Source organism: Pseudoalteromonas sp. NZS11 (assembly GCF_015864765.1).
In the GTDB taxonomy this organism is placed as follows: Bacteria; Pseudomonadota; Gammaproteobacteria; order Enterobacterales; family Alteromonadaceae; genus Pseudoalteromonas; species Pseudoalteromonas arctica.
This window is the reverse complement of record NZ_JADYWP010000001.1, coordinates 461,374-859,731: the sequence shown is the minus strand read 5'-3', so window position 1 is coordinate 859,731 and position 398,358 is coordinate 461,374. Positions and strand designations below refer to the sequence as shown.

General features: G+C 39.5%; 340 protein-coding genes, 8 tRNA genes, 1 other RNA gene, 3 pseudogenes and 1 riboswitch (1 of these 353 only partly in view). Of the genes and pseudogenes, 109 read left to right on the top strand and 243 right to left on the bottom strand.

The genetic code is table 11. The annotated features are described in order from the left end of the window. Nucleotides 1-123: 123 nt before the first annotated feature. Nucleotides 124-1,098 (top strand): DUF547 domain-containing protein, encoded by a 975-nt coding sequence (locus I6E82_RS03815; protein WP_197116792.1) that lies wholly within the window; start codon nucleotides 124-126, stop codon nucleotides 1,096-1,098. A 20-nt stretch (nucleotides 1,099-1,118) separates the two neighbouring features. Here I6E82_RS03815 and I6E82_RS03810 read toward each other — a convergent pair whose 3' ends face one another. The 3 genes from I6E82_RS03810 to I6E82_RS03800 all read right to left on the bottom strand — a co-directional run bounded on the left by I6E82_RS03810 (nucleotide 1,119) and on the right by I6E82_RS03800 (nucleotide 8,311). After that, complete coding sequence (locus tag I6E82_RS03810) at nucleotides 1,119-2,771, bottom strand: tetratricopeptide repeat-containing sulfotransferase family protein (protein WP_197116766.1); 1,653 nt, start codon at nucleotides 2,769-2,771, stop codon at nucleotides 1,119-1,121. A gap of 58 nt (nucleotides 2,772-2,829) precedes the next feature. Further along, a complete protein-coding gene (locus tag I6E82_RS03805) occupies nucleotides 2,830-5,694 on the bottom strand; it encodes a TonB-dependent receptor domain-containing protein (RefSeq protein ID WP_197113498.1) in 2,865 nt (954 codons plus the stop codon). A gap of 277 nt (nucleotides 5,695-5,971) precedes the next feature. After that, a complete protein-coding gene (locus I6E82_RS03800; protein WP_197116764.1) occupies nucleotides 5,972-8,311 on the bottom strand; it encodes a DNA polymerase II in 2,340 nt (779 codons plus the stop codon). 108 nt (nucleotides 8,312-8,419) lie between these two features. Here I6E82_RS03800 and I6E82_RS03795 point away from each other — a divergent pair, with 108 nt between their 5' ends. The 7 genes from I6E82_RS03795 (at nucleotide 8,420) to I6E82_RS03765 (ending at nucleotide 15,075) form a co-directional block, all read left to right on the top strand. Beyond that, nucleotides 8,420-10,153, top strand: coding sequence for a tetratricopeptide repeat-containing sulfotransferase family protein (locus I6E82_RS03795; protein ID WP_197116762.1), 1,734 nt, complete (start codon nucleotides 8,420-8,422; stop codon nucleotides 10,151-10,153). Nucleotides 10,154-10,237: 84 nt separating this feature from the next. Further along, entirely contained in the window at nucleotides 10,238-12,313 is a 2,076-nt protein-coding gene (dinG, locus tag I6E82_RS03790; RefSeq protein WP_197116760.1) for an ATP-dependent DNA helicase DinG, read from the top strand. Further along, entirely contained in the window at nucleotides 12,313-13,089 is a 777-nt protein-coding gene (locus I6E82_RS03785; RefSeq protein ID WP_024593658.1) for a sulfite exporter TauE/SafE family protein, read from the top strand. Before dinG ends, I6E82_RS03785 begins: the two co-directional genes overlap by 1 nt. Nucleotide 13,090: 1 nt before the next feature. Beyond that, nucleotides 13,091-13,699, top strand: a complete 609-nt coding sequence (locus tag I6E82_RS03780) for a primosomal replication protein (protein WP_197116758.1) — start codon at nucleotides 13,091-13,093, stop codon at nucleotides 13,697-13,699. Nucleotides 13,700-13,712: 13 nt separating this feature from the next. Then, nucleotides 13,713-14,606 carry a histone deacetylase family protein gene (locus I6E82_RS03775; RefSeq protein ID WP_197116756.1) on the top strand — a complete coding sequence of 298 codons (894 nt, stop codon included), beginning with the start codon at nucleotides 13,713-13,715 and terminating at the stop codon, nucleotides 14,604-14,606. Between the two features lie 51 nt (nucleotides 14,607-14,657). Next, complete coding sequence (locus tag I6E82_RS03770; RefSeq protein WP_165725429.1) at nucleotides 14,658-14,939, top strand: late competence development ComFB family protein; 282 nt, start codon at nucleotides 14,658-14,660, stop codon at nucleotides 14,937-14,939. After that, nucleotides 14,923-15,075, top strand: coding sequence for a DUF2496 domain-containing protein (locus tag I6E82_RS03765; RefSeq protein ID WP_197116754.1), 153 nt, complete (start codon nucleotides 14,923-14,925; stop codon nucleotides 15,073-15,075). Before I6E82_RS03770 ends, I6E82_RS03765 begins: the two co-directional genes overlap by 17 nt. Nucleotides 15,076-15,077: 2 nt before the next feature. Here the strand turns inward: I6E82_RS03765 and I6E82_RS03760 are convergent, their stop codons facing one another. Next, nucleotides 15,078-15,605, bottom strand: a complete 528-nt coding sequence (locus I6E82_RS03760) for a sel1 repeat family protein (protein ID WP_197116752.1) — start codon at nucleotides 15,603-15,605, stop codon at nucleotides 15,078-15,080. A 105-nt stretch (nucleotides 15,606-15,710) separates the two neighbouring features. On the opposite strand from I6E82_RS03760, the gene I6E82_RS03755 reads away from it, so the two are divergent. Beyond that, nucleotides 15,711-16,595, top strand: a complete 885-nt coding sequence (locus tag I6E82_RS03755) for a DMT family transporter (protein ID WP_197116750.1) — start codon at nucleotides 15,711-15,713, stop codon at nucleotides 16,593-16,595. Between the two features lie 30 nt (nucleotides 16,596-16,625). Here the strand turns inward: I6E82_RS03755 and I6E82_RS03750 are convergent, their stop codons facing one another. The 3 genes from I6E82_RS03750 to I6E82_RS03740 are packed head-to-tail and all read right to left on the bottom strand — an operon-like array spanning nucleotide 16,626 to nucleotide 18,392. Further along, entirely contained in the window at nucleotides 16,626-17,138 is a 513-nt protein-coding gene (locus tag I6E82_RS03750) for a CC0125/CC1285 family lipoprotein (RefSeq protein WP_197116748.1), read from the bottom strand. Between the two features lie 25 nt (nucleotides 17,139-17,163). Next, the gene (locus I6E82_RS03745; protein ID WP_197116746.1) at nucleotides 17,164-17,904 is read right to left on the bottom strand and encodes a hypothetical protein; all 741 of its coding nucleotides are present in this window, start codon (nucleotides 17,902-17,904) and stop codon (nucleotides 17,164-17,166) included. Continuing rightward, nucleotides 17,901-18,392 (bottom strand): RNA polymerase sigma factor, encoded by a 492-nt coding sequence (locus I6E82_RS03740; protein ID WP_197116744.1) that lies wholly within the window; start codon nucleotides 18,390-18,392, stop codon nucleotides 17,901-17,903. Before I6E82_RS03740 ends, I6E82_RS03745 begins: the two co-directional genes overlap by 4 nt. 140 nt (nucleotides 18,393-18,532) lie before the next feature. Here I6E82_RS03740 and I6E82_RS03735 point away from each other — a divergent pair, with 140 nt between their 5' ends. Next, a complete protein-coding gene (locus I6E82_RS03735) occupies nucleotides 18,533-19,879 on the top strand; it encodes a S8 family serine peptidase (RefSeq protein WP_197116742.1) in 1,347 nt (448 codons plus the stop codon). Here the strand turns inward: I6E82_RS03735 and I6E82_RS03730 are convergent. From I6E82_RS03730 to I6E82_RS03720, 3 genes are all read right to left on the bottom strand, one after another. Further along, nucleotides 19,863-20,816, bottom strand: a complete 954-nt coding sequence (locus tag I6E82_RS03730) for a surface lipoprotein assembly modifier (RefSeq protein ID WP_197116740.1) — start codon at nucleotides 20,814-20,816, stop codon at nucleotides 19,863-19,865. The genes I6E82_RS03735 and I6E82_RS03730 overlap by 17 nt on opposite strands. A gap of 66 nt (nucleotides 20,817-20,882) precedes the next feature. Beyond that, a complete protein-coding gene (locus I6E82_RS03725) occupies nucleotides 20,883-21,767 on the bottom strand; it encodes a hypothetical protein (protein WP_197116739.1) in 885 nt (294 codons plus the stop codon). Nucleotides 21,768-21,902: 135 nt separating this feature from the next. Further along, nucleotides 21,903-24,065: an exonuclease domain-containing protein gene (locus I6E82_RS03720; RefSeq protein WP_231616853.1), complete on the bottom strand. Its 2,163-nt coding sequence runs from the start codon at nucleotides 24,063-24,065 to the stop codon at nucleotides 21,903-21,905. 129 nt (nucleotides 24,066-24,194) lie between these two features. Between I6E82_RS03720 and I6E82_RS03715 the strand changes: the two are divergent. Next, a pseudogene (locus I6E82_RS03715) lies at nucleotides 24,195-24,404 on the top strand (protein-tyrosine phosphatase family protein); the annotation flags it as partial. A 102-nt stretch (nucleotides 24,405-24,506) separates the two neighbouring features. Here I6E82_RS03715 and I6E82_RS03710 read toward each other — a convergent pair. After that, nucleotides 24,507-25,250, bottom strand: a complete 744-nt coding sequence (locus tag I6E82_RS03710; RefSeq protein WP_165721627.1) for a competence protein CoiA — start codon at nucleotides 25,248-25,250, stop codon at nucleotides 24,507-24,509. 62 nt (nucleotides 25,251-25,312) lie between these two features. Next, nucleotides 25,313-25,768 carry a hypothetical protein gene (locus I6E82_RS03705; RefSeq protein WP_096793441.1) on the bottom strand — a complete coding sequence of 152 codons (456 nt, stop codon included), beginning with the start codon at nucleotides 25,766-25,768 and terminating at the stop codon, nucleotides 25,313-25,315. A 426-nt stretch (nucleotides 25,769-26,194) separates the two neighbouring features. On the opposite strand from I6E82_RS03705, the gene I6E82_RS03700 reads away from it, so the two are divergent. From I6E82_RS03700 to I6E82_RS03680, 5 genes are all read left to right on the top strand, one after another. Continuing rightward, nucleotides 26,195-27,619 (top strand): sugar porter family MFS transporter, encoded by a 1,425-nt coding sequence (locus I6E82_RS03700; RefSeq protein ID WP_197116737.1) that lies wholly within the window; start codon nucleotides 26,195-26,197, stop codon nucleotides 27,617-27,619. 379 nt (nucleotides 27,620-27,998) lie between these two features. Continuing rightward, entirely contained in the window at nucleotides 27,999-29,258 is a 1,260-nt protein-coding gene (locus I6E82_RS03695) for an OmpP1/FadL family transporter (RefSeq protein ID WP_197116736.1), read from the top strand. Nucleotides 29,259-29,260: 2 nt separating this feature from the next. After that, nucleotides 29,261-29,674: a YeeE/YedE family protein gene (locus tag I6E82_RS03690; protein WP_197116735.1), complete on the top strand. Its 414-nt coding sequence runs from the start codon at nucleotides 29,261-29,263 to the stop codon at nucleotides 29,672-29,674. Nucleotides 29,675-29,677: 3 nt separating this feature from the next. Further along, nucleotides 29,678-30,079, top strand: coding sequence for a DUF6691 family protein (locus I6E82_RS03685; protein WP_002958285.1), 402 nt, complete (start codon nucleotides 29,678-29,680; stop codon nucleotides 30,077-30,079). A gap of 96 nt (nucleotides 30,080-30,175) precedes the next feature. After that, a complete protein-coding gene (locus I6E82_RS03680; protein ID WP_197116734.1) occupies nucleotides 30,176-31,270 on the top strand; it encodes a mechanosensitive ion channel family protein in 1,095 nt (364 codons plus the stop codon). A 35-nt stretch (nucleotides 31,271-31,305) separates the two neighbouring features. Here I6E82_RS03680 and I6E82_RS03675 read toward each other — a convergent pair whose 3' ends face one another. The 6 genes from I6E82_RS03675 to I6E82_RS03650 all read right to left on the bottom strand — a co-directional run bounded on the left by I6E82_RS03675 (nucleotide 31,306) and on the right by I6E82_RS03650 (nucleotide 37,715). Next, entirely contained in the window at nucleotides 31,306-33,441 is a 2,136-nt protein-coding gene (locus tag I6E82_RS03675; RefSeq protein ID WP_197116733.1) for a TonB-dependent siderophore receptor, read from the bottom strand. Between the two features lie 219 nt (nucleotides 33,442-33,660). Further along, nucleotides 33,661-33,972 (bottom strand): EthD family reductase, encoded by a 312-nt coding sequence (locus I6E82_RS03670; RefSeq protein WP_002958288.1) that lies wholly within the window; start codon nucleotides 33,970-33,972, stop codon nucleotides 33,661-33,663. Between the two features lie 211 nt (nucleotides 33,973-34,183). Continuing rightward, complete coding sequence (locus tag I6E82_RS03665; RefSeq protein WP_197116732.1) at nucleotides 34,184-34,540, bottom strand: TfoX/Sxy family protein; 357 nt, start codon at nucleotides 34,538-34,540, stop codon at nucleotides 34,184-34,186. Nucleotides 34,541-34,779: 239 nt separating this feature from the next. Continuing rightward, the gene (locus I6E82_RS03660; RefSeq protein ID WP_197116731.1) at nucleotides 34,780-36,306 is read right to left on the bottom strand and encodes an acetyl-CoA hydrolase/transferase family protein; all 1,527 of its coding nucleotides are present in this window, start codon (nucleotides 36,304-36,306) and stop codon (nucleotides 34,780-34,782) included. A 297-nt stretch (nucleotides 36,307-36,603) separates the two neighbouring features. Beyond that, nucleotides 36,604-36,700, bottom strand: an RNA gene (gene ffs / locus I6E82_RS03655) — signal recognition particle sRNA small type. Nucleotides 36,701-36,839: 139 nt separating this feature from the next. Next, nucleotides 36,840-37,715, bottom strand: coding sequence for a DUF3014 domain-containing protein (locus I6E82_RS03650; protein ID WP_101164364.1), 876 nt, complete (start codon nucleotides 37,713-37,715; stop codon nucleotides 36,840-36,842). Between the two features lie 239 nt (nucleotides 37,716-37,954). Here I6E82_RS03650 and I6E82_RS03645 point away from each other — a divergent pair, with 239 nt between their 5' ends. Next, a complete protein-coding gene (locus I6E82_RS03645) occupies nucleotides 37,955-39,100 on the top strand; it encodes a patatin-like phospholipase family protein (RefSeq protein WP_007584072.1) in 1,146 nt (381 codons plus the stop codon). Between the two features lie 9 nt (nucleotides 39,101-39,109). On the opposite strand, the gene I6E82_RS03640 is transcribed toward I6E82_RS03645, so the two are convergent. After that, nucleotides 39,110-41,083, bottom strand: coding sequence for a monovalent cation:proton antiporter-2 (CPA2) family protein (locus tag I6E82_RS03640; RefSeq protein ID WP_197116729.1), 1,974 nt, complete (start codon nucleotides 41,081-41,083; stop codon nucleotides 39,110-39,112). 133 nt (nucleotides 41,084-41,216) lie between these two features. Here I6E82_RS03640 and I6E82_RS03635 point away from each other — a divergent pair, with 133 nt between their 5' ends. Next, on the top strand, nucleotides 41,217-42,113 hold the full coding sequence (locus I6E82_RS03635) for a GGDEF domain-containing protein (RefSeq protein WP_197116727.1): 897 nt from the start codon (nucleotides 41,217-41,219) through the stop codon (nucleotides 42,111-42,113). A gap of 29 nt (nucleotides 42,114-42,142) precedes the next feature. On the opposite strand, the gene I6E82_RS03630 is transcribed toward I6E82_RS03635, so the two are convergent. The 6 genes from I6E82_RS03630 to lpxB all read right to left on the bottom strand — a co-directional run bounded on the left by I6E82_RS03630 (nucleotide 42,143) and on the right by lpxB (nucleotide 50,101). Then, nucleotides 42,143-42,496: a hypothetical protein gene (locus I6E82_RS03630; protein WP_010553734.1), complete on the bottom strand. Its 354-nt coding sequence runs from the start codon at nucleotides 42,494-42,496 to the stop codon at nucleotides 42,143-42,145. Beyond that, on the bottom strand, nucleotides 42,497-43,801 hold the full coding sequence (tilS, locus tag I6E82_RS03625; protein WP_197116725.1) for a tRNA lysidine(34) synthetase TilS: 1,305 nt from the start codon (nucleotides 43,799-43,801) through the stop codon (nucleotides 42,497-42,499). An 83-nt stretch (nucleotides 43,802-43,884) separates the two neighbouring features. Beyond that, entirely contained in the window at nucleotides 43,885-44,841 is a 957-nt protein-coding gene (gene accA / locus I6E82_RS03620; protein WP_007581016.1) for an acetyl-CoA carboxylase carboxyl transferase subunit alpha, read from the bottom strand. A 16-nt stretch (nucleotides 44,842-44,857) separates the two neighbouring features. Beyond that, a complete protein-coding gene (dnaE, locus tag I6E82_RS03615) occupies nucleotides 44,858-48,349 on the bottom strand; it encodes a DNA polymerase III subunit alpha (protein WP_197116723.1) in 3,492 nt (1,163 codons plus the stop codon). Nucleotides 48,350-48,351: 2 nt separating this feature from the next. After that, the gene (gene rnhB / locus I6E82_RS03610; RefSeq protein WP_010553737.1) at nucleotides 48,352-48,954 is read right to left on the bottom strand and encodes a ribonuclease HII; all 603 of its coding nucleotides are present in this window, start codon (nucleotides 48,952-48,954) and stop codon (nucleotides 48,352-48,354) included. Further along, nucleotides 48,944-50,101, bottom strand: coding sequence for a lipid-A-disaccharide synthase (gene lpxB / locus I6E82_RS03605; protein WP_197116721.1), 1,158 nt, complete (start codon nucleotides 50,099-50,101; stop codon nucleotides 48,944-48,946). The genes rnhB and lpxB overlap by 11 nt, the downstream gene beginning before the upstream one ends. 301 nt (nucleotides 50,102-50,402) lie before the next feature. Here lpxB and I6E82_RS03600 point away from each other — a divergent pair, with 301 nt between their 5' ends. From I6E82_RS03600 to cydC, 5 genes are read left to right on the top strand one after another with little or no spacing between them, the layout of a single operon-like run. Beyond that, on the top strand, nucleotides 50,403-51,986 hold the full coding sequence (locus tag I6E82_RS03600; protein WP_007581009.1) for a cytochrome ubiquinol oxidase subunit I: 1,584 nt from the start codon (nucleotides 50,403-50,405) through the stop codon (nucleotides 51,984-51,986). Then, entirely contained in the window at nucleotides 51,983-53,122 is a 1,140-nt protein-coding gene (gene cydB / locus I6E82_RS03595; RefSeq protein ID WP_024590729.1) for a cytochrome d ubiquinol oxidase subunit II, read from the top strand. Before I6E82_RS03600 ends, cydB begins: the two co-directional genes overlap by 4 nt. Before the next feature lie 12 nt (nucleotides 53,123-53,134). Further along, entirely contained in the window at nucleotides 53,135-53,299 is a 165-nt protein-coding gene (gene cydX, locus I6E82_RS03590; RefSeq protein WP_002958303.1) for a cytochrome bd-I oxidase subunit CydX, read from the top strand. Next, on the top strand, nucleotides 53,289-55,082 hold the full coding sequence (gene cydD, locus I6E82_RS03585; protein ID WP_197116719.1) for a thiol reductant ABC exporter subunit CydD: 1,794 nt from the start codon (nucleotides 53,289-53,291) through the stop codon (nucleotides 55,080-55,082). The genes cydX and cydD overlap by 11 nt, the downstream gene beginning before the upstream one ends. After that, complete coding sequence (cydC, locus tag I6E82_RS03580) at nucleotides 55,075-56,820, top strand: thiol reductant ABC exporter subunit CydC (RefSeq protein WP_197116717.1); 1,746 nt, start codon at nucleotides 55,075-55,077, stop codon at nucleotides 56,818-56,820. The genes cydD and cydC overlap by 8 nt, the downstream gene beginning before the upstream one ends. On the opposite strand, the gene I6E82_RS03575 is transcribed toward cydC, so the two are convergent. The 14 genes from I6E82_RS03575 to rpsB all read right to left on the bottom strand — a co-directional run bounded on the left by I6E82_RS03575 (nucleotide 56,803) and on the right by rpsB (nucleotide 70,478). Beyond that, a complete protein-coding gene (locus tag I6E82_RS03575; protein WP_010553743.1) occupies nucleotides 56,803-57,195 on the bottom strand; it encodes a septal ring lytic transglycosylase RlpA family protein in 393 nt (130 codons plus the stop codon). The genes cydC and I6E82_RS03575 overlap by 18 nt on opposite strands. A 148-nt stretch (nucleotides 57,196-57,343) precedes the next feature. Beyond that, a complete protein-coding gene (lpxA, locus tag I6E82_RS03570; protein ID WP_039484358.1) occupies nucleotides 57,344-58,114 on the bottom strand; it encodes an acyl-ACP--UDP-N-acetylglucosamine O-acyltransferase in 771 nt (256 codons plus the stop codon). Between the two features lie 2 nt (nucleotides 58,115-58,116). Then, the gene (fabZ, locus tag I6E82_RS03565) at nucleotides 58,117-58,569 is read right to left on the bottom strand and encodes a 3-hydroxyacyl-ACP dehydratase FabZ (protein ID WP_007580997.1); all 453 of its coding nucleotides are present in this window, start codon (nucleotides 58,567-58,569) and stop codon (nucleotides 58,117-58,119) included. A 26-nt stretch (nucleotides 58,570-58,595) separates the two neighbouring features. Then, nucleotides 58,596-59,618 (bottom strand): UDP-3-O-(3-hydroxymyristoyl)glucosamine N-acyltransferase, encoded by a 1,023-nt coding sequence (gene lpxD / locus I6E82_RS03560; protein WP_197116715.1) that lies wholly within the window; start codon nucleotides 59,616-59,618, stop codon nucleotides 58,596-58,598. A gap of 7 nt (nucleotides 59,619-59,625) precedes the next feature. Further along, entirely contained in the window at nucleotides 59,626-60,144 is a 519-nt protein-coding gene (locus tag I6E82_RS03555) for an OmpH family outer membrane protein (RefSeq protein WP_007580993.1), read from the bottom strand. 11 nt (nucleotides 60,145-60,155) lie between these two features. Beyond that, the gene (bamA, locus tag I6E82_RS03550) at nucleotides 60,156-62,627 is read right to left on the bottom strand and encodes an outer membrane protein assembly factor BamA (RefSeq protein WP_007580991.1); all 2,472 of its coding nucleotides are present in this window, start codon (nucleotides 62,625-62,627) and stop codon (nucleotides 60,156-60,158) included. A gap of 96 nt (nucleotides 62,628-62,723) precedes the next feature. Continuing rightward, a complete protein-coding gene (gene rseP, locus I6E82_RS03545) occupies nucleotides 62,724-64,076 on the bottom strand; it encodes a sigma E protease regulator RseP (protein WP_010553745.1) in 1,353 nt (450 codons plus the stop codon). A 1-nt stretch (nucleotide 64,077) separates the two neighbouring features. Further along, nucleotides 64,078-65,283 (bottom strand): 1-deoxy-D-xylulose-5-phosphate reductoisomerase, encoded by a 1,206-nt coding sequence (gene ispC, locus I6E82_RS03540; RefSeq protein ID WP_197116713.1) that lies wholly within the window; start codon nucleotides 65,281-65,283, stop codon nucleotides 64,078-64,080. Beyond that, on the bottom strand, nucleotides 65,280-66,146 hold the full coding sequence (locus I6E82_RS03535; RefSeq protein ID WP_101217235.1) for a phosphatidate cytidylyltransferase: 867 nt from the start codon (nucleotides 66,144-66,146) through the stop codon (nucleotides 65,280-65,282). The genes ispC and I6E82_RS03535 overlap by 4 nt, the downstream gene beginning before the upstream one ends. Nucleotides 66,147-66,165: 19 nt before the next feature. Further along, nucleotides 66,166-66,945 carry an isoprenyl transferase gene (locus tag I6E82_RS03530; RefSeq protein WP_007580985.1) on the bottom strand — a complete coding sequence of 260 codons (780 nt, stop codon included), beginning with the start codon at nucleotides 66,943-66,945 and terminating at the stop codon, nucleotides 66,166-66,168. Between the two features lie 371 nt (nucleotides 66,946-67,316). After that, nucleotides 67,317-67,838: a ribosome recycling factor gene (frr, locus tag I6E82_RS03525; protein ID WP_206006177.1), complete on the bottom strand. Its 522-nt coding sequence runs from the start codon at nucleotides 67,836-67,838 to the stop codon at nucleotides 67,317-67,319. A gap of 49 nt (nucleotides 67,839-67,887) precedes the next feature. After that, nucleotides 67,888-68,637, bottom strand: coding sequence for a UMP kinase (gene pyrH, locus I6E82_RS03520; protein ID WP_007580982.1), 750 nt, complete (start codon nucleotides 68,635-68,637; stop codon nucleotides 67,888-67,890). Between the two features lie 157 nt (nucleotides 68,638-68,794). Further along, nucleotides 68,795-69,646, bottom strand: a complete 852-nt coding sequence (gene tsf, locus I6E82_RS03515) for a translation elongation factor Ts (RefSeq protein WP_007580981.1) — start codon at nucleotides 69,644-69,646, stop codon at nucleotides 68,795-68,797. A 103-nt stretch (nucleotides 69,647-69,749) separates the two neighbouring features. Then, a complete protein-coding gene (gene rpsB, locus I6E82_RS03510; RefSeq protein ID WP_007580978.1) occupies nucleotides 69,750-70,478 on the bottom strand; it encodes a 30S ribosomal protein S2 in 729 nt (242 codons plus the stop codon). A gap of 271 nt (nucleotides 70,479-70,749) precedes the next feature. On the opposite strand from rpsB, the gene map reads away from it, so the two are divergent. From map to I6E82_RS03490, 4 genes are all read left to right on the top strand, one after another. Continuing rightward, nucleotides 70,750-71,535, top strand: coding sequence for a type I methionyl aminopeptidase (map, locus tag I6E82_RS03505; protein ID WP_007580976.1), 786 nt, complete (start codon nucleotides 70,750-70,752; stop codon nucleotides 71,533-71,535). Between the two features lie 66 nt (nucleotides 71,536-71,601). Next, entirely contained in the window at nucleotides 71,602-74,220 is a 2,619-nt protein-coding gene (glnD, locus tag I6E82_RS03500; RefSeq protein WP_007580974.1) for a [protein-PII] uridylyltransferase, read from the top strand. A gap of 9 nt (nucleotides 74,221-74,229) precedes the next feature. After that, complete coding sequence (gene dapD, locus I6E82_RS03495) at nucleotides 74,230-75,057, top strand: 2,3,4,5-tetrahydropyridine-2,6-dicarboxylate N-succinyltransferase (RefSeq protein ID WP_002958324.1); 828 nt, start codon at nucleotides 74,230-74,232, stop codon at nucleotides 75,055-75,057. A 157-nt stretch (nucleotides 75,058-75,214) separates the two neighbouring features. Next, nucleotides 75,215-76,066, top strand: a complete 852-nt coding sequence (locus I6E82_RS03490; protein WP_024607854.1) for a DUF2971 domain-containing protein — start codon at nucleotides 75,215-75,217, stop codon at nucleotides 76,064-76,066. 142 nt (nucleotides 76,067-76,208) lie between these two features. Here I6E82_RS03490 and I6E82_RS03485 read toward each other — a convergent pair whose 3' ends face one another. From I6E82_RS03485 to pspA, 8 genes are all read right to left on the bottom strand, one after another. Next, nucleotides 76,209-76,553: a 4a-hydroxytetrahydrobiopterin dehydratase gene (locus tag I6E82_RS03485; protein ID WP_002958326.1), complete on the bottom strand. Its 345-nt coding sequence runs from the start codon at nucleotides 76,551-76,553 to the stop codon at nucleotides 76,209-76,211. Between the two features lie 38 nt (nucleotides 76,554-76,591). Then, nucleotides 76,592-77,389 (bottom strand): phenylalanine 4-monooxygenase, encoded by a 798-nt coding sequence (gene phhA / locus I6E82_RS03480; RefSeq protein WP_002958327.1) that lies wholly within the window; start codon nucleotides 77,387-77,389, stop codon nucleotides 76,592-76,594. Between the two features lie 237 nt (nucleotides 77,390-77,626). Next, nucleotides 77,627-78,808, bottom strand: a complete 1,182-nt coding sequence (megL, locus tag I6E82_RS03475; protein ID WP_197116712.1) for a methionine gamma-lyase — start codon at nucleotides 78,806-78,808, stop codon at nucleotides 77,627-77,629. Between the two features lie 414 nt (nucleotides 78,809-79,222). Next, entirely contained in the window at nucleotides 79,223-80,248 is a 1,026-nt protein-coding gene (locus tag I6E82_RS03470; RefSeq protein ID WP_197111011.1) for a TIGR01620 family protein, read from the bottom strand. Then, complete coding sequence (locus I6E82_RS03465) at nucleotides 80,245-81,663, bottom strand: YcjX family protein (RefSeq protein ID WP_197116711.1); 1,419 nt, start codon at nucleotides 81,661-81,663, stop codon at nucleotides 80,245-80,247. Before I6E82_RS03465 ends, I6E82_RS03470 begins: the two co-directional genes overlap by 4 nt. Before the next feature lie 63 nt (nucleotides 81,664-81,726). Next, nucleotides 81,727-82,128, bottom strand: a complete 402-nt coding sequence (pspC, locus tag I6E82_RS03460; RefSeq protein ID WP_024590986.1) for an envelope stress response membrane protein PspC — start codon at nucleotides 82,126-82,128, stop codon at nucleotides 81,727-81,729. Then, complete coding sequence (pspB, locus tag I6E82_RS03455; protein ID WP_024590985.1) at nucleotides 82,125-82,358, bottom strand: envelope stress response membrane protein PspB; 234 nt, start codon at nucleotides 82,356-82,358, stop codon at nucleotides 82,125-82,127. The genes pspC and pspB overlap by 4 nt, the downstream gene beginning before the upstream one ends. Before the next feature lie 72 nt (nucleotides 82,359-82,430). After that, nucleotides 82,431-83,090, bottom strand: a complete 660-nt coding sequence (pspA, locus tag I6E82_RS03450; RefSeq protein WP_002958333.1) for a phage shock protein PspA — start codon at nucleotides 83,088-83,090, stop codon at nucleotides 82,431-82,433. A gap of 186 nt (nucleotides 83,091-83,276) precedes the next feature. Between pspA and pspF the strand changes: the two genes are divergently transcribed. From pspF to I6E82_RS03415, 7 genes are all read left to right on the top strand, one after another. After that, nucleotides 83,277-84,341: a phage shock protein operon transcriptional activator gene (gene pspF, locus I6E82_RS03445; RefSeq protein ID WP_002958334.1), complete on the top strand. Its 1,065-nt coding sequence runs from the start codon at nucleotides 83,277-83,279 to the stop codon at nucleotides 84,339-84,341. A 15-nt stretch (nucleotides 84,342-84,356) separates the two neighbouring features. Then, the gene (locus I6E82_RS03440) at nucleotides 84,357-85,964 is read left to right on the top strand and encodes an ABC transporter substrate-binding protein (protein ID WP_010553755.1); all 1,608 of its coding nucleotides are present in this window, start codon (nucleotides 84,357-84,359) and stop codon (nucleotides 85,962-85,964) included. After that, nucleotides 85,964-86,998 carry an ABC transporter permease gene (locus I6E82_RS03435; RefSeq protein ID WP_007580956.1) on the top strand — a complete coding sequence of 345 codons (1,035 nt, stop codon included), beginning with the start codon at nucleotides 85,964-85,966 and terminating at the stop codon, nucleotides 86,996-86,998. Before I6E82_RS03440 ends, I6E82_RS03435 begins: the two co-directional genes overlap by 1 nt. Further along, entirely contained in the window at nucleotides 86,985-87,878 is an 894-nt protein-coding gene (locus I6E82_RS03430; protein WP_024592757.1) for an ABC transporter permease subunit, read from the top strand. The genes I6E82_RS03435 and I6E82_RS03430 overlap by 14 nt, the downstream gene beginning before the upstream one ends. Beyond that, nucleotides 87,879-88,871, top strand: coding sequence for a peptide ABC transporter ATP-binding protein (locus tag I6E82_RS03425; RefSeq protein ID WP_002958338.1), 993 nt, complete (start codon nucleotides 87,879-87,881; stop codon nucleotides 88,869-88,871). Further along, nucleotides 88,871-89,632, top strand: a complete 762-nt coding sequence (locus tag I6E82_RS03420; RefSeq protein ID WP_024590982.1) for an ATP-binding cassette domain-containing protein — start codon at nucleotides 88,871-88,873, stop codon at nucleotides 89,630-89,632. Before I6E82_RS03425 ends, I6E82_RS03420 begins: the two co-directional genes overlap by 1 nt. 89 nt (nucleotides 89,633-89,721) lie before the next feature. Then, nucleotides 89,722-90,207, top strand: a complete 486-nt coding sequence (locus tag I6E82_RS03415; RefSeq protein ID WP_165721610.1) for a VOC family protein — start codon at nucleotides 89,722-89,724, stop codon at nucleotides 90,205-90,207. A 108-nt stretch (nucleotides 90,208-90,315) separates the two neighbouring features. Here I6E82_RS03415 and I6E82_RS03410 read toward each other — a convergent pair whose 3' ends face one another. From I6E82_RS03410 to I6E82_RS03360, 11 genes are all read right to left on the bottom strand, one after another. Next, nucleotides 90,316-92,217 carry a SurA N-terminal domain-containing protein gene (locus tag I6E82_RS03410; protein ID WP_197116710.1) on the bottom strand — a complete coding sequence of 634 codons (1,902 nt, stop codon included), beginning with the start codon at nucleotides 92,215-92,217 and terminating at the stop codon, nucleotides 90,316-90,318. Nucleotides 92,218-92,388: 171 nt separating this feature from the next. Then, nucleotides 92,389-92,679: an HU family DNA-binding protein gene (locus tag I6E82_RS03405; protein ID WP_157823336.1), complete on the bottom strand. Its 291-nt coding sequence runs from the start codon at nucleotides 92,677-92,679 to the stop codon at nucleotides 92,389-92,391. Between the two features lie 183 nt (nucleotides 92,680-92,862). Beyond that, the gene (gene lon / locus I6E82_RS03400; protein WP_197116709.1) at nucleotides 92,863-95,232 is read right to left on the bottom strand and encodes an endopeptidase La; all 2,370 of its coding nucleotides are present in this window, start codon (nucleotides 95,230-95,232) and stop codon (nucleotides 92,863-92,865) included. A gap of 151 nt (nucleotides 95,233-95,383) precedes the next feature. Then, complete coding sequence (gene clpX / locus I6E82_RS03395; RefSeq protein WP_002958344.1) at nucleotides 95,384-96,667, bottom strand: ATP-dependent protease ATP-binding subunit ClpX; 1,284 nt, start codon at nucleotides 96,665-96,667, stop codon at nucleotides 95,384-95,386. A 135-nt stretch (nucleotides 96,668-96,802) separates the two neighbouring features. Then, nucleotides 96,803-97,420: an ATP-dependent Clp endopeptidase proteolytic subunit ClpP gene (gene clpP / locus I6E82_RS03390; RefSeq protein ID WP_007580937.1), complete on the bottom strand. Its 618-nt coding sequence runs from the start codon at nucleotides 97,418-97,420 to the stop codon at nucleotides 96,803-96,805. Nucleotides 97,421-97,584: 164 nt separating this feature from the next. After that, entirely contained in the window at nucleotides 97,585-98,889 is a 1,305-nt protein-coding gene (gene tig, locus I6E82_RS03385; RefSeq protein WP_007580935.1) for a trigger factor, read from the bottom strand. Nucleotides 98,890-99,267: 378 nt separating this feature from the next. Continuing rightward, nucleotides 99,268-99,344: transfer RNA gene (locus I6E82_RS03380), tRNA-Pro, on the bottom strand. 70 nt (nucleotides 99,345-99,414) lie between these two features. Then, nucleotides 99,415-99,491: transfer RNA gene (locus I6E82_RS03375), tRNA-Pro, on the bottom strand. Between the two features lie 14 nt (nucleotides 99,492-99,505). Continuing rightward, nucleotides 99,506-99,581, bottom strand: a tRNA-His gene (locus I6E82_RS03370). Nucleotides 99,582-99,604: 23 nt separating this feature from the next. Next, nucleotides 99,605-99,681, bottom strand: a tRNA-Arg gene (locus tag I6E82_RS03365). A gap of 55 nt (nucleotides 99,682-99,736) precedes the next feature. Beyond that, nucleotides 99,737-99,813, bottom strand: a tRNA-Pro gene (locus I6E82_RS03360). A 352-nt stretch (nucleotides 99,814-100,165) separates the two neighbouring features. Between I6E82_RS03360 and folD the strand changes: the two genes are divergently transcribed. Beyond that, nucleotides 100,166-101,020: a bifunctional methylenetetrahydrofolate dehydrogenase/methenyltetrahydrofolate cyclohydrolase FolD gene (gene folD / locus I6E82_RS03355; RefSeq protein ID WP_002958348.1), complete on the top strand. Its 855-nt coding sequence runs from the start codon at nucleotides 100,166-100,168 to the stop codon at nucleotides 101,018-101,020. Between the two features lie 71 nt (nucleotides 101,021-101,091). Here the strand turns inward: folD and cysS are convergent, their stop codons facing one another. After that, nucleotides 101,092-102,471 carry a cysteine--tRNA ligase gene (cysS, locus tag I6E82_RS03350; protein ID WP_024592761.1) on the bottom strand — a complete coding sequence of 460 codons (1,380 nt, stop codon included), beginning with the start codon at nucleotides 102,469-102,471 and terminating at the stop codon, nucleotides 101,092-101,094. A 155-nt stretch (nucleotides 102,472-102,626) separates the two neighbouring features. Here cysS and I6E82_RS03345 point away from each other — a divergent pair, with 155 nt between their 5' ends. The 3 genes from I6E82_RS03345 to I6E82_RS03335 all read left to right on the top strand — a co-directional run bounded on the left by I6E82_RS03345 (nucleotide 102,627) and on the right by I6E82_RS03335 (nucleotide 104,783). Then, a complete protein-coding gene (locus tag I6E82_RS03345) occupies nucleotides 102,627-103,118 on the top strand; it encodes a peptidylprolyl isomerase (protein WP_007580931.1) in 492 nt (163 codons plus the stop codon). Between the two features lie 87 nt (nucleotides 103,119-103,205). After that, entirely contained in the window at nucleotides 103,206-103,943 is a 738-nt protein-coding gene (locus I6E82_RS03340; protein ID WP_007580929.1) for a UDP-2,3-diacylglucosamine diphosphatase, read from the top strand. Between the two features lie 54 nt (nucleotides 103,944-103,997). Next, on the top strand, nucleotides 103,998-104,783 hold the full coding sequence (locus I6E82_RS03335) for a substrate-binding periplasmic protein (RefSeq protein WP_197116708.1): 786 nt from the start codon (nucleotides 103,998-104,000) through the stop codon (nucleotides 104,781-104,783). Here the strand turns inward: I6E82_RS03335 and miaE are convergent. Further along, nucleotides 104,780-105,547 carry a tRNA isopentenyl-2-thiomethyl-A-37 hydroxylase MiaE gene (gene miaE / locus I6E82_RS03330; RefSeq protein WP_197116707.1) on the bottom strand — a complete coding sequence of 256 codons (768 nt, stop codon included), beginning with the start codon at nucleotides 105,545-105,547 and terminating at the stop codon, nucleotides 104,780-104,782. The genes I6E82_RS03335 and miaE overlap by 4 nt on opposite strands. A 206-nt stretch (nucleotides 105,548-105,753) precedes the next feature. Here miaE and I6E82_RS03325 point away from each other — a divergent pair, with 206 nt between their 5' ends. Then, nucleotides 105,754-106,353, top strand: coding sequence for a Yip1 family protein (locus I6E82_RS03325; RefSeq protein WP_007580923.1), 600 nt, complete (start codon nucleotides 105,754-105,756; stop codon nucleotides 106,351-106,353). A 116-nt stretch (nucleotides 106,354-106,469) separates the two neighbouring features. Here I6E82_RS03325 and purF read toward each other — a convergent pair whose 3' ends face one another. The 10 genes from purF to I6E82_RS03275 all read right to left on the bottom strand — a co-directional run bounded on the left by purF (nucleotide 106,470) and on the right by I6E82_RS03275 (nucleotide 121,605). Next, nucleotides 106,470-107,996 (bottom strand): amidophosphoribosyltransferase, encoded by a 1,527-nt coding sequence (gene purF / locus I6E82_RS03320; protein WP_007580920.1) that lies wholly within the window; start codon nucleotides 107,994-107,996, stop codon nucleotides 106,470-106,472. Between the two features lie 18 nt (nucleotides 107,997-108,014). After that, a complete protein-coding gene (locus I6E82_RS03315) occupies nucleotides 108,015-108,509 on the bottom strand; it encodes a CvpA family protein (protein ID WP_007376853.1) in 495 nt (164 codons plus the stop codon). 195 nt (nucleotides 108,510-108,704) lie between these two features. Then, nucleotides 108,705-109,346 (bottom strand): SPOR domain-containing protein, encoded by a 642-nt coding sequence (locus I6E82_RS03310; protein ID WP_197116706.1) that lies wholly within the window; start codon nucleotides 109,344-109,346, stop codon nucleotides 108,705-108,707. Nucleotides 109,347-109,357: 11 nt separating this feature from the next. After that, on the bottom strand, nucleotides 109,358-110,623 hold the full coding sequence (folC, locus tag I6E82_RS03305) for a bifunctional tetrahydrofolate synthase/dihydrofolate synthase (protein ID WP_197102735.1): 1,266 nt from the start codon (nucleotides 110,621-110,623) through the stop codon (nucleotides 109,358-109,360). Nucleotides 110,624-110,648: 25 nt separating this feature from the next. Beyond that, on the bottom strand, nucleotides 110,649-111,524 hold the full coding sequence (gene accD / locus I6E82_RS03300; protein WP_007376856.1) for an acetyl-CoA carboxylase, carboxyltransferase subunit beta: 876 nt from the start codon (nucleotides 111,522-111,524) through the stop codon (nucleotides 110,649-110,651). Between the two features lie 140 nt (nucleotides 111,525-111,664). Next, nucleotides 111,665-112,462, bottom strand: a complete 798-nt coding sequence (truA, locus tag I6E82_RS03295; protein WP_007584098.1) for a tRNA pseudouridine(38-40) synthase TruA — start codon at nucleotides 112,460-112,462, stop codon at nucleotides 111,665-111,667. A 148-nt stretch (nucleotides 112,463-112,610) separates the two neighbouring features. Then, on the bottom strand, nucleotides 112,611-116,576 hold the full coding sequence (locus I6E82_RS03290; RefSeq protein WP_197116705.1) for a FimV/HubP family polar landmark protein: 3,966 nt from the start codon (nucleotides 116,574-116,576) through the stop codon (nucleotides 112,611-112,613). Nucleotides 116,577-116,930: 354 nt separating this feature from the next. After that, complete coding sequence (locus tag I6E82_RS03285) at nucleotides 116,931-117,947, bottom strand: aspartate-semialdehyde dehydrogenase (protein ID WP_007586655.1); 1,017 nt, start codon at nucleotides 117,945-117,947, stop codon at nucleotides 116,931-116,933. A 48-nt stretch (nucleotides 117,948-117,995) separates the two neighbouring features. Beyond that, nucleotides 117,996-119,117, bottom strand: coding sequence for a 4-phosphoerythronate dehydrogenase (locus I6E82_RS03280; protein ID WP_197116704.1), 1,122 nt, complete (start codon nucleotides 119,115-119,117; stop codon nucleotides 117,996-117,998). Between the two features lie 265 nt (nucleotides 119,118-119,382). After that, nucleotides 119,383-121,605: a TonB-dependent receptor gene (locus I6E82_RS03275; protein WP_197116703.1), complete on the bottom strand. Its 2,223-nt coding sequence runs from the start codon at nucleotides 121,603-121,605 to the stop codon at nucleotides 119,383-119,385. A 408-nt stretch (nucleotides 121,606-122,013) separates the two neighbouring features. Here I6E82_RS03275 and I6E82_RS03270 point away from each other — a divergent pair, with 408 nt between their 5' ends. The 3 genes from I6E82_RS03270 to I6E82_RS03260 all read left to right on the top strand — a co-directional run bounded on the left by I6E82_RS03270 (nucleotide 122,014) and on the right by I6E82_RS03260 (nucleotide 125,175). Then, nucleotides 122,014-122,604: a LuxR C-terminal-related transcriptional regulator gene (locus I6E82_RS03270; protein WP_165721603.1), complete on the top strand. Its 591-nt coding sequence runs from the start codon at nucleotides 122,014-122,016 to the stop codon at nucleotides 122,602-122,604. Between the two features lie 1,020 nt (nucleotides 122,605-123,624). After that, nucleotides 123,625-124,755 (top strand): porin, encoded by a 1,131-nt coding sequence (locus tag I6E82_RS03265; protein ID WP_197110997.1) that lies wholly within the window; start codon nucleotides 123,625-123,627, stop codon nucleotides 124,753-124,755. Between the two features lie 12 nt (nucleotides 124,756-124,767). Beyond that, nucleotides 124,768-125,175 (top strand): phosphate ABC transporter substrate-binding protein, encoded by a 408-nt coding sequence (locus I6E82_RS03260; RefSeq protein ID WP_024590963.1) that lies wholly within the window; start codon nucleotides 124,768-124,770, stop codon nucleotides 125,173-125,175. A 443-nt stretch (nucleotides 125,176-125,618) separates the two neighbouring features. Here the strand turns inward: I6E82_RS03260 and I6E82_RS03255 are convergent, their stop codons facing one another. From I6E82_RS03255 to rlmE, 8 genes are all read right to left on the bottom strand, one after another. Beyond that, a complete protein-coding gene (locus I6E82_RS03255; RefSeq protein WP_197116702.1) occupies nucleotides 125,619-127,244 on the bottom strand; it encodes a methyl-accepting chemotaxis protein in 1,626 nt (541 codons plus the stop codon). Nucleotides 127,245-127,442: 198 nt separating this feature from the next. Then, a tRNA-Leu gene (locus tag I6E82_RS03250) sits at nucleotides 127,443-127,527 on the bottom strand. 81 nt (nucleotides 127,528-127,608) lie between these two features. Next, entirely contained in the window at nucleotides 127,609-127,962 is a 354-nt protein-coding gene (gene secG, locus I6E82_RS03245; protein ID WP_002962769.1) for a preprotein translocase subunit SecG, read from the bottom strand. Nucleotide 127,963: 1 nt separating this feature from the next. Then, the gene (gene tpiA / locus I6E82_RS03240) at nucleotides 127,964-128,713 is read right to left on the bottom strand and encodes a triose-phosphate isomerase (protein ID WP_007586641.1); all 750 of its coding nucleotides are present in this window, start codon (nucleotides 128,711-128,713) and stop codon (nucleotides 127,964-127,966) included. Between the two features lie 71 nt (nucleotides 128,714-128,784). Then, nucleotides 128,785-130,134 carry a phosphoglucosamine mutase gene (gene glmM, locus I6E82_RS03235; protein ID WP_007586638.1) on the bottom strand — a complete coding sequence of 450 codons (1,350 nt, stop codon included), beginning with the start codon at nucleotides 130,132-130,134 and terminating at the stop codon, nucleotides 128,785-128,787. Then, nucleotides 130,131-130,979 carry a dihydropteroate synthase gene (gene folP, locus I6E82_RS03230; RefSeq protein WP_010553862.1) on the bottom strand — a complete coding sequence of 283 codons (849 nt, stop codon included), beginning with the start codon at nucleotides 130,977-130,979 and terminating at the stop codon, nucleotides 130,131-130,133. Before folP ends, glmM begins: the two co-directional genes overlap by 4 nt. Nucleotides 130,980-131,057: 78 nt before the next feature. Then, nucleotides 131,058-133,001: an ATP-dependent zinc metalloprotease FtsH gene (gene ftsH, locus I6E82_RS03225; RefSeq protein WP_231609128.1), complete on the bottom strand. Its 1,944-nt coding sequence runs from the start codon at nucleotides 132,999-133,001 to the stop codon at nucleotides 131,058-131,060. Nucleotides 133,002-133,067: 66 nt separating this feature from the next. Then, nucleotides 133,068-133,697: a 23S rRNA (uridine(2552)-2'-O)-methyltransferase RlmE gene (rlmE, locus tag I6E82_RS03220; RefSeq protein WP_007586629.1), complete on the bottom strand. Its 630-nt coding sequence runs from the start codon at nucleotides 133,695-133,697 to the stop codon at nucleotides 133,068-133,070. Between the two features lie 88 nt (nucleotides 133,698-133,785). Here rlmE and yhbY point away from each other — a divergent pair, with 88 nt between their 5' ends. Beyond that, a complete protein-coding gene (gene yhbY / locus I6E82_RS03215; protein ID WP_002963153.1) occupies nucleotides 133,786-134,082 on the top strand; it encodes a ribosome assembly RNA-binding protein YhbY in 297 nt (98 codons plus the stop codon). A 79-nt stretch (nucleotides 134,083-134,161) separates the two neighbouring features. Here yhbY and I6E82_RS03210 read toward each other — a convergent pair whose 3' ends face one another. Next, nucleotides 134,162-134,665, bottom strand: coding sequence for a SixA phosphatase family protein (locus I6E82_RS03210; protein ID WP_197116700.1), 504 nt, complete (start codon nucleotides 134,663-134,665; stop codon nucleotides 134,162-134,164). Beyond that, the gene (locus tag I6E82_RS03205; RefSeq protein ID WP_197116698.1) at nucleotides 134,662-135,816 is read right to left on the bottom strand and encodes a serine hydrolase domain-containing protein; all 1,155 of its coding nucleotides are present in this window, start codon (nucleotides 135,814-135,816) and stop codon (nucleotides 134,662-134,664) included. The genes I6E82_RS03210 and I6E82_RS03205 overlap by 4 nt, the downstream gene beginning before the upstream one ends. Nucleotides 135,817-135,929: 113 nt before the next feature. On the opposite strand from I6E82_RS03205, the gene I6E82_RS03200 reads away from it, so the two are divergent. The 6 genes from I6E82_RS03200 (at nucleotide 135,930) to I6E82_RS03175 (ending at nucleotide 141,920) form a co-directional block, all read left to right on the top strand. Beyond that, nucleotides 135,930-136,733, top strand: coding sequence for a hypothetical protein (locus I6E82_RS03200; protein WP_007586622.1), 804 nt, complete (start codon nucleotides 135,930-135,932; stop codon nucleotides 136,731-136,733). A gap of 429 nt (nucleotides 136,734-137,162) precedes the next feature. After that, the gene (locus tag I6E82_RS03195) at nucleotides 137,163-137,945 is read left to right on the top strand and encodes a MipA/OmpV family protein (RefSeq protein ID WP_007586620.1); all 783 of its coding nucleotides are present in this window, start codon (nucleotides 137,163-137,165) and stop codon (nucleotides 137,943-137,945) included. After that, nucleotides 137,935-138,318: a DUF3019 domain-containing protein gene (locus tag I6E82_RS03190; RefSeq protein ID WP_007586617.1), complete on the top strand. Its 384-nt coding sequence runs from the start codon at nucleotides 137,935-137,937 to the stop codon at nucleotides 138,316-138,318. Before I6E82_RS03195 ends, I6E82_RS03190 begins: the two co-directional genes overlap by 11 nt. A gap of 25 nt (nucleotides 138,319-138,343) precedes the next feature. After that, on the top strand, nucleotides 138,344-139,048 hold the full coding sequence (locus I6E82_RS03185) for a response regulator transcription factor (RefSeq protein WP_101216200.1): 705 nt from the start codon (nucleotides 138,344-138,346) through the stop codon (nucleotides 139,046-139,048). A gap of 19 nt (nucleotides 139,049-139,067) precedes the next feature. Next, nucleotides 139,068-140,360 (top strand): sensor histidine kinase, encoded by a 1,293-nt coding sequence (locus tag I6E82_RS03180; RefSeq protein ID WP_007586613.1) that lies wholly within the window; start codon nucleotides 139,068-139,070, stop codon nucleotides 140,358-140,360. A gap of 204 nt (nucleotides 140,361-140,564) precedes the next feature. Beyond that, on the top strand, nucleotides 140,565-141,920 hold the full coding sequence (locus I6E82_RS03175) for a sodium-dependent transporter (RefSeq protein WP_197100934.1): 1,356 nt from the start codon (nucleotides 140,565-140,567) through the stop codon (nucleotides 141,918-141,920). Between the two features lie 79 nt (nucleotides 141,921-141,999). On the opposite strand, the gene I6E82_RS03170 is transcribed toward I6E82_RS03175, so the two are convergent. Then, nucleotides 142,000-142,449: a GNAT family N-acetyltransferase gene (locus I6E82_RS03170; RefSeq protein WP_197116696.1), complete on the bottom strand. Its 450-nt coding sequence runs from the start codon at nucleotides 142,447-142,449 to the stop codon at nucleotides 142,000-142,002. Between the two features lie 74 nt (nucleotides 142,450-142,523). Then, complete coding sequence (locus I6E82_RS03165) at nucleotides 142,524-143,267, bottom strand: sporulation protein (protein ID WP_007586609.1); 744 nt, start codon at nucleotides 143,265-143,267, stop codon at nucleotides 142,524-142,526. A gap of 265 nt (nucleotides 143,268-143,532) precedes the next feature. On the opposite strand from I6E82_RS03165, the gene I6E82_RS03160 reads away from it, so the two are divergent. Next, the gene (locus I6E82_RS03160) at nucleotides 143,533-145,107 is read left to right on the top strand and encodes a cation:proton antiporter family protein (RefSeq protein ID WP_007586608.1); all 1,575 of its coding nucleotides are present in this window, start codon (nucleotides 143,533-143,535) and stop codon (nucleotides 145,105-145,107) included. A 350-nt stretch (nucleotides 145,108-145,457) separates the two neighbouring features. After that, entirely contained in the window at nucleotides 145,458-145,682 is a 225-nt protein-coding gene (locus I6E82_RS03155; RefSeq protein WP_101216204.1) for a DUF3820 family protein, read from the top strand. An 88-nt stretch (nucleotides 145,683-145,770) separates the two neighbouring features. On the opposite strand, the gene I6E82_RS03150 is transcribed toward I6E82_RS03155, so the two are convergent. The 6 genes from I6E82_RS03150 to ilvY all read right to left on the bottom strand — a co-directional run bounded on the left by I6E82_RS03150 (nucleotide 145,771) and on the right by ilvY (nucleotide 151,461). Beyond that, the gene (locus I6E82_RS03150; protein WP_165721597.1) at nucleotides 145,771-147,018 is read right to left on the bottom strand and encodes an ATP-binding protein; all 1,248 of its coding nucleotides are present in this window, start codon (nucleotides 147,016-147,018) and stop codon (nucleotides 145,771-145,773) included. A gap of 25 nt (nucleotides 147,019-147,043) precedes the next feature. Continuing rightward, entirely contained in the window at nucleotides 147,044-147,736 is a 693-nt protein-coding gene (locus tag I6E82_RS03145) for a response regulator (RefSeq protein ID WP_007584133.1), read from the bottom strand. Between the two features lie 14 nt (nucleotides 147,737-147,750). Then, nucleotides 147,751-148,131, bottom strand: coding sequence for a DUF3019 domain-containing protein (locus I6E82_RS03140; protein ID WP_197116694.1), 381 nt, complete (start codon nucleotides 148,129-148,131; stop codon nucleotides 147,751-147,753). Nucleotide 148,132: 1 nt separating this feature from the next. Next, nucleotides 148,133-148,945: a MipA/OmpV family protein gene (locus I6E82_RS03135; RefSeq protein ID WP_197116692.1), complete on the bottom strand. Its 813-nt coding sequence runs from the start codon at nucleotides 148,943-148,945 to the stop codon at nucleotides 148,133-148,135. Nucleotides 148,946-149,392: 447 nt separating this feature from the next. Then, on the bottom strand, nucleotides 149,393-150,439 hold the full coding sequence (locus I6E82_RS03130) for a GGDEF domain-containing protein (protein ID WP_024589919.1): 1,047 nt from the start codon (nucleotides 150,437-150,439) through the stop codon (nucleotides 149,393-149,395). 116 nt (nucleotides 150,440-150,555) lie between these two features. Then, nucleotides 150,556-151,461, bottom strand: coding sequence for an HTH-type transcriptional activator IlvY (gene ilvY, locus I6E82_RS03125; protein ID WP_007584128.1), 906 nt, complete (start codon nucleotides 151,459-151,461; stop codon nucleotides 150,556-150,558). A 138-nt stretch (nucleotides 151,462-151,599) separates the two neighbouring features. On the opposite strand from ilvY, the gene ilvC reads away from it, so the two are divergent. Continuing rightward, nucleotides 151,600-153,072, top strand: coding sequence for a ketol-acid reductoisomerase (gene ilvC, locus I6E82_RS03120; RefSeq protein WP_121955330.1), 1,473 nt, complete (start codon nucleotides 151,600-151,602; stop codon nucleotides 153,070-153,072). Nucleotides 153,073-153,264: 192 nt separating this feature from the next. Further along, nucleotides 153,265-155,184: a methyl-accepting chemotaxis protein gene (locus I6E82_RS03115; protein ID WP_197116690.1), complete on the top strand. Its 1,920-nt coding sequence runs from the start codon at nucleotides 153,265-153,267 to the stop codon at nucleotides 155,182-155,184. Between the two features lie 88 nt (nucleotides 155,185-155,272). Here I6E82_RS03115 and I6E82_RS03110 read toward each other — a convergent pair whose 3' ends face one another. Continuing rightward, nucleotides 155,273-155,602, bottom strand: a complete 330-nt coding sequence (locus I6E82_RS03110) for a GIY-YIG nuclease family protein (protein WP_007584123.1) — start codon at nucleotides 155,600-155,602, stop codon at nucleotides 155,273-155,275. A 107-nt stretch (nucleotides 155,603-155,709) separates the two neighbouring features. On the opposite strand from I6E82_RS03110, the gene I6E82_RS03105 reads away from it, so the two are divergent. Next, nucleotides 155,710-156,069: an outer membrane protein assembly factor BamE gene (locus I6E82_RS03105; protein ID WP_004335706.1), complete on the top strand. Its 360-nt coding sequence runs from the start codon at nucleotides 155,710-155,712 to the stop codon at nucleotides 156,067-156,069. A gap of 133 nt (nucleotides 156,070-156,202) precedes the next feature. Here I6E82_RS03105 and I6E82_RS03100 read toward each other — a convergent pair whose 3' ends face one another. Both I6E82_RS03100 and I6E82_RS03095 read right to left on the bottom strand, forming a co-directional pair. Beyond that, nucleotides 156,203-156,526: an RnfH family protein gene (locus tag I6E82_RS03100; protein ID WP_007584122.1), complete on the bottom strand. Its 324-nt coding sequence runs from the start codon at nucleotides 156,524-156,526 to the stop codon at nucleotides 156,203-156,205. Beyond that, a complete protein-coding gene (locus I6E82_RS03095) occupies nucleotides 156,523-156,963 on the bottom strand; it encodes a type II toxin-antitoxin system RatA family toxin (RefSeq protein WP_007584120.1) in 441 nt (146 codons plus the stop codon). The genes I6E82_RS03100 and I6E82_RS03095 overlap by 4 nt, the downstream gene beginning before the upstream one ends. Before the next feature lie 147 nt (nucleotides 156,964-157,110). Between I6E82_RS03095 and smpB the strand changes: the two genes are divergently transcribed. Continuing rightward, a complete protein-coding gene (gene smpB, locus I6E82_RS03090) occupies nucleotides 157,111-157,590 on the top strand; it encodes an SsrA-binding protein SmpB (protein WP_197116688.1) in 480 nt (159 codons plus the stop codon). Nucleotides 157,591-158,335: 745 nt separating this feature from the next. Then, nucleotides 158,336-160,927, top strand: a complete 2,592-nt coding sequence (locus tag I6E82_RS03085) for a TonB-dependent receptor (RefSeq protein ID WP_197116686.1) — start codon at nucleotides 158,336-158,338, stop codon at nucleotides 160,925-160,927. A 59-nt stretch (nucleotides 160,928-160,986) separates the two neighbouring features. Here I6E82_RS03085 and I6E82_RS03080 read toward each other — a convergent pair whose 3' ends face one another. Further along, nucleotides 160,987-161,592: a peroxiredoxin gene (locus I6E82_RS03080; RefSeq protein WP_007378637.1), complete on the bottom strand. Its 606-nt coding sequence runs from the start codon at nucleotides 161,590-161,592 to the stop codon at nucleotides 160,987-160,989. A gap of 364 nt (nucleotides 161,593-161,956) precedes the next feature. Then, nucleotides 161,957-162,670, bottom strand: coding sequence for a fatty acid metabolism transcriptional regulator FadR (gene fadR / locus I6E82_RS03075; protein ID WP_004335692.1), 714 nt, complete (start codon nucleotides 162,668-162,670; stop codon nucleotides 161,957-161,959). Nucleotides 162,671-163,214: 544 nt separating this feature from the next. On the opposite strand from fadR, the gene dsbB reads away from it, so the two are divergent. Both dsbB and I6E82_RS03065 read left to right on the top strand, forming a co-directional pair. Beyond that, nucleotides 163,215-163,733, top strand: a complete 519-nt coding sequence (gene dsbB, locus I6E82_RS03070; protein ID WP_007584117.1) for a disulfide bond formation protein DsbB — start codon at nucleotides 163,215-163,217, stop codon at nucleotides 163,731-163,733. 1 nt (nucleotide 163,734) lies between these two features. Next, nucleotides 163,735-164,037 (top strand): DUF6170 family protein, encoded by a 303-nt coding sequence (locus tag I6E82_RS03065; protein ID WP_010553884.1) that lies wholly within the window; start codon nucleotides 163,735-163,737, stop codon nucleotides 164,035-164,037. Nucleotides 164,038-164,061: 24 nt separating this feature from the next. Here the strand turns inward: I6E82_RS03065 and I6E82_RS03060 are convergent, their stop codons facing one another. Continuing rightward, nucleotides 164,062-164,358: a ComEA family DNA-binding protein gene (locus I6E82_RS03060; RefSeq protein WP_024589927.1), complete on the bottom strand. Its 297-nt coding sequence runs from the start codon at nucleotides 164,356-164,358 to the stop codon at nucleotides 164,062-164,064. Nucleotides 164,359-164,671: 313 nt separating this feature from the next. On the opposite strand from I6E82_RS03060, the gene I6E82_RS03055 reads away from it, so the two are divergent. Next, nucleotides 164,672-164,989 (top strand): YebG family protein, encoded by a 318-nt coding sequence (locus I6E82_RS03055; RefSeq protein ID WP_007584105.1) that lies wholly within the window; start codon nucleotides 164,672-164,674, stop codon nucleotides 164,987-164,989. A gap of 275 nt (nucleotides 164,990-165,264) precedes the next feature. Here the strand turns inward: I6E82_RS03055 and putP are convergent, their stop codons facing one another. Continuing rightward, nucleotides 165,265-166,743 (bottom strand): sodium/proline symporter PutP, encoded by a 1,479-nt coding sequence (gene putP, locus I6E82_RS03050; protein WP_101217622.1) that lies wholly within the window; start codon nucleotides 166,741-166,743, stop codon nucleotides 165,265-165,267. Nucleotides 166,744-167,075: 332 nt separating this feature from the next. Between putP and I6E82_RS03045 the strand changes: the two genes are divergently transcribed. Beyond that, the gene (locus I6E82_RS03045; RefSeq protein WP_007584100.1) at nucleotides 167,076-168,302 is read left to right on the top strand and encodes an EAL and HDOD domain-containing protein; all 1,227 of its coding nucleotides are present in this window, start codon (nucleotides 167,076-167,078) and stop codon (nucleotides 168,300-168,302) included. Nucleotides 168,303-168,364: 62 nt separating this feature from the next. On the opposite strand, the gene I6E82_RS03040 is transcribed toward I6E82_RS03045, so the two are convergent. Genes I6E82_RS03040 through ccmA form a run of 10 tightly spaced genes read right to left on the bottom strand, consistent with a single transcriptional unit; the run spans nucleotide 168,365 to nucleotide 176,082 of the window. Further along, nucleotides 168,365-169,096, bottom strand: a complete 732-nt coding sequence (locus I6E82_RS03040; RefSeq protein WP_007585858.1) for an MlaA family lipoprotein — start codon at nucleotides 169,094-169,096, stop codon at nucleotides 168,365-168,367. Between the two features lie 9 nt (nucleotides 169,097-169,105). Next, nucleotides 169,106-170,356 (bottom strand): c-type cytochrome biogenesis protein CcmI, encoded by a 1,251-nt coding sequence (ccmI, locus tag I6E82_RS03035; protein WP_024589929.1) that lies wholly within the window; start codon nucleotides 170,354-170,356, stop codon nucleotides 169,106-169,108. Continuing rightward, nucleotides 170,357-170,818, bottom strand: a complete 462-nt coding sequence (locus I6E82_RS03030) for a cytochrome c-type biogenesis protein (RefSeq protein WP_197116684.1) — start codon at nucleotides 170,816-170,818, stop codon at nucleotides 170,357-170,359. Then, nucleotides 170,818-171,387, bottom strand: a complete 570-nt coding sequence (locus tag I6E82_RS03025) for a redoxin family protein (protein WP_007585852.1) — start codon at nucleotides 171,385-171,387, stop codon at nucleotides 170,818-170,820. The genes I6E82_RS03030 and I6E82_RS03025 overlap by 1 nt, the downstream gene beginning before the upstream one ends. Next, nucleotides 171,384-173,354, bottom strand: coding sequence for a heme lyase CcmF/NrfE family subunit (locus I6E82_RS03020; RefSeq protein WP_024592754.1), 1,971 nt, complete (start codon nucleotides 173,352-173,354; stop codon nucleotides 171,384-171,386). The genes I6E82_RS03025 and I6E82_RS03020 overlap by 4 nt, the downstream gene beginning before the upstream one ends. Nucleotides 173,355-173,356: 2 nt before the next feature. Then, nucleotides 173,357-173,836, bottom strand: a complete 480-nt coding sequence (ccmE, locus tag I6E82_RS03015; protein WP_007585848.1) for a cytochrome c maturation protein CcmE — start codon at nucleotides 173,834-173,836, stop codon at nucleotides 173,357-173,359. Beyond that, complete coding sequence (ccmD, locus tag I6E82_RS03010; RefSeq protein ID WP_007585846.1) at nucleotides 173,833-174,036, bottom strand: heme exporter protein CcmD; 204 nt, start codon at nucleotides 174,034-174,036, stop codon at nucleotides 173,833-173,835. Before ccmD ends, ccmE begins: the two co-directional genes overlap by 4 nt. Nucleotides 174,037-174,038: 2 nt before the next feature. After that, on the bottom strand, nucleotides 174,039-174,776 hold the full coding sequence (locus I6E82_RS03005) for a heme ABC transporter permease (protein WP_007585844.1): 738 nt from the start codon (nucleotides 174,774-174,776) through the stop codon (nucleotides 174,039-174,041). After that, the gene (gene ccmB, locus I6E82_RS03000) at nucleotides 174,776-175,462 is read right to left on the bottom strand and encodes a heme exporter protein CcmB (protein WP_002959286.1); all 687 of its coding nucleotides are present in this window, start codon (nucleotides 175,460-175,462) and stop codon (nucleotides 174,776-174,778) included. The genes I6E82_RS03005 and ccmB overlap by 1 nt, the downstream gene beginning before the upstream one ends. Continuing rightward, a complete protein-coding gene (gene ccmA / locus I6E82_RS02995; protein WP_096058052.1) occupies nucleotides 175,462-176,082 on the bottom strand; it encodes a cytochrome c biogenesis heme-transporting ATPase CcmA in 621 nt (206 codons plus the stop codon). Before ccmA ends, ccmB begins: the two co-directional genes overlap by 1 nt. A 113-nt stretch (nucleotides 176,083-176,195) precedes the next feature. Here ccmA and fliK point away from each other — a divergent pair, with 113 nt between their 5' ends. Both fliK and I6E82_RS02985 read left to right on the top strand, forming a co-directional pair. Then, nucleotides 176,196-178,661, top strand: coding sequence for a flagellar hook-length control protein FliK (gene fliK, locus I6E82_RS02990; RefSeq protein WP_197116682.1), 2,466 nt, complete (start codon nucleotides 176,196-176,198; stop codon nucleotides 178,659-178,661). 2 nt (nucleotides 178,662-178,663) lie between these two features. Then, the gene (locus I6E82_RS02985; RefSeq protein WP_197116680.1) at nucleotides 178,664-178,972 is read left to right on the top strand and encodes an EscU/YscU/HrcU family type III secretion system export apparatus switch protein; all 309 of its coding nucleotides are present in this window, start codon (nucleotides 178,664-178,666) and stop codon (nucleotides 178,970-178,972) included. A 31-nt stretch (nucleotides 178,973-179,003) separates the two neighbouring features. Here I6E82_RS02985 and I6E82_RS02980 read toward each other — a convergent pair whose 3' ends face one another. From I6E82_RS02980 to I6E82_RS02830, 31 genes are all read right to left on the bottom strand, one after another. Beyond that, a complete protein-coding gene (locus I6E82_RS02980; protein WP_024589935.1) occupies nucleotides 179,004-179,405 on the bottom strand; it encodes a DUF2802 domain-containing protein in 402 nt (133 codons plus the stop codon). 17 nt (nucleotides 179,406-179,422) lie between these two features. After that, the gene (locus I6E82_RS02975) at nucleotides 179,423-179,920 is read right to left on the bottom strand and encodes a chemotaxis protein CheW (protein ID WP_002959294.1); all 498 of its coding nucleotides are present in this window, start codon (nucleotides 179,918-179,920) and stop codon (nucleotides 179,423-179,425) included. A 24-nt stretch (nucleotides 179,921-179,944) separates the two neighbouring features. Continuing rightward, nucleotides 179,945-180,739 (bottom strand): chemotaxis protein CheW, encoded by a 795-nt coding sequence (locus I6E82_RS02970; protein WP_007585828.1) that lies wholly within the window; start codon nucleotides 180,737-180,739, stop codon nucleotides 179,945-179,947. A gap of 3 nt (nucleotides 180,740-180,742) precedes the next feature. Then, a complete protein-coding gene (locus tag I6E82_RS02965) occupies nucleotides 180,743-181,513 on the bottom strand; it encodes a ParA family protein (RefSeq protein WP_007585827.1) in 771 nt (256 codons plus the stop codon). Between the two features lie 12 nt (nucleotides 181,514-181,525). Continuing rightward, nucleotides 181,526-182,485, bottom strand: coding sequence for a flagellar motor protein MotB (locus tag I6E82_RS02960; RefSeq protein ID WP_197116678.1), 960 nt, complete (start codon nucleotides 182,483-182,485; stop codon nucleotides 181,526-181,528). A 1-nt stretch (nucleotide 182,486) separates the two neighbouring features. Further along, nucleotides 182,487-183,251, bottom strand: coding sequence for a flagellar motor protein (locus I6E82_RS02955; RefSeq protein WP_007585825.1), 765 nt, complete (start codon nucleotides 183,249-183,251; stop codon nucleotides 182,487-182,489). Further along, on the bottom strand, nucleotides 183,244-184,410 hold the full coding sequence (locus I6E82_RS02950) for a protein-glutamate methylesterase/protein-glutamine glutaminase (protein ID WP_165721592.1): 1,167 nt from the start codon (nucleotides 184,408-184,410) through the stop codon (nucleotides 183,244-183,246). Before I6E82_RS02950 ends, I6E82_RS02955 begins: the two co-directional genes overlap by 8 nt. 54 nt (nucleotides 184,411-184,464) lie before the next feature. Next, nucleotides 184,465-186,672 carry a chemotaxis protein CheA gene (locus I6E82_RS02945; protein WP_165721591.1) on the bottom strand — a complete coding sequence of 736 codons (2,208 nt, stop codon included), beginning with the start codon at nucleotides 186,670-186,672 and terminating at the stop codon, nucleotides 184,465-184,467. 15 nt (nucleotides 186,673-186,687) lie between these two features. Beyond that, nucleotides 186,688-187,461 (bottom strand): protein phosphatase CheZ, encoded by a 774-nt coding sequence (locus tag I6E82_RS02940; RefSeq protein WP_007585814.1) that lies wholly within the window; start codon nucleotides 187,459-187,461, stop codon nucleotides 186,688-186,690. Nucleotides 187,462-187,478: 17 nt separating this feature from the next. Further along, nucleotides 187,479-187,862 (bottom strand): chemotaxis response regulator CheY, encoded by a 384-nt coding sequence (gene cheY / locus I6E82_RS02935; RefSeq protein WP_008132609.1) that lies wholly within the window; start codon nucleotides 187,860-187,862, stop codon nucleotides 187,479-187,481. A 40-nt stretch (nucleotides 187,863-187,902) separates the two neighbouring features. After that, the gene (locus tag I6E82_RS02930; RefSeq protein ID WP_007585810.1) at nucleotides 187,903-188,613 is read right to left on the bottom strand and encodes an RNA polymerase sigma factor FliA; all 711 of its coding nucleotides are present in this window, start codon (nucleotides 188,611-188,613) and stop codon (nucleotides 187,903-187,905) included. Nucleotides 188,614-188,639: 26 nt separating this feature from the next. Then, nucleotides 188,640-189,500 carry a MinD/ParA family ATP-binding protein gene (locus I6E82_RS02925; RefSeq protein WP_007585809.1) on the bottom strand — a complete coding sequence of 287 codons (861 nt, stop codon included), beginning with the start codon at nucleotides 189,498-189,500 and terminating at the stop codon, nucleotides 188,640-188,642. Next, complete coding sequence (gene flhF, locus I6E82_RS02920) at nucleotides 189,493-190,974, bottom strand: flagellar biosynthesis protein FlhF (RefSeq protein WP_007585808.1); 1,482 nt, start codon at nucleotides 190,972-190,974, stop codon at nucleotides 189,493-189,495. The genes I6E82_RS02925 and flhF overlap by 8 nt, the downstream gene beginning before the upstream one ends. Nucleotides 190,975-190,995: 21 nt before the next feature. Then, the gene (gene flhA / locus I6E82_RS02915) at nucleotides 190,996-193,107 is read right to left on the bottom strand and encodes a flagellar biosynthesis protein FlhA (protein WP_007585807.1); all 2,112 of its coding nucleotides are present in this window, start codon (nucleotides 193,105-193,107) and stop codon (nucleotides 190,996-190,998) included. A 72-nt stretch (nucleotides 193,108-193,179) separates the two neighbouring features. Beyond that, nucleotides 193,180-194,310 (bottom strand): flagellar biosynthesis protein FlhB, encoded by a 1,131-nt coding sequence (flhB, locus tag I6E82_RS02910; protein ID WP_007585806.1) that lies wholly within the window; start codon nucleotides 194,308-194,310, stop codon nucleotides 193,180-193,182. A gap of 9 nt (nucleotides 194,311-194,319) precedes the next feature. Continuing rightward, nucleotides 194,320-195,099, bottom strand: coding sequence for a flagellar biosynthetic protein FliR (fliR, locus tag I6E82_RS02905; RefSeq protein ID WP_007585805.1), 780 nt, complete (start codon nucleotides 195,097-195,099; stop codon nucleotides 194,320-194,322). Nucleotides 195,100-195,101: 2 nt separating this feature from the next. Next, nucleotides 195,102-195,371, bottom strand: a complete 270-nt coding sequence (gene fliQ, locus I6E82_RS02900) for a flagellar biosynthesis protein FliQ (protein ID WP_002959325.1) — start codon at nucleotides 195,369-195,371, stop codon at nucleotides 195,102-195,104. Between the two features lie 40 nt (nucleotides 195,372-195,411). Next, nucleotides 195,412-196,152 (bottom strand): flagellar type III secretion system pore protein FliP, encoded by a 741-nt coding sequence (gene fliP / locus I6E82_RS02895; RefSeq protein WP_007585804.1) that lies wholly within the window; start codon nucleotides 196,150-196,152, stop codon nucleotides 195,412-195,414. A 4-nt stretch (nucleotides 196,153-196,156) separates the two neighbouring features. Further along, entirely contained in the window at nucleotides 196,157-196,540 is a 384-nt protein-coding gene (gene fliO / locus I6E82_RS02890; protein ID WP_010553903.1) for a flagellar biosynthetic protein FliO, read from the bottom strand. After that, nucleotides 196,537-196,935, bottom strand: coding sequence for a flagellar motor switch protein FliN (fliN, locus tag I6E82_RS02885; RefSeq protein WP_007585803.1), 399 nt, complete (start codon nucleotides 196,933-196,935; stop codon nucleotides 196,537-196,539). Before fliN ends, fliO begins: the two co-directional genes overlap by 4 nt. Before the next feature lie 20 nt (nucleotides 196,936-196,955). Next, a complete protein-coding gene (gene fliM / locus I6E82_RS02880; RefSeq protein WP_007585802.1) occupies nucleotides 196,956-198,047 on the bottom strand; it encodes a flagellar motor switch protein FliM in 1,092 nt (363 codons plus the stop codon). Between the two features lie 9 nt (nucleotides 198,048-198,056). Then, complete coding sequence (gene fliL / locus I6E82_RS02875; RefSeq protein WP_007585800.1) at nucleotides 198,057-198,587, bottom strand: flagellar basal body-associated protein FliL; 531 nt, start codon at nucleotides 198,585-198,587, stop codon at nucleotides 198,057-198,059. Between the two features lie 57 nt (nucleotides 198,588-198,644). Continuing rightward, entirely contained in the window at nucleotides 198,645-200,726 is a 2,082-nt protein-coding gene (locus I6E82_RS02870; RefSeq protein WP_197116676.1) for a flagellar hook-length control protein FliK, read from the bottom strand. An 89-nt stretch (nucleotides 200,727-200,815) separates the two neighbouring features. Then, entirely contained in the window at nucleotides 200,816-201,262 is a 447-nt protein-coding gene (gene fliJ, locus I6E82_RS02865; protein WP_024589948.1) for a flagellar export protein FliJ, read from the bottom strand. Then, a complete protein-coding gene (gene fliI, locus I6E82_RS02860; RefSeq protein ID WP_024589949.1) occupies nucleotides 201,262-202,596 on the bottom strand; it encodes a flagellar protein export ATPase FliI in 1,335 nt (444 codons plus the stop codon). The genes fliJ and fliI overlap by 1 nt, the downstream gene beginning before the upstream one ends. An 18-nt stretch (nucleotides 202,597-202,614) precedes the next feature. Continuing rightward, on the bottom strand, nucleotides 202,615-203,421 hold the full coding sequence (fliH, locus tag I6E82_RS02855) for a flagellar assembly protein FliH (protein WP_024589950.1): 807 nt from the start codon (nucleotides 203,419-203,421) through the stop codon (nucleotides 202,615-202,617). A 3-nt stretch (nucleotides 203,422-203,424) separates the two neighbouring features. Then, the gene (fliG, locus tag I6E82_RS02850) at nucleotides 203,425-204,465 is read right to left on the bottom strand and encodes a flagellar motor switch protein FliG (protein WP_007581881.1); all 1,041 of its coding nucleotides are present in this window, start codon (nucleotides 204,463-204,465) and stop codon (nucleotides 203,425-203,427) included. After that, nucleotides 204,458-206,173 (bottom strand): flagellar basal-body MS-ring/collar protein FliF, encoded by a 1,716-nt coding sequence (fliF, locus tag I6E82_RS02845; protein ID WP_007581880.1) that lies wholly within the window; start codon nucleotides 206,171-206,173, stop codon nucleotides 204,458-204,460. The genes fliG and fliF overlap by 8 nt, the downstream gene beginning before the upstream one ends. Before the next feature lie 20 nt (nucleotides 206,174-206,193). After that, on the bottom strand, nucleotides 206,194-206,526 hold the full coding sequence (gene fliE / locus I6E82_RS02840) for a flagellar hook-basal body complex protein FliE (protein ID WP_008168784.1): 333 nt from the start codon (nucleotides 206,524-206,526) through the stop codon (nucleotides 206,194-206,196). A 156-nt stretch (nucleotides 206,527-206,682) separates the two neighbouring features. Continuing rightward, nucleotides 206,683-208,149 carry a sigma-54-dependent transcriptional regulator gene (locus I6E82_RS02835; RefSeq protein WP_197116674.1) on the bottom strand — a complete coding sequence of 489 codons (1,467 nt, stop codon included), beginning with the start codon at nucleotides 208,147-208,149 and terminating at the stop codon, nucleotides 206,683-206,685. Further along, nucleotides 208,146-209,258, bottom strand: coding sequence for a sensor histidine kinase (locus I6E82_RS02830; RefSeq protein WP_007581877.1), 1,113 nt, complete (start codon nucleotides 209,256-209,258; stop codon nucleotides 208,146-208,148). Before I6E82_RS02830 ends, I6E82_RS02835 begins: the two co-directional genes overlap by 4 nt. Nucleotides 209,259-209,390: 132 nt before the next feature. Between I6E82_RS02830 and I6E82_RS02825 the strand changes: the two genes are divergently transcribed. Beyond that, nucleotides 209,391-209,984 (top strand): DNA-3-methyladenine glycosylase I, encoded by a 594-nt coding sequence (locus I6E82_RS02825; RefSeq protein ID WP_197116671.1) that lies wholly within the window; start codon nucleotides 209,391-209,393, stop codon nucleotides 209,982-209,984. 337 nt (nucleotides 209,985-210,321) lie between these two features. Here the strand turns inward: I6E82_RS02825 and I6E82_RS02820 are convergent, their stop codons facing one another. Beyond that, nucleotides 210,322-211,758 (bottom strand): sigma-54 dependent transcriptional regulator, encoded by a 1,437-nt coding sequence (locus I6E82_RS02820; RefSeq protein WP_197116670.1) that lies wholly within the window; start codon nucleotides 211,756-211,758, stop codon nucleotides 210,322-210,324. A 444-nt stretch (nucleotides 211,759-212,202) separates the two neighbouring features. On the opposite strand from I6E82_RS02820, the gene fliS reads away from it, so the two are divergent. Then, nucleotides 212,203-212,604 carry a flagellar export chaperone FliS gene (gene fliS / locus I6E82_RS02815; RefSeq protein WP_024599221.1) on the top strand — a complete coding sequence of 134 codons (402 nt, stop codon included), beginning with the start codon at nucleotides 212,203-212,205 and terminating at the stop codon, nucleotides 212,602-212,604. 8 nt (nucleotides 212,605-212,612) lie between these two features. Further along, on the top strand, nucleotides 212,613-212,924 hold the full coding sequence (locus I6E82_RS02810; protein WP_197116669.1) for a hypothetical protein: 312 nt from the start codon (nucleotides 212,613-212,615) through the stop codon (nucleotides 212,922-212,924). 144 nt (nucleotides 212,925-213,068) lie between these two features. Here the strand turns inward: I6E82_RS02810 and fliD are convergent, their stop codons facing one another. The 18 genes and pseudogenes from fliD to I6E82_RS02725 form a co-directional block, all read right to left on the bottom strand. Next, nucleotides 213,069-214,502: a flagellar filament capping protein FliD gene (gene fliD / locus I6E82_RS02805; protein ID WP_197116668.1), complete on the bottom strand. Its 1,434-nt coding sequence runs from the start codon at nucleotides 214,500-214,502 to the stop codon at nucleotides 213,069-213,071. Nucleotides 214,503-214,562: 60 nt separating this feature from the next. Continuing rightward, a complete protein-coding gene (locus I6E82_RS02800; protein ID WP_197116667.1) occupies nucleotides 214,563-214,988 on the bottom strand; it encodes a flagellar protein FlaG in 426 nt (141 codons plus the stop codon). Nucleotides 214,989-215,143: 155 nt separating this feature from the next. Then, the gene (locus tag I6E82_RS19960; protein WP_442960251.1) at nucleotides 215,144-215,641 is read right to left on the bottom strand and encodes a flagellin; all 498 of its coding nucleotides are present in this window, start codon (nucleotides 215,639-215,641) and stop codon (nucleotides 215,144-215,146) included. Between the two features lie 636 nt (nucleotides 215,642-216,277). Beyond that, a pseudogene (locus I6E82_RS19955) lies at nucleotides 216,278-216,637 on the bottom strand (flagellin N-terminal helical domain-containing protein); the annotation flags it as partial. Nucleotides 216,638-216,955: 318 nt separating this feature from the next. Continuing rightward, nucleotides 216,956-218,443: a flagellin gene (locus I6E82_RS02790; protein WP_197116666.1), complete on the bottom strand. Its 1,488-nt coding sequence runs from the start codon at nucleotides 218,441-218,443 to the stop codon at nucleotides 216,956-216,958. Between the two features lie 276 nt (nucleotides 218,444-218,719). Next, nucleotides 218,720-219,973, bottom strand: a complete 1,254-nt coding sequence (flgL, locus tag I6E82_RS02785) for a flagellar hook-associated protein FlgL (protein WP_197116665.1) — start codon at nucleotides 219,971-219,973, stop codon at nucleotides 218,720-218,722. A 2-nt stretch (nucleotides 219,974-219,975) separates the two neighbouring features. Beyond that, on the bottom strand, nucleotides 219,976-221,979 hold the full coding sequence (gene flgK, locus I6E82_RS02780; RefSeq protein ID WP_197116663.1) for a flagellar hook-associated protein FlgK: 2,004 nt from the start codon (nucleotides 221,977-221,979) through the stop codon (nucleotides 219,976-219,978). Between the two features lies 1 nt (nucleotide 221,980). Beyond that, a complete protein-coding gene (gene flgJ, locus I6E82_RS02775; RefSeq protein WP_197116661.1) occupies nucleotides 221,981-222,997 on the bottom strand; it encodes a flagellar assembly peptidoglycan hydrolase FlgJ in 1,017 nt (338 codons plus the stop codon). A 166-nt stretch (nucleotides 222,998-223,163) separates the two neighbouring features. Then, a complete protein-coding gene (locus tag I6E82_RS02770) occupies nucleotides 223,164-224,258 on the bottom strand; it encodes a flagellar basal body P-ring protein FlgI (RefSeq protein ID WP_024592771.1) in 1,095 nt (364 codons plus the stop codon). A gap of 11 nt (nucleotides 224,259-224,269) precedes the next feature. Continuing rightward, nucleotides 224,270-224,953: a flagellar basal body L-ring protein FlgH gene (gene flgH / locus I6E82_RS02765; protein ID WP_010553251.1), complete on the bottom strand. Its 684-nt coding sequence runs from the start codon at nucleotides 224,951-224,953 to the stop codon at nucleotides 224,270-224,272. Nucleotides 224,954-224,969: 16 nt separating this feature from the next. Continuing rightward, nucleotides 224,970-225,758, bottom strand: coding sequence for a flagellar basal-body rod protein FlgG (gene flgG, locus I6E82_RS02760; protein WP_002959420.1), 789 nt, complete (start codon nucleotides 225,756-225,758; stop codon nucleotides 224,970-224,972). Between the two features lie 21 nt (nucleotides 225,759-225,779). Beyond that, complete coding sequence (locus tag I6E82_RS02755) at nucleotides 225,780-226,523, bottom strand: flagellar basal body rod protein FlgF (protein ID WP_007581863.1); 744 nt, start codon at nucleotides 226,521-226,523, stop codon at nucleotides 225,780-225,782. Between the two features lie 157 nt (nucleotides 226,524-226,680). Beyond that, nucleotides 226,681-228,051: a flagellar hook protein FlgE gene (gene flgE, locus I6E82_RS02750; protein WP_007581862.1), complete on the bottom strand. Its 1,371-nt coding sequence runs from the start codon at nucleotides 228,049-228,051 to the stop codon at nucleotides 226,681-226,683. Nucleotides 228,052-228,110: 59 nt separating this feature from the next. Beyond that, nucleotides 228,111-228,791 (bottom strand): flagellar hook assembly protein FlgD, encoded by a 681-nt coding sequence (locus I6E82_RS02745; RefSeq protein ID WP_024595787.1) that lies wholly within the window; start codon nucleotides 228,789-228,791, stop codon nucleotides 228,111-228,113. Between the two features lie 13 nt (nucleotides 228,792-228,804). Continuing rightward, nucleotides 228,805-229,236, bottom strand: a complete 432-nt coding sequence (gene flgC / locus I6E82_RS02740; protein ID WP_010553247.1) for a flagellar basal body rod protein FlgC — start codon at nucleotides 229,234-229,236, stop codon at nucleotides 228,805-228,807. Nucleotides 229,237-229,241: 5 nt separating this feature from the next. Further along, nucleotides 229,242-229,649 (bottom strand): flagellar basal body rod protein FlgB, encoded by a 408-nt coding sequence (flgB, locus tag I6E82_RS02735; protein ID WP_010553246.1) that lies wholly within the window; start codon nucleotides 229,647-229,649, stop codon nucleotides 229,242-229,244. A gap of 145 nt (nucleotides 229,650-229,794) precedes the next feature. Then, nucleotides 229,795-230,625, bottom strand: coding sequence for a CheR family methyltransferase (locus I6E82_RS02730; RefSeq protein ID WP_024599234.1), 831 nt, complete (start codon nucleotides 230,623-230,625; stop codon nucleotides 229,795-229,797). A 20-nt stretch (nucleotides 230,626-230,645) separates the two neighbouring features. Then, the gene (locus tag I6E82_RS02725) at nucleotides 230,646-231,578 is read right to left on the bottom strand and encodes a chemotaxis protein CheV (protein WP_007581858.1); all 933 of its coding nucleotides are present in this window, start codon (nucleotides 231,576-231,578) and stop codon (nucleotides 230,646-230,648) included. 140 nt (nucleotides 231,579-231,718) lie between these two features. Between I6E82_RS02725 and flgA the strand changes: the two genes are divergently transcribed. From flgA to I6E82_RS02710, 3 genes are all read left to right on the top strand, one after another. Next, on the top strand, nucleotides 231,719-232,426 hold the full coding sequence (flgA, locus tag I6E82_RS02720) for a flagellar basal body P-ring formation chaperone FlgA (RefSeq protein ID WP_197116659.1): 708 nt from the start codon (nucleotides 231,719-231,721) through the stop codon (nucleotides 232,424-232,426). A 76-nt stretch (nucleotides 232,427-232,502) separates the two neighbouring features. Next, nucleotides 232,503-232,820 carry a flagellar biosynthesis anti-sigma factor FlgM gene (gene flgM, locus I6E82_RS02715; protein WP_197116657.1) on the top strand — a complete coding sequence of 106 codons (318 nt, stop codon included), beginning with the start codon at nucleotides 232,503-232,505 and terminating at the stop codon, nucleotides 232,818-232,820. After that, a complete protein-coding gene (locus I6E82_RS02710) occupies nucleotides 232,813-233,244 on the top strand; it encodes a flagella synthesis protein FlgN (RefSeq protein WP_024592769.1) in 432 nt (143 codons plus the stop codon). Before flgM ends, I6E82_RS02710 begins: the two co-directional genes overlap by 8 nt. 147 nt (nucleotides 233,245-233,391) lie before the next feature. On the opposite strand, the gene I6E82_RS02705 is transcribed toward I6E82_RS02710, so the two are convergent. Continuing rightward, nucleotides 233,392-252,189, bottom strand: a complete 18,798-nt coding sequence (locus tag I6E82_RS02705; RefSeq protein ID WP_197116655.1) for an Ig-like domain-containing protein — start codon at nucleotides 252,187-252,189, stop codon at nucleotides 233,392-233,394. Nucleotides 252,190-252,427: 238 nt separating this feature from the next. On the opposite strand from I6E82_RS02705, the gene I6E82_RS02700 reads away from it, so the two are divergent. From I6E82_RS02700 to I6E82_RS02685, 4 genes are all read left to right on the top strand, one after another. Continuing rightward, nucleotides 252,428-254,404 carry a TolC family outer membrane protein gene (locus I6E82_RS02700; protein WP_165727530.1) on the top strand — a complete coding sequence of 659 codons (1,977 nt, stop codon included), beginning with the start codon at nucleotides 252,428-252,430 and terminating at the stop codon, nucleotides 254,402-254,404. A 120-nt stretch (nucleotides 254,405-254,524) separates the two neighbouring features. Then, nucleotides 254,525-256,663, top strand: coding sequence for a type I secretion system permease/ATPase (locus I6E82_RS02695; RefSeq protein WP_197116653.1), 2,139 nt, complete (start codon nucleotides 254,525-254,527; stop codon nucleotides 256,661-256,663). Beyond that, nucleotides 256,660-258,081, top strand: a complete 1,422-nt coding sequence (locus tag I6E82_RS02690; RefSeq protein WP_197116651.1) for an HlyD family type I secretion periplasmic adaptor subunit — start codon at nucleotides 256,660-256,662, stop codon at nucleotides 258,079-258,081. Before I6E82_RS02695 ends, I6E82_RS02690 begins: the two co-directional genes overlap by 4 nt. 23 nt (nucleotides 258,082-258,104) lie before the next feature. Further along, a complete protein-coding gene (locus I6E82_RS02685; protein WP_024593175.1) occupies nucleotides 258,105-258,692 on the top strand; it encodes a response regulator transcription factor in 588 nt (195 codons plus the stop codon). Between the two features lie 22 nt (nucleotides 258,693-258,714). Here the strand turns inward: I6E82_RS02685 and I6E82_RS02680 are convergent, their stop codons facing one another. The 3 genes from I6E82_RS02680 to I6E82_RS02670 form a co-directional block, all read right to left on the bottom strand. Next, on the bottom strand, nucleotides 258,715-260,670 hold the full coding sequence (locus tag I6E82_RS02680; protein WP_197116649.1) for a bifunctional diguanylate cyclase/phosphodiesterase: 1,956 nt from the start codon (nucleotides 260,668-260,670) through the stop codon (nucleotides 258,715-258,717). Then, on the bottom strand, nucleotides 260,670-261,377 hold the full coding sequence (locus I6E82_RS02675; protein WP_024589974.1) for a transglutaminase-like cysteine peptidase: 708 nt from the start codon (nucleotides 261,375-261,377) through the stop codon (nucleotides 260,670-260,672). The genes I6E82_RS02680 and I6E82_RS02675 overlap by 1 nt, the downstream gene beginning before the upstream one ends. 147 nt (nucleotides 261,378-261,524) lie before the next feature. Beyond that, nucleotides 261,525-261,983: an LPP20 family lipoprotein gene (locus I6E82_RS02670; protein ID WP_008168853.1), complete on the bottom strand. Its 459-nt coding sequence runs from the start codon at nucleotides 261,981-261,983 to the stop codon at nucleotides 261,525-261,527. A gap of 140 nt (nucleotides 261,984-262,123) precedes the next feature. Here I6E82_RS02670 and I6E82_RS02665 point away from each other — a divergent pair, with 140 nt between their 5' ends. After that, complete coding sequence (locus I6E82_RS02665; protein WP_197116647.1) at nucleotides 262,124-263,317, top strand: flagellar assembly protein FlgT; 1,194 nt, start codon at nucleotides 262,124-262,126, stop codon at nucleotides 263,315-263,317. 4 nt (nucleotides 263,318-263,321) lie between these two features. Here I6E82_RS02665 and I6E82_RS02660 read toward each other — a convergent pair whose 3' ends face one another. Beyond that, the gene (locus tag I6E82_RS02660; RefSeq protein WP_024589976.1) at nucleotides 263,322-264,224 is read right to left on the bottom strand and encodes a LysR substrate-binding domain-containing protein; all 903 of its coding nucleotides are present in this window, start codon (nucleotides 264,222-264,224) and stop codon (nucleotides 263,322-263,324) included. Nucleotides 264,225-264,336: 112 nt separating this feature from the next. Here I6E82_RS02660 and I6E82_RS02655 point away from each other — a divergent pair, with 112 nt between their 5' ends. From I6E82_RS02655 to I6E82_RS02640, 4 genes are all read left to right on the top strand, one after another. Continuing rightward, entirely contained in the window at nucleotides 264,337-265,065 is a 729-nt protein-coding gene (locus tag I6E82_RS02655) for a glutathione peroxidase (RefSeq protein ID WP_010553231.1), read from the top strand. 82 nt (nucleotides 265,066-265,147) lie between these two features. Then, the gene (locus I6E82_RS02650) at nucleotides 265,148-266,596 is read left to right on the top strand and encodes a dihydrolipoyl dehydrogenase (protein WP_197116645.1); all 1,449 of its coding nucleotides are present in this window, start codon (nucleotides 265,148-265,150) and stop codon (nucleotides 266,594-266,596) included. Nucleotides 266,597-266,741: 145 nt separating this feature from the next. Then, nucleotides 266,742-267,674 (top strand): exopolyphosphatase, encoded by a 933-nt coding sequence (locus tag I6E82_RS02645; RefSeq protein WP_197116643.1) that lies wholly within the window; start codon nucleotides 266,742-266,744, stop codon nucleotides 267,672-267,674. Nucleotides 267,675-267,794: 120 nt separating this feature from the next. Beyond that, the gene (locus I6E82_RS02640) at nucleotides 267,795-268,388 is read left to right on the top strand and encodes a DUF4303 domain-containing protein (RefSeq protein ID WP_197116641.1); all 594 of its coding nucleotides are present in this window, start codon (nucleotides 267,795-267,797) and stop codon (nucleotides 268,386-268,388) included. Nucleotides 268,389-268,465: 77 nt separating this feature from the next. Here I6E82_RS02640 and I6E82_RS02635 read toward each other — a convergent pair. From I6E82_RS02635 to rppH, 17 genes are all read right to left on the bottom strand, one after another. Beyond that, nucleotides 268,466-268,540, bottom strand: a tRNA-Arg gene (locus tag I6E82_RS02635). Between the two features lie 72 nt (nucleotides 268,541-268,612). Next, nucleotides 268,613-269,281: a FlgO family outer membrane protein gene (locus tag I6E82_RS02630; RefSeq protein WP_197116639.1), complete on the bottom strand. Its 669-nt coding sequence runs from the start codon at nucleotides 269,279-269,281 to the stop codon at nucleotides 268,613-268,615. Nucleotides 269,282-269,288: 7 nt separating this feature from the next. After that, nucleotides 269,289-269,981: a FlgO family outer membrane protein gene (locus I6E82_RS02625; protein WP_007583141.1), complete on the bottom strand. Its 693-nt coding sequence runs from the start codon at nucleotides 269,979-269,981 to the stop codon at nucleotides 269,289-269,291. Nucleotides 269,982-269,994: 13 nt separating this feature from the next. Next, a complete protein-coding gene (locus tag I6E82_RS02620) occupies nucleotides 269,995-270,588 on the bottom strand; it encodes a FlgO family outer membrane protein (protein ID WP_169044258.1) in 594 nt (197 codons plus the stop codon). A 56-nt stretch (nucleotides 270,589-270,644) separates the two neighbouring features. Then, nucleotides 270,645-271,274, bottom strand: a complete 630-nt coding sequence (locus I6E82_RS02615) for an SPOR domain-containing protein (protein ID WP_197116637.1) — start codon at nucleotides 271,272-271,274, stop codon at nucleotides 270,645-270,647. Between the two features lie 10 nt (nucleotides 271,275-271,284). Continuing rightward, nucleotides 271,285-274,230 (bottom strand): MSCRAMM family adhesin SdrC, encoded by a 2,946-nt coding sequence (locus I6E82_RS02610; protein ID WP_231616849.1) that lies wholly within the window; start codon nucleotides 274,228-274,230, stop codon nucleotides 271,285-271,287. Continuing rightward, entirely contained in the window at nucleotides 274,217-275,047 is an 831-nt protein-coding gene (locus I6E82_RS02605) for a fimbrial biogenesis chaperone (protein WP_024592959.1), read from the bottom strand. The genes I6E82_RS02610 and I6E82_RS02605 overlap by 14 nt, the downstream gene beginning before the upstream one ends. Nucleotides 275,048-275,056: 9 nt before the next feature. Then, nucleotides 275,057-275,539 carry a DUF4402 domain-containing protein gene (locus tag I6E82_RS02600; RefSeq protein WP_197116635.1) on the bottom strand — a complete coding sequence of 161 codons (483 nt, stop codon included), beginning with the start codon at nucleotides 275,537-275,539 and terminating at the stop codon, nucleotides 275,057-275,059. A gap of 3 nt (nucleotides 275,540-275,542) precedes the next feature. Next, nucleotides 275,543-276,145, bottom strand: a complete 603-nt coding sequence (locus I6E82_RS02595) for a DUF4402 domain-containing protein (RefSeq protein ID WP_197116633.1) — start codon at nucleotides 276,143-276,145, stop codon at nucleotides 275,543-275,545. A 115-nt stretch (nucleotides 276,146-276,260) separates the two neighbouring features. Then, on the bottom strand, nucleotides 276,261-276,815 hold the full coding sequence (locus tag I6E82_RS02590; RefSeq protein ID WP_007583130.1) for an SPOR domain-containing protein: 555 nt from the start codon (nucleotides 276,813-276,815) through the stop codon (nucleotides 276,261-276,263). Nucleotides 276,816-277,186: 371 nt separating this feature from the next. Next, entirely contained in the window at nucleotides 277,187-277,870 is a 684-nt protein-coding gene (locus I6E82_RS02585) for an SPOR domain-containing protein (protein WP_024592961.1), read from the bottom strand. 343 nt (nucleotides 277,871-278,213) lie between these two features. Then, nucleotides 278,214-279,092 (bottom strand): UTP--glucose-1-phosphate uridylyltransferase GalU, encoded by an 879-nt coding sequence (galU, locus tag I6E82_RS02580; RefSeq protein ID WP_007583126.1) that lies wholly within the window; start codon nucleotides 279,090-279,092, stop codon nucleotides 278,214-278,216. 23 nt (nucleotides 279,093-279,115) lie between these two features. After that, on the bottom strand, nucleotides 279,116-279,967 hold the full coding sequence (locus I6E82_RS02575) for a thymidylate synthase (RefSeq protein ID WP_010553222.1): 852 nt from the start codon (nucleotides 279,965-279,967) through the stop codon (nucleotides 279,116-279,118). Nucleotides 279,968-279,977: 10 nt separating this feature from the next. After that, on the bottom strand, nucleotides 279,978-280,781 hold the full coding sequence (gene lgt / locus I6E82_RS02570; RefSeq protein ID WP_007583122.1) for a prolipoprotein diacylglyceryl transferase: 804 nt from the start codon (nucleotides 280,779-280,781) through the stop codon (nucleotides 279,978-279,980). Between the two features lie 13 nt (nucleotides 280,782-280,794). After that, on the bottom strand, nucleotides 280,795-281,604 hold the full coding sequence (locus I6E82_RS02565; protein WP_007583120.1) for a sulfite exporter TauE/SafE family protein: 810 nt from the start codon (nucleotides 281,602-281,604) through the stop codon (nucleotides 280,795-280,797). Between the two features lie 90 nt (nucleotides 281,605-281,694). Then, on the bottom strand, nucleotides 281,695-283,959 hold the full coding sequence (gene ptsP / locus I6E82_RS02560) for a phosphoenolpyruvate--protein phosphotransferase (RefSeq protein ID WP_076923556.1): 2,265 nt from the start codon (nucleotides 283,957-283,959) through the stop codon (nucleotides 281,695-281,697). A 229-nt stretch (nucleotides 283,960-284,188) separates the two neighbouring features. Next, the gene (rppH, locus tag I6E82_RS02555; protein WP_002958704.1) at nucleotides 284,189-284,707 is read right to left on the bottom strand and encodes an RNA pyrophosphohydrolase; all 519 of its coding nucleotides are present in this window, start codon (nucleotides 284,705-284,707) and stop codon (nucleotides 284,189-284,191) included. A 684-nt stretch (nucleotides 284,708-285,391) separates the two neighbouring features. Here rppH and mutH point away from each other — a divergent pair. Further along, nucleotides 285,392-286,063 (top strand): DNA mismatch repair endonuclease MutH, encoded by a 672-nt coding sequence (gene mutH / locus I6E82_RS02550; RefSeq protein ID WP_197116631.1) that lies wholly within the window; start codon nucleotides 285,392-285,394, stop codon nucleotides 286,061-286,063. Between the two features lie 197 nt (nucleotides 286,064-286,260). On the opposite strand, the gene eno is transcribed toward mutH, so the two are convergent. From eno to rlmD, 5 genes are all read right to left on the bottom strand, one after another. Continuing rightward, entirely contained in the window at nucleotides 286,261-287,559 is a 1,299-nt protein-coding gene (eno, locus tag I6E82_RS02545; RefSeq protein WP_024589994.1) for a phosphopyruvate hydratase, read from the bottom strand. Between the two features lie 112 nt (nucleotides 287,560-287,671). Beyond that, nucleotides 287,672-289,306, bottom strand: a complete 1,635-nt coding sequence (locus I6E82_RS02540) for a CTP synthase (protein ID WP_197116629.1) — start codon at nucleotides 289,304-289,306, stop codon at nucleotides 287,672-287,674. A gap of 162 nt (nucleotides 289,307-289,468) precedes the next feature. Further along, nucleotides 289,469-290,266 (bottom strand): nucleoside triphosphate pyrophosphohydrolase, encoded by a 798-nt coding sequence (gene mazG / locus I6E82_RS02535; RefSeq protein WP_197116627.1) that lies wholly within the window; start codon nucleotides 290,264-290,266, stop codon nucleotides 289,469-289,471. Nucleotides 290,267-290,268: 2 nt separating this feature from the next. Further along, nucleotides 290,269-292,425, bottom strand: a complete 2,157-nt coding sequence (gene relA / locus I6E82_RS02530; RefSeq protein WP_007583109.1) for a GTP diphosphokinase — start codon at nucleotides 292,423-292,425, stop codon at nucleotides 290,269-290,271. Nucleotides 292,426-292,433: 8 nt separating this feature from the next. After that, the gene (gene rlmD / locus I6E82_RS02525; RefSeq protein ID WP_197116625.1) at nucleotides 292,434-293,759 is read right to left on the bottom strand and encodes a 23S rRNA (uracil(1939)-C(5))-methyltransferase RlmD; all 1,326 of its coding nucleotides are present in this window, start codon (nucleotides 293,757-293,759) and stop codon (nucleotides 292,434-292,436) included. 109 nt (nucleotides 293,760-293,868) lie between these two features. Here rlmD and barA point away from each other — a divergent pair, with 109 nt between their 5' ends. Further along, a complete protein-coding gene (gene barA / locus I6E82_RS02520) occupies nucleotides 293,869-296,643 on the top strand; it encodes a two-component sensor histidine kinase BarA (protein WP_197116623.1) in 2,775 nt (924 codons plus the stop codon). Between the two features lie 82 nt (nucleotides 296,644-296,725). Here the strand turns inward: barA and pdxJ are convergent, their stop codons facing one another. The 10 genes from pdxJ to rpoE all read right to left on the bottom strand — a co-directional run bounded on the left by pdxJ (nucleotide 296,726) and on the right by rpoE (nucleotide 305,434). Beyond that, nucleotides 296,726-297,457, bottom strand: a complete 732-nt coding sequence (pdxJ, locus tag I6E82_RS02515) for a pyridoxine 5'-phosphate synthase (protein WP_024592969.1) — start codon at nucleotides 297,455-297,457, stop codon at nucleotides 296,726-296,728. Between the two features lie 22 nt (nucleotides 297,458-297,479). Further along, nucleotides 297,480-298,172: a DNA repair protein RecO gene (recO, locus tag I6E82_RS02510; protein WP_007581733.1), complete on the bottom strand. Its 693-nt coding sequence runs from the start codon at nucleotides 298,170-298,172 to the stop codon at nucleotides 297,480-297,482. A gap of 20 nt (nucleotides 298,173-298,192) precedes the next feature. Then, entirely contained in the window at nucleotides 298,193-299,125 is a 933-nt protein-coding gene (era, locus tag I6E82_RS02505) for a GTPase Era (protein ID WP_007581730.1), read from the bottom strand. Then, nucleotides 299,115-299,792: a ribonuclease III gene (gene rnc, locus I6E82_RS02500; protein ID WP_007581728.1), complete on the bottom strand. Its 678-nt coding sequence runs from the start codon at nucleotides 299,790-299,792 to the stop codon at nucleotides 299,115-299,117. Before rnc ends, era begins: the two co-directional genes overlap by 11 nt. 2 nt (nucleotides 299,793-299,794) lie before the next feature. Continuing rightward, entirely contained in the window at nucleotides 299,795-300,730 is a 936-nt protein-coding gene (gene lepB / locus I6E82_RS02495; RefSeq protein WP_007581726.1) for a signal peptidase I, read from the bottom strand. A 16-nt stretch (nucleotides 300,731-300,746) separates the two neighbouring features. Next, nucleotides 300,747-302,534: a translation elongation factor 4 gene (gene lepA / locus I6E82_RS02490; protein ID WP_007581724.1), complete on the bottom strand. Its 1,788-nt coding sequence runs from the start codon at nucleotides 302,532-302,534 to the stop codon at nucleotides 300,747-300,749. 275 nt (nucleotides 302,535-302,809) lie between these two features. Continuing rightward, nucleotides 302,810-303,259, bottom strand: a complete 450-nt coding sequence (locus I6E82_RS02485; RefSeq protein WP_154903490.1) for a SoxR reducing system RseC family protein — start codon at nucleotides 303,257-303,259, stop codon at nucleotides 302,810-302,812. A gap of 19 nt (nucleotides 303,260-303,278) precedes the next feature. Then, the gene (locus I6E82_RS02480; protein WP_007581719.1) at nucleotides 303,279-304,229 is read right to left on the bottom strand and encodes a MucB/RseB C-terminal domain-containing protein; all 951 of its coding nucleotides are present in this window, start codon (nucleotides 304,227-304,229) and stop codon (nucleotides 303,279-303,281) included. Between the two features lie 4 nt (nucleotides 304,230-304,233). After that, nucleotides 304,234-304,851, bottom strand: a complete 618-nt coding sequence (locus I6E82_RS02475; protein WP_007581717.1) for a sigma-E factor negative regulatory protein — start codon at nucleotides 304,849-304,851, stop codon at nucleotides 304,234-304,236. Nucleotide 304,852: 1 nt separating this feature from the next. Then, the gene (rpoE, locus tag I6E82_RS02470) at nucleotides 304,853-305,434 is read right to left on the bottom strand and encodes an RNA polymerase sigma factor RpoE (RefSeq protein WP_002958721.1); all 582 of its coding nucleotides are present in this window, start codon (nucleotides 305,432-305,434) and stop codon (nucleotides 304,853-304,855) included. A gap of 246 nt (nucleotides 305,435-305,680) precedes the next feature. Between rpoE and nadB the strand changes: the two genes are divergently transcribed. After that, nucleotides 305,681-307,291 (top strand): L-aspartate oxidase, encoded by a 1,611-nt coding sequence (gene nadB / locus I6E82_RS02465; RefSeq protein WP_007581714.1) that lies wholly within the window; start codon nucleotides 305,681-305,683, stop codon nucleotides 307,289-307,291. On the opposite strand, the gene I6E82_RS19805 is transcribed toward nadB, so the two are convergent. Continuing rightward, on the bottom strand, nucleotides 307,266-307,622 hold the full coding sequence (locus I6E82_RS19805) for a hypothetical protein (protein ID WP_007581712.1): 357 nt from the start codon (nucleotides 307,620-307,622) through the stop codon (nucleotides 307,266-307,268). The two genes, nadB and I6E82_RS19805, sit on opposite strands and share 26 nt — an antisense overlap. A gap of 55 nt (nucleotides 307,623-307,677) precedes the next feature. Next, nucleotides 307,678-307,929: an FAD assembly factor SdhE gene (locus tag I6E82_RS02460; protein ID WP_197116622.1), complete on the bottom strand. Its 252-nt coding sequence runs from the start codon at nucleotides 307,927-307,929 to the stop codon at nucleotides 307,678-307,680. A 164-nt stretch (nucleotides 307,930-308,093) separates the two neighbouring features. On the opposite strand from I6E82_RS02460, the gene ygfZ reads away from it, so the two are divergent. Together ygfZ and I6E82_RS02450 are read left to right on the top strand one after the other, a co-directional pair. Next, entirely contained in the window at nucleotides 308,094-309,005 is a 912-nt protein-coding gene (gene ygfZ / locus I6E82_RS02455) for a CAF17-like 4Fe-4S cluster assembly/insertion protein YgfZ (protein WP_165741703.1), read from the top strand. 12 nt (nucleotides 309,006-309,017) lie between these two features. Beyond that, a complete protein-coding gene (locus tag I6E82_RS02450) occupies nucleotides 309,018-309,503 on the top strand; it encodes an FKBP-type peptidyl-prolyl cis-trans isomerase (protein ID WP_007581704.1) in 486 nt (161 codons plus the stop codon). Between the two features lie 42 nt (nucleotides 309,504-309,545). Here I6E82_RS02450 and I6E82_RS02445 read toward each other — a convergent pair whose 3' ends face one another. The 3 genes from I6E82_RS02445 to I6E82_RS02435 are packed head-to-tail and all read right to left on the bottom strand — an operon-like array spanning nucleotide 309,546 to nucleotide 311,229. Beyond that, the gene (locus tag I6E82_RS02445) at nucleotides 309,546-310,028 is read right to left on the bottom strand and encodes a hypothetical protein (protein ID WP_197116621.1); all 483 of its coding nucleotides are present in this window, start codon (nucleotides 310,026-310,028) and stop codon (nucleotides 309,546-309,548) included. A gap of 25 nt (nucleotides 310,029-310,053) precedes the next feature. Continuing rightward, nucleotides 310,054-310,866: a DUF481 domain-containing protein gene (locus I6E82_RS02440; protein WP_007581700.1), complete on the bottom strand. Its 813-nt coding sequence runs from the start codon at nucleotides 310,864-310,866 to the stop codon at nucleotides 310,054-310,056. A gap of 42 nt (nucleotides 310,867-310,908) precedes the next feature. Continuing rightward, complete coding sequence (locus I6E82_RS02435; protein WP_007581697.1) at nucleotides 310,909-311,229, bottom strand: HI1450 family dsDNA-mimic protein; 321 nt, start codon at nucleotides 311,227-311,229, stop codon at nucleotides 310,909-310,911. Between the two features lie 367 nt (nucleotides 311,230-311,596). Between I6E82_RS02435 and I6E82_RS02430 the strand changes: the two are divergent. From I6E82_RS02430 to I6E82_RS02400, 7 genes and pseudogenes are all read left to right on the top strand, one after another. Further along, nucleotides 311,597-312,393 (top strand): annotated as a pseudogene (locus tag I6E82_RS02430) (crotonase/enoyl-CoA hydratase family protein). A 71-nt stretch (nucleotides 312,394-312,464) separates the two neighbouring features. Continuing rightward, nucleotides 312,465-312,818: a CidA/LrgA family protein gene (locus I6E82_RS02425; protein WP_197116619.1), complete on the top strand. Its 354-nt coding sequence runs from the start codon at nucleotides 312,465-312,467 to the stop codon at nucleotides 312,816-312,818. Continuing rightward, nucleotides 312,811-313,545, top strand: a complete 735-nt coding sequence (locus tag I6E82_RS02420; protein WP_007581691.1) for an LrgB family protein — start codon at nucleotides 312,811-312,813, stop codon at nucleotides 313,543-313,545. Before I6E82_RS02425 ends, I6E82_RS02420 begins: the two co-directional genes overlap by 8 nt. Before the next feature lie 38 nt (nucleotides 313,546-313,583). Next, nucleotides 313,584-314,414, top strand: a complete 831-nt coding sequence (locus I6E82_RS02415) for a mechanosensitive ion channel family protein (protein ID WP_008167991.1) — start codon at nucleotides 313,584-313,586, stop codon at nucleotides 314,412-314,414. Nucleotides 314,415-314,582: 168 nt separating this feature from the next. Next, a complete protein-coding gene (locus I6E82_RS02410) occupies nucleotides 314,583-317,837 on the top strand; it encodes an nSTAND1 domain-containing NTPase (protein WP_197116617.1) in 3,255 nt (1,084 codons plus the stop codon). Nucleotides 317,838-317,857: 20 nt separating this feature from the next. Then, nucleotides 317,858-318,238, top strand: coding sequence for a DP-EP family protein (locus tag I6E82_RS02405; RefSeq protein ID WP_121954205.1), 381 nt, complete (start codon nucleotides 317,858-317,860; stop codon nucleotides 318,236-318,238). A gap of 183 nt (nucleotides 318,239-318,421) precedes the next feature. Then, nucleotides 318,422-319,411: a sensor domain-containing diguanylate cyclase gene (locus I6E82_RS02400; protein ID WP_121954206.1), complete on the top strand. Its 990-nt coding sequence runs from the start codon at nucleotides 318,422-318,424 to the stop codon at nucleotides 319,409-319,411. 78 nt (nucleotides 319,412-319,489) lie between these two features. Here I6E82_RS02400 and I6E82_RS02395 read toward each other — a convergent pair whose 3' ends face one another. Next, on the bottom strand, nucleotides 319,490-319,972 hold the full coding sequence (locus I6E82_RS02395; RefSeq protein ID WP_024598591.1) for a winged helix-turn-helix transcriptional regulator: 483 nt from the start codon (nucleotides 319,970-319,972) through the stop codon (nucleotides 319,490-319,492). 169 nt (nucleotides 319,973-320,141) lie between these two features. Here I6E82_RS02395 and putA point away from each other — a divergent pair, with 169 nt between their 5' ends. Then, nucleotides 320,142-323,945 (top strand): bifunctional proline dehydrogenase/L-glutamate gamma-semialdehyde dehydrogenase PutA, encoded by a 3,804-nt coding sequence (gene putA / locus I6E82_RS02390; RefSeq protein ID WP_010553201.1) that lies wholly within the window; start codon nucleotides 320,142-320,144, stop codon nucleotides 323,943-323,945. A 117-nt stretch (nucleotides 323,946-324,062) separates the two neighbouring features. Continuing rightward, nucleotides 324,063-325,256: an HD-GYP domain-containing protein gene (locus tag I6E82_RS02385; RefSeq protein ID WP_121954207.1), complete on the top strand. Its 1,194-nt coding sequence runs from the start codon at nucleotides 324,063-324,065 to the stop codon at nucleotides 325,254-325,256. A gap of 53 nt (nucleotides 325,257-325,309) precedes the next feature. Here the strand turns inward: I6E82_RS02385 and I6E82_RS02380 are convergent, their stop codons facing one another. From I6E82_RS02380 to I6E82_RS02355, 6 genes are all read right to left on the bottom strand, one after another. Further along, the gene (locus tag I6E82_RS02380) at nucleotides 325,310-326,347 is read right to left on the bottom strand and encodes a general secretion pathway protein GspB (RefSeq protein WP_121954208.1); all 1,038 of its coding nucleotides are present in this window, start codon (nucleotides 326,345-326,347) and stop codon (nucleotides 325,310-325,312) included. 11 nt (nucleotides 326,348-326,358) lie between these two features. Next, nucleotides 326,359-327,276: an ExeA family protein gene (locus tag I6E82_RS02375; RefSeq protein ID WP_024590013.1), complete on the bottom strand. Its 918-nt coding sequence runs from the start codon at nucleotides 327,274-327,276 to the stop codon at nucleotides 326,359-326,361. 165 nt (nucleotides 327,277-327,441) lie between these two features. After that, nucleotides 327,442-327,960, bottom strand: coding sequence for an Lcl C-terminal domain-containing protein (locus I6E82_RS02370; RefSeq protein WP_024590014.1), 519 nt, complete (start codon nucleotides 327,958-327,960; stop codon nucleotides 327,442-327,444). A 9-nt stretch (nucleotides 327,961-327,969) separates the two neighbouring features. Further along, nucleotides 327,970-329,619: an Lcl C-terminal domain-containing protein gene (locus I6E82_RS02365; protein WP_007581674.1), complete on the bottom strand. Its 1,650-nt coding sequence runs from the start codon at nucleotides 329,617-329,619 to the stop codon at nucleotides 327,970-327,972. Nucleotides 329,620-329,688: 69 nt separating this feature from the next. Next, complete coding sequence (locus I6E82_RS02360; protein ID WP_007581673.1) at nucleotides 329,689-330,021, bottom strand: hypothetical protein; 333 nt, start codon at nucleotides 330,019-330,021, stop codon at nucleotides 329,689-329,691. A gap of 22 nt (nucleotides 330,022-330,043) precedes the next feature. Continuing rightward, the gene (locus I6E82_RS02355; protein WP_197116615.1) at nucleotides 330,044-330,748 is read right to left on the bottom strand and encodes a DUF2982 domain-containing protein; all 705 of its coding nucleotides are present in this window, start codon (nucleotides 330,746-330,748) and stop codon (nucleotides 330,044-330,046) included. 246 nt (nucleotides 330,749-330,994) lie between these two features. On the opposite strand from I6E82_RS02355, the gene I6E82_RS02350 reads away from it, so the two are divergent. From I6E82_RS02350 to msrA, 3 genes are all read left to right on the top strand, one after another. Beyond that, on the top strand, nucleotides 330,995-332,047 hold the full coding sequence (locus I6E82_RS02350; RefSeq protein WP_024590017.1) for an efflux RND transporter periplasmic adaptor subunit: 1,053 nt from the start codon (nucleotides 330,995-330,997) through the stop codon (nucleotides 332,045-332,047). 3 nt (nucleotides 332,048-332,050) lie between these two features. After that, a complete protein-coding gene (locus I6E82_RS02345; RefSeq protein ID WP_010553194.1) occupies nucleotides 332,051-335,149 on the top strand; it encodes an efflux RND transporter permease subunit in 3,099 nt (1,032 codons plus the stop codon). Between the two features lie 85 nt (nucleotides 335,150-335,234). Beyond that, nucleotides 335,235-335,771 (top strand): peptide-methionine (S)-S-oxide reductase MsrA, encoded by a 537-nt coding sequence (msrA, locus tag I6E82_RS02340; RefSeq protein WP_197110885.1) that lies wholly within the window; start codon nucleotides 335,235-335,237, stop codon nucleotides 335,769-335,771. 90 nt (nucleotides 335,772-335,861) lie between these two features. Here the strand turns inward: msrA and I6E82_RS02335 are convergent, their stop codons facing one another. The 3 genes from I6E82_RS02335 to I6E82_RS02325 form a co-directional block, all read right to left on the bottom strand. Further along, nucleotides 335,862-337,688, bottom strand: coding sequence for a TonB-dependent receptor domain-containing protein (locus I6E82_RS02335; RefSeq protein ID WP_197116613.1), 1,827 nt, complete (start codon nucleotides 337,686-337,688; stop codon nucleotides 335,862-335,864). A 37-nt stretch (nucleotides 337,689-337,725) separates the two neighbouring features. Continuing rightward, nucleotides 337,726-337,909: riboswitch (cobalamin riboswitch) on the bottom strand. A gap of 63 nt (nucleotides 337,910-337,972) precedes the next feature. Beyond that, on the bottom strand, nucleotides 337,973-338,758 hold the full coding sequence (locus tag I6E82_RS02330; protein ID WP_197110883.1) for an ABC transporter substrate-binding protein: 786 nt from the start codon (nucleotides 338,756-338,758) through the stop codon (nucleotides 337,973-337,975). Between the two features lie 201 nt (nucleotides 338,759-338,959). Continuing rightward, nucleotides 338,960-339,442, bottom strand: coding sequence for a YajQ family cyclic di-GMP-binding protein (locus I6E82_RS02325; protein WP_007377833.1), 483 nt, complete (start codon nucleotides 339,440-339,442; stop codon nucleotides 338,960-338,962). A 152-nt stretch (nucleotides 339,443-339,594) separates the two neighbouring features. Between I6E82_RS02325 and I6E82_RS02320 the strand changes: the two genes are divergently transcribed. Together I6E82_RS02320 and I6E82_RS02315 are read left to right on the top strand one after the other, a co-directional pair. Continuing rightward, entirely contained in the window at nucleotides 339,595-339,948 is a 354-nt protein-coding gene (locus I6E82_RS02320; RefSeq protein WP_007581666.1) for a VanZ family protein, read from the top strand. Further along, entirely contained in the window at nucleotides 339,941-340,843 is a 903-nt protein-coding gene (locus tag I6E82_RS02315; protein WP_197110881.1) for a ketopantoate reductase family protein, read from the top strand. The genes I6E82_RS02320 and I6E82_RS02315 overlap by 8 nt, the downstream gene beginning before the upstream one ends. A 40-nt stretch (nucleotides 340,844-340,883) precedes the next feature. Here the strand turns inward: I6E82_RS02315 and thiI are convergent, their stop codons facing one another. Next, entirely contained in the window at nucleotides 340,884-342,341 is a 1,458-nt protein-coding gene (gene thiI, locus I6E82_RS02310; protein WP_197116611.1) for a tRNA uracil 4-sulfurtransferase ThiI, read from the bottom strand. A gap of 324 nt (nucleotides 342,342-342,665) precedes the next feature. After that, nucleotides 342,666-343,358, bottom strand: coding sequence for a TetR/AcrR family transcriptional regulator (locus tag I6E82_RS02305; RefSeq protein WP_024592300.1), 693 nt, complete (start codon nucleotides 343,356-343,358; stop codon nucleotides 342,666-342,668). A gap of 198 nt (nucleotides 343,359-343,556) precedes the next feature. Here I6E82_RS02305 and coaD point away from each other — a divergent pair, with 198 nt between their 5' ends. After that, complete coding sequence (coaD, locus tag I6E82_RS02300) at nucleotides 343,557-344,048, top strand: pantetheine-phosphate adenylyltransferase (RefSeq protein WP_007581661.1); 492 nt, start codon at nucleotides 343,557-343,559, stop codon at nucleotides 344,046-344,048. Between the two features lie 35 nt (nucleotides 344,049-344,083). On the opposite strand, the gene I6E82_RS02295 is transcribed toward coaD, so the two are convergent. The 9 genes from I6E82_RS02295 to argC all read right to left on the bottom strand — a co-directional run bounded on the left by I6E82_RS02295 (nucleotide 344,084) and on the right by argC (nucleotide 353,063). Then, nucleotides 344,084-344,590, bottom strand: coding sequence for a hypothetical protein (locus tag I6E82_RS02295; protein WP_197116609.1), 507 nt, complete (start codon nucleotides 344,588-344,590; stop codon nucleotides 344,084-344,086). A gap of 104 nt (nucleotides 344,591-344,694) precedes the next feature. Further along, nucleotides 344,695-345,207, bottom strand: coding sequence for a hypothetical protein (locus I6E82_RS02290; RefSeq protein WP_197116607.1), 513 nt, complete (start codon nucleotides 345,205-345,207; stop codon nucleotides 344,695-344,697). A gap of 1,007 nt (nucleotides 345,208-346,214) precedes the next feature. Further along, a complete protein-coding gene (locus tag I6E82_RS19800) occupies nucleotides 346,215-346,748 on the bottom strand; it encodes a hypothetical protein (RefSeq protein ID WP_231616848.1) in 534 nt (177 codons plus the stop codon). Nucleotides 346,749-346,764: 16 nt separating this feature from the next. After that, nucleotides 346,765-346,965: a hypothetical protein gene (locus tag I6E82_RS02285; protein ID WP_197116605.1), complete on the bottom strand. Its 201-nt coding sequence runs from the start codon at nucleotides 346,963-346,965 to the stop codon at nucleotides 346,765-346,767. A gap of 265 nt (nucleotides 346,966-347,230) precedes the next feature. Further along, complete coding sequence (gene argH / locus I6E82_RS02280) at nucleotides 347,231-349,096, bottom strand: argininosuccinate lyase (RefSeq protein WP_007581654.1); 1,866 nt, start codon at nucleotides 349,094-349,096, stop codon at nucleotides 347,231-347,233. Nucleotides 349,097-349,145: 49 nt separating this feature from the next. Beyond that, entirely contained in the window at nucleotides 349,146-350,348 is a 1,203-nt protein-coding gene (locus I6E82_RS02275) for an argininosuccinate synthase (protein ID WP_007581653.1), read from the bottom strand. Continuing rightward, nucleotides 350,345-351,277 (bottom strand): ornithine carbamoyltransferase, encoded by a 933-nt coding sequence (locus tag I6E82_RS02270; RefSeq protein WP_024592295.1) that lies wholly within the window; start codon nucleotides 351,275-351,277, stop codon nucleotides 350,345-350,347. Before I6E82_RS02270 ends, I6E82_RS02275 begins: the two co-directional genes overlap by 4 nt. Before the next feature lie 7 nt (nucleotides 351,278-351,284). Next, the gene (argB, locus tag I6E82_RS02265) at nucleotides 351,285-352,052 is read right to left on the bottom strand and encodes an acetylglutamate kinase (protein ID WP_197116604.1); all 768 of its coding nucleotides are present in this window, start codon (nucleotides 352,050-352,052) and stop codon (nucleotides 351,285-351,287) included. Beyond that, nucleotides 352,053-353,063 (bottom strand): N-acetyl-gamma-glutamyl-phosphate reductase, encoded by a 1,011-nt coding sequence (gene argC / locus I6E82_RS02260; protein WP_197116603.1) that lies wholly within the window; start codon nucleotides 353,061-353,063, stop codon nucleotides 352,053-352,055. A 224-nt stretch (nucleotides 353,064-353,287) separates the two neighbouring features. Between argC and argE the strand changes: the two genes are divergently transcribed. Further along, nucleotides 353,288-354,448, top strand: coding sequence for an acetylornithine deacetylase (argE, locus tag I6E82_RS02255; protein ID WP_165734551.1), 1,161 nt, complete (start codon nucleotides 353,288-353,290; stop codon nucleotides 354,446-354,448). A 65-nt stretch (nucleotides 354,449-354,513) separates the two neighbouring features. On the opposite strand, the gene I6E82_RS02250 is transcribed toward argE, so the two are convergent. Beyond that, entirely contained in the window at nucleotides 354,514-355,446 is a 933-nt protein-coding gene (locus I6E82_RS02250; protein ID WP_197116602.1) for a hypothetical protein, read from the bottom strand. Between the two features lie 75 nt (nucleotides 355,447-355,521). Then, a complete protein-coding gene (gene radA, locus I6E82_RS02245) occupies nucleotides 355,522-356,907 on the bottom strand; it encodes a DNA repair protein RadA (RefSeq protein WP_024590039.1) in 1,386 nt (461 codons plus the stop codon). Nucleotides 356,908-357,269: 362 nt separating this feature from the next. Between radA and I6E82_RS02240 the strand changes: the two genes are divergently transcribed. After that, the gene (locus I6E82_RS02240) at nucleotides 357,270-359,747 is read left to right on the top strand and encodes a PilZ domain-containing protein (RefSeq protein ID WP_197116601.1); all 2,478 of its coding nucleotides are present in this window, start codon (nucleotides 357,270-357,272) and stop codon (nucleotides 359,745-359,747) included. Nucleotides 359,748-359,767: 20 nt separating this feature from the next. Here the strand turns inward: I6E82_RS02240 and serB are convergent, their stop codons facing one another. Further along, nucleotides 359,768-360,796 (bottom strand): phosphoserine phosphatase SerB, encoded by a 1,029-nt coding sequence (serB, locus tag I6E82_RS02235; protein ID WP_197116600.1) that lies wholly within the window; start codon nucleotides 360,794-360,796, stop codon nucleotides 359,768-359,770. A gap of 152 nt (nucleotides 360,797-360,948) precedes the next feature. On the opposite strand from serB, the gene I6E82_RS02230 reads away from it, so the two are divergent. After that, nucleotides 360,949-361,569, top strand: coding sequence for an AhpA/YtjB family protein (locus I6E82_RS02230; protein ID WP_007581635.1), 621 nt, complete (start codon nucleotides 360,949-360,951; stop codon nucleotides 361,567-361,569). Here I6E82_RS02230 and I6E82_RS02225 read toward each other — a convergent pair. The 4 genes from I6E82_RS02225 to prfC form a co-directional block, all read right to left on the bottom strand. Further along, complete coding sequence (locus tag I6E82_RS02225; protein ID WP_197110874.1) at nucleotides 361,536-362,303, bottom strand: TatD family hydrolase; 768 nt, start codon at nucleotides 362,301-362,303, stop codon at nucleotides 361,536-361,538. The genes I6E82_RS02230 and I6E82_RS02225 overlap by 34 nt on opposite strands. Before the next feature lie 21 nt (nucleotides 362,304-362,324). Continuing rightward, entirely contained in the window at nucleotides 362,325-362,963 is a 639-nt protein-coding gene (pdxH, locus tag I6E82_RS02220) for a pyridoxamine 5'-phosphate oxidase (protein WP_197116599.1), read from the bottom strand. Nucleotides 362,964-363,432: 469 nt separating this feature from the next. Further along, nucleotides 363,433-365,175 carry an arginine--tRNA ligase gene (argS, locus tag I6E82_RS02215; RefSeq protein ID WP_007581630.1) on the bottom strand — a complete coding sequence of 581 codons (1,743 nt, stop codon included), beginning with the start codon at nucleotides 365,173-365,175 and terminating at the stop codon, nucleotides 363,433-363,435. Nucleotides 365,176-365,232: 57 nt separating this feature from the next. Beyond that, on the bottom strand, nucleotides 365,233-366,822 hold the full coding sequence (prfC, locus tag I6E82_RS02210; protein WP_165721062.1) for a peptide chain release factor 3: 1,590 nt from the start codon (nucleotides 366,820-366,822) through the stop codon (nucleotides 365,233-365,235). A gap of 853 nt (nucleotides 366,823-367,675) precedes the next feature. On the opposite strand from prfC, the gene I6E82_RS02205 reads away from it, so the two are divergent. Continuing rightward, nucleotides 367,676-370,342: an ATP-binding protein gene (locus tag I6E82_RS02205; protein ID WP_165721063.1), complete on the top strand. Its 2,667-nt coding sequence runs from the start codon at nucleotides 367,676-367,678 to the stop codon at nucleotides 370,340-370,342. 75 nt (nucleotides 370,343-370,417) lie between these two features. Here I6E82_RS02205 and rimI read toward each other — a convergent pair whose 3' ends face one another. From rimI to guaB, 5 genes are all read right to left on the bottom strand, one after another. After that, nucleotides 370,418-370,885 carry a ribosomal protein S18-alanine N-acetyltransferase gene (gene rimI, locus I6E82_RS02200; protein WP_007581622.1) on the bottom strand — a complete coding sequence of 156 codons (468 nt, stop codon included), beginning with the start codon at nucleotides 370,883-370,885 and terminating at the stop codon, nucleotides 370,418-370,420. After that, on the bottom strand, nucleotides 370,872-371,177 hold the full coding sequence (locus tag I6E82_RS02195) for a hypothetical protein (protein ID WP_024608990.1): 306 nt from the start codon (nucleotides 371,175-371,177) through the stop codon (nucleotides 370,872-370,874). The genes rimI and I6E82_RS02195 overlap by 14 nt, the downstream gene beginning before the upstream one ends. A 64-nt stretch (nucleotides 371,178-371,241) precedes the next feature. Beyond that, nucleotides 371,242-371,318, bottom strand: a tRNA-Trp gene (locus tag I6E82_RS02190). Nucleotides 371,319-371,473: 155 nt separating this feature from the next. Then, nucleotides 371,474-373,051: a glutamine-hydrolyzing GMP synthase gene (guaA, locus tag I6E82_RS02185; RefSeq protein WP_024608989.1), complete on the bottom strand. Its 1,578-nt coding sequence runs from the start codon at nucleotides 373,049-373,051 to the stop codon at nucleotides 371,474-371,476. Nucleotides 373,052-373,316: 265 nt separating this feature from the next. Next, complete coding sequence (gene guaB, locus I6E82_RS02180) at nucleotides 373,317-374,786, bottom strand: IMP dehydrogenase (protein ID WP_002958783.1); 1,470 nt, start codon at nucleotides 374,784-374,786, stop codon at nucleotides 373,317-373,319. Between the two features lie 135 nt (nucleotides 374,787-374,921). Between guaB and xseA the strand changes: the two genes are divergently transcribed. Then, entirely contained in the window at nucleotides 374,922-376,262 is a 1,341-nt protein-coding gene (gene xseA / locus I6E82_RS02175) for an exodeoxyribonuclease VII large subunit (protein ID WP_007581616.1), read from the top strand. Between the two features lie 12 nt (nucleotides 376,263-376,274). On the opposite strand, the gene I6E82_RS02170 is transcribed toward xseA, so the two are convergent. Then, the gene (locus tag I6E82_RS02170; protein ID WP_197116598.1) at nucleotides 376,275-376,955 is read right to left on the bottom strand and encodes a hypothetical protein; all 681 of its coding nucleotides are present in this window, start codon (nucleotides 376,953-376,955) and stop codon (nucleotides 376,275-376,277) included. 35 nt (nucleotides 376,956-376,990) lie between these two features. Next, entirely contained in the window at nucleotides 376,991-377,809 is an 819-nt protein-coding gene (gene cysE / locus I6E82_RS02165; RefSeq protein ID WP_007581613.1) for a serine O-acetyltransferase, read from the bottom strand. A 522-nt stretch (nucleotides 377,810-378,331) separates the two neighbouring features. Here cysE and I6E82_RS19910 point away from each other — a divergent pair. Continuing rightward, nucleotides 378,332-378,457, top strand: a complete 126-nt coding sequence (locus I6E82_RS19910) for a hypothetical protein (RefSeq protein ID WP_007581611.1) — start codon at nucleotides 378,332-378,334, stop codon at nucleotides 378,455-378,457. 80 nt (nucleotides 378,458-378,537) lie between these two features. On the opposite strand, the gene I6E82_RS02160 is transcribed toward I6E82_RS19910, so the two are convergent. After that, complete coding sequence (locus tag I6E82_RS02160; RefSeq protein WP_197116596.1) at nucleotides 378,538-381,420, bottom strand: M16 family metallopeptidase; 2,883 nt, start codon at nucleotides 381,418-381,420, stop codon at nucleotides 378,538-378,540. Between the two features lie 250 nt (nucleotides 381,421-381,670). Between I6E82_RS02160 and I6E82_RS02155 the strand changes: the two genes are divergently transcribed. Continuing rightward, nucleotides 381,671-382,627, top strand: a complete 957-nt coding sequence (locus tag I6E82_RS02155; RefSeq protein ID WP_024593278.1) for a methylenetetrahydrofolate reductase — start codon at nucleotides 381,671-381,673, stop codon at nucleotides 382,625-382,627. A 329-nt stretch (nucleotides 382,628-382,956) separates the two neighbouring features. Here I6E82_RS02155 and I6E82_RS02150 read toward each other — a convergent pair whose 3' ends face one another. The 3 genes from I6E82_RS02150 to I6E82_RS02140 all read right to left on the bottom strand — a co-directional run bounded on the left by I6E82_RS02150 (nucleotide 382,957) and on the right by I6E82_RS02140 (nucleotide 386,122). Then, on the bottom strand, nucleotides 382,957-383,937 hold the full coding sequence (locus I6E82_RS02150; protein ID WP_165725581.1) for a sensor domain-containing diguanylate cyclase: 981 nt from the start codon (nucleotides 383,935-383,937) through the stop codon (nucleotides 382,957-382,959). 58 nt (nucleotides 383,938-383,995) lie between these two features. After that, on the bottom strand, nucleotides 383,996-385,243 hold the full coding sequence (locus I6E82_RS02145) for a DEAD/DEAH box helicase (RefSeq protein ID WP_024593280.1): 1,248 nt from the start codon (nucleotides 385,241-385,243) through the stop codon (nucleotides 383,996-383,998). 177 nt (nucleotides 385,244-385,420) lie between these two features. After that, nucleotides 385,421-386,122, bottom strand: a complete 702-nt coding sequence (locus I6E82_RS02140; protein ID WP_007581602.1) for a DUF3581 domain-containing protein — start codon at nucleotides 386,120-386,122, stop codon at nucleotides 385,421-385,423. Nucleotides 386,123-386,234: 112 nt separating this feature from the next. Here I6E82_RS02140 and I6E82_RS02135 point away from each other — a divergent pair, with 112 nt between their 5' ends. Both I6E82_RS02135 and I6E82_RS02130 read left to right on the top strand, forming a co-directional pair. Then, nucleotides 386,235-387,116 carry a CPBP family intramembrane glutamic endopeptidase gene (locus I6E82_RS02135; RefSeq protein WP_197116594.1) on the top strand — a complete coding sequence of 294 codons (882 nt, stop codon included), beginning with the start codon at nucleotides 386,235-386,237 and terminating at the stop codon, nucleotides 387,114-387,116. Nucleotides 387,117-387,220: 104 nt separating this feature from the next. Next, nucleotides 387,221-387,613: a hypothetical protein gene (locus tag I6E82_RS02130; protein WP_197116592.1), complete on the top strand. Its 393-nt coding sequence runs from the start codon at nucleotides 387,221-387,223 to the stop codon at nucleotides 387,611-387,613. 16 nt (nucleotides 387,614-387,629) lie between these two features. Here I6E82_RS02130 and I6E82_RS02125 read toward each other — a convergent pair whose 3' ends face one another. The 4 genes from I6E82_RS02125 to proB form a co-directional block, all read right to left on the bottom strand. Beyond that, entirely contained in the window at nucleotides 387,630-387,929 is a 300-nt protein-coding gene (locus tag I6E82_RS02125) for a hypothetical protein (RefSeq protein ID WP_021032137.1), read from the bottom strand. Nucleotides 387,930-388,366: 437 nt separating this feature from the next. After that, nucleotides 388,367-389,851 (bottom strand): glutamate--tRNA ligase, encoded by a 1,485-nt coding sequence (gltX, locus tag I6E82_RS02120; protein WP_007581594.1) that lies wholly within the window; start codon nucleotides 389,849-389,851, stop codon nucleotides 388,367-388,369. Nucleotides 389,852-389,890: 39 nt separating this feature from the next. Continuing rightward, nucleotides 389,891-390,250: a glutaredoxin family protein gene (locus I6E82_RS02115; RefSeq protein ID WP_007581591.1), complete on the bottom strand. Its 360-nt coding sequence runs from the start codon at nucleotides 390,248-390,250 to the stop codon at nucleotides 389,891-389,893. A gap of 116 nt (nucleotides 390,251-390,366) precedes the next feature. Further along, entirely contained in the window at nucleotides 390,367-391,470 is a 1,104-nt protein-coding gene (gene proB, locus I6E82_RS02110; RefSeq protein WP_165721072.1) for a glutamate 5-kinase, read from the bottom strand. Nucleotides 391,471-391,589: 119 nt separating this feature from the next. Between proB and I6E82_RS02105 the strand changes: the two genes are divergently transcribed. Continuing rightward, nucleotides 391,590-392,549 (top strand): DMT family transporter, encoded by a 960-nt coding sequence (locus I6E82_RS02105; protein ID WP_033013031.1) that lies wholly within the window; start codon nucleotides 391,590-391,592, stop codon nucleotides 392,547-392,549. Here the strand turns inward: I6E82_RS02105 and I6E82_RS02100 are convergent. Genes I6E82_RS02100 through pdsO form a run of 3 tightly spaced genes read right to left on the bottom strand, consistent with a single transcriptional unit; the run spans nucleotide 392,444 to nucleotide 395,854 of the window. Continuing rightward, nucleotides 392,444-393,049 carry a class GN sortase gene (locus I6E82_RS02100; RefSeq protein WP_197116590.1) on the bottom strand — a complete coding sequence of 202 codons (606 nt, stop codon included), beginning with the start codon at nucleotides 393,047-393,049 and terminating at the stop codon, nucleotides 392,444-392,446. The two genes, I6E82_RS02105 and I6E82_RS02100, sit on opposite strands and share 106 nt — an antisense overlap. After that, nucleotides 393,046-395,076, bottom strand: coding sequence for a marine proteobacterial sortase target protein (locus I6E82_RS02095; protein WP_197116588.1), 2,031 nt, complete (start codon nucleotides 395,074-395,076; stop codon nucleotides 393,046-393,048). Before I6E82_RS02095 ends, I6E82_RS02100 begins: the two co-directional genes overlap by 4 nt. 46 nt (nucleotides 395,077-395,122) lie before the next feature. Then, nucleotides 395,123-395,854 (bottom strand): sortase-associated OmpA-like protein PdsO, encoded by a 732-nt coding sequence (gene pdsO, locus I6E82_RS02090; RefSeq protein ID WP_197116586.1) that lies wholly within the window; start codon nucleotides 395,852-395,854, stop codon nucleotides 395,123-395,125. A gap of 204 nt (nucleotides 395,855-396,058) precedes the next feature. Between pdsO and pdsR the strand changes: the two genes are divergently transcribed. Beyond that, nucleotides 396,059-396,748 (top strand): proteobacterial dedicated sortase system response regulator, encoded by a 690-nt coding sequence (gene pdsR, locus I6E82_RS02085; RefSeq protein ID WP_024593289.1) that lies wholly within the window; start codon nucleotides 396,059-396,061, stop codon nucleotides 396,746-396,748. Beyond that, nucleotides 396,748-398,358 carry the 5' portion of a proteobacterial dedicated sortase system histidine kinase gene (gene pdsS, locus I6E82_RS02080; RefSeq protein WP_197116585.1) on the top strand. It continues 528 nt past the right edge of the window, so 1,611 of the gene's 2,139 nt are visible here — the first part of the coding sequence; it begins with the start codon at nucleotides 396,748-396,750; its stop codon lies beyond the right edge, outside the window. Before pdsR ends, pdsS begins: the two co-directional genes overlap by 1 nt.

Here is a 398,358-nt window from a genome sequence, read left to right as displayed (position 1 = left end):
AATTTGATTGCCGCAGAATACGTTGCGCGTTTTAATTTCGTCATTTTTTCACCCAAATTTGTATGCTTATTAGCATAACATTTCTTTCTTAATGGGTGGCCAAATTAACTATGCCACTACACTATCCTAAAACCAATAGTAGGTAATGGCACAAGGTTACGATCTAATAGAGACAGAGATACGGCTTTAGAGGCTAACCGCTTTTACTTCGAAGAAGTTGTAAAATCGGATATTAAGCTAGGTTTTAAAATAATTCGCCAAAGCCTAGAAAAAGTACCTGAAGAAGTCCCTTTAAATGCATTAACCTTAGATGAGCAATTAGCTTATTGGCTAAACTTATATAATACAGCCATTATTGAAAAGTTAATTGAACATTACCCAGTTCGGAATGCAAAAAAATTACTCGAAGGTGAAAACTCAATACTAAACGATAAATTTATAAATGTTTCAGGCCATACCTTGTCACTTAATAATATTCAACATAATATCGTTTTTAAGAAATTTGGGAATAAGAAAATAGTAATGTATGGCTTCTATCAAGGGATAATTGGAAGTCCGAATTTACGTAACGAAGCTTACACAGCTGATAAGGTATATCAACAACTTTCAGGTAATGCTGAAGAGTTTGTAAACTCCAACCGAGGCGTTCAAGTTAAAAGAAATCGTCTAAATGTTTCTATTTTTTATGATCAAGCAAAAATTTTATTTCCTGACTTTGAGAACGATCTACTAAAGCATATTTTAAACTATTCTGATTCTTCTATTAACTCACAAGTAGAAGATTCGGAAGAATTAATTCTAGCTATTGAGGACTGGAATGTAACCGACATATACGGCACTGAGCGCTCATTTGGTGAGGGTAATGCCACCAACAAAGCGGCCTTACTCAATGCCGTAGCAGCCAATAGTAGCGTGCCTGGTGCAGGCGCTATGAACCTTAGCTTCCTAGACGATATGTTATCCTCTAAAGTTAGCTCTCAATCTCGCTTTTCACCTGCAGTATTAGACAAAATTAATAAGCTTCGTCTCAAGAAAAAAATCAATAGTAGTAGTGTTAAAATAAAAGACTTACCCACTATGTATTCAGCGCTCTATTGAGTGCTGAATACTCTCAGTGATTAATCTAATACATTATTAAACTCTTCAAAATCAGAAATAGATAAGCTTTCTTTAATATACCTACTGAAATTTTTATATCTTCCCGATGAAGATGTATAAAGAGGCTTTCTCACCTGCCAAACACTAGCAGTACTTACAATATTTTTTTGTTGATGAAATAAACCGCTTTCACCTTGATATTTTACGCCTAAAAATTCGAACAGAGGCAATAATACCCCCTCGGGCTGTGAAACAAGTTCATCATAATTGACTGTAAAAATATCATTAGGATACTTTTTTAGCCAATGTGTTTTAACATGCTGCTGCGCTTTATGGTAGTGCACTGTATCATTCAGTGCTGTCGCATAATTCAAACTTGGGCCTAAATGTTGAAAGTAAGCTGATAAACTGTTATCTCTAATATCGCGCTGTGTCCAAATAACTTTTGCTTCAGGGTACATCGTTTTGATTATATCAATGTATAAGTAGTTCTCAGGCCGTTTATCAGTAACAAGACTACTCTTTCCCGCTCTTAACTTTAATTCTTTCTCATAACCTTGCTGAAATAATTGTGAGTTAACCGTGCTTAACAGCACTTTAGGCTTATCAATTAGATTGAATAGTTGCTTATGCAAGTAATCAATCTCTCCTCCATTGCTAATCATCTCAGAAGTACAAATTATTTGTTCTATTAAGGTTGAACCAGACCTAAACATGCCACAAATAATAATTGGAACAATATCGCCAGTCTTACTTTTTACGTTACTAAGCTCTCTTGCTAGTGTGCTACTTACTTGATGTTCAATATCAACTCTGCTGTATTGCGGGATATATTTTCGATTAAAACTATTGGCTTTAGTATAATAAGACCATGATTTTTCATAATCTTTGCTATCGTCAAAAGCTTTCCCAAGCGCATAATACATATCAGCTTTTAACACATCGTCTTCTGTAGCTTCTAAAATAGATAGGCTTTTTAGTTCGTATTCTAATGCTTCTTTTTTATTAAATGTTTGTATATCAGCAATTCTCGCATGCGCCAGGCCATATAAAGGATTTATCTTTAATACCTGATTAAAGCTCTTTAAACAGTTTTGCTTATCACCAAGCTGCTCATATATATTAGCAAGATTAAAATAGGCATTAATTTTATTTGGTTCAATTGTAATTGCCTGCTGTAAATAATTAGTCGCAGTCCCATAATCAATTAAAAGCTCAGAGTAGACGGATGCTAACTCCACATAAGCGGTATATATGTCGTGGTAACCAAGCTCGATAGCTGCTAAGAAAGATGTACTTGCAAGAATACCATCGCCATCTTTTTTTGCCATTTCACCCAATTGAAAATACGACATTGTGCTATCCGGTACTATTTCAGTGTATTTTTTAAGTAAGTCTATTGCTAAAGAGAATTCATTACTGGCGGCATATAATTGACAAAGAGTATTTACATAATCGAATTTTTTGGGGGCTATTGAAATGAGTCTTTTACAAACTTCCTTACTTTTTACTAAATCTCCTTCATTCATAGCTACTTTAAACAATACAGCTAAAGCTTCCTCATTAACCTCAGGGTTGTCGCATAAATCTTCTAGGGTGGCTTTTCCTGCCACAATATTTCCACTATTCAATTGCTGTATTGCAAACAGTAAACTTTCTTTTACCGATTTCATTTTTTCCCCATAAAAAAAGCGAGCCTAAGCTCGCTTAATATACATTAATTAATTCAAATTAGAATTTTAATGAAAGGCTCGCATGGAAGTAACGACCTAACGAATCGTAGTAACCAGCAATAGCATTTGCGTTTGTTGATAATGAACCACCAACTAGAGGTGCCTCTTTATCCATAACGTTGTTAACACCTACTAATAAAGACGTGTAATCATTAATAGTAAATGTACCTTTAAGGTCAATATAGCTTTGTGAGCTAATACCGTCGTCTTGTACTAATGTATCAGCACCAGTGTAATCGTTTACACCGCTGAAGAAACGCCATTTAGCAGTAGCTCTCCACCAGCTGCCCGTGTCGTAGCTAGCAGATACAACATGACGCCATTCTGGTTGAGGGAAACAACCGTTATCTAATGAGTCAACACAGTCATATACTTCACTTACACCAGGAATATTATCAAATTCCTTAGTTAACATGTAGGTACCAATGATACTAGTTTTTAATGTACCTTCAGCAATTTCCATATCGTAGTTTGCGCTTAAATCGATACCTTCGTAATGGATATTACCTAAGTTAGTATTTGTAGCAACAACTTGGCCAGAACCTATCCAAAGGCTACCACTACCAGGTGTACGGTCTACGTTATCACAAAATACAGCCGCGCCGCTTTTACCACATTGTGTAACAAGAATTTCTGGGTCAATATTACCAATCGCGTCTTCAAGTTCAATATCCCAGTAATCGATTGAGAAGTTGAAGTTTTCAAATGGGTTACCAACAACACCTAAAGTAATAGTATCAGCGATTTCTGGAGATAAATCTGGGTTACCACCAAACAGAGCATTATATTGATCCGCAGGGCTCTTACCTACATTGCCGTACTGGCTTGCAGAAACACCTGTATTTGCACACTCAGCTGCTGATAAAGTCGGTGTACCAGCACATGGATCTGTACCTGCCCATAAACCAGTGCTTTGTTGAGCAAATAACTCACCATTGTTTGCTGCACGAACTGCACGGTTGTAGCTTGAACGAATTTTCCAATCGCTAGTAACATCCCAGTTCATTGCCACTTTATAAGTCGGCTCAGCACCTGAAGTGCTATAGTCTGACCAACGGTAGCCTAATTCAACAAGTAAACTTTCAACTAACGGTAAATCTTCAACGATTGGTAGGCTAAGCTCGCCAAACACTTCACGTACTTGATAACCACCATTTAAACTCTTAGTAGTACCACCTTGGCCAAGTAATAGACCTTGTGCGTATACTTCGTCAGCTGTTCTACTGAATGTTTCTTCACGATACTCTGCACCAAATACTGCAGCAACAGGGTACTCTGAAGATGGAAGTGAAAAATCGAATTCGCCAGTAACAAAACCACTTACAATCAATTGCTCAGTAACACCGTTAAGAATTGCTGTACCTGTTAATGACTTTGCAGCTTCTTCAGTTACACCATCAAACTGAAAAACATCATATGGGATACAACCAGAAGTCGCGCTACAATCTTCACCATTTGCTGATAAAGCAGTGATTATACGCGGACCAAAGAAGTCATTTTCATATGCTGAAGAAGATGAAGTTGAACCGTATTGAGCAAATGCTTCGTAAGACCAAAGGTCGTTAATTTCGCCTTTACTACCTAGTACTAAACGGAAAGAGTTATGTTCAAGGCTGTCTGCACGAGCACCACCTTCAACGTTACGCTTACCAATATAAGTTGCAAACTGATCACCAGAAGTCAACCCAAAGCGCTCAGTTAGTTGTGCACGTTGTGTATCATTTAATAATGGGCTATCAAAATCAATTGAGTAATTATCATTAAAGAACGTACCAGACTCAGCAATCTGCGCTGTAGTGCGGTTACGCATAAACATTGCTTCCATGAACGGACGGAAGCTATCATTGATTTCGTAGTTAGCAAACATGCCTAATGTATGACGTTCATCAGGACGCATAAAGTGGTTAATTGGCGCGTAGTTATATGTATTACCAACTGAAGGAATAAAGCTGCTATCTTGACCTAGAGTCCAGTATTCATACTGGCCTTCACCAAAATCTACAACACCGTCAGCGTTAGGAGCTGAGATATAGAAGTTAGGGTTAACAGCATTACCTGAACCGCCACAAGCAGTACCAGCTGCATTTAGAGCACAAGATGAGTAATCACGTGCACCTTGGCGTAATTCGTTTTGTCTGTTGTAAGTAAAGTAAGCTACTGCATGGCCCTTACCACTATCAAATGCACCACCTAGAGTCGCTGCAAAATCAAACGACGCGCCATCAAGACCCGTATTACCTTCTTCATACTCAAAGCCAGCATCATCCATTAGGCCTTGCATGTATTCATTATCGTTATTATGTTGGTAAGCAGTTGTACCTACATTAACTTCAAAACCTTCAAACTGATCGTTCATTACAAAGTTTACAACACCAGCAACAGCGTCTGCACCGTAAGTAGATGAACCACCACCAGTCATTACATCTACGCGTTTAATTAGCGCAGCAGGAATTTGGTTAATATCAGCTGATTGTGTGTAGATACCACCAGCTTGCATACGACGACCGTTTACAAGAACAAGAGTACGCTGAGCGCCCATACCACGCAAATCAAGCGTTGCAGTGCCCGAAGCGCCATTTGATTGGAAAGAAGTGTTAGACGCTTCTAGTTGCGGCAAACTATTCATCATGTCTTCAACACGAGTAAAACCTGCAACAGCAATTTCTTCTGCAGTTGTTACTTGTACCGGGCTAGCTGTTTCCATATCTGTTCGTTTGATACGTGAACCAGTAACTTCAATTCGTTCAACTTTATCAACTTTTTCTTCATCAGCAGCAAAAGAACTTGCTGAAAACGCAGCTGTTGAAGCTGTACCGAAAGCTATCGCTAAGCGAACCGCCTTTGAAACTTTATTATTTAACATTTGATTCTCCCAGAATACTTTATATTTTTTATATTTTTTTGCTTGATTACCATTTGTTAATAAATAGTAATCATACGCTATGATAATACCAGCAACACAACGTGGTCAACATAAAATTAACCTAATGTTAATTAGCAATACTTTTACAGCCAAAGAATTACAATTTAGAGTCAAAAAATTTACATTGCCATTATTAAATAGCGCCATTACTGCATTAGGGGAAATTATAAAAAGGAGGGATTAAATTCACAAAGGTTAACTTTTAGCTTACAGTAACTTAAAAGAGAGAGGTTTGAATGCTCTTTGATAGCGTCACTTCCATAGCACTAAAAATCATTTCGGCTATTGGGTCTAATTGTTTTTTTATATACAAAGGATAATTCAGTCTTTTATTTGTATCACTGAGCTCTGGTCCATCAAAGGTGTAAACATATTCTATAACTTGCCCTCGTTTCACCTCAAAGTTTGGGTTCAGAGCTTTATATTTTTTAACTGCTTGGACATGTGGTGGAATATTCTTTTTATATTCAGTTAAATTTTGTCCTAATTTTTTCCTATAAATTAATTTATCGTCAAATTCTCCATTTTGTAAACGCCTAGAGTAAGAATTAACTAACTCCTCTAAAAGGCTTATTTTATAGTCACTACTGAACAAAGCTTCAAACAACTCTACTTGAAACTCTTGAGCGAACTCAGTCCAATCACTTCGAACTGCTTCAACACCTTTAAATACTAGCTCATTGTGATTTTTATTAATTTTTTGACCTACATATCGTTTTTTAGAGCCCATCGTTTTCCCCCTAATTGTAGGCATAAAAAAAGGACTGTATAAGGTTTCAAATTCAATCTCCAAAAAGCTCTCTAAGTCGTGCTTCTGACTAATTTCTTGTACCCACTGTTGATTGATATTAATAGCTAATTGTTTACCAATTTCATCGCATTGAAGCGTATTCAAACCGTCATCCAAAGTAATGAATATTGAATCTGTATCGCCATAAATTACATTGTACCCACACTCCTCTATCCATTTTTTTGTGGTTTGCATTATATCGTGCCCACGTAGTGTGATTGAACTTGAAAGACGTGGATCGTAAAAACGACATCCCCGAGAACCAAGCACTCCATATAAGCTATTCATAATAATTTTTATAGCCTGCGATAACATAGGTTTTTGGCTATCTTTTGCTTCTTGCCTTGTTATTGATAAAGTTTTTATAAGGGCTGGTAAATGATTTTTATGTCTTGAAAAAAGTGCATTATTATATCCTGGGATTGCATCTTTTGGATTGAGCAACCCCTCAATTAAACCAAGAGGGTCTATACAAAAAGTACGCATAATTGATGGATATAAGCTTTTAAAGTCGAGTACAAGTACATTTTTATAAAACCCCGGTTTTGAAGACATTACATACCCTCCAGGACTATCAAAACTTAAGCCATGATCTCCTAAATTAGGTGCAACATAACCACTTCGGTGAAGTAAGGGCAGATAAAGGTTAACAAATGAAGCGACTGAACCTCCCATTCTATGAAGTTCAAGCCCCGTTAATTGACTCCTAACAACAGCAAAATCAAGTAAATTTAATTTGTTAAAAATACGTAGAACCAGTACGCAATCTTGTCTATTGTATTTCGCAAGGGATAACTTATCATCATTAAATTGGCGTTCAATTTCTGCTAGCTGGTCACTTGAACTGATGTACTTTTTCTCACCAAGCTCCTTAGCAGCTACATTTGACAGGCTAAAGCTATCATAGTGGTATGTCGCATTTTTTAACGTGTCTATACCGTCTATAACAACTCTTCCTGGTATAGTTAATCGAGTATAATGGCCTACTCGTAATTTTATTTTTTCGTTATTACGTCCAAGACGCAATTCTATACCAAGAGTTTCAGCTCTGGAGTGAAGAACAGAAAAATCAAACTCAATGACGTTCCAACCAATAATAAGATCTGGATCTGTTTTTGCTATAAAGTGCTGTAATTTATGTAAAAGATCGATTTCATCAACACACCATATTACTTCAATTGCATCACTATATTTAATCGGACTGCCAATCATTAATACACAATCAATGCCATGACCGACCAAACCAATGGAGAATAATACCCCTTCTCCATTGCACTCGATGTCTAAAGAAACTGTTTTAAACTTAGGATTTACATCTGGGTTATTTTTAAATTGGCAATTGGTTAACAGCCTATATCCGTCTTTATGTGTAATATCTCCTCTCACCCATGTGGAGCCTTTAATAAATCGCTCCATTAAAAAGCGATCTATAGGCCGTATGTCATCTTCGTATGTCACAATGCCCTCTGCGCTTAGAGCTTTTAACGCATTGTAGTAATGTTTAAGTGATTTAAAGTAGCAACCAGCCACAGTCCCCTGCTGAAAATCTTTTAATTCTACAGGGACAATTTCAAAAGAAACATCTGAGAGCCGCAGTACTTTTTCTACCGTCGCTTTATCCTTTAACTTGATAAAAAAAACAACTGACTCTGGTAAGCTAATTGCTTTTAATGGCCCTTTATCAGTTAAAAGCCAAATAACAAAACTTACGCCCAAAGGTGAATCAACTGTTTCTGTAGAGAGAATAAACCCCGAGTCTAAGTGCATTAATGAAATAAGCCTTGTAATAAAAAACGACAAAAATAAAATTTGTAAAGCAGGTTATATTTTATTTCTTTCTAAGTTAGTCTTAAGAAAAAATAATATGAGCATTCAATGAGCCCTTCTGAAATTATCCAACACGCTAATAATCTACTTCAACAAAACAAGCTTCAACAAGCCAAAAAAATAATATTATCTTTAATTCAAACTGCACCAGAGCACCATCAAGCTTGGCAAGTATTAGCCCAAGTACATCGACAGTTAAAAGAGCAAGAGCAATACCAACAAGCCAATAAACAATATGAGATGATTGCTTGGTTTAACCAACGTTTAGATAAAGCGAATCAGCATCTATTAAACAAAGAATTAAAACCAGCAGAAAACATTGCCCATGAGTTGCTCAAGCTTGTAGCGAATGAATACCGTGTTTTAGTGTTATTAAGTAAAATAGCTTTTCAGGCAAACGACTTAAAAACGTATTTGGCTATTACTTCTCATAATATAAATATAAACAGCACAAAATCAGCCGCTTATGATGCGCACATTGAAGCATTATTTAATACAAAGCAATATTTAGAACTAATCTCTTTTTATAATAGGTCGACCAAATTAGTTACTTTACTACCACAATCCCAAAGTCTACTCGCTGCTGCCTATGTAAAAATGATGGACTTCAAAAATGCATCTCTAAATTACCAATCTTTGTTAAATAAAAATTATTACCCCGCATATTGCAATTTAAGACTTGGAAACATAGAAAAGATAATTGGCAATAACCAAAGTGCTATTGCGTACTATTGCAAAACAATAAAACTAGCTCCCCATATAGGCGAAGCCTATTGGAACTTAGCAAACTTAAAAACATATACTTTCACTCAGCTCAATATAGCTAATTTAGAACAGCAGATAACAATAGACTCAAATAAATTAAATAAAGCACAACTTCACTTTGCTTTAGCTAAAGCATATGAACAACATAGCAGGTACGAAGATGCCTTTTTGCAGCTAAGAATAAGTAACGATTTACAAAAGTCACTTACCCCTTACATTACTAATGACTTTAATGAACGCTGTAAAAAATACCTAACCAAAAAAGTAGCCAATACAGTACATACCTCAACCGAAAATGAAGTCCAGCTAATATTTATTGTAAGCTTGCCTAGAAGTGGCTCTACACTTATTGAGCAAATACTGGCATCGCATAGCCATGTTGACGCTAGCTATGAATTATCAGAAATCAATTCTATTGCAGTAGAGTTAGAAAACCTTCAGATAAAAAGCAACGTACCTTATAAGCTAAATAGTTTGACTCAAGATCACTTGGCAACATTAGCCAAACGCTACTTAAAATTCATTGAACCTTTTCGCAATAACAAGCCTTACTTTATTGATAAACAACCAGTCAACTTTCAACATATTGCTCTTATCAAAACTTTATTCCCTAATGCAAAAATAATCGATGTACAACGAGATAAAAAAGCAACTGCATGGAGCCTTTATAAGCACTCATTTTCACAAGGCCATAGTTATAGCTATGATCAGGAAGATTTAGCTCACTACATGAATGAATATTATAAGCTGATGACACATTGGCATAGCGTATATCCTGACGAAATATATACAATTAATTATGAAAGCTTAATAAACAACTTCACTGAAACGGTTGATGATTTATTTGAACATTGCAATTTAGTAGTAGAGCAAGCGTGTTATGAGTTTTATAATAACCAACGCCCTGTTTTAACTCCCAGTTCAGAACAAGTACGTAAGCCAATTTACAAAGAAGCGCTGACTGACTGGAAAAAATATGCAAATCATCTAACGCCACTGCTTAATAGGCTAAATTAGTAAACAAGCTGCTTGTAGTTACACTCTTATAACTCTAAAATCCATAGCACTGTAATTATATACATACTTTAGGTAAATCATCCCATGCTTTCTGACTCACTAAAAAAAACAATTAGGCAAGTACACCAGCATGTGGCTAGCAACCTAAACGATTATCGCCCTCGTAGCAGTCAAAACTACCTTGTAGCCGAAATAGCAAAAACGCTTGCTGGCGAATACCATAAAAAGCAGCACATTTGCGTAATTGAAGCAGGCACCGGTACCGGTAAGTCTCTTGCCTATTGTTTAGGCGCGTTGCCTCTTGCCTTAGCACAAAAAAAGAAGCTCGTTATTTCTACCGCAACCGTTGCATTGCAAGAACAATTAATAGCAAAAGAACTGCCATTTTTTAAAAAGCATTCAGGTCTCGACTTTAAATTTGATTTGGTAAAAGGTCGCCATCGTTATATTTGTGCCCACAAACTACATAATGCTGTAAACGGCGATAGCCAAACACAAATGGACTTTATGCCAACGCTTACTTCACCACTGAGCACAATGGAAACCAAGTGTTTGAATGAGCTATATAACGCCTATGTAAATAAAAAATGGCAAGGCGATAGAGACAGCTGGGCCGATACTGTACCCGATAGAGTGTGGAACTTAATAGCCTGCGATAAACATTCATGCCAACGCCAAATGAAGGCCCATCAAACGTGTCCGTTTCAGCTTGCTCGTAATCAATTAATGCAAATGGATGTGCTGGTAATTAACCACTCTTTATTACTTGCCGATTTAGACCTAGGCGGTGGTAAAATTTTACCAGAGCCCGACAACACCATTTATGTAATTGATGAAGCGCACCATTTAGCACATATAACACGCGATTTTTCATCAGCTGCTGCCACAATTAAAGGCACGATAGAATGGCTTGATAAGCTCACCAAGTTTAGCGGGAAAATGGCGAAGGTTTTAGTGGGGCAAAGAGCTATTGGGCAAAACTTTAAACTTTGCGACAGCATTAATGACGCGAATAAAGATTTAAAAGTAGTGCGCGACATTCTTGATAATGCTGACTTTGAATACTCAAAAGACGATACTTACCGCTTTGAACACGGTGAAATTCCACAATCGCTGCACAGTAAAGCAAAAGACATAAGCGAAGCCACGCAAGATGCGCTGCGCTGCTTAAACAAAATGCACGACACACTCACCCAAGATGTAAGTGACGGCGACATAAAACCTTACGTTGCCGACCCAATACTAGGCGAAAGCGGGCAATACATAAACCGATTAGAGCAGCTAAACAAACTTTGGTTTAGTTACGCTAAAAAAGGTGAAGGTGCTCCGCATGCACGGTGGATAAAACGCCTTGAATACAAAAGCCATCACGATCACTTATTAAGCGACTGCCCTATTGAGGTCGGTTACTACCTAAAAGATAAATTATGGCGCGAATGCGCAGGTGCTGTTTTGTGTTCTGCTACATTAAGTGCACTGGGCTCGTTCGATCACTTTGCTTACGAAACAGGGCTTGCCAAAGAAGAAGGCGTTAAATTTATTAAAGTACCTTCTCCTTTTGATTACCCAAAACAAGCCACTTTACGTATTCCGGTATCTAAAGTAGAACCTACCGATAAAGACTTTAGTGATCACCTAGCTAAAACTTTACCAGAGTACCTAAATGATAAAAAAGCGAACCTTGTACTATTCGCTTCTTACTGGCAAATGGACCACGTAACAAAGTTTCTTAGAACAAAAGGTTTTAACTTATTAGTACAAGGTGAGATGTCGCGAGAAGCGTTGCTTAAATTACACACCAAAAATGTAGATGAAGGCAAAGGCAGTATTTTATTTGGAACACAAAGTCTTTCAGAAGGCCTTGATTTACCTGGAAAATATTTAGAGAACTTAATAATCACTAAAATTCCGTTTGCTGTACCTACTTCGCCGATAGAAGAAGCGCAAGCAGAATTTGTACAAAGCAAAGGTGGTAACCCGTTTTTAACGATTACCGTGCCAGACGCCGCAAAGAAATTGGTACAAAGCTGTGGTAGACTGCTGCGAAAAGAGAGTGATGAAGGCTGTATTACTATTCTCGATAGGCGCTTAGTTACTAAGCGATACGGTAAAGCCATGCTCGACACCCTACCACCTTTTAAAAGACAAATAGATTATTAATGTTTGAACTCGCACTCGATCCAACAACTTGGGCTGTTTTATGTGCTGTTGCACTTGCCGCAGGTTTTATAGACGCTATCGCCGGTGGCGGTGGTATGTTAACTGTGCCCGCTTTATTAACTGCAGGCTTACCTCCACATTTAACATTAGGCACCAATAAACTAGCAGCAAGTTTTGGCTCCTTAACAGCAAGCTATACTTATTATAAAAAGAACTTATTTAGTCCAAAGTTTTGGGCTGCCTCTATTATTGCTACCGCAATAGGTGCATTGATAGGTACTGTTATTGTTGATCATTTAAGTATCGATTTTTTAAACAAACTACTACCCATTATTATTATTTTAGTTGCCGCTTATAGCTTATTTGGTAATTTAAGTACCACAGAAGGCGATGAGCTCCCTAAACTAAACAAAGCGATGAAAATAAAACAATGGCTACAGGGTTTAGCATTAGGCTTTTTTGATGGTTTAGCAGGCCCAGGTACGGGGACATTTTGGACCGCTTCTAATGGCATGCTTTATAAAATGAACTTGCTACTCAATTGTGGTTTAGCGCGTTCAATGAACTTTGTTTCTAATTTTATATCGCTCATCACCTTTGTAGCACTCGGCCATGTAAACTTTTTACTTGGCATAACAATGGGCTTTTTTATTATGCTAGGCGCATGGTTTGGAGCACATTCGGCAATACGTTTTGGTAGCAAATTTATTCGCCCAGTATTTAATACTATGGTTATACTTTTAGCTTTAAAACTAATTTACGAGGCTTACTTTTAATATGCATTCAATGGCTTTAGATAAACTACGTCAACAAGTTGCAACGCTAAAACAACAAGCTGAGCAATTTGATAAAGCTAAACTTTTTTCTAAAAATCGTTACATGCAAGCACAACCTAGCTTGTTTGACCGCGCAGTTTTTAGTACCAAAAGCATGAACCTAGTCGATTACGTAATAGAAATAGAAGATGAAGTGTCAAGATTACCGCCAAGCGAGCACCGCCATGCTTATACCTACGCGCTTGAACGTATAGGAGCTCAGGTACAAGCTGTATTCAATGTTATTAAATCAACGCCTATTTGGATTAAAGAAAACAAAAGCCATTATAAACCTCGCCCTAAGCAAACTGTTTATAAGCACGCTGTACAAAAAATAATGCAATCATCGCATGAGCTTTACGACGAATTAAAACAAAACCATGAGTTTGAACGCCGTTTAGTACTCATGATTGAAGAACGTAAGATGCAAATGGATAAAGCCTCGCCAGCTAAAGCACAAAAACTTAACCTTGAAATATTAAGCACACACGCTCGATTAGGTCGCTGCAGAAAAGCAATTTCTGCCACCGAGGACAAAATACAACAAGTAGAAAAACAGCAGCTGCGTTAAGGCGCACTTTACTATGCAGCTTTATTATCATCCATTGTATTCAGACCTTATACTCCCAGAACGTCATCGATTCCCTATTCAAAAGTATAAGTTACTTAAAACCGAAATAGAAAATCTAGGTGTTTCGGCTATTCACTTTCAAGAGCCTAAAAAAGTAACCGCATCTCAACTTGCACTTTGTCATAGCCAGCGTTATATAGATGATTTTTTAAATGGCGGGTTAAGCGATAAAGCGATTAAAAAAATGGGATTCCCCTATTCGCAGCAACTTGTAGAGCGTACTCTTTTATCAATTGGCGGGAGTATTCAAGCTGCTGAAGCGGCTTTTAGTCACGATCTAACCTTCAATTTAAGCGGTGGTTATCATCATGCCTATAGCGATTTTGGCAGTGGCTTTTGCATTTTTAATGATTTAGCTATTGCAGCAGCGCATTTAATAGATACAGAGCAAGCCGACACTGTTTTAATTTTTGATTGCGACGTACACCAAGGCGATGGCACAGCGAAAATCACTCAAAACTATGACCAAATTATTACCTGCTCAATTCATTGTGAGCAAAATTTCCCGCGTAATAAACAAGAGTCTACTTACGATTTTGCATTGCCCGCTAAAACAGCCGACGATGAGTACCTTGTTACATTAAGGCAAGCACTCGATGTTTGCGTGCGCATTCATAACCCTGATATTATTTTGTATAACGCTGGGGCTGATATTTATACTAAAGACGAGTTAGGCTTATTTGATGTGTCACTGGATGGCGTATATAAGCGCGATTTTTTTGTACTTAACTTCTGTAAGCAACATCAAACCCCACTAATGTGCGCTTTAGGTGGCGGTTATCAGCGTAATTTGAGTTCACTAATTAATGTTCATAAACAACTATTTAAAGCCGCTATCGATTTATAGTAAGCCTTAGTATAGACTCAGTTAAACGGATTATTTTAAAGCGGTGGGAATATGCGATTACACGAAGATATACACAACTATTACGAAAAGATTGTAGTTGAAGAAATCATCAAACTTAAACTTGATGAAAAATATGGTGAAGATGTAATGGCTGACTTTTGTTGTACGGTACTAAATCAGCTCCCGCCACGATATATTCGCTACGATGTAGATATGGCGTTTTATTTACCGCAATCAGAACGCATACATATGGAACAGCGTGTGCAAACAGCAATAAATGTCGCCATTAGTCAAATATCAAAAAAGAAAGAGTTAAATGACAAGCCCACTTGATCAAGCCCCTACACATATTAAACTTGCAGTAGATTTAATTATGGTACTAGAGCAACACGATGTTGCTCCAGAAGAAGTACTCAAAGCACTTGAAATAGTTAAAAGCGACTTTGAAAAAAAGCTAGAAAAGCTATAACTCTATTCTATTATTTGTATGTCGTGCTCGGTAACGATACCTTCGTGCTTAGTGCAATCAATTTTAACTTCACCAAATGTACGCCTAGGCGAAGTTGAACTACGACAGGTCATATTTTGTGCCTTAACGCCAAATTGCGTTATGTACAGCGCAACTGTTTCATCTATTAGTTGTTTTTGTTGCGTAGTCGCTGCACTGTAAAATGCATCGTATTGCGCAGACCAATTTTCAACCCCCGCTTCCTTTGCAACACCTAGCCAGCCCATCCCTAGTTTAGTAGATTGCTCCAAGTATTGGCCTTTCAAAAACATAAACGCCAATGTGTATTGTGCGCTTTTATAGCCTAGCCCAGCAGGCTCTTTTAAATAATTAAAAGCGGCCTCAAACTCCCCTTTTCGATACGCTTTAATACCATTATATTCATTCTTTTTCATGGTGGTATCACTGTAAAGGTTGATTGGGCTTGAATTACATCCACCCAACAAAGTGATAAATACCATAGAAGCTGCAGCTACTGAGAACTTTTTCATTCTTATCCTTAATTTATTATTTTTATATGCCGGCTCCGAATATGGCTTACAGTGTTTATAAACCCTGCTATTCTAAAAGCCAATCAGCATAATTAAAATACTATCATGACCTTAGCAAGCTTACTGCGATTATTTTTTCTGGCCGCTATTTGGGGCGCATCATTTTTATTTATGCGAATGGCAGCTAACAGTTTAGGGCCTGCAGTATTAATTGAGTTTAGAGTTGGCTTTGCCGCAGTTACTTTATTTGTTGTTGCTTTGTACTTAAAACGCCGTTTAGCCTTTACTGAACACAAAAAACACTTTTTTATTATAGGCGCGTTTAATTCTACTTTGCCATTTTTATTTTTTGCTTACGCAGCTCAAACTATAAGCGCTTCTACTTTATCAATTTTAAATTCGACAACCCCTATTTGGGGCGCAGTAGTTGGTATTTTATGGACAAAAACAACGCCTACCAAAAGTATGGTGCTTGGTTTATTGCTTGGCTTAATAGGTGTTGCAATACTCGTTGGGCAAAATCATTTTGTATTAAATAGCCAATCAATAATGGCTATAATAGCAGCATTGAGTGCTTCACTTTGCTATGCCATTGCATCGCATTACACTAAAAACGCGCCTAAACTGGTCCCATTCGATAACGCCCATGGCTCAATGTGGGCTTCGAGCTTTATGGTATTACCGCTTATCTTATTTATGCCAATACGAGAAATACCAAGCACCAACATTATGCTAGGTGTATTAGTACTGGGCGTAGTATGTACCGCCCTTGCTTATATTTTATTTTTTAAATTAATCGACGATATTGGCCCAACCTCAGCACTCACGGTTACATTTTTAATTCCATTATTTGGCATATTTTGGGGGCATTTATTTTTAGATGAGCAAATAGGGCCAAATACATTACTAGGCGCACTATTTGTAATTGTAGGCACTATGCTGGTTACTGGTTTCTTACCACGAAAGAAGCACTTAGCTAAAACAAGCTAAGTGCTTATATCAAGCGCTTTTACCAAACGCTTACTTTTGCGCCTTTTTGCTTAAATTTTCAATTAAGTCTTGGGCGCTAAAACTATTTTCGCTTGGTTTAATGCCTTTGCCCATTTTAATATCAATCAGGGTGTGCACTTCTTTGCGTTTATCATTGTTGCTTAACTGTACGCCTACGCTGCTTGTTGGGCGTGCGCGTGTTTCGCAGGTTAATAAACCACAGTTTCGCTCATATTGCTGGCTGTGTGACGCACTAATAGATGACGCGGGAGCTTGCGATTTAGACTCAACAAAGGTTTCTTTATTAGTTACAACAAACCAGTCGTAGCCTTGTGCTTGTGTAAGCTCAGCCGCGCGTAATAATGCATAGTCACCGGCATCGGCTACGTTGTTTGACACACTTTTAAACTCTACTCGGTATTGATCGTCGCTAATTTTTTGCTCGCTATAACCTTGCGATCCATTATTCGCGGCGCGGTAATCCGGTTTAGATGCACAGCCCGCCATAAGTAAAATACTGATAATTAAAATAGATGTTTTCATAGTTCACCTCGTTTTATACACATTATTATTTGTTTAACTGCCACTTTGCGCTAATTGCTTGCTGCTCTTGCGCTCTATCTAGTGGTGCGCCGCTGATCATGCTATCTATAACAGCATCTAACTCACTATTATTAGACGCCGTTTGATATTGCGCGCCATTATCACTTTGCTGCGCGTCTGTTTGCGCTTTAATTTGCCAACCGCTTTGCGTTTTACAAGCAATGCTTGTTTGCGTTGTATTGTTTGAGCTTAGTGCATACTGCCTACAAAGCTCACCTTGCTGATTTTTAAAACTAAGCTGCGCGCTAAATACTGAGCCATCACTTTGCTCAAACACACCACTACTTAGCTGCGTATTAAGGGCGGAGGCTGTATTACTGGCTACTAAGTTTTGCGCCTCACTGGGTTGTAAATAGCTCGTCATTGCAATACCAAATACCACAGCAACGCTTGCTGCTATTGCTAAACTTTTATTAGCCGATTGCTTAACCTTTTGCCAAGGCGTTAACGTCACTACATTGCTGTTTAACGTGTTTTTTGTAGTAGCTGCATCAAGCTTTGCAACCGTTTTAGCTAATGAGTCACTAAGTGGTGCGTCGTCAATACTTATTGCGTGCTCCTTTACTAGCATGTCTACTTCGCTAAATTCTGCAAGTCGCATTACTAGCGCATCATCGGTTTCAAGGGCTTTACGCACTTGCTCCATTTCGTCCTCGCTTAGCTCTGAGTCTAAAAAGGCGCTAAGAGTTTCGTCGTTAATGTTCATACTTGCTCCTTTTTAAAGTCGGGTTTTATTAAGTTATAAAGTGTACTGCGTGCGCGCGATAATTTACTCATTACACTGCCTATAGGTATATCTAGCGTATGTGCTACTTCTTTATAGGCCATGCCCTGCAGTGCCACCAGCGATACTATGGCGCGTTGCTCTTCGGGTAATTGCCCAAGAGCTGTATTTACATTTTTAAGCATTTGTTTGTTTTCGAGTGTTTGGTGCTCATTACTTGTAATTGGCTCTGGTAAAATATCGGCCTGAGCCTTATTTTGCCTTACCTTGCGTGAGCGGTATTCGTCTATCCACACATTACGGCAAATTTTAAATGCCCACTTAGCAGCCTCAACGTCATCCGGAATGCCTTTTACTAATAGTTTTTCAATTGTTATTTGCACTACATCGTCTGCATCTGCTTTACTACCCGTTAGCGAATAGGCAAAACGCCTAAGCATGGGCAATAAGGTTTTTAGAGTTTCGTTCATTGATTTTTACCCCTTTTATAAAGAAGACGATTCAAAAAAACATTTATTCCCAAATAATCAAAATAATTTAAATAATGAAATATTTCTATGTGTTAAACGTTAACTAACCAGCATGATAAATTTAATAGAAGTAACCCACTATGAATATTAAAAACACACGCGTTAAACACATAATAGCCGCCTCGCTTTGCATATTTAGCGCAACGAGTTCTGCCAATATAGTGAGAGTCGATCAGGTGCTTGGGCAGCTAAACCCAATAGAGCAGCGTATTGAGCAAACTATAGAGCGAGCGCAGCGCCTGCCGCTTCCGGTGCCTGTTCCGCAAATATCGATTGATGAACTAAAAGCGCAAATAAGTGAGCCAATTAGCAGCTTACCTAATGTGCTTAACATTAATATAAATAGCCAAAACACCGCATTTGTAGAAGTAGAGCTTGAAAACGGCTTTAGAGCTATAGAGCACCAATGGTTATTAATGGCAAATAGCCAACAACTTAATACCCTAAAGCAGCAAAATGTAACTATTGTATCGGTAAAAAATTACAACGCACTTAACATGAGCTTAGTGCGCTTTAACGTACCCCAAGGTGTTAATTCTAAAAGTGAGTTATTAAAAGCGCTTAACTTAGATGAGTCTGCAATACTTGACCGAAACCACATTTACCAAGCGCAAACAGGCGAGCCTAGCGTGAAAGTAACACAAAATAAGCCTGTTGCTCCTTACTGCACACAAAGCGTAAAAATTGGTATGATCGACAGCGCCATTAATACCAAACACAGTGCTTTTAAAGGCGCCAATATCACCACGCAAAGCTTTTTACCTAAAGGGTTAAGCTCGCCAAATTTACACGGCACCGCCATTGCAGGGCTAATTACAGGTAAAGGCGCAAAACTTAACCCGCTTTTAGGCAGTGCCAAGCTTTACAGTGCCGAGGTGTTTTATAGGCAATCTGAATATGCACAAGGGGCTACTTTATTTGCCATAGTAGAAGCACTTAACTGGCTAGTTAGTAATAAAATACCCGTAATAAATATGAGCCTAACGGGGCCAAATAACGCAATTTTAGAAGCAAGTATTACTGCAGCAATGAAACAAAACGTATTAATTGTAGCTGCTGCGGGTAATCAAGGTCCGGCGTCGCAGCCGTTATACCCAGGCGCGTATAAAAGCGTGATAGCGGTAAGTGCTATTGATGCAACAAACCACATTTATAGATGGTCAAATAAAGGCGATTACATAGACTTTACAGCCCTTGGTGTAAATGTTGTTACAAGCCAAGGCAATGGAAAATTTGGGAGGGAGTCGGGTACGTCAATGGCGGCGCCGCATGTAAGCGCGGCATTAAGTTGTTTATTGTTAAAACATGGTAATAATAAAACCAAAGCACTTAACGAGCTTACTTCGCTAGCTGTCGATTTAGGCGAGCAAGGCAAAGACGCCACCTTTGGTTATGGCGCCATTTACCCACCTAAAAGTGCACTTTAACTGACGCCGATAAAACCGACTGAGTATAGGTATTGCTACTAAGCTTTGATTGGTAATCGCCATATTCAGCCTCGGCTATTAGTGTTACGTGCTCAAACACAGCTAGGTTATAAAACGCATTGACTACATTTCGGTGCTCATCTCGCGACGGTATTTGCTCAAAAAAATCATCCGTTGTTTGCTCATCGTAATCTTTATTTTGATAACGCCAGCCAGCCCCTACTTTGTTAGCCACATTAAAGGCCGTAAATTTGTGCGTAACTTTAGTAGTAAAGCCGTAACCGTTAAAGTCGTATTGGTTGTCGTCGGCGTTTTCTTTATCGGCACTTAGCGCTGCCATTAGCATGGTTTGCCCATTATTTATAAAATGATAAAGCGCTACATCGGCACCTACACCGTCGGCATTACGTGCTTTTGCAGTAGTAAAACGTTTAGCTTTGGTTTTTATGCTCATACGTAAATACGTATGCGGGTTTAAAAAATGGCCATAATAAGCACTGGCTTGGTTAAAGTGTAAAAATGTTTCGCCATCTACATTTGCTTTTGCGCCATCGTAACGAACCCCTAGCTCATGGCTATTAAAGCTGTAGCTGCCATCTAAACCGTATTGATGCAGGTCTAAATCGTATTGATCAAACTCATCGTAGTCTTGTTGTTCAAACTTATAGCTTGAGGTTAATTTAGCGCTTTTGGTTACTTGCCATTTTGCATTAACGCCAGCTGCGGTTTTTATGCCACTGTCGCTTTGCGACGAAATATCGTCAAGCTCTTGAACAGAGAGCGCCGAGTTACTTAATACCCCAACTTCAGCATCTGCATTTACCTCAAGGCTGCTTTTAAAGGGTTTATTTTGCTCAGCTGTTTTAATGTGGTTAGTTTGTGCAAGCACCGCTTGGGCACTAAAAACACACAATGTGGCGGTTATAACTGCTTTCATATTTATTCTCCAACAGGCCGAATAGGTTTCCCCATTCGGCATTTGTGCAAACACGCTTAGGGCGTATTAAAGACCTAGGTCTAAATCGTTAGTAATGTTGGTAACTACTTCACTTGCGGTGCTAAGTGCTACATCGTTACTAATTTGATCAGTGACCGCCGCACTTACCTGCCCGCTAACACTTTGCTGTACCGTGCTTTGTAAACTACTAACCGTACTGTCTTGCACATTGGCAATTAAAGATTGCTGAACACTGCTTACTACTTCATTACTGGTATTAACTGCATCACCTATTTGCAGTGCAGAACTTACTGAGTTTGCAGCCGTATTAGTAATTGCTAATTGGTTTGTAAGCTCACCAGCATTAAGCGCATTATTTGCATCAGCTTGTGTTACTGAATCGGTAGCGCTGCCCACATTTGAAAGTAAAGAGGCATCTGTTGGTGTATCGGTAGTATCAGGCTGAGCGCCTTGCTCAGAGGTAACAGAAAGTAATGACGATTGGCTCACTGCAGTCGTTAAATTACCCGCCGATGAGGTTAACTGCGCGGTTGCATCAAGTGCTGTATTGACTGTAGTGGTATTGCCTGTGGCATTTAAAGACGATGCCGATGCATTCAATGAGTTATTTAAAGATGAGCTGGCAGATGCAACTAATGAATTTGCAGGCTCTGCGGCCTCGCTACTTTCTTGCGCTGAAGTTTGTGTATTATTTGCCGTTGAATCTGTAGCTTGCGAGTCATCAGCCGTTACTTGTGTATCGCTAGATACGTTTGACTCGTTGCTACCACTGGCTGTTAAACCCTTTTGTGAAAGCGCAATAGATGTAGATATTTGTTGCTGCGCCGACGTTGACTGAGATATTTCAATATCAGCGGCGTGCACTGCACCTGAAAAAGTACACACACCGCTTAACATCATTACGCTTACAATTTTATTTAATTTAGTCATTGTTTTGTCCTCTAGTTTGTCGGATTGACATAAAGAAGACGATTTACAAAAACACTTTATTCCAAAATAAATTAAAAAATTACAATAAAACCACTTATTAACTAAATTTCAAATACTTAAAGGTAAGCTAATACCCTACGGCGTTAGCGTTTCACTGTTTTGGATCAGCAATAACAGCTCAGCAGTGGCGGTTGCGTCGGCCAATGCGCGGTGATGGCTGGTTAAATTTAAATTAAAATGCGTACTAAGGTTACCAAGCGAATACGACTTTAAGCCTTTAAACGCTTTGCGCGATTCAACCACGGTGCACATTTTTGGCATTTTAAAAAAGTGCCCTGCCATCTCGCATTCTTTTTTAATAAAGCCGTAGTCAAAATTAACGTTATGGGCTACAAAAATACTGCCTGCGAGTTTATCAATTAGTGGCTTTACAACCTCTGCAAATACGGGCGCGTTATAAACCATGCTGTCGCTAATACCAGTTAGTGACGTTATAAATCCAGGTATATGGCGCTCGGGGTTAACTAAGCTAGTCCAAGTATCAATTACTTTACCGTGCTGCACTTTTACAAGGCCTATTTCGGTAATACGGTTACCGCCTTTTAAGCCGCCTGTGGTTTCTATATCGACCACACTGTAAATACGGTTAGGATCTACAAACCATTTAACCGCAGCAATGTGTACTGTAAAGCCCACATTTTTTAAATTATCAATAGTGGTTAATTGGTTGCGCCTAAGTTTGTCGCCCGGGGCTTTTACCTCTTCAAAATGTACTTGGCCATTATTAATGACCATTAAGTCGGGGTAGCCGTCTTTTAGCTGTAAATAATGTTTGCTCATAGCCGTTAAATGAGTAATTAATGCCTCAAGTGGGCTGTTTAAAATAAGTGCTTCTAACGGCTCTAATAAATTGCTGCGCCATCTAAACAAGCCGTTAGGTTGATCAAAGTATTGCGCTGCATTTTTGCATACTAAATTAAGTAATGCTTGCGACGTTTGGCACTGTGCTAAGCGCTCATTTATCTGTGTTTGCTGCGCTTCATAAAAATTACCAAGTCTTAATACTTGCGGATAAATATCAAACTCATTGCATGGTGGATAAGGCGACTCCACAAATAGCTCATGCCAAAATACTAAACCAAACAAACTTTGCCAAAGCGTGTTTTCGGTATTAAATACAGCCATACCTTGGCGAGTATAATAATCGTTTACGCCCTGCTCTACTTCACCTCGGTACAGTTCATCTATTTCCAGCACGCATTGGGTGTCGGCAAGCATTGCACTTAAACGAGAACGTGTTTTTTTATTAAACTTACGCATTAAAAAATCGTCAGCAAAATAAAGTAAATCATCAGTGAGCGGGTTTTCGATAATGGCTTCTAATCGTGCTTTTACCCACTCTTTATTGCCAAGCCTATATTGCTCTCTTATTTGAATTTCTTGTGCTTCACTATCATCCACGCACCCTTCAAGTAAACTAAAAGCAAGTTCGCTATCAACTGTTTTTAGCTGCCTATAAAGCCTAACTAATAATTTATTTTTTAATGCAACGGCTATTGCACCATGTGCAGCTTGCACTAAAACCTGCGACGCTAAAGCAACGTAATCGCTCTCATCTGTTATATTTTTAAATGCTAACCGGTAACGGTTTAATAAATAGTTTGATTGCGCTTCGTCTAGTGTTTCAAAGCGTGACAAGCTCTCACTGTGCCCTTCGCGCGTAGCGGTTAAGCCTAAGTCTCGCATTACAAAACGGTTTTGATGATTCACATCACCACGGCTTAGTTTACCTGCAAATAAAAACTCAAAATACTCGTAGTAATCACTGCGGTTGTTAATTACATACTGGCTATTAAGTGGCGCAAGCTCTTGTGGGCAGTCTTTAAAAAACTCCCGCGCAATATCCACCAGCGCGCCTTTAGCTGCGCTCTTTTTAAAGCTTATTTGCTCACTGTAATTACTTAGCAACTCAACCAAAGAAGGTTTGGTTAAGTGCGCTAAAAGCTGCGAATAATGCTGCTCGTTTGGCTCAAATAAAATATCGGCTTTTTTAAGCGTATAAATAGCCTGATGCGGCGATGTTATTTCTTCATAATTGAGCGATTGCGCCTGAACCAAATAAGGCTTTCGCGAGTATACCCGCGCTAACATGCACTGGCTTTGCTCATCTAGCTTGTTAATTTTACTAATAAATTCGCTGTGTTTGGGCTCAAGTAAATGCATGCATTTACTTGTTACAAACTCAATAAGCTCTCTAAAATGCGCTAAATAGTATTTTGCTGGTAATTCTTTTTTCATAATATCGCCATAACTGTATATAAAAACAGTATCTAGTATTTGCGCTTATTATTCAATCTTAAACTTGTAATCAGTAATGGTTATAGTTGCCATATATAAATAATGTAGAGTCGATAAGCACTAAATGTAAAAAGCGACATATTACAAGCCATACAATACAAACAAACCATTGCCATACATTGCAAAGGCGGCGCTGGCCGCACAGAGTTGGTAGCTGCACTTATTTTAAATTCGACAGGTTACACAAAAGAAGAGGTATACAACCTAGTACAAGGCATTCGCCCTAAAGCACTCACTATAGAATTACAAAAAGAGTACTTTGATAACTTTGAGGTGTAAGACAGAGGTTGGGGAAGATTTAGCACTATAAATAGTGCTAATAATTCTATTTATAGCCTGTAATGAATTAGCACTGATAAGATTGATCACTTGTTATGCAACTCATTTAAACTTTGCCAAGAAATCATTTTTAATACATGCCTTAATACAGAAACTACTATAATTGTTAAAACGCATTAATTGCCAGATGACACCTTGTCCAAAGTCCAAATAAACTGGTTTTGTTGCTTTAAACCAAACATATCTAGGCCTTTTCCACTCAAAGAGGAAGTGTCCTACATGCGTGGATTTAATTATTCCATCTATTTTATCTGAGCTATGTATTTCTACTAACTCATTCGGACCTCGATACTCAGAAATAAAAGAATAAACGAAATGAGTTTTATGATTACTTGAATGAATAGATATATCTTCCATTGATTCATGCAGAGGATCAGGAAGCATCGCACGTAATTTTATGTTTTTCGCTAGATTACGACCATTAATTACCCAAATCATATCCCCGTAGAAATCCTCTCTTGATTTCAACTCAGCTTCAGACATTGGGGAGTTTTGAAATTCAATTACAATATTCTGCTCATTAACAACATCTGCAATATGCTTTTCACCACTTTTATCAAAGTATACTATTTCTTGATTACGATCTTCCCAATGATTTTTCCAATCTCGATGCCATTGGGATTCATTATCCCACCAAGGATCACAACTACATTTTACCTTGTGCGCCCAATGCCATCTAATTTTTGAACCACACTTTGCTACGGTTGGACTACCACAATATATACAAACTCCTTTCATCTTGGGCAGAGGAGCTTGCTTAAATCCGTCAACTAATGAAAATTTCATAAGTACATAACACTCGGTTGTATAATGCCTCAATCAGCCGCTGCTGGATTGGCTTGTTATATTTATTTACCCAATTCAGGAGCGGGTAAAGTTTTTGTAATACTTTTATTTAGCGAATGATTGTCAAATGCTATAGAAACCATTGAAAGCTTCGCCACCAATTTTTTCCCCTTAAATAGAGCTAAATCCGTTCCTAATTCTGCACCGTCAAGATCGGAGAGTGGAAAAGTTTTGTCAATTTTTTTCCAGCCAGATAATCCTTTAAGTAGGATTACTTCACTGTCTATTTTGATTTCGTATTGCCGAAAGCTGAGTACCATCCACCAAGCAAAAATAGATGTTGTAACCAAAGCGAGAATTAACGCCAAAAGTTGTTCATTTGGCGATAACGAAGTATTACTCTCGCTAAGGAATAAAAGAGCGCCAGCATATATTGCAAAGAATCCGATACAGTTAAATAATAGTAAAAAAATTGATTTAAAAATGATTTGAAAAACTGAGCTACGAATTACAGACATGGTATCTCTATAAATATGACAATTTAATCTACGACATTTGACGCTTTATAAACCGACAAATGTCCCTATTTTATAATCTATTAACCTTAACCACCAAATAACCACATGTAAACAATTACTAAACCTCATATCAGTTTATGTAATTGCAAAAACATACCAAAATGGTAGAGAACAGTGATATTGCTCCAACAGGCACTTTCCATAAAGTGCATATTATTCTTTGAAATTTAGTTTTTGTTATTAAAAGGCGCTACTTAATTTCAAAGTATTGAATCTAACGCCTTTAGCTAATACCTTTAAATTGAAACCTTTAAAAACAACTTAATTTATACTTGCCAATCCCTTTATACCCGCACAAGCATATTCAACCATAACGCTTTACGATATTATGCTCCTTTATATTTAATTTAACTTTCAGGGCATATAATGACAACGCACACACCGCCTTCCCACTCAGCCAACACAGCTGAAAACACCTCTCTTTTTTACGTGATTTTTATATCGGCCGTGGCTGCTATTGGTGGCTTTTTATTTGGTTTTGACTCGGGCGTGATTAACGGCACGGTGTCGGCACTTGGTAATGCCTTTAATTCTAGCAGTGTGGCTACGGGCTTTAACGTAGCGTCTGTGTTACTTGGCTGTGCCTTAGGTGCACTTGCTGCGGGGCCGCTGGCTGATAAATTTGGCCGCCGTGCAATTATGATCATCACCGCGATTATTTTTGCCATTAGTGCGTTTGGCTCAGGCATTAGCGAAAGCTCTGCGGAGTTTATTTTTTACCGTTTATTTGGTGGCTTAGGTATTGGTGCTGCATCGGTATTAGCGCCAGCTTACATTGCTGAGGTTGCACCACCAGCACTTCGTGGTCGTTTAGCTACACTACAACAACTCGCTATTGTACTGGGTTTATTTGCTGCTTTTTTAAGTAACTACTTAATTGCTGATGCAGCAGGCAGCGCGCAAAATATTTTAATGCTTGATATAGCCGCTTGGCGCTGGATGTTTTGGGCAGAGCTTGTGCCTGCTGTATTGTTTTTAGTCGGTGTTTTGTTTATTCCAGAGTCGCCTCGTTATTTAGTGGCGCAAGGTAAAGTGGATGATGCAAAAGCGGTATTTAGTAAAATTTCAGACGACAATGCAGATAAACAAATAAGCGATGTAAAACGCTCATTGCATAGCGATACAAAGCCAAGTATTCGTGATTTATTTATTGATGGCAGTAAAAAAGTACACCCAATTGTTTGGGTGGGTGTGGCGCTGAGTGTGTTTCAGCAATTTGTGGGTATTAACGTGGTGTTTTATTACGGCTCTGAGCTTTGGCAAGCCGCTGGGTTTGATGAATCGCAATCGTTATTTATAAATGTGCTCGCAGGTACTACTAATATTGTATCGACCTTTATTGCCATTGCCCTAGTTGACAAAGTTGGCCGTAAACCACTGTTGCTTGTAGGCAGTATTGGTATGTTTATCAGCTTAAGCGCGCTTACTTATATATTTGGCAGTGCAGGCCTTGATGAAGCAGGCAAACTTGCCCTTAGCGATAACATGGGTACTTTTGCGCTTATTATGGCTAACTTATTTGTGGTATTTTTTGGCTTAAGTTGGGGCCCAATTGTATGGGTATTATTGGGCGAAATGTTTAATAACCGTATTCGTGGTGCTGCTCTGGCTGTTGCGGCTAGCGCACAATGGATTGCTAACTTTGCAATCACCATGACCTTCCCTATTATGCTGGCTAACATTGGACTTGCAGGCGCTTATGGCTTTTATGCGTTATCGGCACTTATAAGCATATTTTTTGTTGTTAAATACATAAAAGAAACACGCGGTAAAACGCTCGAATCTATGTGATTTTTAAAAGCGGTGATATTAATCGCCGCTTTGCTTTTACATACAATAGCGCCATTTAATAATGGCGATTTAAATAACCTAAACGTTAAATAATAAATCTACTTTATGCAGCTATTAATGCGTAAACGCTCCTTTTACCAGCAAGCTTTTACTACCAAAGTTTATAGCTACCGATTACATACTTAAATATCACTATAGTTCAATACGTTAGCGAAACTTTTAACTTAAGTTAAGGCTGAATAGCAATCTACGCTCATTTATTTTAACTTTATAACCATTGCCGTATTACCTTTTATTATAACTAATCTATTTAAATTCCTTTTTAGAATATCAAAAATTAGCTATTGTCCGCCCATTCCAACTTTATGTATTTACTAAAATGAAAAAACAGTTAATTTCAGGCTTAGCTTTAACGTGTGCGTTAGGTTCGTTCAGTGCATTTGCTACTAATGGTTATTTTACTCACGGCTATGGCATGACCCACAAAGGCATGGCTGGCGCAGGTGTAGCGCTGTCAGAAGAGTTAATGTCTGGCGCTAATAATCCAGCAACCTTTTTACCTAACGGAACAGAGCTATCACTGGGCTTAGAGCTTTTTTCACCTGAACGAAAATATACTGCATCAAAAGTAGATACTTTTTACCCTGGCGCATTTTATCTTGAAGCAAAAACACAAAAAAGCGACAACACCGTATTTGCAATTCCAGAGTTTGCTATTGGCCATCAATTAAATGAAAAAGTAAATATTGGTTTATTAGTGTATGGCAACGGCGGTATGAATACCGAGTACGGCGCAGAATCCTCTCCTGAGGGGACTTTTTACGCTGGTACAACAGGCGTTGATTTAAAACAACTCTTTATTAGCCCAACAGTAAGCTATAAGTTGAATGAACAAACACGCCTTGGTGTATCCCCTATTTACGTGGTGCAACAGTTTGAAGCACAAGGGCTTGGAAGCTTTGCTCCTTTTTCGCAATCGCCAGAAGCGCTTACAAATAATGGCACCGATACAAGTACAGGCCTAGGTATTCAACTGGGTATTAGCCAAGATATAAATTCGTCATTAAGCTGGGGTGCAAGTTACCGCTCTTCAGTGTCTATGCAAGAGTTTGATAGCTATAAAGGTTTGTTTGCAGAGCAAGGCGGATTTGATCTGCCAAGTTCGTTTCAACTTGGTGCTGCCTATAAGCTTACCCCAAGTAATCAGGTTGTGTTTGATTGGCAAAAAATAAATTACAGCGAAGTAAAAAGTATTGCAAATCCAGTTAATAACTTGATGTCAGCGCCTTTAGGGGCTGATGCAGGAGCTGGGTTCGGCTGGAACGATATGACTATTTATAAGCTTGGCTATCAATGGCAGCGTACATCGCAACAAAAAATTCGTTTTGGGGTGTCTTACACCGAGCAACCGATTCCTTCATCAAACGTTTTGCTTAATATTTTAGCCCCGGGTGTTCAAGAGTGGCATTTTACTACTGGCTTTAGCCATTCTTTTACCAACAAGGTACAATTAAACGCTATGGCTTTTTATTCGCCAGCAAAAAAAGTAACGGGTGCTAACTACTTAGCGCCTAATCAACAATTATCAATCGAAATGAAACAAACCGGTTTAGGCGTTTCTATTGTTTGGGAAATTTAAAAATGATAACAGAATTCACCCCAGTATCGGCTGCAATAGGCGGTGCATTAATAGGTATAGCGTGTACGTTATTACTGGTTTTATACGGAAAAATTGCGGGCATATCAGGCATTGTTAAGTCAGTATTCGCTAAAGCAAATTCAGACTCTCGTTGGCAGTTATACTTTATTTTAGGGTTATTGTTGGCAGGAGTGGCTGTAAGGGTATTTGCGCCTTCTTTATTAGAAGGCGAATTGCAATTACCGCCTTGGCTTATTGTTATTGCTGGACTTTTAGTTGGCGCTGGTACAACTTTAGCTAATGGGTGCACAAGTGGCCATGGTGTGTGCGGCATGTCGCGCTTTTCTGCTCGCTCTTGGGTTGCAACATGTACATTTATGCTTGTTGCCTTCATTACAGCAAACCTTGTAGGATAAATAATGAAAGCAATTATGATGGTTGTTATAGGCTTTATATTTGGCTTAGGGCTTATTATTAGCGGGATGACAAACCCTGCTAAAGTGATTAACTTTCTTACCTATGGAAACCAATGGGACGCAAGCTTAATTATAGTGATGGCTGTTGCCATGCTAATAATGATGCTTACATGGTTATGGGTTGCAAAAAAAGAGAAGCCACTTCTTTCAGGAACGTTTAATTTAAGTGATTTAAAAAAAATTGATGCGCGCTTAATTATCGGCTCAGTACTTTTTGGTTTAGGCTGGGGTTTAAGTGGCATTTGCCCAGGCCCGGGTTTGGTTCAATTGGTGTCTCTTAAAATGGAGTTTTTGTTATTTTTTGCAGCCGTGCTAGGCGGTATGTGGTTAGCCAAAAAAGTATAATATTTGCTGCCGACTAAACTCGGCAGCTACTTTACCCAAACAAAGGTACATAACTTGCTGCAATATATATAAAACTATATTGAACAGGTTTAAGTTATGCTAAATAAAGCGCTGGAATTTTCTAACAGCACACCTTGGTTAAGCGCAGCGTCCTCTCTTTTACTTATAGCTATACTACTGTTTTTAATTCGTTTTTTTGTAATGTACTGGCTAAAAAAATGGACTTCAAAGACCACGTTTATATTCGATACTTTACTAATAGAGTCAATATCTAAGCCGCTAACACTGTGCACAATTATTGTGCTGCTCACCATTTTAGAGCACGACACCTTCATTGTTAGTACTTCTATTTCTCAGCAGATCCCTTTTAATAGCATTAATATTGTATTAGCGCTGCTTGCACTTATTATGTTTTTAGACCGCTTTATTATTGGCACTATTAATTACTATGGCAAACAATCTGCCGTTGTTTTTAATTCAAAAAGCATAATTAAAGGCGTGATACGCGTTACATTATCATCCGTAGGAATACTAGTATTAATGGGCACGTTAGGTATTTCTATTACACCCATTATTGCCTCGTTAGGTATTACATCACTGGCTGTTGCCCTTGCTTTACAACCTACCCTCGAAAACTTTTTTTCTGGCGTGCAGCTAGTGATAGATAAACCCATAAGAGTGGGCGATTTTATTGAGCTTGAATCTAAGGAGCAAGGCTTTGTAGATCACATAGGCTGGCGCTCTACATGGGTTAAAATGCTACCTAATAATATGATTATTATACCTAATAGCCAATTATCTAAATCGCGTATTATTAATTACTTTTATCCTGAAAGAGAGCTAAGCGTGCCTGTTGATATAAGCGTGCATTACGATTCAGATTTAGAATTTGTTGAGCAAGTAACACTTGAAGTAGCTCGTGAAATACTTATTTCACACGAATGGGGCGTTGATGATTACAATACCTTTGTGGTTTTTCATACCTTTGATAGATCAAGCATTAACTTTACGGTAATGCTTAGAGCTAAAGAATACTTTAATCGCTTTTGGGTTAAGTCCGCTTTTATAAAAGCCCTGCATAAACGCTATAAAAAAGAAGGTATTGTAATCCCCTTCCCTATTACGGCTATTAACACTACTCAAGAATCAGCTAAATTTAATAGTGATAAAAAGGTGCAAGGCGATACTTAAAACAAAGCGCGAGTAACTCTCGCGCTAAATAAGTATTAAAACTTGTAGGTTATTTGCCCAATAATTTCGCGAGGGCTGCCGGGAAAGTGGCCGTTTCGTTCACTAAATCCACTAACCGCGTATTCTTTATCAAACAGGTTATTAATATTTACACTCAGTAATACGTCGTCAAAGCGACTCGTCCAGCTCATATCAAATACGGTAAATGGTTTTACTTTTTGACCACTTGTACTAAGTTGCTCACTTACGTAATTTGCACCAAAGGCAATTGATGAGTCAATCGAATCCAGTGCGTAGCGAGTCCATAAACCTGCCTGGTGGCGTGGTGCATTAGCAAAGCGCGAACCGTCTCCAAATGTATTTGAAAGCGTATCACCCGTTACGCCGTCTACCACTTGCGTATCGTTGTAAGCGTAGTTAGCCGTTACGGTCCAGTGCGCTGATAAATCGCCTACGAGCGTTGTTTCAAATCCTCGACTTTCTACTTCACCTATATTTAAAAGTGCAGCAATGCCATCTCCCGCTCCCGTATCGTCAGGGTTGCTCATTACCACGTTTTCTTTATTAATTTGGTAAATTGCAAAGGTGCTCATTATTTTGCCGTCGAGCCATTGGTTTTTCATACCCAGCTCGGTTTGCTTACCGGTTTCTGGTTCTAAATTACCCTCGTCTACCACATCTTCCTGATCGCCCGACGATGTAGGATTAAAGCTTTCAGAGTAGTTTATGTAAACAGAGGTGTTTTCTATTGGCTGGTACGTTACTGCAACGCGAGGTGTTACACCGTTATCGGAATAGCTAAAGCCTGTTTCCTTATTTAATTCTTTAAAGTAATCGTAGCGTAAGCCTGCAATTACGGTCCATTGTTCGCCAATACTTATAACATCTTGAGCGTATACACCAAAGCGATCGGTATCTACACCATCACGATCTAAATCGGTTAAGTTATAGGTGCTAGGGTCTGTTTCACCGTAATTAAGTGTATAAATATTTAAGTTTGCTACACCATCAGCCTCATATCGGGCACGCAAGTAATCGTACTGCGTTTCTACCACATGGTAATCGCCACCAAATAAAAATTGATGCTCTAAATTACCTTGCTCAACGTTATATACAAAATCAGTTGTTAAGCTTATTTCTTCGTTTGCTCGAAACTGTTTGCGGTATTCTCGTCTTATGGTTTCATCATCTATATTAGCAACGCCATCACCATTTACGTCAACCCAATTTTGCGACTCGTGATACGCTTGGTCGCGCTCATTATCAAGGTATCGCACAGTAGTGCTAACAGAGAAATCATCAGAAAAACTATGATTTAACTCAGCTTGAAGCACCAAAGCTTCCATATCTTGATAGTCAAATGATTCGTTCGCGTTATACGAAGGATCTACCAGAAAGTTGCCGTTATCATCTACCGGTACGCCCCGTAAGCGGTTACCGCCTAGGTCTTGTTTAATGTAGTCAACACTTGTGGTTAGGGTTGTTGAATCACTTAAATCAAATAACAATCCGCCTGTTAGCTCGGTATTAGCTGAGTCTGCATTGTTACGAAAGCTGTCTTGCTCTTCATAATAACCACCCAATCTATAAGCCATTGTATCGTTTAAACCACCCGTCATATCGAGTGATGCACCACGGGTGTTGTAATTACCCAAAGTAAGCTTTAATTCGCGTTTTTGTGTGTAGCTTGGCTTTTTAGTTACGTAATTAATCATCCCACCAGGTTCGCCACCGCCATACAAAGCAGAGGCTGGCCCTTTTAATACTTCAACACGTTCTACATTAAATAACTGCGGTACACCAAAGCCCGAATATGGGTCGCCACGCACACCATCGTAAAATACATTTGCGTCATCTCTAAAACCACGAAAAGTTACGCCTGAGTAGCTATATTCGCTCACTCCCGCAATAGATCGGTACAAATCGGTAATGTCACGCGCTGCTTGGTCAATTATAAGTTGCTCTGTTAACACCTGAGCCGATTGCGGAAGCTTAATAAGATCTAAATTAGTTTTAGTACCAATTTTACTTTCGGTTTCTAGGTAAAATTGCTGGGCACGGCCAGTTACTTCTATTTTTTCAATATCGTTATTTTGCTCTGCAAATGCCATATTAGAAAAAGCAGATAAAGACGCAGCAATACTTAATGCCAAATAATTAGGGTTAAACATGATAATTCCTGGGAGAAGTGTAGATAGCCAACAAGCTAAATGATAACTCTTATCATTTTCATAATCAACACAGGAGCGGGTTTAATACATCTAAATATTAGAACTAATTTTACTTAAAACAGAGCGCTAGCCCTTTTATTGCAGTTAAAATAAAACCCCTACTGTATTAAATACAGTAGGGGTTATTAAGTAATTCTTAAATTAGTTTTAGCGTGTAATTTACCCAGCAATATTGCTAATTTGAATTACTGGAGACACGTTAGTAAAATTAACTAAATCAGCCGCTATTACTTCTTGATGAGGTGCAAAGGCTTGCTGAAAAGATTCTACCGATTCAAACACTAAATGCCCCATAGCAATATAAGTTGGCGCTTCGCCCGGTGCGCCACCAGCTAAACCTGCATCTGCACTACTTGATATAAGCGCTTTACCAACTAACTCTGCAACTAGTGGTAAATGTGTTTTACAGTAGTAGTCCATATCGAAAGTAGCACTTTCATTATTTGGGTATAATACGCTTACTTTAATCATTACATTCTCTCTTTTATTTACTAAAAAATTTAAAGCTGTGCTAATAAACAGCTTTACAAACTAGTGTTCAAAGCGTCTTTTGAAATAGTATGAATCATACTTAAGTAAAAAGCGCATAAGTGAGCAGTCGCTCAATTATGTAGTATTCATGCTCATAGCGCCAGTAATTTGATTGCAATGCGTATTTTAATTAAGGTGATACTTCGCTAATTTACTTAAGTGCGGGTCGTTTTTTAAAAGGCTTGGGCGGCAAAGACTCTACAAAGTTAACGCACGTATTTACCCAATATGCTAAATCAAAATCAGACTCAAAACCTTCAGGCAAAATATAAACCAAGCCCTTAACTGGCTTTCCGGTAAAGTCCATTTCAGTTACATGGGGTTTAGCTAAACAATCGCTGTAGTTTTCAGGCCCTACTCGCACCATCAGCTTGTTGCCTATTATTACGCAGCACATATACTCAGAAATTATAAAACATAAACCACCAAACATTTTCTTTACTACTAAATCGTGGCGCGCATTAAACAACTCATAAAGTCGCTCTTCTAACCCTCTGTCAAACGCCATTTAAGCATCTCTATTTTTTAATAAACACATTACACACTTAATAACGGTAATAGCACTTAAACCTAAGTAAATAAAATAATAAAAGGTGGCTGGGAAAGGTATGCAAAGAGTAGGTATAAAATTATTTTGGGCTTAAAGTTTTTATTAAACCGCACTAATCAAAGCTGATTGAGCTGACACTAGTGCGGTTTAAAAGTAAGTATAAAACTAACTTATTCAATTTTAATAAACCAAAATGCTTATGCTGACAGTTGCACTTGAGCATCTGCTGCAGATACTTTTTTCATGCTGCCTTGTTGTTCAAGACGAATATGCCAACTAAACGCTTCTTCAAGTAAATGAGGGGTATGCCCGCCACGCTCACAAGCACGATTGTAGTAATCTAACATATCGTCACGATAATCTGGGTGCACGCAGTGCTTAATAACTTGTATCGCTCGCTCACGCGGCGCTAAACCGCGTAAATCAGCTAATCCTTGCTCGGTTACTAAAATATCAACATCGTGCTCGTTATGATCAACATGACTCGCCATAGGCACTACGCTTGAAATAGCGCCATTTTTAGCAATCGATTTAGTCACAAATATTGCTAAATGAGCATTACGAGCAAAATCACCAGAGCCACCAATACCATTCATCATTCGCGTGCCACAAACATGTGTTGAATTTACGTTGCCATACATATCAAACTCAAGTGCAGTGTTTATGGCAATAATTCCTAAACGGCGCACTATTTCAGGGTGGTTCGAAATTTCTTGAGGGCGTAGCACTAGCTTGTCTTTGTATTGCTCTAAGTTATTAAATACTTGCGCGTTACAACGCTCAGACAACACAATTGAGCTGCCCGATGCAAAACTAAGCTTACCTGCGTCAATTAGGTCAAACGTCGAATCTTGTAGTACTTCAGAGTACATTGTTAGGTCTTTAAAGTCAGAATCGAGTAGTCCCATCATCACAGCATTTGCAATGTTACCAATGCCTGCTTGTAGCGGTCCTAAATTAGCTGGCAATTTATTTTGAGCCACTTCTTCTTTAAAAAAGTTAACTAAATGGCGCGCAATAGATGCGGTATCTTCATCAGGGTCGGTAACGGTAGAAAACGAGTCGCTTTGGTTAGTAAAAACAATACCAACAATTTTTGCAGGGTCGATAGGAATAGCAGTGCTACCAATACGGTCGTCTACTTTAACTAACGGCATTGGTTGGCGAGTAGGACGATACGAAGGAATGTATATATCGTGCAAACCTTCAAGATTCGGGTTATGCAGCATATTAATTTCAACGATGACTTCTTTGGCAAAAATAGCAAAACTCGCTGAGTTACCTACCGATGTAGTTGGCACAATATGCCCTTCTTCGGTAATAGCGACTGCTTCAATAACAGCTACATCAGGCATGGTTAATTGATGATTTCGTAGATGCTCAACCGTTTCAGATAAATGCTGATCAATAAACATTACTTCACCGTTATTAATCGCTTTACGTAAAGTACTGTCTACTTGAAAAGGCATACGACGCGCTAAAATGCCCGCTTCGGTAAGTAGTTTATCTAAATCATTACCTAAAGATGCGCCAGTCATTAAATTTATTTTTATTGGATTTTTTTTGACTTGCTCAATTAACGCTCTGGGTACTGCTTTAGCTTCTCCGGCACGAGTGAAGCCACTCATCCCTACAGTCATTCCATCTTTAATAAATTGGCTTGCTTGTTCTGCAGGCATCACCTTGTCATGCAGGTTACTATTGCGAATACGTTCCAAGTGCATACTGAGCTCCTCTCTAAATTTGACATTATTCTAATCCTAACTTCGTACTACACAATCTAGACTTAAGTCGTATTTACGAATCGAGGATGAGCAACATGTTTAAAAGGGAGGTTAATTTACTTTTAATTAATACTACCATGTAGTTATTAGTAATATTTTTAACAAAAATGACATAACAATCTATAAAGTAATTTATAAAGTAATCTATAAATAAATAGTATTATTTAATAAGAGGAATTATTTTTGAGGAATTAAGTTTATTAGTTCAAACACCCAAATGAGGAATTTGGGTGGCAGTCTTACCAGCCACATCTCGGCACACACGTCACAAACTGTGGCTGCTCCCTTCCGGGCCTGACCAGGTTCGCCTGCTAGTGTTGCGAGAGGACCAATAAGACTACCATTGAGGGCCTTGGTTGGCGCGGGAGGGATTATCTCTACTTTTGCTCTGTTATTCAAGGGATAATCTAAAAAGAAAGTGCGATTGCATACTTCATATACAATCGCGGCGTATTTAGCTATTTTAGTGCGTATTAATTGTTCTCTAACTGCGCTTTTATATTACGTAATGCTGCTTTTACTTTTTTCATGTTTTCTGGACCCATACGTAAAAGCTGTTTTTGTGCATCTGGTAATTGCTCCCACTCCGAAAACGCATACTGGTACGTTACTGAATCACGAAGTAACGGCAAGTCACCTTCAGGCTCTGGCGTATCAAGTAATAAATCGATTGCATCGGTTAGCGTTTGATTAAACTCGTCATCGCCGTAACCAATTTCACTGTATGCATTATTAATAAGTGGCTTGTACTCTTCGTACATGCGAACGGCTTGCGCTGCACTCATACTGGTAAATATTTTCACATACGGTGTATAACGCTCGTAGCTGTTAGGGTTAATAGTTAAGATATCACCTTCATTCACGCTAAATTTTTCTTCTGGCTGTACAACAGGCATGTGCTTTTTAGCTATTTTTCCTTTTGCTAAGTTATCTACATATACCACACCACGACGAATAACATCGTCGGTCACCATTAAGCTCATTACTGAGTCGCTTAGGTACTCGTCCATTTTAGCAACAACAACTGCATCACTTTCGTTAAGCGTTGGTAGTGGCTCTACTTCTGGCACAGGCTCACTTGGACTTTGTGCTGGTACTTCAAGCTCTGCTGGCTTTTCTGGATTTACAGACGGCGCATCTACCACGGGGTCGTTCTCGGGTTTAAGCTCCATCATAGGTTGTTCTTTAACTGTGGGCTCTACCTCAGTGCGTGTTGCTTGCTCGTCACTGGGTGTTAGCAATACGAAGGCGGCCGCACATGCTACGACTATTAAAATAATAACGGCGAAAAGAATATTGTTATTAGGTGGACGTTTTTGAACATCTGATGCTTCTGGTTTATCTGACATACGAACTCCATAAAAATTAAAATGCGATATCACTTAGAGTACGCTAAGTGGATTAAATTCATTCTTACACAAATACTATGACATTTTATAATACGGCAATTATAGCAAAGTAAGTTACGTACTAAATTGGGTGATTAAACAATGTAATAAGTATTAGGGCAGTTATCCTTTGATTCTTCTAGCTTAAAGACTTACAGTTAATAAATAAAGTAAAGACGTAGAACAGTTTAACCACCAATATGAAAATCAAGCAAGTTGATCCACAAAAACCTAAAATTGCCTTATTACTCACAGGTGGTGGCGCACGTGCTGCTTATCAAGTGGGTGTTCTTAAAGCGCTAGCTCATAGTATGCCTCGTACCGCTCCATTGCCATTTAGAGTAATAAATGGCACCTCTGCTGGGGCTATTAACTCAGCTGCGTTAGCATGTTACGCCTCCTGTGCGCATTTGGCTGTACGAAAGCTTGAATCAGTTTGGAAAAACTTTTCAACCTCTATGGTCTATAAAAGTGATTTTTTAAGCGTATTTGGTCATATTGCGCGTAATATTTTAACGAGCTTTCAGTCAGAACATATTAACCATCCACCAGCGAGCTTGCTAAACAACCGCCCTCTGCGTGGTTTATTAAACGAAATTTTAGATTTACACCGTATTGAGCGCAATTTACATCGTAATTATTTAGATGCGCTGTCTATTACGGCCTCAAGTTATACAACGGGCGACTCTGTTGCATTTTTTCAATCTAATACGCAAACATCTTGGCAGCGTGCTAAACGCGAAGGCCGTGCAACTCGTATCAATGTTGAGCACTTAATGGCATCGAGTGCCATCCCTATGGTGTTTCCAAGTGTAAATATTTATAACCATTACTTTGGGGATGGCTCTATACATCAACTTTCTCCGCTGAGTCCATCGATTCATTTAGGCGCTGAAAAAATATTTATTATTGGGGTCGACCAACCCAAAGAATTACACCCACCGGGTTACTCGCCACATTATCCGGGTCTATCTGCTGTTGCAGGGCATTTACTCGACAGTGTATTTACCGACACTATGCAATCGGATTTGGAGCGTTTGGCTCGTGTTAACCGAACATTAGGGCTATTACCCGCTCGCGACAAACATCAAGAACTTAAACAAATAGATACCTTTGTCATTAACCCTTCGCAAAACTTTAACGCCATTGCAGCGCAGTATTACGACGATATGCCATGGGCTATTAAAGTTTTGCTACGTACCATAGGTGTTAAAAAGCATTCGCAATCGAGTTTAACCAGCTACCTATTGTTTGAAAAACGCTACACCCAGCATTTAATGCAAATTGGCTATGAAGACGGTATGGCGCAGTTGCCTAAGATGCGTGAATTTTTAGAGTTAGATTAATCTAAGTCACTATTCGATTCCGTCGAGCAGATAGTGCTCTACCCGCTCAACACGCCTTGGTTTACCTTGTAATACTAAAACGTCATTAGCCAATAATGTTGTTTGCGCTGATGGCGTATCTATTTCGGCTCCTTCTCTGCGCAGTGCTTTTACGAGCACTCGCCGCTTTTCTAAATTAAGATATTCAATTGTTTTATCCACGGCATAAGCTTGCTGAGGTAGCGCTACAACATGTAAATATTCTAATCGTTCACTTGAGGCATCTTCGCTATCTTTAAAATACCCTGCGTAAAAGCTTTGCATTAATGGATAACGATTACGACGTTCTTTACTTACTCTACGCACAATACGCGTCATCGGTACGCCCGACATAGACAACACATGCGACACGAGCATTAAGCTCGCCTCTAATGACTCTGGCACTACTTCGGTTACGCCTAGCCCTTTTAAATAATCTAACTGGCTATCGTCACGAGTACGAATAAGTATTTTAACGTTGGGCGCTATTTGTTTTATGGCATCAATAACAACCTGTGCGTGATCAAGCTCTGTAAAAGTAATAATAACCAAGCGAGCTCGCTCTACTCCTGCGCACTTTAAAATATCTTTTTGTTTAACATAGCCAAATATAACAGGCTCACCTGCCGCTTTGCCTTCTTGTACTAAAATTGGGTTACTTTCAATGGCAACGTAGTCTATTGCTTCGGGCTTTAAAAAACGCGCTATAGTTTGCCCAACACGCGAAAAACCACAAATAACAACATGGTCACTATAAAGTGTACTACTTTGTGGCTCACTCTCCAGCGCTAAACTAGGGCGATCGAGTATACCTAAACGCTTTAAAATAAATGGCGTTTTATCAATCAAAAATGGTGTAAATGCCATTGATAACACACCAAGGGCAATTAAAAATGAAGCTTGCTCTGAGTTTAATAACTGATGCTGGCCAGCAAGTGCGATAAGTACAAAACCAAACTCCCCCATTTGCCACAGCATAATGCCACAGGCGAGCGAGTCTTGGTTTCGCTCATGCATTAGCCGCGCACTAAGTGCTACTACTGTAATTTTTAATACGAGTAACCCAAGCAATGCGCCAATAATTATTACTATATGCGCCAGTACAAATAAAATATCCAACTGCATACCCACAGTTACAAAAAACAGCCCCATTAAAATATCGCGAAATGGACGTATATCGGCCTCTAACTGATGCCTGTAATGGCTCTCACCTAACATCATTCCCGCTAAAAAAGCGCCCAATGCCATAGACAAGCCAAACATATACGTTAAAAAGCCCGCAAATAAGGCTACTAATATAGTGGTAAGCACAAACAACTCATCGGTTCGTACTTGCGCTATTTCTTTAAACACAATGGGCAATACCCATTTACCAATTGCCCAAAGAAGCACGCATACAAATGCGCCCTTACTTAGGGCAAACGCTAAAGCCCAGCCAATACTTTGAGGGTCGCTTGAGGCAAATAAAGGAAGTATTATTAATAGAGGAACAACAGCAATATCTTGAAAAAGCAGTACACCAACGGCCAATTGCCCACGGCGCTGATTAAGCTCACCCGTTTCTTTTAATAGCTTAACCACTACAGCCGTAGAAGAAAGCGCCATAATTGTACCAATGGTAAAACTGGTGAGTAGGGAAAAGTCTAAACAATATAAAATAATAATGAAGAGTAAGCTGGTTATACCTACTTGTAACGAGCCCAGCCCAAATACTAGGCTTCGCATTGCCATTAGCCGCGAAATAGAAAATTCTAACCCCAAACTAAATAACAAAAACACAATTCCAAGCTCTGCTACAAACTCTATTTCATGAGATTGCGCTAACCAACCAATACCATGACTACCGGCTAAAACCCCCGTTGCTAGGTACGCCAAAATAGGCGGCAAGCCAATGCGTTTAAAAAACCACACAAAAAGAACTGCTGCCACTAGCAAGCCAAAAATTTGAACGTTAATACTCTGCAAATTCGGCCTCACGCGTCAATTAAACCAAGGGACTTACTTTAAATATAGCAACCTTCTGTTTTTCAGCCAGTTTTAAAATATGGCACAAAAATCGCTTAGTAATTGCAAAGTAACACCCTCGGGGGAGAATTTAATGGAAAACGTCCATATTTTGACGCAGCGTGTGTCTGGTCGCGGTGATTTTTTGCCGTTTTCGGCTGAACATTCGCCAACAAATGAAATAACAGAAACACATAAACTCGTCACAGAGCTACAAACTAGCTTAGTGATTGAGGATGTTTTAGCTATATACGTAAAATTTACAAAACAATTGTTAAATTTCTCTGGTTTACAGTTTCAGTCAACACTGGGAACTACACAAACATCACAGAGTGATACAAATAGTACACCCTATATTTTTGATTTGGCGATTGGTAAAGAACACTTAGGGCAACTAATTTATTTTAGTAAATTCCCACTTGGTCAAGCCATTGAGAAAAAGCTACATACTTTGCATACTGCGCTGGTTTATCCACTTCGTAATGCGATGATGTATAGCCGAGTACTAAAGCTTGCCACAAAAGATGCGTTAACAGGCTTAAATAACCGTAGTCAGTTTAATGACTTTTTACTGCAAAAACTTGAAAACTGCCGTCGTTACCAGCGTCCATTTAGTTTAATGCTGCTTGATTTAGATAATTTTAAACAAGTTAACGACAACTTTGGCCATAAAATTGGTGACGATACACTTAAAGAGTTTTCAAAAGTACTGTGTAGCAGCATACGCGGCACTGATTCGGTATTTAGATTTGGTGGTGATGAGTTTGCTTTACTTATTGAAGACCCTGAGTTTACAACGAATAAAGTGATTGCTGAGCGGATAATGTGCTTAGTAAGAAAATCGCCTCTAATGTCTAAGTATAAAGTAACAACCAGTATTGGTTTTACTTTAGCTAACAGCCAAGACAGCGAAACTGAAATATTTGCTCGCGCCGATAAAGGCTTATACAAAGCAAAAGCATCTGGCAGAAACTGCGCAAAAGCATATTAGTTTTTACTTAACTGCATTAAATAAAAAGCCTAGCTTCCCCCGCTAGGCTTTGCACTTACCAATTTATAAATAAACAACGCGGCACAGAAACCAAAAAAGAATCCGCTAATTAAATTAAGTAATGCGGTAATAGTAGCAAGCGGTGTAAATAATACTAAAAGCAGTGGCAGGCTCACGCCTAAAATAAAAAACAATCCACCTTTACCTAACCAATAAGCTAATAAAAGCACTGCAGATACAATTCCACCCGCAACTGCATAACCTAGCGTAACTATATTTAGCTCAAGTAAAATATTAGCAATAATAGCTATAACGGCCGTTATTAGCATACCCACTGGCGCTTTAGTAACTAACGACAAACCAACATGCGGCTGTTTACTCATTTATTTACACTCCCAAAAAATACCATTTTCATCAATATGCTTAGCACTTATAAAATAACCAACCACTTGAACTAATTCATCATTATAAAAAATAAGCGGCACACTGGCGCGAAGCCAGGGCGCTATTTTTGCATCTTTAAACCAATGCTTAACTGTATTACTACCAGGCTTTTTAAGTGGTTTAATGCGTGCGCTATTGCAATCAAAACGCACTATTACTTGCTCATTAGCGTGTGGAGGTCTTACTCCACAACCGGTGCTTTTAATTAATAAGCGCCCGTCTGCCAGTTTTAGCTGTGAATGATTCAGCTCAATATCTGTTAACACTTCACTTGGTGTTACAAAATACAAATAACCTTGATGACGACGTATTTGCCCATCGAGCAAATCAATACGCATTTGTGCATCGTTTTTTGCGCACATTGCTTGATTAATAATTTGCTCGAGCTGCTTTTGCGATGGCATCACTTGTGTAAATAGTGCAAGCCACGCACGTACTATATTTGCAATGCGCGCTGCGCTGTATTCGCTTATCTGGCCAATGCAAAGTGCTTGATGCTCGTTAATACACTTATTTAAATCAAGCTGAGTATATTCATCAAGTAATGTTTGTTGCTGCTGTAGTAGCTCAATACTTCGTGCAGTGCATTGTTCAAACCCATTAAAGCGCTCAGCTAACACAGGTACTATTTTTGAGCGTAAAAAGTTACGATCAAAACTTTCATCTGTATTAGAGTCATCGGTTATGTGGCTAACACTAAACTGCGTTGCAAACGCTTCTATATCGCTGCGAGCTACATTTAACAATGGTCTAAAACATATACGCCCACTTTGCAGCAAGCGCTCTTTATACATAGAACCTAGCCCTTTTAAACCTGAGCCACGCTTTAAGCGCAATAAAAACGTTTCTACTTGGTCGTTTAAGTGTTGGCCCAGTAAAATAATGCTGCCTTGTGGGCTTAGTTCATCAAGTGCTTTATAACGGACGTCGCGTGCTTGGGCTTCAAGACTTGTGCGCGACTGCGGCTCAATAACAACTTTCGCAGCTTCAAAAGGCACATTAAGCTCAATGCATACGTTTTTGCAAAAGTGTTGCCAGTCATCAGCATACTGGCTCAAGCCATGGTGGACATAAATAGCCGATACATTAATTGCAGGGTTATCTACTTTTAAAGTGCGCATTAAATGCAACAACACCACAGAATCAACGCCACCAGAAAGCGCCACTGTAAAAGCGGTGTTACCTTGCTCAATATAGCTATTTAATGATTTTTTTAATTGCTGATAAATTGCTGATGTATGCATATGGGCGCACTTTTATATAAAAACTCTGAACATTTTAAAGCAAAAAAGCCGCATAAGCGGCTTTTTTTTAACATTTAATGTGTTTAGCAATAACCAAACGACATTAAACGTTTATAACGTTGATCAAGCATTTCTTCAAGCGTTAGCGCTTGTAGGTCTGCTAAGTCACGTTTAAGGCGAACTTTTAAGTTACGTGCCATAGCATCGTAATTGCGGTGCGCGCCACCTAGAGGTTCATCAATTAAGTTACTGATTAAATCTAGTTCTTTAACTCGCTCTGCGGTTACACCCATTGCTTCTGCTGCAAGTGGGGCTTTGTCGGCGCTTTTCCAAAGAATAGACGCACAACCTTCAGGCGAAATTACAGAGTAAGTGCTGTATTGCAACATGTTAACTCTGTCGCCCACACCAATCGCTAATGCACCACCTGAACCGCCTTCGCCAATAACCGTACATATTGTCGGCACTTTAAGTGTCGCCATTACTTTTAAGTTACGCGCGATTGCTTCAGATTGACCACGTTCTTCAGCGCCAACACCTGGGTATGCACCCGGCGTGTCGATAAAGGTCATGATTGGCATTTTAAAACGCTCAGCCATTTCCATTAAGCGTAATGCTTTACGGTAACCTTCTGGCTTTGGCATACCAAAGTTGCGTTTAATTTTTTCAGCAGTGTCACGGCCTTTTTGTTGGCCAATAACCATTACTGGTTCGCCATCTAAACGCGCAACGCCTCCTAAAATAGCCGGATCGTTAGCAAAAGTACGATCGCCAGCAAACTCGTCAAATTCCGTGAAAATGCGCTCGATATAATCTCGAGTGTAAGGACGCAACGGATGACGTGCTAACTGTGATACTTGCCAAGCGCCTAAATTAGAAAAAATCTCCTGTTTTTGTTTGGCACTTTTTTCTTTTAATTTGCTGACTTCCTCTTCTAACTCAAGGTCTAATTCGCCAGCGCGGCTTATATTTTGTAATTCTTCAATTTTTGCTTCTAATTCTGCAATTGGAAGCTCAAAATCAAGATAATTGAGGCTCATGCTCTAAACTACCTAATCAGTTAAATTCTAGTTCTACATCTTGCGCAGCCATTAGTGATAACTTATGAATTAAGTCGTCACTTGGCGTAACACACCATTCGATCCCAAGAGTTAATTGCGCCAACGCATCTGGACGTTGGTAATAAACCTTGATCGGACACGTTCCCATTTTATAGGGTTCGAGTACTTTTTGTAATTTATCGAAGAAACCTGCCTCGACTTGCACCATGTTCAGCGTCATTTTAATCGCTTTAATACGCTTTTCACGCGCTTGAGCAATGGTGTTTATTTCTCTGGCGGTCATTGTAATACCACCGGAGAAGTTATCAAAGCTGACCTGTCCAGATATTACCAAGATATTGTTAACTTGGAGCATATCTTGGTACTTTTCAAACTCGTCTGAATACAAGCGTACATCAATCCGTGCACTCTTGTCATCTAAAGTTACTAAGGCCCAACGATTTCCTTTTTTGTTAATTAATACCCTAGAAGCAATCACCAAACCTGCGGCTGTTGCAAATACATCGCGGTTCGTTGGCTGTAAATCAACTATTTTCCCGCTGGTATAATGCCTAAGCTCACGGCGGTACTGATTTATCGGATGCCCAGTTAAATAAAGGCCTAGGGTTTCTTTTTCACCATCTAACCATTCGTTATCAGTTAGGCCTGTGGCTTTAATAAAGGCTTGTTCAACCTCATCAGGCTCAGTGGCTAATAAACCAAACAAATCACTTTGCCCTAATAGCTCAGCTTTGTTGTGTTGGTCGGCTGCCCGCATTGCACTTTTTAAACTAGCGAGTAATGTAGCACGGCCAGCTTGGGTTTTTTCTGGCCCTAAATTATCGAGTGCACCTGAATAAATTAATTTTTCGGTCACGCGTTTATTTAAGCGTTTTAAATCAACGCGGGCACAAAAATCAAATAAATCTTTAAATGGGCCCCCTTTTGCACGCGCTTCTAATATTGCATCAACCGGTGCTTCACCTACGCCTTTTATCGCGCCAATGCCGTAAACAATCTCGCCTTGCAAGTTTACTGTAAACTTAAACTCACCTGCATTCACATCTGGCGGCAATAAGGTGAGCTTCATGTTTTCACATTCATCCACCAAAATAACGATTTTGTCGGTGTTATCCATATCAGCCGACATTACCGCAGCCATAAACTCTGCAGGATGATGCGTTTTCATCCACAGCGTTTGATACGAAACAAGTGCATACGCCGCCGAGTGAGATTTATTAAAACCGTAACCTGCGAACTTTTCTACCAAGTCGAAGATTTTTATTGCGAGTTCGCCGTCAATGCCGTTATTTCTTGCGCCATCTTCAAACGTTGAACGCTGCTTAGCCATTTCTTCGGGTTTTTTCTTACCCATTGCACGACGCAGCATGTCGGCGCCACCTAGCGTGTAACCTGCTAGTACTTGCGCAATTTGCATTACTTGTTCTTGATACAAGATAATGCCGTACGTTGGATCAAGTATTGGTTTTAAGCTTTCGTGCTGATACTGCGCATCTGGGTATGAGATTTCTTCGCGGCCCAGTTTTCGGTCGATAAAGTTATCTACCATGCCTGATTGCAGCGGACCTGGTCGGAACAAGGCCACGAGTGCAATCATATCTTCAAAGCAGTCGGGCTTAAGTCGGCGTACTAAGTCTTTCATACCGCGCGACTCTAGCTGGAATACAGCAGTCGTTTCAGCCCGAAGTAGCAATTCAATACTTTTTTTATCATCCAGTGGGATGGTATTTATATCAACGAGGTCTTTACCTTGGCGCTCCATGCGCACATTGGTCATTTCGACCGCCCACTGCAATATAGTCAGTGTACGTAAACCCAAGAAATCGAACTTAACTAAGCCTGCAGTTTCTACGTCGTTTTTATCAAATTGCGTTACCGGAAACTTACCTTCGTCATCGCAATAAAGCGCGGCAAAGTCGGTAATAGTGGTTGGCGATATTACTACGCCACCCGCATGTTTACCGGCGTTACGTGTACACCCTTCTAGGATGCGACACATGTCGATTAAATCTTTTACTTCGTTATCGCCATCGTAGGCTTCTTGCAAGCGCGGTTCTATATCAAACGCTTTAGCAAGTGTCATCCCAGGATCGCCGGGGATCATTTTAGAAATACGATCAACAAACCCGTAAGGGTGCCCAAGCACTCGCCCTACATCGCGTATTACCGCTTTTGCAGCCATAGTGCCAAAGGTAATAATTTGCGATACCGCATTACGCCCATACAAAGCCGACACGTGATCAATTACTTCGTCTCGTCTATCCATACAAAAATCGACGTCGAAATCGGGCATTGATACACGTTCTGGATTCAAAAATCGCTCAAAAAGTAAATCGAACTCAAGCGGATCCAAATCGGTAATTTTAAGTGCGTACGCAACTAACGAACCTGCACCTGAACCACGACCAGGCCCAACCGGAATATTGTTATCTTTACTCCACTGAATAAACTCCATTACGATTAAGAAGTAACCTGGGAATCCCATTTGGTTAATTACGCCAAGCTCTATATCAAGTCGCTCATCGTATTCAACACGTTTTACTTTTCGCTCTTCTTCGTCGGGGAATAAAAACTGCAGTCGCTCTTCAAGACCATCTTCTGACACTTTAACTAAAAACTCATCAATCTTAAGTGAGCCAGTTGGGTAATCAGGTAAAAAGTAAGTCCCTAGCTGAACCGTTACATTACAACGTTTAGCTATTTCTACTGTGTTTTGTAGGGCTTCTGGAATGTCGCTAAACAACTCAGCCATTTGCTCTGATGTTTTTAGGTATTGTTCTTCAGAGAATCGTTTAGGCCTGCGTTTATCGTCAAGCGTGTAGCCGTCAAAAATAGCAACGCGAATTTCGTGCGCTTCAAAGTTTTCAGGTTTTAAAAACACCACTTCGTTGGTCGCTACAACAGGTAACTGCTCTTTTGTAGCAAGCTCTGCCGCCATATGTAAGTAGTCTTCTTCAAGCGGTCGATTGGTGCGAACAAGCTCAAGGTAGTAGTTGTCGCTAAAATGCTGCTTGTAAAAGCTAACAACCGATTCAATAACACTTGGGTTATTTTTTAGTAATGCCTTTCCTAAGTCACCGTCTTTAGCACCCGAGAGAATAATTAAGCCCGTTTTATGCTCCACCAGCCATTCTCGGTCAATCACTGGGCGATGAAACACATGCCCACGTTGATACGCTTTAGATATTAATAAGGTAATATTTTTATAGCCGTCGTTGTCTTTGGCTAATATGGTTAAGCGGCTTGGCTCGTCAGGAAATTCTGGGCTACGAACCCAAAAGTCAGCACCCACAATAGGCTTAATACCGGCGTTATGTGTTGCGCCATAAAAGCGCACTAAGCCACAAAAGTTCATTTGATCGGTAATCGCAATAGCGGGCATTTGCAGCTCTTGCGCTTTAGCAACTATTGGCTTTGTTTTAGCAAGGCCGTCAACCATCGAAAAATCTGAATGAACTCTTAAATGAACAAAATCAGGAGCAGCCATGCTTAACCCTCACCATTGGCTTGCGCCAATACACGCTGCACAGGTTTAAAGCTTTTACGATGCTCATCAATCGCGCCGTACTGCTCAAGCGCTGCAAAATGTGCTTTTGTTGGATACCCTTTGTGCCCTGCAAAGCCATATTCAGGGTGGCGTTTATCAAGCTCAATCATTTCGTCATCGCGTGCTACTTTAGCTAAAATAGACGCCGCTGAAATTTCTGCCACTAAGCTATCGCCTTTAACAATAGCTTGCGCTGGCATAGTGAGTTTTGGCAAACGATTACCATCTATAAATACAAATTCAGGTTGCGTACTTAATGCCTCTACTGCACGGGTCATGGCAAGCATAGTCGCGTGCAGAATATTTAACTCATCAATTTCTGTTGGATTGCAGCGCCCATAGGCATAACACAATGCTTTTTCTTTTATTTCAATCGCAAGCGCTTGGCGTTTTTTATCTGTTAATTTTTTAGAATCCGCTAAGCCAGCTATTGGTTTAGTCGGATCTAAAATGACGGCGGCAGTAACTACATCACCAACAAGCGGGCCGCGCCCTACTTCATCTACACCGGCAATTAAGGATACATTAGGTCTATCAATTTGCATTTATTAACTCCGCCACAGCATTCGCTGCTTGTTCGCTGGCATTTAATCTAATTTTTTCGTGAATAGCTAAAAAGCGTGCTTTTAGCTCTTTGTTATCAGTGTTGAGCATAGGAGTAAGCGCATTTGTTAAATTAGCCACATTACACTCACTTTGTAAAAACTCAGGCACTAGCTCTTCGTCTGCTAATAAGTTAGGCAACGAAAAATACTTAATATTAAACGTAAATAAAGTTTTAAATATCCAATAGCTCAAAGGCTTTATTTTATAGCCCACTACCATTGGCTTTTTATAAAGCATACCTTCAAGTGTTGCAGTGCCCGACGCTAATAAAATAGCATCAGCAGCTTGCATCGCTAATTTTGATTGTCCATCAAGCAGGTTAACATTAAGGTTTGGCGCGGTAGCGTTTAATATATCAGTAAACTGCGCTTTGCGTTTTTCGTTAACCAACGGCACCACAATTTTAAGATTGGGGTTTTTAGCTTGCAGCTCTGCGGCTGTTTTAATGTAAGTTTCGCTTAGCAAACCAACTTCAGAGCCTCGACTACCAGGTAGCAGCGCCAGTACTTTGTCATCAAGGCTTAAGCCGAGTTCTTCACGTGCTTTAGTATCGTCGTGCTCAAGTGCTATGTCGTCAGCCAAGGTATGACCTACAAATGTACATGGCACTTGGTGCTTATCGTAAAACTCTTTTTCAAATGGTAATAATGCTAACACTAGGTTAGTGGCTGCACTTATTGTATGAATGCGCTTTTCGCGCCACGCCCAAACAGACGGACTTACATACTGCACGGTTTTAATACCCGCATCTTTAAGTGGTTTTTCAACGCGTAAGTTAAAATCGGGTGCATCAATACCAATAAATACATCAGGTGGGTTATCTACAAAATGCTGCACGAGTTGTTTACGTATTTTAAGCAAACGCGGTAGACGCCCTAGCACCTCAACAAGCCCCATTACCGAAAGCTCATCCATGTCGTAAAGTGTTTTACAGCCCTGCGCTTGCATTTTAGGTCCTGCTATTCCTTCAAAAATAGCGTCCGGAAAATGTTTTTTAAGGGCTTTAATTAAACCTTCACCTAAAATATCGCCCGACAGTTCACCTGCCACAATACCAATTCGTAGTTGTTTTTTATCTTTATTCATTTGATTTTATTTCACAAGTAAACCAGGCGTTCATGCTTGTTAGTTTACCGTGTTTTACTGTTTGGTTAAACGCTTTAAATAACTGGTTTTTTATCACGTAAGTTAAGGCTTTATGTTGTTTGTTTTTAATACTGATGTAGCATAGGAAATATATATTAAGTTTTACTAATATGTATGTTGACAAAAATTGCACAAAAGTAAATACTATTACAAACTTTCAGTAATTACTGAAAGTTCATTAAACCTTAACTTTGCCAATTAAATGTTGCCCTGTTAATCCGTCACTCTCAAGGAGCCAATAATGATAGATGAAACCTTTGTGGATCTATCGCGATTACAGTTTGCTGTTACCGCTCTCTTTCATTTCTTATTCGTACCGCTAACGATAGGTATGACCTGGATTTTAGTTATTATGGAATCGGTTTATGTAATGACCGGTCGCGAAATTTATCGTGATATGACTAAGTTTTGGGGAAAATTGTTTGGTATTAACTTTGCAATTGGTGTGGCAACAGGCCTTACCATGGAATTTGAGTTTGGTACTAACTGGTCTTATTACTCCCATTACGTAGGTGATGTTTTTGGGGCTCCCCTGGCTATTGAAGGTTTAATGGCATTCTTTTTAGAATCGACCTTTGTAGGTATGTTCTTTTTAGGCTGGGACAGACTCTCTAAACGCCAACATTTAGGTGCAACCTTTTTAATGGCCATTGGTACTAACATGTCGGCGCTGTGGATTTTGATTGCCAACGGTTGGATGCAAAACCCAGTAGGTGCTGAATTTAACTATCAAACCATGCGCATGGAAATGACCAGCTTTGCTGAGCTTGTGTTTAATCCTGTAGCACAAGTTAAGTTTATTCATACCGTATCGGCAGGTTATGTAGCTGCATCTATGTTTGTACTGGGCATAAGTAGTTGGTACATATTAAAAGGCCGTGATTTAGCGTTTGCTAAGCGTTCTTTTTCGGTCGCATCGGGCTTTGGTTTGGCGTCAATTTTATGTGTAATTTTACTCGGTGACGAATCAGGCTACGAAGTAGGTGAAGTTCAAAAAGTAAAACTTGCCACGATTGAAGCTGAATGGCACACAGAAGAGGCTCCGGCTGCGTTTACCGCATTTGGTTTTCCTGATTCAGAAGAGCAAGTAACACATGCTGCGGTTAAAATACCTTACGCACTTGGGTTAATTGCTACACGTTCACTTGATGAGCAAGTAACGGGTATTAACGACCTAGAAAAACAACACGAAGTACGTATTCGCAACGGTATGATTGCTTATGAATACCTTACAAAACTCAGAAACGGTGAAGATACGCCAGATAATATTGCCAAATTTAATACCCTAAAAGATGATTTAGGTTATGGCTTGCTACTTAAGCGCTACACACCTGATGTTGTAGATGCTACCGAAGAGCACATTCAAAAAGCGGTTAAAGACTCTTTCCCTAAAGTAGGCCCTATGTTTTGGTCATTTAGGATTATGGTTGCCTGTGGTGTAGCCATGCTGGGTGTATTTATATTGGCATTTTACTACAACGCACATCGCGTTATTGAGCAAAAACGCTGGTTGTTATGGGCTGCCGTATTGAGCATTCCACTACCTTGGATAGCTATTGAATTTGGCTGGATAGTTGCTGAGTATGGCCGTCAACCTTGGGCTATATCTGAAATACTGCCGACCTTTTTAGCCACGTCGTCACTAACAGTAAACGATATTTTAATTAGCTTAACTGGATTTATTGTTTTCTATACTGGTTTAGCCATTGTTGAAGGTTGGTTGATGATCCGCTTTGTTAAGCAAGGACCAAGCTCGCTACATACTGGTAAATATCATTTTGAATTGCCAAATAAAACTGATCAAACTGAAGGAGAGCAATCATGATTTTTGATTATGAAACATTAAAAATGCTTTGGTGGTTGATCATTGGCGTGCTGCTTATTGGCTTTGCTATTACCGATGGCATGGATATGGGCGTTGCTATGTTGCTTCGCCTAGTTGGTAAAACAGATTCAGAGCGCCGTACGGTAATTAATACCATCGGTCCACACTGGGATGGTAACCAAGTATGGTTTATTACCGCAGGTGGCGCGTTATTTGCAGCGTGGCCTATGGTTTATGCAGCTGCATTTTCGGGCTTTTACTTTGCCATGATGCTAGTACTATTTGCTCTATTTTTTAGACCACTAGGGTTTGATTACCGCAGTAAAGTAGACTCAAAACGCTGGCGTAATAACTGGGACTGGGGTCTGCTTGCAGGCAGCGCAATTCCAGCATTAGTTTTTGGTGTTGCTTTTGGTAACTTATTTTTAGGCGTACCATTTAATATTGATAACTTAATGCGTGTTAGCTACCAAGGTTCATTTTTTGGTTTACTTAACCCGTTTGGTTTGCTTGCTGGTTTAGTGAGTATCACTATGCTAATTGCTCATGCTGGTATGTGGTTACAGCTTCGTACAGCTGATGCAGTAGCAGAACGCTCAGGGCAATATGGTCGTTATTCACTGATTGTGTTTATTATACTGTTTGCAGGCGCTGGTTTTTGGGTTGCTAATTTAACGGGTTACCAAATTGTATCTATGCCTGATACACAAAGCCATGCAGATCCATTAGCTAAAGTAGTAACAACAGCCCAAGGCGCGTGGCTTAGCAATTACAGTGAACGCCCATGGACTATGACCTTTCCTATTTTAGCGTTTGTAATGGCACTAAGTGCGCTATTGTTTTCTAAATTGAACAAACCAGCACTTGGACTTATTTCAACAAGCTTAATGTTAATTGGCGTGATTATGACGGCCGGTGTTTCACTGTTCCCATTTATTATGCCATCAAGCAACAATCCAAATATTAGCTTAACAATTTGGGATGCGGTATCGAGTCATAAAACGCTCAATGTAATGTTTGTTGCAGTGTGTATTTTTGTCCCACTTATTTTAACTTACACCACCTGGTGTTATGTAAAAATGTGGCGCAGAGTAACGGTTGAAGAAATTGAAAACAACACTCACGGTAGCTACTAAGGAGACTAAACTATGTGGTATTTCGCTTGGATTTTAGGTGTACTTTTGGCCTGTACCTTAGGTGTAATAAATGTAATGTGGTACGAATTTCATCAAAATAAAAACAGCATTGCTGATGATGAACAAGCCATGCACGATTTATTAAACGATGCTAACAACACAAAAGATGACGACTAACCCCCGACCAGATCGCGCGCAGCAGCAATCACTGCGCGCTTTTTTAAAACGTCAAAGTAAACCCGCTGCAGTGTGGTTAAAGTTAAGCATTGCACTGGGTACTTTTAACGCATTACTGATGATTGCAGGTGCTTATTTACTTGCGCAAACTATTCACAACGTTATGTTTGAAGGTAATAATTTAGCCCAAGTTACTCATTTATTATGGCCCTTAGCAGGCATTATTTTATTGCGCGCGGTGTTTTTAGCATTAAGCGAACGCTTGAGTGCATATGCTGCACTTAAAATAAAATCGGCTATGCGCCAAACACTTCTAAATAAGCTCAGCTTACTTGGGCCAAGCTACATAGAACAACACGGCCAAGGCGCTACATTAAATACCCTACATAATGGCGTAGAAGCACTCCACGACTATTATGCTAAATACCTACCTGGTGCTGCTTACAGCGCGCTTATTCCGCTGGCAATATTGGTTGTTATTTTTCCGACAGATTATAAAGCTGGGCTGATATTTTTATTAACCGCCCCGCTCATTCCTTTTTTCATGATTTTGGTAGGCTCAAAAGCCGAAGCTTTAAACCAAAAACGCTGGAAGCAACTTGCTGTACTGGGCAATTACTTTTTTGACCGCGTACAAGGTTTAACTCAACTCAAGCTATTTAATGCAACACGTACCGAGCTTAAACAAATAGCTAAAATTTCAGATGATTTTAGACACGCTACACTCGATGTTTTAAAAATCGCGTTTTTATCATCATTTGCACTTGAATTTTTAGCCACCATTAGCGTGGCATTAGTCGCAGTAATTATTGGTTTTAGACTGTTTTTTGGCACTCTTGATTTTGCTACTGGTTTTGTGGTGCTACTTTTAGCGCCTGAATTTTATTTACCACTGCGCCAGCTAGGTAGCCATTACCATGCACGCTTACAAGGCATTAGTGCCGCTGCCGATATGGTTGCGATTTTAAATGCACCACTGCCAAATGACGAAAATTCGTCAGTGACTACCAGCACGCCTGAAAACAATTTAACTTTAAATACAATTAACTCCATAAGTATTACCGACCTTAATTTTATATACCCAGATAGTAACGAAGGGATTAAAAATATAAATTTAACACTGCCAAATAAAGGCTTAATTGCCGTTGTGGGCAGTAGTGGCTCAGGTAAAAGTACGTTGTTTGATTGCTTATTAGGGTTTCACCCTGAGGTGATAAACCACCTATCTATTAATGATCAGAGTTTAAGCACAACCGATATTACTTACCTGCAAAATAACATTGCATGGATACCACAAAAAGCGACGCTGTTTTACGACACCATTGCTGCCAACATTAAATTGGCCAAACCAACTGCCACACAGCAAGAGCTTGAACATGCAGCAAAGCAAGCTGGTGTGCTTGAATTTATAAATACCCTACCCGATGGTTTTAACACACTGATAGGTGAGCAAGGGGAAGGGCTTTCTGGCGGACAAAAGCAACGCATCGCACTGGCTCGCGCATTCATAAAACAAGCACCAGTTTTAGTGCTTGATGAGCCTACAGCGCACCTTGATAGCCAAACAGAGCTGCTTATTCAAGATGCTATTAATGAATACGCTAAAAACAACTTAGTATTAGTCATTGCTCATCGACTAAATACCGTTAAACATGCCAGCAATATCATTGTTATGCACGATGGGAAAATAGCTGAGCAAGGTCACTTTGAAACACTTGCAGCGCAAAATGGTGCATTTGCTGATTTATTAAAAACGGCCAAACAAGGGGTTGCGCATGCATAATTTTATTCGCTTATTAAAGCTTTGTGCTCCTCATTATAAAGCGATGCTATTGGGTACATTTTTAGCAACGATTACGGTATTAGCTAATGTGGGCTTGTTGGCTATTTCTGGCTGGTTTTTAGCATCAATGGCAGCTGCAGGTATTGCGGGCGTGCAAATGAACTACTTTACTCCAGCAGGAACGATTCGGTTTTTAGCAATTGTACGAACTGCATCGCGCTATGGCGAACGCCTAGTTACTCATAACGCCACGTTTTTATTACTAAGTGAAATACGTACCAATGTCTTTGCAACGTTAAGTAAGCTTAACAATGTTGATTTAGCAATGAGCCGCAGCGCTGATCTAGTTAACCGATTACAAAACGATGTAGACGCACTCGACAAGTTTTATTTAAACGTTTTGCTTCCTATGCTGGTCGCTCTTTTAAGTGTGCCAATCATCATGCTGTTTATGTCGGCCTATAATGGCAACGTCGCCCTTATTTGCTTTATTGGCATTATACTTATTGGTGTGGTTATACCTGCCCTACTCAGCGCAAAGCTCACTAAAAACAGCCACAAAGAAACACAACTTAGTGCACAACTTCGCTCTGAGCTTTCAGATACACTTACAGGCCTTAGAGAGCTTAGTATTTATCAAGCCCGTTCGCAGCAGCTTAATAAGTGCGACGAATTAAGCGAGCAGTACAATCAGCAATTATTTATTCGCCACAAAGCACTAGCAAACTCAGATGGGTTAAGCTTATTGGTTGTTCAATTAGCGATGCTTGCTAGCATAGTAACCATTGTCCCGCTGGTTTACGCAAGCAGTATGGTAAATGTAGAACTTGCTATGTTAAGCCTGTTTGTACTGGCAAGCTTTGAAAGCGTATTGCTACTACCTAACGCGTTTATAGAGCTTCCAAGTGTTTTAAAAGCAGCAGAGCGATTGTTTACACTTGAAGATAAAGCCGCTAGCTCACAAGTTAAAGATACACATGTAGACGTTGATAAAAGCTTTAGCTCGCAAAACCACACGTTAGCACTTAACAATATCAGCTACCAATATGGTGAGCAAACAGCGCTTACTAATATCAGTTTTGAGTTAATGCCCCAGCAAAAAGTAGCGATTGTAGGTAGAAGCGGAAGCGGTAAAACAACGCTTGTAAATCTACTTACTGGTTTATGGCCTTTACAACAAGGCAGCATAACGCTAAATAATCAAAATAGCGTTGTTGACTTACATTCATTAAATAATGATATACGCGCAAGTGTGATAAATATATTAGCCCAGCAACACCATATTTTTGATGGCACACTGAGTGAAAATTTACGTTATGCCGCGCCAAATGCAACTAAAGAGCAAATGATTGAAGCGCTCTCATTAGCGCAATTAAGCCCGTGGTTTAATGAGCTAAAAGAAGGTTTAAAAACACGATTAGGCACTGGCGGGCGTAATGTGTCACAAGGTCAGTCTAGACGTATAGCTATTGCACAAGCATTACTTAAAAGTCCTGCTATTTTAGTTCTTGATGAACCAACAGAAGGTCTTGATAATCAGTCTAAGCAAGGGGTAATGCAAGCAATAATGCATGTTATGAATAACGCGAGCGTGCTCACAATTACGCACGATCCCGCTCTACTTGCTCAAATGGATAATGTTGTATGGTTGGAAGGCGGTAAAGTAGTCGCACAAGGCTCTCATAAAGAGCTCAGTGGGGCTTATCCTGGTTATGTTGCGCTAACTACCCGGTTTTAAAACCTTTACTGATACATCAATAACGCCGACCTTAGGGTCGGCTATCTTTTTAAACATACTTTTTGATAAATCAATAATACGACCTCGCACATACGGGCCTCTATCGTTAATTCTTACCGTGACTGATTTGTTATTAGCTAGATTGGTAACAACCACCGTAGTACCAAAATCGAATTCTAAATGGGCTGCCGTGGCGGCTTGTTGGCTAAAGCGCTCTCCGTTGGCGGTTGTTCTTCCGTGGTATTTATCAGCATAAAAAGATGCTTTCCCAACTTGAGTGATTTCTCCAGCAGATGATTTAACAATAGGCTGGCTACTACAAGCGGCTAAAACTGAAGTAATAAAAAGAGTGACAACTAACTTAGGTAAACGCATAGGATGACTTTTATTATACAAATTAGATGCATACTAACTTGAGCTCGCTGAGTATTAACTGAATTAGGTCTAAACCGTGGGCAATAAAAAACCACCTTCGATTTATCATCTAGGGTGGTTTTTTTATGCTTAGAGCAAAACGCACGAATTATCTTACAATGCCGCGCTCTGAGCTTTTAACAAAGTCGACCATCAATTTCACAGCAGGATACTTTGCGGCATCCTCACTAAGCGACTCAATCGCTTCGTCTGCACCTAAGCTTTTACGATAAAACGCTTTGTATGCACGGCGTACAGCCATAATTTCATCACTTTCAAAACCACGACGCTTCATGCCTTCTTTATTGATAGCTGCAGGGCCTGCTGGCATACCAATGGTAGTAACAAATGGTGGTACATCTTTGTTAACACCTGAATACATACCAATAAAGGCATGTGCACCAATTTTACAAAACTGATGAACACCCGAATTACCACCAAGGATAACCCAGTCACCAACATGTACATGGCCGGCCACACTTGCGTTGTTAGCAAAAATTACGTTATCGCCAATTACCGCGTCATGTGCAACGTGTGTATAAGCCATAAACAAATTATTACTACCAATTTTAGTAACACCTTGGTCTTGAATCGTACCACGGTGAATAGTGGCACATTCACGGATAACGTTGTTATCACCCATGATTAAAGTGGTTGGCTCGTTGTTGTATTTTTTGTCTTGGCAGGCTTCGCCCACAGACGCAAACTGAAAAATATGATTGCCAGAGCCAATAGTTGACGGCCCTTTAACAACAACGTGAGACTCAATAATACAGTTATCACCGATAACAACATCATTGCCAATATAACTATACGGACCAACTGAGACATTGTTGCCTAGTTTAGCGCCAGGTTCGATTATTGCTGTAGAATGGATCACTATTAAAACTCTCTTCTCGCACACATAATTTCGGCACTACACACTATTTTGCCGTCGACTCTAGCTTCTGCAGCAAACTTCCAAATGTTGCGACGTTCTTTTAAAAACTCAACATGAAGATGCATTGTATCACCAGGAATTACAGGTTGTTTAAAACGTGCGTTATCAACAGCAGCAAACAAATATAATTCGTTTTCGCTACGGTTTTCTACTGTTTTAAAACCTAATAAACCCGTTGCTTGCGCCATTGATTCTAATATTAGCACACCAGGAAAAATTGGCTGATTTGGAAAGTGCCCAGTAAAAATTGGTTCATTTATAGAAACATTTTTAATAGCATGTAAAGACTTGCCAGGTGTAAAATCAATAACACGATCAATTAATAGCATCGGGTAACGGTGCGGTAATAAACTTAAAATTTCTTGAATATCAAGGCTATTTAATTCGTTTGCCAAAATAGCATCCTTATTAGTGTTCAACGTTATGACTTAGCCAATGCTTCAAGCGCTTTAAGACGAGATTTCATGTCTGAAAGGTTACGCAAGTGAGCTATTGATTTACGCCATTCTTTGTTTGTTGTATGGGGCATACCAGATGAGTAAATACCTGGTTCGGTGATTGATTTTGTCACCATACTCATGCCGGTAATTATAACACCATCACATACAGACATGTGACCATTAATTGCAGCCATGCCACCAATTTGACAGTTCTTGCCAATGGTAACGCTTCCTGCAAGTACAGTGCAGCCCGCTATTGCGGTGCCTGAATTAACTTCAACGTTGTGCGCTATTTGACACTGATTATCGATAATAACATTGCTATGAATGATGGTATTGTCCAGTGCACCACGATCAATTGTCGTACTTGCACCAATTTCAACTTTGTTGCCTATGATAACTGAACCAAGCTGAGGTATTTTAACCCACTGCCCTCGCTCATTTGCATAGCCAAACCCATCACTACCTACAACACTATTTGCTTGAAACAAACAATCTGAACCAATTTCAACATCGTGATAAATAGTCACACTAGGCCAAAGCTTAGTGCCAGAACCTATTTTAACACGTTCCCCGATAAAACTGTTCGGACCAATTTGCGCGTTGTCACCTATCACTGCATGAGCTTCAATGACTGCGTTAGCACCAATAGCGGCGCTATCACTAACAATCGCTGTTGAATGAACAGTTGCACTTGGATGAATACCAGTCGAGGCTGAGCGTGGTGTTGTATCCATAAATTGCGCTAATTTTGCGTAACTTACATACGGATTAGCAACAATAATTTTGCTGCCACTAAAGTACTCTGCATCGGCTTGGCTTACTATTACAGCACTAGCTTGAGTAGTTTCAAGTTGCGATCGATATTTTGAGTTCGCTAAAAATGCAATATGCCCAGAATGGGCATTTGCAAGTGTCGCTATTTTTTTTATTTCTAAAGCGCCATCACCCTGAAGTTCGGCGCCTAGAAGTTCCGCAATTTGCGAAAGCGTATAATTTTGCATAGAGTGATTATTTCTTACTAACAGCGGCTACAACTTTAGATGAAAGATCAGTCACTTCTTTAGGGTTAAAGTAAATAGTAGTGTCTTTTACTTTAACTTCGTCGAAGTCGCCGTCTTTAGCAATCTCTTCAATTGTTTTGATGATTACACCTTGAACTTTAGCAAGCTCTTGGTTTTGACGCGCTTTAATCTCTTGCTCTAAAGGGCGACCTTGTTCAGCAAGATTTTTTTGCATGCCTTGAATTTTTTCACGCAGAGTATCTTTTTGAGCTTGGCTCATAGTTGTACTTTCACGTTTAAATTTTTCAGCTTCAAAACGAATATCGCCTTGTAACTTTTCAAGCTCTTGACGACGTTCAGCAAACTCAGTTTGTAAAGACTGTTCAATTTTAGCCATTTGAGGAATTTGCTTGTAGATTTCCTGCATATCAACAATACCTACTTTGTGTGCAAATGCATTCACAGAAGTACCCATCATTAACGTTGCTAAAACTGCTACAGCTGTTGATTTAAATAATTTTTTCACAAAAAACTCCTTTAGAAAGTGTTACTAATGTTAAAGCTGATGGTTTTCGTATCGTCATCTTCTTCTTTTTGCAATGGATACGCAAAACTGATCAGCATTGGACCCATTGGAGAGATCCATTGTAATGAAAGACCGGTTGAAACCCTAAAACGCATTGGGTCTGAATAGTCATCTAATTTAGCACGTTCATCAACGCCTAAGTTTTGATAGCGGTCTACGTTAAACTCAGTATCCCATACGTTTGCAGCATCAACAAAGAAGCTAGTACGTACAGAGCTGGTATTTTCTTCATCTAAGAATGGTGTAGGAACAATTAGCTCCATACCTGCCACTGCTTTAGCATTACCACCAATACGACCTTGAGGCACTAGAATATCAAATTCTGATGCACCACCAATGCTACCGGTTGTAGTACCGTCTGCACCTGGCGTACCCGGAATAGACTGCGGTATACGCGACACTGCACGTGGTAATATTGTATTACGGTCAAAGCCACGTAGTTCCATTTCCGTTATACGGAAGTACTCTTGGAATGGAAGTGTTTGCTCATACCCGTTTGTAGAACCATAACCATTACCATAACCAAGTGCTGCACGCGTTGAGAATACCCAACGGTGGTCATTTGATATAGGCCAGTAAAAACGCGAATCGTAATTCAGTTTAAAGTACTGAAGATCTGAGTTAGGCGTTGTTGCTGTTAAGTTTAGAGTTTGACGCGAACCCGCTGTTGGGAATAAACCACGGTTAACGGTGATACGCGACCAGCCAACACTCAGCTCATACTTAGTAAAGTCAAAGCCTGCATCTGGGTTATCTGGATCTAAGAATGTTTCACGAAGTACACGCGTTTGCTCGTACTCTGCAATATCCGAAAGCTCTTCTTTAATCCAACGGGCGCCAAAGTTAACACGATTTACAGCATCAATTGGAAAACCAATATTTGTGCCTAAACCATAACTTTTCGATTTATATTCAACAAGACTGAATTTACTTGCATCGTAGTTTCTGTAAAAGATGCTACTGCCTTGCGATACACCATCTGGCGTAAAGTATGGGTCTGTGTACGATAAGCTTAAGCTTTCAGAACCTGTAGACGTATTAAGGTTTAAACCAATTTGGTTACCTGTGCCTAAAAAGTTAGATTCTGTTACACCAATATTAAACTGCAGACCTAAGTAAGAACCATAAGCAAGACCAGCATTAAAGCTACCTGCAGATTGCTCTTTTACAGTAAAGTCTACATCTACTTGGTCATCCACACCGGGTACAGGCACTACGTTAAAATCAACAGTTTCCATGTAAGGTAGGCGTTGAATTTGCAGTTTTGAACGCTCAAGGTTTTGATTAGATAACCATGCGCCTTCAAGTTGTGTCATTTCACGACGAAGTACTTCATCTGCCGTATTTTGGTTGCCACCAACAATAATACGACGAACGTATACACGCTTACCTGGGTTAACCGATAGTGTTAATTGTACTTCTTGCTTTTCGTCGTCAATTTCTGGAATTGTACGCACTTCAGCATTAGCGTAACCAAAACGTGCTAAGTAGCTTTTAATAAACTCTTCAGATGAAGTAACTACAGAACCGTTATAAAGCTCACCCGCTCTAAGTGGGATAACACTTTTAATTAAGTCTTCACGGCCAAGCAAGTCACCAATAAAGTCAAAACCTTTAACTTTATATTTTACGCCTTCAGTTAAGTTAGCTGTAACGTAAACTGATTCACGTTCAGGGCTCACTGAAACTTGTGTTGAGTCGATATTAAAACGCAGGTAACCACGGTCTAAATAATAACTACGAATTTTTTCTAAATCGCCTTCAATGGTTTGCTTTTGGTAACGGTCGCTACCCATAAACTGCCACCAAGGTAAATCTTGCTGCGATTCAGCAAGTTTAAGAAGCTCTTCATTAGAAAAAAGTTCATTACCCACTAAGTTAATTTGGCGGATAGAAGCAGCATCACCTTCATCAAACTCTAACTTAAGTTTAACGCGGTTACGTGGCAGCTTAGTAATACTGATATCTACTTTAGCGTTGTATTTACCAATGCTGTGGAAAAACTCAACTAAGCCTTTTTCGATACTATCGATAACGGTTTTATCAAGTGGTTCACCTTGGCGAATATCTTGCTGATCAAGAGACTCATTAAGCTGCTCGTCTTTAATGTCTTTATTGCCTTCAAACTCAATAAAGCTGATGGTAGGACGTTCCGTTACTTTAAAAATAACGTTGTTGCCATCACGAAGTGCTTTTATGTTATCAAAGTGCCCAGAACGATAAAGTGACTTTATTGTTTTTGAAATCGTATAGTCATCAACATTATCGCCTACGTTAATAGGAATATGTGTTAGCGCTGCACCAAGTGCTACGCGCTGCAAACCTTCAACTTTCAGGTCTTCAACAATAAAGGAGTTTTGGCCTAGGGCTGCAAAACTTGCACCCAATAAACTTGTTATTGCCAAATGTTTTTTTATAGCCATTTTATTATCTTTATCCTTTACAACTGTATTACCGCATAACACCTTACTAGTGGTGCTTTACAATCGTGTTCTAATTAGTAATTTGCCACGCTGTAACTACAAACGCGATACATCATTGAACAAAGCGAAACATGTTAGAAAAATGAGCAACAAGGCACCCACTTTAAAACCAAACTCTTGTGTCTTTTCAGAGACCGGCTTTTTACGAAAAAGTTCAATTATGTAATACATTAAGTGTCCGCCATCAAGCACTGGTAAGGGTAATAAATTAAATACACCCAAGTTAACGCTTATTAAGGCTAAAAAGCTTAAAAAGGCCACTAACCCATAGCTTACGCTAGTTCCAGCGCCTACTGCAATGCCCACAGGGCCACTTAAATTTTTAACCGAAACCTGGCCTGTAATTAAATTACCAATCATGTCAAAACTGAGTGTAATTAAGCGCCACGTTTCTTTTGTGCCTCGCACAATACTATCGAGCGGACCGTAATGCCTTGTCTCTACATAGCCATCAGGCCATTGCTGTACAACAGGAGCAACACCTAAAAAGCCTTGCTCAATACCGTTATTATCAATGCGCCCTTTAGGGGTAACTGTAATGGCTTGTATAGTATCTTGTCTTTTTACACTAAATTGTAAAGATTTGTTAGCTGATTGCGTAATAAGATTAACTAATTGCTGCCAATTGCTTATTGTTTCACCGTTTACAGCCAAAATTGTGTCGTTAACCTGTAAATTAGCGTGTTCTGCGGCTGAGTCTTTAGTTACGGCGGCAATTGTTAAAGTTGCTTGAGGCCTAAATGGCACAATACCTAACGAACTTAATGGTGGTACGTCTCGTTGGTCAAGCTTCCACCCCTCTAAATTAAGCGTTTTAACGCGTGGTTGAAGGTTTTTATCACGAACAATAACTTCAACGCTTTCTTCGCCTAAGTTAGACATAAGCGCAAACGTGGCATCTTGCCATGTCGTTATGTCATCATCACCAATTTTTATAATATGTTGAGAAGGCATAATGCCCGCCTGCTCTGCGCGACTGCCTTCGGTTATGCTGCCAACAACTGGCTTAACCGATTGCACACCTACCATGTACATCACCGCAAGAGCAAAAATGGCAAACAAAAAGTTAGCCATTGGTCCCGCAGCAACAATAGCAATACGCGCTTGTACAGATTTAGAGTTAAACGACAAGTGGCGTTGATTTGCTGGTACGTCATCAACTCGCTCATCAAGCATTTTTACATAACCACCTAATGGAATAGCGGCAATCACGTATTCGGTATTATATTTGTCATGCCATTTTAACAGTGGCTTACCAAAACCAATTGAAAAACGCAGCACTTTAACGCCCATTTTTCGTGCAACCCAAAAATGGCCATATTCATGTATGGCCACTAAAATACCAAGCGCTAAAATAAATGAGCCAAGATTCCAAAAAAAATCAAACATATTAATGCGCCACTTTTGTTATAAATTCTGAAGCGCTAATACGCGCTAATTTATCACACTCTAAAATTTCATCTAGGCTTTGCACATTGGTGTAAGTTGCAGCTTCTAGCGTCTGTGCATTTATTTTGTATATATCGGTAAAACCAATTTTACCGTTTAAGAATGCGCCCACAGCTATTTCATTTGCTGCGTTAACCGTTGTTGTCGCACCCTGCCCTGCACTACACGCATCAATCGCTAATTGTAAATTTGGATAACGAGAAAAATCAGGTTTAGTAAACGAAAAATCACAAATGTCAGAGAAGTTTAACGGTTTAACACCCGCATTAATTCGCTCAGGATACGCAAGTGCATGGGCAATTGGCGTGCGCATATCGGGGTTACCCATTTGCGCTAAAATAGAACCATCGTGGTACTGCACCATTGAATGAATGATACTTTGTGGATGAATAACCACATCAATATCACTCGCATCACAATTGAATAACCACTTAGCTTCAATAAACTCTAAACCTTTGTTCATCATAGTTGCGGAATCTACTGATATTTTTTGTCCCATCGACCAGTTAGGGTGTGCAACGGCTTCACTTACGGTTACATCTTTTAACGTATTTATATCACGCGTTAAAAATGGGCCACCAGAGCCGGTAAGCAAAATTTTACTTACGCCATGTTGCTGTAGTTTTTGATCGCCTTTGGCATTTTGTAACGAAGAAGGTAGGCATTGAAAAATTGCATTATGTTCGCTATCTATTGGCAGCAAAGTGGCTTTATGTTGTTTAACTTTATCAATAAACAACTGACCTGACATAACTAAAGATTCTTTATTAGCTAGTAGTACTTTTTTACCCGCTTCAACAGCACTTAATGTAGGTAGTAAACCAGCTGCACCTACAATTGCCGACATTACAATGTCAACATCAGGATGAGCACATAAGTCACTCATTGCTTGCTCACCGTGCATAACAAGAGTTAGGCACTGAGTATTAGCTAAATACGCAGATAATTGCTCTGCGGCCTGCTGGTTAGCCATAATCGCATAAAGCGGTTCATGTTCAATACACAACTCCGCCATTTTCTTTGCATTTTGTCCTGCAGCCAAAACAAAAACATCAAATAACTCTTTATTGCGCGACACAACATCAAGTGTACTTAAACCAATTGAGCCCGTTGCGCCTAAAATAACCAGCAATTGCTTTTGGCTCATAAACTAAGAGTCCACGCATAGCACATAACAAACATTGGAGCAGCAGCCGTTAAGCTGTCAATTCTATCTAAAATACCGCCGTGCCCTGGTAAACATCGACCGCTATCTTTTAAACCAGCTTCACGTTTAAACATGCTTTCCAGTAAATCACCTACCGCAGAAAACAACGCAATAAATGCTGTCATTATCGCGTACACAGGCCATACAACTAAATCTACATCGGTAAAGTGACAAAATGCTAATACAAAAATAATAGAAGCGACTACACCGCCTGCTAAACCTTCAATTGTTTTATTAGGGCTTACTTTAGGCATTAACTTATGTTTACCAAAACTTTTACCCGTAAAGTAAGCACCCACATCTGCGCTCCATACAATACCGAGTACCACTAAAATTAGCACCGAACCAAAATGAGTTGATTCAGCATATTGCGCGCTACGTAGTGTATTTAGTGCAAGCCATAACGGCACAAGCGTTAATAATCCTGCAATGCCGCGCATAACTAGGCCTTCATTCCACGCTTTAGCCATTTCTGGGTAGCGCCAAATTAAATAGCTAGCAACAATCCACCAAGCAAACGAAAGCGTAAATACGTAGTTTGCATCACCGACTAGCTTGCCATTTTCCCATAATGATTCAATAGGCCAATGTAAATTAAGCAAGGCAAGTAAAGCTGCAATAAACACAACAAAGGCAGCACGTTTAAGCTTGTCGCAAAGGCCCATAAATGCAGACCATTCCCATGCGCCTAATAATACAATTGCACCAGCAAAGTAACTAAATAACGTAAGCGGTGTATAAAAAACCAAAGCCAATGCTAATGGAGCTAGCACTAGAGAGGTTAAAATTCGTTGTTTTAACAAAATGTGACCCTTATTCTATTTAGGTTTGAGCGAGTAATTGTTTTATTTGTTCGCCCGTACAACCAAAACGTCGCTCTCTGGCAACGTAACACGCAATGGCCTCAGCAAATGCTGCTTCATTAAAATCTGGCCAAAGTGTTTCGGTAAAGTAAAGTTCTGCATAAGCAACTTGCCATAGTAAAAAATTACTAATACGAACATCGCCACCAGTGCGAATAAGTAAATCAGGTTCTGCCTGATCTGCCATGCTCATATGCTGTGCTAAGCGCTCTTCTGTAATATCTTCTGCGTTTAGTGTGCCCTGCGCAACTTGCAAAGCAAGTTGTTTTGCCGCATTGGCAACATCCCAACGACCACCGTAATTAGCTGCAACATTTAAACGCAACCCGGTGTTATTTTCAGTCAGCTTATGCGCAGCGTCTACCTTGCTACGTAATCCTTCAGAAAATCGTGATAAGTCTCCAATAATGGTCAGTTTTACATTGTTTTTATGAAGCTTTTTAACTTCCTTTGTTAAAACAAATAAGAAAAGCTCCATTAAAGTGTTTACTTCGTCTTCAGGGCGGCGCCAGTTTTCACTACTAAAAGCAAATAAGGTTAACGATTGTATCCCTAATTTAGTACAAAACTGAACAGATTGACGAACTGCGTCTACGCCTTTTTTATGCCCATACACACGAGGTCTATTTCTAGCTTGCGCCCAACGTCCGTTCCCATCCATGATGATAGCAACATGTTTGGGTAAACATTGCTGTGAAATTGTGTCAGCATCTAGAACCATAAATATCGAGTATTCCATAAAAAAACGCCGCCTAGTATACCCTAGACGGCGTTTCAAAACTAATAATTTTAATAGGTCCTGTCGACCTTTCAGGATTGTAATTTGTTCAATCTAGGGGCGACTTAATCGCGGCGCAAGATTTGTAACCTAGTGGACTAAGCAAAAATCGAGTAAAGCTTCCGCGTCCTGCTCACGCCCCTTACCTACATCCATGTAGGCAACAAAGAGTTAATCGCCCCTAGACAGAACCCTTTGGGCAGCGCGTGTTTGGATTTTATGCATCGTTATCGCCCAATTATGGGGAATAACCACACAACATAGGCTCTGCCTTGCCTAAAAACCAAACACACTGCTGCAAATTCAACCTCGAAAGATAAACAGGACCTTACTTAGATTTCCATCAATTCTGTTTCTTTGGCAGCTAATAAAGTATCCATTTCTTTAATAAACTTATCAGTAAGCTTTTGAATCGCATCATCTGATTGACGCGCTTCATCTTCAGATATGTCTTTATCTTTTAATAAACCCTTTACATCGCCATTAGCATCACGACGAATGTTACGAATAGCAACACGACCGCCTTCAACTTCAGCGCGTACAATTTTGATTAGGTCTTTACGACGCTCTTCTGTAAGTGGAGGAAGTGGTACGCGAATAACAGTACCTGCCGACATAGGGTTTAAACCTAAGTCAGATGCCATAATTGCTTTTTCAACAGCTTGCGCTAAAGACTTATCAAATACACCAATAGCCAGTGTACGAGAATCTTCAATTGTTACGTTAGCAACTTGGTTTAAAGGCGTTGGTGCACCGTAGTACGACACCATAATGCCATCTAGGATTGCAGGATGTGCACGGCCAGTACGAATTTTAGATAATTGGCTACCTAGTGCAGTTACACTTTTTTGCATGCGCGCTTGCGCGTCTTTTTGAATATCGTTAATCACGGTTTAATCCTAATTATTTGATTATTTCATCTGAGGCTTGTGAAGAAATAAGTGTACCTTCTTCTTCACCCATAATTACGCGTTTTAGCGCGCCTGATTTATTCATGTTAAATACGCTCAATGGCATATTGTGATCGCGGGCTAGAGTAAATGCCGCTAAATCCATAACTTTTAATTCTTTTTCAATGATTTCATTGTAGCTTAAGTGGGTATAAAGCGTCGCATCTGGGTTTTTAACAGGGTCATCACTGTATACGCCATCAACCTTAGTCGCTTTAATTACTGTATCCGCTTCAATTTCGATACCGCGTAAACATGCTGCAGAATCGGTAGTAAAAAATGGGTTACCAGTACCCGCTGCAAAAATGACTACGCGACCAGTTTTCAATAAACTAATTGCTTCAGCCCAGTTATAAGCGTCACATACACCATTAAGCGGAATAGCCGACATAAGACGACAATTTACAAATGCACGGTGTAGCGCATCACGCATTGCAAGGCCGTTCATAACCGTTGCAAGCATACCCATGTGATCGCCTACTACGCGATTCATACCTGCTTCTGCAAGTGATCCACCGCGTAAAAAGTTACCTCCACCAATAACTAAACCCACTTCTACGTCGAGCTCTACTAGCTCTTTAATTTCTTGTGCCATACGGTCTAAAACTTTAGGATCGATGCCGAAGCCTTCGTCTCCCATTAAAGCTTCACCACTTAATTTGAGAAGAACACGTCTAAAAATAGGTTTGCGATTGATAGTCATAGTATTGGGGCCAACTTTTATTGAATTATGGATAAAAAATAACCGCGCTTATGTTAAACATAAAAGCGCGGTTATTTTAAAGAATTTCTAGCTGCGAAGCAAAACCAAATAGTACTTTAATTGCATCTAATTTCATTATCCTTCACAAATAGTAATCTTACTTAGCTTTAGCAGCAGCAATTTGAGCAGCAACTTCAGCAGCAAAATCTTCTTCTTTCTTCTCGATACCTTCACCAACTTCTACACGTACGAAGCTAGTAACTGTTGCGTTTTTCTCTTTAAGAATATCGCCAACAGTTTTCTTAGGCTCCATGATGAAAGCTTGACCAGTAAGAGAAACCTCACCAGTGAATTTTTTCATGCGGCCAACAACCATCTTCTCAGCGATTTCAGCAGGCTTGCCTTCATTCATCGCGATTTCGATTTGTACTTGCTTTTCTTTAGCAACAACATCGGCTGGTACATCTGAAGGTGTTAAGTATTCAGGGCTAGATGCAGCAACGTGCATTGCAACGTGCTTAAGTGTTTCTTCATCAGCAACACCCGCAACAACAACACCGATACGATCGCCATGACGGTACTCAACTAGGTTTTCACCAGTTACGTACTGCAGACGACGTACATTGATGTTTTCGCCAATTTTAGTAACTAGCTCAACACGGTCTTCTTCAAACTTAGCTTGTAAGTCTTCGATAGAGATAGTGTCAGCAATTGCAGCGTCAGCAACTTTGTTAGCAAATGCTAAGAAGCTTACGTCTTTTGCAACGAAATCTGTTTGACAGTTAACTTCTACTAGTACTGCAACACCCGCGTTTTGCTTGATGATGATAGTACCTTCAGCAGCAATGTTACCTGCTTTTTTAGCAGCTTTAGCAGCGCCACTTTTACGCATGTTTTCAATCGCTAACTCGATGTCGCCATCAGTCTCAGTTAACGCTTTTTTACAATCCATCATGCCAGCGCCTGTGCGCTCGCGTAATTCTTTAACTAGGGCAGTAGTTACAGCCATTAGTAAATCCTCAAATCTGAAATCAGGTTAGATAAGCGGGTTACCCGCTCGACAAGAATAGCAAGTCTTCACCTTAAAAAGATGAAGACTTGATGACAGCTAATTACTCAGCTTCAACGAAATCGTCTTTCTCAGCTTGAGCAACGATGTTATTCTCGCGACCTTCAGTAATAGCAGCTGCAACAGCGCTAGTGTAAAGGCTTACAGCACGGATAGCATCATCGTTACCAGGTACGATGTAATCAACACCGTCTGGGTTAGAGTTAGTATCTACGATTGCAACAACTGGAATACCTAGGTTGTTTGCTTCACGGATAGCAATGTGCTCGTGGTCAGCATCGATAACGAAAAGCGCGTCTGGAAGACCGCCCATGTTTTTGATACCACCAAGGCTCTTTTCAAGCTTTTCCATTTCGCGGTTAAGCGTTAACGTTTCTTTCTTAGTTAACTTCTCGAAAGTTCCGTCTTGGCTTTGTGCTTCAAGGTCTTTAAGACGCTTGATTGATTGACGTACAGTTTTCCAGTTAGTCAACATACCACCTAACCAACGGTGATTTACGAAGAACTGGTCGCTTTCTAAAGCAGCTGATTTAACTGCGTCGCTTGCTGCGCGCTTAGTACCAACGAAAAGAACTTTACCTTTGTTTGCTGCAGCACTTGATAAAAACTTAAGTGCGTCGTTGAACATTGGTACAGTTTGCTCAAGGTTGATGATATGTACACGGTTACGTGTGCCGAAGATGAAAGGCTTCATCTTAGGGTTCCAGTAACGTGCTTGGTGACCAAAGTGAACACCAGCTTGAAGCATATCGCGCATTGAAACGTTTGCCATTTTATAGATCCTCTATAGTTGTTTAGGGTTAGGCCTCCACATATCCCATAGCACCAACACCGAAGTAATTAAACTTCAAATGCACCCAAGTGTATGTGACGATACGTGTGTGTGTTAAAATAAAATTGTGTTTGCCTTAAATACAAAAAATCATTTAAGAATTTATTTGTAAAAAGACGGCGCGCTTTATACCATATTAAAATTAAATACTCAACGTCGCGTGCAAAATTTGTTCGACGATAAATGTTAAAAACTCAACTTTGGAGCCTCAATGAGCGCTATTATCAAGACCCCTGAAGAAATAGAGAAAATGCGCGTAGCTGGGCGCTTAGCGGCCGATGTACTTGAAATGATCGGCCCTCATGTAGTGCCAGGTGTTACCACCGATGAGCTAAATACACTTTGTCATGATTATATTGTTAATGTGCAACAAGCAATCCCTGCTCCGTTAAATTATCATGGCTTTCCAAAATCAGTTTGTACGTCAGTTAATCATGTTATTTGTCACGGAATTCCAAATGACAAAGCATTAAAAGAAGGCGACAGTGTAAATATCGACGTAACTGTCATTAAAGATGGTTACCACGGCGACACATCTAAAATGTTCCACGTTGGTACACCAAACATTCAAGCTAAGCGTCTTGCAGAAGTAACACAAGAAAGCTTATACCTTGCTATTAAAATGGTAAAACCAGGTGTGCGCTTGGGTGATATTGGCTCAGCAATTCAAAAATATGCAGAGAGCTTTAACTACTCAATTGTACGTGAATATTGCGGCCACGGTATCGGCGCAGGATTTCATGAAGAACCACAAATAATGCATTACGGTAAAGCCGGTACCGGCGAGGCCTTAAAAGCAGGTATGTGTTTAACTATTGAACCTATGGTTAATGCGGGTAAACGCCAATGTAAGCTTCTTAAAGATGATTGGACAGTAGTAACACGCGACCGTAGTTTGTCTGCACAGTGGGAACATACTTTATTAGTGACTGAAAATGGTGTTGAAATTTTAACGCTACGATCAGATGATACTATCGAGCGGATCATAGAACACTAATAAAACCGAAACACTTGATAAGAAAATTCTTATCCGTGTGAAAGGTTCAACAAGGAGCCAGCCCACGTGGCATTACCCAACAAAGTAAAAAAGTTGCTTAGCGATGCAGAGCAACTTAGTGATTATCGCGATTGTTCTAGCTATTTTTATAAATGGTTACATAACGAATTCTCTAAACAACCGGTTGGGAATTTAATTAATGCCCGGGCTGAGTTTATTGACCGCCTACTCATTAAGCTTTTTCATGTTTACGACTTAGCGCGCGAACCTGATTTAGCATTAATAGCGGTAGGCGGATACGGACGTGGTGAGCTACATCCCTACTCCGACATCGACTTTTTATTGCTTGTAACTAAACCGCCAAGCGAAGAAATATGCGAAAAAATAGGCCAGTTTGTCACCATGCTATGGGATCTCAACTTAGAGATTGGTCACAGCGTGCGTACGATAGAACAAGCCATTGAGCAAAAACGTGAAGACGTTACTTTTGCCACCAGCTTGCTCGAAAGCCGCCTTATTTTTGGTAACCACATTGAGTTTGAAAAACTCAAAATGCATATTCTTGAAACGCCAGTATGGCGCTCAGGTGAATTTTTTACTGCCAAAGTTCAAGAACAAAACTTACGCCACAGAAAGTGCCACGGCACAGCGTATAATCTTGAGCCAAACATTAAAGAAAACCCCGGTGGTCTGCGCGACTTACAAACCATTATTTGGGTGGCAAAAAAGCATTTTAGAACCGAAACCCTGCAAGAGTTAATAAGCCACGGCTACTTAACTCACGAAGAGTTTCAAGAGCTTTCTGAGTGCCTAGAAAATCTATGGAACATTCGCTTTGCACTGCATTTAGCTGCAGGTCGAGCTGAAAACCGCTTATTGTTTGATCATCAACCGCAAGCCGCCGAAATTTTAGGTTTTGGTAGCGACGGTAAAGCCTCTGTTGAGCGTATGATGAAACGCTTATTTAGAATAATGAGCCGCGTGCGCGAACTTAACCAAATGCTACTTTCATACTTTGAACAAAGTATAATGCCCGAAAGTAGTGCTGTGGCAGCAATTGAACTCGACAGAAACTTTGAGCAAGTAGGTCATCAAATACGCGTAAAAGATCCGTCGGTATTTTTTAGACGCGACCAACTCTTTGTATTGTTTGAGCACATAGCCGATAACCCAGCAATAACGCATATTTACCCAAGTACTATTCGTACTATTCGCCAAGTGCGCCGTCGTTTATTGGGCGATTTGCAAGATTACGCAGCCTGTCGCGAAGCCTTTTTACGCTTAGTTAAACACCCTAACGGCATGGGCCGCGCATTTACGCTCATGCACAAGCACGGCATGCTTGCCGCCTACTTACCGCAGTGGCGTAATATATTTGGGCAAATGCAGTTTGATTTGTTTCACGCTTACACCGTAGATGAGCACACTCACAAATTAATCAAAAACATTTACGAATATTTTGATAAAACAGGCATTAGCGAGTTTCCTATTTGTAGTGAAATAGTCACTCGAATGGACAAACCAGAGCTACTTTATTTAGCCGGTATATTTCACGACATTGCTAAAGGCCGAGGTGGCGACCACTCAGAACTTGGCGCTGTTGACGCAATAGCATTTGCTAAATTACATGGTTTTTCATCGGTGGATGCAAAGCTCGTTGCATGGCTTGTAAGTAATCATTTACTTATGTCGGTTACCGCACAGCGTAAAGACATTAACGACCCTGCTGTAATAAAAGACTTCGCTACACGCGTTAAAACAGAGCGCCAACTCGACTACTTATATTGTTTAACCGTTGCCGACATACGTGCAACCAACGACAACTTATGGAACGATTGGAAAAACACCCTACTGCGTGAGCTCTACTTACACACGCAGCGCGCTTTGCGCCTAGGACTCGAAAACCCAATGGATCAACGCGACCAAATTCGCGATAAAAAGCACCAAGCTAAACAACGCTTAATAAATCTGGGTTATCAAGAGGAAAAAATTGATTTAATTTGGAGCCGCTTTAAAGCCAACTACTTTACCGCCTTTAGCGAACAGCAAATATCATGGCAAAGTGAGCATTTATTAAGTAGCACAGACTTAAGTCAGCCAAGTGTTGTTGTATCTAACAAAGCTATGCATGGTGGCACACAAGTATTTGTATACAGCCCCTACTCTGGCCCACTGTTTGCCCGATTAGTAAGTGTGATTGGCTCTAAAAAAGCGCAAATACAACATGCGCAAGTACTGACCACAAAAGACGGTTACGTCTTGTTTAGCTTTGTAATACTTGAAGTAAGTGGCGACCCTATTGCAAGTGGTCGAGCGCAATCAATTAAACGCGGGCTTGAGCAAGCACTAAGCGATCCGCGTAAAAAGATTCGCTTTAAAAAGAGCCGCTCTCAACGCTTTAAAGATTTTAATATTAAACCTAAAATTGTGTTGCGCCCACATGCACGCAAAGACCGTAGCTTAATAGAAATTCAAGCCGTCGATATACAAGGTTTACTAACCAAAATAGCCGAAGTTTTCCAAGCGCATTTACTACACATTCACGCTGCCCGTATTACAACGGTAGGTGAACGTGCCGAGGATTTCTTTGTCGTATCTAATAACGAATACCAAGCGCTGACTGATGAAGAACAAGCAAAAATTCATCAGGCATTACGTAAAAAATTCAACGCCGAAACAGAATAGAGGACACACATGTCAGATTTAAAAACGATGATCGAAAACGCATGGGACAACCGCGATAGCATTAGCCCAAGCACAGTATCAAGCGACGTAAAACAAGCTATTATCGACGCACTTGATTTACTTGATAGCGGCGCAGCACGCGTTGCCGAAAAAATATCAGGTGAATGGGTTGTACACCAGTGGCTTAAAAAAGCAGTCTTACTGTCGTTTCGTATTCGCGACAACCAGCCAATGAACGACGGCGTAAACCAGTTTTACGACAAAGTACCACTTAAATTTAGCGACTATACGCCAGAGCAATTTCAGCAAGGCGGTATGCGCGTAGTGCCAAACGCAGTAGCGCGTAAAGGCAGCTTTGTAGGTAAAAACGTCGTACTTATGCCATCGTACGTAAACATTGGCGCATACGTTGACGACGGCACCATGGTTGATACATGGGCAACTGTAGGCTCATGTGCACAAATTGGTAAGAACGTACATTTATCAGGTGGCGTAGGCATAGGCGGCGTTTTAGAGCCTCTACAAGCTAACCCAACCATCATTGAGGACAACTGCTTTATTGGCGCACGTTCTGAAATTGTTGAAGGCGTAATTGTTGAAGAAGGCGCAGTAATTTCAATGGGCGTTTACATCAGCCAAAGCACTCGTATTTATGACCGCGAAACCGGCGAAATTCACTACGGCCGCGTACCAGCAGGCGCAGTAGTTGTACCAGGCGCACTACCGTCAAAAGATGGCACCCACAGCCTTTACGCTGCAATCATCGTAAAAAAAGTAGATAAGCAAACACGTGAAAAAGTAGGCATAAACGCCCTACTACGCTCAATTGATGAGTAACAGTCGGTTAAGTTGAGTGAAACGAAACCCAACGATACTTTGAAGTTAAGTGTTTTAGCTAAACTTTAATTGTATATAGAAAAGCTCTAAGCCCTTTGGGTCTAGAGCTTTTTTTGTTATCTGAACGTTTTCTATTATTAAATGGAGAGTTGATCATATGGATACTGAAGAAAGTAACGAGCTAGTCTATCACTACACATCTTTGGATGCTTTTATCTCTATTGTGAATAGCAGAACCTTTCGGTTTGGCGACGCAAGAGCAATGAATGACTATACAGAGATAGATCATAATATTAATCTTCTTTTAAATTTAGAAAAACAAAAACCTGAGTTAATGAAAGAATTAAATATTTCAAATGAAGGGTTTAATAAAGGCATTAAAAATATTAAGTTTTTCAAAAAGCATATTGAAAATCACTATATACATATAATGAGCTTTAGTAAAAACCCAGATTCTTTAAGCCAGTGGCGGGGATATGCAGATAACGGTACAGGAATATGTTTTAGTATCAATTTATCAGCATTACGACACTGTCTAAATAATACTTACCGCATTGCTGGGAATTGCGTTTACAAACAAGGAGAATTAAACACAGAAGCACAAAACTTATTAAAATTAGCCTCAACTTTTGATAGTGATCAATTTGAATTTGAGGCTAGAAGTAACTTTCTTGATAACTTTATCGCATTTATAACAACAGGTAAAAATGAGGCTTTTATAGACGAAGGTGAAGTAAGGTTAGTTTCTTTCATTGAAAAACTGCCACCACCTCAAGATGTGAAATTCATAAACTCTAATGGCTTTATTAAAAGCTATCTTGAAGTAAGTTTTCGAATAAATATAATTGACACAATTATACTTGGACCGTGTTGTAAATTTGCAGCTAATGACCCCGTCTTTAATGATATGTTAGACAATTTATTTTTTAATAAAAAACTCTACGAGTTAGGAGTTGATACTAACCCATATAAGCCTAAAGTTTTAAGTTCAAAGGCAACTTTCAGATAACCATAGGGTTTCGTTTCACTCAACCCAACCTACGCCGATAAAAACAATACCGAGCTGCTGCTCATTGTTAGCAATGACCTCCCAAAACCAAAAAAGCACTTATAAAATAAGTGCCTTTGTTGGTTTGCTCAATTAGTTTTCTTTACAGTGCGTTAAATACGTCGTCTGTTTTAGCTGCGCAAATAAAATCGTTTTTGTGTAGGCCTTTAATTGAATGGCTCCACCATGTAACCGTTACTTTGCCCCACTCGGTTAATAAACCTGGGTGATGGCCTTCGTCTTCTGCCATGTCGCCTACTTTGTTAGTAAACGCGATAGCCTGTTTGAAGTTTTTAAATTTATAAACACGCTCAAGCTGCATAATGCCGTCGCGTACTTCTGGTACCCAGTCTGGGATTTTAGTAATTAATTGTGCTAACTCTTCGTCAGATACTTTTGGCGCATCTACATGACAGGCTTCGCATTTTTGTGCACTTAATGAAGACATTCTAAATCCTTACTTTTTAGCTTTTTTAGCATTAATATTTAACTGGCTAATTTTTCTTTTGGTGGAAATTTTGGGTCGTGCAAACCAAGCTCTTTAGCTCGCTCAACCAAAGTCATAATATCCATTTGCGATATATCAAACAGATCATGAATCGAATTTATGGTGTAGTACTGTGGTTGCATAATATCAATACGGTACGGCGTACGCAGTACATCAAGCACATTCATTGGGCTAATTTCTGGCGTGTTTGAGTATACGTACTGAGTTTCACCTGGGCTTGATAAAATACCACCGCCGTAAATACGCAGGCCGTCTTCGGTTTGCATTAAACCAAATTCGACTGTAAACCAGTATATACGCGCAAGGTATACACGGTCTTTTTTCTGCGCTGCGTAACCTAATTGCCCGTACTTATGCGTAAACTCGGCAAAGTCAGGGTTAGTTAGCATGGCGCAATGGCCAAATATTTCATGAAAAATATCTGGCTCTTGTAGGTAGTCAAATTCTTCGCGGCTACGAATAAATGTAGCTACCGGAAACTGCTTGTTTGCCAGTAATCTAAAAAACTCATCAAAGTCGATAAGCGCAGGTACTGGTGCAACTTGCCAACCGGTAGTGGCTAGTAACACTTCGTTTAGTTCGCTTAACTGCGGAATACGATCGTGCGGCAGGTTAATCTTTTTTAACCCTTGCATGTACTCGTTGCAGGCTTTGCCTTCAATGCATGCAAGTTGGCGCGCTACAAGCTCAGACCAAATTTTATTTTCTTCATCACTCCAGTGTATAACACCATTTTCGTCTGGTGTTTTGGATGTGTATTTACTTGCTTTAGCCATAAGTACCTTCTTGGGTGTGAGCCCTAAATCGGTGTCAGTGTGATACTCAAACCTATTGAATATCGAATGACCCCATACTATGCAAAAGTGAAGAAAAGTTTAATAGATAGGCTAACATCAGTATTTGGCGCGATCACCCCAATCGTAAAGTTAAAATTACACCTGTGGCACACTAAAAATACGGACCTTTAAATAAAGGCCTGTAGCTTGTTTTTATGTGTATACAATTAATTACACCTAACCAATTTTAGTAAAAGCTTGGTTTAAATCACTAATAATGTCGTTAACATCTTCAAGCCCAACCGAGAGTCTGATCAGCCCATCACTTATTCCAGCGGCGGCTCGCTCCTCTGGCGTATAAGGCGAGTGAGTCATAGATGCAGGATGCTGAATCAGTGTTTCAGCGTCGCCAAGGCTTACTGCAAGTGTACAAAGTTTCATACTATCAATAAATTGTGCGCCATCTTGTAGCGTGCCTTTTATTTCAAACGCAATAACACCACCAGCGGCTTTCATTTGATTACCAATAAACTTATAACCTGGGTGCGATTTAAGCCCCGGGTAATATACGGTGCTTACTTGTGGGTGCGCTTCTAGATATTCGGCTATTGTTTGTGCGCTTTGACAATGGCGCTCTATTCTAATAGCGAGTGTTTTTAGGCCTCGATTAATTAGCCATGCATCGTGCGGGCTTATAGTTGCACCAATGTCTTTTAGTACGGTCATTTTAATGTGTGTTATGTGCTCAAGCGATCCACATACAATACCGGCAACTACGTCTCCGTGGCCGTTTAAGTACTTGGTCGCACTGTGCATTATAATGTCGATACCGTATTTTTTAGGCGATTGCAGTAGCGGTGTTAAAAAGGTGTTGTCGACCACACTAATTAAATTGTGCTCTTTAGCAACTGCGCCAATCAGTGCCAAATCAATAACTGCCATAGTGGGATTAATTGGCGTTTCTACAAATATCATTTTTGAATTAAGTTCGATGGCAGCGCGTAGTTCGTCCTCGTTGGTCATATCAACAAAAGTGACTTCGATTCCCCAGCGCGGCAACATATGCGAGAAAAACGCAAAGGTACAACCATACAAAGCACTTGAGGCAACAAGATGATCTCCCTGCGATAAAAAGCTCAGTACTGAGGCTGATACAGCCCCCATACCTGTTGCGGTTGCAGCAGCTGCTTCACAGCTCTCTAGTTGAGCAACTTTTTGCTCAAGCTCTGTGGTTGTAGGGTTTCCTAAGCGCGTATAAATATAGCCAGGTTCGTCGCCTGCAAAACGCGCAGCACCTTGTGCGGCATTTTCAAAATGAAAGGTAGAGGTTTGATACAAAGGAGAAGTGAGTGCGCCGTGCGGGTCGTTTGCTTTTTGTGGTCCGTGAATACACTGGGTGTTTATATGATGCTTGCTCATTGTAGGCTCATTTTTTGATTATTATGTTTTTGCGATTCAACAATCAAAACGTATGCGCTTACAAACAGCAAGCATGCCGGATGCTCAGATGGCTATTTGTGTAAAAACCGTGCAGCGCACGTTTGTACACAAATATTGCCACTGCTAATCTAGGGTCTGTTGATCTTTGCGGATTAAAATTTGTTCAAACTAGGGGTTATTTAATCGCGGCGCGAGGTTTGTAACCTAGTGGGCTAAGTAAAAACCGAGCAACGAAGAGTAAATAGCCCCTAGGAAGAACCTTTGGGCAGCGCCTGTTTGGCATTAATGCTACGTTATCAACCATTTATGGGGAATAACCACACTACATAGGCTCTGCCTTGCCTAAATACCAAACAGACTGCCGCAAATTTAACCTAGAAAGTTCAACAGACCCTAGTGTGTTGACTCCGCCTTTTTGCGGCTCATAATTTTACCTGCGATGCTTTGCACAGTGCCTTTTAACAAGCTGCGTTTGTTTTCAAGCCGTGGTAATGGGCGACTAAGCTCCATTGCTTTGTAACCAATACGCGCTGTAAAAATACCGGCACTGACACCTTGCGCAGCCCGCCCCGAAAGCTTACCTAAAAGCTCAGCACTTAGTGCAGTTGCAGCAAGGTCAGATACAAGCTCAGCACTGCCTACAAACATCACTTGTTTTATCAGCATACGGTATAACTTTATACGGCTCGCGTAGCCAAAACCAATGCCGTAAATTTTACCAATTTGTTCTATTAACTTAGTACCGCGCCAAAGCACGGCCATCATATCCACCAGCGCAAGTGGGCTTAGGGCAACTAGCAGTGCAGATTCAGTCGCAAAACGATTTATAAGCTTTTTAGCTTTGGTGTCTTGGGTTATTAATAAACTATTGGCGTACAGCGTCATTATTTCTTTGTCGCTGTGATGCGTCGCTACTTGGTTTTTAAAGGTTTCAAAGTTATCAAGCTCCTGATGTTTATTAAGCTTTTCGAGCCAAGGTAATGCACCGCCTACTTGCTCGCTGTTTAAAAGCCTGTCGGCTTCAACTCGGTGCAATTGGTTACGCTTTAAACTGCGCAGCATTCGGTACTCTCGCCACAATAAGCGCCCTATTAGCAGCACGCCACTTACAACTGCTGTTAAATAAACGCTGCCTAAAATAATTGACTGCTCGAAAGCAAATACTAACGAGTACGCAAACTCTAAAAGCACCAGTACTATAAAACTAATAGCAAAAACACCTTTAAGCGTTTGCCACTTTGACTTTTTGTACACTGGTTCTAGATCTATTTCTGGCTCTAGTGCTTCATCTTCAAGTTCTTCGTAATCACTTTGTCCGTGCTGAATAATTTTTGCAGGTGCTAAAACGGGTTCGTTTTGCTCAATGCTTTGCGTATCTATGCGACGCCCTGCTTGAAATGGTTGGTTTGACTCACTCATGTTAATTTGTCTCCTAGCAGGTACTGCATGACATGATCTAATCGAATATGTTTTAGTTGTTTATCGGGGCTCGGCATTGGAGAGAACGATAAAAACTCAAATCCCTGTGCTGGCCACTCACTTTTATTAAGCATCCGCGAGGGAGGTTGCGGCGGTAAATACGTAAGCCAATCAGGCTCGTGTAATGGTTTACCGTAAATGCAGTCAAGCGTTTGGCCTTTGTCGGCAATTTGGCGCGGCTGCGTTGCTGTAATTGACGACATAGCCATGGTTTCTATTTTTACACCATCAAACTTTAAATGATTGCTTTGCTCATGCACGAGCGAATCAAGTAGCAGTGCTAAATCTTTATGGTGCTTAGCACTTATATGATCTGACTTATTAGCTGCAAATAATATTTTGTCTATGTTGGGCTTAAATAAACGTTTAAAAAAGCCCGACTCGCCATAGTTAAAGTGTGCGAGTAATTGGTTTATTACACTGCTTTGCTCTTGGAGTGTTTCGTGCCCTTCGTTTAATGCACTAAGTACATCTACAAGTACGATTTGGCGATCGAAGTGTCTAAAATGCTCATTATAAAATGGTTTTACAACTTCTTTTATATAAGCGTTAAAGCGCTTAATTAAATGCGCTAAATTAGAACCCGCAACGACATCGTCACTATTTACTTCACCCGATACCGGAAAAAACAATAACAATGGCGCGCCTTGTAAGTCGCCAGGCATTAGCATGCGCCCAGGTTGTAACATGGCAAGTTTGGTGTCTTTTTTAAGCCCTACTAACATGCTTTGATAAAGCTGAGCAATATGAGCAAGTGCGTTTTCATCAACGGGAGCGTTTAAGTCAAGTTGCTCAACGGCCATTAAAAAATCACTTGATGTGTTTACGCGCGAAGGCTGAGTTAATAACGGGTATTGTTGCTCGCACCATTGAGCATAGCTTTGCTCAAGCATAGGTAAATCAAGGAGCCATTCACCGGGGTAGTCAATAATATCTAAATAAAGCGTTGATTGCGGCGAAAAGTGGCCGCGCAGCCCAGCATTACTCTGATACTTTATTGCCAAGCGCAGCGTATTAATCCGCTCAGTTGATGCAGGCCATGTAGGCATCCCATCGCTGGGTAATAATGAATTTAGTGCGCGCGTATAATTAAACGTAGGGACTTTTAACGCTTCTTGCGGCACAACTTTAGTGGCCACATGGCGGTGCTCGCGCATTACATCAAAAAAAGGTAAATTTTTATCGTCTGCTTGCGTTGTTAAGTGTTTAACAAGCGCGGTAATAAAGGCTGTTTTACCACTACCACTTAGGCCCGTTACGGCAAGTTTTACGTGTTGGTCTAAACTGCGATGAAGGGCTTTTTGTGCTTTGCCTTTAATACTTTTAAAGGTCTTTTTTGCAAATGATTGGCTCATAAAGTGTCTTGCACCTAATTTGCCGTAATTTATCACGCTGCAAATAAGGTGCTATTAAATCCTTTAAAGTTTGTTAATTTCACGGCTCACCGTAAACTCGCTTGAAGTTACATGGCGCTCCATATCTTGAAGGCGAGTATCTACACGCGTTAAACGCTCTTTTAAATCTTGCAATGCGCGGCGCGGTGGCTCGCCCTTTTGCCATACTTTAAATTTTACTTCTAGCGGATCGTCATGTTTAGTTGAGCTTTTTGTTTGCGCTGTTGCGGGCTCTTTTTTATCTAAAATGAACCAGGCTGCAATATACGCTACCACAAATAATGGGCCACCCGTTAGCAGTACCGCACTAACAAATATAATGCGAACTAACCATAACTCCATATTAAAGTAGTCACTTAATCCCGCACATACACCGGCTATTTTACCGCGTTGTGGGTCTCTTAATAATTCGCGTTTGGCACTCATACTTTGCGTCTCCATTGTGGTGACTCTTGATCAAGCAATGCTTCAAGTGTTTCTAATCGATCGGCCATTTTTTCTGCCTTTTGCGCAAGCTCAAGTAATTGGCGATGCTCGTGTTCACTTAAACCTTGGCTTACTTGTTTTTTGCTACGGTAGTGCAAAATTAGCCACAGCGGAGCAACAAAAATCATAAACAAGATAAATGGTGCAACTAGTATCTCTGGATCAAACATAATCCTCTCCTGACAATCCGTTTTGATGTTTTTAAGCTGGGGCACATGGGCCCCATATATTTTTATATGTAATTATTTATCAGCTAGCTTCTTTTTAAGTTCGGCTAGCTCATCATCTATCTTTTCATTTTTTTGTAGATTAGCAATTTCGTCCGCTAACGTCTTTTTACCTAAATCGTAAGACTCAATTTGAGATTCTAGTCCATCAATTTTAGTTTCGTAACGTTCAAAGCGGTTAAGTGCGTCTTCTACTTTTGAGCTATCAAGTGTCTTTTTCACTTCAAGGCGCGACTCAGCCGAACGTTGGCGAAGTATAATTGCCTTTTGACGAGATTTCGCATCTGCTAGCTTTTCTTGTAGTGTCGTTACTTCTTGCTGTAATTTCTCAATATGAGACTCTACATGTTCAAGTTCACTAGCGACTGAAGCAACGGCATCTGCCGACTTTTGCTTTTCAAGTAGGGCTGAGCGCGCTAAATCGTCGCGGTCTTTACTTAAAGCCAGTTCGGCTTTATCTTGCCAATCACTTACCTGTGCTTTAAGCGTATCTAAGCGGCGTACGATTTCTTTTTTCTCAGCCAATGTTTTAGCTGATGTAGAACGTACTTCAACAAGCGTATCTTCCATTTCTTGAATAATCAGACGAACCATTTTTTCTGGGTCTTCTGCTTTATCTAAAATGGCATTGATATTAGAATTAACAATATCTGCAAAACGTGAAAAAATTCCCATAACATTTACCTCTGTAATTAAAACTTAGTTAGTCTGCTATAACTAGTATCAATATGCTTGCCAACTTTTTAAAAGATAAAATACACTTTATTTTCATTAAGTTAAACTATATATACAAATTTCTTTAGTTCTCCCTAATTATGAAATACACTAACAGTTAGTAAAAATGACCAAGAGTTAGGAAATATGAGCCAATATCGCCAACAGGATAATTTACTCGGCCAATCAGATAGCTTTCTGTCTGTATTAGATCAGGTATCGCAACTGGCTAATTTAGATAAACCAGTACTTATTATTGGTGAACGCGGCACAGGTAAAGAGCTAATAGCAGCACGCTTACACTTTTTATCAAAACGCTGGGATCAAAACTACGTAAAGCTTAACTGTGCAGCGCTTAACGAGAACCTACTCGAAAGTGAATTATTTGGCCACGAAAGCGGTGCTTTTACGGGGGCAAGCAAACGCCACGAAGGTCGTTTTGAACGCGCTAACAGTGGCACACTGTTTTTAGATGAATTAGCTAATACCTCAGCTATGGTACAAGAAAAATTGCTGCGCGTTATAGAATACGGTGAGTTTGAACGTGTTGGCGGCAAACAAACTGTAAAAGTAGATACACGCTTAGTGTGTGCTACAAACGAAGACCTCCCTTATTTGGCTGAGCAAGGTGAATTTAGAAGTGACTTACTCGATCGCCTTGCCTTTGATGTAATTACCCTGCCGCCACTGCGCGAACGCCAAGACGATATTATGCTTCTTGCTGAGCAGTTTGCGATGAATATGGCGCGCGATTTAGAGTGGGAACTCTTTAGCGGTTTTACCCGAAGCGCAACAGAAACACTGCTTAGTTATGATTGGCCTGGTAATATTCGTGAACTTAAAAATGTGGTTGAACGCAGTTTGTATCGTCACGGTAGTGAACATATCCCCGTTCACCAGATTATTTTAGACCCATTCGATAGCCCATTTAGACCAAAAGCGCGCATTAAAGCACCTATAGCGGCTCAAACTGTTAATGCCGAGCCTATTGTTGTTGCGCCGCCGATTGCTCAAGCAAGCAGTAATATAGCCGTCGATATTCAATTTCCGTGCAGCTTAAAAGAGCGCTCAAACGACTTTGAAATAAACATGATTAATAAAGCGCTCGAACATAGCCAATTTAATCAAAAGAAAACTGCAGAAGTACTTGGTTTAACGTATCATCAATTACGTGGTTATCTTAAAAAATACAACTTGTTGGATCAACAATAGTCAGAGGTTATGCGGGTGCATAAATTATTACTTGTTTTGCTTGCCACCACTTTAGTTGGTTGCCTTGATAGCAAAGAAGAAATCATAGAAGAAAAAAACCAAGGCTTAGTTTATTGCGCTGAAGCTAACCCTGTGTCGTTTAATCCGCAAGTCACGACCACCGGTTCAACTATTGATATAATTGCTAACCAATTATACGACCGTTTAATTAGCATTGACCCTGTTACGGCAGAGTTTCAAAGTGAGTTAGCAACCGATTGGAAAATTAGTAAAGATGGTAAATCGGTTACCTTTACCTTGCGTAAAGATGTAAAGTTTCATACAACTTCTTATTTTACCCCATCGCGGGATTTTAACGCCGACGACGTTATATTCACCTTTAGCCGATTATTCGATGTATACAATCCATATCACTTTGTGGGCGATGCTAATTACCCGTATTTTCAAAGTGTGGGGATTGATCAACTCATTCGTAAAATTGTGCGCGTGTCTGACTACCAAGTGCGTTTTGAACTGTTTAATCCTGAAAGCAGCTTTTTAGCTAATATGGCCACCGACTTTGCCGTAGTGCTTTCAGAAGAATACGCCATGGAACTTAAGAAAAAAAACGAAGAAAACTTATTTGATCAGTACCCTATTGGCACTGGCCCATATATTTATAAAGAATACCGCCGAGATCACCTTGTACGCTTTTACCGTAATCCACTTTATTGGAAGCACGACGTTGCACTTGAACAATTGGTTTACGACATAACCCCTAACGGCACTACGCGTATAGCAAAAATGCTGACTAAAGAGTGCGATGTAACGGCTCATCCAAGTAGTGCGCAATTGAGTATTTTAGCGCAACGTGATGATATAAACGTTGAAAAAGAAACGAACTTAAACATAGGTTATTGGGCGTTTAATACAGAACGTGCCCCGTTTGACGACTTGCGTGTACGCCAAGCACTCGCACATGCAATAGATGTAGATAAAATAATGCAGGCGGTTTATTACGGTAACGGTACTCGCGCACAATCTATTTTGCCGCCAACCTCTTGGGCGTTTGAGCCACAAGAAGATATACCTACGTTTGATCCAGAACTTGCTAAAAAGTTACTAATTGAAGCTGGCTTACCTGATGGCTTTGATATGACGATATGGGCTATGCCTGTGAGTCGTATTTATAACCCTAACGCGCGAAAAATGGCTGAGCTTATGCAGAGTGATTTACGCAAAGTGGGCGTTAATGTAAGCATTGTAGAATATGAGTGGAACACGTTTATTCAACGTATTGGCGAGCATAGGCACGACAGTGTATTACTTGGTTGGGCCGCAGATACACCCGACCCTGATAACTTTTTTAGCCCACTGCTAAGTTGCACCGCTACTTTTAGTGGTAAAAACCCAGCAAACTGGTGTAATCCCCAATTTGACTTATTGCTCACTCAAGCGCTAGACACCACTGATTTAAACAAACGTAAAAAATACTACGAAGACGCACAAAGCTTAATTATTCAAGAGCTGCCGTTGTTACCTATTGCTCATGGCCTGCGCTTTCAAGCGAGTAGCGCCGATGTGGAAGGCATAACACTTGGCCCGTTTGGCGCTATTTCGCTTGCCAATGCGAGGAAAAAATAATGATCTTAGATTATATTTTACGTCGCCTTGGTTTGTTCTTTTTTATGATACTGATGCTCAGCGTATTTACGTTTTCACTGGCGTATTTATTTCCCGGTGACCCGCTAAGTAATTTAAGTGGCATACCAAGTAGTAACTTTGCACAGCATAGTGAGCTTGAAGACAAATATTTATATAACAGCAATTACTTTATGCAATACATTGCCTTTTTAGGGCGAATATTTCAGGGTGATTGGGGGCTTTCGTTTGCCTCTGGTAATAGTGTGTTTAGCCATATTGTTGATTTGTTACCGGCTACTTTAGAGCTAAGCGTATACGCATTAATTGTATCGGTTGTTATTGGTGTACCGACTGGCATTTTAGGCTCTGGGTATCATAAACGTTGGCCCGACAAGCTTATAAATTCCACCACTATGGTGGGTTATTCAATGCCTGTATTTTGGCTCGCATTGTTATTAATAATGGTTTTTTCATTAAAGCTTGGCTGGTTTCCTATGTCGGGCAGAATGGGGCTCCTTTACGAAATACCCGCCAGTACTGGGTTTATTTTAATTGATATTGCACTGGCTGGCTTTCCATATAAAGGAATGGCCTTTGTTGATGCGCTGCGCCATTTAACACTTCCGACTATTGTACTGGCTATGTATCCAACCACTGTATTAGTGCGCTTTACTCGCGAGTCTATGCTTAAAGTAATGGATCAAAACTTTATTAAAACAGCTAGGGCAAAAGGCCTTAACCGCCGCCAACTTATCATGCACCATGCACTGCGTAATGCATTACTGCCGGTAATTAAGCAAATTGGTTTGCAATTTAGTACGCTAATAACGCTTGCGATGATTACCGAAGTTATTTTTTCGTGGCCGGGTATTGGCCGATGGTTAATCGATAGTATTTATCAGCGTGACTTCCCTGCAATTCAAGGCGGGTTAATGGCAGTGTCTTTATTTGTTATTTTAGCTTCTATTACAGCTGAGCTTACTTACACTTTATTCGATCCACTCTCGCGGAATCAGGCCCATGGCAAAGTTTAACTTATTTTCTGAAGAGTCGAATAAATCGCCACTGGCGCGATTTTGGCGAAAGTTTAAAAATAACCACCCTGCTTTGGTTGGTTTATGGATATTTATGGCGTTTGCACTATTAGCCGCCACCGCTCCTTTTTTAGCCCCGTATGGTGTAAACCAACAACACAGTGATGCACTGCTTATTCCGCCATCGTGGCGAGAAATGGGCGATGTACGCTTTCTTTTAGGTACCGATGATTTAGGCCGTGATGTACTCTCGCGCTTAATGAATGGTGCTACGTATACATTTGGCCTCTCTGTTGTAGCCGCCCTAATCACAACTATTTTTGGTGTATTAGTGGGTACTTTTGCAGGGATTAGTAAAGGACTGCGTTCAAGCTTTTTAAATCACTTACTTGATATAACGCTTTCTATTCCTTCTTTGTTATTGGCAATAATAATAATCGCCATACTCGGCCCGGGTTTAATGAATACGGTATGGGCAATTATTTTAGCGCTACTGCCGCAATTTATTCACTCAGTGCGTAACTTGATTGTTGATGAATTAAGTAAAGACTACATTACTGCGTTTAGACTCGATGGTGCGTCTAATTGGCATATTATATCGCGCGGTATTTTCCCTAATATTTATGAGCACATTGTGGTTATATTCACGATGGCGCTTTCTACCGCTATATTAGATATTTCAGCACTGGGATTTTTAAAATTAGGGGCTCAGCCACCGACGACCGAATGGGGCGCAATATTAGCCGAAAACCTAGGCCTCATTTATTTAGCACCGTGGACTGTAGCACTACCTGGTGTACTGTTATTTTTAGCCGTGTTATCTACTAATTTAGTAGGCGATGGCCTGCGACAAGTGCTAAAAGCACGTAAGGCTGATTAAATGCAATTACTCGATGTTCGTAACTTAACAATTGAACTACGTACCTCTGAAACTGTAATTAGAGCCGTAGACAGAGTGAGCTTTAGCTTAAAAGAGGGCGAAGTACATGCGCTTGTAGGCGAGTCTGGCTCTGGTAAAAGTCTAATAGCAAAAGCGATTATTGGTGTATTGAACGAACGCTGGGACATTACTGCCGACCGTATTCATTGGCGCGGCGTAGACTTAATGCGTTTAAGCCCAGAAAAACGCCGTAAGATAGTAAGCCAAGATATAGCGATGATTTATCAAGATCCAAGTCGCTGTCTTGATCCGACCGCTAAAATATTTGATCAAATTGCTGAAACACTCCCAGAGGTCGCAACTAAAGGTTTCTTTTTAAAACGCAACCGCGAGAGAAAAGACAGAGTAAAAGCGCTTATTCATAAAGTGGGTATTAAAAACCACGAAGCGGTACTAAGTAGCTACCCTCACGAGCTCTCAGAAGGCGTATGCCAAAAAGTAATGATTGCAATGGCCATTGCCCGCACTCCAAAGCTATTGATAGCTGATGAGCCAACTACAGCGCTTGAGAGCACAACTCGCGCACAAGTATTTAGGTTATTAAAAAGCTTAAACCAACTTAAAAATATGTCTATTTTAATGATCTCTCATGAGCTTGAAGAGATTGCACATTGGTCGCATGGCATTCATGTTTTATATTGCGGGCAAATGGTTGAAGCAGGCCCAACCCATGAAATATTTAAACAGCCTCGCCATCCTTACACTCAAGCATTATTAAAAAGCTTGCCAGACTACGAACAAGGTTTAGCGCATAAAGAACCTTTTTATGCACTTAAAGGGACTATCCCTACTCTGCAACATTTACCTATTGGCTGTCGCCTCGGGCCGCGTTGCCCGCAAGCACAAAAAGCCTGCGTGGTAACGCCAGCCCTTACTAAGCATCATGGTCATAGTTATGCGTGCCACTTTCCGTTAATTAAGGACATGAAATAATGCAGCCGCTGCTAAAAGTACAAGCACTATCAAAAACATTCAATGTGCGAGCTGGGCTTTTTTCACGTAAAAAGTTTGAAGTACTTAAAAATATTTCGTTTTGTGTCGGTAAAGGCGAAAGTATTGCCATAATTGGTGAAACAGGTGCAGGTAAAAGTACATTAGCAAAACTACTTTCTGGAGCTGATACTGCTGATAGCGGGCAAATTTTGCTCGAGAATAATATTATCGAAGATAATGGCGTACGCGATAATCAATGTCGCCATATTCGTATGATTTTTCAAGATTCAGCTGCATCGCTCAACCCGGGGTTAACCATTGGCGAAATGCTTGATGATTGCCTGCAATATAATACTGAACTTGATGCTAGTGAACGCACTGAAAAGATTGATGCAACGCTTTCAAAGGTGGGTTTGTTAATCGATCATAAACACTACTACCCGCATATGTTTAGTGTGGGGCAACTACAGCGTGTTGCGTTTGCTCGTGCATTAATTTTAGATCCTAAGGTGATTGTGCTTGATGAAGCCGTTTCGTCTTTAGACCCTTCTATACGCGCGCAAATAGTGAATTTATTACTTAAGCTGCAGCGCGACACAGGCCTTACATATGTGATGATCACCCATCATTTAAGCCTAGTGCGCCACATCAGTGATTTTGTGGTTGTACTCGATAAAGGCGAAGTAGTTGAATACGGCCCTACTGAAGACGTTTTCCAAAACCCCCAATCAAAAGTAACGCAGCGATTACTGAGCTGCTAAAAGCAGCTTATAAATTTATACCTTTTTTGTAAGGTAACCGCATTTAGGTGGGTCTTGTTGTTAACTACATTTAATTAACAAGAAATCTTATGCTTAAAAAAACGTTACTACTTAGTCTTTCTCCCCTACTGCTACTATCTGCTTCAGCTATTTCAAATACATCACAAGAAGTTAAAAGCTGGGTAGGCGGCGTTGATCACCTCGGTTTAACAGTTTCTAATTTAGACTCATCTAAAGTGTTTTTTACTGATGTACTTGGTTTTAAAACGCTAGGAAGTGATCCAACCTACCCCGCTTATTTTTTATCAAACAATAAAATAACCATTACATTATGGCGCGTAAAAAATGATGAAAAACGTGTGGAGTTTAATCGGGCAGAAAATGTGGGCTTACACCATCTAGCACTCAGTGTAGAAAGTATCAAAAAGTTAAGCGAGCTACATACACACTTAAAAATGCAAAATAATATTATTATAGAGTTTGCACCAGAAAACTTAGGTAACGGCCCAACCCAACATATGATGATAAGAGAGCCTAGCGGCAATCGAATTGAGTTTATTGCCAGAGGTAATTAATACCAACCTGCAATAATACTTAATTAAGCGAATTGGTAATATACCAACTTTATTTAAGACAATAAAAAAGGCGCTTTAAAAGCGCCTTTCTTTATGAGCTAAAATTAATTATTCAACAGTTTGTGTAGCCGTTGGTAAGTTAAGTTCAGCATTGGCTTTAAGCGCTTCAATAAATACCATGTAGTTTTTATTAGCTTGCGCCATAGTAATGCTTTGTTTTGCTTGAGGGTCAATATTAGCTGCAACTTGTGCATCTGTTACCGACTTAAGCGCAACAATTGCTGCATCACCATTATTTAAATTAACAAGCTCAACTACCGCAGAATCTGCTGGGTGAGCCATTTTAAATGCTTGAGTCACAATAGCAGGTGAAACAGTGTAGCTTTGACGTGTTAACTGCGCTTCTTGACGAACCGTCAAGCTTTGCTCGTTTGCTACATCGTTTAAGCTCTTACCTGCTTGTACTTCTGCAAATAAGCTACGCGCTTTTTCTTTAGCAAGCTCAGATGATTTTTCATTAACTAAACGCGCTTTAATTTGCTCGCTTACTTCATCCAGCGCTTTAGTAGCAGCAGGTTTATGCTCGTTAATACGAACAATAATTGCATGCTCCTCACCAAGCTCAATAACTTCAGAGTTTACTTTATCTTCAAGTAAATCAACTGATGTTAGTGCTGTTACAACTGCAGGGCTGTTTAAAGGCTCTGGTAGAGCATTAAGTGCTAAAAGAGGTGTAGATTTAACTTCCACTTCAGCAACTTCTGCAGCGTCGTCTAAGCGGTCTGAAATTTCAAATGCAAGTGCGCCCATTTCTGTTTGCTTTTCGTAAAACGCATCAACTTTTTCAGCTTGTTCTAATTCAGCACGTAAGTCAGCTTTAACATCGTCATACGCTTTAACTTGTTGTGGTTGAATGTCTGTAAGTTTAATTATGTGATAACCAAACTCAGAAGCAACAACCTCAGAAATGTCACCTTTGTTTTGCAGTGCGAAAGTCGCGTCTTCAAATGCAGGGTCCATTACGTCACGTTCAATCCATTCAAGGTCGCCGCCCATTTCGCCACTAACGATATCGTCAGATGATGATTGCGCTAACTCAGCAAAGTCTGCACCTTGCTCTAGTTGTGCATGAAGTGCATTGGCTTTTTCTTTTGCTGCATCATCGTCTTCACTGTTATCAATTAAGATATGTGATACGCGACGTTTTTCAGGTTCTATGTACTGCGCTTTGTTTTGCTCGTAATACGCTTTAACGTCATCCTCGGTTACCGATTCAACATTAATATCTGCTGCTTTAAGCTCAATATAACTTACTGAAATAAGCTCTGGAGATAAAAATTGTGATGCGTTTAGCTCATAGTAATCAGATACTTCTTGCTCTGATACTTCTACGTCCGCGGCAAGCGCTTCTTTATTAATGACTAAGTAGTCAATACTACGAGTTTGCTGCTGCAGAGCAATTGCGCTTTTAAGCTCGCTCTCTAGGGCAAAGTCTGTACCTGCAACAGCAGATACTACCTGACTACGTGTCATATCTTTACGTAAGTATTCACGAAAAGCATCTGGTTGAAAGTTCATTTGACGAATTACTTGTAAGTAACGATCGTTATTAAACTTTTCACCAATTTGAAAGTACGGTAGCTCTAAAATTGTTTTACGTACACTTTCGTCGCTTACGCGAAGGCCTAAATCAGCCGCTAGCTGTGATTGCAATTCTTGTTGTACTAAGCGGTCAACTACACCTTGGCGAATTTGCGCCATGTAATTTGGATCAGCGGCAATTTGTGTAAAATATTCACCAAATTGTTGCTCTAAACGGCTACGTTCATTTTGGTAAGCACGGTTAAAATCGGTTTGACTAATTTTAATTCCATTTACTTCAGCAACGGGTTGTTCTGTGGTTTGACCTAAGTAACTACCGATCCCTGCTAAGGCAAAAGATAAAATCACCGCGCCTAAAATTATTTTGGCTACAGGTCCTTGCGAACCTTCTCTGATTTTCTCAAGCATTTGTTTATCTCTTTTTGATCAAGGTATTTTACCTTGTCACATGTAAAAAAAGCGTATCTTACCAGATACGCTTTTTCACTTGAAGTAACTGGCGGTAAAGTTACTTAATTCATCTGTTGTGGTGAATCAGTAACTTTACACTCGCCATAACTAATGTGTTTAAAACAGTGATTAGTTTACTGCGTCTTTAAGCGCTTTACCGGCTTTGAAAGCTGGAATAGTTGCAGCAGCAATTTGGATTGTTTCACCAGTTTGCGGGTTACGGCCTGAACGTGCAGCACGGTCACGTACTGAGAAAGTACCAAAACCAACAAGTGCAACTGAGTCGCCTTCTTTTAGCGCGCCAGATACAGATTCGATGAATGAATCTAGTGCACGACCTGCAGCCGCTTTAGAAATGTCAGCATCAGCTGCGATTTGATCGATTAATTGAGATTTATTCACAATATCATCCTCTTTCATTGTTATTATCAAGAGCGATGGTTTTTTAAACTAACATCACTTTTTTGAAAATTGTAGAGCAAACATTTAATGCTCACATGATTATATTTTTCTTAAGCCTACGCCCCATAAGGGCTAGGCTTGAAAACCAGTGCTTAACTTATCATACCGTTTAGATTTGAAAAGCCCTAAAAAGCACTTTTTTTAGCTTTTTTCTTGGTTTTTAGGTGTTTCGACCGAAAAACTCTCAACAGGATGCACTAAAGCAAGCTTTAACACCTCGTCAATCCAAGTAACTGGGTGAATATCAAGACCTGCCAGCACGTTGTCTGGTATCTCTTTTAAGTCACGTTCGTTAATTTTTGGAATGATTACTGTTTTAATTCCACCACGATGCGCCGCCAATAATTTCTCTTTTAAGCCACCAATAGGAAGTACTTCACCACGTAGCGTAATTTCACCGGTCATTGCAACATCTGCTCGTACAGGGTTACCCGTTAAGCTAGATACAAGACCTGTTACCATTGCTGCGCCCGCACTAGGACCATCTTTCGGTGTTGCGCCCTCTGGTACGTGAACGTGAATATCACGTTTTTCGTAAAAGTCGCTATTAATACGAAATGTATCTGCGCGATTACGTACTACCGTCATTGCCGCTTGAATCGACTCTTGCATCACATCGCCCAGTGAACCGGTATAAGTAAGTTTACCTTTACCTGGTACAGCCGCACATTCGATTGTTAGCAAATCACCGCCAACTTCTGTCCATGCTAAACCTGTAACTTGACCAATACGGTCGCCATCTTCAGCTTTACCATAATCAAAGCGTTGCACACCTAAAAAGTCTTCTAGGTTATCTTGATTGATAGTCACTGTTTTAGTGTCTTTTTCAAGTAAGATATTTTTAACGGCTTTACGGCATAGTTTTGAAATTTCGCGCTCAAGGTTACGTACACCCGCTTCACGTGTGTAGTAACGAATAATGCCAATAATTGCACTATCCTCAATTTCAATTTCAGACTCTTTTAAGCCGTTACGTTTTACTTGTTTAGTAATTAAGTGCTCTTTTGCAATGTTTAACTTTTCATCTTCGGTGTAACCCGATAAGCGGATAACTTCCATACGGTCCAGTAATGGGCCAGGAATGTTAAAGCTGTTTGATGTTGCTACAAACATAACATCAGATAAATCGTAATCTACTTCAAGATAATGATCAGCAAAATGGCTATTTTGCTCTGGATCAAGCACTTCTAATAGAGCTGATGCTGGGTCTCCACGCATGTCAGCTGACATTTTATCAATTTCATCTAACAAGAATAATGGATTTTTAACGCCCACTTTTGTCATGTTTTGAATTAACTTACCTGGCATTGAACCGATATATGTACGGCGATGACCACGAATTTCAGCTTCATCACGTACGCCGCCTAATGCCATACGCACATACTTACGACCAGTTGAACGCGCGATAGATTGCCCTAGCGATGTTTTACCAACACCTGGTGGCCCAACTAAACATAAAATTGGCCCTTTAAGCTTATTAGTACGCTGTTGTACCGCGAGGTACTCGATAATGCGTTCTTTTACTTTATCTAAGCCATGGTGATCGCTATCAAGAATTTTTTGCGCGCCCGCTAAATCTTTTTTCACTTTAGAGCGTTTTTTCCATGGCACATTAATTAATGTGTCAATGTATGAACGCACTACAGTTGCCTCTGCAGACATTGGCGACATCATCTTAAGCTTATTAAGCTCTGTCGTCGCTTTGTCTTGTGCTTCTGTTGGCATACCCGATTCTTCAATGCGCTTTTTAAGTGCTTCAAATTCATCAGGTACATCATCAAGCTCACCCAGCTCTTTTTGAATGGCTTTCATTTGCTCATTGAGGTAATACTCGCGCTGAGACTTTTCCATCTGCTTTTTAACGCGGGTACGAATTTTCTTCTCAACTTGCAGTAAGTCTATTTCGCCTTCCATTAATGCCATTAAATATTCAAGACGTTCTGTAACGCTTGAAATTTCTAGCACTTTTTGCTTTTCAGGTACTTTAAGCGGCATATGGGCTGCCATTGTATCGGCAAGGCGTGCTGGCTCATCAATACCTGAAACTGAAGTTAGTACTTCAGGTGGAATTTTTTTGTTTAGCTTTACATAGCCTTCAAACTGGCTAATTGCGCTACGAATAAAAATATCTTGTTCTTTCTCGTCTACCGAATCAGATTCAATAAATTGAGCATTAGCAACAAAAAAGTCATCGTTATCTACAAATTCTTCAATTTGTGCGCGCTGTGTACCTTCAACTAAAACTTTAACTGTACCGTCTGGTAATTTTAATAACTGAAGTACAGTGGCAATAGTACCGATACGATAAATATCATCTTGCTCTGGTTCATCTACAGTTGCATCTTTTTGTGCAACCAAGAAAATTTGTTTGTCTTTGTCCATTGCCGCTTCTAGGCATTTTATTGATTTTTCACGGCCAACAAAAAGCGGGATCACCATGTGCGGGTATACCACAACATCGCGCAGTGCAAGGACTGGGATTTCGACTCGGTCGGTTCTCTCAAGCGTCATTATAGTTTCTCTTCGCACTTCATTTATTTTAAAGATTACTCAAGTATATGGGGATAACCTAATTAAAGTTCAACAATTTTCCCATACTCGATTAAATTAATTATAAAAAAAGGAGCCTAAGGCTCCTTTTTTCATTCAAATAGCTTAAAAACTATTCTGATGCAGCTTTATCTTGTTTATTATTTTCATAAATCAAGATTGGGTCTGACTCACCTTTAATAACGGTTTCATCAATAACCACTTTGCTTACGTCATCCATTGAAGGAAGTTCGTACATAGTATCAAGTAACACACCTTCAACGATTGAACGAAGACCACGTGCACCTGTTTTACGCTCCATTGCTTTGTGGGCAATTGCAGCTAAGGCATCATCGCGAAACTCAAGTTCAACGTCTTCCATGCCAAACAATACTGAGAACTGTTTAGTAATCGCGTTTTTAGGTTCACTCAATATTTGCACAAGAGCAGCTTCGTCAAGTTCTGTTAACGTAGCAACTACTGGCAAACGACCTATAAACTCAGGAATTAAGCCGTATTTAACTAAATCTTCTGGTTCTACGTCTTTAAAAGTTTCACTTAAAGAACGACTCGCCGCAGATTCTTTTACGCTAACGCCAAAACCGATACCGGTATTTTTATGGCTACGTTGCTCAATTACTTTATCTAGGCCTGAAAATGCACCACCACAAATAAACAAGATTTTAGACGTATCTACTTGTAAAAACTCTTGTTGTGGATGTTTACGACCACCTTGCGGTGGAACAGAAGCAACGGTGCCTTCAATCAATTTAAGTAGCGCCTGTTGAACGCCCTCACCCGATACATCACGTGTAATTGACGGGTTATCTGATTTACGAGAAATTTTGTCAATTTCATCAATGTAAACAATGCCACGTTGCGCTTTTTCAACATCGTAATCGCATTTTTGTAAAAGCTTTTGAATGATGTTTTCAACATCTTCACCTACATAACCTGCTTCGGTTAATGTAGTGGCATCGGCCATAGTAAACGGCACATCAAGTAGACGCGCTAATGTTTCTGCAAGTAATGTTTTACCACTACCTGTTGGGCCGATAAGCAAAATATTACTTTTACTTAATTCAATGTCTTGCTTAGTCGATTGGTTACGTAGGCGTTTATAATGGTTATAAACGGCAACAGACAATACTTTTTTAGCATGATCTTGACCAATAACATAATCGTCTAAGTGTTTACGAATTTCTTTTGGTACAGGTAGTTTGTCAGACGTATCATGCTTAGGAGCAATGTCTTTGATCTCTTCCCTGATAATATCGTTACACAACTCTACACATTCATCACAAACGTATACTGAAGGGCCTGCAATTAATTTACGCACTTCATGTTGGCTTTTGCCACAAAAAGAGCAGTATAACAATTTATTACTTTTGTCGCCGTCTGTAGGAGTGTCAGACATTCAGCTACCTCATTTTATTACGTTGGCCACCAAAACTGTTGGCGGCTATTTCAATACGCTTTAACTATACCAAAATTTATTGGTTTTCGCATAGTAACTCAAAGTGGCAAACAGGCAATCCTGCTCGCCAAGCGCTTACTTTTTGTCGCGATTTGTAAACACAGAGTCTACCAAGCCGTAATCTACAGCTTGCGTGGCACTCATAAAGTTATCACGATCTGTGTCTTTAGAGATAATATCTAATGGTTGGCCTGTATGCTCAGCCATTAAGCGGTTAAGCTTATCTTTAATAGACAGAATTTCTTTAGCATGTATTTCAAAGTCAGATGCTTGACCTTGGAAACCACCTAATGGTTGGTGAATCATCACACGTGAGTTTGGTAGGCAAAAACGCTTACCTTTAGCGCCAGCAGTAAGTAAAAAAGCACCCATGCTTGCAGCTTGACCTACACATATTGTACTTACATCTGGTTTGATGAAGTTCATTGTGTCGTAAATAGCCATACCCGCAGTTACTGAACCACCTGGTGAGTTGATGTATAAAAAGATATCTTTATCAGGATTTTCTGATTCTAAAAATAGCATTTGCGCTAAAATCAGATTTGCCATGTTGTCTTCAACTTGACCTGTTAAAAAGATAATACGCTCTTTTAATAATCTCGAATAAATATCATACGAGCGCTCGCCTTTCGGTGTTTGTTCAACAACCATTGGGACCAATGCATTTAGGGGATCTGTAATACCAGTATTCATACTTATTTAATTCCTTATGCGCTTATACTTATCCTTATTATAAGGAAGCATAGTTATCGTTTTTCGCAAATTTAGAGCCAAAAACTAAAATGGCCCGGGCACGCTGTATAAACAGAGTAGCACGAGCCATTTAATCGTTAGCGAGAGCTTAAGTCAATGACTTATTAAGCACCTTGCTGTGGATTCATGATGTCATCAAATGCTTTTTCAACATCAGTAACAACTGCTTTAGCTAAAATAGCTTCAACAGCTTGCTCTTCCATTGCTACATTACGCATTTGCTGCATAAGTTGATCATTACCTTTGTAGTATTCTACTACTTCAGTTGGATCTTCGTATGCAGAAGCTACCGTTGCGATTAATGCTTCAACTTTAGCGTCATCAACTTTAATCTCGTTAGCTTTAATCACTTCACCTAATAAAAGGCCAGTTTTAACACGTGTTACAGCTTGCTCGTGGAACAATTCAGCTGGAAGCTCTGGCATGTTTTGAGCGTCGCCGCCAAAACGTTGAGCTGCTTGCTGACGTAGAGCATCAACTTCTTGATCAACAAGTGCTTTAGGCACTTCGATTTCGTTGTTAGCTAAAAGACCTTTGATTGCTTGGTCTTTAACGCTTGCTTTAACCGCTTGGTCTAGCTCACGTGTCATGTTCTTTTTAACTTCTTCTTTAAGCGCGTCTACGCCGCCTTCGGTAACACCGAATTTAGTTGCAAACTCTTCGCTTAATTCTGGTAATTCTTGCGCTTCAACTTTTTTCACTGTGATAGTGAATTGAGCCGCTTTACCTTTTAAGTTTTCAGCGTGGTAATCATCAGGGAAAGTTACATCAGCAACTACTTCTTCGCCTGCTTTTTTACCTACGATGTTATCTTCAAAACCTGGGATCATACGACCTTGGCCAAGTTCTAATGGGAAGTCTTCAGCTTTGCCGCCTTCAAATACTTCACCGTCGATAGTACCTACGAAATCAACTGTTACACGGTCGTTTTCGCCAGCAGCTGCATCAACATCAGCCCACGCTGCGTGTTGCTTACGAAGTGTTTCTAGCATGTTAGCTAAATCTTCGTCAGTCACTGTTACCGCTGGTTTCTCAACAGTAATTTTATCTAAACCTTGAACTTCAACTTCAGGGTAAACTTCAAACGTTGCTGAGAATTCTAAATCTTTACCTGCTTCAAGTGATTTAGGTGCGAATGTAGGCGCGCCAGCTGGATTGATTTTTTCAGAAACGATTGCTTCAATGTAATTACGTTGCATTACTTCGCCAGCAACTTCTTGACGAACTGCAGGGCCAAAACGCTTGTTAATTACAGATACTGGAACTTTACCAGCACGGAAACCATCTATACGCTGTGTTTTTGACAGTTGTTGTAGGCGTTTTTTTACTTCGGTCTCAACGTTCTCTGAAGGAACGGTGATAGTTATACGGCGCTCAAGGCCTTGGGTCGTCTCAACAGAAACTTGCATGATTTACCTCAATATTCAATTTTGGCGACTGTTCGCCTTCCTTTACAAACAAAGTGATCTGCATGAGTCTTGATAAAGTTTAAGCGGTTTTCCACACTTAAAAGCATCCGTCGCTACCATGAGATACCATTGCTGCTTTGCCCTTCGGGCACTATGTTAAACAATAGACGCGGCATTATAACCTAATATTTATGATAGTCGAGTATAGGGGGCAATTATTTGGACTAGATAAGGGACTATAGAGACTAACTGAATAAAAAACAGGCTAACTAGGCATTGAATGGATTAAAGTAGAAATTATTTAATAGAATTATAGGCTAACAGATTTAGATTTATAACTTAGAGGAATTTATTTATTATTCTTATTAGATAAGAAAATGGTCGGCGATGCAGGATTTGAACCTGCGACCCCTTGGACCCAAACCAAGTGCGCTACCAAACTGCGCTAATCGCCGACATTGAAGAGTTAACTTCTTTTTTCATACTGAACACTTAAACTGAGAGTTTAAGACCATTTTAAGAAAATGGTCGGCGATGCAGGATTTGAACCTGCGACCCCTTGGACCCAAACCAAGTGCGCTACCAAACTGCGCTAATCGCCGATATTCGTTGTAAATGGGGTGACTGATGGGGCTCGAACCCACGACAACCGGAATCACAATCCGGGGCTCTACCAACTGAGCTACAATCACCGCTATATTTACATGTTTTCAAATGGTGCACCCAGAAGGATTCGAACCTTCGACCCACGCCTTAGAAGGGCGTTGCTCTATCCAGCTGAGCTATGGGCGCATCGAAAACTTCATAGTTTACCAATAAGCTATTCGATTATAATAAATTATAAAAATGGTCGGCGATGCAGGATTTGAACCTGCGACCCCTTGGACCCAAACCAAGTGCGCTACCAAACTGCGCTAATCGCCGAAACTTATTATTGTTAGCGAGTGACCTCGTTGACAACGGGGTGCATAATAGTGATTTGACGGGGTTAGGTCAAACGTTTTTTTAATAAAACCAATCAAGTGCTCATTTTTAGTGCACAATGGTTAAATATTACAATAGTAGGCTGAAATTTAAACTATTTAATAACTCAAATGTTATATACATTAAAAGCAACTTGGCGCTGCTATGCTTTTCTGCGAAAATAGTAGGCACATTATAAAACGAGTTAAATAAAGAGTATGTTTTCTTTATTAGCATTTTTACCCCTATTTTATTATGCATTCGTTTTTAGAGTATCGGTATCTAGTTAATTAACCCCAATTAAAGGTCACCCATGACGGCAAACATCATTGATGGTAAGGCAATCGCAAAACAAGTACGTAGCGCTGTAGCAGAACGCGTAAGTGAACGTGTAGCAAATGGTTTACGTGCACCAGGACTTGCAGTAGTACTTGTAGGACTTGATCCAGCAAGCCAAGTTTATGTTGGTTCAAAACGTAAAGCCTGTGAAGAAGTAGGTTTTATCTCCAAATCATTTGATTTACCAGCAGACACGCAAGAGCAAACTCTTTTAGATTTAATTGACGAGCTAAATAATGATGCCGAAGTTGATGGAATTTTAGTGCAGTTACCACTGCCAAAAGGTCTTGATGCTGAAAAGATTTTAGAACGCATTACCCCACATAAAGATGTTGATGGATTTCATCCATATAACATTGGTCGATTAGCACAGCGTATGCCTGCCCTTCGCCCATGTACCCCTAAAGGTATTATTACATTACTTGATTCAACGGGTGTACGTTATAAAGGGATGCATGCAGTTGTCGTTGGCGCGTCAAATATTGTTGGTCGTCCAATGTCGTTAGAGCTTTTATTAGCGGGTTGTACTACCACAGTATGCCATAAGTTTACTCAAGACTTAGAAACGCATGTTCGCCGCGCTGACTTATTAGTTGTGGCTGTAGGTAAACCTGAATTTATACCTGGAGATTGGATAAAAGAAGGCGCTATAGTCATCGATGTAGGCATTAACCGTTTAGACACGGGTAAATTAGTCGGTGATGTTCAATACAGTGTGGCTGAACAAAAAGCGCATTTCATTACACCTGTACCAGGTGGCGTTGGCCCGATGACGGTCGCGAGCTTAATTGAAAACACACTTGAAGCGTGTGAGAAATATCACAGCTAAGCTGTTAAAAAATTAAAAAGGGTTGCCATTTGGCAACCCTTTTTTTGTTTAACGTGTATTACTTTAAACGCTTACGCTTTACGCCACGTTGTTTTACCGGCTGAATCTTCAAGTATTACACCTAACGCATTAAGCGCATCACGTGCTTCATCAGCAGCAGCCCAGTTTTTACTCGTACGTGCTTCATTACGTTTTACAATTAATGCTTCAATTGTCGCAACTTCGTCGTCATCTTGCCCGCCTTGTAAAAAGGCTTCCGGTGCTTGTTGAGCAACCCCTAAAACGTTACCAATACTGCGTAATATAAACGCAAGTTGCCCAGCTTGAACTGCGTCACTTTCTTTTACGCGGTTTAATTCTTTAGCAAGTTCGAACAACACAGGTAGTGCTTCTGGTGTATTAAAGTCGTCATTCATTGCTTTTCTAAATTTAGCAACAAACTCATTACCTTCTAAATCGCACTCTACCGGTTCGACATCACGAAGCGCTGTATAAATGCGCTCAAGTGATGAACGCGCTTGGTCTAAATTTTCTTGTGAGTAATTTAGTTGGCTGCGGTAATGACCTGAAATTAAAAAGTAACGAACAGATTCAGGATCGTATGCTTTTAAAACTTCACGCACTGTAAAGAAGTTATCTAACGACTTAGACATTTTTTCTTTGTTTACTTGAACCATGCCAGTATGAATCCATGTATTTACATACTTGCCGTTGTTTGCACAGCACGATTGTGCAATTTCGTTTTCATGATGTGGAAACTGTAAATCAGACCCCCCACCGTGAATATCAAAATGCTCACCTAAGTGCTTTGAGCTCATTGCCGAACATTCAATATGCCAACCCGGACGCCCTTCACCCCAAGGTGATGACCATGATGGTTCACCTGCTTTTGCTTTTTTCCATAACACAAAATCAAGTGGATCGTCTTTATCTTGCGCCACTTCAACGCGAGAACCTGATTGCAACATAGTTAAATCTTGCTGAGAAAGTGCACCGTATTGCTCAAACGTTGATACATCAAACAAAACATCGCCGTCGGCTGCAACATAGGCATGGCCTTTTTCAATCAAGCGCTTAACCATAACGATAATTTCATCCATATGGCTTGTAACTGTTGGTTCAATATCTGGGCGTAGCATATTTAGGCTATCAAAATCTTCATGCATCGCTTTAGTCATGCGCACAGTTAAGTCGTTTATTGACTCACCATTTTCGTTCGCACGCTTAATTATTTTATCGTCGATATCTGTAATGTTACGTACATATTTTAAATCGTAACCAATATGACGTAAGTAGCGCACAATAACGTCAAAACCAACAAAAGTACGAGCGTGTCCAATATGGCAGTAATCATAAATGGTGATACCACACACATACATGTCGATTTTCCCTTCGACCATAGGTTTAAATTGCTCTTTTTGTCGCGTGAGTGTGTTGTATATATTTACCATTTACTTTGAGTCCTTGACTATTTACTTGAACAGTTATGTTACCACTTGAAAAGCCCCTGCTCTAGCGCTTTATAACAAACCAAACATCTACTTTGTTAATCTTAGCCAACTACGATAAAATAGCGCCAATATTTAAACCGGATATAGGAAAACACATGGTTGTTCTACACACTAATTTTGGTGACATCACCATTAAAATGTTTGAGCAAGAAGCTCCAAACACAGTTAAAAACTTTTTAGAGTATGCAAATGCTGATTTTTTCAACGGCACTATCTTTCATCGTGTAATCGATGGTTTTATGGTTCAAGGCGGTGGTTTTGTTCCAGGTATGGAACAAAAAGAAGTAAACGACCCAATTCAGAATGAAGCTAATAATGGCCTGTCTAATAAAGTAGGCACTTTAGCTATGGCACGTACACCTGATCCTCATTCAGCTACAGCACAGTTTTTCATTAACGTGAACAACAACGACTTTTTAAACCACAGCAGCGAAACATCGCAAGGTTGGGGTTATTGTGTTTTTGCTGAAGTAGTAGAAGGCATGGACGTAGTAAATAAGATTAAAGCAGTTGCAACAGGTAGTACTGGTTTTCACCAAGACGTACCTCTTGAAGATGTGATTATAGAAAGCGTTACTGTTAACTAGTAACGTTTACTCATATTATGTGAGTATATAAGCGGGTGTATACTATTAGTATATGCCCGTTTTTTTAAAACTAGAATAGACTGACCTATGACTCGCCAAACTTACTTTATTGCAGATTTACACCTAAGCGAAAACCGCCCCGACATTAGCGCTGCATTTTTTGACTTTTTAAATACACATATATTAAATAAAGATGTAGATGCACTTTATATTTTGGGTGATTTTTTTGAAGTATGGGTTGGAGATGACTACATTACTGCACTGAGTGCCGATGTAGCAAAACATTTAAGCGCCGTTAATGATGGTGGCACACCTGTTTATTTTATACATGGCAATCGTGATTTCATTATGCGCAAGCAATATGCCGACATGGCCGCAATGACATTACTCGATGAACAAACAGTCATTGATTTATATGGCACGCCTACCGTTATTTTACATGGCGACGAAATGTGCACTCAAGACACTGAATATCAAAACTTTCGTAAAAAGAGCCGTGGTTGGTGGTGGCCAAAATTGATGCTTGCAATGCCACTTTGGTATCGTAAAAAAATAGCGCGTAATGCCCGCGAAAAAAGTAAGTTAAGCCAAGCTGATAAACCTATCGAAATTTTAGACGTTGTCGATGAGGCTGTACTTGCCACCTTTGCCAAACATAACGTTACGAATATGATTCATGGTCATACTCACCGCCCTAATGTTCATACGTATAAAGTTAATGAACAAACACTTACTCGCACAGTGCTAGGTGACTGGTATACCCAAGGCTCTTATTTAGTCGTTACCCCTCAATCACAAGAATTAATTAGCACGCCTTTCGCATAATTTAAAATTCTGACTATTATTTATCTATATATATGAATAATAGTGAGAGGTTGAATGATTAAGCTGTTAATTTTCATCGTAGTAATTGCCATTCCTACACAAGTATTTAGCAAGCAAACATGGCAAATTGTTACAGAAAACTATCCTCCCTATTTTAGCGAAAACCTACCTAGTAATGGCTGGCTATATGAAATAGCAGAATCAGCTCTTAAAAGGCAAGGTATTAATAGCGAACCAGAATTCACGACATGGGATCGCGCTTTAAAGCTATTAGAAAAAAACAGAAAAACTGCTATTTTAGGTGCTTTTTATTCATTAAAAAGAAATGAAGTTTTTTACTACTCTCGTCCACTTGCAGTTGCTCACTCAGGAGTTTTCAAACGAAAAGAGAGTGTTATTAATTTCGATGGTACAGTTCAATCATTAACACCTTATAGTATTGGCACAGAAGACAATGCCGTTGTAAGCCAAGAGTTTGCTAGAAATAGGGAGCTTGCAATAACGTCCACTAAAAGCCTTCCTACAAGCTTATATTTACTACAACAAGGGCGTATTGATTTAGTCGCGGGTACTAAAGAGGTTGGAAATTATTGGCTTGAACACACTAAAACCGAAGATTCAGATGATAATAATATTGAGTACTTATCGCCAGATCTTGCTTCTCATAAACTATATTTAGTTGTCTCTAAATCAAATTATAGAGCCAAAGAATACTTACAAAAATTTAATAGAGGAATTGATATAATAACTAAAAATGGATGCATTGCTAAAATTATGAAAAAACATAATTTCAGCAATCAGAAAATAGCAGAGTATATTAATTTCTTAAAAGAAAATTAGCTTTGCGCTATTGGAACACCGCTGTGAAATTTAAAATCAGTATCGGTTGTAGAAATTAGCTCTTTTTCTTTTTCACCAAAAAAGTTTACGCGAACGGTAATATCAAAATCAGCAATTTCTTGCGCTAAAGTTAAATAATCTTGGTAATGACGCGCTTCTGAACGTAACAACGAAATATAAAAATCACCTAAACGTTTGTCAACATGCGGTGCAAGCTTTGCAAAACGCTCACACGAACGCGCCTCAATATAAGCGCCTACTATTAGCTTATCGACTAATGCATCGGGCTCGAACGTTTTAACATGACGGAGCATGCCTTTTGCGTAACGACATGGTGTAATACTTTGATACTCAACACCGTACTCATCCATAATTTCGAGCACTTGATAAAAGTGATGCAGCTCTTCTTTTATCAGCAAAACCATTTTATCGATTAGACCTTGCCCGTATGGAGAACTCGATTTAGGAATTATTGATTTAGTGAGCTTATTTTTAGCAGCCAGATCGCGCCAATTCCCTTCTCGTTTGTAAATAAGCGTTTCAAATGGCTTTAGCCACTCGAGTAATGCATCACTACCCTCTTTATCTACTGCGTATTTACGTATTAAAAACATCGCACTTTGAGCTGCTTTTAATTCACAAATTAAGTGATCTATTAAAATGACTGATAAGTTTTCTTTTTTAATTGCTTGCTCTACCCATTGTTCTGGGGTGGTACACAATAAAAAGTTATTAATCGGCTCTAAAAGTTGGCTATGTGGCACGTTGACTGCTCATTACTAAGTAAATTTGATAGACCGTTATTTTAACACGAAATTTTGCTTGGGATAAATCAAAGCCCTGTTTTGCGTCTAAATGTTAATAGCGAGTTAACTTGACTTTGTAAAATAAGTGAACCATAACTGTACATAGACTGTATAAAAATAAACCAACCAAAACAATAATACGTTCCTTTTATGGAGTAAGTACTATGATACTAAATCACCTCTGGGGCATTTATGCTCACCCACTTGAAGAATGGCAAACAATAGATAATCGCCATGAAAGTTTAACCTATAGTTTGTCGCATATTTTACTGATTGCTTTATTTCCTTCAATAATGGGCTACTACTCATCTGTTTATTTAGGATGGAGTATAGGTGCAGGCAATCCCGTATTTTTAACGCACGATAGTGCACTGCTAATTGCAGGTGCAATGTATTTTGCTTTAATAGCGGGTGTTTTTGCATTGGCGTATTTAGCCCATTGGATGGCGGTTACATTTGGCTCTAAACCTACATTTACACAAACACTTGAACTTGCAGCATATACTGCAACACCAGTGTTTATGTCGGCACTCGCCGCTTTTTGGCCTGTACTTTGGTTTGTAGTGTGTATTGGAATTATTGCACTGGCTTACTCGGTCTATTTACTCTACACCGGCGTACCAATACTTATGCATATCCCAGAAGAGCGTGGCTTTATTTACGCCAGCTCGGTAGTAACGTGTGGATTAATATTACTGGTTATTATTTTAGCTGTAACAGCTATGCTTTGGACAAATGGGATTGTTAGCCCAATGTTTACTTAATAAATTTCACCTAAAAAAAGAGTCATGTTTGATAGAAATGTTCCCTTTCTTTCCTTCGCAAAAAAGGAGCTAATTAGCTCCTTTTTTTTGTGTAACGACTTTTTATTAACTAATCATTAATCAGCTTCGTTTTCGTCTTGGTTGTGTATTTCTAAACCTGAAGACATCGCACTTTCTCGGGTGCTTTTTGCTGAATCGTTACGTAGCTTATCAATACGATTTAAATAGTTTTGATCAATATCGCCAGTAATATATTGGCCATCAAATACTGAAGTTTCAAACTTAGTAATTTCAGGATTTTCTTGGCTAACCGCAGCAATTAAATCTTTTAACGATTGAAAGATTAAACCGTCAGAACCAATACTTGCATTAATATCTTCAACTTCACGTCCGTGAGCGATAAGCTCAGCTGCTGAAGGCATATCAATACCGTACACATTAGGGAAACGTATTTCAGGTGCAGCTGATGCAAAGTAAACGTTTTTAGCGCCAGACTCTCGGGCCATTTCAACAATTTGTGCTGATGTTGTACCACGAACAATTGAGTCATCAACTAATAATACGTTTTTACCTTTAAACTCGCGATCAATTGCGTTTAGCTTTTGACGCACTGATTTTTTACGCATCTCTTGGCCAGGCATGATAAATGTACGACCAATATAACGGTTTTTAACAAAACCTTGGCGATACGGTAAATCAAGCACACGTGCAATTTCCAGTGCTACATCACATGAAGTTTCTGGGATTGGGATAACTACATCAATATCTTTATCAGCCCATTCACGTGCAATTTTTTCGCCTAGTTTAGTCCCCATGTTTACCCGTGTTGCGTACACAGACATACGGTCTATTGTTGAGTCAGGTCGAGCAAAATAAACAAATTCAAAAATACACGGCGAGTAAGATGCCTTATCAGCACAACTAAGTGAATGGAATTCACCTTCTTCTGTAACATATATAGCTTCACCAGGGGCAACATCACGTACAAACTCAAAACCGTCCGGTTTCAACGCAACGCTTTCTGAGGCAAACATGTACTCAGTACCTTTTTCGGTTTCGCGTTTACCAAATACAAGTGGGCGAATACCATTAGGGTCGCGAAAAGCAACAATGCCGTGGCCGATAATCATAGCAATAGTTGCATAACCACCGCTTACTTTATTGTTTACTTCGGTTACCGCAGTAAAAATATCTTCAGGGTCTAAATGCAACTTATCAGATTTGCTTAATTCATGTGCCATGATATTAAGTAAAATTTCAGAGTCTGATGTTGTATTAACGTGACGACGTGCTTCTGAGAATAACTGCTCTTTTAAAGCTTCTGCATTAGTAAGGTTGCCATTATGGGCAAGTGCTATACCAAACGGTGAGTTAACATAAAAAGGCTGTGCTTCAGATGAGCTTGAAGATCCTGCTGTAGGATAGCGCACATGGCCAAGACCAATTGTACCTTGTAGTCGTTTCATATGACGTGTGTGAAAGGCATCTTTCACTAAGCCATTTGCTTTGCGCAAGCTAAACGTATTATTCTCAATGGTAATGATACCCGCGGCATCTTGACCACGGTGCTGCAAAACAGTTAAGCCATCATAAATCGCCTGATTCACAGGGGATGTTCCGACTATTCCAACGATACCACACATGTAATTTATCCTCGCCGATTAACGGTTTACTGAATTTAAAAAGCTCGAGTTGTTTTCTAGGTACGAAAAGAACCATTCAACAACAAAGCCAAATTCTGGAATCAAAATAGAATTGCCCCACCAGTGCGTATTGGGTGCACCAGTAAAAGCATCAAGAAAGAAGAGTAACGCGCTCACGACCAACACGCCTCGTAGAGCACCAAACACTATGCCAAAGACACGGTCGGTACCCGATAAACCAGTACGATGTACAAGCTCACCTAAAATATAGTTTAGTAAACCGCCTAACAGTAGCGTCGCAAAGAATAATATGGCTATGGCCGCAGCATTTCTTAAAAGGGGTTCAGAAATGGTTGTTAGGAAGGAAGCTAAATATTGGTAAAATAAGCTAGAGATGATAAAGGCGCCAGCCCATACCGCTAATGACATTGCTTCTTTTACAAAGCCGCGTATTAAACCGATGATGGTAGACAATGCAATGATGCCAATAATGGCGTAATCAACCCAGATCATAAGAACCAATTAGTCGCTAATTTGGGGCGCATTCTATACCCAAACATCGTTAGTATGCAAGTTTAAACGGGAGATTACTGGGCTGTAGTCAATACAAAAAATTAACATTATAGAATGGGTATTGTGAGATAAAGATAATGATAAAAACAAATATAAATAAATAAAAAAAGGCTTGTGATACAAGCCTTTTTTTAATTATTTTGTTACTTCGTATCGCGTAACTTTACCATTTAATTTAGTAAGCTCTTTCAGCTGGGGAAGCTGCTTTTGTAATTCATTTTTATCAAGCGAAGGACCAACAAATACCTTGGTTAACGTCCCATTTGGGGTTTTAATCGGTTTAGTAAACGTTTTAAACCCTTCAACTTTTAATTTAGCCTGTAATGCTTTTACATTTGCAACATGTGAAAAACTACCTAATTGAATAACGTAAGCCATACTTGTTAGGTTTTCATCACTTTTACGAGGCGCAATAGGTTTTGGTTTAGCCTGAACCGGTGCCTTAGTGATCGGTGTAGCTTTGGGTTCAATAGTCGCTTCAACAACTTTATTCTCTACAGCGTAGTCACTCTCATCCATAGCGTTTTGCTGCTCAAAAGCTTCATCGTCAGCTTGAATATCTTCAATTTCATCTTGTTTTAGTGGCTCAGCATTAGCCATGTTTTCATCAATTGACTCTTGAAGATCGATTGTTTTGAACTCAGGGCGATCAGGTATCGCTTTAAAGCCCTCTTTATAATGCACTTTTTCGCCATCGAGTATATTAGGGATAAACACAATTGCTGCGATCACTACTATACTTGTTCCGACTAAGCGATTAATAAAACTTGAGTTCACCGACATCCTCTCTATTTTTTAAAGTAATTAATAGCGCCGGCCACTGTAAAAAATGAACCAAATACAATCAACATAGTATCACTTTGTTGTTTTGGTAAAATTACACTCAGTGCCTGTGCCACACTATCATAGCTATTGATAGTATTATGATGAGATATACCCTGCAGCGCATTTTGTAAATTACTTGCAGTGTCGCCTCGCGGACCACTTAAGCTCGCTAATGACCACTCATCGACCAAGTGACTTACTTCTTTAAGTACACCCACTTTATCTTTATCAGCAAGCATAGCGGCTAATGCATGAATTTTAAAGCCTTTATCTTTATAGCTTGATAACTTATTGGCTAAATAACGCGCCGACTCAGGGTTATGTGCTACATCGGTAAAGACTAAAGGCTCAGCGCTTAACTGCTGAAACCGCCCTTCTACAACTAAATTAGCGAGGCAATTTCGTATGACTTGCTCACTAGGTAATAAGCTTAAAACACTTAGCGCAGTTAACGCAGTTGCTGCATTTTGACACGGTATTGCTGGCTTATCTATTACAAGATTATGTTCTTTATATTGCCAATTAAAGCTCTCAGCATTCTCTTTGAAAATAAAGTCACTGCCCGACAACGTCATATTGGCATTAATTTCTTTGCCGTAATCAGTCATTGTGTGAGGAATATTTAAATCCCCTATAATAGCAGGCGTATTTTCACGAAAAATACCGGCTTTATCATAAGCCACTAACTCTCGTGTATCACCTAGGTACTCTTTATGATCTAAATCGATAGTGGTGATCACGCTTGCAAAGGGAGTTACTATATTTGTAGCATCAAAGCGCCCGCCTAGACCAACCTCTAGTAATACATAATCGACCTTACAGCGTTTAAAAATTGCCAACGCACCCAAAGTACCATATTCAAAATAAGTCAAAGGAGTGTCTTTACGGCCTTGCTCAAGCTGGTGAAAAGCATCTATATGAAGTTGGTCTGCCAGTTCTTCGCCATTAACTCGTACACGCTCGTTATAACGAATTAAATGAGGAGATGCGTAAGTACCCACGCTAAAACCTTGCGCTAGCAATAGCGACTCTAAGCAACGTGCAGTGGTGCCCTTACCGTTTGTACCGGCAATAAGAATAATTTTACTTGGAGTGTTTAAAAGGCCAATATTGTTGGCAACATTAGCAACTCGTTCTAGGCCCATTGCAATGTTAGCGGGGTGAACACTTTCTAAATAAAAAAGCCAATCATCAAGGCTTGATGATTGGCTAGGAATTGTTTTTGTCATAGCGTGTAATCAGTAAAGCTGAAATTTACGCTACTCTATGCTCTTGTTCCGTAGAAGGCAAGTTCATAAATTTAGCTAAAATGCGTGCAAGGGTATCGCGCATTTCACGGCGGTCAATAATCATGTCAATTGCACCATGTTCTAGCAAAAATTCACTACGCTGAAAACCTTCAGGTAATGTTTCGCGAACAGTCTGCTCAATAACACGAGGACCTGCAAAACCAATTAACGCTTTAGGTTCAGCAACGTTAATATCACCCAGCATAGCAAGTGATGCAGATACACCACCCATTGTCGGGTCGGTCATTACTGAAATAAATGGAAGACCTTTTTCCGTCATTTTTGCAAGTGCAGCACTTGTTTTAGCCATTTGCATAAGCGACATAAGCGCTTCTTGCATACGTGCTCCGCCTGATGCAGAAAAACAAATAAGCGGCATGTTATGCTCTAAACATTGATCAACAGCATCAACAAAGCGAGCGCCAACAACAGAAGCCATTGAACCACCCATAAATGAGAACTCAAATGCTACCGCTGCCACTGGAATACCTTTTAATCGGCCTTTCATAGCTACAAGTGCATCTTTTTCACCACTTGCTTTTTGGGCTGCACTGATACGGTCAGAGTACTTTTTAGAATCTTTAAACTTAAGAATGTCTTTAGGCTCATGTTGTGTACCAAGCTCTTGACGATCACCTTCATCTAAAAAGTGCTCTAGGCGCTTACGGCCACTAACACGCATGTGATGGTCACACTTAGGACATACGTTTAATGACTTTTCTAATTCAGCTTTATATAAAATTGAATCACACGATGTACACTTAGCCCAAACACCTTCTGGGATTTCTTTACGACCTGATGATTTTGTCGTTTTAGGTAAGATTTTTTCTAGCCAACTCATTTGCAACTCTCTTAATACTGTTCTGTGTCGCGAGCCTGCTAATAGCAATTAGCAGACAAATTTTTTCAATTAAAACATGAATTACACTAACGCGGTATAAAAAACTGGTCTTAGTAGTTAAAAGTGCTCATAAAAAGTACTTATACCACATCTATATCAGGCAAAAATAAAGGGCCTAGAGGTGTTTGAGGAATATTAAATTGCTCAGGGTAGTCAACATCCACTAAATACAAACCAGCAGCCTTAGCGGTAGCACTGGCCTTTGCGCGTTCTTTACAATCAAGTAGCTCTTTTATCCATATAGGTTGTTGTTTATGTAAACCAACATCCATTAAGCTGCCTGTGATATTACGTACCATGTGATGTAAAAATGCATTCGCTTTAATATCAATAATAACGTAAGTACCTTGGCGCTGTACCGACAGATGATGAATTGTTCTTGTCGGTGTATTCGCTTGGCAATGTATCGCTCTAAAAGAGGTGAAATCGTGTTTACCTATTAAGTACTGACACGCCTCTTGCATCTTTGTTTCATCAAGATGATGATGAAAATGCGTAACCCCCTCGTTTAATACCGCACCTCGTAGGGGGGAGTTATAAATAACATAGCGATAACGACGAGCTGTAGCACTAAAACGGGCATGAAAGTCATCAGCAACCGGTTGGGCAAAGCGAATAGCAATATCTTTAGGCATTAAAGTATTCATACCTAGTGTAAATGCGACCATATCGCGATCGGCTTGCGTTTCAAAGTGTATTACTTGGCCTGTACCGTGCACACCAGCATCTGTACGCCCTGCACATATAACTTCAACAGGATGATTACAAATACGCGACAACGCTTTTTCTACTTCTTGCTGTACGCTATTTACATGTGATTGACGCTGCCAACCACTATAACGTGCGCCGTTGTATTCAACTCCAAGTGCTACTCGCATAATTACCGTTTTACCTACTGTGCTAATGAACGAGGCATTTTATGCTATCTAACGATGCAATAAAAGGAGACCTGTCGTAATCAAACCAATACACATAAAAAAACCCGTATTTAGCTAAGCTAGATACGGGTTCTTATAAACATTTTAATTATTTTAGTTTAGCTTTTAAGCTAAGTGCTTCCTCTTGAACTTCTTCAGGACCTTTGTTAATGACATCCTCAATAACTTTAAGCGCAGAATCAAAATCATCAATTTCAATATAAGCACGCGCTAAATCAAGTTTAGCTGAGTAGCCACCACTTTCAGCATCAACATCCGTTGGGTTATCACCGGCAAGTAATGCATCAAACTCACTCAAACCGACATCCATATTAACGTCGGTGTAAGGTTCGTGTTCAAGTTCAGCGTCGTCACTTTCTTCTAATAATGAATCAATATCTACAAATTCATCATTATCAAGTTGCTCAACATCACTACTTTCAACAAGTGATTCTTTTGTAGTTAATGAATCATCTGTCTCTAAGTCTTCTTTTAGCAAGCTGTCAAAGTCAACATCAAATTCACTGCTGTCATCAACACTTAACTCTTCAGGCTCTGCTAACTCACTAAGTAATGAATCAAAATCAGTTTGCGTCAAATTCGACATAAACTCTTCATCAAGTTCGTCGTCAGAGCTAATATCAGTGCTACCCACGTCATCTAAGCTTGTTAACTGTGCTTCGCGCTCTGCATTTGTTTGCTCTTGCGATTCGTCTGATAACTCATCAGTTAGCGCTTGCTCTAAACTATCTTCGTCAAATTCAGCATCTAATTCAGAAAAATCATTTTCAATTAAAATCTCATCATCAAAATCATTTTCTAAACTATCTAAATCAGCATCTGCCATAAGTGCGTTTGCTAAATCTTGCTCAGCTTGGCTGGAAGCGACTCCCGGTGCCTCACCATCTAAATCATCCCCTTGTAATTCTTCAGGGGTAAATGGCAACTCACTTTCTAATGTTTCTTGAACTTCATCAAGGTTAAGAGGTTTGATGTCATCTTCAATACTTGGTGGTTCAACAGAATCATCATCAAGCGACTCATCTTCAATCTCCGTTTCAGTTTCTAATTCAGAGAAGTCATTATCAATTAATAGTTCATCATCAAAATCATCTTCTAAACTATCTAAATCACCATCTGCCATAAGCGCATTTGCGAGATCTTTCTCTGTTTGACTAAGTGCTACTGCATTTTCATCACCCGATGCATCTCCTTTAAGCTCTTGCGGCTCAAACGAAGGCTCATTCTCTAATAATGATTGATCATCGTCTAATTCAAGTTCAGGATATTCATCCAACTCTTCACTTGGCGTTACAAGCTCGCTATCAAGCTGCTCTTCAATTTCAGTAAGATCTGAGTCATCGTCGCCCGCTAGCGGATCGTCACCAAGATCAACTTCTATTTCTTCAAGATCATCATCAAGCTCATCTAAAGACCAATCAGGTGTTTCTATATAGTCGTCATCAGTGGCCTGTTGTAGCTCACTTAAAAGCTCATCAACGCTCTTTAAAGTATCATCTGTATATTCTTCAAGTGCATCTTCAGGATCAAGAAGCGACTCTGATGTGTCTGAAAAATCATCAACCGTTACATCTATAAGTTCTGGCTCTTCTTCAAGCTTAGGCTCTTCTTCAAGCTTAGGCTCTTCTTCAAGCTTAGGCTCTTCTGCAAGCTCTGGCTCTTCTTCAAGTTCTGGTTCTTCTTCAAGCTCTGGTTCTTCTTCAAGCTCAGGCTCTTCTTCAAGCTCAGGCTCTTCTAAAGGCTCAAGTTCTTCTAAAAGCTCTGGCTCTTCTACAAGTTCTGGTTCTTCTTCAAGCTCTGGCTCTTCTTCAAGCTCAGGCTCTTCTAAAGGCTCAAGTTCTTCTAAAAGCTCTGGCTCTTCTTCAAGCTCTGGTTCTTCTTCAAGCTCTGGTTCTTCTTCAAGCTCAGGCTCTTCTGCAAGCTCTGGTTCTTCTGCAAACTCAGGCTCATCGTTAAGCTCTGGCTCTTCTTCAAGCTTAGGCTCATCGTAAAGCTCAGGCTCTTCTGTAAGTTCAGGCTCTTCATTTAATGATGAAGCAAGCGACTCAATATCATCAACATTTAATTCTTCTTGAGCATCTGCTAAATCCTCAACTGAGTCTGCTAATGCATTATCAATTTCTGAATCTCTTACATCTGAATTTTTTAGTTCATCATCAATTAGGTTATCTATGTCGTCTAAATCAAAGTCGTCACTTTCCTCAACTAATGAATCATTTGCAGTATCAACCGCAGCCTCATCAATTAAGCTATCTATGTCATCTAAATCAAAATCGTCGCTTTCCTCAACTAATGAATCATCCGCAGTGTCAACCTCTGCTTCATCAATTAAGCTATCTATGTCATCTAAATCAAAATCGTCGCTTTCCTCAACTAATGAATCATCTGCAGTGTCAACCGCTGCTTCATCAATTAAGCTATCTATGTCATCTAAATCAAAATCGTCGCTTTCTTCTAGAAGTTCATCTTCGTCGAGTAACTCTGCATCAATTGAGTCATCTGCCACATCACTTTTTGGGTCATTCGCTTCATCAATTAAGCTATCTATATCGTCTAAATCAAAGTCGTCGCTTGTATCAAGTTCAGCTGAAGTGTTATTTGAGGTATCTAATTCTGTTGATGTTTGATCTAATAATTCATCTATATCAAAATTATCATCATCTGCAAGCTCCTCACTTAAAGCCGCCATTTCATCATGAGACTCTAAGCTATCATCCTCTAAAGCTTCGCTTGTTTGCGGTGCATCAAACTCAGGTAGACTATCGTCTTCATCAAACAAGCTATCTAAATCGTCATTAGTTAGAATTTCATCATTGTTTATTGAGTCATCAGATAAGTCTAAATCAATATCTTCAGCGTTTTCATCTGAAGGTTGATCAAACCCTTGCTGCATAAAAATATCGAGTTCATCATCGTCATCGGTATTTTCATCATCAAAAACAATGTCATCACTTAGTAGACTTTCAAGCTCATCCTGATCGAGTAAATTTTCACCACCTGAAAAATCATCTAGGCCGTCATCTAAATCATCATCAGGCAACATATCATTTTCGAGATTATCATCAAGTTGAACACTCAAGTCATCTAAAGGGTCGGGTACAATTGGATCGTCATTTAAACTTGGGCCTAAATCATCATCGCCAGTGTAAATTGGAGTTTGTGGTAAAAAGTCATCATCGTTTTGTGGCTCTTCTTGATTACTTGCTCGTTTGCGTAAAAACATAACAATTGCAAAAATAATCAGTAGCCCAGGAATAAACATTAATAAACCTAGCACTATCGGATTTGAAAATAATGAGCTTAAATCAAACGATTCTTTTGGTACTATTTCTTGTTTTTTTTGTTGTGCAATAATCTCGTTTTGCTTAACAATTAGTTCTTTTAATTGATTTTGAATTTCACTGTCTTGTCCTAACTGTAAGCGTAAGTTTTCGAGTTCGTTTGAAATACCTGATAATTGTTTTTTAAGATTATTATTCTCAACTAAAATTTCTTCTACATTGCTTACAGAATTTTTAAATTGTTGTTGTAACTCAACCAGCTTAGTACTTTGCTCTGTTTTTATTTCATTTAATTCTTTCTGTATCTCTTTTTTGGCATCGTCTACGTCGACTTTACGAGCTTGGGTTACTTTTGTTTGTGCTGAGATAATTTCGCTTTGCGTAAGTGTGCCATTTTTTTTCTTTTCCCATAATGCATCATCTTGCTCTGAGCGTTGTTTTGCAAGCTGTGTATTTACACCTTTTATTTCGGCTAAAGTAGGGATTTTTAAATAGGCACCATTTTGAATATGATTAAGATTTTGTTCTAAAAATGAGTTGGGGTTTTTGTTATACAAGGCCTGCATAACTTGATAAATGCTGACGGAGTTATCTGGGCGCACTTTAGCCGCTATACGCCAAAGTGTGTCTGTTGGTTTAATTGGCCCAATAGATCGCCCTTGCGCACCATAGTCAACGCCTTTAGGCCCCTTTAATTGGGTACTGTCTTGAGAGTAAACTGGCGTTACTATCAATGCAGACGCTAATATAATAAGTGTAACTAAACCGCGCATGCTGATCCTTTAATATTTAAATATTAACAAAACACTTAAAGCTTAAGTGCATAAATATTGTTGATTATTGCTGTTATCAGCCAAATGACTGACCCGCATTTATTATTACAATCTATTTTTATTGCAAGCTCTATTCCAATTACAAACTATAAACCAGTTAAGGCTTAATATCCATCGCAACACCTTGAAAATAAATGCCTTAAAACATCTTTATAAATATTAATTTATTGAGTGTTATCAATCAGTTTTTATACTTTTAAAAATAAACGGCAAAAAATTGACAAGCTCTATAAACAAAAAGCGGCAAACAAATAATGTTTACCGCTTCTAAAATGTGTTCAGCGCTATTAACTATTACATGTAATTAGCAATAAGCTCTTCTGCAATTTGAATACTGTTAGTTGCAGCACCTTTGCGAGTGTTATCACTTACAACCCACATGTTTAATCCATGAGGATGAGAAATATCAGCACGTAATCGGCCTATATAAACAGTATCATTACCACTAGCGTCAGACACTGCTGTAGGGTAATCACCTTCATCATCAATTAGCTCGACACCAGGCGCGTCTTTTAAAAGTTGCTTAACGTGTTCAAAGTCATAAGGCATGCGCGTTTCAATATTAATTGATTCTGAGTGACCAAAAAACACGGGAACACGTACACATGTAGGATTTACTGCAATAGTGGTATCACCCAAAATTTTATGAGTTTCATTTACCATTTTCATTTCTTCGCGTGTATAGCCATTATCCTCAAAGCTATCAATTTGAGGAATAACGTTAAATGCAATTTGCTTTGGAAATACTTTATTATCCATAGGGCGTGCATTCATCAAGTTAGCTGTTTGCTTTGCAAGTTCATCAACCGCTTCTTTACCTGCGCCCGATACAGCTTGGTAAGTAGATACGTTAATACGGTCTATTCCGTAAGCATCATAAATTGGTTTAAGTGCTAACATCATCTGAATAGTTGAACAGTTAGGGTTAGCAATAATATTACGATTCCTAAAATCAGCTAGACTTGAAGCATTAACTTCTGGCACCACTAGTGGGATTTCAAAATCATTTCTAAAGTGCGATGTATTATCGATTACAATACAGCCGGCATCAGCAGCAATAGGAGCATATTTTTCAGATACACTACCACCAGCAGAAAACAAACCTATATGCGCTTGGCTAAAATCAAAGCCTTCAACGTCAAGTACTTCAATGGTCTCACCACGAAACTTTATGTCTTCACCTGCGCTGCGGCTGCTCGCAAGTAAAAAAAGCTGATCTACAGGAAACTTACGATCTGCTAGCGTTTCAATGATTTGACGGCCTACTAAACCAGTAGCGCCAAGTACGGCAACGTTATATTTTTGCGACATATTTCTTCCTCTATAAACGACATTAAAACAACATCGTTAGTTAAATAATTATTTAGCTATGCTAAAGCCAAGTTGACTAAGTGCTGCTAGTTGTGGGCTATCACCTTGTAGGAATAAGGTGCTAAATTCTCGCCTTACCGGATAGTTTTTACGTAAACTATCAAAGCCCTCACCTTCTAAATGACGAAGTAAAATTCCGTCATCGCGGCGTACGTCATAAATTAAATGCACCAAACGGGCAATATCTTGCTCGCTAAGGCTTTGCGTAACAGTTGCATGTGTAATAGCAGGTATTGGTAAAAAATCATCCAACGATTTACTCACCTCTACACCTTTTAGGTCACACAATTTTTGATACAACATTTGTGTACCTCGTGCTTTCCCCTCAAGTGTATGCCCTGCGATATGCACACTGGCATAACGCACATGCTCTAGTAATTCAGTTAGAATATTGGGCTCTTTTTCCCATACATCAAGTACTATATCTAAATCAGCCCCAGCTTCCATTACCTCAAGCAATGCTTGATTATCAATTACGTCGCCTCGGCTTGCATTAATTAGCGTGGTTCCTGGCTTAAGTGCTTTTAATCGCTCTTTATTCATCATGTGCAGCGTTTTGTGCTCGCCACTTTTAATAAGTGGAACATGAAAAGTAACAACATCTGATTGCGCTAATAACTCATCAAGCGCTACATGCTCTTGTAGTAAGCCCTGTTCGTGCTTAATTGGATCGCATAACAGTAAGTCGACATTTAATGCTTTTAATTTTTGCGACAAACACGTGCCAATGTTACCCATTCCTACAATACCAATTGTTTGACCACACAATGGGCGCGCATTTTCTTGGCTTAATGCAAATAAACTACTAATTACATATTCAGCTACAGCAACGGCATTACAACCAGGAGCACTGGTAAAAGCAATATTTCTGTCATGTAGTAATTGCGTATCAATATGGTCAATGCCAATTGTGGCAGTGCCCACAAAGCTCAGCTTGTTAGCTTGTGCCAATAGTTCATGATTAACATTAGTCACTGAACGAGTAAGGAGTACATCTACATTTATTAATTGTTCAGGCGTTAATTTACGACCATCAAAACGCTCAACCTCACCAAAGTCTGCAAAGTACTGCTCAACTAAAGGCATATTTTGATCGGCAAGAATTTTCATCACTGAGTCCGTTTGGCAATTAAGTGGCGCCATTGTAACGAACAACCAAGCCTTTACACAAACTAAAAAGGCGCATTTTAGCTGATACAAATACTTAAAAGTGGTTATGTTGATTGTTTTAAATCAGCAATTTAAATTAGGGATTTAAATTATGCGGATAATAATTTTACTATTGAATATATAAAGGCCGAATCACAGCATGATTCGGCCTTTATTATGAAAAATAAACTTCAATTACATTGAATTTTATTTACTTGATTTTAGTTTATAGCTCAAAATCTTTTTTGAGTTTCAAACCAAATTCACTGCGGTCATTACTACGCATTACACCAACAAAACCTGATTGTTGTAGGCGACCAACATCGTAAACTTCGTTTAGAACGTTTTCACCATACAGTGTAACTTCCATATCGCCATATGGATTAGTGTACGAAATATTAAAACCAACTAGTTCACGAGAATCAATGGTCTCACTTTGGTTGTAAACTGATTGACCTTGCATTTCACTGCGATACGAATAATTAGCATTAAACGCAAGTGTTGCGCCACTCTCTAAATCCATAAAGTAAGAAGGTGCAACCATGACAGTCCAGCGTGGCGTCAGTGCTGGTGAATCGCCTTTACCTATGCCTTGTACACCCTCAGCCACTTCTGTTATTTCAGAATCTAAATAACCAACTGCACTACGAATAGTAAAGTCATCGGTAATAGCAACGGTTGTTTCAAGCTCAATACCTTGCGCTTTAGATTGACCTGCATTTTCTACAATTGTTACAAAGCCACCACCCGCTGTTGGATCTGAAAACGGCAATGCTAAATCGGTGTAATCAGTCACAAATACCGCAAGCATCATAGATACATTTTCGTGTACTTGGCCTTTTAAGCCCATTTCGTAGTTAATCGCTTTTGTTTCGTCAAACGATACAAATTGATCTGGTCCACCAAATGGACGCGGTGGAAAACCACCTGTTTGATAGCCTTTTTGAATCTGGCCATAAACATTCATATTATTGCTAAGCTGATAAGATGCATTTACATCCCACGTAACTGCATCAAAATCTGCACTTACATATTTACGAGTTGGAAATGATGGGAATATAGCATTTGCATCTTTCTTATCTTTTGAATAACGAAGGCCACCACCAACCGTTAAATCGTCAGTTAAATCGTAGCTGGCATTTATATATGCTGCATACGAATTAGTTTCTTGGTTAATTTCAAATTCGCCGTAACCGCCAAATGATTCTGTTACACCATCATTCAACAAGCCATTAGGTGTATTAAATGGGCTAAATACAAACGGGCCTGAACGTGTAAAGCCATCTTCATTAAAAAAGTAAAGACCAGATACAAAGTCCATATTATCGAATGTTGCATTTAGCTGAACTTCAAATGAGTACTGATCAGCACCGCCCTCCTCTGGAAACTCAGACAAGTTTAAAGGTGATGCATCATCATCTAGGCCACCTTCATACTCAGATGTACGGTAGCTTGAGATAAACTTAGTGGTATAAGTATCGTTAATTGCCCAGTCGGCTGAAAACGATGTGCCCCAACCTGAGTAAGAGGTAGATTCAATACCCGCAACAGTTGTGCCTAAATCATCAGGGTCTGATGGAATTAAATCTTGAGTCAATAATGGGAAGTCGCCATTAAACACATCATTTGAGTCTAGTGGGTCTGTCAATTCAATAGTATAAGGCGATTGGCCAGATTCGTTATCAACACCATCTAAAGAAAAAGTGAATGCTAAGTCGGTATTTGCTTGCCATTTAAGTGCAACACGACCACTAAATTCTTCTTCTTCACCAATTTCTTTTTCTGGGTTTGCTAAATTAACAGCTTCGCCCACACCATCACGTGTTTTATACGATGCACTTGCAGACATACTTACATCATCTGTTAGTGAGTTATTAAAATAAACATCACCGGCAATACGTCCACGACTTCCCAGCTTAGCTGTAGTAGTAACAATACCTTCATCACCAGGTTGCTTTGTAATTACATTTACAGCGCCACCTAATGTATTACGGCCATATAAAGTACCTTGTGGGCCACGAAGCACTTCAACACGCTCAACATTAGGTAATGATAAGTTAGAACCCATTTGGCGACCTAAGTACACACCATCAAGATACACACCCACACCCGGATCGGTAGTTATTATGTGATCTTGCAAACCTATACCACGGATAAATACAGACGCATGCGCAGAATTGCCTACGCCATAGCGGGTAATATTTAAATTTGGAACATATTTACCAATATCTTCTAGGTTACTCATATTGGCTTTATCAATTAGGTTAGCGCCAATTGAAGTGATAGCGGTTGGAGATTCAAACAGGCTCTCTGTACGTTTACGAGCTGTTACTTCTATCTTTTCAAAAGCATCTTGTTTAGCTGTTGTTTTAGTTTCTTCGGCGTTTACAGAGGTAGTGAGTGCAGCAAAAATTGCTAGACTTAATTGTGAGAGGTTACGTAATTTCAAAATATTCTCCAAAGGATACCGTGTGATTTAGTTATGCATTTATACTTAAGAGTATAAATTTCAGGCATAAAAAAAGATGCGTAATGCATCTTTCCTCTGGATGGGCATTATATGACAGAATTGTGAAGAAATGTATAAATTATTTAAATAAATGTATAAAGAATAAAAGCAATTTAGGCATTGTTAGCTTTAGATGGATTATCATAAATAAAGAACATTAATATCAACCTCACTAAAAAGCTGTTTTAAAACAAAAAACCGCATAAATACAATTTTAAAAAGCACATAAAACGTACTTTACACATGTACTTTAGTGTATAAAAAAAGAGCTACAACACATTCCCCTATCATTGAAATTAACTAAAAATAAGAATATAGTACTAAAATGTAGTCTATGGATAGAATATTATGAATATTGAAAACACAGCTGATAAAAGCCTCAAATGCTTCACAAATCCAAATTACACTTCACTTTTTTGTGTTGCAGCTGACTTCAACGTTTTACTTGTTAATTATCAAGCTTTAAACGTCATTACCAATTATGAACTTATTAATCAATTCATGCTAAAAAATGGTCACCAAGGACTGGTAATTTTTGATGTCCCAAAAGACTGCGATGTACTAGCATTAAAAGAGTGGCCAAATTTAAAAGGATTGTTTTACGAAGGTACTGACGAAGTACTACTTCAACAAGGATTAGAAGCCATTGAACAAGGAAAGTTATGGTTCCCTCGTGCAGTAACCGATGATTGGATGAGGCAAATGCTAGCGAGTGAACAACAAACTACTCTGCAATCAAACAACTTAACCTGCAAGGAAATGAAAGTATTAAACTTATTATTTTCTGGCTTACATTCAAGTGCAATTGCCGACACTTTATTTATAAGTGAAGCTACTGTTCGCGTCCACCTACACAAGGTTTACCAAAAAATTGCTGTAAAAAATAAGCAACAAGCATTACTTTGGTGTCAAAAAAACTTAAATAAGATCAATAGTTAAGCGAGCTTATTTGAAACCTTATTGTATCTACTCGACTTTGACTCTGAATTATTATTTCAACTGAAAGCATAAAGTCAAAGTTGGACCCACTTAAATACCCTATACAACCAGCAACTTTCTTTTCTTAAACAGCACTCTGGAAGTGCCTTTCATGTCGAGTCAATATCAAAAATCCACTTTTTCGAACTTAATACTGCAAATAAAAATTATACTTTTCTCCTTACTATTTATTAATACCTGAAATAATTACAAGGTATTGATATTACTTATTGTATAAAGCAGTGGCCCGGCCCACAAACTTTCAGATCTCCAGCAAATACTGGGCCAGGCCCTAGAGTAGTAATTACTGATAACGAAGGCCACCACTTTCAGAATGCATTGACTCTCCATAGGTGAATTTCAATTAATCACTAGTTTTATACTCACGAGGTCATCTGATAGAACTGCAAAGTATTATTTTGTGTAATGGAGACACTAAATAGCGAGATATAACCTATCAAAAGACTTACTTCATCGTAACTGTATGCATTCATTGCAAAGCAACATAATAAAAACCAAGTTAGCTTCTTCATCCGCGCCATTTCCTTTGAACAACCTCGCTAAGACAAATTTAATCCTATACTAAAACTTCCGTTTAGAAAGTTGCCATTTGCTTATAGCTAACTTTACTTATTAATAATTTCGACTATATATTTACATAAAATATAAACATTTAAACCAAGTAACTTGTGTGAAATACATAGAGTTAAGTAATAGCAACTTTATGTAGCAGTAAATACAACTCTGATGGCTTACAGATAAAATTATAAAAATAAGTTACAGGTGGCATATTTTTATACCCGAAGACAGGACTAAACATTTTTAAACACAAACATTCGCACCTGATTAATTTAAAAAACAAAATAATATTGACTAAAAATTAAATAAAAACCTTAAACCATTCTGTTCATTAGATAAATACTCGTTATGCACTTATACTAATAAAGAAATCAACATTTAAATAACAAATAGGAACAACATATGAAAAAGCTATCTGTAGCAGTGGCTGTATGTGCAGTTTTAGCATCTAGCTATGCTAGTGCTGAGGTAAGAATTAATGGTTTTGCATCAATTGTCGGTGGTAAAAGTCTGGATAGTGACAGTACTTTGTACGGCTATGATGACGATATCTCTTTTAAAAATGAGAGTAAATTCGCTTTACAATTATCTGCAGACCTACATGAAAAGCTAACAGCTACGGCTCAAATTATTGCGCGTGGAGAGGATGACTTTGACGCTACATTCGAATGGGCATACGTTACTTATGAATACAGCGATGAACTGCAATTTAGCGCTGGTAAAATGCGTGTTCCTTTTTACAAGTATTCTGATTTCTTGGATGTAGGTTATGCTTATCGCTGGGTACGTCCGCCAAAATCAGTATACGGTATCCCATTTTCAACTTATGAAGGAGTTAGTGTAGTTTACAGCTCTCAATTGGGTGATTGGGATTCTACGCTTCAAGGCTTTTATGGTGCATTCGATGGTGATATTGACGTATTTGGAACAGAATTACCTGCTGAATTAAATAATTTAGGCGGTATAAACTGGAGTCTATCATACGACTGGTTCAGTGCGCGAGCTGCATACATTGTAGCCGACACTAGCATTTCATCAGAGGATAGCGGCCTAATTGGTCTCGTAAGTGTATTGTCTGATAGTGGCTTAACTAATACTGCGAATGACCTAATCACTGAAGAAGATAAAACGAGCTTCGTTGGCGTTGGTTTTTCTGTTGATTATGAAAACTTTTTGTTTGATGCCGAATATACGCAATTTGAGGTTGAAGACAGTATACTACCAGAACAGTCACAGTATTACGCATCAGTTGGTTACCGTATTGACAGTGTAATTGTTCATTTTACTTATGAAGATAATGATGACAAACATGACTCATCACGTTTTAATACCATTGAGTCAATACCAACCTTAAATTCAGCTGTAAATGGTGCTCTTGAAGGTCTTCGTGCACAAAGTAACGTATACACAATTGGTGCACGTTATGATTTTCATCCTTCAGCTGCTTTCAAGATCGACTTTAGTCGTTTTGAAGATGACATAACTGATACAGAGACGGATGTTGTAGCTGTTGGTGTAGATCTTGTCTTTTAATTGGAGCTTATGATGAAAAAATTAATTTTAGTAAGTGCACTTTCATTGTGCTCAATTAATGTATTTGCAGAAGTTGCTGTGATTATTAATCCAAGCAATGCTAGCTCTGTAGATGCTGACACAATAAAAAAGATTTATCTGGGAAAAAGTAAGTCATTTAGTAATGGCGATAAAGTTAATCCTATAAATCAAGACGGTACATCTGTAGCTGATGAATTTAACGACAAAGTAGTGGGTAAGTCTAGCAGTCAGTTAAATGCATATTGGTCAAAGCTTGTATTTACAGGTAAAGGTACCCCGCCTGAAAAACTAACATCTGACCAAGCTGTTATTGATTTTGTTGCAGCTAATGGAAATGCAATTGGCTATGTTGATAGCGCTAAAGTGACCGATAAAGTAAAAGTTATTGCGACCTTTTAGCAGTGAAATTGATATAAAAAACCACCCAGAGGTTAATACAGATAGGTTGAGAAATATTTAACTAATCGATAAACCGGCCTTCGGGTTCCTTTATGAAGGCTTCTGAATTTATTCAGAGGCCTTTTTTTTGCAACCCACTACAACACTTTCTCTAGCCAATAGCTACGCACCCAATTCAGAAGACTTCTGTCAACTGAGTGTTACGACGTGTGCAATTAATATTATTAACTTAATTCAGACTATGTTTATTGAGAACTCAGGGAGCATCCCTAAATAAATAGAGCAATAGTAAGCTAAAGTAGAGCATCACATATTACTAATAAAGCGAGAGTGGACATATACTAGGTATGTCAAACCAGATATCCAAACAAAAAAGCCAGTCAGCGGTTAACTAACTGGCATCAACCCTAGGGTAGATTTTTATACTGGCTCAGTACTAAGCTTTACTCGATTCTAAACTTAGCGGTTGCATCTAATAGGTTATCAGATAGGTAATGTAGGTTTTTGGCTACGTCGCGTACAGCAAGTAGTGAGTCCATAGTATCTTCGAACGATACATGCATATTTGACACATTATCTACTACCATAGCTGCAACGGATGTTTGTTCTTCAGTTGCTGCTGCTATTTGCGAATTCATACCATTAATTTCTAACATTTGCTCTGCGATTTTCTCTATTGAAATACCTGTTTTTTCTGCGGCTGTAGCATTATCTGTTGCCATATCACGTGCTGAAGTCATAGCAGCAACAGATTCATTTGCGGCAGTCGTTAATGATCCCAATAGTTCACGTATTTCATTAGTAGAATGTGCAGTGCGAGAAGCCAGTTCACGAACCTCATCTGCCACTACAGCAAAGCCTCTTCCATGTTCACCTGCTCGTGCAGCTTCAATAGCAGCATTAAGAGCAAGTAAGTTTGTCTGATCTGCAATAGACGTAATTACATTCAAAATCTGCGATACATTTTTTGTATCGTCCGCAAGCTTATTAATAGTCCCTGCAGCTCGATTAATTTCATCACTGAGCGTACGAGAAGCGGTAACTGACATCTGTACTTGTGTACGACTTTGTTCAACTTCTTTCTCGGCCGTTTCAGCTGCGTGAGAAGCGTTAGCTGCAGATTCTGATATATCACCAACACTCTGCTTCATTTCTTCCATAGATTGCTTAACAATTTCAGCATCTGTGGTTTGCTTTGTTGTAGCACGCTCAGCTTGTTCCATACCTTGAACTAGTCGTGTTGAGTTTTCCATTAAAGGCTCACATACAGCAATAACTTCAAGAACTGTTTCTCTTAGTAAAGAAATAAATGCGTTAAAATTAATAGAGACTTGGCCAATTTCGTCTTCTGAGTTAACAGATAGCTGTGTGCTTAAAGAACCATTGCCGCTTGCTAATAAACTAAGGTTGTTAGCTGCATCACTCGCAGATGAACCTATATTCTTAGCAATCCAAATAGCCATAAACAATAATAAAATTAATGAAATAATGGATACAGCTAACATTAGAGTTAATGCTTCATCAGAGCGCGCTTTAGTGTTGGCAACCAGTTCAAAAAAACGATTATCCGCTTTTTGTTGAGCGCCTTTAAAACTTTCTAAGACAGATCCATATAAACTTGTTTTAAGCTGCGCTTGTTGCTGAATCTTACTAAAATCAGCAGTACCGTTAATCATACCTGTAGCAATACTTGAGGATATTTTTTCATAATCTGACAACTCATTAATAATATCGTTATTAATGTAGGAGTTATTAAGTTGCGTTATTAAGGTAATATTAGACTCTAAAGTTTGATATACCTCGTCTGCTTTAACTATAAGATCTTGCTCACCAAACGTAACCGCTTGGGTATAAAGTTCATCAAGTTTTTCTAAAAGCCCTACGTTTTGCGACGTTATTTTTACAACCTTATACGATGAGTTACTCATTTCATCGAGAGAAACCTTATTATCATTCATAGCTAAATAGTTTATCAATACGATCACTATGAAAGCCACTACCGCAATGCATGTTATTGCATGTATTTTTTTTGTTATGCTTAGGTTTTGAAAAGAGAAGCCTGAAGCCATACTGTGCTACCTTATTTTATTGTCTATATCTATTATCGGCTTGATATCTATAAGTGTGAGCTAAATTTGTAATATTTCTAGTTTTTTCTAACAAATAGAAGAATTATTTAACAATAAACACACATCGCTCATAAAACGATCACAATAAATTACAGATACAAAAAAACCAGTAACATCACTGCTACTGGTTTCTAAATTTGGTGCGGATGGGGGGACTTGAACCCCCATGCCCTAAAGCACCACCCCCTCAAGGTGGCGTGTCTACCAATTCCACCACATCCGCATTTTTTAAGCTTTCGCTTAATTGTTAAACATGTGATTTATTTGAGGACTATAAATCGTTTAACGATAGCTTTACGCTAAATTAGTTTGGTACGTCAGAGCTTTGCTCTTTAGTAGATGTTACTGGAACATCTTCTTCAACAGGAACTACTGTTTCTACTGCTGGAGCTGCTTCTAGGTTTTCCCATTCGTCAGTCTTTTTAATTTGACCAGCAGTTAGGTTTCCTAACACAATGCTTAATACAAAAAATACCGTTGCTAAGCTTGTGGTTGTTTTTGTCATAAAGTTACCTGCACCTGACGAACCAAAAACTGTGCCTGATGCACCAGCGCCAAATGAAGAACCCATATCTGCGCCTTTACCTTGTTGAATTAAAACCATTCCAACTAGAGCCAAAGCCACAACTAAATAAACTACTAATAAAATTTCGTACATCTTATACAGTCCCTTTTGCACTGTTACAGATTGCAGTAAAAGATTCTGCTTTTAGACTTGCGCCGCCAATTAAGCCGCCATCTATATCTGTTTGTGCAAATAATAATTCGCTATTTTTTTCATTAACGCTACCACCATATAAGATGGTAAGCCCTTGTGCTAAATTGCTATCAAGTGATGCAATTTTGTCACGGATAAATTTATGAACAGTTTGTGCCTGCTCTGGCGATGCAGTCTTACCTGTGCCTATGGCCCAAACGGGCTCGTATGCTATCACAGAATCTTTCAGTGCTGCTACACCTAATTTCTCTATTACTGCATCAATTTGTGCAGCAACTACTTGTTCGGTTTGGCCGTTTTCTTGCTCACTTTCGCTCTCGCCTACACATAATATTGGTGTTAACCCAACTTGCTGTGCTCTAGCAAACTTTTCAGCGACTGTTGCATTACTTTCGTTATAAATACTGCGGCGTTCAGAATGACCAACGAGTACGTAAGTTGCACCTAAATCTTTTATAAGCTGCGCATCAACTTCACCAGTAAATGCGCCAGGTGTATTTTCAGAAACAGTTTGAGCTCCTGTAGAAACACCGCTAGCTACCATTGCTGGTACAAGTGGGAATGGAGGAAATAAAACAATGTCCATCTCTTGTGATTTTACATCGTTAATAGCGTCAGACATTTGTTTAACTAACTCTAAAGAGCCATTCATTTTCCAGTTGCCTGCGACCATCGCCTTGCGTATTGCCATTATCCACTCCACATTAGAAAGCGGGCGAGATATTAACTTTTCTCGCCCAAAGTTACAAGAGATTATTGTTATTAATCAGTTTGTTTGCTCATAGATTCTACAACAGCTGCAATTTTTTGAGCGCTGTCTATTACAATCTTTTCTTGCTCGGCTTCAACCATAACACGAACCACAGGTTCAGTGCCTGACTTACGCAGTAAAACACGGCCTTTATCGCCTAAAGCAAGCTCTACTTCTGCTACAGCTGAAAGCACTTCTGGTGCTTTTGTCGGGTCAGTTCCAGCTGTATAACGCACGTTAATCATCTTCATTGGATACTTGGTAAAACCAGCGCCTAAGTCTTGCAATGTACGATTTTGTGCAACCATAGCAGCAAGTACTTGTAAGCTTGAAATAATACCATCACCCGTGCTAATTAAGTCTAGATTCAGTACATGACCTGAGCTTTCACCGCCAATTTTCCAGCCTTTTTGCTGTAGTAATTCCATAACATAGCGATCACCCACTTTACTGCGAGCAAACTCGATACCTTTTGCTTTTAAAGCGTTTTCAAGGCCCATGTTAGACATAACAGTACCAACTACACCACCACCCAAATTATCATCTTGGGCTGCTTGGCAAGCAATAATATAAACCAGATCATCACCATCAAAAACACGGCCATTATGATCAACCATCATCACGCGGTCACCATCACCATCGTATGCAATACCTACGTCGGCTTTAAGTTCAAGCACTTTACGTTTAAGGGTATCTACGTGAGTAGCGCCACATTCATGGTTGATATTAACGCCGTTAGGCTCACACGCATGTGTTATTACTTCTGCGCCAAGTTCACGCATAACAGAAGGTGCAATATGATAAGTAGCGCCATTTGCGCAATCGACAACAATCTTAAGACCTTCTAAAGACAGGCCTTGCGGGAATTGGCTCTTACAAAACTCTATATAGCGGCCATCCGCACTGACTAAACGCGATGCTTTGCCTAATTTATCTGAAGCAACACATGTCATTTGCTCATCAAGCATCGCTTCAATTTCAAGTTCTACTGCATCATCAAGCTTTAAGCCTTGACCATTGAAAAACTTAATACCGTTATCGTAATACGGATTATGTGAGGCACTAATTACAATACCTGCCTCAGCACGAAATGTTTGCGCTAAATAAGCAACGGCCGGTGTAGGCATAGGACCCAATAATACAACATCAATACCAGCAGCAATTAAACCAGCCTCAAGTGCGGTTTCAAGCATATAGCCCGAAATACGCGTATCTTTACCAATAATTACTTTTTTAGTACCACTTTGCGATAATACACGCCCAGCAGCCCAGCCTAGCTTCATTGCAAATTCAGGGTTTATTGGAGCAGCGCCTACAAGTCCACGCACGCCATCGGTGCCAAAATATTTTCTTTCTTTCATTGTGAAATTCCTTGTTCGCAGGCTTGATATACACCAAGTACATCTGCGGTTTCTTTTACGTCATGTACACGAATAATTTTTGCGCCATTTTGCGCTGCGATTAACGCACCCGCTAAGCTGCCCGCTAACCGTTCATTTGTATTTCTGTTTAATAAATTACCTATCATCGATTTACGAGATAATCCGGCCAATAATGGCAAACCTAATTTATTAAAATCGTCAAACTTAGCCAATATTTGATAGTTATGACTAAGCGTTTTTCCAAATCCAAAACCTGGGTCTAGAATAAGTCGTTCAAACTTAATCCCAGCTGTTTCACATGCTTTAATACGCTCACTAAAAAACATACTTATATCTGCAAACAAATTATCGTAATGAGGTGACGATTGCATACTGCGGGGCTGCCCTTGCATATGCATTAAACAAATTGCTACATCTTCATACTGCGCAACCGTTTCTAAGGCGTCTATTTCTTGTAAAGCTCTAACATCATTGACTATATCTGCCCCTGCAAGTATTGCTTGTTCCATTACCTGTGCTTTACTGGTATCAATTGAAATAACGCAATCACTGTGCTGACGTATCGCTTTAATAGCGGGGATTACTCGAGCAAGTTCATCTTCTAAGCTAACATCTGGCGCGCCTGGGCGAGTAGATTCTCCCCCTATATCTAAAATTGTCGCACCGTCATCTAATAATTGCATTGCGCGTTTTAGCGCTATTTTAGGATCTAAAAACTGCCCACCATCAGAAAATGAATCCGGCGTTACATTTAATATTCCCATAATAACGGGCTTTTCAAGATTAAGCGTACGCCCTCTCGGAAGCTTTAATATGTTAGTCATTGCCAACCTTTATTCTTTTTCTAAATAGCTGATACAAAAAAGCCCCGAAGTTCGGGGCTTTCATTACTATTTTAACGATTATTCAGCTTTGTCATCAAGGTTTGTTTCATCTTTTTTTGATGAATCATCAGTCTTTTGATTTTCATCAGCAACTGGTTCTTGAGGTTCTTCCGCTTTTACCGGTTTAGCTTCATGACGGTCATGTGCATCACGCGGTTCACGAACTGGTTGGCGTGCCATTAAATCATCAATTTGTTTAGCATCAATAGTTTCGTATTTCATTAACGCATCTTTCATTGAGTGAAGAATATCAATGTTTTCTTTTAATATTTCTTCTGCTCTTTGATAGTTACGATCTGAAAGTAATCGAACCTCTGCATCAATTACTTTTGCCGTGTCGTCCGACATGCTAGATGAACGACTACCGCCACCACCCATATACATTTCGTTCTGATCTTCAGCGTAAAGTAACGGGCCTAGTTTTTCACTTAAACCCCAATGTGTAACCATTTTACGCGCTATATCTGTAGCTCGTTCAATGTCATTACTTGCACCCGTTGTTACTTTATCTGCACCGTAAATAAGCGCTTCAGCAATACGGCCACCATAAAGGCTAGAAATCATTGATTCTAAAAGCTCTTTTGAATGACTAACACGATCCTGCTCAGGTAAATACATTGTTACACCCAGCGCACGGCCACGTGGAATAATAGATACTTTATAAACTGGATCATGTTCTGGCACCATACGACCAACAATTGCATGGCCAGCTTCATGGTACGCTGTCATTGCTTTTTCTTGCTCGCTCATCACCATGGTCTTGCGCTCTGCGCCCATCATGATTTTATCTTTAGCAGCATCAAATTCAGCCATACTTACAACACGTTTATTACCACGTGCTGCATAAAGTGCAGCTTCGTTTACTAAGTTTGCTAAATCCGCGCCAGAGAAACCTGGAGTACCACGTGCTATAAGAGCAGCTTCTACGTTATCGCCTAATGGCACTTTACGCATGTGTACTTTAAGTATTTGCTCACGACCACGAATATCAGGTAAACCTACTTCAACTTGACGGTCAAAACGACCTGGACGAAGTAATGCAGGGTCTAATACATCTGGTCGGTTAGTTGCTGCGATAACGATAATACCTTCATTACCACCAAAACCATCCATTTCTACTAGCATTTGGTTAAGCGTTTGCTCACGTTCGTCGTTACCGCCGCCCATACCGGCACCACGTTTACGACCAACAGCGTCAATCTCATCTATGAAGATAATACAAGGCGCCGCTTTTTTAGCTTGCTCAAACATGTCACGTACACGTGACGCACCAACACCCACAAACATTTCAACAAAATCTGAACCAGAAATTGTAAAAAATGGTACTTTAGCTTCACCAGCAACAGCCTTCGCAAGTAACGTTTTACCGGTACCTGGAGGACCAACCATTAGTACACCTTTAGGAATACTACCGCCAAGTTTTTGAAACTTAGAAGGATCTCGTAAAAAGTCTACCAGCTCAGTAACATCTTCTTTTGCTTCATCACAACCTGCAACATCAGCAAACGTTGTTTTAATTTGATCTTCACTCATTAAGCGAGCTTTACTCTTACCAAATGACATAGCGCCTTTACCGCCGCCGCCTTGCATTTGACGCATGAAGAATATCCATACACCTATAAGCAGTATCATCGGGAACCAAGAAATAAATATACTTGCTAAGAATGATTGTTCTTCAGGTTGTACACCCTTCACATTTACATCATTTTTAAGTAAATCATTTATTAAGTCTTCATCGTACATTGGCATCGTTGTTTGAAAACGCTCACCACTGCTCTTAGTACCAGTAATATTTCCTGTACCGCGGTCGATAATAACTTCTTGTAAAGAGCCACTGCGGACATCTTTTACAAATTGAGTGTAACTTGTTTGACGATCAACTTGCTCGCCGCCATTAAAGCTCTGAAAGACTGACATCAGCACAACTGCAATCACCAGCCATAGTATTAAATTTTTCGCCATATCGCTCAAGGGGTTAACCTCTTGTATCCAATTAATTTAAATTCAACTAAACGCCAAGCAACTGTACTACAGTTTGTATCCAGTCGCTACTATATATACTTCCCGAGAACGGGCACGTGAGGCATCAGGTTTGCGTATTTTCACTGCTTTAAAACTATTACGTACATCTTGCAAGTATTGATCAAAGCCTTCTCCTTGGAAAACTTTAACAATAAATGCGCCATTTTTCTTTAGTACTTGACTACACATATCCAGCGCAAGTTCTACCAAATACATACTACCCGCTTGATCTACTGAGTTATTGCCACTCATATTTGGTGCCATGTCAGAGAGTACCACATCAACATTTTTACCATCAATACGTTTTAACAACGCATTTAATACAGCCTCCTCACGAAAGTCACCTTGTAAGAAGTCAACACCCGCAAGTGAATCCATCGGCAATATATCACACGCGATCACTTGGCCTTTGTCACCTACTTTTTCAGCCAAATATTGAGACCAACTTCCTGGAGCCGCCCCTAAATCAACAACTGTCATACCTGGACGAAGTATTTTATCTCTATTTTGTACTTCATCTAATTTAAAAACCGCTCGGGAACGCCAGCCTTTTTTTTGCGCTTCTTGAACATATTTATCATCAAAATGTTCTTTCAGCCATCGCTGTGAACTGGCTGACTGTTTTTTATTTGTCATAAATTAACACGCAACTAATTAGTAATATTCTCTAGATGGCGTTAGAATACCCTTAATTCAAGCCATATTCAGCAAAATTTGTATAAACATGACATTATCAAACAAACAAAAGCAGTTTTTAAAAGGTCAGGCACATAGCCTTAAGCCTGTAGTTTTACTAGGTTCTAACGGTTTAACCGAGGGCGTAGTAGTAGAAATTCAAAGTGCATTAGAAATTCACGAATTAATCAAAGTTAAAGTTCCAACTGACGATCGTGAAACAAAAGCATTAATTTTTGAAGCAATCGTACGTGAAACTGGTGCGACTAAGCTACAAACGATAGGTCACACTATTGTGCTTTATCGTCAAAGCGTTGAGAAAAAAATACATTTACCTCGTAACTAATTATTCCTGTTAAAGGATTTAGTGCGTTTAAATTGAAAAACCAGCTTAATGCTGGTTTTTTATTATTTAACGTTTTAAATCAAAAACTCATTTTATGATGGGTTACATCATATTCACTACCATTACTACTGGGCTTCTTATTCAATATAAAGTACTGAGTAAATTGTGTTTCACTCATTGCTGGCACTTTTTCATTCGAAAGTAGCTCGGCTAGTTGCGATGTTGTATTACTGTGCCCAATAACAACAACTACACCTTTTAGTTTTAGTAACTCATTTTTTAAATCACTTAGCTCACCTGCGTTATACACATTTACGTCGGTATTAAAATATGCCTGCAAAGGGGCCGCTGTTTGTAACGTGCGTTTATAGTTGCTGCTGAAAATATGTATATTTTGATACTCTTTGAAAAAAGTAACTAAATTATTTGCACGTGCCTTTCCCACCTCTGAGAGCGCTGGATTTTTACCCGTTAACTTTTCGCTATGACGAAACAAATATATCTCATCAGGTGCTGCAAACACTAAACTACAATTGAATGACATGACTAAAAAAGTGATTGCTAATATTATTTTATTATTCATATTTTTTTACCTCGTTTGTATTCTAATAGCCTGTCGATAAATTCAGTCGTTAGCTCATTGATTACACCGGTTTCAGCATTAACTATTAAGCTAAAACCAATATTTAAGTGAGGAAATACAACCACATCACTTCTATAACCTTGCACCCAGCCACTATGATAGTAAAGTGTTTCATCAGCATAGTTATAAACGCGCCAACCTAACCCATAATAAGCTTCATTAAGGTGTTTTTTCCACACCCTGCGATGCATTTCTTTTTTTGTATGTGTATAAGGGCGTGTTTGTTTTGCTAGAGTATCCAATGACAAAATATCAGGATATTGGCCCAGCTGCGCTCTTAACCAAATAGCCATATCACTTGCGCTAGCGTTCACACCAGCTGCAGGTCCCACTTTATAATAATTTTTTTTAAGCTTAGCGCTATACCAGCGTTTTTTACCCCGCACATGAGGTAGAGCATAATTATTGTCATGCACCATTTGTTCAAAACCTAAGCTCGCATCACTCATTTTTAATGGCTCAAAAATAGCTTCTCGTAACCACTGTCCGTAACTTTTTTCGGTGTTTTGTAATATCACATCGCCTATAAGACTAAACATAACGTTTTGATAGCCATAACATTCGCCGGGTTTGCAAATTGGTTTGACGCTAAGCAGCTTTTCAACAATACCTGGGTAATCCATACGAGATTCAATTAAATTGTCGTATGCATTAGGAACTAATCCACTTGAATGACTTAAAAGATGAAACACCTTTAAATCATCTTGATAAACAGTCCCTTTAAAATCAGTTATGTATTCGCTAACAGGCTTATCTAATTCCAGTAGGCCGTTAGCAGCCAATTTAGCTGATAACGAGCCTGCAAATGTCTTCGAAACAGACGCGAGTCTAAACCGAGTATGCTTATTAACTTTTTGTCCATTTCGTGATTTAGTTACGCCCATGGTGTGGATGTAGTCTGAATTGTTTATATTTACAATCGAAAGCGCTGCACCGGGTATACCTTTACTTTTTAATTTTTTTTGTGCGTAACGGCCGTACTTTTTTACAAATGCATCCCAATCAGGATCCGCTTTTGCTGCAAAACCCACAGAACTAAACAGCAAACACAAAGCAGATAGGCAATACGATAAAGAGTTGAGATACTTCATTTTTTATAAAATTTATCTTTTTAACTACATCTGCGCAGATAATATCATGAAGTTTTGTTTGTACTAACGTACAATACGACGATTATTTGGTTTTAAGCGAGTGTTTAGTACTTATGCGTTTTTTAGTTGTGTCACTTTTTATTTTATTATCAACTGGTTGTGCTATTACAAAGCAACCGGCCGAACCACTGGCTATGCCATTAAAGCCAACATTAAAAAGTCAGACCTATCAACTTGAGTACACTACAGAGCACTCATCTCCAAAAGTTAAATCGGTTCAACTTCCTGCGCATAAAGTAGTTAGAAACCAAACAGTAAAAATCATTACCGATAAGGCAAGCGTAACCGATAAACTTCTATCGCAAATTAGCCAAGCACTGAACGATAAACAGCTAAAAGTAACAACTAAAAACAACAGTGACTACACACTGACTATTCAGCAACTCGATTTAACTTTCACAGACGATACTAAGTACGCAATAAAGCAACCAGAGAAGCCATTTACTTTATATTCAAATGTTGCCCAGCAATACCCAACACAGCAGTGCGCTGCAATATTTGCACAAGTTAGTATGCGTCTCACACACAAGTCATCGGGTGATGTTGTTTGGTTTGCTAAATCTTCAATCGACAGCGCAAGTTTTCATCGTGAACCACTAATTTACAATTTCACTGAAGAGCAAAAAATCACAAATGAGCTTGAGGTTGTCGCTTTTATTCATCAGCAAAACACTGACGAGGCCCGTATTGAAAGACTTGGCAAAGATATTCAAATCCCTCAGTACAAAACGTTGTCAAAACTATCTAGCCTTACCAAACTTAGCGGTCCATGTAACAGAACAGAAGTAAGTGCATTAACACCTATGATGCAGTTTTACTTGAGTAGTATATTAATCGATAAAATTAAAGTTCAGTAAATTAGGGTCTGTTGATCTTTACGGATTAAAATTTGTTCTTCCTAGGGGCTATTTAATCGCGGCGCGAGATTTGTAACCTAGTGGGCTAAGTCAAAACCGAGCAACAAAGAGTAAATAGCCCCTAGGAAGAACCCTTTGGGCAGCGCCTGTTTGGCATTAATGCTACGTTATCGCCCATTTATGGGGAATAGCCACACTGCATAGGCTCTGCCTTACCTAAATACCAAACAGACTGCTGCAAATTTAACCTTGAAAGATCAACAGACCTAACACTTACTACATTTTTTTACAGATTAAAGGAACGAATTAACAATATACTACGCTTAATAACAAATAATAATTAGGCCCTAAGGGATGAGAAACGCTTTGCTTAACCATACTTTACTGAGCATAACACTGCTTTTTTGCTGCATTTTTAGCACGTCGAGTATGGCAAGTAACCGCTATTATGCAGATAATACGTTAGAGCCAACCCAAGGCTTTGCGTGGGATTGGAGTGCTGGTGCGGGCTTTTATATTGAAGATTCTTACCTTGTCGGCATTGAGTCTTACGATAAAGGCGTTGAGCTCGACTTAAGTCTTGCTGTTTCCTACGATAAATTTTACCTTGATTTCGATCACAATCAACTCAGTGGCGGCCTTGTAATAGGCTACAGTCTTATAGATAAATTTGATTGGGGCCTAGATATATTAGGCACAAATACTCAAGCTGGATTTGACGAAAAAGGCCTCGGATTCTATAACCATGGTGTTATAAAAGAACTCCAAGGTATAAAAAAACGTAATTACGACTTTGACGTCGGCCTTCGACTTTCTCGTCGATTTGAAAATTCTCAATTCTCTTTTGAATACCTTCATGATGTATCTGGCGCGCACAATGGCTGGGTTATAAACAGCTTTTTTAGTCACATTTTACCATGGCGAAACTGGGAGTTTAGATCTGGTGTTGGTTTAAGCGCCTACTCTGCTGACTTTACCAATTATTACTTTGGTATTGATAGCGATGAAGCCACCAGCCTTCGCCCGGTTTATAGCAGCAATGCCAGTACTAGTATTATTTTTGAGTTCCATGCTGAGTACCCAATAAGCCAAGATTGGGTGTTTTTATCCGGCTGGCTTACCACATGGTTTTCAAAAGAGATTGACGACAGTCCAATTATTTCCCAAGGATATCAACACAAAGCCAAGGTAGGCCTACGTTATGTATTTTAGATGGATCTGTGTATTACTGATCTTCCCCAGTACTTTTACTGTTAAAGCTCAGGAACCTCCTGAAGCACTTATAGCAGTTCCCGACACCTGCGTTGCATTGCGCGAAGGGCGAAATTGCTATGCTGACGTAACGCTAACGTGGGAGCAACCTATCATTGGTAATTACTGCCTACGTGACGCCACCTCAAAGTACATAATGCAATGTTGGCTCAAGCAACAGAGCGGTACCTTTAATTATGCATTTGATTCACAGCAAAGTATTTCATTTGAACTATTTGACAGCAATACCTCTAAAATAATTAGTATTGCCGAAGTAAAGCTTCAATGGGTATATCAAAACAGGCAAAAAAAGCGCCGCTGGCGACTATTTTAATACCAATCGCATTAAGGATATTTTCATGGATAACTATGGCACTATTTTACTCGTTGAAGACGATGTATCACTTGCTCAATGGGTTGCTGAATATTTAACAGAGCAAGGCTACACAACGCATGTTTGTCACAGAGGTGACGAAGTAATTAGCCAAGTCAAAACGTTAAATCCAAATATCGTGCTTCTTGATATTATGCTTCCAGGACAAGATGGTATAAGCGTGTGTAGAGAACTTCGTAGTTTTTATAATTCGCCCATTATAATGCTCACCGCACGCGATGAAGAAATGGATGAGGTCATTGGTCTAGAAGTAGGTGCAAGCGACTACATAATGAAACCTGTGCGCCCTCGTGCATTGCTAGCGCGTATAAAAGCAGCCCTTCGCCAAAATAATGAGCCAAATACCCCACACGTTAACGAGAGTGTTATTAATGTTGGTGCGCTTAGTATTGATACCGAATCTAGAAATGTAAAACTCAACAAGCAAGACGTAAACATATCAAGTGCTGAGTATTTACTGCTTCATTACCTTGCGAGCAATGCAGGCCAAGTGGTCTCGCGTGACGCTGTATTTAAAGCAACCAAAGGCAGAGAATACGATGGGCTTGATAGAAGTGTTGATGTACTTATTTCTGCACTTCGTAAAAAGTTTAATGATGATCCACAAAACCCTGAAAAAATTAAAACTATTTGGGGCCGTGGATATTTACTTGTTTCTACTGCGTGGTAATAAAGTGATGAATAAATAAATGAAAAAGTTTTATATATCGCTTTTAGGCAGTGCACTTTTATCTATTGTGGTATTGGGCTGGCTTATTGATGCTTTTAGTCAACAAGCGCATACCCCACAGGATGAATTTAGTCAGCAAAGTAAAATGATCATGGGTTTTAGCAAGCAGTTAGCTAACATACCCACATCTGAGCGCAGCGATTATGTAAAACAACTGGCGCTAGAGTTTGATGTTTTAATTGATTACAAACCTAATGAATCACTTGCTTTACCGCCTTCTTTATTATTACAAATGCACACGCCGGGTGGGCTAATTTTAGAAGATCAGCAAGGCTTTTATATGCTTTATAGCAGCGCTGTTTTAAATCCTTTTCACTTATCAATGCGTTTAGATAAAATTTTTGATAGCGAGCAACATAACGACATTATATTAACCTTACTCTTTTACGCAGGCCTATGTGTATTTATGGGGTTTATTATTGCGCCCTTAGCTAAACGATTAACCGTGTTAAATGAAGCCGCTAAAAAGTTTGCCTCAGGTAATGTTCAAGCCCGAATAAAAGTATCGCATTTTACTTACATAAAAGACGTAGAGCTTACCTTTAACCGCATGGCCAGCCAAATAGAGAAGCTTGTCGCTGAAAATAAACTAATGGCCTCAAGTTTATCTCATGATATACGCACCCCTATCGCGTGCCTGCGATTTGGTTTAGATGCGGCATTAGATAGCCATGATGAGCAAAAAGTAAAACAGTATTTAACCCGTATGGAAAATGATTTAGACCATATGGAATCGATGCTTAGTAGCTATTTAGCATTTGCTACTTTAGAGCAAAATGCTAATAAGCTGACCTATTCATCAACAAACATTAAGTCCTACCTTGAAGATATTTTAGTGCAACTTGCACCAAAACTTGAAATGCAAATGCTCAACGTACAACTCAATAGTACCGATAAAATAATAAATGCAGATCTTCACTGGCTTGCTCGCGCAATTACTAATTTATTAACTAACGCATGTGATTTTGCAAGCCAACATATTTACTTAAGCGCAAAGTTACACGAGCAACAGCTTATAATAACAGTAGAAGATGACGGCCCGGGTATCGCTCGAGAAAATTTTAGTAATGTATTTAGCCCATTTTTTAGGGAAGAAGATCACCGTAACAGAGCTGATAAAAGTTACGGCCTTGGTCTAGCTATTGTTGAAAAAGTAGCCGACTGGCATCATGGCAGTGTTAAAGTAAGTAAAAGTACCCAGCTAGGTGGTGCGTGTTTTACTCTCACTATTGCACAGCATCATAATTCGTAAAGCAATAGTTACAGACTGTAATTAACAATTATTAAACAAAATCAACTCGTTATTTTAAACGACTCGATAACAACAATTAAAATCGATGGTTATAACACACACTTTACTTATTAAATTGTGCTAGATCAGCAAATAAGCACTTTTTATTTTTTAACATTTCCAGTAGATTGTCACCGCCGTCACACAATAGAGAAGTACAATAATATGAGCGCAGTTAGAGGCGAGTTCAGCTCTCGCTTTGGTTTTATTATGGCCGCCGCGGGTTCTGCCGTTGGTTTGGGCAATATTTGGGGATTCCCTACACAAACAGCAAGTAATGGCGGTGCTGCATTTTTAGTCGCATATTTAGTGCTTGCGTTCTTTTTAGCCTACCCCGCTTTAATGGCTGAACTGATGATTGGTCGTCATGGCCAAGCAAATGCGGTTTCATCACTTCAAAAAATATCTAATAAGCCATGGCAAAAACACTTTGCCTTTATTGTTGGTTTTGGCGGTATTTTATGTGCTGGCTTTATATTAAGTTTTTACGCCATTGTTGCTGGTTGGATGCTCAGCGCTACAGCTGAACCCATAGCTACTCTTGTCGGTGCCGACACAGCATCGACATGGCTAAGTGAGCAATCACTTACCCGAAACATTATATTCACTCTCGTCTTTATCGTACTAACTGTCGCTATTATCAGTAGAGGCGTTGAGAACGGTATTGAAAAATGGTCAAAACGTTTAATGCCCGCTCTTTTGGGGATTTTATTTGCACTTATTGCTTATGTAATGACCCAAGATGGCGCAATGGAAGGTTTAAAGGCTTACTTAGTTCCTGATTTTTCGTCTATTTTTGACGCAAAACTATTAGTTAGCGCACTAGGACAAGCTTTTTTCTCTTTATCGCTAGGTACTAGCGTAATGATTATTTACGGCTCGTACATTAGCAAAAAAGAAAATCTTGTTTCTTTAGGTGCCTATGTAACCCTTATTGATGTATTTATAGCCTTTGTAGCGGGTTTACTGATTATTCCGGCTATGTATGTAGCGCAAGCTCAAGGCGTTGAAATATTCTCGGCCTCAACAGGTAAATTACTCTCTGAAGATACGTTAGTATTTCAGGTACTCCCTGCTTTATTTGATGGAATGGGCGAAGTTGGCTTATTTGTGGGCTTTTCATTTTTTGCGTTAATGAGTATTGCCGCTTTAACGTCATCTATTTCAATGTTAGAGGCGCCAGTATCATACACTGTAGAACGCTTTGGGATGAAACGCGTTCAGGCAACCTGGTTGATTGGAGCTTTAATTGCTATCGTTAGCATTATAATTGTGTGTAACCTTAGCAGCTTATTTGGCTTAGTGATTACTTTAACTACAAAAGTAGCTCAACCTTTGCTTGGCCTGATGTGTTGTATATTTGTAGGCTGGATTTGGTACAGAGGCTCATTACTTAAAGCAATTAAAGAAGGTAATCCTGAGGTCCATAACACATTGTTTTGGAAAATATGGCCTTGGTATACCAAGTTTGTGTGTCCACTTGCTATTGGTATGGTGTTTTTACACTCACTCTTGAGCTAAATAATACCTTAACCTTAAAATAGTCTTAAATTAAAATAGCCCACATTAGTGGGCTTTTTTATAGCTGCTTAAATTGGATTTATTTAGCGAGTTTTAAAATCATATCTTGATGAGGTATACCGTCTTCTAAATATTCACTTTTATAATCCTCAAAGCCAAAAGAGCGGTAAAAATCAAGCAAGTAAGTTTGTGCACCTATATAAATATCTCGCTCAGGCCATTGTGCTTTGCAGCAGTCTATAGCTTCAGTAATAAGTAAAGTAGCATACCCATTGCCACGCGCTCTTTCACTTACTAGCACGCGACCTATTGCGCTGTATTGCTCACTTTTGTCATAACAACGCGCATAAGTTTGTAGTTGCCCATTATCCAATGTATATAAATGCTGTGTATTTAAAGCAATATCTACATCATCAAGTTCAGGGTAAGGACATTTTTGTTCTACAACAAACACATCAACCCGCCCACGCATAATAGTAAAAAGAGTCTGTGTATCAAGAGCGTCAAACTGCTCACATTTAAACTGCATATTAAATCCTATAAGCAAAAAACCCAGCTTAGGCTGGGTTTATTAAAATCACTCGCTAGCTTAGTTAGCTTATACTAAGTAAATAAGCGCTCTAGCTGATCACACAACTGCGATAGATTCACATGATCGTGCTCTATGGTCAAATCTACATAACCATCGCCTTTAAAGGCTCTGTCTAGCTCTATAAGCACATGTGTTTTATGTGCCTCTGGTACAAACGATAATTCAATCTCCTGAATGCCAAATAAGCTGCGGCTATTAGGCTTATACTCAAGTTCTTGGTAACACCCAGATAATGACTGAAAAGTTGAAGCCCGTAAGTGGCCTTTTTCTACGTCAGCTTTCATTAAACTAAAACCTAACTTTTCCATCGCTTGCATACACGTTTTAACCGCTTCATTAGGGTAAATGTGTAAATGGTCTTTATCTGTTGGGTCAAGTGCTAAGTCTATATCTAGGCCTGTTTCTAGCCATACATGCGATTGATTATAACCTGCATTAATTTCTGTAATAGGTGTTTCAGAATGAAGACGTGCTTCAAAAGGGATATTTTTAACTTCGCCTGGCTCAATTGTACCAATATCTGTAATTCGCCATTGCTCAATTACATGATTAGTAAAATAATCGCCATCATCACCCGCAACTTTAACACGAGTCATTAATAATAAATCTAAGCCTGCGATATCTTGGCTAACATCCCCTGCTGTGATAACTATTTGTGCGTTAAAAAGTTGACCTGGTTGTAGGTGTTCAGTTTCTAAAATAGTGTCTACTTTTGCAGCACCAATACCTACCGACGCTAAAATCTTTTTAAACATATCTCTCTCCTTAAGCTGAGCTGCTCTATTATTTGCTCCGGCTTAAACTTCTTCGTTATCGCATCTTAACCATATTTAAAAGCTAATGTCAGTGAAAAAATGTTATTTACATACTATTTACGATTAAATAAGTGTTTAATGCGCATTTTTCATACGCAGCAAGGCAAGTAATTGATTAGACGCGTTCATTTTTAGGTCTATTATATTTTCAATGGCATAAATTTTTCGTTACACTGCAATACCAAATGAAGTGATATTAAGAATTATGGAACTAATCTATTTTGCTGCCGCGTTTGTTTGTGGTTTTGCCGTTTATCAATTAAAACTACCTCCTCTTATTGGATTTTTATTAGCAGGCTTTGCTTTAAATTTATCGGGTTATAAAAGTACAGAGTTGCTCGATACAATTGCAGCCCTTGGCGTTACCCTTCTTCTTTTTAGTATTGGCTTGAAACTTAAAGTTAACAGTTTAATTAAACCTCAAGTTTGGGCACCTGCAACATTGCATATCATTTTTAGCAGTGCGTTATTTAGTGGTTTTATGCTGTTACTTGGCGTATTCGCTATTCCACTATTTGTTGATTTAAGTTGGCAAAGTGCTTTATTAGTTGGGTTTGCGCTTAGCTTTTCAAGTACTGTATTTGCAGTAAAAGTGCTTGAAGAACGCGGAGAAATGGCAAGCTTACACGGTAAAATAGCCATTGGTATATTGGTAATGCAAGATATCTTTGCTGTTATCTTTTTAGCTATTAGCACCGGCAAAGTCCCAAATTTATGGGCAATTGCACTAATAATTGCTTTGCCTTTATTACGACCTGTAATGTATGGCGTATTGAACCGATCTAAACATGGTGAACTATTACCATTGTTTGGTTTTTTCTTTGCTCTAGTTGCTGGTTATCATGCATTTGAATTTGCAGGCCTAAAAGGCGATTTAGGTGCACTAATAATAGGAATGATGTTTGCCCCTCACAAAAAAGCAGGCGAGCTATCAAAATCCCTGCTTAATTTAAAGGACATATTGCTAGTTGGCTTCTTCTTAAGTATTGGTTTGAGCGCAGAGCTAACCACTAACTCCTTGATTGTTGCTATTATACTTATTTTAGTATTACCCGTTAAAATAGCGCTTTATTATGTGTTCACTAATATATTTAAACTACGCGCGCGTACATCATTACTTACTGCTTTTAGCTTATCTAACTACAGTGAGTTTGGTTTAATTGTATGTGCAGTGGCTGCAACTACAGGCATGATCACCTCTGAATGGCTAGCTGTAATGGCAATTGCTGTTTCTATTACCTTTATAATTGCCTCCCCATTAAATAAACGTTCAAACGAGTTGTACGTCAAAATTGAGCACTGGTTATTAAAGTTCGAAAGCAAAACTCGTTTAGCTGAAGAGCTACCTGTTAACCTTAACGATACTAGAATAGTCATTTTTGGTATGGGACGTATTGGTACTGGTGCTTATGAGACTATCAACGCGACTCACCCAAATGTTGTTGCAGGTATAGATATAAAACCTGAGGTGGTAGATAAGCACGTTAACAGAGGCCGCAACGTCTTAATTGCTGATGCAACCGACCCTGACTTTTGGCAACGAGTAAATCACTCACAAGTAGAAATGGTTATGCTTGCGATGCCAAAGCATATGCAAAATATCTTTGCTCTAGAGCAGCTACAAGCCTCTGGTTATAAAGGCCAAGTAACAGCTATTGCAAACTACCCTGATCAACAAAAAGAACTAGAAGAAATGGGTGTTCATTCTACTTATAACTTTTACCTAGAAGCCGGTAGTGGTTTTGCAGAGCACGTTAAACAAGAGCTATTTAACGAATAATTACTTTTTATAACGTCTATAAATAACAAGGCCTTAATCAGTTAAGGCTTTGTTATTAGTTTTTAAATAAAAAGCAATTCTATTTACATTCCTTTACAAGCCAATTCACCACAACAATGAAAAACAGGTAGACTAACTGTGTTGGTTAAATAAGAACCCATGTTCTAATAATAACTTAATTAGATCCCAGCTAATTAAAGTTCAACTAGGTTTATATCAATCAACATAAAATTATTAAATCAGAGGGCCTACTCCCTCGCAAAATAGGCTGTTTCTTGCCCGTCACAGCCTATTTTATATCTCTAAAATCCCTTACACTTACGCATACTTTAAATACATAAGTAGTTTTTATGGATCCAAAACAACTAAAAATAGCGATAAATACTACAATGCCGTTTGGAAAATATGCAGGACGGCCATTGTTGTTACTCCCAGAGCCTTATTTAGTCTGGTTTAATCAGCAAGGGTTTCCTGACTCAAAACTAGGTAGTCAACTTGCGATGATGTATGAGGTAAAACTAAATGGCCTTGAGCAAATGTTAATGCCATTACTTGAAAAAAATAAAAATAGTTGAGAACTTTTTTAAGCACCTGCGGTCTATTATATTGCTACTTGTTGATTTTGGTTTTTAACCGCAAAAAAAGCGCCTTTAGGCGCTTTTTTTATGTCTTAAATTTGAGGGGTAAATATACAATAAATTTAGCACCACCTAAGCTTGAGCTTTCTGCTTTACACTCTCCTTGGTGCCACGACACAATTTTAGCAACTATAGCGAGTCCTAAACCAAAACCACCGGTATCCTTGCCTCTACTTTTATCTAGTCGAGTAAAAGGTTTAAATACATTTTCTCGCTCAGCGGGAGCTATCCCCTCCCCATCATCTTCAACAATCAATACGATGTATTTTGTCTCTTGTAGCAATGTAATTTTGACTTGTTTATGGGTATATTTGAGCGCATTGCCAATTAAATTTTGAAATACTCGCGCCATAAAGTGACTATCACAGTAATAATTTAAATGCTCAGGGAGGTTTACGGAGAGCGTTGTTCGGGCTTCAAAGTTTAGCTTTTCAACAGTTGTTTTTACCAGCCCAGCTAAGTCACAGTTTATTGGCTGTAAACTAGGTTGTTGAGAGTCTAATCGCGCGTATTCGAGCATTTCAGAAACTAGTGACTCAAGCTCGCTAATGTCTGTTTGCATGTTTATTAAGTATTTCTCACCTTTTTCGTCAAGCATTTGTTCTTGCAGCATTACAATTGCAAACTTTAAACGTGCTAGTGGTGTTCTAAACTCATGCGACACCGATGAGGTAAGTTCTTGCTGCGCACTAAGTAAAAACTCAATACGTTGCTGCATTACCTTTAATGTATCAGTAATAGGTAAAAAGAAAGACTTAGAAGAGTCATTTAGTTGAAAGTCTTGCAAACCCTCTACCGCTTCACACGCTTTACGTAGCTTTGCAAAGTCGCGCCATAGTAAAAAGCTCCACAGCCCAACAGGTATACCTACAATAATAAGTAGTAATAAATACGGCCAAACAGAAGATGATTCCTGCGTTAATACACCTACCGGTCCTACTTGAAGTAATGAATCATTACCGAGATCTACATACCAAACAATGCGTTGTTGCTTATCGTATAAGTATAAGTAGTGGTTTTGGTTGAGCTGCGATTGTTGTTTTTGAGGGAGTATTAAATCACGTCGTTCAATCACTTTACTTTCAAAGTTGTGCTTTAATTTTTTAAGACCATTTGGAGTTTGTGAGAGCAACCAGAGTGATTGCCCAAACTCATCATCTAAGAAGACCTGTTGTTGCGACTCTTCGTAAGGCCACAATTGCTCTATAACACCGCTTACTACAAACAAAGAAACGATGATATATAAATATAAGCTGGTAAACAGTTTTCCCATTAAAGCCGACTAACCTTAAATAGTTCTAAAGATCCCATGCATCAGAAACAAATAAGTAGCCTTGTCCCCATACAGTTTTTATACGATACGGCTTATCGCTGTTGTCGCCTAATTTTTTACGAATTCGTGATACGCGTACATCCACAGTTCTATCAAGTCCATCGTATTGGCGGCCAATCATATGCTGGTGCACATGTTCTCGACTTAGTACTTCACCCGCATTTGACGCTAATAGCCATAGTAACTCAAACTCGTGCGAAGTTAATACAATCTCCGAATCACTTAGTTTTACAATACGACTTGTTTTATCAATGACTAAATCACCAAACTGGAGCTCTTCGCTTGATTTTACCATGGGTTGTCCACGACGCAGTAATGCATTAATTCGCGCTAGTAATACACGTGGCTCTGCTGGTTTTATTACATAATCATCAGCGCCAAGCTCTAAGCCAAGTACTTGGTCGAAATCTTCACCTTTAGCAGTCAACATTAAAATTGGTAGAGTAAATTTATCTCTTACTTGGCGGCAAACGCTAAAGCCATCTTTACCTGGCAGCATAACGTCTAAAATCATTAAATCGGGTGTATTGTTTTCTAAGTAATTAAACACTTCGTCACCACGGTCTAATACTTCGACTTCAAGGCCATTATGTTCAAGGTAATCTTTTGTTAGTTGTTGTAAACCGAGATCATCTTCAACAAGTAAAATTTTTGGCATTAGTTGCTCCTAAATTAAAAAAAGCTCCACGGAGAGCGAAGCCTACGCCTATTTTTTTTAGCATGGGCGCTTTGTACTTCAACCTGTGTTTTTGCTATTAACACACCCGTATGAGGATTGATTAAGGAGTATATGGTCTCCACCTGAACACGCGCTTTATAATTAAATTGCCCAGAAAGTTGTTGCTCCCAGCATTGAAGCCGTTGCTCTTGCTGATACAAACAGACATCACTGTAGGCGTTTAATTGCCATTTAAATTGTAAATCAAGATCGCAAAAACCCTGCTGTTCAGAGACAACGCAGACTTTTGGAGAAACGCTAAAAAAAGGGGTTTGTGCCACACTAAAACCACTAAAAAAAGTGGTAATAAAGACAACTAATATTAAATACTTCATATTAAAAAGTACGATCGAATCCTATAAATGCAGTCATTGAATAAGTACGTTCGAAGAGCGGACTGCCATCCATAGCCGAATAGTCGTAATATGCTACATGAAAACGAAGAGAGTCAGCCTTACTCAGAGGCCAACGGGCATCGATTTTAGCATAAGGTTGCCAACTACTACCAACGTCTATTTTGCCAAATTGAGTTTCACCCTCATTAAGTCCATAAAAATAGCTATTTAGTTCCGCAGATTTATAGTTTATTCCAAGTGTTGGCTTTATTTTGAGCTTTCCTAGCACAGTATGATACTGCCACTGTAATGCTGCGCGTAAACCTCGATAAACATCGGTTATATCATGCAGAGCCTGAACCGAAAAAACATGGTCTTCATTTACATAGTGATATGCAATACCCGCATCCAGTGCAATTTGCCGTTTATGTAAATTATCAATATCAACATAGCGAGAGGACGAGGCTTCATCTTGCATTACGAACTGATTGTTGAGAGCACTGCTTTGTAGTGTAAATACATTTTTAGGGTGCCAGTCTATAAAAAAGCGAGACTCAGAGTTGAGTTCACCAACTAGATTAAAGTGATGCTTAGGGGTTTGCAAAAATGAATAACCAAGACGGCCATTATCAAAAAACCATTGCTCTGCATAAAACGCAACTTGAGGAATAAGCACGAGCGGAATATTATCTCCACCATGCAAAGGGTTGGTTATAACTCCAGCCCCCACGCTTAAACTCAAATGCAGACGATCGGTTGTTATATCTTGCTCTGTATAATCGTCAGCATGCTTGCTTGCCTGTGTTGCTTGCACCGAAAGGCAAACAAACAAAGTGCTAAAACATAGAGCTGTTAATAATGAGAAGGCATACCGCATCAGCGTAAATCAAAGTATCAAAATAAGTGAGTTCCCCATACTAGCAAGGTCTTTTTAAACTAGCTCTAGCTGGTTACAATTATTCACAATTTGTATACAAAAATGTTAACTTTATGCTTTTCGGACTATTTATCTTTCAAGGTAGTTGTGTCTAAGGATTGTACTTTGAGTTGCTTGTGTAGTTTTTGACTAATAGTACTTTAAGATACTTTGAAAATGAGGCACTACGTAGCAAATGCAATTATTCAAATAAAAAATTACTAAGAGCTAACTCGCTACAGCTCTATTGGGTTTTACCTGCTTATTTACCAAAACTGAAGTTGGATTAAATCGCCCTGAATTGAGCGGCTTTAACCCAAATAAATCAAAAACCTCTGGTACTTATTAAATATCAGGGGCTATTTCTATACGATTTCGTCCATGTGTTTTGGCAATGTATAAGGCTCTATCTGCACGCTCAACTAAAACAGAACTATTTGTAAATGGTCGTAAAATTGCTAAGCCAAAACTTGCTGAAATAGCACGTTTTGCAGTTGCATCATGCTTTTTACGAATCGCCAATTTTGCTATTGCTAAACGAATACAATCTGCAAATGCTATTATATCGTTAATAGTGTCAAAGTAGGCTGTTATACAAAACTCCTCGCCACCATATCTATACACATTTGCAGCTTCAGTTGTATTCTCTCTCACTTTTTTAGCAACTAGCCTAAGCACTTCATCACCCTTTTGATGGCCAAAATCATCGTTAAAGCGCTTAAAATGATCAATATCAAACATAATGAGTACGGCAAGAGAGTCTTCTTGCGCTTGCTCTGAGTATTCGAGGCAAAAGTTTACAATATCAGAATCAAACTTACCTCGATTATAAAAACCCGTAAGCGTGTCGGTATCGGCTGCTTCCTTTGAAATATTGAGTGCTTCTTTTAAATCTTTTATTTCATTGTAGGCAACGGCTAATTTAGTCTGAAACTCCCGAGCATAATCTTGCATTGCAATAGAATCGTCGGTTAAACGCTCAACACAACCTAGTATCTCATTGTAAGAGTTTACATCAACAAGCATATTTAATTCATTTTGTGAGTCAACTAAACTCGTCGTAAAGCTTTTAGAGTGATCAAGCGTTGTGCTTATATCTTGCTGAACTTGCTCCATAGTTGTATGAAATTTTTCAGTCATTTCTTGAAAAAAAACGAGATCGTCTTGCGTTAAATGTTTATCAAAAATTTCTTTTGCTTTGTCTTGTGAACATGTTTGTTGCAGAGCAATAACATGGTCTAACTCAGCATTTAATGAAGGTTTGTTTCCTTGAATATAACAGTACCAAATTGCATAGTTGATGGGTGTAACCGGCATTCGGTATTTTACCATCAAAGGAATCGCCTTTTTTAGGCATTGAGCAGAATGAGCAAGTGATACGGCGTGGTTCATAAATAAACTCTCAAGCGTCATTGTTTTTATTATTAGCGCTCAATGTTAAGTAATAGTAAACTTATACGCAACCTATATTCATACTATTTAACTAACTTGCTTATTCTCTGCGCGCATTAAATCGCTTTTGCATCTAAAGTTTGCGCAATATTCCACAAAGCACTGATTGCAGGGTCATTTAACTCTTTCCTTAATACTGCCAAACCAATATCAAACCCATCAGGCGCTTGCATTTTTGGTGTTAGTATTTGTACTTTATCTTGCAGCGGGCTGTTATCTAGCACTATTTTAGGGACCATTGCGACACCTAATCCTAAGCTCACCATAGATACCATTGCTTCGTGCCCAGCAACTTGTGCGTAAATTTTCCCGTGAATATTATTTTTGCGCCACCAGTGTTCTAACCTTTGGCGAGAAAAACCTTGTTCTGGCACAATAAATTCTAAATCAGACCAATTAATGTCATCACCATTCTGCGTTAGTTTTTGTGTGATCGGGCATTGAATTTTTGGTCCAATTAATAAAAGTGGAGAATGCCCTATATCTACAAAAGCAATTTGCGCCGGTAACTTATTTGGCTTAGCTGCAATAGCCATTAGCTCGTGCCCATCTAACACACGGTTTATAGCAAGTGCAGGGTCGCCTGTATTTAATGTTATTTCTATATACTGATGCTGCGCACGAAGCTGCTCTAATATTTGATGTAAAAAACTATAAGATGCAGTAACCGAGCAATAGATACTTACTTTGCCGTAAATATGTTGTTGTGGGTCTTTCACATTCGTTTTAAAACGCTGCCAATTAGCAAGCGTTGCTGTGGCGTAATCAATAAACGACTCACCCTCACGCGTTAATTTAACACTGCGGTTATCGCGTACAAATAATGCAACACCTACCTCTTCTTCCAAGTGTTTTATATTGCGGCTTAAAGTGGGTGCGCTTATATGACAAAGCTCGCTTGCGCGTCCAAAATGAAGTGTTTTAGCCAGTGCTAAAAAGTAGTTTAAATGTTTATGATCCATGCCAAACCCAGTATTTCATATTATGAAACACTTTAATTCAAATATATCATTTTACGCAAGCAACGATTTTACATATGGTGTTTGTAAGCGCAATAAATCTTGCGCATCTAACAAACATGACTTTATAGGACACTAACAATGGCGAATTATTTCAATACCTTACCTTTACGCGAGCAATTAGCGCAATTAGCGCAATGTGAATTTATGGACGCAGGCGAATTTGCCGATGGCGTTGACGCACTTAAAGGTAAAAAACTAGTTATTGTAGGCTGTGGCGCACAAGGTTTAAACCAAGGCTTAAACTTACGTGACTCTGGTTTAGATGTTTCTTACACATTACGCGCTTCAGCTATTTCTGAGCGTCGCCAATCATTTTTAAATGCATCTGAAAACGGTTTTACTGTTGGTACTTATGAAGAATTAATTCCTACCGCTGACGTAGTACTTAACTTAACGCCAGATAAACAACATACCGCTGTAGTAAGTGCAATTATGCCACTTATGAAAAAAGACTCTACACTTGCTTACTCTCATGGTTTTAATATCGTTGAAGAAGGCATGCAAGTACGTGAAGACATTACTGTAATCATGGTTGCGCCTAAGTGTCCTGGTTCTGAAGTACGTGAAGAATACAAACGCGGTTTTGGTGTACCAACTCTGATCGCAGTTCACCCAGAAAATGACCCTCAAGGTCTTGGTTTAGCACAAGCTAAAGCGTATGCAGCGGGTACTGGCGGACATCGCGCAGGTGTACTTAAATCATCATTTATTGCTGAGGTTAAGTCTGACCTAATGGGCGAGCAAACCATTTTATGTGGCATGTTACAAACTGGCTCTATTTTATGTTTTGATAAAATGATAGAAAAAGGCGTTGATGCGGGTTATGCATCAAAACTAATTCAATACGGCTGGGAAGTAATTACCGAAGCACTTAAGTACGGCGGCGTTACTAACATGCTTGACCGCCTTTCAAACCCAGCAAAAGTAAAAGCGTTTGAACTAAGTGAAGAGCTAAAACTAATTATGCGCCCGCTTTATAATAAGCATCAAGATGACATCATCGACGGCACTTTCTCACGCACTATGATGGAAGACTGGAATAACGATGACGTAAACTTACTTAAATGGCGCGCAGAAACAGCAGAAACTAACTTTGAAAAGACCCCTGCTGGCGATGTAGAAATCTCTGAACAAGAATTTTTTGATAACGGTATTTTAATGGTAGCAATGGTTAAAGCAGGTGTTGAACTTGCATTTGAAACCATGACAGCAGCAGGCATTATCGAAGAGTCAGCTTACTACGAGTCATTACACGAAACGCCATTAATCGCCAATACTATTGCGCGTAAAAAGCTTTTTGAAATGAACCGTACTATCTCTGATACTGCAGAATACGGCTGTTATTTATATAACCATGCATGTTTACCATTACTTGCTGATTTTATGAAAAACGTTGATACAGACATTATCGGTAAAGGCCTTGGCGAGCACAGTAACCAAGTTGATAACCAAACATTAATTCAAATTAACGCTGCATTGCGCGAACACCCAGTTGAGAAAGTAGGTGCTAAATTACGTGGCTACATGTCAGCAATGAAAAAGATTGTTTAACCCTAAACAATAAATGTTTCGCTTGTTAGAAACCAAGCCCGTATGCTTTTTGCATGTGGGCTTTTTTATGCCTGTTAATAAAACTTTAATCAATCTGGTGTATCTTTGCCTATTCTGCTTAGCCAATATTTAGTTCCAAATAAATAATGTGCTAATATGTTTTTCTATTTAGTTGTAAAATTAATTAATATCATGACGATACAAAATCTTTCGATCACTCAAAAAATCACAGCTTTAGGCAGTGTTATTGCTATATGCGTAGCCGCACTGATTGGTTTGACTTCCCTACACAGCTCAGAGGATATTATTGAGCGACGTATGATTGAGTCAGAGCTCCCTAGTAAACTGCAAACAATCAGCAATCACATAGGCGGTGAAATCAACGAGTTACTCGGTGCTGCTCAGCAACTATCATCAAACGAATTTATTTTACAATGGGCTCAATCAAACAACCAAAACGATACATTACTATTAAAAGAATTAAATCGCGTTGCCCAGCAATACGATTTAGCCACAGCATCTTGGGCAAATAGAGACACTGCACAGTACTGGAACCAGAATGGGTTTTTGCGTGTGTTAAAAAACGATGCAGCCGATGGCTGGTTCTTTGCTTTTAAGCAATCAAAACAACCTTACTCTATCAGTATTTATCAAGAGTCAGCCAATGATGTGAAAATGTTTGTAAATCATCAGCAAGCTAATGGTACTGGTTTAGCTGGTCTTGCAAAAAGCATCACTGATATGCAAAAGCTATTACAGCAATTTAAAATTGAGCAAACAGGCTTTGTATTCATTGCAGATAAAAGTGGATTGATTCAGCTTCATAAAGATGCAAGTAAAGTAGCTAAAGCAAACATTGATGATTTATATACTGCAAATATCCACAGCCAACTATTTAATAGTAATGGCTTTGCACTAGAAGAAATTAATTTAAATGGCGAACCGACACTTGTAGCTGCTATGCCTATTAAAAACACCGATTTATATGTGGTAGCCCAAGTGCCAAAAAGTGAAGTTTTCGCAAGCGTAAACACCCTGCAATGGCAAATATTTACTTTTACGGTAATTACAGCATTGGTTGCGAGTTTAATCAGTTATTTGCTTGCTCGCTCACTTTCATCTCCACTTTCTAAAATGGCTGAGTTATTTTCACGCCTAGGCTCAGGCGATGCAAATTTAGCGTACCGCTTACCAGAATCGAGCCAACCAGAGCTTAACAATCTAAGTAACGGCTTTAACCAGTTTATAAATAAAATAGAAACAGCGATTACTCAAGTTGCCAGCGAAAGTCACGATATTAGGAAAAGCTCTGATCATGTATTTGAACAAGCAAAACGGAACTCCCAAGCAATAGACAACCAAAAAGAACAAACAATATCTGTCGCAGCAGCAATCAACGAAATGGGCGCTACAGTACAAGAAATAGCGCAAAGCGCAGCAAATACAGCTAAGTTAACCGATAACAGCCGCGAAAACACCATTCAAAGTCACAAACAAGTACTCCAAAGCCAAGCAACTATATCAGCCCTTGCCAGCGATATTGATGGCATAACAGAGCAAGTTACTTTGCTTTCTAAAAAAACGGTTGATATTGCAAGTATTGTTGACTCAATTAGAGGCATATCGGATCAAACTAATCTACTTGCTTTAAATGCTGCAATTGAATCTGCTCGCGCAGGTGAACACGGACGCGGCTTTGCTGTTGTTGCTGATGAAGTACGTGCACTGGCAAACCGTACATCGCAATCAACCACCGAAATTCAATCTATGATTGAAGAGCTTACAAAAATATCTGATGATGTAGTTAATGATATTAGCCAATCGAAAGATAAAGCTCAGCAAAGCGTTGGTGCAATGCAAAGCTCTGTTGAATTACTTGATACGATAACCGAAACAGCAAATCAAATAAACGATATGGCTACGCTTATAGCGACTGCAACTGAGCAGCAAAGTAATGTGGTTGCCGATGTAAGTCGTAATATTGAGCAAATTAGCGAAATTAGCGATAAAGCAATGAGCGAACAAATCAATACAGAGCAAGCGATTCGCGACTTAGCCAACAGTGCACAAACACTTGATGCGCTTGTAGCTACCTTTGAAAAGCATCGCTAAGCAGCTCTAATATTACACGCCAGCTATGAGCAAAAACTATATTCGAAGATAGTTTTTGCTCATAACGAATATGCTTAATTTACACAAACTAAGTACTTTTGCTATCGCCAGTATTAAATGCTGAAACATACGCTTCCTTTTTAGCTCTAGGGAGCTTTTTTAATTGATACTCAAGCTTACTTGCTTCACTTTTATTACCTACTTGTTGTTGATGGATAAGTAAAAGAGGCCCTTTTCCTCTAAGGTTTTTAGCCCCTTTACCAGCTTGATGAGTTGCAAAGCGTTTTTCAACATTAGTCGTGATCCCTGTGTACCAATGACCAAATCGTGTTTCAACTATATATAAAAACCAAGTAGACTCAGTTTTTAAAATATTCGTTTCAATATGCTGTAAACTTTTTTCATTATCAGTGGTCAAAACATTACCTTAATGCCCTTAACATAAAACAATTGCTTAAAAGGGTTTTACCTTCAGTGACTAATCGGTATCATGCAGATTATAAAAAATAAGGATCACAACTAACAATGCAGTCGTTAAAAACTTTTTCTCTTTGGCTTATCGTCGCTTTAACACTTAGCTCAGCAGCAGGTTGCTCTAGCTGGGTATACCGAATTAACATTCCACAAGGCAACTTTTTAGAGCAATCGGATGTTGAAAAACTTCGTGTAAATATGACCCGAGAGCAAGTTGTTTATGTATTAGGTAGACCTATTGCCGAGGACGCCTTTGATAACAATACTTGGCGCTATATTTACAGCTTTAATAAAGGCCGTAAAAACGAACAAAATAAAGAGTTAGTAATTAACTTTGAAAATGAAAAGTTAGTTTCAATCTCAGGTGATTATGACCAACCTGAAAACTTTACTACACCGCTAGAGCAATAAACGTCTCAGGTAGTAAAAAAGGTGAGCATGGCTCACCTTTTTTATTGGTTTACTTAAAAAGCTTTTACCATTTTAAACGACGTTAGCGTGTGATTTAATCTGTTAAATTGTTCGAAGTTTATGCCGATTGGTATTACTTCTCGAGTGGGCGACCACCCGTTATTTTATTTGCACGCCCCTCTTCTTTTGCTTTTTCTGCACGTTTTCTGCGGGCATCTTTAGGATCTGCAATTAATGGACGGTATATTTCTATACGGTCACCGTCTTTTAATTCATAGTTAGCTTTTACAGTTCGATTCCACACACCTAACGTTAGCGATGTGGCATCTATTTCTGGGCACTTTTCTATAATACCTGACTGAATAACAGCTTGCTCGACTGTAGTCCCTTGTGGCACTTCAATTGATAAACACGTGGCCGTGGTCGGTAATGCAAAGACCACTTCAACATTAATCATACTCGCGCTCCATAAACCTGTTTTGCACGTTGAGTAAATGCACTCACCATATTTTTTGCTACATCGTTAAAAATCTTTCCAAAGGCAAGCTCTATTAACTTACTTGAAAATTCAAACTCTAGGTGCAAATGAACCTTACATGCTTTGGCGTCGAGCTCTTGAAAATGCCAGCGCCCTTTTAACGTCTTAAACGGACCATCAACAAGGCGCAGTAACACGGTTTGTTCATCAACAAAGGTGTTTTCGGTGGTAAACCACTTTTTTATACCCGCCTTAGATATTTCTAAACTCGCGGTCATGTTATTATCGTGCTGTGAAACAATTTTTGAGTCTGAGCAATTTGGTAAAAACTGTGAATAAGCTTCTACATCATTAACTAGATCAAACATCTCTTTAGTGCTGTACATAACCAGCGCACTTTTTTCTATTTGTGGCATACTCACTCCCAACTGTGTGGGCGAATTTTAGCAAGCTTTGCGCGTTTCCCCAAATTTTCATGCTGCTTAAATTAAAGCTAAATTTTTAAAAGCATTATTAAAAAAATCGATGTAAAACATCTCACATTACGTATATTATAGGGCACTATGGCTAAGAAAAATTCATCAAAATCGACAAGTAATACCATCGCGCTAAACAAAAAAGCGCGACATGAGTATTTTTTACACGATAAGTTTGAAGCGGGTGTTGAACTACAAGGCTGGGAAGTTAAAAGTATCCGAGCTGGTAAAGTAAATATCACAGAAACTTATATTCATCTTAAAAACGGCGAAGCATTTTTACTTGGCAGTCAAATTCAGCCACTTATAAGTGCATCGACCCACGTAATTTGCGACCCGCTACGTTATCGTAAATTGCTATTATGCAGACGCGAGCTTGACCGTTTATTCGGTGCAACAGAGCGCGATGGTTATTCTTTAATAGCTACAGCGATGTACTGGAAAAAATGCTGGGTAAAACTTGAGTTTCATTTGGCAAAAGGTAAGAAATTACACGACAAACGCGAAGACGGTAAAGATAAAGACTGGTCGCGTGAAAAAGAACGCTTAATGAAGCATAAAGCATAATTAAAAACGCCTAATTTATTAGGCGTTTTTAATTTCACCTATATAAAAGCTCAAATAATACCAATTCTCTTAATTAAATAATCTACTTTGAAATAAGAAAATCGTGTCGATAACAAGACAAAACTTGTTATACCAATCTGCTTATATATGGGGTCTATTTAACGTTAAGAAAATTACGCTAGAACTAGGCAAAAATTTTTATATCTAGTTGTTCTAAATAAAAATTTTTAACGACGTTATAGTGCAATTTAATTCGTTAAATTGATCAAAGATTTATGCAGGTTGGTATTACTTAGCCATTATCAGCAATTACTCCTGCATTACCCCACCTCCTGTATCTAGCAGTCGTAAATCAGAAAATTTCAATGCCTTTAGCATCAACTTTAACCCCTCAAATTGATTAAGTATTACTGCGAATTGGTATTACATAATTGAATAAATTAAAAGTATAAAAACAAACATAAGTTTTAATTTATAGAAATAAATTATTACAAATTATTTCTATCATTAGCTATTCCACACATGGCTTCATCTAGCTATATAACAATTATTAACCCTATGTCCTACTCACGCTTAGTTTCACCTAGAAAACAAAGTATAAATAAGGTCATAAAACCCACAAAAAAGCATTGAAACTAATACTTAAATCACAAATTAAGCTAATTGCTAACACTTAAGTTACATGATATTAATACCCGCGCTTGTTAAGCAAATAATTTTATAATATATCAACAAGGACTTAAGGATGAAGCAATCAACTGCATTTACACCAAGCATTATTGTGGGCGCAACACTCGCATTATCAGCAGGTTTTACAACAACAGCCTACGCAGCAGAAGAAGCTAAAAAAGTAGAGCGAATTCAGGTTACTGGTTCTCGTATTAAGCGAACTGATATTGAAGGACCTTCTCCGGTACAATCAATCGGTAGAGCTGAAATCGAAAACATGGGTTACGATAATTTACAGCAACTTCTAGAAAGAATGCCTGTAGCAGGTAGCGGTACTTTCTCTACTCGTGGTAACAACCAAGATTCAACCGCTAACGGTTCAGCTGCAGTAAGCTTACGTGGCTTAGGAGCCGATGCAACACTGGTATTAATTAATGGTCGCCGTGTATCAATTAGTGCCTTTGCTGAAGGTATCACCAACTCATTTGTAGATATTAACAGTATTCCTGTTTCTGCTATTGAGCGTATCGACATACTAAAAGATGGCGCTTCAGCTATCTATGGCTCAGATGCAGTAGCGGGTGTAGTTAACGTTATCTTAAAGAAAGATATTGATGGTGTTGAGATTAACCTAGGCTATGGCGGTACAGATGGTCCAAATTATGAAGAAACAACAGCAAGCCTAGTTTGGGGTACAACAAGCGAAAAAAGTAGTGCATCTGTTATTATCGATTACTTTAAAAACACATCTCTTTCTTCTGATGAAATGGGCAGCCTTGGCACTGCAAACCAAGCACCTTATGGTGGTGAAGATTTCCGTTCATCTCGTGGTTTCCCAGGCTACTTTTATGTGGATGGCGTTAAAACAATCGACCCTGACTGTCCTGCTGAAAATGCAACTTCAAGTGGTAGCTGTTTATTTGATTACGGCCCGTACGGCTTCATTGCCCCTGCATCTGAGCGTGTAGGCGCTATTTCACAATTTGAATACCGCTTTGATAACGGCATTACTGGCTTTTTAGAAATGGCTGTTCAGCATAACAGCTCTGTCGCTGCAGGTGCACCAACACCACTTGATGAAGATGCAGGCCTTACGGTACCCGCTAATCACCCAAACAATCCATTTGGTGAAGACATTCAAATTGGTCGTTACCGTACAGTAGATGCAGGCGCTCGCCAATGGGACATTGAGTCAGACACCTTACGCTTTGTTGCAGGGTTAAAAGGCGAAATAAACGATTGGAGCTGGGAGACAGCGGTACAAAAAGGTCGCAGTAAATCACTACAAACAGGCGATCGTACACAAGGCTGGGTACGCACCGATTTCTTACAACAAGAAATTGATGCCGGTAACTATAATCCATTCGGTGGCACATATAACGACCCAGCTGTAATTGACAGAATCACAACTAGCTTAGTGCGTCGCGGTGAGTCTCATATGACCTCTTTTGACGCTAACATTACAGGTGAAGCGTTTAGTTTTGGTGGCGAAGCTGTAATGATGGCCGCCGGTATTGAGTACCGTGAAGAAGATGTAAATGATATCCCTGATGATCAATTTCAACGTGGCTTAATATTTGGTACTGAATCAGTATCAGCTTCTGCTGATCGTGAACAATACGCTGCATATGTTGAGTTCTCAATCCCACTTGCTGAAAACCTCGAACTACAATTAGCCGGTCGTTACGATGATTATAGCGACTTTGGTACAACAACAAATCCAAAAATAGCTCTGCGCTGGGCACCGACTGATGAAGTAACGGTTCGTGGTTCTTGGGCGCAAGGCTTTAGAGCGCCTTCGTTAGCGCAAATAGGCTTAGGTCCATCACAAAAAAGCCAATTTTTTGTTGATACACAGCGCTGTGAACAAACAGGATTAGATTGCCAAGCACTTGATTACAACATTGAGTTCTCTGGTAACCCTGATTTACAAGCAGAAGAGTCAGAATCATGGAACGTGGGCGTTATCTGGGCACCAACAGCTGAGTTTGGTTTAAGTGTTGATGTATGGAGCATTACTCAAGATAATAAAATCGATGAAGAAGAATTTGGTCCTATTTATGCTGCAGAATGTGGTAACCAAAATAGTACCGTATGTGTTCGTTTAGCTCCTACAGGCGGAGCAAGCTTAGGCACAATACAAAAAATACACAGCACATTTAAAAATTTATCATCGCAAGAAGTGTCTGGTGTTGATGTTTCAGCAAACTATAACCACTCTCTTGATGACTTAGGTTTACTTAAATTTAATTTAGAGTGGGCATATCAAGATAAGTTTGAAAAAGATGGTCGTGATTACACGGGTGAATATGGCTACCCAGAGCATCGCTTTATTTTCTCAACCAACTGGGAAATTGGTGAGTTTAACACCAATGTAAATATCAGTTATGTAGGCGAATTTGAAGATACGCCTGATATCGACTTTGATGGCAATTTAGACTTTGATAGCAATACTTCACGTATGATTGACTCGCAAACGCTTGTTGATTTACAAACGTCGTACCGTATTACTGAATCAGCTAAAATATCTTTAGGTGTTAATAACTTATTTGATGAAGAGCCACCATTTGCAATTGGTGATGGCGATGGCGATTTATACGGTTATGCATCAGCTGTGCATAATCCTCGTGGCCGCTACTTGTACACTAAAGTAAGCTTTTCTTTCTAAATAAAAGACACAAAAAAACCGCCAATTGGCGGTTTTTTTATTTAAAACTAAGGGCTAAATTATAGCTCGCCTTCGTTTTCAGATAAGAACTTAGCAACGCCTTCAGGGCTTGCGTCCATACCTTTTTTACCTTCAGTCCAACCAGCAGGACATACTTCACCGTGCTCAGTGTGGAACGCTAGCGCGTCAACCATGCGAAGCATTTCGTCGATGTTACGACCTAGTGGTAAATCGTTCACTACTTGGTGACGTACATTGCCTTCTTCGTCGATTAAGAATGAACCACGAAATGCAACACCCGCTTCTGGATGCTCAACGTCATACGCTTTACAAATTTCGTGTTTAACATCTGCAACTAGTGCGTATTGAACTTTACCAATACCGCCGTCTGCAACAGCAGTGTTACGCCATGCATTATGTGAGAATTGTGAATCGATAGAAACACCAATTACTTCTACGCCACGCTTTTGAAACTCTTCAAAACGCTTATCAAATGCAATAAGTTCAGAAGGACATACAAACGTGAAATCTAGTGGGTAAAAGAAGATAACTGCTTTTTTACCTTTAATTGTTTCATGAAGGTTATAGCTATCTACAATTTCACCGTTACCAAGAACAGCTGCAGCGGTAAAGTCTGGTGCCTGGCGGCCTACTAATACACCCATTTTATTCTCCAAATATTTTGAGTTTGTTTTCAATTGCTTTCGCAATGCTGGTACTTATATGGGCGCTAAAAATTAAAAACCAATAGCGCACACATATAATTAATTGGCATTCTAAAGTTATTCACTACAAAAGAACAATCGCATTTAACGATGTGAGCAATCGAAAATAACGAACACTTACAACTTGCACTAATCTGCTTGAATAATAGGTCTATTTTGAAGTGTAAATTGCGTTGTAATTAGATAGAACTTTTGACGTTACTGAAGAAAGCTTAATACATTAAATTGTTTAAAAATTCATATAATGCGGTATTAATTTTTACAGCTACAAAAAAACCTGCAAATGCAGGTTTCTCGTTTAAATTTAATCCATTATATCTGAGGGCATATCGCCTCGAATTTTTTGCCAAATCTCACCTGTTTGATGACCGTATTTACGCATCATCGAAATAGCACCATCGTGCTCTTTATTTTCTGCCAAGATTGTTAAATCTTTATAAAACTGACGAGCAAGTTCACGAGTTCCAGCATCAGAGAAGTAATGACAACCAATCTTTGAATAAAAGCCTCTAAAACCGTTGAGTATTAATACATAAATACGGTTATTACCCGCAACGGCTAATTCATGATGAACTTTGTAATCGTAGTCAGCAAATGCCTGCGCAGTATCTTCTAGCTCATGACTTTGTGATAAAATTTCAATTACACGTTCAGGATTTAACTTAATTGCAGCACGTGTATAAATAGCACTAATATTAGTACGTGCAGATAAAAGCTGATCTGTCAGCTCAGGCATCTTGTCTTCATCTAAGCGCGCTAGTGTTTCAAGAATATTTAAGCCAGACGTTTCCCAAAAGTTATTTACTTTTGTTGGTTTACCATGCTGAATTGTTAACCAACCATCACGTGCTAAACGCTGTAATACTTCTCTCAAGGTCGTTCTTGTTACACCAATTAACTCTGAAAGTTCTCGCTCGGCAGGTAGAATTGAACCTGGAGGGAAATCGCCGTTCCAAATAGATTCAACTATATATTCTTCAGCAAATCCTGCTGGGCTTTTCGCTTTAAAAATTCTCATCCAGTTCCCACTCGAATTAATCAACACTCATCGTTTTACACGAATAACTGACTGATTGTACCAGACGAAGCATAACTAACAAGTAAAGTCAGGTATATTAATAAGCAAATGAGTAGAAATTAAAGATTAATAAATAATAAAATTTAGGTTTTTCTAATATAGCTACAATGTATAAATATACAGAGCAATATTCATTGTAGGTACATTGTAATTATTGGTATTTTTTATTTACACCATACCTAGCTTAATCAACTTAAAACACATAAGTACATTAAAAAGGAACACCTATGCAACAGAGCGTTCTAACCGCAACTTTAAAGAATTGATTAGGCAATGTACCAATGTAGTATAAGTAAGCGATATAACTAAGCTTATGTATCAATGGGAACTAAGTAGAGCGTCATGTAGCCTCTGCTGAGGCTGCATTGAGTGGTCAATAATTTCATCTTATAAAAAGCGACTTCGGTAGCTTTTTTTTCCTTTTTGTTGCCGCATACATTATCCTAGGTCATAATCTAACGTCTTATTTAAACGCGGAATTTTTATGAACTGGCTTGCCCAATTACCCACCCAACGTACCCCGTGGCTTTTATTTACAGCTATCGTTTTTTTACTTGAAGTGACCGCCCTTTTCTTTCAATACCAAATGGGATTGGCGCCTTGCATAATGTGCATATATCAACGTACAGCCGTACTGGGTCTATTAGGCGCAGGAATCGTAGGTTCGACTAAACCACAGAGCAAAGCAGTTCGTATATTAGCGTATGTAATTTGGGGTGTATCGAGTGTTTGGGGATATTTAATTGCTCGCGAGCATATTGATATGCAAACCACCACAGACCCTTTTGCATTTAGCTGTGAGTTTGAACCAAACTTCCCATCGTTTATGCCGTTACATGAATGGATACCTAGCTTTTTTCAGGCGACCGGGGATTGTGGAAATATAGATTGGCAGTTTGTTGGTTTGAGCATGCCTGCTTGGATGGAAATTATATTTGGGATTTTCTCACTAACACTATTTATTATAGTTATTGGCCGTTTATTAATTAAAAAGTCGATTTGATATGTTTACATTTTTTTCAAGCCAATTAGATGAGCTTAAACATCTAAAAGTACGCAAGCGCCAAGACGTAATAGCACTTTCTTTAAGTATGTTATCGCCAACTGATAAAGTGTTACTGCGTATTATTAAATTAATATTACTAAGTCCACTATTTTTAATATTCACGGTATTTAAAGGTTGGATATTAATCCCGTTTTTGATACTCGGCGGACTTTGCTACCCACTTTTAACAACACCTATTGAAATCAACTTTGCTAAAAAACACTTAAGCGATGCATTAAAACAATTTAATCAGGGCGCATAGCGCCCTGATTGTTATCTACTGCTATTAAAGTGAAATTTTCCCCTCTAATTTGGCTAATAGTTTTTTACCAATTCCTTTAACTTGCGATAAATCACTAACGCTTTTAAATTCGCCGTTTTCTTCACGGTAATCCACAATTGCCTGCGCTTTTTTCTTACCTATACCCGGTAGCTTAGCAAGCATATCTGCATCAGCATTATTTATACTAATTGTCTCAACTTGAGGCATTTGCTTAGTTACTTCCGATAATTGTGCATATACGGTAGTTGCAGGTAGTAAGCATAATAAGCTTATTATGAATAAATTTTTTAACGTTTTCATCAAACTTGTCCCTATTCTTCTTTTCTTAATTTTGAATGTTGCTTAGGAAAACCAAAAAGTAAGGAACTGAAAAGCTCATCATTTAAAGTGTACCTAAACGCATTATCACTATGATCCGAAATCCTGAAAATGCAGCTGGTACAACAAGTGATTGCTTAACTAAAGTAAAGTTACCGTTTTTTGTCAAATTTAAGACACCTAAAAATTAATACTTCGCGCTTGCAAATTTACGCCCAAACCATTACTGTACATAAAAACAGTAATCTAATGGTTTTTACAAACCACGGTGCCAAGCAATTTTGCAGGAGAAATCATGGCTGTTGTTGTTAAATATGTTGTAGAACGAAACGGAGTCGAGCGTATGACGTTTACTACCAAAAAAGAAGCTGATGCTTATGACAAGATGCTCGATATAGCAGAATCACTTGAGCTAATGCTAGAAAAGGTAGACGTACCGCTTAGTGAGCAACAAATTGAATCACTTGCTTTAGAAATAGCGAAAAGCAAAGATGACTTTATGACCATATTAAAGGGCGGCAAAGATCCAGTTGTTACCAAAGCGCCAGCAAAAAGTAAAAAGTCAGATAACGTTGCGTCAATTGAAGATAACAACGATAAAAAAGCAAGTTAACTCGTAGATTGCCCTCTCCTCGGACGGGACAAACTAAATAAAAAAGGGAGCAACTTAGTTGCTCCCTTTTTTATTATACCAATTCGCTTAATTAAGTGATCTATTTTGAGGGTGGAAAAACGTGTTGATAGCTAGGCAAAAAATTTGATATTTAGTTGTTCTAAATGATAATTTTTTAACGCCGGTAGCAACACGTTTAGCACCGCAAAATGATTAAGTATTATCGCGGATTGGTATTACTTACTACTCATTTTAAAATGAATAGTAATTGCTATTTAAAGCTCTTTTTCTACTTCATCAAATAAAGCAGTGATGTTTTGCTCTGGCTCTTTTGTTACTAAGCTAACAACAACAATTGCGATACTCGCTAAAATAAAGCCAGGTACTATTTCATACATAAAGCTACTTAAACTTTCACCATTAATAGTAAACGGACCATAAATCCAAACAAGCACTGTAAACGCACCTACTAACATACCAGATAAGGCGCCAGCAAAATTCATACGTTTCCAATAAAGGCTAAACAATACAAGAGGTCCAAAAGCAGCACCAAAGCCTGCCCATGCATTACTTACTAGGTCTAAAATAGAGCTATCTCTATCGTACGCTAAATAAATTGCAAACAGGGCAACAAATGCAACGCTAATTCGACCAACAGTAACTAATTCAAAGTCGCTAGCATCTTTACGTAAAAATGTTTTATATAAATCTTCAGTCAATGAACTTGAGCTTACTAGCAATTGCGATGAGATAGTACTCATGATAGCAGCCAAAATTGCAGCTAGTAAAAAGCCAGCAATAAGTGGATGGAACAATAACTCAGAAAGAATTAGGAAAATCGTTTCAGGATCTTCAACTACAATATTATTCTCATAAGTATAAGCAGCACCAAATATACCAGTACCAACAGCACCAAGGGCAGCAACAATCATCCATGTCATACCAATACGGCGAGCTTTAGGCATATCCTTAACACTACGTACCGACATAAAACGAACGATGATATGTGGTTGACCAAAATAACCTAAACCCCATGCCATTGCAGAAATAATACCTAATGCAGAGCCTGCTCCAATCCAGTTAAGCATATCTGGATTTACACTATGTAAAGTAGATTCCAGAGGTTGTTCAAGTAAAGAGTATGCAACAGTAGGCACTAGAATCAGTGCGATGAACATAATACAACCTTGCACGAAATCAGTTAAGCTAACCGCTAAAAAACCACCAAACAAAGTGTATAAAACAACGACACCCGTTGTAATGTATAAACCCACTTCATAACTTAGACCAAATGAGCTTTCAAACAATTTTCCGCCGGCTACAACACCAGATGACGTGTAAAGAGTAAAGAAGACTATAATCACAACAGCTGATACAACACGTAATAAGTTTGACTTATCATTGAAGCGATTTGAGAAGTAATCTGGGATTGTTATAGAGTCATTTGCTTTTTCAGTGTACACACGTAATCTAGGTGCAACTAACAGGTAATTTAACCAAGCACCAATCACCAAACCAATTGCTATCCATGTACTACTAAAACCAGTAACAAACATCGCACCAGGTAGGCCCATTAAAATCCAGCCACTCATGTCAGATGCACCTGCAGATAGTGCAGCAACACTTGGTGATAGATTTCGTCCACCTAACATGTAACCTGATACATCGCCAGTAGATTGCTTATATGCATATAGTCCGATACCTAACATTACAACAAAATATAATGCTAGTGAAATAATCATTCCTGTTTCCAAATTAGCCTCCGCATAATTATTAATAACAGGCTCTTGATCCGAATATTGACTCTTAAAATATTATAATAAAGACACTATTAGGATAAAAACCATTCTCGCTGACTATATCATGCCTAACAATAAAATCTCCAACTTGTTGCTTCCAGCTGATACAAAAATACTCATGTTGAATAATTTTAAAGCGAATTGGTAAAATATAATAAATTAAATAGAAGAAACACCTTAATTTATAATGATAATTTATTAATCATGCAAATATACGTAATGCTATTTTGAATCTTTTGCCATATATTATTACAATACCCAATTACATCACTCTTACGGAACTGTTTATGTATTTTTACGCTGCACGTCAACCGATTTTAGATAGAGATAAAAAACTTATCGGTTATGAGCTTTTATTTCGTGATGGCGTTGATAACGTATTTCCCGATATAGATGGTGACGAAGCAACAACACGACTTATAGAGGGTAGCCAGTTTAATTTTGGTTTAGAAGATTTAACCGACAATAAACCTGCCTATATAAACTTCACCCTAGAAACACTATCAAAGGGTTACCCTACACTACTAGGTAAAGACACTATAGTTGTAGAAATACTTGAAACTATCCAGCCTGGTAAGCGTTTATTAGCTATCGTTAAAGATTTAAAAGATAAAGGTTACACTATTGCTCTTGATGACTATATTCATCAACCTGTATGGCGTCATTTTTACCCATTTATTGATATTATTAAAATAGACTTTTTAGCATCCGATATAGATACAATAAAAACGGTTCTAAACGATTTAAAACCGCACTCACATATTAAGTTACTTGCCGAAAAAGTAGAAACCTATGAAATTTACCAACAAGCTTTAGAGCTTGGGTTTGATTATTTCCAAGGATTTTTCTTCTCAAAACCTGAAATGGTACAAAGTAAGGCTCTACCACCATCAGAAATGGCTTTAGCTGAATTACTTTACGAAACATCAAGTGTTGATATGGATCTTAAGAAAATCACTGATGTGTTTGAACGTGATGTAAACCTATCTTATAAATTACTTAGGTATTCAAATTCTGCCGCATTTGCAAGACGCGCAGAAATAAGTACCATTAAGCAAGCTCTTATAGTGCTTGGCGCCAATGAAATTAAAAAGCTATTGTCACTACTGTTTGCAGCACAAGTATCAGCAGATAAACCTGTAGAGCTAATTAGGCTATCGCTTACGCGCGCTCGATTTGCTGAATTGCTCGCTATATCCCATGGGCAGTTTAAAGATACCGGCATGGCATTTTTAACCGGTATGATGTCGCTTATGGATGCTATTTTAGATGAGAGTATGGAAAGCGTCATGAAAAAGCTTCCACTTTCTAATGATATAAAAGCAGCGCTATTAAACGATGAAGGCTTGCTAGCAAAATATTTAAACTTAGTTAAATACTACGAACAAGCAAACTGGTCAGCTGCAAACGAGCTAACGAAAGAGCTAAATCTAGGTGAAAAAGTTCCCGATGCTTATCATGAAGCGCTAGCTTGGGTTAATGAACAAATGCAGTTAGTAGTGAACGAAAAATAAATATATAAACAGCAAATAAAAACGCCAGCATTTAGCTGGCGTTTTTATGAGTGGCTTTTTAATTATAAACTTTCTAAAAAGTCTTCATCAAAATCAGCTGGCTCTTCTTTTATAGGTGGGTTGCCATCGTACAGCTCATAAATTTGACGCTGGAAGTAAATATCTTTTACAAATAAGTACGGATCAAGTGAATCATTTAATAACCCTTCTTGTGGGATTAATGATGCACGTGCCTCAACTGCTTTTAAAACAAACACTAGAATAGTTTGTGGAGTCGTTAGCGCAACTTCAGGTAATACAAAGTTGTCGACTACATCACCGGTCAGGTTACGTGCTGTTGTAGGACCCATGCCAGGTAGCATTAAATAAGCGCCATCACCCACGCCCCATACACCTAACGTTTGTCCAAAGTCTTCATCTACAATTTCAAGACCAAGTGAACTGGCAACATCAAAAATACCAAAAATACCAACCGTAGAGTTAACTAAAAAACGCGCTAAGCTCACACTTGCATTACCCGGCTTACCTTGCAAACCCGCATTAATCATATCGACAGGTGCTGTAATATTACCTGTGAAATTAACAATACCATTTCTTACCGGTACAGGCGTTACTTCAACATAACCTACAGCAACTGGGCGCAATAAATAAGCATCCAGTACATCCATATTAAAGTCGTATAACGGACGATTAATACTTTGCAGCGGATCTCTGTCATCTACTTTGCTTTGTGGTACTTGAGCACACCCAGCTAGTATCAATAAACATAAAAAAGTAAAACTGTGTTTTAACATCTAACGTCCTTAAGGTATTAATGTATCAATTTGAAGTTGGTAGTCACTTACACTTTCACGCTTTAACGACTCTGAATGACCTTCTAGCTCACCAGAACTTGGCATAACCGAGTCATCTATAGAAATACGCGCCGAAATAATAATATTTTCTGCACTAGATAAGTTAAGCCCTGCAACCATTGCACTACTATCACTCAACTCAACTGTAATTGGAAATGAATATTTAGCGAGTTTAACAGCAGCTAATGGCATTGGCGAACCACTTGCTGCTTTTGCAAATATAAACAAGATACCGTCTTTTGGCTGTTTATCTATAAGCTCTTTTGCAATGTCGACTGTAACTGCAATAGCACCCGTTGTAGTAACTGGCATAACAGAACCTTCCGCTCGCATTTGCTTCTCTATATCAGCAATACGCTCAGAGATCATGCTATAACGAGAATCATTTTTTTCCATACTCGCAAGTAAAACTTCAAATGCAGCTTTGGCTTGAGGCCAATCTTTACGCTCATAAGCAATGAGTGCTAATAACGAAATTGCATCTAAATTGGTAGGCTCTACTTTTAGTACTTTTGAGAGCATACCTGCCGCACGGGTCATATTAGCTTCGCTACCTTCTAGCAATAAAACTTGGCTGTAACTAATAAGTACCTGCATATTATCAGGATTCATACGAAGTGCTTTATCAAATGACTGCTGCGCCATGTCAAATTCATTAAGCGACATAGCAACTCGTCCAAGTAGCATCCAAGCGACTTCGTCATCACCTGAGCGGCTAAGCTTTGTACGAAGTGCCAATGCAAAAGCCTGCAGCTCATTTTGGCTAAGCGGCTCACCTTTTTGCATTACAGCACGCTCGCCGTAATCAGCTAAATTATCCATTGCATCATGCCAAGCCGAAATTTGCTGCTGGCTACCCGTTAAACCATAAAAAACACCTGTTAGAGCAAGAACAAATGCGCCACCAGTTAAAGCAAAAATACGATTATTACCTTTGCTGTTTAGTGATTTTTCTGGTGATAACTCATTCAATAAACGGCGTTTTAATTCAATAATTGATTCTGCATGATTTACGGTATCAATACGCTGATTATCTAAATCGGTTTGTAAATCAACTAAACGCTGCTCATAAATGCTAATTAGCTCAGCATTGGCGTTATGAGTAATTGTTTGAACGCGCTCTTTTTTTAAAAAAGGCAACATCACAAACCCAAGAGCAACCAGTGTGAGTAAAGCAAAACACGCCCACATTAAAATCATTTAACTTTGCTCCTGACGTTTATTTTGTTCAATTAGCTTAGCTAACAGCATTTCGTCGTCACTGCTCCACGTTTGTTTTACTGATGCTTTTCGCTGGCGAATAACAATAAAACCAAAGCCGACTATGACAATTAACACAGGTAATACCCAAAGTACTAAAGTCGCTGGTGTAACTGGTGGGTCGTAATGAACAAAATAGCCAAAGCGGTCAATCATGTAATCAATCACTTCGTCTTTGCTCTTACCTTCTTTAACCAATACGAGTACTTTATCGCGCAAGTCTTTAGCAACAACAGCGTCAGAGTCCGCAATGTTTTGGTTTTGACACTTAGGACAGCGCAGCTCTTTAGTTAGCTCTTCAAACAACATCGCTTGTTTGTTGTTATCAAATTGATAGCGATCTTGCTCTGCAAACGCACTGATGCTTACAAAAAGGCTAAGCGTAAGTAGTAACCATTTCATTATTTAAGCTCCTGCATAATTGGCGCAAATTTAGCTCGCCATACTCGCGGGTTTATATCGCCGGTGTGATGCAACAAAATAGTGCCGTTTTTATCGACTAAAAATGTTTCAGGCGCACCCGAAACACCTAAATCCAACGACAAAGTACGATGTAAATCCAAGATATTAAATTGATATGGGTCACCCGCACGTTGCAGCATATCGCTCACTTCGGTGCGAAGTGATTGCATATCAAAAGGGCCATCAAAGTCGGCGTCGTAACCTTGTACGTAATAAAGCCCAATAATTTTAACGCCTTGCTCACGTAACTTAGTTAAATAACCAAGTTCAACTAAACATGTTGGGCACCAAGTACCCCATACATTTAGTAAGTAAACTTCGCCTTTTAAAGACTCGTTAGTCCACGGCTTATTGTCTTGCATTAAATCAGGTAGATTAAATGCTGGCATTTCTTGACCTAACCGACCCGTTTGAATTTCACGAGGATTAGCAAAAAGGCCTTGGTATAAAAATACACATACAAAAGCAAATACTAAAAGCGGCGCAATAGCTAAAATTTTACGGTTCATAAAACATTCTCCGATGCAGCTCTACGCGCTGTTTTAGCTGATGTGCGGTAGCGTTTATCAAATAAAATCATAAATCCAGCAAGGGAAATAAGCACACCACCAATCCACATCCAACGAACAAACGGTTTATGGTAAATGCGAAGTGACCATGCACCTTGGCTCAACTGCTCACCTAACGCTAAGTATAAATCACGTGTAAAGCCTGCATCTATGGCCGCCTCGGTCATAAACTGCATACCAATATCATACTTACGTTTTTCGGCGTGTAAGCGTGTTACTAGCTCATTGTTTTTAAGCACCGATACAACACCAGCATGACCACTGTAGTTCGGCCCGCGAATAGTTTTAACACCATCAAAACGGTATTCATACTCGTTAAGCTGAACTGTGTCGCCTTGCTTCATCGATACGTCACGCTCAACTGAATACGCCGATGTAAGCGTTACACCCGCAATAACAAACGAAATACCTATATGCCCAAGCACCATAGCCCAGTAACTTACACCTAAGCGTTTTAAACCTTCTTTTAAGGTGCCATGCACTGCGGCTTTAGTGTAAATGTCGATGCCAGTTGATATGGCAATCCAAACCGCAAGTGTAGTGGCTAGTAGCGTAAGTGGTTTTACTAAATCGTAACTTGAAAACAACCAAGCACAGGTAATCACTACACTGGCTAATACGCCCATTAATATTTTGTTTTGTAAGAAAGCCCATTTATTTTGCTTCCAGCGTAAAAATGGCCCTATCCCCATCAAAATAGCAAACGGCACTAAAATTATTGCAAACATCTTATTAAAAAACGGTTCGCCAATAGAAATACTGCCCAAGCCCATTTCTTTATGAACCATAGGTAATAAAGTACCCAGCAATACGATTAATGTAGCAACTACTAAAAATATATTATTGAGCCATAACGCCACTTCGCGTGATACAAACTTGTATCGACCTTCACTATGTACTTGCGATACACGCAGTGCATATAACGCTAAGCCACCACCTACAACTATGCCTAAAAAGGCGAGTATAAATAAGCCTCTATCAGGGTCTGTTGCAAAAGCATGTACCGATACAATAATACCCGAGCGCACAATAAATGTGCCTAATAAGCTCAATGAAAATGCTGCTATAGCAAGTAATACGGTCCACGATTTAAACACACCGCGTTTTTCAGTTACGCTTAACGAGTGCAGTAATGCGGTCGCAACAAGCCATGGCATTAATGATGCGTTTTCTACTGGATCCCAAAACCACCAGCCACCCCAGCCAAGTTCTGAGTATGCCCACCAGCTACCAATTGTAATACCTAGTGTTAAAAAGCCCCACGCAGTCATTGTCCAAGGACGTGACCATTTAGCCCACGTGTTATCAAGCTTGCCAGTTAATAGCGCAGCAATAGCAAAAGAGAAAGCAACTGATAGCCCTACATAACCCATGTAGAGTAATGGCGGGTGAATAATCATGCCCGGATCTTGAAGCAACGGATTTAAATCACGCCCTTCTACCGGGAAATAAGGAAGTAGGCGCTCAAACGGGCTTGAAAGTAGTAAGGTGTACATCATAAAACCTACACCTAAAAAACCAAGTACGCCCAATACTCGGGCACGTAGCACCCAAGGGAGTGATTTAGAACGCGCAGCAACAACGGCAGTCCAACCAGCTTGCATTACTAACCACAGTAAAATAGCGCCTTCATGGCCGCCCCATGTAGAGGTGATTTTGTAATACCAAGGTAGCGTACTACTTGAATGATATGCCACATACGATACGGTAAAATCATCCGTTACACTGGCGTAAATAAGTGCTGCAAAAGAGATTAAAACAAAAGCGAATTGCCCAATTGCTAAAGAGGGAGCTGCACGCATTAATCGAAGATTACCGGTATGCGCGCCCCAAAGAGGAAAAATACACAGTAAAACGCTTAGCACCATGGCAAGCGTTAAAGAAAAATAACCAATTTCTGGGATCATAGCTAATTACCACTATCTAAGTTGTATTTTGGTTTTTCGTGCTTAATACCTTTAACTGCCTCTGCAACTTCTGCTGGCATATATTCTTCGTCATGCTTTGCAAGCACTTCAAATGCTTCAATAACATTAGGTTCGATTAATACGCCCTGCGCTACAATGCCTTGCCCCTCACGAAACAAGTCTGGCAATATGCCTTGATAACGCACGGTCACTAATGGACCTGTATCAATTAGCTTAAAGCTTACTTGTAAGCTCTGTTCATTACGCTCAACCGTGCCTGGTACAACCATGCCACCAATACGTAGCTTTTGGCCAATGAATGGTTTTTCTTTATTAGGCCCTTTGCCATCAATAAGTTCGCTTGGCGTATAAAAAAGATTAATATTTTCTTGAAGTGCATAAAGCACTAAACCAATTGATCCACCAATACCAAACAGTACGGCAATAATTACCAATAGGCGCTTTTTACGTCTTGGATTCATGAGGCTTGTTCCTGTTTAGCTTTTTTAATTCGCGCTTCACGTATTATTTGTTGCTCAACTGAAGCCATAATACGTTTGGTATCTCTTAAAGAGTTCACTAAAATACCGAGTAAAATAAGAGCGCATGTACCAAAAGAAAGCCAGATATAAAACCCATAGCCTCCCATTGCAATAAAATCAGAAAAAGAGTCAAACTGCATAATTACCCCTTATTTAACAACAAACGCACCCACGGTCGGTGCTTTTCGCGTTGTAAAATTTCATTTTTAAGACGAATTAAAGTCACTGTTCCTACAAAAGCAGCAAAGGCTAAAATATTAACCATAAGTGGCCAAAACATACTTGGGTCTATTGCTTTAGTGTCTAGTTTTGTAATGCTTGCGCCTTGGTGTAGCGTATTCCACCACTCAACTGAGTAATGAATAATAGGTAAATTGATTACGCCCACAATAGCTAAAATAGAAGCCGCACGCCCTGCTGACTTCTTATCTTCAAATGCATGGTAAAGCGAAAGCACGCCAAGATATAAAAATAATAAAATAAGTTCAGACGTTAAACGCGCATCCCATACCCACCAAGCCCCCCACATAGGTTTACCCCATGCAGCGCCAGTAATAAGCGCTATAGCAGTAATACAAGCACCAACAGGCGCTATAGCAATAACGGCAAGTTCGGCATTTCGTAGTTGCCATACAAGCGCAACAACAGCTGCAATAGCCATTGATGAGTAAGCCCCCATAGACAAAATGGCAGAAGGAACATGAATAAAAATGATACGGTAGCTGTCTTTTTGTTGGTAATCGGCAGGTGCAAAACCAAGCCCCCATACCCATCCAACAATCATACTAACTACAGTAACTACGGCAAAATAAGGCAGTAACGTATTGCATAACTGGTATGCACGCTCTGCTTTAGCATAGGGATGTAACCACTTCCACATTAACTTACACTCACTTTTAAAGCTGACGATATGGCAATTGGTGCGCTAATAATAGCAATAAGTAACATTGCACCAAGGATGGCAAGCTGCCCACTATAATCCAGCGACATGGTGCTGGTATCGATAGCCGACGTTGCAAAAATCAAAACAGGAATATACAAAGGCAATACGAGTAAACTCATCAAAATCCCCCCTTTTTGTAATCCCACAGTAAGCCCTGCGCCTATTGCGCCAATAAAGCTCAATAGTGGAGTGCCTAATAATAATGTCAAAACAGTCGCTGTTAACGCCGTACTTTCTAGATTTAACAACAATGCAAATAGCGGCGTCATTAATACAAGCGGTAAACCTGTTACCACCCAGTGAGCAGCCACTTTAGCAAGTACGGTTAACGATAACGGGTAAGACGATGCAATTAACTGCTCCAATGAGCCATCATTAAAATCATCTCTAAACAGCTTATCCAAGCCCAACATGGTAGAGAGTAATGCGGCAACCCAAATAATTCCCGGTGCCATTCTCGCTAGTAAACCAGGCTCAGGCCCGATTGCTAACGGAAATAATGAAATTACAATTAAGAAGAACAAAATAGGATTTACAATTTCAGCGCGCTGGCGAAACGCAAGTTTTACATCTTTGGTAAATACCGCACTAAATAGCAACCAATAAGAATGTTGACGAGTCATTAGTGACGATACTCCAGTGTAACCGTTTGCAAGTTACTAAAATGGGTCGTTAAATCTTGGTGGGTCGTTAACAAAATAGCTCCACCGTTTAGTAAGTGCTCGGTAAATCGCTGCTGTAAAAAGGCAACACCGCTTTTATCAAGCGCGGTAAATGGCTCATCAAGTACCCATAATTTAGCATCACTTAACCAAAGCCTGACCAAAGCTACACGTCTTTGTTGTCCAGCAGATAACATTCTAACCGGTACATCTTCAAGTCCAACAAGGCCAAGTTGCGCTAAAATGGGATACAAGTCAGGCTGGTTTATGTAGCCATTAATTTGTAACCAATGACGAACATTTTCAACTGCACTAAGCTGAGTATTTACACCTGTTTTGTGGCCTATAAAGAGTAGTTCTCTGGCATACTCTTCGTAATACTTAGATATAGGCTGCTCTTGAAATAAAACAGCTCCTTCATCAGGCACAGAAAAGCCTGCGATAATACGCAATAGCGATGTTTTACCAGCCCCATTAGGACCCGCTAATTGCATGATTTGACCGCTATTAAGGCTAAAATTAAGATCCGCAAACAAACAACGATCTTGCTTGATGCAGGTGACGGACTTAATGTGTAACAAGATGACGATTCTCTCTGCCAAAAATTAGGCGTTAGTCTACCATAATGATAGGGTAATACGAATATTGCTTTAAAATCGATTCACTTAAAATAGAGAAAACTTGATTTAAAATAATGAATACGCCAACGCAAATAACATTATCTAATTCATTGGTTATCAATCAATCGACAAACCCTCAAACCAATGAGTTATCGCAATTACCTAATGAGGTACTTGCGGCTAAAAACATTCAATTTTCGAAAGACTCGATTACGCTTGATGTATTTATTGATAAACATTGGCAGACATTAAGACTTGGCACTGCAAGCACACCTCAAAATTTACAAAAAATAGCCAGTGCTAACATACAACTTAGTCCCGATGGCAAACAGCTCAACATCACGCCAAACACTACAACCCTTACTTTAAATCAACCAGTACAATTACAGCGTTTATTAAATTATGTAAGCACGGGCACTGAGGTACAAAGCAAACCAATGGATTTACAAGTGGTTATGTCCCCTACCCCAAAATTAGTAATTGATAAACTTAACGCCAGTATTGCCATAAATAAAGACGTAGCGCAGTTACTTTTAACCGAGCAGCCTTTAAAAGTAGTTGTTAGCACGACTAACAAAGGTGCACAGCTTAATGTTATTAATCGCTTTGCAGATACAATTCATACGCAACCACTTAGCCAAACTAAACTTACTAAATTACTCGTGGCCTTATTACCTAGTGCGCAACTTCAAGCAACACCTAAACTAGCTATTTTGACTCATCCTCAAAAGTCAGGTTCGTTTACAACGCCTATTACTAATCAACAAGTTAGTGAACTACCCAACACCCCCATTAAGGTAAATTTAATAAATCAGGCTGATAAATTACTTATTAAAACCGATACTAATAATATAAAAGTAACGCTTAATAACTCATTTTCTAAACCGTTTAACGAGTTACTTTTAGCTCAAAAAAGCAGTGTCCCTGAAATACATTTTTCTGCGTCCACTATTAAAGCAAGCCCACTGCTTACACCTAATAGCCCAATAAAGTCGTGGCTACAAAATAGCTTTAGTGATTTAAAAACGCGAATTAATGATGCAGTTAAATATTTTGAAAGTAAGCCCTTTGCAGCAGCAAATAAATCTGAGTTAATGCCGCCGTCTGGATCATCTGCGATACAAAGGCCGAGCTTAGTTATGCAATTAACAGTATCACCGTTAAATAGAGTGAATATTACCCAAAATGTAAGTACTGCGTTAAATAGTAATACTAGCAATACTTTACCAGAGCACTTTTCAAGACTCCCGCCACTTGTACAATTAACTCAGCAAATAAAAGGAAGTGTTAGTGTTTGGCAATCATCTACAAATATAACAACAGCTAACACGCCAACGCCAACGCCAACGCCAAATAATATTACTCAAAATGGAGTGGCGAGCGCTAAGCCAAGTAATTTAAACGCGAGTCAATTGAGTGCTCTGAATATTAGTACTAACAGTAAAGTTGATACGTTAATTAAGCCTACAAGTGAAATTGTTACTAAAGGGCAAATAACCTCTTCAGTGCAACCAGTAATAAACGGCAACAATCAAAACAGTGCAAACTCAGCCACGATTAAAAACATTCTCCCATTAGCAGAGCCGTTATCTAATATTGCCTCTCGTAGTCAAATGCTACAACCAATAGAAGCAAAGCTATTAAGCACATTATTAAAGCTTCCTGATACCACAATCCCTACGGATAGATTAGCTGGTAACAAACAGCTTTTAAGTAGTCAAATTACTGACATTACAAATAGAGCAACAAAAGACACGCCCGATTTAACTCGCTTAATTAACCAAGCATTTAATCGCATGGTCTCAAGTAATAATGTTAACCCTGCGACCATACAGCGTGAAGTATTAGCTACCTTACAACCATCTCAATTAACGGGTGATACACTACAAAGTAGCTTCACTAAAGGACTTGAACAAGTTGCAGTGAGTATTTTAGCAGCCCCTATAATTAGCCAATCAGTAACACCGATAAGCTTTAATAACCAAACTGGCTTAGATGCACTTTTACAAGTACTCATACCTACTTTTAAAACAGGAAACGCGGGAGCAAAAATACTTGAGCAACTGCAGCAAGCTCAAGTTCAAGCATTGGCTAGCGAAATTGTACACGTTAAAAACACACTTACCCAAGTAAGTGTTTCAACACCAAATCAACAACCAGACACAAACCCGCTTGCACAATTTTTATTACCAATGAAATTGCCGCCTGAGGCCGCCCAAACAGAAATAACATTGGGGCAATATAAAAAGCCAAGCGCAGATAAATTAGAAGATAAAAATGTATGGTTTGTCAGGTTAAACTTTGATTATGCACAGATTGGGCAGTTACAGATTACCGCTGAGTTAATGGATAAAGCACTCGATTGCCAGCTATTAGCCTCAAGCCAAGAAGTAAGCGCAATTGCTCACCCTCACTTAGATAATTTAAGATCCAAACTAGCTAAGCATGGTTTACAGGTTGGAGAGCTCAACTTAAAGCGAGGCGATGCAAATAATCAGGCATTTTATAAATCTCATGCAATTATTAATATTAAGGTTTAGTAATGAGTGATACACCTATTAATAAGTCAGCCATTGGGATTTTATACGAAGCTGGCAACACCCCCACTGTAAGCGTAAAAGGGTTTGGTGAGTTAGCTGACGAAATAATTGCAGCGGCAAAATTAAAAGGAATTATGATCCACGAAGATGCAGCGCTTGCTAAAACGTTGTCGCATTTAAGCTTAGGGGAAGAAATCCCTAAAGAGCTTTATTATGTAATTGCAGAGCTTATTGCGTTTTCGTATGTATTAAGAGGTCAATTTCCGCCAGGCTGGCAAGACTTTCAAGGTAAGTTAAATATTAAAGCGTGAGATTATTTACACGCTTATAACTAAAAAGGCGCTAAGCGCCTTTTTGTTTATGTAGTGAAAATAGTAATTCGGCTTCTGCTCGCGGTAATTCGCATTCGCGTATCACCTCATCGAGGTCCGCACCTAACTCAACCATTTTTACTGCACGAGAGTAAATTTTAGCATCAGGGTCATCGTATTTCTGCGCAGCTTGTTGTTGTATTAAATCTTGATTTTGTTGCTCAACCTCAAGCACTCGCTTACCAATACTTAAAAGCCCTGTTCTAAGCTCTGAAATTTCACTTCGCAAAATATGAGTTTGCTCTGAGCTATCTTTAAGCTGCTGTAATACAGCATTAACTTCATTCACTTGTTTGTTTTTTAATGCAATTATTAGCGCAAGCGATATAAGTCCTACCGCTAACGCTGATATGGCTATACTAAGTAACAGCATAATTTATTTGGTAAAGCTTATATATCGCTTAACTCATCCCATTCATCATCGCTGAGTAACTTGTTTAAATCGACTAAAATCAGTAGCTCATTATCACGATTACAAACGCCTTGAATAAACTTAGCACTTTCTTCAGTACCAACATTTGGTGCACTATCGATCTCAGAGCTGCGTAAATAAACGACTTCAGATACGCTGTCGGCTAAAATGCCGATAACTTGCTCTTCAGCTTCAATAATTAATATACGAGAATTATCGGTTGCATCAGCAGCTAACAAACCAAAACGTGCACGAGTATCAATAACAGTTACAACGTTACCGCGTAAGTTAATAATACCAATAACGTAAGAAGGTGCACCTGGTACAGGGGCTATCTCTGTATAACGAAGTATTTCTTGTACTTGCATTACATTTACGCCGTAGGTTTCTTCCTCTAGCTTAAACGTAACCCACTGTAAAATTTCATCATTATTATCTGCGTTTTTATTTGCTGACAGTAATTTATCTTGATTCATGCTATTACCCCGTAATGGTCGTTACTACTGACGGCTATCTAAGCCTTTCTCTAATAATATATTTAAATTATCTACATCTATTAAAGCACACATTTTTTCTTTTATAACACCAGCAAGCCATGGGCGCTTACTTTTATTTGTACGCCATTTTACATCTTCTTTACTCAATGTAATGTTATTTATCAACTTTTCAGCTAATAAGCCCCACTGGCTATCACCTAAGGTAATTAAATACTGATAATCTAAAGACGCCTCTAATTTATCATCATACTTTTCTGGCATTACCCAACGAGCAGTATCAACAACATTAAGCTTTTCTTCTCTGTTGAGCATAACGCCTTTAAACCACTTTGGCTTACCAAATAAATGATTTACTTCACCTAATTGATGTATACCGCCTAATGCTTTTAATGGCACAGCCAATGTTAAACCAGCAACTTCAAAAAATAATGCCTGAAATTCACCATCAAAATAGTCAGATTGGCTAGTGGTTATAATCTGAGGTTCTGGTTCTTCTGTAATCGTACTTATCGGCTCTATTACTTCATCGTCAATGGCTTTATTAACTTTTTCGGCTTCAAAAATAGGTTCAACTATTGGCTTAATTTCAGAATTAAGTAAGTCTTGATCAAATATTTTTTCTGCCGCTTTTATCTGTTCTTTTGGTTTTAAATGAATATGTTCTTGCTGCGAGTCGTGTGGCATTTGCTCAAGTAATTTTGCGACTGGCTCAAGGTTATCTACAGGCTCGTCTTCACATAACAAAGCCCCTAGGTATTGTTTCATTACTTTTTCATTAGCAAATAATTGCTTACTCATTCATTAACCTTGTTCAATTAAATATTCTAGCAGTGCTTTATATGCGTATACACCACGCGAACGAGGACAATACTCTACAGGCACTTTTTGCGCAAAGCTTGCATCTCTAAATTTAGTATCTACCGGTATCACACCTGGCCAGACTTTATCACCATACGTACTTTGCAGTGTTTTATATGCTTCTAACGATGCTTTAGTTCGTTTATCATACATAGTAGGGATTATAGTATATTGATAATCTTTCGCTTGAGAGGTTTGCATTAATTCCATAGTGCGCATCATTCTATCAAGCCCTTTCAGTGCTAAAAATTCCGTTTGCACTGGCACTAAAATTCGCTCACTTGCTGCAAGCGCATTAACCATTAGCACCCCTAAAACTGGGGGGCAATCTAAAATGGCATAATCGTAATGTTCACTGATTTTTGCAAGCGCTTTTTTTAGTATTAATCCCATACCTGTTTTATTTCCCATGCTTCTATCAAGCGTGGCTATCGCCATTGTTGCGGGTAAAATATCTAGGTTTTCAAGTGTTGATGGGCATAAAGCTTGAAGTATCTCTTCACTTTGCATGCTCGTGCCACGCGCAAAAATATCATATACACTGACTTCCAAATCTTCTGAGTCAATGCCAAAGTAATAAGTGAGTGATGCATGAGGGTCTGTATCAATAAGCAACACACGCTTACCCTGCAAAGCTAAAATACCAGCAAGGCTCACTGCTGTTGTTGTTTTACCAACACCACCTTTTTGATTTGCGACAGTCCAAATCTTCACATTACATCCTAATTACTGTTCATTGCGCGTTGTTATGCGAATACCACCATGAGGCAAACGAATTATTTTTATTGTATCGTCATCTGAAGGGAGCTCAATTTCAGGCTCTTCCGCTACTGGCTTGACGGCTTGTTCATCACCTTTAATGTCTTGTATTGGCGGTAAACCATACTTAGAAAGTGCAATAACAACTTTACGATTTTCTGCTCGCCCTTGTTCTGTATCGTTACTTACAAAAGATGAATATTGACCATAACCTTCTATCGCCATTCTGGCAGAATTAATACCTAATGCTTCCAGCTCTACTAAAATAGACGTTGCCCTAGCAACCGAGAGTTCCCAATTTGAGCGAAATATTTCATTGCGAATACTTTCATCATCAGTATAGCCACGCACCCTAATATAGTTATCTACTGGAGCAATAATATCTTTAACAATTTTGACGACTTGCTTTGCCCTAGAGTGTGCAACTGAGCTACCACTTGAAAATAACATACCTGAGCTTAGCTCTATAATCAGCCAATCTTGATTAAGCTCTAAACTGGCTTCTCCATCACGAATTTCATCAATAAGCGCTGACTGCAGCTTAGCAAGTAAGCTATCGAGTGGTTTTCCTAAATATTTTTGTTGTATGTTACTTGTATCACTTTGACCGTCGAGTAACTCTGGACCTTGTTCTTCTTTTAAAATACTTTCACCATAAAGAACTTCTTGTTCAGGTGTCACTCTATCAGTCAATATTCCATTACCATTGACGCCCTCACCTTGCTGGGAGTGCTGGCGGGCAGATTTATCAAAAACGTGTTCAAGGGAGTCTGACAATATTTGAAATTGTTCTTCTTTGTTGATCGCTATCGCATACAGCACCACAAAAAAAGCAAACATAATGGTCATGTAATCGGCATACGATACAAGCCAACGCTCTGTATGTTGACTTTTAGGAGCAGAGTGACGCAGTCGTCGGCGTAGCATGTTATTCGTCCACTAAATTAGGACGCTCTACACGATAGGCTTCAAGCTTTAATTCTATATTTACTGGGCTTTCACCAACGCTTATTGCAATCACACCTTCGGCAAGCATTTCATGGTAAAGCATTTTTTGCTCTACACGCTGTTTTAACTTATTTGCCATAGGTAAAAACAATAAATTAGCTAAACCAACACCATAAATGGTCGCAATAAATGCCGTTGCAACTCCTGCACCAAGCATTTGTGGATCGGTAATAAACGACATTGCCTGTATTAAACCAAGCACAGCACCTAAAATACCAATGGTAGGACTGTAGCCCCCCATCGCTTCATAAACACGTGCGGCTTCAAGCAAGCGATCGCGTTCTAGCAGTAAATCAATTTCAAGCGTGTCACGTAGTTTTTGCTCTGAGCAGCCATCTACAAGCAAGCTTAAACCTTTTGCTGCATATGCATCTGGGTGAGCTAGCGCTTCGTTTTCAAGCGCTAAGTAACCTTCTTGACGTGCCTTATGAGACCACCGCTTAACTTGCTCTATTGCATCTTCAATATCATATTGTGGCGCAACAAAAACCCAAGAGCTCATATTTAGCATTTTTTTAAAGGTACTTGCTGATGTTTGCAACATAACAGCACCAAGCGTGCCGCCTAATACAATAATAAGGGCAGGACCATTAAATAAAGCAGAAACAACGCCGCCTTCTAAAGAGTAACCTAGACCTATTGCACCAAGTGCTACAAATAGTCCAAATATTGAGAGTTTATCCACAACCTACCTCTCTCTTGATACGTGCTGCAACATCGCTTAATGCTAAACTTTCACTCGAAAGCCCCGCATTAGCAATGGCTTGAGGCATTCCATAAACAACACAGCTTTTTTCATCCTGTGCCCAAATGGTTGCACCCGTTTGTTTTAACATTCTTGCACCGTCACGTCCATCAGCGCCCATGCCTGTTAAAACGATAGCAAGCACATCGCCTTGATACGTTTTTGCTGCACTGGCAAAAGTTACATCTACACTCGGTTTATAACTTATTCTCTCGCTATGATCTTCAAATACGCGCAGAGTTCTATTTGCACCACGCCCTTCTACCATCATCTGCTGTCCGCCAGGCGCTAGATAAGCAGTTCCTGGTTGTAAGCGGTCACCTTGTTGCGCTTCTTTCACTTTTATTTGGCACAGACCATTTAAACGTGCCGCAAATGCAGGTGTAAAAGCAGCTGGCATATGCTGAATAAGCAAAATAGGATGAGGGAAATTAGCAGGCAATTGAGTTAATATAGTTTGTAGTGCAACAGGGCCACCTGTAGAAGTGCCAATAGCCACAAGCTGGTATTGCTTTCCACTTGCTCGCATTGAGGCAATATTTGAACCTGACGATGTTGTAGGGGCTGCTCTTTGAAAGCTTCTATCGGGTTGTTTTATCGAAGGCGTTAGTGTGTTTGTTCTTTGCGAAAGTGAGCTTGTTATCGGTTTAGTTGATATTACTGGCTTAGGTGGTGTTGCAGCTTTAAACGTTCGCGGTAAACGTCTTCGCCCTATATCTTTCACTTTATTTTGTAAAAGCTTTATAGCGTCTTCATTATTGCGAGCGATGTCTTCAAATTTTTTCGGTAAAAAATCCATTGCTCCAGCATCTAGCGCATCAAACGTTGCTGTTGCGCCATCACGTGTTAGTGATGAAAACATTAAGATCGGGGTTGGATTACTCGCCATTATCTCTTTAACTGCGCTAATACCATCAAGCACAGGCATTTCGACATCCATAGTGATCATATCTGGACGTAGCTGAGCTGCTTTTTCAACAGCTTCTCTGCCATTCACAGCAAAGCCTATAACTTGTATGTCGCTATCTTGCTCAAGAATTTCGCTTACCCTGCGGCGAAAAAAGCTTGAATCATCAACAACTAAAACTTTAACGGCCATTTAGCTCTCTTATTAAATTTATGCGTAGGTATATATTAAATACCTACTTTATTATTAGCCTGCGTAATGTTTTAACATGTTTGGAACGTCTAAAATCAGTGCAATGCCACCATCCGAAGTTATTGTAGCACCTGCCATACCTGGTGTTCCTTGAAGTAACGCATCAAGCGGCTTAATCACTACTTCTTCTTGGCCAATTAATGAGTCAACAACAAAACCAATTTGCTGCGTACCAATTTGCACAATAACTACATGGCCTTTTGCTTTTCGCTGTGAACGATCTGAGCCTTTAACTAACCAGTGCTCGAGGTAGAATAACGGTATTGCCTTTTTACGCACAATAATTGTTAATTGCCCATCAACCACATTTGTTTTCGTTAAATCTAAGTTGAATATTTCACTAACACCTGCAAGTGGTAACGCAAATGTTTGTGCGCCAACAATTACCATTAAGGTCGGTAATATGGCTAAGGTAAGTGGTACTTTTATCTCTAAAATAGTACCTACACCTAACTCAGATTGAATACTTACAGAGCCGTTTAATTGGGTGATTTTAGTTTTCACCACATCCATTCCAACACCACGACCTGAAATATCAGATATCTCTTCTTTTGTAGAAAAGCCAGGTGCAAAAATTAGGTTGTATGCTTCAGTGTCAGAAAGTCGACTCGCTTGATCGTGATCGAGCACGCCTTTACTAATTGCTATTTTTTTCAGTTTCTCAGCATCCATACCAGCGCCATCATCTTTAATGGTCAACAAAATATGGTCGCCTTCCTGAGACGCTGATAAAGTAACATTACCTGTTCTAGGCTTACCGGCAGCCTCACGAACAGCTGGCATTTCAATACCGTGGTCAACTGAGTTTCGAACTAAATGCACAAGCGGATCGGCTAGTGCTTCCACTAAGTTTTTATCTAAATCGGTTTCTTCACCTACAAGTTGTAAGTCAATGTCTTTGTTTAAGCTGCGTGCTAAATCGCGTACTACGCGAGGGAAACGACCAAATACCTTTTTAATTGGTTGCATTCGCGTTTGCATAACCGCGCCTTGAATATCAGCAGTCACTACATCTAAGTTAGAGATTGCTTTACCCATTGCTTCACTGTCTGAATTGGTCGCTAAACTAACCAAACGATTTCGCACAAGTACTAACTCACCAACCATATTCATAATTTGGTCAAGTCGTTTTGTATCTACGCGAACTGTCGTCTCTGCTGCTGGTGGCGCTGATTTTTTAGGCGTTGCTGGCGCTGCTTTAGCAACCGGTTTTTCTACCGGTTTAGAAGCGGGTGCTTTTACAGGTTCTGGTTTTTTTACAGGCACACTCGCTTTTGCAGCTGGTTTAGCTGGGATATTGGGCTGTTTCACAGCTGGAGTGCTTTCTATTGATTTAGGTGCAGTGCCTTTACCATGAAGTTCATCAAGAAGCGCTTCAAATTCATCATCACTAATTTCATCATCTGATGAATTAGCAGTATTTGACGCTGGTTTAGCTGGTTCTACAGGTGCTTTAACTACACTACTTTGCTCAGGTGCTTTACTCGCAACCTCACCAAAACTGCCAACTCCATGTAACTCGTCTAATAAGCTGTCAAATTCATCATCAGTAATATCACCATTAAAATCACTACTACTTGCTACTGGCTTTTCAACTGCAGGACCTTGTCCTTTACCGTGTAGTTCATCAAGTAAGTTTTCAAATTCATCTTCAGTGATTTCGTTTATTTCAGCATCACTAACCGAAGGAGTTCCGCTAAACATTTCATCAAATGCAAATGGATCTTCCTCATCAGCTATTGGCGTATCAACTACTTCATCAAGAGGTTGTTCAACGTCAGTTTCTGAAGCGACTCCGTTAAGCTCGGCTTCTGTTGGAGGTAGGCCCAAAATGTGGAGGGTTTGAAGTAACTCAGGATCTGCTGGTTCTGGCTTATCCCTATTTTGGATAGTCGCGAACATTTCATTAATGGTGTCGAGCGCTTGTAAAATAACATCCATTAACTCTGAATTGACCGTTCGCACGCCTTGACGTAGTAAATCAAATACGTTTTCAGCGCCGTGGCAAGCATCAACAAGTTCTGTCATAGCTAAAAAGCCTGCACCACCTTTTACAGTGTGAAAGCCTCTAAATATGGCATTTAGTAACTCTGTATCTTCTGGATTATTTTCCAGTTCAACTAACTGTTCAGATAAAAGCTCTAGGATTTCTCCTGCCTCTACAAGAAAGTCTTGTAAAATATCTTCATCGACTTCAAACATGCAGTTACTCTCCTCTTAGAAGCCCAAACTTGATAAAAGATCATCGACTTCATCTTGATCAGATACAACATCATTACGCGATTCTTTATCAATAATAGGGCCTTCAGGACCTGCTAAAGTTTGTGTGGCAACTGGTTCTTTTATTTTTTGTTGTTCTACTTTATTCGCTGTGTTGTCACTGTCATCTTGTTCAGCAAACGCTGTTAAAAGATGAAGTAAGCTTTCTTCTACTTCTCTAACAAGTTCTATAACACGGCGAATAACTTGACCTGTTAAGTCTTGATAGTCTTGAGCCATTAGTACATTTGTCATTAAGCTTTGAAGCTCATCCGTTTTATGATGAGAGTTATTCATAAACTTATCGATACTATGGCAAAGTTGTTTAAACTCACCAAGCTCAATCTCCCGGCTCATTAAACGATCCCATGTCGGTTTGATATGAGATATTTCATCTGCAAGTTGCTGAGCTATAGGTAAACTAGCCTCAACAGCATCCATTGTTTTATTAGCCGCATTTTCTGTCATTTCTATAACATAATTAAGCCGCTTTTTAGCATCTGGAATCGCATCTGTCGTTATGTTAGTTAAGCGAGTATCAAGCTCAAAGCTTTTAAGTGCTTCGTGCAGTTGACGAGTCAACTTCCCAACTTCAGCAAATAATTTAGACTGCTCTTGCGAAGCTGTCTCTAAAATCAACTGATTAGCTTTATCTTGCTCATCGTTTTCTAAATAAATGACGAGTTGACGAGCTTGTTCTAACGTTATTTGAGGCGCAGCTGGTGCTGACATAAGCCTCTCCCCCATCATTAGCCTAAGCGTTCAAATACTTTTTCTAATTTAGTTTTTAATGTTCCAGCCGTAAATGGCTTAACAATATAACCATTAACGCCAGCTTGCGCTGCAGCTATTATTTGTTCTTTTTTAGCTTCTGCCGTTACCATCAATACAGGGATATGTTTTAACTTATCATCTGCACGAATTGCTCTTAAAAGGTCAATACCTTGCATTCCCGGCATATTCCAATCTGTAACCACAAAATCAAACACTTGATTTTGTAACATAGGCAAAGCTGTAGACCCGTCATCAGCTTCTTGAACGTTAGTGAAACCTAAGTCACGTAATAGGTTTTTTATAATTCGTCTCATCGTTGAAAAATCATCAACTACAAGAATTTTCATGTTTTTATCCAAAACATCCCCCAGTGAGGTATTAACCTTAGTTTACTTACTACTAGTTTATCCAGTCATTGATTTTAGCTTTAAGCTTAATCATCGCCTGACCATGTATCTGACTTACACGCGATTCGCTTACATCGAGTATATGTCCTATTTCTTTTAAATTCATTTCATCGTTATAGTATAAAGAAAGTACCATTGCATCACGCTCTGGTAATGACTTTATTGCATTTAGCAAAGACTCATTAAACCGATCATTTTTAACATTATTAAAAGGTTTGTCTAGCGCTAAATCTTGGCCTACGGGAGTAATAACATCCTCATCTACACCAAGGTCTTCTATGCCTAATACTTTACTGGTATTAACATCATTTAAAATATGATGGTACTCATTGAGTGAAATTTCAAGTTTTTCAGCAACTTCTGTATCTGTTGGTTCGCGATTCAGACTGCTTTCGAGCCCAGTAATTGCCTCTGCAACTTGTCGGCTTTTACGGTGTACTGAACGAGGAGCCCAATCACCACGGCGCATTTCATCAAGCATAGCCCCGCGAATACGAATACCGGCGAAGGTTTCAAAGCTTGCGCCTTTTGTTGCATCAAAGTTTTTTGAAGCTTCTATTAAACCTATCATTCCTGATTGAATTAAATCATCAAGCTGAACGCTAGGTGGTAATCGAGCAATTAGATGACATGCCACTTTTTTAACAAGTGATGCATGTTTCTCAACAATCACATTTAAGTTTTGTGTTGATTGATATCCCATAGCTCTATTCACCAATGTTGTCATAATTAGCCGTTTACTAGTTTCTCAATGAAAAACTCTAAATGCCCAGATGGTTGATTTGGTATTGGCCATTTAACTGCTTTTGTCGCCAGCGCTTTGAACGCGAGAGCGGCTGGCGAACTTGGAAAGAGCTCAACAATCACCTTTTGGCGACGTGTTGCTTTGCGCATATTTTCGTCATAAGGAACCGTTGCTACTAGCTCCATTGAAACATCTAAAAAGCGATCGGTAACTTTAGATAGTTTTGCAAACAATTCAGTGCCTTCACGCATACTGCGGACCATATTGGCAACAATTTTGAACTTATAAACACCGTGCTCGCGGCTTAATACTTTAATAAGTGCGTAAGCATCGGTTATTGATGTTGGTTCATCGCACACTACAACCATTACATCTTGTGCTGCTCGTGAGAAGCTTAGCACCATGTCTGAAATACCAGCGGCTGTATCTACAATTAAAATATCAAATTCGGTATTCAATTCGCTAAATGCACGAATTAGCCCGGCATGCTCAGATGGCGATAATTCAACCATACTTTGCGAGCCCGATGTAGCGGGTACAATTTTAATACCAGCAGGCCCTTCAACTAAAATCTCGTCAAGCTCACATTCACCTGACAAAACGTGTGATAAATTGCGCTCTACACGTAAACCAAGCATCACATCACAGTTTGCTAAACCTAAGTCAGCATCCAGCACTAATACTCTATTACCTTGTTGCCCTAGTGCAATAGCAGTATTTAGAGAAACATTTGTTTTCCCCACCCCACCTTTACCACCGGTTACAGCGATAACTTTTACGCCGTTGTTATTGTTTTGACTCATTTTGCGCAGGCCGCTTGCTTGATCTAATACTGTGTTAATCATACATCCCTACTGTACTTGGCGCCACTGCTTGGTGCCTTGAATGTTGTGCTTTTGTTCTTTTTAAATATAACTGCTCAGCCTTTTTCACTAGTTTTTCAGCATTTGCAACACGAATATCTTCTGGCACTCGTTGACCGTTAGTAAGATACCCTATTGGAAGGCGATTTTGAATCGCAATACTAATTATCTCACCCAAACTTAATGATTCATCTAACTTAGTGAAAATACAACCACTTAACTGTACTTTTTTAAAGTGACGTACTGTTTCTTGTAATACATTAATTTGTGCCGTCGCGCTTAGTACTAAGTAACTGCGAATATCCACACGTTGGTTACGCATTAACGTGTTTAACTGCTCAGTTAAACGTAAATCTCGCTGACTCATACCTGCTGTATCAATTAATACTAGACGTTTATTTCGTAAATGATATAAAACTTCAGCTAATTCATTAGCATCTTTAACTTGCTTTACACCACAACCAATAATACGGCCGTAAGTAGCAAGCTGTTCATAAGCACCAATTCTGTATGTATCAGTGGTTATTAAGGCCACTTTATCAGCGCCATATTTTTGTGCGCCTAACGCTGCAAGCTTAGCAACTGTTGTTGTTTTACCAACACCTGTTGGACCCACTAACGCATATACACCACCTTGGCGAAGTATTTCATTATTGGTTGTTTGCATTTGATCTTCGACCATCGTTAACAACGCTTTCCAGCCTTGCTTACGAGATACATCATCAGGTACAAAACATGCCATTTGTTGCGCGACTTCTTTATCAATACCCATACCGACTAAGCGGTCAACCATGCAAGCGCGTGTTGGATCGCGACGCGCCATATCTTGCTGCATTAAGCCTGATACTTGATGCTCAAGTAATTGACGAATTGCGTTCATTTCTTCACGCATTGTTGTCATTTCTTCGCTTTCATTATTGGGTGTTTGTTGGCGAGCCGTTACTGGACTATCTAAATCATCAAAGTCGCTGTCTAAATCATCAAAACCTAAGCTATCCGCTTGAGTTTGTGGACGAACTGGCGCTGCATTTTCAGGAGCAAACATATTTTTAGTACGCTGTTCCATAACTGGTTCTTGATAGTTATCGGTAGTATCAATACCTGATTGTGAAAACATTGATGCAAGTTCAGGGGAGCGAGGACGCGGTGATTGGCGCTCTAACAAAGCCTGTAGGCTGTCAGCCACTTTTGCCTGCGGCTCTGGTTTGGCACGCTGAGGCTCTGGTTTTACAAAATTATGCATACTTTGCTGTGGTGCTTGAGCACGCGGCTCTGCAGTACGTTGTGGTTGCGCTGCTACTTTAGGGGCTGCTTTGTCATAATCAACTGCCGCTACAATTTCTACACCGTTAGCCAGCTTCTTATTTGACATAATAACCGCATCAACACCTAACTCATCTTTAACTTCTTTAAGTGCTGTGCGCATATCTTTAGCAAAAAAACGTTTAATTTTCATGATTCAACCCCTGTTAAAATCTTATTGTTGGCCTACAGAGCTAACAATCTTGATCTGTCTTTCGTCTGGTACCTCTTGATAAGACATCACTCTCAATCCTGGAATGGTGTACTTAACAAAACGAGATAACACAGTGCGTAACATTCCTGACGTTAGCAATATAGAAGGTTCACCGGCCATTTCTTGATTTTGATGCGCTTGTGTCAATGACACTTGAAGTCGCTCTGCAAGTCCAGGCTCAATACCGGCACCTTCATCGCCTGCATTTTGTAATGACTGATGCAACATCTGTTCCAACTCAGGTGCCAAGGTTATGACAGGGATTTCTGATGACATACCAACCGCATCTTGAACAATTAACCGACGCAGAGAAATACGCACTGCAGCCGTTAATACATCAGGGTCTTGGCTACGCGGACCATACTCAACAAGGGTTTGAACAATTGAGCGCATATCGCGAATAGCTACACCTTCATTCAATAAATTTTGCAGTACTTTTACAATTGCAGTTAATGGCAACACATCAGGTACTAGTCCTTCTACTAAGCGAGGATGGCTTTTAGCAAGCATATCAAGCAGGTTTTGAACTTCTTCATGCCCTAGTAGCAACGCCGCACTGTTAGTTAATAACTGGCTAATATGAGTGGCAACTACCGTGGCTGAATCTACAACGGTATAACCTAGTGATTGCGCTTCATCTTTTTGATCAGGCTTAATCCATACTGCATCAAGGCCAAACGCAGGATCTTTGGTTTCAACCCCTTTAATTGGGCCAAATACTTGCCCTGGGTTAATTGCTAGCTCGTCGCCATGTTTAAGTTCGCTTTCACCTGTTGAAACACCCATTAGCGTTATTCTGTAAGCATTAGGGTCAAGCTCTAAATTATCGCGAATATGAACAGGTGGTACTAAAAAGCCAAGTTCTTGAGAAAGCTTTTTACGTACACCTTTAATACGATTAAGTAACTCACCACCTTGAGATTGATCTACCAATGGAATTAATCTGTAACCTACTTCTAAGCCAATTACGTCAACCTGCTGAACATCATCCCAACCAAGTTCTTTTTGCTCTTGTTTATTGGTAATACCTGTTGCAGCGCTTCCGCCACTGGCGGCTTCTTCGGCTTCTGCTGCAGCGGCTTTTAACTTAGTTTGCTGTGTGTAGTAAGCTAAATAACCCAGTAACGCACCTAAACTTAAAAAAGCAAAATGCGGCATACCAGGCACTAAACCCATGATGATCAAAATACCTGAAGCAATAAAGAGTGATTTTTCGTTACCTAGTTGTTTCTTAAATTGGTCACCCATATTGAGCGACTCATTTTGACGTGTTACAACAATCGCGGTACCAATTGAAAGCAGTAAAGAAGGGAGTTGAGCAACTAAACCATCACCAATGGTAAGTAATGTATATACTTCCATTGCGTTGCCAAAACTCAAATTATGTTGAATCATACCGACAAATAAACCACCAACAATATTGATGATTAATATAACAATACCTGCAATGGCATCGCCTTTTACAAATTTACTCGCACCATCCATTGAGCCGTAAAAATCAGCTTCGCGAGTTACTTCCTCGCGGCGATCACGCGCTTGCTCAGCACTGATAAAACCAGCGTTTAAATCGGCGTCAATTGCCATTTGTTTACCCGGCATTGCATCAAGGGTGAAACGTGCAGATACCTCAGAAATACGCCCAGCACCTTTAGTAATTACCACAAAGTTAATAATGATCAGAATTAAGAATACGACTAAACCAACAGCGTAGTTACCACCAATAACAACTGAGCCAAACGCTTCAATTACTTTACCGGCAGAATCACCACCATTATGACCTTCAAGTAATACAACTCGAGTGCTGGCAACATTAAGCGCTAAGCGCATAATCGTAGCGATTAGTAATACAGAGGGGAATATACCAAACTCAACCGGCTTCATCGTGTAAACAGTCACGAGTAAAACCACTAGTGCGAGGGCAATATTAAACGAGAAAAGAATATCGAGTAAAAATGGCGGTAACGGTAAAATCACCATTCCCAAGGCAGCAAGCACAAGCAAAGGAGTACCTACCCCTTTGGCATAGTCTTTTTTGTCTCTGTTAAGTTGTTGTAATACCGCTTTAAAACTCATAATTCTACAATTTCAAAAAATTGACACTACGTAGAATTTGCAATAACTATTCCAAGTTACTAAGTTAACGGTTTAATACTTGTAGGCATCGGGGATTGGGAGCTTATTATTAAGTTTAGTTGGGCGTTTTCCGCGCCCTTTATTAAAGCGCTTAAGCTGAAATACATACGCTAAAACTTGCGCTACTGCAGTAAATAGCTGATCGGGTATTTGCTCTCCTACTTCAGCAGTATGATAAAGCGCTCGGGTCAACATGGGGGATTCTAAAATAGGTACTTCATTCCCTATTGCTACTTTTCTAATTTGCATCGCCATTTCATCGATACCCTTAGCAAGCACTATTGGCGCTCCTGCGCGCTCTGTATCGTATTTTAATGCTACTGAGTAGTGAGTTGGGTTTGTAACAATAACATCAGCGTCAGGGACATCTTGCATCATACGGTTTTGCGACATTTGCCTTTGAGTTTGCCTAATACGCGCTTTTATTTGTGGGTCACCTTCAGAGTTTTTATACTCATCTTTAATCTCTTGCATGGTCATTTTAAGTTGTTTGTTATGGTTATAACTTTGAAATGGTGCATCAATAGCCGCAATAATAATTAAAGTGCACGAAAGACCTAAAAACATCCAGCCTAAAATCTCTAAGGCATGGATAATATTACCTGGTGCACTTTCTAAACTTAAATGCAGTATTTCATCAAAATAGGTATTAATTAAAAATATAGCAAAACTTGCAACCAAACCAAATTTTAAAAGTGACTTTACAAGCTCAATAGCCGCTTGCGGGCCAAACATACGTTTAAAGCCTTTCATTGGCGACATTTTACTTGCTTTAGGTGCAGCGGCTTCCCAGCTAAAATTAAAACCACCTAGTAACGTATTACCAATAAATGCAGCCAAAACTATAATTAATACAAACATAGCCATAGGAAACATTAAAGCGTCTGCAACCTCTCCCCATACGGCAAACATTTTAGTAGTATCAAAGGCTTCGTTACGATTTAAGCTAAGGGTTCGGCCCATTACATTGTATAAACCTTTACCAATTTCTGGCCCATACATCAAAAGTGATATAGCCGAAAAAATAAGTACAAACATGGTACCTAGCTCTTTTGAGCGCGCTATTTGGCCTTTCTTTTTAGATTCTTCAAGCTTTTTTGATGTGGGTTCTTCTGTTTTTTCTTGTCCTGAGTCTTCAGACATGACTTTCTCCTAAGGTGAGCAACCAACTAAAGTACACATTAGCTCAACCATTTTTAACCATTGAAACTCAAACTGAGTAACAAAGTTACCTAGTGTCGCCCAAATAATAATAAGTCCCGCTACCAAGGTAAACGGAAAACCAATAGAGAAAATATTTAATTGCGGTGCTGCACGCGTCATAATACCAAACGACATATTAATAACGAGCATCGCGGTAAGCGGTGCAAGTGAGAGTACAAGTGCTGTAGTAAACATCCAGCCGCCCCAAGTCACTATGTCCCAGTAATGATCTACAGACCACCATGTGCCATCAATGGGTAGCACTTGAAAACTATGCACCACCATTTGAATCATCATTAAATGACCGTTAAAAGCAAAAAATAATAGGGTGGCCAAAATAAGAAAAAACTGGCCCACAGCAGGCACACTCGCACCATTAGAAGGGTCAATAACCGAAGCAAAACCTAAACCGGTTTGCATCGCGAGTATTTGCCCTGCTAACACAAAAGTATTTAATAAAAGTATAGATGCAAAACCAATAGCAACACCAATCAGCATTTGTTGAATAACGACTAAAATCATCTCAAACGAAAATAAATTAGTGAATGTAGCTGGGGGCAGAACAGGAACTACAACAAAAGTTACAACAACCGATAAACCCATTTTTATACGTGTAGGAACATTTTTAGCCCCCAAACCAGCCATAATCATAATCATTGAGCTAATGCGTACCAGCGGCAACAAAAAATCGCTCAACCATTGAATAACGACAGCAAAGGGGTATTCCACGTTTAACCTGCAATTTCAGGAATAAGTAATACTAGGCGAGTAAAAAAGTCCATTAGCTCTTGAGTAAGCCAATGCCCACCCACAATAAGCGCACTAATGGTAATTAATAAACGAGGTAAAAAGCTCAATGTTTGTTCATTGATAGACGTTGCGGCCTGAAACACAGCAACCACTAAACCAATAATTAAGCCTGGGACTACAATTGCAGACACCAGCTTAATAACTAAAAAAAGAGCGTCACTTAGGATATCAACAAAAATTTCCGGTTCCATGTTGTACTCCTATTGTTGGGTCATGTTAATGCTTTGCATACTAAGTCCCTAAACCAAAACTTTTGGCTAGAGTCCCCATCACTAAGCTCCAGCCGTCTACAAGTACAAATAACATAATTTTAAACGGTAAGGACACAATCATGGGTGAAAGCATCATCATACCCATCGCCATTAATACCGAGGCGACCACTAAATCAACAATTAAAAATGGGATAAAAAACATAAACCCTATTATAAATGCGGTTTGCAATTCGCTGGTTACAAAGGCAGGTATAAGCACTATTAACGGTGTATCTTGTGGCGAATCTAGCTGATCATAACCGGCAATTTTAGCAAACGTTTCTAAATCTTTTAAACGCACTTGTGAAAGCATAAAGGCTTTCATTGGCTCTTTAGCCAGCTCTAAAGCTTGTACTGAAGTAACCTGCTCATTTAAGTAAGGCTCTATAGCTCGCTCGTTTACCTGCTGATAAATAGGCGACATTATAAAAATACTTAGAAAAAGCGACATACCTAATAACACTTGATTTGACGGTGTTTGCTGCAAACCAATTGCTTGGCGCAAAATGGCGAGTACAACAATTATTCGTGTAAAGGAGGTCATCATAATTATGGCAGCCGGTATAAAACTCAGCGCCGTCATAATTGCTAAAACTTGTAACGTTACTGAGTAATCCTGTGTGCCATCAGCGTTTGTTGTAATAGTAAGCGCATCAATTCCTTCTGCGCTTACACTTGGTACAAACACCATGGCAAAAATAATAAGCAGCCACTTTGTCATAGGTTTAATTCTTTTTATTTTGGTTTGATTGCGGGTTTAAAAGTTTACCAAATCGTTTAGCGAGTTCAGGTAGTTCTTTTTCACTTAATGGGGTTTCTAACTTGTGTAAGTAATTAATACTGTGGGGAGTTACACCAAGTAAATGCTGAGCATTATCTATCTCAACAACCATTAAACGCTCGCGAGAACCCAAAGGTAGACTTCTGACTACTTTAAATTCATCGCTGTTTGCTAAATTTGGATTAAGCTTTTTAACAAAAAATGCCAGCACAATGATTAGTACTAGCACCATTACAAGCGACAGCACCATAGAGAGTATATCTCCAGTTGGTGTTGCCACATCTGCTTTTGAAAAAACGGAACTCGTTAAAGCAATTAATAAGCTCATCGTAGTTTTTTGATCCGCTCTACTTGGCTTATCACGTCAGTTAAGCGAATACCAAACTTATCGTTTACTACAACTACTTCACCATGGGCTATCAAAGTGCCATTAACTAGCACGTCTAGCGGCTCGCCCGCAACACGGTCAAGCTCAACAACAGAGCCTTGGTTAAGTTGCAATAAGTTACGAATATTAATTTTAGAGCGTCCTACTTCCATTGAAATAGTAACGGGGATATCTAAAATAGTGTCGAGTTTTCGTTTTTCATCGCCACTCATTTCGTGTTTTGAATCACTTAACTCATCAAGCTCTGCAACATGTGCTTCGCTACTATCATCTGGAGCTTCGGCTTCTGCTAATGCTGCTGCCCATTCATCCATTGTGTCTTGATCATCGCTCATACTTTTAACCTTTTAATCAATTACCAGTCTAAGTCTACACCGTCAGAGAGGTGTAAATCATCTTCTAGTTCTGCTAATTCTGCATCTGAGTCAATTTTCTTGCCGCCTTTGGTAAATACATGCAGCTCAGATTTAACTGAATCAGGTCGTTTAATTTTTTCACTAATTTGAAGTGCAACATTATCGCGAGAGCGACCCATTTTGGCTCTAAATGTAGGTAGTTCTTCAACAAATACGGTTATATGCTCAGGCATTTCAACCGGAATAATATCACCGGCTTTGAGTTCCATAATTTGTTTTAAGGTTAAATCAACTTCAAGTAACTGAGTTGATATTTCAACCTCTACATCCATTATTTCATCGCGAAGCGCTTTGCTCCAACGTAAATCAGTATCTTCAGTATCAGACTGAACACCCGCATCTAACAGCTCTCGAATTGGCTCAAGCATTGAATACGGAAGTGCAATATGAAAATCACCACCGCCACCATCGAGCTCAATATGAAAAGAACTAATAACCACAACCTCAGTTGGGCTTACAATATTAGCCATAGCTGGGTTTACTTCAGAATCGAGATATTCAAACGATACATCCATAACCGGTGCCCAAGCTTCTTTATAATCTTCAAAGATTATTTTAAGGAGCATTTGTACAATTCGGCGCTCTGTTGGCGTAAATTCTCGGCCTTCTATTTTTGCATGATAACGCCCGTCACCACCAAAAAAGTTATCTACCAAAATAAACACAAGTCGTGCTTCCATGGTAATCAGGCCAGTGCCTTTTAAAGGTCTAAAACGCACCATATTTAAGCTGGTTGGAACAAATAAAGTATGAATATACTCGCCAAACTTAATCATTTGCACGCCGTTAATAGACACCTCTGCGGTGCGGCGCATCATGTTAAATAGGCTAATTCGCATATGACGAGCAAAGCGTTCATTAACAATTTCCAGCGTCGGCATACGACCACGCACGATCCGATCTTGCGAAGAAAAATCGTACTGAAGCGTACTTCCCCCGCCATCTTCACCTTCGTGTATATCTTCCTCTTCAACGTCATCAACGCCATGTAATAGCGCATCAATTTCGTCTTGGGATAATAAATCGCTCACGCTAACCCCTTATTGCATCACAAAGCCGGTAAACAATACCCGCTCAATTACTTTGCTGCCTTCAACATCCATTAAGGCTTTTTGTACCTTTTCAAGTGCAGAAAAACGAAGTGTTTCTTTACCTGAGCTCGTACTTAACTCATCAGCAGTTGTAGTAGAAAACACGCTTAGCAGCGTCCCTTCTATTAGTGGAATGTGTTTTTTGGCTGTTTCTTCATTTACTTCGCCACGTACTAGTAACTGTACTTTAATTTGCACAATTCTGTCGCGACTTGAGCCGGGAACGTTAAATACAAATGGGCGTGGCATTGACACATATAAAGCACTGCCTATTTCAGCTGAATCACCAACTGCAGCAGAAGGTGCATCTGCTGACATCGCAGTCTCTTCATCTAAGGTTTCAACTGGCGCATCCGAACCCGACATAAAAAAGTAACCTGCAGCACCGCCTACAATAAGTAGTACAGCTACTATGATTATTATTAGTTTCTTTTTGCTTTTACCGGTTTCTTCAATTTCTAAACTTGTTTCTTCAGCCATCATGATTCCTTTAATCGCAAAGGTACTTGCTTGTTTTAGTTATTATAATAGCAGCACTTAGGCATAGTAATCTATTGATGATGAAGTTTGTTGTCGAGAACTTTGTGCAGTGTTATTTGCTTGCTCGTCGTTTTCATCATTAACTGACTTATTATTAGCCATATTACCTTGGGGTCCACTCTCACTTTGCTCGGCAGTTTCACCACCTGATTGCCCATAAGAAATAGTACTTTCACCAAGCTCTAACCCTTGTTGCGCTAACATTTCACGTAAGCGCGGCATTGATTGTTCAAGTGCTTCTTTGGCTTGCTGGTTTTGTACTACAAAGTTTATATGTGCTTGTTCTGCATCGCTACGAATACGTATTTGCATACTGCCCATTTCAGGAGGATCTAGGCGAATTTCTGCTTCTTTGTTATTAATGCTCAACATTGAACTAACGCGCTCTTGCAGTAATTTAGCTGCATCACTTTTAACAATATTAATTGCCTGCATTACACCAGGATCAATACTTACTTGCTTAACTTGCGATGTACTTTGTAATTGTTGAGTTTGTATTATTTGGGTATCAAGTAAGCTCTGCTCATAACTTAATGAGTCGTATTGGCTTAATGTGCTCACTTGCTGAGTATTTAAAGCAGCTGTAATTTGCGTAAATATTTGTGCTACGCGTGCAGGTGTTTGTTCTGCAGTTATTTTTTTAAGGCCATCTTTTTGTAATTCTTCAAGTGATTTTAATAAATCATCACGCTTAGTTGAGGTTGTTACGGCTTTATTTAAATCAGCCTCTTCGTTTGTTGATGTCTTTAAGCTTAACTTTTGTGGATTATATACTGTATTAGGAGTCTCTGACGCTACAAACGTTTTTGAGTCTGTCTTAGCGGTATCGGCAAGTCCTATTTCAATTGAAGCTTTTAATTCATTAACTGTTTGCTTAAGCACTGCCAATTGCTCGCCTTTAGGCTGCTCTGTTTTAATATAAGCGTTTAATTGCGTTAATAAGCTTTGTTTTTCAGTTGTATTAAGTGAATTGATTTCTGCGCTAAAAGATTGTTTTGTGCTCGTGCTCTGCGTTTTTTCGTTATCAGTAATAAATTGCGCAAGCATTTGCTTAAGATTTGAAGTGCTACTAGTTGCGTTACTTGTTGAATCAGTATTTTCTAATACTTTAACTTGCGCGTTAAGTTGTGAGCGCTGCTCAGGCGTTAAACTAGCAATAACATCATTAGCTTTAATTAAGCTCGCATCTTTAGTCATTAACGTATCTATTGCTGCATTATTATCTGCTTCAGTTGCGACTAAAGAAGACTGAGTAACGCCCGCTTTGTCGGTGAGTGTTGGCAAAACTATATTATTTTCATCAGCAGACTTATTTTGTCCTAGCTGCTCTTTAAAACTCATTGATGCAACTTCAGGTTTTTCTAATATAGGGCCAATGCTGTCATCGGGCTTTTTATTTATAGAATTTAATGGCCCTTCAATAGCTTCAGCAACACCACTTTTACGATGCTTGCCTTCATTTAATGGTAATGAATTCAAAGATGGTGAGCTAAAGTTATCGCTTTTTGCATCAGTTAATTTAGCCGTTTTAGAGCCTACATTAGTGGCAATTGGATTTTGCACTACACTGGCTGTATTCGCTTCTTTAGCCGATACTTCATCACTTGTATTAGTGGATGCAATTATTGGTGTGCTTTGTAATTCTGAATTCTCTATTTCTGTGTTTTCTATTTCGGTATTCTCTGCTTGTGTAGCTTCTAGCTCTGCATTTTCTGATTCTAAACTGTTAGTTGCATCGAACGGCTTATTGACCGAAGTGCTCATTGCTTGTGCTGAATTAATTTGATCAAGCATCTCAACAGACACAAAAGTAACTTCGTCAGTTATTACTTCATCTAGCTTTACGCTCAGATTTTCATTTTCTTCTGGCTGTTTATGCTTAGGTATGGCAATAGAGTTTTCGGCATCGGGATTTTTATTGCCTTTAAGCAAAGGCTCCATAGAGTTATGCGCTTCGTTTAGCTGACTTAAAAATTCATCGCCTAAATTTTCTCCGCCATTAGCTAAGCTATTGTCTTTAAAAGCTAACAGTGAATCTTTTTCAGAAGAAACTAAAAACGAAATGTTATTCATCGCCATAAATCACCTAATACCATTACGGCAATATGCCACCGCATACCGCCAAAAGTTGAATCCCACTAAGTAACAAAGCAATTAACGTGCCTGAATTACAAAGCTTTACGACGTTGAAAAAACTGATTAGCTGAGAATTCATCTAACATTTTTTGCTCATTTTTAGCCATTAACGCATTTGCTTTAAGTTTTTGATTTTCGATTAGTTTGGCAACTGCTTTAGCTTTAATTTGCTGCTTAAGCCATAGAGTTTTACGTTGAGTAACAACTTGCTTAGCTGTATTTACGGTACTTGCTTGTTGGCGAATTGCCTCTTCAATTTTAGCTATAAAAGCATGGTACTGACCAAACCCCGCACTAGATAAACCCGACTTACCTTTTAGGTGTAACTGCTGAGAGTATTCAAGTCTAAAATTGTTTAAACCTTGTAGCTTTTGTTGATTCGATTGCAAGTTTTGATTAGCTTGTAAGTAACTCATGCGCAAATTTTCTTCTTTATCATTTTCAATTTTGAGCAATAAATCGAGTTTGTTTTTAGCCATTATGCTTGTCCTAGTAACTGAGCAAGACCTTGCAGACCATCATCGTAACTAATGACATCTCGCATACCTTGTTGTAAAAATGCATTCACTCTTGGCATCATATTTATAGCTTGGTCGAGCATTTGATCGGTCCCTTTTTGATAAGCACCTAAGGTAATCATGTCTTTGTTTTGTTGATACATTGAATACACTTGTTTAAGCACTCGGGCTTGTTGCATATGCGGCTCAGAAACAACTTGAGGCATAACACGCGAAATCGACTTTTCAATATCTATAGCGGGATAGTGCCCACTGTCAGCTAAATCACGCGATAGTACAATGTGGCCATCTAATATAGCTCGCGCTGCATCAGCAATAGGATCTTGCATATCATCGCCTTCACTCAACACCGTAAAAAAGCCAGTAATTGAACCTTGCCCTTCACCGCCATTACCAGCACGCTCCACCAGCGCAGGTAATTTAGCAAACACCGAAGGCGGATAACCCTTTGTAGCGGGCGGCTCGCCAACAGCAAGTGCAATTTCACGTTGTGCCATTGCATAACGCGTTACCGAATCGAGTAACAATAATACGTTTAAACCCTGATCTCTAAAATACTCTGCAATAGTTACGGCGCTCTCACAGCCTTTTAAACGCATAAGTGGTGATGAATCAGCAGGCGCTGCGACAACAACTGAACGTTTGCGCCCTTCTACACCGAGTATTTCTTCAATAAATTCTTTTACTTCGCGGCCACGCTCCCCCACTAAGCCAACAACAATGACATCGGCTTCGCTACCTCGGGTCATCATACCGAGAAGTACTGATTTACCCACACCAGAGCCTGCAAATAAGCCCATACGCTGGCCTTGCCCTACTGTGATAACCGAGTTAATAGCACGTACACCTACATCCATAGGCTTAGTGATTGGTCTTCTTGAAAGCGGGTTGATAGTATTTTGCGCAAACTTTAAATGATGCTCAGCATTAATTTTACCTAAGCCATCTAGCGGTCGCCCTAAACCATCCACCACGCGGCCTAATAAACTCATCCCTACAGGTAAACCTAAATTATTTACTTGAGGAATAACACGCGCACCAGGTAATACACCAGAGATGTGGTCGTTAGGCATTAAGTACAAAGTTTGATCGTTAAAACCGACTATTTCGGCGTCTACAAAGCCGTTCATAGTTTCTATTTTACATTGGCTACCAACGGGTGCACGTAAACCTCTAGCCTCAAGGGTAAGGCCAACAACACGCGTTAAAATACCTGCTACAGCAGGCGCTGGAGTTTTAATATGTTGTTGATATTGAGATAAGCGTTCGCTTAAAGGTGCACGTTGAGTTGACATAACACGCCAATAAAATAGTTAGATACCACTATTATGCAAAAAACTATCCAACGTTTCTTTGACACGTGTTTTAAGGGTCATGTCGAGTGACGATTGCGCTGTTTTAACTTCACAGCCACCGCGTTCAAGAGTGGGTTCTGCCATTAATTGCCAGTTATTATCAATAATGGTTTGTTCGCCGTAGCTCTCTTTTATGAGTTCTAAGTCTTCGGGGTTTAAATGGATTCGTACTTTTTCTTGCTCCGCATTAAGTGAATCAATACTTTGCTTTAACGTATGTAAAATCACATCTGGCGATGTTTTTACTTCTTGATAAATAACAGCTTCCGCTAACATGCTAGCAAGTTGTACTAATTGCTTCTCGGCTTGTTCGTCCACTTTATCTAGCGGTGCAGTTAGCCCCTCTAAAATGGCTTTTAAACTTGTTAACTGCTCTTCAATTAATGGTTTTACATCTTCAAGGCCTTGTGTTTTACCTTGCTCTAAGCCTTCTTTGTAGCCTGCTTCTTTACCTTCGCCAACGCCTTTTTCAAAGCCGTCTATGTAGCCTTGCTCATGACCTTGTTTAAGGCCTTCTTCGTACGCGTCTTGTCTAATGCGTTCAAGCTCAACCATGGTAAGCGCAGGGAGTTCTGGTTCTTGTGGCTCATCAATAGGCATTTCTTCGGCTAATTCTTTTTTGTACAACTCACTAAGCGGTGTGCCGTAAGCCGTAGAGCGATTGCCAAAGCTGCTCTCATCTGGTGCTACATCTGGAATAGCCCAGTTTTTTAATAATTCATCTGCTTCATCAGCCCGAAGTGTGCGTCCTTTGAGTTTGCTCATAGTTTACAGGAACTCCTCGCCACCGCCGCCGCCCAGCTGAATTTCACCTGAGTCAGATAAACGACGCGCTGTTGATAAAATCTCTTTTTGCGCCGCTTCTACTTCGCTTATACGTACCGGTGCCATAGCTTCTAAATCATCAGCAAGCATTTCGGCTGCACGCTTAGACATATTGCCCAGTATTTTGTCTTTAAGCGCATCGTCGGTGCCCTTAATTGCTTTCATTAATACGTCTTGTTGTACTTCTCGTAGGATTGCTTGAATACCGCGGTCTTCAACATCCATTAAGTTTTCAAACACAAACATTAAGTCTTGAATTTGCTGCGACATCTCTTCGTCATGTTCACGAATAGAGTCCATTAACTGCCCTTCTACGTTGGTATCTAGGTAGTTCATAATATCTGCAGCGGCTTTTAAGCCACCCATTTTAGCGGCTTGTGCACCTGCTTGGCCGGCAAATTGTTTTTCCATGATTTCGTTTAGCTCTTGCAGTGCTGCCGGCTGAACTTCTTCAAGGTTTGCAATACGCATGGTTAAATCTAAGCGCACTTTTTCAGGGAACTGAGCAATAATCTCAGCAGACTGCTCTGGCTCTAAGTACGATAATACAATGGTTTGAATTTGTGGATGCTCATTACGAATAATGTTTGCTACCTGCTTAGAGTCCATCCATTTTAATGAATCCAAACCTTTAGCGCCTGAGCCCATAACAATTTGGTCAATAAGGCTAGCGGCTTTGTCTTCACCAAGTGCTGCAGTAAGCGCTTTTTTAATAAAATCTTCTGACTGAAAACCAATGGTACTAAAGCTTTGAATTTGTTCTATAAACAAGTTGTGTACAGCGCTAATCTTAGCTTGTGATAAGTCCTGTAACCCAGCCATCGCCATACCCACTTTTTGTACCTGTTTAGGTTCTAAGTGTTTAAGGATTTGCGCGGCATCTTCTTCTGATAAACTCAAAAGTAATATAGCGGCTTTATCTACCCCATCTAGCTTATCAACATCAAAGGCTGGCGGGAGTTGTTTTTGTTCTTGATCAGTCATCTTCTGTTAACCACGCTTTGACTACTTGTGATGATAGTTCTGGTTCGTTAGCTACAAGGGCACGAATTGCTTTGAGTAAATCTTCGTCGCCATGTAAATCCGGTAACTGCAGTGTACCATCACTTGAGAAACCAACCGAAGCAGAATCAAAGTCTTTATTTAGCATATCAAGCGTGTTGTCGCCAATATCTACGCCTGAACTTAATGCATCTTCGTCGTATTCTTCTAGTGTATCGTCTGGGTAAATTAAGCGTTTAAGCATTGGTTTTACTACTGCCATTATCAATACAATGATAACTAAGGCGCCTAATACAAGGCGGGCTATTTTCATAAACCAGTCTTGTTCCCACAGTGGCACTTCTATTGCTAAATTTGTTTCTTCACGTACAAACGGCACTGTTACGACTTCAAGTGCATCACCACGTTGCATATCAAAACCTACACCACCTTGTAGTAAGCGACGAATATTTGACAATGCCTCTACCGAGCGTGGAGTCATGGTTGTTTCACCGTTTTCTCCCACTTTAGCAATGTAGTCAACAGCAACTGATACGCTTATCCTACGTATTACACCACTTTGCTGGCGCTTATGAGAAATTGTAGTATCGAGTTCATAATTACGTGTGGCTTCTTTGTGGCTGCGTGTTGGTGACGTAGCTGTGCCTGCACCACCTTGCCCCGCAACCTCAGGAATGTTCGAATTTAACGGTGGCTGATTTGTAAGCGCACCTGGAATACCAACAGCTAGGCCGCCAATGTTATTTTCTTCAAATGTGGTTTCGCTTCTAACCGCTGGTAGGTCTGGGTTATAACGCTTTTGAGTTTCCTCAATCGAGCTAAAGTCCATGCTCAAATCAACTTGGGCTGTATAGTTTGCAAGCCCTACAACCGGTATTAAAATACTGTCTATTTTTTCAAGGTACTCTTGTTCGCGCTTACGCTCTAAGTCGTATTCTTTACGAGAGCGTGCTGCTAATGAGCTTTGCGAACCTGAATTTAGTAATCGACCATTTTGATCGGTAACAGTAACTCGCATAGGCTCTAAACCCTGTACTGCCGAGGCAATCATATCAACAACAGAATCTACTTCTTCACGGTCAAGTGAGCGCCCACGTTTAAGTGTTAATACAACGGTAGCTGATGGTTTTTTCTCTCTGCGGGCAAATACGTTTTCTTTAGGAATAGCTAACAATACTTTGGCGCGAGTAATGTTGTTAAGTTCTTCAATGGTGCGTGCTAACTGCTGTTCTCGACCATGTTTTAGGCGTTCGCGCTCTAAGCGTTGGCTTACACCAAAGCCCATATCTTGCATAATTATATCAGAGCCCGACGCTGGCCCTTGCTCTAACCCTTCGCGGGTCATTAACAATTTAATATTTTGGTATTCGCTTTCATCAACCGATACAACATTGCCATCTAGTTGATATTCAATTTGTTGCGCATCTAAAAAGTCTAGGGTTTGAATCAGCTCTTCAGTTTGCATTTTGCCCAATGGGCGCATATCTGGCTGACGAGCCCAAATAATAATGAAAATCGCGATAGCTAAACAAATAGCCAATGCTATAACCAATGTTACTTGGCGCAATACATCAACACCATTTAAAGCACTTAAGTAGCCTGACTTTTGTTCTTGTTGATCATCACCACCACTTTGGTCAATACCGCCACCAGCAAGTGCTAGGTCTGTAGATTGGTTAGATTGCGCCACAATAATTCTCCACTACCTAATTAAACAGGCATGTTCATGATTTCTTTATAAGCTTCAACAAGTTTATTACGAACCTGTACTGTAGCCTCAAAAGCAACTGACGATTTTTGAGAAGCAATCATCGCCTCAGCAAGCGATACACTTCGATCACCCATTTCAACCGCTTTTACTTTTTGACCTGCATCTTGCTGTAAACCGTGCACTGTATTTAGTGCATCACTTAGCATGTCGCCAAACTGGGAAGTAGAAGTAGGCTGAACTTGAGTCGGCAATTTATTTATTTGATTATTACGGCCGGCTTCTAAAGCCATTGATTGCATTTCTTGAAATACAGCACTGTTTTGAATTTTCATAATTTATCTCTGACACGCAGTAAACTCTTACAAGTAATAAAGCACAAAGCATGCCAAATAATTAATCATTAAAATACAATAGGTTAACTTTAATTTGTGTTAGTCAGAGTTTTGACAACCCTAAGTTCGCAGCGCAAACTTAGGGTTTATAGGAGGTTATGCAGGAAGTGAAATACCTAAATCGCGCATTTGCGCTAGTTTATAACGTAAAGTTCGTGGGCTTATGCCCAACGTTTCGGCAACGTCTTTACGCTTGCCTTGGCAACGTGCAAGGGTTTCTAAAATAATGCGATGCTCTTTGTCTTTAAGCTCATCTTTATAGCTACCGGTATCTGCCGCTAGCAAGCCCTGCTTAGGTTCAGCCTCAACAGGTGCTTTTTCATCGTAGTATGCCGAGCTTAGCGTACTTTTATCAACGCCTTTATCTGCGTGAGCTAATTCTGTTGGCGATACTGTTTGCGCTGGTGCCAATGAAGGCTCCATAACAAAATTATTAGATACTAAGTTTTCGATAAAAATAGCATGCTCGTTTATTGTATCGCCACTTCGCAGTATAAGTGCACGCTGTATAACGTTATCAAGCTCGCGCACATTACCAGGCCACGCGTGAGCCAGTAACTTTTGCTCGGCAGCTTTATCTAAATACGCCATAGGCTCTTTGCTTTTACTTATATGGCGCTCAATTAAATGCTTAGCCAATACAATAATATCGCCTGGGCGTTGGCACAATGGTCGCCACATTAGTGGAAAAACATTAAGCCTGTAATATAAATCTTCTCTAAACTGATTGTCAGACACAGCTTCTTTTAAATCACGATTACTGGTTGCCAAAATACGTACATCGAGCTGGATTGTTTTACGACCCCCTAAACGCTCTACTTCACGCTCTTGCAGTACGCGTAAAAGTTTAGCTTGCAGCCCTAAGTCCATCTCGGTAATTTCATCAAGTAAAATAGTACCGCCCTGTGCTTGCTCAAACTTACCCGGGCATGCTTGAATCGCGCCCGTAAAAGCCCCTTTTTCGTAACCAAATAAAGTGGCTTCGAGCATATTTTCAGGAATAGCCGCGCAGTTAATCGCTACAAATGGATCATTACATCGGCTCGACTTATCATGAATATAACGCGCAAGTACTTCCTTACCTGAACCACTTGGGCCAAGTACCATTACACTTGCATCAGAGCGTGCTACTTTACTCGCAAGCTCCAATAATTGAATACTAGTTGGGTCAGCAACAATAGGTCCGTCGGTTTCTTTTGCTTTTTCAGGTAAATAACGGCTCACCATATTTAACAGCACTTCAGGTGCAAATGGTTTAGCCATGTAGTCAATTGCACCTAGGCGCATGGCTTCTACCGCATCGTCAATTGTGGCATACGCCGTCATCATCAATACAGGTAAATCAGGGTGGTTTAATTTAATACTGCGTAGTAAATCAAGGCCACTCATTGCGCCCATTTGCACGTCGCTTACAACAAGCGAAAATTGATCTTTTTTAAGCAGTATCATTGCTTGCTCAGCACTGTTGGCTGCAACACATTCAATACCCGACATTTCAAGGGTATCTATTAAGGCTTCACGAAGCCCAGCGTCATCTTCGACAACTAAAATAGTGTTACTCATAATGATCCCTCTAATTTAGATGTTGCCTTAATAGGCAGTAACAAGCTAAAGCAGGCACCACCCTGCGTATTATTGGTCACATCAACACGACCTTGGTGCGCACTAGCTACCGAACTCACTACAGCAAGCCCTAAACCTGTGCCCTGACTTTTTGTAGTAAAAAATGGTTCAAAAATTTTATCGCTTTGGCTTAAATCAACACCTGGGCCATTGTCGCTCACACTAATACGAACCATATCTAAATCTTTTAAATCTCTTTGTGCACTTATTTTTACTTTTGCGCCGCCGCCAATAACTTGAATACTATTGTGCACAAGATTTTGAATAGCACTGGCCAATGCCGTTTTATTACCGACTATTTGTATATCTGGCTCTGGTAAGCTTACATCCAGTTCACTTTCGTTAAGTGCGACCATCGCATCAGCGCCCGCTTTAACTTCTGTTAAAAGCTGCTGCATTGAAACTTGCTCAACAACTTGCTGATCGCCACTTTTAGCAAATAACAGCATGTCGTTTACTTGAGTTTCTAAATCTTTTAAACGTGACATTAACTTTGTTTGAAAGTTATCGCGAGATGCTTCGGGTAAGCGCTTTGACCCTAAATTAGCAGCGTACAGCATAGCGGCTGAGAGCGGCGTACGGACTTGATGCGCCAGTGACGCAACCATTTTACCCAGCGCGCTTAATCGCTGCATATGTGCAACACGTTTTTGTAAGCGGCGAGTTTCGGTTAAATCCGTCATTAAAATAAGTTGCCCAGGCTCTGGTGCTAAAGCAGTAATATCAAGCTTTATTAGGCGCCCGTCTTTTAAAGACACTTCGTGACCATCATCTTGATGTGGCCTAAAAGAGCGCTGAATAACATTAAACCAGCGTTCGCCTTCAAGTGGCTCGCCAAGCATATCAATCGCTATTTGATTCGCTTTTGCAATCAAGCCTTTGCCATCAAGTACAACCACGCCTGCTGGCATGGTATCAACCAAATGTGAAAGCCAACTTGCTTGCTTGCGCAGATCGCTTAATTCACCAATGTACTCCTCTTGAAGTAAACATGGGTTATACTGATTTGCAGAAAAAAACTGTGGTTTTAGCACGCTAGCAAGAGCCATAATCAAATCTCGAATTGATGTAGATATATGTCTAAATGCACGATTTATACCAAAATTTATTTACATACTTATCATTAAGTTACATCAACAATTTGAGCGACATAAAAATGACGCACGCAAAAAGGAATAATAATGAGTGAGCAAATAAAGTGCCGTTGCCCGTGGCTCGACACCACTAAACCCGACTACGTTATTTACCATGATGAAGAATGGGGCGTCCCCCTTTATGATGATACAAAGCTGTTTGAATTTATCACGCTTGAATCCGCGCAAGCCGGCTTAAGCTGGTACACAATTTTAAAAAAGCGCAGCGGTTATAAAAAAGCATTTGCTAATTTTGATGTAGATAAAGTGGTACAATTCACACAAGATGACATTGAGAGATTAATGCTTAATGAGGGTATTGTGCGCAATCGCTTAAAAATTGCGGCAACTGTTAACAACGCAAAACGCTTTATAGAAATACAAGAAGAATTTGGAAGTTTTAGTAACTACCAATGGCAGTTTGTGGGTAATAAGCCGATTATAAGTAATTTAAATAACGCTGAGGACTACCCTGCAATTACAGAGGCATCAACTGCATTTGCTAAAGATTTAAAAAAGCGGGGTTTTAAGTTTTTAGGCCCTACAACGGTTTACGCTCATATGCAGGCCTGCGGTATGGTTAACGATCACAGTAATGATTGTTTTAGAAAAGAAGAAATTATTAAGGCTTTTAGTGGGTGAGTGATTTATAGCTATAAAAGTGATTTGTTCACAAAGAGGTTAAGAGACGCTGCGCTTTAGAGAAGTGACGCGTAAGTTGACTATGGTTTCTCATTTACCTTCGTTTTTCTCTTTGTGAAATAACGTTTTATTTAAATGATTAAAAGTCTTGTTTTTCACGCGAGCAAGTCTAGCGTCTACAACAAAAATAAAAACCGTGTAGGTGCGAATTTACTTCGTGCTCTTGCTAATATTTTTAAGTAAAGTGCGGTATAAAACCGCACCTACAAAACGAGGGGTTCTTTATCTACTGTGTTTGGCCAATTTATAACTAAACACTGACAGCTGCTTTTAAATCTTAATCTCTTGAAAGATTATACTTTTTCATTTTCTCAACGAGTGTTGTTCTGCGTACACCTAGTATCTCTGCAGCGCGAGCTACAACGTAATCATAGCGCTCTAACGCTTGGGTTATTAAGCTAATTTCAAGTTCGGCTAAATAATCTTTAAGTTCAATACCATCATCTGGCAATAGCCCACTACCCGTTTGGCTAAACTCAGCGTCTGGCTCACTTTCGTAATCACTAAAGCCTGTGCTAAATATGTCGTTAAAGGCGTCTTTTTCCATTAACTCTTCAGGGTATTCTGGCTCGTAGGCTTCAACTTCAATGTAACGATATTTGTTAGGTAAATCGGGAATATCAACCACTTTTTCAGGGAACATAATAACCATACGTTCCACTAAGTTAGCAAGCTCACGAATATTACCAGGCCAAGCATGTTCTTTTAAGCTCTCAACTGCGCGCTCGGTAAACTTAGCGGTAGAACCTGTTTGGTCGTTAACACGGCGCATTAACTCTTTTAAAAGCAGCGGAATATCATCAGCACGTTCACTCAGCGATGGGTTTTCGATAGGAAATACATTTAAGCGGTAATATAAATCTTCCCTAAAACTCCCCTCTTCAATCATTGTTTCTAGGTTACGATGCGTGGCCGCAATAACGCGTACATCAGCCTGAATAGCCTTTGTACCACCAACACGCTCGTAGCTGCGTTCTTGCAATACTCGCAGCAACTTAACTTGCATTTGCAGTGGCATATCGCCTATTTCATCTAAAAATAGCGTTCCACCTTGAGCTAGTTCAAACCGCCCTTTACGAGCCGATATAGCACCAGTAAACGCGCCTTTTTCGTGGCCAAATAGTTCACTTTCGAGCAGTTCAGCCGGAATAGCACCACAGTTAACCGGTACAAACGGTCCATTAATACGCTTTGAAAGCAAGTGTACATTACGGGCAACCACTTCTTTACCTGTGCCTGATTCACCTAAAATTAAAACATTAGCATCGGTTTTTGCCACTTGTTCAATTAAAAAGCGAACATCTTTTACGGCCTCTGTTTCACCAACAAGTCCATCAAAGATTTTATGCGGTTTAGTATGCTTATGCTCATTAGGCAGCATACGCTGATACTGCTGGCAGTCGTGAAGTAACTGAGTTGTCACTTCGTGATTAAATGGCTCGCAAATAAGCCCCACCACATTAGCTATACTTAATAGTGGTTTTAGCGTTTCGCCAATTAATAAAAACGGTAATGTTGGATAGCATTTAATTAAGCTTTCGTGGTCAAGTGATTGCAACGCTCCTAAAATAATCATGCATTCTTGCTGCTGATATTTTTTGCATTCTTGTTCAAAGCAGTCTTCGCTTAATAGTTGAACAGCTTCACCAATAAAGCCAAGTGAAGCATTTAATCCTATTGCGCGGTTGTTATTATTATCTAAAATCAAGATCATATTTAGCGAGCCGTACTTTCACTAATTTGTATAATTAGTTAAATTGTAAGCCAGTTCAGCATGGATGCAAGTGGTAGCGGCAGTTTTTTGACATAAACGCCAAAAAACAGACGGGCTAGTTAAGTCAATCATACTTAATAGTTAATCATTAAGTATGAGTTGTAGTTTTAACTTAGTTATTACTCAGCGATTACTTAACGATTACCTAAATACAACTTAGCTCTAATAATTAATTTACTCGGCAATAAAAATGCTATTGTTAGTAAATAAACTCAATTATAAATTTAAGTTGAAGTTACAAATGCCGATATATAGATAAGCAAAAACGCTTGGCATTAATATTGCTTTGTTCTTATAAAAGTATAAAAGCTTTATTGATTTTTTATATAAGTTTTTATAATAGCTTTCACATAATTTTATCGTTTTAAATTTTAGGATTTCCCCATGGCTCATGTCTCAGTAAAAAAATACGGTCAAGTTCGTGCTAGTAGTATTGCCGAAATGGCTCCTTACGAACAAATAAACCTTATATTCAGTAATATTATCGGTCGCTTAGCAGCAACAAAAGGGTTTATTGAGCGCAAAGAAATACAAAAAAAAGGTGAAAACATTTCAGCCTGTGTTTTATTATTTGGTGCACTGCAAGACGCACTCAACTTAGAAGTAGAACAAGACCCTAGTATTTCTAACAATTTATTGGCACTTTACGATTACTGCCAACGCCGTTTAACGCAAGCGAACATAAACAACGATATTGAAGCTATTATTGAAGTATCAAGTATCGTTAAAGAAATTAAAGAAGGCTGGGATAACATCCCGCTAGATCAACGCAGCCCTGCGGTTTAATTTAAATTATGGACTCGCCAACATCTTCAGAGCAACTAACAAACTACTCTGAGCTCATACAAACGTTGCTTAGTAAAATTGAAGTGTTAGTAAATGATGATAATGCAGACGAAGCTCAGCCTTTTTTAGACACTTTAAACACTGAACTAAAGCAATGGTGCGAAAGTAGCGAAGGTCCAAGTACAGAGCAATTAGAATTAATTCAGCTTCGTATAAATACCATTTTAGTAAAAGCGAATAGTGCAAAAAACGAGTCATCAAAAGCTATTATTAAACATAAAAAGTCTGGTAAGGCCATTAAAGCTTATAAAAACACCTAGTAAACAGACCTAATAAACTACCTTTATTCTAACTAAATACATGGCTATAGCTTACTATTTGAATCAAAGAATAATACACACAAAAAACCGCTAAATTTAAACTTAGCGGTTTTTTATTGATTCGCAATACCTTTAACTCAGCCCTTAATTAGATTGCCTAACTACGCCTGGCATGTTCTCTAACTGAGCTTGAACATAACTACTGGTGTTATTAAGGCTCGCTACTAATAAATCCATCGCATTATATTGAGCATATAGTCGAGATGATAGCGACTCCATTTTACTGGCAAGGTCCAAGCGATCATCATCTATGTCATCAAGTTGATTTGTTTTACTGTCTATTCGGTTTTGAATAATACCATCGGAATCTGTATAAAAGCTCATTAGCTCATCAAACGATTGTGCAAAACCATCATCGTCCTCGCCTACAAAAAACTGCTGCACTAAATTTACATTAGCGTCTATTTGCTCATCCAATGTTTCAGTATTTAAGGTTAAAACACCATAGCGGTCTGTTTCGACACCTAATTGCGAAAGCGACAATGAGTTACCATCACCTAAATCAACTGATTCAGTTATTTCACTACGCAGCTTTGACATAACACCACGAAGTAGTGAATCACCAGCCATAACACCTGCACCGCCTTCACCTGATGCACCTAAATTATTACTAAGCTCTAACAATTCATTGTAACTAGCAATAAACCCATTTAAACCTGTTTTAATATTAGTGTTGTTTTCGGTAATTGATATATCACTTAAGTCGTCGTCAGTGGCATGCAACTTTTTAGCGGTAATATCCACGCCATCAATCACATTACTAAACTCATTAGTATTGCTTGATACCGTCAACGTGCCATCAATCGTTATTTGTGCATTTTGAGCAGCATTAACTTGTGTTAAATTAGTTGTGTGATTAGCAGGGTCTACGTCTGATACATCATAAGCTAACCGAGATAGGCCACCCGTATCAGTATTATTACCGTCACCATCTTGTACGGTAATTGTTATAGCGTTGTCTTCACCGGTTTCTTTACTTGTAAGTACTAAATGCTGACCGGTATCGCTGGTTATTATAGTTGCCACAACTGAATCATTACTATCATTGCCAGTAAAAGGGCCGTTATTAATTTGGTCTCGTAAATCTTCTAACGTGTTTGTAGCCGATAAAACTGTAGAAAAACTATTTGTGCCAGAACCTATCGTAATTACGCCAGCACCAATTGCTTCGTCTGCTGCAAATGCAGGGGAAGATAATTTGTGAGCTTGTGCTAATGCGTCTACTTTTACGTTGTAGCTACCAGGCTGAGCGTCTTTATCTGAACTAATTGATATAAAATCATCATTGCCAGATGCTGTTCGCTTTTGATAGTTATCACTATCGCCCAATGCTTCCATTGACGTTTGCACTTTTTCGAGCGCTGATTTAAGTGCACCAACAGCAGAAATATCCGTCGTTAACTTACTTTCAGTAGTATTTAAACGAGATTCAGCAGGTGCTTGTTCAGCATTAACTAGTGCATCAACAATATCTGATACTGCTAATCCAGAACCTAAGCCATTAAATGTAATAGACATACTTTACCTCTTAAATACTCAAAAATAAACTAACTCAATATTAGTAATGCAAACTACCGACTAAACTGTTTGATCAATTAAAATACCTGCCGACTCTGACAATTTAGAAACTAAGTTCAATACTTCCTCTGAAGGATATTGCTTAATAACTTCACCACTGTTTTTATCGAGCACTTTAATGACATCGCGACCTGAATCTTCATCAACTTTAAATTGCAAACTTCGGTTCATTTCGCCCATAAAGTCCTGCAATTGTTGCGCCATTTGTTCTAGCTGTTCGCGCTCTAACGGTTGAGCTTTTTCATCTTGGTCATTATTTTTATATTGACTTTGCTGTAGCTTTTGTTGATTGAGCACTTCCGTCTGCTTTACATCATCAACCGCTCGCTCAGTTAAATATCGAGCTGCTTGCCCTACTTGCTTATCATCACCAGCAGTAGGAGTCGGTAATGTTGTAACCTCTGCGTTTGAAGTAATTGTATTCATAACAGATTCCTATTTTCACTTAATTAACCCAACAATAGCTTAGTTTATATTCTTAAACCACAAAAGGAGGTAGCTAAAGCCACCTCCTTTTTTTGAATACTAATACTGACTTTATGTATTAGTTAGCTAACCATTAAGCTATTACTTTTAAATTATTAACCTAATAAGCTAAGAGCTGTTTGTGGTAACTGGTTCGCTTGCGACAAGATTGATGTACCTGCTTGTTGCAAGATTTGGTTTTTCGTCATTTGTGCGGTTTCTGTTGCAAAGTCTGTATCTTGAATACGACTACGCGAAGCCGACACATTTTCAGAGATGTTTGCAAGGTTACTAATTGTATGGTCAAAACGATTTTGAATCGCACCTAAATCAGCTCGTTGATCATCAATTTGTGCAATAGCACCATCAATGATTGCTAATGCATTTTGAGAGTCTGTTTGCGTAGAAATATCTAAATCGTTTACATCTTCTAATACACTAGATTGAACTGTATTTGCTACACCTGCCGCGATACTTGCATTAGCACCCGATACAGAGAAAGATTCATTTGATGATAGCTTTATTGCACCACTAATTATCGTAGAGTCGATTGAACCATCTGTTTGCCCACCTATAGTGTTAGTCACTGTGCTTACAGCACCGTCATAATCCATACCGGCAACAGTTACAGCATTAGCTCCTGCAGAGTGCGTAAAATCGTCAATTGCAATATCGGCACCTTTCGCATCAGTTAAAACAAGGCTTCCATTATCAGCTATAGTTGCCGAGACGCCATGTGAATTTGACTTTTCATTTACTGCAGCAGCTATGTCGTTATAGCTTGCGTTAGAACTAATAACTTGATCATTCAGCTTAAAATTAACAGTACCGGCTGCTAAAGTTCCTGACAAATTAACCTGAGTTTTAGCATCAGCAGTAACGCCCGTATCACCTGATTTAGCATTTATTAATCCGGCAGCTGTTTCTGCAGTATCGTCATTAGTGATGGCTACTGTTTCAGCGACTCCGCTCTTACCTGTAATAGTATAATTACCACCTGTTACGCCATTTGCAGCCGTGTCAGTTGAGTCGTCTCCTGCAGCAGCAGCAAAAACCTGACCAAAACCTGCAGCTACCGCACTATTTAGATTTGTTTGATATGCGCCAATATCTTTAGCACCAATACTAGATAGTGAAACATTTATGGTTTCATTAGCATTTGAACCTACTTGGAAAGATTTTGTTCCAAAAGAACCATCTAGAAGTTGCTGTCCACCAAATGACGTTGTCTCTGAAATACGAGTAAGTTCTGTTTGAAGTGCTGACACTTCCTTTTGAAGTGCTGACCTATCTGAATCTGAGTTCGAGCCATTCGCTGACTGAAGTGCTAGTTCACGCATACGTTGTAAAATACTTGTAGACTCACTCATCGCGCCTTCAGCTGTTTGAGCCATTGAGATGCCGTCGTTAGCGTTACGTTGCGCTACTGCTAAGCCATTTACTTGTGACGTTAAACGGTTTGAAATTTGTAGGCCTGCGGCATCATCTTTTGCGCTATTGATACGCATACCCGATGATAGACGTTCCATTGAAGTCGCTAAGTCTGAACCTGATTGCGATAGGTTACGTTGAGCGTTTAATGAAGATACATTTGTGTTTACTGAAATCATAATAAAACTCCTGATTACTTTCGTAATGTTGCTATTTTAATTTAACCAAGAGCTGTCACAAATGTATGCTCAGCTCCGTACTGATTAAGTTAACGGCAGGAGATAAATTATCTTTAGAAGTATTTTAGAAATAAATTAGTTTATCTGTTTATAAAATCCTAACTGACTGTTTTAAAAGATTAGTTATTTTAAATGAGTTTCAAATATAGTTTGAACATTATGCTTTTAATTGATTTTAATTGATTTTAACAATCTAAAAATAAAAACGCACTTAATTTAAAGTGCGTTTATACAACCTGATATTAGTTAAACCAATAATTAGCCACCTAATAAACTAATGGCTGCTTGTGGTATTTGGTTTGCTTGCGACAAAATTGATGTACCCGCTTGTTGCAATATTTGGTTCTTCGTCATTTGCGCTGTTTCTGTTGCAAAGTCAGTATCCTGAATACGACTACGTGATGCGGATACGTTTTCAGAAATATTCGCAAGGTTGCTAATTGTATGAGAAAAACGATTTTGAATAGCACCTAAATCAGCTCTTTGATCATCTATCATAGCAATTGCAGAATCTATTACATCTATAGCAAGTTGTGAATCGTCTTGTGTTGATATATCAATACTATTAACATCTTCAAGTTCTGATGCTTGAGTTCCGATAGCAGGTGCAATACTTGCATTATTAGAAGTAATCGAAAAAGTTTCTGTTGATGAAAGTTTCAATGCACCACTTATAGTTGATGAATCTCCAGCAGCGCCAGATGTTAAGGTATTTGTTACAGTACTCACGGAACCTTCATAGTCAATACCAGCAACTGTAGCTGTTTTAGCAGCATCAGAGTTTACATAATCATCGACTCTTATATCATCGCCATCCGTATCCGTAAGCACTAATGTGCCATCGTCAGCCAGTGTAGCTGTTACACCATGGGCATTAGATTTATCATTAACGGCTGATGCTATATCGCTATAACTAGCATTAGAGCTGATTACTTGATCATTTAACTTAAATGACACAGAGCCAGAACCTAAGTCACCACTAATACTTACTTGAGTTTTGGCATTCGCTGTAACCCCTGTTTCACCTGACTTAACATTAATCAGCTCTGCAGCTTCTTTCGCTGTTGAATTAGCTGTAATTGTTACTGTTTCAGCAACTCCACTTTTCCCTGTTATTGTATAAATACTACTTGTTGCTGCAACGCCATTGTCAGCGGGAGCTGAAGCTGATGATGCTGCAGCTGCAACCTGCCCGAAACCAGCAGCGGCTGCACTAGAAATATTAACCTGATTAGCACCTATTTCATTTGCTCGTACACTTGATAACGACATACTTATCGTTTCATTTGCATTCGCACCCACTTGAAATAACTTAGTACCGTACGTTCCATCCAATAATTGTTGCCCACCAAAAGAAGTAGTTTCAGCAATTCTGGTTAATTCGGTTTGTAATGCAGAAACTTCTTTTTGCAGTGCCGCTCTGTCGGTATCAGAATTCGATCCATTTGCTGATTGGAGCGCTAGTTCACGCATACGCTGTAAAATATTCGTCGACTCATTCATCGCGCCTTCAGCTGTTTGTGCCATTGAAATACCATCATTAGCATTTCGCTGAGCAACGGCTAGGCCATTTATTTGCGATGTTAATCTGTTTGAAATTTGCAGGCCGGCGGCATCATCTTTTGCGCTATTAATACGCATACCTGATGATAAACGCTCCATTGAAGTAGCTAAGCCTTCACCAGATTTAGTTAGATTACGTTGTGCGTTTAGTGACGACACATTAGTATTTACTGTTAATGCCATTTTACCATCTCCTAGGTTTAAACAGAGTGTGGTTCAACACGATTTAACAGGAACCACTGTTCGATAATTTCTTACAATAAGAAAAGCATTTACTGTGCCAACTTTAATTGATTTTTAAGTGGTTGTTTTTACTTGTAAATTAATGGTTGTTTGAATTGTAAATAAAGAGTGAAGTTGTTTAGGAAGGGGTGACATTTTTTTGCCGCGATTTTGTAGCCAATTTTTGCCGCAAAGTATTGCCGCTTTAAAGTAGGTAAAGCGGCAAGGTATTTCTGCTTATAAGTAATCGAATAATGAAAGGTTAGTTAAACGGCCAAAAGTAGCTTGCGATGCTTGCAGTGCCGTTTCTTGTTTAGTGAGTTCGCTAATAGCTTCTGCCATATCAACTTCAACTAAGTTAGAGCGATTACTTTTATTTTGAATATCGAGCGCTAAGTTTGAATCGCTTACTCTTTCAAGCGCGTTCATACGCCCACCTAAACTTGCTTGGGTAAATACCACTTGCTCACTCGAGTTCTGTAATTGCACTAGGCCATCAGCAAGAACTTGCTGAAAGTCATCACCTTCAAGTGTGCCATCGTTAAGGCCGGTAATAAGTGCTTGTAGTGTATTGAGTACGTTTTCTTTGCCTGGCTTTTCAAGGCTGAAGTCAAGCTGACCAGGTGCTGTGCCTTCAAATTCAATTTTCATACCTGCAAAATCGATAGGCTCATCAGTAACTTCACCTGTTACTGCGGGGGTTAGTGCTGCGCCGTCTCGGTATATTTCGTAGGTTTGAGGGTCTGTTGCCGTAGCACCTGGGCTTACTAATACACTATATGTATTTGCAGTTGCTAGAGCTGTTGGGTCTGCGTTGTAATTTGCTTGATGAAACTTATCAAACTCAGCTTGGCCGTCAACATATACACTTGCCGCTGTAATAGAGCCTGAAACACTTGCCGTGTTGGATTCTACATTTAATCGCGCGTTAGTTTTTTCAAACGTATCAAAGCCGTTATCGCTTGATTTAATTGATACACCTTCAGCTATAGTTATTTGGTGCTGGCCCTGGTCGCCATTATAGGTGTACTCACCCGCTGCAGAATCAAACTGATATGGCTGCGTGCTGTCTTGGTATCCTGAAAATATAAATTTACCGTCTTCTGATCGGGTGTTCATTAAGTTAGCTAACGTTTGTTGAATGCCACTAAGTTCTGATGCAATCGATTTTAAATCGTCTTTAGTGTACGCACCATTACCAGCTTGAATAGTGAGCTCTTGCGCTTGTTGAATATTACTATTTATACTTTGTAATACGCTTTCTTCAGTTTCTAGCCTGCCGGTAAGCTGATCGATATTTTTAGTGTATTGCTCATTAGTTTGTATTTTATTTGAATACAACATAGCTTGCGAAATAGCAGCTGGCGCTTCTGAGGTGGTTAAATACTTTTCACCTGTTGTTACTCGCTCTTGAGCATTTGCAACACCTTGTTGGTTGTCGAGTATTTTATTTATGTTGTTTTGGTACATTAAATTATTTGATAAACGCATAATTACCTCGCCGCATTTAATAAGGTGTCAAAAATTTCTTGAGCTGCTGCTAAAACTTGTGCTGATGCTGAATATGATTGTTGAAAACGCAGTAAATTTGCGGCCTCTTCATCAAGGTTTACACCCGATAGTGATTCATACCATGCCTCAGATTGCTGTGCTAGAGCGTCAAATGCAGCCCCACTTGTGATTGCTTGGCCGGTTATAACACCTATATCACTCACTAATCCTGAATAAGCTTGGTTGAACGTTTTATGGTTGTCGGCCGTTGCTGTTGTTTCAACATTTAAACGGACTAACTCACCATTTTGTAAATCAGCTAATTTTAAGCCATTACGGTTATCATCAAAGCCGCCTTCGTTAAACTCAAGTGTAAAGGTATCGCCTGTTGCTGGTGTACCTTCTATATCAAAATCGAATCCGTAGGTATCGAATGGAGCACCCGCTTGCGATAACATTCCTTTTGCAGGAGGCGTAATAGTAAAAGTATTCGTTCCGCTATTATCCGTAATTTGATATTCGTTAGCATTACCTGTTTTAACAAGCGTTATTTCGCCATTCGTTAAGCTTGGTGTTGAAGTAAATCCACCGGAGGTAACACTTGTTACTTCTCCCGCTGAAATAGTAGCGGTGCCTATATTATTTAAATCGTTAGCAGTACGGATTGGTGATGCTAGTGCTAAATCTTCTGCGCGCCCTGTTGCAAGTGTAATACTTGAAGCAGCATCTGAATTAAGCTTTATTTGAAACTGATCACCCTCAACACCTGCCCCAGATACATTTACTTGAAGACCAAATGATTCGCCTGAGGTTATAGTCGATGAATCAATAACACCTGTCGATATATCAGCAAGTGAAGGCTGCCCTAACGGATCGCCTTTGTTATCTATAGGCTGAATACTTACTTCATTAGCATTAGCTGTATAAGTAATAATAAAGTCACTGGCAGGAAGTTCACTGCCCTTACCTGGCTCTACCGTTGCAGTCATACCGGCAGTACCTGTGTTAGCTTGATACGCATAAGCGCCAACGGTAGGAATATTAAAAATATTACCCCCTAGCTGACCTGTTGCATCCATACCCAATTTGTTTTGTTCGTTAAATGCATCAGCTATAGCTAAGCCCATTTGACCAATTTGGTTTTGCGCAGGGACTAATATGTCATCTCTAAAAGCAAGTAAGCCGCCAATTTTTCCTTTAAGCTTACTTACATCAACTTCAAGCGGCACTGCTTTGCCACCATTAACGTCAAGCGTGAATTCTTTAAAATTAGGATCGGGGTCGCCTGTCATCGAAAATAAGTTAAATGCACCATTTTGCATAACCACTGCTTCGCCTGTGCCCATAAAAACGAGTTTTTCGCCATTTGGACCATCAAGCGTTTCTATGTCTATTAGCTCTGATAAGTCGCGTATTGCTTTATCGCGTTCGTTATAGGTAGAGCTTGCATCTGCGGCGTTATTAGTGCCATTAACTGCTGCAATATTTTGATTTAGCGTGCTAATACTTTGAATTAGTGAGTTTGCTTCATCTGAAAATATTTCGAGCTGCTCGTTCACTACACTTTTTTGATCAAGCACTATGCCCGAAAGTCTATCCATTTGATCAATTAAGCTTTGCGCATCTGTCATTACTAATGAGCGGGCAACGGTAGATGACGGTTGATTTAGCGCTTCTTGCACGTTATTAAATAAAGAGTTAATTCCAGTCGAAAGGTTGTTCGACTCTTCAGAAAAAATAGTATCAACTCGATTAGCCTCAGTAATAAACTGATCGAAAAACGATTTATTAGAGGTGTCACGATTTAGCTGTGACTGAGCAAACTCGTTTAGTAATCGGTATGTTTCGCCCCGCCCCACTTGGTTATCAACCATAGTGGTAAATTCAGTACGCTCACGTACGTAGCCTACGGTATTTACATTGGCAATATTTTTACTTGTCGTTTGCAATAGCTCCGAGCTTGCTCTAACCCCAGAACTGGCAATGTTTAATAAATTAAACGACATGTTACTCTACTCCTTGGCGGATCACGTTTGCCGCAATGTCTTTTAGCTGACTGCTATTGAGCACTTTTTTTATTTTGCTGGCATAATTTGGATCGGTTGCATAACCTGCTTTTTGTAATGAATCTAAAAAGTCATTTGGTTTTGCTGTATTTTGTAATGCTTCTTTGTAGCGTGGGTTTTGCGTTAAAAAATCAACAAAGTCGTTCACGCTATCTTTAATTGAATCGTAGGCTCTAAAGCTGGCTTGTTTTTTAACGGGTGTGCCTTGTTCAAACTCAAGCGTTACTTTGCTTGCTTTATCGCCTTCCCAGCTTTTATCTGACTTAATATTAAATAAGTTATTTGAGCTGCCACCGTCACTTTTATTAATAATGTGTTTACCCCAACCGGTTTCAAGTGCCGCTTGAGCAACCATTACCGCTGGGTTTAAACCAATTTTTTGCGCTGCAGTTTTAGCGTGTTCCCACACTGAACTTACAAACTCTTCTGCATTTTTAAATGTTGGGCTATCGGTTTTAGACTCTGCAGTATCGACTTTAGGCTCAGCAATATCGGCTTTAGTGCTATTGACGATAAGATCGGGTTGCTTGTTTTTTTGCTCATGAGGAAGAGCTGAGCCGACTTGCGTATCGCTAAAAATATCTTTGGTTGTTCTAAGCACCGAGCCTGGCATAAAGTTTTTAGACTCAGGCGATAACTGCTGAACAATTAAATCGGCAAGGCCTAACGAGCCATTTGATGAAAGCTCTGTAGAAAGTTGCTGATCGTGCATTTCTTCAAAAAACTTTACGCCACTTGAATTAAATGGACTGTCTTTATCTTCAAATGCTTCGTTAGCTTTGCGCATTCCTTTGAGCAACATTTGCGTAAAAATAGCTTCAAATTGTGCGGCCGCTTTTTTGAGCGCAGCTTTGGAAGCATCAGTTGATGCATCGCCACTCGTTAAGGCTTCTTTACGAAGTGAATCTAAGTTGCCTAAATCAAAAAAGTTTTGTTTATCGAGGTGATTAGTTTCCATCGGCTTTTTGACACAAAATGAATAATGCAGTTAAAAATGCAAAAACTGAGCCACTACCGATAAAACGAGGAAGATAAAAATAATAAACTTAAGTTGCTGTAAATCAAAAGCCCTAATTTCAAAAATATAGGGCTTAAGTACTACGTTATTTATTGGCTTGGGTTATTTATATAACAACTAACTGTCCGTTAATTGCGCCGGCTTCTTTTAGTGCTTCTAAAATAGCCATTAAGTCACCAGGCGCTGCGCCTACTTCGTTAATTGCGCGAACTAAATCGTCAAGGCTTACACCTGGATTAAATACAAAGGCGCGCGAGTCGTCTTGGTTTACATCAATAATACTTTGCTGAGTAACAACGGTGTCACCGTTTGCTAGCGGGTTTGGTTGCGACACATTTTGTTGCTCTGCAATTGTTACTGTTAAGCCACCATGAGTTATAGCCGCAGGCTGAAGTTTAACGTTTTTGCCAATGACAATTGTACCGGTACGCGAGTTAACTATAATTTTAGCGGCCATATCAGCTGGCTTAAATTCTAAGTTTTCGAGTGTCGATAAGTACGATACACGCTGGGATGCATCGCGTGGTGCTATAACACGAATAGAAACAGAATCTATTGCTTGTGCGCTATTTGGGCCAACTAAGTCATTAATTGTTTTTTCTAGGCGTTTTGCCGTTGTAAAGTCTGGGCGGTTTAAGTTGAAGGTAATGTAATCGCCTTGCATAAATGGGCTTTCTACAGTGCGTTCAACTGTTGCGCCATTTGGTATACGACCAACTGTAGGGGTGTTAATTACAACCTTACTACCATCAAGGCCTTGTGCGCCTAAGCCACCGACAATTAAGCTACCTTGTGCAATAGCGTACACGTTACCGTCTACACCCTTTAAAAAGGTTTGTAGTAAAGTACCGCCACGTAAACTGCCTGCACTACCAATAGAAGAAACCGTAATATCTATTGTTTGTCCGGGCTTTCTAAATGCAGGTAATTCTGCATGCACAGCAACAGCGGCAACATTTTTAATTTTAGGACTTTGAGTTGAAGGTAGCGTAATACCAAAGCTGTTCAACATGCCTCTAAAACTTTGTTGTGTGTATGAGTTTTGCTCGCCAGTGCCTGGTAAACCAACCACTAAGCCATAACCAACTAATTGGTTAGAGCGCACGCCTTCAACCATAGACACATCTTTTATGCGCTCAGCACTGGCAGTAAACTGCCAACCTAATAACACAACTAAACATAAAGCTTTAAGGCTATTCATGTTGTTACCCTCTAAAATGGAAACAGCGAACTGCTAAAGAAACGTGTAAGCCAACCAGGACTTTGCGCTTCTTGCGTTTGCCCTTTACCTGAGTATTGAATACGTGCATTAGCAATGCGGTTTGATTCAACCGTATTATCGGCGCTTACGTCTTGAGGGCGTACTAGCCCTTCTAAACGAATAAACTCTTCACCGGTATTAAGCGTTAGCCATTTTTCGCCGCGTATAACTAAGTTACCATTAGGTAAAACGCGCATTACATTAACCGAAATATCACCCACTAAGCTGTTTGACTGGTTTGATTTTGAATCGCCCGTAAACGACGAATCGCTACCAATACCAAACTGAATACTATCGCCACCTATATTTACAGGTAGACCACCTAAGCCAATCACTGGGTCTAAGCTTGCGTCGGTTTCTTTGTCTGTTTCTGTTTTAGCGGCTTTTGTTGCTTGAGTAGACTCTTGCAATTTAACCGTAATTATATCGCCAGTACGTAGCGCTTTTTTATCAGAATATAAGTCGTTTGATGTATGAGTATTAAACAATGAACCTGTGGCTACCAGCGGCTCTAAAATAGGCTCGGGGTACATAGGTGCGTAGTAAGGGTCGTCCTGCACTACTTCACTATTTTGCGTAGACATACAGCCACTTAAAAATAATGTGCCCGCTGTAAATAAAATAATATTACGCATAATTCCCCCTACTCTATTAAAGCTGTTGATTGATATAACTCATCATTTCGTCAACGGCCGAAATTACTTTTGAGTTCATTTCGTAAATACGCTGAGTTTCAATTAGGTTTACGAGCTCTTCAGTTACATTTACGTTTGATGTTTCGAGTGAGCCTTGAATAATGCTACCTAATCCTTCAACACCGGGATTACCTTGTACCGGCGCACCACTTACAGCGGTTTCGGTATAAAGGTTTTGACCAATTGGTTCAAGGCCCGACGGATTAATAAAATCACTAATAGTAAGCTGACCAATTACCACGTTATCGGCTTGGCCTGCAACACGTACAGATACTTCGCCGTCTTGCGAAACCGTAATTGATTGCGCGTCATCTGGTACATTCATTTCTGGCTGAATAACGTAACCTGCGCCCGATGTTACAATTCGGCCATCGCCATCGGTAGTAAACTGGCCGTTGCGCGAGTAAGCAATATTGCCATCTGGTTGCAGTACTTCAAAAAAACCTTCGCCAGAAATCATCCAATCTAGTGAGTTTTCGGTGGTTAGCATGTTGCCTTGCGTAAACTCTTTTTGGTTAGCTACAACTTTAGCACCCGCACCTAACATTAAGCCCGACGGCATTTCGGTATCTTGCGATGAACGACCACCTGGTTGATTAATATTTTGATAAAGTAAATCTTCAAATATAGCGCGGCTTTTTTTGTAACCAACCGTACTGGCATTCGCTAAATTATTTGAAATAACCGATATATCGGTTTGTTGAGCGTCTAGCCCAGTTTTACTGATCCATAATGCTGGATTCATAATCGTGTCCTCACTTTAAAGTTAAACTATGCGTAATAACTGATCTTGACGCTCGTCAATTTCTTCAGCTGTTTTCATTAATTTCACTTGTAATTCAAATTGGCGCTGGTGGCTTATCATGTCGACCATTTCGTGAACAGGGTTCACATTCGACATTTCAAGCGAACCACTTAAAACTTTTACATTGGCAGAGGTATCTACTGTTACATTTGCTTTTGGTCTAAATAAACCATCGTTACCTTTTTCGAGCTGTGAGCTATTTGCTTCTACCACTCTAAGCGTGTCTATTTCTTCTAAAAAGTTAGCGGGAGCGCCTTGTGGTCGAACTTGAATAGCGCCATCTTGGCTAAACCCTATTTTTTCGACTGGGACGGGTAAAATAACAGGTCCCCCTTCGCCAATAACTTGACGACCATGGCTGGTTACGAGCATGCCTTGAGCAGTAACGTTTAACGTACCCACTTTTGTGTAAGCTTCATTACCGGAGGCATCTTGCACAGCAAGCCATGCGTTATCGCTCATCGCGATATCTAAGTCGCGCCCGGTTTGAACAATGCCACCCGATACCATGTTAGAACCCGGACGCTCTTGCATTGAAAATACACGGGTAGGCAAACCTTCGCCAAACGCTTGCATAGAACGCGCCTGCGCAAAGTCGGCTTTAAATCCTGTTGTATTTGCATTCGCCAAATTATTGGCTTTAAGCGCAAGCCCTTGTAGGCTTTGCTTAGCGCCAGAGGCCGCAATGTAGACCATTTTGTCCATAGTATCGACTCACATAAAAAATCTCTGAACTTATAAATGCAAAATAGGTGCCAGATTAAATTTGACACAACATTGAGAGGTATTTAGAAGGGCTTACAAAGAGGACTTATAAAAAAGGCTGCAAAAATGCAGCCTAATATATTCAATGGGGTTTAACTTATCGAATCTGCAAAATACTTTGCTGAATAGTTGAGTTAACTTCAAGCGCACGTGAGTTTGCTTGGTAATTACGCTGTGCAGTAATTAAGTCTACAAGCTCATTAGTAAGGTTAGTATTTGATTGCTCAAGTGCTGATGAGTTAATTCCACCAAACGTACCCGAACCAGCTTCACCCGCTACAGGTTCACCTGAATCAATACTTTGCTTCCAACTTGTATCACCCACTTGTGATAACCCTTGTGAGTTTGGAAAACGTACCATAGCCACTTGGCCTAAAAATGTTGAGTCGCCATTACTGTAAGAAGCAACAATTTTACCGTCTGTGCCAATATCAATTCCGGCTAAACGACCAACTGTTGAGCCATCTTGATCGAGTGCTTTTACTTCAAAACCGCTTGAATACTGAGTTGGGATACGTCCTGCCGTGTTATTTTCATCGCGCCAGTTAAGCTCAATACCAGTACCTGGGAAAGTTGCACCATTGTCTAGTAATGTTGATAAACCAGCACCAGAACCCGCTGGCAGTAGTATTTCATCAAAAGTAGTTGTATTTGTATTTGCCACACCACCTGTTGTTGATGGCAAACCACTTGAGTTAAAACCTAGGGTAGTCAGTGGTGTATAAGGTGTCGTTGTTTGTTCTCCACCAGTTGTGCCATCAACTACTTTGCCATCGAGGGTTGCGTATACTTCCCAACTGTTATCTGTACCACCTGCTGCGGCATCATCTTCTTTAGCAAAAAAGTATTGTAAAATATGAGGTTCACCTAGTGAATCATATACTGTTGTTGACGTAGATGAGTTATAAGTACCACTAGACGTAGGGTCAAAATCTAGACCTGATGGATCCGCCGTTGCATCTAAGTTAAACGACAAAAATACATTTTCTGTTGCGCGAGGAGAACCAGACGAATCAGGGATTTGAATTGGATCAGTTGTGCTCAAACTTACCGACGTTGTATCACCTGTAGATGAATCAACTGGGAATGCTTGTAAAAAGTTACCTTTTGCGTCAACCATAAAGTTATCTTGGTTAAGCTTAAATGCACCCGCACGTGTATATGTTAAATCTTGCGAAGATAAATCGTCGGTCATCGCAAAATAACCTTCACCAGTGATTGCTAAATCAAGTGAGTTATTTGTAAATTGCAGTGAGCCTTGGTGAAACTGCTGCGCAACCATGGTTGTTTGCACACCGTCACCATTTTTAGTCTTACCAGAGCTAAATACTGATGAAGCGTAAACATCGGCAAACTCAGCGCGTGACTCTTTAAAACCTGTGGTATTAACGTTTGCAATATTATTTGCCGTTACGTCTAAATCTTTTTGCGCGGCAGCAAGGCCGGTTAATGCAATATTGAAGCTCATAATTCACCTCTAACCTGTTAGTCTGTGGCCTGCTAGCAGGCGAAAAATACTAAAATTTATTACGCGATTTCTGCTACATCTGTCAGCCTAACCGCACCTTCTTTAGTGTTAATAATTATGCCACTTGAGCCATTAATATTAACGCTTTCAATGTTTTTAAATGTAGCAATGGGCAAGCTTGAAAATTCACCGTCAGTGCTTCCTTCAGCGGTTACTGAATATTCACCTTCAGGTAAGCGCTCACCGGCTTCATTTTTGCCATCCCACGCAAAGCGAACTGCACCTGCTGATTGAGAACCCATATCAATAGTTCTTACTAGCTGACCTGATGCATCTGTCACTTTAATTTTTAAGTTATCAACGGCTTCTTCTGCCACTGCGGAGCCTCTGGCATCACCCGTTTCATTTAAATCTAAGGTGTTTGACTCAAGTAAAGCTTGCTTGCCAACAAGTGTTGATGCTTGCAATGCTGAATTTGATGTCATAGATGACGCTAAGCTATCAAAATTTGAATTTAAATCGCTGATCCCTTGCGCCATTGTAAAGCTCGTCATTTGAGCAATCATTTGATCGTTATCCGCAGGGTTACTGGGATCTTGAAACGATAATTGCTGAGTTAACAAAGAGAAAAAGTCTTCTTGTGTTAACGCATCACTCTCAGTATCACTGGTAGCAACTTGTTGCTCTTGCCAGCGTATAGAGTCTAAATAGGATGAAGATGTACTAATATCGTTACTCATAACCTACCCTCGGTTACCGCTGCCCTAGCAACAGTGTTTTACTTAGCATTTGCTTTGCTGCATCAGCAACTTGCACGTTTGTTTGGTAAGAACGAGAGGCAGAAATCATATTTGCCATCTCCTCTACAACATTAACGTTGGGTTTATAGATATAGCCATTTTCATCCGCACTTGGATGATTTGGGTTATATTCAATTTGTAATGGAGCATCGCTTTCAACAATGCCCAAAACTTTAACACCAACTGCGGAGCCCTGCTGGTTACTTGCTGATGCTGAAGCTTTTGTTAGCTCAGCCGCAAATACAGGTTGGCGCGCTCGGTACGTTTTGTCTTGAGATGAACTAATGGTATTAGCATTAGAAATATTACTAGCTGTGGTATTTAAGCGAACATTTTGTGCGCTCATACCCGAACCTGCAATATCGAAAACATTATATAAACTCATAATTTTTATCCTTGACTACCGAGAGCTTTATTCAGACCTTTGAATCTGCCGCTTAAAAATTGCAAGCTGGCCTGATACTCCATAGCATTCTGTGTATACAAGTTTCGTTCCACTTGTATATCAACCGAGTTACCATCGCCTGTATCTGATTGATTTGGCAAACGAAATGATTCAGAGCTGCCCATACTATGAGTACCTCCACCAATGTGTTTATCATTAGTTCTTACCATAGTATTGCCGCTTTGCTGAGTTGACCTTGCCGCTTTTAAAGCTGAGGCAAAGTCTATATCTTTTGCTTTATAGCCAGGCGTATCAGCGTTAGCTATATTAGTTGCAATTAATTCTGCTCGCTGTGAACGTATCAACATGGCTTGCGGATGCACACCTAATGCTTTATCAAAACTGATAGCCATAACCTTCTCCAAAAAATTGACTTACCCATGAATAAAGCAAAAAATAAGCCATTAATATTAGGAAGTGTTATATTTTTATAAGGTTATGTATCTAAATAGAAAAACGACGCTGAGGGCGTCGTTTTAGGGAAATGAATTAACTTAGTTATTTCTTTTGGTAAATGATACCGGGGTTGCATCTAACCATATCATATTCAGTACTTAGGCCTGTTAGGGACTCTGACGCGCCTAAAAACAAATACCCTTTTGGGTTTAATGCTTGTGCAAACTGATTAATAATTTTAGCTTTTATTTCAGGCGCAAAGTAAATAAGTACATTACGGCAAAAAATAATATCAAACTTGCCCATTAACGCGTAAGAATCAAGCAGGTTTAGGTGCCTAAAACTAACTTGTTTTTTTATTGTATCGTTTACTTGTGCCATACCATTGCCGCTGTCTTTAAAAAACTTTTTACGACGCTCTGCAGATAACCCTCTGGCAAGTGCAAGCGCGTCATATTCTGCATTTTTACACATATCAAGCATGGTATTAGATATATCGGTACCAATAATTTGTGCCCCCATACGAAGCACACCTGGTTGCTTGGCGTTAAATTCAGCTACTGACATAGCTATTGAATAGGGTTCTTGTCCTGACGAGCTGGCAGCAGACCAAATTTTTAAAGGCCTCCTTAAGTCTTTAAACTCAGGAAAAAGCTTATTTTGGAGCAACTCAAATGGGTATTGATCTCTAAACCACAACGTTTCGTTTGTGGTCATTGCATCAACTACAGCGGCTCTTAATTGCCGCTCGTGAGGCCCAAGTGTTTTACTAACCAACTCTGACAAAGATCCCACATTAAATCGAGTCATTAACGGAGCAAGTCGGCTTTTAACTAAATACTGTTTATTTTCACCTAAAACAATGCCGCATTGCTGCTCTAAAAATGAACGAAACTGGTCGTATTCACTTTGCTGCAAATCTTTATTATTCAAGTTAGTAGCACCTATTTTTGTTAATCACAATGAACCCACTTTTTAACCGCTGTTGCTAATTCGTCTGGGTTAAATTTAGCAATAAAGTCATCAGCCCCTACTTTTTCAATCATCGCTTGGTTAAAAACACCACTCAGAGAGGTATGCAAAATAACATGCAAAGGTGCAAGTTTGGGATCTGCTTTTATTTCAGCTGTTAAGGTATAGCCGTCCATTTCTGGCATTTCAACGTCTGAGATGAGTAATGCTACCCGCTCAGTAATATCGTTTTTACAATCAAGCTCTGCTATTTCTTTTAATCTTATAAGTGCTTCTTTACCATTTTTGGCAAGCTCTGTTTGCACGCCTAACGGCTCTAGGGCACGTTTAACTTGATTACGCGCAACAGCAGAGTCGTCTGCAATAAATACGATACGTTCGCCTAAATCTTTTTGAATATCGCCACTTTGTGCAACTTCAGCACTTACTTCTGTGTTTACTGGGCAAATTTCGTTGAGAATTTTTTCTACATCGAGAATTTCCACTAATTCATTTTCGATTTCGGTCACTGCCGTTAAATATGAATAACGTCCGGCGCCTGATGGCGGTGGCATTATTTTTTCCCAATTCATATTTACAATACGTTCAACTCCGCCCACTAAAAACCCTTGTACAGAGCGATTGTATTCAGCAATGATTATGAAGCTGTCTTTAATGTTGTCGATTGGGCGCCCACCTACAGCCATCGATAAGTCGATTACTGAAATAGTTTGACCACGAATATGTGCAACACCACGAATATACGGATTAGATTTTGGCATGCTTGTTAGTGGAGGGCATTGCAGCACTTCTCTCACTTTAAATACATTAATACCAAAACGCTGACGCCCTCTGAGCTTAAATAAAAGTAATTCTAGGCGGTTCTGCCCAACCAACTGTGTGCGTTGGTTTACTGAGTCTAAAATGCCTGCCATTCAAATCTCCTAAAGAAAACAAATAATACGGAACGATAATTGCTTTCTATTTATAAAGCTACATAACATCGCGGGTGCGTCTACTTTTTGACGCAAAATATTTATACCCTGTTTGAAACCATAAGCATAGTCGAAACATTATGAGTTTGTTAAAAAAAATCAGAAGATACAGTGTTTTTTATTTTGTTACTAGCTTGTGCTTTGCATTCCCTTTGCACGCTAAAGTGTTTAGTAAAGACTTATTACAAGACATGGCCGTCACTTACATAGGTAAGCAGATTGGTACATTACAAAATACTAATATTCAATTAAGTGCACTGCCTTTAGATAGTCGCATCCCTGATCGTGTCTGTAATACTGAGCTTGAATTATCAACATCCGATGAGCCACCATTTAACCGCCAAGTAACCTTACAAGCCAAGTGCAATGATGTGCAAACGTGGACTCAATACGTTCATGTAAGAGTTGTTGAAATGGCTCCAGTTGTTGTTGCCACTGCTAATTTAACCCGCGGTGAAGTAATAACTAAATCGCATTTAAGTATTGAAATGAAACCAACTCACTTTGTACGAATTCAGTACTTAGATGACCCTACAATGCTAATAGGCAGCAGAAGTAAACGAAATATTAGAAGTGGTATGCCAGTATTACTAAACCAAATTTGTATGGTGTGTAAAGGTGACTCTGTTAATATTTACGCTAATCTCAGAGGCCTTAGAATTAAAACCACAGGTATTGCTTTAGAAGACGGTACTTTGGGCGAACAGATACAAATAAAAAACAAAAAATCAGGTAAAGTTTTAAATGCGCGAGTAGATGGTGTAGAGTCTGTTCAAGTGAATATTTAATTTAGATTTATACTAAAGTATCCCACGTATATGCCGATAACATGGCATAAGTTGGGTAATATACGGGTTTATTATTATGGTTAATCAAGTTAATGGCAGTAATCAACAAGCTAATGCGTTAACAAATGCAAAGCAACAAGTTGATTTAAAAAAAGATAACGCAAATACACAAGCGACGCAGACTCCTTCGCCTAAAGCAGCAAGTGACTCTGTAAGCTTGACGCCGCAAGCGCAGCAATTAAAAACGCTTCAAGATAAAGCACAGCAATCGTCTGGCTTTGATAGCGATAAAGTTGCTGAGCTTAAAAAAGCAATAACCGAAGGTAAATATCAAGTGGACAGTGAAAAGCTTGCTAAAAACTTAGCTGATTTTGAGTTTAACGTGTATGGCTGATCATAATAGTTTAATTAGCGTAAAACTAAACCAACAAGTAAGTTGTTTAGATTCTTTGCATACGCTATTAAACGACGAGCTTACTGCTATTGCTTCACGACGTGGTGCTGGTTTAAAAGAAATTACCCAACAAAAAATGTCTTTTTTAACTAAGCTAAGCACTCTAGATAAAGAGCTAAGTAAGCTTATTGCCAGTAACGACTCACAAAACCCTGAAATATCTGAGCTAATAAGCCAAGTTAAAACTCAACTTGCGCAATGCCAAAAACAAAATAATGTTAATGCTCATGCTGCCCGCCAAGCGCAACTAAGTGTTAAACAATTAAAAGAGATATTAATTGGCGCACCAACGTCAATGACCTACGACCAAGCCGGTAAGTCTGTAAATACCGAGAGTAAACTGGTTCGTAATTTAAAAGCTTAAGCCCAAGATTTTACATTAAAAAAGCCTTATTGATTTATCAATAAGGCTTTTTTAATGTCCTTTATTCTTAAATTTCGTTATAAATAATATCAATTTTCTTAATAATGTAAGCCCCCTTAATAAATAATTAAGAGGGCTCTATTAATATTAAATATCCGTTTGATTATTACTACTTTCAATTAAGTGTTTAATCATTTCCTCCGATTGATTTTGTACATCAACCGCAGGTGCTGCTGCATCAATGCTTCCCCCACTTTGAGCTGGAGTATAAGCAATTGCAGAGCCTTCTTCATCAAGTAGATTATTTAAAGCAACTAACTGCTCTGTTTCAGAGTCAATTATTACATCGTTTATGCTTAGTGGTTCTGCTTCACTAACTCCTACCACCTGTTCTGGCGTGCTTGCTATTGTTCCTACATTTGCTAAATTAATGGTTTCGGTGTTTAACACTTCATCACCTTGCGTATCACCCAATGCTGACTCTTCGCTAAATGACGCTGGCATAATGTCGCCAGCACCTGAACCTGATTCAGAGGTGTAAATATTGCCGGACTGCTCTACCTCGTTACCCGTATTTTTAATCAAGTAGTTTCCGACTTCATCAACAGTAACAAAATAATATTGCTCCCCTCCACCAATGTTTAGGTTGGCTAAGTTTAAAAACCCTCCCCAATCTCCATTGCTATCTGAAGTAAAGCTGCTTGAAAGTTCTAATACATCTAAATCTAGACCGAGTAAGTCAATGCCTAATAACGAAGAGCCAATAATGTATACTTCAGTATCTGGCTCTGTTGTCCCTTCAACTGATGGGAGTACAATACCTAATATTCCTGAACTAAAATCAGTAACCTCAAAACCTATTGGCGTGGTATCAATAACCAATCCAGATATACTACCGCTTGAAGTTGTATTACCTGATGTATCAGTTGCTACGGCTGTTACTGTGTACTCCCCATCAGCTAAGTCAGTATTAGCTGTAGCACTCCATACACCCGATGCATTAACAGTTTCTATTAATACAATACTTTCAGTTGGACCATTAAAGGTAACAGTTACAGACTCACCTGGAGCGGCAGTCCCCGTAACAAGCGGTGTTTGATCTGCGGTTAGCTCTAACCCCGAGTCAATTGTAATACCTGAGTCAATTGCGCTACTTGATGATTGCGTACCAGTATTACCTGCACCATCAGCAATGCCAACATCTACAGTGTAGTTACCTTCACTAAGTACTTCTGCCGATATCACGCTCCAAGTTCCATCAGTGCCAACGGTTGTGTCAACATTGTGAGTGGCACCAGCTGAATCAGTAAACATAACTATTACAGCCGCACCTGCAAAGCTTCCAGTTACAGAACCCGTAATGGTAGGCGTTGTATCTTGCCCTACTGTAATTGGGTCTATCACTACAGTTGGTGCAGTATAATCGGTGCTTGACACCATAGTATCGCTAGCAGAGTTACCCGCTGTATCGCTTATTGATGCTGTTGCATTAAAGCTACCTTCACTCAGTGCGGTGGTAGCTGTTACTGACCATGTGCCATTGCCTGAAACTTGAGCGGTAATAGTTTGTGAATCATTATTAGCATCTGTAATAACAACACTCACATTTGTACCTGCTGGTGCATCACTTGTACCTGTAATTGTTGGTAACGGGTTATTAGTAACAGGTAACTGATTAACTTCAACTGTTGGTGGTGTTAAATCAATAATGCCACCTAGACTTGTAGAACTTGTAAGCCCTAAGTTTTCAACTGTAGCACTTACAGTAAAGGCACCTTCAGCTAATGGTGTTGTAGGTATTAGAGTCCATACACCTGCAATAGCTTGGGTGTTATATGTCGTTGCTGTACCGCTACTATCGGTAATAACTACCTGTACGTCACCTGCTAATATATCTGTGGTACCTGTAATTGTTGGCGTTGTATCGCTTGTATCTACAATTTGATTAATTAACAAACCTGGTAAGGTTGTACTAATAGTGCCCGTTTGCGTAACTGTTGCTATATTCCCAGCATCATCTGTACTTATTGCCTCAATTGTTAAGTCACCTTCAGCAAGTAAAGGAGTAACAATAAGCCATGTTCCGTCTCCTAATACCGAAGTGGTAACTACATATAATGTATCTGTAGAGTCAGTAATATTTACGGTAATTAAACTTCCTACCTCTTCATCGCTTGTCCCTTCAATAGTAGGTGTTAGCGTATTAAGTACACCAAACGCATCAATTCCTAGCGCTGGCGCTATAGTATCTATGGTTACTTGCTCAATGGCCGACTGCCCTGTATTACCTGCCGCGTCAGTTATACTTGCAGAAACAGTATATACACCATCTGATAAGCTAGTAGTTACTAAAGACCACTTGCCATCGCTACCAATTAAGGTATTAAATACCGTTTTTTCACCATTACTACCAATAACAGTTACATCAATATTTGTGCCTTCCGCTTCTGGTGATGTACCTGAAAGCTCTAATATATCTGTATTGCTAATGCTCAGTGGTAAAATTCCAACCACTGGTACTAGCGTATCAACGACGAATTCAAGCGTATCGGTAACTACATTACCTGCATCATCAGTAATACTCACATTAGCAACGTGCTGCCCTTCAGATAATGCATCAACTTCAAGTGTAAATATTCCCAAAGCATCAACTGTAGTAGTTAGTACAGTGCCGCCATCTAGTTGTATTTCAACAACACCATTAATTAAATCACTGGTACCTTGGATTATTGGCGTGGAGTCTGATGTTGTGCCAATAACCTGTAAGCCAAGTGTTGGCGATATTGTATCCACCACTGCGGTAAGTAGTTGCGTGGTAGTAATACCGACCTCACTTAACACGTCAACTGTTACGCTAAATGTACCTTCAGCTAATGATTGAGGAACCTGTACAGCCCACGTATTATCGGCTTGAACTATAGCCGTAAGCTCTTGTACTACATTTTCGCTATCTACCACTTTAACTAGCACTTCAGTGCCTGGTGCTTGGTCGGTCGTACCACTAATTATTGGTAAATCGCCCTCACCAGTAGCAAAGTCAACTACCGCATTTAGTACTGGGGTTGAAGCATCTACATCAGCAGTCGTAATAGCGGTGGTGTTACCCGCATCATCGGTTGCAGAGGCTTCAATAACTGATAAGCCAATAACATTAACGGCTAGGCCTAATAGCTCCCAATCACCATTTGCATCTGTGGTTACATCGTATGTTAAATCGAGTAAATCACCTGCAAGCTCTAGAGTAACCGTAACGGTTTTACCTTCGCCCAAATCAGATGTACCAGATAAAGAAACCAACTGACCTAATAGGAACGAAGGCACAATTGTTAGCTCTGGTCCCACGGTATCAACCTCACCACCGGTTTTATTGTCGACCGAAGTATTGCCCGCAGCATCGCTAATAGTTGCACTAGCACTGTAAACACCGTCAGCTAAAATATTATTAGCAGCCGCTTGCCAGTCTCCATTGCCATCGGTTTGAACGGTCATTTGATGAGAAACTCCAGCTGAATCCGTAAACGTAACAATAACGTTTGTATTTGCTTCGTTAGACGTACCTGTAATCAATGGAGTGCTATCTTGAGTTAGTATTAATGAACTTTGATTAATACTAATTTCGGGAGCAATGGTATCTATAGTTGCTGTATTTGTTGCGTCCCCGGTATTACCAGCGCTGTCAGTAACAAATGCTTCAACTGAATAATCTCCTTGTGAAAGAGAGCTACTTGCCTCTACAGACCATATACCTCCAGTTTGAACCGTTGTATTTACAGTGTGCTCATTACCTTGTGCATCAGTGAATACCACTGCAACAGCATCACCCACATTGGCACCTGTCACACTTCCTGAAATACCTGGGGTTAAGTCTGTACCTCCAACAATATCGTTAATGGTCACAACTGGCGCTGTTATGTCAACTTCCCCTGTAATACTTGTGTTTACAGGATTACCGGCAGTATCTGTTGTTGAAGCTAAAACCGTGTAAGTGCCCTCGCTCAACTCTGTACTTGCAGCGACTGACCATGTGCCATTTGCACCAACCGTAGCATTAACCGTTTGCTCTGCACCTAAGCTATCTGTAATTAAAATAGCGACTATGGCGCCTTGTGGAGCTGTAGTTGTGCCTGAAATTGTAGGCGTAGTGTCATTAGACGTTACCGGCGGTGTAATATTAAGTGCTGGTGGAGTTAAATCGATCACGCCCTCGCCCGCTGCATTACTCGTTAAGCCACCTTCAGTCACACTTGCCGAAACAGTAAACTCACCTTCAGGAAGAATATCGGTCGCATCAACACTCCAAATACCGCCTACTACCGTCGTAGTTACAGTATGTGAAATGTTATTAACGTCAGTTATAACGACCGTAATTTCTGTGTTATCTGCCGCACTACTTGTGCCCAATATTGCTGGTGTTTGATCGTTCGTATCAACAATTGTATTAATATTGATTGTAGGCGCATTGGTATTTAACGTTGCGGTACTATTTGCAACTGATTCATTCCCTGCGGTATCAGTAACACTTGCAGAAACTGTAACTTCACCATCAGTCAGTGCGTCTGTTATATTTACACTCCAATCACCTCCTGCACCAACAACAGTTGTGTAAGTCTCGGTACTATCTCCATCGGTCACAGTTACTGTAATACTCGTGTTTTCAGGTTCATTGGATGTGCCTGAAATAGTTGGCGTGCTGTCATTAATTGTACCTAATGCGTTTATAGAAATACTTGGTGCTTGAGTATCAATAAAGCTCGAGCCTGTATCCAAACCTTGATTGCCAGCATCATCGGTAATACTTACCTCTACATCATAATTGCCATCTGGCAAGCTTGGCGCCGTAACTTGCCAATCGCCGTTAGCATCAACTATTGCGGTTAAAATGTGTGTGTCATTATTGCTGTCTGTAATGACTATATCGACCACCGTATTCTGTGGTTCAGTTGAAGTACCACTTACAATTGGTGTATTAGTGTTAAATACAGTTATATCATTAAGTACAATAACAGGTACTTGGGTATCAATTGTTAAATCAATAGTCGTGCTGCTGATATTATTAGCGTCATCGGTAATGCTTACTTGCGCCGTATAATCACCATCAACAAGTGCTACGGGGACATCTACTTGCCAATTGCCATCAGTACCCACAGTTGCTGTTAGTGTTTGACCACCAATAATAATGCTTACATCTGCACCTATCTCATTACTCGTACCTGAAATTGTAGGTGTTGTATCTATTGTCGCGTTAACTTCGTTCACAATTAATGTAGGATCAACACTGTCTATTTCACCTTGAGCCTGCTGCGTTGTTAAGTTACCAACACTGTCTCTAACCTCTGCAACAACGGTATATTGACCTTGCGCTAGCTCTGCAGGTACAGCAACAGACCAGTCGCCACCGGCTTGAACTGTCGCAGTAAACGCTTGGCTTTCTCCTTCACTATCAGTCACGGTTATATTAATTACAGTGCCTTGCCCCATATCGGTGGTGCCGCTAATTACTGGCGTACTGTCATTAGATAAAGCATCGACACTAACTGTTAGGTCTGGCGCTACGTTATCAAAATCAAGTGTATTGATTGTTCTGACATTACCAGCTGCATCCGTTGCACTGGCAGTCACATAGGCAAGGTTTAGTAAAGGTACTGTTATGTTTGCAAGCCCCCACGTGCCATCAGGATTTGTCGTGGCTGTATAAGTTGCGCCAACTAACCCACCAACTAGGTACTCTGTGATAGTGATCACAGAACCCCCTGGTAGATCAGAATCCCCCGAAAGAGAAACTAAATTACCTAATAAAAACGATGGAATAATTTCAAGATCCGGAGCGGTTATATCGACTTCGCCAGTGTCTGTACCCGTGCCTGTATTGCCTGCAGCATCGGTGATGCTGGCGCTGACGCTGTAGTTCCCTTCGGCTAAATCAGTCGTTGGTGTCGCGCTCCAGTTACCGTTGATATCCGTTTGTACATCAATGGTCTGAACTGAATTGGCAGCGTCGGTAAACGTAACGGTGATGGTACTGTTAGGTGCATCACTGCTACCCGTTACTGTTGGTGTGCTGTCGTTTGTTAATACTGGCGCATCCACACTCACACTTGGTGCAGTGGTATCAATGGTGCCATTGCCTGTAATATCGGTGCTGTTACCTGCCACATCGCTGATGTTGGCGGTGATCGTGTACGGCCCTTCAGCCAGTGCAGTCGGTACTTCGATTGAGAAGTTCCCATCAGCATCCACAGTGGTGGTGAACGTTTGTGAGCTACCTAAATCATCCACTACGGTAAAGTTAATAACCGTGCCTTCAACCGCATCGCTTGTTCCGCTGAGTGTCGGGGTGATGTCGTTACTTGAGCCTGGGCTGGTAAGTACAAGCGTCGGTGCAATGGTATCTATTTCACCAGTGCCTGTGGCAGTAGCTTCATTGCCTGCGGCATCGCTCACACTGGCGCTCACTGTAAAGGTGCCTTCAGAAAGTACTTGCGTGGCTGCTACGCTCCATGTGCCATTAACCCCTAATGTGGTCGTTACGGTATGAGTAATGTTATTACTGTCTGTAATTTCAACGCTCACGGTGCTGCCTTGTGGCGCATTCGCTGTGCCGGTGATCGTGGGCGTGGTGTCATCAGTCACGGTTACATCATTTACGGCAATATTAGGAATGGTCGTATCAACAATGCCACTTCCTGTTGCGGTACTTGTATTGCCGCTTCCATCAGTAACACTCGCTTCAACTTCATAACTGCCTTCAGCTAAGTCAACAGGGGCTTCAACACTCCAGATACCGTCTGTAACGGTTGTTTGTACCGTGTTTGTTATGTCATTACTGTCCGTGAAACTGACGGTGATAATAGTGCCATTTGCTGCACTGCTGGTACCGCTCACATTCGGCGTTGTATCATTTGTATCCATTAATGCATCAATATTAATACTCGGTGCATTGGTATCCAATGTTGCGCCTTCACTTAACGTGGTGGTGTTGCCTGCACTGTCACTGACGCTTGCTTCGATAGTGAGTGGACCATCAGTTAGCGCGTTCGGTACATCCGCTGACCAACTGCCATCGGCTTGCACTGTCGCGATGAACGTTTCTGTATTATCTGCATCCGTGACGTTAATCGTTATAACCGTGCCTGCTGGCGCGTTCGATGTCCCACTAATTGTTGGCGTGCTGTTATTAATTGCACCCACTGTATCCAGTGTTAATGTCGGTGCTAGAGTATCAAGGGTGCCTGATTGTGTGGCGCCGCCGGTATTGCCTGCATCATCGGTGATACTGGCTTGCATTGTGTAACTTCCATCTGGTAATTCAGGGCTGGTTGCTTGCCAATCACCATTTGCATCCACGGTGGCGGTGATTGGGTGTTCATCACCGTTATTGTCGGTAATAACAATGTTTATAACCGTGCCTGCAGGCTCTGTTGAGGTACCGCTGATCACTGGCGTGCTGTCGTTACCCAAGCCCAGTACATCAACGGTGACAACTGGCGTAATAGTATCCACATTACCACTGCTGTTTGCGGTGCTCTCGTTGCCTGCCCCATCGGTAATGCTGGCAACAACGCTAAACTCACCTTGTGCAAGGGCTGTCGATACTTCGATTGCCCAGTGACCATCGCTGCCTACAACAGTGCTAAGGGTTTGATTGATGCCTTCGCTGTCGGTGATGGTGAGTGTTACCGTGCCACCAATTTCATTACTGGTGCCCTGAAGCTCAGGTGTTAAATCGCTGACATCGCCTACGTTTTGAATGGTGAGCGTTGGCGCTTGCGTGTCGATAGTCGTGGTGTCACTCACAGTGGTTTCATTGCCAACACTGTCGCGTACACTTACTTCAATGGTGCTTTGACCTTCACTTAATGGTGTCGCTGGTGTGGCGCTCCAATCACCGTTTGCATCCACAAGGGCGGTGATAGTTTGTGGGTTGCCGTTGCTGTCGGTAACCACAATCGTCACTTGTGCACCCTCACCTGCATCGCTTGTGCCGCTTATGATTGGCGTGTTGCTGTCGCTTTGTGCTGCAACATCAACAGTGAGTGTCGGTGGCGTATTATCAAAGTCGTCTGAGCTAATTGTACGGGTATTACCTGCTGCATCGGTCGCTGTTGCGATCACTGAGCCAACATCAAGTAACGATACATCTAATCCGACTAATGACCAGTTGCCATCCGCATCGGTTGTAGTGGTATATGTTGCACCAATACCACCGCCTACCAGCTGCTCGGTAATTGTAATTTCACTACCTGCTGGCAAGTCAGACGTACCACTTAAGGTAACCAATAAACCAAGTTCAAACGTTGGCGTAAAGGCAAGAGTTGGCGGAGTTACATCCACTTCGCCGCTGTCAGTGCCTGTACCTGTGTTGCCTGCAGCATCGGTGATGCTGGCGCTGACATTGTAATTACCTTCAGCTAATGTACCTGTTGGTGTCGCACTCCAGTTACCATCAGCATCGGTTTGTACATCAATGCTTTGAGTGGCATTTGCTGCATCTGTAAACGTAACTGTGATAGTGCTATTAGGTGCATCACTGGTGCCTGTCACTGTGGGCGTGCTGTCGTTTGTTAATATTGGCGCATCCACGGTAATGCTTGGCGCGGATGTGTCTATTGTGCCGTTGCCGGTAATATCGGTGCTGTTACCTGCTACATCGCTGATGTTGGCAGTAATCGTATACGGTCCTTCTGCCAGTGCAGTGATTACTTCAACTGAGAAGTTGCCATCAGCATCCACCGTGGTGGTGAACGTTTGTGAGCTACCTAAATCATCCACTACGGTGAAGTTAATAACCGTGCCTTCAACCGCATCGCTTGTGCCGCTAAATATCGGCGTTACATCATCACTTGAACCTGGACTGGTAAGCACAAGTGTCGGTGCAGTGGTGTCTACTTCACCAGCGCCTGTGGCGGTGGTGTCGTTGCCTGCGGCATCTTCAACACTCGCACTAATGGTGTATGCACCTTCTGCAAGTGCTATCGGTACAGGAATTGACCACGTACCATTAGCAAGTACGGTGGCGCTTATTGTTTGCGGTGTGCCACTGCTGTCAGTGACAACAATCGTTACTTCACTTCCCTGCGGTGCATCGCTGGTACCTGCAATCGTTGGGGTGGTGTCGTTGCCTACGCCGTTGTCGGTAATAACAAGGCTCGGACCAGTAAGGTCGATCTGACCAGTCTCTGTTGCACTCCCTATATTGCCCAGCCCATCATTCACGGTAGCTGTTACGGTGTATTCGCCTTCGGCTAGTACGCTTGGTGCATCGACGCTCCATACGCCGCCCGTTACGGTCGTATCAACAGTCGTAATATTCCCTGCACTGTCTTCAAACGTTAAGCTAATGGTTGTGCCATCAGCTGCATCACTTGTCCCGCGAATTTCTGGCGTGGTGTCATTGGTGTCAACCAGTGTATTAATACTGATACTTGGCGCCGTGGTGTTGAGTGTTGCGTTTTCACTTAATGTAGTGGTGTTGCCTGCACTGTCGCTTACGCTTGCTTCGATAGTGAGTGGACCATCAGTTAGCGCGTTCGGTACATCCGCTGACCAACTGCCATCGGCTTGTACTGTCGCGGTGAACGTTTCTGTATTATCTGCATCCGTGACGTTAATCGTTATAACCGTGCCTGCTGGCGCGTTTGATGTCCCGCTAATTGTTGGCGTGCTGTTATTAGTGGCGCCTACTGTGTCTAACGTCAGTGTCGGCGCTAAAGTATCTAAGCTGCCTGTTTGTGTGGCGCCGCCGGTGTTGCCTGCATCATCGGTGATACTGGCTTGTACGTTGTAGCTTCCATCTGGTAATTCAAGGCTGGTTGCTTGCCAATCGCCGTTTGCATCCACAGTAGCGGTGATTGGGTGTTCATCACCGTTACTGTCGGTAATAACAATGTTTATAACCGTGCCTGCAGGCTCTGTTGAGGTACCACTAATCACTGGGGTGCTGTCATTGCCAAGGCCCAGTGCATCCACGCTCACAACCGGGGTGATGGTATCCACGTTGCCACTGCTGCTCGCGGTGCTCTCGTTGCCTGCAGCATCAGTAATGCTGGCAACAACGCTAAAGTCACCTTGTGCAAGGGCACCTGGAATTTCAATATTCCAGTGACCATCGCTGCCAACTAGGGTCTCAAGGGTTTGCACAGCACCTTCGCTGTCGGTGATGGTGAGTGTTACGGTGCCACCAATTTCATTACTGGTGCCCTGAAGCTCTGGTGTTAAGTCGCTGACATCGCCTACGTTTTGAATGGTGAGTATTGGCGCTTGCGTGTCGATAGTGGTGATGTCACTCACTGTAGTTTCGTTGCCAACACTGTCGCGTACACTTACTTCAATGGTGCTTTCACCTTCACTTAATGGTGTCGCTGGTGTGGCGTTCCAATCACCGTTTGCATCCACAAGGGCGGTGATAGTTTGCGGGTTGCCTGCGCTATCAGTAACCACGATAGTCACTTGTGCACCCTCACCTGCATCGCTTGTGCCGCTTATGATTGGCGTGTTGCTGTCGCTTTGTGCTGCAACATCAACAGTAAGTGTCGGCGGTATATTATCGAAGTCATCTGAGCTAATTGTACGGGTATTACCTGCGGCATCGGTCGCTGTTGCGATCACGGAGCCTAAGTTCAGTAATGAGATATCAATACCAGCCAGTGACCAGTTACCATTGGCGTCAGTGGTTGTGGTGTAACTTACGCCCACACCGCCGCCAACAAGTTGCTCAGTAATGGTAATTTCACTGCCAGCCGGTAAATCAGAGGTGCCGTTTAATAACACTAATGAACCCAATAAGAAGGTAGGTGTAAACGCTAAATCTGGCGGTGTTATATCTACTTCGCCTGTATCTGTACCTGTACCTGTGTTGCCTGCGGCATCGGTGATGCTGGCGCTGACGCTGTAGTTCCCTTCAGCTAATGTACCTGTTGGTGTCGCACTCCAGTTACCGTTAGTATCTGTTTGTACATCAATGCTTTGAGTGGCATTTGCTGCATCTGTAAACGTAACCGTGATGGTGCTGTTAGGTGCATCACTGGTGCCTGTCACTGTTGGCGTGCTGTCGTTTGTTAATACTGGCGCATCAACGGTAATGCTTGGCGCGGACGTGTCTATTGTGCCGTTGCCGGTAATATCGGTGCTGTTACCTGCTACATCGCTGATGTTAGCGGTGATCGTGTACGGCCCTTCTGCCAAGGCAGTCGGTACTTCTATAGAGAAGTTGCCATCGGCATCCACAGTGGTCGTAAAGATTTGTGTATTGCCTTGATCGTCCACAACCGTGAAGTTAATAACGGTGCCTTCAACGGCATCGCTTGTGCCGCTGAGTGTCGGGGTGATGTCGCTACTTGAGCCTGAGCTGGTAAGTACAAGTGTCGGTGCGGTGGTATCTATTTCACCAGTGCCTGTGGCGGTGGCTTCGTTGCCTGCCGTATCGCTCACGCTTGCGCTTACGGTGAAGTTACCTTCTGCAAGTGCTATCGGTACAGGAATTGACCATGTGCCATTGGCAAGTACAGTGGCGCTTATTGTTTGCGGTGTGCCACTGCTGTCAGTGACAACAATGGTTACTTCACTTCCCTGCACGGCATCGCTGGTACCTGCAATCGTTGGGGTGGTGTCGTTACCTACACCGTTGTCGGTGATAACAAGGCTTGGTGCGGTTAAGTCAATCTCGCCTGTTTCTGTGGCGCTGCCAATATTGCCCAGTCCATCATCCACGGTCGCTGTTACTGTGTATTCGCCTTCGGCTAGCACGCTTGGTGCATCGACGCTCCATACACCACCCGTTACGGTCGTATCAACAGTCGTAATATTTCCTGCACTATCTTCAAACGTTAAACTAATGGTGGTGCCATCTGCCGCATCGCTTGTACCATTAATGGTTGGGGTGGTGTCGTTGGTATCAACCAATGCATTAATACTAATGCTTGGGGCCGTGGTGTTGAGTGTTGCGGTTTCACTTAATGTAGTGGTATTACCGGCGTTATCACTAACGCTAGCTTCAATGGTGAGCTCACCATCGCTCAGTGCATTCGGTACATCCGCTGACCAGCTACCATCAGCTTGCACTGTCGCGGTGAACGCTTCGGTTGTTGTGCCATCGCTCACGCTGATACTAATAACAGTCCCTGCTGGCGCGTTCGATGTCCCGCTAATTGTTGGCGTGCTGTCGTTGGTGGCGCCGACGGTGTCTAACGTCAATGTTGGCGCTAAGGTATCAAGGGTGCCAGTTTGTGTGGCGCCGCCGGTGTTGCCTGCATCATCGGTGATACTGGCTTGTACGGTGTAGCTTCCATCTGGTAACTCAGGGCTGGTTGCTTGCCAATCACCGTTTGCATCCACGGTGGCAGTGATTGGGTGTTCATCACCGTTACTGTCGGTAATAACAATGTTTATAACCGTGCCTTCAGGCTCTGTTGAGGTACCACTAATCACTGGTGTGCTGTCGTTACCTAAACCTAGTGCGTCAACGGTGACGATTGGCGTAATAGTATCCACATTACCACTGCTGTTCGCTGTACTCTCGTTACCTGCCGCATCAGTAATGATGGCAACAACGCTAAAGTCGCCTTGTGCAAGGGCACCTGGAATTTCAATATTCCAGTGACCATCGCTGCCTACAACAGTGCTAAGGGTTTGATTGATGCCTTCGCTGTCGGTGATGGTGAGTGTTACGGTGCCACCAATTTCATTACTGGTGCCCTGAAGCTCTGGTGTTAAGTCGCTGACATCGCCCACGTTTTGAATGGTGAGCGTTGGCGCTTGCGTGTCTAACGTAATTGTATCTGTAACTATTGTCGTATTTCCTGCTTCGTCAGATACACTCACTTCTATGGTGTTATCACCTTCATTTAAATCTGTTTGTGGAGTTACTTCCCAGTTACCATTTGCATCTACTGTGGTGCTTAGTGTTTGTTCAACTCCATTTTCATCTGTAATAACAACCGTGATACTGGTACCAACGTCTGCATCACTAGTGCCTGAAATAGTAGGTGTTGAGTCGTTAGTTACAGTATCAAAGTTAACGGTTAAGCTAGGCCCTGATGTATCTATATTGCCTGTAGCCGTATCTGAAGCACTATTTCCAGCAGCATCAGATACTTCAGCTTCTACAGAATAATCGCCCGAGGCCAGCTCTTGAGAAAGCTCAACACTCCAATTACCATCGGCATCCGTTGTAGTCCTAAATGTACGAACAACTCCTTGAGAATCAGTAACCGTTAAATTTATAACTGTGCCTGAAGCTACGTCTGTTGTGCTACCTGAAATAATTGGAGTAGTGTCATTACTAGTTTCTAGTTCATTAACTTGTATTGTTGGAGGCGTAATATCAATTACAGCATCAAGCTCTGCATTTGCGCTTCCACCACCTATGTCTGTTACTGTCGCACTAATTAAAATGGTGCCCTCAGCTAAATTTGCTGGCGGAGTAACACTCCAAAGACCGTTTTCATCAACAACTGTGGTTAAAGTAATTATTGCACCCGCTGAGTCAGTGATCTGAACTTCAACTTGAGAGCCAGCTTGTGCATTAAAAGTATCACCATTTATTTGAGGTGTTTGATCGTTAGTTTCGCCAATAATATCAATGGTAATGGTCAATGCGCTTGTATCAATTGTGCCTGAAGCACTTGCTGTGCCTTCATTACCAGCGCTATCACTAATACTTGCATCTACAGAGTAGCTTCCTTCAGCTAAAGCCGCGGACACTTCTACAGTCCAACTTCCATCTGCAATTACTTCTGCTGTAATTATTTGTACTATACCGTTAGCATCGGTCACTGTTAAAGTTACGGTTGAACCAGCTGGCTCATCGCTAACCGTGCCTGAAATGGTCGGTGTTGTATCACTCGTATCGCCTAGTGCATTAATAGTAACTATTGGCGCTGTGGTATCAACTTCTCCCGTTGTTGTTGCTGTGGTTTCATTACCTGCGGTATCGGTAACCGATACCTCAACGGTAAATTCACCCTCACTTAATTCGTTCGGCACATCTACACTGAAGGTACCATCGGCTTGTACTTCAGTGGTGATTATTTGTGGGTTACCAGCGTCATCAGTAACTGTAATAGTAACAACCGTGCCCTCTGGCTCCCCCGTTGCGGTGCCTGAAATAGTTGGGGTGGTATCGTTAGTATCACCTACTGGATCAATAGTAACTGTTGGCGCGGTAGTATCGACTTCTCCCGTTGTTGTTGCTGTGGTTTCATTACCCGCAGTATCTGTAACCGATACTTCAACAGTAAATTCGCCTTCACTTAATTCGTTTGGTACATCCACACTAAAGGTGCCATCGGCTTGTACTTCAGTAGTAATTATTTGTGGATTACCTGCTTCATCAGTCACGGTAATAGTAACAACCGTGCCTTCTGGCTCACCCGTCGCAGTCCCTGAAATAGTTGGAGTGGTGTCGTTAGTATCACCTACTGGGTCAATAATAACTGTTGGCGCGGCAGTATCAACTTCGCCAGTCGTAGTTGCTGTGGTTTCATTGCCCGCAGTATCTGTAACCGATACCTCAACAGTAAACTCACCTTCACTTAATTCGTTTGGTACATCAACACTGAAGGTGCCATCGGCTTGTACTTCAGTGGTAATGATTTGTGGATTACCAGCGTCATCAGTTACTGTAATAGTAACAATCGTGCCTTCTGGCTCCCCCGTTGCGGTGCCTGAAATAGTTGGGGTGGTGTCGTTACTATCAGCCAGTGCATCTATCGTGATCACCGGTGCTAAAGTATCAACCTCGCCAGTCGTAGTTGCTGTGGTTTCATTGCCCGCAGTATCTGTAACCGATACCTCAACAGTAAATTCACCTTCACTTAGTTCATTTGGTACGTCCACACTAAAGGTGCCATCGGCTTGTACTTCAGTAGTAATTATTTGTGGATTACCAGCGTCATCAGTTACCGTAATAGTAACAACTGTGCCCTCTGGCTCACCTGTTGCTGTGCCAGAAATTGTCGGTGTGGTGTCGTTGCTATCTGCCAGTGCATCAATCGTAATAACAGGAGCTGAGGTATCAATAGTACCCGTTGTTACTTCTGTACTTTCGTTACCAGCAGTATCAGTGATTGATACGTCTACGCTGTATTCGCCTTCGCTTAATTCATCTGGTACATCAACAGTGAAAGTGCCGTCAGCGAGTACTTCTGTAGTGATGGTTTGTGGGTTACCAGCTTCATCAGTTACTGTAATAGTAACAACCGTGCCTTCTGGCTCACCCGTCGCAGTGCCTGAAATAGTTGGTGTTGTATCATTGCTATCAGCGAGTGCATCAATCGTAATAGTTGGTGCGGTATTATCGATAGTTCCTTGTGCTAAAGTTTCACTTTGGTTACCTGCTTCATCGCTAACGATGGCATTAACGCTAAAGTCACCTTCAACTAACTCATTAATAGCATCAGCTGTCCAAGTACCATCAGCTAGCGTTTGTGTTGTAATTGTTTGTGTATTACCACCAGCGTCCGTCAATGTTAACGTAACCGTTGTTCCAGCTGGCACATTTTGTACGGAACCTGAAATTGTTGGAGTAGTATCGGCGCTATCTGGGATTGTATTAATTGCTATAATTGGAGCTGATAAATCAATTGTTCCAGTACCGGTATCGCTTGCTTCATTACCTGCAGCGTCTGTTACTGTTGCCGTAATTGTAAAGTCGCCTTCAGTAACAGCTTGAGTTGCACCTACTTGCCAAGTTCCATCTTCTGACACAACCGCCGTCAATGTTTGTGACTCACCATTTGCATCAGTAACTAAAACACTAACAAGGCTACCCGGTGCTACATCACTCGTTGTTCCACTAAATATAGGTGTTGTGTCGTTTGAATCAGCAAAGTCATTTATTGCAACTAAAGGAGGGGTGGTATCAACTGAGCCTAATTGTGAATCTTGAGCTGCGTTACCCGCATTATCAGATACATTAGCAGTTACGGTAAAATCTCCCTCGCTTAAAGCAGTTGGAATCTCAATACTCCAAGTACCATCAGCACTTATAGTAGTGACTAACTGTTGCTCAGCCCCTAGACTATCGGTAACAATTAAAGTTACTTCACTGCCCGATGCTAATCCTTGGGTAGAGCCGGTAAGAACAGGTGTTGTATCGTTTGTATCAGCAATATTGTTGATAGTGACACTTGGTGCAGTTAAATCAACCGTACCTGTAACAGTTGCCGTACTGCTATTGCCTGCCGTGTCGCTAACACTTGCTGTTACTGTGAAATCACCTTCACTGAGATCTGCAATAATATCCGCTGTATATGTACCATCTGTATTTGTAATTGTTGTAAGTGTTTGTTCATTACCTTCACTGTCAGTTATTACTAATGTAACTTCGGTCCCTGCAGGTACATCAATTACATTACCGCTTACAGATGGGGTTACATCATTCGTATCCTCAATAGGATTAATCGTGATTGCAGGATCGGTTAAATCAATCTCTCCAGTTTCGCTTGCAGAAGCTGTATTACCTGCAGCATCAGTCACTGTTGCAACCACACTAAACTGGCCTTCAACTAATTCATTACTTGCCTCAACTGACCAACTTCCATCAGCACCAGTAACTACTTGCACGGTTTCTGCTACGCCATCGCTTCCTGTAAATGTAACGGTTACTAACGCACCAGGTTCTACGTCTTGTGTAGAGCCGCTAATTGTTGGTGTTGTATCGTTAGTATCAATAATAAAATTAATGCTTATAGTTAAATCAACATTACCTACTGCACTTGCTTGCGCCTCATTGCCCGAGTCATCTATAACCGCTGCAACTACAGTAAAGTCGCCCTCAGGCAGAGGAGTTGTTACTTGTGCAGTCCACGAACCATCTGCTTGCGTCACTGCAAGTAATGTAAATGTACTCCCATCGCTTGCCGTAATAGTTAAAGTAATGGTTGTACCTGCAGGCACATTACCGGTGTTACCACTTAAAAATGGAGTGGTATCGTTAGTATTAGCAATTGCATCGATTTGAATTGAAATAGGAGCAAACGTTATTTCGCCGTTTGTTTGCGCAGTAGCCTCATTACCTGCTACATCGGTTACTGACGCAGTTGCTGTAAACTCACCACCTGGCAAGATTTCATTAGCATCAACACTCCATGTGCCATCTTCATTTAATAAAGTAGTTAAAGTTTGTACGCTACCGTTTATATCGGTTACTAATACTGTAATTACAGAGCCTGCTGGAGCGTCTTCTACCCTACCTACAAATGTTGGTGTAGTATCGTTAGTATCAGCAATTGCAGTAACGGTAATATCTGGATTTGTTAAATCAACAACACCTTGGTTATTTGCTTGGGCTTGGTTACCTGCAGCATCGCTTACACTTGCATCAACCTCAAACTGCCCTTCAGCCAATGGCGTAGTTACGTCAATAGACCAATCACCATCAGCGTTAGTTTGGGTTAATAATGTTTGAGTTTGACCATTAAAATCGGTAATAACCACACTAATAATAGAGCCAGCAGGTACATCTTGCGCGTTACCTGTAATAGTTGGCGTGGTGTCTTGAGTGTCGTTAATATTATTAATTTGTACCGTAGGCGCCGTTAAATCAATTACTCCTGAATCACTTGCTAATGCTAAGTTTCCTACACTGTCGCTTACTTGTGCATCAACAGTAAAATCACCTTCAGGTAAAGGAGTCCCAACTTCTACACTCCAGCTTCCATCGGCTTGAGTAACCGCTGTTAATGTTTGTATTTGTCCTGCACTATCTGTAACAGTAATTGTTACTTGCGTGCCTTCAGGAACCCCATTTGTTGTTCCAACAAGTGGTGGTGTTGCGTTATTTGTTTCATCAGTTACATTTACTGTGATTACCGGAGCAGTTAAATCTACATTAGCTAAAGCTTGGTCTACAGCTTGATTTCCAGCGGCATCAATCGCCACTGCGCTTACGTTAAACTCTCCTTCAGATAAAGGTGAGGTAGTAGTAATAACCCAATTTCCTAGCGCATCAACCTGAGTAACAATTGTTTGTACCGTACCTGCACTATCCGTTAACGTGACCGACACATTATCACCAGTGTTCAACCCAGATACTGTTCCTGTTACTGTCACTGTTTGCGAAGCAGAATCGGCAACAGGATCAATAGCAATAAGCGGAGGTGTTGTATCAATTTCTATAGAAATAGTGTCGTTTATAGGGTTGCCAACAGGATCTGTCGCTTCAACAACAACCGTTACAGGGCCATCTGCGATTGGAGTTGGTAGGGTTATTTCAAAGGTACCATCAGGGCCAATCACAACACTAACTACTTGAGAATTTCCATCAACATCAGTTACCGTCACATTAACCGTTTCGCCAATTAAGTTTTCACTCGTACCGGTAATTGTTGGTTGTGATGAATTAGTAACGCCCAGCTCATTAAGTGAAATAGAAGCCGAAGTTGCGTCAGGCACAATACCATCAGAGGTATCTCTTAAATTAAAAGCTTCAGTAGCGTTTTGATCAAAAGAAGAATCAAAAGTAACACTACTAGGATCAACACTTTCAGAAATTCGGGTTAACTGTACAAACGAACTACCTCCATCGGCACCAGCTGCATTACCGCCACCAGCGGCTGTTGCCTCTAAATTATCTAAAATGTCCCCATCACCCTCTAATGCATCTAAAAAATCTGTTACATCTGAATTAGCCGCCGTTGATGAGTCTTGCTCTGTACCTAAGTCTAAGCTTGCGATTGCTTCATCTAAACTTTCATCAAAAACAGTTGTTTCGCTAGAGTCTCTTGCTTCTTTCGCTAATAGGTCTGGTGTTATTTTTACCTTTTGATTTGCGGGTATAGATAAGGTTTCACCTTGCACATCTATTTGTAACGACGACTTAATAGCAGTAACAACTAAATCACCTACGGTAATAATGTCACCAACGTTTAACGCTCTTATTGATCCATCATCCAACACAACACCCGCCGAACCCTGAATATCAATAACTACAAGTTGATTTGCTTCCATTTAGGTACCCTCAAACTTTTAAAATAACAATCTAATAAGTTAAAGGTAGAACAAAAAAAGCACATAGATACTGGACTCAAGTACAGGTTTAGAAGAAAAATTCAAAAATAAAAAATCAACAAAAAAGTGGTAGAAATTTTTTTTCATGCTACCCAAAAAGATTACTTGCAAAATTAGCACTCCTTTACTAAATATTTAAAAGAGTATTTTCGGTCTTAACAGGATCTAAGAGGAAGAAATGATTATAAAAAACACTTTTAAAAAGCATCAAGGGACTATGTTAATCGGATTAGCGATTACAGCCGTAACTTTATCAAACTACGTGCATGCAAACGAACAATCAGCAATGCCACTTACATACGTCTCAAGTAAAGCGATTGAAAACAATCCTGAAGTACAAGAAGCATGGCATGCTTTTAAATCTTCTATTTATGGAGTGGATGCTGCCCGTTCAGGTTATTTACCAAGTGTTGATGTATCAGCAAGTGCAGGATATGAAAGAAGAAATTACGGTATTGAAGAAGAATATAACCGTAATACAGCCGAATTAAGCGTTACTCAAATGCTTTATGACGGTTTTAGAACATCTAATACAGTTGACCGTTTTAAACGTATTCAACTTATTAGGTACTTTGAGCTTATTTCTCAAACAGAACAAACAGCACTTGAAGCCTCGATTGCACTACTTGACGTACAAAAATTCAAGGAGTTAGTACAACTTGCAGAAGCTAATTTACAAGAGCACGAGTCTGTATACCAACAAATAGAGCAAAGCGTAGGCGCCGGTGTAGCGCGCGCAGCAGACCTAGAACAAATTAGTGGCCGTTTATCTCTAGCGCAATCTAATGTATTAACGGAGTACTCAAATTTACATGATGTAAGCGCTCGCTACCTAAGAGTTGTAGGTGAGCTACCTATGAACGATATAAAGCAAGCTGACCTTGATGAAAACAATATACCAATTTCGGTTAACCAAGCGCTAGACGTCGCCTACAAAAACAGCCCTTCATTTTATGCCTCTTTGTATAATATTGAAGCGCAAAAAGCGAACGCCAAAGCACAAAAAGCGGCCTTTCATCCTAACGTAGATTTATCTGCCCGCTACGGTAGCCAAGATAGAGATGAGCTTGGTCAAAATGAAACCAGAACAGAAGCGCGAGTCGGCATAGATATTAGTTATAACTTGTATAACGGTGGTCTTGATAGCGCTAATTTAGAACAAGCTTATCAAGATATAAACATTGCAAAATATCAACGAGATCAAGCCTGTATTGATATTCGTCAAAGTCTGCAAATTGCCTACTACAACGTCACTATACTAGAGCAAAAGTTGCCAGCGCTTAATCAACACCGCGAATCATCAACTAAAGTTAAAATTGCATATAAAGATCAATTTGATATAGGCCAACGAACTCTACTAGACGTACTTGATGCCGAAAACGAATCGTTCCAATCAACACGTTCATACATAGTTGCGCTATACGACCGCCAATCGGCTATTTTAACTATGCTAAAAGAAATGGGGAAATTATTGCCAGCACTTGACGTAATGTCAGGTAAATACCCTACATTAAAAGAGCTAACTGACGATCCTATTGTGCATAACGCACAAAATATTTGTCCGAGTTACGATGTAGCAACCACCTTTAGCCGCAAGGCATTTCTACAAAAAAAAGCGAAGCAAGATAATGCCTACATGAGTGTAACCGCTATGCCAAGGTACTTAGATATACCGTTGGAAACCGACACTACACAAAGTAGCTTTTTAGATGATGATGGTGACGGCGTACCAAACGAGCAAGACACTTGTCCGAGTACGCCGCTGTCAACTAATGTTGATTTATCTGGCTGTACAATTTATAGCGCATCAACCTCGAATATAGAGATTGGTATCCCTTTTTCTGCTGACTCAAGCGATGTAAGGTCTCAATATATTCAAGAAATTAGTCGGCTTGCAGATTTTTTAAAAGAAAATCCAAATAAGCAGGTTGAAATACAAGGTCATGCTTCTCTAGATGGAGATCGAACATATAACCGCAAACTATCTGAAAAACGTGCGTTTGCTGTTGCTGAAATTCTAATTAAACAATTCGATATAAAACCAAAACGTGTTAAATCGTTCGGGTACGGTATTGATCAACCTCGAGTAAACGAAATATCAGTAAGAGCAAATGCTGCGAATCGACGTATCGAAGCTGTAATTACTGATAGCTAAGTCAATTAACGTTATGTAAATAACCTAAACTCGGCTTGAAATATTTAAGCTAAATTTATTTCTCGAGTTTAGGTTTAGTAGTAACAACCGCATGCAGTTCTACATAACATTGGATGGTTTATGGAATTAAACGATGTACTTGATCATGGTGGCATACTCGTTGACTGCCTAGCAGTTTTATGTCGCCATCATGATAAAGAGTTTTCAAGAGAAGCACTATTAAATGGACTTCCTCTAACTGATGGAAATCTTACTCCATCAGGTTTTTCGCGCGCAGCAAAGCGCATTGGCTTTAAATCAAAAGTAGTTAATAAGCCACTACAAAAAATTAATACAGCACTGCTACCTGCCATATTAATTTTAAAAGACAATCAAGCCTGTGTTATTAATTCTATTGATTACGATAAGCAGGTGGTGAGTGTAATTTACCCAGAGCTTACCGAATCAGTTATCGAACAAAGCATTGATGAATTAGCAGGCAACAGTGTTGGTTTAATTATTTATGCACAACCAGAATTTGCATTTGATGAGCGAACACCTGTACTTGAAAAACTATCAAAAGACGGATGGTTTTGGGGAGTAATTAAAGAATGCCGCTCACTTTATAAAGACGTAATCATTTCAGCTATTGCGTTGGGCTTTTTGTCGGTTGCTATGCCTTTATTTGTAATGAATGTATATGACCGCGTAGTGCCCAACCATGCAACCGAAACCCTTTGGGTACTTGCCATTGGTATTTTAATAGCACTCACTGCTGACTTTGTTTTACGCTTAGTAAGAGGCTATTTTGTAGAGCTTGCTGCAAGCAGAATAGATGTAAAAGTATCGGCTGTAATTATGGAGCGGGTATTAGGTATGAAACTAAAAAACCGTCCATCATCAGCTGGCTCCTTTGCAAGCAATATTCAATCATTTGAAGCTGTACGTAACTTTTTTAGTTCCATAACGCTTGTCGCATTAGTCGACTTACCATTCGTAGTTTTATATTTAATTGTTATCGCCATTATTGGCGTACCTCTAAGTTTACCCATTATAGCGGGCGCACTTATATTATTAGCTTACGCTATAGCCGCACACCGCAAACTTGAAGCCCTTTCAGAGCAAACAATGAAAGCAAGCTCAATGCGAAATGCAGTATTAGTAGAAAGTTTAACCAATATTGAAGATGTAAAAAGTTTTCACTCAGAGTGTAAAACACAATCTGTATGGGAAAAGTCGACCATTTACATTGCGCAAGTAAACGCACAAAGCCGACTCGTTTCAAGCTCTATATCAAATACAGCATCGTGGATACAACAATGTGTAGGCGTGATAATAATGATAATAGGCGTACACCTCGTTATTGAAGGTGAGCTAACTCAAGGCGGATTAATTGCAGCCTACTTATTATCATCTCGTGCTATGGGCCCTATTGGGCAGTCAGCCGCTGTTTTAGCGCAATATCATCATGCCGCAATAGCAATGCAGTCACTAAATGAGATTATGGAAAAAGAGGTCGAGCGCCCACCTGGTAAGCATTGGTTAAGCCACCCTATTTTAAAGGGCGATATAGAATTTAAAGATGTATGCTTTAAATACTCTGACGAATCTCATAATGCACTCAACGGCGTTAGTTTTAAAATTAAAGCTGGTGAAAAAGTTGCAATTTTAGGACGTAATGGCTCAGGTAAAAGTACATTAGAAAAGCTTATTTTAGGGCTATATGAACCCTGTTCAGGAGCAATTTTGATGGACAATAACGATATACATCAAATTGACCCTGCAGAGCTTCGCCATAATATTGGTTATGTACCGCAAACCGTTGCCCTGTTTTATGGGACCTTAAAAGACAACCTTACGATAAGCGCTTGGCATGCCAAAGACGAGCAAATTATTGAAGCCTGTGAGCGAAGCCAATTATTTGATTTAATTAATTCGCACCCAGACGGATTTGATCTACAAGTAGGCGAGCAAGGCCGCCAATTATCAGGAGGACAACGCCAAGCAGTAGGTATGGCAAGAGCCATAATTAATGACCCACCAATACTATTACTAGATGAGCCAACTTCATCGCTAGATCACAATAGTGAAAGTAAAATTATTAACAATTTAAAAAATTATTCTAAAGATAAAACCCTAATTGTAGTGACTCACCGCTCATCATTACTCGAGCTTGTTGACCGTATTATAGTTTTAGATAACGGAAAAGTAGTTGCTGATGGACCAAAACAAAAAGTAATTGCGGCGTTAAATAATAAAACCGTGGAGCAAGCCTCATGAGTGATAACAAAAAACCACTTGAACAACGCTCTTTTGAATCTGTTAGCAAAGCAATAGAAGCAAGAAAACAAGGTAAGCCATCCGTATTTAATAAACTATTTAAAGGATGGATTTCACCGCCAAATACTCAAGACTGGGTAGTAGATGCACAGTGGGAAAAAATGCAGCAGGAACCAGCAAGCGCTAGGTTACTACTTTATCTAATTTGTTTAACGTTTATATGCCTTATTGTGTGGTCTGGCTTTGCTAATTTGGATGAAGTTGCTCGTGGCGAGGGCCGTGTTATTCCCTCTAATAAATTACAGCTTATTCAATCTTATGACGGCGGTATGGTCGAAAAAATAAATGTCCGAGAAGGCCAAATAGTAAACGAGGGGGATGTACTCATTAAAATAGACCCTACCCGCTTTATTTCTAGCTTTAGAGAAAATCAATCCAAGGTTGAATCGTTAAGTGCAAAAGTTGCGAGGCTCAGAGCGCTCACTCAAAAAAAGGAGCTCGTATTTAACGAAGATGTTATAAAAAATGCACCTCAGGTGGTTCAACACGAACGCTCTCTTTATTTGAGTAACAGCCAAGAGTTGAAGCAACAGGTAAGTATACACAAACGCCAACTAGAGCAGCGACACCAAGATTATATTGAAGCAAAAGCGGCACTTCAGCAACATACCAGCGCGCTACGCTTAACAAACAGGGAGCTTAAAGTGACCCGCCCATTGTTACGCACCGGTGCTATTTCGGATATAGATATTATTCGTTTAGAGCGTCAAATAGTTGATTTAAACGGCGAGATAAACAGAACCAAAGCAGTTATAAATAGGAGTCTTTCGGCCATTAACGAAGCTAAAAATAAGGTAACCGAAGTTGAGCTCGTTATGATTAACCGCTGGAACAATGAACTCTCCGAAGCGCTACTGCGACTAGATTCAATTAAAGAAACTGAATCTGGCTTAGCCGATAAAGTAACTCAAACTGAAATACGCTCTCCTGTTAAAGGCACTGTACAACGATTATTAGTTAATACTGTTGGCGGTATTTTACAGCCAGGTAGTGATGTTATGGAAATTGTCCCGCTTGACGATCAACTTGTAGTAGAGGCAAAAATCCCGCCTAAAGACATTGCATTTTTACGCCCTGGTCAATCTGCAATGATAAAATTTAGTGCCTACGACTTTGCCGTATATGGTGGCCTTGAAGCCGAAGTATTACATATTAGCGCCGATACAATTACAGATGACCGCGAGAATACCTTTTATTTGGTGCAACTAAAAACCACCAAAAATAATTTTTCAAAAGAGCTGACTATTATTCCAGGAATGACAACTCAAGTGGATATTATTACCGGTAAAAAAACCGTACTTGAGTATATTTTAAAACCGGTTCTTAGAGCTACATCGCAAGCAATGACAGAGCGTTAAAACATTTTATAAATGGAGAAGTAATGCGCCAAAGTATTTTTATTACACAGCCTGAATTTGAATCGAAACACTGGCATACAGCGTTTCCTGGTTGTTTGATATTCACAAAAGAACCACACAGAGTCACGGCATCAAGTATTATTTGGGTTTTGGCCGGCACACCTAATTGGCTTGAGCTTGTTAAAAAGTATTCTCAGCAACGTTTACTGGTTATAGTTATGACCAACGAACTAGAAATAAATCAACTAAGAAGTGCGCTTGAAGCAGGAGCTAGGGGGTACGTAGAAGCACTTGCTACTAAAGTAATTATTGAACAAGTACTTGAGACAATTTGTGCTGGCGGAATATGGTTACCAGGGCAATTACTATCTAACTTAGTAGGAGCTTTATCAAATACACCGTTTAAATATGCGAGCACATGCGAGCTTGATGTACTCACAAAGCGAGAACGTCAAGTAGTTGATATTGTTGTAACAGGTGCAACTAATAAGCAAGCTGCAGAATCTTTAAATATTACAGAACGCACAATTAAAGAGCATATGAGCTCTATATTTAATAAGCTAAAAGTTCGCGACCGTATTCAATTAATGTTAGTTGTAAAAGGGCATTAACCGCACCGTTAATGCCTATTACTTACTCTTTAATAACCCCATCAAAACCTAAGTTAATAAGCGTATCTATATCATCTTGGCTTGTTACACCTTGAGCCACCACTTTAATGCCAATAGAATGCGCTAACGTGCACACTCCTCGCAGAAATGTTTGGTTATCTTGGCTGTAACTAATATTGTGTCCGTAAACGCTATCAACCTTAATCATTTCAAGACCAAATTCCTGAATTTTATTAATTTTAGTAAATTCAGGGCCCACACGTTTTAATGCTACCTTAGCGCCCATACATCGAGCCTGCTCACAAAAATCTTTAAATATCTCAATTTCGCTAACGGCAATACTTTCACGAATATCAAAACAAATTTTAGAGGCTAAATCAGGAAACGCCGAAAGGTACGTAAGAATCGAAGCAAGTGCAGCATCATCAAGTAACGTTTGAGCAGATAATTCAACCGAAATCAGTTCACTTGGTGGCTCAATACTATAATGAGCCACCAACGCCTTAATTAAACCCCAATCTAAACGCGCTAATAACTTTAATCGGTTAGCCCACTGGTAGTAGTAACTAGCACGGTATACTTGCCCACCAAGCTTTAGGCTCAACCCTAATTGATTTTGCATTACCTGCCCTGTAAAGCTAGTTACTGGGTAAGTATTTATTTCTAAATTATTATTGTTGAGTGCCTCTTCTATGGCATTTTTCCAGCTAGTTGCATTATCAAACAGCTCACTTTCTTGCTTGATTTGAGCTACTTTTGCTTGTACATCAGATCGTTTACCCGATGATTTTAAAAGTTCATCCGCACGCTTTAATACATCAAATCGCGTGTCGTCTTTTTGAATATAAGTACAGCTGTGAGGTATCGCTAGCTTAACGTTTTTATACTCTTCAACAAACGATTGATGCATCAATAAAATACGTTCACTGATTGCTTGAATATCATCAATATCACTAAATAAAACGGTAAAATCGCTGTGAGAAATACGTGCAATGTAATTTTCAGAAAAGTGTTCTTGGTTGCTCTCTAAGAAGCTAACCAACATCTGTGAAAATCGACGTAGAAAGTTAACCATTTCTACTCGTCCCACTTCCTCACTTACGCGATCGAGGTTTACAACCCTAAATAAAAACAAAGCACCATGGGCATGATCTTTCGATTTTTGTAAGTGAGCCTCAAGCGTTGCACCAAAGTACTCTCTATTTGCTAAACCAGTTAGCTCATCGTGTTGCGATTTAAATCTAAGCTCTTCTAAACGTTTATTATCTTCTTTAATAATACGGCTAAAACGGGTAGATAATTGGTTCATTGATTGCACTAAACGTGCAAACTCAAAAGTGCGCGGAACGCTCGATTTAATAAAACGTTTTTCACCAAATGCATTAGCCTGATACACAACATCATCTAGTGGTTTTAATATCCTACTTAAAAAGTAAGCACTAACTATACAAGCAAAAAAAGCGACAATTAAAAAACTAAAAAATAGTTTAAGCGCACTTTCCCATAAGGCTTGCTCAGCATATTGACTATGGCTTTCTATAAACAAAGTACCAAACTGCTGCCAACCATCATTTACTTGCCCAACCCCTGGCTGTACATTTAATCCATACATTGATCTAAACCACTGCGGAGCCGTCGCTTTAAGTTCATCGGTAAACGTGCGTTTAACAATCACCTCACCATTAGGGTTTTGTAGTTCTATTCGCTTATAGTGACCGGTATCAAATGTGGCCGATACTAATAACTCAAGCTCAACGGGGTCTTTGTCTAATTGGCTGATCATTAACGCGAGTGAACTGGCGTTATCTACATTTTTTAAGTACAGCTGGGTCGAAAAATAACTTTTAGCCGAATTAGTGCTAATTAAAACACTACTTATAAAGCCTACAAAAATAACAATTAATAATGCAATCCACAGCTCTTGCCTGAGTGTTATTTTTCGTTTTTTAAGATACTTAGATAAGGAAAATGATGCCATTACCACATAACTCCTTCTTTGGTTGTCTGCTCCAAAATTTTACGCCAGCGTGAAAGTCTTGCTGTTGGGCTGGCTACACTTTTGGTTGAATTATTAGCCCATAAACCTTGGCTGTTAAAGCTAAAAACAGGGCTTAAATCTACACGTTTTGCAGCAGGTAAAACCTTTGTTATTAAACTGTCTAAAATAAGTGGCTGAGCGTTTGGTGTAGCAAAATAACCTAACACCATATGTGCTTGCGTTTTGTTAGTGCCCGCAATTTTTGCTTTTACATAAATAAGGCGTAACTTGTCGTCACTCACCCCTAGGGCTCTCAAGCTTATATACTTTGCTATTGCGTAATCTTCACAATCACCTAAGCCTCTGCCTAACGTTTCTAAAGGGGTTGCCCAATAATCGTTTTGTTTCCATAGCAAAATATCAGTTTGGTAGCGTAAATTACGCGCAAAAAAATCATTAACAATAAGAATTTGTTGTTGCTCTGGTTTGTTTTGAGTTTGTACCAACATACTTTGCCAGTTACGTGCAACAGCCGCTCGCGCAGGTCCATATTTTTGACCCATCAGCTCAATAAAGGTATTAAATTGAATAGTTAGTCGGCTTGCAAGCACACCACTAGAGAGTACAAAAAACAGTAATAGGTAGCGCAAATTGGCTTTGCACCATATAAATAATTTAGGATTTAAATGAGTTGGCTTAAACGCCATTTACAGAGCCACTGTTAATATAAGTGGCAATAAAATACATCTGTTGAGCACTACGCAATCTGCTTAAAAATTAATCCTAACAACAGCATAGCACTCAATATAAGAGGATGAGATATTTTGAATAACTTTTTTAATTAACTGGGCTATTTAGTAATAAGTTACTTTTTTAACTTCGCGTGGTTTTACTTCACCTATGTATAAATCGTGCACACGCTTCATATTAAGCTCAAGCTCGGTCACGTAAGTGTCATCTACTGCGTAAGTTTTAATTATTTGTGCACCTTTAATAAGCCCCTGCACTTTACTTTCTAGGTAATCGTCTTGAGCAATTGAACCTTCCACCGTTGTTCCTGCGGTAATTTTTTGCCCATATACTTGCTCAGTAAGCTCGCGGTAAGCCTCAAGCTTAGAAGCCTTAATTGCCATAAGTTGCTTTTGCGACGCGTTAGCGCCTTTTTGCAAGCTAATAGGTGCATACCCTATCGCTTTTAAAACGGGGTAATTATTTGGCTCTACATATTTATATTCAACATGCTTATCAAAAACGCTGCTACAACCACCTAAGGTTAAACACCCAAGTGTAATAAGTAATGAAATTGCTCGCATAGCATTTAGCCCTTGTATAGTAATTAGCAGTACATATGCACGTTTAATGCCATTTATAGCATTACTAATAATTACCAAATAACATTGGTACAGTCCTTGCTCTACCTAGTTAATAGCTAACGTTTAATTGGAGTAAAAGTATGAAGTCGTTTTTATTATTGGCATTTGCAGGGTTAAGTGCAACGGCATTATTAACTTTCTCCCCTTTTACTAAAGCGCAGTGGTATGAATCAACAGGCCATGCGAACGTTCAAAATGGTGATACGAGCGCAGCTAAATCTGCCGCTATAAAAGATGCGATTACACAAGCGTTAGTGTTCTCTGGCGCACGGATTAGCTCGGTGCAAACCTTGGTAGATGGCGTGTTAATGCAAGATCAGCTAAAAATTAGCAGCCACGGCGAAATTCAAAAAATTGAACTGGTCAGCGAAAATAAATACGACAATAAATTTGCCGTTACATTACGACTCGATATTTTTTCTCAAACAGAGCAATGCCCACAAAATAGTTTTAATAAGTTTGTGGCCGTTACACAAAGCCAACTTGTTCATCGTGAACACGCCAAAATGGGTCAAATATTTGACGTAAGCAAAGCGATTAGCAAAAATATTTTTACTTCCCTGCAAAAATCAAAAATGAGCGCAGTACCTATTGCTTACTATAATAATGCAATAAGCGTTGATAAATACTTTTCGCAGCAGCACGACTATTCAAATGCCCAATTAGAAGAAATATCTTCGCGCAGTAACGCTCAATATGTTCTGCTTAGCCAAATAACCAGCCTTTCGACTAGCGACAAACTCAATAACGATTATGCATTTTGGCAAGACGAGGCGTATGAGCGCAGTTACAACATTGAGTTTGCACTGTTTGATGGCACTACCTATGAGCAACTTTGGCAAAATAGTTACCATACTCAAGCAATTTGGCCATTTGAAAAAACAACCATAGTTGATGTTAATAGTGATAGGTTTTGGCAATCACCTTATGGGCAAAGCATAACCGATATCAACCAATCAGTAAGTTATGACATTCAAGCAGCTATGGCGTGTTTACCTACTCAAGGTAAAATAATGCATATGGAAAATAGCAAAATCGTTATTAACTTAGGTAAAGCTCATGGGTTAAAAAAAGGCCAAATGCTAAGCATTGCGCACCATAACTATTTAACCGACGCGGCAGGTAATGTTATGCCGCACACTATTACCACACTTAATAAAATTCGCGTAGAGCAGCTTTATCAGCAAACTGCAGTAGCTGTCAGTATTGATGACAAACCACTACCTGGCGTGCAAATTAACGATGTTGTAGAAATAATCAGCCAAAACCTTTAAATATTTAATTAACTTTTTTAGTTAATTTAGCTTTTAAATTAGGGTGAGCCGATAACCACTCGCCCAATTGTTCTACACCAGATAAATGCGGATAATGCTTTCTGCATGCAAACACCACATTACGCTGCTGATTAGGGAATATAGGCAAGTAATCAATCCCTACACGGTCGGTACATGCCAACTTTGGTACAAATGTAATACCGTCATCCATAGCCACTAACGCTAATAATGTTTCTAAACTATTACCTTTATACTGGTTAGATACATCGACTCCTGCAGAAAAACAAAACTTTTGGGCTTGATCTTTAAAGCAATGGCCATCACTTAACATTAATAGGCTGCATCCTTGAAGATCGCTCAGCGCTACTTTTTTATGCTTAGACAGCGCGTTATCGTGTGATACCGCCACTAAAAAATCTTCTTTGTATAAAGCAACCGTATGGTAATTAATAAGCTCTGGCACATCGGCTAAAATAGCAAAGTCGAGTTCACCCTTGTTTAAAGCTTCTAAAATTGTTGCTGTTTGCATCTCAATAAACGAAAACTGGCTATCAATAAATGCCGCTTTCATCGATGTTAATAACGCAGGCAACAAGTAAGGCGCAATGGTAGGAATAATACCAATAGTTAATTTACCTTGTAGAGGCTCGTTAGAAGTAGCAGCAAGTTCTTTGAGTATTTGCGTTTGTTCTAAAATAATCTCTATTTGCGTCAACAAACGTTCACCTTTTGCTGTTAAGGTAACTTGCTTGGTTGAGCGATCAAACAAAGTAACGCCAAGCTCATTTTCGAGTTTTTTTACTTGACCACTTAATGTAGGCTGACTAACAAAACATGCATCGGCAGCTTTGCGAAAATGTTTATATTGCGCTATTGCTTTTACATATTCAAAATCTTTTAAGTTCATATTCAGCTCTACGTGATAGTTTATAACTATCAGTTTAATACAAACAAACGATTGGAACTATATTTAATTATTCACCATAATGGCTATCAACAAATCAAGAGGAACAAAAATTATGTTAAACAATATCGAAGGTCAAACAATCCCAAGTGTTACATTTGCAACCCGTCAAAATAACGATTGGAAATCAGTAACAACAGATGACATTTTTAAAGGTAAAACTGTTGTAGTGTTTTCACTACCAGGTGCATTCACACCAACATGTTCATCAACTCACTTACCACGTTACAACGAATTAGCAGGCGTACTTAAGCAAAACGGCGTTGACGAAATTGTATGTTTATCAGTAAACGATACCTTTGTAATGAACGCATGGGCTGAGCATCAAGAAGCGCAAAACATTACTTTATTACCAGACGGCAACGGCGAATTTACTGACGGCATGGGCATGTTAGTAGACAAGAACGACCTAGGCTTTGGTAAGCGCAGCTGGAGATACTCTATGCTTGTTAAAGATGGCGTGATTGACAAAATGTTTATCGAACCAGATTTACCAGGTGACCCGTTTGAAGTATCAGACGCAGACACAATGCTTGATTACATCAACCCTAAGCAAGCTAAACCAGAACCAGTAAGCATCTTTACTAAACCTGGCTGTCCTTTCTGTAAAAAAGCAAAAGAGCTTCTTGCAGAAAAAGGCTTCGCATATGAAGAGATTGTTATGGGTGCAGGCGCATCACTAACAAGTCTAAAAGCTGTATCTGGTCGTGACACTGTTCCACAAATATTCATTGGTGGTAAACACATCGGTGGTTCAGACGACTTAGAAAAATACTTTGCTTAATTAATAAGTAAATTAAATACCTAACGTTAGTAGGTAAAAAATAGGGGCTTTTATGCCCCTATTTATTAGAGGAAAAAATACTATGAAAGAATTGCAAACCGATGTTGTTGTTATAGGCGCAGGCACTGCTGGTTTAAGTGCTTATCGTAATGCTAAACAGTTCACACAAAATGTATTAATGATTGAATCAGGCCCATACGGCACCACATGTGCACGTGTTGGTTGTATGCCAAGCAAGTTATTGATTGCAGCCGCAGAAGCTGCACACGCAATTGAAATGGCACCTGCATTTGGTGTTCATAGCTCAAAGCCAGTTATTGATGGCAAAGCAGTTATGGCACGCGTTAAAAGTGAACGAGATCGTTTTGCAGGATTCGTAGTAGAAGCCGTAGATGAATTACCAGACGTAGATAAAATTCGTGGTTACGCTAAGTTTTTAGATGCAAATCGCGTGCAAATAGACGACCACACAATTATTACCGCTAAACGCTTTGTCATTGCAACCGGTTCACGCCCTTCATACCCAGGTGTATTTAATAACTTTGGCGACAAACTTATTATAAACGACGACGTATTTGATTGGGATGACCTACCAGAATCAGTCGCTGTATTTGGTCCAGGTGTTATAGGCTTAGAAATTGGCCAAGCACTTAGCCGACTAGGCGTAAATGTAAAACTATTTGGTGTAGGCGGCGCAATTGGCCCACTTACAGACCCAGTAGTAAAAGACTATGCAAATACTGTTTTTGCTGAAGAATTTTTTGTAGATACCGACTCAAACGTATCTGACATGATGCAAGTTGGCGACAAAGCACAGCTAACTTACACCGACAAACAAGGTGAAAAACACACCGAACAGTTTGACTACGTACTTGCAGCCACAGGCCGAGTACCTAACGTAGATAAACTAGGCCTTGAAAACACCGGCATTGAACTTGATGAACGCGGCGTACCGCACGCAGACACGCACACAATGCAGTGTGGTGAATCGAACATATTTATAGCAGGCGATGCGAGTAACATGCTCCCATTGTTACACGAAGCATCAGACCAAGGTGCTATTGCAGGTCAAAATGCCGGGCGCTTCCCAGATGTGCGTATAGGTCTGCGCAGAGCTAAAATTGCAGCTGTATTTAGCGACCCACAAATAGCAATGGTAGGCGAAAGCTACAAGCAAATTACCGACCGTTTAGGCCCATGTGGTTGTTTTGAAGTAGGCGAAGTCAGCTTTGAAAACCAAGGCCGTAGCCGAGTAATGCTTAAAAACAAAGGTCATATGCGTGTATATGCGGAGCAAGGCACAGGCTTATTTTTAGGTGCAGAATTTATTGGCCCACAAGCCGAACACATCGCTCACTTACTAGCATGGGCTGTACAAAACAAAATGACCGTACCAGAAATGCTTGATATGCCATTTTACCACCCAGTAATTGAAGAAGGGTTACGTACCGCCCTTCGCGACTTAAATGCCAAACTTAAATTTGGCCCAGACATTGTAAATTCATGTATGGAATGTGGTCCAGGCGCATAACCTATTTACTACACATACAAACTTGCTAAGTAAAAGCCAAAACTAACGTTTTGGCTTTTTTTTATAATTTTTTTAAGCTGACCTCTCAAAAAAAAATTTAGCTGTTACACTTAATTGATAATTCAATTAAAAAGATGGAATAGCTATGCCCAATAATAAATTTAGACTAGTCACTCGCAGCGATTTTGATGGCTTAGTTTGTGCCGTATTGCTTAAAGACTTAGACCTAATTGACGATATTTTGTTTGTTCATCCAAAAGACATGCAAGATGGCAAAATAGACATTACCGAAAACGACATTACCACCAACCTCCCCTACGTTGCAGGTTGTCACATCGCATTCGATCATCACCTTAGCGAAACCGTTCGTAACTCAAGCGACATAAAAAATCATATTATTGATCCAGAAGCCCCATCAGCAGCTCGCGTAGTTTATGACTATTATGGCGGCGCTGAAAAACGTCCAAATATTTCTGTTGAAATGATGGACGCGGTAGATAAAGGCGATGCTGCTCAGTTTTCAAAAGACGAAATATTAAACCCAACCGATTGGGTCTTAATGAACTTTATTATGGATGCGCGAACTGGCCTTGGTCGTTTTCGCGAGTTTAAAATTTCAAATTACCAATTAATGATGAAACTGATTGATGCGTGTAAAGATCAAAGCATCGAAGAAATCCTACAAATGGAAGACGTAGCCGAGCGTGTTGCTTTATATAACGAGCATAACGAAAAAGCTAAAGAGCAAATTTCTCAATGCGCTACCGTTCATAAAAACTTAGTGGTTCTTGATTTAACCCAAGAAGAAACAATTTACGCCACAAACCGATTTGTTATTTATGCAATGTACCCCGACTGCAATATCTCGATTCATAAAATGTGGGGCCTTAAAAAACAAAACGTAGTGTATGCCGTTGGCAAATCAATCACTAACCGCAGCTCAAACACGAATGTTGGCGAACTGTGCCTTAAATACGGCGGTGGTGGTCATTTAAATGCAGGTACTTGCCAAGTAGAAACAAGTAAATCTGAAGCCGTGCTTAGTGAGTTAATCGATACGATTACAAGTGATGGCTAATATTAACTTACAATAACCAGAGTCATATAATAGCTCTGGTTATTTTATTTTAGTAGAGTGAGTTTTAATCGCTCTCTTTTTCATATAAATTTCTGTAATAATAAAAGAAATAATGACCTCATGTTAGATACTAAAAACTTCGAAAAAACACTTTATCAAGATACCAAAAAAGCGTTTAAAAACATTATACAAAAATACGGTAACGATCTTTATGTAATGGGCTTTTACCACACAGGTAGCTACTCACTACTTCCAATGTTTAATACCTTATCGGATTTAAAAAAAGTATTTGAAGAAGAGTACGGCAATGATGTAAGTAGTTTCTACATGGCTAAATGGAATCCAGAAGACTACCCCACGCTTGAGGATTATTCCGAATACTTTGATGAAACAACTCTAGAGTGTCAAAAACTAGAAAACAGCATTGATTTGTTTCAATCAGATATAGAAGCAATGGATAATTGGCATCAATGGCTTACAATCATGGAGAAAGTGCTCATACAATTAGATACCGAAGGAATATTTTCAAATGGTATCGAACGCGAAAAAATTACTTTAGCAATACTCGCCTATGATGAAGAAGAAAGTATTCAATTTAAAAGAATCAAACGACTTAACCCACCAACTGTTCTAGCACAAATTCAAACTGACTTTGAAGCCATGATTACAGAGCGTGAAAAATGCGAGCAAGAAGCTTTAAACGCCTTCAATTAAAAAGTGCAACACTACTACATATACGCTATACACAAAGTATAAGGGAGGGAGGTTAAAATATAACTCATTGATTTAATTGGTAGCCCCTGCAAGAATCGAACTTGCAACTGCCCCTTAGGAGGGGGCCGTTATATCCATTTAACTAAGAGGCCACAAATAAGCTGTGTGCTTAGAAGTGTGAATTATAACGGCATCTGGTTTTTTATATCAAGCGACAACTGAACTTAATTGCTTGATAAGTATATATCTTCTTTATTTAGTACATATATTGGTATTAGTTTTCGACTACTCGCGACGATTTTTTTTGTATGCGCGTTAATTACACGTGTATTTACAACAACAGCATCACTGCGATAAATTAATGTACCCGCTAATACATGGCTCGCCATTTGCTCTTCGCTGAGCTTTTCAATATCACGCGAAAAAGCAAAATCACCACGGCTATTTACATCTATTGTTTGAGTGGTTTTAAAATCAACCACGCCATAACCAAACTTTTGTAACTGATGAATTAACGTTTCAGAAATTTGATTACCCAATTGATTACTTTTAGTAAGCGATGAATCAAGATCGACCAAGGTAGTAACGGCAATATTAATATTGGTGTCGGTATCACTTTCAAATTCAAGCGTATCAACCAAATCAAGCGCCATTTGCTCTACATAGTTAGCAAGTGTTTTATGGTGCTTAAGTGGTGTAAATTGATTGCCGTTAACATTATCTTGAGTTGATTGTTGTTGGGCTGTTTTAAGCATGCTTGCTAAGTCATAATTTACTTGTGTGGTTGAAGATGCATTCATTTCAGCACTTTCACTATTTTGAGTAAAGGCACAACCTGCTAAGTTAACTAAAGCAAGAAAAATGATAAAGCGGTTAAATAATTTACTATACATAATTATCTCACTTGCTTGCTTGTTTTAACATTATGCCATCAGTGCGATAGCTACTATTAAGCGCATCAACAACCGACTGTGGAATAAACCCTTGTGCAGAACCTACCACGGCCTTACTTTCTAGCCCAACAATACGTGCATTGACAAGTACACCACCTTGATGGTTTACAAGCGTACCGGCTAGTACATACTTAAAGTTTTGATCTTGATTTAGCTCTAAATAGTCGCGACTAAATACAAAGTCGCCTGTTGAGGTAACACGCATATAATCAGTTGTTTTAAAATCAATAACAGGTACACCAAAGCTGTGTAATTCATGCATGAAGCTTTCTGCAATTTGGTTTCCTAGTAAGCTACCATCGTTGTAGTCTTCATCTAAAAAAATAAAACTCGAAACAGCTAACGGTGTTTGTTCACTTACGTACTGTAAGTTTTCAACCATGTCTTGCATTATGCCGCGCACATAATGGTTAATATTTTTGCGCATTGGCGGTGTTGCTTTTGTGTAGTTATCTTGTGGAGCCATTCCTGACTGAAATAAGTTATCGTCAGAAACAGGTGCTGCAACGTCGCGTTGGTTACTCACCAGTTGGTTGCTTTGCTCACTTTGTGGTGTTGTGGTGTCTGTATTCATTGTGCCTAGTATTTGAGAGCAACCAAAGCCCAGTGGTAAGCATAATGTAATTAATAGGTTTTTCATTTTGTGCTCCAAATTAGTATTCGCTTCGGTATAAAAGTCCGTCACGCTGCTGAATTTTCTCATTGCCCCACATTACATTAATTGGGATCTCGGTACTTCCCGCAGAGAGCACCTGTTTATTTTCTATATTCACAAGCCGTGCATTAACTATGTATGCATGCTGCTGGCGAGTCACTGTTCCTGTGATAACTAAGTCAATATTTTGGCGATTACGTAATTTACTTAAATCGCGACTTAAAATACTGTCTGAGTTTTCTGATAAAGAGAGGTTATTCCCAAGTCTGTACTCAACGGTGTGATAACCCAGTTGAGTAAATTGTGTAAGCAGACTTTCTTGGATCTGCTGACTTAAGCCTGAGGCTTGCCCTGTCACTAATTTTGTATCTAGTGCATCTGCATAAAAGAAGCTACTAACGCCAACACGTGCATTAGCATTTAATGCTCCGTTTAGGTGGTTAAGTTGCAACGTTAAATTAACTACATAGTCATTAACCGTAAAAGGAGCCATGGCTGCTTTAGGTGCATCTGTAGGCACACTTGGTTCTGGCGGTGGCACCAAGTTACAAGCAGCTAAATTTAAAAATAATAAAGGCAGTAAAAGGCGCATAATTGCCATCCTCTTCAAAACATACTGAGGATGAAGCAATTTGTATGCCGACTTAACTATTGTGCGATAAAGGGCTGATCTACGTAATAGCTAACTAAACAATTTATATTTTGGCTCTTTAATTTTTGACAGTCAGTCATAGCGTTTTTTTTGTCTATGTATGCGCCTAGCTTTAAACGGTTATACATAACTCCTTTTACATTTATTGTTTCAACATTCATCACAAAGTTATCGCCTAGTAAGCTAGGAAGCTTTTTTTGTAGTTGCCTAAAAGCTAAAGAGAGTTGTTCTTTTTGCGTTATTGAAAGCACTTGTAAAGCAAATTTAGGATCAACTGGTTTTTTTAATTGTAAATTGGAGCGATTAATTTTGTTGGTATTAACTATTTCTGCTTTTATTACTGGTGCGTTTTTCTGCTCATTTTCTTTTGCAATTGTATTGAGTTGCGATATTAGTAAGCTTAAGTCTTCTTCAATAAGTAATAAACGCGCAAGTTCTGGCTTCATATTTTGCCACTGCTGGGAGCTCACTTTTAGAGTTTCAAGTTCTTGCTTTGTTATTTTTACGTAGCTTTTTTCGTCAGTTACGTTGGTCTGAGTAGCACTACCATCAATTGCTTTATTATTCGCACAACCATAACTTAGCAACATTGCACTGATTAAAAATATACATTGAACTCTTTTCATCCTAATTCCTTTAATGGAGTATTTTATGTGTTTCAACAACACACTTTAACCCTTGCGCTTTTACTGAGTCGCATACAGAAATAAGCTCTGGCGAACTGTTTGTTGCGTACGCTAAGGCTAAAATAAATTTATTTTTAGCTTTATCATGCATATAAAAAGCTTCTTGCTGCTCTATTCGTGGTGCTATTAAACGGTAATAAATTTTTAAGATATTTAACGAACTAAAACTTCCTGCATTGGCAATGCTTCCAGTTGTTGCACTGAGCGCCTTTAATGTTAAATCAACGCCCATTACTACATCTCCTTGAGGCGATAAATTAACTGTTATATTTTGAGTGTTTTTTAGCTGCTTGCGTTGTTTATATTCATCATCAATTACTGCTTTATACTGCCCCGGTTTAAGGTCTGTAAATAAGTAATAGCCATCATATGCTGCTTGAGTTTGTGCAACTTGATCCCCTTTTTCATTCAACAGCGCTATATTTGCAAAGGGTTGGATCTGTGTTGTATCACCTTTTTGTTGATAAACAACTCCCTCCACTTCACTTGCATTATTTAATGCGAAGTCCATATACTCTACAAAACCAGCCCTTGGGGTAATAGAAAAACCCTCATTGGCTGGTATTAAAAACGGATCTTCAAAACTATTTCTATCAAGTATTATATCTGTTGTACGATTTGCTGGCATTGAAGTTAATAGCGCAACGCCGTGTTCGTCTGTAATTGCTTGACGATAATTGTGAACGCCTTTTACTTTTACGCCGGCAACGCCGTGCTCATCATCATCCATAATACCGTTATTATTTTGATCTAAGAATACGCGTAACATTAAGCTACCCGTGTTAGTTAAGCTGCGCTTAGAGACAAAATATGTATTGTGTTCAACATCAAAACCTAAGCTAAAACGGCTATAAATACCGAGCCGCCAATCATCGTTACTGTTGTAGTTTAAGTTACTCGTTAAACTAAACTTGTCGCTTTGCCAATTGAGCCCTAATTCGGCCGATTGAATATTATTACGAAGTGAATCAGTTAAAGTAAGTTCCGCTTGTAAATCTCGGCCCAAGTTGCGGCTAAACTCAGCCTCGTAACTAACAAGCTCACTTACTGGCGATATACTATAATCTATACCAAACCTTGTGTAGGTTCTCCCAAAGCGCTTTTGAAAACGTGTTGTTCCAAAAGTACTCTTAGAGCTATCGTCTTGTTGCCACAGCAATTGGTTACTTAGTGCAAATCCTGAGTATGAGTAGTTGAACTGGTTGCGTACTTGTTTAAAACGCCCTCTAATATCACTATCGTCATATAGGACGTTATTTTGATAAGAAAGGCGTCCATAGGTATTATTCATTAGCCCACCAGCTAAATTTATTTGGTAGCTGTTAAAATCTTGCTGCTGTTCGTCGGTACGATTTGTAGCGCTAAAAAGTAGTGATTGTTCGGCAATTTGAGTTCGGGCTGTAAATTCAAATTCTTGTTCATTGTTATTATTTTTTTCAACATTCGCATTTAATAATAATCGGTCAAACAAGCTTATGTTGGTACCAAATGCATACTTAAGTAGATCGTCATCCGTGTTTTTTTGACCTGATGTAGCAGTGTATACAGATATATTATCTGTAAGCCCTTGCTCATATCTACCCGCAACTTGCCAACCCTGACCCTGCGAGCTTGAAACATTGTTATTTAGTAACTGCTTGCCTTGTTCAGTAACCGACAATTCATAGTGACCTTGTCCCTGCTTAAGTTGATTTCCGTCCACAAAGTAATAATCACTTTTACGCTCAACTTGACCTTGAGGCCCATAAAAAATAAGCTCAAAATTATTAGCTCCAAATAATAGGTTTATATTATCAAAAATATAACGCCCATCTGCGAGGCTAAGCTGCTGGTCTATTAATATTTCATTACGATACAGCTCTACATCCCAACCTGGCTGTATAGCACCGCTTAAGTTAACTTGATTATTGACTATTTTTCTATTGGTTACATTATTAGAAACTTTAACACCTCGGGCATACTGACTACTGTAGCTATTACCCACTTGCGTGGCGATAACATCACCAAAAGATATTTCAGTAGGCATGAAGCTGTTTTTTATTTCTTTGTCTAAGTTTTGCTTTGTAAACGTTAACCTAGAGTTGGTAAGTAAGTCAGTACTTCGTCCAGACAAAAAATACTCTGCAGATAAATACGCAAAGTCTTGAGTGCCTAAAAGTGAATAGTTCGTAGAATGTCTATCATCGCTCGCGGTAAAATTTAGTTGTAAGTCGGCAACCGGAGAAGATAGCGCTTTATATGGGCTAGCTTTCCATGGCAGCGTAGGTGGCGATCTTTTGTTAGGTGATTTAAGGTTGCGCGACTGTCTGTATCTTTGTTGTTCAACCGGTAAGGGGCTCTCTGAGCTTATAAGTAATTCTAAATCTGGGTAATCAATATTAAACTCTAGATTTAAAGCATTATGTAAACTTTGAATATCTACATAAATATCATCTTCAATGGTAATTTGATTTTTTGCTAATAAGTAGCTCTGTGTAGGACTAGTAAATACAGCGGGTGTAACCGCTGCATTTAGAAAAAGAGGTTGTTGATTTGCTCCAACACCTTGAGCAATTCGATTGCTAGCATCAACATTCATTGCAAATTGTAGAATATCAAATAAGTCGCTTAAACTAACTTGTACACTTTGCTCGCTTTTAATTGCTGCAACTTCACCTAAGTAGTATGAGTTTAAATAAAGCGAAAGTATTAATAACTCGCCTGTGGCGATTCGCTGTTGCTGATTTTCTTTGTTTTTATAATCAATTACTTCAACGGGCTTAGTTAGCTTTAGTTCAATTGCGCGTAGTGTTGTTAAAGCATCCCCCACGGAAGAATTAGGATTAGCTATTACACTATTACTAAGCAAACTACTTATGCTTAGTAATAGTGCATACAATAAATTATTTAGCGTCATTCACTGTTAAAACATTAAGTGATTGTGAGGTTAAAGGCAGAGTGTATTGTGCAAATGTAAGGTCTTTATATTCTTGACTGCCTTCATATTTAAAAATGACTTTTCCTGCTTTATCTAAATTTTTGTCACTAAATAAACTAAGGGTTACAAACGCATTATCTACTTCTGGATAAATACTTAAATTACCAATTTCTGCAATTTTAACTTGCTCGTTATTACTATCAACAAAGTAAGCACTTAATTTACCGTAGCTACTAAACTTACCTTCTCGTTTTATATTCAATAAAAACTGAGGACGTTGATTGCTTTCATTTAGCACTAGCTTAGCTTGCTCTATGGCAACTTCTGGCTGTTTCATGTCTTTGCGTAACAAAATAGGAATGCTGTAGCTCATAATCATATTAACTTTTATTGAGCTTGTTTTATTAGTATTTTCACCAGGCAATGCTTGAAATAGAAGATGAGAGCGGTACTCACCAGAAGCTAGACCTTTAGGTTTACGTATTGCTATTTTTACTGTTTGTTTTTCACCAGGTGCTAAACGCATTTGTTTTGGTGACAAACGTGCCATTGAACTTAAACTTTCGCTTGTAGCCTCTGCCAACTGTATGTAGCCACCGCTAGGTTGCGCTTGCTTCTCACTCCATAAAACACGATATGTTTGATATTCATCCCCCGTATTAATTACGGTAACTTTAGCGGTTCGTTGACGTTCATCAAAACTAATACGGGTTGGAGAGATAAGTAAATTTGCGTATGCATTTTTTCCTAAAATACATACACTCAGTGCGAGCAGCACTACAACTTTATAAAGCATGTTTTTCCTTTAGTAATCAATCGTAATTTCTAATTGGGTGTCAGTAATAAAACTACCATCTAAGTAACTTTGGCTAGTCCCTGTCGTTATTAAACGGCCACCTACTTTGAGTAAAAGCTCTCCAAACTCATCGCTAGTTTGCGTTCTTGGTAAATCTACTAATACAACCGAAAACTTGGCACTATTAGCTCCAAGTACTTCACTTTGCAATGTAGAGTCACTCATTTTGTTAAACGATATTTGAGTAAGCGGAGGTAAATCGGTAAATAAAAGTTCTGCGGGATTCCCCTCAGTTAATACGTAAATACTACCAAATGTGGTTGTTTTACCTTCATGGCTAATGGTTATAGAGCTTAAAGTATTATTTTGAGGGATAACTAAAGTGCCAAAACTAAGCGCTTCTTGTTGTATGCTTGCGCTATAGGCTTGCTCGCTAAACATTAACGAAAGCCAAGCAGAAGCATACAAAAAGCGCATTGTTTGTTTAAGCACTAATTAATATGACACTTCAATATTAAAGCTACCAGAATACTCACCATCAGGGTAATCCACACTTGATGCGTTTGATGAAGTAGAAAGAGTCGCGCCTATATTAAATGATACAGCGCCATCAACACCAGCTTGTAGGTTAGGAGTACCCTGCGTATAAAGCGCTCCTGCATTTGTTCCGCTCGTTATAAAGTAAGTCCAAGCATCTACAGTAAAATCAGGTTCATTTAAGCCTTGGCCAGCTAAGGGTAGTATTAAAGTATTTACTGGGTCGCTAATGGTTAAAATAGAGTTTGGTACTACATCTGACACACTAAAAGCACCCGCTTCACCACCTTCAATTATTGAGATACTCGCAGCGTTACCAGTTGGATTCTCTTTTGAAGTAACAGGGCTCGCAGCTGGATCAGGATTAACTGTCAGCGTTGCTTGTTCGGCGCCTAATGGATCTGAAATAGCACGAATAGTACCAAAATTTAAATCGTTATCTTTTGTGAGTATTACAGCATTTTGTACTGTTACTTTCGCTTCAAATGACTCTGTAGCAGCATAAGTGCTAAACGAGCTGACCACGGTGGCTACAGCTAATGCAGATAAATAAAACTTCATGCTAAATCCTTATAAGAAAATGGGCTTTATCAAATATTTGCCCAACTATAGTTAGTATCGACTATTAGTACAAATACTTTAATACTATATAAGTTTAAAAAGCCTAATTTATTAATTATATTGGTTTTCCGACAAAAGCAGCAATATTACATACTTGATCAAGCTGATTAGCTAAATAACAAAACGCACTTACTTGAGCATCGTTTTTAAATGGACCTACACGTAATCCATACAAAGTCATATTATTATTTTTACGTTCAAACATAGTAAAATTAAATTGAGTAAATGCACTGGGGTATAATTGCTTAAGCCTTTCGACTCTTGCTTTAACAAGCTCTGGCTTTAAATACCAACCAAGCTGTGCTCCAATTTTAGTTTCATCTGTTAAGGTGAGTTCTGAATTTTGTAAGTTTGGTGTTTTTACTTCGGGAGTGTTATTTAGTGCCGTCGGTTCCAAATTCTGTGAAGGCTGATTACCATAGGTGATATCGGTTTTACTTTGCATGAGTAAAGGAGGGTTTTCAGTTAATTCACTTTGAGACGATAACGCCATAATTAATAGCTGTAAATCATCTTCCATAGCAGTTAAACGACCAATGCTTTCTTGCTGTAAGTGCCACTGCGAAACATACTCTTTTACTTGTTTATCAGTTATTAAAGAATGCTGCACGCTCTCGTTATTTACAGTTGCGCTGCTACATCCATATAAATAAAAAGATAAGAATAAAACTGATATTAAATGACAAGACTTAAAATACCGCATTGCAAAAGCACTCTACTAACCAAGATAATAAATCAAAGCAAATTTTGCGCCACTTTAGAGCAACTTTTTAATTAAGTAGTCTATTTTTTAGGTAAGAAAAGCCATATCGATAACAAGGCAAAATTTCATCATTTAGTTGGTATCACTAATTGCTGCTGCATTGCTCTACCTCCTGCATTCACGCAGTCGTATATCAAAAATTATTAGCAAAGTTAGCGTCAGGTCTAATCCTTCAAATTGATTAGGTATTATTGCAGATTGATATTACATACTGTGAGCTACAGCTTTACTGGCTTATCGGTGTAGTTACTTACTATGCAATCGAGTTTATATAACTTGAATACGTCACAGTCTGCTTTTGCATTTTTAAAGTTTTGGTAAGAGCCAAGTTTCAGCCTGTAAAACATTTTGTCGTTTATTTTGGCGGTTTCTACGTTAGTCAATATTTTGTCTCTAAACAACGGTGCTGCTTTAGTATTTAGCTCTTGCCATGCTTTAGCCACACCTTGCTCTGAGTCAACCGAAGCTACCTGTAAAGCAAATACATGTTTAGGTTTATTTAATTTTACAGTTTGTTTTTTATTACTGTAATTTTGTTTAACTTGTTGGCGTGACTTAACATTGCGTGTGTTTCGTGGTGAGCGTACAGACTTGCTGCTATACCCTTGATTAGACTGCGCAATAGCTTTGCTGTTTATAATATCGATATGATTTACGAGGTAAGTTATTTCTTTTTCTAATCTTAAAATTCGCTCTATACCTTCACGAGCTTGTTGCCACTGCATTGCGGCATCTTTTAGCTGTGCAAGTTCAAGGGCTGTAATTGATACGTAGTCAGGCGAGTTGCTTTGAGGCTGTTCATCAATGGTTTTTATTTCAGGCGAGACGCTGCATGCTGTACCAAATAAAAGCATTAGCAAGCTAAGTAAAAGCCCAATGTTATTTTTTTTATATATAAACATGTATTAGTTGTCCTGAAAGCAGTGTTTTTACACTACATTTCAGTTAAACATTCTCACAAGAAAGCGTTTAACTTTATTTAAGCTGTGAGCTATAAAACTTAGCTCTTCGCATGCTTGTCAGTATTTCGTAAAACACAACGTTGCATACTCCATCCCTTCCTTGAGAGCATTATTTAATACAAATTCAATGCCAATTAACACAAACTTTACAACATAAATAACAATATGTCTGTAATGACTTAAAAAATTTTATTTTAGAGCTATTCCTTTCCTTACTTCTATCCTAATAAAACTCATAAAAAAAGGCGCCGATATAGGCGCCTTTCATGTTTTACGTTAACTGTTAAATCAGTTTTTTAATAAATGATTTTAATTCATCGGCAAATTCATCGCGACGAAGTGCAAACTCAATCGTTGCTTTTAAGTAACCAATTTTACTTCCACAATCGTGGCTACGGCCTTTTATAGCGTATGCATCTACTTTTTCGTGTTCCATTAACATCGCAATTGCGTCAGTTAATTGAATTTCGTCGCCTGCACCTTGCGGAGTTTTTGCAAGTAACGGCCAGATATTTTCGCTTAATACGTATCGACCCACTACAGCTAAGTTTGATGGAGCTTCATCTACTGGCGGCTTTTCTACCATATTAAGAATTGGCGAGCTTTCACCTTGCTTTAAGTCAACATCACCTAAATCAACCACACCAAACTGGTTCACTTGTGCCATTGGTACTGGTTCTACCATAATTTGGCTGTGCTTAGTTTTCTCAAAATTAGCGATCATTTCTGCTAAGTTATCTTTTTTAAGATCGCTCTCTACATCATCAATAATTACATCTGGCAAAATAACTACAAACGGTTCGTTACCAATAATAGGCGCTGCACAACTAATAGCATGGCCTAAGCCTTTTGCTTCACCTTGGCGTACGTGAATAATGGTTACGTCTTTAGGGCAGATTGCTTGCACTTCGGCAAGTAGTTGCCGCTTAACACGCTTTTCTAAAGTAGCTTCTAGTTCAAAACTTGTATCGAAGTGATTTTCGATTGAATTTTTACTTGAGTGCGTTACTAACACTATTTCTTTAATTCCTGCAGCAACGGCTTCGTTTACTACATATTGAATTAAAGGACGGTCTACCACTGGAAGCATTTCTTTAGGAATTGCTTTAGTGGCTGGTAACATACGAGTACCAAGGCCCGCTACTGGGATCACTGCTTTCATTTTATGTTTTCCTTAATCTTTTATTATACTGAAAATGGATATTGAATCGCTTCGTGGCATTGATAGCCTATTACTTCAAAGTCGTCTCGTGTTACCCACGTTTCTATGTCTTCTAATGATTTAATTTTTGGATTAATTTTTAACTGAGGTGATTCAAATGGCTCACGCGTTAACTGCACGTCTCGCATCAGTTCAAGTTGGTTTTCGTAAATATGTGCATTAGCAATTTTATGATACGCCTTACCCGCTTTGTGGCCGGTAATTTGAGCCACTAACGCAAGCAACACAAAACACTGAATTTGATTGAAATTAAGGCCGAGCGGTACATCACAGCTTCGCTGGTATGACGTTAAATATAGCGTATCGCCAAGTAGCGAAAAAGTGTGCGTATGCATACACGGCCGCAAACAACCAAGCTCAAACTCACCTGGATTATAAAACGTGATTATTTCACCACGGTCATCAATGCCATTTTTTAAGTTATTAATAACTTTGGAAAGCTGATCAAGCGTTGAGCCATCTGGACGTTGCCAACCACGGCCTTGTACGCCATAAACACGCCCCATGTCATCCTCACCTTTACGGTTAGGGTTATTAAGCCATGCGTTGTTATCGTTCGCGTTGGCATCCCATGTTTTACAGCCAATTTCACGAAATTGCTCAGCGCTGTCGTACCCGCGTAAATATCCTAGTAACTCAGCAATAGCGGCTTTGTAGTAACTTTTGCGCGTAGTGATCATTGGAAACTTATTATTAGCCACATCGTATTCTAAATCGGCATTAATAACGGTTAAACAACGCGTACCTGTACGTTTGTTTTCGACCCACTGACCTTCGTCAACAATACGCTGACATAATTTTAAATATTGTTTCATGCTTTTCTTATTATGCCTTAGCTGTTTTAACGTGTTGTGGTTGCTTATATGCCCAAATTAATAAACCTAAACCACCCACTATCATAGGAAGTGAAAGTATTTGTCCCATTGAAATAAAGTCGGCAAATAAACCTAGTTGTGCATCGGGTTGGCGGAAATATTCAATACAGAATCTAAACACGCCGTAACCTAATAAAAATACACCGGCTACGCTGCCTGCTGGACGTGGTTTTTTAATAAACCATTGCAGGATTAAAAACAGCACTAAGCCTTCAAAAAATGCTTCGTATAATTGCGATGGGTGACGCGCAAGCGGACCGCCCGTTGGAAATACCATTGCCCATGGCACGTCGGTAACTCGGCCCCATAACTCACCGTTTATAAAGTTACCAATACGCCCTGCTAAAAGCCCTACAGGAACAAGTGGTGCAACAAAGTCGCCTACTTGAAGCAGTGACTTTTTACGCGTCCACGAAAAAATTGCGACGGCGGTTATAACGCCAAGTGTTCCACCATGGAACGACATACCGCCCTGATCTATCCTAAATAAATACAGTGGGTTTTCTATAAAATAACTAAACTGGTAAAACAATACGTAGCCAATACGCCCACCTAGTATTACCCCTAACATGCCGTAAAACAGTAAATCGCTTACTTGGTCTTTAGTCCAACCCGAATTTGGCTTTGACGCTTGACGATTAGCAAACCACATCGCAAATGCAAAACCTATTAAGTACATTAAGCCATACCAACGTACGCTTAGCGGTCCAACAGAAAAAATAATTGGATCAATTTGAGGAAACTCAAGTGCCATAAAAAATAAACCTTTAGCTAAAAACCATTTTAATTGCGATAACTACAAGCAGCACCGCGAAAACTTTCTTAATTGTATTAACAGGTAAATAGTGAGTTGCTTTGGCGCCAATGGGCGCAACAAACCACGAGGTAATAACAATCCCAAATAATGCAGGTAAATAAACAAACCCGGCAAAACCATGCTCTAAATCGGTAACATGCCAGCCTGCGCTGATGTAACCAATAGAGCCAAATAACGCAATAACAATTCCGCACGCTGCCGCGCAGCCAATTGCTTTTTTTATATCAACCGAAAAATAATTAAGCATAGGTACTATTAAAGCTCCGCCGCCAATCCCTATTAAACCTGATAACCCGCCCATTATTGCAGAAACGCCTCCTAAAATAGGACCTGCCGGCAACGGTTTTTCTGACATCGGTTTATTACGCGCGGAGAGCACCATTCTTGCTGCAATAAATACAACACTTATAGCAAACACTGTACGTAATATTTGTTCAGGGATTAAACTTGCTGCAAAGCCACTAATAAGTGCACCTAAAGCCACACCCGACATAACCCACGGGGCGATTGCCCAAGGCACATTATCATTTTTATGATGAGCCAGCGCTGAAGACGTTGAAGTAAATAAAATAGAAGCGAGTGAGGTTGCAATAGCAATTACTAATACATGATCAGCCGACGTTACATTAAATGAGAGTAGCAGAGTGGTTAGTACTGGAACGATAATTAAACCGCCGCCAATGCCTAGTAACCCAGCTAAAAAACCAACAATACAGCCTAGTAGTGCGCAGCTTGCGACTAACAAACCTAAGTCATACATAGTAATCTCAAATACCCTTTTAAGGTTTATATATTAAAGGATTATAAAACTAATAGCATCTGTGTATTGCAATTAATTAGGTGTACAAGCTTATTTTGGGGTGTAAAACAAATCACCTAATTTATGCTCTAGCATAAAGCTTCGCGTTAAACGTAGTACTTGTTTGGCTGTGGATTGCGCTAAACATTCACTTAGTAGTTGTTCCATGTCACTGACATTTAAACGCCTAAGTACCCACTTCACTTTATTAAGCGATGATAAATTCATACTCAGGCGTCTGTAACCCATGGCAATAAGTAAAATAGCTCCTTCAGGATCGCCGCCTAGTTCACCACACAAACTAAATGGCAGTTCATATTGCTCACATTCGTGCGCCACTTTATTTAGTACTCTTAGTACACCTGGGTGATAAGGGTTAAAAAGTTCGGCTACACGTGCATTAGCCCTGTCTACTGCTAATAAATACTGTGTTAAATCGTTACTGCCTACTGAGCAAAAATCGACTTTTTTTGACCACTCTGGAAGCATAAATACACTTGAAGGTACTTCCAGCATTATTCCTATGTCGGGTCTTTCTATGGTTTGCTCTGGGTATTTTTCACTTAACTCAAAATAAGCCTGTTCAAATAACGCAAGTGACTCATCAACTTCTTCAGTGCCACTGATCATAGGGAGCATTATTTTTAAATTACCCAAACCAATATTTGCTTTAAGCATCGCTTTTAGCTGATCTAAAAATAACTCTGGATGATCAAGGCTAATACGAATACCACGCCAACCTAAAAATGGGTTTTCTTCGGTAATATTAAAGTAATCAAGTACCTTATCGCCCCCAATATCCAATGTACGCATAACCACAGGATTAGGATGATAGCTAGTTAGTACTTCTCGGTACCAATTTTCTTGCTCTGATTGCGAAGGAAACTGACCCTTTTGCATAAACCACGCTTCGGTTCGATAAAGCCCCACACCGTCACAAATATGAGCGCTACTTTGCTCAGTATTAAGCTCAAGGCCTGCGTTTAATAATAAGCTAACATGTTCACCGTCAAGCGTAATTGATTCTGAGTCTTGCTCAGCTAAAAAGCGGTTATTAAGTAGGTTATCTTGATGCTGTAACTCTGTGTATTCATCCATCAGCATTTGTGAAGGCGATATATATAAACGCCCAGCAAATGCATCTAAAATCATCGGTTTGCCATTAAACTGCAGTAGAGGTAAATCCTCTATACCCCAAATGGCAGGAATGCCCATCGCACGCGTTAATATAGAAGCATGGCTATTTGCAGAACCATTTACGCTTACAACGCCTGTTAAGTGACCTTTTGGCACCTCAGCAAGCATAGCGGGCGTTAAGGTATTAGCAATTAAAATAGTGTTGGGCGGATAATTTTTAACAGCGTGCTCGGTATTTACAAGGTGGTGTAATACGCGAAGGCCAATGTCTTTAACGTCAACAGCACGCTCTTTTATATAAGGGTCTTGCATGGCATTAAATTGAGATATTAAACGCTCTATTACAATTTTTAGGGCGCTTTTAGCACACCAGCCTTCTTGTAATTGCATTTCAACATTATGCCCTAAACTTTTAGCATCAAGCAGTTGTTGATACACATCAAATACCGCAAGAGCTTCGTGCGGAATAGAATCGCTTAGCGTCATCGATAGGGTATTAAATTCTTTTCGCGTTGCAGCTACAGCTTGAGTAAACAAACGACGCTGCTCAGTGACGTCACTGTCTTTTAAAAGCTCAATAGATTTAAAATCAAGTTTTGGTAATACAACAAATGCTTGTCCTATACCTATTCCTGGCGCGCTCGATACACCTTTTAAAACAGACGTTTGATGAGATGATTCATCTTGGCGTAGTATTTCTTTAATTTCAGCATGCGCTAACTGTGAAGCAAGTTGGGCAGAAAGTGTTATTAAAAAAGACTCTTCGTCTTGGCTAAATACACGTGCCATTTTTTGTTGGACAACAATAACGCCCAGTACTTTTTTTTGATGAACAACGGGTACAGATAAAAAAGCGTTGTAGCCTTCTTCGTTTACTTCGGGGGAGAGCTTAAAACGAGGATGCGATTTAGCAAATGCAATATTAATAGGTTCTTCACGTTGCGCTACTAGGCCAACTAAACCTTCGGTAAAACCAATTCTAAACTTACCTACCGCATCGGGATTTAGCCCTTCGGTTGCCATAAGTACAAAATTGTCCTGGCTGTAATCTGCAAAATAAATGGAGCAGCACTGGGTTTTCATGGCATCTTTAACCATTTGCACAAAGCACACTAATGCGCTGTCTAAATTCGCTTGTCGCGATACAGACTCCGCAATAGATCTCAGTGTAGCCAGCATGTCCTGCTCCTTTATTTTATACTTGACCTGAACTCTGGTTAAGATATTTACTAACGTGTTGAGTCATGGTGATATTTAGCTTTATTTTCTCTAGCCAGAGATTTTCAGTGAAAACAAGGCGAACTTACGCGTCAATAGCTGGCCTATTGCAAGTAAATTCAACGTAGTTAGCGCTGAAAATAGCTGCTCGAGATAGATTTATTATCCAGAGTTCAGGTTACCTAGTTAACTACCTTTTACTTCGCCAATGATCTTTATGTTGTTCTCTCTTATTAAAAGGCATGGCGAAAGGAGCAAACTCTTTCATTACACGTCGATAAACATCCCGTTTAAACGATACAACCTGTCTTACAGGATACCAATAACTTACCCAGCGCCAATCATCAAATTCAGGATGATGGGTTTTAAGTAAATTTACATCTTCGTCTTTACAGCGTAATTTTAGTAAAAACCATTTTTGTTTTTGCCCAATACACACCGGACTAGAGTCTCGGCGGATTAATCGTTTGGGTAATTTATAGCGTAACCAATGTTTTGAGCTTGCGACTATTTCTACATCTTCTGGTCGCAACCCTACTTCTTCGTGTAATTCACGGTACATGGTTTGTTCTGCAGTTTCGCCATCATCAACACCACCTTGGGGAAATTGCCAAGAGTGTTGACCATAACGTCTGGCCCAAAAAACCTGTCCCTGATTATTGCAAATCACAATTCCGACATTGGCACGAAAACCTTCGGCATCAATCACCTTAGTGCCTCATTTGTAAGTCGATTTTTAATGATTGTTCCACATTAGCCGCAATACGGCAAATACTATTATACCCAACCCTATTAGTAAGCTAAGTTTGAGCTTTTAGTACATTGATAAATTAATGGAGAGTAGGTAAATATTTGGAAAATAACTTAACAAGGCTATTGCGGTTCTTGTTTTCCTCTAGTTACTCACAGTTTGTGCATAACTTTTGTAAAACACGCTCATTTTGCAAACAAATCCACAATATTAGATCTAAAAACTTGGCTTCTCCACAGATTCTGTGGATAAACATGTTCATATAGTTGTATTTATCCTTACAACTTTTAAATTGCTTAATCAAAACTGAATGTACAACATTAAAAAAACCAACTGAGTCAGTAACTTAAAGTAAAGCAGCTTAATTTCAATATGTTCAAAATTAACACAAACAACAAGCGAGCAAAAAACACACAACCCTAGAGATATCCACGGCTTAGCCTATTTGCTATCATGGCTATGATATTTATACAACCGAAATTAAGAATACTAATTACGTTGAATTGATATTTATAATTGCAATAAAAAGTAGCTCAATAACAAAAAACTATCATATGCAGTTTCTCCGCATAAGTAATTTCAACGTAGTTAGTGAGTTGTTAAACCTCTATAATATTCATATTTTAATAAGATTGGCATGACATGCGACCTACAAAACCACACTCAATTAACGATTTAATGCAACGCGTTAATAATATTGCCGGATTAACTCTAGGGCAGCTTGCTAACAAGTATAATTTTAAAACGCCAGATGATTTACTGCGCGAAAAAGGTTGGACTGGTCAGTTAATTGAATACGTACTAGGTGCTACTGCGGGCTCAAAACCAGTTCCGGATTTTGAAGATTTAGGAATTGAGCTAAAAACACTCCCTATTTCCTATAAAGGTAGGCCACTGGAAACTACGTTTGTATCGGTTACACCTTTAATGAACGTTACAGGAATGACTTGGCATACCAGCTCTGTACGTAAAAAACTAAATCATGTTTTATGGCTGCCAATTTTAAGCGAACGTGATATTGCCCCGTTTGATAGAACCATCGGCAGCGGCTTTTTGTGGCAACCCACGTTTGAACAAGACGCTTTATTACAGCGCGACTGGGAAGAGCAAATGGAGCTAATTGCGCTAGGTAGAGTCGACGAAATATCAGGCCATTTAGGCGATGCGATGCAAATACGCCCTAAAGCTGCTCATAGTAAAATAGTGACTGATGCTATTGGTCCAAATGGGCAAATAATTAAAACCCTACCCCGTGGCTTTTACTTAAAAACCAGTTTTACAGGTGATATTTTAAAGCAGCAGTTTCAGCTTTAACTGTGTTATAAAATATTAAAACTTAAGTAACCTTTAATATTATTGCCGCCACCCTCTTTCGCTCTGTGCGCGCGCCAGCAAGCTTAACCCTACAACTTATTCTCATCTCTTTGAAAAAGTATCAGGCATAAAAAATCCCCGCTTATGCGAGGATTTTATCATCTAAAATTAAAAATTAGATTCTATATAAAATAGAATTACTGACCTTTAACTTCTTTAAGACCGTTGTACGGTGCTTTATCACCTAATTGCTCTTCAATACGTAGCAATTGGTTGTACTTTGCAACACGGTCAGAACGGCTCAGTGAACCTGTTTTAATTTGACCTGCAGCAGTACCAACCGCTAAATCAGCAATTGTTGAATCTTCAGTTTCACCAGAACGGTGAGAAATAACAACAGTAAAACCAGCGTCTTTAGCCATTTTGATTGCAGCTAAAGTTTCAGTTAAAGAACCGATTTGGTTAAACTTAATTAAGATTGAGTTAGCAATACCGTTGTCGATACCACGTTTTAAAATCTTAGTATTTGTTACAAATAAATCATCACCTACTAATTGGATTTTATCACCCATTAGTTTAGTTTGATGTGCAAATCCATCCCAATCAGACTCATCAAGACCATCTTCAATAGAAACGATTGGGTACTGATTAGTAAGATCTTGTAAGAAGAAGTTAAATTCTTCAGAAGTGAATTTTTTGCCTTCACCCTTAAGGTCGTAGATGTTTGCTTCTTTGTCGTAGAACTCAGACGCAGCACAATCCATCGCTAAAGTAATATCTTTACCTAGCTCGTAACCTGCGTTTGCAACAGCGACTTTAATTGCAGCAAGAGCCGCTTCGTTAGATGCAAGGTTTGGTGCAAAACCACCTTCATCGCCAACCGCTGTTGAATGACCATCAGCTTTAAGTACTTTAGCAAGGCTATGGAATACTTCAGCACCCATACGTAGGCCTTCGCGGAAGTTTTTAGCGCCAACAGGTTGGATCATGAATTCTTGAATATCTACAGAGTTATCTGCATGTTCACCACCATTGATGATGTTCATCATTGGAAGTGGCATAGAGTAAACACCTGGCGTGCCGTTTAAGTCAGCGATATGTTCATAAAGCTCAACTTTTTTAGACTGTGCAGCTGCTTTCGCAGTTGCTAGTGATACAGCTAAGATTGCGTTTGCACCTAATTTTTCTTTATTTTCGGTACCGTCTAAATCTAGCATCACTTTATCTACAGCGCTTTGATCTAATGCACTTTGGCCTTTTAAAGCATCAGCAATTTCGTTATTGATATAACCAACTGCTTTTAATACACCTTTACCTAAGTAACGTGATTTATCACCGTCGCGTAACTCTAATGCTTCACGAGTACCAGTAGATGCGCCTGAAGGTGCTGCTGCACGACCCCAAGAGCCATCTGCTAAATGTACGTCTGCTTCAACAGTTGGGTTACCACGCGAGTCCATAATTTCGCGACCGATTACTTTTACGATTTCTGACATCTTGATTCCTCTATATTCCCAAAATGGTGAGTTCAGCTAACTTTACTACGTTTTATATAGCTTAGTCAGCCCTTAAAACAAAAAAGCCGTGCAATATGCACGGCTTTTAAAATTACGAATTCGCTTTTTGGTGGATATGCGCGGCTGCTACAAACCCTTCAAATAACGGATGACCATCACGTGGAGTTGACGTGAATTCCGGGTGGAACTGCGCGGCAATAAACCATGGGTGATCTTTATTTTCGATAATTTCTACCAGTTTTTTATCTTCTGATAAACCAGTAAAGCTTAAGCCTGCTTTTTCAAGTATTTCTACAAAGTTATTATTTACTTCGTAGCGATGGCGATGGCGTTCAACTATTTCGTCGCTGCCATATACTTCGCGTACTTTAGAACCTGGTGTTAAATGACATTTTTGTGCGCCTAAACGCATAGTGCCACCTAAATCAGATTTTTCGCTACGTGTTTCAACATTACCTTCAGCATCTAGCCATTCAGTAATTAAGCCAACTACTGGCGCTTCTGAATTTGCATTAAACTCTGTAGAGTTTGCATCCGTTAAACCTGCAACATTACGTGCGTATTCAATTAATGCTACTTGCATGCCTAAACAAATACCTAGGTATGGTACTTTATTTTCGCGTGCGTATTTAGCCGCTAAGATTTTACCCTCAACACCACGACCGCCAAATCCACCTGGTACTAAAATAGCATCTAAGTGTGAAAGTAATTCAACACCTTTGCTTTCTAAGTCTTGTGAATCTACATATTCAATATTAATTGTTAAACGGTTTTTAAGGCCCGCATGCTTTAATGCTTCGTTAACCGATTTGTATGCATCTGGTAATTCAATATACTTACCAACCATACCAATGGTCACTTCACCCGTTGGGTTAGACTCTTGATAAAGTACTTGTTCCCACTCAGCTAAATCAGCTTCAGGTGGATCTAAGTGAAAACGACGACATACGAAGTTATCTAATTCTTGCGTTTTTAATAACGCAGGAATTTTATAAATGCTGTCTACGTCAGGTAGTGAAATAACCGCTTTTTCTTCTACGTTTGTGAATAATGAGATTTTTGCACGCTCATTATTAGGTAGTTTACGGTCTGAACGACAAATAAGAATATCTGGTTGAATACCTACTGAGCGTAACTCTTTAACAGAGTGCTGTGTTGGTTTCGTTTTAACTTCACCGGCAGGGCCTAAAAATGGCACTAACGTTAAGTGAATAAATAGCGCGCGTTCGCGGCCAATTTCAGTTCCCATCTGACGAATTGCTTCAATAAACGGTTGTGATTCTATATCACCTACAGTGCCGCCAATTTCTACAATAGCAATATCATAACCTTCAGCACCGTCGTATACACGTTGCTTAATATCGTTAGTGATATGTGGAATAACCTGAATAGTAGCGCCTAGGTATTCACCACGGCGCTCACGACGTAATACGTCTTCATATACACGGCCTTGTGTGAAGTTATTACGACTAGTCATTTTGGTACGAATAAAACGCTCGTAGTGACCTAAATCAAGGTCAGTTTCTGCGCCGTCTTCTGTAACGTAAACTTCACCGTGTTGAATTGGGCTCATTGTGCCTGGGTCAACGTTGATGTAAGGATCCAGCTTTAAAATGGTAACATTTAAACCACGGGCTTCTAAAATAGCGGCCAGTGAAGCTGCGGCAATACCTTTACCCAACGAAGAAACAACTCCGCCAGTAACGAAGATAAATTTTGTACTCATGCGAACCCTAGAATATCAGGAATTAAAAGGAATATAACACCCAAAGAAGAGCCTAAGGGTATATCATCAAGACGGGGCGAAATTGTACCAAAACACTGCTTATCAATCCAGCTAAAATTAGCTAATGCGCGCACAAAAAATGTGCACTATTTAACATTAAGCCTATTTTACTTTTTTAATTGCATCCCATGCACTGTCCATTTCTTCAAAGGTGGCTGTATCTAAGCTTTTGCCTTGCGCATACAAATAGGCGTTTACCTTTTCAAAACGCACTGAAAACTTATCATTAGCGCTACGAAGCAGCTGTTCGGGGTCTCGTTTAACATGGCGTACAACATTAACAGTGGCAAAAAGTAAGTCGCCGAGTTCTTCCGCTGTATGATCAGATAACGGGTCTTGCTCAATCGCTTCTTTTACTTCAAGCACTTCTTCGCTCACTTTATCAAGTGCACCATGATACGTTGGCCAATCGAAACCAAGTGCGGCAACCCGTTGTTGAATTTTTTTGGCTTTACTTAAGCTTGGCATATTGGCAGGAATATCTTGCCAAAAAGAAGGTAATTTTGTTTGCGCTCTAGCACTGCGTTCTTGTGCTTTGATTGTTTGCCACTGTTGCGATAGCTGCTCGTCTGTTAGCTCTTTTTTATCGCCAAATACATGCGGGTGGCGACGTGTAAGCTTATCGTTTAATTGCTCCACTACATCATTAAAATCAAATAGATTTTGCTCTTGTGCAAGCTGCGCATAAAAAATAATTTGAAATAACAAATCACCCAATTCACCTTTAAGCTCACCTAAGTTGCCTGACTCAATACAGTCGGCAACTTCGTATGCTTCTTCTAGTGTATGCGGCACAATAGATTTAAAATCTTGTTTAAGATCCCACGGGCAACCGCCCTTGGGATCTCGCAGTGTTTTCATTATGCTAAGAAGCTGTGTAAGCGCTGCATTATCATTCATGATTAATGACCACGCTTGGCATCGTGTACACCTTCAATTTGGTGTAACTTAGAAAGAACACGGTTAGTACCAGATAAGTCATGTACTTCTATTTGCATCGTAAATATAGCTAACTGATTATCTTCAACCGTATTTACGTTCATGTTTAAAACATTTACTTTTTCGTTAGCAAGTACTGAGCTTATATCGCGTATTAGCCCTGAACGATCGGTGGCTTCTATTTTAATACTTAGTGCGTACGAGCCGTTGATATCTTCAGACCAACTTACCGAAATAACACGCTCTGGATGCTGATTTTTTAAGTTATTAAACGAATCACAGTCTTCCTTATGAACACCTATCCCTCGACCTTGCGTTATATAACCTATTATTTCATCGCCAGGGACAGGACGACAGCATTTTGCTACATGGCTCATTAAGCTACCAACGCCATCAACCACTATGCCGTTTTTGTCACCGGTTACTTTGCTAGGCGCTTTAATACGAATAACCGGTTCATCTTCTGTCCGATCACTTACAAAGTTAAGCATTTGATTGAGGCGTACATCGCCCGCACCAATTGCAACCATTAAGTCATCAAGTTCTTTAAAGTTAAAACGCTTGATGGCTGGCTCTAAATCTTTGTATGTTAAATTAAGCTTTTGTAATTCACTGTCGAGAATTTCTTTCCCCGCACTTAAGTTTTTGTCGCGGTCGAGCTGTTTAAACCAGTGATGAATTTTGGCTCTAGCGCGCGATGACTTAATGTATCCTAATGACGGGTTTAACCAATCACGACTTGGATTTGGTTGTTTTTGGGTCAGTATTTCTACCTGATCCCCAGTTGTAAGTTGATGCGTGAACGGCACTATTTTGCCGAAAATTTTTGCGCCAATACAACGATGCCCTACATTTGAGTGAATGTAGTAAGCAAAATCAAGTGGTGTAGCGCCAAGTGGTAAATCGATAATATCGCCGCTTGGGGTAAATATGTATACGCGGTCTTCTACTACTTGGTTTTTAAGCTCTTCTGCTAAATCGCCACCATCAACCACTTCTTCTTGCCATTGAAGTAACTTACGCAACCAGCTAATTTTTTGCTCATAACCCGAGCCGCGTCCCGGTAATGCACCTTCTTTGTACATCCAGTGTGCAGCCACACCCAACTCAGCATCTTGATGCATATCGCTGGTACGAATTTGTATTTCTACTGTTTTACCTTCAGGCCCAAATACTACGGTATGGATTGACTGATAGCCGTTTTGTTTTGGGGTTGCTACATAGTCGTCAAACTCTTTATTAAGATGACGCCAATTGGTGTGCACAATACCCAGCGCTCCATAACAATCTTGTAGGCGTTCAACAACGATACGCATTGCACGAATATCAAAAAGCTGATCAAACTCGTAGTTTTTTTGCTGCATTTTTTTATAAATGCTGTAAATGTGCTTGGGGCGGCCATAAACTTGGGCCTCTATGCCCGCTTCACTTAAACGGTTTTTTACTTGCTCAACCATATCTTCCATATAGGCTTCGCGCGTAAGACGTTTGTCGTCAAGTTGTTTGGCTATGCTTTTATAGGTGCCTGGGTGCAAATATCTAAACGATAAATCTTCCAGTTCCCACTTTAATTGCCCTATTCCTAATCTGTTTGCCAATGGTGCAAAAATATCAGCCGTTTCTTTAGCGGCAATGACGCGGTCTTCTTCATCCGCATTTTTTACATTACGTAAATGACATACCTGCTCGGCAAGCTTAATGACCACGGCGCGCACATCTTCAACCATGGTTAATAACATTTTTCGAATATTATCAACTTGCATAGTTCCTTTACCTTGATGCGATAAAGTACTAATAGTGGCCATTTGTGCAACCCCAGTTAACAGCATGGCTATATTACTACCAAGCTGCTCTTCTATGGTTTCTAGTGATATTAAATCGTTTAAAAAATACGGGGTTAAATACGCAGTAGCTAACGATTCGGGGTCGAGATTTAGCTCAGCTAAAATTTCAACCATTTCGATTGCAGTAGTTTGCCTGCTTTCATTATCACATTTTACGCAGAGCGCTTGCGCTTTAGTAAGTAGCTCTGTTTTTTCTTCAGACAAGGCAAGAAATGAAAGCCGAGTGCTAAAATCTGTTGTCTCATCTTGTTGATGTGATTGTCGTGTAGCTACCATAATGCGTTCTACCTCCGTTGAAATAACGCCATAGTTTCAATATGCCCTGTATGAGGGAACATATTCATTAGCCCAATTTTATTAAGATCAAAGCCAGCTTGTGAAATAATTGCGCTGTCACGGGCTAAAGTAACAGGGTCACAAGAGACATATAAAATAGTTTTAAACTGCTTTAAAGATAATTGCTCTAATACAGCCATTGCACCAGTCCTAGAAGGATCGAGTACAAGCACATCTAAGTTTTTACTAAACCATGGGGCGCTCTGTATGCTTTGCGTTAAATCAAAGCAATGAAACTGCGCATTGGTAATAGAGTTAGTTTGCGCATTTTGAGCAGCCATTGCAACCGCTGAAGTCACACCTTCTACGCCAATTACAGATTTTGCTTGTTTTGCCAACACTAATGAGAAATTACCAATGCCACAAAATAAATCCAATAAATTTTCATCACCTTTTAAATCAAGCCAATTTGCGGCTTGCTTTAACATAGCTTCGTTAACTTGCGCATTTACCTGAATAAAATTACCTAAACCAAATTCAAATTTTAGATCAAACTCTTTAAGATAATAAAACGGCATGGCTAAGTGTGAATGCTCAATTACATCGTTCTCGCTTTGCCATACAACTTCAAACTGTTGGCTTTTTGTTATGTGCTCAACCAAAGCCTTTGTATCATCGTTAATTGCTTTAGTGTGACGAATAACAACAAAGTTTTTCTCATCACTTTGGCATAACTGTAAATGGCTTATACTGTGCAGCGCTTTGTGTTGATTAATTAAACCATCAAAAAGTGTAAAAACATCTGCAAATACTTCATCAAGTACTGCACATTTATTAATACTGACAATATTTTTTGAACCACTGGCTCTGTAACCCACACGCATTTTTTTTGCTGCTTTATCAAACATAACGGCTATGCGAGCGCTGCGCCTGTAATGCACAGACTTACTTAATAATGGAGCTTGCCAGTTTAAGCTGTTTAATTTAGCAAACTTACTAAATAGCTGAGTAACTGCAGTTTGTTTTTCTACAACTTGTTGGCTTACTTCTAAATGCTGTAATTGGCAGCCACCACACTGATTATAGTGCTCACAAAAAGCGTCTACTCTTGATTCACTCGCTTTAATAACTTTAATTACTTTTGCACTGCTGTATTTAGCTTTATCTTCGACGAGCATTGCTTTAACTGTTTCATTTGGTAATGCACCGCTTACAAAGCATACTTTATTATTATGCTTAGCAATGCCACGCCCTTGATGATCCATTCCCGTTATATTTAATTCTAATGTTTGTTGCTTAAGCGGTTTTTTTTTCGCTTTAAAAATTTGCGCCATTAGGCATTACCTTCAGTTTATTTATGAAGCACCTATATTTAGATGCTTTAGAATGCGTGTTGAACCGTATATACTCAAATCATACTAATAACGATAAAACGCTCCCATTATGACCAAATTAGGCTTACGCGATTCTGTTTTAACACTGACCCTGATCCCAACGGTGATCATAGGATTACTACTTGGTGGCTATTTTACAATAAATCGTTACATTGAGCTTGATGAAATTTTATATCAGCAAGGTACTACTATTTCTGAGCCCCTTGCTATTGCGCTTGAGCAACCCATGCTCGAAAAAAACAAACAGCTATTGAATCGCCTTATAAGCTACACACATAACAAGCACTCCCCTACAATTAAGTCGATTGCAATTTTTGATAAAAATAATGCGCTATTAATGACGAGTAATTATCACCGCTCATTTGAAAAGTTAATTAATCAAAAGACGCTCATAAATTTAAAAACGACCCATGTGCAAAAGTCAGATGAGCTTGTTACATTCTTCACCCCCATTATTAACCATACAAGTCACGACTCTAAATGGGATCCATCTGCTTTTCAGTCATCTCTGGGCACCGTTATTATACAGCTAAACAAAGACCAAGCGGTTATAGGGCAGCAACGTGCTTTATTAATTAGCGGTATTGTAATTATTTTATCATTGGTGTTTGCAGCAATTTTAGCTTTAAGGTTAAGCCGCATGTTTATGACGCCGCTTAATAAGTTAGTACTTGCAACCGACAAGTTAGTTGAAGGTAAAAGAAGTACTGGCCTTAACGACAACATGATAGGTGAATTTGAGCTATTGCGAGAAGGCTTAAATACCATTGCTCACACTATGGTGATGCAAAAAGATGAAATGCAAAAAAATATTGACCAAGCAACTAGCGACTACCGTGAAACACTAGAGCAATACGAAACTTCAAATATAGAGCTCTCATTTGCAAAAAAAGAAGCTCAAGATGCTAACCGCGTAAAATCAGACTTTTTAGCTAAAATGAGTCACGAACTTCGTACTCCGCTAAATGGTGTTATTGGATTTACACGCCAGCTTTATAAAACACCGCTGAATAAACATCAAAAAGATTATCTCGATACTATTATGCTATCAGCAAATAGTTTAATGACTATTATTAGCGACATTCTAGATTTCTCCAAACTAGAAGCGGGTGCAATGGAACTTGAGTCGATTCAGTTTCAACTTCGTGATGCTGTAAATGAAGTGATGACACTACTCGCTCCTAGCGCACACGATAAGCAATTAGAGCTATCCATTTACATTAACCAACAAGTACCAGATGACTTAACGGGCGATCCCACTCGCTTTAAACAAGTGCTGATAAACCTATTAAGTAATGCGATTAAATTTACTGAAAAAGGCTCCATTAAGGTCGACATAAGCCATCGGTTACTCGATGACGAACGTACTTCTTTACTTGTGTCAGTAACAGATACTGGCGTGGGTATACCTATGGATAAGCAAGACTCTTTATTTACTCCATTTGGGCAAGCAGACTCAAGCATTACACGTAAGTTTGGTGGTACAGGTCTTGGCCTCATTATTACCAAGCATATTGTTGAAGCGATGAATGGCCGCATAACATTAAACTCTGCACCAGGTAACGGTACCTGTTTTACATTCAATAGTGTGTTTAGTTTGCCCAATCATGTATTTACTAACGACTTACCGACTAAATCGCTCATTGGTAAACGTATTTTGTATTTAGAGCCACACGAGCATACACATCACGCTGTACTTTCGTTATTGACTCAGTGGGAATCAAGCGTAACGGCATGTTTTAATGAGACTAGCTTTTTAGACGCTATAAAAAATACTGAACATAAATATGATGTTTGCTTAATTGGCCATATGGCATCAGTTGATGATATGCAGCAACTAAAAAGCTATGTGAAAGCCGTGCGTGAATCTACTGATTACTTATATTTAATGCTTAATACTGTATCGCACAATATGCGAGAAGCCTTTATAGGCAGCGGTGCTGATGCGTGTTTAAGTAAACCACTTAATCACCGTAAGTTATGTGAAGTACTTGCTGCACCTTACAGGCTTGACCACCCTACTCATAATATTGAACAAAACGATCAAACTTTGCTGCCGTTAAAAGTATTAGTTGTTGATGATAACGATGCCAACTTAAAACTTCTCCATACTTTATTAAGTGAGCAGATTGAAGTAATTGAAACGGCACATAATGGTTCACAAGCATACAGCTTAAGTAAAAGTCATAAATACGACATAATTTTTATGGATATTCAGATGCCAATTATGGACGGTATAACCGCATGTAAGCTTATACAAGAATCATCACTTAATGAAGATACACCCATTATCGCTGTAACGGCACACGCCCTTCAAAGCGAAAAAGAGCAACTACTAAAAGATGGCTTTAAAGGCTATTTAACTAAGCCTATTGATGAAGATATGCTTAAACAAATTATTAGCGACCATAGTCCACAGACCCCAGTTAATCGCGATAAAGCTAAAACAGATACACCACAAAGTCCTGCACCATTTCAAAGTAGTCGAATTGATTGGGCACAAGCCCTGCAGCGTGCTGGCGGAAAGAGCGAGTTAGCGCTAGAGATGCTTAATATGCTACTTCTAAGCGTCCCTGAAACTCTTACATTGCTTGCTAAAGCGATAGAGAGTAATGATTGTCAGCAAGTCTTAAGTATTGTCCACAAGTTTCATGGCGCATGTTGCTACACTGGTGTACCTAAACTTAAATCACTCGCAGAAACAATTGAAACATCACTTAAAAATAAATGCTTGTTAGAGAATATTGAACCTGAATTATTTGAGTTACAGGACGAGCTTGAAAACTTACTTGCTGATGCAAGCGTAACTGAGCTACAAAGATAAGCTTTGAATTTTAGATACAAAAAAACGCGGTATTTACCGCGTTTTTTTTATTAAGCTTTTTAAATGCTTATGTAGATTCGTATTACATTCTTGCTTCAATCATTAATCGTTTCATATCGCGTACGGCTTTATCGAGTCCATCTATCGCTGCACGAGCAATAATAGCGTGGCCAATATTTAGCTCATAAATCTCAGGCATCGCGGCAATGGGTTTAACGTTATGATAATGAAGACCATGGCCAGCGTTAACAATCAAACCTAAGCTTGCTGCGTATTTAACACCTTCACGAATATGCTCTAACTCTTTGTGTAAATCAGTATCATTTGTTGCATCAGCATACGCGCCTGTGTGTATTTCTACATAAGGAGCACCACATTCTTTGGCTGCATCTAGTTGGGCTTTATCTGCATCAATAAATAGCGATACTTTAATACCCGCGTCGGTAAGCGTTTTTGTTGCGGCTTTAATTTTATCTATATTACCCGCTACATCTAAGCCGCCCTCGGTGGTTAACTCTTCGCGCTTTTCAGGTACTAAACACACGTACTCAGGTTTTACTTCAAGCGCTATTTTTATCATTTCGTCGGTAACAGCGGTTTCAAGATTCATGCGAGTTTGGATGGTTTTAGCCATCACATAAACGTCGCGATCTTGAATATGGCGTCTGTCTTCACGTAAGTGAATCGTAATACCGTCTGCGCCTGCATGCTCTGCTACACTGGCTGCATGGGCTGGATCTGGGTAACTTGTTCCACGCGCTTGACGAAGTGTTGCAATATGATCTACGTTTACACCCAAAAGAATATCTTTCATTTTCTTACCTGTAAAATTACGTTTATTGAGAGGCCATAAATAGCTCACGGCTTTTTAATGGTTTACTACCTAATAAGGGTTTTAATAAATAGCGACTTAATTGCTTTGCCATATATAGCACATCACTTTGGCTAAAGTCATGATTTGCTATGGCGTTAAGTTGTTTGCCACTAAATCCAGAACGCGTATCTTCTTGTACTAAAAAACCAAGTTCGGGGAAATAACTATACGTCTGCTTTTCATCTATTGGTTCACCACTGGCATCAAAACTAAAATCCACACCATAACCGAGTAATTCCAATAATTGAAATTCGTACGAGCGAAGCACTTCTTGTAAATTGGCTCCGCTGTTTAGGTTTCCTAGGTGAGATTTATATAGCTCAAATACTTGTTCAATTGGCTCATTAACAGGAACGATGCGATTAGTCAGCTCATTCAAATAAAAACCACAATAAAGCTCATCACCTTTTAAAAAGTGCGGGTTACCATGCAGTTCAAACTTATTGATATATTTTAAATCGTACTTGCCACTGTAATTAACAAGGAGTGCCTGGAACGGCTGAAGTTGTGCTTTATGTTTAGTGGCCTGGCGACCACTAATTCGAGCCAGCATTCTTAACTGGCCAACGCCTTCTACAAGCATATCTAACATTACTTGGGAGTCACTATAAGGACGCCGATGTAATAAATACGCGGTGTAGAAGTCGCTATCCATTCACTAAGCTACTGCTTGGTTTAGTCTTCACTGTAACCTAAGCTTCTTAGTGCACGTTCATCATCAGCCCAACCCGACTTAACTTTAACCCAAAGCTCTAAAAATACTTTGTTATCAAGCATTTCTTCTATGTCTTTACGAGCTTCACGGCCAATGGTTTTTAGCTTTTCGCCTTTATTACCAATAACCATGCGTTTTTGTGTTTCGCGCTCAACAAGAATTAACCCATTGATGTGCCAAATACCGTTGTCTTGCCATTTAAACTGCTCAATTTCAACAGTCACAGAATACGGTAGTTCTTCACCCATAAAACGCATTAGCTTTTCACGGATAACTTCAGCTGCCATAAAGCGCATCGAACGGTCAGTTACATAATCTTCAGGAAAGTAAAATTCGCAAGGAGGTAAGCGTTTAGTTACTTCTGCTTTGATTAAATCAACGTTTTTACCTTGCGTTGCTGATACTGGCATAATTCCAACAAAATCAAACTTGTCACTTAACCACTTCATATGAGGCAATACAAGATCACGGTCTTTAACTTGGTCAATTTTATTAATAACCAATAATACAGGCTTACCACTTTGTGATACTTTATTAAGTACCATATCGTCATCTGCATTCCAATGAGTGCCTTCAACGACAAAAATAATAAGCTCTACATCGCCGATAGAACTAGACGCTGCTCGATTCATTAAACGGTTAATAGCACGCTTTTCTTCAACGTGTAGACCCGGTGTATCTATGTATACCGCTTGGTGTTTATCTACGGTATGAATACCCATAATACGATGACGTGTAGTTTGTGGTTTACGTGAGGTAATACTCACTTTTTGCTCAATGATTTCATTAAGCAAAGTCGATTTACCTACGTTTGGTCGACCGACAATCGCCACCATTCCACAAAATGTATCTACATCACGTTCATGAGGCTGTATTAAGGTATCAAGGTTCATTTTTAAGTATCTTCAATGCTTTTTCAGCAGCTTTTTGTTCGGCCTTACGGCGCGAGCTACCAACAGAAATTATGCTATCCATTCCATCAACAATACATTCAACCGTGAATGTTTGATTGTGTGCTTGGCCTTGTGTATCAACCACTGTGTAGCCCGGTAACGATAATTTACGGGCTTGTAAATACTCTTGCAGCAGGGTTTTAGGATCTTTCTGGTTAAGCCCTGGTGAAATAGCATCCAAACGTGATTGGTACCACGCCAATATAAGATCGCCACAACTGTCGATACCTGAATCTAGAAATGCAGCGCCTATAATAGCTTCTACTGCATCAGCAAGCGTTGACTCGCGACGAAAACCGCCACTTTTAAGCTCGCCCGGCCCTAAGCGTAAATAATCGCCTAGACCAAATTCAAGACCAAACTCGGCAAGCGTTTGACCACGCACAAGTGTTGAGCGCATGCGACTTAAATCGCCTTCACGCGCTTTAGGGAATTTGGCATAAAGTGCATTGGCAATCACAAAGCTTAAAATCGAGTCGCCTAAAAATTCTAGTCGCTCATTATGTTGGCCTTTGTGGCTGCGGTGCGTCATTGCTTGTTCAAGTAAACCTTGATCAGCGAATTCATAGCCAATTTTTTTATATAATTCTGTTACATTTTTTTTCATCGTTACTGAATATTACCTAGGCGTTCAAAGCGAACACCAGTTGGAACCCATCCTGGTAAAATATCATCAGGGCCATTCTCAAATTCAAAACTCATCCATATAAAGACAGCTTTACCCACCAAGTTTTCTTTTGGTACAAAGCCCCAAAAGCGACCATCTTGGCTGTTGTCGCGGTTATCACCCATCATAAAATAATGATCAGCAGGAACAGTCCATTCATCAGAAGGCGTGCCCGGTTGCTGATAGTAACGCCCTTTTCTTTCAGGCGCTTGTGGGTTGATTAATATATCATGCGTAACTGTTGTTAAATTTTCATTCACACGAGCTAGAGGCATTGGGCCTTGTTTAAATTCGTTATCATTAATTAGTTTAAAATCAATTTTATTGAATTCATTACATAAAAGCTCACCCTGTTGGGTTTCGCCTTCTTTACAGTTTGGCTGAATATATAAACGTTTATCACGATAAACAATTTTATCGCCAGGTAAACCAATCGTACGTTTAATATAGTCAACACTTTCATCTAAAGGGTATTTAAAAACAACAATATCACCACGTTCAGGCTCACCGATATCAACTAACTGAGTGCGCCAAACTGGGTCTTTTATTCCATATGAATACTTTTGTACTAAAATAAAGTCACCCACTAACAGTGTAGGCATCATTGAACCAGATGGAATTTGAAACGGTTCAAAAATAAATGATCTAAAAATAGTAATTGCTGCAATCATCGGGAAAATCGACTTTGCTGTTTCTGTTAGTACTGGTTCTGGTGCAATTAATGCCGCAGTTTCTTCATCTAACGGAGCTCCAGCAGACGTTTGCGCTATCGCTAAGCGCTCCTGTCTTTTAGGTGCATACATTAAGTGATCTATTAACCATATTAAGCCTGAGCCTAAGGTTAATAGCACCAATAAAACTGAAAAATAACCAGCCATTTATAATCCTTTGTTTTTATTTACCAACTTTTAAAATAGCTAAAAACGCTTCTTGAGGCACTTCAACATTACCTACTTGCTTCATACGTTTTTTACCATCTTTTTGCTTTTTAAGTAGCTTTTTCTTACGACTCACATCGCCACCGTAACACTTAGCAATTACGTTTTTACGTAACTGTTTTACCGTAGTACGTGCAATAACGTGTTGTCCAATCGCTGCTTGAATCGCAATATCAAACATTTGACGAGGAATAAGCTCTTTTAATGCATCAGCTAACTGACGACCACGAGACTGAGCACCATCGCGGTGAACAATAATCGCAAGTGCGTCAACACGCTCACTATTGATTAAAATATCAACACGCACCATATCTGATGTTTGAAAGTGTTTAAAGTTATAATCAAGCGATGCAAAACCACGGCTTGTTGATTTTAATTTATCAAAAAAGTCCATTACCACTTCAGCCATAGGTAGCTCGTACGTAACAGCTACTTGCTTTCCGTGATAGGTCATTTTTGTTTGGCTGCCGCGTTTTTCAATACACAAAGTAATAACATTACCTAAGTATTCTTGTGGTACCAAAATATTAGCTTCAACAATCGGCTCACGAATTTCTAAAATATCGTTTACTGCAGGTAAATCAGACGGGTTATCAATCTGGAATGTACCTTCTTTAGTAACTATCTCATAGATTACCGTAGGTGCCGTTGTAATTAAATCAATATCGTATTCACGCTCTAAACGCTCTTGAATGATTTCCATGTGTAGCATACCTAAAAAGCCACAGCGGAAACCAAAACCTAATGCAGTTGAATTCTCTGGTTCAAAGAATAACGACGCATCGTTTAAGCTTAATTTATTAAGCGCATCACGGAATGATTCATACTCATCTGATGCAATTGGGAACATACCTGCATAAACCTGAGGCTTAATTTTTTGAAAACCAGGTAAACGAAGTGGAGCCGCATTTTTTTGATGAGTTATAGTATCGCCTACTGGCGCACCATGTATCTCTTTGATGCCAGCAATAACAAACCCTACTTCACCTGTTCTTAAAATACCGGTGTTAGTTTGCTTAGGTGTAAACACACCCACTTGGTCGGCAGTATGTATATGCTCATTCGACATTATTTTTATTTTGTCGCCAGTGCGTAATTCACCGTGCTTAATACGCACTAATGATACAACGCCTTGGTATGGGTCAAACCAAGAATCGATAATAAGTGCTTGTAGAGGTCCATCTGTATCGCCTACTGGCGGCGGAACATCTCTAACAATCATTTCAAGAACTTCGGCAATACCTACACCCGTTTTAGCGCTACATTGAACTGCATCAAGGGCATCAATACCAATAATTTCTTCAATTTCTTCTGCAACGCGCAAAGGATCCGCTTGCGGTAAATCGATTTTGTTAAGTACTGGAATTACTTCTAATTCCATTTCAATAGCGGTGTAACAGTTAGCTAATGTTTGTGCTTCAACGCCTTGGCCTGCATCGACAACGAGTAGTGCACCTTCACATGCAGCTAAAGAACGCGATACTTCATATGTAAAATCAACGTGTCCTGGAGTATCAATGAAATTAAGTTGATAAGTTTCGCCATCGTTCGCTTTGTAATTCAACGTTACACTTTGCGCTTTAATGGTAATACCACGTTCGCGCTCAATATCCATTGAATCCAAAACTTGTTTTTGCATTTCACGGTCGGTTAAACCGCCACAAACTTGGATCAAACGATCTGAAAGGGTCGATTTACCATGGTCAATATGGGCGATGATCGAAAAATTACGGATATGCTTCATAAACTGGATTCTATACTTCTATTTTAATGGACTAAATATGAATACCTAAGTGACTTGAAAATACTTGCTGTAGGATGCCATAAGCTCAGTTTGTAAATTACAAACATCACGAATGCTTTTTAATATTGATTAAAACCATTTTATTTATTGAATAACAATAAGTTAAATTTATTTAACTTACATAATTCAGCTAGATAAAATAATTTAAAAAACCACTATTCCCTGTATTTCCAAGTTACTTTGGTATAAAACGGCAATTTTACATTTAATTGGCGTCAATCACCATCTATTTGAGTTAAAGGAATACTAATTGGGTGAATTTTTATAACTTTTATATCGTGCTTTAGCGATTTCACGCGAGTTTTAGCTATAAAGAAACCAGTAACACCACCTAAAGCTGCTGCTAAAATTTGCCAACCTTCACAAGACATAAATAATTGCGCTGCAATCAGTGCAAAAACCAGACTTAAAAGCAGTGGTAGCATGTATACCGCAAATGCATGCTTAACGACGTGACTATCATCAAGTGACAAGGTTACCTTTTGTCCTACTTCAACAGAGGATTCAAATTTATAAGGGAAGGTTTTTTTTGCAGTGCCAAATAGCTTACCAAACACTTGTGAGCCGCAACGACCATTGCAGCCTTCACAAGCTTGTTTTTGTTGTGCTTCTAAATGAGCAATGTGGCCATCGAGGGCCACAACAGTGAGGGTTTGTTCAATCATAACAATCCTTACGAATCGTTTATAATGCGCGGGTAACTGACTCAGCAATCGCTTTTGCGGTCATACTCGGTACATTACCAACAACCGATACATCAAAATTACCGCCATTATGCACATATACTGTCGTTGCACCAGAGGTTAGTGCACCACTTAAACGCTTACCCGGTAATGGACGCTGAATAAATACCGAAATTTCAACAAAACCATCAGAGAACAAGTAATAGTCTGTTAATTCGTTATTTAAATCGAGCTTATGTCTGTCTGATTTTAGTAATTCAAAGCCATCCGGTAACCAACTAATTTGCCAGTTAGTAGCTGTACTGTCTTCGTTTATAAGTGCATCGTTTGGTAAAGGCGTTGGAAAGTTTCGATTGAGCACTTCAAGTAACATACCTGCTGGCTGCTCTGTCACACTAATGTGAGTAAGCTGTAACTGCTCTAAGGCCTCACCTTCATGGTTAACGTACGCGGCTTTTAGTAATAACGACGATTCCATATCCAGCCAAATCCAATAATTATATTTATACTCGTCTTTAGATTCTATGCGAACTAGTTGAGCAGCACGCCCTGCAATACGACCTTTCCCGCCTAATACAAAATCATAGTGCGCGCTTAAGCGATCTATATCTTTAAAAAGCACTTCAGGAATTGGACCCGCTATTGAATCTGTTTTTAGGGAGTATGGTTCAGACTGAGGTTCAAAATAAGTAACTTGGTTGTCAATACGGACCATTTCAAGCCCAGCACCATTAAGTAAACTTAAATGCTCAAGTTCTGTGTCACCTTGTAAAGCATGCACCCATCGGTAGGGTTCCATTGTTTTACCTTTGACAACCACAAACGAAGCGTCAAAATTACGGGTGTGAACGGCATTAGCCATTTTTAGTAATAAATCTTTGGCAGGATTTGTGTCGTTGGCAAATGCATTAAAGCTTACTACCAACGACAGAACAAAAGTGATTACTTTCATTTAATTAGTTTTTTTCCTCAGACGCTTTGGTATTAGTTTGCGCTGTCTCTAAAGAATTCGCAACTCGTGCTTGGCGTTGATGCTCAAGGACTAATGCACCAATACGTTGTTGCTGTAATTCACGTAAACCTTGCTCTGCATTTTCAAGCGCAGGCTCAGATGAGTAACTTACTGGCGACGCCATACCTGTCAGCGGTGTGGTTTGTAGTAATGGAATTTCGCTTTGTTGCTCGTTGTTACTTTGAGGAAGCGTATTAACGCCCACAATAGCAAACATTGCCACACTGGCTGCAATTGCTAGTTGAGCAACTGGCTTGCGCCAATTAAAAGCCACTACTTTATTATCTTGTACCGTCTCAGTGATTGCTTGAGGCTGTGTTTTTGACTGACTAAAGTCAGCATAAACAGGCTCGCTTTCTAGTGCTAATGCAACGCGATCGCTAATATCAATATGTATGTCGTTATTATTTTTTTGAGCACGCATCGCATCACCAATTAACGCATAACGGCCAAACGTAGTTACATCTTGCTCTGCAATTTTTGCATCTGTCAGATGTTGCTCGCCATCAAGTAATGCCGATAACGCTTCGTTATCTAACTTGTTAAGGTGTGCTTTTGTCATACTAAGACTCGCCTATTAATGGGTTTAATTTGTTATCTATTGCTTCACGGGCACGAAATATACGCGAACGCACAGTCCCGACAGGGCAATCCATTACCACTGCTATTTCTTCATAGCTCATCCCTTCGATTTCTCTAAGGGTGATTGCGGTTTTAAGATCTTCAGGCAAACTATCAATCGTATTAAAAATAACAGCGCGTACTTCTTCGCTTAAAAGTAGGTTTTCAGGAGATGCATTAGATCGCATTGAATCTGCACAATCATAAAACTCGGCATCTTCAGCGTCTATATCATTTGCTGGCGGCTTACGCCCCTGGGCTACTAAGTAATTTTTAGCACAATTAACGGCAATACGGTATAACCACGTGTAAAAGGCGCTGTCACCTCTAAAGTTAGGAAGTGCACGGTAAGCTTTAATAAAAGCCTCTTGTGCTACATCAGCAATATCGCCTTGGTTTGATACATAACGTGAGATCAAACCTGCAATTTTGTTTTGATACTTCTTTACTAATAGGTTGAAGGCGTTTTTATCTCCTTGCTGGACCCTTTTTACTAGCACTAAATCTAATTCCTGCTCGCTCATTCGAGCCGGTACTCCTATGTCTGATTTTTGCTTGTTATTCATATTGTCGTCATTGTTCACAAATACTCTGACCTCTTTATGAATAAAAAGTTCTGCTTAATATTATTTTTTTATAAAATAGATGATAAATAACGGCGCTAAGCCTTTAAAATCACTACGTAGTAGTATGACAAATATGGTACAACTACAGATATTAAAAACAAATATTGCTCTATACGAGCATTGTAACCGCAAAGTACCTCTGACATGAACCAAAATAAACATCACATTGCAGATGTCGCTATTATAGGTAGCGGCGCAGCAGGCTTATCACTTGCATTATCTCTAGCTAATTATTGTAACGTTACCGTGATCAGTAAAGGAGCGCTTACAGAAGGTTCTACTTTATATGCTCAAGGTGGTATAGCAGCTGTATTTGATAAACAAAACGACAGCATAGAATCTCATGTTGAAGATACACTCGATGCGGGCGGCGGTTTATGCGACAGAGACGCTGTTCATTATACTGCCAGCAATGCTCACGATTGCCTACAGTGGTTAATCGACCAAGGTGTTCCCTTTGATATGGAGTTTGATAGCAAAGGAAAAGAGCGTTTTCATTTAACACGTGAAGGCGGTCACAGCCATCGTCGTATTTTGCATGCAGCCGATGCTACTGGCAAAGCTGTGCAAACCACGCTTATTAGCCAAGTTAAAATTCATAAGAATATAACGCTCTTAGAGCAATACAATGCTATTGATTTAATTACAGATAAAAGCGCCGGAAAAACAGGATCACACATTGAAGGTATGTATGTGTGGAACAAAAAAGCTAAAAAGGTAGAAACCATTTCAGCTAAATTTGTTGCTCTTGCCACTGGTGGCGCAAGCAAAGTGTATTTGTATACATCTAATCCAGATGTATCAAGTGGTGATGGCATTGCAATGGCATGGCGCGCAGGCTGTAAAGTTGCCAATATGGAATTTAATCAATTTCATCCAACGAGCCTTTATCATCCAGAGCTACAAAACTTTTTAATTACAGAAGCTATGCGCGGTGAAGGGGCTTATTTAAAACGACCTGATGGCACTCGTTTTATGAAAGATTTTGACAGTCGTGAAGAACTTGCTCCACGCGATATAGTGGCACGCGCAATCGATTTTGAAATGAAGCGTTTAGGTGCTAATTGTGTTTATTTAGATATTAGCCACAAAGATAAAGACTTTATTATTGAGCACTTTCCTACTATTTACGCAAAATGCCTAAGTGTAGGGCTTGATATAACAAAAGAAGCAATCCCAGTTGTACCTGCTGCGCATTACACTTGTGGTGGCGTAATGACCGACTTTAACGGTAAAACAGATCTCGATAACTTGTATGCTGTTGGCGAAGTCGCTTACACAGGCCTACATGGTGCAAACCGTATGGCAAGTAATTCATTATTGGAATGTATTGTATTTGCCCACGCTGCAGCTAAAGATATTTTAAGTAAAATTGAACATGCACCAGAGCCAATGGCTCTACCTCATTGGGATGAAAGCCGTGTTAGTAACTCTGATGAAGAAATTGTTATTACCCATAACTGGCATGAACTACGTTTATTTATGTGGGATTATGTAGGTATTGTACGCTCTACTAAACGCTTAGAACGTGCACTGCATAGGGTTGAGTTGCTGCAGCAAGAAATACATGATTATTATGCAAACTTTAGAGTAAGTAATAACTTGCTTGAGCTTCGTAACTTAGTACAAGTGTCAGAACTCATTATTAGAAGTGCAATGGAGCGAAAAGAAAGCAGAGGCCTACATTATACTATTGATTACCCTGAACAAAATGAAAATCCAACACCGACTATTTTGACTCCAAAACGCAATTAATCGCGCTTAAAGTAGCACGTTTTAGACGCGCATAGCTTTGTTCATTAACACCATTGGCTGAAATTATAAGCCAATGGTTGTTACTAAAACCTTTAATATGTAGCCATATATTATTGCCATAAAAACGGCTTTTTTTACTAATTTCACCCTGAATTTTTAAACCTTCACCCTCAAACCTAAATAGCTTGGGTTCTAGAATTATAACGCCATGGTTTGGATGAATTGCCAACACTTTTTGCCACACTAAAAAGCCAGCTAATATATTAATTATCAAACAAAAAAGCATAGCTAGTAGCGAATCTAAAAATAAACATAATATTAAACTGAGCATGCAAAAAAAGACCACAATAGGTTTGTGGTCAGCGTTATTATTAGTAACTGTAAACCTATACACGAACTCGGTCTAAGATCAGCGAAACCATACCGTTTAACTGCTCATCTTTACATTCTTGATGACCCATAAACCATGCAAATAAGTCAGGGTCTTCTTCTGTTAGCAAACGCTGAAAGACAGCCTGTTGCTCTGCGCTCAAAGAGTCGTATGCTTCTTCAACAAACGGCATAAACAAAACATCAAGCTCTAACATGCCACGACGGCAAGCCCAACGAATACGTGCTTTACTATGAATTTCAACCATTTTAAACCTCATACTTAATTGACTCGAGTTTAACAAACACAAGCCTATTTAGCAGCTATTAATCTCTCATTAAAGAATAAACCCGCACCAATAAGCGCTTGTCTGTACCATACGTAACAACTGCGTTATTATGTCACTTCATTTATATTGCAAAGAAGGTTTTTATGTCGAGCGTTTATGCATGTCCGTTATCTCATCAACTTATTAGCCTCTGCGGTGCTGATAAATTATCTTATTTACACGGGCAAATCACTCAAGATCTAAATAAATTAACCAGCAGTAATTATTTGTGGGCTGGCCATTGCAGCGCTAAAGGTAAACTTTGGGGCGTATTTAAATTATTTTCTTATCAAGACAGCTACTACCTTACAGGCAGCGAAAACGAAGTAGAAAAATCGTTAGCTGAGCTAAAAAAGTATGCCGTATTTGCAAAAGTTGACATTAGTGCATGTTCAAAGCGATTAATTGGTCTCATTGGTGATGATTTATCGGATGTACTCGCACAACTTGATATTAACTTTGAAGGTGATGCGAGCGCGTGTGACTTTGAAAGCGGTAAAGCACTAAAATTAGCTGATAACCGTGTTTTATTGATGGTCGATAGCCAGTTTAGTATGCCTGATGACGTATCTACACTTGATAACGAAGCTCCTTGGCAACAAGCATCTATGCTTGCAGGTGAACCTCAGTTAAGTGCAGATGCAATTGGCGAGTATGTTCCTCAAATGGTAAACCTACATGCTATTGGCGGTATAAGCTTTAAAAAAGGGTGTTATACCGGTCAAGAAACTGTGGCTCGTATGAAGTACCTAGGTAAAAATAAGCGTGCAATGTATATAGTCTCAGGTCAAAGCGAAGGGATACTTTCAGAGCCCGATTTAGAAACCCAATTAGGCGAAAACTGGCGCCGTGCGGGTAAACTCATTGCACAAAGCTTTAATGAACAAACAAATAAATTAACAGGCCTCGTTGTGTTGCCAAACGATACTGATGTAACTCAGGTACTTCGTGCAAAACACACACCTCAGGTGGAGCTAAGCATTCTGCCTCTACCCTACTCTCTTGAAGATGAATAAATAGGAATGACTATGATCGTTGCGGCAAACAAAGTGGTAAAAATGCATTATTCGGTAATGGATAATGATGGCAATAGCATTGATAATTCGTTCGGTGGTGAGCCACTACACTTTATCATTGGCACAGGCTACTTAATTTCAGGCCTAGAAAATGCTTTGCAAGGCAAACAACCAGGCGACACACTTAGCGTAAAAGTTGAACCTGATGAAGGTTATGGCGAACGCCACGATAACCTAATGCAAGCTGTACCTAAGTCGATGTTTGAAGGTATGGAAATTGAAGTCGGCATGCAATTTCGTGCATCAACAGATGATGGTGACCAATCAGTAATGATCATCGATATCCAAGATGAAGAAGTTATTGTAGATGGTAATAACCCACTTGCAGGCATAACACTTAACTTTGATGTAGAGATATTAGAAGTACGTGATGCAACCGAAGAAGAACTCACTCATGGTCATGTACATGGTGAAGGTGGATGTGGTCACGACCACTAATACACTGTTAAACCAAGTGAAAAAGCGCCTAGGGCGCTTTTTTTATATCATATTGTTGCGCTTAACCGTTTCAGTTTTTGCCTTACTAGGTAGCGCGATTGATACATTATTTTCTTTTAGAGCGGCTAGTAAACCTTTTTGATCGTTTGTGCCAACTCGATACAAAGTGCCATCTTTAAGCGTTAGCTGTATTGCACTAAAGCCAGATACTGTATACACCCAACCATCGTGAGTAATTCGCATACCAATACCGTGTCTGTAAGAGTTTTGGACTGCCTTAGCTTCTACTACTTCGCCAAGCTCAATGCTTTGCCCTGCAACGCCTGGGCCAAACGCCCAGCTAATTTTTTTATCATCTACTTTTACTGTTAAACCATGGAACAAAAAGCCCACCAGCACTAAAATCCCAGCAAATATCATTAAAGGTCCATCAGCGCCTAACAAGTTCCATGCAAGCGCTACAAAACCGCCTATCCACGCTAATACAAAAAAGATAAACACCGCATACTGTTTATGCTGATACATAATATTCTCTAAATTAAATAAATACTTAAAAGCTGTACACCAATGTAGCACTCAGCTCTGAGTCAAACTTGAGTTTATCATCTTCGGGTTTTGAATTATAACGATACATGTAGGTAAATTTGAGTGATACCGCACCAATCACTTGGCTTATTAGTGCGGTTTCCGATTTTAAGCGAGAATTAAGACCTGAGAGCGACTGCTCTATACTCACATCTTGATTAAAACGAGTACGCTTAGAAACCAAACGTTCCCACTGCATTGCAACACGTACTAAATAACCGGTTTTATTAATTTCATCTTCGCTCACATCCGAATCTTCATCGGCTACTGAACGGTATAAACCAGGTCCTATATCAATATCTACTTTGTTTTTAGAGCCTTGATATACACGCGCACCATAGCCTGTCGCCACCGTACTTTTAAAATCAAGTCCACTAAACTCATCTTCTTCGTAATCACCGTAAATAAAAAATGAGGAGTTTTTAACACCTACTTTATAGTTACCTTGCGCAGATACAAAAACACGATTAGCTGTAACATCAGTGCCACCGCTTTCATCGTTCTCATCACGCTTATAAAGAGAGTCTATTTTAAATTGGTTACGCCACTTTTCAAAGTCTTGGTATAAATTACCTTTGAGCTTAAAACTGGTCGAATTGGTGTTACCTTTACTTAGAATAAAGCCAAATTCAGTATCACCGTAGAACATGTCACCTTTGTGTAACTCATGAATTTCTTCATCAGAGAGCTTGCCATATTCATGAAAATCTTCAAATGGATCAACGGCCCAACTTGGGCTGCTAATTATTAAAAAAATTAAAAATAAATACTTACGCACAATACTCTCTCTGCACACAATTATAAAAATAAGCAGTATTGCTTATTCAGTTTCTTTCCATAAAATATGACAAAACGGAGCATCTTTATCACGACTAATCAAAATTTTAGCAAACAAAACATCATCATTTTCAAATTCTAAACCAACCAACACCTGAATAAAGTGCTCTGGCTCTATTTCAAGGGCTACAAAGTCTTGCCACTGGTCATCTGGCTCGTCTTCTTCAATAAAGCCTAGGTCTTCTCTAAACTCATTAAAGTCTTCAACATCTTTTTCACTCAAGTTATTTGGCGCTAACTCTAAAAAAATATCATAAGCTTGGTGAGTAGCTTCTTCTACCGTATATAAACGTGGACCCGACATATGTGCTTAACCTTAAGCTTTTAAGTTGCGCTATATTATCAAATCTCATCATCATTTTGATAAAAAAAAGCTTAAAACACTGACTTTTTTGTAACCGAGTCATGCTTTATTCAGCATACAACTAAAACGACAAATAACAACTCACCTAACCTATTGAATATAAAGATTACTTTTATTATTTAAGTTAAAATAACAACGTAAAATATTTTTATTATCTTAGGTCCGAATTGTTTAGCCTTTTCTCATCTAAAACCAATCCTTTAAGACTACGGCTTTAGCAATAAATTCCATTTATTTAAAAAATACCGTCACTTTACTTAATTCCTATAACAACATAAGCTCAAGCAACAGGTCAGAGGAGTGTGTAATGATAAAACTAGAAAAACAAAATGGCATTGCAACCGTCACGCTTAGCAGAGCAAAAAAACAAAATGCATTAAGTTTTGAAATGTTTGTAGAGCTAAACAAAGTCATTAAAAATATAAAAAGAGATCGCAGTATTCGTGCTGTAGTAATAAAAGGCGATGGCGAGCATTTTTGTGCAGGCCTTGATATATCTGCAGTAATGGCTACACCAATGAACATAGTGAAATTATTGCTTAAATGGTTACCAGGCAATCAAAATTTAGCGCAAAAAGTAGTATTAGGCTGGCAGTCACTTAGTGTGCCCGTTATTGCACAAATTGATGGCAACTGTTTAGGGGGTGGTTTGCAAATAGCTTTGGGGGCAGATTACAGAGTTGTTCATATTGATGCCAAACTTGCCATTATGGAAGCGCGTTGGGGATTGTGCCCCGATATGGGCGCAAATGTAATGATGAGCGGTTTAGTTAAGCGCGACCAAGCACTTTGGCTTGCAAGCCACGCAAACCCAATCACTGCACAACAAGCAAATGAGCTAGGTTTGGTTACTAAACTTACCGATGATACTCAACAAGCAACGCAAAACATGCTCGATACATTACTTGAGCGTTCACCAGATACGCTTGCTGCTATTAAACGTGTTACACAACTTAGCTATAAACCAAACCAACGAAAAATACTCGCTAAAGAAACCTTAAGCCAAATTCGCTTATTGCTAAACCCAAACACAAAAAAGCAATTGCTAAAGCAAAAGGAAAAGGAAAAGCGGATATAACCTACGCAAATACAAAGCACTGGTAGACTATTGCACAATGCATAAAAGAGTTTGATTTGTTAAAGTTAAGCTCTTATCTTTTCTGTGAGCCACTTTGATGAAATATCTGCTCAGTAGCGCTATTATTTTACTATGTTTAGCCTGCGCTAAACTCATTATGCACTTTATTAGTGGAAGCTTTCCTGCACCGTTACTTGCTATGGTTATTTTATTAGTTTTACTCTTATCGGGTATTGTAAAAGAGCAACATGTAAAACCATGCGCCTCCCCTATTTTAAATATTATGCCTATCTTTTTCATTCCTGCGGGTGTGGGATTTATTGAACATCTCGGCCTTATAAAATCGCACTGGGCATTTTTAGCATCAGTTGTGGTGTTAGTCCCTGTAACTACCTTGTTGCTTGTTAGTAGTGTAATTGCGCACTTTAAGGGAAGAGAAAATAATGACTAATTTTACTATTTCAGAGCTACAGCCTACTTTATGGTGGCTAAGTATTCCTTTTATTATTGTATTGTTTTTAGCACTAAGGGCCGTAAACCAAAGTATAAAAAACAGCGTATTTAAATCACTCACTAACCCCGTATTTTTAAGTATTAGTATTATCGCTTTATTACTAGTTAATCTAAATTTGTCTTATACGCAATTTGCCTCGCACAGCAAATTACTAAGCTGGTTATTAGAGCCCGCGATTGTGGCTTTAGCGCTTCCTTTATATCAGCAGTTTACACACGTACGAAAAAACTTATTACTTATAGTCGCAACATGTAGCCTAGGTATTGTTAACGCAACCGTAGTGGCATTTTTGCTAAGCATATTATTTAATGCGCCTGCGCAGCTAAGTGCATCTGTTGCCGCACTCAGTGTCACAACCCCAATATCTTTAATTGTCACTGATTCATTAGGGGGGATTAGCTCACTTGCAGCGGCTTTAGTTATTTTTATTGGTTTACTAGGCGCTTTATTTGGCTTTATGCTTTTTAAACTCATTAATATCTTTAATCACGAATCTCAAGGTGTTGCCATGGGCACAGCTTGTCATGCAATTGGGACTGCCGCTGCTATTGCCGAGCATCCAAAAGTTGGCGCTTACTCATCGGTTGCAATGGCGCTAAGCGCTTTACTAACAGCGATTATAGTACCGCTGTTATATCCATTTTTAGTCAACATTTTGCTATAGTTGGAAAAATACAACATAGCCCTAACATAGAGCGCTTTATGATCAGTTCTGAAATCGAACAGTTTGAAAAATATTACACCATGCTTACTGAGTATATGGTTACCTACAGTATGCAAATTGTCGGTGCTATTTTTATCGTCCTCATTGGTTTGTGGATAGCGCAAAAGCTTGCCAAATTTGTAGCGGCCTTAATGACCCGTCATAACGTTGACATTACGCTTACTAACTTTGTCAGTAGCGTGGTAAAAGTACTGCTAATTGTAATGGTTATAATTATTGCACTTGGCAAAATAGGTATCAGTGTTACGCCATTTGTAGCAGCCATTGGTGCTGCGTCTTTGGGTGCAGGTTTAGCGCTGCAAGGAATGCTCTCTAACTATGGTGCAGGCCTTGCCATTATAGCCACTCGACCTTTTGTTGTTGGTGATACTATTGAAGTTAAAAATGTAAGCGGCCAAGTTAAAACAATTGAGCTTGGCTACACTATTTTAATCAATGAAGAAAAAGTAGAAATTACCATTCCAAATAAGCACATAGTAGGTGAAATACTTCATAACTCATTTAGTTACTCATTGGTCAAAGGTGAAATAGATATAGCCTATAGTGCTTGCTCTGATAATGCGATTAGCCTTATTGAAGACGTACTTAAAGCACACGAATTAGTCGCACAAAATCCGTTATCACAAGTGGGTATTGAACGCTTTGCCGATAGCGGTGTTACAATAAGCTACCGATATTGGGTACCTACCACTAAAATTATTGAAACCAAGCTGGCTATTAATGGCGGTGTTTATAAAGCAATTAATAACGCTGATATTGAAATCCCATTCCCTCAACGCGTCATTACTATAAATAAAAGCGATATATAGTCATAAAATCCAGTGGGTAATTCAATATTGAATTACCCACATCAATAAACTTCTTTTACTGCGTAAAAACTCCTTATCTGTTTGTTATTTTATCTGTAATATAAAGACTTGGTTAAAAAAGTCGGCTAATCACTCGCTTTAATTACATAATAACAATAATGAGCCATTATGAATCGCAGCCCTTTTTATTTAGGTGATTGGCAAGTCAATCCCCAGTCAAATACTCTTCAGCGTGCAGAAAAAAATAAACAGTTAGAACCAAAAGCCATGGATGTGTTAGTTCATCTTTGCTTCCAAAAAGGCGAAATTGTTACTACTGACGAGCTATTAGATCAATGCTGGAAAAATGTTGAGGTAGGCGATAACCCGCTGCATAAAACAATTACCCAGTTACGAAAAGCCCTCGGTGATAAAGCAAGTGAACCCACCTACATAGAAACTATTCGCAAACGTGGTTACCGCGTTATTGCAAAACTTGAGTTTCCTCTGGCTGAAGATATAAAAAAAAGTGAAAACACATGGCAAGGTGGCTCTCCTTTTTTAGGATTAAGCGCCTACAACCCAAGCGATACACACCTATTTTTTGGCCGCAATCAATCTATAGAAACGTTACTCAATAGAATATCGAGCCAAGTTAAATTTGGTCGTGCTTTTTGCTTAATACTTGGCCCTAGCGGTACGGGTAAATCTTCGCTTGTTAATGCTGGGATTTTACCAAAACTGCTAGATGAGCGAGGCTATAACGGCATTGGGGTTATTTCTTATAGCCAACTCGACTTTGCAGATGTTCATAAAAATAGACTTTTTTTAGATTTAGCTTCTGCATTGCTTGATTGGGATATAAATGGCCTTCCTGTATTTGAAGGATTAAGCGCGCAAACACTGGCAGAGCAACTAGAATTGGCAATCGATGGCGTAATCAACGCCATACAAATTGCACTTAGCAAAGCCTCTACACAACTTAAAACACCACAGTTATTTTTATTTATTGACCGCTTAGAAGTACTGCTTTCTTCTCCTTTATTTAGTAGCGAAACACGCAGCCATTTTTTATCAGTTATTGAGCGCTTAGCAACCTCTAAAACTGTGATTGTATTTAGTGCGTGTCGTAACGACTTTTACCCTTTAGTGGTTGAACAACCAAGTCTAATGGCAGGCAAAGCTCATGGCGCGCACTACGATTTAACACCGCCAAATCGCCAAGAGCTTCAACAAATTATTCGCCTGCCAGCGTTAACCGCTAATTTAACGTTCTCCAATGACCCACAAACCCAAACACCACTGGATGAAATATTGTGCGCCGATACAGCCAATAACCCCGATGCACTGCCCATGCTACAATACACATTGCAAGAGCTGTACTTACAGCGCAGTGATAATAACGAGCTACTGCACAGTGTTTACACAAAACTCGGTGGTATTGAGGGCGCCATAGGCAAAAAAGCAGAAGATATATTTATTGACCTTAGTAACGAGCAACAACAGCAACTAAAAAGCGTGTTATCACAGCTGATCACTTTAAATCCAGATGGTAAAACCATTACGAGCCGCGCTGCCCGCTGGCAAACATTAACGAACACAAGCCAAAAAGAGCTTGTGCAAGCCATGGTCGATAGCCGTTTATTTGTATCGCATTTACAAAACCAAGAAGCCTGCTTTAGCCTTGCTCACGAGGCATTATTACGTCAATGGCCGCGCGCAAAACAATGGATTAATGACCATAAAGATGCCTTAGCAATAAAAAGTCGTTTACAACACCAAGCGCAAAATTGGATAGATGAAGGTAAAAGTAGTGCTTACCTCCTAGCGCCAGGTAAACCGCTACAAGAAGCGCAGCTATTACTAAACGACAAACTGTTTAAATTAGATGATAACGAGCACACTCTTATCAAAAGCTCTATTAAAAAAACAAAAACAAAAATAAGAGTAAAACGAGTGACCGTTGCTTTATTGTGCTTACTTACATTTACCGCGTTATTAATGAGCTTTACTAGTTTTAAGGCCCAACAACATGCGCAAAAGAAACAGCTTGAGGCCGAAAGCTTACTAGGGTTTATGGTGGGTGACTTTGCCGATAAATTACGTAGCGTTGAACGTATGGACTTACTTGATGGTATTAGTAATAAAGCACTTGAGTATTTTACTGAGCAAACTGACGATTCAAGTTCTCTCTTTAGCTTTAGCGATAATAAAGCACAATTTAACAACCGTTTTCAGTACGCACAAACCCTCGAAGCAATGGGTGAAGTAGCTTATTCCCGAGGTAAAACCGATGAAGCCTTTACCGCCTTTGAAAACGCCCGCACCCGCCTTGAGGCATTATTAAAAATACAGCCTAACAACTTAGAGCTACTCACGCTTGCAGGTGCCAATGCCTTTTGGCTTGGTCAATTAGCTTATGATCAAAATGATCATCAAGCTACTGAGCAAATGTTTAAAAAATACCACGCTTACAGTAAAAAAATGTATGCGCTGGCAGCCAATGATTTTAACTCCATTATGGAATTGTCGTATTCATCTAATTCTTTAGGTTCTTTATACATAGAAAAGTCTGACTACAGCGCTGCAAAAAAGAACTTTACAGAGTCGCTTTTACTTAAAAATAAAGCACTTGAACTAAAACCGAATAACAAAAATTTACTTCGAGATAAATCAGATACGATTAGTTGGCTTGCAAAAACAGAAGAGAAGCTAAGTAACTTTAATGAAGCAGTTAATATATTGGAAGGTGCAGTTGAGGTAATCACAAAATTGACTGCTAACTACCCTAGTGATGCAAGCCTTTTTTACACGTCAGCAAACATATATATGCAACAAAGTTATTTACTGAGCTATTTGAGTGATAAACGGATGGCTCATAAAAAAGCCAGCTTGGCTAATCAAGTTATCAATGAAGCTTTAGTACAAGATCCAAAAAACAATAAATTTCAGCTTATGTATTATCGCTCTTTAGCACATTCACTAATGCTATCTACTGATGAAAGTACTGACTCAACAATTGAAAAAATAATTAATTTTTTAAAATCTCAAAATTTTAAAAATACCAGCACTATCAATACACAAATTACACTGATTCAATATTTTATAAATAGACAATCACCACTCAAAGCACAGGAGTTATTAACTGAGCTTGAGAATAATGAAAACTACACACATCAATTAGCCAACCTAACTAGAACTGGTGATTACTTAGTACATACAAGAATAAACTTAATCAAAGCGAACTTAGCTACAACTAATAAACAGCGAGAGCAATTTTGCTTAAGTGCTATCAAAACTATTTCTGAAGCAGCAAAAACAAGTCAGAGCGTAAAAATAACATACCCACTAGTACAAGCTTATACCTGTTTAAACAGAGAAGACGAGATATCAGAAATAAAAACAAGCCTAGTTAAATTAGGCATTACGAACTTCCAACTATAATTACTCATAAAGGAAATGATATGAATAACACCCTAGAAAATGTCGACTTTCAAGTAAATATTAAACTTAACAACGGTGAAGCTATTTTTAGTTATACAAAAAATGGCGAACCCGCTACTGGCGGTGGTGTTGTAAGAACCGAAACCGCTGGCAACTACAATTTAGACGACGCCACAATTCAAAATGGTTTCGTATTTACTGGCGCTACTATCACCGATATCGACACACAAAAACCATGCGCCCAAGACTTCAGCTATAAAGTAAGTGATAACGGCCACACAATTATCATTACCGACACAGACGAAAATAATGGATCTGTATGCTTAATCTTTAACGTTGAGTGTAATGGCAAAAAATATGAAAGCGCCGATCCTCAAGTTAAGAATGAAAAAGAACTCTAATTAGCAACGCTTCTTTTTAAATTGCACTGGCCTATTAATTGCGGTGCAATTTTTTAAAAACGCCCCTAAATAAACATTAAATAACAATAACTTAAATCAGAAGGTTACCGAAAGGTTTAAAACCCATAAATTAAATAAACTCCTAGACATAAAGTTTCATTAACAATAAAAATGAGCAACACCATGTCTAACAATAATGAAAATAGCAGAGCAAACAACACCGACAACGCTGTATCTGCATTAATCAGCAGCATTTCTAATACCGTTAACAATGAAAAAATAAGCGCAATTATTAATGTCACTAATGTCATGGCCGATGCTATTTTTATTGTTAATGCAGATGGAGTGTTTGAATCAGTAAATCCCGTTGCAGCTCGTTTTTTTAATGTTACGTCTGACTCATTAATAGGTAAAAAATGGCAAGATTGTTTACAAGAACAGTATCGCGATGACTATCAATACATGTTTGAAAGTTGGAAAAACAACTATCAAACACCACTCAATCATGGCCCAAAAGAAGTTAAAATAATAAAAAACAATGGTAACTGTTTAGATATAGAGCTCTCAATTTCTTGTATACCCGCATCAACCACAAACAATACTCCTCTATTTATTTGTATTATGCATGATATTTCTAGGCATGTTAAAAAGTATAAAGTACTCGAAAACATAGCCAAAATAGATCACCTTACAGGCGTCGCTAATCGCTGCACTTTAGAGAAGGCGATTATTAAAAATTGGCAAGAATGCATAGTAGACAAACAGCCTTTGAGTTTTATCTTGATCGATATTGATTTTTTTAAACTGTTTAATGATAATTTTGGTCATGTAAAGGGTGATAAATGTTTGCAAAAAGTAGCTCAAACAATTGAAGACTGCCTCCCCTCAAAAGATAGTTTAGTAGCACGCTATGGTGGTGAAGAGTTTGCTGTTGTATTACCCCGCTCACATGTCTCAAATGCAGAAATGATCGCAAAACGTATTCAAGAAAAAATACTCAACATTAATTTTAGAGATATTGGTTTGCCAGCGAATGTAAAGATAAGTGTAAGCCAGGGTTTAGCGTGTGAATACGATAATCAGTACAGAACATCTGAGGCATTAATATGCGCGGCTGATACGGCTTTATATAGAGCGAAGTCGGAAGGTCGTAATAAATTATGTATAAGGTGATGTACTAACTATTTGGTATAGCCTTTATCTACTAAAATAAAAAACCGCAATTGCGGTTTTTTATTACTTAAGAAAAGCTTAAACGTCGATTAGCAGCCCTTCGTCTTTTTTAATCTTTTCGATCACCATATAAGTATGATGAGTGCCCACGCCGGGAATATCGACTAAGTCGCCAAGAACTTGTCTATATTCTTCCATATTAGACACGCGGATTTTTAATAAATAATCATAACCGCCTGCCACCATGTCGCATTCAACGACTTGTTGTATTCTTAGTATATGCTCTCTAAATACCTTAAATACTGCTGTATTTGAAGCAACAAGCGACACTTGAACATGTGCTACTAAGCTTTGATTAAGCTTTGCTTCGCTAAGCTTAGCGTAGTAGCCTTCGATATAGCCTTCTTGCTCTAATCGTTTTACACGATCAAGACACGGGCTTGCACTCAAATTAACCTGTTTTGCGAGGTTAACATTTGAAATTCTGCCGTTCTTTTGTAGAACGTCTAGTATGGCTAAATCAATACGATCTAGCATGCGTAATCTATTTGGAATTGTCATAACAGAATTTTATGCGGATAAGTTAAATTTATGCCCTGTAAATTATCGTAAAACGCGAAATTTAACCAGCATATTCTGCTGAAATTTAATTAGAATGCACTCACAATATCACTGGTAATTTATTGGTAATTAATTTTACTTTAATTCTTAACACTCCTGAGGGTTGCTTATGTTATTCAACGGCGATTTAACAACGATTTGTCCTATTAGACAAAGAATCCGTGACTTCTACCGCATAGATGAAAATGCGGTTATTGATCATATTTTACCGCTTGCAGAAGTAGGCGTAAAAGCACGAAGTCGTGCCTGGGAAAGAGCCCGCCAGATTGTTTTAAACATTCGTAAAGAGCAAGATGGGCAAGGCGGTGTTGATGCGCTTTTAAATGAATTTTCACTCTCTAGTGAAGAAGGCGTTGTATTAATGTGTTTGGCCGAAGCACTGCTTCGCGTACCAGATAAAGCGACTCAAGATGTACTTATTCGTGACAAGTTAGCGAAAGGTGATTGGAGCTCTCATTTAGGCAGCAGCGATTCTTTATTCGTAAACGCGTCTTCTTGGGGATTATTAGTTACCGGTAAAATGGTTAACTACACAGACAAAACGAAAGAACAACAGTTCGGCATGCTTAAAAAGACCATTGGTCGTTTAGGTGAGCCAGTTATTCGTAAGTCTGTAAATTTTGCTATGAAAATTATGGGTAAGCAATTCGTTATGGGTCGTACCATTGACGAAGCAATTGAACGTGCTGCCGATACAGAGCAAAAAGGTTATGTATATTCTTACGATATGCTAGGCGAAGGCGCGCGCACAATGAAAGATGCGAAGCGTTACTTTGACAGCTACATGAATGCTATACACTCGATTGGTAAAGCGGCAAATGGTCGTGGTCCAATTAAGAGCCCTGGTATTTCAGTTAAGCTTTCTGCTATTCATCCACGTTATGAGTTCACTCATAAAGACCGTGTGATGGAAGAAATTGTACCAAAGTTAAAAGAGCTTGCGCTTGCTGCTAAGAAATACGATATCGGCTTTACCGTTGATGCTGAAGAAGCTGACCGTTTAGATATTTCATTAGATGTCATTGAAGCGGTATTTAGTGATGAAGATCTTGGTGATTGGCAAGGATTTGGCTTAGCGGTTCAAGCGTACCAAAAACGCGCTATTTTTGTAATTGAATGGCTAACAGACCTTGCAACCCGTGTTGGTCGTAAGATGATGGTACGTTTAGTTAAGGGCGCGTACTGGGATACTGAAATCAAAACCACACAACAAGATGGTTTAGAGCATTTCCCTGTATTTACTCGTAAAGCAACAACCGATGTTTCTTACAAAGCATGTGCAATTAAAATGCTTGAAGCGCGCGACGTACTTTATCCACAATTTGCAACGCACAACGCTTACACTGCCGCGACTATTTTAGAAGTAGCGAAAGGCGACAACACCGGTTTTGAATTTCAACGTTTGCACGGTATGGGTGAATCATTATTCGACCAAATCGTTAACGAAGAAAAAATTCAATGTCGTGTATATGCACCGGTTGGTCAACACGAAGACCTACTTGCTTACCTTGTTCGTCGTTTGTTAGAAAATGGTGCTAACTCATCATTTGTAAACGCGATTGTAGATACAACAAAACCTGTTGAATCATTACTACCAGACCCTGTAGAAACACTGCAAGGCCTGCGTAACAAGTACAATACGCAAATCAAAATGCCAATTGATTTATACGGTGAAGAACGTGCTAACTCTAAAGGCATGGATTTAACCGATATTAACGTTATTACCCCTTTCAAAGAGAATCTTGAAACATGGTTTAATGAGCACTTAATTGAGCAAAGCCAAGTACCAGAAGGCTCATTGGCTGTTAAAAACCCAGCAAATCACAAAGAAATCATCGGCCACGTTAAGTTACAAACTGGCGAAGAGATGAAAGTATTACTGGCTAACGCTGAAGCGGCACTTGAATCATGGTCACAAACACCAGTAAAAGAGCGTGCTAATTTACTGCGCCGCGTTGCTGACATTTTAGAGCGTCATCATGATGAACTAGTCGCTATCTGTATTAAAGAAGCGGGTAAAGTAGCGCAAGATGGTATTGATGAAGTACGTGAAGCGGTTGATTTTTGTCGTTACTACGCAGCGCGCGCTGAAGAGTTATCTAAAGATGAGCGTTTCGAAGCCCGTGGCGTTATTTTATGTATTAGCCCGTGGAACTTCCCGCTTGCAATATTCTTAGGTCAAGTTGCTGCTGCGATTGTTACAGGTAACACTGTAATTGCTAAGCCTGCTGAGCAAACAAGTTTAATCGCCCTTCGTGCCATTGAACTAATGCTATCTGTTGGTTTACCTGAGCACGTTGTTCAACCGGTTATCGCTCGCGGCTCAGAAGTAGGTAAAACAATTGTTCCTGATGAGCGCATTCAAGCGGTTATGTTTACAGGTTCTACTGAAACAGGCACATTAATTTCTCAAACACTTGCTGCACGTAACGATATTCAAGTACCGTTAATTGCAGAAACAGGTGGCCAAAACTGTATGATTGTTGACTCAACGGCGCTTCCTGAGCAAGTAGTTGACGATGTGATCAGTTCTGGTTTTCAAAGTGCTGGCCAACGTTGTTCTGCTCTTCGTGTTTTATTCATTCAAGATGACGTAGCTGATGGCATTATCGAAATGCTTAAAGGCGCTCTAGCTGAGTTACACATTGGCGATCCATCGTTACTATCAACTGATGTTGGCCCTGTAATTGATGAAAAAGCACTTAAAAACTTAAATGAACACGTTGAGTACTTAAAAGGTAATTCTATACTTCATTACGAATGTAAAATTCCTGATAATACTCAAAATGGCGCATACTTTTTTGCACCTCGTTTATACGAAATTAAAGACTTATCAGTACTTAAACGTGAAGTATTTGGCCCATGTGTTCATATTGTTCGCTTTAAATCGAATGAACTTGATGATGTGATGGATCAAATAAATAACACGGGCTATGGTCTGACAATGGGTGTTCACTCACGTATTGAAGAGCGCTGTGAGTACCTTGCTAAAATGTCACGTGCGGGTAATGTTTACATTAACCGAAACATGATTGGTGCCATTGTTGGTGTGCAACCGTTTGGTGGCCGTGGTTTATCAGGTACTGGCCCTAAAGCCGGTGGCCCTAACTACCTACAACGTTTAGTAAAAGAAAAAGCATCACCAGATAACGTACAAATGACTAACCTAACGCCTGACGAACTTGATTTACACCACTACAGCGGTGCGAATGAGCAAGTTAAAAAGCTAATGGCTAACTCAATGCGCGATGAGAAAATCTGGCGTGCAACACCACTAAACGACCGTGTTTCGGCTGTACGTCAGTTGCTTGCTAAAATCGCGACGGTAGAAATTATCGACGATTTAGCAGACGACTTAGCATTAACATTATCAGAAGCACGTGCACAGCTTAACCGCCTTGAAAAGCACATGCGTAAGTTTACTACCCTGCCTGGGCCAACGGGTGAGTCTAATACACTTCATCTAGAAGCACGTGGTTGTGTAGTGTGTTATGCAGATAAGAGCACATCATTTAACTTCTGGGCATTGTCTATCATCACTGCTATTGCCGCAGGTAATACGGTAATTACTGTAGCGTCTGAGCTGTTTTATGATGAAGCCGTTGCCTTTAAAGATAAATTTATCTCTACAGGTGTTGCAGAAGGTGTTTTCCAAGTAGCTAAACCTAACCAGTTACAAGCTATTTTGGCGCACCCTCATTTAGCCGGTGCGGTAGTTGCTGCTCGCTCGTCTCGCTTGGGCTACTTTAGTCAACAGCTTGCACAGCGTAAAGGTGCTATTTTACCAGTAATTAGCTCTGAGTATTACGATACATTAATCAAACGTCTTATTACTGAAAAAACAATCAGTATTGATACAACAGCATCAGGTGGTAACACATCACTAATGACGCTTGTTGAAGATGATGAATAATTAAGCTAATGCTTTTTAACTAAAAAATAAAAAAGGCACTGAAAAGTGCCTTTTTTATTAGGTAGTAACGTATATATTTGTTAGCTTAATGAAAGATTAACAATAGAAGTAATAAATTTGAAAATAATTCCTGTAGGTCAGTTACTGCCTGGTATGTTTGTGCAAAGCGTTACTAGACAAACTGGCAGTATTAAAATTAAAAATCAAGGCTGGATTAAAACTCAGGCTGGTATTAATAACCTAATAAAAGCAGGTATTTTAGAAGTAGAAATCGACCCTGATAAAACCCTCATTGAATCAGTCCCTGAAAAAGCTCCTATTGCTGTACCTGCAACAAAAATAAAGCGTGACCCTTGGCAAAAAACACACAGTGCCGAACAAGAAATGGGAAAGGCAAAAAAACTGTATGACGAAGCTAAAACACTGCAAATAAAAGCATTTAAAGATATTAAAGCAGGCCGCGATATAGATATTGCACCGTTCAAAGAGCTGGCAAGTGGCTTTATGGACTCTGTTTTTAGAAACCAAGATGCCCTAGCCTGCCTTACCCAAATGCGCCAAAAAGATGCTTACCTACTTGAGCACTCTATTAATGTATCGATATTAATGGGGATTTTCGCTAAGCATTTAGGTATAGAAAAAAACATTATCGTTGAACTGACTACCGGCGCACTTTTACACGACATTGGTAAGATAAAAATCCCTGATGAAATACTCAATAAGCCGGGTCGCTTTACCGATGATGAATTTAAAATAATGAAAATGCACTCGCTTTTCAGTAAAGAAATATTAGAAGAATCTGGCTTAACGGGTATCGCGGTTGATATTGCAGGTATGCATCATGAAAGGCTTGATGGTAAAGGCTATCCGTTTGGTAAAAAGGGCGACGAAATAAGTCAGTACGTGCGTATGGCATCAATTGTAGATGTGTATGATGCACTTACCGCAGAACGTGTTTACAAAGCAGGCATGGAGCCAATAAAAGCCTTTAAAATACTAAAAGACGGATGCCCAGATAGCTTCGATCCCATGCTGCTTAATAAGTTTATTCAATGTATTGGTATTCATCCGGTAGGAACGCTCGTTAGATTATCGAGTCAAAAAGTTGGTTTAGTGACCGAGAGTAATCCCAGTACACCACTAAAGCCTATCGTTAAAACATTTTACAGCGCTAAACATAGTCGCTATACAGAGATAAAAGATATCGATTTATCTAATAAAAAAACCTTAGATACCCTTGAATCAGCGGTGAAACCTAAAGAATATAATATTGATTTAGAACGCTTTTATAAAAACTCAATATTACCCTAAGTAATATTGAGAGCTCAACATTCTACCGAGCTCTCAACATAATAGCTAAACGTTTACTGCGGCCAGTCTTGCAAAGCCTTTAAGCTAAACTCATAACCATCAAAATCAAGTACACTTTGCTCAGGTGTAATCTCTCTTACAGTTAAAGCACCTATGCTCTCTCCTTCATGTAACTCTCGGCCATTTAGCTTGATCCAACGTTTGTCAGCACTCGATGAATAAATATGCGCTTGATATTTAATACTAGGCAACATTGATTGCAAACCATCTGGTAGTAATTCTACAGGCTCAACACGTGATGACGTTTTTGATGCATGGGTAACTTCATAATCCTGATTTTTTTCGACGTCTTGTATAGCTTGCGCAAACGCATTTTTAAGTGTTGTAGGCACCTCATCAAGCTCAGGATCGCTCATCTGTTGAGATTGGTTGTTACCATTAATTGGCTTACCTAGTACTTTATATTTACTCATATCTAGTTGAGCTGATGCTGTATTTTGACTTTGCCCAAATACCGAAGCGTTCTGTGTATTATTTGGATTGTAATTATTTTGTGGATTAAATACTGGCTGATTATAATTTTGAACTGGCATTACTTGTTGCACGTTCTGCTGATTATAACCCGTTGCGCTCGTGACCGGACTCGATGGCATAGGAATATATTGCCCATTAGGCGTTAATAACATTTGCTGTACACCATTAGGTGTTTGCACATGTACAAGTTGCCCTTCAATCGTTGCAGTATTATTTGGAGCTATTTTAGCGGGTTCTAACTTAGCTATTTGCTGCTTTTCAACTGCGGCATCTACCTCTTTAACTTGTTCTTTAGGTGACGATTTTTCGCTTTCAACCACCTTAATTACAGCGGGTTCCGATGTGTTTAATAAAGTAGTACCTTGTAACCACTTACCCGTAGTAAACCCACCAGCTACCGCAATAAAAGCAGCTAAGCTTGTACCAAATACTAACGCTAATCGTCTATAACGCTTAAGTGCTTGCTGTTGCTTTAACTGCTCTGATTGTAAGTCGTATTGCTCAGCACTCATATCTGATTGCTGCGACTGCTTTAGCGCATCTAATAAATAAGACATAACTTACCTAACTATAAAATAAATGAAAGCCCAATGCCTACGGCAAATAAAGCAGCGAATGCAAGGCTATATGGTACAAATGACGTTGCTTTGTTGGCCTCATTAACTGGCGCTACAAAATCCATGGGTAATGACTCATGTGCTGATTTTTTTATTATATCGCTATCAACTATCAACTGCTGCTTTGCAAAAGTGCCTACCAAAGCTCGCTCACATACCAAGTTCATTAATCGTGGCACACCACCGGTTAATTGATGAACAGCTTGCATGGCATCCATCGAAAAAATTCCTTTATCACATCCTGCAACATGTAACCGATGCTTTATGTAAGCAACTGTTTGGCCTTGCGTAAGTGGTAATAAATGGTAACGAGCTGTTATTCTCTGGGCGAGTTGCCTTAATTCATTGCGCTTTAAAAGCTCTTGCAGCTCAGGTTGACCAACCAATACTATTTGTAATAATTTTTTATGATCGGTTTCTATATTTGTCAGCAAGCGTAATTGTTCAAGCACATTAGGGGCAAGTAACTGCGCTTCATCAATTATAAGTATGGTGTGCCCACCCGATTTATTATTGGTCTCTAAGTGCTTTTTTATAATATCGGTAAGACTTTTAAGCGTCGCATTATTAGCATCGTAACTAATGTTGAGCTCATCACAAATACTAGCCAATAACTCTAGCTCTGAAAGTGCTGGGTTATGGATCATCGCTACTTGCGTGTTTTCAGGTAACTGCTCTAACATACTGCGGGTAATTGTAGTTTTACCAGTACCCACTTCGCCTGTTAATAATACAAAACCACCGTCTTCACCTAATCCATAGGTAAGGTGTGCTAAGGCTTCTTTATGTCGTTCACTTAAAAATAAGTAATGAGGGTTGGGCGAAATTGAAAAAGGTTTTTCATTCAGGCCAAAATAGCTTAAATACACCGTGATGTTCCTTCGTAATTAAATCACGGCCTATAATGGCAAAAAAACGCACTAAGTGACAACGTTGTAAGCGCTTTATTATTGAAATAACGTAAATTTATGTAAAACAAAAAAATGCAGCGGTTTTAAGGCTGCACTTTCATCTGTCTAATCTTAGTATGTAATTTACTCTTCGTAGCGAACTAACCGTAAATACACATTACTTGTTTTAGCGTGCAAACTATTCAGGCCACTATCAAATTGATAAACCCATGCAGAGCTCATCGTGCTCACACCCGATGTATTTGACCAATAGTTTTGAAGCTTAGTACCAAAAAACACCTCTTCATTAATGCTCGGCTCGGTGCAACTGTGCTCTAAAATACTCGCCAACTCTTTAATGTTAGGCATTTGCCAATCATCGTAATCTGCGGTTGTATCATTTTTAGCACCGCGTAGTGCTTCTTGCCAAGTAAGAGAAGGTGTAGAGCCTTCGCAAAGCTGCGTCTCTGTATTATAAATTTGCCCATAACTACAACGTTGCCACATAAGGCCTGTTTCGGTATCTGACACTGTGCCATCTGTATTTATAGTAAATCTATCTGTCGGCGTTGTGGTATCTGCACCGTCGTAGCACGTTTGCGCCGCTGCAATATTAAAGCTCAAGCTTATAGTTGCTAGTGCATAGAGTAATTTTAATCTCATTATTTTCTCCTAACGGCTTCTAACTAAACGAACATACGCGGTATTTTCTTTTGGATAAGCAAGATCGTTACCATCACTCATATCAATAATGTACGCTTGCGATAAACTTGTACCATCGGCTGCGGTTTGTGAAGTCCAATAACGTAAGTGGCTTAATGCACTTTCACTTGGCATATTGGGGAAAAACACCTCATCAATTAATATGCTTTGCCCTTGTTTACCATAATCAATTAAACCTAAAAGCTCTGTATAAGTAGGTAACCGCCAATTTGTACCACCACAAAAATCTAAGTTATTCACTTCGTTTATATAACTTTGTACTCCACAACTCGTATCATCCGGACAAGTTGAATTGGCTGTACTGGTATCGGTAAAAGTAGTATCGCCTAAATCCCAAAAGTAATGATTTTGCCCCTCACGCAAGCTTGTATTTGGCAATACTCCTGAGGATTCACTTTTTACTTCCCATACAAGTCCAGTAACATTATCGCGTATACAGGTAAAGTCACTACTATCATCACCAACTTCATCCGCAAACTGATTAAGTTTAGTGTAATCAAACGCTAAATTACCTTTACCAACCTTATCTAAGCGGTTTGCATAGCTATCGCGTCCAAGTTCAGCATCTTGCGCTGGAAAGTCATCGCTTTCACAGTTAATGCGTTGGGTGTTGTTATAGCACTCACCAACACCACTATCGTTTATAAGCCCAAGCGCTTTTGGTGATACATCAACAAATAAAGAATCTGTATCGGTGCGTCCTTTTGAGTCGGTTACCGTTACTTCAAAGCTCAACGTGGATTCAGTATCTACATCAGAGGCAAAAAATGTCGTTGTACATTGGTCGCTATTACTTAATGTTTCGCTATTACCGGTAAGTTGTTGCCACTTACACTGATAGGTATCGGTGACAGTTTCGCTATTCGTTGCATCAAGCGTTACTTCTTCAAACTCTTCGACATTTTGATCAGCGCCTGCATTTGCATCCACTAGTTCATTTGTTTTATTAAGCGTCATTGAATATTGAGTACTCGCCTCACCGCCTTCATCATCAGTGACTGTTAGCTGCCAAGACAAATTTACGTTACTTTCTAGTAAAGGATGAGAAAAGCTAAGAGTTGACTCATTAAAGCTAGCAATATCTAAATCAGGACCTGATAGCAGTTGCCACAAGTAACTATCAATTTGGCCATTATCATCAGGATCGCTCGACTCAAGAGCGCTCAAAGTAACTGTATCTTTGTATACAGAAGGAAGTGTTTCAGGAGATGTTTGGGTAACAACAGCAAGAGGAAGTTGATTATTAGAGCTCACTGAAATAGAAATGTCGTCACTAACAGCGCTACTACCGGTGCTTTGATAGCTTACTCTTAAGATTATTTCACTATCAGTTTTTACGTCAGGGGCTGTCAATGTTTGCTCAGCGCCTTCAAGCGGAAAACCTTCTAAGCTTGGGCCGCTAACTTGTTGCCATGAAAACGTACCATCAGCGGGGGAACCTTGTGCTGTGATGGTAAATTCAGTTTTTTCGATAATTTGTAAATCGGTTCCAGCATTAACAGATGTTTCTACAACTGTATTATCGCTATCACCGCCACCTCCTCCACACGCACTCAGCAAACCGCAAGAAATGAGGGGGATTAAAGCAAACGCTTTCATACGCAGCACCTTATTATGTCAAATAATTACTATAGTGTAATTACTAGCAATAAAGATGCCATTAAAGTACTACATATATGTATCTTGATGAATGCGTACAAACAACTTCGTACCGATTTTACTGTAATCTACTTTGTATTCACGCCCATCTAAAGCTTGAATAAATAGTAATTGTTTTTCTTCGCCAAATACATCAGGGCTTCCAACATAGACTATTTCTAAATAGCGATCTTTTGCATCACGGCGGTTTTTAGGTAACTCTTCTTTAAATGGCTCTAAGCCATGTTGAGTCACTTTAATTTTAGGATGAATTTCAGAGTTTACAATCACTAAATCATGCTTTTTATCTTTATGTATTATGGTGTTTCGACCACTTTTTAAAAAGGCTCTCTCTTGACTCATTTTTCTTTCCTACAGTCGCAGCTTAATTATTAATTTGCGACGCTATAAACTGACTAGGCTCGCGCTTCCACTTATTTAAGTTAGCACTAAATGCCCAGATATCTCTATCTAACACACTGGCTGGTAATAATAAATCGTAACCGGTTAACAGTTGAAGGTGCTTAGTCCTGTTAGCAAACATAGCTATAAGACCAGTATAGCTTATCCCTTTATGGGATGTGTAATGTGTATCTTCTATAAGCCATTCTGATGGGCAATTGCCATTTTTGCAATGTTTTTGAACAACTTGCATAAATAAATTACGCTGCTCTATTAATAATTTCCCTGCAATTCGAGGCGCTATGCTTGTTAAAAAGTCATCTATGTCGTTTACCTTTATACCAACCGCATTTAATTCTAAGTAATCAAAGCCATCTTCTACTTTGGGTATACCACTGTGATGAAAGTTACTATGAGGCATACACCAAGCTCCGTACTTATGGCAATAAACGAGCTCAGACTCATTTAATATAAGGCTATGATATGGTTCTTGAGTTTTTAAATATCCAATAAAAATAGCGGCAATACACAAGCTCACTAAAAATATTTCAAGTATGCTAATCTCACCCGGCCTCAGTAAATTAAGCAACATAATAAAAACTAAACCAATTGCACCTGCAACAAGCACTTCAATTGCGTTTCGCGCACCTTGTGCCCGAAACTTAATGACATTGTTAGGTTTATCCATATTGGTAAAACACCATATAAAAAACAAGCATAATAACAGCCCAAATTATGACCTTTCTTGTTGTTATACATAAGTTACAGGTGGTTTTAAATTTCATACATTACCGCTTTTTCCTCAACAAAATAGGAACAATGAATAAATCTTATTTACTTTTACGCTTAACGCACAAATTTATGAGACACATAACCGTCTTTTCCCGGTCTTATTTCGTACAATACTTACAATTCATTTTCAGGTATGAAATCAATGTACTCAAGACAATCAGGTAAAGCACTTTTTCCATTTATTATTACGTTACTTCTAATATTTAGCGTTTATTTATATCTACCCGCTAGCCACGGCGAACAGGCCGATTTATCACAAATGTCTACTCAAGTAACAGCTCATACTGTTACTTCTCAGGAAAACGCAGTGATGATAGAAGCGATCGGTAGCGCGCGTGCAAACCAAGCAATCTATATAAAAAGTGCGCAAAACGATTATGTCACAGATATATATTTTAAAGACGGCGACTTAGTCAGTAAAGGACAAAAGTTAGTACAGTTACAAAGCCAACAAGAACAGCTTGCCGTTAAAGAGCTTGGCATTAACTTACGTGAAGAACAACGTCAGTTAGATCGCCTAACCGAACTTTCACGCTCGCAATCAACGGCAAAGTCGTTACTTGAGGAGCAGTTATCTCGTGTTGATGCAACAGAGGCCCAACTAGAAAGCGCTAAAACTAAATTAAACGAAATGACTATTAGTGCGCCCTTTTCAGGCCTGTTAGGTAAGCGTGAAATATCAATAGGTGCTTACGTAAGTAATACAACAATAATCACAACACTTGATGATATTAGTATTATTAAAGTTGACTTTAAAGTACCTGAAAAATATTTAGCACAATTAAATATGGGCATGAAAGTGCTTACGCAAAACGATGCCTATCCGGGGCAAACATTTAACGGCAAGGTAACGCATATTAGCTCGCGTATTGATTCGGTTACTCGCAGTGTTGAAGTTACAGCAAGTTTTGCCAATAAATCAGGATTACTTCGCCCTGGTATGTTACTAAATACAGCACTTGAGCTAAGCAGCAACCAAGCTTTAATGGTGCCAGAAAAAGCGGTTATACCTTTGCAAGACAAACACTTTGTTTTTCAAATTCAAGATGGGATAGCTAATAAAATTGAAGTGCATGTTGCTAGCAGAAATAATGGCTGGGTTGCTATCGACGAAGGCCTAACTGATGGCGAGCAAATTGTTACTGAGGGGCTAATAAAAATTCGCTCTGGAAGTAAAGTAAGCGTAAAGGGGTAATACGTGAAAATTACTGATACTAGCGTCAAGCGCCCCGTTTTTGCCATTGTAATTAATTTACTGCTTCTTACTTTTGGACTGGTTGCGTTTACTATGCTGCCACTTCGTGAATACCCGGATATTGAAACGCCGATTGTAAATATCAGCACTGAATACACAGGTGCTTCTGCCGAAATTATAGAAACCAAAATAACGCAAATAATAGAAAATCGAATTTCAGGTATTGAAGGTATTAAAAGTATTAACTCATCGAGTCGTAATGGACGTTCAAACATTACCATTGAGTTTGATATTAACCGCGACATAGATGCAGCATCTAACGATGTACGCGAACGTGTAGCACGTGCACTTGATAGTTTGCCGGATCAGGTACGCCCGCCAGAAGTATCTAAATCAAATAGTGATGAAAGCCCAATCGCCTGGTTTGTATTAAACAGCGAAACAATGGACTCGTTACAGCTCTCTGATTACGCGCAGCGTTTTATTGTTGACCGCTTAGCCGTAGTAGATGGTGTATCTAACGTACGTATTGGTGGTGAGCGCCAATACGCCATGAAAATTTGGCTTAACCGCCAAGCAATGGCCGCACGGGGTATTACCTCAAGCGATATTGAAAATACACTGCGTACAGAAAACGTTGAACTACCCGCCGGCGAAATAGAATCTATAGATCGTGACTTTACCGTGCGTACTGCCCGTAGTTATAAAGATCAGCGCGATTTTAAAAACCTGGTAATTAAGCGTGGTGATGAAGGTTACTTAGTACGTTTAGGTGAAGTTGCCGATGTACGTTTAGAAGCTGCCGATGACGAAAGCTTATTTCGCGGTAACGGGCGTAATATGATTGGCTTAGGTATTGTAAAACAAGCTAAAGCAAACACACTTACCGTAGTAGATAACGCGCGCAGTGAACTTGAAAAAATCAAACGTAACCTACCTGAAGGCACTACAATTCAAGACAGCTACGATTCGTCTGTATTTATTAAAGAGTCTATTAATGAAGTTTACAGCACACTTGCCATCTCTATGGGTTTAGTCGTACTCGTTATATTTTTGTTTTTAGGCAATATACGAGCAACGCTTATCCCTGCGGTCACCGTACCGGTCGCACTTGTTGGTAGCTTTATGTTTTTATTGGCAATGGGCTACTCAATTAACTTACTCACTTTACTTGCCTTAGTACTGGCCATTGGTTTAGTAGTAGATGATGCCATTGTAATGCTTGAAAACATTCACCGTCGTATTGAACTGGGTGAGCCGCCGTTACTAGCTGCATTTAGAGGCGCGCGTGAAGTAGGTTTTGCTATAGTAGCAACCACGCTTGTACTTATATCTGTGTTTGTGCCATTAGTATTTATGGATGGCCGTATAGGTGCATTATTTACTGAGTTTGCTATGGCGGTAAGTGCTGCCGTATTTTTCTCAAGTGTTACAGCACTGACTCTCGCACCAGCCTTGTGCTCTAAAGTACTTAAAGTATCAGACAAACCAAATAAATTTAGCCAATGGATGGACCGCCAGTTTACTAAAATTGAAGTAAGTTACCGTAATTCACTCTCCACCAACATAACCCGTAAATGGGGTTTAATGGTGAGCCTATTATTAGCTGGCTTTGTTAGTTACTCGTTGTTTTTACAAGTTCCTTCTGAGCTAACGCCAAAAGAAGATCGTGGCACGTTCTTTATTATGATGAGCGGCCCTGAGGGCGCAAGTTACGAAAATAACGCCGCTAATATGGCTAAAATTGAAGAGCGCTTAATGCCTTACTCGCAAGCCGGTGAGCTAAGTCGCGTACTTGTTCGAGTGCCTGGCTGGGGTGGCAGCGGCGGTGTTGCGATTGTGGGTATGGCCGATTGGGATAAACGCAAACGCTCAACGTGGGAAGTAATGGATGAAATAAGCGGTAAAATGCAAGAAGTTACCGATGTTCGTGCATTTGCCATTATGCGCCGTGGTATTGGTGGTGGTGGTTCATCTCGCCCAATTGAGTTTGTACTACAAGGTAATGATTATGCACAACTAGCCGATTGGCGTGACCGTATAATTAAGCGTGCTGAACAAAACCCAGGTTTAGTAAGAATCGATCATGATTACAAAGAAACCTTCCCGCAGTTTTTAGTCAGCATAGATAAAAACAAAGCTGCCGATTTAGGCGTTTCGGTATCTGATGTAGGCCGTACACTAGAAACAATGCTTGGCCAGCGCCGTGTTACGACCTTTATTGACCGCGGTGAAGAATACGATGTGATTTTAAAAGGGACAAAAGAAGATTTTACCAATCCTACTGATATTTCAAATATATACCTTAAATCACGAAGCGGTGAACTAGTTCCACTTGATAGCCTTATCAGCTTAAAAGAAGAAGCAACAGCCTCACGCTTAAACCGTTACAACCGTATGCGCGCAATTACATTAAGCGCCAACTTAGCTGATGGCTATACACTTGAGCAAGCGCTTAACTTTTTAAACGAAGTAGCCGCGCAAGAAAACGATATAGATGGCGCAGTAGATTACAAAGGTGAGTCGCAGCTTTATTACGAAGGCGCATCAGCGATGACCTACGTATTTATACTTGCACTTACCGTTACCTTTTTAGTACTTGCTGCGCAGTTTGAAAGCTTTATGCACCCGTTTGTCATTATGCTTACCGTACCGCTTGGTTTAATGGGCGCTATGTTTGGGCTTTGGGCTACAGGACTTACCTTAAATATTTACAGCCAAATAGGTATTGTCATGCTCATAGGCTTAAGTGCTAAAAATGGTATTTTGATTGTAGAATTTACTAACCAATTACGCGATAAAGGCGTTGAGTTTAGTGAAGCAATACTACAAGCAGCTACCCAGCGCCTTCGCCCAATAATAATGACCTCACTAACAACCGTTATGAGCTCTGTTCCCTTGGTTTTTGCTTCAGGCCCCGGCGCTGAAAGCCGTATGGTAATTGGTGTAGTTGTGTTTACAGGGGTTATTGTATCTACCCTGCTGACTCTTTTTGTTGTACCTGCTGCGTATTATGCTCTATCGAAAAATACACAGTCACCTGAGTTTTTACAACAAAAGCTGAATAAACAAGCTGCTGAAAAGCCTTTCGAAGAGATCTAATCTCTTTATTGCGCCGTAACCTTGTTGTTGCGGCGCATACAATTTATGCTCGCCTTTAAACTCCATATACATTTTAGGAATACTTATGAGCTCAACAACGCAAGTAGCAACATTTGGTGGCGGCTGTTTTTGGTGTATAGATGCAGCATTTAGACGTGTAAATGGCGTATTAGATGTGAGTTCTGGCTATACCGGTGGCGAAACCGACACCCCAACCTATAATTCTGTATGCTCTGGCACAACTGGGCACGCTGAGGTTGTTAAAATTGAATTTGATACTACTGTAGTTAGCTTTGAAACACTTTTAGCAATGTTTTTCACTTTGCATGATGCAACACAATTGAATCGCCAAGGTAACGATATAGGCACACAGTACAGAAGCGTTGTTTACTATCACGATGAAGCCCAACTAAAGCAAACCAATGAAATGATAGCTCAACTGCAAAGCCATGTGAGTGAGCCAATTGTGACAGAAGTCAGCCCTGCCACTACGTATTATCCAGCAGAGCATTATCATCAAGATTACTATAACGAAAACCCACAGCAGGGTTACTGTAGTATTTTAATAGCACCTAAATTACATAAGTTTGAAACCGTCTTTAAAGAGTTCTTAGCTGGCTAGCTAATTTGAGTAGTTAAATTGATTAGTTAAACTTAGCTACACATTAAAAAGCCCGACATAAGTCGGGCTTTTTAATATTAATAAATACCGTTAAAACTGGTAGCTTGCGCCTGCAAAAAAGCGACGCTCTGGAGTGTTGTAGTAATACACTTGACCCGTTGTAAAATCAGTATTTGAATCAACAGCGTTATACTCTTTATCAAATAAGTTTTCTACACGAAGCGAAACTTCAATATGCTCATTTACTTGATAATTACCCGCTAAGTTCCAAAGCGTGTATGATCCTAAACGCGTCACAGCACCTTGTCGGTCGCTACGGTATTGCATGTCTAAGCTTGCATCAAAAGCACCAAACTGTTTTGCAAGTTCCCAGTTAAAAGTACGTTTAGCAACATTACGTAACTCTGCGCCCGTTTCTTCGTCTTCAGCGCTTAAGTAAGCAAAGTTAAGGTTGCTATCAAAACCAAAAAACTGCTGAGATAAGCTAAATTCAACCCCTTCATAACGTGCTTCATCGATATTAGCTAATGCAAAGTTTGCATCGTAATCAATTTTATCTTCTATATCGTTTCTAAATATTGCAACATCAACTTGCGCAATATCAAAGTCCACACTCAAACCTAGCTCACGGTTTACTGATTTTTCAGGCTGTAAATCAGGGTTACCATAAAGTGGGAAATATAAATCGTTAAATGTAGGGGCTTTAAAGCCAGTACTTTGGCTTATACGAAATGTTGCATCTTCAGATAAATGATAACCTGCAGCGGCTGTATACGTTGTTTCGTCGCCAAATTGCTCGTCGTCATCTTGGCGAACAGTTAAATTAGCCAATACTTTATCTGCATCGTAGTAAGCACCTACAAACACGGCAAGTACATCTCGGCTGTCTTCAACAAATAGTTGCGAACTATGAGATACATCATCGTTGTACCAATTGATACCACCACTAATGTTAAGATCATCAGATAATAGGTATTGGCCGTTATAATCCATTTGTGTGCGTTTAGTTATAAAAGTACTTGTTGTTGGTCCAACTGAAAAATCAACATATGTATTGTCTGAATCATCCGTTGCTAGCGCTAAATCAATACTGTGCGTTTGGTTAGTGTAGTTTTTACTCCAACCTGCAGAAAGCTGATAGTTTTTAAAATCATCTCGTTCAATCGTACTGTCGGCTGGGCTAAAGCGGCTGTCGTAATCTGCGAAACCTTCACTGTATTGACCTAATAACTTAAAGTCGCCGTAGTGTGCATCAGTATAATTTACTTTAAAACCAAGATTTTTATTTTCATAGCCATCTTCATCTGGTGCTACGCCTTGCAGTACATCAAAGTTATCTGTTTTTTCAAAGCCTGCATTAAATGCTGTTGTTATATCGCCTGATTTTACAGAGCCTGCCACTTGATAATTTTGGTAAGAATCAGAACCAAACGTAGCACTCACAGATAAGTTATCTGATTCACGCGTTATAATGTTAATTACGCCAGCAAGTGCATCAGAGCCGTAAACAGCCGCGCGAGAACCCTTAATAATTTCAATGCGTTCAATACTATTTAAAGGGACATTATTTAATGCTTTTTGACCAAGTGTTGCTGAGCCTGTACGTACACCGTCAATCAAAATTAGCGTATCGCCAGAGCCAGTACCACGAAGTGACACACCTGTATTTTGGCCAAAACCACCGTTTGGATTAACCTGAAAACCAACTCGCGTGCTTAATAAGGTTGGTAAATCGCGTACGTTGCTTGCTTCTATTTCTGCACGCTCAATAACATTTACACTTGCTAAAACGTCATTGATTGATTGCTCAAATTTATTAGCTGTAACGGTTATTTTTTCAATTGATTGCTCTGCGCCAGACACAGAAAATGAAAGCGCAGCAGAAATAGCAACGCCTAAAGTTGTTTTGTTTAACATGATGTCCCCTACCTTTGCCCACCGCAAAGATTTAAGTAAGTAAGATTGCATCAAGGCCGGTCTCCGGACTCAGTAAGCACATCAAAATATGCAATACTTTACCGTTGCGGGGGCAGTGTTGGGCTTGTAGTCATCATGAAAACGCACCAACTTCCCGATTATCCTGCTAAAAAAATCATTACATGAAGTGGCTAGCAAGCACCTTGAAAATATGTCGCTATTGTGAGTATTTTGTTTACAAATGTCAATGGACGTCTATACAGCTAAAAACCTTTAAAATGCAGTTAGGGGCTAGTATAGTTTGAAGAAACTCCATATTTATCAAGTAGCTTCTGAAGTAGTATTTGTGCAGTAGGTAAGCTTAGTATTTCATCCATTTTATTACTAGTGATCTTATTTGATTTAGAGTTAACTAAAAAGTGCGTTTTATAAACGGCATCTGGTACGTTACTTTTATAGAGTAAATCCATATTAAAAGTATTTTGATTTTTAAAATATTGGTAAGCAATATTATTTAAAACACCTACTTCCGCGCGCTTTAATAGCAGCATTTTAACCACATTGAATTCATCAATGGTTAAACTTACCTGATGTTCCTCACTTAAAAATTCGGCATCGGTATTAAATCCAGCAAATTGATACGAGTACCCCAATACCCCAACCTTTGTTAATGACGTAATGTCGTCAAAGTAAGCTTGCTCATTTGTATTTTCTTTAAGCGTATAAAGCTCATTTTTGGTAATGGTATAAAATTCGGTTTTTTTAATATTCTCTTGCGCTGATTGTGGGATCCATTGCAGTGCCATTAAAAATAAAACATCAAAATTATTTTTTTCAACTGACAAAGCAAGCCTTTTTACAGGTAGAGACTCAAGTACGAAGTTAAACTCCTGCTGTGCGCCGTTTAAAATCTTAATAAACTCAGGAGCAAAACCCTGTTTTTTTTGCGCATTAATAATAATGGGAAAGTAGCCATCTTCAACCAGTACATCAATATCAACTGTTTTTGATAAGCTTGGTTTGGTAAATGTAAGCAAAACAAATAACAAAAATAATTGATGACGTTTCATTTTAATACCTTCTAGTGTGAAGTACTTAATTGCATGTGATTAAATATAATAGCTTAAATATCAAAAAGGAGATTAATACATACGGGAGTATCTAGGCAATAAAGAGGGATAATAGTGAGATATTTAAAAAGAGTAAGTAGCTTCAATCTGTCTGTAAGTATAAACAGATTAAAGCATGCTTAATTTAAAACTATTTATTAATTAATCGCGGAAATTTTTAAACTGAAAAGGCTGACCTAGCTCAGCACTGCGCACTACTTGCATAGCCTCTTGAAGATCGTCACGTTTTTTACCCGTTACACGTACTTCTTCGCCTTGGATAGCAGCTTGAACTTTAACTTTAGAGTCTTTAATGGCTTTAACTACTTTTTTAGCCATGTCCTTTTCGATACCTTGCTTTAAGCCAACGTTACGAAATACATTTTTACCTGCACGGGTAATATCTTGAAGCTCTAAGCTTGATACATCCATACCACGCTTAGATATTTTGTTAGCTAAAATATCAAATAATTGCATAACCTGAGAGTCTGCTTCAGCTTTAAGCTTAATTGTTTTGTCATTTAGCTCAATAGATGCATCAACGCCTCTAAAGTCAAAGCGAGTCTCTAGCTCACGATTTGCATTATCAACTGCGTTTTTAGCTTCGTTCATTTCTACTTCAGATACAATATCAAATGAAGGCATTGGTTTGCTCCTAACTATTTAATCTTAATTTTATGTGGCAATTATAACGCTAAAATTATAAATCTTTACATTTTTCTGCATCTTGTTCAGGTGCGATATTAAATTAGTTTGATATACTTGCGCCTCTTTTTTAAGCGATTTTAGGATTTGTCGTGACAAGGCGTGTTTATCAAGCAATTTTTTTAATCAGCATAGTAGCTTTTACCTTTTTATTTGCCAAAGAAATAAAAGGTGGCGTTGTAAATTTATTTCCTCATGTTGATAAAGTCGCCCATTTTGGGATTTTTTTTATACTAGCCATAATAATGGATAAAGCGTTTAAGCTTCCTTTATATGCGCAAATACTTTTATTGGCAGGTTATGGCGCCTCTATAGAAATAATGCAAGACGCACTTCCATATAGGCAAGCATCACTCGGTGATTTTTTTGCTGATTTTGCAGGTGCCGCAAGCTACTTTTTACTTAGAGTAATTTTTACACCTCGAAAAAAGAACCCATATGGCTAATATTTTAATTGTCGGCGATGGTGCTATTGGCTTATTGATGAGCCACTTTCTAAGTGCGTCGCATAATGTCAGTATTTTAACTCGTAAAAACCCAACAAACACTCGCTTTTACAGCAGAGGAAAGGGTGCATCTAAAAAAATTGACGCACAATTTATTGCATTAAATCAGCTAAATAAAGCGGCTGAATTTGATGTTGTTTTATTTACCGTTAAAGCCTTTCAAGTACTTGATGCATTTACACAAATAAAGCCATTTTTACCAAATCATTGCTCTGTTGTACTTTCGCATAACGGAATGGGTAATGTTGATGAGGTAAATAGCCAGCTAAGCACTCACCAAGCACTCTACTTTTTAACGACAAGCATAGCGGGCTTTAAATCAAACCAATACATTGTGCAGCACACTGGTGAGGGACAAAGTGTTATTGGTGCTTGTAATGAATTAGCTTTTCAAAATAGCGCGCCAATAGCTGATATTTTTAAAGTAATACCCAGCCTAAAGTTTACTAATAACATTCAGCAGCTTCGTTTTGAAAAACTACTCGTAAATATTGCCATTAACCCATTAAGCGCTTTAAGTAATGTAAAAAATGGTGAGTTACGCGCACCTAAGTACAACGCTATAATTTTTAATGCCCTCACTGAAGCATGCAATATAGCAAACGTACAAGGGCTTAATATCCCATTGATTAAAGCACTTAATACCGCTTATAAAATAATGGAATTAACGTCTGACAATTACTCTTCAATGCAGCAAGACGTAGCGCATTGCAGAGAAACTGAAATATCAGCTATATGTGGCTATATTAGCCAACAAGGTAAACTTCACGGTATTCCTACACCTTACAACGATGAGTTGTTTGTCAAAATTCAGGCAAAAAAAAGCGTGGTATAAACCACGCTTATATAAATTCTTAACTTTAAGACGACAAACCTTATGGGCGGTAAACTTTTACCGTTTCAAAGCCTTGTTCGTGCAGCATAAGTGCCTGTAGTTGGCTCATTACGCCTCGATCACAATATAAATAGTAGTCGGTGTCTTTTGGTAAATCACCAAACTTAGTCGCCAGACGGAAGAACGGTAAATGAACCACTTCAACACCGTCGATTGCAAGCGGTGCAGCTTCTTCTTCTTCTGGTGAGCGAATATCAACTACCACAGAGCCTACAGGCAAATCAGCAACCGATTCAGCTTCTTTAAGTTCTTGTTTGGCTTCTACGTCAATATCACGCACGTCCATTATACGTGCGTTGTTTACAACGGTATCAAGTACATCAAAGTCGAACTTTTCTTCTTCACCAAGAATAACGTCTATTTTGGCTTTAACCGTTGGCTTTTTAGAAATAACACCACAGTATTCAGGCATTGTTTCTGCCATTTCGGCCGTACCAATTTGACGAGCAATATTAATAATTTCTTGCTTATCGTGTTGAATAAGCGGGCGTAAAATAAGCGTTTCAGTAACACGGTCAATCACGTTTAAATTCGCTAATGTTTGACTAGATACTTGGCCAATACTTTCGCCAGTGACAAGTGCTTGAATGTTTAACTTTTGCGCAACCACACTCCCTGCGCGCATCATCATACGTTTAAGTACAACACCCATTTGACTGTTTTCAACGTTTTCTAAAATTTCAGCAACAACAGGTTCAAAATCAACCGTTACAAATTTAACTTTATGTGTAGAGCTGTATTTTTTCCATAAGTAGTAGCTTGCTTGCTTAACGCCAATTTCGTGCGCTGCGCCACCTAGATTAAAGAATAAAAAGTGTGTGCGTGCGCCTTTTCGAATCATTTGGTAACTTGCTACGCCAGAGTCAAAACCACCCGACATAAGCGAAAGCACATCTTCTTGAGTTGGCAAAGGAAAACCAGCCATACCAAAATGTGTATGAGAAACAATGTAAGCTTTATCGTCTTTTACTTCTAGGCGTATTGTTACTTCTGGGCGGCTAAGCTTTACGCTTGCGCCTTCAATATGCTGATTTAATCCACCACCAACATAACGCTCTAAATCAGTTGAGGTAAAATCGTGTTGCCCTATGCGCTTAGCACGAACACAAAAGGTTTTACCTACAATAGTATGACCAACTAAAGCGATGGTTTTTTGATAAATATCATCAAGAGTTTCAAATTGTGTTTCGGTTACTTCAATAAATTGAACAATGCCAGGGATGCGTTTAAGGCTATCGATAAAATCAAGGCGAACTTGCGCGTCTTCAAGCTTTGTAACAACTGAAATGTTATCCCAGTTATTTCTTACTTGTACTTTTTCGTCAACACGGCGCAATACAATTTTAATGTTATTTTCTAACACTTTAGTAAAGCGTTTACGGACTGAACGGCTTTTAATGGCTATTTCAGGATGTAGTTTGACGATAAATTTAAGCATAGTTCACTCTTAGACTGCGGGAATTCGCGCTCCCAGGCATTTGGCGCGGGATTATAGCAAAAAATTCAGCGCCTAGGAAACAGCCTATTACTATCGATTAAACTACAGCTAGGGCCTGTTTATCTTTCGAGGTTAAATTTGCAGCAGTGTGTTTGGTATTTAGGCAAGGCAGAGCCTATGTAGTGTGGTTATTCCCCATAAATAGGCGATAACTTAGCATAAATACCAAACAAGCGCTGCCCAAAGGGTTCAGCCTAGGGGCGATTAACTCTTTGTTGCTTGGTTTTTACTTAGCCCACTAGGTTACAAACCTCGCGTCGCGATTTAATCGCCCCTAGATTGAACAAATTTTAATCCTGAAAGGTCAACAGGCCCTAAGGCTTGTTGCGCTAATTCAGTATATTTTTCACGTAGCAGGTTCATTTTATCAATGCTTTTATCGGTACTGTACGCTCTAAATAATGTAAGTACTTTTAAAATGCCATGATATATATCTTGCTCAGCAAGCGTACCACTTGGCCTACGGGCTTTAATATAAGGCGTCCAAAAACTAACCGTTAACTTTAGTGTATGTGCTAAATCAATGACATCTTGCTCATCAATAGCAATCATTTCACTGTCGCGAAGTCCTAAAATAATTTTACGAACTTGCTCTAACAACTCTAACTGAAAATCAATATAAGCTTGTTTTAAATCAGCATCTCTAGAGAGAATATCCCCGAGATTATCGTAAAAAAAATGATAGCGCCACATCAGCTCAAATAACGAATCTAGGTAAGCCGTTAAATGATTAAATGCATCATCATCTTTATTAATAGGTTTAAAGTGAGTATTTAAATGATCGCGATACAGCGCAAAAATATGACGGATAATGTCTTCTTTATTTTTAAAATGATAATAAAGATTACCCGGGCTCATCCCTAAGTTTGATGCAATATGATTTGTCGTTATTGCACGCTCACCATTTTCGTTAAACAACAAAATACTGGTGTGTATTATTTTATCCTTGGTATTCATATGCTAATACTCAAATTATCTATAGGCTACATTACACTCAAAAGAGGTAAACAGTATAAACAAATATGAATCATTAAAACACTCCCACCATGGACTGACCTGTTTAAAGAAAGTAAGTGTTTATATGCTTTTTTAGCTAGGCTGCTTTGTGGCATAAACACTGTTAAACTAGCGCTAAAATAATAAATAGTGAACATTATGAAAGTTATTGCAATTTACCCGGGCACCTTTGATCCACTAACTAATGGGCACACAGACCTTATTCAACGTGCAGCTAAAATGTTTGATACTGTATTAGTTGCGGTTGCTAATAACCCAAGTAAAAAACCCTGCTTTAACCTTGAAGAACGTGTTGAGCTTGCAAACTCTATTTTAAGCCACATAGATAATGTTAAGGTGATTGGTTTTTCTGGTTTATTGGCTGATCTTGCACGCGATCACAATGCTAATGTGCTTATTCGCGGTATTAGAGCGGTCTCTGATTTTGACTATGAATTTCAATTAGCTAACATGAACCGCCGCCTGAACCCCGACTTAGAAAGTGTATTTTTAACACCCGCAGAGCGAAATTCATTTATTTCATCAACACTCGTCAAAGAAGTCGCTCGCCATAATGGTGATGTAAGCGAGTTTGTAGACCCTGTAATTGTTAAAGCGCTAAAAACTAAATTGGGCTGTGGTGCCAGTTAATAATAAATAAGGCCTGTTAGCACTGAAATCTATTACTAATAGGCCCTTTTATTAAACACTTTATTTAGCTTTCCTTCTAACCAAGCAAGTTTTAAAACATCTTTACCTATAAAGAAAACTAAAACCATGGTCAAATCTGTAAAATTTATACCTACTATGTACACCCACCAGAACCACCAAAATTCATAATGGTGCATAACATCATTATCTATATACATTGCAAAAAATAGTGAGGTGTTTATACCTAAACCAAATAATAAATAAATGTATACGCTGCTAATCTTTATAAAAAAACCAGATAAAATAATAACAAATAGAGTAATAATATCGAATAAGAAAAAATCGAAGTAAGTAATCGCGTCCATATCAATAAACATACTAGAAGAGTAAGAAAGTGCCATGATGAAAGATAGCCAAACAATGCTTTTATCTGCGCTATTTATCGAACTTGCTAAAGAATATAAAAAAGCCATCAAAAAGCCCCATTGTACAAAAATACCTATATAAAAAGAGATATTTGTATTTAAAAGTAGCTCAACCATTTTACTCCAACACTAGATAAAAAATTATTATACCGCTTTACATATTACGGCAACATCAAATAAAGGCACAAAATCACTCTTCTTTTAAGTTGAGCTTTACTGCCTCAGCGATCTAAACTTAACTTTCTAACACATCTTAAAAGCTTGTTTAAGCCTAAAAAATCCTTATTGATGATTAATACCAATGCCATTGTAAAGTCGACAAAATACATTCCAAAAATATAAACAGTCCAAAACCACCAATAGTAAAGAGTACCTGCAATTTCAATATCGTAGTGCATACCTAAAAATAAACATGCATTAATAAAAAGGCCTACAATTAAATAGGAGAAAGCAATTGGTACTAATTTTTTATATATAAATCGCCAAAGTATCAGGGCGCTAATAGTAGCAAGATCATAATAGAAGTAATTTAGGTGAGGATTTTCAATAAGTGGATCCATGAAAAGACTAGATATATATGAGACCATCATTATAAATGAAAGATGCGTTCTACTTTTATCATTTTTATTAATACTCTCTGATAGATTATATAAAAATGCGATTAGGAAGAACCATGTAAATAGTATTGCTACGTTATACCCTAAATCTACCAGAGCCCAAAGTATGTCAGCCATCAACTGTCCTTTTCAAGCTAGTAATCAAACCATTTTTAAATTTCATCAAGTATAAAAAATCTTTGTTTATAAAAAATATAGCTACCATTATAAAATCAGCAGCGTTGACCCCTATTGCGTAAGCATTCCAAAGCCACCAGTAGCTTGTATTATTTGATATATAGATGTCGTAATGCATGAGAAAGTGTAGAGCTGAGTTTATAGCTAAACCAGTAATAATATATAAATAGGTAATACCATCATGCCAGAGCCGCCTAAGGGAAATAATAACTAGGAGAGTTAAAATATCGGAAAACAAAAAATCTAGATAAGTTACCGTATCCAGATTTGTAAATATACTAAATGAATATGAAATACTCATAACCAAAGACAAATACACTCTTTCTTTATTAGGCTTATTAATCGAATGAGCAAGGGAGTACAAAAAGGCCATAAGGAATCCCCATTGTACAAATGCACCTATGTACAAAGAAACTGTTGGGCTAATTATGAGTTCACTCATTATTCTTAAGATTTTTTTTATTCAAATTAATAATTTTTAAAGGCGACATTTTTATAAGATTTTTATTAAGTATTAGCGAGAGCATCATCAATACATCTATTAAAGTACTCCCAACAGAATAAAAACTCCAATACCACCACTCATCTAAGTGGTAAAGAATATATAGATCGTAATGCATTACTGATGCGAGGAGGCTATTAATGACTAAACCTATCAGAATAAAATTGGCACTTGGGCAACATTTAATAAAGTCAATTTTTATAAAAAAGAGTATCGCTACTATGGTAAGAAAATCATATAAAATCCAATCTAAATAAGGAGCATTCAATATAGTAAAGTATCCACTTAAAAAATATGAACACAACATAATGCTTGATGTAATGAGAAGGGATTTATTTTTAATATTGACACTAGATACTAAGCAGTACAAAAAGGCCATTAAAAAGCCCCATTGTGTAAAAGCATTTATATAATCCAGAAAAGCACCAGTTAAGTACATTTTAAACTAGGTTACTTTATGGGTATCGTTTGACTTGAAGTAGCTGAGGATTTTGTTCTTTAATTTATGAAGACCGAGGAAGTCTCTATCAACAATTAATGCGACTATCATAATTAAGTCCATTAAATTAACTGCGTATGTATAAACATCCCAAAAAAACCATCGTTCCATATTTCCGAATATATACATATCTAAATACATACAAAAAAAGAAAATCGAATTTATAGACAATCCAACAATTAAATACAAAAAAGAAGGTGTTGTTTTTTCTGTTATTTTATATATACATATTAACGCTAAAATAGTAGAAATATCATACAAAGCCCAATCCAAGTATATTGAGTTTTTAATAGAAAGCCATGTATAGAAGTAGTCAGATAAAGTATAAGATATCATCATAATAAATGAACTGAGCAGAAGAGTTGTACCTCTTTTTACATCTAATGAGTATACAAACACATTAAAAAAGAAAGTCATCAGAAATCCCCACATCGTAAAAGCAGACAGTGAGAACAACCCAAAAAGCTCAGTTAGAATCATTTAAAACCTTAAATTATTACTTTGGTCTGACAGGCATTACACTGCCCCCGCCGCGTTGTAAGCTATCACCACTTGCTGCAGCAATAGCCTCTTGAGAAATGCTTACTGTATCAGATTGCAGGGTTTTAGGGCTAGCAGTTTGTTCCATTGCAGGCTTTAATTGTTGTGTTTTGTTGTATGCTTGCATTTGTACTTGGCTATTAGCTGAAACTTGCATGTGATTGATCCTTGTAAAAGTTTTAATTATATCTGGTGCAACTTTTAACCACATTATTATGTAGATAAATGCATCACCTGTTTAAAGTAGTGATAGCTATTTTGCTATCTACCTTATACAAAGCAACCAATGTGCCAACTTTTTTTGACACCTTAAAACTTACTCAAAACATACTTATATAATCAAACCAAACAGCTCCGACCAGTTTACTACAAACATAAAAAAACGCACAGGGATAACCGTACGTTTTTTGTATCCAGGGAGTTTAAGCTACGTATTTACACGGGATCTCCGCACGTGTACTTAGCTTCAAAATATATTCCATTGCTACTTCGTCACAATTTTCTTTACGAAGGCAAAGTTCACAATCTTTCATTACTTTTTCAGGCAAAGAGTCTTTGCTACAAAAAGTAAAACGTTGTTGTTCAAAAAAATCTGGTACGCGTGTTAATACAATAACTCGGTTAAGTGCCAATTTTTTGGCTTTAGTAAGTAGATGATCTACAAGCTGTCTACCCTGCCCCGACACTTTACTTTTTGGGTCTATACCCAATGAGCGTATTTCAGCAAGGCCGGTATCGTAAATGTATAACGACGCACAGCCCGACACTTTTCCATTTATTTCTGTTACTGCAAACTCGTTAATAGAGTGCACCATATCACTTTTTGCACGAGGCAGATTTTCACCTACCGTTGCCCAATGCTGTATAAGCGTGGCAATTGCTTCTACATCATCTAAATTTGCATCACGTACCGTTATTTGCTGTTTTTTTTTGGCTTCTTTAACAGCATTCGTTACTTGTTCAATAGACGTCCCACCAAGGGCTTTACGTGCTTTTATACACGCATCAATTTCAAGTACTGGGTAAACATCGTCTTCAAATACAGTGTTTACTGATTTGTACTGCTCAAGCGATAGCTCTTCAAGCGTTTTACCTTCGCTAATCGCAAGCTGTACAAGTACACCTACAATGTGATGCCCTTCCCTAAATGGCACACCTTTAGCAACTAAGTAATCAGCAAGTTCGGTGGCGTTTGCATGCCCTCCTTTTGCTGCAGCAAGTGTCTTATCACCGTTTACTTTAACGCCTTTAATACATGCTTGCGCCATATGAATACATGCAAGCCATGTTGGCATAGCGTCGAACAGGCCTTCTTTGTCTTCTTGCATATCTTTATTGTATGCAAGTGGCAGCGCTTTTAACGTCATCATCATAGCGCTAAATGCACCAAACACACGTCCGGTTTTACCGCGAATAAGCTCGAGTGCATCAGGGTTTTTTTTCTGAGGCATGAGCGATGAGCCTGATGTTACGTTATCAGCAAGCTCTATAAATCCGGCTTCACCCGAATTATAAAAAATCAAATCCTCTGACATACGAGATAAGTGAATCATCGAAATAGACGCACAACTTAAAAGATCTAACACAAAATCACGATCAGATACGCCATCAAGGCTATTTTTTGTAGCCGCTGTAAAACCTAATCCGTGTGCTAATGCTTGGCGATCAATCGGATAAGCTGTACCTGCTAATGCACCACTGCCTAATGGGCAAAAATTCATGCGCGCTTTAGCATCTTGCAGGCGGCTTTCATCACGCTCTAGCATCTCTACATATGCCATACACCAGTGGCTAAACAATACTGGTTGTGCGCGCTGTAAGTGCGTGTAACCTGGTAATATTGTGCCAAGCTCTCGCTCTGCAAGCGCTACAAACTCGCCTTTAAGCTGTGCAATAGCATCTAGTAAATGGTCAGCCGTATCACGGCACCATAATCTAAAGTCGGTGGCAACTTGGTCATTACGGCTTCGGCCTGTATGTAATTTTTTAGCTAAATCACCTACTTTTTCAATTAGAGCTGCTTCAACATGTGAATGAATATCCTCTGCACCTGAAGTAGCTACCGCTTGTGGATCTGCTTTAACTTCTTCAAGCAGCTCATTTAATGCAGCCACTAATCTTGTGTGCTCGTCACTTGAAAGTACACTTACCTGTTCAAGTGCACCAGCCCATGCCACAGAGCCAATAATATCTTGCTCTGCTAACTGGTAGTCAAAGGGAAGAGAGTCGTTAAATTGCTTAAACGCCTCATCTGGACCCGTAGAAAAACGTCCGCCCCATAATGCCATGAAATCTCTCCAAACCCTGTAGTGCCCGTTTTATAAGGGGCGTAATAAATTACTTTTTAGCGAGTGCTGAAATTCTGCTTGAAAGCGAGAATAAACGAATAAAGCCTTCAGCGTGTGATTGGTCGTACACATCATCTTCGCCAAATGTAGCAAATGCTTCGCTGTATAAGCTATTTGGTGACTGCTTTTGAACTGCAGTTACTTGGCCTTTGTATAGCTTAAGTACCACTTCACCTGTTGCCACTTTAGAAAGTGCTTCAGCACCGGCTAAAATAGAATCTTTAAGAGGCGTAAACCAACGGCCGTCGTATACTAAATGCGAGAACTCGCCACCGAGTACTTCTTTCCACTTACGGCTTGCTTTATCAAGCACTAGCTCGTCAATGGCTTGAAGCGCTGCCATAATGACTGTACCGCCTGGCGTTTCATAACAACCGCGTGACTTCATGCCAACTAAACGATTTTCTACAATATCAACACGTCCAACACCATGAGGCGATGCAATATCGTTTAATTTAACTAAACAATCGTAAGGTTTAAGCTCTACGCCATTTACAGCAACCACTTCGCCTTCAACAACTTTTAATGTTACTAGTTCTGATTTATCTGGTGCTTGCTCTGGAGAGTTAGTCCAAGTCCATACTTGTTCAGTTGGTTGACACCATGGGTCTTCAAGCTCACCACCTTCGTGCGAAATATGCCATGCGTTAGCATCACGGCTATAAATTTTTGTAGCAGATGCTGAACACGGAATGTCACGCTCTGCTAAGTAATCAAGTAATGATTCACGGCTCGATAAGTCCCACTCACGCCATGGCGCAATTACTTTTAAATCAGGGGCTAGTGCTGCAAAACATGATTCAAAACGAACTTGGTCATTACCTTTACCAGTACAACCATGAGAAAGTGCATCAGCACCTACTTTACGTGCAATTTCAACTTGTGCTTTAGCAATAATTGGGCGCGCCATAGAAGTACCTAATAAATAAGTACCTTCGTAAATTGAGCCCGTTTTAAGCGTTGGGTAAATGTAATCACTTACCATTTCATCTTTTAAGTCAACTACGTAACATTCAGATGCACCAGAGGCAATTGCTTTAGCTTCTACGCCTTCAAGTTCTTCAGCGCCTTGACCTACATCGGCAACAAACGCGATTACTTCACAGCCGTAGTTTTCTTTTAACCATGGCACGATAGCCGACGTATCAAGACCACCAGAATAGGCTAAAACGACTTTTTTAATTGAACTCATAGGTGTTCCTTAACAAAATTTGGATTTAGTAATGTAACTAGCAGAGCATTTTGCGCATGCATGCGATTCTCTGCTTGTTGAATGATTTTTGATGCTGGACCATCCATTACCTCAGAGGTAATTTCAAATTCACGGTGTGCCGGTTGGCAATGTAATACCGTAGTCGCACCTGTTTGATCTAGCAATGCCTGGTTTAATTGATAAGGCATGTATTTTTCTTTTACTTGCTCAAGCGGCGTTGTATCACCCATTGATACCCATGTATCTGCGTATACAACGTTTGCACCAACCGCAGCTTCAACTCTATCGCTCACCATGACTGATGCGCCATTCATTGCTGCAATTTGCTCTGCTTTTTTAAGTATTTGTGAATCTGGCGAACACCCTTTTGGTGTTACAGCAACAAAGTCAGTACCTAGCGTTGCGGCAAGTAACATCAATGAATGAGTTACGTTATTACCCTCACCTAAGTAAGCTACTTTAAGCTGACTCACATCGCCATGTACTTCTTGAAGTGTTAAAAAATCAGCAAGTGCTTGGCAAGGGTGGTACAAGTCACACAAGCTATTTACCACAGGTACCGATGAATATTCACCTAACGTGGTTAATGTGCTGTGCTGATTTACACGCGCCACAATACCGTCGGCCCAAGTAGAAATATTAAGTGCAAAATCTTTAATTGATTCACGTGCACCCATAGCGCCATTTTGCTGATCTAAATAAACAGCATGACCACCAAGGCGATTAATACCTATATCAAACGATAAACGTGTACGTAAACTTTGCTTTTCAAACAATGTTACGATTGATTTACCCGATAATACTTGGCTGTATTTTTCTGGCTTTGCTTTTATATCTTGCGCTAACTTTAATAAATTAAGTGCGCCTTCTTGGTCTAATTCTAAACCCGTTAAAAAATTCTCAAACATAATAAACCTATGGTGTAATCTTTGTTCCGACATGCTCGCCTTGCAGCAGAGCAGTTAAATTTTCTGGCTTTTGCCAGCTGGAAATATACACACCGCGTCGTAAATGTTGGGCAGCGTGAAGGCTGGTCTTAACTTTGACCTCCATCCCGCCCACAATTACTCCATCTGTAATTAAAGTATCAATGTGTTTTGTGTCAAGTTGATGTAACGGTTGTTTATTTGCGTCAAGTACCGCTTCTACATCCGTCATAAAAATTAGTTCTGCATTTAAATTACTGGCAATAGCCGCTGCAGCTTCATCTGCATTTACGTTGTACCACAAGCCTTGTTCATCAAAGCCGATAGAGCTAACAATAGGTAAACGAGAAATTCTAAGTAAATCATTGATGATAGAATCGTCGTTACTTGTGCATTTACCCACTAAGCAAAGCGCTTTTAATTTTTGGGTTGCAGTCACACCCGCCTCAAAAAGACTTAAGCCGACAGGCTTATGCCCTGCGCTTATAGCTTGAGTCATTAATTGTTTATTAGCGCAACCTGCAAGCGCACCCACTATATAAGGCATTTGCTCTGCTGGACTAATACGTAAACCTTGGTGTTTAACACTAGCAAAACCCGCTTGCTTTAGCCATGTATCTACTAAAGAACCACCGCCATGAACAATGACAAACTCATCATTTTTTTGCTCACTTAGCACGTCAAATAACGCTTTTGCTGCATTTTCTGTATTAAGTACTGCACCACCGAGTTTAATAACCCACGTTTTTTTACTCATTTAAAACGCTCCTTTTAAGCCCGTAGTGTGATCTAAATTCATAGAAATATTAATACACTGCAAAGCTTGTCCAGCAGCGCCTTTTAATAAGTTATCAATGGCAGACATTACAATTAACTGCGTGCCTTGTTGCTGCCAGCCAATATCAACAAATGGTTGCTTAGCAACACCTTTGATTGAAGGTATTTTATCGCCTAACAAACGAATTAATGGCTCGTTAGCAAGCACTTGATAAGCAGATGCAACGTTTTCCTTGGTAACGCCAGGCTTAAGTTGTACATAAATAGTTTCTAAAATACCGCGCGCAAAGCTACCTAAATGCGGTGTAAATAATACTTTGTGGCCAAGGTGTTGTTCAATTTCAGGACCGTGGCGATGGTTAAACAAACCATAAGGTGCAAGCGATACCTCACAAAAATGTGTTCCTACACTCGCTTTACGCCCGGCACCCGTAACACCCGAAACGGCATTAATAATAATACTTTGATCGCTCAATAAGCCTGCTTGTTTAAGCGGTTTAAGTGCATTAAGCGCCGCTGTTGGGTAACAGCCTGCAACAGCAATTAGCTTTGCGTTAGCGATAGCATCATGGTTCCACTCTGCTAAACCGTAAGCCGCTTCATTTAAAAGCTCTGGGTGTTGATGCTCAAAACCATAGTAAGTAACGTAATCATCATTATTTGCTAGGCGATAGCCACCAGATAAATCAAATACTTTTTTACCCATAGCTAAAAATTGAGGCGCTAAATCAACACTTACTTTGTGATCGGTACATAAGCATACATAATCAGCATCACTTTGAATGTCATCAAAAGCTGATGCACTAAGAGGAAGTAAAGGACAATCTAGTAAGCCAAGGTGCTCTGGGTATAAATCACTTAGTAATTTATTTTTATCTAAGCTACCCTCAGATACATAACAGCCTGTTAAGGTAAGGTTTGGATGATTAGCAACTAAGCTTGCTAACTCTGCGCCGCTATAACCGCTTGCGCCAATAATAACTACATTCATTGATTACTCGTTATTTTAAAATTTACTGCTAAATATATATGTTGTTCGCTTAAACTAGCTAAGACGCTAAATTAAGACTTAATTTAATGAATTTGTAGATTATCGTCGCATTATTTTCATAGCTTTACTTTAATATATTTATGCTTAAAAAGTGAATTGATATTCATCATAAATACTTTTATATTGTTATGCAATTAAATTGAATAATAATTTTGGATTTTTTTATGCCTTTGCCTTCGTTTATTTCTATGTATCAACAATTGATTGCAGCCCCTTCTATTAGTGCAATTGAAGACAGCTTGTGTATGAGCAATAAAAACGTAATTGAACTCCTTGCGAGGTGGTGCGAAACACTCGGTTTTACGTGTGAAATTATTGAATTAGAAGGAGGTAAAGGCCGCTTTAATTTATTAGCAAAGCGTGGAAAAGGTGATGGCGGGTTAATGCTTGCGGGCCACACTGATACAGTGCCTTTTGATGACAGCCGCTGGAACCACAATCCGTTTAAACTTACTGAACTCGACAATAAATTGTACGGGCTAGGAAGCATTGATATGAAAGGTTTTTTTGCTTTTGTATTACAAGCAATTAGTGAACTTGATGAAAAGCAGCAAACTCAACCTATTTTAATACTCGCCACTGCCGATGAAGAAACAACTATGGCAGGTGCACAGCAAATATGTAAGCACCCTAATTTAAAACCTGCGCGTTGTATAATTGGCGAACCTACTGATATGACGCCAGTATTTATGCACAAGGGCCATATGAGTACAGCAATAAGAGTGGTTGGTCGCTCTGGGCATAGCTCAGATCCCGAACGTGGCCTTAACGCCATTGAAGTAATGCATAAAGTGATTACAAAATTGATGATCTTAAAAGAGCAATTAAAGCATAAGTATTCAATAAATCACTTTGAAATTCCTTATCCAACATTAAACTTAGGTAATATTCATGGTGGCGATAATGCGAATAGAATTTGTGGTTGCTGTGAAATGCATATAGACATGCGCCCATTACCAGGTTTAAGTGTACAAGAACTACAAGCATTAGTGCTTGATGCAACAAAAGAGATAAATCAGCAATACCCAAATGCGGTGAGCGTTATTGATTTACATGAACCAATCCCGGCATTTAGTGGTAGCACCGACAGTGCTTTAGTTAAAATGGCTGAAAAAATAGCAGGGCAAAAAGCGGTCGCGGTAAATTATTGCACTGAAGCGCCGTTTATCCAGCAACTCGGTTGTGAAACAATCGTAATGGGCCCAGGCTCAATTAACCAAGCGCATCAGCCTGATGAGTTTTTAGCGATGGAAAAAATAAAACCATCACAACAAATAATCACCAATATCATAAAAGCAAACTGCTTTAGCAATCAGAGTTACTAACTGCTTATAACAACACAAAATAATAAAGGCGCCAATTGGCGCCTTTATTAATACAAAACTAAGGCTTAATCACCTTTAACTTCTAAGTTAATAAACTTAACTAGCTCTTCAGGTTGCCCTATTAGCATCATAACTTGTTGGTTAATTTCCATCATAGTTTTACCTTCAGGTAGCTTTGCTGACACACTGAATGAATTTAAACCTTTCGCAAAGCTGGTTAAAGCTTCTGCAATATCTTCAGTTACAGGAGCTTGTTGTAACTGCTGCTCTAACATCATTTCCATTTGCTCTAGCGTCATGCCTTGCTTTTCAAGCTCGCTTGATAGTAAGTCTTTTAACTTACCTTGGTTATTTAAGGCAAAGCTAACATTGCGCGGCTCTAACTTACTCATTGCTTGCATAACAAGTGTTTGCTGCTGTAACTCTTGCTCATAAGTAAGTGGCTGGTTACCCGCTTCTTGCTGCGCTTTACTAATCGCCAATGAAGCATCCATTAATGCTTTTGAATTAGCCAAGCCCATATCCATATTAAAACTAACAATGTCTTTTGCATCAAGCTTAACTACTACATCACTATTGCCAGACTCTTCATCGTAATCAAGTGATGAATGTAAGTCGTAACTTGCCGACGCGAGCATTTCGTTTGTATCAGCAGGTAATTTTGAAACAAAGTCTTTATCAAACTGAAAGCTTTTTACATCAAATGATGTATGCGGTGATATTTTATCTGGCTCGTAACCTGTTATTTCAATGCTTTGAATATTAGCAACATTGTCGCCCTCTGGGCTTATTACTTCCATGTTTGTTATTTCTACGCTTTTTGAAATAACACTTGCCGATAAACCAGCGTATTTAAATGTAGCGCCAGTTTGCTCGCTTACTAAAGCAAGTTGCTTATCTACTTCTGCACGCACTTCTTGTGTAGCTACATAATTTGCATAGCTCACGCCACCAACGCCCGCAGCTACAATCGCTGCAACTATTACTAACTTTTTCATGTTATTTCCTTATTCTATTCTTTGTGTAAACCGAGTTTTATTAAGAGTAACATTACACATTAACACCCGTAAGTATTAATTAATTAAACTAAGCAACTCATGTACTGTTTTAACTGGGGTAATTTTAGCGCCCAGCCCTTCCATCGACTTATGGTAATTACGAAATGGAATATATATTTCTGTAAAACCATGTTGTGCCGCTTCTTTAACACGTGGTACGCCACTGTCAATTGGGCGTACATCGCCATTTAAGCTGAGTTCGCCCATAATACACGTGGTACGAGGCACAACAAATTCGTTTAAGCTGCTAAGTAACGCGGTTACTAATGCTAAATCAATACAAGTTTCTGTTTCATCTATTCTTAGGCCACCCACAATATTAAAAAACGTATCGTGGAATATTTTGGTTTTAGTGTGTTTTCGTAATATGCCAGTCAGCATTTTTATGCGGTTCATGTTTAAACCAACGCAAACACGCTGCGGAAATTCCGCCTCGGTTTCGGTAGTTAAACATTGAATTTCAAGTAGTAAATTTCGATTACCTTTACGGATACAGGTAATTGTAGAGCCTGGCGAGTCGGTTGTAGACCCCGATAAAAATATTTCGCTCGGGTTATCAACACTCAACATACCGCGTTCGCACATTTTAAAAATGCCAACGGTATCTATATCACCAAAGCGGTTTTTATTTGCCCTAAGGGTTCGAATTTGCCCATCATTGGTGTCTATGTGTAAAAGCGCATCGACAATATGTACAAGTGTTTGAGGACCTGCTATTTCGTTATTTTTATTTACATGAGCAATAATGAACATGGTTACATCATTTTGCTTACAGTATTGAGTCAATGCTTGGGCGGCGCTTTTTACTTGCGAAGGGGAACCTGGGCTACCATTTGCCGTTTCGGTTACAACCGCTTGAATAGAGTCAATAACAGCAAACTTAATTTTATTTTTCTCGAGCTCTTCAATGATGGTTTCAACACTGGTTTCTGAAAGTAAATAAAGCTCGTCAGGGTTATAGTTTAACTTTAAACGATTTACCCTGTTTTTAAACTGCGATAATGACTCCTCGGCCGTACAGTAAAGTGACGGCATACGTTGTGACATTCTCGCTACTAGGTCAGATAGCAATGTTGTTTTACCAGCACCTGGATCACCCGAAATTATATTAACAGAGCCGGTAGTTACACCACCGCTTAGCACACGATCGAGCTCGCCAATTTCTGTCAGCTGTTTTTCTGCCTCTGACGTAGCAATATCATTAATTTTTTTAGAGCCGCCACCAGCACCGCCAGCATAACCACCTACATTTGCTCGAACTGACGCTTTTTTACTCTGCCCTGCTGAAGGTTTAAATTCTGCTAATGTGTTCCACGCACCGCAGCGGCATTGACCCTGCCAACGTGGGTAGTTCATGCCACATTCTGTACACACAAACTCTATTTTTGCCGCTTTAGTCATTTATAACCTTATCTACGATTCTCTAATTTTAAAAACATTTACTGTTAATAACTTATTTTGCCACTTCAAGCATTTACTTAGCAACAAACTCTTGCCTGCGTAAAAATCTAGCGTCACAATCATTAAATACACATGGTGTTTCTTTTTAGCTATAATTTAGGGCATACTTTTTGCTTTGAAATAGTTTAAAGTAACTTGCCAACAAAATGGCATATAACACATAATAACAAGAGCTAAACAGTAGTAACTAAAATAATTGTACCTATATTAATAACATAGCGCGATTTAACGTTTATTGAACTTCTAATAAATGGACTTAACAGTATACCTACTTTTTCAATTAGACGGTGATGGTTTTATAAATGGCTGATGACATAATGCTCAAACACGAAGACCTCGTGAATGAGTTAAAAACATATTTAGGCAATGCTAAATTTGACCTGATTTTCAAATCAAAAACCGCTGGGTTAACCAAACCTGAGCAATTTTTGATGAAAATGGAAATGTCACGCTTATCTCAGCCAGTGGCACGCTTTGTTGATCTTCGTGGATTAGTGACGGGCCAAGTAAAACCGTATGAGCATAACGGTAAACAGCACTTTATGGATGACACAGCCATTGAAGTGTTTGAAAAAGCACTTAAACAGCATGGTGAATATACCCTAGCCGTTTACGAAGCCGTAATGAATACAGAAAATAACCACCGCGTATTACAAAAACAAGCCGCCGAAAAATCAGAATTACAAGAATCAGAAAGTAACTTAAGCACTGAAGTAATTAAGTTTGCCTCTTACGAGAGCCGCCGTGAAGAACGGATGAATTACTCAATAAAAGTAACTATTGATTACAAAGATAAAAAGAACATTGCTGCTAGCACCTCAGATATATCTTTAAGCGGTTGTAAAGTTAAGCTTGCAACGCGCTACTCTATAAAAAAAGGTGAACTAATAGCAATGCGCTTGGTAGGCCTTGAACAAGACTTTGAACTTGGCCTAAAGAACGGTATTCAATACGAGGTTGTTGCCGTTGAAAATATCTCTCGTGAATACAACCACATTCGCTTAAAACGCACTTATATCGAAAATAACGATGCCTTTAATGACTTTTTAGAAAGCTTTATTCACGGTAATAAACGTCGTTATAAAGTAAATTTAGATAACACGCTCGATGCTGTAGTATCAAAGGGGTATGAGCAATACTACATCCCTCGTGTAACGTCTTTATATGTATTTTTAAGCAAAAAAGATGAACAGTATTACCCAAGCCTTAGCCTTACTACTGAAAATAATATTTTTATCCAGCGCTATTTTACCGATGAAAGAAAAACACCGTGTTTGTACAATATACTCAATCATCAGCGCATTACACAATTACTAACCCAAATTACCGCGGTCAAAGAAGATTACCTCTATACATTTACACATATATCATCGGGTAAAATTTACTATTACTCTGCGACACGAACTGAGCTAAATAATAACCCTAAATTACGTGATCTATTTTTAGGTTTTGGTAGCCAAAAAGAAAGTTGGCAGTGCTTTAAAATACAAATAATGCCAAGTCATCCAGATGATTCTTTTATACCGCTTTCATTACCTAATAGTGCTGGCGCTAATATTGAAAAACTCAACAAGCCGCCTTCCCCTCGAGTTAAAGGCCTTATAAAAGACGTTAAATATATTGTTGTACTTACAAGTATTGGCAATAAAACAGAGCAAGCAGATTATAAACAACTTACTTTTGATAAAGCGTTAGTAAATCAGCTTAAACATTTTGGCCACGCAAAACATAAAACGCCACCTTATTTAGATATTGTGCCACTTGAATACGTAAATTTACGCTCGCATAAGCGCTACCTTTATAAAACACCGGTTAGCGTCACTATTAATGATGAAGTATTTAACGGTTATACACGTGACTTTTCTGTAATGGGTTTGCAATTAGAGTGCGAGCAACCAGTCACATTTAAAAAAGGTGATATAGTACTTTTAACATTTCCTGAGCTTCAAAAAATAACTAAAAAGCATAAACTTAGCGAACTAAAGTACGAAATAATGGCCATTAGTAAGTCATTCACTACTATTAACCTAAAAGCGAATCGTGTTGCTGATTTACCCCATGCTGGCGTGACCTTTTTCACTCAGCTAATAGAAGGTAATAAAGACAAACTTAAAGTATCTGAAGAAGCGCCAAAAGTAGAAGGCTTATCTACCGCGCTTAGAAATATGGTTACAAAAAGTGTATGCCAATTTCCGCTGTATTTACACAAAGAAGCTGCACACTTTAAAACAGGTGCAATTGGTTATGGCTTATACGCCAGTCCTATGCATGTTATTTTGCAAAACTTTGGCTTATTAGGTAACAAAACTGACTTTTCGAGTATTCTTACCGAAGAGCAAATTATTAATGTAATAACACCTAATATTAAAGATCGCAGTCGCCAAGACGCACCGCTTGCTTTTACACTCGCTATTAATTTCGACCCTCGTAAGGGTAAAATTGAAGAAGCTATTGTTAGCCAATGCGCTTTAGGTGAAGACTACTTAGGCTTTTATAAACAAATTAGTAAAGACATTACATCGCAACTTATATTTGTGATGCGTTTGTATATTTCGCGCACAGGTCGCCCCGATACTGACTACCTATCTAATGAGCTTAAATACGTAAGCCAATATGCAATGCATAAAGCAAAAGATTTAGAAGAAGCTTTATGGGCTGTTGCAGGCGTGGGGGACGTAGTAGATATAACTGAAGAAGCTCTAAGCCATTTAGAGCTTAAAAAAGAGCAAGTTGAACAAATGGGCCGCCGTAAACTAATCTGGTTAAACCGCTTACGCTAAGCGGTTTAACTTAAACAACTTTAAAGAGCGGGCTCATTTTCTAACGGAATAGCCAACATATACAGCAATTGCAATAATGACCCTTCACAAATAGCCGCTTGTGCTTGCTCAACTACTTTAGGTTTGCCATGCACTGCTACACCTAGGCCAGCTTTAGCCATCATGATTAAATCGTTTGCGCCATCGCCAATAGCAACTGTTTGCGACTTCTCAAGCCCTAGTTTATGTTGTAACGACTCTAGAATAATTGCTTTTTGTTGTGCATCTACAATTGTACCCAGTACTTTACCTGTTAGTTTATCGTCTTTAAATTCGAGTACATTAGCGTGCACTTCATCTAAATTAATAAGCTCTTGAACGCGCTCTGCAAACGGTACAAAACCACCTGATGCAATTGCTAAATACCAGTCATGCTGTTTTAGAATTTGACACAGCACTTTAATACCCGGCATGAGTGGCAATGCACTTTTTAGTTCTTCAATTAAGCTTTTTTCAATACCAGCCAGTTTAGCTACACGCTGATTTAAACTCTCGCTAAAATCAAGTTTACCCGCCATTGCAAGTGCGGTTACAGAGGCAACTTCGTCGTAAACATCCGCAAGCCGTGCTATTTCGTCTATGCACTCAATAGTTATTGCAGTTGAATCCATATCCATAACCAATAAACCAGGCTCATATAAATTAGGCGCAGTAGCAACTTGCACTAATTGACAATCTAGAGTGTTTGAAAACTCTTGTAGTACTAACGGGTTTATAGCTTGATCGGAGTTTTGCGCGTAAAAACACAGTGCTGGAGCTAACCCTAAATCTGGTTGATATTGGCATATAGCAGTGACGGTTTGGTTATGCATAGCTAAAAAATCAATAATGCTAACAATGTGTTTTTCTTCAAAATCACCCGCAAATGCGATGCTAAATAACCCTAATGCTTTGTTTGGTATATAATCAAGAGGTGTAAATACACCACCACTATAGCTAAACCATTTATTTAGAGTTAAGTGTTGTAATGGTTGCTCAGCAGCTTGCTGTGCCATGTTGATTTGCGACATGGGATCTCCGTGTTTATTTTTATTTTCCTGATAATTGGCATATCATAACTGGTATTCTCAACACTAAATTCGCCATCAGGTGGGGTTTAAGGTTATAGTTAGTGTAGTTGTAACATCAAATCAAAATGCTGTCAGTAGCATAAACGGTGACTATGAAAAATAACCATATTAAAAACCCTATTACGGCTTCTCAAAGAAAACGACTTGTTCGCTTAATACTAGCGGCTGGTTGTTTTGTATTACTAAGCTGGGTAGGTGTTAATAGTAGTTTTCAGAGTCATCAGTTACTTTATGATAGTGCCGATAGCACGGCAAAAAGCCTCACTCAGTTTATGGCTTTAAATGTTAAAACACCGCTTATTGAAAAAAACAAACCACAGCTCAACGCCATTTGTAACGATATAAGTAAAGATGAATTTGTACTTTCTGCGACTATTTATGATCAACAAGGCATTTTAATTGCTAGCAGTGACAATTGGCAGTCACACCATATTTATGGACAACTTCCTGACTCTACACCGGGTATTAGTAAGCTAAAAACACCTTTTATGGAACCCGTGATAAGCGATGATGACCGCCCTATAGGCTTTGTGTCTGTGACTTATTTAACTCGCGCCGCAATATCAGACAGCCATAATCATTTTCATGACTTAGGTCGACAGGTACTATTAATGCTAGTGATTGCATGTATTTTTACGTGGCAGTTAGGGCGTGGATTAAAACGTTGGCAGGTAAATCGCTATATGCAAAAAACATCTGAACAAGAATCGTAAAGCTGCTTTGCAAGCGTCCCTCTTTTACTATGTGGCTTTAAATCACATAACGCGTTAAATACATCAGGTATATGTAATGGCGTGTTAACTTCACCTTGATGACCGCTTAACGGCATTGAAGGTGAGTCGGTTTCAAGTACTAAGTGCTCTGGCTCAATAGCAGCAATAACAGCGCGTGTTTTAACTGCGCGATCATAGGTAATAACGCCGCCTATGCCAAGCTTAAAACCCTGCTTAATATAGTACTGCGCTTGTTGAAGTGAGCCCGAAAAGGCATGAATCACTCCCCCGTTTTTTGGCTTACACCGCTTAAACGATTGCGCAATTAAATCATGGCTTTGCCTATGATGCACAATGAGCGGTAAGTTAAGCTCATTAGAAAGCCCTATTTGCTGCTCAAATAAATAAGTTTGTTTAGGAAGGTTTTCAATACTTCGATCAAGCCCGCACTCCCCAATAGCTACCAACTGATGCTTATTTGCAGTCGCGAATTCAAATAACGCTTCTATGTGCGATTCGTTATGTTGCTCTAAAAAGTAAGGATGTAGCCCTGCGGCTATTTTTATACTTGGGTAAGTTGCTTTGAGTTTTATGAGAGTATGTGATTGAGCAAGCGTAATACCCGGCACAACAAACTGATTAACTCCCTTTGCTACACACTCGTTTATGAGCGATTCACGATTCGAATCAAACTCGCTAAAGTCGAGGTGGCAATGAGAGTCAATAAATTGCACGGTTACTTACTCATCTATTTATTAAGGGTTTAAGCGTGTAATTTGCCAGCTGTTATCTGCTTGGCGCTGATACATAAAACGGTCATGCAAACGATGCGCCCCACCTTGCCAAAACTCAATTTTAGTGGGCACTACACAATATCCGCCCCAAAAATCAGGAAGTGGTATTTCACCTTTAGCAAACTTATTTTTCATGTTGGCGAAGGTTTCCATGAGTACTTTACGTGATGACACCGGACGACTTTGCGCTGACGCCCACGCAGCTAATTGGCTTTCTTTAGGACGAGATAAAAAGTACTTTGCCACGGCAGATGTAGGTAATGGTTTAGCCTCGCCATACACAATAACTTGGCGTTCCATGTGGTGCCACGGAAAGTGCAGCGATATTTTGTTATTACCTTTAAGCTCTTGCGCTTTACGCGAACCTGTATTGGTAAAAAATACAAAACCGTTATCATCCAGATGCTTTAAAAGCACAATGCGCTGTGAAGGCTGACCTGTTTCATCAACAGTTGCTACAACCATCGCAGTTGGGTCGGGTAACTGGCTTGCCACTGCATGCTCAAGCCATGTTTCAAACTGCTTAAACGGATCACCTTGCAAGTTATCTTCGCTTAACGCGTCTTGCAGGTATTCACGGCGGATATCTTCGAGTTTCATAACAAGTCCTTTAAATAAAGCCTAGAAAAGAGCTTAGAGTAGCGAGCTTAAAACAATAGATGTTGAGTAATAACAAATATTAAGATTCAGGTGTATGCGATAGCAATAACACCGAGTCTCAGGTGTATTCGATAGCAGTAAACATAGAGTCTCAGGTGTATCGTTGGGTTTCGTTTCACTCAACCCAACCTACAACGTAAACTACACAACTCAGATATCTGCAAGTGTAGGAGTGCTAGCAAGGCGGTAAAACTATTTATGCCAAGGAGCATACGGTTTGTATGTGACTTTGGCTAAATAAACTTCTTAACGCAGCTAAAGCGAACTACACAACTCAGATATCTGCAAGTGTAGAAGTGCTGACAAGACGGAGTGCTTTTTTATGCCAAGGAGCATACATTTAGTATGTGACTTAGGCTAAAAAAGCACGACAACGCAGTCAAAGCGAACTACACGCAGCAGAAGGTGATTACATTTGCTCCATAACTTCAATGCCTAGCAAATCCAATCCCGTTTCTAATGTTTTAGAAACCAAATTACACAACACTAAACGGCTATCGCGCACGCTTGGCTCTACGCCCTCTTTAAGTACTGGGCAGGCTTCGTAAAATGTCATGTATAAGCTTGCTAGCTCATATAAGTAACCACATAGTACGTGCGGTGTTGCTTCGCTGATCATTAAATCAAGTACTTCTTCAAGCTGTAGTAGCTTAAGTGCTAGTGCTTTTTCTTGAGGCTCAATAATTGCAACATCTGAATTTAATGTAGCTGCATCAACGCCTGACTTACGGAAAATACTGCGTATACGTGTATAAGCATATTGTAAGTAAGGGGCGGTTGCGCCTTCAAAGCTTAGCATGCTGTCCCAGTTAAAAATGTAATCGCTGGTACGGTGCTTAGAAAGGTCGGCGTATTTAACTGCGCCAATACCTACTTTACGTGCAATCTCGCTGCGATCGCTATCACTTAAATCAGACTCACGTTCAGCTAGTTTTGCAGCTGCACGGTTAATTGATTCTTCTAATAAGTCAGCAAGTTTTACTGTGCCGCCAGTACGTGTTTTAAATGGTTTGTTATCGGCGCCCATCATGGTGCCAAACGGGCAAAACTCGTAACTTGTTTCGTCTCGTAATAAACCTGCTTTACGCGCTGTTAGCTCTACTTGATTAAAGTGTAGGTTTTGACGTGCATCTACAAAAATTAAGATACGATCAGCACCTAATTTATTTGAACGATAATCACATGCCGCTAAATCTGTTGTTGCATATAAAAAACCACCGCCAGACTTTTGTACGATAAACGCAGATGGTTCACCATCTTTGTTGGCAAGTTCATCTAAAAACACAACTTGCGCACCTTGCGACTCTACTGCAATATTTTTATCTTTAAGTAGGCTAATAATATCGTTAAGTTCTGCGTTGTATGCGCTTTCAGCCATAATATCAGCTTGAGTAAGTGTTACATTTAAACGCTTATATACTTCTTCAGAATGCTTAACTGAGGTAGCTATAAACAGTTTCCAAAGTTTTTCACAGTGCGCGTCGCCGCCTTGTAATTTAACAACGTAATTACGTGCTTTATCAGCAAAGCCTTCTTCGTCGTCAAAGCGTTTTTTAGCATCGCGGTAAAAGGTTTCTAAATCAGCAAGCGCTACAGAATCTAAATCTACACCTTGGCTAATTTGATCTTCTAAATGCGCGATTAACATACCAAATTGCGTGCCCCAATCACCCATGTGATTTTGACGTACAACCGTATCGCCTCTAAATTCAAGCGCACGCACAATTGAGTCACCAATAATGGTTGAACGTAAATGGCCTACGTGCATTTCTTTAGCAAGGTTTGGTGATGAATAGTCAACAACCACTTTTTGCGGGTTAGCATGCTCATTTACAGCAAGCTTTGCATCACTGTTAGCTGCTTGTACGCTTTGCGCTAAAAATTCAGGCTTTAAATGAATATTAATAAAACCTGGGCCAGCAATTTCAGTCTTTTGAGCAATATCGCTTACATCAAGATTATCTATAATTTTTTGCGCAAGCTCACGTGGGTTGCTTTTCATTTTTTTAGCCGCGCCCATAGCTGCATTAATTTGGTAATCACCAAATTGTGGACGTGTGCTTTGTGTTACTGCTGGGTTTGTGTCTTCAGGTAAGCCTGCGCCAGCCATAGCTGCAATAGCTTTTTCGATTAAAATAGTACGAATATTCATGTTTTTACCTTTATAAGCCCACCAAAGCAGGCTTTCTTTTAATTCTTTGAATGAGTTCTAGTTTTCGCGTGTATGGTTAAACGTTACTTCTGGGTAACGCTCTACCGATAAGTTAAGGTTTACACGGCTCGGCGCTATGTAAGTTAAGTTATCGCCACCATCGAGTGCTAAATTACTTTCGCACTTGCGTTTAAATTCTTCAAACTTTTTAACATCGCTGCTTTCTACCCAGCGTGCTGTATTTACGTTTATACCTTCGTAAATAGCATCTACGTTATATTCAGCTTTTAAACGTGCTACAACCACATCAAACTGAAGTACACCTACTGCGCCCACAATTAAATCGTTGTTTATAAGCGGTCTAAATACCTGCACAGCACCCTCTTCAGAAAGCTGTACTAAGCCTTTTAATAATTGCTTTTGCTTAAGCGGATCGCGAAGACGAATACGGCGGAATAATTCAGGCGCAAAGTTAGGGATACCGCTAAATTTAAGTTTTTCGCCTTGGGTAAATGTATCACCAATTTGAATTGTACCGTGGTTATGCAAACCAATAATATCGCCAGCGTAAGCATCTTCTGCTCGCTCACGATCGCCCGCCATAAAGGTTACCGCATCAGAAATGCTCACTTGCTTGCCAATTCGCACGTGATTCATTTTCATGCCTTGGCTGTACTTACCCGACACAATACGCATAAATGCAATACGGTCTCGGTGTTTTGGATCCATGTTTGCCTGAATTTTAAATACAAAGCCGGTAAAGTTTTCTTCAGTTGCAACAACAAGTCTGTCTTCAGTTTCACGTGGTAATGGCGTTGGTGCCCATTTAGTTAAACCATCTAAAACATGGTCAACACCAAAGTTACCCAGTGCAGTACCATAATAAACAGGCGAAAGCTTACCGGCTAAAAACAGCTCTAAATCAAATTCGTTTGATGCGCCAATAACAAGCTCAAGCTCATCGCGTAATTGCGCAGCTAAATCTTCACCAATGGCAATATCAAGTTCTGGGTTATCAAGCCCTTTAATGGTACGAACTTCTTGAATTTTATGACCTTGACCTGTTTTGTATAAAACAGCTTCGTCATTATGAATGTGGTAAACACCTTTAAACTCTTTACCACAGCCAATTGGCCAAGTGATGGGCGCACAGGCAATATTTAGCTCTGTTTCAACTTCGTCAAGCACTTCCATTGGGTCGCGTATTTCACGGTCACACTTATTCATAAACGTAACAATTGGCGTTGTACGCAGGCGTGTAACTTCCATGAGCTTACGGGTACGATCTTCTACACCCTTTGCCGCATCAATAACCATTAAGCACGAATCTACCGCAGTTAATGTGCGGTAAGTATCTTCCGAGAAATCTTCATGTCCTGGAGTATCAAGTAAATTAACAAGTGCGTTGTTATATGGAAACTGCATTACAGAGGTAGTAACAGATATACCACGCTCTTTTTCCATTTCCATCCAGTCAGACTTTGCATGCTGGTTAGAGCCACGGCCTTTTACAGTGCCGGCTCGTTGAATAGCTTGTCCGAATAACAATACTTTTTCGGTAATGGTTGTTTTACCAGCATCTGGGTGAGAGATGATAGCAAAGGTTCGTCGTTTATTAATTTCGCTAAGGAGATTTTGATCTGCCATTAAAAAAGTTCTTTTAGTTTGTATACGGATATTATCCACTTTAAGTATGCTGAGCTTTCAAGGCTTAAATAATACCAATTGCATTAAATTAGCGTTCTATTATAGCGATAATAAAATAGCGCAATAACAAGGCGAAATTATCACATAGAGTTATTCTCTATGAATAATTTTTAACGTAGTTAGTGAGTTATTTAATACGCTAGAACGATCTTGTTTTTAATAAAATTGGTATAGAGCAACCTCGAAAGCTCAACACACCATCAGAAAAGCCCTAAATTGGCCCTTCACATGCGATCCGTTATGTTAATCGTAATTGAAGACTATTTTCGCTGATCTTGGCCTTATAAACAATCAATGGTTGGTTATTAGCTGATCTTTTTTATTAATATGGATTTTGGGAAGCCTAACTGCAAATGAGGTACAAAAAAATCAGTAATAAGCCAAATAAATAGGATCAGCACACAATACACCAAGCCTCTGCACACCATTAGAATTTTTAAGCCTTGCTTGAGAATATAACCTAGTGGCCCGGCTAACAGCCCTGCGTTAACCCACTGGTATTTATAACTGAGAGTAAATTAGAATATTCAATTTTAAGTGATAGCATTTATCTTTAAAAAAATGACTTTAAAAGATGTAAATTTATGTAAACTTTTTTGAACAATAAAATAACGGTTATAAGCATGTAACTTATTAAATTAAAATAACTTAATAAAATAAAAAAACACCAATACAGAGCTAAATACCATGCAACTACTGATTGTAATTTAGCCACCAAGACCGCCACAAGCTTGTGTAATAAAGTCGTAACGCATATTATTGATAGATTGCATGGAGGATAAGTCGTTTGGTCATGAAAACCAGTAAGTTAAGTATTAGATTATTATGGTATATAACACCCCTTGTTATTCTACCGCTGCTATTTTTAGGTGGCTTTACGCTCACCAATGTAACTAATTCAACACAAAAACAAGCTGATTTAATAATGAGCCGTTTTGTTGAGCAACAACAGCAAAAAATATTTAATTATATCGACTCTTTTCACTCTACAGCAAAACTACTTTCAACCTCGCCAGTACTTAGTGATTTTTTAGCAAACGACATTCGTGCCAACGGTAATTACACCCGAAAACTTGGCGCGCTTATGGATGTATTTGCCAGTTACAGTGAGGCTTATCCCGATATAATTAGCATTAATTTAGTTTCAGCCAGTGGGAAAAGCGATGCCTACTACTCTAACAACCTAACAACAGCGCCTAAAAGCTACCCGTTTTTTAATCAAGTATTGCAAAGTAATTTAAGTAAACAGCAATTTATGATTCAAAAGGATGATGGCACCACTAGTTTGTATTTTATTCAACGAATTTATAGTGTTGATTACTATTTAAAACGACCACAGCAGCTTGGTTTTATTGTAATACATATAGAACCTTCAATACTAAACTCTAGTATTTTAGAAGCGCCATATAACAACACGCTTAATTTAATGTTGACTAAAGACGGGAAAATTTTATTTAGCTCCGATTACAATATGCGTGGCCAATACATAAGCGAGTACGAACTTAATCAAGTGCACGACCTCGCTGATATCGGCATGCTTTCAACTATTGAACTCTCAAGCATAGACAAAATAGAGCGAATGATTTTTGCAGTGCAAATGCCCGGCGGATATTATTACGTATCGACCATTCCCAAAGGGGTGCTTTATCAATCAGGTAAAGCCATAAGTTTAATAACAGGCTTAATTGTTATTATTTCGGTGATCACCCTGCCAATATTAATTTTTGTAGTGGTCCGCAATTTATTACTTAACCCAATTGAGTTACTCGGGGCTGCAAGTCATCGTGTTGGTGATGGCGATTTGTCGGTGCACTTACCAGCTCATACAAATGATGAAGTAGGTGTTTTATTTAACGACTTTAACCACATGGTTAATCAAATAAGGCACTACCAACAACAGCTTGAAGAATACAAACACCACCTTGAAGATAAAGTGGAAAGTCGTACCCAAGCACTTGAAGCTATGAACAGCCAACTTGAGTTAGCTATTGGCCAAGCTGAGCAAGCTAATCAACTTAAGAGTCGTTTTTTAGCTAACATGAGTCACGAAATACGCACGCCGCTCACGGCCATTATGGGCTTTACAGAGCAGTTACTACATAACGATAAAGTAGCGAATGACAAACAACACCTAAGCACTATTTTACGTAATTCAAAACACTTACTAGAGTTAATAAATAACATACTCGATTTATCTAAAATTGAAGCTGAAAAGCTGGCTGTTGATTTGTCAGCGTTAAACGTAGTGCAGCTTGTGCACGATATTGAATCAATTATTCAACCACTGGCACAAGAAAAACAATTAACCCTTAATATCGACTATCAACTGCCGCTCCCCCGCACCATTTATAGTGATGTGACCCGCTTAAAACAAATACTTATAAACATTGCTAATAACGCCGTTAAATTTACCGAAAATGGTAGCGTGTCTATTTGTGTGCATTATTTACAAGCAAGTCAAAAGCTAGAGTTTGTAATTAAAGATACTGGTATTGGTATGTCTGAGCATCAAATAGAACGTGTATTTAAGCCGTTTGAACAAGCCGATGCCACAACTACACGTCGTTTTGGTGGTACAGGTCTTGGGTTGTGTATTTCTAAAAACTTAGCACTGTTACTTGGTGGCGATGTAAACCTTGAAAGTGAAGTGGGTGTAGGTAGCCGAGTTACAATTAGGGTGGCATGTCAGCTATCTGATGATCAACCCATGCTTGAGTTTTTAACGCAAGAAAGCCAGTTAATACCAGAGAAAGACCCTCTCTTATCGTTTGCAACCAATAGCTTCGACGCCAATATATTAGTGGCTGAGGATAACCCAGATAACCAACTATTAATTAAATTATTACTGCAAACCTGGGGTCTTGAACCCGATATTGCCAGTAATGGCGCACAAGCTGTAGAAATGGCGCTCGTAAACGACTACCAACTTATTATTATGGATATGCAAATGCCTGTAATGGGCGGATTAGAAGCGACTAAAATGCTTCGTCATGCAGCGTATGATGGCCCTATCATTGCCCTTACTGCCAATGTAATGAACCATGATATAGGCACTTATCTAGAAGCTGGTTGCGACAAAGCACTGGCTAAACCCATTGATAAAGATGCTCTGGAAAACGTACTCGTAAGCTACCTGCATCTTGAAAAAGATAATCAAAATAAATGGGATAGCCTATTAAAGAGCGAAAAGTTTCAGCAAATTGCCGATAATTATTTAGCTAACTTACCTACATATTTAGAAGAAGTTAAAGCTTTGCAGCATTGTGATGATTGGGAAGCATTAAGAGGTATAGCGCACAGTGTTAAAGGTAGTTCTGGATGCTTTAACTTTGATGAAATTTACCATAGCGCTGCGGCACTTGAAGAGAACTTAAAAAGTAACAATAAAGTACCAAGAGACGAGTTGGTAAATGATTTAATAGCAGCCATTGAGCAAGCAATTAGCGACAAAGTAACCTAAAAAGTAAACTTACAAAACTGTACAAATGCAGTACTTTAGCGGCTCTATATTTTAAATGCTAATTACCGTCTTTAATTATGAAAAGTTTAAACCTAGCGCCATACCCATTAAAATAGCGTCTTCAAAGCCATTTTTAGCAGGGTTATCACTTGGGTAGTAGTTTTTACGCACTGACATCTCAGCAAAGCCTGCGCGCTCGTACAGCGCAATAGCACGCGTATTTGATTCGCGTACTTCTAAAAAGAGGTTTTCAGCATTTTGCTGCTCACCATATTCAATAAACTGCGCTAACAACTGCCTTGCAATACCCTTACCCTGGTGACTTGGTGTTACACAAATATCCATAAGTGTAAAATCAGGCCCTGCTTTTTCACCAATATAAAAACCAATCATGCTCGCCTCATCAAATGCGGCAACATTAAAATAGCGCCCGCCTATACATGAACCCATTGTATTTAAAGTCCACGGATGGCTATGACACGCTGTTTCGATGGCCATTAATTGAGGTATTGCAGTTTCATCTACTGATTTAAAGTTTATCAAGGTATTCACTCATTAAAGCCCATAAAGCACGCTTCTCAGAGGCGTTGAGCTGTGGGGTTGGCAATGTAAGCTTATTGTCGTTTAATTGCATCTCACTGCCCTGTACAACGCTATTTATAATAATAGGCTCTGCACTGAGTTTAATGTCTGCAAGTAGTTGCTCATTTAGCGTTAAAGAACTAGCTATCGTGCTTTGCGATAAAGTATTAGCTTGATCATTTGCTTGAGGACAATAATGTTGATTGAGTTCAAGATTTTCTATATCAAAAATAGCTGCGTAACGTGGATGCATAACAACTCAGTAGATTAGACATTTGAACAATATAAGAAGTAATAAAAACGATGTAAAGAAGAAATGGCAGGGGCGGAGAGATTCGAACTCCCAACCATCGGTTTTGGAGACCGCTGTTCTACCAATTGGAACTACGCCCCTGCAATGACGACGAATTATAGAGAAGTTTCGCCAAAGGTAAAGAGAAAAATCACTCTTTTAGTTTAACTGCTTTTTAAATAAACAAAACGGCGAATTAGCATGCTAATTCGCCATTTTTTAATCACTTAAAATTAGTTAATTAAAACTAAAATTAATTATTCCCATTCGATAGTTGCAGGTGGTTTACCTGAAATATCGTAAACAACACGAGAAATACCATCTATTTCGTTAATGATACGGTTTGATACCACACCTAAAAACTCATAAGGTAAATGTGACCAGCGCGCTGTCATAAAGTCGATTGTTTCCACACAACGAAGTGATACAACCCAATCGTACTTACGTGCATCGCCCATAACCCCTACCGATTTAACAGGTAAGAATACAGTAAACGCTTGACTTACTTTATGGTAAAGCTCAGCTTTGTGAAGCTCTTCGATGAAAATCGCATCAGCGCGGCGTAATAAATCACAGTATTCTTTTTTGATTTCGCCAAGTACACGCACACCTAAACCTGGTCCAGGGAAAGGATGACGGTAAAGCATGTCGTACGGTAAACCTAGTTCTAGGCCAATTTTACGTACTTCATCTTTGAATAATTCACGTAATGGCTCAACAAGGCCCATTTTCATGTCATCTGGTAATCCACCCACATTGTGGTGAGATTTAATAACATGCGCTTTACCAGTTGCAGATGCCGCTGATTCAATTACATCAGGATAAATTGTACCTTGCGCTAACCATTTTGCATTTTTAAGCTTTTTGGCTTGCTCATCAAATACATTAATAAACGTATGACCAATGGCTTTACGTTTATCTTCTGGGTCTGACTTACCCGCTAGATCATTTAAAAACTGCTCTTCAGCTTCAACTTTAACAATATTTAAGCCAAATTTATTACCAAACATGTCCATTACTTGTTGGCCTTCGTTTAAACGAAGTAAACCATTATCAACAAATACACATGTTAGTCTTTCGCCAATTGCACGGTGAATAAGCATAGCCACAACCGATGAATCAACACCACCAGAGAGGCCTAAAATAACTTCGTCATCGCCAACTGTTTCTTTAATACGCTCGATTGCATCATCGATAATTTTTGCAGCAGTCCACAATTTTTCACAGCCACAAATATCAATAGCAAAACGCTCTAATAAGCGCTGACCTTGGTGCGTGTGTGTTACTTCTGGGTGAAACTGTACACCGTAAAAACGTTTTTCTTCGTTAGACATTGCAGCATGTGGACAAGTAGATGTTTTAGCTGTTGTTGCAAAACCAGCTGGAATATCCATTACTTTGTCGCCATGACTCATCCATACGTCGAGTACGCCGTTGCCGCCATCGGTAATGCTGTCTTCAATTGCATCAAATAATGCACAGTTGCCTACTTTTTCTACTTGTGCGTAACCAAACTCTTTTTTATCAGAGCTGTGTACACTTCCGCCAAGTTGAGCTGCCATTGTTTGCATACCGTAGCAAATACCTAGCACAGGCACGCCTGCATTAAATACATACTCAGGAGCGCGCGGGCTGTTTTCAAGTGTTGTTGATTCTGGACCACCAGAAAGAATAATACCTTGTGGGTTGAACTCGCGGATTTGCTCTTCAGTCACATCCCATGCCCAAAGTTCACAGTAAACACCAATTTCACGCACACGACGGGCGATTAATTGAGTGTATTGTGAACCAAAGTCTAAAATGAGAATTCGTGAATCGTGAATATCTTTGCTCATGGAGTATCTCGTAAAGTCTGATGCTAAATGCCGCTTTGAATACCAATTTTATTAAACATTACTAATTTTTGCAGGCTAAATAACTCTCTAACCACGTTAAAAACTTCTTATTTAGAAGAAACTAAAAATCGAAATTTTTGCCTCGTTATTGAGCCATTTATCTGTCGCAATAATTGACCACTTTATTAATGCAATTGGTATTTATATAAACGACTAAAAAGAGGGCTTGCAAAGCAAGCCCAGTATATTAAATTAATTACGCTGCTTAACCTAAACGGTAATTTGGTGCTTCTTTAGTGATTTGCACATCATGAACGTGCGACTCACCCATACCGGCTGAAGTAACACGTACAAATTGTGGTTTTGTATTTAGCTCTTCAATTGTTGCACAACCCGTTAAGCCCATAGCGCTTCGTAGGCCGCCCACTTGCTGATGAATAATCGTTGCAATAGGACCTTTGTAAGCTACGCGACCTTCAATACCTTCAGGTACTAACTTGTCTGCTTCGTTTGATTTTTGGAAGTAACGATCTGATGAACCTTCTTTTTGATCCATCGCGCCCAATGAGCCCATACCACGGTAAGATTTGTAATAACGGCCTTGGTATAATTCAACTTCACCTGGTGCTTCTTCAGTACCAGCAAGCAGTGAACCCACCATTACACACGATGCACCAGCAACAAGTGCTTTAACAATATCACCAGAAAAACGAATGCCACCATCAGCAATAACAGGAATGTCGCGACCTTTTAAGCCTTCAACAGCATCTGAAATAGCGGTAATTTGTGGAACGCCACAACCGGTAACAATACGTGTAGTACAAATAGAACCTGGGCCGATACCTACTTTAACTGCATCCGCTCCCGCATCAGCAAGTGCAATCGCACCTTCAGCTGTTGCTATGTTGCCTGCAATAATTTGTAAGTCTGGGTACTCTTTGCGAGTTTTAGTAACACGGTCAATAACACCTTGAGAGTGACCATGCGATGTATCGATAAGTAAAACATCAATACCCGCTTCTACTAATGCAGCAATGCGCTCATCAGTACCTGCGCCAACACTTACAGCAGCACCTACACGTAAACGACCTTGGTCGTCTTTACATGCGTCAGGTTTGTCTTGGGCTTTTTGGTAATCTTTTACTGTGATCATGCCTTTAAGTTTAAATTCATCATCAACAACAAGGATTTTTTCAATGCGGTGTTCGTGCATTAAGCCTAAAATTTCTTCGCGTGCTGCGCCTTCTTTAACGGTAACAAGCTTTTCTTTTTTAGTCATAACGGTAGAAACAGGCTGTTCAAGCTTAGTTTCAAAACGCATATCACGACTAGTAACAATGCCTACAAGCACATTATTGCTATCGGTAACCGGAAAGCCTGAAAAACCTTTTTCGTGCGAAAGCTCAATTGCATCTGCAATTGTTAAATCGGCAGTAACCGTTACAGGGTATGAAACAATACCTGCTTCGTAGGTTTTAACTTTACGTACGTTTTTCGCTTGTTCTTCAATAGTCATGTTTTTATGAATAAAACCAAGACCACCTTCTTGCGCAAGGGCAATAGCTAAACGAGCTTCTGTAACAGTATCCATAGATGCTGAAATAAGCGGCAAGTTAAGTTTGATACCACGCGTTAAGCGAGTTGAAATATTTGCCGTGTGTGGCAAAACAGTAGAATGACCAGGTACTAAAAGTACGTCATCAAAGGTAAGAGCTTCTTTAGCGATTCTAAGCATTTTGGCAACTTCTCACATGTGGATCTAAGATAAGGAATTGCGGCCAAATTTTAACAGCGTTGTTGGCATGAGTAAATAATATTTCGCAAATATTTATGATAAAGTAGTGCAATAAATAGTTTTAGGTTGTTTTTTATGTTTTCGAAGCCTTCGCAGGCGGTTTACACCGTTTCACGCCTTAATAGAGAAATTCGCACAATCCTTGAGCAAGGTTTTGCATCTTTAGTGCTCACGGGCGAAATTTCTAACTTTATTACCCCTGCATCTGGACATTGGTACTTTTCGTTAAAAGACGATAAAGCACAAATTAAAGCCGCAATGTGGCGAGGCAATAATCGCAACCAAAGCTACCGCCCTGTAAATGGCGCACAAGTTACAGTAAAAGCGCGTGTATCGCTTTATGAACCTCGCGGTGACTACCAGCTTATTGTTGAGCATATGGAACCCGCAGGCGAAGGTCAGCTAAAACAAGAATTTGATGCGCTTAAAATGCGTTTAGCCGCCGAAGGATTATTTAGCTCTGCTCACAAACAGCCATTACCCCAAAATATTAATCGCATTGGTGTTATTACCTCAGCAACCGGCGCTGCTATAAAAGATATTTTAACGGTACTCAAACGCCGTGCACCGCAGCTAGAAGTCATCATTTACCCTGCTATGGTACAAGGCAAAGAAGCGCACGTGCATTTAATTAACCAAATTGAATTAGCTAATGCTCGTGATGAAGTAGACGTACTTATTTTAGGGCGAGGCGGCGGATCACTTGAAGATTTATGGTGTTTTAATCACGAACAGCTCGCCCGCGCTATTTTCAAAAGTGAATTACCGATAGTAAGTGCGGTAGGCCACGAAATAGATACCACTATTAGCGATTACGTTGCTGATGTTCGTGCAGCGACTCCATCAGCCGCAGCTGAGCTTGTAAGCCCAAATACGCAAGAGTTACACAACAAAGTAACGCAATTAGTTAATCGTTTATCTAACGCGTTTAAGCACGGCATTGCCGACAAGCGCGCACTAGCAACGCAGTTACAACACCGCCTTAATTTATGTCATCCGCGTAATCAGCTTAATCAAAAATCACAACGTTTGGATGAGCTAAGCATTGCGCTACAACAGGCGATGCGTAATCGTTTATACCAGCAAGAACGCACACTCAATAACTTAACGCCGCGTTTAATGCGCCAATCACCCGATAAAAAACTCGCTACAGCAAGCCATCAACTTTCGCAATTACAAGCTAGGCTAAACCAAGCTATACAACATCAGTTACAGCAAGCGAATAATAGCTTAGCACTGCAAGCAAGCAGGTTAGATTCAGTAAGTCCGCTTAATGTTTTAGCGCGCGGCTATAGCATCACTAAAACACAACAAGGCAAAGTGGTTAAATCTGTGGGGCAAATTAAAACAGGCGATGTTTTGATTACAGAGCTCGTTGATGGCTCTATAGAATCACAGGTTATACCTATTACATAAAGTTGGTATTACTTAAAACTCTGTACTTAGCAACAATTTAAGCTCGCTATCGCTTGATGTGGAGGTAGTGCTTTTAAATTGTTGCCAAAACTCTTGCTTCATCAACTTGTCGTTTAGCTCTCGCCATTGAGAATTATCAAATGTGTCGTTATCAGCGGGTGCGGCAAGTTCAAATTCACATATCGTCGTTTTACATTTTGCGCTAACAACATCGGGTATAATCGCTAAATCAGCTGTTAATAAAAAATCTTGTAATGCCATTTCAGTACGATAAGCCCATTCTTCGTCACGCGTTTGCTTTTCAAATTTATCACGTAAGATCTTCTCAAAATCTGAAGGACCTCTCATTTGCTTTAAAATACTTTTAACTGTCGCTTTCTGCTCAGCAAGTTGCTGCTTAAGCTGAGTTACTTGCTCTTCTAAAGGTAGTTCATCAAGCATTTGGGTTTCTGAATAGGTTGGAGGCGTGTCTTCAGCGGGCTCTATACTAGCGACTTGCTCAGGTACTGCAGAGTCTGCATTACTTAATACTTCATTACTTTGTTGTTCAGTATGAAGCTTTTGCTGTTTTTCATAACTTGGCTGCGACTTAACAGATTCAGGATGACTTGAAGCTGCGTTAAAGTAGCTCCAAGTTAAACCTACACCCGCAATAAACCCAATCCCTAGAGCCAATAAACTATTCTTGTTCATGTTAATTCCTTTTAAGTTTTATTATTTTTAATTACTTATAGCATTGCACTCGTGTGCGATTCGTTTTCAGGCTCAGGATTTGCTAAAAAGTTTTGGTTCATACTTTGCGCCGGACACTCACAATCCGGTCGACCAATAATTTTAGCGGGTACGCCAACAGCGGTTGTGTGTGGTGGAACATTGCTAAGTACAACTGAGCCCGCACCAATTCGTGCGCCCTCACCTACTTCAATATTACCCAGTACTTTAGCGCCGGCGCCAATTAACACGCCCGCTCTAATTTTAGGATGACGATCGCCCTGCTCATTGCCTGTACCGCCAAGCGTTACAGATTGCAAAATTGATACGTTATCTTCAATTACTGCTGTTTCACCAATAACAATACCGGTTGCGTGGTCAAACATAATGCCTTTACCCACTTTACATGCTGGGTGAATATCGACCCCAAACACTTCAGAGTTACGGCTTTGAATAAAGCGCGCTAGCTCTTTGCGGTTTTGTTGCCACAAGCAATTAGCCAAACGGTGCGCCTGAATAGCATGAAAACCTTTTAGATTTAATATAACCGTAAGATAGGTTTCTGATGCAGGGTCGCGGTCTTTTACCGCTTTAATATCCTCAGCAACAAAAGATAGCATACGGTCACATTTTACAAATGCTTGGTCAAACAGCTCTCGGATAGTGAATGCCGATACCACCGCATCAGCCAACTTATTAGCAACAATAAAGCTCAATGCCGAACCTAAACAATCATGATTCAAAATGCATGAATAAACATGACTTGCTAATAATGGTTCACGTGTTACTACATCGTTAGCTTCGTCGCGAAGCTGTTGCCAAATTGCATGACGCATAATACTGCACTGCCTTAAGTTGATATAAAATAGCCTTTTCCCAAGTCTAACGGATTTAAAGCCTAAGGTGTTAATCCCTTAGTTATTTGTTCTGGTTATTAGATATAACTAGGGACGATTAACTCTTTGTTGCTCGGTTTTTACTTAGCCCACTAGGTTACAAACCTCGCGCCGCGATTAAATCGACCCTAGATTGAACAAATTTCAATCCACAGAGTTCAACACGCCCTAGCACCCAGAAATGATATTTCAAATACGTACCCATTTTTTAGATTAAGTTATACGACAGTAGCTAAAATTACCAATACATACTTAAAATATAGTAAATTAATAAAAATCAAAAGCTAGCAACATACGAAAGCTCACCTGTCATATGAAAAAATACGGACTGACGTACAGCTGACGGCGTAAAAAAACGCTAAATTAATTAGGATTTAAGCTAAGTTTGTTCATTATACCGAGCTAAGCTATATTTAGTTTTATTGATTTTTTACATAAACAAATAGAAATGAGGAATTCAAAATGAGTGATGACTCTGAATTAAAAAATAAAGAAAAGCGTGGAATAAATATATTACTTCTCATTAGTTTAATAATTATGATTATTGGTATTGCCATCAAAATATATGATGCGCGTTTCATTAATTAAAGGACCCTACTACAGAGTCATTAAAGATATAAAGTGCCCCATAAGTTAGGGCACTTTCCAACCATTAAAAACCACTTAAATTATTGAAATACTTTTTCAACTTTTACTACTTCAATATTTTTTGCAGGAATTGCTAATTTGTAATCAGCAATTACTTTATCCTCAGCAACTAGTTCCGCTGGTTTTTTTGTGTTGTAAACCATTGGTGAGGTTTGCTGCGATGCCAAACGTTTTTGCATATCAGCGCCGTCACCAGTAATAAATACATAGTGAACATTGTCTGTTTGTAAGTTTTCTTTAATAACGCGGTTTACATCGGCAACGCTTAGCGTTTTAAGTTTATTAGTTACGTAACTTACAAAGCTATCTGTGTTGTAAAATTCGCTATCAAGCGCGTAACCTAATTGGCGGTTTTGACTTGCCACCATTTGCGGCACAAAGTTAATTAAAAAGTTACGCGTAGCTTCAAAGTCATCTTCGCTCATACCATTTTTAATTAGCTTATCAAGCTCAAATAAGGCTGTACGTGTGGCAAAGTGCGCATCGTTATTAGAGCGAAGTGGGCGTAACCACACTTGAAATATTTGCTCAGAGCGCCCTAGGTTTGCATCAGGTTTGGTTTGAAACATACCACGTGGAAAGTATTCAATGTATGCGTAATCGCCATAGTTCATGCCGCGAGTTTCACGAATGCGCTCATATAAAAAGCTGTTAGAACTACGGTGCTCACCAAAGTACGAACGCACAAGCCAAAGGGCTGTCCAGTCTTCGCTACTTCTTATCGTATCAATAGGGAAACCAAACGATACCGCTGTCGATTGCGCCGATTTTTCTACAATCGTTGCATGATGACCTTTAAGCACTGGCGCATCAGGAATGCTTAAACGGCTTTGCTCACCTTTTGGTAGCGTTGCAAAATCGCTCATCATTTTAGCTTTAAGCTTTGCAGGTACAGCCCCAATTAAACCAACCGTGAGTTTAGATTGCGTAAGCTCGCTGTTATAAAACGCTTTAACATCATCTAGCGTCAACGCTTCTAAATCCGAAATATCACCATAGTTGTAGCTTTCGTAAGGGTGATTTTTGTAAAGTGCACTGTAGAGTACTTCTTTGCCTAGCTCTTCATCGTTAGATGCTTTTAAGCCTGATTTAATACCGTCGATCATTTCTTTTTTAAGGCGCTTAAAGTCATCGTCTCTAAAACCTGGGTTTAGTAATTGATCGCTCACAAGTGCATACCACTGCGCCGCATTATCTTTATGGATACGCCCTTGGAACGACAGCATTTCTTTATCTATTTGATAGCCAAAGCTACCCGCAAGAGGATAAAGTGCTTTTTGAATATCTTTATAGCTTGTCGCCTCTGAGCCACCTTGTGCAAGCATAGCCGCAGTGAGTGCTGCAATGCCTTTTTTGCCTTGTGGGTCGGCAGCCGCACCGGTATTGAATAAAAAGTTAACATCAATTAATGGCGAGCTATTCGTTTTATCAAGCACTTTAAATACAGGTGCCGCAGGTGCTTGTTCAAGCTTTGCAGTAAGCGCATTTAAATCAACTTCTTGCTCAAAACCTGGGGCTTTATCAAGTGCCGACATCGTTAATGTGGTACGTGCGTTATCGGTAAAGTATTTATTAGCAACGGTTTTAATATCTGCGCTGGTGATGTTATCAGCCGATTTATACAGCTGGTTTATAACCTCAGGATCGCGCTCAAAATGCATGTAGCTGGCAAGGGTTGATGCAATCGCTTGCGACGAGTCTAAGCCATTAATAAAGCTGTATTTAAGGTTCGATTTTAAATCACTGAGCTTTTGCTCATCAACAAGCTCAGTGCGTGCTTTTGCATAAGTTCGGTTAATGGCATCGCGCGCAGTGGCTAAATCGTCTGCGTTTTCTACTTTAACAAATACGTGTAATAAACCCGGATCTTTAGTCTCTGGGTTATAGGTAAACATTTGGCTGGCAATTTGTTTGTCGACCACTAGCTCTTGATATAAATCTGAATTATTTGAAAAATAAAGCTGTGAGATTAAATCAAGCGCCGCTCTGTCTTTTTTAGCAGGCTCCCACGCAGCGCCTTTGTAGGATACAAGTAACCAATGCCCTGGTAGCGCTTCATCTTGCTGGTGCAAATATTTTGGTGCTTGTTGAACAGGCTCTGCTTTAATGTCGGCAACATAGTTACCCTTTTTCCAGCTGCCCCAATGCTTTTTAACCATTGCCATTGTTGCTTGCGGATCTACATCGCCCACAATAACAAGTGACACATACTCAGGCTTATAAAACTTAGCAAAAAATTCTTTCCCGTACGCCATTTGATCAGGCATGGCTTCTATGTCTTTAAAAAAGCCCATAGTGGTGTGTTTATAAGTGTGCTTATCAAACGCTTCTTCGCGCACAGCGCTTAATAATTTACGAATTGGGCTCGCGTTGTTTTTTAAGTACTCACCTTTTACCGTTTGCGCTTCGGTTCTAAATTGCTCTTCGGTGTAGGTTAAATTTTGAAAAATATCAGCTTCAAGCTCAAGTACTTTATCAAGATGCTGTTTTGAAAAATTTAAATGGTAGTTTGTAAAATCGTTTGTTGTATAAGCGCGGTTATCAACACCTGAATTTTTTAATATGTCTGAATACACATCTTCAGGGTATTTTTGTGAGCCTTTAAACATCATGTGTTCAAAAAAGTGAGCAAAGCCTGTTTTGCCCTCTTCAACTTCGTTACGCGATCCAACCGATACCGGAATTTGCAGCGACACCACATCAGGGTAATCGGTTTTAACAACCATTACACGTAAGCCGTTTTCTAGCTCTTCAATTAAATAATCTTGCGAAAAAACACGATCATCAGCTTTATTTACTTGTTCTTGTTGTGCTGTTGTTTGCGTGCTTTGGTTTTGTTGCATGGCGCAACCTGTTAACGCCAGCGATACCGCTAAGCTGGTTGCTAATAATTTAAATTTCATTGTTGTCCCTTTTTAAATTGAGCAAATTTGTTGTCAGATTTAACTCTTTAATTATGCCCCAAAGCCAATAAATATAAGAGCCCCAAGGGAATTTATTATGTAAACAACTGTGTCAATTATAAATAATGGGAACAAGCACTATGAATAAACATCATGTTAGTTGAAAAACTTTCACTAAATAAATCTATCTAGACGTCTAAATGGCTGCTATATTAAATCCATCAAAACAAACTTAGCTGGAATGAGGATTATGGCTTTATCACTAAAAGAGAAGATAGTGGACACCAATCAAGGTGTTTATCTTATTGGTACTACCCCGCCTAAAATTGGCACCGATAAAGCGCAATTAAAAACCATTGCAGAAAAGCTATTAGGTCGCTTACACGAAATTGAATACGACGGCGTGATAATTTACGACATTCAAGACGAAAGCAGCCGAACCAATCAAGACCGCCCATTTGCGTTTAAACAAACCGTTGATCCGCGTGAATACAGCCATTTACTTCGTAATTTATCTGCACAAGATGTGATTACTTATAAAAGTGTGGCGCAGCGTGGCGTAGGCGAATTTAAAGATTGGCTAAGTGAGACTAAAAACGACTACGATTTACAAAATGTAGTTTTAGTAGGTAGCCCGTCATCAATAGGCGATATAAAGCTAAGCCTGCCAGATGCGTATAAAGCGATGGCTGAGCAATCAGATGATTTCTTTTTAGGTGGCGTTACGATTGCCGAGCGCCATTCAAGTAAACGAAATGAGCACGAACGATTAATAGAAAAAACAGCACAAGGTTGTCAGTTTTTTATATCGCAAGCTGTTTACGACGCACAAGCTACTATAGAGCTAATTACTAGCTACGCACGTACATGTAAAGCACAAGGGATTACACCTCAACGTATTATATTAACGTTTACCCCGTGCGGCGGCGAAAAAACCTTAGACTTTATGCAATGGTTGGGTATCTCAGTGCCAGAGGCAACTAAATGGCGCATGCTTGATGCAGACAATACATTAAGCGAATCAGTACGTATTTGCCGCGAAAACCTCGACTTAATACTTAAAAGCTGTGCGCATTTAGATGTACCGCTGGGCCTAAATATTGAAAGCTTAACAAACCGTAAAGAAGAAATTGACGCGTCAATTAACTTATACCGTTTATTAAAAGCCATTATGGAATTAAACCTTGCGGAAAAGCTAATAGCTTAAAGGCTAGGTAAGAGCTAATTAACACCCTTCTTGGCAAGCCTCATGGCTTGCTTTTTTATGTCCGTTCTTTGAAAAATTAATTAATAAATACAAGTAAAGATTTGCAGCTTAAGCTATTTATTGAAGGTGTTTTTGGTTATTACTCTCAAGCCTTTTTAAGGCAAACCCCATAGAGGAGCACATAACACCAAAAATTATTCCCTCATTAGATATAAATCTAATGCTAGGGACGTTTCAAATAAGCTTATTATTGCTAAGGAAAAAATAAAACCCATCGCAGAGAAACCAACCAAGTTTGTGTGGCATGAGTCATGACGAACCTCCTTTTATTATTGTGCTTTTTTAGCGAGCTTATACGCTTGTTTATTTTTATACATTGCGTGGTCTGCATCATTTAATAGCGCTTCAAAGGGCTGCTTTTGTTTATTAGTAAAACTATAACCAATACTAAGCGATAAATCGCAAACGTCTTCTTTGAGTAAAGCTTTTGAATACTCAGAGGATATTTTATCCATAATGTAGTTAATTTTACTCTTATCGCTTACTTGCATTACTGCAACAAACTCATCGCCACCTAAGCGTCCTACTATATCAGCATCTCTTAAATGCGTTTTTAGCGTATCTGCCAATATAATTAAGGCTTTGTCGCCCACCTCATGACCAAAGGTGTCGTTTAATTTTTTAAAGTCGTTTATATCAATAAACAAACAGCATACGTCAAAGCCTAAACGTAGCGCTAAGTTAAGTTTTTGCTGGGCTAATAAGTTAAGTGCTCGGCGGTTATAAATATTCGTTAATGAGTCTAACATGGCTATTTCGCGCATTTGCTCATAGCTATACACAAGCGCTAGGTCGTCTTCAATCAAATCGCGTAGTTGTTCTATGAGTTCAAAATATTCATCGGTATAGCTTGTTATTTTAGTGTCTTTTAAACATAACGTGCCAAACACTTCGCCTTCAGGCCAATGAATAGGTAAACCTAGGTAGGATTCAACACCGTCTTCAACTACTTCTGGTAGGGTATTCCATGTATCGTTATTACTTGCATCATTAACATATAATGTATTGTTAGTTTCAGCTACGTGGCGACAAAACAGAGGTGTTTGAGGAGGAAGTATAGGATTGGTCTCAAAGTTAGAGCCACCTTCGTTACTTCTAATAACAACGCGATAGCCTTTGCTTGTTGCCTGAACTATATAACCAGACGGGGCTGAAAAAAGCCCCGTTATAAGGTCGATTGTTTTTTGCCATTTATGCAAAGATATTTGGCCATCAATACCAGAAAATGCCCATTGATCAATTTCAAACATTGCTTTACCTCGGCTATTTAGTAGCTCCAGTATAGGCAAAAAAGCAAAGTAAAAGCTATTATTTACGACGTCTACTTGGCTCTCTTTTACCAGTGATGCGTTTTTTATCGCGATCTTTTCGCGACTTGTTAGTATTTTTACGATTATCTTTTGGCTTTTTATTAGGATCTGGCTCGTAACCTTCTAACCACTGCGGCGTTAAACGCGTATCGAGTAGTACTTCAATTTCTTCTAGCAGCCATTGCTCATCAAGACTTACCAGCGACATAGCAAGTCCTTGTTCGCCAGCACGACCTGTACGGCCAATACGGTGCACGTAATCCTCGGCAATGTACGGTAGTTCAAAGTTAATTACGTATCTAAGTGTAGAAATATCTAAACCACGCGCAGCTACATCGGTTGCAACAAGTACGCGTGTAATACCTTCTTTAAAGTTTTGCAATGCACGGTCGCGTGCGCCTTGCGATTTGTCGCCATGGATTGATTCGGTTTTTAAACCGTCTTTACACATTTCTTTAGCAAGCTGATCAGCCATTTGTTTTGTGCGAGTAAAAATAAGCACTTGGCGCCAGTTTTTCATACCAATCATGTGCGATACAAGTTCGCGCTTACGATCCTCATCTACAGCGTAAATAACTTGCTCTACTTCAACGGCTGCTGAGTTACGTTTATCAACTTCAATTAGCTCTGGGTTTTTAAGTAACTTTTTACTGAGTTCAAACACGCTGTCATCAAACGTAGCTGAAAATAGTAAAGTTTGGCGATCACCCGGGATATGTCGCAATATACGTCTAATTTCATCAATAAACCCCATATCAAGCATGCGGTCAGCTTCGTCAAACACTAAGGAGTCTACGCTTGAAAGTACCACACTGCCTTTAACTATATGATCAAGCAAACGCCCAGGTGTTGCCACTATAACTTGCGCTGTTTTAAGTGCTTTTATTTGAGGGCCAATACTTGCGCCACCATAGGCTAAAGCGCCATTGATATTAGTGCCTTGTGCGTACTTTTCAAAGCTTGCAAATACTTGCTGAGCAAGCTCACGGGTTGGCGTTAAAATTACAACGCGGGCAAGGCCTTGCTCATCTTTTTTAGGGGTATTTAAAAGCTTATGTAACAAAGGTAAAACAAAGGCGGCGGTTTTACCAGTACCTGTTTGCGCGCTGCCCATTACATCACTTCCGGCTAAAATAGGCGGAATAGTTTTAATCTGAATTGCGGTTGGTTGAGTGTAATTATTTTGCTCAATCGCTGTTAATAATAACGGGTCGAGATTAAGTGATGAGAACGTAGTGGCAGACATAGGCTTAGCTTTAAAATAACAAAGAGCGCTATTGTACGCATATTACTGTACTGCGTAAATTAACCAGTCCAGAAAAGTATTTAATCGTGGTTGCTCACTTTCGCTTTAGCGCTAAAAACAATAAAAAAGGCGCTAAATAACAGCTGTATTTAGCGCCTTTTATAATTTGCTGTAGCTTTAAGCTGGCTTTAGTGTCGCTTTACGCTCGTTGTAAAACGCTATTAAATCGTCAACTGTTGCTTGGCAGTATTCGCGTATACCCGAAACTACCATATGCTTTTCACCACTACCCACTTTAACGCCGTTTTCTAACAGGTTAAAACGTAGTGTAATTTTTCCGCGCTTGCCGGCGTACTCAAAACTAGGCTCTGCAAACTCAAGTTCTGGTGCTGTAATATCAAGATTATCAAGGTTGATAAGCATTGATTCGTAAATGATCATTGGGCGAGCAGGGTTAATCATTACCTCTTGCTTACCCATTAATGGAATAATTACATGCGGGAAAGTAGTACCAGAAAACTCAACATAATTTTTTATTAGGCTATTAGTCAGTGCTGGGCATTGGCTGGTTTTACCTTTGCGCTTTACCTTTAAAATAACTTTTTCGCCATTGGTTACATCAAACTCATCAGCCCCTTCAGGGAAGTTAAGTTTGGTGTTTTCATCAACCATACCGGCAAAAGTAAATTCCATTTGTTCACTAATACCGTAGCGGTCTAGTACCAATGAAAAAAGTAAGTCTCCTGGCGCGCAAAACTTTTTGGCATCTTTGTCGTGAAGTGGATTGTAATCATCAGCAACGCATTTAGCGAATCGACAACCTTGCTCACGAGAGATAGAAACATAATCAGCATGCTGCTGAAAAAAAGGACTTAACATAGTTTGTTCACTGCTTAAACTGCTTATAACCTATCTATATTACCAGAAAAAAAATACTGAGAGGTCGAATCTGTTAGATTAGTTGCTAAATAAAACAGAGCAATATAAAACAATGACCTTTTATTTATTAGCGCTATCAATTATATGTGTTTTTCCGTACTGCAAAATATCAATAATGCGGCAACCCCTTTGGCACTACTTACTAGCTTTAAGTGTTGTAAGTGCATATTTTCAAGGTTATATAAATTTATATGCCCTGCTGAGCACTGGGCTTTATGTTGCTTTATACCACAGCGCACTAAATACAAAACAGCCAATAATACGCGCCATATTAAACACTATTTTTATAATTGCCTCATTGGCATTAGCACTTCATTGGGTGCCTGGTTTTAATAACTTCCCTATTGTTATAAACGAGCGTATTACCAGCGATGCGATTACTTTTACCCTTTATGCTAATTTTGATAAAGCTATGGCTGGGTTATTTCTTTGTGCTTACTTTTTTTCAAACTTAGATTCAAATAAAAAGCCTTTAAAAACAGACTCTAATAAAGTGGGCTCATTAAACGTTAAACAACCCATTTTAATAGTTATTGCTACTGTTTTAGCTTCGCTCATAGCGGCTTTACTGCTTGGACTTGTAAGCTTTAACCCTAAGGTTCCTGACTTTTGGTTAGCCTTTATGGCTATTAATCTTTTATTTACCTGTGTAGCTGAGGAAGCTTTATTTCGAGGTTTACTACAAACTAAGCTTAGCAAAATAATTACACCTACCCGTTTAGCAATACTTGCCCCTGTAATTACTGCAGGTATTTTTGCTTTGGCACATTTTGCTGGAGGAATTAACTATGTATTGGTTTCATTTATTGCCGGCTTAGGGTATGGCTATGTTTTTTATAAAACGCAGCGCTTAGAGTGGGCTATTTTATGCCATTGGTTGGTTAATGTTTGCCACTTCTTTTTGTTTACTTACCCTATGCTCAATAAAATCTAAATACATTTACAAATGCTAACAATTTACTTAGTAGTAAACATTGCCCGCATTTGATTTTGTTAGTAATTTACTATTTCAAATAATAAATTAAGGGACTAATAAATATGCTACGTTTTATAACGGCAATAACAGTGCTCGCCACAATAACGGGTTGTTCAAGCATGACTTATCATACAGATATAGACAACGGCGTTTTATCTCAAGAAATTGGCACCTACGTTAATAAAAGAGATTTACAGCAATTTTATAGCGACCAAAAAGCACACGAAAGTGGCGCTACACTCCTAGGCCGAATAGAAGGTGAAAGCTGTGATGGCGACGGTATGGGTAACAATAATGTAAGCTATAACCGCTCTAAATCAAACGCAATTGATTTACTTAAAGCTGATGCCATGCGCAGAGGCGGAAATGCTTTTACTATTAATTCTTGTAGTGAAACGTCTGTATCGTATTGCGACCTATCTGTTTTATGCACCGGACAGGCCTACGACTATTAATAAGTAAAAGTGCAAATTATATATTAAGCGCAAAGCTAAGTAGTACGCGCTTTCCAGACTCGATTTTAGATACGCTGTGTTCGTACTTATCGGGTCTGAATAAATACACGCGATTAAATAAATTTATAATGCATTTTGAGCATTTAAATACCCCACCCGCTTTAGGTTTTTCTAATACAAAGTTGAGCTTGTAATAGCGCCCTTGCTGCACAGGGTCAATATGGTTCATTACGCTGTGATTAGTTGGGTAAGTAACAAGGTTTATCGAAAATGTATTACTGCTAAAAATAGCTTTGTTTTTAACGGTTGCAATCATACTGCCTCCATATTGTTTATGTGTCTTATTGTATCATTGGGCTGGGTCTTACTTCGTTTTTAAACGAGACTAAAACGCCATGATATATAGCCAATCAGACTAGGGTCTGTTGTTCTTTGCGGATTAAAATTCATTCAAACTAGGGGCTATTTAATCGCGGCGCGAGATTTGTAACCTAGTGGGCTAAGTAAAAACCGAGCAACAAAGAGTAAGTAGCCCCTAGGAAGAACCCTTTGGGCAGCGCCTGTTTGGCATTAATGCTACGTTATCGCCCATTTATAGGGGAATAACCACACTGCATAGGCTCTGCCTTGCCTAAATACCAAACAGACTGCTGTAAATTTAACCTTGAAAGAACAACAGACCCTTATATAAAACTATCTGACACAAAAAAGCCGAGCTTAATAAGCTCGGCTTTTATAAGTGCATTTTAGTAATTATGCACTTGGGTATTCGCGGTACGCACGCTCTATATTTTTAGCCTGCTTTTTAGAAATACCTAAATGAGCAAGTGCAACACGTAAACGAGCACGTGATAAGTCAGACCCCAATATTTCCATTGCATCAAGCACTGACGTACTTGACGTTTTGCCAGTAATTGCGACAAATATTGGCTCTAAAAAGTCTTTAATCTTAAGCTCGTGGAATGTTGCAACTTCTTTTGCAATTGCAAAAATAGCGGGCTTTTCAAAGCTACGTAAACCTTCAAGCTGCCATACAAAAAATTGTAGCGCTTGGCGAATCACGTTTTCGTCTGCTTTGCCGGCTGTTAATAGCGCAGGATCGTAAGTTGGAATACCACCTACAAAGTGCCCTGCAAGCTCAACCATATCCGACAGCGTATTAATACGTGTTTTAACTTCTGGTAATATTTTAGCTAACATTTCGCCATTAAACTTCCAATCAACAAAGCGCTGAATTAACTGCTCGTCGGTTAGATTTTCGCGGATCCACATGCCGTTTAACCAGCTTAATTTATCTACGTCGAATACTGGACCACCAAGCGATACGCGCTTCATGTCGAAGTTTTCAATCATCTCATTAAGTGTGAACTTTTCACGCTCATCAGGCATTGACCAACCCATACGGCCTAAGTAGTTAAGCACGGCTTCTGGCAGGTAGCCCATTTCTTTATAGTAATTAATAGACGTTGGGTTTTTACGCTTAGACAGCTTTGATTTATCTGGGTTACGTAGTAATGGTAAGTGACCAAGTACTGGTGCTTCCCAACCAAAATCTTCATACAGTTTTAATAACTTAGGTGCTGAGTTAATCCACTCTTCACCACGGAAAATATGACTAATTTCCATATGGTGGTCGTCAACTACGTTCGCTAAAAAGTACGTTGGAAAGCCATCCGCTTTTAAAAGCACTTGCATGTCTACGTTTTCCCACGGGATCTCAATTTCATCACGTAAGTAGTCGTTAAACTTAAATGTGCCTTCGCTTGGGATTTTCATACGTATAACGTAAGGTTTGCCTTCAGCTAAGTTTGCTTTAATTTCTTCATCTGTATGGTTTAAACCACGACCGTCATATTTAGGGCGTAGGCCTTCTGCCATTTGCTCTTCACGCATTTGATCAAGCTCTTCGCTTGTTGCAAAGCAGTAAAACGCTTTACCATCATCAACTAACTGATGCGCGTATTTTTTATATAAATCGCTACGCTCAGATTGACGGTAAGGACCAAATTCGCCACCCACATCAGGACCATGATCCCACTCAAGCCCTAACCAACGTAGGCTATCCATAATCGCAAGTTCAGACTCTGGCGTGCTACGTACTTGGTCTGTATCTTCTATACGAAGTACAAATTCACCGCCTTGTTGTTTAGCAAAACAGTAGTTAAATAAGGCGATATAAGCGGTGCCAAGATGCGGGTCACCAGTTGGCGACGGGGCAACACGGGTGCGAATTGTCATGGTATATTCTCTTTAAATAAGTGAGATAATAAAAGTGGTTTATGCAGCTACTTTGTTTAAGTAAGCAATAATATCGTTTGATTCGTACAGCCATTGTACTTGGCCGTTTTGCTCTATACGCAGGCAAGGCACTTTAACTTTGCCGCCTTGTTCTAGTAGCTCTTGACGATATTGCTCATTGTCTTTTGCATCACGCGTTTCTATGTTTAAGCCTTCGCGTTTAATGGCGCGACGTACTTTTACACAAAACGGGCATGCTTTAAATTGATACAGTTTAAATTGTGAGGTTTGCTGATCAAGCTGTGCTTGCTCGTCGCTTGCACGCTTTTTACTGCGAGGAGTAAATACAAAATTAAAGAATAAGATTATACAACCTAAAAACCAACGAACTAATTTCATGTTCTGTGCTCTGCTTACAACAATTTAAGGAGCCAGATTTTAGCACAAATTTACAATCAAAAAAGTGTAATACTGCGAGAATTACACTCAAGTAATTTAATTTACTAAAAGTGCTTCTATAGCAAGACCATATCATCCCTATGAAGTACTTCTGCGCCACTATCGTAATCGAGTAATTGGCCTATTTGACTAGAATGCGCACCCTTTATTTTATTTACCTCGGTGCTACTAAAGCGCGTTAAGCCCCGTGCAATTACTTGATTTTTATTATCTATTAAATCAATTAAATCACCGCGTTCAAAACGTCCAAATGCATTAGTAACGCCTTTAGCAAGTAAGCTTGCGCCTTTATTTTGAAGGGCACCAATAGCACCTGCATCTATAACAATTTGGCCGGTACTTTTAGGCCCGGCTAGTAACCATTTTTTACGGCCATCTTTTGGAGCGGTGAGTTTTAAAAAACGCGTGCCTGGTAACTCGTCACTCATGCATTTTAAAATAACGTTTTTACCTGCGCCTTTAGCAATAATAACTTCAACACCTGCGCGCCTTGCAATGTCGGCGGCCTGCAGTTTAGTCGCCATACCGCCGGTGCCTAAATTTGTACCACTGCCACCAGCAAGTTGTCGCAGCTCATCATTTATATGTGTTACTTCACCAATGAGGGTGGCATCGGCGTTTGTGCGCGGATCGCTGGTAAATAACCCTTCTTGATCGGTAAGTAGCAGTAACTTATTAGCATTAGCCAAAATAGCGACAAGTGCCGATAAATTATCGTTGTCGCCTACTTTTATTTCGCTGGTAGCGACTGCGTCATTTTCGTTAATGATGGGTACAACGTCGTAATTTAATAATGCATTGAGTGTATCGCGGGCATTAAGGTAGCGCTCTCTGTCGTCTACATCGGCGCGAGTTAACAGCATTTGCCCTACATTTACACCGTATAAACCAAACAAGCTCTGCCAAATATGAATAAGTTGACCTTGTCCAATTGCAGCAAGCATTTGTTTATCAATTAAGCTTCTGCCACAGGGTTTTAATAGTTGTTCGCGCCCAGCAGCTACCGCGCCGCTCGATACTAAAATAACGTGATGACCCTGCTTTTTAAGCTCGCAGCATTGGCGTACTAATTCAACCATGTGTGCTTTATCTAGTTTATCGGTGCCGCCAGTAAGAACGCTTGTACCAAGCTTTACAACTATTACCTGTTCCCTTTGCATGTGCTTTTTACTACTGATTAATTAAAGATGAATTAATTTATACCAGCTCGGTATTTTTGAACAAGTTAAAAATATTCATGCTAGGATCTGATTTTATTAAATTATGTAAATTACTTTCTATGCCTGCCAGTTTATGTTTAATTATTGCCACCTTTTTATGGGGCAGCTCTTTTATAGCGCTTAAATACGCCATTGCCATTTACGACCCTGCATTGGTAATATTTTTACGCATGCTCACCACGTTAGTTTTGTCGCTTTGTTTGTGGCGCTACGTTATTCGGTTTGAGTATTTAAAAGGTGACTGGAAGTATTTAGTGGGTATGTCGCTTGCTGAACCTTGCTTGTACTTTTTATTTGAAGGCCATGCAATGGAATACACATCGGCCTCGCAGGCTGGGGTTATTGTGTCGTGCTTGCCCATTATTATTGCGCTGCTTGCCTTTTTATTGCTTAAAGAATATATAAGTAAATCCATCGTGGTCGGTTTTACGCTGTGTATTGGCGGCAGTATTTTACTTACGCTTCTTTCACCCAGTTCTGAGCAGGCACCTAATCCGTTGTTGGGTAACTTTTTAGAGCTTATGGCTATGGTGTGCGCTGCATTTTATACCGTAAGTATTAAACATTTAGCTAATCGCTACTCGCCCCTGACTTTAATTGCATTGCAAGGTATTAGCGGTAGCTTGTTTTTTGCACCGTTTTTATTTTTTATCGACCTACCAAGCGAAAACCAACACGACTTAACCGCGCTTATGAGCATTTTGTATTTAGGTTCGTGTGTAACCCTTGGCGGCTACGGCATGTACAACTACGCTATTAGTAAAGTATCGGTATTAACCGCGGCTGCATACTCTAATTTAATCCCTATTTTTACACTTATTTTGTCCGCTATTATTTTGGGCGAAGTGCTCAATGTGTGGCAATGGCTGAGCATATTTGTGGTATTTATTGGTGTAATGGTAAGCCAGCGCCATCAAGAACTTGTGGTTGATATACCGCTTAGTGAATCGGGCGAAGACATTTGCGCAGATACAAGCAATCTTAAATCAGTACCCGAGGCAAGCGAATCAAAAGGGTAACAGGTAAGCAAATACAGCCCGGGTGTTTGTAAAAATGTGTTTTGGGATTGATGAATAACCTCAATCCCCGTTACTTTATAATTTTGTATCACCCCACTTTGCAGCTGCAAAGTAAACGCCTCTCCCAATTTTGCGTTTTGTAAAAATGCAAAGTGGGTGTCGTTATGCCCTGCTATTAGCGCGCCTTTTTCGTTTCCAAATTCTTTTCCGCCAAGCTCCCCTGCGGGTAAAAATTGGCTAGGCGCAAATGCTAAATTACGACCACTCGCTCCAGCCAATACGCTTAATGTTTTATTATGGCTTGGCCAATCAAGCTTTGCAGTAACGTAGCTGTCGGCGTAATACCACGGCCTTACTTTAATCCCGGGTGATTTAAGCGCCTCTTGCCATGCCTGTTCAATTAATACTTGAGCAAGCCACGCTTTTGCCTGCATATAAGCACCGTAGCCAAATAATCCAAGCCCAGCTATTAGTAAGCCCGCGCTTAGCCACTTTTTCATTTACGTGCCCTGCTTAATTTAAATGATCGGTTTATTTTAAGAGCGCCATAGCCGAGTAATAAAATACATCCTAGCAATATATGTAATCTGCTTTGCCCATCGGTTTGCGGTAAACGCATTGCCATACCTTGTGGCACTGCATTAGTAGCTTGCGCCGTTTGCTCTGCCACTTCTTTTATGTGAGTTTGTTCAATCGCTATAAAAGCAGTAAACGGGCTAAGTAATTGATGAGTAAGTGCAAGCTCCTGTACTTCATCTTTAACTGTATTTTGCTCGTTGTATAAAAGTAATGACTTGATTTTTTGGCGCGCCCACAGTTTTGCTATACCTTGAGCGCTTGAGCTATTTTGTGTACTTAATTTAATACTTAAAGGCCCTTGTGCTGTTTGCCCAGCAAGTACCACACTTTTAGCATTATTAAGTTTTATAGCGACCATAATAGGCTCGCCAAAATATAAATCAGGTAGTGGTGACGGCCAAAAATCTAAGCTGTTACCGCTTTCATCGCTTAGCGCCAAATTAGTAATAGCCGGATGTGCAAGCTTATCAAACAACTGCTGCATTTTGGGTTGCACCTCACTTGTGCTGCCTATAAACGTAAATGAGCCTTTGCCTATATCTGCCGCTCGGCGCATAAAAAAGCTGTTAGGTGCGCTGCCAATACCTACCGTAAATAAGCGGCTATCGCCTAACTTACTTTGAATGTTTTTAAACAATGCGTCTTCATTACTTACGCTACCATCAGTTAAAAATACAACTTGGCGTACAAAACCATCAAACTCGCTGCCATCAAGTACGGCATTAAGCGCACCTTGTATTTCTGTGCCGCCGTCGGCCTCTAGGCTATAAATAAATCGCTCTGCACGGCGTAAATTAAAGTCACTGGCTATAAGTGGTTTATCGCTCATTGGAGTCACTATGTTGTCAAAACCAATTATGTTAAAGCTGTCGTCGCTATCGAGTAATGACAGCGCATAAAACAACGCTTTTTTAGCTTGCTCCATAGATTGCCCGTGCATAGAGCCTGACGTATCAACTACAAATACCATTTCGCGAGGTAAGCGCTGAGTTTGTGTAAAGTGATCCCCCGGTGGCATTAGCATAGCAAGCCCGTATCGGTCACCATTTTCAAACTGCTGAGTAAAAAATGCGGCTTGAGCTTGCTCTTTTTGCAGCGGTTTAAACTCAAGTACAAAGTCGCGATTAACTGCATTTGTCTCATTTAACGCTATTTTATATTGCCCAAACGCGGTGTTTTGTACATCAACATTATGAAATTTAGAATTGATATCCACCAGCTCTAAGCCTACGTCTATATCAATGTTTAAGCTAAATTGGCTGCTTGGTACGTTATCATTTTGAGTACTATTTTGAGTGATGTTTTGAATGCTGTAAACAGGACTTAACCACCCAGTTGGGAGTGGGTTAGTATGCGTTTGGTTTTGAGTATTAACCTCAACCTCACCACTAATCGCGTGATAACGCGGTGTAATGGTAGTCGGAAATCTAATAGCAAATGTACCGCTGCTATAATCAATTATTTCTTGATACTCAAGCTCAATTATTACTTGCTCACCAGGGCCAATATTTGCCACATTCGTAATAAACATATTGGCGCGTTGCTGGCGTACAAGGGCCGCTTGCTTACCTGCTTTTTTAGCCTCTTCGTATTTTTTTTCGGCCTCTACCTTTTTATCAATTTGGCCTTTAATAACTCGCTCACCAATGTGCATGGTCATAGCATGCACGGCGCTTTCATCTGGCAGTGGAAAAACGTAGCGCGCATTAACCGCAAACGGGTTTTCGTTTTGATAGGTTTGCGTTACTACAACATGATTAATTAGGCCAGTTAAGGTCATGTTGGCGTCGCTTTTTAATATTATTGCTGGTCCTGCTGGCGCACCATTGCTATCAAAAAGTTCTAACTTGGGTGATTGCGCATGGCTTTTAAAGCTCGCTAACAGCACAATCGCTATGAATATAAAAATGCTTACTTTAGTAAGCATTTTGGTTGGTTTACTCAACATAAAATCACTCCATCGAACGCTTAGCTTTACTTAGATTCAGTTAGTTTTAGTTACTCGCCGTTTGGCCATTTGCTGGGCTCATTGAGCGAGTGGTAAGCGTTACGCGTCTATCAAAAAAGTTATCTTCCACCGTGTTGCTGTTAGCCAATGTTTGCTGCTCGCCAAATGCCTGCGTACTTAAGCGTTTGTGGCTCACACCGTGTTTTATTAAATAGCTTTGCACGGCATTTACACGCGCTTTAGAAAGTAAAAGGTTAGCTTGCTCATCGCCGCGTTGATCGGCAAAGCCACTTAAATCAAGTGCGAGTTGTGGTTGGTTGTTTAACAAGGTAACCAGTTGATCTAACTGCAGCGAAAAATGCGGGGCAATAACACTTGAACCCGTTTTAAATTGCACCGTCATCGCCAATAAGTTATTAATTTGAACTTGAGTTAACTGCTCATTTTGATTGGCAAGCACTTCTACCTGTTGCTCTAATATATTGTTGTGGTTAAGCACGTGTTGGTAATCGCTGGTTTTTTCTTTCATAACCGCAATTGCACGCTCTTGCTCTGCAATTTTGTTATCAGCTACTTTTGAATCACCTATTAAGCCACCGGCAAATGCCCCAATAAACGCACCAATTGGCCCGCCCACTACGCCGCCAATAATAGCGCCTGCACCTAGCCCAATAGCGGTTTCTTTATGGGCTTCTTTTGATGGCGTGTTAGATGCTGAGGCAATTGCTGGAGTACAAAAACTAGCAACCAGTGTTAACGCAATTAATGTCTTCTTCATGATTTGATCCTTAAACTTACTTTTTAATTTGTGACGTTTTGTTTTGATGGCTGTATTAAAACAAGCTCAAGTGGCAATAAAGGGGAGCAAAAATGGCAAACTGCTGAGCAATTGTGGCAAAAAAATGGCAATTGCCTTTTTAAGCGTACTTAGCTTAAAAACTTCGTTATAGTGCACAACAGAGGCAATAGGATAATGATTAGAATGAAAAAAATAGCCATCGTTGAAGATGAACCCTCAATCCGCGAAAACTACATAGAAATGCTGAGCGCACAGGGCTACCAAGTTAGTGGCTTTGCAGATCGCGCCAGCGCTGAAGCTGCATTTAAAAATGCCCTGCCCGATTTAGCCATTGTTGATATTGGCCTAGGCCATGAAATAGATGGTGGTTTTTTACTGTGCCAAACATTGCGTTCGCTTTCTAAAACACTGCCTATTATTTTTTTAACCGCTCGCGATAGCGAAATAGATACCGTATGCGGCCTGCGCATGGGCGCCGACGACTACCTAACAAAAGACATAAGTTTGGCGCATTTGGCTGCACGTATTGGCGCGCTATTTCGCCGAATGGAAGCGCTTGAGCAACCTGCTGATGCAAACGCACTCATAACACGCGGGCAGTTAACGCTCGACACGCAACGCATGCAGGTATTTTGGCAGCAACAATTAGTTGATTTAACCGTAACCGAATTTTGGATGCTGCATTCACTCGCCCAGCGACCTGGCCATGTTAAAAGCCGTAACGAATTAATGAGCGATGCAAAAATTTATGTAGACGACAGCACCATTACTTCACACGTAAAACGTATTCGTAAAAAATTTATAGCACTCGATAGCACCTTTGATTGCATAGATACCGTGTATGGCATGGGCTATCGGTGGGAACAACACTAATGCTACGATTTGGTCTGCGCAGTAAATTTATATTACTTTCATGTTTTTTGTTTTTGCTACCGTGGCTTGGCTACGAGTACGTGTGGGAAATGGAAAAGTTTTTACGCCAAGGCCAAGAAAAAACCCTCGTAGGCACCACTCGAGCACTTGCTACTGCATTACATGAGCGCCCCGCATTATTTGACGAGCAAACCAACTTTTTAGACCAAGTAGTAAAAGGCCGCGATTTATACGCTTATAATCTTAAAAACCCTATTCAGCTCGACGGTAAACTTAACGATTGGGACAGCTACCAACCGCTATTTTGGCACTACGACAAGCGCTACTTACAAAAAACAGATAACAAACATCAAGCCAGTGACTTATCGTTTGATCATATGGTGGGAAAATTTGATAACTACTTATACGCCGCATTTAAAGTCACCGACAATACCCTTATTTATCGCGCTAAAAATAGCTTAAGCATTACCAATAACGATTATTTACAAATTGGCCTAAAAACGCCAGACGGTCAGTTTAATACTTACATTATTGCGCCGCGCCAAGATGGTTGGGTTAATGCGTTTGATGCAAATACCAAAGCCCCTTTTACAAAAATTCAGGGCTATTTTGAAAGTACCAAATCAGGATATAACGTAGAGCTGCGCTTTCCTATTAACATGCTGGGCAACAAACTTGGCTTTGCCATTGTTGACATTGATAGTAAAGAGGCATTGTTAGAGCCTAAAATAATGTCCACTTCAAACTTAAATAACCCAAACGATTTAGGCTCGGTATTAGTCCCTTCTCCAGAAATTAGCCGTATTTTAAAAGGCATGGGCCACAGTGGTAGCCGCATTTGGGTGGTTGATAACCATCATCGTGTACTTGCACAATCGGGTACTATTCAAAATGCAGATGGCGTTTGGGCTGATGGACTTGCTAACCAAGCACCTGAAACTTGGTGGCAGCGCTTTGAGCAAAATTACTTGCACCCAATTTACTATAAAATATTAACGCGCCCCGAAAATGAGTTTTTAGATACCCTGCACGATGTAGCTTCTATGCAGGGCACACATTTAGCGAAAGCATTAAAAGGACAACCAGCATCGTCTTGGCGATTAACACCCGACAGTAAAGCCGTTATTTTATCGGCCGCTTACCCTATTTGGATTCAAGACCAAGTAATTGGCGCAGTAATAGCAGAGGAAACCACAAACGGCGTACGTACGCTGCGTAATAAGTCACTCGAAAAACTCTTTAACGTTATTTTAGCTGTGATGCTAATTGGTACTGTGACTTTATTCTTTTTTGCCTCACGTATATCGAACCGAATTAGGCGGCTGCGCGATACAGCTGAGCAAGCAATTGATGCACAAGGGCGTGTTACCGGCAGTATTAATTACAGCGATGCTAACGATGAAATTGGCGATCTGTCTCGTAGTTTTTCAAACATTGTTAGTCGACTTGGTGGCTATACCGATTACTTAGAAAATATGTCGTCGCGATTGTCACATGAACTACGCACGCCTGTTGCGGTAGTGCGCTCGTCACTCGAAAACTTACAAAGCTTGCCACAGAACGAGCTGAGTCAAAAATACCTCGATCGCGCCAGCGAAGGCGTTGAACGC

Bases quoted from the DNA above. Each gene is read 5' to 3' on its own strand.
- I6E82_RS03810 (WP_197116766.1), bottom strand. From the start codon at position 2,771: ATGAAATCGGTAAAAGAAAGTTTACTGTTTGCAATACAGCAATTGAAT.
- I6E82_RS03805 (WP_197113498.1), bottom strand. From the start codon at position 5,694: ATGTTAAATAATAAAGTTTCAAAGGCGGTTCGCTTAGCGATAGCTTTC.
- I6E82_RS03800 (WP_197116764.1), bottom strand. From the start codon at position 8,311: ATGCACTTAGACTCGGGGTTTATTCTCTCTACAGAAACAGTTGATTCA.
- I6E82_RS03795 (WP_197116762.1), top strand. From the start codon at position 8,420: ATGAGCCCTTCTGAAATTATCCAACACGCTAATAATCTACTTCAACAA.
- dinG (WP_197116760.1), top strand. From the start codon at position 10,238: ATGCTTTCTGACTCACTAAAAAAAACAATTAGGCAAGTACACCAGCAT.
- I6E82_RS03785 (WP_024593658.1), top strand. From the start codon at position 12,313: ATGTTTGAACTCGCACTCGATCCAACAACTTGGGCTGTTTTATGTGCT.
- I6E82_RS03780 (WP_197116758.1), top strand. From the start codon at position 13,091: ATGCATTCAATGGCTTTAGATAAACTACGTCAACAAGTTGCAACGCTA.
- I6E82_RS03775 (WP_197116756.1), top strand. From the start codon at position 13,713: ATGCAGCTTTATTATCATCCATTGTATTCAGACCTTATACTCCCAGAA.
- I6E82_RS03770 (WP_165725429.1), top strand. From the start codon at position 14,658: ATGCGATTACACGAAGATATACACAACTATTACGAAAAGATTGTAGTT.
- I6E82_RS03765 (WP_197116754.1), top strand. From the start codon at position 14,923: ATGACAAGCCCACTTGATCAAGCCCCTACACATATTAAACTTGCAGTA.
- I6E82_RS03760 (WP_197116752.1), bottom strand. From the start codon at position 15,605: ATGAAAAAGTTCTCAGTAGCTGCAGCTTCTATGGTATTTATCACTTTG.
- I6E82_RS03755 (WP_197116750.1), top strand. From the start codon at position 15,711: ATGACCTTAGCAAGCTTACTGCGATTATTTTTTCTGGCCGCTATTTGG.
- I6E82_RS03750 (WP_197116748.1), bottom strand. From the start codon at position 17,138: ATGAAAACATCTATTTTAATTATCAGTATTTTACTTATGGCGGGCTGT.
- I6E82_RS03745 (WP_197116746.1), bottom strand. From the start codon at position 17,904: ATGAACATTAACGACGAAACTCTTAGCGCCTTTTTAGACTCAGAGCTA.
- I6E82_RS03740 (WP_197116744.1), bottom strand. From the start codon at position 18,392: ATGAACGAAACTCTAAAAACCTTATTGCCCATGCTTAGGCGTTTTGCC.
- I6E82_RS03735 (WP_197116742.1), top strand. From the start codon at position 18,533: ATGAATATTAAAAACACACGCGTTAAACACATAATAGCCGCCTCGCTT.
- I6E82_RS03730 (WP_197116740.1), bottom strand. From the start codon at position 20,816: ATGAAAGCAGTTATAACCGCCACATTGTGTGTTTTTAGTGCCCAAGCG.
- I6E82_RS03725 (WP_197116739.1), bottom strand. From the start codon at position 21,767: ATGACTAAATTAAATAAAATTGTAAGCGTAATGATGTTAAGCGGTGTG.
- I6E82_RS03720 (WP_231616853.1), bottom strand. From the start codon at position 24,065: ATGAAAAAAGAATTACCAGCAAAATACTATTTAGCGCATTTTAGAGAG.
- I6E82_RS03710 (WP_165721627.1), bottom strand. From the start codon at position 25,250: ATGAAATTTTCATTAGTTGACGGATTTAAGCAAGCTCCTCTGCCCAAG.
- I6E82_RS03705 (WP_096793441.1), bottom strand. From the start codon at position 25,768: ATGTCTGTAATTCGTAGCTCAGTTTTTCAAATCATTTTTAAATCAATT.
- I6E82_RS03700 (WP_197116737.1), top strand. From the start codon at position 26,195: ATGACAACGCACACACCGCCTTCCCACTCAGCCAACACAGCTGAAAAC.
- I6E82_RS03695 (WP_197116736.1), top strand. From the start codon at position 27,999: ATGAAAAAACAGTTAATTTCAGGCTTAGCTTTAACGTGTGCGTTAGGT.
- I6E82_RS03690 (WP_197116735.1), top strand. From the start codon at position 29,261: ATGATAACAGAATTCACCCCAGTATCGGCTGCAATAGGCGGTGCATTA.
- I6E82_RS03685 (WP_002958285.1), top strand. From the start codon at position 29,678: ATGAAAGCAATTATGATGGTTGTTATAGGCTTTATATTTGGCTTAGGG.
- I6E82_RS03680 (WP_197116734.1), top strand. From the start codon at position 30,176: ATGCTAAATAAAGCGCTGGAATTTTCTAACAGCACACCTTGGTTAAGC.
- I6E82_RS03675 (WP_197116733.1), bottom strand. From the start codon at position 33,441: ATGTTTAACCCTAATTATTTGGCATTAAGTATTGCTGCGTCTTTATCT.
- I6E82_RS03670 (WP_002958288.1), bottom strand. From the start codon at position 33,972: ATGATTAAAGTAAGCGTATTATACCCAAATAATGAAAGTGCTACTTTC.
- I6E82_RS03665 (WP_197116732.1), bottom strand. From the start codon at position 34,540: ATGGCGTTTGACAGAGGGTTAGAAGAGCGACTTTATGAGTTGTTTAAT.
- I6E82_RS03660 (WP_197116731.1), bottom strand. From the start codon at position 36,306: ATGCACTTGGAACGTATTCGCAATAGTAACCTGCATGACAAGGTGATG.
- I6E82_RS03650 (WP_101164364.1), bottom strand. From the start codon at position 37,715: ATGTCAGATAAACCAGAAGCATCAGATGTTCAAAAACGTCCACCTAAT.
- I6E82_RS03645 (WP_007584072.1), top strand. From the start codon at position 37,955: ATGAAAATCAAGCAAGTTGATCCACAAAAACCTAAAATTGCCTTATTA.
- I6E82_RS03635 (WP_197116727.1), top strand. From the start codon at position 41,217: ATGGAAAACGTCCATATTTTGACGCAGCGTGTGTCTGGTCGCGGTGAT.
- I6E82_RS03630 (WP_010553734.1), bottom strand. From the start codon at position 42,496: ATGAGTAAACAGCCGCATGTTGGTTTGTCGTTAGTTACTAAAGCGCCA.
- tilS (WP_197116725.1), bottom strand. From the start codon at position 43,801: ATGCATACATCAGCAATTTATCAGCAATTAAAAAAATCATTAAATAGC.
- accA (WP_007581016.1), bottom strand. From the start codon at position 44,841: ATGAGCCTCAATTATCTTGATTTTGAGCTTCCAATTGCAGAATTAGAA.
- dnaE (WP_197116723.1), bottom strand. From the start codon at position 48,349: ATGGCTGCTCCTGATTTTGTTCATTTAAGAGTTCATTCAGATTTTTCG.
- rnhB (WP_010553737.1), bottom strand. From the start codon at position 48,954: ATGCAAATTGATAGACCTAATGTATCCTTAATTGCCGGTGTAGATGAA.
- lpxB (WP_197116721.1), bottom strand. From the start codon at position 50,101: ATGAATAAAGATAAAAAACAACTACGAATTGGTATTGTGGCAGGTGAA.
- I6E82_RS03600 (WP_007581009.1), top strand. From the start codon at position 50,403: ATGATAGATGAAACCTTTGTGGATCTATCGCGATTACAGTTTGCTGTT.
- cydB (WP_024590729.1), top strand. From the start codon at position 51,983: ATGATTTTTGATTATGAAACATTAAAAATGCTTTGGTGGTTGATCATT.
- cydX (WP_002958303.1), top strand. From the start codon at position 53,135: ATGTGGTATTTCGCTTGGATTTTAGGTGTACTTTTGGCCTGTACCTTA.
- cydD (WP_197116719.1), top strand. From the start codon at position 53,289: ATGACGACTAACCCCCGACCAGATCGCGCGCAGCAGCAATCACTGCGC.
- cydC (WP_197116717.1), top strand. From the start codon at position 55,075: ATGCATAATTTTATTCGCTTATTAAAGCTTTGTGCTCCTCATTATAAA.
- I6E82_RS03575 (WP_010553743.1), bottom strand. From the start codon at position 57,195: ATGCGTTTACCTAAGTTAGTTGTCACTCTTTTTATTACTTCAGTTTTA.
- lpxD (WP_197116715.1), bottom strand. From the start codon at position 59,618: ATGCAAAATTATACGCTTTCGCAAATTGCGGAACTTCTAGGCGCCGAA.
- bamA (WP_007580991.1), bottom strand. From the start codon at position 62,627: ATGGCTATAAAAAAACATTTGGCAATAACAAGTTTATTGGGTGCAAGT.
- rseP (WP_010553745.1), bottom strand. From the start codon at position 64,076: ATGTTTGATTTTTTTTGGAATCTTGGCTCATTTATTTTAGCGCTTGGT.
- ispC (WP_197116713.1), bottom strand. From the start codon at position 65,283: ATGAGCCAAAAGCAATTGCTGGTTATTTTAGGCGCAACGGGCTCAATT.
- I6E82_RS03530 (WP_007580985.1), bottom strand. From the start codon at position 66,945: ATGGAATACTCGATATTTATGGTTCTAGATGCTGACACAATTTCACAG.
- frr (WP_206006177.1), bottom strand. From the start codon at position 67,838: ATGCAAAAAAGTGTAACTGCACTAGGTAGCCAATTATCTAAAATTCGT.
- pyrH (WP_007580982.1), bottom strand. From the start codon at position 68,637: ATGACTATCAATCGCAAACCTATTTTTAGACGTGTTCTTCTCAAATTA.
- tsf (WP_007580981.1), bottom strand. From the start codon at position 69,646: ATGGCTGTAACTACTGCCCTAGTTAAAGAATTACGCGAGCGCACAGGC.
- rpsB (WP_007580978.1), bottom strand. From the start codon at position 70,478: ATGGCAAACGTTTCAATGCGCGATATGCTTCAAGCTGGTGTTCACTTT.
- map (WP_007580976.1), top strand. From the start codon at position 70,750: ATGAGCGCTATTATCAAGACCCCTGAAGAAATAGAGAAAATGCGCGTA.
- dapD (WP_002958324.1), top strand. From the start codon at position 74,230: ATGTCAGATTTAAAAACGATGATCGAAAACGCATGGGACAACCGCGAT.
- I6E82_RS03490 (WP_024607854.1), top strand. From the start codon at position 75,215: ATGGATACTGAAGAAAGTAACGAGCTAGTCTATCACTACACATCTTTG.
- I6E82_RS03485 (WP_002958326.1), bottom strand. From the start codon at position 76,553: ATGTCTTCATTAAGTGCACAAAAATGCGAAGCCTGTCATGTAGATGCG.
- phhA (WP_002958327.1), bottom strand. From the start codon at position 77,389: ATGGCTAAAGCAAGTAAATACACATCCAAAACACCAGACGAAAATGGT.
- megL (WP_197116712.1), bottom strand. From the start codon at position 78,808: ATGAGCAAGCATCATATAAACACCCAGTGTATTCACGGACCACAAAAA.
- I6E82_RS03470 (WP_197111011.1), bottom strand. From the start codon at position 80,248: ATGAGTGAGTCAAACCAACCATTTCAAGCAGGGCGTCGCATAGATACG.
- I6E82_RS03465 (WP_197116711.1), bottom strand. From the start codon at position 81,663: ATGAGCCAATCATTTGCAAAAAAGACCTTTAAAAGTATTAAAGGCAAA.
- pspC (WP_024590986.1), bottom strand. From the start codon at position 82,128: ATGAGTGCCAAACGCGAATTATTAAGAGACCCACAACGCGGTAAAATA.
- pspB (WP_024590985.1), bottom strand. From the start codon at position 82,358: ATGTTTGATCCAGAGATACTAGTTGCACCATTTATCTTGTTTATGATT.
- pspA (WP_002958333.1), bottom strand. From the start codon at position 83,090: ATGGGAATTTTTTCACGTTTTGCAGATATTGTTAATTCTAATATCAAT.
- pspF (WP_002958334.1), top strand. From the start codon at position 83,277: ATGAGCCAATATCGCCAACAGGATAATTTACTCGGCCAATCAGATAGC.
- I6E82_RS03435 (WP_007580956.1), top strand. From the start codon at position 85,964: ATGATCTTAGATTATATTTTACGTCGCCTTGGTTTGTTCTTTTTTATG.
- I6E82_RS03430 (WP_024592757.1), top strand. From the start codon at position 86,985: ATGGCAAAGTTTAACTTATTTTCTGAAGAGTCGAATAAATCGCCACTG.
- I6E82_RS03425 (WP_002958338.1), top strand. From the start codon at position 87,879: ATGCAATTACTCGATGTTCGTAACTTAACAATTGAACTACGTACCTCT.
- I6E82_RS03420 (WP_024590982.1), top strand. From the start codon at position 88,871: ATGCAGCCGCTGCTAAAAGTACAAGCACTATCAAAAACATTCAATGTG.
- I6E82_RS03415 (WP_165721610.1), top strand. From the start codon at position 89,722: ATGCTTAAAAAAACGTTACTACTTAGTCTTTCTCCCCTACTGCTACTA.
- I6E82_RS03410 (WP_197116710.1), bottom strand. From the start codon at position 92,217: ATGCTTGAGAAAATCAGAGAAGGTTCGCAAGGACCTGTAGCCAAAATA.
- I6E82_RS03405 (WP_157823336.1), bottom strand. From the start codon at position 92,679: ATGAAAGAGGATGATATTGTGAATAAATCTCAATTAATCGATCAAATC.
- lon (WP_197116709.1), bottom strand. From the start codon at position 95,232: ATGACGCTTGAGAGAACCGACCGAGTCGAAATCCCAGTCCTTGCACTG.
- clpX (WP_002958344.1), bottom strand. From the start codon at position 96,667: ATGTCTGACACTCCTACAGACGGCGACAAAAGTAATAAATTGTTATAC.
- clpP (WP_007580937.1), bottom strand. From the start codon at position 97,420: ATGAATACTGGTATTACAGATCCCCTAAATGCATTGGTCCCAATGGTT.
- tig (WP_007580935.1), bottom strand. From the start codon at position 98,889: ATGCAAGTTTCTGTTGAGACGACCCAAGGCCTTGAGCGCCGTATAACT.
- folD (WP_002958348.1), top strand. From the start codon at position 100,166: ATGACGGCAAACATCATTGATGGTAAGGCAATCGCAAAACAAGTACGT.
- cysS (WP_024592761.1), bottom strand. From the start codon at position 102,471: ATGGTAAATATATACAACACACTCACGCGACAAAAAGAGCAATTTAAA.
- I6E82_RS03345 (WP_007580931.1), top strand. From the start codon at position 102,627: ATGGTTGTTCTACACACTAATTTTGGTGACATCACCATTAAAATGTTT.
- I6E82_RS03340 (WP_007580929.1), top strand. From the start codon at position 103,206: ATGACTCGCCAAACTTACTTTATTGCAGATTTACACCTAAGCGAAAAC.
- I6E82_RS03335 (WP_197116708.1), top strand. From the start codon at position 103,998: ATGATTAAGCTGTTAATTTTCATCGTAGTAATTGCCATTCCTACACAA.
- I6E82_RS03325 (WP_007580923.1), top strand. From the start codon at position 105,754: ATGATACTAAATCACCTCTGGGGCATTTATGCTCACCCACTTGAAGAA.
- purF (WP_007580920.1), bottom strand. From the start codon at position 107,996: ATGTGTGGTATCGTTGGAATAGTCGGAACATCCCCTGTGAATCAGGCG.
- I6E82_RS03315 (WP_007376853.1), bottom strand. From the start codon at position 108,509: ATGATCTGGGTTGATTACGCCATTATTGGCATCATTGCATTGTCTACC.
- folC (WP_197102735.1), bottom strand. From the start codon at position 110,623: ATGACAAAAACAATTCCTAGCCAATCATCAAGCCTTGATGATTGGCTT.
- accD (WP_007376856.1), bottom strand. From the start codon at position 111,524: ATGAGTTGGCTAGAAAAAATCTTACCTAAAACGACAAAATCATCAGGT.
- truA (WP_007584098.1), bottom strand. From the start codon at position 112,462: ATGCGAGTAGCACTTGGAGTTGAATACAACGGCGCACGTTATAGTGGT.
- I6E82_RS03290 (WP_197116705.1), bottom strand. From the start codon at position 116,576: ATGCGCGGTTTAGTTACACTTATTATATTAGCGTCTGCATTGATAGTA.
- I6E82_RS03285 (WP_007586655.1), bottom strand. From the start codon at position 117,947: ATGTCGCAAAAATATAACGTTGCCGTACTTGGCGCTACTGGTTTAGTA.
- I6E82_RS03280 (WP_197116704.1), bottom strand. From the start codon at position 119,117: ATGAAAATTCTTGCCGATCAAAATATGCCTTTAGTTGAGCAGTACTTT.
- I6E82_RS03270 (WP_165721603.1), top strand. From the start codon at position 122,014: ATGAATATTGAAAACACAGCTGATAAAAGCCTCAAATGCTTCACAAAT.
- I6E82_RS03265 (WP_197110997.1), top strand. From the start codon at position 123,625: ATGAAAAAGCTATCTGTAGCAGTGGCTGTATGTGCAGTTTTAGCATCT.
- I6E82_RS03260 (WP_024590963.1), top strand. From the start codon at position 124,768: ATGAAAAAATTAATTTTAGTAAGTGCACTTTCATTGTGCTCAATTAAT.
- I6E82_RS03255 (WP_197116702.1), bottom strand. From the start codon at position 127,244: ATGGCTTCAGGCTTCTCTTTTCAAAACCTAAGCATAACAAAAAAAATA.
- secG (WP_002962769.1), bottom strand. From the start codon at position 127,962: ATGTACGAAATTTTATTAGTAGTTTATTTAGTTGTGGCTTTGGCTCTA.
- tpiA (WP_007586641.1), bottom strand. From the start codon at position 128,713: ATGGCAATACGCAAGGCGATGGTCGCAGGCAACTGGAAAATGAATGGC.
- glmM (WP_007586638.1), bottom strand. From the start codon at position 130,134: ATGAAAGAAAGAAAATATTTTGGCACCGATGGCGTGCGTGGACTTGTA.
- folP (WP_010553862.1), bottom strand. From the start codon at position 130,979: ATGACTAACATATTAAAGCTTCCGAGAGGGCGTACGCTTAATCTTGAA.
- ftsH (WP_231609128.1), bottom strand. From the start codon at position 133,001: ATGGCGAAAAATTTAATACTATGGCTGGTGATTGCAGTTGTGCTGATG.
- rlmE (WP_007586629.1), bottom strand. From the start codon at position 133,697: ATGACAAATAAAAAACAGTCAGCCAGTTCACAGCGATGGCTGAAAGAA.
- yhbY (WP_002963153.1), top strand. From the start codon at position 133,786: ATGACATTATCAAACAAACAAAAGCAGTTTTTAAAAGGTCAGGCACAT.
- I6E82_RS03210 (WP_197116700.1), bottom strand. From the start codon at position 134,665: ATGAATAATAAAATAATATTAGCAATCACTTTTTTAGTCATGTCATTC.
- I6E82_RS03205 (WP_197116698.1), bottom strand. From the start codon at position 135,816: ATGAAGTATCTCAACTCTTTATCGTATTGCCTATCTGCTTTGTGTTTG.
- I6E82_RS03200 (WP_007586622.1), top strand. From the start codon at position 135,930: ATGCGTTTTTTAGTTGTGTCACTTTTTATTTTATTATCAACTGGTTGT.
- I6E82_RS03195 (WP_007586620.1), top strand. From the start codon at position 137,163: ATGGCAAGTAACCGCTATTATGCAGATAATACGTTAGAGCCAACCCAA.
- I6E82_RS03190 (WP_007586617.1), top strand. From the start codon at position 137,935: ATGTATTTTAGATGGATCTGTGTATTACTGATCTTCCCCAGTACTTTT.
- I6E82_RS03185 (WP_101216200.1), top strand. From the start codon at position 138,344: ATGGATAACTATGGCACTATTTTACTCGTTGAAGACGATGTATCACTT.
- I6E82_RS03180 (WP_007586613.1), top strand. From the start codon at position 139,068: ATGAAAAAGTTTTATATATCGCTTTTAGGCAGTGCACTTTTATCTATT.
- I6E82_RS03175 (WP_197100934.1), top strand. From the start codon at position 140,565: ATGAGCGCAGTTAGAGGCGAGTTCAGCTCTCGCTTTGGTTTTATTATG.
- I6E82_RS03170 (WP_197116696.1), bottom strand. From the start codon at position 142,449: ATGCAGTTTAAATGTGAGCAGTTTGACGCTCTTGATACACAGACTCTT.
- I6E82_RS03165 (WP_007586609.1), bottom strand. From the start codon at position 143,267: ATGTTTAAAAAGATTTTAGCGTCGGTAGGTATTGGTGCTGCAAAAGTA.
- I6E82_RS03160 (WP_007586608.1), top strand. From the start codon at position 143,533: ATGGAACTAATCTATTTTGCTGCCGCGTTTGTTTGTGGTTTTGCCGTT.
- I6E82_RS03155 (WP_101216204.1), top strand. From the start codon at position 145,458: ATGGATCCAAAACAACTAAAAATAGCGATAAATACTACAATGCCGTTT.
- I6E82_RS03150 (WP_165721597.1), bottom strand. From the start codon at position 147,018: ATGGGAAAACTGTTTACCAGCTTATATTTATATATCATCGTTTCTTTG.
- I6E82_RS03145 (WP_007584133.1), bottom strand. From the start codon at position 147,736: ATGCCAAAAATTTTACTTGTTGAAGATGATCTCGGTTTACAACAACTA.
- I6E82_RS03140 (WP_197116694.1), bottom strand. From the start codon at position 148,131: ATGAAGTATTTAATATTAGTTGTCTTTATTACCACTTTTTTTAGTGGT.
- I6E82_RS03130 (WP_024589919.1), bottom strand. From the start codon at position 150,439: ATGAACCACGCCGTATCACTTGCTCATTCTGCTCAATGCCTAAAAAAG.
- ilvY (WP_007584128.1), bottom strand. From the start codon at position 151,461: ATGGATCATAAACATTTAAACTACTTTTTAGCACTGGCTAAAACACTT.
- ilvC (WP_121955330.1), top strand. From the start codon at position 151,600: ATGGCGAATTATTTCAATACCTTACCTTTACGCGAGCAATTAGCGCAA.
- I6E82_RS03115 (WP_197116690.1), top strand. From the start codon at position 153,265: ATGACGATACAAAATCTTTCGATCACTCAAAAAATCACAGCTTTAGGC.
- I6E82_RS03105 (WP_004335706.1), top strand. From the start codon at position 155,710: ATGCAGTCGTTAAAAACTTTTTCTCTTTGGCTTATCGTCGCTTTAACA.
- I6E82_RS03100 (WP_007584122.1), bottom strand. From the start codon at position 156,526: ATGATTAATGTTGAAGTGGTCTTTGCATTACCGACCACGGCCACGTGT.
- I6E82_RS03095 (WP_007584120.1), bottom strand. From the start codon at position 156,963: ATGCCACAAATAGAAAAAAGTGCGCTGGTTATGTACAGCACTAAAGAG.
- smpB (WP_197116688.1), top strand. From the start codon at position 157,111: ATGGCTAAGAAAAATTCATCAAAATCGACAAGTAATACCATCGCGCTA.
- I6E82_RS03085 (WP_197116686.1), top strand. From the start codon at position 158,336: ATGAAGCAATCAACTGCATTTACACCAAGCATTATTGTGGGCGCAACA.
- I6E82_RS03080 (WP_007378637.1), bottom strand. From the start codon at position 161,592: ATGGGTGTATTAGTAGGCCGCCAGGCACCAGACTTTACCGCTGCAGCT.
- fadR (WP_004335692.1), bottom strand. From the start codon at position 162,670: ATGAGAATTTTTAAAGCGAAAAGCCCAGCAGGATTTGCTGAAGAATAT.
- dsbB (WP_007584117.1), top strand. From the start codon at position 163,215: ATGAACTGGCTTGCCCAATTACCCACCCAACGTACCCCGTGGCTTTTA.
- I6E82_RS03065 (WP_010553884.1), top strand. From the start codon at position 163,735: ATGTTTACATTTTTTTCAAGCCAATTAGATGAGCTTAAACATCTAAAA.
- I6E82_RS03060 (WP_024589927.1), bottom strand. From the start codon at position 164,358: ATGAAAACGTTAAAAAATTTATTCATAATAAGCTTATTATGCTTACTA.
- I6E82_RS03055 (WP_007584105.1), top strand. From the start codon at position 164,672: ATGGCTGTTGTTGTTAAATATGTTGTAGAACGAAACGGAGTCGAGCGT.
- I6E82_RS03045 (WP_007584100.1), top strand. From the start codon at position 167,076: ATGTATTTTTACGCTGCACGTCAACCGATTTTAGATAGAGATAAAAAA.
- I6E82_RS03040 (WP_007585858.1), bottom strand. From the start codon at position 169,096: ATGTTAAAACACAGTTTTACTTTTTTATGTTTATTGATACTAGCTGGG.
- ccmI (WP_024589929.1), bottom strand. From the start codon at position 170,356: ATGATTTTAATGTGGGCGTGTTTTGCTTTACTCACACTGGTTGCTCTT.
- I6E82_RS03030 (WP_197116684.1), bottom strand. From the start codon at position 170,818: ATGAAATGGTTACTACTTACGCTTAGCCTTTTTGTAAGCATCAGTGCG.
- I6E82_RS03025 (WP_007585852.1), bottom strand. From the start codon at position 171,387: ATGAACCGTAAAATTTTAGCTATTGCGCCGCTTTTAGTATTTGCTTTT.
- I6E82_RS03020 (WP_024592754.1), bottom strand. From the start codon at position 173,354: ATGATCCCAGAAATTGGTTATTTTTCTTTAACGCTTGCCATGGTGCTA.
- ccmE (WP_007585848.1), bottom strand. From the start codon at position 173,836: ATGAATCCAAGACGTAAAAAGCGCCTATTGGTAATTATTGCCGTACTG.
- ccmD (WP_007585846.1), bottom strand. From the start codon at position 174,036: ATGCAGTTTGACTCTTTTTCTGATTTTATTGCAATGGGAGGCTATGGG.
- I6E82_RS03005 (WP_007585844.1), bottom strand. From the start codon at position 174,776: ATGTGGAAGTGGTTACATCCCTATGCTAAAGCAGAGCGTGCATACCAG.
- ccmB (WP_002959286.1), bottom strand. From the start codon at position 175,462: ATGACTCGTCAACATTCTTATTGGTTGCTATTTAGTGCGGTATTTACC.
- fliK (WP_197116682.1), top strand. From the start codon at position 176,196: ATGAATACGCCAACGCAAATAACATTATCTAATTCATTGGTTATCAAT.
- I6E82_RS02985 (WP_197116680.1), top strand. From the start codon at position 178,664: ATGAGTGATACACCTATTAATAAGTCAGCCATTGGGATTTTATACGAA.
- I6E82_RS02980 (WP_024589935.1), bottom strand. From the start codon at position 179,405: ATGCTGTTACTTAGTATAGCCATATCAGCGTTAGCGGTAGGACTTATA.
- I6E82_RS02975 (WP_002959294.1), bottom strand. From the start codon at position 179,920: ATGAATCAAGATAAATTACTGTCAGCAAATAAAAACGCAGATAATAAT.
- I6E82_RS02970 (WP_007585828.1), bottom strand. From the start codon at position 180,739: ATGAGTAAGCAATTATTTGCTAATGAAAAAGTAATGAAACAATACCTA.
- I6E82_RS02960 (WP_197116678.1), bottom strand. From the start codon at position 182,485: ATGCTACGCCGACGACTGCGTCACTCTGCTCCTAAAAGTCAACATACA.
- I6E82_RS02950 (WP_165721592.1), bottom strand. From the start codon at position 184,410: ATGGCCGTTAAAGTTTTAGTTGTTGATGATTCAAGCTTTTTTCGCCGC.
- I6E82_RS02945 (WP_165721591.1), bottom strand. From the start codon at position 186,672: ATGTTTGAAGTCGATGAAGATATTTTACAAGACTTTCTTGTAGAGGCA.
- I6E82_RS02940 (WP_007585814.1), bottom strand. From the start codon at position 187,461: ATGTCAGCACCAGCTGCGCCTCAAATAACGTTAGAACAAGCTCGTCAA.
- I6E82_RS02930 (WP_007585810.1), bottom strand. From the start codon at position 188,613: ATGGGATATCAATCAACACAAAACTTAAATGTGATTGTTGAGAAACAT.
- I6E82_RS02925 (WP_007585809.1), bottom strand. From the start codon at position 189,500: ATGATTAACACAGTATTAGATCAAGCAAGCGGCCTGCGCAAAATGAGT.
- flhF (WP_007585808.1), bottom strand. From the start codon at position 190,974: ATGAAAATTAAACGTTTTTTTGCTAAAGATATGCGCACAGCACTTAAA.
- flhA (WP_007585807.1), bottom strand. From the start codon at position 193,107: ATGAGTTTTAAAGCGGTATTACAACAACTTAACAGAGACAAAAAAGAC.
- flhB (WP_007585806.1), bottom strand. From the start codon at position 194,310: ATGTCTGAAGACTCAGGACAAGAAAAAACAGAAGAACCCACATCAAAA.
- fliQ (WP_002959325.1), bottom strand. From the start codon at position 195,371: ATGGAACCGGAAATTTTTGTTGATATCCTAAGTGACGCTCTTTTTTTA.
- fliP (WP_007585804.1), bottom strand. From the start codon at position 196,152: ATGACAAAGTGGCTGCTTATTATTTTTGCCATGGTGTTTGTACCAAGT.
- fliO (WP_010553903.1), bottom strand. From the start codon at position 196,540: ATGAGCTTATTAATTGCTTTAACGAGTTCCGTTTTTTCAAAAGCAGAT.
- fliN (WP_007585803.1), bottom strand. From the start codon at position 196,935: ATGAGCGATGATCAAGACACAATGGATGAATGGGCAGCAGCATTAGCA.
- fliL (WP_007585800.1), bottom strand. From the start codon at position 198,587: ATGGCTGAAGAAACAAGTTTAGAAATTGAAGAAACCGGTAAAAGCAAA.
- I6E82_RS02870 (WP_197116676.1), bottom strand. From the start codon at position 200,726: ATGGCGATGAATAACATTTCGTTTTTAGTTTCTTCTGAAAAAGATTCA.
- fliJ (WP_024589948.1), bottom strand. From the start codon at position 201,262: ATGGCTAAAAACAAACTCGATTTATTGCTCAAAATTGAAAATGATAAA.
- fliI (WP_024589949.1), bottom strand. From the start codon at position 202,596: ATGTCAACTCAACGTGCACCTTTAAGCGAACGCTTATCTCAATATCAA.
- fliH (WP_024589950.1), bottom strand. From the start codon at position 203,421: ATGAGCAAACTCAAAGGACGCACACTTCGGGCTGATGAAGCAGATGAA.
- fliG (WP_007581881.1), bottom strand. From the start codon at position 204,465: ATGACTGATCAAGAACAAAAACAACTCCCGCCAGCCTTTGATGTTGAT.
- fliE (WP_008168784.1), bottom strand. From the start codon at position 206,526: ATGAAAATTCAAAACAGTGCTGTATTTCAAGAAATGCAATCAATGGCT.
- I6E82_RS02835 (WP_197116674.1), bottom strand. From the start codon at position 208,149: ATGAGTAACACTATTTTAGTTGTCGAAGATGACGCTGGGCTTCGTGAA.
- I6E82_RS02830 (WP_007581877.1), bottom strand. From the start codon at position 209,258: ATGGCTCTTGCTAGCGTGCTAAAACCACAGTTTTTTTCTGCAAATCAG.
- I6E82_RS02825 (WP_197116671.1), top strand. From the start codon at position 209,391: ATGAGTGAGCAAATAAAGTGCCGTTGCCCGTGGCTCGACACCACTAAA.
- I6E82_RS02820 (WP_197116670.1), bottom strand. From the start codon at position 211,758: ATGATCTTGATTTTAGATAATAATAACAACCGCGCAATAGGATTAAAT.
- fliS (WP_024599221.1), top strand. From the start codon at position 212,203: ATGGCTCATGTCTCAGTAAAAAAATACGGTCAAGTTCGTGCTAGTAGT.
- I6E82_RS02810 (WP_197116669.1), top strand. From the start codon at position 212,613: ATGGACTCGCCAACATCTTCAGAGCAACTAACAAACTACTCTGAGCTC.
- fliD (WP_197116668.1), bottom strand. From the start codon at position 214,502: ATGTCTATTACATTTAATGGCTTAGGTTCTGGATTAGCAGTATCAGAT.
- I6E82_RS02800 (WP_197116667.1), bottom strand. From the start codon at position 214,988: ATGAATACAATTACTTCAAACGCAGAGGTTACAACATTACCGACTCCT.
- I6E82_RS19960 (WP_442960251.1), bottom strand. From the start codon at position 215,641: ATGGATTATGACGGTGCTGTAAGCACAGTGACTAACACTATAGGTGGG.
- I6E82_RS02790 (WP_197116666.1), bottom strand. From the start codon at position 218,443: ATGGCATTAACAGTAAATACTAATGTGTCGTCACTAAACGCACAACGT.
- flgL (WP_197116665.1), bottom strand. From the start codon at position 219,973: ATGCGTTTATCAAATAATTTAATGTACCAAAACAACATAAATAAAATA.
- flgK (WP_197116663.1), bottom strand. From the start codon at position 221,979: ATGTCGTTTAATTTATTAAACATTGCCAGTTCTGGGGTTAGAGCAAGC.
- flgJ (WP_197116661.1), bottom strand. From the start codon at position 222,997: ATGGAAACTAATCACCTCGATAAACAAAACTTTTTTGATTTAGGCAAC.
- I6E82_RS02770 (WP_024592771.1), bottom strand. From the start codon at position 224,258: ATGAATAGCCTTAAAGCTTTATGTTTAGTTGTGTTATTAGGTTGGCAG.
- flgH (WP_010553251.1), bottom strand. From the start codon at position 224,953: ATGCGTAATATTATTTTATTTACAGCGGGCACATTATTTTTAAGTGGC.
- flgG (WP_002959420.1), bottom strand. From the start codon at position 225,758: ATGAATCCAGCATTATGGATCAGTAAAACTGGGCTAGACGCTCAACAA.
- I6E82_RS02755 (WP_007581863.1), bottom strand. From the start codon at position 226,523: ATGGACAAAATGGTCTACATTGCGGCCTCTGGCGCTAAGCAAAGCCTA.
- flgE (WP_007581862.1), bottom strand. From the start codon at position 228,051: ATGAGCTTCAATATTGCATTAACCGGCCTTGCTGCCGCGCAAAAAGAT.
- I6E82_RS02745 (WP_024595787.1), bottom strand. From the start codon at position 228,791: ATGAGTAACGATATTAGTACATCTTCATCCTATTTAGACTCTATACGC.
- flgC (WP_010553247.1), bottom strand. From the start codon at position 229,236: ATGAGTTTATATAATGTTTTCGATATTGCAGGTTCGGGTATGAGCGCA.
- flgB (WP_010553246.1), bottom strand. From the start codon at position 229,649: ATGGCTATCAGTTTTGATAAAGCATTAGGTGTGCATCCGCAAGCCATG.
- I6E82_RS02725 (WP_007581858.1), bottom strand. From the start codon at position 231,578: ATGGCAGGCATTTTAGACTCAGTAAACCAACGCACACAGTTGGTTGGG.
- flgA (WP_197116659.1), top strand. From the start codon at position 231,719: ATGAGTTTGTTAAAAAAAATCAGAAGATACAGTGTTTTTTATTTTGTT.
- flgM (WP_197116657.1), top strand. From the start codon at position 232,503: ATGGTTAATCAAGTTAATGGCAGTAATCAACAAGCTAATGCGTTAACA.
- I6E82_RS02710 (WP_024592769.1), top strand. From the start codon at position 232,813: ATGGCTGATCATAATAGTTTAATTAGCGTAAAACTAAACCAACAAGTA.
- I6E82_RS02705 (WP_197116655.1), bottom strand. From the start codon at position 252,189: ATGGAAGCAAATCAACTTGTAGTTATTGATATTCAGGGTTCGGCGGGT.
- I6E82_RS02700 (WP_165727530.1), top strand. From the start codon at position 252,428: ATGATTATAAAAAACACTTTTAAAAAGCATCAAGGGACTATGTTAATC.
- I6E82_RS02695 (WP_197116653.1), top strand. From the start codon at position 254,525: ATGGAATTAAACGATGTACTTGATCATGGTGGCATACTCGTTGACTGC.
- I6E82_RS02690 (WP_197116651.1), top strand. From the start codon at position 256,660: ATGAGTGATAACAAAAAACCACTTGAACAACGCTCTTTTGAATCTGTT.
- I6E82_RS02685 (WP_024593175.1), top strand. From the start codon at position 258,105: ATGCGCCAAAGTATTTTTATTACACAGCCTGAATTTGAATCGAAACAC.
- I6E82_RS02680 (WP_197116649.1), bottom strand. From the start codon at position 260,670: ATGGCATCATTTTCCTTATCTAAGTATCTTAAAAAACGAAAAATAACA.
- I6E82_RS02675 (WP_024589974.1), bottom strand. From the start codon at position 261,377: ATGGCGTTTAAGCCAACTCATTTAAATCCTAAATTATTTATATGGTGC.
- I6E82_RS02670 (WP_008168853.1), bottom strand. From the start codon at position 261,983: ATGCGAGCAATTTCATTACTTATTACACTTGGGTGTTTAACCTTAGGT.
- I6E82_RS02665 (WP_197116647.1), top strand. From the start codon at position 262,124: ATGAAGTCGTTTTTATTATTGGCATTTGCAGGGTTAAGTGCAACGGCA.
- I6E82_RS02660 (WP_024589976.1), bottom strand. From the start codon at position 264,224: ATGAACTTAAAAGATTTTGAATATGTAAAAGCAATAGCGCAATATAAA.
- I6E82_RS02655 (WP_010553231.1), top strand. From the start codon at position 264,337: ATGTTAAACAATATCGAAGGTCAAACAATCCCAAGTGTTACATTTGCA.
- I6E82_RS02650 (WP_197116645.1), top strand. From the start codon at position 265,148: ATGAAAGAATTGCAAACCGATGTTGTTGTTATAGGCGCAGGCACTGCT.
- I6E82_RS02645 (WP_197116643.1), top strand. From the start codon at position 266,742: ATGCCCAATAATAAATTTAGACTAGTCACTCGCAGCGATTTTGATGGC.
- I6E82_RS02640 (WP_197116641.1), top strand. From the start codon at position 267,795: ATGTTAGATACTAAAAACTTCGAAAAAACACTTTATCAAGATACCAAA.
- I6E82_RS02630 (WP_197116639.1), bottom strand. From the start codon at position 269,281: ATGTATAGTAAATTATTTAACCGCTTTATCATTTTTCTTGCTTTAGTT.
- I6E82_RS02625 (WP_007583141.1), bottom strand. From the start codon at position 269,981: ATGAAAAACCTATTAATTACATTATGCTTACCACTGGGCTTTGGTTGC.
- I6E82_RS02620 (WP_169044258.1), bottom strand. From the start codon at position 270,588: ATGCGCCTTTTACTGCCTTTATTATTTTTAAATTTAGCTGCTTGTAAC.
- I6E82_RS02615 (WP_197116637.1), bottom strand. From the start codon at position 271,274: ATGAAAAGAGTTCAATGTATATTTTTAATCAGTGCAATGTTGCTAAGT.
- I6E82_RS02610 (WP_231616849.1), bottom strand. From the start codon at position 274,230: ATGACGCTAAATAATTTATTGTATGCACTATTACTAAGCATAAGTAGT.
- I6E82_RS02605 (WP_024592959.1), bottom strand. From the start codon at position 275,047: ATGCTTTATAAAGTTGTAGTGCTGCTCGCACTGAGTGTATGTATTTTA.
- I6E82_RS02595 (WP_197116633.1), bottom strand. From the start codon at position 276,145: ATGAAGTTTTATTTATCTGCATTAGCTGTAGCCACCGTGGTCAGCTCG.
- I6E82_RS02585 (WP_024592961.1), bottom strand. From the start codon at position 277,870: ATGTTTATATATAAAAAAAATAACATTGGGCTTTTACTTAGCTTGCTA.
- galU (WP_007583126.1), bottom strand. From the start codon at position 279,092: ATGAAAGCAGTGATCCCAGTAGCGGGCCTTGGTACTCGTATGTTACCA.
- I6E82_RS02575 (WP_010553222.1), bottom strand. From the start codon at position 279,967: ATGAAACAATATTTAAAATTATGTCAGCGTATTGTTGACGAAGGTCAG.
- lgt (WP_007583122.1), bottom strand. From the start codon at position 280,781: ATGGCACTTGAGTTTCCTCAAATTGATCCAATTATTTTTTCTGTTGGA.
- I6E82_RS02565 (WP_007583120.1), bottom strand. From the start codon at position 281,604: ATGTATGACTTAGGTTTGTTAGTCGCAAGCTGCGCACTACTAGGCTGT.
- ptsP (WP_076923556.1), bottom strand. From the start codon at position 283,959: ATGCTGGCTACACTGAGATCTATTGCGGAGTCTGTATCGCGACAAGCG.
- mutH (WP_197116631.1), top strand. From the start codon at position 285,392: ATGCGACCTACAAAACCACACTCAATTAACGATTTAATGCAACGCGTT.
- eno (WP_024589994.1), bottom strand. From the start codon at position 287,559: ATGTCAGAAATCGTAAAAGTAATCGGTCGCGAAATTATGGACTCGCGT.
- I6E82_RS02540 (WP_197116629.1), bottom strand. From the start codon at position 289,306: ATGAGTACAAAATTTATCTTCGTTACTGGCGGAGTTGTTTCTTCGTTG.
- mazG (WP_197116627.1), bottom strand. From the start codon at position 290,266: ATGAATGATAATGCAGCGCTTACACAGCTTCTTAGCATAATGAAAACA.
- relA (WP_007583109.1), bottom strand. From the start codon at position 292,425: ATGGTAGCTACACGACAATCACATCAACAAGATGAGACAACAGATTTT.
- rlmD (WP_197116625.1), bottom strand. From the start codon at position 293,759: ATGGCGCAAATTTTTAAAGCGAAAAAAAAACCGCTTAAGCAACAAACA.
- barA (WP_197116623.1), top strand. From the start codon at position 293,869: ATGACCAAATTAGGCTTACGCGATTCTGTTTTAACACTGACCCTGATC.
- pdxJ (WP_024592969.1), bottom strand. From the start codon at position 297,457: ATGAAAGATATTCTTTTGGGTGTAAACGTAGATCATATTGCAACACTT.
- recO (WP_007581733.1), bottom strand. From the start codon at position 298,172: ATGGATAGCGACTTCTACACCGCGTATTTATTACATCGGCGTCCTTAT.
- era (WP_007581730.1), bottom strand. From the start codon at position 299,125: ATGAACCTTGATACCTTAATACAGCCTCATGAACGTGATGTAGATACA.
- rnc (WP_007581728.1), bottom strand. From the start codon at position 299,792: ATGAAAAAAAATGTAACAGAATTATATAAAAAAATTGGCTATGAATTC.
- lepB (WP_007581726.1), bottom strand. From the start codon at position 300,730: ATGGCTGGTTATTTTTCAGTTTTATTGGTGCTATTAACCTTAGGCTCA.
- lepA (WP_007581724.1), bottom strand. From the start codon at position 302,534: ATGAAGCATATCCGTAATTTTTCGATCATCGCCCATATTGACCATGGT.
- I6E82_RS02485 (WP_154903490.1), bottom strand. From the start codon at position 303,259: ATGATTGAACAAACCCTCACTGTTGTGGCCCTCGATGGCCACATTGCT.
- I6E82_RS02480 (WP_007581719.1), bottom strand. From the start codon at position 304,229: ATGAAAGTAATCACTTTTGTTCTGTCGTTGGTAGTAAGCTTTAATGCA.
- I6E82_RS02475 (WP_007581717.1), bottom strand. From the start codon at position 304,851: ATGACAAAAGCACACCTTAACAAGTTAGATAACGAAGCGTTATCGGCA.
- rpoE (WP_002958721.1), bottom strand. From the start codon at position 305,434: ATGAGCGAGCAGGAATTAGATTTAGTGCTAGTAAAAAGGGTCCAGCAA.
- nadB (WP_007581714.1), top strand. From the start codon at position 305,681: ATGAACCAAAATAAACATCACATTGCAGATGTCGCTATTATAGGTAGC.
- I6E82_RS19805 (WP_007581712.1), bottom strand. From the start codon at position 307,622: ATGCTCAGTTTAATATTATGTTTATTTTTAGATTCGCTACTAGCTATG.
- I6E82_RS02460 (WP_197116622.1), bottom strand. From the start codon at position 307,929: ATGGTTGAAATTCATAGTAAAGCACGTATTCGTTGGGCTTGCCGTCGT.
- ygfZ (WP_165741703.1), top strand. From the start codon at position 308,094: ATGTCGAGCGTTTATGCATGTCCGTTATCTCATCAACTTATTAGCCTC.
- I6E82_RS02450 (WP_007581704.1), top strand. From the start codon at position 309,018: ATGATCGTTGCGGCAAACAAAGTGGTAAAAATGCATTATTCGGTAATG.
- I6E82_RS02445 (WP_197116621.1), bottom strand. From the start codon at position 310,028: ATGTATCAGCATAAACAGTATGCGGTGTTTATCTTTTTTGTATTAGCG.
- I6E82_RS02435 (WP_007581697.1), bottom strand. From the start codon at position 311,229: ATGTCGGGTCCACGTTTATATACGGTAGAAGAAGCTACTCACCAAGCT.
- I6E82_RS02425 (WP_197116619.1), top strand. From the start codon at position 312,465: ATGAAATATCTGCTCAGTAGCGCTATTATTTTACTATGTTTAGCCTGC.
- I6E82_RS02420 (WP_007581691.1), top strand. From the start codon at position 312,811: ATGACTAATTTTACTATTTCAGAGCTACAGCCTACTTTATGGTGGCTA.
- I6E82_RS02415 (WP_008167991.1), top strand. From the start codon at position 313,584: ATGATCAGTTCTGAAATCGAACAGTTTGAAAAATATTACACCATGCTT.
- I6E82_RS02410 (WP_197116617.1), top strand. From the start codon at position 314,583: ATGAATCGCAGCCCTTTTTATTTAGGTGATTGGCAAGTCAATCCCCAG.
- I6E82_RS02405 (WP_121954205.1), top strand. From the start codon at position 317,858: ATGAATAACACCCTAGAAAATGTCGACTTTCAAGTAAATATTAAACTT.
- I6E82_RS02400 (WP_121954206.1), top strand. From the start codon at position 318,422: ATGTCTAACAATAATGAAAATAGCAGAGCAAACAACACCGACAACGCT.
- I6E82_RS02395 (WP_024598591.1), bottom strand. From the start codon at position 319,972: ATGACAATTCCAAATAGATTACGCATGCTAGATCGTATTGATTTAGCC.
- putA (WP_010553201.1), top strand. From the start codon at position 320,142: ATGTTATTCAACGGCGATTTAACAACGATTTGTCCTATTAGACAAAGA.
- I6E82_RS02380 (WP_121954208.1), bottom strand. From the start codon at position 326,347: ATGTCTTATTTATTAGATGCGCTAAAGCAGTCGCAGCAATCAGATATG.
- I6E82_RS02370 (WP_024590014.1), bottom strand. From the start codon at position 327,960: ATGAGATTAAAATTACTCTATGCACTAGCAACTATAAGCTTGAGCTTT.
- I6E82_RS02365 (WP_007581674.1), bottom strand. From the start codon at position 329,619: ATGAAAGCGTTTGCTTTAATCCCCCTCATTTCTTGCGGTTTGCTGAGT.
- I6E82_RS02360 (WP_007581673.1), bottom strand. From the start codon at position 330,021: ATGAGTCAAGAGAGAGCCTTTTTAAAAAGTGGTCGAAACACCATAATA.
- I6E82_RS02355 (WP_197116615.1), bottom strand. From the start codon at position 330,748: ATGGATAAACCTAACAATGTCATTAAGTTTCGGGCACAAGGTGCGCGA.
- I6E82_RS02350 (WP_024590017.1), top strand. From the start codon at position 330,995: ATGTACTCAAGACAATCAGGTAAAGCACTTTTTCCATTTATTATTACG.
- msrA (WP_197110885.1), top strand. From the start codon at position 335,235: ATGAGCTCAACAACGCAAGTAGCAACATTTGGTGGCGGCTGTTTTTGG.
- I6E82_RS02335 (WP_197116613.1), bottom strand. From the start codon at position 337,688: ATGTTAAACAAAACAACTTTAGGCGTTGCTATTTCTGCTGCGCTTTCA.
- I6E82_RS02330 (WP_197110883.1), bottom strand. From the start codon at position 338,758: ATGAAACGTCATCAATTATTTTTGTTATTTGTTTTGCTTACATTTACC.
- I6E82_RS02325 (WP_007377833.1), bottom strand. From the start codon at position 339,442: ATGCCTTCATTTGATATTGTATCTGAAGTAGAAATGAACGAAGCTAAA.
- I6E82_RS02315 (WP_197110881.1), top strand. From the start codon at position 339,941: ATGGCTAATATTTTAATTGTCGGCGATGGTGCTATTGGCTTATTGATG.
- thiI (WP_197116611.1), bottom strand. From the start codon at position 342,341: ATGCTTAAATTTATCGTCAAACTACATCCTGAAATAGCCATTAAAAGC.
- I6E82_RS02305 (WP_024592300.1), bottom strand. From the start codon at position 343,358: ATGAATACCAAGGATAAAATAATACACACCAGTATTTTGTTGTTTAAC.
- coaD (WP_007581661.1), top strand. From the start codon at position 343,557: ATGAAAGTTATTGCAATTTACCCGGGCACCTTTGATCCACTAACTAAT.
- I6E82_RS02295 (WP_197116609.1), bottom strand. From the start codon at position 344,590: ATGGTTGAGCTACTTTTAAATACAAATATCTCTTTTTATATAGGTATT.
- I6E82_RS02290 (WP_197116607.1), bottom strand. From the start codon at position 345,207: ATGGCTGACATACTTTGGGCTCTGGTAGATTTAGGGTATAACGTAGCA.
- I6E82_RS19800 (WP_231616848.1), bottom strand. From the start codon at position 346,748: ATGATTCTAACTGAGCTTTTTGGGTTGTTCTCACTGTCTGCTTTTACG.
- I6E82_RS02285 (WP_197116605.1), bottom strand. From the start codon at position 346,965: ATGCAAGTTTCAGCTAATAGCCAAGTACAAATGCAAGCATACAACAAA.
- argH (WP_007581654.1), bottom strand. From the start codon at position 349,096: ATGGCATTATGGGGCGGACGTTTTTCTACGGGTCCAGATGAGGCGTTT.
- I6E82_RS02275 (WP_007581653.1), bottom strand. From the start codon at position 350,348: ATGAGTTCAATTAAAAAAGTCGTTTTAGCCTATTCTGGTGGTCTTGAT.
- I6E82_RS02270 (WP_024592295.1), bottom strand. From the start codon at position 351,277: ATGTTTGAGAATTTTTTAACGGGTTTAGAATTAGACCAAGAAGGCGCA.
- argB (WP_197116604.1), bottom strand. From the start codon at position 352,052: ATGAGTAAAAAAACGTGGGTTATTAAACTCGGTGGTGCAGTACTTAAT.
- argC (WP_197116603.1), bottom strand. From the start codon at position 353,063: ATGAATGTAGTTATTATTGGCGCAAGCGGTTATAGCGGCGCAGAGTTA.
- argE (WP_165734551.1), top strand. From the start codon at position 353,288: ATGCCTTTGCCTTCGTTTATTTCTATGTATCAACAATTGATTGCAGCC.
- I6E82_RS02250 (WP_197116602.1), bottom strand. From the start codon at position 355,446: ATGAAAAAGTTAGTAATAGTTGCAGCGATTGTAGCTGCGGGCGTTGGT.
- radA (WP_024590039.1), bottom strand. From the start codon at position 356,907: ATGACTAAAGCGGCAAAAATAGAGTTTGTGTGTACAGAATGTGGCATG.
- I6E82_RS02240 (WP_197116601.1), top strand. From the start codon at position 357,270: ATGGCTGATGACATAATGCTCAAACACGAAGACCTCGTGAATGAGTTA.
- serB (WP_197116600.1), bottom strand. From the start codon at position 360,796: ATGTCGCAAATCAACATGGCACAGCAAGCTGCTGAGCAACCATTACAA.
- I6E82_RS02230 (WP_007581635.1), top strand. From the start codon at position 360,949: ATGAAAAATAACCATATTAAAAACCCTATTACGGCTTCTCAAAGAAAA.
- pdxH (WP_197116599.1), bottom strand. From the start codon at position 362,963: ATGAAACTCGAAGATATCCGCCGTGAATACCTGCAAGACGCGTTAAGC.
- argS (WP_007581630.1), bottom strand. From the start codon at position 365,175: ATGAATATTCGTACTATTTTAATCGAAAAAGCTATTGCAGCTATGGCT.
- prfC (WP_165721062.1), bottom strand. From the start codon at position 366,822: ATGGCAGATCAAAATCTCCTTAGCGAAATTAATAAACGACGAACCTTT.
- I6E82_RS02205 (WP_165721063.1), top strand. From the start codon at position 367,676: ATGAAAACCAGTAAGTTAAGTATTAGATTATTATGGTATATAACACCC.
- I6E82_RS02195 (WP_024608990.1), bottom strand. From the start codon at position 371,177: ATGCATCCACGTTACGCAGCTATTTTTGATATAGAAAATCTTGAACTC.
- guaA (WP_024608989.1), bottom strand. From the start codon at position 373,051: ATGAGCAAAGATATTCACGATTCACGAATTCTCATTTTAGACTTTGGT.
- guaB (WP_002958783.1), bottom strand. From the start codon at position 374,786: ATGCTTAGAATCGCTAAAGAAGCTCTTACCTTTGATGACGTACTTTTA.
- xseA (WP_007581616.1), top strand. From the start codon at position 374,922: ATGTTTTCGAAGCCTTCGCAGGCGGTTTACACCGTTTCACGCCTTAAT.
- I6E82_RS02170 (WP_197116598.1), bottom strand. From the start codon at position 376,955: ATGAACAAGAATAGTTTATTGGCTCTAGGGATTGGGTTTATTGCGGGT.
- cysE (WP_007581613.1), bottom strand. From the start codon at position 377,809: ATGCGTCATGCAATTTGGCAACAGCTTCGCGACGAAGCTAACGATGTA.
- I6E82_RS19910 (WP_007581611.1), top strand. From the start codon at position 378,332: ATGAGTGATGACTCTGAATTAAAAAATAAAGAAAAGCGTGGAATAAAT.
- I6E82_RS02160 (WP_197116596.1), bottom strand. From the start codon at position 381,420: ATGAAATTTAAATTATTAGCAACCAGCTTAGCGGTATCGCTGGCGTTA.
- I6E82_RS02155 (WP_024593278.1), top strand. From the start codon at position 381,671: ATGGCTTTATCACTAAAAGAGAAGATAGTGGACACCAATCAAGGTGTT.
- I6E82_RS02150 (WP_165725581.1), bottom strand. From the start codon at position 383,937: ATGTTTGAAATTGATCAATGGGCATTTTCTGGTATTGATGGCCAAATA.
- I6E82_RS02145 (WP_024593280.1), bottom strand. From the start codon at position 385,243: ATGTCTGCCACTACGTTCTCATCACTTAATCTCGACCCGTTATTATTA.
- I6E82_RS02140 (WP_007581602.1), bottom strand. From the start codon at position 386,122: ATGTTAAGTCCTTTTTTTCAGCAGCATGCTGATTATGTTTCTATCTCT.
- I6E82_RS02135 (WP_197116594.1), top strand. From the start codon at position 386,235: ATGACCTTTTATTTATTAGCGCTATCAATTATATGTGTTTTTCCGTAC.
- I6E82_RS02130 (WP_197116592.1), top strand. From the start codon at position 387,221: ATGCTACGTTTTATAACGGCAATAACAGTGCTCGCCACAATAACGGGT.
- I6E82_RS02125 (WP_021032137.1), bottom strand. From the start codon at position 387,929: ATGATTGCAACCGTTAAAAACAAAGCTATTTTTAGCAGTAATACATTT.
- gltX (WP_007581594.1), bottom strand. From the start codon at position 389,851: ATGACAATTCGCACCCGTGTTGCCCCGTCGCCAACTGGTGACCCGCAT.
- I6E82_RS02115 (WP_007581591.1), bottom strand. From the start codon at position 390,250: ATGAAATTAGTTCGTTGGTTTTTAGGTTGTATAATCTTATTCTTTAAT.
- proB (WP_165721072.1), bottom strand. From the start codon at position 391,470: ATGCAAAGGGAACAGGTAATAGTTGTAAAGCTTGGTACAAGCGTTCTT.
- I6E82_RS02105 (WP_033013031.1), top strand. From the start codon at position 391,590: ATGCCTGCCAGTTTATGTTTAATTATTGCCACCTTTTTATGGGGCAGC.
- I6E82_RS02100 (WP_197116590.1), bottom strand. From the start codon at position 393,049: ATGAAAAAGTGGCTAAGCGCGGGCTTACTAATAGCTGGGCTTGGATTA.
- I6E82_RS02095 (WP_197116588.1), bottom strand. From the start codon at position 395,076: ATGTTGAGTAAACCAACCAAAATGCTTACTAAAGTAAGCATTTTTATA.
- pdsO (WP_197116586.1), bottom strand. From the start codon at position 395,854: ATGAAGAAGACATTAATTGCGTTAACACTGGTTGCTAGTTTTTGTACT.
- pdsR (WP_024593289.1), top strand. From the start codon at position 396,059: ATGAAAAAAATAGCCATCGTTGAAGATGAACCCTCAATCCGCGAAAAC.